Genomic DNA, 453,435 nt, shown 5'->3' with positions numbered 1-453,435 from the left:
TAGGGGTTTTGTCTTTTCTGCGCATCAAGAAACCTCCCCCCGACGCTTGCCCCTCAACGAGCAAGTGGCCGCACTACGCGACCTTCAGGAAACAACACGCGCCTAATATGTCTCCGGCTGCGCCACGCCCCGTTAAAAGTGCGTACCCTAACGTGACTTGCCCAGGCCCAGCCTGCGTCAAGACTGAGTACGTGGCATTTCATCTGCCATGAACCATTGAGCTTGGCACATTGCCAAGCACTTCGATCCATTACTGCAATATCACGTGAGGTTACAAGCGAGATGGCCAAGGCCGCCGATGTCGTTGTGCAATGTCTGGAAAACGAAGGTGTCGAGTATGTGTTCGGTATTCCAGGTGAGGAAAACCTCGACCTGCTCGAATCCCTGCGCAAGTCCAAGATCAAGTTGGTGCTGACCCGCCACGAGCAGTCCGCCGGTTTCATGGCCGCCACTTACGGCCGTTTGACGGGCAAGACCGGTGTGAGCCTTTCGACGCTTGGTCCTGGCGCTACCAACCTGGTTACTGCCAGTGCCTATGCGTACCTGGGCGGCATGCCGATGATGATGATCACTGGCCAGAAGCCGATCAAGAAGTCCAAGCAGGGGCGTTTCCAGATCATCGACGTGTGCGGCATGATGGACCCCATCACCAAGTACACCCACCAGTTCGCCTCGGCTGACAACATCCCGGCGCGCATGCGTGAAGCCTTCCGCCTGGCTGAAGAAGAGAAGCCGGGTGCCGTGCATTTGGAGTTGCCCGAGGACATCGCCGCCGAGCAAACCGACGCGCTGCCGATCCCGCGTAGCCTGCACCGCCGTCCGCTCGCCGAACACGTGGCGATCGAGGCCGCTGTCGAGAAACTGCAAAAGGCCCGCAGCCCGATCCTGGTCATCGGCGCCGGTGCCAACCGCAAGATGACCGCCAAGGTGCTCAAGCAACTGATCGACAAGACCGGTATTCCGTTCGTGACCACCCAGTTGGGTAAAGGCGTGGTCGACGAGCGCAACCCACGTTTCCTGGGTAACGCCGCATTGTCGTCGGGGGATTTCGTTCACCGCGCCATCGAAGCCTCCGACCTGATCATCAACATCGGCCACGACGTGATCGAGAAACCGCCATTTTTCATGGTTCGTGGCGGCACCGAAGTCATCCACATCAGCTTCCGCTCCGCTGAGGTCGATGCCGTGTACTTCCCGCAGGTCGAAGTGATCGGCGACATCGCCAACGCCGTGTGGCAGATCGCCGAAGGCCTGGGCGACACCTCGCATTGGGACTTCACCCGCCTGCTGGCCATTCGCGAAGCCAACGAAGCGCAAATCATCGAAGGCGCCGATGATGATCGTTTCCCGGTATACCCACAACGCCTGGTGGCCGACATCCGTCGCGTGCTGCCCTCCGAAGGCATCGTGGCGCTGGACAACGGCATCTACAAGATCTGGTTCGCGCGCAACTACAAAGCGCACAAGCCCAACACCGTCCTGCTCGACAACGCCTTGGCGACCATGGGCGCCGGCTTGCCATCGGCCATGGCCGCGCACCTGGTCTACCCGGATCGCCCGGTAATCTCGGTATGCGGCGATGGCGGTTTCATGATGAACAGCCAGGAACTGGAAACCGCCGTACGCCTCGGCATGCACGTTACCGTGGTGATCCTGCGTGACGACGGTTACGGCATGATCCGCTGGAAACAGGCCAACATGGGCTTCACCGATTTCGGTCTGGACTACGGCAACCCGGACTTCGTCAAATATGCGGAAGCCTACGGTGCCAATGGCCATCGCGTGGAAAGCGCCGAAGGCCTGCTGCCACTGCTGCAGCACTGCATCAGCACCCCGGGCGTTCACGTGATCGACTGCCCGGTCGATTACAGCGAGAACGACCGTATCCTCAACAGCGAGTTGCGTGAGCGCGCGCTGGCCGTGTAAGCCCCAAGGGCTCGCTTTCAGCCGAAAGCGGGTCCTGCTCCGCGCCCTGGCCGCGGGGCCATGCTAAGGTGCAGCTCCTTTGCGTTTCAGGACCTGCCCATGCTTCCTCCCCTCAGCGAAAAAGAACTGCACCGCCTGGATGATCTGTTGATCACCTACGGCAACGATTATTCGGTGCTCAACCTGGCCGAACTCAATGGTTTCTTCACTGCGCTCGCCAGTTCGCCTACGGTCGTGACGCCCGAACACTGGCTGCCGACTGTCGCCGGTGGCAAGGTACCCCAGTTCAAGAAACCTGCCCACGAAGAAGCCTACACGGCGCTGATGTTGCGCTACGCCGATCAGGTCGCCGAGTCGTTGGCGAACGATCTGGAACACTTCCAACCTCTCTTCGAAGTCAATGAAACCGAACAAGGCCCGGTAGTGATTCTTGAGGAATGGTGCTTCGGTTACATGCGTGGCACACAAGTGGCGCAGTGGTCGGATCTGCCGGCCGAGCAACAGAAGCAACTCGACGCCATTTCCTTGCATGGGCTGGAGGATAACTTCGAATTGCTCGATGCGATGAGCGAAGAAGACGTAGAGGCCTGCATACCGGTCGTTACCGCTGCTGCCCGCGCCCTGTATCGTTACCAGCAACAGATGCGTCATTGAGGCGCATGCCTCTCTTGTGGTGACAGGCTTCGCCAAGCCCACTACACGTCTGCTGTTTGCAATGAACCTCCCCCTCTGGATTCAGTCGTTACACTGCAAGCATTCTATTCGGGACGTTTCCAGGAGCCTCAATCATGCATGAAGCAGCATCGCCCGCCACGGGTAACCTGATTGGCAAATACGGTTACGGCAAAGCCTTGCAGATTTTCGCCGGTGTGCTTGCCATCTTTATGTTGGGCATTGCTGGTTTCCTGGGCTACCTGAGAACTACGGTCAGGTTTCCTGGCGATCCGGCACCTGCTAATGGCCCGACCACAACCTTCAACGGTCCGCCAGAGATGTTCACGTACACCATGGCTTTCCTGGTATTCGTGGCTTTGTGTCTGGTCGCCGTAATCTTCTGGCAGAAAAAGCTGCGTAATGCGCGTTACGAGGTCTATGAAAAAGGCATTCGCCAGATGACGTCCAGTAACGACGAATTCGTCGCATTCAAGGAGATGGACGACCTCTACCTGTTCGCCTCGGGTCAAACGCTCACCGCTGGGCTGATCAACAATTTGGCTTACCGCCGCAACGCGAACGAGCCGTTCCGACGCGTGAATGCGCACCTGCACAAGCTGCAAGCATTCATTCAGGTTGTCCGCGAGCGCTACGTGGAGGAGCGTATGCCAGCGATGGCCGATACGCTCAATCAAGGTGGCGCCGTACGCTTCAACTATGCTGACACCCAACAGGTATGGGGCAAGCGCATCACCGGCAACTTCCTCGATGTGAAAACCAAGCCGCTGATCATCACCCCGCAATATCTGGAAGTGGACGGTCGTCGCTTCCCCATTGCCCTGTTGCGCGAGGCCAACACCAGTGCCTGGACTGAAAAAGTAGTCATCAAGGACAATGACGGCCAGGTCGTGCTATCGACTGTTGCCACCGGCATCATGGGCATGGATCTGTTCTTCTGCGTACTCGCCCGGTTACAGGAAACCCATCAAACGCCAGCGGTGGCCAAAGTCGCGCCTGGCTACTGAACGCACGACCAGTGAGCCGTCTGACACAACACTTCAAGCCACCGCGCTCTCCACGCGCGGCTGGGCATTGCGGTTCTGCGGCATCTGCAAGCCAAAGCTGTCGCGCAACGTAGCCCCCGGATATTCGCGGCGCAGCAGACCGCGCGCCTGCAACAGCGGCACGACCAGCTCGGTGAAATATTGCAGCCCGTCGGGCAGCAGCGAGTTGATGATGAAACCGTCGGCGGCGCGGTCTTCGAACCAGTCCTGCAAAGCGTTGGCCACCTGTTCCGGCGTGCCTGTGAAGTCGCGCTTGGGCCGCGAGAAGCGTAGGGCTAGTTCGCGCAGGGTCAGATTTTCGTCACGGGCCAGCTGCTTGAGGTAGTCGGAAGTGCCTTTGTGGCTGTTTTCGCCCAACGTACCGAGATCGGGGAAGGGGGCGTCCAGGTCATGCTGGGTGAAGTCGTAGTCGTTGAACGGCCGGCCGAGGGCGACCAGAGCGTCCTCAATGCTGACAAGCTCCACAGCCTGCTGGTAGCGCCGCTCCACCTCGGCCTCGTCGCGACCGATGATCGGGCGGATGCCCGGCAGGATGAACAGCTCGTCCGGATTGCGCCCATGGCGCATGGCGCGCTGCTTGAGGTCGCGGTAGTAGGCGCGGGCTTCGCTGAAGGATTCGGGGTTGAGGAAGATCGCGTCGGCATTCTGTGCGGCGAACTCGCGACCGTCTTCCGATACGCCGGCCTGGAAGATCAAGGGTTGGCCTTGGGGCGAGCGCTGGATGTTCAGCGGGCCCTTGACCTGGAAGAACTCGCCCTGGTGACCGAGGGTGTGCAGCTTGGCCGGGTCGAAGAACTCGCCGCTTTGTTTGTCTCGTGTGAAGGCATCGTCCTCCCAGGAATCCCACAAACCCTGGACCACTTTCACGTGCTCGCGCGCGATGCGGTAGCGCACGGCATGGGGCGGGTGCTCGGCCTTGCTGAAATTGTCGGCAGTGCCCGAGAGCCACGAGGTGACCACGTTCCAACCGGCGCGCCCGCCGCTGATCAGATCGAGCGAGGCCAACTGGCGCGCGACCTGGAAGGGCTCGGTGTAGCTGACCGTGACCGTCGCCACCAGGCCGATGCGGCTGGTCACGGCCGCCAGGGCTGAAAGCAGGGTCAGCGGTTCGAAGCGGTTGAGGTAGTGCGGGCTGGAGCGGGCGTGGATGTGCAGGCTGTCGGCGATGAAGGCGAAATCGAAGCGGGCGGCCTCGGCCAGTTTCGCCTGCTGCTGGTAGAAACCGAAGTTGACGCTGGCATCGGCCAGGGCGTCCGGATGACGCCATTCGCCCCAACCGTGGCCGACACCGTGGATCATGGCGCCAAGGTGGATCTGTCGTTTGCTCATGGGGGGTTCCTCTGGAGGCATGCGTTGGAGGCTTCCTGAGGCGTGCCCGCGCAGTCTGCGCAGGCGAGAAGGTCGAACCCGCAGGTCCACGCCGGTGGAAGGCACAAGGGAAGGCCTCCACCGGGCGAGGGGTCGGACTCATGCAGGGGACGTTAACGTGGTGCGGAGGGTGTTGTGAAAGGCTTTGTGGTTCTAAGCTAATTATGTGTTTTGCTGATATAAAAAATTTACTTAATGCGCAGATAGAATAAATACACGTCTCGGTCCATCCGCGCATTTCAAACCTTCAGTGCAGGCTGCGCTCATACCGCCACCGGCAGCACATGCCGTGAATGCCCCGGAATGGCCGCGATCAGTTCGCGCGTGTACTCGCCGCGCGGTTGCCCGAATACCTGCATAGCCGGCCCTTGCTCGACCACCTTGCCTCGGCGCAGCACCACCACCTGATCGGCCATGCTCGCCACCACGGCCAGATCATGGGACACCAGCACGTAGGCGATCCCCAGCTCGCGTTGCAGCCTTTCCAGCAACGCCAGAATCTGCGCCTGCACCGAGACGTCCAGCGCGCTCACCGGCTCGTCCAGTAGCAGCAACGCAGGCTCCAACGCCAAGGCGCGGGCGATCGCCACACGCTGGCGCTGCCCGCCGGACAGCTCCCGCGGCAAACGGTCGAGAAACTCCACCGGCAGCTGCACCTGCTCGAGCAACGCGCGTGCCCGTCGTTCCAGCGCCCGGCCTTTCAGCAGCCCGAACGACACCAGCGGTTCGACGATGCAGTCGAACACGGTGAAGCGTGGGTCGAGCGCCGCGAAGGGGTTCTGCTGGACCAGTTGCACGCGCCGACGCAGCGGCCGGAACTGTCGCCACGTGTAATCGCCGACCGCCTCACCCTCGATCTCGACGCTGCCCTGGCTGGGGCGTTCCAGGCCCAAGGCGATGCGCAACGCGGTGCTTTTGCCGGAACCGGATTCGCCGACGATGGCCAGGGTCTGACCGGCGTACACCTCCAGGTGCAGATCCTGCAACGCGGTGAAAGGCTGCTGGCGCCCGGGCAGCGCGAAGCGTTTGCCGACGCCGCTCAGGCGCAGCAAGGGCACGTCTCCTGCCGGCCCTGGGGGCCTGTGCCGTGGCACGAAGGCGGGCGCCGCGTCGAGCAGCTGATGGGTGTAGGGCTGCGCCGAACCCCACAGCACTTGCCGGGGCGAGGCCTGCTCGACCAACTCGCCCTGCTTCATGACCAGCAGCCGATCGGCTCGGTCGCAGGCCATGCCCAGGTCGTGGGTGATGATCAGCAGCGAAATGCCGCGTTCGGCCACCTGACGCTGCAGATGGTCGAGGATCTGCCGCTGGACCGTCACGTCCAGGGCGCTGGTGGGCTCGTCGGCGATAATCAGGCGCGGCTCGCCGGCCAGGGCGATGGCGATCAGCACACGCTGGCGCATGCCACCGGACAGTTCGTGCGGGTACTGGCGGGCCCTCAGCACAGGGTCGTCCAGGCCCACCTCATCCAGTAGCGTCAACACGGCACTGTCCACGTCCGCCGCTTGGCGGCCAGCCCTGGCGGGCAAGGCTTCGGCGATCTGCCGGCCGATGCGTTGGGTCGGGTTGAGGCTGACCATCGGGTCTTGCGGCACCAGGCCCACGGTACGCCCGCGCAGCTGGCGCCGGGTGCGCTCGGTGGCGCGGCCCACTTCGACGCCGTCGATCCACAGCTCGCCCCGTTCGATACGGGCGTTGCCAGGCAGCAAGCCGAGCAGGGCGTTGGCCAGGGTCGACTTGCCCGAGCCGGACTCGCCGACGATGGCCAGGGTTTCGCCTTGGGCCAGGCTGAACGACAACTGTCGCAGCGCCTGGTGGCGCTGCCCGGCGAAGGCGTAGCTGATGCTGAGGTCGCGCACTTCGACCAGAGGGGATGAAGTCATCGGGCATGTTCCTCGGCGCTGCGCGCCAGGTGATTGAGGCTGAACACTACCGCCACCACGAACGACCCCGGCAGCAGCGACACCCAAGGGGCAGTGATGAGGAAGTGGCGACCGTTGGCGATCAAGGTGCCCCATTCCGCTGCCGGTGGCGCCGCGCCGAAACCCAGGAAACTCAGGCCGGCAGTGGCCAGAATGGCGGCGCCGAAATCCAGCGTGGCGAGCACCGCCACCGGCCCCCAGGCATTGGGCAGCACATGGCGCAACAGCGTGCGCGTCCAACTGGCACCGCCCAGGCGCGCGGCCTCGACGTAGGGCAGGGTCTTGATGCGCAGCACCTCGGCGCGCGTGGTGCGGGCAAAGCCCGGAATGATGCCGACCCCCACCGCGACTGCGACCGGCACCGTGCCGAAGCCGATGGCGGTGACGATCGCCAGCGCCAGCAGCAGGCTGGGCAAGGCCAGCAGCACATCGACCAGGCGCATCAGCGCGGCATCGATCCGGCCGCCGGCAAACCCGGCCAGCACGCCGATACCGAGCCCACCGAGCAGGGCGATGGCCACCGCCAGCGATGCCGCCAGCACCGACAGCCGTGCGCCGTACACCACACGGGTATAGAGGTCGCGGCCCAACTCGTCGGTGCCGAACCAGTGCGCGGCACTGGGCGCGCTGAGTTTGTCGAGCGGGGAAGTGGCATAGGGATCGAAGCCGCTCAATGCCTGCGGCGCCAGCGCGCAAAGCAGGGCGAACACGACGACCAGCAAGGCCAGACTGAAACCTGGCCGACGCAGCAGGGGCACCCAGGCTTGGCGTATGCGCTGCCAGCGCGAGCGTCGTTTCCAGAGGGACGGAGCCACGCCAGGCATAGGCGGAGTCAGGGGAAGATCGAGGCTCATGTCAGTTCACCTGCACGCATGGAGTGGGGCGATGAGTCCCCATCGGTCGGGGGTTGGAACATTGGTGTGCCGCAATGGCTGTCCAAACGGACGAGGTCGCCGTTCATGTCAGCTCACCCTCGCCTGATGGGTGATGCGTGGGTCCAGATAGGGATACAGCAAGTCGACCAGCAGATTGACCGCCACGAACGCCGCCGCCGACACCGCGACGATCGCCAGCACCACGGGAATGTCCTGGCGCAGCACCGCTTCCTGGGCCAGCCGCCCGACGCCGTTACGGGAAAAGATGGTCTCCACCAGCACCGCGCCGGACACCGTATTGCCCACCTGCATGCCGACCAGGGTCAGCAGCGGCAGGGCCGCGTTGCGCAAACCGTGCCGGGCCTGCACCTGGGCGCGGCTCAGGCCCTTGGCGAAGGCCGTGGTGATGTACGGCTCCTGCCACACCCCCTGAAAGCCCCGTTGCAGCACCTGCGCATACACCGCCGCACTGGGAATCGCCAGGGTGATGGCTGGCAGTACCAGGCTTTCCAAGCCCTGGCTGCCGGTGGCTGGTAACCAGCCCAGGGCGAAGGCGAACACCTGGATCAGCAGCAGCCCCATCCAGAACACCGGCACCGAGAAGCCCAGCGAGGGCAGGCGCGCCAGCGCGGTCTTGAGCGGCCGCCATTGGATGTAGGCCGTCACGTACGCAAGGCCGATGCCGGCCACCAGCGACAGCAGGATGGCGCTGCCGGCCAACGCCAGCGTCTGCGGCAGACGCTCGGCCAGCAGCGCCGTGACCGGCCGTCCAAGCGACAGCGACTGGCCCAGATCGCCATGCAGGGCGTGGCCAAGCAGATCGAGGTATTGCCCCACCAGGCCCTTGTCCAACCCGTAGTAGGCGCGGGCCTTGGCCAGGTCCTCCGGCGACAGGCCGTCGGCTTCCATCCCCGAGGCGCTGAGCATGATCGACAATGTGTCGCCCGGCAGTAGATAGAGGATCAGATAGGTCAGGGTATAGGCGCCCCACAACACCAACAGGGCCTGGCCGATGCGGCCGATCAGGTAGCGCGTCATGGCTGGCCGACCTGGATGTCGCTGAGCAGCGCGAAGCCTTCGGCGGTCCAGCGGAAGTCTTTGACCCGTGGCGCAGTGGCCGCCTGCCAGACCCGTTCGTACAGCGGGAAGGCCGCCGCTTGGTCGACCAGCAAGTCCTGCAACCGTCCGTAGGCCTGCGCCCGTTGCGGATATGCGGTGGCACGCAGGCCCTGGTCGAACAGCGCCTGCGCCTGCTCGAGGGTGGCGGGTTCGTAGGCGTTGGTGGCCATGGTCGCGCTGTTGGCCGCGCGCGGGTCGAGGATGGTCTGCAGGATGATCGGGTCGGCGCGGGTCATGTAGGTGGAGGTGAGGTCGTAGTTGCCCGACGCGTTGCCGGCGACCCACTCGGCGCGGGTCAGCACGTTGAGCTTGAGGTCGATGCCGACCTTGCGCAGTTGGTCCTGCACCAACACATCGCCGGCGCTTTCGGCGGGGGTGAGGTTGTAGCGCAAGGTCAGGCGCTTGCCGTCCTTGTGCCGGTAGCCGTCCTCGCCTTGGTGCCAGCCTGCGGCGTCCAGCAGACGCCCGGCCGCCTGCGGATCGTAGGCGAGCTTGTCGGCCTGGGGCTTGAAGAACGGCGTGGTGACGTCATACACGCCGCTCACCACCGGAAATTGCTTGTTGTAGACGGTGTGCGCGTAGCTGGTGCGGTCGATGGCCTTCTGCAGGGCCAGGCGTACCTGACGGTCGGCCAGCAGGCGGTCGTTGCGCGTGTTGGGGTAGAGGTTCAAGGCTGGGCCCGGCAACGAACGGCTCTGGATGCTGGCGCCCTTGGACTGGAACAGCTGCTGGTCGACCTCGGAGAATGGCTGGCGAGGCCAGAGGATATCGACCTTGCCCTGTAGGAACAGACCGTTGCGCACGCTTTCTTCCGGGATGTAGCGCACCTCCACGGCATCCAGATGGGCTGCGCCCTGGTTGCGTACGTTGGCCGAGGCCCAGGCGTAGTCGGCGCGCTTGACCAGACGTGCGCCGACTTCCGGGGTGTAGTGCTCGAGGGTGAACGGCCCGGTGCCGATGATCTGGCCCTGGGAGCGCTGTTGGGCGCTGAGCCGGTAGGACGCGGGCGCAAGGATCGCCAGGTTGGTGGTGGAGGTCGCTTGCAGAAAGCCCGCGTTGGGCTGCGACAGCACCAGTTTGACGGTGAAGTCGTCGAGCACCTCGCTGTGGTCGTAGCCGGCCAGGTAGGTGGCGCCGAAGGTGGCCGGCAACTCACGGGCAAAGGCCTTGTCGCTGTCGAAGGCGGTCTTCACGGCCTGGGCGTCGAAGCGCTCGCCGTTGCTGAAGGTGACGTCCTGGCGCAGGTGGAAGGTGTAGCTCAGGGCGTCGTCGCTGACCTCCCAGCTGCGCGCCAGCCACGGGATGATGCGACCGGTCTGCGGGTCTTGGTCGGTGAGCGATTCGGCGACGTTGCGCAACAGCACGCGGTGTTCGAGCCAGTAGACCTGGAACGGGTCGAAGCTGACCAGGGTGGTGTTGTCGCCCCAGAACGCGATGTTCAGGGTGTTGCGGGTGGCGCTGTCGTCGCCCGGCGAGCAGGCGGTGAGGCTCAGCGTCAGGGCGCCGAGGGCGAACAGGCGGTGCAGTGGGGGCATGGGTGTGCAGTCCTTGGAGTTGGGAAAGCCGTTCGCAGGTGGCAGAGGCGCCGCTTCTATTGGGCGTAGTCGCGGCCGCCACGCTCCAGTTGCCGCACCAACGCATCCCAATGCCGCTGTATCCCTTCTCCCAGCCCATCGGAGAAGCGCTTCGACTGCTCGTGCACCTTGGCGATGGCCGCTGGCGAGGCAGGCAGCAAACCGTCGTTGCCGCCCGCCTGGGCCGCCACCTGGATGTTGCAGGCACGCTCCAGCCCATGCAGTTCGCGGAATGCGTGCTCCACGCTGATGCCGGCGGTGAGCAACCCATGGTTGCGCAGGATCAGAATGTTGCTCTGGCCCAGGTTGGCCACCAGGCGCTGCTGCTCATCCAGGTCCAGGGCCACGCCTTCGTAGGCGTGGTAGACCACGCGGCTGTAGTAGGCCAGGGCGTGTTGCGAGATGGGCAGCAGCCCCTCGCGCTGCGCCGACACCGCCGCACCATCACGGGTGTGGGTGTGCAGCACGGCCTGCAAGTCGGGCCGTGCGCGGTGGATGGCGCTGTGGATCACGTAACCGGCCTGGTTGATGCCCAGCCCCAGCGGGTCGTCGATGACCGTGCCGTCGACGTCCACCTTGACCAGGTTGGAGGCGGTGATCTCGTCGAACATCAGGCCAAAGGCGTTGATCAGGAAATGCTCGTCGGGCCCCGGGACGCGGGCGGAGAAGTGCGTGTAGATGTGGTCGGTCCAACGGAACAGTGCGGCCAGGCGGTAGGCGGCGGCCAGTTTGACGCGCACCTCCCACTCTTCGGCGCTGACCCGCTCGCGCAGTGACGGTGGGGTGGAGGGCAGGGCGGACAATGCAGGCATGGGGGGATGCTCCGAGGGTTCAATAGCCGCGTGCCAGGTCGACCAGGTTGGCCAGAGGCGCCTGCTCGCGGTAGCGGTTGAAGTTGTCGATGAAGGCTTCGAGAAAGGCCGGATGGCCGTCCTCGGACAGGGCCGAGGTATGCGGCGAGAGAAACACCCGCGGGTGCCGATACAGCGGATGCCCGTCGGGTAGCGGCTCGGGGTCGCTGACATCCAGGCTGGCGCGACCGATCAGGCCGCTGTCCAGTGCATGCAGCAAGGCGTGCTGATCGAGCAGCCCGCCGCGGGCGATGTTGATCAAGTGCAGGCCCGGACGCGCATGGCTCAGCACCTGTTGGTCGACCACGCCACGGGTGGCGGCGGTCAACGGCACAGCGAGCACCAGGTGGTCGCTGCCGGCGAACAGTTCGGCGAGGTCGGCGGCCTGGGTCACCCCCGATTGCGCGGCGATCGCCTGGCCGGGGCGGTTCAGGGCCAGTACCGACATGCCCAGGGCCGTGGCCTTGCGCGCCAGGCTCTGGCCGATGCTGCCGAAGCCGAAGATGCCCAGGGTCCGGCCGCGTACTGGCGCCAGGGGGCTGAGGTGCCAGTCGGCGTCCTTGACCCACAGTCCCGGCAGCTGCTTGGCCGCAGCGAAGACCAGCGCCAGGGCGAACTCGGCCACGTGCTCGGCGTTGGCGCCCTTGGCGCTGGTGACGGGCGCGTGCTCGAACAGCCATTGCGGGTAGGCGTCGATGCCCGAAGAGAGCAACTGAATCCATTTGACGCTCCACGGCCATCCCGCCGGTGCGCCCTGCAGATGCTGCCCGCGCAGTTTGTGGGGCCGCAGGATCAACACGTCGGCGGGGGCGTCGACGCTCAGTTGGCCGAGAGGAAGGTCGATGACCCGATGTCCGGGTAGGCGCTCGCGCAGTTGATGGTTGGACGCCGCGTCGAGCTGACTGGCGATGATCGAAGCGCTCATGGCGATACCCGTGTGACGAAAGTGGAGGCGTGCTGAGTACGACGGTTGAGTGCAAAGGCGCGAGGCGAACGGCTCATGCCACCTCCCGTGCCAGCGCACGACGGCCGGCCTGGTTGAAGACGACATCGTCCTGCGGTGTATGGATGCGCGCGCACAGCACATTGCGGTAATGCCGCTCCAGCGCCTGCTGGCGCGACAGGCCAGGATTGCCGGCCGCTTCCACCGCCAGCGTCACGGCCTCGATGGCCTGGGCGCTCACCAGCTGCTTGAGTTGGCCCGCATGGGCGGCGGCGGTATGCCCGGCAGCGGCGCTGTCGAGCAGGCTCTGGTTGGCGAACAGCAGGGTGTCGATGCGCCCGAGCACGTCCTGGAAACGCGGCAGGCTGGCCAGCGGCGTGCCGAGATTGGAGGGCGCACGCTCGTGCAGGAAACCCACCAGCCAGTCGCGCGCGGCACGGGCCACACCGTCGTAGACCGAGGGCAGCAACACCGCCATCCACAATTGGGCGCGCTCGTCCAAGGCCGGTAGCGGGGCGCTGGCCGGACTGACGCCAACGGCATGGTCGAGCGGGATCAGCACGTCGTCGAAGCGCATTTCATGGCTGCACGTGGCGCGCATGCCCAGGTGGTCCCAATCCTCCACGATGCGGATGCCGGGCGTGTCGCGGTGCACCAGAAAACCGCCCACCAAGGGGTCGGCATCGTCGCTGCGCGCCCACACCAGCAGCCAGCTCAGGCCATGGCTACCGGTGCAATAACGCTTGCGTCCGTTCAGGCGCCAACCGTCCGCAGTGCGCCGCGCCACGGTGGCCGGCAGACCGCCGCGGGCCGGGCTGCCGAGGTCGGGCTCGACGCGCAAGGCATTGATCAAGGCGCCGCTGCGTACCGCATCCTCGGCCACCCGCAGGCGCAGGTGCTCGGGCCAGCGCGGGTCGTGTTGCAAGCGCTCGTGCTGCAAGTACTGCATGACCAGGATCAGCGCAGTGGCCGGGTCGCCTTGCGCGACCGCGCTAACGATCCGCCGTGCCTGGACGAGGTCCGCACCGCCGCCGCCGAGCACGGTGGGTGTGACCAGGCCAAGCAGGCCGTGGCGGTGCAGCAGGTCGAAATTGGCCTGGGGGAATTCGGCACTGCGATCGAAGCGTTCGGCGTTGGCTGCCAAGGCCTGCGTCAGCGCGGCGAGAACGCTGTCGGCGGGGTGGGTCATGGGCTTGCATCCCTGGAATGACGGTGGTGGGCTAAGACCGTATTCGTCTGGATGGAAGCTGTAAAAGTCTTTTTTGTTCTAAGCTAATTATTTGTTTTCTGAATCTTATTTTTATTTTTTATGCGATTTAGGTATTTAAAGTGGAGCTGTGATCCATTGCTCCTTCACGTTGGCGAGTGGCGGTAGCGATGGGTGGTTGAAAATATAAATGCATATTAGGTTATTCCCAAAATCAATTTAATTTATCTAAAAGAACTCGCTACATTCGCTCCTTAAGGGCCGCATCACGCTGTCCATTCTGCTACCAAGGAGCGTCATGTCCATTCGATCGAAGCTGTTGATCCTCGCCTCGGCCCTGCTGTTGGCGGGGCAGGCCGCCGCCAGCGAGCGCCTGACCCTGCGCATCGGCGACCAGAAAGGCAACATGCGCGCCCAGCTGGAAGCCGCCCAGGCCCTGAAAGACCTACCCTACGATATCCGCTGGGCCGAATTTCCGGCCGCCGCGCCCTTGGCCGAAGCCCTCAACGCCGGCGCCATCGACGCCGGCATCATCGGCGACGCGCCGCTGTTGTTCGTGCTCGCCTCGGGCGCGCCGGTCAAGGCCATCGCCGTCGACAAGTCCGATGCCTATGGCACCGCCTTGCTGGTACGGCCCGATTCGCCGCTGCACAGCGCCAGCGACCTCAAAGGCAAGCGCATCGCCACCGGCCGCGGTTCGATCGGTCACTACTTGGCGCTCAAGGCGTTGGACCAGGCCGGCTTGACCGAGAAGGACGTGGAGTTGCGCTTCCTCGGCCCGGTGGACGCCAAGATCGCTCTGGCCAACGGCTCGGTGGACGCCTGGTCGACCTGGGAACCCTACACCGCCCTGGCCGAAGTCAGCGGCCAGGGCCGGGTGTTGGTCAATGGCCGCGGGCTGTCGAGCGGCAACAGTTTTCTCGCCGCCACCGATAAGGCGCTGGCCGACCCTGCACGACGCGAGGCGCTGCAGGACTATCTGAACCGCTTGGCCGGCGCCCAAGCGTGGGCGAACAAGAACCTGGACAGCTATTCGAAGACCCTGGCCGCGATCATCGGCTTCCCCGAGAACGCCGCGCGCCTGCAATTCGAGCGCCGTCAGCTGCACTGGCAGGTGATCGACCCCACTACCGTCGCCGAACAACAAGCCACTGCGGATTTCTACCAAGCCCACGGCCTGATGAACCAGCACCTCGACGTAGCGCCCACCTTCGCCAACGGCTTCACCCTGAAAACCCGTGATGACGTGGCGGTGCAGCCATGAGCCGCGTGTCGACCTTGCGCCGCTGGGGCCTGGCCTTGCTGGCAGGCGCACTGCTGCCGGGCCTGGCCCAGGCCGAGCAAACCCTGCGCATCGGCTACCAGAAGTCCTCCACGCTGCTGACTTTGCTCAAGGCGCAGGGCACCTTGGAGCAGCGCCTCAAGGCGGACGGCATCCGTGTCAGCTGGCACGAGTTCCCCAGTGGCCTGCCGCTGCTCGAAGCGCTCAACCTGGGCAACGTCGACCTGTCCGCCGATGTCGCCGACACCGTGCCGGTGTTCACCCAGGCCGCCGGTGCCAAGCTCACCTATTTCGCCCGCGAGGCGCCGTCGCCTACGGCTCAGGCGATCCTGGTGCCGGCCGACTCGCCGCTCAAGACCCTGGCCGACCTCAAGGGCAAACGCATCGCCGTGACCAAGGCGGCCGGCAGCCATTACCTGCTGATCCAGGCACTGGCCAAAGCCGGGCTGAGCTTCAAGGACATCGCCCCGGCCTACCTCATTCCCGCCGACGGCCGCGCCGCGTTCGAAAACCGCAAGGTCGACGCCTGGGTCACCTGGGATCCATACGTCGCCAGCGCGCAACGCCAGCAGCAGGCCCGCGTGCTCGCCGACGGCAAGGGCCTGGCCAGCTACCAGCGCTATTACCTGGCGGGCAGCGACTATGCGAAGGCGCATCCCGAGGTGTTGCAGCAGGTGTATAGCTCGCTGCGCGAGGTCGGCATCTGGACCAAGGCCCATCCGGGCGAAGCGGCCGCCATCCTCGGCCCGCTGTGGGGCAACCTGGACAGCGCCACCGTGCAGCAGGCCAACGCGCGGCGCAGCTACGACGTGCAGTCGGTGAGGGTGGAGGATCTGGCCGAACAGCAGCGCATAGCCGATGCGTTCCAGCGCGAAGGACTGTTGCCCAAGCGGGTGGATGCGCGGGATGTGGAGTTGTTCGAGCCTAAGTAACGGTGAAGGCGCAGAGGGTTCCCCGAATGTGGATTGGCGAGTAGCGAAATAGGCCCCAAACCTGCGTTAGCGGGATGCCACCTTCGCTACAACCGGTGCTTCAGGCTGCCGCTTCCTTTCACCCAGGAAGCTCGACCATGACCATCGGATCTACCCATAACCATCCTGCCGACCTGGCCATTACGCCCGAATCTCCGGCTCTGCCATGGGCCGCGCGATTCCCCAATCCACCCGATCTGTGCTTCGACTACCGCCGGCTGATCGAGCAGGTTGGCGGCATTGCCCAGGCAACGCGGTCAGAGCATCGCATCGCCATCGTGGGTGCCGGCGTCACTGGCTTGACCGCTGCCCGTGAGTTGCTGCGCTGCGGCTATACCCACGTCACTCTGTTCGAGCAATCGCAGCGTGTTGGCGGCCGCCACCTGACCGTGCCCAGCACGCCGTCAGCATCCGCACAGGCTTGCACCCCCTTCGAGTTGGGCGCGATGCGTATGCCCTTTTTCAACCGAACCGGCGAGCCACCCAAGGCTGGGCGCTCGCTCATGGCGTATTACGCCAACCTCTTCGAGCTGCGCATTTCCGACTTCCCCAACCCCGGCACGCCGTGGGTCAACGCCACCGGCATCTATCTGCGCGAAGGGCAGTTGGATGGGGAGGGCGATCCTACTTTGTTGATATGGCGCAATGCCCAGGGCGACACACCGCCGCCTACCGCGACACTGCAGCGTGTGCAGGAAAAATGGCTGAGCTTCGCCAAGCGTTTCGCAGTGCAAGTGGCCAGTATGTATGGCACGGCCGAATGGCCCGCATTGTGGTCGGCCATCGTAGAGCGCTATCACCGCTTGTCGTTCCGCGACCTGGTGGACTTGCCCAAGCTGGACATACTGAACCCCGAACAACCGGGCGACTTCGGTGGGTTGGGCATGACGGCCGACGAATCGGCGATCTTCTACTCGATCGGCATTGGCGACGGCAGTTGGGGGGCGTTCTACGACGTGTGCTGCCTGTACCCCTTGCGCACTGCAATCTTCGGTTTCAGCAGCCATCTGCAACTGGTGCATGGGCGCGTGGACGAGCACGGCCAGCCACTGCCGGCACCCCATCTGCATGCCCAGTCGCTGCCCGACAGCCAAGGGCTGCCGTTCCAGTCGCCCGGTTATGTCGGCTTGGTGGCAATGGACGAATGCCTGCTGTTCATGAACGTCGCCGAGGCAGGCACTTCCCTCTACGAACACTGCATCGCGCGCCAAGACGGCCTGTTGACCGACAGTTCGGTGGTCGCCTTGCAAAAACGTGAAGACGGTAGCATCCGGGTCAGCTACCGCTGGCAGCACAGCGCCCCTGAAAGCGCGCAATTGCGCATTCAGGATTTCGACAGTGTGATCCTGACCCTGCCGTCATGGCTGATCGAGACAAGCCTGCGCCTCGAAGGCTTCGGCAAGGCTTTGCTGCCGTACTCGGTGGTCGATGCCTGGAAGCACGCGCATTGGGAGACCAGCTGCAAGGTCTACGCCGGATTGGACAAAGCCTTTCTCGATCGCCATCCGCAGCTGCCGCAGATCCTGGTCACCGACAGCTTCGTCCACGACGTCTACGCCTATCGCTACAACGCCAGCTACGCGCAAGACTGCATCCTGCTCAGCTACACCTGGGAAGACGATGCCAGCAAGCTGGCCAGTTTCGAGGACGGCGAACTGGTCGAAAAATGCCTGAAGGAGCTAGACCGCATCCTACTGCGCTGCACCAATATCGCCGAACCGATTTCACCTTATGTCGACACCAGTAATATTCGGATACAGCGCTGGCTCACCGATGCCAATGCCCTGGGCTGCGCCAAACTGTATCGCGCCGGCACCTACTACGACGCGGTCAGCCTGATGAAATACAACCGCGACCTGGGCGGCGAATCCGGGCTCTATCTGGCTGGGGAGTCCTTCTCCGTCGATGCCGGCTGGACCGAGCCCTGCCTGCGCACCGCCATCGATGCCGTGATCAACCTGTGCCAGCGCACACAGGCACGCTTCAACGGCGACTTCACCCTCGACCACTATCCGCAGTACCAAGTGCGTTGATGTTTGTCAGGAGGCGTGCCTTGTAGGGCGCCTCCTTCAAGCGCGTACGACTATTCCTTCGAGCCCTTCGGAATTTCCCGACTGTTGGCGCTCGACCATCCCCGCTGTACTGGCCGCCTTCCACAACAAACCCAAAAAAGGAAGCCGGAATGACCGACCACTGCACCCCTGTCAGCCCCGTCCGTATCGCCGTCATCCAGTTCGACCCGCAAGTGGGTGTCGAACACGGCGAGAGCAACCTCCAACACAGCTTGACCCTGGCGCGCCAAGCGATCGCCGCTGGCGCCAACCTCATCGTGTTGCCCGAACTCTGCAACACCGGCTACACCTTCCTGTCCCGCGCCGAGGCCTACGCCCATGCCGAGACGCTGGGCGAAGGCCGCAGTGTGTGTGCCTGGGCGGACTTGGCCCGTGAGCATGGCGTGTACCTGGCGGCCGGATTCGTCGAGCGCGACGGCCTGAAGTTGTTCGACAGCGCCGTCCTGTTCGGCCCCGACGGCCTGCTCGGTCATTATCGCAAGGCACATCTATGGAACCAGGAAAAGCTCTGGTTCACCCCAGGCGACCTGGGCTTCCCGGTGTTCGAAACGCCCATCGGCCGCATCGGCCTGCTGATCTGCTGGGACATCTGGTTCCCCGAAGTGCCGCGCCTGATGGCCGCCCAGGGCGCCGACATCATCTGCAGCCTGAACAACTGGGTGTGGACGCCGCCGCCGCTGTTCGACGCGGCCGGTCGCTGCATGGCCTCGTACCTGACCATCACCGCCGCCCACGTCAACAACCTCTACATCGCCGCCGCCAACCGCATCGGCAGCGAGCGTGACGGGCGCTTCCTCGGTTGCTCGCTGATCGCCGGCACCAACGGCTGGCCCATCGGCGAAGTGGCCGGCGCCGAAGAGGAGTGCATCCTCTACGCCGACGTCGACCTCACCGCCGCACGCAGCGCGCCCATCTGGAACAGCCTCAACGACCTGCAACGCGACCGGCGCACCGACCTGTACGACGCCGCGCTCGGCTATCGCCTGCACGCACCGATGCCGCGCTGAGGAGGCCCCATGAACCGTCCCGATTCTTCTGTCGTAAGCCCCAGCACGGTGCTGTTCGTGGCGCTGTCGATGCTGTTGCTGGGTAGCCTGGTCGCTGGGCAATGGCCCGATTACGCCACGCTTTCCAGCACGCTGGACCAACCCTTGAGCCGCTTGCGCTGGATACTCGGCGATATCAGCGAAGTCGCGTTCTATAAACACGAACTGCCCGCGCTCGGGCTGCTGTTGGGTGCCTGCCTGGGTCATTGGGCCAATATGCGGGGGTACCGCTGGCAGGGCTTCGCCATCTGTTATGGCACCGGGCTCTGGCCCTGGGTGTTCGTCAGCTCCTTGCTCGGCTTGCTGTTCAGCCATCTGCTGTGGGGCTGGACGTTGAGCAGCGGTACCTGGCAGCCGACCTTCGTCGCTTTCGTCTCGCTCCCGGCGGCCATGGTATTGATGTTCGGCGGCGGCTGGCGCGTGGCGCTCAACGGCGCGCTGTTGGGCGCGCTCCTGGTGACGCCGGCCAGCCTGCTGTTGGTCAACTACCTGTGTTATCCGCTGGGCCTGCCGGTGGTGATCGGCAACGTGCTGGGCATGGCCGTGGCGAGCGTGCTGGCGTTCGTGCTGTGCAAGCGGTGCCCGGTGCTGGTCAGCGGCGGCCTGCGACCGGAGCCTGTGACCGTCGCCGCACCGCCGCCGCGATATGGCATCGGCTGGACCTTGCGCCGCGTGCTGGCCGATTTCAGCGAAGCGCCTTTCTTCGGCAATGAGCTGGCCAGCCTCGGCTTGCTGCTCGGCGCCTTCCTGGCCTGGTGGCTGACCCCGGCCGCGCCGGCCTACGGCTCACAGTTGATCGTGCAGATCATCGCCGGGCAGGCGCTGGCCTCGCTGACCGGTGTGCTGCTGTGGCGCAGGCAGTGGCAGGCGCGCGGCTGGTACCCCACCTACATTCCGATCGTGTCGGTGGTGCCGGCTGCAGTGCTGACGGTGGGTGGGCATTGGCAGGTGATGGTGGGCAGTGCGCTGCTGGGCGCCGTGCTCGCACCGCCCCTAGCTGTGGCGATCAGTCAGCGTCTGCCGAGCTACATGCACGGCTACATCGGCAACGTGCTGTCGATGGCGTTGACCACCTTGACCCTGGTGCCGTTGTTGGCCTGGGCGTTTCCCGGAGGTGAAGGATGAGCCGGTCGAGCACGCCACCCTGGGTGTCGGTGGGCAGTCTGGGCGGCACGGTCAGTATGCAGCCCGACGGCGAGCGCCTGGGCGTCACGCCGAGTCTGGACTGCGAAGCCTTGCTGCGCAGCGTGCCGCAGCTCGCCGATCTGGCGCAGGTGCGGGCGCGCACGCTCTGCCTGCAACCCAGCGCCTCCCTGGACGTACCGACGTTGCTCGACGCGTTGAGCTGGGCGCAGCGCGAGGTCGAGGCCGGTGCGCGGGCCGTGGTGCTGACCCAAGGCACCGATACGCTGGAGGAGACGGCTTATTTTCTCGACCTGCTCTGGCCCTGCGCTACGCCATTGGTGATGACCGGCGCCCTGCGCTCGGCGCGCCAGCCGGGCGCCGATGGGCCGGGCAACCTGCTGGCGGCGGTGCAGGTGGCTCTGGCCGAGTGCAGCCGCGGGCGAGGGGTGCAGGTGGTGCTCAATGACACGATCCACCACGCCAGCCAGGTGCGCAAAACGGCCAGCCTGGCGCTGGCGGCGTTCGAGTCGCCCGGTGTCGGGGCCGAGGGCGTGGTGGTCGAAGGCGTCGCGCAGTATTACCGCGCAGCGCGTGCGCGTGCGCCGCTGCCAGTACCCACCGGGCCGATACCGCCAGTCGCGTTGCTCGAAGCCTGCCTTGGCGCGGATACGGACCTGCTGTGGGCGTTGCCGGAGCTGGGCTATGCCGGCGTGGTGATCGCGGGGTTCGGGGCAGGGCACGTATCGCACGCCTGGGCCGAGGCCTTGGGTGAGCTGGCGGCGCAGATGCCTGTGGTCGTTGCCACGCGTACTGGCAGCGGGTCGACGGCGAGGTCGAGTTATGGGTTCGTCGGGGGAGAGATAGACCTCCAGGCGCGTGGGGTGCACATGGCAGGGGCTTTGTGCCCGCGAAAGTGCCGGATTTTGCTGGGGCTGCTGTTGGCTTGCGGCAATGTGGGGCTGTTGGAGGGGTGGTTGCGGTAGCTGTGGCCCCATCCTCCAGTCTAGCTAGGTGGCCTGTCGATTCGTTTTCCAACGCATGCATAAAAAATAGAGGGGCATACATGACTTCGAAGCGTGCCCCTCGGTTTCATCGACGCAGCTTCTCGGCACCCATGGCCTCGAGCGCAACGGTCAGCTCGGATTGGCTCAAGTGATCCTTGTAGTGCGCCGCCAGATCGGCTTCCCACCCAGCCACTTCATCGATCAGCGCCAAAGCATCTCGCTCGGATAGCTTGTAGTGTTCGCACTGGCTGAGCAGATTGCGGCGTGACAACTCATGCCCATAGCTTCCAACGCCCATTGCCAGCCTGGAAGGCGCCTGTCGTTCGGTGGTCGGTAGCACGTCATACAGTGGAGACAGGCGCCACTGTGCTTCTTGGTAAATCAAAGCCACGTTTTTGGGGTGATCGTCGTCGTTGCCTACAAGGATGTTGAAGCAGATGCGCTTGAACAATTCGTGCAAATCAGCCACCGGCACATTGCGTCGGGCCATTTCGTCGGCCAGCAAGCCGTACTGCCATTCGCGCGCCCAGCCGGCTGGGTTGTTCCAGTCGCTGTCGAGCAATGTCAGCCCACTGAGCATCGGCACGCGGTAAAACTGCCCATTGCCTGCGGGCATCCGATCAAACCGTTCGACCAGCAACGTGTTGATCCGACCTCGGTGCAGTTGGGTGACAGCGACATTCAGCCCTTTGCTAGCGGCGAATGACATGCAGGCATATTCCAGAGCTGGCACGTCGAACAGGTCGTAACGGTCGCGGGGTTTGGCTAATAGCAGCCTGTCGTCTTCGATCAGCGTGCACTTGGGCCGAGCACCTCCCAGGGAGGAACGTTGCTGCAAGGTGGCTCTGGTACCGCTGTCAGCACCGGGAGGGAAACCGCCTTGGACGCCATCGGCAAATTCGATGAAGGCATCCAATTGAGTGATCTTGCCCAACCCAGCCTGGCCAATACCGGGTGTAGGCATCCTGGTGGCGCCTGTCAGGATATTGCCTGCTCGATCATGGTTGGGTGACTTTGTCAAAAACGCTAGCGCCTCTGTCTGGTCGCCATGTTCGCGCACCACCAAGCGCTCACCCCAGCCATCGGGCGCAGCATCGCGGATGAAACCGGGAATACCTCGGTTTTTGGTGATTCGGGTGTAAGGCTCATGGCGTAACGGGTAGCGCTTGGCGTCCGGCACCCAGCCAGACGCGTCGACGTACTCGGGGCCATAGCGCCATGTCCCGACACCCTTTTCAATGTCGAGACGCCCAAGCGTGACGACCTCGAGGCTGCCGGGCAACTGCATATAGAGGTAGAGACTGGCCATTAGAAATCCTCCCTTGAGCCACGCTTGAGACGCACCCGATGCTCCGTGGCGAACGATGCGGGGGAAGTCATCGGCACGTCCTGAAACGCCTCGTCGAGCACGCCAAGATGCCACAACGCGATCATGTAGCTGCGCATCTCCACGGTGGGTACGCCGGCTTCGATTTTGCCGAGGGTGGTGAGCGATAGACCGGTCTGTGCGGCCAGGTCTTTGCGGCGAATTTTCTGTTCGAGTCGACGGGTTCGGGCTAGAAGCCCTATTTTCATTAGCCTGTCGGCACATGCGAGCGGAAAAACTGTCATTTTAATAGCTGCCAAAAAGGTTCTTACAGGCTATAAGGATTGTTATGGAAGATTTTATATAGCTTAAGAAGGCCCGGATCAAGTCTGTTACTTAGCTGTCTGAACACAGTTGCATACGCTCGCCGGTGACTGTCATTCCCAGACTTCAGCCGTTCAGTAGACGCGACAGGGCGGTCGATCCATTGCGCATCCGCCTTCAGCCAACGTAGGCTTTCAAGCCTGCCCATTCCAACGTTCAACGATAGCGAAGCCGAATCCATGATCCTGCGCACCCTTCGAAACTGCCTCGGCCTGCTCGTGCTGCCCATCATGGCCGCGTGCAGCGGCCACCAGACCCAGCGCACCGTGGTCTATGAGAACACCGTGCACCACTGGCGAATCGAGCATGTGGTGGAAGAGAATTTTCCAGCCGGCTCGCATCAGTATTACCAGGTGTTCCTCAACGAGCGTCCACTGATACTGCCGGCAAACGCTTTCAACGACGAACGCGATATCCGGGTTTTCCTGGCTGCAGGCGGGTTCGACATCGGCCACTGGCGCAACGATTCGATCGTGGTCACGTTCGAGAACATCCAGGCGCGGGGAGGGAGTACGCAGCGGTTGATCCGCTCGGTGATGATCACTCCGCAGCTCAACGAACGTGAGGTGGCGTTGACGGATTTGCTGACGCAGCAGCAGGTGTTGGTAGATCGGGTGGAGGCACCCGCTAAAGACGCAGGTTCGAAACCTTAACTGGACATCGCTTCGAGCAAGAAACTCGTTCGGCCATGTCCACGCCCATCTACAATCCCGGCGGCCTGACTCATCCCCATCGGCAGGCCTCTCGGGGCTGTACCGCTTCCAGTGCCGGCCCAGACCGGCACATCGCGCTCATTCCTCGATACGCCCTCTGTGAAACAACACGCTAGCGAGACCCGCCTCGACTTCCAGATCTAGGCGTGCGGGTACGGCTGCCATCGCTGTTTTGCTTCACCAATACGCTACCGACCACAATTTTTAATTCCCAATATATGGGATTCGGTTTTACATATTGGAATTTCCGCTCTCTCAGGTTTATAGTCGCCCCACTCACTGCCAAAAACACAACAGGTGAAGCGATGCAGGCGCAATTGATCGCGCTCGACTGGGGTACCACCTCTCTCCGTGCTTACAAACTCGCAGCCGACGGCCAGGTGCTGGACGTGCGCGCACTGCCCAGCGGCATCATGCAACTGCCCAACACCCCACGCCCGATCAAGGGCGAGCAGTGCCGCGACGGGTTCGAACTGGCCTTCGACGACGCCTGCGGCGACTGGCTCGACGCCCAGCCCAACTTGCCCGTGATCGCCTGCGGCATGGTCGGCAGCGCCCAGGGCTGGCGCGAAGCGGCCTACCGAGACACCCCCGCCGATGTCGCCAGCCTCTGTGCTGGGCTGCATACCGTGCACAGTCGCCGAGGCGTCGCCGTGCACATCGTGCCGGGCGTGATCCAGCGTTCGCGCCTGCCCAACGTCATGCGCGGCGAAGAGACCCAAGTGCTCGGCGCGCTACCCAGCCTGCCCAATGGCGACGTACTGGTCGGCCTGCCGGGCAGCCATTCGAAATGGGTGCAGGTAGCCGATGGCTGCATTCAGCACTTCGACACGTTCATGACCGGTGAGGTGTTCGCAGTGCTCAGCGAGCACAGCATCCTGGGCCGCACCCAACAGCGTGGCGGCACCTTCGACGCCGATGCCTTCGACCGAGGTGTGCAGGTCGCGCTGTCGAGCGAGGGCGACATCGGCCCGCTTTCCACCCTGTTCAGCGCCCGCACCTTGGGCCTGACCGGCGACTTGAGCGCGACGGCACAGGCCGACTACCTCTCCGGTCTGTTGATCGGCCACGAGCTCGCAGCGCTCGCGAACGCACAGCGCCAACGGCGCAACAGTGCGCACCTGCCCGCTGTGGTGCTGATCGGCAACGGCCCGTTGTGCGCGCGTTACGACCGGGCGTTGCAAGCCTGCGGCTTCGGCGCTGCGAGCGTCGCCGAACACGCCACCGAGCGCGGCCTCTGGCAACTGGCGCTCGCCGCCGGCCTGGTCCGCGCCAGCCCTCTACCTGTCCTTTAATAGGAGCCCCCCAAATGCTCGAACAAGCACTGGCACAGAACGGTTTGATCGCAATCCTGCGCGGGCTGAACCCTGCCGAAGCGGTCGCGGTGGGCGAGGCGCTTTATGCCGCCGGCTTCCGCGTCATCGAAGTACCGCTCAATTCCCCCGAGCCTTACCAGAGCATCCGCCTGCTGCGTGACCGCCTGCCTGCCGATTGCCTGATCGGTGCCGGTACCGTGCTCACGCCGTCGCAAGTGGAGCAGGTAAAAGACGCCGGCGGCCAGTTGATCGTCATGCCCCACAGCGACCCGCAGGTGCTGCGTGCGGCCAAAGCCGCCGGCCTGTGGTTGGCGCCCGGCGTCGCCACACCGACCGAAGCCTTCGCCGCCCTGGCCGAAGGCGCCGACGTGCTCAAGCTGTTCCCCGCCGAGCAGATGGGCCCGGCGGTGGTCAAGGCCTGGTTGGCGGTGTTGCCTGCCGGCACGCTGCTGGCGCCGGTCGGTGGCATCACGCCCAACAACCTGCAGCAGTTCTACGACGCTGGCGCCCGAGGCTTCGGCCTGGGGTCCGGCCTGTACAAGCCCGGCATGACGCCCGAGCAGGTCGCGGCCAATGCCAAGGCTTACGTGACTGCCTGGCAAGCCCTGCGCTGATCCACCACCGCGCTGCATCCAACAAGAGAGACAAGCAGATGAAAATCACCAAACTGACCACCTTCATCGTTCCGCCGCGTTGGTGCTTCCTCAAGGTCGAAACCGACCAGGGCGTGACCGGCTGGGGCGAGCCCGTGGTCGAAGGGCGCGCCCACACCGTGGCCGCCGCCGTCGGGGAACTGGCCGACTACCTAATCGGCAAAGACCCGCGCAACATCGAAGACATCTGGACCGTGCTGTACCGCGGCGGCTTCTACCGCGGCGGTGCCATCCACATGAGCGCCCTGGCCGGCATCGACCAGGCGCTATGGGACATCAAGGGCAAAGCGCTGGGCGTTTCGGTCAGCGACCTGCTCGGCGGCCAGGTGCGCGACAAGATCCGCGTGTACTCCTGGATCGGCGGCGACCGCCCGGCCGACACCGCCCGTGCGGCCCAGGAAGCCGTGGCCCGCGGCTTCACCGCCGTGAAGATGAACGGCACCGAAGAACTGCAATTTCTCGATACCTTCGACAAGGTCGACCAGGCACTGGCCAACGTCGCCGCCGTGCGCGACGCGGTAGGCCCGAACGTCGGCATCGGTGTCGACTTCCATGGCCGCGTGCACAAGCCCATGGCCAAGGTGCTGATGAAGGAACTCGACGCCTACAAACTGATGTTCATCGAAGAGCCGGTGCTCAGCGAGAACTACGAAGCACTGAAAGAGTTGGCGCCGTTGACCAGCACGCCCATTGCCTTGGGCGAGCGGTTGTTCTCGCGTTGGGACTTCAAGCGCGTGCTCAGCGAGGGCTACGTCGACATCATCCAACCCGACGCCTCGCATGCCGGCGGCATCACCGAAACCCGCAAGATCGCCAACATGGCCGAAGCCTACGACGTCGCCCTGGCATTGCATTGCCCGCTAGGCCCCATCGCCCTGGCCGCCTGCCTACAACTCGACGCCGCCTGCTACAACGCGTTCATCCAGGAGCAGAGCCTGGGCATCCACTACAACGAGAGCAACGACCTACTCGACTACGTGCGCGACCCCGGCGTGTTCGACTACGAGCAAGGCATGGTGAAAATCCCTAACGGCCCAGGCCTGGGCATCGAGATCAACGAAGAGTACGTGATCGAGCGCGCAGCCATCGGCCACCGCTGGCGCAACCCGATCTGGCGCCACGCCGACGGCAGCTTCGCCGAGTGGTAGCGGCGCGCCCCTCCACCCGCTGAACCGACCTCAATAATCACAACAAGAGGCACTCTTCATGCAACCGCAGACCCTCGCCGGGCAACCCGCCCTGGTGGCGCCCAGCCGCAAGCGTTTTTTCATCATGGTGCTGCTGTTCATCACCGTGGTGATCAACTACCTCGACCGCAGCAACCTGTCGATCGCCGCGCCCGCGCTGACCAGCGAGCTGGGCATCGACCCGATCCATGTCGGCCTGGTGTTCTCGGCGTTCGGCTGGACCTATGCGGCCATGCAGATCCCCGGCGGCTGGCTGGTCGACCGGGTGCCGCCGCGCATTCTCTACACGGTGGCGCTGGTGCTGTGGTCCATCGCCACGGTGCTGCTGGGTTTTGCCGCCAGCTTCATCGCATTGTTCGTGCTGCGCATGGCGGTCGGCGCACTGGAGGCGCCGGCCTATCCGATCAATAGCCGCGTGGTCACCACTTGGTTCCCCGAGCGCGAGCGGGCCACGGCCATCGGCTTCTACACCTCCGGGCAGTTTGTCGGGCTGGCGTTCCTGACGCCGGTGCTGGCCTGGCTGCAACATGCCTTCGGCTGGCACATGGTGTTCGTCGCCACCGGCGCGGTGGGCATCCTGTGGGGCGTGATCTGGTACCTGGTGTACCGCGAGCCGCGCGACTTCAAAGGTGCCAACGAGGCGGAAATCGAACTGATCCGTGCCGGCGGCGGGCTGGTCGACATCCAGGCCGAGCAGGCCAAGGTCAAAGCCAAGTTCAGCTGGACCGACCTCGGCATCGTGCTCAGCAAGCGCAAGCTGTGGGGCATCTACCTCGGCCAGTTCTGCCTGAATTCGACACTGTGGTTCTTCCTCACCTGGTTCCCGACCTACCTGGTGAAATACCGCGGCATGGACTTCATCAAATCCGGCCTGCTGGCCTCGCTGCCGTTTCTCGCAGCCTTCGTCGGCGTGCTGTGTTCGGGCTTCTTCTCCGACTGGCTGATACGCCGCGGTGCCAGCGTGGGCTTCGCCCGCAAGCTGCCGATCATCGGGGGTCTGCTGATTTCCACGGCCATCATCGGCGCCAACTTCGTCGAATCCACACCGCTGGTGATCGCCTTCCTGGCCCTGGCGTTCTTCGGCAACGGCCTGGCCTCGATCACCTGGTCGCTGGTCTCGACCCTGGCCCCGGCGCGCCTGCTGGGGCTGACCGGCGGGGTGTTCAACTTCATCGGCAACCTGTCGGCCATCGTCACCCCGATCGTGATCGGCTTCCTCGCCAGCGGCGCCTCGTTCGCCCCGGCCATCACCTACATCGCGGCCCTGGCGCTGCTCGGCGCGCTGTCGTACATCCTGCTGGTGGGCAAGGTCGAGCGCATCGAGTTGTAGCCTCCGCCTGCGGGCGACCATACTGTCGCCCGCCCATCCGCTCACCCTCGCAGGCCACCCATGCAAGACCCCACCAGCCCTCCCAAGGACGCCGCCCCGACCGGCACCCAGACCCTGCTGCGCGGCCTTGGCGTCGTGCAGGCCGTTGCCGCCGGCGCCCGCGACCTCAAGGCCATCGCCCAGCACATCGGTACCACCCGCAGCACCACCCACCGCCTGGTCAGTTGCCTGGTGGAGGAGCGCTACCTGCGCGTGCTGCCCCAGGTCGGCTATCTGCTCGGTCCCAAGCTGATCGAACTCGGTTTCCAGGCACGTGAAGAACTACCCCTGGTAGCCCTTGCCGCGCCGTATCTCGACGAACTCTCGGCCCTGACCGGCGACACCATCCACCTGGCTATCCGCGAAGGCGACGAGGTGCTCTACCTGCACAAGACCCCCGGCCGCAACGGCCCGGAAATGCGCTCCCGCGTCGGCCACCGCATGCCGCTGGCGCGCACCGGCATTGGCAAAGCGATGATGATCGACGACACCCCTGCCGAGTGGCAGCGGCTGTATGAAACCAGCCTGCCAGCCGGCGGCAAGAGCGCGTTCTGGCCGCAGCATGTGGAGCAGACCTGGGCGCAGTTCGAGCAGCGGATGGTCGAGTATGCGGCGGGGGGGTATGCGTTCGATTTGGAAGACAACGAACCGTCGATTCGTTGTGTGGCGGCGCCGGTACGCGATGCCAGTGGGCGGATCGTGGCGGGGGTGAGTGTGGCGAGTACGGTGCCGTACATGTCGGAGGGGAAGATGGGGGAGTTGGTGCCGGTGGTGAAGGGAGTGGTGGGGCGGTTGTCCGGGGAGTTGGGGTGGAGGTAGAGGGTATGGACTTCTGTCGTGTCGCAGGTCCTGCGCAGCGTCGATTATTTCCCTGACATGCGTTCGTTGCCACGAGCATGATCAGGTTTACCGAAAGACATCTGCGCGGGGTCGAATAGCTGCCTGAATGGGAATATCTGAATCCAATGCCTAGCCTTGCAACAGGTTCTCACCTGCTTAGGTAGGACGGTAGGCCTCGAACCGCCCGATGCACTGCATCGAGCGTTTTGTTTTTCAAGACCTTTGAGACCATTGTAATTAGCCTCTCCGTTTGGCATAACCCGAATCAAAATATAGGGCCCGACGCATTAATGGCCATTCAAGCCCTTCGAGCAGGGATTACCGTTTGTCAGTATCTGGAGCCGCACCGGACGCCTTACCAGAACCCGATGAGCCATACTCAGCGTCGAGTCGCTGGTCGTTCCCGCGCTTCAATGCCGCTGCCTTGTCGGCCATGGTGTTCACACCCGTCTTGAGCACGCTGTAGCGCTCAACCGAAGACGCATAGGCCATGACCAGGTAGGTCAGCTGGTATTCGATTGCCTTTTTGATGTTCTCGAAAGCGGGCATGTCGACTTTGTTCTTACGAATGGTGAGCGCGATTTTCTGTAATGTGTCGGTCAGGGCATCGGCCTGGGTCTGGAAGTCCGAGAGGATTGAAGCGATGGCAGGTGATGTCGCCTTTTCAGCATCCAGGATGGCGTCGGATTGATCTCGAATGTCACGAAATTCCTGAAGCGTGACGGTCTCGTCGGACATGATTTCCGTAATCAGCCTATTAAGTGCCTGGTCGTTCGATTGCAGGTGAAGGCTCATGGTGGGCTCGCTCCGTTGTTGTCGAATGCTGTTACAGATACGGTAGAGCGATAGTGCGGGCCTGGGTACTGACAAAAATGTCAGGCTGCAGGCTGGTCGAGCACTGCGCCAGGGTTTTGTCGGGCTAAGGCAAAGGTACGATCATAACGACTGTATTTTCAGGGAGCGCCTTTTATGGGGTCCATCAACATTCGTATCGAGGGCGTGTTCAAAGCTTGTGCATACCGGCAACTCGAACGACTGCGCGTAAACCCGTCTGAGTTCATGCGCGAGGCGTTGCAATACGTGGCCGAACAAGGAAAGCTGGCGGTTTAGCCCGTCTTGATGGCTGAGGTAGACGAAGGGCTGATCGCGATTTCCCAACCTAAGTAGCCAAACCTCTAACAATGTGTTCCGAGCAACAAAAAAGGCTGCCAAATGGCAGCCCTTCCAGTTCAAGCCCGGACAATCAATCCCAGCTCAACGCCCCACCGGTCTGATACTCGATCACCCGCGTCTCGAAGAAGTTCTTCTCCTTCTTCAAGTCCATGATCTCGCTCATCCATGGGAACGGGTTGGTCGTCCCCGGATACTCTTCCTTCAACCCGATCTGCGTCAGACGACGGTTGGCGATGAACTTGAGGTAGTCCTCCATCATCGCCGCGTTCATGCCCAGCACACCGCGCGGCATGGTGTCGCGCGCGTATTCGATCTCCAGCTGGGTGCCCTGCAGAATCATCTGCGTGGCTTCGTCTTTCATCGCCGAGTCCCACAGGTGCGGGTTCTCGATCTTGATCTGGTTGATCACGTCGATGCCGAAGTTCAGGTGCATCGACTCGTCGCGCAGGATGTACTGGAACTGCTCGGCGACGCCGGTCATCTTGTTGCGGCGGCCCATCGAGAGGATCTGGGTGAAGCCGCAGTAGAAGAAGATGCCTTCCAGCACGCAGTAGTAACCGATCAGGTTACGCAGCAGTTCCTTGTCGTTTTCCGGGGTGCCGGTGTTGAATTCCGGGTCGGAGATGGCGCGGGTGTACTTCAGACCCCAGGCGGCCTTTTTCGCGACCGACGGGATCTCGTGGTACATGTTGAAGATCTCGCCCTCATCCATGCCCAGCGATTCGATGCAGTACTGGTAGGCGTGGGTGTGGATCGCTTCCTCAAAGGCCTGGCGCAGGATGTACTGGCGGCACTCCGGGTTGGTGATCAAGCGGTATACGGCCAGGGCCAGGTTGTTGGCGACCAGGGAGTCGGCGGTGGAGAAGAAGCCCAGGTTGCGCATGACGATGCGACGTTCGTCTTCGGTCAGACCGTCCTGGCTCTTCCACAAGGCGATGTCGGCGGTCATGTTGACCTCTTGCGGCATCCAGTGGTTGGCGCAGCCGTCGAGGTACTTCTGCCAGGCCCAGTCGTACTTGAAGGGCACAAGCTGGTTGAGGTCGGCGCGGCAGTTGATCATGCGCTTTTCGTCGACCGCGACGCGGGCGGCGGAGCCTTCCAGCTCGGCCAGGCCTTCGGCGACGTCGAGGTCGTTCAGCGATGCCTTGGCGCGCTTGACCGCGTCGGAGTCGGCGGCGGTGGCGGCGCGCGCTTCTTGGGCGGCGGCGTCGCCGGCGCTGTCGAGGCGGTCGAGGTTCGCGGTCGCGGCGGCCTGGCTCGGGGTGGCGGTCTTGGCGACGGCTTCGCCGTCTTCTTTATCGAATTCGTCCCAGCTCAGCATGGTGAATGCTCCTGGTTGAGGGCCCTGTGCAGGTAGGGCCGTTGAAAGGGGATGCGGTTCCTGACCCTTTGTCGGGGTGAGGCAGTGCACGCAAATCAGGTAAGCCCGGTGTGGGGCGGCCGAGGCGGCAGTGGCCTTGGCGTGTTGTGTCTGGGGTGTTGCTGGCGCGGACTGCGAACCCGCTCCTATAAAGGAGCGGGTTTCGTGGGCCTTATTGGCAGGCTTCGCAATCCGGCTCGTCGATGGCGCAGGCCTTTGGCACCGGGGCAGGGCCGGCGGCCTGGGCCGGGGCGCTGTCGCCGCCGCTGGACACGGCGTTGAGCTTGCCGGTGTTGATGGTCGACTTCTCGGTGCTGGTCGCGGCCAGGGCACGGAGGTAGTAGGTGGTTTTCAGACCGCGGTACCAGGCCATGCGGTAGGTCACGTCGAGCTTCTTGCCCGAGGCGCCGGCGATGTACAGGTTCAGCGACTGCGCCTGGTCGATCCACTTCTGGCGACGGCTGGCGGCATCGACGATCCACTTGGTCTCGACTTCGAACGCGGTGGCGTACAGTTCTTTGAGCTCCTGCGGGATGCGCTCGATCTGCTGCACCGAACCGTCGTAGTACTTCAGGTCGTTGATCATGACCGCGTCCCACAGGCCGCGCGCTTTCAAGTCGCGCACCAGGTACGGGTTGATCACGGTGAACTCGCCCGACAGGTTCGATTTCACGTACAGGTTCTGGTAGGTCGGCTCGATCGACTGCGACACGCCGGTGATGTTGGCGATGGTCGCGGTCGGCGCGATGGCCATGATGTTCGAGTTGCGGATGCCTTTCTGCACGCGGGCACGCACCGGTGCCCAGTCCAGCGACTCTTCCAGGTTGACGTCGATGTACTTCTGGCCACGGGCTTCGATCAGGATCTGTTGCGAGTCCAGTGGCAGGATGCCCTTGGACCACAGCGAACCCTGGAACGTCTCGTAGGCGCCGCGCTCGTCGGCCAGGTCGCAGGAGGCCTGGATGGCGAAGTAGCTGACCGCTTCCATGGACTTGTCGGCAAACTCGACGGCCGCATCGGAGCCGTAGGCGATGTGCTGCAGGTACAGCGCGTCCTGGAAGCCCATGATGCCCAGGCCCACCGGGCGGTGCTTGAAGTTCGAGTTGCGCGCTTGCGGCACCGAGTAGTAGTTGATGTCGATCACGTTGTCGAGCATGCGCACGGCGGTGTTGACGGTGCGTTGCAGCTTGGCGGTGTCGAGCTTGCCGTCCTTGATGTGGTTCGGCAGGTTGATCGAACCCAGGTTGCAGACCGCGATCTCGTCCTTGTTGGTGTTCAAGGTGATCTCGGTGCACAGGTTGGAGCTGTGCACCACGCCCACGTGCTGCTGCGGCGAGCGCAGGTTGCACGGGTCTTTGAAGGTCAACCATGGGTGGCCGGTCTCGAACAGCATCGACAGCATCTTGCGCCACAGGTCTTTGGCCTGGATGGTCTTGAACACCTTGATCTTGTTGTACTCGGTCAGGGCTTCGTAGTACTCGTAGCGCTCTTCGAAGGCCTTGCCGGTGAGGTCGTGCAGATCGGGCACTTCGCTCGGCGAGAACAGGGTCCACTGGCCGTCGTCGAAGACGCGCTTCATGAACAGGTCGGGGATCCAGTTGGCGGTGTTCATGTCGTGGGTGCGACGGCGGTCGTCACCGGTGTTCTTGCGCAGCTCGATGAACTCTTCGATGTCCAGGTGCCAGGTTTCCAGGTAGGCACAGACCGCGCCCTTGCGCTTGCCGCCCTGGTTGACCGCGACGGCGGTGTCGTTGACCACTTTCAGGAAGGGCACGACGCCCTGGGATTTGCCGTTGGTGCCCTTGATGTAGGAGCCCAGCGCGCGCACCGGAGTCCAGTCGTTGCCCAGGCCACCGGCGAATTTCGACAGCATGGCGTTGTCGTGGATCGCGTGGTAGATGCCCGACAGGTCGTCCGGCACGGTGGTCAGGTAGCAGCTCGACAGCTGCGGGCGCAGGGTGCCGGCGTTGAACAGGGTCGGGGTCGAGGCCATGTAGTCGAACGACGACAGCAAGTTGTAGAACTCGATGGCGCGGGCTTCTTTGTCTTTTTCTTCCAGCGCCAGGCCCATGGCCACACGCATGAAGAACACCTGCGGCAGCTCGAAACGTACGCCGTCCTTGTGGATGAAGTAACGGTCGTAGAGGGTCTGCAGGCCCAGGTAGGTGAACTGCTGGTCGCGCTCGTGATCGATGGCCTGGCCCAGACGCTCGAGGTCGAAGTCTTTCAGCGCCGGGTTGAGCAGTTCGAACTCGACGCCCTTGGCGATGTAGGCCGGCAGGGCCTTGGCGTACAGCTCGGCCATCTCGTGGTGGGTGGCGCTGTCGGCCACTTCCAGGAAGCCCAGGCCTTCGGCGCGCAGGGTGTCCATCAGCAGGCGGGCGGTGACGAAGGAGTAGTTCGGCTCGCGCTCGACCAGAGTACGGGCGGTCATCACCAGAGCGGTGTTGACGTCTTTCAGGGCGACGCCGTCGTACAGGTTCTTCAGGGTCTCGCGCTGGATCAGCTCGCCATCGACTTCGGCCAGGCCTTCGCAGGCTTCGCTGATGATGGTGTTCAGGCGGGTCATGTCCAGCGGCGCCTTGCTGCCGTCGGCCAGGGAGATGCGGATGGTCGGGTGCGGCTCGACCACGGCGTCGGCGTTGGCGCGGGTGGCCCGCTCCTTGGCGCGCTGGTCGCGGTAGATGACGTAGTCGCGGGCGACTTTCTGCTCGCCGGCGCGCATCAGGGCCAATTCGACCTGGTCCTGGATCTCTTCGATGTGGATGGTGCCGCCCGAGGGCATGCGACGCTTGAAGGTGGCGGTGACCTGTTCGGTCAGGCGCGCGACGGTGTCGTGGATGCGCGACGAGGCGGCGGCGGCGCCGCCTTCAACTGCGAGAAACGCCTTGGTGATGGCTACGGTGATCTTGTCGTCGGTGTACGGGACGACAGTGCCGTTACGCTTGATCACGCGCAATTGGCCGGGCGCAGTGGCGGCCAGATCCTGGTTGGAAGCGGCGCCCTGTGGCAGCGTCGTCTGCAGGTTCTCGCGAGTTGTGTCGGTTTGCATCGGTGGGTGTCTCCACAGTTTCTATAGTGTTCAGGCGCCTTGTGGGCGCCCACCGGTTCTGTCCACGTTGTTAACCGCCGAACAACGAAGCGACGCGCGCGTTCGCTCGTTCGGGCGTGCCGACTCCGGGACAGACTCAGGAATTAGGGCAGACGAATGCCGCTCCCTGGCCGAAGTCAAAGGTTGCGGGCAGGCCCGTAACCCATTGCCGTCTGGTGCTTGGCGAAAGCTTGAGCACCTATGACCGGATGGGGCCCAGGTGGGCTGCTTCGGTCACCTCTGCAGGAGCGATTTGTCTGCTGGTACCGCTTGAAGTTCCGCACAAAAAAGCATTTGAATTCTTGTCCGGACTTGTGTTTGCAATCGGGCGCAAAACCCAACATGTAGTGGTTGGCCGCGAATGCGATACAAGATAATGCGGTCTTGGACCCTTTGCAAGGCGAGCGGCCTGTGGATAAGTTGTGGGTACTGTGTGCGTGAAATCTCGCTATTCGCTGTAGGCCTTGTCCCAAGCAGGTTACGGCGTTTTTTGGGGACACAGCGACGCAGGCAAGAAATTTTGAGGTTGATTTTCAGCACATAAATTGCTTGCGACCGCCTGTCCAGCCGCGGCTATTTCAAACGCTGACCAGGCTCAAAAGATGCTTGTCGGTCAAGCGGAATTGTCCTTCCAGCTCCACGCCCGTTCGCCAGTGTGTCGACAGGTCTGTGAGCAGGCGCAGCCGTGCCGTGCCCGTCGCCGACCACTCCAGTACCTCGGCATGTTCGAAGTAGAAGCGCTGCTGGGTGAGGGGGTAGAGGGCCTTGAACAGGCTCTCCTTGAGGGAGAAGGTCAGTGTCACCGTCAGGCCGACCTGTGCCGGGTCCAGGCGCTGCAATTCGGCCGGGGTCAGGATCTCCCCGGCCAGGCGCTGGGCGCGCTCGTCGTCGAGCAGGCATTCCTGGTCCAGGCCGATGCCCTGGCAGGCGCCGTCGGCCACGACCACCGCTGCGGCCCAACCCTTGCCGTGGGTGATAGAACCGTGGATGCCAGCCGGCCAGACCGGGGAGCGGTCAATGTGCGTGGCTGGTACATAGAGGCGGCCGTCTAGGCGCTGCAAGGCTGCGCGGGCACAAACGCGCCCGGCCAGGTATTCGGCCTGGCGCTTTGCCACCGAGCGTTGCAGGGCTGCCGTCTGCTCGATGCCCGCGCGCTGGAAGTCGTCGGCCGCCAGCCGCGACGGGTCGAAAGCGCAACTGGCCAGCACCGCGCCGGGCACGGGGCGGGGCAGGGGCCAGTGGAACTGGATCGGATCGCAGCAAGCGGGCTGCGGGGGCAGTGCGGGCATCGGGTCACATCCGGGAAAAGCGGCTCATGGCGGTCGCCAAGCGGACCGGCCATGCAACCCAGGGCGGCTCGAGAGCCTGTTACAAGGCGCGTGCGGGCAACGGATTCAGCCGGCGACGAAGTTCGGCGGCGACACCAGTTCGACGGTCTGCTGCTTGCGCGGCGCGAGGATTTCGGCTTCGCCTTCGACCACCAGTTCGTCGTTCTGGTTGTAGACGTTGGTGGCGATGCGGACTTTGAATTTCGGCAGCTTCTCGAGGATTTCCAGACGCACGGTGAGGGTGTCGCCGATCTTCACCGGCTTTTGGAAGCTCATCTTCTGGCCCAGGTAGATGGTGCCGGGGCCGGGCAGGGTGCAGGCCACGGCGGCACTGATCAGCGCGCCGCTGAACATGCCATGGGCGATGCGCTCGCGGAACATGCTCTTGGCGGCGAATTCGGCGTCCAGGTGTACGGGGTTGTGGTCGCCGGACATGGCCGCGAACAGCTGGATGTCGCGTTCTTCGACCGACTTCTCGTAGCTGGCGGTCTGGCCGACTTCGAGGGCTTCGTAGGGCGTGTTGCTGACCTGGGTCATCGGGGTTCCTTAACGGCGGTCGGGAAAGGCAAAGGGGCCGGTGGGCGCAGGTCGACCGAGTACCGGCGCGCGTCCAAGCCCGCCAGTATATCGGCGGTTGGCGGTTTGCGATTGATTTCCTCGACCAACCGCTGCGTTCGCTCGAACCTGACACGACGGCGAGCGTTGGAAAAATGCGCGGTGTGCAGTGGCGAAGGTTGGTCTGGCCACGCGGGGTAAAGCTTCAGGATAGGCTGCCCTGGGAAAATACGATTCACGATGTTAATGGCCAGCGCCAGCCGGGCAGGCAACTGCTAACGTCGATGGGTGCCGGGCCGGCTCCACGGGCTCGGCGCCGCCAGGGGCAGGCCCCTGGCCAACCGACATCCCCGTCCAGGCAAAGGAACAACAATAAATGCACGCCGACTTCTGGAACGACAAACGTCCGGCAGGTGTACCCACCACCCTCGACACCACCCGCTACGCCTCTGTGGTAGAGGTCTTCGAGCACGCCTGCCAGCGCTTCGCCGACCGGCCGGCCTTCAGCAACCTGGGGCTCACCCTGAGTTACGCCGACCTCGACCGGCACAGCGCGGCCTTCGCCGCCTGGCTGCAGCAGAACACCTCGCTCAAGCCCGGCGACCGCATCGCGGTGCAACTGCCCAACGTGCTGCAATATCCGGTCGCGGTGTTCGGCGCCATGCGCGCGGGGTTGGTGGTGGTCAACACCAACCCGCTGTACACCGCCCGGGAAATGCGTCACCAGTTCCGCGACGCCGGCGCGCGCGCGCTGGTGTACCTGAACCTGTTCGGTGACCGGGTACAGGAGGTGCAGGCCGACTGCGGCATCGAGTACCTGATCGAAGCCAAACTCGGTGATCTGCTGCCCAGCGCCAAGGGTTGGCTGGTCAACCTGCTGGTGGACAAAGTGAAGAAGAAGGTCCCGGCCTACCAGCTGCCCCAGGCACTGCCCTTCAAGCAGGTGCTGCGCGACGGGCGCCGCCTGCGCCACACCTCCATCCCGCGAACCCAGACCGACATCGCCGTGCTGCAATACACCGGCGGCACCACAGGCCCGGCCAAGGGCGCTATGCTGACCCACGGCAACCTGGTCGCCAACATGCTGCAAGTGCTGGCCTGCTTCGCCCAGCATGGCGCCGACGGCCAGCCGATGATCGAGGAAGGCCGCGAGGTGATGATCGCGCCGCTGCCGCTGTACCACATCTATGCCTTCACCGCGAACTGCATGTGCATGGTCGCCACCGGCAACCACAACGTGCTGATCTCCAACCCGCGCGACATTCCTGCTTTCGTCAAGGAACTGGGCAAGTGGCGTTTCTCGGCGCTGCTGGGGTTGAACACGCTGTTCGTCGCGCTGATGGACCACCCCGGTTTCAAGTCGCTGGACTTCTCCGCCCTGAAAGTGACCAACTCCGGCGGTACGGCGTTGGTCAAGGCCACCGCCGAGCGTTGGGAGCAGATGACCGGTTGCCGCATTGTCGAAGGCTACGGCCTCACCGAAACCTCGCCGGTGGCCAGCACCAACCCCTATGGGCAGATGGCCCGTCTCGGCACGGTGGGCGTGCCGGTGGTGGGCACCGCATTCAAGGTGATCGACGAACAAGGCCACGAGCAACCCCTGGGCTCGCCAGGCGAGCTGTGCATCCAGGGGCCGCAGGTCATGAAGGGCTACTGGCAACAGCCAGAGGCCACGGCCGACACGCTCGACGCCGACGGCTGGCTCAAGACCGGCGACATCGCCGTGATCGACCCGGACGGCTTCACCCGCATCGTTGACCGCAAGAAAGACATGATCATCGTCTCAGGCTTCAACGTGTACCCCAACGAAGTCGAGGAAGTGGTCATGGGCCACCCGCAGGTGGCCAACTGCGCCGCCATCGGCGTGACTGACGAGCGTACCGGCGAGGCGGTGAAGCTGTTCGTGGTGGCGCGCGAAGGCGGTGTCGATGTCGAAGACCTCAAGGCCTACTGCAAGGCCAATCTTACCGCCTACAAAGTGCCGCGCCAGATCGTGGTACGTGAGGCACTGCCCATGACCCCAGTGGGCAAGATCCTGCGCCGCGAACTGCGCGACTCGGCTTGAGCGCTGAATCGAAATAGCCTGCGGGCCAGTGCCGGATAGGCTGGCAGCGGCACTGGCCCGCGGCTTACGGCGCGCCAGCGAAACGGACGTAGCGTTTTTTGCTACGTGACTGATGTGCGCAAATAAGTCCTTTTAATGACCGATTGGCCCTCGCTCGAATGTGGTCGCTCTCTGGCAAAGCTGGTACTCTCGGCGCGCTTTCGATGCTCCGGTTGCAGTCAGCCGTCATCGCCTCCCAATAATAAGTGCATGAATGCGCGAGAATTCGCTGTTGCTAAAGGAGTGGGGCTCCATGATCGAACATTTCTGGAAGGACAAATATCCGGCCGGCATCGCGGCCGAGATCGATCCTGACGAATTTCCCAACGTCCAGACGGTCCTCAAGCAATCCTGCCAGCGCTTCGCCGACAAACCGGCGTTCAGCAACTTCGGCAAGACCCTGACCTACGGCGAGCTCTATACCTTGTCAGGCCAGTTCGCCGCCTGGCTCCAGCAGCACACCGACCTGCAGCCCGGCGACCGCATCGCCGTGCAACTGCCCAACGTCCTGCAGTACCCGGTCGCAGTGTTCGGCGCCCTGCGCGCCGGCCTGATCGTGGTCAACACCAACCCGCTGTACACCGCGCGGGAAATGGAGCATCAGTTCAAGGACTCCGGTGCCAAGGCCCTGGTATGCCTGGCGAACATGGCGCACTTGGCGGAAAAGGTGGTGCCCAAGACCGCCGTCAAGCACGTGATCGTCACCGAAGTGGCCGACCTGCTGCCGCCCCTCAAGCGCCTGCTGATCAACAGCGTCATCAAATACGTGAAGAAGATGGTGCCGGCCTATCATCTGCCCCAGGCGGTGCGCTTCAACGATGCGCTGGCCAAGGGCCGTGGCCAGGCGGTGGTCGAGGTCAGCCCGGCCGCCGACGACGTAGCCGTGCTGCAATACACCGGCGGCACCACTGGCGTAGCGAAAGGCGCGATGCTGACCCACCGCAACCTGGTGGCCAACATGCTGCAATGCCGCGCCTTGATGGGGGCCAACCTCAAGGAAGGTTGCGAGATCCTCATCACGCCGCTGCCGCTGTACCACATCTATGCGTTCACCTTCCATTGCATGGCCATGATGCTGATCGGCAACCACAACGTGCTGATCAGCAACCCCCGCGACCTGCCGGCGGTGGTCAAGGAACTGCGCAAGTGGAAGTTCAGCGGCTTCGTGGGGCTCAACACCCTGTTCGTGGCCTTGTGCAACCACGAAGGCTTCCGCGGCCTGGACTTCTCGGCGCTGAAAGTCACCCTGTCGGGCGGCATGGCCTTGCAACTGAGCGTGGCCGAACGCTGGAAAGCCGTCACCGGCTGCGCGATCTGCGAAGGCTACGGCATGACCGAGACCAGCCCGGTCGCCACGGTCAACCCGGTGCAGGCCATCCAGATCGGCACCATCGGCATTCCCGTGCCGTCGACCCTGTGCAAGGTCATCGACGACAGCGGCGCCGAGTTACCGCTGGGCGAAGTCGGCGAACTGTGCGTCAAGGGCCCGCAGGTCATGAAGGGCTACTGGCAGCGCGAAGAAGCCACGGCGGAAATCCTCGACGACCAAGGCTGGCTGAAGACCGGCGACATCGCCCTGATCCAGCCCGACGGCTACATGCGCATCGTCGACCGCAAGAAAGACATGATCCTGGTGTCGGGCTTCAACGTGTATCCCAACGAGATCGAAGATGTGTTGGCCGGCCTGCCGGGCGTGGTGCAGTGCGCCGCCATCGGCATACCGGACGAAAAATCCGGCGAAGTGATCAAAGTGTTCCTGGTGCTCAAGCCCGGCACCACCCTGACCAAGGAGCAGGTGACCGAGCATATGCGCGCCAACCTCACCGGCTACAAGGTCGCGCGGCAGATCGAGTTCCGCGATTCGCTGCCCACCACCAACGTCGGCAAGATCCTGCGCCGCGAGCTGCGCGACGAAGAGCTGAAGAAGCTCGGCATCAAGAAAAGCGCCTGACCTGGCCGGCGTTCGCAACGACGCCACTACCCTGCACCGACGAAGGCCCTCGCTGGGCCTTCGTCGGCAATCCGCCCAACGACGATCCACCGCCTGCCTCAACAGCCCCCGCCGTGCCGAACAGGCACAAATCTGCGACAATCGCGCCCCTATGAATGCCGATCATGCCCAGACAGGCCAGCCCTGCTCACGCCCGAGACCCATGACAGACCACACCATCGACCAACTGCTGCACAACCTCGACCACGCCATGATCGCCGACCGCCACCGCCTGCGTCGGCAACTGCACGACCTACGCAAAAGGCCAGACGAAGCACGCCTGGCGCAGTGGGTCGAAAAGGTACAGGCGTCCTGCGCCCAGGTGGTCGCCCGCGAGCAGAGCGTGCCGGTCATCCGCTATGACGACAGCCTGCCCATCGCCGCCAAGCGCGACGACATCAAGAAGGCCCTGGCCGAACACCAGGTGCTGGTCATCGCCGGCGAAACCGGTTCCGGCAAGACCACCCAGCTGCCCAAGATCTGCCTGGAGCTGGGCCGTGGCCGCCACGGCCTGATCGCCCACACCCAACCGCGGCGTATCGCGGCGCGCAGCGTGGCCGCACGGGTGGCCGAGGAAGTCGGTACGCCCCTGGGCGGGCTGGTCGGCTATCAGGTGCGTTTCGAAGATCAGAGCGACGCCAACACGCTGGTCAAGCTGATGACCGACGGCATCCTGCTGGCCGAAACCCAGCACGACCGCCTGCTCGAACGCTACGACACGATCATCGTCGACGAAGCCCACGAACGCAGCCTGAACATCGATTTTCTGCTCGGTTACCTGAAGACGCTGCTGCACCGGCGTCCCGAGCTCAAGCTGATCATCACCTCGGCGACCATTGACCTGGAGCGCTTTTCCAAGCACTTCGACGATGCGCCGATCATCGAGGTGTCGGGCCGTACCTTCCCAGTGGAGACCTGGTACCGCCCGCTGACCAGCGAGCAGGACGAAGAGGGCAACGCCCTGGAAGACGACCTGACGGTCGACCAGGCGATCCTCGCCGCCCTGGACGAGATCGCCGCCCACGAGCGCGGCCAGAGCAAAGGCCCGGGCGACGTGCTGGTGTTCCTGCCCGGCGAGCGGGAAATCCGTGACGCCGCCGACATGCTGCGCAAGGCACAACTGCGCCACACCGAGATCCTGCCGCTGTACGCACGGCTGTCGCCGGCCGAGCAGCAGCGCATCTTCCAGTCGCACCCTGGGCGGCGCGTGGTATTGGCCACCAACGTCGCGGAAACCTCGCTGACGGTGCCGGGCATCCGCTACGTGATCGACAGCGGCACCGCGCGCATCAGCCGCTACAGCTACCGCGCCAAGGTCCAGCGCCTGCCCATCGAAGCGGTGTCCCAGGCCAGCGCCAACCAGCGCAAGGGCCGTTGCGGACGGGTCGAGCCGGGCATCTGCATCCGGCTGTACAGCGAAGAGGATTTCAACGGCCGGCCGGCCTTCACCGACCCCGAGATTCTGCGCACCAACCTGGCGGCGGTGATCCTGCAGATGCTGCACCTGCGCCTGGGCAAGATCGACGCCTTCCCGTTCATCGAACCGCCGGATGGCAAAGCCATCACCGACGGCTTCAACCTGTTGCAGGAACTCTCGGCGGTCAACCGCGAGAACCAGCTCACGCCGCTGGGCCGGCAACTGGCGCGCCTGCCGATCGACCCGCGCCTTGGCCGCATGCTGCTCGAAGGCGCGCGCCAGGGCAGTTTGCAGGAAGTGCTGATCGTGGCCAGCGCCCTGTCGGTACAGGACCCGCGCGAGCGCCCACCCGAGCGCCAGCAGGCCGCCGACCAGGCGCACGCGCAGTGGAAGGACGCGGACTCGGACTTCGCCGCGCTGGTCAACTTGTGGCGCGGCTTCGAGGAGCAGCGCCAGGCGCTGACCGCCAACCCGCTGCGCGCCTGGTGCCGCAAGCAGTTCCTCAATTACTTGCGCTTGCGCGAATGGCGCGACGCGCACCGGCAACTGGCGCTGATCTGCCGCGACCTGCAACTGACCGTGAACAAGGAACCGGCGGACTTCCCGCGCATGCACAAGGCCATCCTCAGCGGCCTGCTCAGCCAGATCGGGCAGAAGAGCGAGGAGGGCGACTACCAGGGCGCGCGGCAACGGCGTTTCTGGGTGCACCCCTCGTCGGGCATCGGCCGCAAGCGCCCGCAGTGGGTCATGGCCGCCGAACTGGTCGAGACCACCAAGCTGTACGCGCGCATGGTGGCCAAGATCGAGCCGGACTGGATCGAGCCGCTGGCCGGACACCTGATCAAGAAGAACCACTTCGAGCCGCATTGGGAGAAGAAGCGCGGGCAGGTGGTGGCCTTCGAGCAGATCACCCTGTACGGGCTGATCGTGGTCGGCCGCCGCCCGGTGCACTTCGGCCCCATCGACCCGGTCGCTTCGCGCGAGCTGTTCATCCGCGAAGGCCTGGTCGGCGGGCAGATCCAGTCCCGCGCCAAGTGCCTGGCGGCCAACAAACGCCTGCTCGAACAGCTCGACGCGCTGGAAGCCAAGGCCCGCCGGCGCGATATTCTGGCCGACGAAGAGACCCTGTACGGTTTCTATGAGGCGCGGCTGCCGGCCGAAATCCACCAGACCGCGACCTTCGACGCCTGGTACCGCATGAACAGCCAGAAGCAGCCCGACCTGCTGATCATGCGCGAAGAAGACGTGCTGGCCCGCGAAGCCAGCGAAGTCACGGCGGCGCAGTACCCCGACAGCCTCAAGGTCGGCGATCTGCGTCTGCCCCTGACCTACCATTTCGAGCCCAACCACCCGCGCGACGGCGTCACCGTGCGGGTGCCGGCGCCGTTGCTACCGAGCCTGCCGGGCGAGCGCCTGGAATGGCTGGTGCCGGGCCTGCTGGAAGCCAAGTGCATCGCCCTGGTGCGCAACCTGCCCAAGGCGCTGCGCAAGAACTTCGTGCCGGTGCCGGACTTCGTCAAGGCGGCGCTGGCCCGGCTGAGCTTCGGCGAGGGCGCTTTGCCCCAGACGCTGGGCCAGGAACTGCTGCGCATGACCGGCGCGCGGGTGTCGGACGAGGCCTGGGCCGAGTCGGTGGCGCAGGTGGAAAGCCATTTGCGCATGAACACCGAAGTGGTCGACGGCCAGGGCAAGTTCCTCGGCGAAGGCCGTGACCTGGCCGAGCTGACCGCACGCTTCGCCGCCGCCAGCCAGGCCGCCCTGGCCCTGCCGCGCACTGACAAGGCCGAGCAGCCGGTGCAGGCCAAGGCCTTCGCCCAGGTGGCGCAGACCACCCAGCAGAAGATCGCCGGCCTGTCGCTGACCGTGTACCCGGCCCTGGTCGAAGAGGGCGGCACGGTGCGCGAAGGACGCTTCTCGACCCAGGCCGAGGCGCAGTACCAGCATCGCCGCGCCTTGCAGCGCCTGCTGTTGCAGCAGTTGGCCGAGCCGGCCAAGTTCCTGCGCGGCAAGCTGCCGGGGCTTACCGAACTGGGCCTGCTGTACCGCGAGCTGGGCCGCAGCGAAGCGCTGGTCGAAGACATCCTGCTGGCCAGCCTCGACAGCTGCATCCTCGAAGGCGAAGCGCAGTTGCCTCGCGAAGGCGCGGCCCTGGCGACCCTGGCCGAGCGCAAGCGTGGCGGCTGGGCCGAACATGCCGAGCGCCTGGCCCGGCAAACGCTGGAGGTGCTCAAGCTGTGGCATGGTTTGCAGAAGCGCTTCAAGGGCAAGATCGACCTGAGCCAGGCGGTATCGCTCAACGACATCCGCCAGCAACTGGGTAACCTGGTCTACCCCGGCTTCGTGCGCGAGACCCCAGGCCAGTGGTTCAAGGAGCTGCCGCGCTACCTCAAGGCCATCGAACTGCGCCTGGAGAAACTCGGTGCCCAGGTGCAGAAGGATCGCGTCTGGAGCGGCGAGTTGAGCAACCTGTGGGCGCAATACAAGACCCGCCTCGACAAGCACGCCCAAGAGGGCAAGCGCGACGAGCAACTGGCCGTATACCGCTGGTGGATGGAGGAATACCGGGTGTCGCTGTTCGCCCAGCAGTTGGGCACCAAGGTACCGATCTCGGACAAGCGCCTGAGCAAGCAGTGGAGCCAGGTGGAGGGTTGATCGCGTAATTTGTGGCACACTGGCCGCCGTTTAGTCATCGAGCCGACACCCCCGGTTTTACTGGGGGATGTCGCCGTTTCAACGTTGGTACGCCCGTGCCAGCATCCTGACCTTTCATGTGCCGCCGCCCGCTTGGAGGCTGGCCCCGATTAGAGGAACCACCGTGCATAACGTCGTGATCAGCGGCACCGGCCTGTATACCCCGGCCCAGAGCATTTCCAACGAAGAGCTGGTGGAATCCTTCAATACCTGGGCGCAGCAGGCCAACCGCGAGCAGGCCGAAGCCATCGAGCGCGGCGAGGTCGAGCCGTGGCCCGAATCCAACGCCGCGTTCATCGAAAAGGCCTCGGGCATCAAGAGCCGCTACGTCATGGACAAGGCCGGCATCCTCGACCCGCAGCGCATGAAGCCGAACCTGCCCGAGCGCAGCAACGACGAGCCCTCGGTGCTGTGCGAGATGGCCGTGGCCGCTGCGCGCCAGGCGCTGGAACGCGCCGGCCGCACCGCCGCCGACGTCGACGGGGTGATCGTCGCCTGTTCCAACCTGCAACGCCCGTACCCGGCCATCGCCATCGAAGTGCAGCAGGCGCTGGGCATCCAGGGCTTCGCCTTCGACATGAACGTGGCCTGCTCCTCGGCCACCTTCGGCATCCAGACCGCCGCCAACAGCGTGCAGCTGGGCCAGGCCCGCGCGGTATTGATGGTCAACCCCGAGGTGTGCACCGGGCATCTGAACTTCCGCGACCGTGACAGCCACTTCATCTTCGGCGACGCTGCCACCGCGGTGCTGATCGAGCGCCAGGACAAAGCCACCTCGGCGCACCAGTTCGACATCGTCAGCACGCGCCTGCTGACCCAGTTCTCCAACAACATCCGCAATAACTTCGGTTTCCTCAACCGCGCTGCCGAAGGTCATGTCGCCGATGCCGACAAGCTGTTCGTGCAGGAAGGGCGCAAAGTGTTCCGCGAGGTGTGTCCGATGGTCGCCGAGCTGATCGCCGAGCACCTGAGCGAGAACGGCATGCAGCCGAGCGACGTGCAACGCTTCTGGCTGCACCAGGCCAACCTCAGCATGAACCACCTGATCGTCAAGAAGCTCTTGGGGCGCGAGGTGAGCGAGGACGAGGCGCCGGTGATCCTCGACCGCTACGCCAACACCAGTTCGGCCGGCTCGGTGATCGCCTTCCACCTTTACCAGGATGACCTGCAACCCGGCGCGCTGGGCGTGCTCAGCTCGTTCGGCGCGGGGTATTCGATCGGCAGCGTGCTGCTGCGCAAGCGCTGATGCCGCAGCGGCGGCACCGTGCGTAAAGACGAAAAACGGGAAGCGACGCTTCCCGTTTTCGTGTTGCCAGAAGGCGATGAGGCTTAGAACTTCGCTTCCAGGTCCACCTGCAACGTGTCGACGCTGGCGTTGCTGTTGGGCAGGTTGGAGTAGTCGGTCTTGGCCATCAGGTAGGCCGCGCCCAAGGAGAAGTTCTTGTCGATCTCGTAGCCGACCTTGAGCTTGTGGCCGCGCGAGCCGGTGAAGCCGTTGCCGAAGTCCGAGTCGGTGAAGGCGCTGACCACACCGTTGCGTTGCACGTCGCGGTAGTTGTAGTCCAGGCTCCAGGCGCCGAACTTGGTCTTCACGCCGGTCAGCCAGGCCTGGTCCATGCCGTCGGTGCTTTCGGTGTTCTTCACGTATTGGCCATAGGCCGACAGCGGGATGGCGAAGCCGGTGTAGTCGATCTGGCCGAAGCCTTCGACCAGCTGGAATTCGTCGGTGGTGTTGCCCAAAGCGCGCAGGAAGGCCGACGGCTTGTCGTTGTCGTAGGCGTACAAGCTGGCGCCCAAAGTGAACTTCAACGCATCGGTGGCGGCGAACTTGGTGCCCAACTGCGCGTGATATAGCTGCGCGTCGTGCTTGTACTGCACGCCGTCGCCGTCGACGTTGTCCTTGAGCGTGTAGTGGCCGGCGCTGCCGAACACTTCGGCGCCGCCCAGGTCGTGCTTGTAGGTGGCGGCCACACCTTCGGGGTTCAAGTCGCTGTCCCAGATGATGTCGCCCATGCTCACCCACGGCTGCGGCATCTTGCCGCCGATCAGGTGCAGGTTGGGGATGCCGGTGGGGTGCCAGTCGAGGTAGGCCAGGTCCACCCACAGCGATTTCTTCTCGAAGTAGTTGTCCAGACTCTGGTTGGTCGAGCGGCCGTCGGCGCTGCTGCCGGTGGCGATGCGCACGCCGGCGTCGACCTGCGGGTTGATCTCGCTGTAGAAGCCGACCCGGGCACGTACGCGCTCGCGGTCCTGGTTGTTGCTGCGGCTGATCGGGTTGTCGACGTTGACGTCTTCGTAGCGCAGGCGCACGTCGCCTTTGACTTGCGTCTTGGCGGCCCAGGCGACTTTCTGTTCGAAGGAGCTCGCACGCTCGACCTGCGCCTTCTGCGCAGCCTTTTCCTTGTTCTCGTTGGCGAGGTCAGCCTGCAATTCGCTGTATTGCGCCTGATTGATCGAGCCATTGGCCCGCAGCATGTCCAGCAGCTTGGCGTCGACGGCAGCACTGGCCGGAGTGCTCAGGGCCAGCACCAGGCCGGTCAGGCTGAATCCGGTAAGTGTAGAAACAACGCGCATACAGTTCTCCCGTTGGAAAGTGTGGGGAGGCGCGGATGCCTGCCCCGGCAAAGTTGGCAAGTTTCCGGAAAGGCCCTGGCTAGACAGGTTTCTCGGGTTCCGGAAAACAGGCGCAAGTATTGCGGGGGGTCGTGACAGAATCGTGTCCGATTGATGGCGGTGTGGTTAAGGCATGAGGGTTTGAGTCGGGGAGGGTTGTTACTGGATACTGCATCGACCTCCTGCTTGAGTAGATGCCGTGATCAGCCTGCACAGCCTTGCCCACCTGCACGACCTGCCCGCGAGCACCTGGGACGCCTTCGTCCCGAACGACCAACCGTTCTTGCGCCACGCCTTTCTGAGCGCCCTGGAAGACAGCGCCAGCGTCTGCCGGCAAACCGGTTGGGCGGCCGAGCATTTGGTGCTGGAGCGCGAGGGTGAGGTCTGCGCGCTGCTGCCGGCCTACCGCAAATGGCATTCGTTCGGCGAGTACGTGTTCGACCATGGCTGGGCCGAAGCCTGCGAACGGGCAGGCATCCCGTACTACCCCAAACTGCTCGGCGCCGTGCCCTTCAGCCCGGTCAGCGGCCCGCGCCTGCTGACCCGCAACGCGGCGGATGGGCAAATGTTGTTGCAGGCGCTGCCGGAGTACCTGAACAAAGGGCAGTTGTCGGGCGCGCACATCAACTTCACCGATCCGGCGTTCGATGGCATGTTGGCAGGGCAGGCCGATTGGCAGGAGCGCCTGGGCTGCCAGTTCCACTGGCGCAACCGGGGCTACCGCGACTTCCAGGACTTTCTCGACACCCTGACCTCACGCAAGCGCAAGCAGATGCGCAAGGAGCGCGAGCAGGTGGCCGGGCAGGGCATCGCCTTCGAGCGCTTCACCGGGACGCAGTTGAGCCAGACGCAGTGGGACTTCATCTACCGCTGCTACGCCAACACCTACGCCGTGCGCGGCCGCGCGCCGTACCTGACCCGCGCGTTCTTCAGCCTGATCGGCGAGCGCATGCCCGAGGCCATCCAGGTGGTGATCGCCCGGCAAGGCAGCCGCGATGTGGCCATGGCCTTGAGCCTGGTGGGCAGTGAGACCTTCTACGGACGTTATTGGGGATGCCTGGACGAATTCGACCGGCTGCACTTCGAAACCTGTTTCTACCAGGGTATGGAGCTGGCCATCGAACAGGGCCTGGGCCGCTTCGACGCCGGAGCCCAGGGTGAGCACAAGCTGATCCGCGGTTTCGAACCGGTCATCACTCGGTCATGGCATTACCTGCGGCATCCGGGCTTGCGCCAGGCGGTGGAGGATTTCCTGATGGAAGAGCGGGCTGGCGTCCAGGCCTATGCCGTAGAGGCCCGAACGCTGTTGCCTTATCGGGCTGAGTAGCTGCCAGCAGCGGCCGGTTCGGCGCTCCGAACGGCCGCGATGGCTTGTATGGCGGGTCTGACTCGGCTAGTGCGGCCTATCAGAGGACCGCGTTGCCTGAAAGAGGCCGGCTGCGCCGGCCCCATCCAGTGCGCAGTAGCGCGCGCCGTCCCGTCCAGACCCGTCAATCGACGCCGACGAACCCCCCCGTCTGGTGCTGCCACAACCGCGCATACAACCCTTTCTGCGCCAACAGCTCGGCATGGCTGCCGATCTCCTTGATACGCCCCTGTTCCAGCACCACCAACCGGTCCATGCGGGCGATGGTCGACAGGCGGTGGGCGATGGCGATCACGGTCTTGCCTTGCATCAAGGTCTCCAGGCTTTCCTGGATCGCCGCTTCCACCTCCGAGTCCAACGCCGAAGTGGCCTCGTCCATGATCAGGATCGGCGCGTTCTTGAGCAGCACACGGGCGATGGCGATGCGTTGGCGCTGGCCGCCGGAGAGCTTCACGCCGCGCTCGCCGACATGCGCGTCGTAACCGGTGCGGCCCTCGGCATCGGACAGCAGCGGGATGAACTCGTCGGCGCGCGCCTGGTGCACCGCTTCGCGCATCTGCGCCTCGCTGGCATCGGGCCGGCCGTACAGCAGGTTCTCGCGGATCGAGCGGTGCAGCAGCGAGGTGTCCTGGGTGATCATGCCGATCTGCGCGCGCAGGCTGTCCTGGTCGACTTCGGCGATGTCTTGCCCATCGATCAGAATCTGCCCACCGTGGATGTCGTACAGGCGCAGCAGCAGGTTGACCAACGTCGACTTGCCCGCGCCGGACGGGCCGATCAGGCCGATCTTCTCGCCGGGGCGGATGTTCAGCTCCAGCCCCTGGATGACGTTGCGCGCCTCGCCATAGTGGAAGTCCACCTGGTGGAAGTGCACCGCGCCACGGCTGACCTGCAGCGTCGGCGCATCGGGCTTGTCGCGTACGGTCACGGGCTGGGCGATGGTCTGCAGGCCGTCCTGAACGATGCCGATGTTCTCGAAGATGCCGTTGACCACCCACATGATCCAGCCCGACATGTTGACGATACGGATCACCAGGCCCGTAGCCAGTGCGATGGCACCCACGCTGATCAGCGAGTGCGCCCACAGCCACAGCGCCAGGCCCGTGGTACCGACCACCAGCAGGCCATTGAGGCTGGTGATGGCCACGTCCATGCTGGTGACCACCCGCGAGGCGAGCTGGGTCTTTTCGGTCTGCTCGCGGATCGCTTCGCGGGCGTACTGCTGCTCGTGGTCGGTGTGGGCGAACAGCTTGAGCGTGGTGATGTTGGTGTAGCCGTCGACGATGCGCCCCATCAGTTTGGAGCGGGCCTCGGAAGAGACCACCGAGCGCGATTTGACCCGCGGCACGAAATAGCACAACGCCGCGATGTAGCCGAAGATCCACGCCAACAGCGGCAGCATCAGCCGCCAATCGGCCTCGGCGAACAGCACCAGCGACGTGATGGCGTAGATCAGCACATGCCACAGCGCGTCCACTGCCTGCACCGCCGAGTCGCGCAGCGAGTTGCCGGTCTGCAGGATGCGCTGGGCGATGCGCCCGGCGAAGTCGTTCTGGAAGAAGCTCAGGCTCTGGCGCAGCACGTAGGTGTGGTTCTGCCAACGGATCAAGCTGGTCATGCCTGGGTTGATGGTCTGATGCACCAGCAGGTCGTGCAGGCCGAAGAATACCGGCCGCAGGATCAGCACCACCACCAGCATCCAGATCAGCTCGCCGCTGTGCTCGCTGAAGAAGTTGACGTTGGGCGCGCCCTGGGCCAGGTCGATGATGCGGCTGAGGAAGCTGAACATCGCCACTTCGATCAGCGAGGCGACCAGGCCGACCACCAGCAGGGCGAGAAAGCACGGCCAGACCTGGCGCATGTAGTAGAGGTAGAACGGCAGCACCCGGCTGGGCGGCGCCTCGCTCGGGGCTGCGCGGAAGATATCGATGAGGCGTTCGAAACGGCGGTACAACATGGGTTACAACACTCCTGATCATTGCGTCCGCGGTGCGGTGCACGTCCCTGTGCAGCCAGCGGTCAGTCGATGCGTTTGGCCGATTTGATGAACACCGGATCGGCCGGTACGTCGCGCATGCCTTTCTTCACGGTGGTGGGCGACTTGACGATCTGGTCGACCACGTCCATGCCCTTGGTCACCTTGCCGAACACCGCGTAGCCACTGTCACGCCCTGGGTTGAGGAAGTCGTTGTCGGCCACGTTGATGAAGAACTGGCTGGTGGCCGAGTTCGGGTTGGAGGTACGTGCCATCGACAGCGTGCCGCGGGTGTTCATCAGGCCGTTGCCGGCTTCGTTGCGGATCGGGTCGGCGGTTTCCTTCTGCACCATCTGCTCGGTGAAGCCGCCGCCCTGGACCATGAAGCCCGGAATCACGCGGTGGAAGATGGTGTTGTTGTAGAACCCCTTGTCGACGTAGCTGAGGAAGTTCTTGGTGCTGACCGGCGCCTTCTCGGCGTTGAGCTCGATTTCGACCGGGCCGAAGCTGGTGTCGAGCAGCACGTGCGGGGTCTTGTCGGAGGCCATGACGCTGGTGGCCAAGGCCAGGGAGCAGGTGGCGAGCAGTAGTTTTTTCAGCATGGGCGTGAAAGTCCTTGTAGGAAGAAGCCGCCGTCTAAAAACAAGGCGGGCAGGGTGGCAGGAATCGGGTGAACGCAGCGGCATAGCCTGCCGGGATTCTTCGACGACTGCCAGCCAGGGACGCCGAATCGGGCGGCCTATGGCGCCCGAGGTGTCGCCACGCTGGGCGACGACCACCTGCGTTCGGACATTGAGTTGGCATGAAGCGTTCCACCAGGCTCGGCGGGCGTGACCCTGTCCGCTTGCGTGCGACGCCGCGCTGTCTAGGGCTGCGGAGCGGCCTTGACCGCTCAGGCGAACAGCAGCAGCCCGGCGAAGGGTTTCTACGGACGGTGGCTTGCCTCGCTCTGTACCTGAATACCGCCTCAAGCCTGCGCGGGTGCCGCAAACGGCACATCCAGCGGCGCGGTATCGAAGTTGCGCAGCAGCTCGATGAGGATCTGCGTGGCCGGCCCCAGGCTCTTTTCCTTGCTCGAGTACAGGTAGAACAACGGGTGCCGACGCCCACCCTGATCCAGCGGCAACGGCTTGAGCACGCCGTCGCGCAGTTCGCGCTCGATCATGTGCCGCGGCAGCCAGGCGAAGCCCAGGCCGCTGCCGACGAAGGTGGCCGCCGTACCCAGGCTGCCCACCGTCCAGCGCTGTTCGGCGCCGAGCCAGCCCACGTCGCGTGGCTGCGCGCGGCCCGAGTCGCGGATCACCACTTGCAGTTGGCTTTCCAGGTCCTGGAAGGTCAGCTCGCGACCGGCGCGGTGCAGGCTGTGTTCGGGGTGGGCAACGGCGACGAACTCCACCGCGCTCAACTCGCTGCCCAGGTAGCCGCCGATGCTGTAGCTGCTGATGGCCAGGTCGGCGATGCCTTCGTGCAGCACTTCCTCGACCCCCGACAGCACTTCTTCGCGCAAGCGCACGCGGCAGCCGCGGCTCTGCGGCATGAAGGCGCTGAGCGCGCGCACCAGGCGCGCACTGGGGTAGGCCGCGTCGACCACCACCCGCACTTCGGCTTCCCAACCCTGTTCCATATGGTGGGCGAGGTCTTCGAGCTGGCTGGCCTGTTTGACCAAGTGTCGCGAGCGCCGCAGCAACACGCTGCCGGCTTCGGTCAGCACGGCCTTGCGCCCGTCGATGCGCAGCAGCGGCACGCCGAGCTGCTCCTGCATGCGCGCCACGGTGTAGCTCACCGACGACTGCGAACGGTGCAACGCGTCGGCGGCCTGGGCGAAACCGCCATGGTCGACCACAGCCTGCAAGGTCCGCCACTGGTCCAGGGTTACGCGTGGCGCTTTCATCTCGATCTCCCGATGGCCTAAGCTGCGCGCTTCGAGGAGCGCGCCCAATGAATAGATATTGTCTGGTGTTACTGAGTTGCCTGCCGCTGGCCGCCGTGGCCTATCCCATCGAGGTGGAAAAGCGGCTCGATGGCGTCAAGGTCGATGCCAGCGCTAGCGACCCCGCGCCCGACCTCGGTGCGATTACCCTGAGCAACTACGGCCAGGTGCCTGCAGCGTGCAAGGTGACCTTCCGCAATGGGCCTGAAGCTCCCCGCGTACGCCGCCTGACAGTGGAGCCCGGTCAGCGCGCGGACGCGACCATGCGCTTTCACCGCGAAGTGCTGCGGCTCCGCATCATGGTCGACTGCACACGCAAATAAGCGAAGTATTAGATAGATAGCACCCACTTTTTACGCTTTTTTATCGATCGGTCAATCAGTAATCTCGCCTCCATTGCAACGCACCCCGTTCCCGATGGAGGCCCCATGGCCCACGTACTGATCATCGAAAGCAGCGCCCGCCAGCAGGATTCCACCTCGCGGCAGCTGACCCGCGAGTTCGTCGGCCAGTGGCAGAGCGCGCACCCCGACGACGTGATCTCCCTGCGCGACCTCGCCGCCAAGCCGGTGCCGCACTTGGACGCCGATCTGCTCGGCGGCTGGACCAAGCCCGAAGCCGAACGCTCGGGTGCCGAGATCGAAGCGCTGACCCGCTCCAACATCCTCACCGACGAATTGCTCGCCGCCGACGTGCTGGTGCTGGCCGCGCCCATGTACAACTTCACCATTCCCAGCACCCTGAAGGCCTGGCTCGACCATGTGCTGCGTGCCGGCATCACCTTCAAGTACACGCCCACCGGCCCCCAGGGCCTGCTGACCGGCAAGCGCGCCATCGTACTCACGGCCCGTGGCGGCATCCATGCCGGAGCGGCCAGCGACCATCAGGAGCCCTACCTGCGCCAGGTGCTGGCCTTCATCGGCATCCACGACGTCGATTTCGTGCATGCCGAAGGCTTGAACATGAGCGGTGAGTTCCACGAAAAGGGCCTGCGCGACGCCAAGGCGCGTCTGGCCGCCGTGGCCTGAGCCTTGCGAATTCCCAAAACCTGACACCCGTTTTTGCTCCTTTGGGTGTAGCTGCCCGGCCGTGATGGTCGGGCTTTTTTATGCGCGTGTTGAACTGCCGCGGCCCAGCCGCTAAGGTCGCCGCCTTGCATTCCGAGGGGCCACCATGGGCTATCTGATCGTCGTCGCGCTGATCCAGGCGTTTTCCTTCAACCTGATCGGCGAATACCTGGCCGGCCAGGTCGACAGCTACTTCGCCGTGCTGGCCCGTGTGGTGCTGGCGGCGCTGGTGTTCCTGCCACTGACCCGCTGGCGCCAGGTCGAACCGCGTTTCATGCGCTCGCTGCTGCTGATCGGCGCGTTGCAGTACGGCATCACCTATGTGTGCCTGTACCTGAGCTTTCGTGTGCTCAGCGTGCCGGAGGTGCTGCTGTTCACCATCCTCACGCCATTGCACGTGACGCTCATCGAAGACGCCCTGAACCGGCGCTTCAACCCCTGGGCGCTGCTGGCCGCCGCCGTGGCCGTAGCGGGCGCCGCGGTGATCCGTTTCGACAGCATCAGCGGCGACTTCTTCATCGGCTTCCTGTTGCTGCAACTGGCCAACTTCACCTATGCCGCCGGCCAGGTGCTGTACCGCCACCTGGTGGCCCGCCACCCCAGCGACCTGCCGCACTACCGGCGCTTCGGCTATTTCTACCTCGGCGCCTTGCTGGTGGCCTTGCCCGGTTTTCTGCTGTTCGGCAACGCCGCGCACCTGCCGAGCACGGCAGTGCAGTGGCAGGTGCTGGCGTTCCTGGGCCTGGTGCCTACCGCGTTGGGGCTGTACTGGTGGAACAAGGGCGCTTGCCTGGTGCCCGGCGCCACACTGGCGGTGATGAACAACCTGCACGTGCCGGTGGGGCTGGTGCTGAACCTGCTGATCTGGAACCAGAGCGCGCCGCTGGGGCGGTTGTTGCTGGGCGGCGGGGTGATCCTGGCGTCGGTGTGGATGAGTCGGTTGGGGCAGCGGCCGGTCGTCATAGACGAAGTTGGCCAAAGGCGATAACACCGGGCAGCGGAAGCGGGTTAGAGGGCTTACACCCCGCCTACACACGCCCCGGTGCACTAGAGGGCGATGCTTGCGGTCGAAACGAGCGCGTTCGAGGCCGCTCGCGCCCCCATGATCCAAGACAGGAGTTGATTCGATGACCCAGGACACATCCGTGGACTACACCCGCATCCCAACCGGCATGTCGCCCTTTCCCAGCGCCGAGGCCGTATTCGTACCGGACCAGCTCGATCTGGCCGAGCACCTCCACCCCTTGTTCAGCCTGGACATCGCCACGCTGAACCCGGAGTGGTCGGGCGTGCTGCACATGCTCAGCCCACTGGAGCCCTACGAGGGCCTGGTCGGTGAACACACCGAATGGGAGGGTTTCCACGGCGACCTGCTCAAGACCAACTGGATCGGCTTCAAGGTGGAAGAGGGCCGCTATCGCCTGTGCGGCGATCCGCGCTATTTCTTCCTGCACCGCGACAACGGCCCGCAGCACGCGCAGTCGCCCGAACTCAAGGCCGAGCTGGAGCAGCATTACGCCGATCAGCACCAGTCTTATGCCGCCACCGTACAGGCGTTCCGTGCCAGCGGCACGTTACGGCGTTTGGAATGGCCGGACTCGGAACCCCAGGAGTTCGTCATGCAACTGGGCGGCGACGTGGACGGCTGCGCCAACTGGGTCGAAACCGTCGAGTTTCCCATGCACATCGTCGAGGCCGACGACGACAGCGGCGACTCGGCCGTCTACCCCTTAAGCCCCGCCGGCCGGCGCTTCCTGCACATCGCCAGCGTGCCGGGCTGGCATTACCGCACCCAGGGCGCGGACACCATCCTGATGTTCTACGAGCCGGTGGAAGGGTTGGTGTTGTTTACGTTTGACTACAGTTGACATGCGATCCAATACACAGAAATCACTGTGTTATGCTAGCGTTACTTAATTAGTGGGATGTTAGCTAGGTGTAACATGAGTCATGAGCTTATCGCTGAGCGTCTGGGACGAAGCATCGCGCTCATGCGTAAACGTCGTGGGTTGAGCAAGGTTGAATTGGCCCGAACGCTAGGCATTACTCGTCAGAAAGTAGCTGAAATCGAAAAAGGGCAATTGACGGTTGCCATGTCTTATTACTGCTTAGCGTTGAGCGCTTTGGGCTGCGAACTCGAGGTCGTGCCCAAACGCCTGCCTACTTTGGAAGAACTTCAGGACGTCTTTGCATGATCGACGAACTCCAGGTGTTCACGCCCGAGGGCGAAGCGGGTCGCCTTTTCACTGCACGCTCGGGCGACTATGTATTTCGATACGAGCGGGGAGAAGGCACTACGCCAGTCAGTCTCGTCATGCCCACGCGACGTGAGGAATACCGACACCGGTCGTTGCATCCTCTTTTTCAAATGAACCTGCCCGAAGGTTATCTGCTTGAGCAGCTCAAATATCGGCTAGCCAAGGTGGCCAAGCTTGATCCCATGCTGCTGCTCGCGCTGTCGGGGGGCAATTCTCCGATAGGGCGGGTCGGTATTCGTTCTGCCGAGGTCCAACGGTTGGTCAACGAGCATGCGGCCCCGAGTAGAGGCGAGCGTCTGGCTGAAATCCTCACGTGGGACGGTACCGAAGACTTATTCATGGAATTGGCCGACCGCTACATCCTGCGATCAGGCATTTCTGGAGTTCAGCCCAAACTCTTAGTGCCTGAGGTTCTGGAGGCATCGAACAAGGCGACCGCAGTGACGGCTGAGTTGATCGTGAAGAGTGGCAGGGATGCCTTTCCGCATCTGGCCATCAACGAGTTTCTGTGCATGAGCATCGCCAGTACCGCCGGTATTCCAACGCCGCCATTCTACCTTTCGGACGATAAGCACCTGTTCGTGATGCGGCGCTTCGATCGAACGGAGCAGCTCGCGCCTATGGGGTTCGAGGACATGGCTGTGTTGATGGGAGTGGGCACTGAGCAGAAGTACAGTAAGAGCTATGAATTGATCGCAAAAGCCATCGAATTGTTCGTAGCGCTCGACCAGCGAACCGATAGTCTGAACCAACTGTTCGATATGGTCGCACTGAGCTGCATCGTCGGTAATGGGGATGCTCATTTGAAAAACTTTGGCGTGTTGTACGGTACGCCATCCGGCAGTGATGCGGTGCTCGCACCTGCGTATGACATCGTCAACACGACGGCCTATCTGCCGGATGATTCGCTGGCGCTGACACTGAACAACCAGAAGTCGTTCTTTGCCTCGCGGCTGCATCTGCTGGATTTTGGCCGTCGCTGCAAGGTGGACAACCCACGTGAGCGTATTCGAGAGATCTTGCAGGCAGTCGAAGGAACCTTGATGCACGAGCAAGAGCTTGTCGAGCTCGCGCCTCAGGTAGCACGGGCAATCAAAGCCAGCGCCGAGCCCTTCGAAGTCGTCTTCGCCTGATCCATTCGGGTAGAATCAAGTAAGCCTGTTTATCTTCCTCCACTTCAGGCGATCAACGCGCCGCCCACGCATTGAACCGCTCCTCCAGCTCCTCGCCATGGTCGACCCAGAACTCGGCATCCACCAACTGCGCCTGGGCCAGGTTTTCCGGCGCGGTGGGCAGTTGCCGTTGCACGTCGGCAGGCAGTTTGGCCAGGGCGTCCTGGCGGATCGGGCCGTAAGGGATCTGGGTCGAGAACGCCTGCTGCGCATCGGCTTGGCTGGCGAAGCGGATGAAGGTTTCGGCCAGGGCCTTGTTCGGGCTGCCGCGCACGATGGCCCAGTGGTCAGGGTCGTACAGGCTGCCCGGCCAGACGATCGACAGCGCCGAACCTTCCTTCTGCGCCGAGGCGATACGCCCGTTGTAGGCCGCCGACATCACCACATCGCCCGCCACCAGCCACTGCGCGGGTTGCGCGCCGGCTTCCCACCACTGGATGCTGGACTTGATCTGGTCGAGCTTCTTGAACGCGCGGTCCACGCCTTCGGGGGTGGCCAGCACCTTGTACAGGTCTTCACGCGCTACGCCGTCGGCCAGCAGCGCCACTTCCAGGGTGTACTTGGCGCCTTTGCGCAGGCCGCGCTTGCCGGGGAAACGCTGGGTGTCCCAGAAGTCGGCCCAGGAGGCGGGGCCTTGCTTGAGCTTCTGCGGGTTGTAGGCCAACACCATCGACCACACATAGCTGGCCACGCCGCATTCGCTCACGGTGCCGGGCAGGAAGGTCGAGGCCTCACCGACGATCGACGGGTCCAGGCGCTCGAACAGCCCCGACTCGCAGCCGCGGATCAGCTCGGGGCTCTCCACCTCGACCACGTCCCAGGACACATGGCCCACATCGACCATGGCCTTGATCTTCGACAGTTCGCCGTTGTACTCACCGGCCACGATCTTGCCCGCGCCGCTCTGCTCGAAGGGTTTGAAATAGGCGTTCTGCTGCGCGACCTTGGTCGCGCCGCCAAAGGAGATCACGGTCAGGCTGGAGGAATCGGCGACAGCCTGCAGGCTGGCGGCAGCCAGCAACGCAAGGCCCAGAGACGCGGTACGAGTACGCATGGAAACTCCCTCATTACATGTGGTTGTGATTATTCAGAGGCAGTAAGGGGTGCTGCACGCGGCGGGTCGCCAGTGGCGCCCGACGCTGTTCTTGTCAGGGATGAACCGATGGTGCGCCACTGCGGGCTGCGGGAAAACGATTAAAAATATGCTTCGGCCCCATGAAAAAGCTCTCCAAGGTGTTAGGCCCTTTGCGCTACTGTGCAGGTCGGCTTTCCCTGCTGGCGCACGGCCACTCCGGCCTGCCGGCCCAACGAGGTGCCCGTGGCTGCCTACACCTTGCGGCAATTGAAGTATTTCGTGACTACCGTCGAGGCCGGCAGCGTGGCCGAGGCTTCGCGCCAGCTCTACATCGCCCAGCCGTCGATCGCCACGGCCATCAAGAACCTGGAAGGCAGCTTCAACGTCCAGCTGTTCATCCGCCACCATGCCCAGGGCGTGTCGCTGACCCCCAGTGGCAAGCGCTTCTACCACAAGGCTCGCGAGCTGCTGCGCATCGCCCACGAGTTCGAACAGAACGCCCTGGCCGACAACGAGGTGATGAGCGGGCAGATCGACATCGGCTGCTTCGAGACCGTGGCACCGCTGTACCTGCCGCAACTGATCGCAGGTTTCAGCAAGCAGTACCCCGGTGTGGACATCCGCCTGCGCGACGGCGACCAGCAGGAGCTGGTCCAGGGCCTGACCGCCGGTGCCTTCGACGTGGCTTTCCTCTACGACCACGAGCTGGACAACACCATCGAGACCGAGCCCCTGATGCCGGCGCAGAAGCCCTACGTGCTGCTGCCGGCCAACCACCGCTATGCCGGCCAGCGCGAAGTGTCGCTGCGCGACCTGGTGCGCGAGCCGATGATCCTGCTCGACGTGCTGCCAAGCCGCACCTACTTCGTCAGCCTGTTCCACGAACTGGGCCTGACACCGAACATCGTCTTCGGCTCGCCGTCGATCGAGATGGTGCGCGGCATGGTGGGCCAGGGCTTCGGCTTTTCCCTGCTGGTGACGCGGCCGTTTTCCAGCCACACCTACGACGGGCAGAGCCTGGTCACCCTTGACATCGCCGAGCCGGTCACGCCCTCGGGGCTGGTCAGCGCGCGCCTGAGCAAAGGGCAGCTGACCAAGCCGGCGCAGGCCTTCGTCGACTATTGCCGCGAGCGGCTGACGGCGCTGAGTCAGGCCGACTGAGTAATGCCTGTCAGTTAAGCGGGAGTGGTGTCACTTAGGGCCGCAAAGCGGCCCCGATTGCTTAACTGCTAGGCATCAGGCCGACTGAGCGCGCTTAGCAGTGCAGGTGGTCGGCCAGGCGCTTGAGCATGGCGTCGCAGCCATCGAGCTGTTCCAAGGTGACGAACTCGTCCGGCTTGTGCCCTTGCGCCATGCTTCCCGGCCCGCAGACCACGGTCGGAATGCCGGCTTCGTCGAACAGCCCGCCCTCGGTGCCGAACGCCACGGTGGTGAAAGCATCCGAGCCGCACAGATACGCCAGCAACTGCGCCGCCTCGCTGTTGGCCGCAGTCGCCAGCCCAGGGTAGGCGCTGAGCGGTTGCAGGCGGATGCCCGTGCTCGGGTCGACCGCGTGCATGCGCGGCAGTAGCCGTTGCTCGGCGTAGGTTTGCAGACCGTCCACCACCTGCTGGGCATCGAAACCAGGCAGAGTGCGCACCTCGAAATCGAAAGCGCATTCGGCCGGCACGATGTTCAGCGCACGGCCGCCGTGGATGACGCCGGTCTGCACCGTGGAATAGGGCGGGTCGAAGCGTGTGTCGTGGTGTTCAGGCGCGGCCAGCGCCTCGCCCAGGTCGCCCAGATGGCCGATCAGCCGCGCGGCGTATTCGATGGCGTTCACGCCCGAGGGCGCATGGGCCGAGTGGCAGGCCAGACCCTGCACCTCGCAGCGCATGGCCAGCTTGCCCTTGTGGCCGAGCACCGGTTGCAGCTCGCTGGGTTCGCCGATCAGGCACAGGCCCGGCTTGTGCGGGCGCTGGCCGAGCGCGGCGAGCATCGGCCGCACGCCCAGGCAACCCACTTCTTCGTCGTAGGAAAACGCCAGGTGCACCGGGCTGCGCAGCGGCTTGGCCAGCAGTCGTGGCACGGCGGCCAGCACGCAGGCGATGAAGCCCTTCATGTCAGCGGTACCGCGGCCGTACAAGCGGCCATCGGCCTCGGTCATTTCGAACGGCGGCACCGACCAGGCTTGGCCGTCCACGGGCACCACGTCGGTGTGGCCCGAGAGCACGATGCCGCCGGCGATGTCCGGCCCCAAGGTGGCGAACAGGCTGGCCTTGTCGCCGGCCTCATTGAACAGCAGCTCGGCTTCGATGCCATGGCCGGCCAGGTACTGGTCGATGAACTCGATCAGCGCCAGGTTCGAATCGCGGCTGACGGTGGCGAACCCCACCAGGTGCGCGAGCAGCGCGCGGCTGCTGTGCTCACTCATCGCCCGGCACGCCGTAGGTGGGCGCAGCGGTGGGGTCGAGCGCGCGGGTCAGGTAATCCTGCATCTGCGGTTGGTAGGCGCGCCACAGCCCGTCGAGCTGGCCGATGGGGTCGTGTTCGGCCCAGTCCACGCGCAGGTCGACGATCGGCCAGACCAGATCGCCGGCGATCTTGAGCGCCGCCGAGTGCACCGGGCCCGCTTCGCCACCGGCGGCCATCGCCGCGTGCATGGCCGCCAGCAGCCGATCGGCCAGCGCGCCTGGGGCCTGCTCGAACGCCTCGACCATGGCCTGGATCACCTCGGGACCGGCCAGCAGGTTGCCCGCCGCCGCGCATTGTTCGCCCTGCACGGCGTTGAAGATGCCCAGCGCCTGCTGCCCGCTGAACAGTGCCACCCGGCCTTGGTCGTCGATCACCGTCACTTGTCGGTACTGGCTCCAGCCGTTCGCGTTCAAGGCACGGTCTAACGCCTGTTGCGGAGTGAGCGACTGGTGTTCGAGCAGGTCGAGGATTTGCGGGCCGAGCGCGGGCAAGGTGACGTTCTGCGTCGATACCGCGCCGACCCCTGCGCGCACCCAAGGGCAGCGTGCGCCGACGGCGATGCTCGACGAGCTGATGGCGATGCCCAGTTGGCCGGTCTCGGCGCAGCGGCCGATGATCGAGAAGGTCATGGGCGCGCGTCCTCCGCTTCGGGGATCACCGCGATCACGTCGATTTCCATCAGCCACTGCGGTTGCCCCAGGGCCGAGACCACCAGCCCGGTGGAAATCGGATACACGCCGCGCAGCCATTTGCCCACCACTTGATACACCGGTTCGCGGTAGCGCGGGTCGATCAGATAAGTGGTGGTCTTGACGATGTGCGACAGGTCGCTACCGGCCTCTTCGAGCAGTTGCTTGACGTTCTTCATGGCCTGCTCGGCCTGTGCCGCGGCATCGCCCAGGCCCACCAGGTTGCCGTCGAAGTCGGTGCCGACCTGGCCGCGCACGTACACGGTGTTGCCGGCGCGTACGGCCTGGCACAGGTCGTTGTCCAGGGATTGGTTGGGGTAGGTGGTCTTGGTGTTGAACATGCGGATGCGGGTATGGGTGGGCATCGAAAGCTCCTCGAATTCGGTGGGAAAGAATGGCAACCGGGTCAGAGACCGGCCTGACGCTGCGCGGCATCGCGGTAGGCGCCGTAGCTGCGTTGCGTGGCGATGTGCCCGGCCACGTGCTTGGCGTCGTGCCAGACCCCCCAGATGAAGCTCGACCCGCGCCGCGACAGCCACGGCAACCCGAGGAAATACACCCCCGGCTCGCTGGACACGCCACGCTGATGCTTAGGCTTGCCTTTGTCGTCGAAGGCGTCCACGTGCAGCCAGCTGTAGTCCGTCGAATAGCCCGTGGCCCAGATCACGCTAGTGATGCCGGCTTCGCGCAGGTCCAGGCTGAGGATCGGCTCGGTGACGCAGGCCGGGTCCGGATAACGGTGGCGCGCCTGGGGTTCTTCCGGCAGGTCCAGGCCGTGGCGCGCGATGTAGGCGTCGGCGGCGTCGAGCACGGCCAGATAGTTGGCATCGCCTGCGGCCAGGTTGGCGGCAAGGTCCGGTTGGAAGGTCACCACACCGTCGTCGAAGGATTTCGTCAGCCCGACCAGGGTCATGCCCTCATGGGCCAGGGCGCGGAAGTCCACGGTGTTGCCGCCGCGGGCGCCGCTGACGGCGATGGTCACGTGTTCGCGGCCCTGGCGCGGGGTTTCCGCATCCCACTCGCCGAGTACCCCCAGCCACCAGCAGAAGTCGCGGTTGCGGTAGCGTCGTGGCGGGCGGTCGTGGGCGCCGACCGAGAGGTACACCTGCTTGCCGGCGCGTTGCAGTTCGTCGGCGATCTGCGTGCCCGACGAGCCTGCGCCTACCACCAGCACTGCGCCTTCGGGAAGTTGCTCGGGGTTGAAGTAGTCGGCCGAATGAATCTGGTACAGCGCCGGGTCTTGCGGCGCGATGGGCGGAATCACCGCCTTCTGGAACGGTCCGGTGGCGACCACGATGCGTTGCGCCTCGATCACCCCGTCGCTGGTGTCCACCCGGAAGCCGCTGCGGCCCGCATTGCGCACCACCCGCGTGACGTCCACGCCGGTGCGCACCGGCACGTCGAACTTCTTCACATAGGCTTCGAAGTAGTCGGCCACGCGGTCTTTGCCGGCGAAGGCGTCCGGGTCCAGCTCCTCGAAGTCCAGCCCCGGAAAGCGGTCGTGCCATACCGGCCCGTTGGCTACCAAGGAATCCCAGCGCCCGCTGCGCCAGGCCTCGGCGATGCGCTTGCGCTCGAGCACCAGATGCGGCACGCCCTGGGCGCTCAGGTGTTCGCTGGCGGCGATGCCGGCTTGGCCGGCACCGATGACCAGTGTGTCGATGGATGTGGGGTGTGCGGGCATGGGGGTGTCCTTCAAGCGGGTCGTGGGGAGCGGTCGGTTACATCGTCAGGCCGCTGCGTGGTCCCTGTAGCGAAAAGGCCGCGGAGCAGATGTGGACTCATAGTGAGGAGAAGGGCGGGGAAGCGAAACGATGATTTTTGTGGTGGCTGGAGAGGAAAAAGATGGAGGCGGATGCGGTTAAAGGCGATAGGCCGGTCGAGTCTGGAAAGAATCTCCCCCGTTATTGGCAATCTCTTGAAACGATTGGCCGCCAGCACCGTTCTGACCACTAGCGCCAAAAAACTGGCCACCAGCCAGCAGCGCGTGATGTTTGAGCCTGCCCGGGCAAAAAACGATTCGAAAGCTCAGAAATCTCCTGCGACAAATCGCCTGTTGACGACTAAAGGCAATTTGAAGTTACGGGGTATTGAGTAGGCTGCTATCATTCCACCCCCGTGTACCGAGCCGCACCCCATGACACTGGCCCAGACCCGTGCATGCCCGATGTCGCCGCTTCCCGATCGCCCAGCAAAACGCGACAAGACCGCCACAGACGCCTCAAGGGCGCAGGCCAGGTTCCAGGCAGCCAGCGCATCCCCAGACAGGGCAGGGTAGCCACTCGGTTCGTTGTGATTAGCCATAGGTGCTTTGCATGTTATTAGCCACACAAACCTCGAGGAGGAAGTTCCTGCTGTCCTCCCTGATCGCCTTGCCCGCCATGGGCATCGCCGTCAAAGGGCTGTCCGCTGCGGCCGCCGCCGAACTGGCCGCGCCGAGCCTGGACGGTTATAAGCCGACTTTCTTCACGCCTGCCGAATGGACCCTGGTCCTGGCCGCCTGCGACCGCCTGATCCCCGGTGGTGGCCGTGGCCCCGGCGCGCTGGAAACCAACGTGCCGATCTTCATCGACCAACAGTTGGCCGGTGACCTGGGCAGCGAGGTGTACCTGGAAGGGCCGTTCGACCTCAACGCGCCGCCGACCTTGGGCTACCAATTGCCCTACACCATCCAGCAGATCTACCAGAAGGGCATCGCAGCGTTCGACGCCTGGTGCCAGAAGGCCTACGGCGAGCACTTCGCGCTGCTCGATCTGGCCAAGCGCGACGACGCCCTGAAGAAGCTGCAAAGCGGCGAAGCCGACTTCGCCGCCTCCGGCGAAAGCGTGCTCAACGGCAAGCTGTTCTTCAACGAACTGCTCAACCACACGCGTCAGGGCTGGCTGGCCGACCCCATCTACGGCGGCAACAAGGGCATGAAATCCTGGATCGCCATCGGCTTTCCCGGCGCCCGCGCCAGCTACCTGGAATGGGTCGCGCAGCATAACGTCCCGTACCCCCTCAGCCCGGTCAGCCTGACCGGTCAGCGCGGTTGAACCCTTCGCCCAGCGACACAGCATTCAAGGTTACCCATGTCAAACATCACCAATGAGGAAGTCGATGTCGTCGTGGTCGGTCTCGGTTGGACCGGCTCGCTGATGAGCATCGAACTGGCGCAGGCGGGCCTGCGGGTACGCGCCCTGGAGCGCGGCGAAGACCGCAGCAACGCCGATTTCACCTACCCCAAGCCTGCCGACCAATACGCCTACGCCGTGCGCAACAAAGTCATGGTCACACCCAAGGACGCGGCCCTGAGCGTGCGCCACAGCATGACCGGCACCGCGCTGCCGACCCGCCAATGGGGCGCCTTCGTGCCCGGCACTGGCGTGGGCGGCTCGGGCCTGCACTGGACCGGCGTGCTGATCCGCCCGACGCCCACCGACCTCAAGCTCAAGACCTACGCCGACCAGGCCTACGGCCCCGGCGTGCTGCCGGGCAACATGACCATCGGCGACTTCCCCTTCACCTGGGACGAGATCGAGCCCTACCTCGACAAGTTCGACAAGATCTGCGGCCTGTCGGCCAACACCGGCAACCTGCGCGGGCAGATCATGCCCGGCGGCGACCCGTTCGAAGGCCCGCGCTCCAACCCGTGCCCGCTGCCGGCGCTGGAAGACACGCTGAACAACACGATGTTCGCCGATGCGGCGCGCAAGCTCGGCTACCACCCGTTCCCCAACCCCTCGGCGAACGTTTCGCGGGCCTGGAAGAACCCCTACGGCAACCAGATCGCGCCCTGCAACTACTGCGGCTATTGCAGCAAATATCCGTGCCTGAACTTCTCCAAGGCCTCGCCGCAAACCGCGGTGATGGACGCGCTCAAGCGCATGGAGAACTTCGACTACAAGGTCAACGCCAACGTCCTCAAGGTCGAACTGCACCCCGACGGCAAGACCGCCAAAGGCGTGACCTACGCCGACGCCGACGGCAACACCGTGTTCCAGCCGGCCAAGATCGTCGTGCTCGCGGGCTTCCAATTCGTCAACGTGCGTCTGATGCTGCTCTCGGGCATCGGCAAGCCGTACGATCCGGTCTCCAACACCGGCACCATCGGCCGCAACTACGCGTACCTCAGCGTCGGCGGCACCACGCTGTTCTTCAAGGACAAGCAGTTCAACCCCTTCGCCACCGCCGGCGCCACGGGGCAGATGTTCAACGACATCTCGCCCGGCAACTTCGACGGCCCGGCGCTGGGCATCATCGGCGGCGCCAAGATCCACAGCTCCCAGGCCACCGGCACGCCCATCGGCACGTCCCTGCCGGCTGGCACCCCGGAATGGGGCCAAGGCTGGAAGGACGGCATGCAGGACTGGTACGGCCACTCGATGAAGGTCAGCATCTCCACCGGCTGCATGTCGTACCGCGAGCACTACGTCGACCTCGACCCGACCTACAAAGACCCGTGGGGCCTGCCGCTGCTGCGCATCACCTTCGACTGGAAGCCCAACGAACTGCGCCTGCAACAGCACCTGCGCGGCATCGTGCAGAACATCACCAAAGAGCTGAACCCGGACAGCTACAGCGAAAGCTACCTGGGGATGGACTCGCACTGGGACATCACCAAGTACGTCTCCACCCACAACGTGGGCGGCGCGATCATGGGTGAGTCGCCGGAAACCAGCGCGCTCAACCGCTACCTGCAGAGCTGGGACGTGCACAACGTCTTCGTGCCCGGCGGCAACGCCTTCCCGCAGAACTTCCAGGCCAACCCCACCGCGCTGATCGGCGCGATTACCCTGTTCGCGGCCCAGGCCATCAAAGATCAGTACCTGAAGAACCCCGGCCCGCTGGTGCAGGCGTGAGGAACGAGACGATGAAGAACAAATCCCGTTCCATACTGCTCACCTTGCTGGTGGTCGCGCTGGTCATCGCCTTGCTGGCCTGGGGCGTGAGCGTCCTGCTCAACCGCTCCGGCGACCCGACCGCCAAGCTCGAACAGCCCATCACCCCGCAACTGGTGGAGAAGGGCGCATACCTCGCCCGCGTCGGCGACTGCGTGGCCTGCCACACCGCGCCAGGCGGCAAGTCGTTCGCCGGTGGCCTGGGCATCGGCTCGCCGATCGGCACCATCTACTCCACCAACATCACCCCGGACGCCAAGAGCGGCATCGGCGACTGGACCTACGGCGACTTCGAGCGGGCCATGCGCCGCGGCATCAACCACAACGGCGATGCGCTGTACCCGGCGATGCCATACCCCTCGTACGCCAAGATCTCCAACGAAGACCTGCAAGCGCTGTACGCCTACTTCAAGCAAGGCGTGGCGCCCGTGGAGCAGCCGAACAAGGCCAACGACATCCCTTGGCCGCTGTCGATCCGCTGGCCGCTGGCGTACTGGCGCACGCTGTTCTCGCCACTGCCGGACGACGAGGCCAAACCCCTGGTCGCCGTCGAAGGCGCCACTGCGCAGGAGCAACGCGGCGCTTATCTGGTGCAGGGCCTGGGCCATTGCGGCTCGTGCCACACGCCACGTGCGTTGACCTTGCAGGAAACCGGGCTGGACGAGTCGGCCAAGGGCTACCTCACCGGTGGAAACCTCAACGGCTGGGCCGTGCCGTCGCTGCGCGGCATGCCGCACTGGACCCAGGAGCAGATCGTCGACTACCTCGGCACCGGGCGTAACAGCTCAGCCTCGGTGGCTGGCGAGATGAAGGACGTGGTCGCCAACAGCACCTCGCACATGAGCGACGCCGACCTGACCGCCATGGCGGTCTACCTCAAGTCGCTCGAAGGCAAGGAGCGCAAGGTCACCCAAGCCAAACCCGACCGCGACCAGGCCACCACGGCCAAGCTGACGGCGGCCAAGGACCTGACCCTGGGCGAGCGCCTGTACATCGACAACTGCAACGCCTGCCACTTCGTCAACGGCGAGGGCGCGCCGCATGTGTTCCCGCGTCTGAATGGCGCTTCGGTCGTGAACGCCGACAACCCGGGCGCGTTGATCAACGTGATCCTGGCCGGTGCGCAAACGCCTTCCACGGAACGTGCGCCGTCGGTGCTGCCGATGCCGGGCTTCGCCAAGCGGTTGAGCGATTCGGACGTGGCGGAGCTGGCCACCTTCCTGCGCGGCGGCTGGTCCAACGAGTCCGGCGCGGTGACGGCCGATCAGGTCAGGTCGGTGCGTGGCACGCTGCATGGGCAGTGATGGCTGAGCCGTAACGGTGCCTGCGCTGAACGATCATCCGCTCGGGAGTACCTGGGCGGGTGATTTTTTTTGCGTGCGGGAAAGACAGAATGAGGCCGGCTGCGAGGGGCGAGCTGCGTGATAAGCTGCCAAGCCCCTCTGAAATCCCGGTCATGCCTCAGGATCGATCATGCTCGATATCAACAACCTCCCGCTGTTCATGCTGTCCGTACTGCTGTTGTCCATCACGCCCGGCCCGGACATGGCCTATGTCATCGGCCAAAGCGTGGCCAACGGACGACGCGCCGGCGTGATTTCGGCAGCCGGCGTGGCACTGGGCAGTTGCACCCATGCCCTGGCCAGCGTGGTGGGGCTCACGGCGCTGATCGCCGCGTCGCCGTTGATGTTCTCGATCGTCAAGTACGTGGGCGTGCTGTACCTGACCTACCTGGGCGCGAAGCTGATTCTCGGCACGTTCGGCAAAGCGCAGAGCGAAGCCGATCCCGCCGCGGGCATCAAGCGGGGCGCCCGCCTGGGCGACTTGCTGAGCAAGGGTTTCATCACCACCTTGATGAACCCGAAGGTGCTGCTGTTCTTCATTTCCTTCTTCCCTCAGTTCGTGGTGCCGGGCGGCGATCACCACACCGCCTCGTTCCTGGTGCTGGGGTTGGCCTACGCGCTGGTGGCCTTTGCCACCGACGTCACCTTCGCACTGCTGGCGGGCAGTGCGGCGGGTGGGTTGTCTAGGAATCGGGCGTTGCAGGTGTGGATGGATCGTGTGGTGGGTGGGGTGTTCATGGGGTTGGGGATCAGGTTGGCGTTCGTGCGCAATTGAAGCGCCGGTGCCTGTGCGGTATCGCGCTCAGATCTCGAGATCCAACAGCGCCGCCCCCAATGCCTTGCCATGTGCATCCAACGCCAACGACCGCGTCACCCCCCCGCGCAAGATGCCGGGCAACACGAAGTTCAAAGCCCCCAGCTGCGGCAGCGCATACCGCCGAACGGGCGGCCCTGCCGGGCCCAGCAGTTCGGCGAAGTGGGCCGTGACGCGCTCCACCGTCAGCCACTCGGCCAGGCGCGGATAGTCGTTCGGGTCGAAGGCGATCACCGAGATGTTCGAGGTGTCGCCCTTGTCGCCGGTGCGGCTGTGGGCCAGTTCGCGCAGTTTCGTAGCCTTGCTCATGCCATGTCCTCCAGGTGCACCTGCAATGTGACCGCTTCACGCGGCAGCAACAGCGACGCCACCGCCACCACCTGGCGCACTGACTTGCTCGCGCCGCCACCGCCGTAGGGGCCGTTGGTGTAGAGGGTTTCCACCTCGTTGCCGATGCGTACCGCATCGCTTTTGCTGGCGCAGCGCGCCGCCACCCGCAGGCGCACCTCCCAGGGCTCGCCTGCGGCGCGTTGGCCCAGGTCGTTGCCGTGCAGGGCGCTGACGCCGATCAGTTCGGTGCGGAGGTCGTCGCAGGCCACGCCCATCAGTTGCAGGCGCTTGCGCACGATGTCCTCGGCCAGGCGCCCGCGGGCGACCGCGCCGGGGCCGCCGTAGGACATCTGCCCTTCGCCGATCCAACCGTCGAGAAAACCGACCGACACCTTCAAAGCCTCAGGGCGCGTATGGCCGTTTGCGCCCTGTACCCGGACGTGGTCCAGGGCAGTGGTTTGGAACGCCACCTGGGTGAAGTCGGCACTCACGTCGGGAGTGAGGTAGGCGGCCGGGTCATGCACTTCGTACAGCAGTTGCTCGGTGCAGGTGGCAGTGTCGATGCGCCCGCCGGTGCCGGCCACTTTGCTGATCACGGCATTGCCCATGGCATCGATCTCGGCCAGCGGGAAGCCGAGGCGGTGCAGGTCTGGCACGTCCTTGACGCCGGGGTCGGCGAAATAGCCACCGCTGATCTGCCCGGCGCATTCGAGCAAGTGCCCGACCAGGGTGCCGCGCCCGAGCCGCGTCCAGTCGTCTGCGCGCCAGCCGAACTCGAACAGCTGCGGTGCGAGGAACAGCGACGGGTCGGCGACGCGGCCGGTGACCACCACGTCGGCATCGGCTTGCAGGGCTTGCACGATGCCCTCGGCACCCAGGTAGGCGTTGGCCGAGATCAGCCGATCGCCCAGTTCGGCTAGAGAGTCGCCGTTGTCGAGGGTCTGTTGCGGGCGTTGCAGCAGGGTGGCGAGCACATCGTCGCCGGTCAGTGCCGCCACCTTGATGCCGGCCAGGCCCAGGTCGGCCGCGATGCGGCGGATTTCACGCGCGGCGCCCAGCGGGTTGGCCGCGCCCATGTTGGTGACGATGCGCAGACGCCGCCGCGTGCTGTCGCCTGTGCCGACATAGGGCAGCACGCGGCGCATGCGCTCGGCCAGCAGCGGGTCGAAACCGGCGTCGGGGTCGAGCAGCCGCGCTTGCTGCGCCAGGGCGATGGTGCGTTCGGCCAGGCATTCGAACACCAGGTAGTCCAGCTCGCCCTGTTGCGCCAACTCGATGGCCGGTTCGATACGGTCGCCCGAGTAGCCGGCGCCGGCGCCGATTCGTATGGTTTTCATTCAGAAAACTCCAATGACCAGGGCGGTCAGGGTCATCAAGACCGAGGCCGCGAACAGGAAGGGGATGGTGAAGCGCTGGTGGTCGGCCAGTTCGATCTTGCACAGGCCCACCAGAAGGAAGGTGGCGGGTGTCAACGGGCTGACCGGGAAGCCGGTGGTGTGCACGCCCAACAGCGACGCCTGCGCCACTTGCATGGGGTCCACGCCCAGGGCTTTGCCGACTTCGGCGACCACCGGCATGATGCCGAAATAGAACGAATCGGGGTCGAACAGCAGGCTCAGGGGCATCGACAGGAAGCCCACCACCGCCGGAATCAATTGGCCGTGCCCGGCCGGAATCTGCCCCACGGCCACCTCGGCCATGGCCTTGAGCATGCCGGTGCCTTGCATGATGCCGGTGAACACGCCTGCGGCCAGAAGGATGCTGGCCATGGTCAGCGCGGTCTTGGCGTGGGCGTCGATGCGCGCCCGTTGCGCGTCCACGTTGGGGTAGTTCAGGCACAGGGCGAGCACGGTGCCGACCATGAACATCACCACCGGGTCCACCACGCCTGCGATCATCACGCCCATCACCACCAGCGTCAGCAGCAGGTTGGGCCAGAACAGGCGCGGCTTGCGCAGCGCGCGTTCGGCCTCGCTGAGCACCCGTTGGTGGGGGGTGACGTCGAGGTGGTCCGGGCCCAGGCCCAGACGCCGTTCTTCGCGGCGCCCCAGCCAGTAGGCGCAGGCGAAGACGAACACCAGCCCGACGATCTGCACCGGAATCAGCGGTTGGAACAGGTCGGCCACCGGCACGTGCAGCGCCGCCGACGAGCGCAGTACCGGGCCGGTCCAGGGCAGAAAGTTGACCCCGGCCGCCATGGCCGTGACGCAGGCCAGGATGCGTTTGTCCATCCCCAGGCGCGTGTACAGCGGCAGCATGGCCGGGATGGTCACCAGAAAGGTCACCGCGCCCGAACCGTCCAGGTGCACCAGCAGCGCCAGCAGGGCCGTGCCCATGACGATGCGGGTCGGGCGGGTGCCGACGCGCTTGAGGATGCGGTCGATGATCGGGTCGAGCATGCCGGCGTCGGTCATGATGCCGAAGAACAGGATGGCGAAGACGAACATGCCCACCACCGGGGCGACGTTCTTGATGCCGGTGATGATGAACGCGCTGGTACTCAAGCCGAAACCGCCGAGCAAGGCGGCGACGATGGGCAGGGCGATCAGGGCGACCAGGGGCGAGATGCGTTTGCTCATGATGCTGACGAGCATGCACAGGATGGTGACGACACCGAGGGTGGCGAGCATGGGGTTTCCTCTCTGGCCTCTGCGTTCGCGATTGCGAGCGGAGGCCCTGTTGTTGTTTTGCAAGAGTAATAACAACGGCGCTACGCTCTGTGAATTGAAATATTCGCCAGGCCTCGTTCGGAAAAACAAAATGAAGAATGCGCTCCAGCTCATCCGCGCCTTTCTCGCCGTGGCGCAGAGCGGCAACTTTTCCAGGGCGGCCGCGGCCCTGAACCTGTCGCCCTCGGCACTCACCGTGCAGATCCAGCAACTCGAAGACTGGCTCGGCGTGGCCTTGCTCGAACGCAGCCCGCGGCATGTGGGGCTGACGGCGGCGGGGCAGAATGCGCTGCTGCCGATGGAGAAGCTGCTGCTCGACCTGGACAACATCGTCGATGCGGCCCGCGACCATGCCGCTTCCCGGCGCGGTGTGCTGACCATCGCGGCCTTGCCGTCGCTGTGTTCCGGCCTGCTGCCAGGGGTGTTGCAGCGCTTTCGCGAGCGCTTCCCCGGCGTCGAGGTGCGGCTGCGCGACGTCGTGGCCCAGCGCATCGACACGCTGGTGCTGGAGCGCGAGGTGGATTTCGGCTTGGGGGTGCAGGCGCGGCCGACCCAAGGGCTGGCCTTCAAGGCGATTCTCGAAGACCGCCTGTGCCTGTACGTGCCGCACGACCACCCATTGGCCAAGCGCCCCGAAGTGACGCTGGCCGAAGCGGCCGACTACCCCATGCTGCTGACCGGCCGCGACAGCAGCGTGCGCAACCTGGTCGAGCGGCTGCTCGCCGACGCGCGGCTGCCGTTGGCGGCGGGGCTCGAGGCCAACTACATGTCTACCGTGCTGGCGCTGGTGCGCCAGGGGCAGGGTGTGGCGCTGTTGCCCGAATCGGCCGACGAGGGCCGTAACGAGGTGAGCAAGGTGGCGGTGGCGCATCCGGGGGTGGTGCGCGAAATCGGCGTGATCACGCGAGCGGAGCAGGTGATGGCGCCGGCGGGGGTGGAGTTCTTGCGGTTGTTGGAAAGCAATGATTTACCTGAGGATCGTTAACCTGAGCGTAACGTTTCGCCCGCTGTGTTGATTGATAGAACCCGTTCGCCGTCCTTAAATGACCTCCACGCAAGCGGACCCGTGGAGCTTCCAATGCCAACAACATCCTCCCCCCCACCGCAATGGTCGCGGCGGCGCGCCGAGAAGCAGCGCCGGCTCGAACAGGTACGCACACTGGCCGACGGTGCGGTGCTGCCCAGCGAGCGCATCGTCGAAGCCCTGCAACGGCTGATCGCCCCCGGCGACCGGGTGGTGCTCGAAGGCAACAACCAGAAGCAGGCGGATTTCCTTTCGCGCTCCCTAGCCAAGGCCGACCCCGAATACCTGCACGACCTGCACATGATCATGCCCAGCGTCAGCCGCGCCGAGCACCTGGACCTGTTCGAGCGGGGCATCGCGCGCAAGCTGGACTTCTCCTTCGCCGGGCCGCAGAGCCTGCGCATCGGCCAACTGCTCGAAGACGGCCTGTTGGAAATCGGCGCCATCCACACCTACATCGAGCTGTATTCGCGCCTGCTGGTCGACCTGATTCCCAATGTCGCGCTGGTCGCAGGCTTCATGGCCGACCGCGAGGGCAACATCTACACCGGCGCCAGCACCGAGGACACCCCGGCGCTGGTCGAGCCGACCGCGTTCAGCGACGGCATCGTCATCGTGCAGGTCAACCAGCTGGTGGACGATGTGCGCGACCTGCCACGGGTCGACATCCCGGCGTCCTGGGTCGACTTCGTGGTGGTGGCCGACAAGCCGTTCTACATCGAGCCGCTGTTCACCCGCGACCCGCGCCACATCAAGCCGGTGCACGTGCTGATGGCGATGATGGCCATCCGCGGCATCTACGAAAAACACAACGTGCAGTCGCTCAACCACGGCATCGGCTTCAACACTGCGGCCATCGAGCTGATCCTACCGACCTACGGCGAGTCGCTCGGGCTCAAGGGCAAGATCTGCCGCAACTGGACGCTCAACCCGCACCCCACGCTGATCCCGGCCATCGAAAGCGGCTGGGTGCAGAGCGTGCACTGCTTCGGCACCGAACTGGGCATGGAACACTACATCGCCCAGCGCCCGGACGTGTTCTTCACCGGCCGCGACGGCTCGATGCGCTCCAACCGCATGATGTGCCAGCTGGCCGGGCAGTACGCCGTCGACCTGTTCATCGGCGCCACCTTGCAGGTCGATGGCGACGGCCATTCCTCGACCGTCACCCGCGGGCGTCTGGCCGGCTTCGGCGGCGCGCCGAACATGGGCCACGACCCACGCGGTCGGCGCCATGCCACACCTGCCTGGCTGGACATGACCGAGCCGGTGACGATGCTCGAACGCGGCCGCAAGCTGGTGGTGCAGATGGTGGAAACCTTCCAGGAGGGCGGCAAGCCCACCTTCGTCGAGCGCCTGGATGCCGTCGACGTGGCGAAGCAGGCCGGCATGCCCCTGGCGCCGGTGATGATCTACGGCGACGACGTCACCCACCTGCTCACCGAAGAGGGCATTGCGTACCTGTACAAGGCGCGCACCCTCGAAGAGCGCCAGGCGATGATCGCGGCCGTGGCCGGCGTCACTGCCATCGGCCTGCGCCACGACCCCAAGGATACCGCGCGCATGCGCCGCGAAGGCTTGATCGCGCTGCCCGAAGACCTCGGCATCCAACGCACCCAGGCGTCGCGCTCGCTGCTCGCGGCCAAGAGCATCGCCGAACTGGTCGAGTGGTCCGGCGGCCTGTACGAGCCACCCGCACGCTTCAGGAGTTGGTGATGAGCGCATTCCTGCATTACGCGGCGCCCTTGCCGCTGTCCCACCGCTTGGCCGACCTGGCCGTCGAAGCACTGATCGACGAAGCCGACCTGTCGCCCAAGCCGGCCTTGGTCGACCGCCGGGGCAACGGTGCCCATAGCGATCTGCACCTGGGCCTGATGCACGCCTCGGCGCTGGCCCTGTGGCCGTGCTTCAAGGACATGGCCGACGCCGCGCAGGCAGTGGGCGAGGTGGGCCAGCCGCTGCGCGAAGCGCTGGGGCGCATCGGCCGCGAAGGCGAGGCGGCGATGCTGGCCACCACTGGCGGCGTCAATACCCACCGCGGCGCGATCTGGGCCTTGGGGCTGCTGGTCGCGGCACATGCCTTGGCCCCCGACGAATCCGATGCCGCCGCCATTGCCGCGCGGGCCGGGCGCATCGCCCTGATCGACGACCGCTTCGCGCCCGTACAGCCCGCCAGCCATGGCCAGCAGGTGCGGCGCCGTTACGGCGCACGTGGCGCGCGCGAAGAGGCCCAGTCGGGCTTTCCCAGCGTGATCGCCCATGGCCTGCCGCAACTGCAGCGCAGCCGCCGCGCCGGCAGCGGCGAACAGCCCGCCCGGCTGGATGCGCTGCTGGCGATCATGGCCCGCCTGGACGACACCTGCGTGCTGTGGCGCGCCGGCCGCGAAGGGCTGGACGCCATGCAGCAGGGCGCGCAAAGCGTGTTGGCCGCAGGTGGCAGCGCCAGCCTGGCCGGCCGCCGCGCCCTGCGCATGCTGGACGACCGGCTGCGCGCCCTCAACGCCTCACCCGGCGGCGCCGCCGACCTGTTGGCCGCCTGCCTGTTCATCGACCCCCTTGGGAGCCACTGAGCATGGAAACCTTGTCTTTCACCTTTGCCGCCGGCGCTCCGGCGAACCGTCGCGCGCGGGTCGGTTGCGTCGGCTCGGGCGACCTGGAAGTGCTGCTCGAACCCGGCACCCACGGCGTGCTGGCGATCAACGTGGTGACCTCGGTCAATGGCAGCGGCCCGCGTTGGCAGCAGTTGTTCCAGCGCCTGTTCGACGAGCAGACCTGGCCGGCCCTGAACATCGACATCCACGACTTCGGCGCCACCCCAGGGGTGGTCCGGCTGCGTCTGGAACAAGGCTTCGAGGAGATCGCCCATGACTGACGTCGCGCACCTGCTGCAAACCCGCAGCTTCGTCGAACTCGGCGCCCGCGAGCGGGCCAAGGCCTTGCTCGATGCCGGCAGCGCGCGTGAGCTGCTCGGGCCGTTCGACCGGCTGATGTCGCCCTGGCTGCCTGCGCAGGGCATCGTGCCGCAGTCCGACGATGGCGTAGTCATCGTCAAGGGCACCTTCAACGGGCAACCGTTGTTGGTGGCCGCCATAGAAGGGGTGTTCCAGGGCGGCAGCATGGGCGAAGTGGGTGGGGCGAAGATCGCCGGTGCCCTGGAGCTGGCGGTCGAAGACAACCGCAAGGGCATCGCCACCGCCGCCGTCCTGCTGCTGGAAACCGGTGGCGTGCGCCTGCAGGAGGCCAACCTGGGCCTGGCGGCCATCGCCGAGATCCAGGCGGCCATCGTCGAGCTGCGCCAGTACCAGCCGGTGGTCGGCCTGATCGCAGGCTCGGTGGGCTGCTTCGGCGGCATGTCGATCGCCGCCGGGCTGTGCAGCCAGTTGATCGTCACCCGCGAAGCCCGCCTGGGCCTCAACGGTCCGCAGGTCATCGAGCAGGAGGCGGGCATCGAGGAATACGACGCCCGCGACCGACCCTTCATCTGGAGCCTGACCGGCGGCGAGCAACGCCATGCCTGCGGCCTGGCCGACGCCTTCGTGGCGGACGATCTGGCGCAGGTGCGCGAGGTGCTGGGCGAGTGCCTGGCCGCCGGCGAACCGCGCCAACCCCGCAGCCGCCGCCATGCCGACTTTCTGGCCTTGCTGGGCACGTTCGGCAGCCAGGTCGAACAACTGGACGCCGCCCAAGTGCGCGCCCTCTATCAGGAGCTACAGCCATGAGCCGAGGATTGCAGTGGATTCGAGCGCTGGCCGCAGGCCGTGAACTGCCTGGCTTTCCCGCCTCGGTGAAGGTCATCGACGGCGAACTGGGCAACCGTCCGGCCCGCTTCGTCGCCGTAGTGCCCGATGCGCAGAACCCGTTCCCGCGCGCGCGCCAAGGCGAGGTGGGGCTGCTCGAAGGCTGGGGGCTGGCCAAGGCGGTCGATGACGCCATCGAAGCCGACGCGGGCGGCCCGGCACGGGTGCTGGTGGCGGTGGTCGACGTGCCGAGCCAGGCCTATGGCCGCCGCGAGGAAGCGCTGGGCATCCACCAGGCCTTGGCCGGTGCCGTGGACGCTTATGCCCGGGCACGGTTGGCCGGCCACCCGGTGATCGGGCTGTTAGTGGGCAAGGCCATGTCCGGGGCGTTCCTCGCCCACGGTTACCAGGCGCAACGGCTGATCGCGCTGGAAGACCCCGGCGTGATGGTGCACGCCATGGGCAAGGCCGCCGCCGCGCGCATCACCCTGCGCAGCGTCGAGGAACTGGAAACGCTGGCGGCCAAGGTGCCGCCCATGGCCTACGACCTCGCCAGCTACGCCTCCCTGGGCCTGCTCTGGGAACGGGTGGCGGTCGAGGCCATCGAGCAGCCCGGCCCCGACGACATCGACAGCGTGCGCGACGTGCTGGTGCGCGCCGTGCAGGACATCGGCGACAGCACCGACCTGCGCTCGCGCCTGGGCGCGCCGAACCGGGCGATGTCGAGCCGGGTGCGCGAGCGCCTGCGCACACAATGGTGAGGCCATGAATCCACACGACCTGCTGTGGGGCCTGCGCCCCGAGCACCTGGCCGCCAACGCCCCCGACTGGGCGCAGCAGGTGCTGCTCGCCGGCCAGCCGGTGGTGGTGCGGCGTGCGCTAGTAGCAGCGGGGCGGGTGGCGGTGGGCGTGCGCGGCGCGCAGCGCTCGCAGCGGTGGGCGGCCGAATTGCCCGTCGCCTGCGTACAGCGCCGGTGCCGGCCCGAGCAGTTGCGTGTCGCCGGTGAGGCCAAGCTGCCCGCATTGCAGGCGCTGCAAGCGGTAGCGCCGTTGCTGGAGGCCACAGGTCTGGGTTGGGGGCCTACCGGCGGCGTGGGCTATCAATTGGCGACCGGCGTAGCGGTATTGCATGGTGACAGCGACTTGGACCTGGTTGTGCGTACACACGCACGTTGGTCGCGTAGCCGAGCGCAGGCATTGTTCCAGGCACTGGCAGCACTGTCGTGCCGCGTCGACCTGCAACTGGAAACGCCCCAAGGTGCCGTCGCCCTGGGCGACTGGGCGGGTACGGCACGACGGGTACTGCTCAAGCGCCACGAAGGCGCCTGCTTGGTCGAGGACCCTTGGGCCTGTGCAGAGGTGCCGGCATGAGCAGCTTGTTCGCCTTCCCCGGCCAGGGCGCGCAGCGGGTCGGCATGCTGCATGAGCTGCCAGGCGCGCCTACGGTGCGTGCGTGCTTGGTCGAAAATCCTCGGGCCTTTGCGGGGATGCCGGCATGAGCAGCTTGTTCGCCTTCCCCGGCCAGGGCGCGCAGCGGGCCGGCATGCTGCATGAGTTGCCAGACACGCTCACGGTACGCGCCTGCCTGGAAGAGGCGAGCGACGCCCTGGGCGAACCGGTGCTGCACCTCGACAGCGCGCAGGCCCTGGCCGACACCCGTGCGGTGCAGCTCTGCCTGTTGGTGATGGGCGTCGCCCAGGCGCGCCTGTTGCTGGAGGACAACCCTGCGCCCGAGTACGTCAGCGGTCTGTCCATCGGCGCCTATCCGGCGGCGGTGGTCGCCGGCGCGCTGGGCTATGCCGATGCCGTGCGCCTGGTGGCCAAGCGTGGCGAGCTGATGCAACGGGCCTACCCCGAAGGCTACGGCATGACCGCCATCCTCGGCCTGGACCGCACTGCCGTGGAACGCCTGATCGAGGCTTCCCCGGCGCCGGTGTTCCTGGCCAACGTCAACGCCGACAACCAACATGTGATCGCCGGCAGCGACTCGGCCATGGCCGCCTGCGCCACCCGCGCACTGGCCCTCGGCGCCAGCGCCGCCAAGCGCCTGACGATGAGCGTACCGTCGCACTGCGCGCTGCTCGACGCACCTGCCCGCGAACTGGCACAAGCCTTCGCCGAAGTACCGATCAAGCGTCCGACCCTGGGCTACCTGAGCAGCACCTGCGCGCGCCGGCTGCACGACCCGCAGGCCTTGCGCGACGACCTAGCCTTCAACATGTGCCGTACCGTCGACTGGTACGCGACCCTGCGCAACGCCCACGAGCGCGGGGTGCGCCTGCTCGTCGAACTGCCTCCCGGTGTGGTGCTCAGCGGCCTGGCCCGGCGCGTCTTCAACAGCGGTACCGTGGTCGCCTGCCAAGGCACCCGCCGCGATACCTTGAATGCCCTGATGCGGCGGGAGGTGAGCAGCGACCTTTGATTGCCCGCATTTCGAAGAACAACAACAAGCAACTTCGACTGAACGTGAGGACAACGACAATGATTATCTACGGTGTGGCATTACTGGCCATCTGCACGCTCGCAGGGGTCATCCTGGGTGACTTCCTTGGCGTGCTGCTGGGCGTCAAATCCAATGTCGGCGGCGTCGGGATCGCGATGATCCTGCTGATCTGCGCCCGTCTGTACATGCAGCGCAACGGCGGCATGAGCAAGGAATGCGAGTTCGGCGTCGGCTTCTGGGGCGCGCTGTACATCCCCATCGTGGTGGCCATGGCGGCGCAGCAGAACGTCGTCACCGCCTTGCACGGCGGCCCTGTGGCGCTGATCGCCGCCGTGGGCTCGGTGCTGGTGTGTGGCCTGACCATCGCACTGATCAGCCGCATGCACCGCGGCGAGCCGCTGCCGCAGGAGCTGCCGGTGGCCGCTGTCGAGCCTGTCGCCGTACCGGCAGGGGGGCGCTGATATGGACCTCATTCTCAAAGCGCTGGAACACAACGGCCTGGTCACCGCGTTCGCAGTGGTGGGCGCGGTGATGTGGCTATCGGTGGTCCTGTCCAAGCGGCTGACGTTCGGCCGTGTGCATGGCTCGGCGATCGCCATCGTCATCGGCCTGGTCCTGGCCTGGGTGGGCGGCACACTCACCGGCGGGCAGAAGGGCCTGGCCGACCTCACGCTGTTCTCCGGCATCGGCCTGATGGGCGGCGCCATGCTGCGCGACTTCGCCATCGTCGCCACGGCCTTCGAAGTGCAGGCCACCGAAGCGCGCAAGGCCGGCATGATCGGTGTGGTGGCGCTGCTGTTGGGCACAATATTGCCCTTCATCGTCGGCGTGGCGGTGGCGTGGAGCTTCGGCTACCGCGATGCGGTCAGCCTCACCACCATCGGTGCGGGGGCGGTGACCTACATCGTCGGGCCGATCACCGGTGCTGCGTTGGGCGCCTCCTCGGACGTGATGGCCCTGTCGATCGCCACCGGGTTGATCAAGGCGATCCTGGTAATGGTGTTCACCCCGGTCTCGGCACGCCTGCTGGCGCTGGACAACCCGCGTTCGGCGATGGTCTTCGGCGGCCTGGCCGGCACGGTTAGCGGTGTCACCGCAGGCCTGGCGGCGACCGACCGGCGCCTGGTGCCTTATGGTGCGTTGACGGCCACTTTCCACACGGGCCTTGGCTGCCTGCTCGGGCCGTCGGTGCTGTACTTCTGTGTGCGCGGGCTGGTGGGCTGAGGCTTGCCCGTCGCAAGCCCTCGGCTCGTAGCGCCGGGGGTGGCGGTATTCATCCCCCTTCCGGGGCCGACGTTCCCGTCTTTGTGCGCGGGGTGCTGCTGCCAGCCTGAGGCATATGTGCCCCTGACTCACACTACCGGGGCGACGCCTTGGCGCTGATCGCCTTGCAGGCTGTACATGCGGCACTCGGCGACCAGCGCCAACAGGTTCGGGTCGCGTTCGCGGGTCTTGAGGAACAGCACGCCGATGTGCTGCTGCAAGCGGTAGCGCGCCTGCAACGGAATCAGCCGGATACGGTTCTCGTACACCGCCGAAATCCGCCCCGGCAGCAGCGCGTAGCCCACGCCGGAGCTGACCATGCTGAGCAAGGTGAAGATGTCGTTCACCTGCATGGCCACGTTCGGTTCGAACCCCGCCTGCTGGAATACCCGCTCGCCGTCGCGGTGGGTGGCGAAGCCCTGGGTGAGGGTGATGAAGGTGGAGTGGGCGAGGTCCGCCAGGTCCACTTCGTGCTCCTGGGCGAAGGGCGACTCGTTGGGCACGGCGAGGAAGATGTCGTCGGAGAACAGCGGCAACTGCTCGCAGGCCGGATCGCAGGTGCTTTCGTTGAGCGACACCAGGATGGCGTCGAGCTCCAGGTTCTTCAGGCGGTACATCAGGTCGACGTTCGAGCCCAGGGTCAGGTCGATGTTCAGTGCGCTGCGGCGCAGCTTCAGGCCCATGATCAACTGCGGCACGGTCTTGACCGTGAGCGAATACAGCGTGCCGAGCTTGAAACGCTCGGCGGAGAAGCCGGCCGCCTCGCGGGTGGCGCGGACCATCTCGCTGGTGTCCTGGATCAGCTTGCGCGCTTTCTCTTCCAGCACGTAGGCGCTTTCCAGCGGCGTCAACGTACGCCCTTCATGTTTGAACAACGGACAGCGCAGGGCGTTCTCCAGCGAATGGATGGCCCGGTGCACGCTGACGCTGCTGGTATCCAGCGCACTGGCGGCGCGGGCCAGGTTGCCGCTGTGCATGAAGGCGAGAAATATTTCGAGCTTCTTCAGGGTGAGCTCTTCGTCGATCTGCATGGGTTGTCCATTCCAAGCTGCGTGACGGAAAAATCCTGGGATCTTCCTTCGTTGTAGGCGCGAGTCTACTCGCGATGGACCGCTGAGCGGTCGCCTTCCAGCGTACAGGTTCGCTCAGGAGGCCTACTTCCTCCCAGGCCCGGCAAGCCCAGTGCATCGCGCCTTGATCGCAACCCAGGTCCACCACGCCCATTCGCGCCTCGTGCGCATTTGCACACGGCCATCGGCTTGATTAGGCTGGCGACCTCCCGCGCTCTCTAGACCCTCGCCGTGAAGAAAATCGTCCGCATCGACGACCTCCAAGTCTTCGTCACCACCGCCTCGGCCGGCAGCTTTTCCGCCGCTGCCCGGCTCCTCGACATCTCGCCCGCCCTGGCCAGCGGCGCCGTGCAGCGCCTGGAGCGCAGCCTGGGCGCGCGGCTGTTCGTGCGCTCCACGCGGCGCTTGCGTTTGTCCGACGACGGCGAGCGTTACCTGGCCCATGCACGTCAGGCCCTCGACGCCTTGGGCAACGGCGAAGTGGCGCTCAACGAAGGCCGCGACGAAATCGCCGGCACCCTGCGCCTGTCCATGCCCTCGGACATCGGCCGCAACCTGTTGCTGCCCTGGCTCGACGCCTTTCAGCAACTGCACCCCAAGGTGCTGCTGCAACTGCACATCAGCGATCAGATGGCCGACCTGGTGGGGCAGCAACTGGACGCCAGCATCCGTTACGGGCAACTGGCCGATTCGGGGTTGGTGTCGCTGGCGCTGGCACCTTGGAACCGCCGCACGGTCTGCGCTTCGCCCGACTACGTGGCGAGGCACGGGCGGCCGGAAAAATTGCAGGACTTGGCGGCACACAACTGCCTGCGCTTCGTGATGGGCGACCAGACCTACGAGCGCTGGTGCTTCCATCTGCCCAGCGGCGGCACGACGGTGCAGGTCACCGGTAACCGCGTCAGCGACGATGCCGATGTGGTGCGGCGCTGGGGCGTGGCCGGCTTGGGCATCGTCTACAAGTCGCGGCTGGACGTGCTGGACGATCTGCGCTGCGGGCGTTTGATCGAGTTGTTTCCGGGCGAACAGGGACAGCCGGCGCCTTTGCAACTGGTATGCGCGCACCGCACTTCGCTCACGCCGGCCATGCAGGCGCTACGGGCGTTTCTGGCGGAGCGGTTGGAGCTGTATTGGACGGTGGGGGTGTGAACGGCAAGAGCGCTCGCACTCCCATGCGCTACCCGTTACATGGAGGGCGAGCGCCGCGCTCATCGGAGTGAAGGCGCTTCAGTCCATCTTCGCGGGCTGGGCGTCGATCTTCACGCGCAACAGCTCATAGGGCTTGACGCGCTTGTCTTGCCCATCGTTGAAGTTCGCCGAGCGGTGCAGTTGGTTGGCGATGACATACAGATAGCCGTCCGGGCCGATCGACAGGGTGTCCGGCCAGAGCATCCGCGCATCCTCGACCACCGTTTGCCAACGACCGTCGGCCAGGCGTTTGCGGATGGCGTTGTGTTCGTAGTCGCCTGCGTACACCGCGCCGTCGGCAGCGGCTTCGATACCGTCCGAAGCGCCTTTCTCGCCCAGGTCGACCACTGCTCGTTCCAGCGCCGCCTCGCTGACCTGCGGGTTGCGCAGCAACTCGGTCGGCACCGCGTACAAGTGTCGGCTGGACAAAGGGCAGAAGTACAACGTCTTGCCATCGCTGGACAAGGCGATGCCATCGGTCGCTATGGTCAGCAACTTGGCTTCGCCTTTGGCATTGCGTGTCACCAGTGCGGGCTTGCCTTCGACCTGTGGCACGAAGGCCGGGTCGGCCGAAGTGGATGTGGCGCCCGACAGTCGGCGTGCCGCCTTGCCGCTGGCCAGATCCACCACGATGATGCCGCCAGGCCCGCTTACCGAGGAGTCGGTGATGTACGCCGTGCCTTCGGCGCCGACCCGGAAGTCGAAGCGCACATCGTTGACATAGGTCGTGGGCAGCACGACCGCCTCGGGCAGCACGACCGTTTTCACCACGGCGTTCGAACGCAGATCCATGGCGACCAGTTTTGCGCCGCCACGGGTGGGCGCGGCGAACTTCGGCGCGGCCGTGTCCAGCGCCCATACGCGGCCTTTGCTGTCGGCGACCACGCTTTGCACGCTGATGAACGCGTCGGCCGGGTGCTGCAGGTCGGGCGTGTTGGTTTTCAGCTCGGGGTAGGGCACCAGGCGCCCGTCGACGAGCTCCGCGACCGTGTAGGGTACGTCATCGCCCCAGCGTGGGAAGTTGACGAAGGTCCGGCCCGTCGGCGTCACCGTCACCCCAGTGGGCATCGCGCCGGTGAAAGCGTGCACCGGTTCCACGCGAGGGCTGGCGGTCTCGCCAGCAACCGCGCCGGCAGCGAACGAAACGGCCAGGGCCAGGCCTGCGGCTTTGAATAGCGTATTCATGTTCGAATTCCTCGACCGCACCTGATCAAAACCCTTCCAATACGATCTTGCCCTTGGCCTTGCCGCTTTCCAGCAAGGCATGGGCACGCTTGAGGTTGTTCGCGTCGATGGTGCCGAAGTGTTCGCCCAGAGTGGTCTTGATCACGCCTTCGTCGATCAGGGCCGATACCCGCTCCAGCAAGCGGTGCTGCTCGATCATGTCGTCGGTGTGGTACAGCGAGCGGGTGAACATTAGCTCCCAGTGCACCGACAGCGATTTGCGCTTGAGCGGCATGATGTCGAGCTGCTCGGGGTCGTCGATCAGCGCCAGTTGGCCCTGCGGGCGCAGCACGTCGACGATCTGCGGCAGGTAGCTGCCGGTGTGGGTCAGGCTGATGACGTGGTCGATGGGGCCGAGCTGCAACCGTTCCAGTTGCGCCGCGAAGGGCTGGGAGTGGTCGATGACGTGGTGCGCGCCCAGTTGCTCGACCCAGGCCTGGGTTTCGGGGCGCGACGCCGTACCGATCACGGTCAGTTGCGTGAGCTGACGGGCGAGCTGCACGAGGATCGAGCCCACGCCGCCGCCGGCGCCGATCACCAGCAGGTTCTGGCCCTGGCCGCCGTTCTCCTGCACGCCCAGGCGGTCGAACAGCAGTTCCCAGGCGGTGATGGAGGTCAGCGGCAAGGCAGCGGCGCTGGCGTTGTCCAGGCTGCGCGGCTTGTGCCCGACGATGCGTTCGTCGACCAGGTGGTACTCGCTGTAGCTGCCGGGGCGGTCGATGGCGCCGGCGTAGAACACTTCGTCGCCCTCCTTGAACAGCGTGACCTCGGCACCGACTGCGCGCACCACACCTACGGCATCCCAGCCCAGCACTTGCGGCTGGTCGCCGGTGCTTCGGGCGCGCACCTTGGTGTCGACCGGGTTCACGGCGATGGCCTTGATCTCCACCAGCAGGTCGCGCGCGCCAGGGGTAGGGGTGGGCAGGGTGTGGTCGTACAGCGAACGGGCGTCGTCGATGGGCAGGGCGGGGGTGTCGAATACGATGGCTTTCATGGGCAGGGCTCCTGGGTTGGGGAAAGTGACAGGCTAGGCGCGCTGCATCCGCTCGGAAACAGGCGTTTCGCCGGAAGACTTTCCGCATTTCGTTGAAAGTCCCAAGGTTGGGTCGTGGCACCGACGCCAACGTTCAAGTGCGACGATCAGTTGCGTGCAGCAGGTTGCTCACCGCCAAGGCGGCGCCGACGAGCACGGCCAGCAAGCCGGCCAGTTCGAGCGCGGTAGGCCAGCGCCCTTCGAAACACAGGCCCAGCAGCGCCGCGAACAAGGACTCCAGGCAGATCAACTGGCCCGACAGCACCATCGGCAGGCGCTGGGTCGCGGCGTTCCAGGCCCAGGCGCCGACCACCGACGACGCGAGTGCGATGAAAGCGGCCCAGAGGTAGAAGTGGCCCGCCTGCACGAAGCCGAAATCCGCGCTCGGGAATCGCGACAGGCCCAGCCCCCGCAACAGCGGTATCAGGCAAAGCGTCACCACGCCGGCACCGCTCATCATCAGGCCGGTCCACAGGCTGGTGAGCGCTGGAGGCAAACGGTCTACGGCGCGTTGGTTGAGCACGCTGAAGAGCAACCACAAGGCCACGGCCAAGACCGCAAAGCCCGCGCCCCATGCGGTCGCACCCGTCTGCGCCGCACTCGGGCTGCCCAGCGTCGAGCACAAGAGCCCGAACAGGATGCAGCCCAGCGGCACGGCCAGACTGCGCCAGCGCACTTGGCGCTCCCGTGCATTACCCAACAGGGCGAGCAGTACGGGCACGAGCCCGACCAGAGTTGCCGTCAAGACCGACCCGCCGAACGCCACACCCGCCGCGATGCAACTGCCGTAACCCAAGTAGCCGATAACCCCCAGCATCGCCGCCAAGACCACTTGCCCACGGCCTAGGCAGCGCAAGCGGCCACGCCACAGGATCACGGCCGCCAGCCCCGCTGCGCCGGCGAACAGGAAGCGCACCACCAGCAGGTCGTAGAGGCCGTAGGCGCCCGTGACATGGGGCGCGATGAAGTTGAGCGACCAGGCCAGGGTCGCCAGGATGGCCAGCCCTATACCGGTGGTCAGCGTCGAACGGGAAGTGGTCATGGGCAAACTCGGCTGGCGTATCGGCCAAGGGTGACTAGGATTGCCCATGCGCCACAAACGAGTTCTCGGGCCTGAATGCATAACCCAAGATTATGAATGACCTCAGAAAAAACCTGCCGCCGCTGACCAGCCTACTGCCGTTCGAAGCGGCCGCGCGCCTGGAAAGTTTCTCCAGGGCCGCCGAAGAGCTGCACATCACACAGGCCGCGATCAGCCGGCAGGTTCGCGGCCTGGAAGAAAACCTCGGCGTGAAACTGTTCGTGCGGCGCAATCGCGCGGTGTTCCTCACCGACGAAGGCCGCCGGTTGAACGAGGCCGTGAGCGCGGCATTGACCGCCATCGCCGACAGGGCAGGCTCACTGCGCCAGGCGCAGCGGCACACGCGCGTCGTGTTGTTCTGCCAGCTGTGCGAAGCCTTTCATTGGCTGATGCCGCGATTGGCCTCCTTCCGCGATGTCCAGGCCGACATCGAAGTGCAAGTGGTGACTTCCACGCGGCCGCTTGCCGAGTTCACCGACCCTTTCGATGTCGCGCTGCAAACCACCGCGCGTGCCAGTGGCCGGCATCGGCTGGCTTTCACGGCGGCCGACGAAGTCTTTCCCGTGTGCAGCCCGAGCTACCTTGGCAGTGCCGGGCCGCTCAGCCTCGAAGCGCTGGGCGCGCACCGATTGCTGCATTACCGCGCCATGGCGCACGACTTCATGACCTGGGGCGACTGGCTCGGCACCTTTTCGCTGGCCCAGGTCGAACCCTCGTGCGGCACTGTGTTCGACAGCTACCCGTTGATGCTGCAAGCGGCGGTCGCAGGCCATGGCATCGCCTTAGGCTGGCGCCGCACGGCGGGCAAACTGATCGAGGAGGGGGCTTTGCGGCAGGCCTGCGCGCAGAGCGTGCAGCTGCCGCAGGCGATTTCGGTGTATACGTGCGACGGCGCCGAGGCGCGGGGCGAGGTGCAGGCGGTGCTGGCTTGGTTGCAGCATCAACTGCTCATCGAGGACTAGCCTCGGCAAGGCGCCGGGAAGGCGACCAGCCTCCGCCGAGCGCCTTGTAGACCGCAATCGCCGCCCGTGTCGATTCCACTTCGGCAATCACTCTGGCGTCGGAGGTCTGCAACAACTGGCGGTCGGCATTGAGTACGTCGATGAGACTGGCGACGCCGTTTCGATAGGCCGCGAACGAGGCGTGTCTGGCCCGTTCGAGCGAAGCCTCGCCTTGGGCAAGGCGCTGGGCCTGGGTCTGGCGATGGGTCGACGCCGACAGAGCGTTCTCGACCTCTTCGCTGGCCGTGAGTACCGACTGGCGGTAGTAGGCCAGGGCTTGGGTCTCGCGTCCTTTGGCACGGTCGATCTCGGCATCGATACGCCCGAAGTCGAACAGCCGCCAACGCAGCCCGAGAAACACCGAAGACTGCTGCGCGCCCGCGCTGAAAAAAGTGCCGCCCGAAGTGGACGCGCTGCCGATCAACGCGCCCAGGGAGAACGTGGGGTAATACTCGCTGATCGCGCTGCCGATCGCGGCATTGGCCGCCACCAGCCGGCGTTCGGCAGCGATCAGGTCGGGTCTGCGCCGAAGCAGTTCAGCGGGTGTGCCGATGTCCGTCAGCCGAGGCGGGTGGGGAATGGCCGGGGTGCCGGCGAGCTCGGCGCGGTGGGTGCCAGGCGGGCTGCCGAGCATGACGTCCAGTGCGTTGGCCGCCGCATCCAGCCCGGTCTGCAAGACCGGGATGCTGGCCTCGACCTGGGCGAGTTCGCCTTCGGTCTGGCGCACCTCGTATTCGGCGGCCAGCCCCTTGCCGTTGAGCAGCGTGACTTTGGCCAGCAAGTCCCGCTGGGTCTTCGCCTGCGCCTGTGCGATGGCGAGCCGGGCCTGCAAGCCTCGCAGCAGGGTATAGGTGTCGGCGGTCTGAGCCGCCACGGCCAGGCGAGTGGCGATGGCGGCGGCTGCCGAGGCCTGGTACTGCGCCAGGGCGGCCTCGCGGTCACGGCGCAGACCGCCGAACAGGTCGAGGTCCCAGCGGGCATCGAGGTTCAATTCGTAGCTTTCGCCGTTGCGGTCGTAACCAGGCACAGTGTCGAGCACTTGACCCAAAGGCGTTTCCACCGACTGATGGGCGCGGGCAGCTTGCCCTGCCACGCTGGCGCTGGGCGCCAAAGCCGCACTGGCAAGCCCCAGTCCGGCTCGCGCCTGGGTCACCTGGGCCTGGGCTTGAGTCAGGTCGAGATTGCGCGCCAGCGCCTGGTCCACGTATTGGGTGAGCAAAGGGTCGGCAAATCCCTCCCACCACGTCTCGAAGCGTACTGGCACCGCCGCCTTTCCGGGCTCCGACGCTGCGCTGCCCAGATAACGCTCGGCCAGCGCCACCGGCGGCTGTCTATAATCGGGGCCGACCGTGCACCCTGACAGCCCAATACTCAATACAAGCGCAATCGTTCGAAAGGGCGGCATGGTCGTTCTCGTTGCGAAAAGTTGTGACCATATTATGTATTGGTCACAATCTGTCAATCTGTCGTTCAGCAAGGTACGCTCTGCCCATGACTATCCAGACAGCTTCCCCCTCCCAGCGCGGCCCGGCAGACCACGACGTTCGAGATCAGGTGATCCAGGCCGCGATGGAGCATTTCGCCCATTACGGCTACGAGAAAACCACGGTTTCCGACTTGGCCAAGGCCATTGGTTTTTCCAAGGCGTACGTCTACAAGTTCTTCGACTCCAAGCAGGCCATCGGTGAAGTGATCTGCGCCAATCGGCTCGCGCTGATCACGCAGATCGTCAGCGACGCCGTCGCCCAAGCCCCCACCGCTTCGGAGAAGATGCGCCGCCTGTTCCGCGCCACCGCTGACGCTGGCAGCGATATGTTCTTCCACAATCGCAAGCTCTACGACATCGCAGCGGTCGCTTCGCGCGATCGCTGGCCGTCGGTCGAAGCCCATGAAACACGCATCCGCCAACTGATCCAAGCGATCGTGCTGGAAGGGCGGGAGCAAGGCGCGTTCGAGCGCAAGACCCCGCTGGACGAGGCTGTGCAAGCGATCTACCTCACCCTCAGGCCATACGTCAACGCCGCCCAGCTGCAGTACAACCTCGATACGCTCGACGAAGCGACGGTGTTGTTGCCGGCGCTGATCTTGCGAAGTCTGGCGCCTTGACTGATTTGTGACGATTGACAGATTTGGTCACTAGAACAAGAATGGGATCTCCACTGGCTCCTTGAGTAAGCGATCCCATGCGCCTCCACTGCACCGCGTTCGCCGTTTGCGTACTGCCCCTTTTCCTAACGGCCTGCGGCGACACGTCCGCCGATAAAGACCCCCGCGATAAACCGCCGCTGGTCAAGACGGCGGCGGTCGAAGAGGCCGTCGTCGCTGCCCGTTCGTTCACCGGCGTGGTGGTGGCCCGTACGCAGAGCGACCTGGGCTTCCGGGTCGCGGGCAAGGTGTTGGAGCGGCTGGTCGACACCGGCGAGCAGGTCAAACGTGGGCAGCCCTTGCTGCGGCTCGACCCGGTGGACCTGAAACTTCAGGCCCGTGCACGGCAGGACAGCGTGGCTTCGATCCGCGCCCGGGTTCGGCAGACGGCGGACGACGAAGCTCGCTATCGTGGTCTGGTCGCCGAGGGTGCCGTTTCCGCTTCGGCCTACGATCGGATCAAGGCCGCGGCCGACACCGCCAAAGCCCAGTTGAGCGCTGCGCAGGCCGAGGCCGACGTGGCCCGCAATGCCACCGATTACGCCGTCTTGCTGGCCGACGCCGACGGCGTAGTGGTGGAGACCCTCGCCGAACCCAGTCAAGTGGTCAGCGCCGGCGAGCCGGTGGTGCGTCTGGCGCGTGCCGGGCAGCGCGAAGCGCTGCTGCACCTGCCGGAGACCTTGCGCCCTGAGCCGGGTTCGCAGGCCCAAGCCCGCCTGTATGGCACGCCAGGCCCGGCGCTGCCGGCCAAGCTGCGTTTGCTTTCCCAGGCGGCCGATCCGGCCACACGCACGTTCGAGGCCCGCTACGTACTGAGCGGGCGTTTGGCCGACGCCCCGCTAGGCGCCACCATCACATTGAAGATCGGCCAGCAAGCTGACGGCACCCAGGTGCGACAGGTCCCTGTGTCGGCGCTCTACGACCCTGGCAATGGCGCCGGCGTGTGGGTCATGGCGGGCGAGCCTCCGACCGTGTCCTGGCGGCCCGTCCGCGTGCTGGATGTCAGCGACGACGCAGCGCGTGTAGTGGGTGAGCTGAACGCCGGCGAGCAGGTGGTGGCCTTGGGTGTGCACCTGCTGCGCGAGGGCGAAGAGGTGCGCAGTGCTCCCGCGCTGGCTGCTCAGACTGGGGAGCTTCAGCCATGAGCGGGCAGCGTTTCAACCTCTCGGCCCTGGCAGTGCGCGAGCGCTCCATCACCTTGTTCCTGATCCTGCTGATCGCCTTTGCCGGCATCCTTGCGTTCTTCCAGTTGGGGCGGGCGGAAGATCCGCCGTTCACCGTCAAGCAGCTGACCTTCGTCGCCGCCTGGCCCGGCGCCACCGCCCAGCAGATGCAGGACCTGGTCGCAGAACCCCTGGAAAAACGCATGCAGGAGCTGCGCGACTACGACCGGACGGAAACCTATACGCGGCCAGGCCTGGCCTTCAGTGTGGTCTTTCTGCGCGACAGCACGCCCCCGGATCGCGTGCCGGAAGCGTTCTACCAGGCGCGCAAGAAACTCAGCGACGAGGCCAAGACCTTGCCTGCCGGCGTCATCGGGCCAATGGTCAACGACGAATTTTCGGACGTGACTTTCGCGGTGTATGCCTTGAAGGCCAAAGGCGAACCGCAACGTCACCTGGTGCGCGACGCCGAGGCGCTGCGCCAACGCCTGTTGCACGTGCCGGGCGTGAAGAAGGTCAACATCCTGGGCGAGCAGGCCGAGCGCATCTTCGTCTCCTTTTCCCATGACCGTCTGGCCACCCTTGGCGTGACCCCACAGGCCATTTTCGCCGCGCTCGACAGCCAGAACGTCCTGACCCCGGCCGGCTCGATCGACACCCAGGGTCCGCAAGTGATGATTCGTGTGGAAGGCGCCCTGGATCAACTGGCCAAGATCCGCGAGACACCGGTCGCCGCCAGTGGCCGGGTGTTCAAGCTTTCGGACGTGGCCGAGGTCCGGCGTGGTTACGAAGACCCGGCCACGTTCCTCATCCGCAACGACGGCGAGCCGACCCTGTTGCTCGGCATCGTCATGCGCGAAGGCTGGAACGGCCTGGACCTGGGCAAGGCGTTGGAGGCCGAGAGCGCCGACATCAATGCCGGCCTGCCGTTGGGCATGACGCTCAGCAAGGTGACCGACCAGGCGGTGAACATCAGCGCCTCGGTCGACGAGTTCATGGTCAAGTTCTTCGTCGCGCTGCTGGTGGTGATGCTGGTGTGCTTCATCAGCATGGGCTGGCGGGTCGGGATCGTAGTGGCCGCAGCCGTACCCCTGACGCTGGCCATGGTCTTCGTGGTCATGGCCGCCACCGGCAAGAGCTTCGACCGCATCACGCTGGGTTCGCTGATTCTGGCCCTCGGCCTGTTGGTCGACGACGCGATCATCGCCATCGAAATGATGGTGGTGAAGATGGAGGAGGGCTACGACCGTCTCAAGGCATCGGCCTACGCCTGGAGCCACACGGCCGCGCCGATGCTGGCCGGCACCTTGGTCACCGCCATCGGCTTCATGCCCAACGGTTTCGCCCAGTCCACGGCCGGCGAATACACCAGCAACATGTTCTGGATCGTGGGCATCGCGCTGATCGCTTCCTGGATCGTCGCAGTGGCCTTCACCCCTTACCTGGGCGTGAAGCTGCTGCCGGCCGTCGACGCCGTCGAAGGTGGGCACGCGGCCCTCTACGACACCCATCGCTACAATCGTTTTCGTGCGCTGCTTGCGCGGGTCATTGCGCACAAATGGCTGGTGGCTGGCGGTGTGGTCGCGGCGTTCGTGGTCGCTGTGCTGGGCATGGGCCTGGTCAAGAAGCAGTTTTTCCCTACCTCCGACCGACCGGAAGTGTTGGTGGAGTTGCAGATGCCTTACGGCACCTCCATCGAGCGGACCCACGCCGCTGCGGTGAAGATCGAAACCTGGCTGCGTCAGCAGGAGGAAGCGAAGATCGTCACTGCCTATATCGGCCAAGGCCCACCGCGTTTCTTCCTGGCCATGGCGCCCGAACTGCCGGACCCTTCCTTCGCCAAGATCATCGTGCTGACCGACAGCCAGGACGCGCGCGACGCCCTCAAGCTGCGGTTGCGTGAGGCGGCTTCCGAAGGCTTGGCGCCAGAAGCCCAGGTACGTGTGACGCAGCTGGTGTTCGGCCCGTATTCGCCGTACCCCGTGGCCTACCGGGTGATGGGCCCCGACCCCGCGCAGTTGCGCCAGATCGCCGCGCGCGTCCAGGACGTGCTGCAGGCCAGCCCGATGATGAAAACGGTGAACGGCGACTGGGGCCAGCGTGTGCCGACCCTGCATTTCGCGCTGGACCAGGACCGTCTGCAAGCGCTGGGCTTGAGCTCCGCCGCAGTTGGCCAGCAATTGCAGTTTCTGCTCTCTGGCATACCCATCACTTCGGTGCGGGAAGACATCCGCTCGGTCCAGGTCATGGGGCGGGCCGCAGGCGACATCCGCTTGGACCCTTCGCAGATACGCGACTTCACCCTCGTCGGTGCTGCCGGCCAACGCATTCCGCTGTCACATGTCGGCAGCGTCGAAGTGCGCATGGAAGACCCTGTGTTGCGCCGTCGCGATCGCACGCCGACCATCACCGTGCGTGGCGACATCGCCGAAGGGTTGCAACCGCCGGACGTGTCCACGGCGCTGTGGGGCGAGCTGGAGCCGATCGTCGCAAGCTTGCCCACGGGTTATCGAATCGAGATGGCAGGCTCGATCGAAGAATCGGCCAAGGCCAGCCAGGCCATCGTCCCGTTGCTGCCGATCATGATCGCATTCACATTGCTGATCATCGTGCTGCAGGTGCGTTCGATGTCGGCAATGGTGATGGTGTTCCTCACCTCGCCCTTGGGGCTGATCGGCGTGGTGCCTGCGCTGTTGCTGTTCGGCCAGCCATTTGGCATCAATGCGTTGGTCGGCTTGATCGCGTTGTCAGGCATCCTGATGCGCAACACCCTGATTCTGATCGGCCAGATCCATCTCAACGAACGTGAGGGGCTGGAACCCTTCAAGGCCGTAGTGGAGGCCACGGTGCAGCGCGCACGGCCGGTGCTGTTGACGGCGCTGGCGGCGATCCTGGCGTTCATCCCGCTGACCCACTCGGTGTTCTGGGGCACGTTGGCCTATACGTTGATCGGCGGAACCTTGGTGGGCACGGTCGTCACGTTGGTGTTTCTTCCGGCGATGTATGCGATCTGGTTCAAGATCCGGCCGCAGGTGGAAGCCAAGGATGCCCAAGCGTGACGGGGCAGCCGTCTTCAACAGGGGGCCGTGCGCCCCTTGGTTTCGAACCGATTCGGGATAAGGTAGGCAGGTTTGTCGCCACCCAATCGTTCCTTCCACTGCCCTCGAAGAGGTTCGCCCCCTATGACGACCGCCCATTCACCGCTCGCCGACGTCCTCGAAGCACTCGCCTGCCTGCTGGAAAGCGACGGCGACCAACACTGGAGCCACTGGATGCGTACCGCACGGGCGCGCCTGCTCGAGGGCGATCCCGACGCCATCCGCTATCTGCTGTCGGCCTACGGCGGCATGGGCTCGTTCAACGACCTTGTGTTGGGGCAGTGCTACGACAGCAACGGGTTTTCCTGGAAACCGGGGTATGCCGAACTGAACCAGCGTTTCGATGAGTTGCGCGGCGAGGCCTATGACCTGGCCCAGCGCATTCGGCGCGCACGGGCAGCGGACGAGGGTGGCCGTTAGCCGTTTGATGCAAGGTCGGGTTTGAACCCGTATGCTCTCGGCGCCAATCAGAGGAGCCTTGCATGAACAAATTAGTCGTCCCCGCCGCCATCTTCGTCAGCGTGCTGGGCGTGGGACAGGTGTGCGAGCACTACGGCATGAGCGCCAACTGGAAGATCGGCGTGCTGTGCATCGTGGCGCTGTTGGTGCAGATCGCGGTCAGTCGCTTTCAGCGCCGCCAAGGGCCTGGACAGCCCTGATCCACTCGATCAGAACTCATCCTCTGACAGGCGCAGGCTCGCCGACTGACCGCTGGCGACCTTGTACAGGGTCACGGTGGTGATGTTGTACTCCGTGCCCCGTGCTGTGGTCTTCTCGGTCAGTTGCAGCGGCTGCGAGCGGGACAATTCCCCCGAGTCCAGATCCCGATAACGCACGTCATAGCGCCCAGGCGTGATGTGCTCGAGCGTGAACCGACCGTGGGCCGGCACGAACACCTGCCGGGCCGTCTGCGCGCCGTCGTCTTGCAGGGCAACGAGTTTGAGCAACACATCGGCCGTGTTGCGGCCATTGTCGATGACGATCTGCGAATACCCCGTGCTCATCGCCTGCGGCTCGCCCGCGAGGTAACCCGCCGTGCGCGGCCAGGGCAAGCCGTTCGGCGCCGTGGCGGGACGCACGTAGGCAGGCTTGGCGTCAAGGTTGCGCAAGGCGTCCCTGACCGCGTCAGGTCCCGGCATGCCCGTGGCGTCCGCAGCCAGGGGCTGGACGGAGGAGGGTGCCGGTTCGGAAAAGGTGAAATACCGCGACAGCGACGTATTCGCCACGCCCCAGGCCACGCCCGCCACGACCAGCACCAAGGCCGCCGCCTGCACGAAGAAACGCGCGTGCAACAGCCCCCAACTGTTCTTCAACTGCTTGGCTTCGGCGGGCGCGCCCAATTGTCGGATCAAGGCTTCGAGGTTGTGCGTCAGACGGGTCTTCTCTTCGCCCGCCGCGCCGCCTTTGCTCAAGGTGTTGGGAATCTTGCGGCAGTACTCCAGCGCATGCCGGGCCAGCGACTGCGCCAGGTCTGGCCGGCCGGTGGCGCGAAAGTAATAGGCCTGGTGGCCCAGCATGCGGGCGTTGTCCAGCGGCGGCTGGTTACCGCCGAGCAGGTTGGTGACCAAGGCCTGCAGCGAATACAGCGGCCCCCATGGGATGCTCCACCAGCCGAGCACCCAAGTGACGGCCGATGCCTTGAGCGCCGCCTTGTGTGCGCATTCGCTGCAGAACACGCCGGCGATGGGCTTGCGCACGGTGACCAGCAGAAAGCTTCTGACCGAAGGGAACACCACCACCCGAGGCTGCGCGGAAATCTTCGCGCATCCGGCGCAGACGATGGGCGTTGGCACCGCCGAAGCAGTGTGTCCGCTGCCGCCGCCCTTGATCAGATAAGCCTCGTACTTGGCCCTGGCCGCAGGGTCCGACAGCACGGCATAGGCGTCGTTGAGGTGCTGGAATTGCTGGGTCGTGTCGCGGCCGGGATTGCGGTCGGGGTGCAGGTCCATGGCGCGTCGGCGGTAGGCGGTTTTGATCTGTGCTTCGGTGGCGCTCGGGAGCAGACCCAGTATCGAGTAATAACCCTTGGGGTCGGCTTTATCGAAATGCATTGAGCGGTCCTTGTTGCGTCGGAAGTGGGCCGGGCACGTTGGTTTTGCTGGATGGCCTTTTCATTAATCGACTCGATCCAGGGAACCTTGAGCAAGATTCAACGAGTGCCCAACCAGGCCGTTTGGACAGTCCACCTCAAGCGCAGCGTACGGTTGTGAAAAATATGTCAAAAAATTACGTGGGCCGTATTGCTGCTGTAAATGCCGAATGGCATGATTGCGAACCAATATCATTCGCAAGCTTGTAGGAGCTTCTGCCGTCCATGCGCAAACCTATTCCTCTGACCGTGTCAGCGCTGTCGTTGATCACGCTCAGTATCTTCAATCAGGCCCATGCTGAGGACAGCATCCTGAACCTGCCGGCCACCACCATCGACACCACTTCAGTTGCGCAGGACGGCGCACCGGTGGCGGGTTACCAGGGCAAGCCCAGCAGCACGACCACCCGCTTGAACCTCACCGCCAAGCAGACGCCCCAGGGCGTCACCGAGATCAAGCGCGAGCAACTGGACGACTTCAAGCTCAACAGCATCCGCGACGTGCTCACCAGCACGCCTGGGGTGAACGTGCAGAAGGTCGAGACCGACCGCACCTATTTCACCGCGCGTGGTTTCGACATCACCAACTTCCAGTACGACGGCATGGGCATGCCCCTGACCAACGGCCTGCTGGTGGGTGACTTCGACATGGCGCCCTACGAGCAGGTGGACATCCTGCACGGTGCCAACGGCCTGATGACGGGCAATGGCAACCCCTCGGCCACCGTCAACTTCGTGCGCAAGCGCCCCACCTACGAGCCCCAGGCTTCGGTGACCGTGGGTGCAGGCTCATGGGACAAGCGCCGCGTCGACCTCGACGTGTCCGGCCCGCTGACCGACAGCGGCAACGTGCGCGGGCGCCTGGTGTATGCCAACGAAACCGGCAATTCCTATCTGGACCGCTACTCCCGCGAGAAGAACATCTTCAGCGGCACCCTGGCCTTCGACCTGAGCGAGCGCGACACGCTCACCGTCGGTTACGAAGACCAGAAGACCAATGCCAACGGCGCCAGCTGGGGCGCGTTGCCCCTGGTCGATAGCAAGGGCAATGCCATCCACTACAGCGGTCGCTCCAGCAACATCGCGCAGCCTTGGGTGTATTGGGACGTGCACACCATCCGTACCTTCGCCGAGTGGCAGCACCAGTTCGACAACGACTGGACATCCACCGTCACCCTGACCGGTGTGGAGCATCGCGAGGATACCGAGATGCTCTATATCCTCAGCAGCGCCGCTTCCGAGACTGGTTATCAGGGCCTCTCGTCCAAATACAAGGACAAGAACCGCGAAGTGGACGGCGACGTTTCTTTCAGCGGCCCGATCAGCCTGGGCGGCCGCGAGCACCAGCTGACCTTCGGCGCCAACGTGGCGCGTACCCGCAACAAAGAGGCGTCGCTTTACGGCAGCGACTCGTATTACGTCCCCGTTTCGCTGGAAGACGCTCTGCACGGCAGCATCCCGCGCACGACCGATTGGAACAGCGTCAGCGCAGCCAACACTTCAAACTACACCGATCGCCAGAAGAGCCTCTACGCCGGTGCCCGCTGGAGCCTGACCGACGACCTGCACCTGATCACCGGCGCGCGCATGCTCAGCGCCGACAGCGACGGCGTCAGCTACGATGCCGCGCGCGACGTGCGCATCCACGGCAAGGTCACCCCCTATGCCGGCGTGGTCTACGACCTGACCCCGCAGTACGCGCTGTACGCCAGCTACACCGAAATCTTCAACCCGCAGTATTCGCTCAACCCGCAAGGCCAGGTGCTCGACCCGCTGGAAGGCAAGAGCTACGAAGCCGGCATCAAGGGCAGCCTGCTCGACGACAGGTTCGACTTCAGCGCCGCCGTGTTCCACACCAAGCAGGACAACGTCGCCAGTTATGCCGGCTACGACCCCAGTCTGGGCGGCTACCTGTACAACGCCCAGTCCTTCGACAGCGACGGCGTGGAGCTAGAAGCCTCCGGCGAGCTGGCCCCCGGCCTGCAAGTCAACGGTGGCTATACCTACGTCTACATCACCGACGACGACAACAGCCGCGGCCGCCGCTTCATTCCGCGCCATCAGTTCAATGGCTCGCTGACCTATCAACTGCCCATGGCGCCGAAGGTTAAGGTGGGGGGTAATCTGACCTGGCAGAGCAAGATCGAGAACGACGACCTGCCGGCCGCCAACCAAGGCGCTTACGCGTTGCTGGGTTTGATGGGCAAGTACGACATCGACGAGCACTGGAGCACGCAGGTCAACCTGAACAACCTGACCGATCGTAAGTACCTGCAAAGCGTGCGTTATGCGCAAAGCAACTTCGGCGACCCACGTAACGTGATGGCGTCGGTGACGTGGAAGTATTGAGGAAGGGCAGTCCGGTAGGCCGACGCCGGTCAGTACAGGGTGTAGGCATTCTGTTCCCGGCCAAACCTTCAGCAGATGTGTTGCGCTGAAGCGTCCTCGCCAATAAAGCCGTTGCTATGGACAAGCGCTTATTTCCTTCCCCGGAAATGCACAGATCTGTAGGAGCGGCCGGTTCGGCGCTCCGATCAGCCGCGATGGCCGGCGCAGCCGACCCTCCATGATTTGCAAATGCTTTCATGCAGCCAATCTAACGCCAGTTGCCTCACATCAACGACATGCACCGTCATTCGCGCCCCTGAGCCACGACCCAAACGTCTTCATCACCGCGACCACCGGCTCCAGCCGTCTTCCGTCGGCGGTGAGTTCGTATTCGACCGTCACCGGCACGGTCGCGAAACGTGCCCATCGCCCCGAAGCGCAATGGCGCCAAAAAACGTTATGACTTTCGCTTCGTCGTGAACGGCATCGGCCTGCCTGCCCGTCATTCGCCCCGCTCAAACACAGGCACTGCCCGGAGCCTATACTCACGCGGCGAACGTGCCATCACGCGTTTGAAAGCATGGCTGAACGCACTGTCGGAGTCATAGCCCAGCTTTTGCGCGATGCGCGAGACGGAGGTGTCGGTGTTTTTCAGCCATCCCGCCGCCAACTGCATGCGCCAGCGCAACACGTAGGCCAACGGCGAGACGCCCGATTTCTGCTTGAAGCGCAGCGCGAAGGTGGAGCGGGAAAGGCCCGCGACCTTGGCCAGGCACTGCACTGTCCAGGCCCGCGCCGGATCGGCGTGGATCGCTTGAATGGCCGCGCCAATGCGCGGGTCGCAGAGTGCCGACAACCAGCTCGGCGCGCCATCGCCCACTTAGCTCGAATAGAGCCGCAGCACCTGCACCAGCATGATGTGCCCCAAATGCCGGACCACGAGCGCACTGCCCAACGAGGGCTCGATCATTTCCTGGGCGAGCCGTTGCAATGCCCAGTTCAGGACGGACGCTTGATCGGAGCCGCTTTTGACGAGGGCGACGCTGGGCAGGCCTTCCAGCAAGAGGCTCGCTTCGTCGCCAAAGGCGAAGCGCCCCCCGATCAGGAAAAAATCATGGGCCGTACCGCAACGGGCGATGCCATTGACGGCGTGTCGGTAGATCGTGTCCGAGTGCACGGCGGGTAACCCCAAATCACTGCACAAGGAAAACGCCCGCCGATGCGGCAATAGAAAGCAGTCGCCCGCCATCAGGTGAAGAGGCGTTTCCACACCTTCCACCTTCAGCCAGCAAGTGCCTTCCAGCACGGCGTTGAACTTGATGCCTTCGGGCGGCGGGAAATCGATCGCCCATTCGCCGCCTGCCTGCAGGCCTGCGAAAAATGAGTTCTGCGTGTCGAGCAGCGCCAGGGTTTCGGACAGCGGATCTACGAACACTTCGGACGATCTCGATAAAAACCAGGACTTTGCTGCATTCCCAGTCCCAAATCCAGTGACGACAATGACGCCTGTGTTGCTTATGTCTTTTTCAGCCGATCGAGGATGCGTCATGGCCGACCCACAAACACCCATCGCCTCACCCTTCAATGCTGCGACCACGGCGGCGCAGCTCGTCGAAGGACGCGACCTCTCCCACACCACCGCCCTGGTCACCGGCGGCCACTCCGGGCTGGGTCTGGAAACCACCCGTGCGCTGGCCTGCGCAGGCGCGCGGGTGGTCGTTGCGGCGCGCGATGTCGCCGCCGCGCGTGCCAGAACCGCCGGTATCGCTGGCGTGGAAGTGGCGCGCTTGGACCTGGCCGACCTGGCCAGCGTGCATGCCTTCGCCGAGCGCTTCCTGGCAAGGCATCGGCGTCTCGATCTTCTGATCGCCAGCGCAGGGATCATGGCGTGCCCCGAAACCCGCGTAGGGCAGGGATGGGAGGCGCAGTTCGCCACCAATCACCTCGGGCACTTCGCGTTGGTGAACCTGCTGTGGCCGGCACTCAGGGGCGGTGCCAGGGTAGTGGCCGTGTCCTCGGCGGGCCACCATGCGTCGGCCATCCGCTGGAACGATGTGCACTTCTCGCACGGCTATGACAAGTGGCTGGCCTATGGGCAGTCGAAGACCGCCAACGCGTTGTTCGCCGTGCATCTCGACCGGTTGGGTCGGCACGAAGGCGTGCGTGCCTTCTCGCTGCACCCCGGCAAGATCCTTACGCCTTTGCAGCGCCATCTACCGCAGGCGGAGATGATCGCTGCGGGCTGGCTCGATGCGCGCGGCGAATTGGCCGACCCGACCTTCAAGACACCTCAGCAGGGCGCAGCGACGCAGGTCTGGGCTGCGCTGTCGGAACAGTTGCAAGGAAAGGGCGGTTTGTACTGTGAGGATTGCGACGTCGCCGCCTTGGCCTTTGACGAATCGCCCACCTATGTAGGTGTGCGGCCCTATGCCGTCGATCCCGAACAGGCCGAACGGCTTTGGGCCCTGTCGGCCCGGCTCACCGGCCTCAGTGGCCGCCTTTGACGGCACTTCACATAAGCGCGCAAAAGAAATGCCCAAGTTTCGCGATGCGACACTTGGGCATTCATGCCGAGCGCTTCGAATGGCGCTCGGCGGTGGGCGTGGCTACCCGCGCATCAGCGGCGCAGTAGACGGCCCAGTACGACCAGGGCCACGGCGCCGATGGCGGCGGCGGCGACTGGTTTTTCCTTGGCGAAGGTCGACACGCAGTTCAGTGCGTCGCCATAGCTCTTGGTCAGCTGACCGGAGGCTTCACGGCCTGCGCCTTCGGCTTCCAGCTTCGAATCGCCGAAGATTTTCCCGGCTACGTTTTGTGCCTTGCCTGCTACCTTCTCTACAACGCCTTCGACCTGTTCGCTTTTCATAATTCACTCAACCTTGACTGTGTAAGTGGACGACCCGGGATTGGCCCGGGCTTGAGATAAGCTGCACAGTCTTAGGGGGAGAGAGCCGCTGCTTAGTTCAACATTTTTGCAGGTGGGTCGTTGCAGCGTGCAGCCGCCCGACTCGCTCATGGCAGGCGTGTGCCGGCTTTCTGTCTGGGCGCCAGGCCGTGCTGCTCCCTGTAGGCCTCGATGTCATCTGCGCCAACGTCTTTTCGGTAGCACAGCGTGTCATACCCACCCGCCCGGCTGTATGCGCTGCGCCGGCCACATTGGCTGCCGTTGCGGGCGCGGTTGTAGGGGCAGGCACAAGGGCCGGGGTAGCCGGCGATCGATGCGTCGATGATCCGCTGGGCGATCTGGTCGTCGGTGGCGGTGCCTTGCAGGGCCAAGGCTGGGGTTGCCAGTGCGGTGAAGCCTAGGGCAAGGCAAAGCAGCAAGGTGCGCATGAGGGCCGTCCATGGGTGCGTTCTTTCTCTATCGGCACAGGCTCCGGGCGCTTTAGCCAGGCAAAAGCTTTGAGGTGGGAGGCCATTGCGTCCAACGACAAGCGTCGCCTGGGCATGCAGCAGCGTCGCCTGCACCCAGCGCACGGTAAAAAGCCTGGGTGACGCATGGCGCAGTTCCGATCTCGCCTTCATAATTCACCGACTCTTCACCCCGCCGCTGCACCCCTTTGAGGTAATACATGGCCTTGTCCCCCCCGATAGTTTCCACCGGCAATGTGGGATTCGACGCGATCCTCAGAGGTGGGCTACCGAGCAGCAGGCTGTACCTGCTCGAAGGCGCCCCGGGATCGGGCAAGACCACACTCGGCCTGCAGTTCCTCCTCGAAGGCGTCGCGGCCGGTGAGTCGGTGCTTTACATCACCCTCTCGGAAACCAGCGAAGAACTCGAAAGCGTCGCGCACTCCCATGGCTGGTCGCTGCACGGCATCGACCTGTTCGAATTCTCTTCCACCGAGCACATCCTGAGCGGTGAACACGAGCAGTCCATCCTGCACCCTTGGGAAACCGAACTCGGCGACACGATCAAGCTCATCGAACGGCGCGTCGACCAGCTCAAACCCCGGCGTCTGGTGTTCGACAGCCTTTCGGAAATGCGCCTGCTGGCCCAGGATCCGCTGCGCTACCGCCGCCAGGTCCTGGCGCTCAAGCAATACTTCGCCGGGCGGGACATCACGGTGCTGCTGGTGGACGATCTCACCGGTTTCAGCGGCGAGCGCGACAACCACCTGCACAGCCTCTGCCATGGCGTCGTCACGCTCGAACGGCTGACCTTGGACTTCGGCGCGGCGCGGCGCCGCTTGCAGGTGCAGAAACTGCGCGGCGTCGATTTCATCGCAGGCTTTCACGACTTCACGATCCGCAAAGGTGGGCTGGAGGTGTACCCGCGGCTGATCGCCGCCACCCACCATGTGCCCTTCGATTCGGAGCCGGTGGGCAGTGGCGTTGCCGAATTGGACAACCTGCTGGCCGGCGGCCCGCTGCGCGGCACCAGTACGCTCGTGACCGGGCCGGCAGGTTCGGGCAAGACCACCGTCGCCTTGACCTACCTCTCGGCTGCCTGCGCCAGGGGCGAGAACTGCACCATTTACGAGTTCGACGAACGTATCGCGACGTTGATCGCCCGCGGCGACAGCATGGGCATGCGACTGAGCCATTACGTGGCAAACGGTCAGCTGGTGATCCAGCAGATCGATCCGGCCGAGATCTCTCCCGGCGAGTTCGCCTGGCGGGTGCGCACCGAGGTCGAAACGCGCGCCTCCCGAATGATCGTGGTGGACAGCCTGAACGGTTACATGGCCGCGATGCCGCAGGAACAGCAGTTGATCTTGCAGATCCATGAGTTGCTGTCCTACCTGAGCCAACTGGGCGTGGTGACCTTCCTGATCAACCCCCAACACGGCCTGGTCGGGTCGATGTCGAGCAACCTGAACATTTCCTATGTGGCCGACTCGGTCATTCTCCTGCGCTTTTTCGAAGCGCAAGGCCGGCTGCGCAAGGCCATGTCCATCCTCAAGCACCGCAGCGCCCCTCACGAAGATGCCATTCGCGAGCTACGCATCGACGCCCAGGGCGTGCGGGTCGGAGAGCCTCTGGTCCATTTCCGCGGAGTACTCACCGGCACCCCTGAATATTTCGGCGCCGACATGCCCTTGATGGAAGAGCGAAATCGTGGCGACTGAGCGGTTTTCCCAAGACAAGACGCTGTTGATCGTCGCGCCTTACAAGGGCGACGGGGCCAGCCTGTGCAAGCTGCTCGGCGACCGTTATTCCGTGCATGTGCATCAGAACTTGCACAGCCTGTCGACGGCGCTCAACGACAGCACGGGGCTGGTCATCCTCACAGAAGAAAGCCTGTCGGGGGGGGTGCTCGGTTTCGGCAGGGCACTGGACCTGCAGCCCGACTGGTCGGAGATTCCCATCATTCTGCTGGCGTCGAACAACGGCCGTGCTGGGCGCGATACCGAACTGGCCCGGCGCAAGCTGCCGGAATCGGCCGGCCACGTGGTGGTGCTGGAGCGTCCGCTGAGTGCCGCCTCGCTGTTGAGTGCGACCTCGGCTGCCTGGCGCTTTCGCCTGCGCCAGTTCGAAATGCGCGACAATGTCGCGCAACTGGCCGAAGAGCGCAGCCGGTTGAACATCCTGTTGGAAAACATCCCGGTCGGCGTGTGCTTCATGGACACCGAAGGCGCGGCGCTGGTCAGCAATCCGTTGTATCGCCAGTACGTGCCCGGCGGCACCATGCCTTCCAGGCAGCCCAAGGAGGTGTCGCGCTGGGTCGGCCTCGACGCCCAAGGCCGCCGACTGGAACCCCACCAGTACCCCGGCGCCAGGGCCTTGAGGGGCGAGGCCGTCAGCGGGTTGGATTTCTACCATCGCCAGGCGGACGGGCAGGAGTCGTGGCGGCGCGTCAGTGCCGTACCGCTGTACGACGAGAATCACAGCATCATCGGCGCTGCCTCGGTCATCGTTGACATCGACGAAGAAAAGCAAGCCGCCCTGAGGCTACGAAGGTTCAACGAAGAACTGGAAATCCAGGTCGAGGCGCGCACGCGCGAGCTGAACGCCGCCGTCGAGCAATTGAAAGCCGAAAGCGAAGAGCGCGCCCGCGCCGAAGAGCAATTGCGCCAGTCGTTGAAAATGGAAGCCGTCGGCCAGTTGACCGGCGGCATTGCGCACGACTTCAACAACATGCTCACCGGTGTGATCAGCGCCCTCGACCTCATGAAGCTGCGGATGATGAAAGGCCAGCTCGAAGGCACCGAACGCTTCATGGACGCCGCGCTGGCCTCGGCTCGCCGCGCCGCGTCCTTGACCCACCGACTGCTGGCGTTCTCGCGCCGGCAGTCCCTGGATGCCAAGCCGACCTCGGTCAACCAGCTGCTGCACGCACTGACCGACCTGTTGCAGCGCACCGTCACCGAGAACATCGACCTCAGGCTGGACCTGAGCCCCCACGACCCGTGGATTTTCGCCGACGCCAACCAGTTGGAAAACGCTGTGCTCAACCTGGTGCTCAATGCGCGCGACGCCATGCCCCAAGGCGGTGAGCTGACCTTGTCGACCCATGTGGACGAGGGCCAGCACGCCGACGCCTCTCGGCATGTCTGCATACAAGTGCGCGATACCGGCGAGGGTATTTCGAAGGACTACCTGGACAAGGTCACCGAGCCTTTCTTCACCACCAAACCCATCGGCCAGGGCACTGGCTTGGGGCTTTCGATGGTCTACGGCTTCGCCAACCAGAGCAATGGCCGGCTGGCGATCGACAGCACGGTCGGGGTGGGAACCACGGTGTCCATCTGCCTGCCCGAGCATGGCGGCGTCGAAGCGGAGGTGCCCGTTGCGCTCGCCGAAACCACGACGGGGCAGGGGCAGCTCATTTTGCTGGTCGAAGACGACGATTCGGTACGCCTGATCAACCAGGAAGTGCTGGAGGCTCTGGGCTACCGCGTGCGGTCGGCGTCCGACGGGGAACAGGCGTTGAAGCTGTTCAACGAACTGAAAAGGGTCGACCTGCTGCTGACCGACGTAGGCCTGCCGGGCATGAACGGGCGGCAATTGGCGGAAATGCTCCAGCAGTCCCAGCCGCGTCTGCCGGTGTTGTTCCTGACCGGGTATGCGCAGGGCGCGATGGCGCGAGCGGATTTTCTGGGGCCTTGCATGCGCTTGTTGACCAAGCCGTATACGTTGGAGCAACTGGCGGGAAGTGTGGCGCGGATGCTGGATGAGGGCGCGCGGGCGGGGTTGGGGGTATTTGTGGATGTGACGCAGGCTGCGCAAACGTCCTGAAGGCGGCATGAGCCATGGCGGTGTTTCTCTGGTTCATGGATGCACACAAGCTCGATCAGGTTCGCAGCGTTACGTGTCGCGCTATGGATGGGCCGCAGGGGCTGTAATAATGGCGGGCAATCACAAAGGCCCTTTCATGCTGACCATCTCCAACACCGTACACCTGCCCGATACCGACATCGAAATCACCTACATCCGCGCCCAAGGCGCTGGTGGGCAGAACGTCAACAAGGTGTCCAGCGCCGTGCACCTGCGCTTCGACATTCCTGCCTCGTCGCTGCCCGAGTTTTACAAGGAGCGGCTGTTGGCGCTGCGTGACTCGCGTATCACTGGCGACGGCGTGTTGATCATCAAAGCCCAGCAATATCGCACTCAAGAGCAGAACCGTACCGACGCGCTGGAACGCCTTGCGCAATTGATCGTCGCTGCCGGCAAGACCGAGAAGAAACGTCGCCCTACCAAACCTACGCTGGGTTCGAAGACTCGCCGCCTGGAAGGAAAAGCCAGGCGGGGCAACGTCAAAGCGGGTCGGGGCAAGGTGGATTTCTAGGCAATGTAAGAAAAAGGTGTCGTAAATAGGGTATCGAGTGGGCCAGCAAGATCAGGCTGGCATACCGTTCTGCGAGTTTGCCGAGGCGTGTCACAACGCTGTGATTCTCTGTCGGTCAGCCAACCGCCATATACATAAGATTCTGGCGATTAACCAGTACCTTCGGCTATTCTGCACGGCCAAATTAATTCAAATTGTAAGGGACTACGATGAAACACCTGCGCCAGTTGTTGGCGGCAGTGTTGCTTTGCGCAACCACTTTGCCCGCCATTGCCGCCACCGCTCCCACCTCTGCGCCAACCGCCAGTGAACGACCACAACAGACCGCCGAACAGTGGTTGGCCACGCTCAAGAAACAGCGCGGTCACGTCACCCTGCCTGGCGGCATCGCCAGCCTGCAACTTAACGACGAGTTCTACTACCTGGCGCCGAACGAAACCGAACGCCTGCTGACCGAAGGCTGGGGCAACCCACCGGGCTTCACGACCCTCGGCATGATCGTCCCGACCGCTGTCAGCCCGCTGTCGGAAAACGGTTGGGGCGTGATCATCAGTTACAAGAATGACGGCCACATTTCCGACGAAGACGCAGCCAAGATCGACTACGCCGACCTCCTTGAGCAGATGAAGGCCGATGACGAGGAAGACAACAAGGCGCGTCGCAAGGAAGGTTATGCCGGTCTGACCCTGTTGGGCTGGGCCGAGCCACCGAGCTACGACCAGGCTACCCACAAGATGTACTGGGCGCGAGAGCTGAAGGCCGACGACGCCGACCAGACCACCCTGAACTACAGCATCCGCGTGCTGGGCCGCGAAGGGGTGCTGGAGCTCAACGCCGTGGCGGCGATGGCCGACCTGCAGACGATCAAGCGGGAAACGCCGAAGATCCTCGCCTTCACCAACTTCACCGACGGCAACCGCTACGCCGACTACGACGCCAAGACCGACAAGCTGGCGCCCTATGGGCTGGCCGCGCTGGTCGCCGGTGGCGTCGCCGCCAAGGCAGGCCTGTTCGCCAAGATCGGCGTTGCACTGCTGGCGTTCAAGAAGTTCATCGTACTGGGCCTGATCGCCGTCGCCGGTTTCGTCGGCAAGCTGTTCAAGCGCAAGCGGTCCTGAGGTTGAGTGGGCTCACCCTTGCTGGGTGGGCCACGCTCCACGGCGAGTGTGCCTGCTGAACGCACCGTTACCGTTGAGGACGTATCGGGCCAACAGTAAGCCAGGGAATCGAGAAGAGAATATTCCTGTCCTACTGAAAGCCCGGGGCTACGGCACAGAGAAGTCACTGCTGGCAGCACCATGCGCGGCCTAGAGAGCCGAAAACAGACACGCATTCACGACGCAGCGCTGCTTTCCACGTCCAACTGCCGGCGCCGGAACTGCCCTGGCGGCAAACCATGGATCTGCCGGAAGCGCCGCGAGAAATACGCCTCGTCGGCGAAGCCGCACAGCCTGGCCACTTCGCCTACCGGTTTCGAGCCGCCCAGCAACAGGCTGCGCGCCGCATGCATGCGCCGCTCCAGCACCAGTTCGCTGAAGGTCTTGCCGATCTCCTTGCGCAGCCAGTGGCTCAGGTAGGTGGGTGACAGGTACGTGGCCGCGGCGGCCTTGGTCAGGCTCAGGTCCGGATCGGCCAGGTGCTTGCGCACGTACTCGCTCATGCGCCCCAGGGCATCGCGGCGGCTGGCCTGGGCGGCGTTGTCTTCGGCCAGTTGCCTGAACGGTTCGGCGTACAGCATGCACACCTGGCCGATCATCTGCAGCAGCAAGCCCTTGATCACCTCGCGGCTACCGAACTGGCGCTGCGTGTCCAGCTCGCGCATCTGTCGGACCAGCACGCAGATCCGCTCGAAATCCGCCTGCCCGAACATGAAGTCCAGGTGCTCCTGGAAACGGAAGGGCGACAGCTCCGGTGCCAGGGCGATCGACACTTCCTCCAGGTCCATCGGGTCGCATTGCAGGTGCGGCAGCAGGAACGTCTGGGAAAAGTTGATGACCATGAAATGGCTGTCGGCCGGGTGCGGGATCATGTGCATACGATGCGGCAGGACAAAGGCCAGCGCGTTGCGCGGGAACGGCCGCTGCACGCTGCCGATGTGTTGCACGGTGTCGCCGCCCAGGTTGACCTGGATCTGGAAATACTCGTGGCGGTGCAGGGCGGTCTCCGCCGGACGTCCTTGCTCGTCGCGGATATAGAAGTCGGCGCGCTCGCTGCGTTGCTGCATGCCGTAGGTCGGCACCCGGCTGACTGAGTGCATGTCATCTCCCTTTTTATTGAATGGCTAACCCGATGTCGGCTGCCAGGGTCATGGAGCGATTCTGTACAGCGTGAAGGGGCGCTGGCAAGCAATTGTACGATGACTTGACGTTTGACCGGGCGAGCGGCGACTTGGACAAAACCCTTTCGATGCCCAGAAAATCCGCTCCCGTGAGCAGCAGGAAACGGCTCTGGAACAGTAATTTCAGCAGCTTCTACGGCTCCTCAAACGGATCGGATGTTTTCGCCATTTTTGGACAAGCCAGTAATCCGCTGGGCCCCTGTATAAAATCGATCTAACCAGGGCGTTGCTTTTTTATTGTTGTACGACCACCTTGGTAGCCGTTGCCGCAGACATCTACCAACAATAAGCAAAGGGTGCTCGCACAATGATTCTCGTCCACCGCTCGGCGCATGCGCCACCGCCTGTTCTTCACGCCCGGCCACCTGGCCAGGCCTGACCCGCTCCTTCCCAAGGCATGACCTGCACCTTGCGCATCGGCAAGGCCGGTTCCGTGCCGCCTGAAAACCTCGATAGATCCCAATAACAATGAGGTTCCACCATGTCGAGTCTTCCCAACTCCCAGGCCGTGCCGGCCGCCACCCGCGCGGCCCCTGCCGAAGCCGCCGGCTCCCTCGGCCTGCCCACCCGACGGCGCTGGTTCATGCTCAGCCTGTTGTTGGTCGCGACCATCATCAACTACGTCGACCGGGTCAACATCTCCATCGCCGCGCCGTTCATGGCCAAGGACCTGGGGCTGGACAAGATCCAGATGGGCCTGATCTTCTCCGCGTTCGCCTGGACCTACGCGCTGGCCCTGGTGCCGGCCGGCTTCGTCGCCGACCGCTTCGGCTCGCGGCTGACCTACGGCGTGTCGTTGATCAGCTGGTCGGCGGTCACCGTCTGCCAAGGCTTCGCCAGCGGCTTTGCCTCACTGTTCGGCCTGCGCCTGGCGGTCGGTGCCATGGAAGCGCCGGCGTTTCCGGCCAACAGCCGCGCAGTGACCGTCTGGTTCCCGGCCCGCGAGCGCGGCATGGCCAGCAGCATCTACGTGTGCGGCCAGTACTTGGGCACGGCGCTGTTCACCGGCGCACTGCTGTGGCTGGCCACTACGTGGGACTGGCGCCATGTGTTCTACAGCACCGGTGTGGTGGGCATCCTGTTCGGCGTGGTGTGGCTGCTCCTGTACCGCGACCCGCTGAGTTGCAAGAAAGTCAGCAAGGAAGAGCTGCAGTACATCGAGGACGGCGGCGGCCTGGTGAAAAGCAGCCAGGAGCGCACCAAGTTCAACTGGCGGCAGGTAGCCGAGCTGTTCCGCTACCGGCAGGTCTGGGCGATCTGCATCGGCAAGTTCGCCAGCACCTCGGCGCTGTACTTCTTCCTGACCTGGTTCCCCACCTACCTGATCGAAGAGCGCCACCTGACCACCATCAAGGCTGGCATCTTCGCCGTGCTGCCCTTCATCGGCGCGACGGTCGGCATCCTGCTCGCCGGGATCGTCTCGGACCTGCTGATCCGCCGTGGCTACAGCATGTCCTTCGCCCGCAAGCTGCCGCTGGTGGTCGGCTCGATGCTCGGCATGTCGATCATGCTGGTCAACTTCACCGACTCCAACCTGGTGTGCATCGTCATCCTCACCGTGGCGTTCTTCGCCCAAGGCATCGCCTCGTCGTCCTGGGCCGCCGTGTCGGAAATCGCGCCCAAGGAGCTGATCGGTCTGACCGGTGGGGTCACCAGCCTGGCGGCCAACATCGGCGGCATCGTCTGCCCCATCGTGGTGGGGGCCATCGTCCACGCCACCGGCACCTTCGCCTGGGCATTCTGGTTCATCGGCGGCGTGGCGCTGATCGGCACCCTGTCGTACTCGCTGCTGCTGGGCCGGATCTACCGCATCGAGTTGAAAGCCAAATAGCCCCGTTTACTCCAACGCGAAGCGGCTTGCGTCCAACTTTGCCGGACGCAGCCGCCTTAGGCTGGAGCCCTCGAATCGAATCCAAGCGAGCCAGGCCATCATGAACGACTTCGTCTTTACCCCCGCTCCGCAACCCAGCCTGCCGGTGGTCGGGAGCCAGCAGCGCTTTCCGGTTGGCCGGGTGTTCTGCGTAGGGCGCAACTACCCCTGGAGCGATGGCCAGCCGCGCACCGCGCCCTTGTTCTTCATGAAACCGGCCAGCGCAGTGATCGAGGCGCACGGCGAGATCGCCTACCCGCCGCACACCGAGGAGTTTTGCCACGAGATCGAGCTGGTGGTGGCGATCGGTAGCGGCGGGGCGGACATTCCCGAGGGCCAGGCACTGGCCCATGTGTGGGGCTATGCCGCCGGCCTGGACCTGACCCGTCGCGACTTGCAGCGTGCCGCCAAGCAGGCCGGCCTGCCCTGGGAGGGCGCCAAGGCCTTCGACGGCTCGGCACCGGTCAGCGCCATCCAACCGGTCGGCGACCAGGGCCATCCGCAACGCGGGGCGGTGTGGTTGCAAGTCAACGGCACTGAACGCCAGCGCTCGTATTTGCAGAGCCAGCTGTGGTCGGTGGCGCAACTGATCAGCCAGTTGTCCGCGACCATCACCTTGCTGCCTGGCGACCTGATCATGACCGGCACCCCCGAGGGCGTCGCCGCCTTGCAGCCCGGCGACCTGATCAGCGCCGGCGTCGACGGCGTAGGGCAGATCGAGGTCCGCGTGGCGCCGCGTGCCGCCCCAACCGAACACTTTCAACGGGAGACGCAGCATGACTGACAATCACACTTCGAAAATCGCCCTGGTCACCGGGGCTGGCAGCGGCATCGGCAAGGCCGTGGCGCTGGGGCTATTGCAGGACGGCTACACCGTGGTGCTCGCCGGGAGGCGCCTGGAGCCCTTGCTCGGCGTCGCCGAACAGGCTGCCGCCCAGGGCTGGCAAGCGCTGCCGGTAGCAACCGACGTGCGTGATCCGGCCAGCGTCAAGGCGCTGTTCGCCACGGTCGAGGAACGTTACGGGCGCCTGGACGTGATCTTCAACAACGCCGGCGTCAATGCCCCGGCCGTGCCCATCGACGAGCTGCCGGTCGAGACCTGGGACAACGTCATCGCCACCAACCTCAACGGCGTGTTCCTGTGCTGCCGCGAAGCCTTCGGGCTGATGCGCCGCCAGCAGCCCCAGGGCGGGCGGATCATCAACAACGGCTCGATCTCGGCGCACACGCCGCGTCCCTTCACCGCACCTTACACCGCCAGCAAGCACGCGGTGCTGGGGCTGACCAAGGCCCTGGCGCTGGACGGCCGCGCATTCGACATCGCCTGCAGCCAGATCGACATCGGCAACGCCCTGACCGAACTGTCCGAACGCATGACCCGCGGCGTGCGCCAGGCCAACGGGCAGATCGCCGTCGAGCCGATGGTCGATGTACAGCACGTGGCCGATGCGGTGCGCTACATCGCGGCGCTGCCGCTGTCGGCCAACGTCCTGAACATGACCGTGATGGCCACCAAGATGCCCTTTGTGGGCCGTGGCTGACCGCTGCACCGTTGCTTCAGCCGCGCACCCGTCACCAACCCAATCGCTGCATCGTTCCCTGTACCTGTAGGAGCGGCCGGCCGGCGCACCGGTTCAGCCGCGAACCCAACGCCAATCTGGCCGCTGCATCGTTCTCTGTACCTGTAGGAGCGGCCGGCCGGCGCACCGGTTTAGCCGCGATCCCAACGCCACCCAATTCTTCAAGAGGCAACCCCCATGAAACCAGAAGTCCTGCAACTGAGCCCGATCCTGATTCCACAGATCCGCGAACGCCTCGAGCAACTGTTCGTCATGCGCCCCTACTACCAACAGGCCGACAAAGCCGCCTACCTCAAGGAGCACGGTGCCAACATCCGTGGCGTGGTCACCGGCGGGCACACCGGCATCAGCCGCGAGGTGCTGGCGCAGCTGCCGCGCGTGGAAGTGGTGGCGGTCAACGGCGTGGGCACCGATGCGGTGGACCTGGCCTACTGCCGCGACCTGGGTATCCGCGTCACCGCGACCATCGGTGCGTTGACCGACGACGTCGCGGACCTGGCCATCGGCCTGCTGATCGCGGCGTGCCGTGGCCTGTGCACTGGCGACCGTTACGTGCGCACCGGCCAGTGGCAGCACAGCCCCACGCCGCTGGCGCCCTTGCCCCTGGCGCGGCAGTTCAGCGGCATGCGCATCGGCATCGTCGGGCTGGGCCGGGTAGGGCGTGCGGTGGCGACCCGCGCGGCGGCGTTCGGCTGCCCGATCAGCTACACCGACTTGCAGGCCATCGACGGCGTGGATTATCGCTATGTGGCTGACCTCACGGAGCTGGCGCGTGACAGCGATGCGTTGATCCTGGCGGCGGCTGCCGATGGCGGGAAGGCTATCGTCGATGCCCGTGTGCTTGAGGCGCTGGGGTCGGAGGGTTATCTGGTCAATGTGGCGCGCGGCAAGTTGGTGAACGAAGACGACCTGGTGGCTGCGCTTCAGGCGGGGCGGATCGCTGGGGCGGCGCTCGATGTGTTCGTCGACGAACCGCGGGTGCCGGAGGTGCTGTTCGGCAATGAGCAGGTGGTGCTGCAACCGCACCGTGCGAGCGCTACGGTGCAGACGCGTACGCGGATGGGGGAGATGGTCATTGAGAGTTTGGTTGATACGTTTGCTGGGAAGAAACCGTCGGGGTGTGTGACGGGCTGAGGCGTCTTACGCATTGTCTATGAGTCGCCCCGTTTGCCAGCGGGCGCTGCGCATACCCTTGATGCGGTAGCGGCTAGAAGCAAACGGGGCGGTTTCGAAGGGCGGGTGAAATGCCAGGCTATCGGATCGAAAGGGGCGCTGGTCTATTCATCCCGGTTTGTTAGACATGCTCACTCGCTCTCCACACGCTGCAACACGAACTGGGTCAGGGTTTTGACCATTTGTAGTTGATGCAATGTGTTCACCAGCATGGGCATCCCAGGTTCACCGGCGTTGGCGCAGATGTATTCGTCGAGGGTGGCTTCGATGCCGACCATGAGTTCGAGGGTGTGGCTTAGGGCGTCGAGGGGGCTGAGGTCCTGATTGATCAGGTAGTAGTTGCGGGTGCTCTGAATGTGGGGTGGGTCGGGAACCGGCTTTTTCATCGGACAACTCCTTGCGAGGGCCAGAGGAAAACCGCGACCCAACCTTCTCACGGGTTTGGGTGGCGGTCATACGCGGGGTGAGAAACCGAGCGAGCAAGGAGCCCCGGCCAGACCGAAGTCTGCCCGCGCATGACCACCATGATAGGCAGCTGAACTTACTCGTTTCGGGTTCTCACACCCGGTCGTCGAAACGACGCGGTGGACGTTAGTCCTGAAGCATTTCCCCGACAACGGTGAAAATTCGGCTTGGCGCGTAGGATAGTTCGCCGGTGTGGTGATCTTGAAGCATTTGGTATTGGATTCAGAAAGGTCTTACAGAATCGTAGCGGGGGCAAGGAGTGCGAGAGGCATTGATTTAGCTGGCCGGCCCTTGGCTGATGAACCCGATGCCTCGAGGAGAAAGCTCAAACATTACCACGCACATTCACGTTGCTAGCCACCAGAAGCTTCCGGTCCAGGCTCTACTCCAACAGCGGGCGTCTGGTGTGCAACCAACAGCTTCAACCTTAGAAGGGCTGTGTTGGTGATGGCGTGAAAGGAAGAACTGCAGGCTTTTGAGTGGCCGGGTTGGATGCTTCTTTTGCCATACCCTCAAGGCCTCCCTGCTGCTGATACAAGTTGTACAGGGAGAAACAGCCGAAAATCAGCAGTTCGACGATCAAGGAAGCTAAGCCATTGAGCATGTGATTGCCAAAGGCGGGCCAGAATTTCCATTTCAACCCCTGAACTTTGGTGGTGACGGTGGTTTTAGAGCGGACACCTTCATGTTGAAGGCGCTGTCGAGCTCTTGAATTTTGGTAGTGACCTCACCTTCCATGATCGAGCTGCGCATCCCGGCTTCCAGTTGATCGAGCGAGACATCGATGAAATTTCTCGCCATTTGCTCGGCTTGGTACCGATACATGCCTAACTTCTGAGGCATGCATGCGACTTTTTTGAAGGCCTCATGATCGTCGTCTGGACCTGGCCCTAGGTAGTGCAGGACATGCTGCTACGAGGCTTAGCCGTCCCGACCATCATGGTCAAGATTGTCATAGTAGTCTCGTTCGTACTGGGTCATGTTCGCTCGAACTCTTTCATATTCGCGCTTCGTGCCCCGTTCTATCTCGCTACGAATATTGTCGGAAAACTGCACGTCCGTTTTGAGGCAAAGGAACAACGCCTCGTACGCCGCCAGGTCATTGCCATAAGCTGCGATGAAGAAAAGGGGCTCGTTGTTCCGGATGCGCTGGGAGATTTTCATGTTGCCCCGTTTTCGGCTATGTCGACTGAGACGCCCTCTCACCCCCGAGCTCAATGATTCAGAGATGCCCACGTAGTAAGGCTTAAAGTTGTTAGGCCAATTGCGCCCCCAATAGTCGTCATCACCGAGTCCTGGGGTGACCGAGAGATTGGGGTTGTAGCGGCCACCGATGATATATATGCCTTTCTGACGGAAAGCAGTGTGATATGCAGTCAGTGGCTGAGGAGGTGTCCAAGTAATCATCCTAGTCCTTTACTCATGATATGAAGTGGAAAGCTTTTACAGAAAACTCTCAGAGCCACAGCCAGAGCCAGAGCCAGAGCTAAAGCTGGAGCTTTTCATTCCCGAGCCCCATTGAGCACGATCTGCTCAATCACTGTGGGAAGCGTGGCACGAGCGGTGCGTCCACTACGTTCGGCGTCAACAAATCCGAAGACAGGTACCCGTGACCAAGGACGTTGCGATAGAAAGTCCTCAGTTTCAGGTTGCCGACTTTACTTGGCGCACCGTAGGGATCCACTAAGGTGGCATCTTCACTGTAGAAGGCCTTGTGGGTAAAGCGCGGGTGGGGGATTTCTTAAGCCGTTATATGATGTGACCGGTTTCACTTACTTCCTTCGGTTATGCGGTTGCTTTCTTGTGTAGCGAGGTACCCCAGGGCTCAGGACGCTTCATTGACATCATCGTCACTTTTGACGATGATGTGCGAATGAGATATCCAGGCGGGAAAGGCAAGTGCTATCAGCGCTTGATCAACATGATGCCTCCGCATCAGACCTACATCGAGTCACACTTGGGCGCGGGCGCTGTCCTGCGTCACAAAAAACCTGCGGCCCGTAGTATTGGCGTGGACGTCGACCCCGCCATCCATGGTGCCTGGGCGGGTCATTCAGTTGAAGGCCTTGAACTCGTTCAGGGTGATGCTTCAGGCTACCTAAGCAGTTTCAACTACGACGGTACCGAGCTCATCTATGCTGATCCTCCGTATCTTACTCAGACGCGGCGTCGCTCCAAGATTTACCGGTTCGAGTACGACCAAGCCCAGCACGAGCAGTTACTGTTCACGCTGAGCAGGGTGCCGTGCAATGTGATGATCTCCGGGTACGACTGTGCCCTCTACAACGAAGCGCTCCAAGGATGGAGGAAGGTAACTTTTATGGCCAAGACGCATACGGATGTTAGGGAGGAATGCGTCTGGATGAACTACGCTGCCCCTGACGAGCTTCACGACAGCCGTTATCTGGGTGATACCTTCCGCGAGCGGCAGACCATTGCCCGGCGTCAATCCCGGCTTCGTGATCGTGTAGCGGCGATGGATCCCGTAGAACGCAGCGATTTTCTGCACTGGATCGCGCAGACATACGGCTCCGGACAGGAGGCTCGGTGATGCAAAACGGAGTGGTGTTCGTAGACTCCAAGCTCTATAGCCGCGACTTCCCGGATGCCATGAGCGAAGTGCTTCCTGGGGTTTCATGGGGATTGATCGAGGCCTTCCCCACTCCGGCGTACTGGGCTTACCAAGTCTGGGCCAACGAGCAAGAGTCTGAACCGCTCAACTACAAATTGGGTGAGACCTTGGCCGAAGAAGTCGGTGCATGCCTGCTAGGCGGTCATGGCATCCCGGCAAACGTAGGCCTCGCGGCGTTCGCCCACCTGAGAAACCTCGGCGCCTTTGAGGCCTATGTTCCCAGTGAAGAGCAGTTGCAAGCGTGGCTCTCCATTCCGCTCACCATCGGTACCCGCACCGTGCGCTATCGCTTTGCCAGGCAAAAGGCACGTTACCTCCATGCGGCACTGGCTGCCCTGGCTCTAGGGGGCGTCCCTCTTCATTCTGGGCGTGCTCTGCGGGACTGGTTGCTGGAGCTGCCAGGGATCGGCTACAAGACTGCCTCTTGGGTTGCGCGCAACTGGCTGGATGCTGACGACGTTGCTATCCTGGACATCCATATACTGCGCGCCGGGGCCCTGGCAGGTTTTTTCTCCCCTGGACTTACCGTAGAGCGCCACTACCTGCAGCTCGAAGCAGAGTTTCTGGCGCTGAGCCAAGCGCTCGACGTTCGTGCCTCTAAGCTCGACGCGCTGATGTGGTACCAGATGATGTCCGCTTCGACGGTGGTTCACTCGCTATTGAACCAGGCCGGTCTAAAGGCTGCCTAGTGCTACGTCGCCGGCCCACCGACCAGCGCAACGCCCACGCCCGTTAGCACGCCGGAAGGGGCAATTCGGCTGGCCCAAGGTTCTCCCGTGATGCCCAGCGGACAGAACGCATAGCCCAACGCTTCAGCAATCACTGCCATGATCGCCAGGAGTGCTCCGGCGTCTCGCCAGATCAGGCTCTCACCATTCGCATATTTCGCACCTGTCTTCCCCGCTTCTGCCACCAGAAGCAAGCGTGTGGCCTGCTCGGAAGGTAGGGTCATATGGCACTGCGCGACCAATTCTGCGAGGGCCTCGCCGGATCCCGGTAGTTCGACAAGGCCGTGACGGCGACTGTCATAGCGACGCCAATTCAACGAGCCTGGCAGGTGAACCAGGATATGGATGGGGTGTATAGCGCCGGCAGAGGGCACTGGTCGCAGTTCAAGGTCGAAGCCGTAGTTCGACTCGGCAATGCCCTGAGTTCGCGCACAGCGCCACAGTAACTGGCTCAGTTGCCGTTCAGCCAGCGCACTGAAGCTGCGCCGGGTGCGCCTGTGGTCGAGGAGGTCAAGGATGCCTTTGTCGCCGACATGCTCCACCTCGGGCAGCGAATGGAAGTCGCCCTCGGGCCAGGTGAAAGGCAGATAGTGCCCCGGCGAAGCTCTTACCGTTGGGCTACTGAGGTTGATCCTGTCCATGTTCGAGCTCGTGCCAGACCTCAAAGTACTTGAAGCAGCCTCGGCAGTTCCCGCAGGGCACGTTGGATTTGTGGCAGCTGTGGGCCCAAGCCAACATGGAAGAGGGAACCCCAGCAGTCTTCACCAGCTCGGTGGTGCTCAGTCCGATAGCAGGCGCTTCAATGCTCATCTCACCCTCTTGGATGACCATCAACTGATTGATGGCAGCCACAAACTCTGGGGTGCCGTCGCGGTGCGATCCATCGGATTTCACGGTGCCTAGGTAGAGCTTGTTTACGCCCAGGCCAATTGCCTTCATCGCCGCCAGCGTGACGAGCATCTGGTTGCGGTAGGGCCACCAATCACTGGCAGGTGCGTGAGCATCTGCTTTGCCTCCGGCCATATCACCGGAGCCGACGGAGCGGCAGTCGATCGAGACGACGTGATGCTCAATGCCCAGCTGTTTGCAGACGGTGCTGGAGGCGGAAATCTCAGCCTCTGCGGCCAGTTGTCCATAATTTAAGGTGATACCGATCTCGGGACGTAACCACCACGCCAATGCGAGCGAGTCCATGCCACCTGAGAGGAGAAGAGCCCGCTTCATAGTTCTGCTGCCTTCCAGGCGGTTTGGTAAATGGCTGTCACGAAATCGTCCGTAATGGTGCAGCCTGAGCCGGCCATCATTTTTTGATCTTCCTCCGACTCATTTTCCACGTACATGATGACGGGCTTCTTGAGTGCTCGTGCGTAGCCAATCTCGTAGATCGTGCCCGCGTCGAGGCCGTCACCGATCGCAAGCATCAGGTCGCATGCGTGAATGGCTTCAATATCCTTGTGCACGACATCCTCTGCCGGCCCATGGCCCACGTCGTGCACCGGGGAGAATACGTTCAGCCCCATCTCCAGAAGCTGGCCGCGCGCTTCTTCAACGAGCCAAAGCTGGGACAGCGAGAAGAAGGGGCCTGCCAGATATACCAGGGGCGCTCTGCCGCCCCTCGACTTTTTAGGCATGCTGGCTGCACTTGGGGTGTAAGTGCTGAGTCCGGCTTTTGAAGCGAAGCCCTGCGATTCACAATAGAAGGCGGTAGCACGTGATGCGAGTGTCGCCGCTTCCAGTGGAGTCAGCGTCTCCTCAAGCCAGAAATACGCAAAGGTAGCGACGAACACGTCACCTGAGCCCACCTTCCAGACCTTTGGCGTCACGAAAGAGGGGATGGTGTGGATGCGATCGTCATGGAACAGGAGCGCACCGGCTGGGCCCATCTTGATGATGACGATTTCGGCATGCTGGGACTTGGATAAGGCGCGCGCCAGATCAGCTGTGCTTAAGGTGCTGCTGCCATGCAGCGCCTGCGCCTCACTTCTGTTCAGGATGAGTGCCAACCGTTCAGCTTTGGAGCCATTCTCATGGAACGGCGCTGGGTTGCTTGAACTTTGAGGGTCGTAAACCGCCTGGTAAGCATCGACGATGCAGTCACCCTCCAGAAAGCCGAAGCGCACGACATTCCTAGCCGTGACTTGCAGGCTTTGCTGGCTCTTCGGGATAGGGTCAACTGTAGGCTTTGACAATCCGTGGGTGTAGCGGAATTGCAGACTGCGATCAATGGGATGGGGTTCCAGAGAGAACCCCTCCAACGCCGCTCTCAGGCGAAGCACCGACCCCGCCATGTTGTCTGTATAGGTCGCGAGGCTGACCGTCCCTCCCAGGCGCGCGATCGCCGTAGCGGCTCGCCCGCCCGAGCCAAACAGCTCCTGCCACGTGGGGCACATGCACTGCTCGTAATAAACACCACCGGCTATGTTGATCATCAGGTCACTCCTGCTTGACCGGTGAGATCTTGAGCGCCACTTGCCCGCCAATTTTGGCCGTGACAAGAGCTACGTAGTTCGTGCCGTTCTGGATGCAGGTGATCAGCCGGATCGCTTTCGGGGACGCAATGCCGCCTGCAACATGACCATTCCAGACGGCAAGCGCTGAAAGCTCACTGCCTGCAAGGCCCACTGTCATCTGGAGGATGTCGCCGACGGTGATCTGCTCAACGACTTCGGGCTTCGGAGACGCCAAGTGAGTCTGTAGGTAGAGCCTGTCACAGGCCGTCTCGGTGGGAGCTCCCGCTGTGTAGTCCCTGAATAGCTTGCCGTCTGAACCTGACATTACGTTCCCCAATATCCATATGTGAACCTACGCAGCGCTAGCTTGCCTGCAAACCAAGAGCTGTTGACAGCGGTTTGACTGATGCTAGAGTGCCAGCACTCTAACCCTGCCAGATCCAATTTGCCAATAGGTAACCGGGGCGGTTGAAGATCCGTAGGGCTCATGCATGCCAAGTTAAGCGTTTAAGCTGGCCTGGCTCAGTTCGTGCTAACACAGGGTAGTGTTTGTCGATGTCGAAAATCCTCGATTTTGAGATTAAGAACTACAAGGGCATTGTCAGTACGAGCATAGAGCTCTCAGGGCGAAGCGACACGCCGATCGTTATGCTCATTGGATTGAACGAGAGTGGTAAGACGACCATTCTTGAAGCGATTTCGCAATTTGTGAGCAGTGACCAATCGGTTTCGAGCCTTTATACATTCAGCCCCGAGAACAACGAAGAATTTACCTTCATTCCTGCCAGCCAGAAGGGCTCATTCAAGGGCACGGTTTCCGTAGCCGCCACGGTGAAGCTGGACGACACCGAAGTGTTGGCGATCAAGCAACTTGTTGAGCTTGCAGGACTTGAGGTTGATGTCGAAGCTCTACGCAAGAAGTTTCGAATTGCTAAAGAGATCAGCTTCGCTAATGACCCAAAAGGTGAGAGCTCGGGTAGCCTGGGGTTGGAGTTTAACGTCAGGATGCCAGGGGCATTAAGCTTTGAGCCTTATGCGCAGCCGGATGATCCACAACAGAATCTTTGGGAACTCATCGCCGAATTGGTGGTGGAGGGCGTTCCCACAGTTGCGTATTTCCCGACGTTCCTGATTAACGTGCCTGAAGAAATTGAGCTGGCACCGTTTGCGGGAGAGAGCTATGAGCAGAGGCATTATCGAGAGATCGTAGAGAAGATCTTTGCCTACGCTGAGCATGACGTAGACGAGCATATCAACAAGCGCATCGCCCAGTATCGCGAAAGAAATGGGCCCCAATGGCTCGATACGTTCTATCGAAGCCATGAAAAAGGGCAGATCGATGCCGTCTTTAAAAAAGTTTCTCAAGCGCTGACCACCGAGGTGATTGGTGGTTGGCGGCGGGTCTTTTCGCGCGAGACGACCGCCAAACGGGTTGAATTGCAGTGGTCTGTCACGGGCGCTGACCGACCTACTGCCATGGTGTCTTTTGCTGTCAGCAATGGCGATTCTGACTACAAGATCAGTGAACGCTCAATCGGGTTCAGGTGGTTCTTCACGTTCTTGCTGTTGACGCGCTTCAAGCTGGAGGGCTGTAAGCGCAAAACGATTTATGTATTCGACGAGCCTGCGGCCAACCTGCACGCTCGTGCCCAGGTAGAGTTGCTGACGTTCTTCGAAAAAATGATCGAGAACGGCGACAAGATTATCTACTCTACTCACAGTCATCATATGGTAGATCCGAGGTGGCTAGCTGGAGCGTACATTGTAGAGAATCGTGCCGCGAAGCATGACGATGCGGACGGATATGACCTTGAGTTCTTGCCAGCTAAAATTGCCGCTATCAAATACAAGCAATTTTTAGACAGTTATCCAAGCCGAAGTCATCACTTTCAGCCAGTCATTGAGAGGCTCCAGTACGTTGTGCCCCAGATTGTCGGCACCTCGCCCTGTGTCATTGTGGAAGGGATCTCAGACTACTACGCGTTAATGGCCGCCTCCACCAGTTGCGACTGCGCTTTGAATTTCAATATCGTCCCAGGCGTAGGCTCAACCTCCTCCGGCAATTTAATTAGCCTGCTGATGGGCCGAGGCGAGAAGTTTATCGTCCTGTTGGATGACGATAAAGCCGGGCGAGAGGCGCGCGATCGATATAGGGCAAAGTGGCTGCTGCCTGAGGACGTCGTCATTACGCTCGCAGACATCGACGCCTCTTACGCCAGCATGGCCCTGGAAGCCCTCCTGGGGCACGAAAGCTTTGAACTGGCGCAAAGGAAGATGGAATTATCCAGTCCGCCGAAAAAAGACCAATATGGCTTGTTCTTGGCAGAGCACTACTATAAGGCGCAGACAGGCCTGGATATATTCTCACCGCAAGGCCTAGAAAACCTGCATGCCGTGCTCAGATTCCTGGCACAAAGTTTCGCGCAACAGTAGCGTGAAGAGGTGCCACTTCCCTTGCGTTCCGCAGACCGCGACGTAGGGTGATCAGGGCTGGGCAATGGCCGGTGTCGTAACAGAGACCGCTTCAATGGCCGGTTCACCCTTTGGGTTGCCATTGATGATGATTCCGACGTCGAATGTCTCTGCATGGCCAAAGATGAAACGCGCGCACGAGTTGTTGGATAGTAAGGGCTCCATGAACCCCACCTTCAAAGCGCTTCGCTGGTGCCCGATGCTGCGCTCCCAATTTCTTTCTGGAGCCGGCACACCATGATGCGACCCGACGCTAAAGTCGAAAAATTGTACCTCTATCCCAAGCCGGTGGACTTCCGAAAATTTATCGACGGCCTCACCACGCTGGTGGAGCTGGACATAAAAGTGGAGGTATTCGATTCGGTACTTTTCGTATTCCTAAACAAGTCCCGTAACCGCGTGAAGATCTTGTATTAGGAACGTAACTGCGTGACCTGCTGGCCGAGTACGGCTGCAGCCTTCGTGATGTGATCAACATGTTGGATCCTCAGGCCGGCCGTCATGCCTCAGTCCCTGCTGTTGTCGAGAAGTTCCCGCGTCGCGCACGTCAGGTCAAGCAGTACAAGAATTCCCACAACGGCGAGATCATTGAGACTAAAAGTGGAAACCACAAGCTGCTGAAAGAACAGAAAACCGAGTACGGCTCTGACGAAGTAGAGGGTTGGCTGGCCCGCGAAGCTCGTCTCCAAGGGCAAAATAAACCGTCTACCGGTGGTTCGGGTTTGTATCGGTGGTGCACTCATTCATTGGCCATCCGGATGCCGTTTGGAGCTGGCCGGCTTCCTGCCCGGTAGATAAGAGTGAAATGCAGAGTAGAGTTGGTTGTATAGCCATTCCACTCTGCATCAATGATGCTAGTCTTAGTAGACTGTCACTTCAATCAAAGCGCATTTCTTGGTTTTGATGTCGTCTTCGACGTATTTGTATTTTTTTTCAACACGTTCAGAGTTGGAATATTGAACAAGCACTTTTGAATTTCTGCCTATATTCTTCAGTCTAGATGTCTCGTAAGAAGTAATTATTTGCTCGGCTTGTTTCTTCAATGGTCCCCAGATTTGCGAGGTGTTTTCTTCGTCGACTGATGAAACGGTTTTTATGAATTTAGTTCCGTACTCGTAAGCTGTGTCTTTATTTTTCTCATGTAGCATTGTTAAAAAGAGCAGAGCGGCCGATTGAGTTGGGTCGGTTTGAAGGGATTTTTCTTCAAACTTTTTCCATATAGTGAGAGACTCGCCAATGTTTACGTCTCCACGAGTCCAGAGTTGAACAATAATTCCAACTGTTGCGGTGATGTCATCGCCAGCAATCAACTCCTCAGGGCAGCTCTGTCCCAATAGCCTTAAATAATTCATGCTCCATTGATCATCTGGTTTGTAGCAACTATAGGTGGCCAGATTTCTATAAAGCTTAATTGTGCTCTCAATCGGCGTTGTTGCGTCTGAATAATGTTGGGCGCACTTGACCAGTAATTCGAACGCTAAATCTGGATCGCTTGTAGTCGTCTCTTCCGCAAGATTGATTATGATGTTAAATTTGCTGAAGCTGGGTCGGAAGTATTTTGATTTTATGATGCTGAGGAAATTATCAAACCCTAGAGGATCACTCAGTTCAGATATGCGATGCAGGCCTTTCGCGAGCGTTGACTTACTCAGGCCTAGAACAGAATCCGAAACCTCCGAAAGGGGGATTGTATTTTCACTGATTAGCGTTACGAACTCTGTAAGCGTTTCGCAGTTTTTGCTGTTGTCTTGGTGTTTTTCTATTTTCGCTAACAGCAGGAATGGCTTCAATGGTATAGGCGCGTGCGATAGTGCACTTTCAATGCAGGCCAATGTTTTAGATGGGTTTTTTAAAGCTTCGTAAATGGTCGACTGATGGTAAAGTGCGGTCGCTAGTGACACGTCTAAGCGGTCATTTGCTTTTTCTTCAAGAGTTTTGACTAACTCTTCTGAGAGGTTTTCAGCAATCCCAAGATTTTCTTCCGTTCCAGACTTTAAATAGGCAACGAGCAAGTTTAATTTTGCATTAACGGCTGTGGTGTGATCCACGCCAGATGCAGCCTGTTGTAGTGAAGGAATACTTTCAGTATAGTTCTGGGCGCTAATGTAAGCCGTGCCGATGTGAAGCTTACTCAATTGAATTACTTTGAGATCGGTTGAGCTTTGGTCTACGATAGTGAATTGCGCAATTGCTTTAGAGCTTTGTTTTGTCCATAAGTAGGCTAGGCCTAGTTCTAATCGGGCTATATCACTTACAGTTGATGGGTTGTTTGTGTCTCCAAGAGCCTCTTCATAGTACTGGATTGACTGTTCGTAGTTACCGGAGTTGTATGCTTCATTAGCGAGAATCAAAATTGATTTTTCAGCGCTAGATATCTGCTCGATCCATCGGTCAGACAAAGCTTCATCAATTACTCTATTCTTGATTTTTAGTTTTCCGAAATCTACGGGCTTAGTTATCCCCGCAAGATAAAGTTTGCTTTTAATTTTGTCGTCTAATGCTTCACATTTAGAATATCGTATGGCAACTATGGCGTTGCGAATGTGCGTGTCTGCTTCAACTAAATTTCTAATGTGATCAATTGGCGCCCGATCGAGCTCAGTTAGGTAGATTTTGTCGACGACTTTATCAACGGTGGTGGTGTCAATCAGTTCCCCGTTTAGAAGCCGGTCTTCAATTTCGCTGCAAAGATCCCAGGTTATCCTCGGGTTTCCGTTTGTCCAGCTGAATATTTTGTCAATAACATCTTGCGGAAATTCGAGTCCGGCTTTTGTAATAAATGCATCGAATTCTGCTCGATTAAAATCCTCAAGGTAAATTTTCTCGCCAATATTGAATGGTGAGATATTCTTGTCGCGAATCAAATCGGAAGGTTCTGCTACCCCAGATAAGACATAGGTGAGGCGGGTATACTCAACATGGTTTGCTCTGGAAAAATACATGCTCCGAATCTGAGCAAGGACAATATCGGAATAGTTGCACCCAACGAGGGAGTCGATTTCGTCGAGGACAATGACAACTCGCTTATCACAGGATCTGAGTAGCAGTCTGAGATGTCGATCAAACTCGACATTCGGCTCAAAGCCTGAGCTTGCACGCTGCACTTGGACTTTATCTTCACAGTTTTCGAAATATTGTGGGAAGGAGTCGATTAGTGAGTCGACTACATTTCGGAACCACTTTTTCGCGGAGTCAAAACGATTCGATAGATCAAGATAAAGTACTATGTCATCGGTTCTCTGACGCTTCATATTGATGAGTAAATTCGTTTTGCCCATCTGTCGAGACACTAATATGTATGCGGGACGTCCCATGTCGTCAATGACGGTTCGCAGTTGCCTATCCGCAGCGCGTTCCACATATAAGCAGTCCGGAATAATTGTGCAAGGTCGCAAGTTACGTGTTCTCATAATGCCAAATCCTGTTGAACAGACGACGATATTTCAGAAAATTCTTTTTGAGAGCCGACCTCGTTGCGCGCTCTCCTAAATAGCATTTTCACATATCGCGGAATTCCTTTGCTGTCTTGCACGATCATTCTGAGATCCTCATCGCTCACTTGTATTGGTAGCGTTTTAGTTATTAAGTCTATGAGAGATTTTATATCGTCAGAATGCCAGGGGTCGAACTCTATAAATTGGATTTTTTCATATATTTTGGGGTGGCCAGATTTGATGTCGAATTTAGGATTGCAGATTGATGAATATAGCCAAATAACTCTGCTCTGATCATTCAGGCTCTCTGTTAATAGAGTTAGCTGATAGCAAAGATTCAAGAATTTAGAGTATTCATGACCGCTTGATAGTGGGATTTCTTCAATCAAAATTGCAAGTGGTTTGTTAGATAAGAGTCGACAGATAGCCTTCCTGAATTCGTTAAGCACAGTCTGTTGCGTGGAATCTTTTGGAAGTATAGTCTCGATACCGCATCTATCTAACAATAAATTGCATATCTCCCTCATCAGCTCAAGAGCTGATAGGTCTCTATAGCTATCAAGTATTACATGCTGTAACGTCCAACCAGACATCAAGGTTAGTCGTCTTAATACCGCCGTTTTCCCAATACCAGGTGGGCCTGAGATCCAGAGATTGGAAGACTGCGCGGCGGTGGCTGACACGGAGTCCTCTTTCCTCTCATGATAAAAACGTTCAACAGAGTTTGTGTAAAAATCGAAAAGGACGTCATTGCACGTGTTGGCGGTATCTAATTGGGGTTTTGTGGGTGTTGCGATATTTTCGTTCTTCCTTAGTGTGTTCACTAAAAAGTTTTTTAGGTAAACGAAACGGAGGTCTTCAAGGCTGGTAGGTTTGGTGATGTTTATATGGCCTTCACCAATTATAGTTGCGTTGTTTTTCTGGCCGATATAAGGGAGGGTGCTTTCAGGGGAAACAATTGCATCTATGCCAGCTACAACGTGAAAGGTTTTAATTTTCGTTTCAACTTGCATCATTATCCAGTCATTGTTCATTCCACTTAGGAAGTCAGACTTAAATTTCAGCTGTTGTAGGTGAGCATGCTTCCATGAGAACTTCGATGCAAATGCCCAGCCCGAGCCGGAAAGTGGTGAAGCGTATAGAATGAGGCCGGCAATTCTGTGCTCATGCTTGGATTTCAGAGACTCGAGAATAAAATGTCTCGATATCAATCCGCCTAAGCTGTGAGCTACAAGTATTATATGTTTTTTTTCAGGGTAGTGTCCTTCGATAAAGCTTTTTAATCCATGTGCGATTTCTTGCACACTCGGCATTTTTTTGCCAAAAGGGAGCCTGATTAAAGAGGTCGGATAAGTGTAACAATCATAAGCGATGTGGCTTAGTTCGGTACATTGTACTAGGACTTGCAGCATGGTGTCCCAAGTTCCACTTGACCCTGATAAGCCATGTATAAAAAGAACAAGCTGATCTTGATTCGATTTACGCTTAGTCGGTATTACGCTCTTAGCGGCCACTCTTAATTCCCTATAGTTCTATTGATGAGAGTTTTGGCTAGGCATTCGATATGCTTCTAGTACAAATTCTCGACCTCCAGCAGTGGCGATGATGGCAATTTGTCATGAAAATGTCCACTGTCTCTACCCTCCCTATACCTAATGGGAGGCTCTGCACTCACACAGCAGCCACTGACACCCTATGGGCGCAAAGAATTGGATCTGCATGGATAACATCCGCGTTAGGTTTCGTGAGCGTGATGCAACCCAAGCGACAGGACATCCTTTGCGAATCAAGCTGGCAGCCTTTGCTCAATCCAAGTAGCGTTGTCTGAAGAACTCACTACCATTCCGAGCTTTATCAGTCTAATGAGTTCATACCCGCGTCTTTAGAATGTAATCCAGTAAAAATTCGAATTCTATCTGAGGTTGAGCACCTAGGATCAATAGATTCAACACACGCGCTCCTGCAAATTCTTTCGGTTAAAAGCATGAAGGATTCGATCAGCATTCTGTAATGCACTCATTGAGCATTAAGTCTATGAAAACGTTTTCGTTCAGTGCAGGTCGCAAGTTTTCCTTCCGCGCGTCGTTGTGTTTTTGTACCACTGCCAGGTAGCTTTGGAGATATCTCAAAGATGGGGGTGAAGTCCTAGTAACTCAAAATCTCCTTTGAGGCTTGTGAGCGCATGAACTTTACAGAAATTCTTCCTATTAAAAATTCCCAGAGTGATAGGTCAGCAATGACGCAGTGCGGTGGCGAGTGTCCATGTGTGGATCAATGATTGCACTCTTTATACCTGCAGTTTTTTTGCTGAGATATTCTTCTCCTCGCCGAATTTTGCATTGGACTCAAAGAACTCCGAAAGACTCATGGCGGTTTAGGGTGCAACTAGGTCACTCAATTCAGCTGTATTTCTTAATAGTTCTTCAGCGCGAGTCAAGATGGAAGGCGGGATGAACATTGAAGTCGTTGCTCCACAGTAGATGCCGGCCGTGTTTGGAGATGGGTGCTTCATCACCCCAGTTCTCTGGCGAACTGCTCGGCAACGAGTTTTGCGAATTTCATGAAATTTCCAAAAGCGCCGGCACCGGATCGATCAAGATGAAAGCCTTTGATGCCAATAGTTCGACACCCATCTCGATCGCATCGCGATGAACCTCGGATCAGTGCTACCTGAGGCGAATTTCCGAACAGGTGACCAGGCACAACTCCAATATCGTAGCACACGGTACGGTAGATCGCTGGATCAGACTTGGTGAACCCGAGCTCGCAACTTAATGCATAGGCGTTGAGATCTGGCAGTAGCTTCTTTACGGCCGGCTCATAGGGAGCAACTAGGTTACTGCAGACGGCGGTAGCTATGCCGCGCTCATGGAGGAGGGCGATCGCATCGCATGCATCTTGGAACACCTCGATCGATTCGATTTCGCGTTGAAGGTCAGACTCGATTTCAGCCATGCGTGACGGAGTAACCTGAATGCCGAGGATGCCAACAGCCTCTCGAAGCTCGGCATCAATAGCCATCAGTTTATGGAGGTCGCCTGGGGTATGGCGTCGGCCATGCCTCGCGCCCTCTCGCAGCAGCCGGCGATACGGGTGTATGGGTGTCCCGATCGGCAGGGTTGTGCCGAAGGCGTCAAAGATCACTGCTGTGATTGCCATCCGTATCTCCGTGATCCACTAACGGGACTCAAAGTTTTTTTGTAGTTCTGAAGGCCTTGCCGTACCTGGGCTGCAGGGTGAATACAGCTGATTCTTTGGGGTTTTTAAGGCGCTTTCAGGTGATTTGCGAATGAAAGCGTACCGCGAAGATGTGAGGATATAAAGCCGGTGACGATCATTAAAGGCTCCTACAATGATGATAAATACGCTTGAATGTGCTTGATGACTCACTAGCGTACCTGGTGATACGTGATCGGCAAGCAATGGAGTGCCATGAGGGCGGGACTTTCCGTTGCATTAACAGCTAGTGTAGGATAAAAAATATTTCTACAGTTAAGATCAAACGCTAAGGTAGGAGGGGTAATGAGTATTCCATATATTGATCAAGAGCTTGTTGGGCGTCAGATCTGTGCAGCATCTGATTTGCTAGACGCTTACAAAAAGGATCTAGATAAGGAGGAGGCCGAAATCGAGAGGTCTGAGCGTGAGTTGGCTGGGCTTTCAGCATTTATTGATTATGCTAACCGTTCGGAGAAACGTTTAAAAGCTTTACGTGAAACTACTGCTGGAGAAGCTTATGGCTCAAACGAGCTTGCTCTAGTTGATGCGGATGCGCTGGCCCAATATTCGCGTTTTTCAGGAGTGGTGCAGTCACACATTGGCTCTTGCCGGCAGCGCGCTGATCAAATAAAAAGATCTATTAAAATTCTGGAAAAAGATATTGAAGCGTTAAATTTGATGTCGGTCACCAGGTTTCGAAATGCATTGAACTACTCTACTTTTAGGTTGCCGGGTTGGGATTTTTTACGTATTGCCAATAAAATATCTAGAGGTAACCTAAAAATTGTTTCATTGAGCAGAGTGGTATCACGCCCGCCAGCAAAGCGTTAACCCCAGAGCAGCAAAAAGTCCAACAGCTCGAAGCTCGGATAATGCGCCTTGAACGCGAGAAATCGATACTAAAAAAGGCTACCGCGCTCTTGATGTCGGAAGATCTCGAGCGTACTCGCTGATCCGTCAGCTCAGCGCCCATGAGCCCGTTGATTGTTTGTGCGAAGTGTTCGAAGTCACCCGCTCAAGTTACTGCGCCCATCGTCATAGAAGACGAACTCCGGACGTTGAGCGATTGCGGTTGCGCAGTGGAGTGAATAAGCTAGTCACGCAGGGGCGAAGTGCGCCCGGCAGCCGCAGCATCAAGGCAATGATGCAAGAAGAGAGTGAGCAAATCGGACGATTTAAGGTGCGCAGATGCATGAGTCGGCGTTGGTAAGCAAGCAGCCGGGGTGCATGCGTACCAAGAGTCTACAGTGGAGCGGCTAGATATTCCGAGTGTCTTGAATTGAGCGTTTAATATCGAGGCGCCAAATCAGGTCTGGTGCGGCGACATCACTTACGTTTGGGCGCAGGGTAAATGGCACTATCTAGCAGTCGTCCTGGATCTCTATGCACGCAGAGTGGTGGGCTGGGCCTTATCAGAAAGGCCGGACGCAGATCTCGTGGTCAGGGCGCTAGACGTGGCTTACGAACAACGCGGAAAGCCTCAAGAATTACTGTTCCACTCCGATCAGGGACCGCAATATGGCAGGCGTCAGTTCCGCCAAAGACTGTGATGCTATCGCATGCGCCAGAGCATGAGCTGCCGGGGCAACTGTTGGGATAATGCGCCGATGGAGCGAGTATTTCGCAGTTTGAAATCAGAGTTGATACCGACCACGGGGTACCTGACTGGGCAGCAAGCTCAACGAGACATCAGCCAATACCTGATGAACCACTGCAACTGGGTCCGACCCATCAACTCAACGATGGACTGGGGCCAGCGAAAGCCCAAGAAAAACTCAAAACCGTGTCCCGGATGAGTTGACCACTACAATCACACAGGCTGAACAGGGCCGGCTGCGCCGGCCATCGCGGCTGAAGCCGCTCTTACACGAAGCCGGCGCTTGGTTGGCGGGTATCAATCTGGCCCAGTCCTTTAACTTTCCATTTGCTCGACTTGCTCCCGATATCCAGGCTTCTGTAGCTCCAAGCGCTCCACAACCCGCTCCCCACCCGAAAACCCCACCCGCATATCCCGCCCCGTCGGCTGCTGATACAAACTCAACCCAAACTCCGGCAACACCGCCAGCAGGTAATCGAAAATATCCCCCTGAATCCGCTCGTACTCCGCCCACGCCGTAGTCCGGGTGAAGCAGTACAGCTCCAGCGGTACGCCCTCGGCGGTGGCCTCCATCTGCCGCACCATGCAGGTCATGTTCTGATGGATGTCGGGGTGGTTCTGCAGATAGGCCAAGGCATAGGCGCGGAAGGTGCCGATGTTGGTGAGCTTGCGGCGGTTCGCGGCGAGTTCCTCGCCCAGGCCTTGGGCCTCGTTCCACTCGTGAAGCTCCTTACGCTTGGTGGTGAGGTAGTCGCCCAGCAAACGCACGTTGATCAGGCGCTGTTCCTCTTCGCTGGTGAGGAAGCGCACGCTGGACACGTCGATACTCAAGCCGCGCTTGATCCGCCGCCCACCCGATTGCTGCATGCCGCGGTAGTTGCGGAACGATTCGCTCATCAAGCGCCAGGTGGGGATGGAGACGATGGTCTTGTCGAAGTTCTGCACCTTGACCGTGTTCAGGCTGATGTCCACCACGTCGCCATCGGCGCCCACTTGCGGCATCTCGATCCAGTCGCCCACATGCAGCATGTCGTTGCTGGTCAACTGCACGCTGGCCACGAACGACAGCAGCGTGTCCTTGTAGACCAACAGCAGCACCGCCGACATGGCGCCCAAACCCGACAGCAGCAACAGCGGCGAGCGGTCGATCAGGGTGGCGACGATGACGATGATGGCGAACACCCACAGCACCATCTTGGCCAGTTGCACGTAGCCCTTGATCGAGCGGGTGCGGGCGTGTTCGGTGCGGGCGTAGATGTCGAGCAGGGCGTCGAGCAGGCACGACAGCGCCAGGCTGAGGAACAGCAGCGTTGTGGCCAGGGCGACGTTGTCGAGGAAGTGCTCGGCGGTGGCGCCCAGTTGCGGCACCAGTTTCAGGCCGAACTGGATCACCAGCGACGGTACGGTCTGCGCCAAGCGGTGCAGCACCTTGTTGTGGCGCAGGTCGTCGACCCAGCGCAGCGCTGGTTGCCGCGCCAGCAGACGGGCGCCGTGCAGCATCACGAAGCGGGCCAGGCGGCCGAGCAGGAAGGCGATCAACAGCAGCACGGCGAGGCCCAGGCCTGCGTGCAGCATGGGGTGTTGGTCGAGGGTGCCCCAGACATCCAGGGCGTCGGTCCACAGTTGTTGGAAGTTCATAGCAATCAGCAAAGCCTGTGTAGCGGTGTGGTGTGCACTCGGCGTGCACGCGGGGGAGGGAGTTTGCCAAAAGAAACTCGGCTCCTTCGGCGGAAAACGTTACCCTATGCAACTGAATTCCCGCTACTTGTCCGAGGTTACCTCCGTGTTTTCCCAACTCACCCTGCACGAACGCCTGCTCAAAGCCGTGGCCGAGCTGAATTTTGTCGAGCCGACCCCGGTGCAGGCGGCGGCCATTCCCTTGGCCCTCGAAGGGCGAGACCTGCGGGTGACCGCGCAGACCGGTAGCGGCAAGACGGCCGCCTTTGTGCTGCCGATGCTCAACCGGCTGATCGACCTCAAAGGCCCGCGCGTGGAAATCCGTGCCTTGATCCTGCTGCCCACCCGTGAGCTGGCCCAGCAGACCCTCAAGGAAGTGCAGCGCTTCGCCCAGTTCACCTACATCAAGGCGGGGCTGGTCACCGGCGGGGAAGACTTCAAGGAACAGGCCGCCATGCTGCGCAAGGTGCCGGACGTGCTGATCGGCACCCCGGGCCGTCTGCTCGAGCAGCTCAACGCCGGCAACCTCGACCTGTCCCACGTGCAGGTGCTGGTGCTCGACGAAGCCGACCGCATGCTCGACATGGGTTTCGCCGAAGACATGGAGCGCCTGTGCCATGAATGCGCCAACCGCGAGCAGACCCTGCTGTTCTCCGCCACCACCGGCGGCGCTGCCCTGCGCGACATGATCGGCAAGGTGCTGAAGGAACCCGAGCACCTGATGCTCAACAGTGTCTCGCAACTGGCCGAGGGCACCCGCCAGCAGGTCATCACCGCCGACCACGATCAGCACAAAGAGCAGATCATCCAGTGGTTGCTGGCTAACGAGACCTTCAAGAAGGCCATCATCTTCAGCAACACCCGGATCATGGCCGACCGCATCTACGGCCACCTGGTGGCCAAGGACATCAAGGCCTTCGTCCTGCATGGCGACAAGGACCAGAAAGACCGCAAGCAGGCCATCGACCGCTTCAAGGAAGGCGGCTCCAAGGTGCTGGTGGCTACCGACGTGGCGGCCCGTGGCCTGGACATCGACGGCCTGGACCTGGTGATCAACTTCGACATGCCGCGCAGTGGCGACGAGTACGTGCACCGCATCGGCCGCACCGGCCGTGCGGGTGGGGAAGGCCTGGCGATTTCGCTGATCACCCACAACGACTGGAACCTGATGTCGAGCATCGAGCGCTACCTCAAGCAGCAGTTCGAGCGCCGGGTGATCAAGGAAGTCAAAGGTACTTACAGCGGGCCGAAGAAGGTCAAGGCGTCGGGCAAGGCTGCTGGCGTGAAGAAGAAAAAGACCGACAAGAAGGCCGGTGACAAGAAAGCGGGTGACAAGAAGGTGGCAGCCAAGCGCAAGCCTACCGCCAAGCCGAAGAAGAACGCGCCGCTGGCCAGCGCGGACGGCATGGCACCGCTGAAGAAGCGCGCGCCGGCTGCTGAGTAAACGAGGTATACGTCAGGGCACGGACAGTGCCCTGACGATGATCCCTTAACCGGTCTTCTTCTCCGCCGCTTTCAACTCCTGTACGCGGCGGTCGATCAGTTGGCACTTGTCCGGCAAGTCCTTGCTGGCGCTGTCCAGCTGCATGTTCTGCAACTCCTCGTTGATCTCCTTGGCTTTCTGCGGATTCTGTTCGGTCAGTTGCGTGACCAAGCCGGCCAGTTCCTCGCGTTTGGCGGTGGCTTCTTCCGGGGTGCAGGCCCAGGCGGGCAGGGCGCAGAGCAGTGCGGCGGCGCAGGCCAGGTTCGATAGGGGTTTCATCGTGCATCCTCCATTGCAGTGATGGGCGGTGGAGCTGCCATGATCGACGAAGTTCAACGAAACTGACTGAGTAGTCAGTCTGCATCGTTCTGAACACCGCCTCGCCGTGCCGGTCCCAAGCATGTCATTCATCCGTTGCTTCGCGAGGTTACGCCGATGTCTACCTATGACTGGGACCTGATCGAACGCCTGCTCCATGAAGTGCAAAACGGTGCGGGCGAAAACTTCACGCCACGCCCTTATGCCGAACAGCATGCCGCTGCCAAAGCCGCCGCCGGCGAGCCGGTCGGGGATGTCGATGCGCTCAAAAGCCGTGCCTGCGAGTACGAGAAACTGCTGCTCGAGCGTGGTTTCATCGACCATCGTCCGGAAAGCGAGGGTGGCAATGGCGAGAACTTCGTGCTCACGCCAACCGGTTCGCGGCTGTTGAGTTTGATCGACAGCAGCATTCCAGGGTTCGAGCATCCGCGCCAGGTGCTGGACGAGCAGCCCGATGCCTTGGACCCGACCACGTTCGAACAGGTCTCGGCTAAAGCGCAAATCTCCGGAGGGGCGTGCCAATAGATGTGAGCTGACGGGCTTCATCTGTAGGAACGATGCCGTGGTCGCCCCGATGCAGGGGCGCCACGGCTTGTGTCTTGTGTTCGCTGGCTTCAGCTTACTGAGTTCGCAACAGATCGCCGTCCGCTTGGAGGCTGCTCAAGGGGGTCGATCATTCGTAGATCTTGCCGCAGTACAGGAAAACCGCGAACTGCTGCCACGGATTGGACGGCTGCAGGCCTTGGCCGATCCCGAAGTCACTGTCTTCGGCCCAGGCGATGGCACTTTCCAGGAATCCCTCGACCGTATCGTTTTGCCACTCCGTGCTTTCGGAAGAGTGTGCGGTTTTATCTGCCATGAGCGCACGCGCAAAGCGTAGGAACGTTTGATCGTCATGCACCTGATGGAGAAGGGTTTGCAAATCCACCGTTGTTTGTCCTTTTAACTAGAGGGGGCAGGGTGCGGGTACGAAGTCGGAGCATGCTCGAACTTCCGTTCGTCATGCATAAGGCGGAAGCCTGGTCGGCTCGGCTCAAGGGTCAGCGCATGCCGCCATGCCACCGAAATCCACGTAACCCTCGGCAGTCACCGCGAAGCACCATGTTCCGGATGAGTCGAAAAAGTAATGATGCTGTGGGATGTCGTTGACCACATAGGCCAAAAACTCCGGAAAAATCTCAGGCCTGATCGACAGCGCAACATTCAGGGCCGCGTCGTTGATATAGAAAATCTGCTCGTGGTCAGGCAGGGCGTTCAACACGTCGCCTGTTTTCAGGAAGGCATTCAATTGCGGCGCGCAGTCCGCTTGGCCCAGATCGATGGGCGCTGCGCTATGCCAATCCAACTGTCCCCATGCGATCTTCGAGCCCTTCCAAGGAAACGCATTGGACAGTATGTCGGCTATCGGCTCCCAGTCTTCGATGACCCTGGGTCGAGGACTGAACCTCTCGATATCCGTCAGCACCTGATCTTCAAGAGTCATTTTGGTCTCCCTGTAATCCGAACGTAGGTCGAATGGCCTTTGCGGTTCAAGGGCTTGTAACATGGCAACTTGCAGCGCGGGAAGGCCGTACCTATAACACTTTCCATTAGGTTTGCCGAAGCATCACTGTGCCCCTCCTATGAAGTTCTGACTCCAGCTTGATTACCGACTGAATAACTTCGGGGGTGTCGGCCTTTGCTCCAACCTTTTCGTGTAAACCCTGGCGGGTCACAGGCTAGCACCGGATAATCGCCGCTTTCCTGTCTTAACGAGCCACTACCATGCCCACGCTCCACCTTCGAGGCCACTCATGACCGCGGTGCGCAAACAGCCCGACCGCTTCGCTTTCCAGCTGATGATGCTGCTGTGCCTGATCTGGGGCAGTCAGCAGATCATGATCAAGTGGGCTGCGCCGGACATCGACCCGGTGATGCAGGCGGCCTTCCGCAACGGCATCGCCGGGCTGTTGGTAGGCCTGTTGGTGTGCTGGCGGCGAGAGTGGGGGCAGCTCTCCGAAACATGGCGCGGTGGGCTGTTGGCGGGCGCCTTGTTCGGTTTGGAGTTCCTGTTCATCGCCGAGGGGTTGAAGCTGACTTCGGCGGCGCACATGTCGGTGTTCCTCTACACCGCGCCGATCTTCACGGCCTTGGGCCTGCACTTCATGTTGCCCAGCGAGCGTTTGCGCCTGTTGCAATGGCTGGGCATCGCTTTGGCCTTCGCCGGTATCGCCGTCGCATTCGCAGGAGGCACGTCGTTGAGCCAAATGGATGGAAGGGTGCTGCTGGGCGATGCCTTCGGCGTGTTGGCCGGCCTTGCCTGGGGCGCCACCACGGTGGTGGTGCGCGGCTCGCGCCTGTCGGAAGCGCCGGCGTCGCTGACGTTGTTCTATCAGCTGCTGGTGGGCTTTGCCGGTTTGCTGGTGGTGGCGCTGTTCAGCGGCAAGATCGGCCAGGTGTCGCTGACGCCCTTGGCCATCGGTAGCGTGTTGTTCCAGGGCGTAGTGGTGTCGTTCGTCAGCTATCTGACCTGGTTCTGGTTACTACGCAAATACCTGGCATCCAACCTGGCGGTGTTCTCGTTCGTCACGCCTTTGTTTGGCGTGACGTTCGGCGTGCTGTTGCTGGGCGAGTCGCTGAGCTTGAATTTCGTACTGGGCGCGTTGCTGGTGTTGGGAGGCGTGGTGCTGGTCAGTGCCGAGCCGTGGGTGCGTCGACGGTTGCGGCGGTGGCTGGGTTGAACATCCGGAGGGCCACCTTAGGGGTGATGTTTGCTCTACAGCAACAAAGGGAAATAGTTAGCCGACTGTCGGGACTGTCTTTCAGCCCTTGAACCAAGGCAGACTTACCTCCATCTGTAGGATTAGTCGGGTGCGTAGTTCAGTAATCGGACTAAGATCTGTACGAAGCATCGCTGAAACGTTTTGCCGCAAGGCTTACCCGTAAAGGGGGCACCATGAACGACCGTATGCACAACTGGCTTCACGACCTTGGCGTCGCGCTCGGCCTCATTCCACCGCCGCTACAGCCGGTGCCGATTCCCGCTGACGAGCAGCGCAAGCGCCAGCCGCGCCGACGTTGATCGCAAAGCCGATGCCATAACAGGCATCGGCTTTTTCACGGTCGGGCCAAGCGCTGGATTGTCCCTGAGTTGTGGCACACTGCTGCCGCCCAGGAGAAGCCCATGTCCCGACCTCGCTGCGAGCGCTGCTTGCGCCCGCTGACTCACTGCCTTTGCGCATTGATCCCCTACCTTCATAGCCGCCACCGCGTGCTGTTGCTCCAGCACCCCAGCGAGAGCACCCATGCCTTGAATACGGCGCGACTGGCCGCTCTGGGCCTGGCCAATGCGCAGTTGGCGGTGGGCGAAGTGTTCTCCGAACTGGCCGATTGGCTGGCCATGCCCGATTACCGGCCGGTGTTGCTGTTTCCGGGGGAGGCGGCGATGGCGCTTGCCGATACAGGTTCGGCAAAAGATCCAAGGCCACTATTGCTGGTGGTACCCGACGCCACGTGGCGCAAGGCGCGCAAGCTGCTGTACCTCAACCCGGCCCTACAAGCGCTGCCCCGCGTGACCTTGAGCGGCGGTGGCGTATCGCGTTACCGTGTGCGCAAGGCGCCAGCGGCCGAAGCGCTGTCGACCATAGAGGCTGTGGTGCAGGCATTGAACGAGCTTGAGGGGGAGGGGCAATTCGATGCGTTGCTCAGGCCCTTCGAGGCGCTGATCGAGGGGCAGATACGGGCGATGGGGGAGGAGACGTTCGCGCGCAATCATGGAGGCGGGTGAATCGACCGGGGCCGCTGTGCGGCCCCGATCTGTACAGCATGAGTCAGTAACTCAATTACCCTTCACCGACTTGCCGTCCACCGTGCCATCCTGCAGCACGATCACATATTCCTTGCCATCGGTTTCCACCTGGCGCAGTTGCACCAGCAGGTAGTCCCAGCTCTTGGCGAACCACAGCTCGGTGATGCGCTTGCTCTGGCTCGGATCGCGCACGCGCTCGACCTTGATCGCATCGACGTTGCCGGTTTTGGTGGCGACGCTTTCGGTGCCCAGTACGCGGAAATCGTAAGTGTCGATCTCGTCACCGTCGACGACCTGATACGTCATGCTTTTCTTGCCGGCGGCAACGTCGTGCTGCAATGCCAACTGATACGAAGACTTGTCCAGCACGCCGCGGTTGAGCGGCAGGCTGACGGCGTCGCCGCGGTCGCTGCCGGTGACCTTCTTGCCGGCCCAGTCGAACTTCAGATCGACCTTCTTGGCCTTGCCCAGCCCGCCACGCTCGAAGTGGTACGTCTGCGGTTGCAGCGTATCGTTCTCCATGCGCACGGTGCTTTGCTCGGTCAGGCTGGCGATCATCATCGAGGCTTTGAAATTCAGGTCCCAGGTGCCGTTGGCGTTCTTCACCAGGCTACGCTCGGCGGTGCCACTCATGGGCAGTTGCTTCCAGTCGGCGGTGTAGCTGGCCGAAAACGGCTTCAATTCAGCGGCCTGCAGGGGCAGGGCGAGCACGGCGAGAGCCATGAGCAGGGCACGACGCATACATTCTCCTAAAGTCGGATCAGGTGACCGCTGGCCGGCAGCGGCAAGCCATCGAGTAACGCACCCTGGTCGCCGAGACGCAAACGCCCTTCGGCGAACCAGCGCACGGCCAGCGGGTAGATCTGGTGTTCCTGGTGGTGCACGCGCTGAGCCAGGCTCTGGGCGGTGTCGCCAGGTTCAACGGGAATCACTGCCTGTACGACCAACGGCCCACCATCGAGTTCCTCGGTGACGAAATGCACGCTGCAGCCGTGCTCGGCGTCGCCCGCTTCCAGAGCGCGCTGGTGCGTGTGTAGGCCCTTGTAGCGCGGCAGCAGGGAAGGGTGGATGTTCAGCAGGCGACCCTGATAGTGGCGGACGAAACCGCCACTGAGGATGCGCATGAAACCGGCGAGGATCACCAGGTCGGGTTCGAAACCGTCGACCAGTGCCATCAGCGCCGCGTCGAAGGCTTCGCGCCCGTCGAAACCGGTGTGTTCCAACAGCGCCGTGGGAATCCCGGCAGCCTTGGCCCGTTGCAGGCCATAGGCGTCGGCGCGGTTGGCGACCACACCGCACACGCGCACGGGGCTGTGCGCGTCGCGGCTGCTGTCGATCAGGGCCTGCAAGTTGCTGCCCGAACCCGACAGCAACACCACTACATTGCAGAAAGCCTCGGGCATCAGTGTGCCTTGACGTTGTGCAACACCACCTGTGCGGCGCCTTCGGCAGCCTGTTCGATGCGGCCAATGACCCAAGGCTGCTCACCGGCGTCGCGCAGCGAAGCCAGCGCGACGTCTACCTGGTCCTGCGCCACGCAGATGACCATGCCGACGCCGCAGTTGAGCACACGGTGCATTTCGTGTTCGTCGACGTTGCCTTTTTCCTGCAGGAAATCGAACACCGCCGGGCGCTGCCAGCTGGCCACATCGACCACGGCCTGGGCGTTCTTGGGCAGTACGCGCGGGATGTTGTCGAGCAGGCCGCCACCGGTGATGTGGGCCATGGCCTTGACCGCGCCGGTCTGCTTGATCAGTTGCAGCAGGGGCTTGACGTAGATGCGCGTCGGCGCCATCAGCAGGTCGGCCAATGGATTGCCGTCCAATTGGGTGGCGTCGATGTCGGTGCCGGACACTTCGAGGATCTTGCGGATCAGCGAGTAGCCGTTGGAGTGCGGGCCGGAAGACGGCAGCGCGATCAGGGCGTCGCCGGTCGCGACCTTGGAGCCGTCGATGATCTCGGCCTTTTCCACCACGCCTACGCAGAAGCCGGCCAGGTCGTAGTCTTCGCCTTCGTACATGCCGGGCATTTCAGCGGTTTCGCCGCCGACCAGCGAGCAGCCGGCCAGTTCGCAGCCGGCACCGATGCCGGTGACCACAGTGGCGGCCACGTCGACATTGAGCTTGCCGGTGGCGTAGTAGTCGAGGAAGAACAGCGGTTCGGCGCCGCACACCACCAGGTCGTTGACGCACATGGCGACCAGGTCCTGGCCGATGCTGTCGTGCTTGTTCAGGTTCAGCGCCAGGCGCAGCTTGGTGCCGACGCCGTCGGTGCCGGAGACCAGCACGGGCTGCTTGTAGCCGGCCGGGATCTCGCAGAGGGCGCCGAAGCCGCCCAGGCCACCCATGACCTCAGGGCGTGCGGTGCGCTTGGCCACGCCCTTGATGCGTTCGACCAGTGCTTCGCCGGCGTCGATGTCTACACCGGCGTCCTTGTAGCTCAGGGAGGGTTGCTTGCTCATTGATCCAGGCCTTTAACGGGGAGGGATTCAGGAAAACGACCCTGACGGGCAAGGCCGGCGATGGCGGCCGGCTGCCGGAGACGTCAGCGGTCTGCGAAGGCGCGCGATTTTATCAGGGTTGCCACGCAGCGGCCATCCTCAGGCCGACGGGCAGGGCGGTTAATAGGTAAAAACAGCAGCCTGCGCTATAGGGAAGCAACGCTTCTATAGATAGAAGCGCACGGCCAATGCCGCGCGCCTGGCAAATCGCAAGCCGTTGATTTTCCTACCGCTGCCCGGCAGCGCGATTGTGCACCCCGCACGGCGGGTATAGACTTTGCCGTCTTTTCACCTAAGGCCCCTGGGTTCTCGTGACCGCCGCCAGCATGAAACCGATCCAGTTGCCCCTGGGTGTGCGCCTTCGCGACGACGCCACCTTCATCAACTATTACCCCGGCGCCAATGCTGCGGCGCTGGGCTATGTCGAGCGGCTTTGCGAGGCCGACGCCGGCTGGACGGAAAGCCTGATCTACCTGTGGGGCAAGCAAGGGGTGGGGCGTTCGCACCTGTTACAGGCGGCCACGCATCGCTTTCAGCAGTTGGGGGAACCGGCGGTCTATCTGCCTCTGGCGCAACTGCTCGACCGCGGCATCGAACTGCTCGACCACTTGGAACAGTTCGAACTGGTGTGCATCGACGACCTGCACGTCATCGCCGGCAAGGCCGATTGGGAAGAGGCTATGTTCCATTTGTTCAATCGCCTGCGCGACAGCGGTCGACGCCTGTTGCTGGCCGCTTCCAGCTCCCCCCGCGAGCTGCCCATCCGCCTCCCGGACCTCAAGTCGCGCCTGACCCTGGCGCTGATTTTCCAGATGCGCGGGCTTTCCGACGAAGACAAGCTGCGCGCCCTGCAACTGCGCGCCTCGCGCCGCGGTTTGCAGATGACCGACGAAGTGGGCCATTTCATCCTCACCCGCGGCACGCGCAGCATGAGCGCCTTGTTCGACTTGCTGGAACGCCTGGACCAGGCCTCGCTGCAAGCACAGCGCAAGCTGACCATTCCGTTTTTGAAGGAAACCTTGGGCTGGTAACTGCCCGAGCGCTGCCTTGGATCACTGCAAAAACGAAAAGTCACATTTTTTTCGATTAAATTTGCAAATGGTTACAGGTGACGGCATAGTCTCCACCTTCCAAAACCACTTATCGCCACGGTCGTGCCCATGCTTACTCGCTTTGCACCCCTCGTGCCTCTCGCACTGGTGACCCTGCTTTTTGGCTGCGCCACTCAACCCGGCACCGTTTCCCAGCCTCAGGTTCAACCACACGTCGCCTCCCAGGTTTCGATCAAGGCCAAGCCATCGGCCTCTTCCGTCTTCACCGAACAAGACCTGGCCCTCGACGAAGAACAACACCCCGTCTTTTCCAGCGCCCAGCCCTACAAGCTGCCCGTGCTGGCCGACAGCATTCTGGAGCGTGGCAAGGAGCTGATCGGTACGCGCTACCGGTTCGGCGGCACCTCCGAGCAATCGGGCTTCGATTGCAGCGGCTTCATCGGTTACCTGTTCCGCGAAGAGGCGGGCATGTCGCTGCCGCGCTCGACCCGCGAAATGATCAACGTCGACGCCCCGAAAGTCGCACGCAACAAACTCAAGCCGGGCGACCTGCTGTTCTTCAGCACCAACGGCCGTGGCCGCGTCAGCCATGCCGGCATCTACCTGGGTGACAATCAGTTCATCCATTCCAGCAGCCGCCGCAGCGGCGGCGTGCGCATCGACAGCCTGGGCGATCGCTACTGGAGCAAGACCTTCATGCAGGCCAAACGCGCCTTGGCCATGGCGCCGACCAATATCGCACGCAACTAATCGTTGCAAGGTGTTGTCGGTACACACGGCGATTAGCTGAAAAGCTAATCGCCGTGTGCATTTACAGAAAACGTCTAATCTAATTTCTCAACTCTTTCCGGCTACCGCCGACCGGTTTCCTACAGGACGTTCCGACCATGACGACAATGGTGCGCTTCGCTTTCCTGATGTCCGTTGCACTGCTGGGCGCCTGCTCCAGCCAGGCCCCAGCCCCAGCGCCCGCGCCGGTGATCAAGCCGCAAATGACGTTCAACACCCAGCCAAGCTTTTCCCCCGTGGCCTCGGACGTGCTGTTCCGCGCCATCGGCCTGGTGGGCACGCCTTACCGCTGGGGCGGCAATACCCCGGACTCCGGATTCGATTGCAGTGGCCTGATCAAATACGTGTACAACGACGCCGCCGGCATCAGCCTGCCGCGCTCGACACGGGAAATGATCGTTATGCGTGCGCCCAGCGTGAACATCAACGCGTTGCAGTCCGGCGACATCGTGTTCTTCGCCACCGGCGGCGGCTCGCAGGTCAGCCATGCGGGCATCTATGTGGGGGAAGGGCGTTTCGTGCATGCGCCGCGTACGGGCGGTACGGTGCGGTTGGATTACCTGTCGAACAGCTACTGGGCCAAGGCCTATCTGCAAGCCAAGCGGATCATTCCGGCGGGGCATCTGGCGCAGAATCCGTAGAACATGATTAGTCTAGGCTGGACCGCTCAGCGGTCCTAGCCTGATCCACTGGAAACTGCACTCGCTCCAAGCGATCTGCTCACTGCCCAGCCTTCGTCACCCGCCAGACTACATTCCCCACGTCGTCTGCCACCAGCACACCCCCGTGCCCATCGGCTACCACCCCCACCGGCCGCCCCATTGCTTTGCCTTCGTCGTTGACGAAACCACCGAGCAAGTCCACCGGCTGCCCATTGGGTTTGCCGCTGCCGTCGAACGGCACGAACAGCACCTTGTAGCCACTGAGCGGTTTGCGGTTCCAGGAACCGTGCTGGCCGATCAAGGCACCTTGATTGAAAGGCGCCGGCAGTGTGCCAGGTGTGATGAAGGTCAGGCCCAGCGAGGCGGTGTGCGGGCCGACGGCAAAATCGGGCACCAAAGCGCTGGCGACTTTGGCCGGGTCCTGCGGGTCGACGCGCGCGTCGACGTGCTGGCCGTAATAACTGTAGGGCCAGCCATAAAAGCCGCCGTCCTTGACCGAGGTGATGTAGTCGGGCACCAGGTCGCTGCCGATCTCGTCGCGCTCGTTCACCGCCGTCCACAGGGCGCCGCTGTGCGGTTCCCAGGCCAGGCCGTTGGGGTTGCGCAGGCCGGTGGCGAACAGGCGCTGCCGGCCGCTGGCCGGGTCCACTTCCCAGATGGCGGCGCGGCCGCGTTCCTGGTCCAGACCGTTTTCGCCGACGTTGCTGTTGGAGCCGACCGTCACGTACAGCTTGCTGCCGTCCGGGCTGGCGATGACGTTCTTGGTCCAATGGTGGTTGAGCGGGCCGCCTGGCAGGTCGACCACTTTCTGCCCCGGGTCGCGCAACTGCATGGCGCCTTCGGTGTAGGCGAAGCGCAACAGTTTGTCGGTGTCGGCTACGTACAAGCTGTTGTCCACCAGCGCCATGCCGAAGGGCGAGTTGAGGTTCTCGATGAACGGAACGCGCAACTCGGCCACGCCATCATGGTCGGCGTCGCGCAGAAGGGTGATGCGATTGGCGCTGGGCACGCCGGCGCCTGCCCGTTTCATCACTTTGTCCGCGATCCAGCCCTTGATGCCCTTGCTGTCGTCCGGCTTGGGCGGGGCATTGGTTTCGGCCACTAGCACGTCGCCGTTGGGTAGCACGTAAAGCCAGCGTGGATGGTCGAGCCCTTCGGCGAAAGCGTTGACCTGGGTACCCTTGGCGGCGACCGGCTTGCCACCGTCCGGCCAACCGATGGCCGGGGCGATGTTCACCGTGGGGATGAGGGTCTTGTTCGGTGCCGGCAGCTCGGGCGTTGCGCCCATGCCATCGGAGACCTGCAAGCGGGCGGACTCGCCGCACGCCACCAGGCTGGTGGTCAGGGCAATCAGCAAACCGATACGCATCTGGGCCATGCAGGCATTCTCCGCAAACGGGAACCATCGACAAGATTCAGAGAAGCCATGTAGGAACGAGTTCCCTCGCGATGGCCTGCAAGGCGGCCACGGTAGCCGTCTTTGCGTTGCACCAGGCGAATGGGCGAGCTTGGTTCGATGTCGCCTTCCTGCCACCGGTGACAACGCTGCCGCGCCCATTCCCGCCATCCACATTGACGCTCCGGGTGCAACCCTCTAACCTTCGCCGTTCGTTTCAGGTGCCCCGTGGACAGGCTTCCACCGGGGTGAAACTGGGAAGCCGGTGGGCGCCACAGCGGCGCGATTCCGGCGCTGCCCCCGCAACGGTAGGTGAGTCGAGCGACACGCACGGCCAGAAGGGTCATCCTCTGGTGAACGGCGCGGCGCCCGAGGGCCAAGGCCCCGCTCACAAGCCCGGAGACCGGCCTGTCACTGCCCCATATCGGTATCACGGAGGGTGATGCGCGGTGCTCCGTGGCGTAAGGCCGTGGCTGCTGCGCGCCTCCGTGTCTGCCTGCCTTATCGACCTACCGGTGCCTGTTCAGGCGCCGCGGCCCGCGGAGACCCCAATGAACGAATCCCCCGAGCGCGACGAACGCCACTTGGCCCGCATGCAGCGCAAGAAAGCGCTGATGGACGACCGCATCGCCAATTCCCCCAACGAATGCGGCCTGTTGCTGGTGTTGACCGGCAACGGCAAGGGCAAGAGCAGCTCGGCCTTCGGCATGCTCGCCCGCGCCATGGGCCACGGCATGCGCTGCGGCGTGGTGCAATTCATCAAGGGCCGCAACAGCACCGGTGAAGAACTGTTCTTCCGGCGCTTCCCCGAGCAGGTCAGCTACCACGTGATGGGCGAAGGCTTCACCTGGGAAACCCAGGACCGCCAGCGCGACATCGCCGCCGCCGAAGCGGCCTGGGCCGTGTCGCGGCAACTGCTGCAAGACCCGGCCGTGGAATTCGTCGTGCTCGACGAGCTGAACATCGCCCTCAAGCACGGCTACCTGGACCTCGACCAGGTGCTGACCGACCTGCAAGCGCGCCCGCCCATGCAGCACGTGATCGTCACCGGCCGCGGCGCCAAGCCCGAACTGGTCGAGCTGGCCGATACCGTCACCGAGATGGGCGTGGTCAAGCACGCCTTCCAGGCCGGCATTCGCGCGCAGAAGGGCGTAGAGCTGTGAGCGAACGCCGACACTGCCCAGCGGTGCTGATCGCCGCGCCCGCTTCCGGGCAGGGCAAGACCACCGTCACCGCCGCCCTGGCGCGTCTGCACCGCAACCTCGGGCGGCGGGTGCGGGTGTTCAAGTGCGGGCCGGACTTTCTCGACCCGATGATCCTCGAACGCGCCAGCGGCGCGCCGGTGTACCAGCTGGACATGTGGATGATCGGCGAGGCCGAGAGCCGGCGCCTGCTCTGGCAGGCCGCCGCCGAGGCCGACCTGATCCTCATCGAAGGGGTCATGGGCCTGTTCGACGGCACCCCGTCGAGCGCCGACCTGGCGCGGCATTTCGGCGTGCCGGTGCTGGCGGTGATCGACGGCACGGCCATGGCCCAGACCTTCGGCGCCCTGGCCCTGGGCCTGGCGCGCTACCAGCCCGACCTGCCGTTCGCCGGCGTGCTGGCCAACCGGGTCGGCAGCCTGCGCCACGCGCAATTGCTCGAAGGCAGCCTGAGCGAAGGGCTGCGCTGGTACGGCGGGCTGTCGCGCGAGCGTGGCATCGAACTGCCCAGCCGCCACCTGGGGCTGGTCCAGGCCAGTGAACTGAACGATCTGGACGCGCGCCTGGACGCCGCCGCGCAGGCGCTCGGCGAAAGCTGCGACGCCACCTTGCCGCCGCCGGTGGGCTTCGATGCGCCGCAGCCGGTCGAGGTGCGCCCGGCCCTGCACGGCGTGCACATCGGCGTCGCCCGCGACGAGGCCTTCGCCTTCGCCTACGGCGCCAACCTCGACCTGCTGCGCGCCCAGGGCGCGACCCTGCATTTCTTCTCGCCCCTGCACGACCAAGTACTTCCTGTGGTCGACAGCCTATACCTGCCTGGAGGCTACCCCGAACTGCACCACCATGCCCTGGCCGCCAACGCGCCGATGCTGGCGGCGATCCGCGCCCACCATGGGGTCGGCAAACCCTTGCTGGCCGAATGCGGCGGCATGCTCTACCTGCTCGATGCGCTGACCGACGTCGCCGGCGAGCGTGCCGAGCTGGTCGGCCTGCTGCGCGGCGAAGCGACCATGCAGAAGCGCCTGGCGGCCTTGGCCCTGCAATCGGTGACCTTGCCGGAAGGCACCTTGCGCGGGCACACCTATCACCACTCGCTCACCACCACCGACGAGGCGCCCATCGCCCGTGGCCTGAGCCCCAACGGCGGGCGCGGCAACGAGGCGGTGTATCGCCTGGGCCGCACGACCGCCTCCTACGTGCACTTCTATTTCCCCTCCGACCCCGAAGCGGCGGCGGCGCTGTTGCGACCATGAGCGAACACGCCTTCACCGACGCCGAACGGGCAGCGGTCTACCGCGCCATCGGCGAGCGCCGCGACATGCGCCATTTCGCCGGGGGCGAGGTGGCGCCAGCCCTGTTGCAGCGCCTGCTGCACGCCGCGCACCAGGCGCCGAGCGTCGGGCTGATGCAGCCCTGGCGCTTCATCCGCATCACCCGCCGGGCGCTGCGCAGCGACATCCATCGGTTGGTCGAGGCCGAACGCCTGCGCACCGCCGAGGCCCTGGGCGAGCGCGGCGACACCTTCATGCGGCTCAAGGTCGAGGGCATCCACGATTGCGCCGAGGTGCTGGTCGCAGCGCTGATGGACCAACGCGAAGGGCACATCTTCGGCCGCCGCACCTTGCCGGAAATGGACCTCGCCTCCCTGGCCTGCGCCATCCAGAACCTGTGGCTGGCCGCCCGCGCCGAAGGGCTGGGGCTGGGCTGGGTGTCGTTGTTCGACCCGCAGGCGTTGGGCGATTTGCTGGGCCTGCCTGTCGGCGCCAAGGCCGTGGCGGTGCTGTGCCTGGGGCCGGTCACCGAGTTCTATCCCGCACCCATGCTGGTCCAGGAACGATGGGCCGAAGCCCGGCCCCTCGAAGACATGCTGTACGAAAACCATTGGGGAGAACGCCCGTGAGCGTCGCCATGCTGACCGTGGCCGGGGTGGCGCTCGACGCCTTGCTCGGCGAACCCTCGCGCCGCCACCCGCTGGTGGGCTTCGGCAACCTGGCGAGCGCCCTGGAGCGGCGCCTCAACCCCGGTGGACGGGGCTGGCGCAGCCATGGCGTGAGCGCCTGGTGCCTGGCCGTACTGCCGCTGACGCTGCTGGCGCTGATCCTGTCGTGGCTGCCGATCGTCGGCTGGCTGGTGGACGTGCTGGCGCTGTACTGCGCGCTGGGCCTGCGCAGCCTGGGCGAACATGTGCTGCCGGTGGCCAATGCGCTGCGCCAGGGCGATCTGCACGAGGCGCGGCGCCGCGTGGGCTATCTGGTCAGCCGCGAAACCGCCGAGCTGGACGAGCCCGCCGTGGCCCGCGCCGCCACCGAATCGGTACTGGAAAACGGCAGCGACGCGGTGTTCGCCACCTTGTTCTGGTTCGTCGTGGCGGGGGCGCCGGGGGTGGTGCTGTACCGCCTGAGCAACACCCTCGACGCCATGTGGGGCTATCGCAATGAGCGCTTCGAGCGCTTCGGCTGGGCCGCGGCGCGCATCGACGACGTGCTCAACTATGTGCCCGCACGCCTGGTTGCGCTGACCTATGCGTTGCTGGGCAAGACGCGTTTGGCGCTCGCCTGTTGGAAGCGCCAGGCGCCGCTGTGGGACAGCCCCAACGCCGGCCCGGTGATGGCCGCCGGGGCTGGCGCCTTGGGCGTGGAGCTGGGCGGGCCGGCGGTGTACCACGGCGAGCTGCACGAACGCGCGCGCCTGGGCGCAGGCGAGGGCGCCGACGCCAGCGCCATCGAGCGCGGCTGGGACCTGGTGCAGCGCAGCGTGTGGCTGTGGCTGCTGATCATTTGCCTGGGAGCCTACCTGGATGCTTGAACACGGCGGACGACTGCTGCGTGCCAGCCTCGACTACGGCATCGCCCGCAGCGACTGGTTGGACCTGTCCAGTGGTATCGCGCCCTGGGCCTACCCCATTCCTGAGATTCCCCACGCGGCCTGGGCGCGCCTGCCGGAAACCGAAGACGGCCTGGAGCAGGCGGCGCGTGCCTACTACGGCACCACGCAGTTGCTGCCGGTGGCCGGTTCCCAGGCGGCGATCCAGGCCCTGCCGTTGCTGCGCGCGCGCAGCAGGGTCGGGGTGCTGAGCCCGTGCTATGCCGAGCATCCGCATGCCTGGCAGCGCGCCGGGCACGAATTGCTGGCGCTGGCCGACGATCAGGTCGAAGCCGCGCTCGACAGTCTGGATGTGCTGCTACTGGTCAATCCCAACAACCCCACCGGTCGGCTGCTGCCCCGTGCGCGGCTGCTCGACTGGCATGCGCGCCTGGCCGCACGCGGCGGTTGGCTGGTGGTCGACGAAGCCTTCATCGACAACGATCCGCGCCAGAGCCTGGCCGACTGCGCCGAGCGCCCAGGCCTGATCGTGCTGCGTTCGTTCGGTAAGTTCTTCGGTCTGGCCGGGGTACGCCTGGGCTTCGTGCTGGCCGAAGCCGACCTGTTGCAGCGCCTGGCCGACTACCTCGGGCCGTGGACCATCGCCGGGCCGACCCGCGTGCTGGGCCAGGCCTGCCTGGCCGATGGCGCCACCCACGACCTGCAACGCATCCGCTGCGCCGCCGCCAGCCGCCGTCTGGCCGAGCAGCTGAGCGGCGCAGGGTTGACGCCCAGCGGCGGTTGCGACCTGTTCCAGTACCTGCGTCTGCCGCAGGCGGCGCAACTGCATGATTTTCTCGCCCGTCGCGGCATTCTCGTACGCCTGTTCGAGGAACCCGCCGCCCTGCGCCTGGGCCTGCCGCCCAGCGCCGCCGACGAACGCCGCCTCGGCCAGGCCCTGGCGGCTTACCAGAAGGAAAACCCATGACCACCCTCATGGTGCAAGGCACCACCTCCGATGCCGGCAAGAGCACGCTGGTCACCGCGCTGTGCCGCTGGCTGCTGCGCCACGGCACCGCCGTGGTGCCGTTCAAGCCGCAGAACATGGCGCTCAACAGCGCCGTCACCGCCGACGGCGGCGAGATCGGCCGTGCCCAGGCGGTGCAGGCCCAGGCCTGCCGCCTGGCGCCGCACACCGACATGAACCCGGTGCTGCTCAAGCCTAACAGCGACACCGGCGCCCAGGTCATCATCCATGGCCGCGCCGTGGCCAGCATGAACGCGGTGGCCTACCACGACTACAAGGCCATCGCCCTGGAGGCCGTGCTCGCCTCGCATCGGCGTTTGCAGGCGCAGTACCCGGTGGTGATGGTCGAAGGCGCCGGCTCGCCGGCGGAGATCAACCTGCGCGCCGGCGACATCGCCAACATGGGCTTTGCCGAAGCGGTGGACTGCCCGGTGCTTCTGGTCGCCGACATCAACCGTGGCGGCGTCTTCGCCCACCTGGTCGGCACCCTGGAGCTGCTCTCGCCCAGCGAGCAGGCGCGGGTCAAAGGCTTCGTCATCAACCGCTTCCGGGGCGACATCGCCTTGCTGCAACCGGGGCTCGATTGGCTGGAGGCGCGTACGGGCAAGCCGGTAGTAGGGGTGCTGCCTTTCGTCAGCGACCTGCACCTGGAAGCCGAGGACGGCATCGACCGCCGGCAGACGGCCAAAGAAGCGCAGGTGCTGAAAGTGGTGGTGCCGGTGCTGCCGCGCATCAGCAACCACACCGATTTCGACCCATTGCGCCTGCACCCGCAGGTCGACGTGCAGTTCGTCGGCCCCGGCCAGGCGATTCCACCCGCCGACCTGATCATCCTGCCCGGCTCCAAGAGCGTGCGCGGCGATCTCGCGCAGTTGCGTGCCGGTGGGTGGGACACCGCCATCGCCCGCCACCTGCGCTACGGCGGCAAGCTCATCGGCATTTGTGGCGGCCTGCAGATGCTCGGCCATGAAGTGCACGACCCCCATGGCCTGGAAGGGCCGGCCGGCAGCAGCGCCGGGCTGGGCCTGCTCGACTACGCCACGGTGCTGGAGCAGGAGAAACAGCTGCGCAACGTGCAGGGCGAACTGTCCTTGGGCCAGGCGCCGGTGACCGGCTACGAAATCCACGCCGGCGTCACCCAGGGCCCAGGCCTGGCGCATCCGGCGGTGCGCTTGGCCGATGGCCGTTGCGACGGCGCCATGAGCGGCGACGGGCAGGTGCTGGCGACCTACCTGCACGGCCTGTTCGAGGGCCGCGAGTCGTGCGCCGCACTGCTGCGCTGGGCCGGCCTGGAGGCTGTGCGGGAGATCGACTACCACGCCCTGCGCGAACGCGACATCGAGCGATTGGCCGATCTGGTCGAGCGCCATCTGGATACCGCGCTGCTGCGTCAACTTTGTGGAGTGGCCTGAACCCATGCACAGCTTCATCCTCGGCGGCGCTCGTTCGGGCAAGAGCCGTCTGGCCGAAGGCCTGGCGGCCGACAGCGGCCTGGCGGTCACCTACATCGCTACCAGCGCACCGCTCGACGGCGAAATGCACGAGCGGGTGCGTCTGCACCGCGAGCGTCGCCCCAGCGAGTGGGCCTTGGTCGAAGAGCCCTTGGCCCTGGCCGAGGTGTTGCGCACCCATGCCGGCGAAGACCGTTGCCTGTTGGTCGATTGCCTGACCCTGTGGCTGACCAACCTGCTGATGCTCGAAAACGACGCGCGGCTGAATGCCGAATGCGCGGCGCTGCTCGACTGCCTGACGCAGTTGCCGGGCCGGGTGATCCTGGTCAGCAACGAAACCGGCCTGGGCGTGGTACCGCTCGGCGAACTGACCCGTCGCTACGTCGACTTGGCCGGCACCCTGCACCAAGCGGTGGCCGCGCGCTGCCAGCAGGTGGTGCTGAGCGTGGCCGGCCTGCCCCTGACCCTCAAAGGACCTGCGCTATGACTTCACTCTGGTGGCAGGGCGCTTGCCGCCTTGTCGATATCGCCGCCATGGCCCAGGCCCAGGCGCGCCAACAGCAACTGACCAAACCGGCGGGCTCGCTCGGCCAACTGGAAACTCTGGCGATACGCCTGGCCGGCCTGCAAGGCCGCGAGCGGCCAAGCCTTGAGCAGGTGGCGATCGGCATCTTCGCCGGCGACCACGGCGTGGTGGCCGAAGGGGTGTCGGCCTATCCGCAGGCGGTGACCGGGCAGATGCTCGGCAACTTCGTCGCCGGGGGCGCGGCGATCAGTGTGTTGGCGCGGCAACTGGACGCCAGCTTGGAAGTGGTGGACCTGGGCACCGTCGATACGCGGTTGACGTTGCCGGGCGTACGCCATCTGCGCCTGGGCGCGGGCACCGGCAACTTCCTGCGCGGCCCGGCAATGGACGAAGCGCAACTACACGGCGCTTTGCAGGCCGGCCGCGACTGCGTCCAGCGCGCGCAGAGCGGCGGCGCCCAGTTGTTCATCGGCGGTGAGATGGGCATCGGCAATACCACCGCCGCCGCCGCTGTGGCCAGCGTACTGCTGGCGTGCGCGCCGGGCGACCTGAGCGGCCCCGGTACGGGGCTGGATGCCGCCGGGGTGCGGCACAAAGCGGCAGTGATCGAGCAGGCCTTGGCGCTGCATGCGCTGCGCGCGGACGAGCCATTGCGCACGCTGGCCTGCGTGGGCGGCTTCGAAATCGCGGCCTTGGCCGGTGCCTATGTGGCCTGTGCCCAAGCCGGCATCGCAGTGCTGGTCGATGGTTTCATCTGTAGCGTCGCGGCGTTGCTGGCGGTGCGCCTGAACCCAGGCTGCGAGGCCTGGTTGCTGTACGCCCACAGCGGCGCCGAGCCCGGTCACGCCCGCGTGCTGGCGGCCTTGCAGGCCGAGCCGTTGCTGCAACTGGGCCTGCGCCTGGGCGAGGGCAGCGGTGCGGCGCTGGCGGTGCCGCTGTTGCGTCTGGCCTGCACGCTGCACGGACAGATGGCGACCTTCGCCGAAGCCGCCGTCGCGGATCGCCCGGCATGATCCTCGACCTGTTGCGCCACGGCGAGACCGAACTGGGCGGCGGCCTGCGCGGTAGCCTGGACGATGCCCTGACCGAATCGGGTTGGGCGCAGATGCACGCAGCCGTCGCCGCTGCGGGGCCCTGGGACGTACTCCTGAGCTCGCCCTTGCAGCGCTGCGCACGCTTCGCCGAGGGGCTGGCCGAACGCCTCGAGCTGCCGCTTGAAATCCTCCCGGCCTGGCAGGAATTGCATTTCGGCGACTGGGAAGGGCGCAGCGCGGCGCAGTTGATGCAGACCGACGCCGACGCGCTGGGTCGCTTCTGGTCCGACCCCTACGCCTACACGCCGCCTGGTGGCGAGCCGGTGGCCGCCTTCGCCGAGCGCGTGGGGCAGGCCTTGCGGCAGGCGCGTCAGCGTCATCGGGGCCAGCGCGTCCTGCTGGTGACCCATGGCGGGGTCATGCGGCTGCTGCTGGCCCAGGCCCGCGGCCTGCCGCGCGCGCACTTGCTGCAGGTGGAGGTGAGCCACGGCGCGCTGCTGCGCCTGGACCTGGGCGGCTACGATGCCCATGCCGAGGGGGCGTACTGACATGCTGCCCTGGTGGATCGCCTTGCAATTTCTCAGCAGCCTGCCGGTGAGCCTGCCGGGCATGCCGAGCCCCGCGCAAATGGGCCGCTCGGTGTTGTGGTATCCGGCGGTGGGCCTGCTGTTCGGCGTGTTGCTGTGGGCCGGCAGCTCGCTGTTGCACGGCAGCCCGGCGCCGTTGCAGGCCGCGTTGCTGTTGAGCCTGTGGGTGGGTTTGAGCGGCGCGCTGCATCTGGACGGCTTGGCCGACAGCGCCGATGCCTGGCTGGGCGGCTTCGGCGACCGCGAGCGCACCTTGCAGATCATGAAGGACCCACGCAGCGGCCCCATTGCGGTGGTGACCCTGATGCTAGTGCTGCTGCTCAAGTTCTGCGCGCTGTGGGCCTTGCTGGAACAGGGCGCCGGTGCCTGGTTGCTGCTGGCGCCTGTAGTCGGGCGTGCGGCGTTGCTGGCGCTTTTGCGCGACACGCCCTACGTGCGTGCGGGCGGCTTGGGCGCTGCCTTGGCCGAACACTTGCCGCGCGACCGCGCACTCCAGGTGGTCCTGAGCTGCGCCGGCGGTTGTGTGTTGCTTGGCGGCTGGACTGCGGTGTGGGTCCTGTCGCTGGTGCTGGTCGCCTTCTACTGGCTGCGCCGCGCCATGTGCACGCGGTTGGGCGGCACCACGGGCGACACTGCCGGCGCCATGCTCGAGTTGCTGGAACTGGTGGTTGTCGTAGGACTGGCGCTGGCGCTTGGCTGAGGCCTAGGAAAGGTCTGACAGGATTGGGCGACTCACCTCGCGCGGCGCGTATACGTCCTGTAGACGCGCCGCCCTGCGAAGGCTGGTTAAGCTTCAGCCCCCCTTCAACGACCGAGTCTTCCTCCATGCTCCGATGGTTACTCGCCGGCCTGCTGGCCCTGGCAGCGTGGTCGGCCTGCGCTGCCGATCTGATCGATTTCTGGGATGAGCCCCGCAAGGGCGGCAACAGCTTCAATCGTCTACCGCCAGACCAAGCCTACTTCGACGCCCTGGCCGACTACGGCGCGACCTGGGTGCGCCTGTCCTATGACAAATGGGCGCCGGCCAAGCGCGATTTTCTCTTGGGCAATGCCGACGACTACCAAGGGCTGGTCGAGGCAGACCTGGCCCAACTGGTGCAGGTGCTCGACCGCGCCCACCAGGCCGGCCTCAAGGTGGTCATCGCGCCTTTGTCACTGCCTGGCATGCGCTGGTCGCAGAACAACGGCGGCGCGTTCGACGACCGGCTCTGGCAGCACCGCCGCTATTGGTCACAGGCGGCAGCCTTCTGGCGCGACCTGGCCAACGCGCTGCACGCCCATCCCGCCGTGGCCGCCTACAACCTGATCAACGAGCCGGCACCGGAGAAGAGGGCGGGTTTGCCCGAGCACGCCGATGTGGCGGCCATGCGCCAGTGGTACGCCGCTCAACGGGGCGGGCCGCGCGACCTGCCGGCGTTCTACCGGCAAGTGGTGGCGGCGGTCCGCGAAGTCGACGGCAACACCCCGGTGATGCTCGACGCCGGTTGGTACGCCGCCGCCGATGCCTTCGGCTATTGGCCGGCGCCGTTGGAGGATGCGCGGGCGCTCTACAGCGTGCATATGTACGAGCCGTACGCCGCGACCAGCGCGCCCAATCTGCTGCGCGCGCAGCCCTATGCCTACCCGGGCGGCGCACCGTTCGCCGGTCAGTGGCAACGTTGGGACGCCAAGCGCGTGCGTGACTACCTCGAGCGACCCCTCCAGTGGGCCGATGCCGTGGGCGTGCCGCGCAACCGCCTGGTGGTCGGTGAGTTCGGCTGCATGCGGCGTCTGCCGGGGTGTGTGCAGTACCTGGAAGATGTGCTCGACGTACTCGACGATCACCGCTTGCACTGGGCGTTCTACAGCTTCCGCGAAGATGCCTGGGACGGCATGGACTACGAACTGGGCAAGGCCAAGGTGCCTTGGCGCTATTGGCAGGCGATGGAGCAGGGCAAACCCGACCCGCTGCCGCGTCAGGCCACCGAGGCCTTCGAGCCGATCCTGCGCCGGTTGCGGCAGTAGTATTTCGACACATTTTCCTGACATGCACTGTCGAGCGCTTTCGGCCTGTGAGACAGTGCGGGGCATTGCACTGTCAGGAGATAACGACAATGAACGCCCTTTGGCGCAACAGCGGCTGGGTGCTGCTCGGCGCCGCGCTGATCCTTGCCTTGTCGCTCGGCGTACGCCACGGCTTCGGCCTGTTCCTGGCGCCGATGAGCGCGGATTTCGGCTGGGGCAGGGGCGTGTTCGCCCTGGCCATCGCCCTGCAAAACCTGGTCTGGGGTTTGGCGCAGCCCTTCGCTGGCGCCTTGGCCGACCGGCTCGGCGCTGCGCGTGTGGTGGTGGTCGGTGGTGTGCTGTATTGCATCGGGTTGATGCTGATGGCCCTGGCCGACTCGCCTTGGTCGCTGTCGCTCAGTGCCGGGCTGTTGATCGGCATCGGCCTGTCCGGCACCTCGTTTTCGGTGATTCTGGGCGTAGTCGGCCGTGCGGTGCCGGTCGAGCAGCGCAGCATGGCCATGGGCATCGCCAGCGCGGCAGGTTCGTTCGGCCAGTTCGTCATGCTGCCAGGCACCTTGGGAATGATTCAGTGGCTGGGCTGGTCGGCCGCGCTGCTCACGCTCGGCTTATTGGTGGCGTTGATCGTGCCCTTGGTGGGCATGCTGCGCGATCGGCCGCTGCCCCATACCGGCGTTGAGCAGACCCTGGGCCAGGCACTGCGCGAGGCCTGTTCGCATTCGGGGTTCTGGCTGTTGGGGCTGGGCTTTTTCGTGTGCGGGTTCCAGGTCGTGTTCATCGGCGTGCACCTGCCTTCGTATCTGGTCGATCAGCACTTGTCGGCTTCCATTGGCACCACGGTGTTGGCCCTGGTGGGGTTGTTCAACATCGTCGGCACCTATAGCGCCGGCTGGCTGGGCGGGCGCATGTCCAAGCCGCGCCTGCTGACGGCGCTGTATCTATTGCGCGCGGGCGTCATCGGGCTGTTCCTGTGGGCACCGGTCAGCGAGTTCAGCGCCTATGCGTTCGGTGTCGCCATGGGGCTGCTGTGGCTGTCCACCGTGCCGCTGACCAATGGCACGGTCGCCACGCTGTTCGGTGTGCGCAACCTGTCGATGCTCGGCGGCATCGTATTCCTGTTGCATCAGTTGGGCGCTTTCCTCGGGGGCTGGTTGGGCGGCATGGTGTATGACCGTACCGGTAGCTACGACCTGGTCTGGCAACTGTCGATCCTGCTCAGCCTGTTGGCCGCAGCACTGAACTGGCCGGTGCGCGAGCAGCCGGTGGCGCGGTTGCAGGTGGCGTCGTGAGGCCTGTTTGGGCAGCGGGCGTCGGTGTGGGCGTGGTAGTGGCGCTGTTGCTGCTGGGGTGGTGGGGCTGGCGGCAAGGCGGGTTGGCGTTGATGCAACTGGGCATGGGGCAGTGTTGAGCGCTAATCTGCGCCTTTCGATCACTGGCTAGGACATACCCATGAAGCTGACGCGATGGATGGCAATACCCCTACTGACCTGGGCCGCTGCCGGCTCGGCCTGGGCCGCCGAGTGCCCGGCCGTGCTGCAAGGCAGTTTGCCGGAGCTGCGCGGCAAGGGGCGGATCGACTTGTGCGAGCGCTACGCCGGCAAGCCCTTGGTGGTGATCAATACGGCCAGCTACTGCGGCTTTGCTCCGCAGTTCGAAGGGCTGGAAGCGGTGTACCAGCGGTACCACGGACAAGGTCTGGAAATGCTGGGCGTGCCGTCGAACGACTTCAAGCAGGAAGACGCCGACAGCGCCCAGACGGCCAAGGTATGCTACGCCAACTACGGCGTGACCTTCACCATGAGCAAGGAACAACCCGTGCGCGGCGCCGACGCCATTCCCCTGTTCGCCGAGCTGGGCCGGCAAAGCGCGGCGCCCAAGTGGAATTTCTACAAGTACGTGGTGGACCGTAAAGGCCAGGTGGTCGAGCAGTTTTCCAGCCTGACCAAGCCCGACGACCCTGCCTTCAAAGCGGCCATCGAAAAGGCCATCGCTTCGAAGCCCTGAGCGTGCGCAAGTCTTGGTCCGATGCCGTGTGCGGCGTTGGGTAGGGCATCAGTGCGGATGCACGGTCAGCGCTACCAGGCGCAGCACGAGGGGGCGCACGAACAGCACGCAGACGAAGGCCACCGGCATCGCCAGTCGGTAGGCCTTCAGGACGTTACCTAGGTACGCCTCATCGATGCCGGCAGTGGCTGCCGTGATCACGAAGCACATCAATAGGGCCATGATCGCCGACATATAGAGCGCGAACACATAGGGCGTGGCGGTCGGACGCAGCTTGCGGCTGCGGGCAGGTTGGAATGCGTTCATGCAACCTCCTTGAAGTAGGGAAGCCGCAGATTAGCCTTGGGTCGCAGGAGGCGAGTAGACCGGCACGAATGAGTTCTCTATAAAGGAAAACTTACGAATGCAGGGAGGGAGCGCCCGTGGACCTGCTCAATGCGATTCGCAGTTTCATCAAAGTCGTGGAAGCCGGCAGCCTTGCCGGCGGCGCGCGTAGCCTGGGCATCAGCCCGGCGGCGGTGAGCCAGACGCTGGCGCGCCTGGAGCGGCACCTGCAGACGCGCTTGCTGTCTCGCACCACCCGCAGCATGGCCCTGACCGCGGCTGGGGCGCTGTACTACGAGCGAGTGCGGCATGTCGAACGCGAGCTGGACCAAGCCGGCGAAGCGCTGAACACGCCTGACAGCGAGCCCCATGGACGGTTGTGCATCGCTTCCACCTCGGCGTTCGGCAGGCATGTACTGGCGCCTCTGATCCCGGCCTTCAGCGAACGTTACCCGCGGCTTTCGATAGAGTTGCTGACGAATGACCGCAAAGTCGACCATGGTCGCGAAGGTGTCGATGTCAGTCTACGCATTGACGCACAACTCGACGGTCATTTACTGGCGCGTCATATAGTGCGCATTCCCTTCGTCTGTTGCGCATCACCCGGCTATTTGGCCGCCGCCGGCTATCCCGCCACGCCCGAAGCACTGCGCGAGCATCGTTGCCTGGCGTTTCGCTATCCAGTCGACGGGCGCTTACTGCGCTGGGGGTTCGTGCGCGACGGGCTACGGTTGGAGGCCGATTTCGACCCTGTGCTGATCAGCGACGACATCGATGCCTTGGCGCACATGGCCGTGCACGACGGCGGCATCGTGCGCCTGGCGGATTTCATCGCCCGGCCGCACTTGGAAGCCGGACGCCTGGTCCCGCTGTTCGAACCCAAGCAGCCCCACCAGCAGCAATCCGATCAGGCGTATGCGCAAACCGAACCGATGGATATCTACCTGTGCGTTGCCGACCGCAGCGCCATGACCCAGAAGGTCAGGCTGTTGCTGGAGTACCTGCAGCGGCACCTGGCCCCAAGATGGCCGATCCAGGCATGAAAAAGCCGCCCGAAGGCGGCTCGATGTTGCATTGAGCGTGAATCAGAAGCGGTAGGTGAGCGAAGCGCCCAAGCCGTGCGCGCTGTTCTCGTACTTGGCCTGGTACCTGCCCTTGGTGGCGCTGGCCTGGTTGACCTTGGTGTCTTCTTCCCACAGGTAGGAGTAGGCCACGTCGATGGTCATGTCGTCGGTTGGGCTGTAGCCGGCACCCAGGCTGAAGATCCGGCGGTCGCCGGTGGGGATGCGTGGCGAACGGTCGTGGTTGTTGGTCGGCGACTGGTCCACGGAGAAGCCGGTGCGCAGGGTCCACTGCTTGTTGACCTTGTAGGACGCACCGACGGCATGGGCCCAGGTGTCATGCCAGTTCTGCTCTTCCTTGATGGTCTGGAAGGCCGAACCGACCAGAGGCCTTGGCACCTCGTTGTCGACGGTGATGTCTTTCAGGCGGCTCCAGCGTGTCCAGGTGCTGCCGGCGTACACAGTCCACTGATCGTCCAGCTCGTGGGTAACCGACAGGTCGACCGACTCGGGCGTCTTGATTTTCAGCGAGGCGTCGAACTTGCTGCCGCTGAGGCGCCCGAGCTGGGTGGAATTGACGCGTGTCTTGCCTTCGAGCTCGTAATCGACCATGGAGTGGTACGTCAGGCCGACGCGGGTGCGGTCGGTGGCCTGAACCAGCAGGCCGACGTTGTAGCCCACGGCCGTATCGTCGCCTTTGATCTTCACTTCGCCGTCGTTGCGCCCTGGGCTCGCCGGGTTGATCAGGTTCGAGCCCAGCTCGCCACGGATACGGTTGAAGGTGGGGCCGATGCCGATCGATACCTTGTCGTTGAAGGCGTAGCTGACGGTAGGCTGGAAGGTGATGACTTCGACGTGGCTTTTCTTGCCCCAGTAGCGCGCGGCATCGTCGCTACCGTAGTCGGTGACCAGGCCGAAGGGCACGTAGACGCCGAAGCCTACGCTCCAGTTGTCGTCGAGTGGTTTGACGTAGTAACCCATCGGTACGCCGACCAGTGGAACCATGTCCCCATCGGTTTCCCCACCGAGGTTGCTGCCTGGCCCAGAGATATCGGTTTTGGCGATGACCGCCGCACCGCCGACGGTGACTTGCTGACGCTTGAGCCGCGACATGCCGGCAGGGTTGCCGTACACGGTGCTGGCGTCATCGGCAGCGGAAGAACGACCCGCGAAACCCGTCCCCATGCCACTGACGCTTTGCTCGTTGAGCGCGAAGCCGGCGGCGAACAGCTGGGTCGATGCGAGGGCAACGGCCATGCTGAGGGAGGTTTTGAGCATTACTTTTTTCATTATTAGAAAACTCCTTGGGATCTCCGGGGCGAAACGCTACCAACAAAAACTACGCCGCGCTAGCTGTGTTATCGGGGCTAATCGTGCGTCTTTGTAGGACAATCCGACCAGAATCTTCCTTTTTCCTGTGGGTTTGTAGGACGCTTCTTAAATAGCGGGCGAAAAAGCGGGATTAACGCAGTTTTCCCAGGCAATTCGGAAATCCCGGAGCCGGCCATGGGGGCTAAAAATTTGTCGCCAAATGCGTGCCAAGCCCATGATGTCGTCTGCGGCCGGCAATGCAGTGGCCTGTCGTTCGATCAACAGCCAGGCGATGGCCGTGGCGTAGCGCAGGTTGACCGTCAACTCCAGGTGCGGGCCGCCTAAAAAGGCATGCTGACTGGCCAGCCCGCGCACCCGGCTGGCCATATCCGGATCGCGTGCGAGGAAGTTATCCCATAAAAGGTTATGGCGGCTTTCGTCGATACGGTAAAGGCCATGCCCACGACGATCATGCAATGCCGCGCCCAAGGAGGATTGGCTAGCCGCCACGCCCAACAGCAGCGCCTCGGCACTGGCGCAATGCCGATCGAGATAGACCAGGGTGGGGCGGATGACGTACTGGCTCAATTCCTTGGCAGCGATACCCATGATGCCCTCGCAACGAGTAAGGGCCGACGGGCGCTGGAGCTTGGCAGCAGGGGAGGATCAGGCCCGTCGGAAGCGGCAAGCGCCACTCGAATTGAAGTGTAGTGTGAGAATCATGAGGTAAAGGGCTGTTTTTAAATCGATTACTGCCTGACGGCCCGGTCGATATGCCGGGTGGCGATTAGCCGGAAGGGTGTCAGGCAGTTATATAAGGCTGGCATTCATGGTTTGAATGGCCAGGTATTCGCCAATCACGCAGTGAGCGATTGGCGAGTGCGGTCGATGACCGCTTGCAGCGGTGCTGCTGTGCTGTACTGCTCGACGTACAAGCGTTCGCTATGGCAAGCGATGCCGTTCTCGTCGACGAGGGTGAAACTGAAGCTTTCCTTGCGTGGTGCGACGATCAAGCAAGTCAGCGGTGCGAAGGCCTGGGAAAGGGTTCCGAAGGCAGATTGGATATGATGAGTTGTCATTTTTTTGAGGTTCCTGCTCAAGACACGGGATTCGATCCGTGCACTATAGAAACGTTCCAGTGACGCCATTATTAAACGGCGAAAAACCTGGCTGGAACAAATAGCAGTCAGCAAGGCGCTGATAAGTGGTGCGCTGGGCTGGCTGGTAGGTACTTGGGGAGGTGGGCAACGAGCCAGGGCATAGGTTCAGGCCACTGGTGAAGATCCCGATCAATCATCAGGTGATTCGCGCTGCATCAGCGATGGGCTGTGAGGGGAATCATCGAGTGCGTCGGTCCTGGTTTCAGCGAGGCTTCGGACGTGAAGACGAGATCGCAAGGACGGGACGATTGGAATTGACGTTCTGCTTGGGTACTAACGGGACGAACCTTAGCCCAACGAAAGTGGATGTGCAAGCATTATTTGCTAGCCGTTGGGTAAGCCGGCCATTATGCCTGCAAACACAAGGCCTGACCAGCCGTCCGCAACCTGCCTGCAACCCAGGCCAACCCGCTGTTGCTGCGCGAACATTATGGCGACGCAGCACTTGTACACACGGGCCACGCAAACGGTTTCCCACAGCCACGCAGGTGATTGTCGATCGCCAATGCCTTGACTGCTTGCTTAAGTCAATGAAAAAAAACACTATTTTTGACTGGTGAAAAAATCGTCAGTTTGACTGCAGGCCCCATTCTATAAGGGTTTGCAGGCCGATGAGGGGGGTTGTCCACCGAGTTATCCACAGCTTCTGTGGATTGTCGGCGGCGCTTGCTCTAGCACGGGCACCTTGCCAAGGGTCGTCGACCTTGCATCCATCACGCGGCCCCTCTGCGGAACTGACATTGGAAGCAAAACCGTCAAGAAATGATCATCAAATTTTTTCCAGACCTTCTCGAACGCGTTCGAGCCATCGCTCGCAAAAAAGAGTAGAGTGGCGCGCTTTTCCAAATCGCTGTTGCTGTGCGCCCATGATGTTTCGCGAAAAATTCGTTTCCAGCGTCGCTTCCCAAGCGCTGCCAAAGCCCAAGCGTTTGTCTCTGAAGGTGGCATTGTGGCTGCTCGACAGCCCCCGCCTGGGTGACAAACAACCCATCAAGCACTTTGCCGGCCGCCTGCTCAAACAGCCCGCCCGCCAAGGGATCGTGGCGGCGCAAAGCCGTCTGGGGCAACTCCTGTGCCGTGATTGCGGCCACCCCCGCGACCGTCGTATCGGCCATGAGCTTCTGCGCCAGGCGGCGCGTGCCGGCGATGCGCAGGCCCAGCAGGCCTACGCCCGACTCAACCAGAACGGCTGAAGCCACGCGCATGAAGGCCCGTATCCAGCCGAGCTGATAAGCTGGCGGCTTTTCTCTGGCAAGCATTGGGAGCCCCCATGGCCGTGGACCTTACCAGCATTCTGCTGGGCTTCATCGTGGCCGCCGTGCCGTGCCTGGGTTGGGCGCTACAGATCCAGCGGCGACTCACTACAGCTCAGGGCGACAAAGCCATGGCCGAAGAGCGTCTGGGCAACGCGCAACTGGCCCAGGAGGGCTTGCAGGCCCAGTTGGACGCCACCCGCGACGAAATCAGCGACCTCAGCGAAGCCAACGCGCTCAAGCAGGCCAACCTGGCCGCCCAGCAGCGCGAGGTGGAACTGCTGCAGATCGAGCGGGACAACGCCCGTGACGCCGCCCACGCCTGGCACTTGGAACGCAGCAACCGCGAAACCGAACTGCGCCGCCTGGAAGCCCAGGCCGCACGCCTGGAAGCCGAGCTGCGCGAACAACAGGAGAACCATCAGCAACGTTTGGAGGACCTGCAGCAGGCCCGCGATACCCTGCGCGCGCAGTTCGCCGAAATGGCCACCAAGATCTTCGACGAGCGCGAGCAGCGCTTCGCCCAGACCAGCCAGCAGCACCTGGGCCAGTTGCTCGACCCACTCAAGGAACGCATCCAGGCGTTCGAAAAGCGCGTGGAGGAAAGCTATCAGCAAGAAGCCCGCGAACGTTTCTCGCTGGGCAAGGAGCTGGAGCGTCTGCAACAGCTCAACCAGCGTCTGTCGGACGAAGCCACCAACCTGACCCAGGCCCTCAAGGGCCAGAAAACCCAGGGCAACTGGGGCGAGCTGATCCTGGAGCGGGTGCTGGAACACGCAGGTCTGGAAAAGGGCCGCGAATACCAGACCCAGGTCAGCTTGAAGAGCGCCGACGGCGAGCGCTTCCAGCCCGACGTGCTGATCATGATGCCAGGCAACAAGCAGGTGATCGTCGACGCCAAGGTCAGCCTGACCGCCTACCAGCAGTACGTCAGCGAGTCGGACAATAGCCGCGGCCAGGCGGCGTTGAAGCAGCACGTGCAGTCGTTGCGCAGCCACGTCAAAGGCCTTTCCGGCAAGGATTACAACCGTCTGGAAGGACTGCACAGCCTCGACTTCGTGCTGCTCTTCGTGCCCATCGAGGCAGCTTTCTCGGCGGCCTTGCAGGCCGAACCGAACCTGTTCCAGGAAGCCTTCGACAAGCAGATCGTGATCGTCAGCCCGACCACGCTGCTGGCCACGCTCCGGGTGATCGACAGCCTGTGGAAGCAGGAACGGCAGAGCCAGAACGCCCGCGAGATCGCCGAGCGCGCCGGTTGGCTATACGACAAGTTCGTGTTGTTCATCCAGGACCTGGACGAACTCGGCAATCGCCTGCAACAGGTCGACAAAGCCTATGCGGCGGCGCGCAACAAACTGTGCGAAGGACGCGGCAACCTGATCAGCCGCAGCGAGCAACTCAAGCTGCTCGGCGCGCGCGCCAGCAAGAGCCTACCGGCCGACCTGCTGGAGCGCGCCTTGACCCAGGAGGTCAGTGCACCAGGCTCAGATGACGGTTGAGCAAGGCGCGCAACGCAGCGGGCTTGACCGGTTTGGAGAGAAAGTCCAGGCCTGCGGCATGTACCTGGGCAATGGTTTCGCTGCGCCCATCGGCACTGATCACCACCCCCGGCACCGGCTCGCCGAGCCGCGTGCGTAACCAGGCCATCAACTGCGTGCCGGTCTCGCCCTCGTCCAAGTGGTAGTCCACCAGCGCCAGGTGTGGGCGCAGGCCGCTCTCCAGCAGCGCCTGGCACTGCGTGCGGTTGCTGGCGGTCCACACCTGGCAGCCCCAGCGCCCCAGCAGGCTGGTCATGCCCACCAGGATGCTGTCTTCGTTGTCCACGCACAGCACCTGCAAGCCGGCCAACGGCTGACCCGTCTGCTCCGGCACGGGCGCGGCGATAGCGGCGGGCGCGCGGGAGATCGGTACGCCGACACGGAACACGCTGCCTTTGCCTGGCCACGAGCGCACCTGCAAGGGGTGGCCAAGCACCCGGCACAGGCCGTCGGCGATGGCCAGGCCCAGCCCCAGCCCTTTCTCGGCACGGGTCTGGTGGCTGTCCAGGCGCTTGAATTCCTCGAAGATCACCTGCAGCTTGTCGTCGGCGATGCCCGGACCGCGGTCCCACACCTCCAGCCACAGCAGCTCGCCCTCGCGCCGCGTGCCTAGCAGGATCGGGCCCCGACCATAGCGCAGGGCGTTGGTCAGGAAGTTCTGCAGCACCCGACGCAGCAGCTTGATGTCGCTGGCCACCCGCAGGCGGCTACCACGCAGGCGGAACGCCAGCTGTTTCTCCGCCGCCAGCACCTTGAACTCGGCGCCCAGCGTGTCGAACAGCTCGCCCAGGGCGAACGGCTTCACATCGGGGGTGATCTTGCGGTTTTCCAGGCGCGAGATGTCCAGCAGGTCGCTGATCAGTTCCTCGGCCGAGCGCAGCGAACTGTCCAGGTGCCGCACCAGTTGCCGCGCATCGTCGGTCATGCCGTCGTCCTGCTGCGACAGGGCGGCGGAGAACAGCCGCGCGGCATTGAGCGGCTGCATCAGGTCGTGGCTGACCGCCGCCAGGAAACGTGTCTTCGATTGACTGACCGCTTCGGCATGGCTCTTGGCCTCGGACAGCGCCTGGTTCAGTTGCGACAGCTCATGGGTACGCTCGGCGACCCGTTGCTCGAGGCTTTCGTTGGCATCCTTGAGCGCCTGCTCGGCATCGCGGAACGGCGTGATGTCGGTGAAGCTCATGACGAAGCCGCCGCCAGGCATCGGGTTGCCGATCAGTTCGATCACCCGACCGTTGGGGAACAGCCGCTCGGAGGTGTGCGCCCGGCCTTGGCGCATCCAGTGCAGGCGGCGCGCCACGTGCACCTGGGCCTCGCCCGGCCCGCACAGACCGCGTTCGGCGTTGTAGCGGATGATGTCGGCGATCGGCCGGCCGACGCCGATCAAGCCTTCGGGGTAGTTGAACAGTTCCAGGTAGCGGCGGTTCCAGGCCACCAGGTGCAGGTTCTGGTCCACCACGCTGATGCCCTGATTGATGTTCTCGATCGCCCCTTGCAGCAGCGCGCGGTTGAACTGCAATACCTCCGAAGCTTCGTCGGCGATGCGCACCACGTCTTCGAGCTGCATGTCGCGGCCCTCGATGGCGGCCTTGACCACGGCGCGGGTCGAAGAGGTGCCGAGCACCCCGGCCAGCAAGCGCTCGGTGTGCTCGATCCAGTCGCCATCGGCGTTCTGGCTGGGGTTGAAGCTCTTGCCCTGCAAGGCGGCGAAGCGCTCGAAGCTCTGCCGTGCGCGTTCCTCGCCGACGAAGCGTGCTGCCAGGTTGAGCAAGTCGTCGATCTGCACCGCCAGCAGGGAGCGGTGGCCGGGGCGGGCGCTGCTCTGCTGGCCGATGAAACGCCCGGCCTGCCAGTGTTCCGACACGCGCGTGCGCGACAGCACCGAGACCCAGGCGAACAGGGTGAAGTTGCCGGCCAGCGACAGCACCACGCCCTGGGTCAGCGGGCTGATCGGCAGGTTCAGCGGGTTGCCGTGCAGCCATTCCAACCCTGGGAACAGCGCCAGCGACCAGCCCAGGCTGTGGGCGGCGATCGGCAGCACCAGGGTGTAGAACCAGAGGAAGGTGCCGGCCGCGAGCCCGGCGAACACGCCGCGGCGGTTGGCCTGTTTCCAATACAGCGCGCCGAGCATGGCCGGGGCCAACTGGGTGACGGCGGCGAAGGCGATCTGGCCGATGGTCGCCAGGCTCGCCGTAGAGCCCAGCAGGCGGTAGCTGACGTAGGCCAGCAGCAGGATCACCACGATGGTCACGCGGCGCACCGAGAGCATCCAGTGGCGGAACACCTCGAACGGGCGCTCGGCGTTGTTGCGGCGCAGCAGCCAGGGCAGCAGCATGTCGTTGGAGACCATGGTCGACAGCGCCACGGCCTCGACGATGACCATCCCGGTGGCCGCCGAGGCGCCGCCGATGAAGGCCAGCAGGGCCAGGCTCGGGTGCGCCTCGGCCAACGGCAGGCTTATCACGAACGAGTCGGACATCACCGTACCGGGCAACAGCATCTGCCCGGCCAGGGCAATGGGCACCACGAACAGCGCGGCCAGCGCCAGGTACAGCGGGAACACCCAGCGCGCCATGCGCACGTCCTGCGGGTCGATGTTCTCCACCACGGTGACGTGGAACTGCCGCGGCAGGCAGATGATCGCCATCATCGCCACGCAGGTCTGCACCACCATCGACGGCCAATTGATGGTTTCCTGCCAGTAGTGCTCCAGGTGCAGCGACTGGCGCGCCTGGCCGAGCAGGTCGTCGAAGCCGTCGTACAGGTTGAACACGACGAACACACCGACCGCAAGAAACGCCAGCAGCTTGACCAGCGACTCGAAGGCGATGGCCAGGACCATGCCGCGGTGGTGCTCGGTGACGTCCAGGCTGCGCGTGCCGAAGACGATGGCGAACAGCGCCAATACCAGCGACACCACCATGGCGGTGTCCTGCACCCGCGTGCCGGTGGCGTCGGCGCTGGCACCGATCAGCAGGTTCACGCCGAGCACGATGCCCTTGAGCTGCAAAGCGATGTAGGGCAACACGCCGACCAGGCAGATCAGCGCCACCACCACGGCCAGGCTCTGCGACTTGCCGTAGCGGGCGGCGATGAAGTCGGCGATGGAGGTGATGTTTTCCTGTTTGCTGATCAGCACCATCTTCTGCACCACCCAGGGCGCGCCGATCAGCAACAGGATCGGCCCCAGGTAGATCGGCAGGAACGCCCACAGCTGCTCGGCGGCCTGGCCGACGGCGCCGAAGAAGGTCCAACTGGTGCAGTACACCGCCAGCGACAGGCTGTAGACCCAGGCGCGCAGGCGCGGGGGCAGGGGGGTGCTGCGCCGGTCGCCGTAGAAGGCGATGGCGAACATGATGGCCATGTAGGCGAGGGCGACGACGGCGATCAGCCCGCTGGACAACGACATGAAAACTCCGCAGGGCAGTGGAACGGTCGGTTCGGAAGGCGCGAGTCTGGCACGTCGGGGGCATGCGCGTCAGGTTCGACGAAGGTCTGTAGCCGAGGCTTCCACAGGGGTAAGGGCCACTTCCACAAACCGGTGCATGCTCGGGGGAGAGGCATCGCTCATGTTCAGGTTTGTTACGCAGGGCGTAAGACACTGTTGCATCTAAGACTAAGGTCGTCTGGTTGGCTTTACCGCTGCGCCTAAAGTTGACACGGGTATTCCCTAATCTGTGCTGCTAGGACAAAAACAATGAACGACAGCATTTATCTATCGATACAGAACAGTCCGCGTTTCAAGGAGCTGGTGCGCAAGCGCGAGCGCTTCGCCTGGATCCTGTCGGGCATCATGCTCGGGCTGTATTCGGCCTTCATCCTGCTCATCGCCTATGGCCCGCAGTTGCTCGGCGCCAAACTCAGCCCCGGCTCCTCGACCACCTGGGGCATCCCGCTGGGGGTCGGGTTGATCGTCGCCGCCTTCATCCTCACGGCCATCTACGTACGCCGCGCCAACGGCGAGTTCGACGCGTTGAACCAAGCCGTACTCAAGGAGGTGCAGCCATGATGCGCCTCTCCACGTCGCTGATCGCCCTGGCCGGCACCACCCTGGCCCCGCTCACCTTCGCCGCCGACGCCCTGACCGGCGAAGTGCACAAGCAGCCGCTGAACGTCTCGGCCATCGCCATGTTCCTGGCCTTCGTGCTGTTCACCCTGGGGATCACCTACTGGGCCTCGAAGCGCAACCGCTCCGCCGCCGACTACTACGCCGCAGGCGGGCGCATCACGGGCTTCCAGAACGGCCTGGCGATCGCCGGCGACTTCATGTCGGCCGCCTCCTTCCTGGGGATTTCCGCGCTGGTGTATACTTCCGGCTACGACGGCCTGATCTACTCCATCGGCTTCCTGGTCGGCTGGCCGATCATTCTCTTCCTGATCGCCGAGCGCCTGCGCAACCTGGGCAAATACACCTTCGCGGACGTGGCCTCCTACCGCCTGGGGCAGAAGCAGATCCGCACCCTGTCGGCCTCCGGCTCGCTGGTGGTGGTGGCCTTCTACCTGATCGCGCAGATGGTCGGCGCCGGCAAGCTGATCCAGCTGCTGTTCGGCCTGGACTACCACGTCGCGGTGATTCTGGTCGGCATCCTCATGTGCCTGTACGTCTTGTTCGGCGGCATGCTGGCCACCACTTGGGTGCAGATCATCAAAGCCGTGCTGCTGCTCTCGGGCGCAAGCTTCATGGCGCTGATGGTGATGAAGCACGTGGGCTTCGATTTCAACACGCTGTTCTCCGAAGCGATCAAGGTGCACGCCAAAGGCGAGGCGATCATGAGCCCGGGCGGCCTGGTCAAGGATCCGATCTCGGCCTTCTCCCTGGGCCTGGCGCTGATGTTCGGCACCGCCGGCCTGCCGCACATCCTGATGCGCTTCTTCACCGTGTCCGACGCCAAGGAAGCGCGCAAGAGCGTGCTGTACGCCACCGGCTTCATCGGCTACTTCTACATCCTGACCTTCATCATCGGCTTCGGCGCGATCCTGCTGGTGAGCACCAATCCGGCCTTCAAGGACGCCGCAGGCGCCTTGCTCGGCGGCAACAACATGGCGGCGGTGCACCTGGCCGATGCCGTGGGCGGCAGCATCTTCCTGGGCTTCATCTCGGCGGTGGCCTTCGCCACTATCCTTGCCGTGGTGGCGGGCCTGACCCTGGCCGGTGCTTCGGCGGTGTCCCACGACCTGTACGCCAGCGTGTGGCGCAAGGGCAAGGTCAACGACAAGGATGAAATCCGCGTCTCGAAGATCACCACCGTAGCCTTAGGCATCCTGGCCATCGGCCTGGGCATCCTGTTCGAGAACCAGAACATTGCCTTCATGGTGGGCCTGGCCTTCTCCATCGCCGCCAGCTGCAACTTCCCGGTGCTGCTGCTTTCGATGTACTGGCAGAAACTGACTACACGCGGTGCCATGATCGGCGGCTGGCTGGGGCTGATCAGCGCCGTGGGCCTGATGGTGCTCGGCCCAACCATCTGGGTGCAGATCCTGGGGCATGAAAAGGCCATCTATCCGTACGAGTACCCGGCGCTGTTCTCCATGGTCATCGCCTTCGTCGGTATCTGGTTCTTCTCGATCACCGACAAGTCCGCGGCGGCGGAAAAGGAACGTGCGCTGTTCTTCCCGCAGTTCGTACGCTCGCAGACCGGCCTTGGCGCCAGTGGCGCGGTGTCTCACTGACCGGCATTGACCCTGCGTAATGCTTGACGCCCCGCTCGCGGGGCGTTTTTGCGTCCGGGGTTTGCCTAAGCAGCAGCCTTGGGAAATTTCCTCACGTCCTTGGGAAGGGTCTGGGTTCGTGCCTACAACCTTTTACGAATAATCCTTGTGTCGACGGCATTCCGCCGGGCTGACGTTCTGCCTGCACTGTGTTTGCAGGCCCTTTCAAGGAGATTGAATTCGTGAAACGCATCCTTCTGGCCCTTCCCCTGGCCTTGCTCAGTGCGACCGCCGCGCTGGCCGCCGATCCCATCGAGAAGCAAGTGCAGGTCATCGCCACCGTTCCGACGGCCGCGTTCTATGTCGAGCCGGTCGGCGGCGGCTGGATGAACGATCCGCAGGAGCTGCCGTGGAACTCGTTCCAAGGCGCGTTCGGCACTATAGACAAGCAGTTGCAGGTCAAGAGCACCGTGGGCGACATCTCGGCCTACCTGGTCTCGCCCGCGATCATTTCCAGCGGTGCCGAGGCCATCGGCCTGGACGTCAAGGTCGCCGGTACGTCGCTGAGCACCACGCCCGTCACTGTGGTGCCTGCCGCCCAAGCCAACGCCGGCACGACCGTCGGCTTCCAGGTCGCCGCCGTGACGCCGTCTACCGGCAGCTTCGTGCCGGGCGACTACCAAGGCTTGGTCAGCATGGTGTTCGAAACCGCCGCGCCCTGAGCACGCTCGCTTCAGATTCCCTTCAATCCGTCACTGCCGGCCCTTGCTTCGCGTTCGTTCGCGCGCAGGGGGCGGCACTGCCAACGGACAGCCAGATGGCCAGACTTTCTCTCTACCGTTCTCGGCACGGCGCGCTACGCGCTTGCCTGTGCCTTGGCGCTTGGCTGAGCTATAGCCAAGCCAGCGCCGACGTACTCGGCGACCTGGTGCCGGCCCAAGGGCTGCCCAGCGGCTTCGAAGCGCATTTTTTCGAAGTGCCGCTGGCGGTCAGGGTCGATCTGGACGGCCGCTACCTGGGCGATGCCATGGTGGTGCTGTCGCGCGACGACCGGGTGCAACTGCTGGAATTCACCGACGTACGGGAGAGCCAGGAACCGGCTGCGGTACGCCGTCGCTGGCTGCAGCGCTTGAGCGCCGGTCGGCCTTTGGGCGACTGCCGCCAGGACTGCCCGGATAAGCTCAAGGCCATCCATTACAGCCTGGTCAACTCGCAACTGTCCCTGCTCACCGAAAACGCCGAACAACAGGGCGAGGCCCCGCGCTATCACGCCCTGCCCGAAGACGGCAGCTACGGCCTCTTGCTGCGCAACCAGCTCAACCTGGTCGACGGCGGCAACGGCACCACTGGCCGTTACGCATTACAGGGGCAGGGCAGCCTCGGTGCCTGGAGCACCCTGGCCCAGGCGCAGGTGGACCGCAGCAGCGAGTATCGGCAAGGCACTCGCCATCGCCTCGACCAGCTGTACGCCGAGCGCGTCGTCGACGACCGCTTCTACCGCCTGGGCTACTTCACCCCCGATGCCCAAGGCCTGACTCGCCAACCCAGGCTGTACGGCAACAGCCCGCAAACCACGTTGGGCGTGATGCTGGGCAGCAGCGACAGCCTGCTGATCGATGCCGGCCAGCCCAGCACCACGCCGATCTACGTCACGCCCAACCGACCGGGCATCGTCGAGCTGTACCGCAACGGCGTGCTGATCAACAGCCAGGCCGTACAGCCGGGCCTGCAAACCCTCGACACCCGCGTGCTGCCGCCCGGCATCTACGAGATCGAGGTGCGCCTGATCGAAGACGGTCAGGAAACCTCGCGCACCCAGGCATTCGTCTACAAGCCCAGCACCTGGCGCAACCTCGACAGCCGCTGGCGCTACAACCTGTACCTGGGGCAGCGCTCCACGCTGCTGAGCAACTGGGACGACGACCAGGGCGCGCGCCTGAGCGCCGGCGTGCTGACCAACTACCTGCTGCACCCCACCGCCGTGCTGGGCCTGTCCGCGCAGCAGGTCGACCAGGCCCAGCAATACGGCACCTCGCTCGACTGGGATATCCGCGAACGGTTGAAACTCTACGGCAGCCTGTACCAGACCTCCGGACAGGGCAGCGGTTACGACCTGCAACTGATCCATGACCATGAGTTCGGCTCGTTGGTCGCCAGCTACAGCCGCAGCCGCGTGCTGGCCGAGCGGGGTCGCCGGACGTCGTCCTTCGAGCGAGGCGACGTGAGCCAAGCCTCGCTGTCGTGGAACCAGCGCCTGAGCAACCGCAGCACCGCCACCCTGCGGCTGGCCCACAGCAGCGGCGCCTCCGCAGGGCTGGGTATCGACCTGGGCTGGGCGTTCTATGGCAAGTTGCTGGGCTCGGACGCCAACTGGCGCATCTCGCTGTTCGACCGGCCCGGCACCCTGAGCACCGGCGACACCCGTGACCGTGGCGTCAACCTGAGCGTGAGCATGAGCCTGGGCGAGCCGGGCCGGCGCATCGGCGCCACCCTGGGCAGCCGCACGTCGCGCGACGGCGGCCGCGACCAGAACGCCGCCTTGACCTACCAGCAGAAAGTCGAACTGGGCGCCTTGCACACGGTGTCCGGCACCGCCAGCTTCGACCGTTACGGCACAGGTCTGGTGGGCAATCTGCAGTTCCACAACCAGTACCTGTATGGCGATGCCTTCGCCCAGCGCTCGTCCTACAGCGGCCAGTTCAGCGGCGGCTTCAACCTGCAGAGCCTGGTGGCGGTGGGCGGCGGCGCGATGGCCTTGAGCGGGCAGATCATTCCCCAGGACGCCGGCCTGATCGTCGACGTCGACACCGACCTGCCGGACCTGGAACTGCGCGCCTACGATACCCAAGGCCCGAGCACGCGGCTGCGCCCCGGGCGCAACCTGGTGCCGGTGTCGGCCTACAAGGCCGGCAACGTGCAGTTCGACTTCACCGGCGACGACGACCCGGTGGCAGTGATCCAGCCGAACACCGTCGACTACCACCTCAACCGCGGTGCGGTGGGCTTCAAGCAGGTGCGTGTACTACGCACCGTGACCGTGCTCGGGCGCCTGGTGGATACCCAGGGTAAAGGCTTGGCAGGCGTCTCGGTGATCAACCATGCCAGCCGCAGCATCAGCGAGGCGGACGGTTGGTTCACGGTGCAGATGAGCCAGTCCGCGCCGTCGCTGGAAGTGCGCCAGCGTGACCGCTCGTTGTGCCAATTGGACCTGGACCTCGAACGCTACACCCGCGAACAGCAGATCGTGCTGGCTGGCGACCTGGCCTGCGTACCCGGCCCGCTGCTGTCGGCGCAGGGCGCGGTGGCGCCCGGCGACAGTTGATAGCGCCTGGCCGGCGCTGTGCCATCGGCCAGGCCCAATCCCTTGTGGAGCATTGCAATGCGTGAACAACGACCCTTCGGCCGTTACCTGGCGACCCTGTGTCTGCTGCTGTCGGCCGGCAGCGGCGCTGCCCAGGCGGCGGACATCACTTTCACCGCGCGTTACGTGGGTGGCACCGACCGCGAATTCGAAAACACCACACCGCCCTCGGGCTGGTGCAACGGTCTGCCCGATTTCTGCGATGGCCATACCACCGTCGGCCTGCCGATCACCTACAGCAAGGTCAGCGTGGCGTACGCTCCGGACGTGCGCGATCGCTTCTACATCAGCATGCCCGGCAACCGCAAGGTCACCGTGACCAACAATCGGGGGGAGAGCCACACCCTCGACCTGACGTTCGGCAGCGTCAGCCAGAACATGTGGAGCTATTCGAGCAGCCCGCCACCGACCATGGGCGGCGAGGTACGCGGTGGCTGTACCGCGCTGACCAGCAGTTGGGACGAAGACCCCGGCGATCCGAGCGTTCCCCGCTATGGCTACTACGCCTGGTGGATCAGCAAGCCCGCCACCCCAACGCCCTGCTATTCGGACTCTTCGGAATCTGCGCCGGGCGAGCGCTTCGAGAGCGTGATTGATTCGTTCTCCGTGGGCTACAACCTGTACCTGCCCAACCCCAACCGCATGCGCCAAGGCTTTTACCGGGGCAGCGTGACGTACCTGATCGGCCCGGGCATGGACATCGACCTAGGCAACAACGTCAAGAACCTCAACGCCAACAGCCTGACCGTGAACTTCGAGTTGAGCGTCGAGCATGCCCTGGACATCCGTTTTCCGCCGGGCTTCGAGCATGCCGTGCTGGAGCCGCCAGGCGGTTGGCAGGGATGGATGGCCGGGCGCGGCCTACCGCCCAAGGTGCACCGCGACTTACCGTTCTTTCTCTGGTCCACCGGCCCGTTTAGCGTGTTCAGACGCTGCGAACATCGGGCGGGCGATGCCTGCGCCATCCGCAACGCCCAAGGTCGGCAAGTACCGGTGCTGGTTACGTTGAGCTTGCCGCGCGGGGCCAGCACGGGCAACGCACCCGTCGACAGGGCGCCGATCCCCTTCGGTCCGGCTTCGCCCTTGCGCATCGAACAGTCGACGGCGCTCAGCGACGAACGCAGCCAATTGCATTTCGAAGTGGACCGCTCGGGAGTCGAGGAAATGGTGCGTGACCCCGGCAGTACCTATGGGGGCGAAGTGACCGTGGTATTCGACGCGGATCTATAAATCGCCATCAGAAATTTCTCTTTTTCTTTGAGACTTTTCCGGCATCCATTCCGGCACACCTTCGCAACAATGCGCCGGTGATGTTCTTTCGCTATCAATGAGGAGGGCCCATGGCTCTGGGTAAGTGCTTGATATGGCTGGCCGCATTGGCGGTGGCCTGGCCGGCGCACGCTGCGCCGGAACTCAATGTCGGCACGCTTTACGACTATTTGGAGCCGGGCTCCAGCACGCTGCTCAAGCGCATCCGCAACGGCGGCGACACCACAGCCTTCGTCAAAGTCAGCGTGATAGAGCTGGTTTACGATGCCCAGGGCAAACCGCGCGAGGTCGACCTCGAAGGCATGGCGTTGAGCGAGCGTGGCCTGATCGTCAGCCCTGCGCGGCTGATCGTGCCGGCCCGCGGCATGCAGGCGATGCGTGTGTTGTACCGCAGCGACCGCGACCGCGAGCGCTATTTCCGTTTGCGCTTCATTCCGGTGCTGCCCGAGCAGGGCGACGGTTTCGCCCTCAGCGAGGCCGAAGCCAAGGCCTATGGCGACACGCTCAAGGCCGGGGTGCAGCTGTTGGCGGGCTACGGCACGCTGCTGTTCGTGCGTCCCGAGCGTAGCCATTACGACACCCTCGTACAGATGCGCCAAGGGCGTTTGCACATGCACAACCGGGGTAACGCCACCGTGGTGCTCGACCATGTGCGCCACTGCGCGCCCACGGGATTAACCTGCGCGACCCCGACCAAGCTGCACCTGCTGCCCGGGCGCGAGCGCGAGTTGCCCGCTCAGCCTGGACGCACCTACAAACTGCAATTGCAGGAAGGCGACAAGACCCAGGACTTGGCCTTCGACAGCTGAGCCTAGGCAACTGGTAGTGGAGCATGGACATGTACAAAGCCCTGGTGGTCGACGATCACCCCTTCATTCGTGCCAGCGTCCGCCTGCAGCTCAGCCATGAGCAGGTGCAGGTGGTAGGCGAGGCCGACAACGGTGTGGATGCCCTACACCTGATCAAAGAGCACCGGCCTGACCTGGTGGTGCTCGACATCGCCTTGCCCGGCCTTGATGGCATGCAGGTGCTGCAACGCATCAGGGCGCTGGACACGCCGCCGAAGGTACTGGTGCTCACCTCGCACCTGCCCGATACCTTTTCGCTGCGCTGCATGAAGGGCGGCGCGGTGGGCTTCGTGTGCAAGAGCGACGACCTGACCGAGCTGGGCAAGGCGGTGTTGGCGATCCGCTCGGGCTACACCTATTTCCCCGACGTGCTGTTCAGTTCGGTGCGCCGCCAGGACATGCGGGCCCCCGAGGCCCACTGCCTGGCCAACCTCAGCGACCGCGAGATGGTGATCCTGCAATACCTGGCGCGGGGTTTGAGCAACAAGCTTATCGGTGAACTGATGTTGCTGAGCAACAAGACCGTCAGTACCTACAAGGCACGCCTGTTGCAGAAACTGGGCGTGAACACCCTGATCGACCTGGCCGACCTGGCCAGGCGTAACGGAATCGTGTGATCGACGCAGACCGTGGGTAGCCTGCTGCAAGGCGCTGGGCTGTTGCTCTGGCTGCTGCTGTACGCGCCCTTGGGCTGGGGCGAGGAAGCACATCCGCCACTGCTGGGCCGCTCGTCGCTGGGCCGCACGCTGGCCTATCCGGACGACGAGCAACTGCGCTGGCTGTGGGCGCGCCATGACTTGCGCCTGGGAGTGCTGCACCCTGACCACCCACCCTTCGACCTGATCGGCCCCGGCCAGGAATACGAAGGCATCACAGCCGACTACGCCGGGTTGCTGGGCGAATTCCTGCAATTGCCCATCGAGGTGCATGTCTTCCCTTCCATGGACCAGGCCGCCGCCGCCCTGCGCGAGGGGCGGGTGGATGTCCTGGGCGGTGTTGGCCAAGCCCAGGCCCAGCAGGCCGGCCTGCGCCTGTCGCTGGCCTATGCCCAGGACGTGCCACGGCTGGTGGTCGACGACGAGCGGCGCATCGGCTGCGAAAGCGGCGCCGCGCTGCGCCTCGCCCTGCGCAAGGGTTACCGGCAGGCCGAGCAGGCCCACGCCTACTATCCCAACGCCCAGCTTGTGCCTTACGAATCGGCCCGCGAGGCCATGCTCGCGGTCGCCTTCGGCCAGGCCGACGCCTTTCTGGGCGGCGCGTTGGAGAGCCATTACCTGGTCGGTCGTAGTCCGGGCACCCGCTTGCGGGTCCGCGAATGCCCCGGCTGGAGCAGCCAGGCAGTGGGTTTCGCCACCCTGGCCACACAACCCACGCTGGGCCGCTCGATCGACCAGGTGCTGAGCGAGGTGCCGCCGGCCGAGCACGCGCGCATTCTTCAGCGCTGGGTGCCCTTCGTCGAACCGCTGTTGGAGCCTGCGCCCTTGCGCTTGAGCGCTGCGGAAAAGCGCTGGCTGCAGCGTCACCCACGGCTGCGCGTATTGCTCGGCAAACAGATGCTGCCGTTCAGTTACCAAAGCGACGACGGCCAGTTCAAGGGCTTGAGCGTCGATGTGCTGCAACGCATAGGGCGCATCACCGGCTTGGAGTTCGAGCTGGCCGCAGGCGGCACGGTGGAACAGATGGTCGGCGAAGTGCGCCAAGGGCGCGCCGATCTCATCGCCGCGCTGACCGCGAGCCCAAGTCGCGAGGCCGCGCTGACTTTCAGCCGTGCCTACCTGACCACGGCCAGGGTGCTGGTGACTACCCCCGATGGCCCAGCCGTCAACGACCTGGCCGCTCTGCAAGGGCAGCGGGTAGCGGTGCTGGCCAGTGGTTGGCCGAACCAGTATTTGCGCGAGCGGTACCCGACCATTCAACGCGTGCCCAGCCGTGGCCCGCTGGACGCCGTACTCAAGGTGGTCAATGGTCGCGCGCAGGCGGCGATCGTACCGTTGGCCAGCGCCCGCGCGTTGCAGGCAAGGCTTGCGCCCGGCAGTTTCAAGATCGTCGGTGGGTCGGCGCTGGCGCCGGCGCACATCGCTCTGGCCACGGGCCGTGGCGAATCCGAGCTGGTTTCGATCCTCAACAAGGCGCTGGCCAGCCTGGCGCCCCAGGAACTCGATGGCATGGCCTGGCGTTGGCAGGGCGAACTGATCGTCAACGACCACTTTTGGCACCGCCATCGCCGCGAGGTCTTGCAAGGTGCCATGGCCGTCACCGTGCTGCTGGTCTTGGCACTGGTATGGGTACGCTATCTGCGGCGTCTGGTGCGCGTGCGCGAGCGCGCCGAGCAAGCACTGGCCGACCAGTTGCAGTTCATGCGCGTGATGATCGACGGCACGCCGCACCCGCTGTACGTGTGCGACCGCAACGGACGCCTGTTGACCTGCAACAGCTGCTACCTGGAAACCCTAGGCGTCAGCCGCGAGGAAGTGGTCGGCCAGTTGCTCGGCTGCATGCCGCATCTGGCCTGGCAGCGGGGTTGGCGCGAAGTGCTGGGCAGCGGCAAAGTGCAGGTCGAAGACCGCCATGTGGTCCTGGCCGACGGTCGCGTGCGCACCTTCTACCACTGGATGCTGCCGTGCGTGGGCGGGCATGCCGAAGCCAGCGTGATCGCCGGCTGGATCGACGTCACCGAGCGCCACCACCTGCAGGCCGAACTGCAGCGCGCCAAGGAGCAGGCCGAACGCGCCAACCAAGCCAAGAGCCATTTTCTTGCGACCATGAGCCACGAGATCCGCACCCCGCTCAACGCCGTGCTGGGCACGTTGGAGTTGGCCTTGGGCAAGGCCGAACAGGGCGTGCTCGACAGGCTGTCGATTGCCGTGGCGTGCGATGCGGCGCGCGGGCTGCTGGCCTTGATCGGCGACATCCTCGACATGAACCGCATCGAGGCCGGGCATCTGGAGCTCAGGTTGGAGCCGGTCCAGTTGGCCCACGAAGCCGGGGCGGTGGTGCACCTGTTCCAGCAGCAAGCCCAGGACAAAGGTCTGGCGCTGTCGTTGGCCTTCGAAGGCGAGGTGCAAACGCCGGTATTGCTCGACCCGGTGCGCTTCAAGCAGGTGCTCGCCAACCTGCTGAGCAATGCCATCAAATTCACCCAGCAGGGCGAGGTGCGCGCCACCTTGCGTCTGGTGCCCGAACAAGGTCGGCTGGGCTTGACCCTGACCGTCGAAGACACTGGCATCGGCATCGCCGAAGCCGATCTGGCGCGTTTGGGCGAGCCGTTCTGGCAGGCTTGCCAGCATGACCGTAGCACCCGCCGCGGCGCAGGCCTGGGATTGTCGATCAGCCGTACCCTGTGCGATCTGATGGGGGCGAACATGACCCTCGACAGCACACTGGGGCAGGGCACGCGTATTGCCCTGCACCTGCTGGTGGACCACGCCTCCAGCCCGGCGTTGATCGAAGCCGAGCCGTCGACCCTGGCCCGTGCGCAGCGGCCGCAGCGTGCCCTACGTGTGCTGGTGGCCGACGATTACCCGGCCAACCGTCTGCTGTTGGCCAATCAGCTCGACCACCTGGGCCATCAGGCCAGCCTGGCCGAGCAGGGCGCCCAGGCCCTGCGCCTGTGGATGAGCCAGCCGTTCGACCTGCTCATCACCGATTGCCGCATGCCGGTGCTCGACGGCCATGGCCTGAGCCGCGCCATTCGCCTGCACGAGCGGCGCCATGGCTTGCCCCGTTGCCGCATTCTGGGCCTAACCGCCAATGCCCTGGCCAGCGAGCGCCGGCGCTGTCTGGCCTCGGGCATGGACGACTGTCTGTTCAAGCCGCTGAGCCTGGCCAGTCTGCGCCAGGCGCTGGAGGCCGTGCCGGGGGGGATGGACAGTATCGAGCCCCAGGCTGAGGGCGGCGAACCAGTAGCCGACTGTTCCAGCCTGGCCCGGCTGGCGGCAGGACGAAGGGACGTGTTGGAAAGGTTGCTGAACGATCTGCTGGAAAGCAATCGACGCGATTCGACCCGATTACGAGCGTTGGCGCAGGCAGGCGATCGACGCGGTCTTGGCGAGCTGGCGCACCGTATCAAGGGTGGCGCGAGGATGGTCAGGGCGCAGCAGGTGATGCGCGCCTGCGAGCAAGTCGAACGTACGTGCGCACGGCCGGACACGGTGCCTTCCCAGTTGGGCGAGCACATAGAAGGCCTTGCGCAAGCGGTGTCGGCCGTACAGGCCGCATTGCAACAGGAGCTGTACAAGCAGGGGCTGGCGGTGGATCGGAGCGACGGCGACGGCATGCAAAACGGCCCCGACCGTGCCGGCGCGTCGTCTCTTGCATGAGACGCGTCGGTCGCTCGGGGCCGCTCTGGCCTGTGGCGCAGGTGGCCGGAACGTCGGCTACCGGCTCAGGCGAGCCGTTATATCCGGCCCAGCACCAGCAGGATCAGCAGGACCACCAGGATCACGCCGATGATGCCGGACGGACCGTAGCCCCACGAGCGGGAGTGAGGGAACACTGGCAGGCCGCCTACCAGCAGCAGAATCAGGACGATGATGAGGATCGTGGTCATGGTGGAATCCTTGCGTGAACGAATGATTGGGGAACGTCGAGCGTCCGGTGTTCCATCAGGTTTGGCCGCTTGTGAATTCCGACCAGCGGGCCGTGAAGAAAGTTTTATCGATTTGTCACCCACCTGCGTTTCATGCCGCTTTATTCAGCACCCTGATCGTTAGCGGCCCAACGGGCGGACTTGGCTAGACTGCCGCCACACCCATTGCGTCGAGGCATGCGGCATGCACAAGCGAATGATGATCACCGGCGCGGGCTCCGGGCTCGGGCGCGAAATCGCCCTGCGTTGGGCCCGTGAAGGCTGGCGATTTGCCCTGGCCGACATCGACCAGGACAGCGCCCGGCAGACGTTGCAACAGGTACGCGAGGCGGGCGGCGAGGGCTTCGCCGAACACTGCGACGTGCGTGACTACAGCCAGTTGACCGCCTTGGCGCAACGCTGCGAGGCGGAGCTGGGTGGCATCGACATCGCCGTCAACAACGCCGGCGTGGCGTCGGGCGGGTTCTTCGGCGAGCTGTCGCTGGAGGACTGGGACTGGCAGTTGTCGATCAACCTGATGGGCGTGGTCAAGGGCTGCAAAGCCTTCCTGCCCTTGCTCGAACGCAGCCGGGGGCGGTTGGTCAACGTCGCTTCGATGGCGGCGCTGATGCAGGGGCCGGGCATGAGCAACTACAACGTGGCCAAGGCCGGCGTGCTGGCCTTGTCGGAAAGCCTGCTGGTGGAGCTGCGGCCGTTGCAGGTGGCAGTGCACGTGGTCTGCCCTTCGTTCTTCCAGACCAATCTGCTCAGCTCCTTTCGCGGTCCGGACCCGGCCATGAAGGATCAGGTCGGCAAGCTGTTGCAAAGCTCGCCCATCGATGCGGCCGAAGTGGCGCAGTGCATCTATGCCGGTATCGAAGCCGAGGACTTCCTGATTCTGCCCCACGAGGCCGGCCGCGCGGCCTGGCAGGTCAAATGCCAGACGCCCGAACGGATCTACAGCGAGATGACCGAGATGACGGTGAAGATGCGTGCTCGGCGCGAGCCACGTTGACGGGGGAAGTCTGTAGGGAGATTTACCCTGGCTTGTAGGAAACGTCTCTTTTAGCGTCAGTCTATTGAGACGGCAGCCTTACCCCGGCAGTCTGCGTTTTTTTACGACTGCTGGAGGACAACATGCTGGTATTTGTCAGAGAAATCGGCGAGTCCCTGGTCATCGGTGACGACATCGTCATCAAGTTGGTGGACGTCAAGCGCGGCGTGGTGCGGTTGGGGGTCGATGCCCCGCGGCATGTCGACGTGCATCGTTCGGAGATCTACCGGCGCATCCAGGCGCATCGGGGCGAGGAAGAAGGGGCGCCCGCCGACTGCACGCAGAAGCGGGTTTTGCGCTGAGTCTCCCTACAGAACGCTGCGTACCGGTCAAGCGCCATGGACCGCACAACGGTTCCAGCGCCCCAACGCGATACACCGAGCCAAGAGCATATCGACCGACGACTCACCCCAACAACTCAGGCGGCACGTCGTGCTTGGCCAGCAGTTGGCACTGCTGGCTCTCCACATCGAACAAAATGAACGCCTGCCCTTTGGCCAACGCCTGGCGAACCCGCAGCACGCGGGTCTCCAGGGGCGTGTCGTCGCCGTTGTCGGTGCCGTCGCGGGTGACGAAATCTTCGATCAGCCGGGTCAGGGTTTCAGCTTCGAGTTGGTCGTATGGAATCAGCATAGTTCGGCTGCTAATGAGTGAAAGATCACGCCATCCTACGTGAAAGGTCGTAGCCCTGCGTAGGAATCACGGCTTCTGCCCTACCAAGCTGTCCACCGCCGGTACCCGCGTGTCGCTTTCCATCTGCGCGTCGTGCTCCAACTGGTGGCTGAAGCGCTCCAGCGAGGCGCTGGCCGGCTGCGAGTCGCTGGCGAACACGGGCGGGCTGAGCAGGTAACCGGCCAGCAGGCGGCTCAATGCCGCCAGGCTGTCGATGTGCGTGCGCTCGTAACCATGGGTGGCGTCGCAACCGAAGGCGACCAACGCCGTGCGGATGTCGTGGCCGGCGGTCACCGCCGAGTGGGCGTCGCTGAAGTAGTAGCGGAACAGGTCGCGGCGCACCGGCAGCTCCTGCTCGCTCGCCAGGTTCAGCAAGTGGCGTGAGAGGTGGTAATCGTACGGCCCGGACGAATCCTGCATGGCCACGCTCACCGCATGCTCGCTCGAAGACTGGCCGGGCGCCACCGGCGCGATGTCGATGCCGACGAACTCGCTGACGTCCCAGGGCAGGGCCCCGGCCGCACCAGAACCGGTCTCCTCGGTGATGGTGAACAGCGGGTGGCAGTCGATCAGCGGCTGACGGCCGCTTTCCACCACGGCCTTGAGCGCCGCCAGCAGCGCCGCGACCCCGGCCTTGTCGTCCAGGTGGCGGGCACTGATGTGGCCGCTTTCGGTGAATTCGGGCAAGGGGTCGAAGGCGACGAAGTCGCCGATGTTGATCCCCAAGGCTTCGGCATCGGCACGGGTGGCGCTGTAGGCGTCCAGGCGTACCTCCACGTGTTCCCAGCTGACCGGCATCTGGTCGATGGCCGTATTGAAGGCATGCCCGCTAGCCATCAGCGGCAACACGCTGCCACGGAATACGCCAGCGTCGGTGAACACGCTCACCCGACTGCCTTCGGCGAAGCGGCTCGACCAGCAGCCGACCGGCGCCAGGGCCAGTCGGCCGTTGTCCAGCACCTGGCGCACGCTAGCGCCGATGGTGTCGAGGTGCGCCGAGACCGCGCGGTCCGGCGAATTCTGCCGCCCCTGCAATGTGGCGCGGATGGTGCCACGGCGGGTCAGCTCGAACGGGATGCCCAGTTCTTCGAGACGTTCGGCCACGTAACGCACGATGGTGTCGGTGAAGCCGGTGGGGCTGGGAATGGCGAGCATTTCCAGCAGCACGCGTTTCATGTAGTCCAGATCGGGTTCGGGTGGACGTTCAGCCATTGTCGGAACTCCTTGCAGCTATCAAAGGGGGGCCAGGCTGTGCGGGAACAGCAGGTCGACGAAACGTTCGGCGGTGGGTTGTGGCTCATGGTTGGCCAGGCCCACCCGCTCGTTGGCTTCGATGATCACGTAGTCGGGCTGGCTGGCATCGCCGACCATGAAGTCCAGGCCGACCACCGGAATGTCCAGCGCGCGGGCGGCGCGCACCGCCGCGTCGGCCAGGGCCGGGTGCAGGCGTGCGGTCACGTCTTCCAGCGTGCCGCCGGTGTGCAGGTTGGCGGCGCGGCGCACGGCCAGACGCTGGCCGGCGGGCAACACACTGTCGTAGTCGAAGCCCGCGTCACGGATGCAGCGTTCGGTCTCTTCGTCCATGGGGATACGGCTCTCGCCACCCGTGGCCGCCTGGCGACGGCGGCTCTGCGCCTCGATCAGCGCCTTGACGCTGTGGCTGCCGTCGCCGACCACCTGAGCCGGATGACGGATCGCGGCCGCCACCACCTCGTAGGCGATGACTACGATGCGCAGGTCATGCCCGGGGTGGCAGCTTTCCAGCAGCACGCGGCTGTCGAACCGACGGGCATGCTCCACGGCTTGGGTGATGTCTTCGAGGGTGGTGAGGTTGACTGCCACGCCTTGGCCCTGTTCGCCATCCACCGGTTTGACCACTACCGCGCCATGGTCCTCGAGAAAGGCCAGGTTGTCGTCGGCATTGCCGGCCAGTTGCTGCACCGGCACCTTGAGCCCGGCGTTGTGCAGGGCTTTTTGGGTCAGGCGCTTGTCCTGGCAGAGGGTCATGCTCACCGCGCTGGTCAGGTCGCTGAGCGATTCGCGGCAGCGCACGCGACGTCCGCCCATGCTCAGGGTGAACAGGCCACTGGCGGCATCGTCCACTTGCACTTCGATACCGCGACGATGGGCTTCGTCGACGATGATGCGTGCGTAGGGGTTGAGCTCGGCCTGCGGGCCGGGGCCGAGGAACAGCGGCTGGTTGATGCCGTTCTTGCGCTTGACGGCGAAGGTCGGCAGATTGCGGAAACCGAGCTTTTCATACAGACGCTTGGCTTGCCGGTTGTCGTGCAGCACGGAAAGGTCGAGGTAGGCCAGGCCGCGGCTCTGGAAATGCTCGACCAGATGGCGCACCAGCACTTCGCCCACGCCGGGGCGGCTGCACTGCGGGTCGACCGCCAGGCACCACAGGCTGCTGCCGTGTTCGGGATCGGCGTAGGCCTTGTGGTGGTTCAGGCCCATCACGCTGCCGATCACCGCGCCGCTGTCGTCGTCTTCGGCGAGCCAGTACACCGGGCCGCCGAGGTGGCGTGGGGTCAGGCGCTGCGGGTCGATCGGCAACATGCCGCGGGCTTGGTAGAGGGTATTGATGGCCTGCCAGTCGGCTTCGTTCTGCGCACGGCGGATACGGAAGCCGCGAAACACGCGCTGCGCCGGACGGTAGTCGGAGAACCACAGACGCAGGGTGTCGGACGGATCGAGAAACAGCTGGTGCGGCGCCTGGGCCAGCACCTGCTGCGGTGCGGCGACATACAGCGCGATGTCGCGCTCGCCCGGGCGCTCTTCTTGCAGCGCCTGGGCCAGGCAGGCCGGATCGGGGTAGGTGTGCCCGATCAGCAACCGCCCCCAGCCGCAATGCAGGGCACGGGGCTGGTCATGGGGCTCGCTGCCGTCGACAGCCAGACGCGCCTGTAAGCGCTCGTAGGAGGGCGCCTGGCCGCGCAACAGACGCTGGCCATAGGCGGTTTCATGGGCTTTCATCGATCAGATTCCTTGTTCGCTCAACCACAGGTTGAGCGCGGCCAACTGCCACAGCTTGGAGCCGCGCAGCGGAGTGAGCTGGCCTTGCGGGTTGCTCAGCAAGCGGTCGATTTCGGCAGGGTTGAACAGGCCGCGGTCTTGGCTCGGGTCGGTGAGCAGGTCGCGCACCCAGCCCAGCGTCGCGCCTTCCAGGTGCTTGAGGCCCGGCACCGGGAAGTAGCCTTTCTTGCGGTCGATCACCTCATGGGGGATGACTCGCCGCGCCGCTTCCTTGAGCACTTGCTTGCCGCCGTCGGGCAGCTTGAAGCGCGCCGGAATACGGGCCGACAGCTCGGCCAGACGGTAATCGAGGAACGGCGTACGCGCTTCCAGGCCCCAGGCCATGGTCATGTTGTCGACGCGTTTGACCGGGTCGTCGACCAGCATTACCGTGCTGTCCAGGCGCAGGGCCTTGTCCACGGCGGCATCCGCGCCGGGGCGGGCGAAGTGTTCGCGCACGAAGTCGCCGGCGGCATCGCCTTCGAGCAGCCATGGCGCCTGTACGGTATCGCGGTACTCGGCATAGCTGCGGTCGAAGAAGGCGTCCCGGTACGCCGCATAGGGATCGGCAGCGCCGTCCACCTGCGGGTACCAGTGGTAGCCGGCGAACAGTTCGTCGGCGCCCTGGCCGCTCTGCACGCCCTTGCAGTGCTTGGCCACTTCCCGCGACAGCAGGTAGAAGGCGATGCAGTCGTGGCTGACCATCGGCTCGCTCATGGCGCGGAACGCGGCGGGCAGCTGGTCGATGATTTCGTGTTCGGCGATGCGCAACTGATGGTGGCGCGTGCCGTAGTGCTTGGCGATCAGGTCAGAGTACTGGAACTCGTCGCCGCGCTCGCCGCCGGCGTCTTCGAAGCCGATGGAGAAGGTCGACAGGTCTTCCACGCCGGTTTCGCGCAGCAGGCCGACCAGCAGGCTGGAATCGACGCCGCCCGACAGCAGCACGCCGACGTCCACTGCCGCACGCTGACGGATCGCCACGGCGTCGCGGGTGGCGTCCAGGACGCGGGTAGTCCAGTCTTCGAGGGTCAGGTTGCGCTCGTCCGCGTTGGGGCCGTATTGCAGTGTCCACCAAGTCTTACGTTCGACCTCGCCATGGCGGTCCACACGCATCCAGGTGCCGGGCTCGAGCTTCTGCACGTTGGCCAGCAAGGTGCGCGGTGCCGGGACCACAGCGTGGAAGTTGAGGTAGTGGTTCAGGCCCACCGGGTCGATCATCGGGTCGATGTCGCCGCCTTTGAGCAGCGCGGGCAGGGTAGAGGCGAAGCGCAGGCGTTCGCCGTTGCGCGACAGGTATAGAGGCTTGACGCCCAGGCGGTCGCGGGCAAGGAACAGACGTTGGCTGTCGCGTTCCCAGATGGCGATGGCGAACATGCCGTTGAGCTTGGGCAGCAGCGCTTCGCCCCAGGCGTGGTAGCCCTTGAGCAGCACTTCGGTGTCGCCGTCGGACCAGAAGTTGTAGCCCAGCGCCTGCAGCTCTTCGCGCAGTTCGGGGAAATTGTAGATGGCGCCGTTGAACGCCAGCGACAGGCCCAAGGTGCTGTCCTGCATCGGCTGCGCCGAGCCGTCGGACAGGTCCATGATCTTCAGTCGGCGATGGCCCAGGGCAATCGGCCCTTGGCTATGGAAACCCCAGGCATCCGGGCCGCGAGGGGCGAGATGGTGGGTGATGCGTTCCACGGCCGCGAGGTCCGCAGGACGAGGCGCTTGGCCAACAGGGGTAAAACGTAACTCACCAGCTAATCCGCACATAAGTCCTTACCGGTTTTTCCGTTGGGGAGGGGGTGTGCTCCAAAAGCGGGCACCTAGGTAGTGACCTGTCGGATTTGCGTGAGTTTTAGAACGATCTGTTATAAGCAGTCAGGCTGGACCGGCTGACCGTAGTTCCATCCCTGCCAACCACCGCTGGCTGATGGGGTGTACGACCAGCCTCATCAGCACTCAATCGCATGTCACCCAATCTTCCACCCTCAGTCCAGGCACACGATTGAATTCCTTGAGATTATTGGTGACGACGATCAGTCCCTTGGCGCGAGCGTGCCCTGCAATCATCAAGTCATAGAGCCCAATTGGCCGGCCGGAACGTGCCAGGTCTGCCCGGATATGTCCGCTGTGCGCAGCTGCATCGTGATCGAATTTCATCAGATCGAGACGCGCGGTGAATCGTTCGACTTCCCCAAGATTGCGCTCAGGCCAGGCTGACCTCTCTGCCCCGTAAACCAATTCCATGAGAGTAACGCTACTGATGCACATCTGACCCTGATGCCGATTGAACATCTCTCGAACAGCTTGAGGCTTGTTCTTTATCGTAAAAATACAGATGTTTGTGTCCAGCATGAATTTGAGCATCAGAACGACTCACGTTCTTGATCGACAGGTTGCTCACGGTCCTCCATGAAGTCCGCAGATACGCCTTCTCCGTCGAACCAACTGTCCCATGACTCACCTGCAGGGGTAATGATCCTGGTGCGGCCAATCGCGACGATGTCTACGCGTTTGACGTCATCGGGAAGAGCCACTGCTTTGGGCAGTCTTATCGCTTGGCTGCGATTACTAAGAAAAACTGAGCCTTGTTCCACGGGCAGTCTCCTGGGATATGTCTGATGTATATCCAAGGCTAACCTATGCCAGACGATTGTCAACGATGGGTGAGTGAAGACATCTATCTGACACTATTGACTTGAACACGCCTCTTCGAAAACACCTCTTTTGCGTAGGTGTGGCTCAGTGAGCGACGATGTCCGATAGCTCCAGCACGAACCTCAGGCCTACCGTCCCCCGCGAATCACCCCTCGCAAGACGAACCGATTCGGATGACACGCCTCGGCCACCGCGCGCGGCACCGGCAACGGCTCGCCGCACACCCATGCCGCGATCAGTTCACCGCTCAGGGGTGCGGTGATCAAACCGCGCGAGCCGTGGCCGCTGTTGATGTACAGGCCTTCGAGCCAGGGGCAGGGGATGTCCGGCACTTGGCGGGCGTCCTTGCGCAAGCTCGCGTAGGCCTGCTCGAACGCTTCGCGCTCGGCCAGCGGCCCGACGATGGGCAGGTAGTCCGGACTGGTGCAGCGGAAGGCGGCGCGGCCTTGCAGGGTTTCCGGTTGCAGCGCCTCGGCGTGGAGGCGCTGGGCGAGGTCGGCGGAGATGTCGCGCAGCAGGCCGAGGTTGCTCTGGTGCTCGGCGGTGGTTGGGCTCAGGTCGTCGCTGTCGAAGTCGAAACTGGCGCCAAGCGTATGCTCGCCGCCGCGCGGCGGCGCCACGTAGCCGTCGGCGCAGACCACCGTGCGCAAGGCGCTGCTTTCGGATGTGACGGGCAGGCGGGTGATCTGCCCGCGGATGCGCTTGAGCGGCAACAGCGCGCTGGCGTGCAGGCGCTGCACGTCGGCGGCGTTGGCCAGCACCAGCACCGGCGCGCTGGCCAGCAGCCGCTCGCCGGCCCAGGCCTGCCACAGTCCGCCCGCCCGTTGCAGGCTCAGCACTTCGCTGTGGGTCTGCAAGCGAATGCCGGGGTGCTGCAACTGGGCCTGGCACAGGGCAGGGGGATGCACCCAGCCTGCCTCGGGGTAGAACAGCCCGCCATGGGCCAGGGCGACGCCCGCTGCCTGTTCGGCCTGCTCACGGTCCAGCGCGTGCAGCAAGCTGGCGTCGAAGGCGTCGGCCAATTTGCCCTGGCGCTTGGCTTCGCCTTCGTCGAAAGCCAGTTGCAGCACCCCGCAGGCGTTCCAGTCATGGCCGCGTTGCAACTGCTGCAGCCAGCGCCGGGTGTAGCCGAAGCCCGCCAGGATCATCTGCGACAATGCCGTGCCGTGGGCCGACAGCTTGAGGTACAGCACCCCTTGCGGGTTGCCCGACGCTTCTTGCGCCGCCTCGGCATGCCGCTCCAGCACCGTGACCTGCCAGCCACGCCGGGCCAGGCTGCTGGCGGTGGCGCTGCCGGCCAGCCCCGCGCCGACCACCAGGGCCTGGCGCAGGCCTGGTGCCGACGCTGGCGGGCGGGCATACCAGGGCGCGCCCTCGCGGCGCGCCTCGCCAGTGAAGTGGCCGTGCATGACTTCCCACTTCTTGCCCAGCCCCGGCACCTTCTTCATGGCGAAACCGGCCTCGACCAAGCCCCGTCGCACCCAGCCGGTGGTGGTGAAGGTGCCTAGGGTCGTGCCCGGTCCCGACAGCCTGGCCAGTTGCGCGAACAGCGCCGGGGTCCACATGTCGGGATTTTTCGCGGGCGCGAAACCGTCGAGGAACCAGGCATCGACCCGCGCATCGAGCTGCGGCAGTTGTTCGAGCACATCGCCGATTAACAGGGTCAGGGTGACGCGCCCGCCGTCCAGGCTGAACTGCTGGAACCCCTCATGCACCGCCACGTACCGCGCCAGCAGCGGCTGCCAGTAGGCGGCGAGTTCCGGCCACAGCTGTGCGGCGCGGGCCAGGTCGGCGTGGTTCAGGGGGTATTTTTCGACGCTGACGAAATGCAGCCGTGCGCCGGGCTGGGCATGCGCGTCGAACGCCTGCCAGGCGCAGAAGAAGTTCATGCCCGTGCCAAAGCCGGTTTCGCCGATCACCAGGCACGCGTCTGCGGCCAGCGCGGCGAAGCGTTGTTCCAGGCGATTGCCTTCGATGAACACATAGCGGGTTTCGAGAGTCCCTTCATTACGGGAAAAGTACACGTCGTCGTAATGGCGCGAATACGGGCGGCCCTGTTCGTCCCAGTCGATCTGGGCGTGGGCGGTGGGGACGTGGGGCATGGTCGACTCGACGGCTGGCAGAGCGCGAATGGTAAGCCATCTGCCGGTGGGTTTGAACGGCCAGGCGCCGCTTCGTCCGTCGCGGGCGAAGGTCGCTTGCGACCACCCGCTGCACCGCGCGCCTCGCTTAGGCACCTTGGGCTAGTCTTGACCATCCATTGAAGGAGTCACCATGTTCGAATCTGCGGAAATCGGCCACTGCATAGACGATGAAACTTTCGACGCCGAGGTGCCGGCCCTGCGCCAGGCGCTGCTCGAAGCGCAGTACGAACTCAAGCAGCGGCAGGATTTCGCAGTGATCGTGCTGATCAACGGCATCGAAGGTGCTGGCAAGGGCGAGACGGTCAAGCTGCTCAACGAATGGATGGACCCGCGCCTGATCGAAGTCCGCACCTTCGACCAGCAGACCGACGAAGAGCTGGCCCACCCACCGGCCTGGCGCTACTGGCGCGCCTTGCCGCCCAAGGGGCGCATGGGGGTGTTCTTCGGCAACTGGTACAGCCAGATGCTCCAGGGGCGTGTCCATGGCCGGTTCAAGAATGCCGTGCTGGACCAGGCCATCAGCGGCGCCGAACGCCTGGAGCAGATGCTCTGCGACGAAGGCGCGCTGCTGCTCAAGTTCTGGTTCCACCTGTCCAAGCGACAGATGAAGCAGCGCCTCAAAACCCTGCGCGACGACCCGCTGCACAGCTGGCGCATCAGCCCGTTGGACTGGCAGCAGTCCAAGACCTACGACCGCTTCGTGCGCTTCGGCGAGCGCGTGCTGCGCCGTACCAGCCGCGACTACGCGCCCTGGCACGTGATCGAAGGCGCCGACGCCAATTACCGCAGCCTGGCCGTGGGGCGCATCCTGCTGGAAAGCCTGCAAGCGGCCTTGGCTCGGCCGCCCAAAGACAAGCGCCAGGCCAATGTCGCACCACTGGGCCGCAGCCTCGATCGGAAGACGCTGCTCGATGCCCTGGACCTCACCCGGCGTCTGGAAAAGGACGACTACCAGGAGCAGTTGGTGACCGAACAGGCGCGCCTGGCGGGCCTGCTGCGGCATAAGCACATGCGTCGGCACGCCTTGGTGGCGGTGTTCGAAGGCAACGATGCGGCCGGCAAGGGCGGGGCGATCCGCCGTGTCGCCGCCGCCCTTGACCCGCGCCAGTACCGCATCGTGCCGATTGCCGCGCCGACCGAGGAAGAACGCGCCCAGCCTTACCTATGGCGCTTCTGGCGGCACATTCCGGCACGTGGCACGTTCACCGTCTTCGACCGTTCCTGGTACGGCCGGGTGCTGGTGGAGCGGGTCGAGGGCTTCTGCACGCCGGCCGACTGGATGCGCGCCTATGGCGAGATCAACGATTTCGAGGAAGAACTGAGCCGAGCCGGCGTGGTGGTGGTGAAATTCTGGCTGGCGATCGACCAGCAGACGCAACTGGAGCGTTTCGAAGCGCGCGAAGACATTCCTTTCAAGCGCTACAAGATCACCGAAGACGACTGGCGCAACCGCGACAAGTGGGACGTGTATCGCGAAGCCGTCGGCGACATGGTCGACCGCACCAGCACCGAAATCGCCCCCTGGACCCTGGTCGAGGCCAACGACAAGCGCTGGGCGCGGGTGAAGGTGCTGCGCACCATCAATGAGGCGTTGGAGGCGGCGTTCGCCAAGCATGGGAAGTGACGTTCCCGAGCGTCAAAGAGCGCAAAGCCTGCTGCGCATCGTCCATGGCAGATCCCCACTCAATGGGAGGTGGGGTCGTCCCGGTGCCAAAAGCGAGGCTGAAACTCATTTTTTCCGTAATTGAGCTTCAGCGTCGCCGCGTGCGATGTAGCAGTACGTTTTGCCTTCGCTGGTTTTGGCCATAAGCTTCAACTGGACCAGCTTTTCCAGGTCGGCTCGGGCCGTGCCCTCAGCGATGTCGAAGTCGTTCTTTATTTCCCTGGCTGTGAACAGCCTTCCAGGGTGGCGAAGCACTTTTTTCAGCAAATGAACCTGTCTGGGATTGAGGCGCTTGTCGAAGCCGCTTTTTTCGAGCAGGCCGATCACCTGGGTGTAGTCCGATTTCTTTCGCTCGATGTACGCGAGAAACTGCTGCATCGCCCGTTCGATGATGTTGAGCTGGTGGCCGATGAAATAGGTCAGGTCTTTGTCGTCGGATTCGGTGAATAAATAGGACTCCCCGTATCGCACGGGCGCCTGCTTCAACAGTGCGCTGATGGAAATGTATTCGAAGGCCCAGTATCCGCTCTTGAGCATGTACCAGTAGAACAAGCCTCTCGCCGTCCTGCCATTCCCGTCGTTGAAGGGATGCTCATAGCCGATCATGAAGTGCAGGACGATGGCCTTTACGGCGGGGTGGATGAACGCTCTGCCGTCGTGGCCGTCATGGCACTCGTTGGCGAAATCGCAGAGCTGCTCGAGACGTTCCGGCAGGAGCCGTGCATCCGGCGGCTGGTGGACGACTTCGTCGTCACGGCCTTTGACGTAAATGTCATTGTCTTTTCTGATTTCACCCGGGCAGGCGTGCGCTTCCTGGATATGTCGAGTCGCCTCGGTATGAAACTGGCGGATCAGCTCGATCGATAGCGGCAGGCCCATACTTTGTTTGGCAAGCTTCATGAGCATGAAGTTGTTGGCGATCATGCGCTCATCGTCGTTGAGGGGCTCGCGCTCTTTTTCCAACATCTCTTTGGCAATCTTTCTGGTGGTTGCCGCTCCCTCGAGCTGGGCGCTGGAGATGGCTTCTTCCATCATCAGTGATTCGACCAGAAACAGATTGCTCTGATTGCTCGTCGACACATTGGGTGCCGCCTGACCCAGCCTGGTATTGATCCGTTCGATGTCGTGGATGACGGTCTGCGCGAAATCTGGCAGGCAATACTGAAAAGGTTTGCCACTTTCGGCCGTCAACGCGATGGGTTTGAGCAATACGGTTCTCGCCATCTTCACGGCTGTCCATGCAGCTTGTGCGTTGACGCCTTTGGGTACTCTGTGTCGAAAGTCATGCCAGTGCAGGTACCTGCCTTTGGCGTCGACGGCAGAAAATGTCGACAGCAGCTGGAACGCCTCGAACCCATAAGTTGCCAAAAGCTCGGCGTAGGCTTTGGGCTTCTTGATATGAGACATGGAAAACTCAATTTCGTAAAAATTGAGTTGAATCTAAAGGATGGCCTCGGACACGTCAAAGACTCTGCCGTCTAGACGAGTGATGGACCGTGCATGGGTCTGGGCGAAAGCGCACGAAAGGTCGCTCGGGGGCATCCTCATGACCTCATTTCCAAGTAAGCCTACGCCGCACCCCAGCCAAGGTTTACACTCCCCGCCCGCCGTTTCCCATCCATTACGCGAGGTCATCATGCACACCACGTCCGGACGCTGGGTTCACGGGCTGTTGCTGGCGCTGCTGACGGTGATGCTGTGGGGCATCCTGCCGATCAAGCTCAAACAGGTCCTGCAAGTGATGGACCCGATCACCGTCACCTGGTACCGGCTGCTGGTCTCGGGCGGGCTGCTGCTGCTCTGGCTCACCGCCCGGCGGCGGTTGCCGCGGTTTCGCGGGTTGGGGCGCAAGCGCCTGGGGTTGGTGGCCCTGGCGATCGGCGGCTTGCTGGGCAATTACGTACTGTACCTGGTCGGGCTGAAGTTGCTCAGCCCAGGCACGGCGCAATTGGTGGTGCAGATCGGGCCGGTGCTGCTGCTCGTCGCCAGCCTGTTCATCTTCAAGGAGCGGTTCAGCTTGGGGCAGGGCCTGGGGCTGGCGATTCTGCTGGCGGGGTTCGGGCTGTTCTTCAATCAGCGTGTCGAAGAGTTGCTGACCTCTTTGGGCGTTTACACCACGGGGGTTTTGACCATTCTGCTGGCCACCAGCATCTGGGTGTTCTATGCCTTGAGCCAGAAGCAGCTGCTCACGGTGTGGCATTCGCAGCAAGTGATGATGGTGATCTACCTGGGGTGCGCGGCGCTGCTCACGCCCTGGGTGCATCCTTTGGAAGCGTTGCAGCTCGACCCCTTGCAAAAGTGGCTGTTGCTGGCCTGCTGCCTGAACACCCTGGTGGCCTACGGGGCGTTCGCCGAGGCGCTGGCGCACTGGGAGGCGTCGCGTGTCAGTGCGACCTTGGCGCTCACACCATTGGTCACCCTGCTGGCCGTGGCGCTGGCCGCGTGGTTGTGGCCCGAATACGTACAGGGCGAAGACCTCAATGCCTTGGGCTACCTGGGCGCCGTCACGGTAGTGGCTGGGTCGGCGCTGGTGGCCCTAGGGCCGTCGCTGGTAGCGGGCTGGCGCGCGCGCCAAGTCCGGATGGGCAGGGCTTGATCGCCTGAGTCGCGACGTCGAAGACCGCTTGCCCAGCAGGCAAGCGGTCCTGCGTTCAGCGCTCTACTGTCCGCTCAACCCTTGGCCCCGGGCGCCAACATGTTCTGCGGTTTGACCCACTCGTCGAACTGGGCATCGGTCAAATACCCCAGCGCCAACGCCGACTCGCGCAGGGTAAGGCCCTCGGCATAGGCCTTCTTGGCGATTTCGGCCGACTTGTCGTAGCCGATGTGCGGATTCAGCGCCGTCACCAGCATCAAGCCCCGTTCCAGGTGCTGGGCCATCTGCGCGGCATCGGGTTCGAGCCCGGCCACGCAATGCTGCTGGAAGTTGCGCGCGCCATCGGCCAGTAGCTCGATCGATTGCAGCAGGTTGTGGATGATCACCGGCTTGAACACGTTCAGCTGCAAATGGCCCTGGCTGGCGGCGAAACCGATGGCGGTATCGTTGCCCAGCACCTGGCAGGCCAGCATCGACAGTGCTTCGCACTGGGTCGGGTTGACCTTGCCCGGCATGATCGAGCTGCCCGGTTCGTTGGCCGGCAGGCGGACTTCGGCGAATCCCGCCCGCGGGCCGGAGCCGAGCAGGCGTAGGTCGTTGGCGATCTTCATCAGCGCCACGGCCAGGGTTTTCAGGCCGCCGGCCAGGCTGGTCAGCGGTTCGTGCCCGGCCAGGGCCGCGAACTTGTTCGGTGCGGTCACGAACGGCAGGCCGGAGAGGGCGGCCAGTTCGGCGGCGATGGCTTCGGCGAAGCCCTGCGGGGCATTGAGCCCGGTGCCGACCGCGGTGCCGCCTTGGGCCAGTTCGCACACCGCCGGCATGCTGGCGCGGATGGCAGTCTGCGCATAGTCGAGTTGGGCGACGAAGGCCGAGAGTTCCTGGCCGAAGGTGATGGGCGTGGCGTCCATCATGTGCGTGCGACCGGTCTTGACCAGGTCGTGGTGACGCGCCGACTGTTCGGCGAGGCCTGCCGAGAGCTCGGCCACCGCCGGCAGCAGCTTGCCGTACACCGCTTGCGCGGCGGCGATGTGCATGGCGGTGGGGAAGCAGTCGTTGGAGCTTTGCGAGCGGTTGACGTGGTCGTTGGGGTGGACCGGGCTCTTGCCGCCGCGCGGGTTGCCGGCCAATTCGTTGGCACGACCGGCGATCACCTCGTTGACGTTCATGTTGCTCTGCGTGCCACTGCCGGTCTGCCACACTACCAGCGGGAACTGGTCGTCGTGCTTGCCGGCCAGCACTTCGTCGGCGGCCTGTTCGATCAGGCGGGCGACGTCGGCGGGCAGATCGCCATTGCGGTTGTTGACCCGTGCGGCGGCCTTCTTGACCAATGCCAGGGCATGCACCACCTCGCGCGGCATGCGCTGCTGGCCGATGGCGAAGTTGACCAGCGAGCGTTGGGTTTGCGCGCCCCAGTAGGCCTGTTCAGGAACTTCGACCTGGCCAAGGCTGTCTGTTTCGATACGGCTCATGCTGCGTTCACTCCTTAATAGTGCGACACCGCAGTTTAGGCCCCTCATCGAATGAGCCGTTCCATCGCTCTTCGTGCCACTTGAGCAGTGCCCCCATGCGGCGCAGAATGCTCTGCCTCAACACACCCCCGTTCAATTGAAGGAAATGCGATGACTCGTCTCCGCGCCCTCTGTGCCGCTGTAGCCCTGGCTTGTGCCAGCGGTCAGGTACTTGCAGCCACGCCAAGCCACACCGCAGCTGCCCAGGAGTTCCTGAAACTGGCCAACGCAGACAAACTGAGCACGCCGGTCTACATGCAGGTCCAGCAGATGTTCGCCCAGCGTTTCGAGCAGACCAAGGCGCCTGCCGCCAAGAAGTCGGTGCTCGACAGCTACCAGGCCAAAGCCAATGCCGCACTCGACAGCGCCATCAGCTGGAAGAAGCTCGAGCCGAAGATGGTCAGCCTGTACACCGCCACCTTCACCGAAGCCGAGCTCAAAGACCTGGTCAAGTTCTACAAGTCGCCGCTGGGCACCAAGGTGCTGCGTGAAATGCCCAAAGTCACTCAGCAGTCGGCCCAGCTGACCCAGCAGAGCCTGGAGCCTGCCGTGCCGCAGGTGAACAAGCTGCTCGACGACATGACCAAGGAGCTGGTGCCCAACGCCGGCAAAGCCGCAGCACCCGCCAAGAAGTAAGCAGGTAGACCGCGATGAACATGCAGCAGCGCATCGAACGGCAACTGGCCGCGCTGGCCCCGCAACACCTTGAAGTGCTCGACGAAAGCCACATGCACAGCCGTGGCCAGGAAACGCACTACAAGGCGGTGATCGTCAGCGAGCAGTTCGCCGGGTTGAACAGCGTCAAGCGCCACCAGAAGGTCTACGCCACCATGGGTGAGCTGATGGGCCAGATCCACGCCCTGGCGATCCATACCTACACCGCCGAGGAGTGGGCCAAGGTCGGCGCGGCGCCAGCCTCGCCGGTGTGCGCGGGCGGCGGGCACTGACGCCGTTTCCCACGTCTGTTAAACTTCGCAACGTCATACCAACGCCATCGCCGGGATTTCCCGGCGATGGCGTTTTCACGTCCCATCGATCGATCCGGTCCGCCCCTTACGCGGGTGACCACCTGGAGAAGCAAGAGCATGTCCCAAGCCATCGTGGTAGCGGCGCTGTACAAGTTCGTCACCCTGGAAGACTACGTCGAGCTGCGCGAACCGCTGCTCGCCTGCATGAATCGGCACGGCGTCAAAGGCACCCTGCTGCTGGCCCTCGAAGGCCTCAACGGCACCGTGTCCGGTACCCGCGAAGGCATCGACGGGCTGCTCGCCTGGCTGCGCGACGACCCGCGCCTGGTGGATGTCGACCATAAGGAAAGCTACTGCGACGAACAGCCGTTCTACCGCACCAAGGTCAAGCTCAAGAAAGAGATCGTCACCTTGGGCGTGCCGGGCGTCGATCCCAACCGGCAGGTCGGCACCTACGTCGAGCCCAAGGACTGGAACGCGTTGATCAGCGACCCCGAAGTGCTGCTGATCGACACCCGCAACGACTACGAGGTGGCCATCGGCACCTTCAAGGGCGCCGTAGACCCCAAGACCGAGTCGTTCCGCGAGTTCCCCGACTACATCAAGGCCAACTTCGACCCCAGCAAGCACAAGAAGGTGGCGATGTTCTGCACCGGTGGCATCCGCTGCGAGAAGGCCTCCAGCTACATGCTCGGCGAGGGCTTCGAAGCCGTCTACCACCTCAAGGGCGGCATCCTCAAGTATTTCGAAGAGGTGCCCCAGGAACAGAGCCTGTGGGACGGCGACTGCTTCGTCTTCGACAACCGCGTGACCGTGCGCCACGACCTGTCCGAGGGTGAATACGACCAGTGCCATGCCTGCCGCCACCCGATCGACGCCGCCGATCGCGCGTCCGAGCATTATTCGCCCGGCGTCAGCTGCCCGCACTGCTGGGACAGCCTGAGCGAGAAGACCCGACGCAGCGCCATCGACCGGCAGAAGCAGATCGAGCTGGCCAAGGCCCGCAATCTGCCGCACCCCATCGGTTTCAATTACAAAGCCGAGGCCTGAGGCATGACGGCACGCCTGCTCTATGTGATGGACCCGATGTGCTCGTGGTGCTGGGGCTTCGCCCCGGTGGCCCAAGCGCTGATCGCCCAGGCCGCGCAGGCGGGCGTGCCGACCGACCTGGTGGTCGGCGGCTTGCGCAGCGCCAGCAGTGCCTTGGACGGCGCCACGCGACGCTACATCCTCGACCATTGGCAGGCGGTGGCCGAGGCCACGGGGCAGGGCTTCAGGTTCGACGGCGCGTTGCCCGACGGCTTCGTCTACGACACCGAACCTGCCTGCCGCGCCCTGGTCGCGGCGCGGCAGCTGGATGAGGCGCGGGTCTGGCCGTTGCTGGCCGCCTTGCAGTCGGCGTTCTACGAACAAGGGGTGGACATCGCCCGGCCGCCCAACCTGGTCGATCTGGCCGAACAGGTGGGTCTGGAACGCGGCCGTTTCGCCGAAAGGCTCAACGACCCGGCCACGCGCGCCGCCACCGCCGCCGATTTCGCCTGGGCCCAGGGCCTGGGCATCGCCGGCTTTCCCACACTTCTGGCCGAACGCGACGGCCAATTGGCCCTGCTGACCAACGGCTACCAGCCGCTCGATGCGCTGGCGCCGCTGTTGGCGCGCTGGCTGCAGCAGGCCACCGGTGCTTGACCTGCCAGGCTCGCCCGAGCCCATGCCCGGTAGCACGCCCACAACGCCCGACCGTCTGAGCTGGGCCGAAATCCGTCGCCTGGCGTTGCTGCGCCCCAAGCGCCTGTGGAGCGCCAACCTGGTCGCGGTGCTGGCCGCCTGTTGCAGCGTACCGATTCCGTTGCTGCTGCCGCTGCTGGTCGACGAAGTCCTGCTGGGCCATGGCGATGCCGCCCTGCGTTGGATGAACCACCTGCTGCCCAGCGCCTGGCAGGTCGCAGCCGGCTACATCGGGCTGATGCTCGCCCTGACCCTGTCCCTGCGCCTGGCCGCATTGGCCTGCAACGTGGTGCAGGCCAAACTGTTCGCCGGGCTGGCCAAGGACATCGTCTACCGCTTGCGCATCCGTTTGATCGAACGGCTCAAGCGCATTTCCCTCAAGGAGTACGAAAACCTGGGCAGCGGCACCGTGACCACGCACCTGGTCACCGACCTCGACACCCTGGACAAATTCGTCGGCGAAACCCTGAGCCGCTTCCTGGTGGCGATGGTGACCCTGACCGGAGTGGCGGCAATCCTGCTGTGGATGCAGTGGCAACTGGCCTTGCTGATTTTGCTGTTCAACCCGCTGGTGATCTTCTTCACGGTCAAGCTCGGCAAGCGCGTCAAACACCTGAAGAAGCTGGAGAACGACAGCACCGGGCGTTTCACCCAGGCGCTGGCCGAAACCCTCGACGCCATCCAGGAAATCCGCGCCAGCAACCGCCAGGGCTACTTCCTCGGCCGGCTTGGCCTGCGCGCCCGCGAAGTGCGCGACTTTGCCGTGGCCTCGCAGTGGAAGAGCGATGCCAGCAACCGGGCCAGCGGCCTGCTGTTCCAGTTCGGCATCGACCTGTTCCGCGCCATGGCGATGCTCACCGTGCTGTTCTCGGACCTGTCGATCGGGCAGATGCTGGCGGTGTTCAGCTACCTGTGGTTCATGATCGGGCCGGTCGAGCAACTGCTCAACCTGCAATACGCCTACTACGCCGCCGGCGCTGCGCTGAGCCGGATCAACGAACTGCTGGCGCGCGACGACGAGCCGAGCTATGCGCCTGCCAGCGATCCCTTCGCCGGGCGCGCGACGGTGGCCATCGAAGTGCGCGGCCTGAGCTTCGCCTATGGCGAAGAGCCGGTGCTCGACCGGCTCGACCTGGACATCGCCGCAGGCGAAAAGGTGGCTATCGTCGGGGCGAGCGGGGGAGGGAAGAGCACGCTCGTCCAGCTGTTGCTCGGTTTGTATAGCCCGCAGGCCGGCAGCATCCGCTTCGGTGGCGCCACCTTGCAGGAGATCGGCCTGGAGCGTCTGCGCGAGCAGGTGGCGGTGGTGCTGCAGCACCCTTCGCTGTTCAACGACAGCGTACGCGCCAACTTGACCATGGGCCGCGACTGCGACGACGAAGCCTGCTGGCAGGCCCTGCGCATCGCCCAGCTCGACGCCACCATCGCCGCCTTGCCGGCCGGCCTGGACAGCATCGTCGGGCGCTCCGGTGTGCGCCTGTCGGGTGGCCAGCGCCAGCGTCTGGCCATCGCCCGCATGATCCTCGCCGAGCCCAAAGTGGTGATTCTCGACGAAGCCACCTCGGCGCTGGACGCCGCCACCGAATACAACCTGCACCAGGCCATGGCGCGTTTTCTCAGTGGACGCACGACATTGATCATCGCCCACCGTTTGTCGGCCGTGAAACAGGCCGATCGGGTGTTGGTGTTCGATGGCGGGCGCGTGGCCGAAGACGGCGCCCATCAACAGCTGATCGCTGACGGCGGGCTCTACGCCAAGCTGTACGGGCATTTGCAGCAAAGTTGATGAAGGCAGCGTTTGTCGAAACGTCCTACATAGCGTACTTAGAATCTCCCCACACAGATGGCAAATGGCCTACGCTGACCCCTGTCAGGTCATTCGTGCCTCAAGCGCCGCAGTAGCAGGAGCGATATGGAAGTCAGTCGCACGCAGTGGGCACCCAAGCTGCTGGGCATCATCTGGCCGTTCGTCGCAGTGGTGGTGTTCCAGGTACTGCTGGGCATCGCCAGCTTGTATGCGCTGTCTGCCGTGCGCGCCTACGTGGCAGGCGAGAGCCTGTGGTCCAAGGCGCAAAAAGACGCCATCTACTACCTGAGCCTCTACGCCGAGACCCAAGACCCGTACAGCTTGCAGCGCTATCGCCAAGCGACGGTGATCCCCCGTGGCGACCGTGACATGCGCGCCGCGCTGGACCGCTCGCCACCCGACCGGGCGGCTGCACGCGACGGCATCCTGCGCGGCGGCAACCACCCCGACGACGTCAACCGCATCATCTGGTTCTATCACTACTTCAACGACTTCGGCTTCATGCAGCGTGCCGTGGACTATTGGGATACCGGCGACCGCTACTTGAGCCAGCTCGATGTGCTGGCCGAGGAAATCCATGCCGAGATCGCCGCACCGGGGCCGGTCAGCACGCAACGGGTGGCGCACTGGCGCGCGCGCATCGTGGCCTTGAACGAGAGCGTGACCCCCGTGGCCAAAGCCTTCAGCGACGCCCTGGGCGAGGGCTCGCGCGTGCTGCTGCGGGTATTGTTGATCACCAACCTGCTCACCGCCGTGATCCTCATCACACTGGCCTGGCGGCGTTCGAGCAAGCTGCTGGCCCAGCGCCAGGCTTTCGCCACCGCCTTGCACCTGGAGAAGGAGCGGGCGCAGATCACCTTGGCCTCGATCGGCGATGCGGTGATCACTACCGATGTCGATGGCGCCATCACCTACATGAACCCGGCGGCCGAGCAGCTGACCCACTGGCAAGCCGAGCAGGCCCAGGGGCTGCCTCTGGCCGCGCTGTTCAGCGTGGTCGAGGAAGCCGCCCTGAGCGACAGCCGCAGTCTGGTCGAACAGGTGCTCGGTGGCAGTTTGAAGGCCGGTGCCGAACACGCGCGCTGGGTGCAGCGCCTGGACGGCAGCACGGTGTCGGTGAACCTGGTAGGGTCTTCGATCGTCACCCAAGGGCAGGTCAGCGGCATCGTGCTGGTGCTGCACGACATGACCCAGGAGCGGCAGTACATCGCCAACCTCTCCTGGCAAGCCACCCACGACGCGCTCACCGGGCTGGCCAACCGTCGCGAGTTCGAATACCGACTGGAACAGGTCCTCGACGCACAGGCGCGCTCGCCCAGCCGCCATTCGCTGATGTTCCTCGACCTCGACCAGTTCAAACTGGTCAACGACACCAGCGGCCATGCCGCAGGCGACGAGCTGCTACGCCACATCTGCGCGGTGCTGCACAGTGGTTTGCGCGAAGGCGACACTTTGGCGCGCCTGGGCGGCGACGAGTTCGGCATCCTGCTGGAGTCGTGCCCGCCGGAACAGGCCGAACGCATCGCCGAACAGCTGCGCCAAGCCGTGCAGAGCTTGCAGTTCGTATGGAAAGGCCGACCGTTCCAGACCACCGTCAGCATCGGCCTGGTGCACATCAACGCCTTGCCAGGCAGTCTGGAAGCCTCGCTGCGTGCAGCCGACATGGCCTGCTACATGGCCAAGGAGAAGGGCCGCAACCGCGTGCAGGTCTACCATGCCGACGACAGCGAGTTGTCCATGCGTTTTGGTGAGATGGCCTGGATCCAGCGTCTGCATGTCGCCTTGGAAGAGAACCGCTTCTGTCTGTACGCCCAGGAAATTGCGCCCCTGCAGGACAGGGATGGGCCTGCGCACCTGGAGATTCTCCTGCGTCTGCATGACGAAAGCGGGCGGATGATCCTGCCCGACAGTTTCATTCCCGCTGCCGAGCGCTACGGCCTGATCACCGCCCTGGACCGTTGGGTGGTGCTCAATGTGTTCAAGACGATCGAGCAGTGCATGCGCAGCGGGCACGGTGAGCCATTGGCGATGTGTGCGATCAACCTGTCCGGTGCCAGCATCGGCGACGACAAGTTCCTCGACTACCTGCAGCGGCTGTTCGGCGAACATGGCGTTCCGCCCAGCATGATCTGTTTCGAGATCACCGAAACCATCGCCATCGCCAACCTGGGCAGCGCGATCCGTTTCATCAACGACCTCAAGGGGCTGGGTTGCAAGTTTTCCCTGGACGATTTCTGCGCCGGCATGTCGTCGTTCGCCTACCTCAAGCACCTGCCGGTGGACTACCTGAAGATCGACGGCAGCTTCGTCAAAGACATGCTTGATGATCCGGTCAATCGGGCTATGGTGGAGGTGATCAACCACATTGGCCACGTCATGGGTAAACGCACCATCGCCGAGTTCGTCGAGAGTTCGATGATCGAGCAAGCCTTGCGCGACATCGGCGTGGATTACGCCCAAGGTTATGTGATCGAGCGCCCGCAGGTCCTCACCTGCGACACCCTGCAGCGCCGGCGCGGCAGTGCGCGGCCTTCGGGCCAGCAGCCTTTGGGCAGCCTGCACTGAGCACAATGCCTGTACACACACGGAAAGCGACAAGGAGTTGAAAGTGATCGATGGATTCGTTCGGGTCGGACCCCTGATGGACGCGGCCAGCTACCCGCTCTGGGCGCAGCAGCTGATCGAGGAGTGCCGGGAGAGCAAGCAACGCGTGGTCCAGCACGCCTTCTATCGGGCCTTGCGCGACGGCACGCTGCGTAGCGCGACCATTCGCCAGTTTCTGATCGGTGGTTGGCCCGTGGTCGAGCAGTTCTCGCTGTACATGGCGCACAACCTGGGCAAGACCCGCTATCGCCGCCACCCCGGGGAAGACCTGGCGCGGCGCTGGCTGATGCGCAATATCCGCGTGGAGCTCAACCATGCCGATTACTGGGTGAATTGGTGCCAGGCCCATGGCATCCACCTGCACGAGCTGCAGGAGCAGGAGGTGCCTTCGCAACTCAACGCCCTCAATGACTGGTGCTGGCGGGTGTGCACCACCGAGTCCTTGGCCATCGCCATGGCCGCGACCAACTACGCCATCGAGGGCGCCACCGGGGAGTGGTCGGCTGTGGTGTGCGAAGGGGGGCAGTACGCCGAAAGCTTCCCCGAAGAGCAGCGCAAACGCGCCATGAAGTGGCTGAAGATGCATGCCCAGTACGACGATGCGCACCCCTGGGAGGCGTTGGAGATCATCTGCACGCTGGTCGGCGAGAACCCTGCGCCGGCGCTGCGCAACGAACTGCGCAAGGCGGTGTGCAAGAGCTACGACTGCATGTTCCGGTTCCTCGAGTGCTGCATGGAGCTGGACGCGCAGCAGCGCGGCAAGGCCAGGCCGGCACTGGCGGCCGGCTGAATCGCAAGGCGGTTTTAAGTCCACAGTCATGAAGTAGGAGAGAGGATCAATCGTGAGTCGTTTTGAGTCTCCGCCTCGGCTGCGTGGATGACCTTGAAAGGTGTGGGCCACTATGAAGTCTGAGGTGTCTGGCGCAGTTGTGAACCATTACGAAAGCCAGTGATTACGCCTCTAGACCAGCGAGGTTGGGTGAGTGGAAGGCTCTCAGGTGCATCATCGCGCGCGGTCGAAACTTCATCATCAAAGCCTCTTAAGAAGCTGTCAGTTAGCCCGACGCAGGTTTGTAGGCCCCACCGGGGTCATCCTGCGCAATGGTTTCAAAGCGTCGGTTGGCGATGGCCTTTGAGTTCAGTCAATAGCGAGCAGAAAGTGTAAGAAAAGTGTACGAGTCGATGCCTTGGGCTCAGCTCGAATTCTCGGTGTTAGGTGGGCCAAGCCAGGGGTGCGTCTTTTCACAGTGCATCTACCTAAGAGGCTAGGGATGCACCATGACTTACCGGGACTGACCCCCCCGACGGCTAGCAACTAGGGTCCGTACGAATGTGTCTGCGCGGAGGCTTGACAAAGCGAAACGGGGGAGGAAGCGGAGTGTACTAAAATACGTGAGCATTCCGAAAACCGTTTCAACCCAGTATGGGCGAGTGCAGATACATTTAGTACAGACGCCTAATGGTGTACTGCAACGCAGATATGCTCGTCAGATTGACGCTTGCCGAATGGCCACTGCATTTTGCTGCTGGTTTGATGCGTTCGATGCGCTTAGGGAATATTCTGAGGTCGATGCGCTTGTGGAATATTCTGCGGTCGGTGCGTTTAGGAAATGTTCATGGTTTTCTGGGGTGAAATATCGATTCCTACCGTCAATTCGTACCTTGACCATGGTGCCTATTTGCCTCAGTCGTTCTTCACGTAGTGAGACAAGTTCTCGGAAGTACATTGCTGTTCTTCGTGCCGATTCCTTTTGGTTGGAGTTGGCGGCGTAGCCCTTCATCCCGTACCCTATGTCTAGATGTGAACGCATTCTTTCTTCAAAGAATTTTTTTGAGCTTTCCGTATCGCGTCTGAAAGCTTTGAGTTCGTTCTTGCTGAGGGAAGATTCTTTTGGATTATACTTGATAAGCTCATGGGCTGCGGGTTTAAGGCGTTTATATAGTCGGTCTTCACTGTAACCTCCCCTAAGTAGTTTGAATAGCGAATAATGACCCGAGGGGTCGGTTTTGTTAATGGGGTCGTTCTGACAGTAGGCGTAGGCATTGATACCGCCCAAGTCAAACGGGCTGCGGCTATCCGGGGACTCAAAACGCATCAGTCCGGTATTGAATGCACGGTAGCTCCCGAGAATGTATTTTTGGGCATTACGGTCCAGGTACTCACCGTTGAACGCCAGCAGGGACGTCAGGGCTCGACTATGACCATAGGCCGAATAGCCATTCATTTGGGTGTCATGTGATGTCGCAGTGCTCAACACAGAGCCGTTCTGATCGGTACATAAAAAATCGACATTCGGCTTTTTGGCGAAATAATCAGCAAGCGATAGATCCAGGGTTCGAAAAATGCTAGTTGTTTGGGAGTTATGCTTCAACGTGACCAGTGCTTCCTTGTTGTAGTGGAACTGCGTGAGGGTATGGGTTTTCATAACAGGGCTCCTGGCTCGGGTGTGCAACAAAGGCATGTGGTTTGGCTGCGCTGCGGGCGAAAATTCACAGGGCTAAACAGCGCTTTGCATCAGCGCTGTCATATGTTTAGCAGAAAATCGAATGCCGGAATCCTGGTAAAAATGCCAGTTGTGCAGGTCATGTCCAAGCTCTACAGGTGCTGCGGATAACCTGGGGCTTGGCGGAGCATCACGTCGGCATGCACGATACACTTAGGGTGTCAGCGAGGCTGTGATAATAAGCCGATAGGGGATTTCAGCTGCACGCTGGGCAGTGATCGAGCGGTCGCTTGCTTTATTCGATAGTAGGGCGCCCATAATAAGATGGCCGTCATGCGCACATTAGGAAAATCCTGTATGGCGCTTCGGGCCTGGGTGACTGTTTTCTAACGTTTCCAATCATGGCATTGCTCAGCAAATGCTGCGCCCATTCATATTTTCAGTCATCTGGATGACGACTTAGGCTCTGTCTGAAGAGTCCCGATATTCGTCTATGCTGCGTTGAAAACTAGCTGGATCGCCAGCCCGGACTAGGCACCCCCGTCGCAATGCTCATGTACTCCAGTACATTGCGCTTCCTCGCCGGTTTTCGCGGGGTCGCCATCGGCCTTGCCTGGGCTTCGTCTCAAAACTTTTCAGACAGACCTTAGGGCTTCATGCACTTCAACGCGCTTAAATCCTGACGCACCTTGTCGAGCCGCTGTACGAGGGTCTGACGTTGCTCGGCCGAGCTGTCGGCCAGCAGGTCGACGATCAGGCTTCGCGCCTGCTGTTCGGTACGCTCGAACGCCGCGCGGTACTGTGGCGTCCACAGGTGTTCCTTGTGCTGCAGCAACTGCGCCAGGCGCGGTTCGAAATCCGCTGCATGGCGCTCACGCACCAGTGTCAGCAGCCGCTGTTGCCACAGTTCGCGATTGGCGATCCATTGCTGGTTCTGGTCGCCCAGCGCCTGCGACCAGCCCGCCACCCGTTGACGCTGCGCAGCGTTCAGCGAGCCCAGCCAGGGCTTCAGGCGTTTCTCCATGCGCTTGGCTCGCTCGGCGATCTGCTTGGGCAGTGGCGTGTCGACGTATTCGGTACGCCGTTCGCGGATGTCGTCGGCAAAGGCCTGGCCCATGGCCGAGACTTGTTCGTCGCTCATCCCGCGCAACAGTTCGCTGGCGGACGGTGTGATGGCCTCGGCGATCCGGCCGATGGCTTCGCGGGCCTGATCGGTGCGCTCGCGCAGGGCCTGGTCGGTGACTTGGTCGTCGACGACCAGTTGGCGCACACCGCCCAGCCACTCCAGGTAGCCGGGCAACTGCGTCTGGCAGTGCCAGGCCAACTGCTGCTTGAGCTGCTGGTCGAGCCAGGTCTTCTGCTCGCGGTTCATGTCCAGGTAGTCGTTCAACGACCACGGCACCAGAACGTCGAGATTGCGGTAGGCCAGGTCAATGCGCGCGCAGCCATTGAGGGTGAGCAGGCAGAGTAGGGCAAGAAGGGTGCTGCGCAGGGGCTTGGCCAGAGGGGTGAGCATGAGCGAATCCTTGCGAATGCGGGCCTGAGGATAGACGAATGTGCCAGTCGTCGGTTCCGACGGATACCCCCTGAAGCGGCGAACGGGCTTGCGGTGGTAGGATAGTCGCCTTGTCACGAGGATCTTTGGAAAATGGCTCTGCTTGGGCGCTTCAACAGTTTGCAAATCGTTAAACACACCGACTTCGGCCTCTACCTCGACGGTGGCGCCGATGGCGAGATTCTCCTGCCCCGGCGCTATATTCCCAAAGACACGCCGACCGAAGTCGAGGACTGGCTCAACGTCTTCATCTATCTCGACAGCGAAGACCAACTGATCGCCACCACGGAAAAGCCCAAGGTGCAAGTCGGCGAGTTCGCCAGCCTGAAGGTCAAGGACATCAACGGCGCCGGCCTGTTCCTCGACTGGGGCCTGTCCAAGGACCTGCTCATGCCTTATTCGGAAGAGTCGCGGCCCTTGAAGATCGGCGACTATTGCGTGGTCCACGCCTATCTCGACAAGCGCACCCGGCGCATTACCGCCACTGCGCGCCTGGACCGCTACCTCGACAACACGCCTGCCACCTATCAGGCCGGCCAGCCGGTGCAGTTGCTGGTGGCCGGCGAAACGCCGATGGGCTTCAAAGCCATCATCAACAATCGCCATTGGGGTTTGATTCACAAGAACGAGGTGTTCAAGTTCCTGCGCTCGGGCATGCACGAGCAGGGCTTCATCAAAGAGGTGCGCCACGACGGCAAGATCGCCCTGAGCCTGCAACCGGTCGGCGCTTCGTTGGCCGATGGCCTGCAAGAACAGATCATGGCGCGCCTGACGGCGGCCGGGGGTACGTTGCCGGTATGCGACAAGAGCGATCCGCAGGTGATCACCCAGTTGTTCAACGTCAGCAAAGGCAATTTCAAGAAAGCCATTGGTGCGTTGTTCAAGCAAGGCTTGATCGTCATCCATGACGATCGCATCGAGAAGGTCTGATCAGGCCTGCGCGAAGGTGCTGAAATCCAGCTGTTCGCCGCCTGGGCGGGTATCGCGCAGGCGCGAGTCGCGGTCGGCGCTCAGGGCCAGGCTGATGGTCGAGCGACGCTTGCCCGGGTTGCGGACTTCCATCTGCTCCTGATGGGCACGCAGGAAGTTGATCGGCACCTTCAGGTGCTGCAGCTCGTCGCCCTCGGGAGTGTGCAGCAGCAGGTTGACCCAATCGGGCTGGCCTTTGCGCAACAGCGCCACCGGTACTTCGAACCACCAGAGGTTGCGTTTGCCGTCGAGCGTGGCGAACAGCGTGTTGTCACGGGTCAGCACTGGGCGGGTCAGTGCTGCGTTGCGCCGTTCGATGGCGGCGGGTTTGTCGAGTTTCATGCAGGTTCCTGCGCGTTGACGCTTCAAAGAGCCGGCATTGTGCGGGGCGCCGGGCGGGTCGGCAAGTTGCGCGCAGGGGCCGATGGCCTGCGGCGTTCGACATTCGTAAAAAAACTTGAAACCTTTGCCAAAAGCGCCCGGTCAACAAGATGTCGGCACGGTGAACGTGTCTTTATCTCAGGAGTTCTGCCATGAGCGGTACTGGTGACAAAATCAAAGGCGCGGCTAACGAATTGGTTGGTAAAGGCAAGCAAGCAGTAGGCAATGCCACCGACAACAACAAGCTCAAGGCCGAAGGCACGGCCCAGGAGCTGAAGGGCGAAGCTCAGAAAAAAGTAGGTGACGTCAAGGACGCAGCCGACAAGGCAACCAAGAATCACTGATTGACCCGTCATTCGTAAAAGGGCCGCTTAGCGGCCCTTTTTCATGCCTGGCACAATCGTGTGCCATATTCCAATGAGCACTTACAGCTTGGACGCTGTCTATTGGACTAGTTGTTACTTATCAGGCCGTCCGATGGGTGTGCCTTCGATGATCAAGCGGCGAAAGGAGACGCTAATCATGTTACCCGTCCTGCAAGGCCTGCCCCTGCACCGTGTGTTGGTACGCACCGTACAAGAGTTTCTCGACGATGAGATGTCGACCTACGCCTCGGCCATGGCGTATCAGATGTTGTTTTCGTTGTTTCCCTTCCTGCTGTTCCTCATTGCCTTGATCGGTTTCCTGCACTTGCCGGACTTCTTCTCCTGGTTGCGCTTGCAGGTCGAGCTGGTGTTGCCGCCGGTGGCGCTGGAGTCGGTCAACCCGGTCATCGATCAGTTGCAGCAATCCAAGGGCGGTCTGCTTTCAGTGGGTATCGTGGTCGCCCTGTGGACCGCGTCGGCGGGCGTGCGTCTGATGATGAGCGCGATGAACGCCGCTTACGACGTGCCCGAAGGGCGTCCGGTATGGAAGCGCATTCCGCTGTCGATCCTCTACACCGTCGGCATCGCCGGCATGCTGCTGGCGGCTGCAGCCTTGATGGTACTCGGCCCGCAAGTGATGGAGTGGATCGCCGCACGGGTGGGGCTGGAAGAGTTCATCGTTACGCTGTGGACCATTCTGCGCTGGCCGGTGATCATTTTGCTGATGATGATCGCAGTCGCGTTGATGTACTACGTGATGCCCGATGTGGAACAGAAATTCCGCTTCATCACCCCAGGTTCGGTGCTCGCGGTAGTGGTATGGATCGCGGCCTCTCTGGGCTTTGCCTATTATGTGAAGACGTTCGCCGACTACAACGCCATGTACGGCAGTATCGGGGCGATCATCGTGTTGCTGTTGTATTTCTACATCTCTTCAGCGGTATTGCTGTTGGGCGCTGAAATGAATGCGGTGATCGAGCACATGTCGGCTGAAGGCAAGGACAAAGGTGAAAAAGACTTCGACGAGGGTAAGGAACAGCCGACCATTTCGGTGCTGGGCCATACCCGTCCGGTAGAAGGCAAGCCCGACACCAAAGACGTCCCAGAGGCCGGTGCTTCGGACCAGCCTGAGCACCGCCCTACCTGAGGCGCTTGGCGGCGCGGCCCTACGTCAGGTCGCGCTGCATGGCGATCAGTGGCTTGCTGCGCTGGTAGCGTTGCAGGCGGCTGGAAAGTGCCTCCGGCAGTGTCAAGACCGACTTGAACCCGTGTCGGCCATAGAACCCGGACAGTCCCGGTTCACAAAACAGCCATACCGGCCCTGCCGAATCTTCCAGTGCCGCCTCGATCAACGCTGCGGCCACGCCCTGGCCGCGTCGAGGCGGTGCGACGAACACACTGGTCAGCCAGGCGCCGCCCGCCATGGGCGTCAAACATAGCCCGGCAATGATCTCGCGCTCACGTGCCACCCACAGCGATGCCTCTCCCGACGGGCGCATGGACGATCCATGTTGGCGGTAGAACAGGTGCAGCAGCCGGCGCTGTGTTGGAGGCAGGGGATGGCAATGATAGTCGGACATGGGCGGACGGTCTGAAAAGGGGCGTTGAGGCCTAATGCCGATCAGTTAAGAAATTAGGGGCGGTGGTCTGCAAAGCAGCCCCAAGTCATATGGGTTCGGCTTAACTGAACGGAAGTAGCGTTGCAGCCTACTTGTCGCTGCCACGTCTGACCAGTCAAAGGCTCACTTTGCCGCGCAGGATATCGCGGAACATCGCGAAGTCGCCCAGCAGGCTATAGAACGGATAGGTGAATGTGGCCGGGCGATTCTTTTCGAAGAAGAAGTGGCCGACCCAAGCGAATCCGTATCCGGCCAGCGGCACGCTCAACAACAGCCAGCCATTGCCGCTGCCAATGCTGTAGGCCAGCAGCGCGATGAGCAAGGACGTACCCACGAAGTGCAGGCGCCTGCAGATGGGACTGCGGTGTTCGCCCAGGTAATAGGGATAGAACTCAGCGAAACTCTGAAACTGCACGGGACGGTTCACGATTGCACTCCTGCCTATCACGATCAGCGGCATGGCGGACTCAGCCAGTCTAGACTCGGTATTTGGCATAGCCAGTGACAATAGGCGCCAATTGAGTATCCTCTGCAATCAGAGTAGTCGCGGTCGGTGCATGCCATGAGTGAAAGAACCACTTCTGCCAGTTGGGCCTCGGGTATCGTCAAGGCGTTGGAGTTGGAAGGTCTCGATTGCCGCGCCATGTTTCACACGCTGGGTTTGGACTTCGCCGCTCTGGACGATCCGGATGCACGGTTTGCGCAGGACGACATGACGCGCCTCTGGCAATTGGCCGTGCGCTTGTCAGGTAACCCTGCCATCGGCCTGAACATGGCGCGGGTCGTGCGCCCGGCTTCGTTCCACGTGGTGGGCTACGCCTTGATGTCGAGCCGTACGTTGGCCGAAGGGTTCCAGCGCCTGGTGCGTTACCAGCGCATCATCGCCGAAAGCTCCGACCTCAGTTTCACCCTATGCCCACAGGGTTATACGCTGAGGCTGACCGTGCACGGCGACCACCTCACACCGACCCGGCACAGCGCCGAAGCCTCGCTGGCGTGTGCGCTGGCCTTGTGCCGCTGGCTCAGCGGACGCCCCATCGCGCCGCGCCAGGTACGGGTGCAAGGGCCGCCACCCGAAGACGTCGAGCCCTACAAAGCGGCTTTTCATGCACCGCTGGTGTTCGGCGCGGCCCACGACGCGTTGGTCTTCGATCCCCTCGACCTGGACGCGCCGCTGCCTACGGCCAACGAGGCCATGGCCATTCTGCATGATCGTTTCGCCGGCGAGTATCTGACGCGCTTTTCCGGCAGCCGTGTGACCCATCGCGTGCGTCAGGTGCTGTGCCGCATCCTGCCTCAGGGCGAGCCCAAGCGTGAAACCCTGGCCCAGGCCCTGCACCTGTCACAGCGTACCTTGCAGCGGCGCTTGCAAGAGGAGGGCACCAGCTTTCAAACGTTGCTCGACGACACTCGCCGCGAATTGGCCGAGCAGTACTTGGCACAACCCGGCACCACGCTGCTGGAAACCGCCTACTTGTTGGGCTTTGCCGACCCCAGCAACTTCTACCGAGCCTTCCGTCGTTGGTTCCAGGTGACGCCGAGCGAGTACCGCGCCCGGGTCAATGGCGCCAGAACGCCGGCATGCACAACACCAGCACGGTGATGATTTCCAATCGCCCCAGCAGCATGCCGCCGGCCAGGATCCACTTGGCCGCATCCGGCAGGCTGGCGTAGTTGCCGGCCGGGCCGATCACTTCGCCCAGGCCCGGCCCCACGCCCGAGACGGTGCCGGCAGCGCCGGTCAGGGCGGTCATCCAGTCCACCCCGAGCAGCGACAGCAGCAGGGCGATCGCGCAGATGGTGAAAGCGAAGAAGAACGAGAAGGTCAGGATCGAGCGCACGATCTCTTCGTCCAGCCGGTGGCCGTTGTACTTCTGCTTGATCACCGCACGTGGGTGGATCAGTTGGTTGAGGTTGGCCTTGAGCAGGATGTAGGCCACCTGGAAGCGGAAGATCTTGATGCCGCCCGCCGTGGAGCCCGAGCAGCCGCCGATGAAGCCCAGGTAGAAGAACAGCATCAGCGAGAAGTTGCCCCACAGGCTGTAGTCGCCCAAGGCGAAGCCCGTGGTGGTGACGATCGAGGTGACGTTGAGCGCCACATGGCGGAACGCGTCGAGCCAGGGCAGGTCGGTGGTGGCCCAGTACCAGCTGCCCAGCACCACCCAGGTCGCCAGCAGCAGCCCGAGCAGGCCCTGCACCTGCTGGTCGCGGATCAGCGCGCCGCGGTTGCCGCGCAAGGTCGCCACGTACAGGGTGAACGGCAGGCTGCCGCAGATCATCACCACCACGGCCACCCAGTGCACGGCTGGGATGTCCCATTTGGCCAGCGACAGGTCGGAGGTGGAGAAGCCGCCCGTGGAGATCGCCGACATGGCGTGGTTGATGCCATCGAACAGGCTCATGCCCGCCCACCAGAAGGCCAGGCTGCCGAGCACGGTGATGCCGACGTACACCAGCACGATCGACTTGGCGACCATGTGCGAGCGCGGCATCACCTTTTCCGAGCGGTCGGACGATTCGGTCTGGAACAGGCGCATGCCGCCGATGCGCAACAGCGGCAGGATCGCCACGGCCATGGCGATGAAGCCGATGCCGCCGAGCCAGTGCAGCATCGAGCGCCACATGAGGATGCCCGGCGAGAGGTTGTCCAGGCCGCTGAGCACCGTCGCGCCGGTGGCGGTGATGCCCGACATGCTTTCGAAAAAGGCGTTGGTGTAGCTGATGTGCTGGGTCAGCAGGAACGGCAGCGCGGCGAAGACGCACACCACCACCCAGCTGCTGACCGTGAGCAGGTACATGTCCCGTGGGCGCAGGTGCACGTGCTCGGGGCGGCCTGGAAGGATCAGCAGCACGCCGGCGATGAAGGTGATCAGGCTGGACCAGAGGAACGACGGCAGATCGTGGGTGCGTTCGAACAGCACCAGGGTCGCCATCGGTACGGCCATGCTCACCGCCAGGGTGATGAGGAAGATGCCGATGATGAAACCCAGGGTTCTTAAGGTCGGCAACGCCATGTGATGTGCTCGGGCTCGAATCGAAGGGCGCCATTCTACCTACGGCGCCGCTTAAGTAAACGGCAGCCCACCGAGGGTAGTGGCAGACACGGAACTCCTTGCTGCGCGTATGCGAAAGCTGCCCATGGCGGTGTCGTGACGAGACGAGGTGTGTCCCGCGCGGTTCGAGATATGGGGCCGGGGAGTCTTGCCACGTACTGCGCGGACGTTCAGGCAAGCGCGCGATGTGGCGCCGATAACGCTATCGGCCGCGCGCCAGCGCACGATCCCGCACTGTTTACGTGGATGCATTTCCCACAAAGGCTGGTGCAGAATGCCTGCACATTTCTTGACCCAGAGGTAGCCAATGGAGGCTCTCGACGCATTGCTCAACCGCGTGTCCGTAGCGCGCCTGACCGACCCAGCGCCCAACGCCGCCCAGCGCGAGGCCCTGTTCCAGGCGGCCTTGCGTGCGCCCGATCATGGGCAGTTGCGGCCTTGGCGCTTCCTGACCATCGAAGGGCAGGGGCGCGAGGCGCTGGGTGAGCTGTTCGCCCAGGCCGTGCAGGCCAAGGGCGATGCCAGCCCCGAGAAGCTCGACAAGGCGCGTGCCATGCCATTGCGCGCGCCGTTGCTGATCGTGGTGATCGCGACCTTGCAAGAGCACCCCAAGGTGCCGGCCTATGAACAGCGCTTGGCGGCCGGGTGTGCGGCGCACGGCATCTTGCTCGCGGCGCACGCACAGGGGGTTGGCGTGGTGTGGCGCAGCGGTGAACTGGCCTACGACGCCCATGTGCATCGGGGATTGGGCCTGGCGGCCAACGAAGAGGTGATCGGTTACCTGTACGTCGGTACGCCCGCCAAAGAGCCGCGACAGGCGCCTGTGCTCAAGACCGAGGATTTCGTTCAGGTGTGGGGCGCCCGGTAAGCACCGGTCAGCCCCCGCTCACCACCATCGGCAACTCGATGCGTGCTTCGAAGCCGCCTTGGGCGTGATTGCCCAGCAGCAGACTGCCGCCATGGCGCTCCACCGCTTTGCGCGCGATCGCCAGGCCCAGGCCATGGCCGGAGGCCTGCTGGCCTGGCGCGCGAAAGAAGGGTTCGCCCAACTGCGCCAGGTGCTCCTGCGCAATACCTGGGCCATGGTCGCGCACGCTGACGACGATGCGCTCCTGCTCGCGTGAGGCGCGCAGTTCGATGGGCTGGCCGGGCGGGTTGAAACGCAGGGCGTTGCGCAGCAGGTTGTCGACCGCGCGCTCGATCAGCGTCGGCCAGCCTTGCAGCACCAGGCCGGGCTCCGCTTCCAAGCGCACGTCCTGTTCGGCGTCGCTGAGCTGCGCGTCCTTGCGCACGCTGCCGAGCAGGGCATTGAGGTCGACCGGCTCGGCGTGGGGCTGTTCGGCGTCGACCCGGGCCAGCTCGAGGATCTCGCTGATCAGGTCTTCCAATCGGTCGCACTCGCGGGTCAGGCGCGGCCACAGCGCCTGACGCTGCTCGGCATCGGCACGCTCGGCCAGGGCCAAAGCGATGCGCAGGCGCGCCAAGGGCGAGCGCAGTTCGTGGGAGACATCGCGCAGCAACTGGCGCTGGCTGCCGATCATGCTCTGCAGGCGCGCGCCCATCTTGTTGAAGTCGTTGGCCAGCACGCCGAACTCGTCGCGCCGGTCGGCCAGGCGGGCCAAGCTGTGCTGTTGATAGCTGGTCTGGCCAAGGTCGTGCACGGCGCCGCGCAGGCGGCTCAGCGGGCGGGTGATCGACAGCGTCACCAAGAGGCTGAACAGGGTCAGCACCACCAGCGCGATGCCCAGCGCGCTGAGGGGCCACAGCAGGCTGTCGCGGTGCCAGGCGTCGAGTTCGGGGTGGGGGATGCGGTAGATCAGCAGGTAGGTTTCGCCGCTGGTGGGGCTGACGTATTCCTGGGTCAGACGTCGCCAGGGCAGGCGCCGGTCGTCGTTCTGCTGGCGCGCTTCGAAATCCGCCGCACGGCGTGGGAAGGTGCCCGGCACCACGGCCTCGCCGCTGTCGTTGAGCACTTGCACGTCGATCTTGTACTGCTGCTTGCGCTGCTCGAGCAAGCGCTGCGCCGGGGCGATGCCCTGCTGCTCGTAGCGCTCGGTCCACTGGCTGGCCAGGTGGTTCAAACCGGGGTGGCGGCTGAGGATCCAGGTGTCCTGGTTGAGCATGTGCCCAAGCAGGATCGACAGCCCCGCCACCAGGGCGATGGCCAGCCAGAAACTGGCCAGGATGCGCCAGAACAGGGATCGCAAGGTAAGCACCTCTCATCGACGAAAAAAGCCCGGCCCGCACGAAGCGGGCCGGGTCGCTGGCTGTTAGCTTACTGGGCCTTCTTGGCTTTTTCAGCTTTCCAGGCTTGGAATTCCTTCCATTCGGCGGCGCGGGCTTCACGCTCTTTTTGCATGTCGTCGAAACGTTTCTGCTGTTCGGGCTTGAGCAGCCCGCGGATGGCGCTTTGGGTCTTGTCGCGGCTGGCCTGGGCTTCCTTCTCCATGGCGGTCTTCTCGGCCGCTGGTAGCTTGTCCAGGTAACGCTGGTGGATCTCGCGATCGGCACGTTTCTGCTCGTGCATCAGCTGGTCGACCTGCTGGCGCTGCTCTGGGGTCAGCTCAAGCTGGGCGAACGGGCCACCGCGGTGTGGCGGGCCATCGTGACGCGGGCCGCCTTCAGGCATGGCCATGGCGACGGTGGGCAGCGCAGCGGCGAAGATCAGAGCGGTAAGGGTCTTGCGCATGGTGTCTCTCCTGTCATAGGCCGGTGATTACCGGATGTGCCCAGTGTAGGGAGACGAAAGTCAGGGGCGGTCAGGGCAGGGTAAAGGCAGGGTAAAGACCAACGTAAGCACGACAAACTTGCTGGCCGACTGCCATCACCCAACCCTCGCTCCCACCCCCATCGAACAGCCCCCAACCCCGCTCGAATCCGTTGCCGTTGCCGTTGCCGTTGCTCTTCTACACAGCCAGCCCAGGCAACGCCAATCGCGACTTTAGCCGGCCGGAGTGGAGGTGTTCGTAGGGGCAGGGCGCGCAGCGCCCCTGAGGCGCAGCCGAAGGCGCGAGATGTAGGTTTGCGCAGCAAACCGTAGGCCGCGCAGCCCCGAAGAGCACCGTAACGCAGGGAACCCGTAGCGCAGCGAAGGGCCGGCTATCGGAGCAGGCGGTTTTTGCCTACTTTTGCCCAAGAGCAAAAGTAGGTCGCCGTAAAGGCGAAAAGGTGCCTAACCGCACCCACCCATCCAACAAGTAACCCCGACCCCGACGCACACGCCAACCACCCAACGCGCACAGCGTCACAGGCTGTAGTAATACCCCCGACTGCGCAACGCCACCACCCGCGGCCGCCCATCCCCATGCGGCCCAATCTTCTTACGCAAGTTGCTCACATGCATATCCAGACTCCGGTCATACAACGTCAACTTGCGCCCCAACGCCAACTGCGCCAGCTCCTGCTTGTCCAGCGGCTCCCCCGGCTGGCGCAGCAACGCCTCTAGAATCCGGCTTTCGGACAACGTCAACGTCATATCCCGCTGGTTGATGCTCACCACCCCCCGCACCGGGCTGAACACCAGATCGCCGATCTCCACCTGGGTCGGGCTCGCCGCAGGATGGCTGCGCCGCAACACCGCCCGCAACCGCGCCGTCAACTCACGCGGATCGCAAGGCTTGGCCAGGTAATCGTCGGCCCCCAGCTCCAGCCCGAGAATGCGGTCCAACGGCTCGCCACGCGCCGACAACATCAGCACCGGCAAATCGGTGTGCTCGGTGCGCAACTGCTTGAGCAGCTCCAGCCCGCTACCATCGGGCAGCATCACGTCGAGCACCACGGCCGCCGGAGCCTGCTCAGCCAAGGCCTGGCGCGCGCTCTGGCCATCGTGACAGGCGCGGACCACGAACCCTTCCTGGCTCAGCCAACTGCCGAGCAACTCGCAGAGTTCCTGGTCATCATCAATCAGTAACAGCTCACTCATGGCTCACTCGACGGGAAAACGTGGGGTTGGAACGACGCAATGTCTGTGCAAGAGACACACGCGCCGCCCCAAAGGTCACGGCAATACCTGTTTGAACGGTTTGACCACGACCTCGCCATATACCCCGGCGGCCACGTAAGGGTCGGCCTCGGCCCAGGCCTGGGCCGCCGACAGCGAGTCGAACTCGGCCACCACCAGGCTGCCGGTGAAGCCTGCAGCACCTGGATCGTTGCTGTCGATCGCCGGGTGCGGCCCGGCCAGCACGATGCGGCCGGCCGCCTGCAACTGCTGCAAGCGCTCGAGGTGGGCGGGGCGGGCCGCCAGGCGTTTTTCCAGGGAGTTTTCGACGTCGCGGGCAATGATGGCGTAGAGCATGTCAATCCTTGGGTGGAGTGGAAGGGGTGTCGCCGTCTTTGAGGTGGCGGGACAGGTAGACGCCTTGGGCGACCAGGAAGATCAGGGTCATGCCCAGGCTGCCGAACACTTTGAAGTCGACCCAGAAATCTTCGAAGGTGAAGGCCACGTACAGGTTGGCCGCGCCGCAGAATAGGAAGAACGCCACCCAGGCCAGGTTCAGGCGCACCCAGACCGCATCGGGCAGGTTCAGCGCGTGGCCCATGATGCGCTTGATCAGCACCCGGTCGCCGATGAAATGGCTGCCGGCGAAGGCCAGGGCGAACAGCCAGTTGACCACCGGCGCCTTCCACTTGAGGAAGGTGACGCTGTGGAACGCCAAGGTCAGGCCGCCGAACAGCAGGCACGCGAGCAAGGTCAGCCACTGGCCCTTCTCCAGCTTGCGCTGGCGAACGAACAGCGCGCCGTAGACCAGGATCGAGCTGGCAATGAGGATCTTGGTGGCGCTGTAGATGCCGCCCAGTTCGAAGTCATGGCCGACGATGTCGACGATGCGCGGGTCGAGTTTGTAGACGATGAAGAACAGCAACAGCGGGATGAAATCGATGAATTGTTTCACAGTGGCAGCCAGAAGCGGGATGTGGCGGCATAATATCAAACATCGATTCTCGCGGAAGCGCTGCTCTATGAATGTTGATCTGCACTGTCACAGCACGGCCTCCGATGGCGCCCTGTCGCCTTCGGCCCTGGTCGACCGTGCCCATGCGCACGGGGTGCAGACCCTGGCCTTGACCGACCACGACACCCTGGACGGCCTGCCCGAAGCGCGCGAGCGCTGCCGTGCCTTGGGCCTGCGCTGGATCAGCGGCATCGAACTGTCGTGTACCTGGAACGGCGCCACCATCCACGTGTTGGGTTACGATTTCGCCCTGGACGCCGCGCCCTTGCTGGCCGCTACCGAGCAACTGCACCGCGGCCGTTGGCTGCGCGCCGAAGAGATCGACCGCCGCCTGGCGCAGAAGGGCATGCCCGGCACCCTCGAAGGTGCCCGTGCCGTGCAGCAGGCGCTCGGCGCCAGCGACAATGCCCCGGCCCGCCCGCATTTCGCCGAATACCTGGTGCAGGCCGGCCTGGTCAAGGACCGCGGCGAAGCCTTTCGCAAGTGGCTGGGTGCCGGCAAGCTGGGCGACGTCAAGCAGCATTGGCCCACGCTCGAGGAAACTGTCGCGACCTTGCGCCAGTCCAACGCCTGGGTGAGCCTGGCCCATCCCATGCACTACGAACTGACCCGCACCAAGCGCAGACGCCTGATCGCCGACTATATTCAAGCGGGGGGGCAGGCGCTGGAAGTGGTCAACGGCATGATGCCCGCCGAACAGGTAGGTACGATGTCCATCCTCACCCGTGAGTTCGGCCTGCTGGCAAGCGCTGGCAGTGATTTCCACGGCCCCGGCACCTGGGGCGAGATCGGTGCCTATCGGCCCTTGCCTGAGGATCTGCCACCGTTGTGGCGCCGATTCCGTCATGAACAGCCTATTGCGTGATGCACAGGACGACTACGTGAGCCAATTCTTCCAGATCCATCCGGACAACCCCCAGGCGCGCCTGATCAAGCAGGCCGTGGACATCATTCGCAAGGGTGGGGTAGTGGTCTACCCCACCGATTCGGCCTACGCGCTGGGTTGCCAGATCGGCGACAAGAGCGCGATAGAGCGGGTCCGACGGCTGCGTCAGCTCGACAAGCAGCACAACTTCACCTTGCTGTGCTGCGACCTCTCGCAGATGGGCCTGTTCGCCAAGATCGATACTGCTCGCTTCCGTTTGCTCAAGGCCCATGTGCCCGGCCCCTATACCTTCATCCTCAACGCCACCCGCGAAGTGCCACGCCTGTTGATGCACGAGAAGCGCCGTACCATCGGCCTGCGCGTGCCGTCCAACCCCATCGTGCGGGCGCTGCTCGAAGAGCTGGGCGAACCGCTGATGAGCGTCAGCCTGATCCTGCCGGGGGACGACGAGCCGATGACCGACCCGCACGAGATCCGCCAGCGCCTGGAAAAGCAGGTCGAGCTGATCATCGACGGCGGCTACGGCGATCTGAAGGCCTCGACCGTGATCGACCTGAGTGGCGAAGAGCCTGAGCTGATCCGCGAAGGCTGCGGCGACCCTGCACCCTTCCTGGCCAACGCGTGAGCCAGCAGGAACAACGCCCCGCACCGGCCGACGATGCGGCGCTGCCCATGCAGATGCAACTGGCGCTGGTATACGGCGAGGCGCTGACCGAGCTGCCGCTGGACCTGTACATCCCGCCCGACGCGCTGGAAGTGTTTCTCGACGCGTTCGAAGGCCCACTCGACCTGTTGCTGTACCTGATCCGCAAGCAGAACATCGACATCCTCGACATTCCCGTGGCCGACATCACCCGCCAGTACATGAGCTATGTGGAGCTGATGCAGCACGTGCGCCTGGAACTGGCCGCCGAATACCTGGTGATGGCCGCCATGCTGGCCGAGATCAAGTCGCGCATGCTGCTGCCGCGTTCGGCCGAAATCGAAGCCGAGGAGGGCGACCCGCGCGCCGAACTGATCCGCCGGCTGCAGCAGTACGAGCGTTTCAAGGCCGCTGCCGAAGACCTCGACCAGTTGCCGCGCAATGGCCGCGACTACCAGGTGCCGCGCCTCGAAGCGCCTCAGGCCAAGGCGCGCAAGGTCCTGCCGCAGGTGAGCCTGGAAGAGTTGCTGATGTCGATGGCCGAAGTCATGCGGCGCAATGACCTCTTCGAAAGCCACCAGGTGACCCGCGAAGTGCTGTCGACCCGCGAGCGCATGAGCCATGTGCTCGACTGCCTGCGCGGTGGCGCCTTCGTGCCCTTCGTCGAGCTGTTCACCGCCGAGGAAGGCAAGTTGGGGGTGGTGGTGACCTTCATGGCGATTCTCGAGCTGGTCAAGGAGTCGTTGATCGAACTGGTGCAGAATGAGCCGTTCGCCCCTATCCATGTGCGTGTGCGCAGTACCCCCAGCCAAGAGCCGCTTGAGCACCATGAACCTGAATGAACCCCGTGACCTGGCGTCACTGATCGAGGCCTTTCTATTGGCCTCGGGCAAGCCGCAGACCCTCGAACGCCTGTACGAGCTTTTCGAAGAAGGCGAGCGCCCGGCGCCGTCGGTGTTCAAGAAGGCCCTCGACGTGCTCGGCAAGTCCTGCGCCGGGCGTGCGTTCGAACTCAAGGAAGTGGCCAGCGGCTACCGCTTGCAGATCCGCGCGCAGTATGCGCCCTGGGTCGGTCGGCTGTGGGAAGAGCGCCCGCAGCGCTACTCACGGGCCCTGCTGGAAACCCTGGCGTTGATCGCCTACCGCCAACCCATCACCCGCGGCGAGATCGAAGACGTGCGCGGTGTGGCGGTGAACAGCAACATCGTGCGTACCTTGATCGAGCGCGAGTGGATTCGTGTGGTAGGCCACCGTGAAGTGCCCGGTCGCCCGGCCATGTTCGCCACCACCAAAGGGTTCCTCGACCACTTCAACCTCAAGAGCCTCGATCAACTGCCGGCCTTGGCCGAGCTGCGCGACCTGGAGCCGGCGCCCTTGTTCGACGACCCCGACGATGCGCCCGTGCCGGCGCATTTGCAGGCCTTGGCCGATGCCAGCTTGGCCGAAGGTGAAGACGAGGCCGAGCCGCCGAAGGAGGAAACCAGTTTCCGCACGCTGTTGGTCGAGCTCGATGCGATGGAGGAGGGCCTGAAGACCGACTTCGACGATTTGCGCGAGGCGGTGGACGACGATCGCGCCGCCGAGCCTGTCGAGACGCAATCGCTCACGCCCGACGCCGCTATCCCCGACCGCTAGCAGCGGCGTGTGGCGCACCCGCAGCGACGGGCCGCCCCGTGCCGCGTCGATATTCCGATCAACAGCCGTGCGCCCGCCGCCCAATCCACGTATGATGCGCGGCCCTTTTGGCGCATCCGCCGCCAATTCGATCGTCATGACACACCGGGAGGTGCCCTAATGAGCGACAACGACCAAGAACTGCAACCCGTTCCCCCAGCCGGCGAAAAGCTGCAGAAAGTCCTGGCCCGCATCGGCGTCGGTTCGCGCCGCGACGTGGAAGCCTGGATCAGCGAAGGCCGCATCAAGGTCAACGGCGTGCCCGCCACCCTGGGCCAGCGCGTCGACCTGCACGACGCCATCGCAGTGGACGGCAAGCTGATCAAGCGCGAGGAAGCCGCCGAGGCGACCCGTCGCGTGATCATGTACAACAAGCCCGACGGCGAAATCTGCACCCGTGACGACCCCGAAAGCCGTCCGACCGTGTTCGATCGCCTGCCCAAGCCGCGCGAAGGCCGCTGGATCAACATCGGCCGCCTGGACATCAACACCACCGGTCTGCTGCTGTTCACCACCGACGGCGAACTGGCCAACCGCCTGATGCACCCGTCTTACGAAATGGACCGCGAATACGCGGTGCGCGTACGAGGCGAAGTCGACGACGAGATGATCGAACGGCTCAAGGCCGGTGTGACCCTCGAAGACGGCCCGGCCAAGTTCACCGACATCCAGAAGGCACCGGGTGGCGAAGGCTTCAACCACTGGTACCACTGCGTGGTGATGGAAGGCCGCAACCGTGAAGTGCGGCGTTTGTGGGAATCCCAGGGCGTGGTGGTCAGCCGCCTGAAGCGCGTGCGCTTCGGCCCGGTGTTCCTCAACTCCGACCTGCCGATGGGCCGCTGGCGCGAAATGAGCCAAGGCGAGATCGACATCCTCGCCGCCGAAGTGGGCCTGCAGCCGGTGGCGCTGCCCGTGCTCAACCTCAAGGCCAAGGAAAAGCTTGAGCGCCTGCAGCGTAAATCCAGCCGTCCGCTGGGCCGCAACGAGCGCGTACGCAGCCTGCGCCCCGTACAGGATGCCGCACCCGAGCGCGACGCGCGCAAGGGCCGTGCCGAAGCGCCGCGCAAGGATCGCGGCAGCGCCGTGGCCGAACGCCCGAGCGAAATGCGCAAGCGCACCGGCAAGCCTCAGACCGACAAGCCAGCCGGTCGCGGTCGCGGTAAGCCGCGCGACTGATGCATAGCCGTAGGAGCGCCGGTTTAGGCGCTCCTACGGCAATTGCCGGATTGAAGTGGAAACTTGTTGCACCGCCTTGTAAAAGAATTTTTACGATTTAATCGGTTTTCTGAACCTTCAAGATCGGTGTTCTTGGATTGTAAAGAAATCCTGCCATATACGCCGTCTACCCCTGCCTTTTCCCCTTCCCAAGCTCTTGCTCCTGCCTTCTGCAAACGTTGAACTGACGCCATTGCCGCGTACGATTTTTCGTTGAATGCGCGCAGATAAAACAACAATTGGAGGCGCTATGTACGCCCATCACCTTGCCTTTCCAGGCCATCCCCACAGGATCGCCGCGTTTTTCTTTCGGGAACCGACGCGACGCGTTGACGCCTGCGCGCTCGCAAGGGTATACAGGGCGCCGCTTTTACCTGTGACCCCTTCGCGCCTCGCGCACTTTTGCTGATGTCCAGCCGACCGCCCAGGCGGTGCTGCGTCCAGTAAGCCAAGGTAACCACCTTGCCCATTCCGCTGCGCCACAAGCGCGGTGGGTCCGATTCCGTCACAGATAAAAACAAGCAGGTGACTTCGTTCATGAGTGGACACAATTCGCAGTCAGGCGAACTCAAACGTGGCCTGAAAAACCGTCACATCCAGTTGATCGCCTTGGGCGGCGCCATCGGTACGGGGCTGTTCCTCGGCTCGGCCGGGGTGATGAAGTCGGCCGGGCCGTCGATGATCCTCGGCTATGCCGTATGCGGCTTCATCGCCTTCCTGATCATGCGCCAGCTCGGCGAGATGATCGTCGAGGAGCCGGTCGCCGGCTCTTTCAGCCACTTCGCCCACACCTACTGGGGCGGTTTTGCCGGCTTCCTGTCGGGTTGGAACTGCTGGGTGTTGTACATCCTGGTCGGCATGTCGGAATTGTCGGCGGTGGGCAAGTACGTGCACTACTGGTGGCCGGAGATCCCCACCTGGGTCTCGGCGGCCGGTTTCTTCGTGCTGATCAATGCCATCAACCTGATGAACGTCAAGGTGTTCGGCGAGGCGGAGTTCTGGTTCGCCATCATCAAGGTGGCGGCCATCGTCGGCATGATCGCCCTCGGTGCCTGGCTGTTGACCAGCGGCAGCGGCGGGCCCGAAGCCTCGGTGACCAATCTGTGGAGCCACGGCGGGTTCTTCCCCAATGGGGTCGGCGGCCTGGTGATGGCCCTGGCGATCATCATGTTCTCCTTCGGCGGCCTGGAAATGCTCGGTTTCACCGCGGCCGAGGCCGACCAGCCACGCACGGTGATCCCCAAGGCGATCAACCAGGTCATCTACCGCATCCTGATCTTCTACATCGGCGCACTGGTCGTGCTGCTGTCGCTGACCCCGTGGGACGCGTTGGTGGCCAGCATCGACGCTTCCGGCGGCAGCTACGGCAGCAGTCCGTTCGTGCAGGTGTTCTCGTTGCTGGGTAGCGACGTGGCCGCGCACCTGCTCAACTTCGTGGTGCTCACCGCCGCACTGTCGGTCTACAACAGCGGCACCTACTGCAACGCGCGGATGCTCTACGGCATGGCCGAGCAGGGCGACGCGCCAGCCGGGCTGGCCAAGATCGACCGCCGTGGCGTGCCGGTAGCGGCGATTCTGGCGTCGGCGGCCGTTACGCTGATCGCCGTGCTGCTCAATTACTTCATGCCGCAGCAGGCGCTGGAGCTGCTGATGTCGCTGGTGGTGGCCACCTTGGTGATCAACTGGGCGATGATCAGCTACTCGCACCTCAAATTCCGCCAGCACTTGAACCGCGTAGGGCGTCAGCCGCTGTTCAAGGCGCTGTGGTACCCGTATGGCAACTACCTGTGCCTGGCGTTCGTGGTGCTGATCCTGGGCATCATGCTGCTGATGCCGGGCATCCGCGTGTCGGTGTTCGCCATTCCGGTGTGGTTGCTGGTGATGCTGGCCTGCTACCGCCTCAAGGCGCGCAAGGCGCCGGCTGCGGCCGAGCACGTTCTATAGCATTTCTATGCCTGGCCAAGCCTTCACCCAGTGCTTTTCGGTGAGGCGTCATCGCGGCTGGTTCGGAACACCGACCGGCCGCTCCTACAACTGCGCCAGCAGCCAACTGCGAAAAGCGCGCAGCGACGGCAGGTTCTCGTTGCGCGGCGGATAGATCAGGTAATAACTACGCTGGCTGGCGAAAGGTGCAGCGGCGCTGCACAGTTCGCCCTTGTCCAGTTCGTCTTGCACCAGCACCCGCGGCACCAGGCCGATGCCGATGCCGGCGCGCACCGCCTGGATCAGATGCGAGGTCAGCTCGAAGCTCGGCCCCAGGCGCATGGTGCGGTGCGCCAGGCCTTGGTGGGAAAACCACTCGCCCCAGGCGTGGGGGTTGTTGGCGACATTGAGCAGCAACTGCTGACCGATGCGTTCCGGCGTCCACGCCTGTCCGTCGGCGAGCGCGTCAGGCGCTAAAACCACCACCAGTTGCTCGGCCTGCAAGCGATGGCAGATCAACCCAGGCACGTCATGGTTGGCCACACCGATGGCCGCGTCGATCTCGCTGGTGTCGAAATCGATCGCCTCGATACGCGAGTGGATGTGCACCAGCATGCCAGGGTGCGCGGCATAGAACGTGTGCAGCCGCGGCAGCAGCCATTTCGAACCGAAGGTCGGCAAGGTGGCCAGACGCAAGGTGCCTACGCCTGACTGATGCGCCATGGCCTGCAAAGTGGCGCTACGGATGCGCCCCAAGGCCTCGCTCAATTCGCGCTGATACAGGCGCCCGACATCGGTCAACTGCACTTGCCGCCCTTCGCGGCGAAACAGCGTCAGCCCCAATTGCTGCTCCAGCGCCTGCACCTGACGGCTGATGGCGCTCTGCGTCAGCGACAGTTCGACGGCAGCACGGGTGTAGCTTTCGTGGCGCGCGGCGGCTTCGAAGGCGAGCAATAGCGACATTGATGGCGTGAGGTGGCGGTAATTCATTCATAGAACTCATGGATAGCGGCAGGAATATCCGTTTGCCCCCTGCGGCAAACTACAGGAACATTGACCTATCCGTCATTGCCCCTTCGCCCACTCATGCGCGAATGACAATGATTTGCCACTCGGCGTCGACCTTGCCCGTGGCTGACCACCGTGAACCGCCATTATTCAGAAGGCCATCCCCGATGATCGCCCAGTTGCCTGCCCAAGCGCCCGCCGCGCATTACACCACCTTCCTCGAGGCCCTGCGCGGCAGCGGGTTCCGTGGCCAGATCAGTGCCGACTACGGCACCCGCACGGTGCTCGCCACCGACAACTCGATCTACCAGCGCCTGCCCCAAGCGGCCGTGTTCCCGCTCGACGCCGACGATGTCGCGCGCGTGGCCAGGCTCATGGCCGAGGATCGCTTCCAGCAGATCCGCCTGACGCCCCGTGGCGGCGGCACCGGCACCAACGGCCAGTCGCTGACCGACGGCATCGTGGTCGATCTGTCCCGGCATATGAACCAGATTCTCGAAATAAACGTCGAAGAGCGCTGGGTGCGCGTCCAGGCCGGGGTGGTCAAGGACCAGCTCAATGCCGCGCTCAAACCCCATGGATTGTTCTTCGCACCCGAACTGTCGACCTCCAACCGCGCCACCATCGGCGGCATGGTCAACACCGACGCCAGTGGTCAGGGCAGCTGCACCTACGGCAAGACCCGCGACCACGTCCTGGCGCTCGACACCGTGCTGCTCGGCGGCGAGCGTCTGCGCACCCACCCCCTCGACGAGGCCGCGCTCGAACAGGCCTGCGCCGTACCCGGGCGGGCGGGCGAGGTATACCGCGTGGCGCGCGACATCCAGCAGACCCAGGCCGAGCTGATCGAACGCACCTTTCCCAAGCTCAACCGCTGCCTGACCGGCTACGACCTGGCCCACCTGCGCGACGAGCAGGACCGCTTCAACCTCAACAGCGTGCTGTGTGGGGCCGAGGGCTCGCTGGGCTATGTGGTCGAGGCCAAGCTCAATGTCCTGCCGATTCCCAAGTTCGCCGTGCTGGTCAACGTGCGCTACGCCAGCTTCATGGACGCGCTGCGCGATGCCAACGCATTGATGGCGCTCAAGCCGTTGTCGATCGAGACGGTGGATTCCAAGGTGCTGCTGCTGGCGATGAAGGACATCGTCTGGCACAGCGTGGCCGAGTACTTCCCCGAGGACCCGGCGCGTCCGACCTTGGGCATCAACCTGGTGGAGTTCTGCGGCGACGACCCGGACGAAGTCCACGCACGGGTGGCAGCCTTCGTCGCCCACCTGCAAGCCGACCCCAGCGTCGAGCGCCTTGGGCACACCCTGGCCGTGGGTGCCGATGCCGTGACCAAGGTCTACGTGATGCGCAAGCGTTCGGTAGGCCTGCTGGGCAACGTCGAAGGCGAAGTGCGGCCGCAGCCGTTCGTCGAAGACACCGCCGTGCCGCCCGAGCGGTTGGCCGACTACATCGCCGAGTTCCGCGCGCTGCTCGACGGCCATGGCCTGGCCTACGGCATGTTCGGCCATGTCGATGCCGGCGTGCTGCACGTGCGCCCGGCGCTGGACATGAAAGATCCGGCCCAGGCCGCGCTGGTCAAGCCGATCTCCGACGAGGTCGCGGCGTTGACCCGGCGCTATGGCGGCCTGCTCTGGGGCGAGCACGGCAAGGGCCTGCGTTCGGAGTACGTGCCCGAGTACTTCGGCGAGCTGTACCCGGCGCTGCAACGGCTCAAAGGCGCGTTCGACCCGCACAACCAGTTGAACCCCGGCAAGATCTGCACCCCGCTGGGCAGCGCCGAGACGCTGACCAAGGTCGACGGCGTGACCTTGCGCGGCGATCTGGACCGCACCATCGACGAACGCGTGTGGCAGAACTTCGCCAGCGCCGTACATTGCAACGGCAACGGTGCCTGCTACAACTACGACCCCAACGACGCCATGTGCCCGTCCTGGAAGGCCACCCGCGAGCGCCGTCACTCGCCAAAAGGCCGTGCATCGTTGATCCGCGAATGGCTGCGTCTGCAAGGGGCTGCCAACATCGACGTGCTCGCGGCCGGCCAAGGTACGCAGGCTTGGTTCAAGGGCCTGCCGGGCCGGTTGCGCAACCGTTGGGCGCAGCGCCAGGGGCAGGAGGATTTTTCCCACCAGGTGTACGACGCCATGGCTGGCTGCCTGGCGTGCAAATCGTGCGCCGGGCAATGCCCGATCAAGGTCAACGTGCCGGACTTCCGTTCGCGCTTCCTGGAGCTGTACCACCAGCGTTACCAGCGCCCGCTGCGCGACTACCTGATCGGTTCGCTGGAATTCAGCGTGCCGTACCTGGCCCATGCGCCGGGGCTGTACAACGCGGTGATGGGCTCGCGCTGGATCGGCCGGCTGCTGGAAGGCGGCGTGGGTATGGTCGACAGCCCCTTGCTCAGCCGCTTCAACTTCCAGGCCACCCTGAGCCGCTGCGGCGTGGGCATGGCCAGCGTGCCGGCGCTGCGCGAGCTGACCCCGGCGCAGCGCGCGCGCAGCATCGTGCTGGTGCAGGATGCCTTCACCCGCTACTTCGAAACGCCAGTTCTGGCAGCCTTCATCGAGCTGGCTACGCGCATCGGCTACCGCGTGTTCCTCGCCCCTTACAGCGCCAACGGCAAGCCGCTGCACGTCCAGGGCTTCCTCGGCGCCTTCGCCAAGGCTGCCGTGCGCAACGCCCGCCAGCTCAAAGCCCTGGCCGATTGCGACGTGCCGTTGGTGGGGTTGGACCCGGCCATGACCCTGGTCTATCGCCAGGAATACACCAAAGTGGCTGGCTTGGAAGGCTGCCCCACGGTGCTGTTGCCGCAGGAATGGCTGGTGCAGGCGCTGCCCGAACAGGCGGCGGTGCAGGCCGGGCCTTTCCGTTTGCTGGCCCACTGCACGGAAAAGACCAACGTGCCGGCCAGCACCGGGCAATGGCAGCAGGTGTTCGCGCGCTTGGGTCTGCGCTTGGCGACCGAGGCTACTGGATGCTGCGGGATGTCGGGCACCTATGGGCACGAAGCGCGTAACCAGCAGACCTCGCGGGTGATCTTCGAGCAGTCGTGGGCGCAGAAGCTGGACAAGGAAGGGGAGGCGTTGGCGACGGGGTATTCGTGTCGCAGTCAGGTGAAGCGATTGACGGATACGAAGCTGCGGCACCCGTTGGAGGTGGTGTTGCAGTATGCCGAGCGGCAAGCCTGAAGGCTGCTCGCTCGGCATCTGGGCCTTGCCTTTTGAGGAGGCCGGGCGCTACAGCAGCGAGGCATCCAACACACCGCGAGCGAATGCAGGCAGCCCCGCATTCGCTCGCCTGTTGCGTCAAGCGATGGACAAAGGAGGCAGCGACTTGACCAGATCGTCCAGCGCTTTGATCTGCGCCAGGAACGGCTCCAGCTTGTCCAGCGGCAGCGCGCTAGGCCCGTCGCATTTCGCTTGGTCGGGATTAGGGTGCGCTTCGAGGAACAACCCGGCCAGTCCGACCGCCATGCCTGCGCGCGCCAGGTCGACCACTTGTTCGCGACGCCCACCGGACGCTGCGCCCGACGGATCCCGATTCTGCAGGGCGTGAGTGACGTCGAAGATGATCGGCAGGTTGTCGCAGGTGCGCTTCATCACGCCGAAACCCAGCATGTCGACGACGAGGTTGTCGTAGCCCATGCAAGTGCCACGGTCGCACAGGATCAACTGGTCGTTACCCGCTTCCTTGAACTTGTGCACGATGTTCTGCATTTGCGAAGGGCTGAGAAATTGCGGCTTCTTGATGTTGACCGGCTTGCCCGTTTTAGCCAAGGCGACCACCAAGTCGGTCTGGCGCGCCAGGAAGGCAGGCAGCTGCAACACGTCGACCACCTCGGCGACCGGGGCGGCCTGATGGATCTCATGCACGTCGGTAATGATCGGCACGCCGAATTCGGCTTTGACCTTCTCGAAAATGCGCAGGCCTTCTTCCAGACCAGGACCGCGATAGGAGTGGATGGAAGAGCGGTTGGCCTTGTCGAAGCTGGCCTTGAATACGTAGGGAATGCCTAGCTTTTCGGTCACGCGCACGTATTCGGCGCAGGCGGTCAAGGCCAGGCTTTCCGACTCGAGCACGTTGATGCCGCCGAACAGGACGAAGGGCGCGGTGTTCGAGCAGTCGATGTGCGGGGTGATCTTGATCATTGTGTACTCGATGAAGAGGTGTCTGGACGGGTGGCGCGCAATGGGGAAAGGCGCGCTACGGGCTGAATGCGATTGTGGAAGGGATTTTACAGGCATTTTCGCCCATGGGTCAGCGTTTCCGGAAGTGTCGCTCGCAGGTGGGGGGAAGTGCGGCGGTCAGCGCTGCGAGGAACGCGCCGGTCTCGGATGGCTGTCCGGCGGTGCCATTCGCCAGGTTGGGCAAGTTTTCAATCGGTGGATTCGCCTAGGTCATTGCGCCGGTTCGACTGCTCGATTAGGACGTCCGATCTGGTAACCATTCCTCGTGAACAGGCAGTTCCGCTCGGCCGCATGCCCCGCTAGGGTTAGCTGCGCAGCCCGATCGTGCTGCCTTACGTTCAATCCCAATGGAGTGTCCACTGATGCGTAAATCCGTGTTTTCCGCTGTATTGCCTCTTGTCGCCGGCCTGGTGTTCTCCGTCGGGGCTGTCGCCATGGAAACGGAATCCATGCCGATGTCGAAGACGGGCGAGATGGCGATGCAAGGTGAAATGTCGATGCAGGGCGAAAAGGCCATGCAAGGCGACATGGCCGGCCACCCTGCCATGAAGCCCGGCATGCTCGACCTGAACATGGCCGACGCCGCCACGCTGCAAAAGGAACTGACCGGCATCGGCAAAGCCAAGGCCGAGGCCATCGTCAAGTACCGGGATACCCACGGGCCGTTCACCTCTGTGGATGAGCTGTTGGAAATCAACGGCATCGGCAGTGCACTGCTCGAACGCAATCGCGACAAACTGATGGTGAAATAGAAACGGGCGCGGCGCGTCAACCCATGCAATAACGAACAGGGCCGCATCATGCGGCCCTGTCTGGTTCGAAGCCAGGACAGCAGGGGTCAGCGATCACGCGCGTCCTGCGCATCGGCCGCCGCATTGCGCTCATGTACTTTCTTCAACTGCTCCTCGCTCAAAGGCACCTTTTTGGCGGTGTCGCGCAGCATCATCAGGCCGCCGACGATCGAGCCGATGGCGACGACAAGGATCAACCAGGCATACCAGGGCATTGTCATTCTCCTGCAACAGGGTGGGTGTCGCTCATATGCCATGTGGAGCAGGTGCGCGCAACAATGGTTCCCTAGCGCGGGCCAGGAGCGGATCGCGGCGCCGGCCGATTCACGGCGCCCCCGGCGGCGGCCACTTCGTTTACAATGCGCGCCGTTTTCGACTTGCCAAGAGACCTGACCATGTCCGCCTGCCAGACGCCCCTGATCGTCGCCCTGGATTTCCCCACCCGTGAAGCCGCCCTGAAACTGGCCGACCAGCTCGATCCGGCGCTGTGCCGGGTGAAGGTAGGCAAGGAACTGTTCACCAGCAGCGCGTCGGGCATCGTCGAGACGCTCTGTGCCAAGGGCTTCGAAGTGTTCCTGGACCTCAAATTCCACGACATCCCCAACACTACGGCCATGGCGGTGAAGGCCGCCGCGGAAATGGGCGTGTGGATGGTCAACGTGCATTGCTCCGGCGGCCTGCGCATGATGTCGGCGTGCCGTGAGGTGCTGGCTGCACGTAGCGGTGCGCAGCCCCTGCTGATCGGTGTGACGGTGCTGACCAGCATGGAGCAGGAAGACCTCGCCGGCATCGGCCTGGACGTCGAGCCGCAGGCGCAGGTGCTGCGTTTGGCGGCGTTGGCGGAAAAGGCCGGTATGGACGGCCTGGTGTGTTCGGCGCTGGAAGCGACGGCGCTGAAGGCGGCGCACCCGTCGCTGCAATTGGTCACGCCGGGCATTCGTCCGGCCGGCAGTGCCCAGGACGATCAGCGCCGTATCCTCACCCCGCGTCAGGCCTTGCAAGCGGGGTCGGACTATCTGGTGATCGGTCGACCGATCAGCCAGGCGGCCGATCCGGCCCAGGCACTGGCGCAAGTGGTGGCCGAGATTCGCGGCTGAACCTGGCCGCTCGGCTCGAACGAAAAGGGCCGAACCTCTGTATAGGGTTCGGCCCTTTCGCCAAGCGCTACCGATAGCGCAGGCGCCTCAGACCTTCAGCACCAGCTTGCCGAAGTTCTCGCCGCTGAACAGCTTCAGCAGGGTTTCGGGGAAGGTCTCCAGACCCTCGACCACGTCTTCCTTGCTCTTCACTTCGCCGCTGTCCAGCCAACCGGCCATTTCCTTGGCAGCCTTGCCGTAGTCCTTCATGTGGTCGAACACGATGAAGCCTTCCATGCGCGCACGGTTGACCAGCAGCGCCAAATAGTTGGACGGGCCTTTGACCGCCTCCTTGTTGTTGTACTGGCTGATGGCGCCGCAGATGACGATGCGGGCTTTGAAGTTGATGCGCGACAGTACCGCGTCGAGGATGTCGCCACCGACGTTGTCGAAGTACACGTCCACACCTTTGGGGCACTCGCGCTTGAGGCCTTCGAGCACATCCTCGGCTTTGTAGTCGATGGTGCCGTCGAAGCCCAGTTCGTCCTTGAGGTACTGGCACTTCTGCGTACCCCCTGCGATACCGACGACCCGGCAACCTTTGGTTTTGGCGATCTGCCCGGCGATGCTGCCCACCGCGCCGGCGGCGCCGGAAATCACCACGGTGTCACCGGCCTTGGGCTGGCCGACTTCCAGCAGGGCGAAGTAGGCGGTCATGCCGGTCATGCCCAGGGCGGACAGGTAACGGGGTAGGGGAGCCAGGCTCGGATCGATCTTTTGCAGGCCTTCGGGTTTGCCGGTGAAGTAGTCCTGCACGCCGAGCGCGCCGCCGACATGGTCGCCGGGCTTGTAGTCCGGATGCTTCGAGGCGATCACTTCACCGACGCCCAGGGCACGCATCACCTCGCCCAGGCCGACGGGCGGAATATACGACTTGCCTTCGTTCATCCAGCCGCGCATTGCCGGGTCGAGCGAGAGGTAGAGGTTCTTGACCTGGATCTGGCCGTCGGCTGGCGCTTCGACAGGTGCCTGCTCGAACGTGAAGTCGTCACGCTGGACGGCGCCAGAGGGGCGCTTGCTCAGCAGGAAACGGCGGTTGTTCTGGGTCATGGAAGGTCCTCGTTCGCTAAAAGGGAGCTGGCGCAGGCCAGTGTCTGTGATGGACAGATTTCCTTTCATAGCGTGCGATCGGGTGTCGAGCAAGCTTGTTCCGGACTTGCAAATACCCAGCGATCGTTCTGACTGATACGGTTTACAGGTCGGGTTTGCGCAGGGTCTTCTGCTTGAGGATGTAGAGGCTGACGCCCACCGCGCTGGTCAGCATGAAGGCACGCGCCCAGAACGAGGGGACGAGGTAGCAGGAGACGAGAATGCTGGTCCACATCAGGCCGATGGCCCAGACCTTGCCGCGCAGCGGAATGCCTTCACCGCCCAGGTAGTCGCGAATCCAGGGGCCCAAGTGGCGATGGTGAATCAGCCAATGGTGGAAGCGTGGCGAGCTGCGTGCGAAGCACGCAGCGGCCAGCAGCAGGAAGGGCGTGGTGGGCAGTACCGGCAAGAAGATGCCCACCACGCCAAGCGCGACGCTGAGCCAGCCGAGGGCCAGCAACAGGTAACGCATGGTGCGATCAGTGGTGGCGAGGCTTGAGCAGCGCCGGCTTCTCGTCGGGCGCGTGCAGCAGCAGGAACAGCGCGGTGAGCGCTTCTGGGATCTGTACGATCATGTCGTCCTGCAGGTTGGCGTTGCTGGCGATATCGGCGAACTCGGGTTGTTCGTCGAACAGCCCCGAACCGACCATGATCGGCAGGAGCATTTCGCTGACTTCCTCTTCGGCGTTCTCGAACCAGGCTTCTTCGCGCAGGAATACGCCCTCCATGAAGCCGATGCACCAACCGCGCAGCTCCGAATCGTCCGGGTCGTCGCCCAGGTCGAGCTCGCAGGGCAGCTCGAAATCCTCTTCGCTGGCGAGCACGCGGGCGATGTGGTTCTTGAGCGCGACGAGCGTGGTTTCCACCTCGACATGCTGGGCTTCGCTGGCGTACTGCGGCGGCTCGGCGAATAGGGCATCGATCCATTCGCGCTCTGGCACGTCTTCGGTGCTGATCGACAGGGCGGTCAGGAAGCCGTGGGCGGCGACGTAGTCCAGGGCTTCCTCGTGCAGCTCATCGGCATCGAGAAAGGCCTGCAGGCGGGTGAGTTGCTCGGCGAGGGACATTGGAGAAATTACCTGAAAGAAATAAACGTTGGGCGATTCTAGCACCTTGCAACACATGCGAGGCAAAGGAAGACGTCCGTCACCGACGTCCCCTGGCCTCAGGTCGGCTGAGGTATAATCTGCCGTTTTTCATGCCGGGGTCAGCGTTTCAGGCTGCCAGGCAAAAGCCGCTTACGCATTCGCGGGTGTGCGGGGCGGGATTATCGTCCAGCCTATCGGCCGAACGGTACGACGATTTATGGAGTGGCAAATGCTCGAACAGGCTCAGCGCGTCCTCAAGGACATCTTCGGCTACGACAGCTTCCGCGGTCCTCAGGCGGCGATCATCGACTGTGTGGCCAATGGCGGCGATGCGCTGGTGCTGATGCCCACGGGCGGCGGCAAGTCGCTGTGCTTCCAGGTGCCGGGGCTGCTGCGCCCTGGCCTGACGGTCGTGGTGTCGCCGCTGATCGCGCTGATGGACGACCAGGTCGCCACCCTCAACGAGCTGGGCGTGGCGGCCGCGGCGCTAAACTCCACCCTGAGCACCGACCAGCAACGCGACCTGGCCGGCCAACTGCGCCGCGGCGAGCTGAAGATGCTGTATCTGGCGCCCGAGCGTCTGGTGCAGCAACGCATGCTGGATTTCCTGCGCGGCCTCGACGTGTCGCTGTTCGCCATCGACGAGGCGCACTGTGTGTCGCAGTGGGGGCACGACTTCCGCCCCGAGTACCTGCAACTGGGCCAGCTCGCCGAGCTGTTCCCCCATGTGCCGCGCATCGCCCTGACCGCCACCGCCGACATGCGTACCCGCGAGGAGATCGTCCAGCGCCTGCACCTGTATGGCGCCGAGCGTTTCCTGTCGAGCTTCGACCGGCCGAACATCTTCTACCGCATCGTGCCCAAGGAGTCGCCGCGCAAGCAGCTCATGGCGTTCCTCGGCGAGCGCCGTGGCAACGCCGGCATCGTCTATTGCCTGTCGCGCAAGAAGGTCGATGAAACCGCTGCTTATCTATGCGACCAGGGTTTCCCGGCGCTGGCCTACCACGCCGGCCTGCCCGCCGAGACCCGCGCGGCCAACCAGAAGCGCTTCCTCAACGAGGAGGGGTTGATCATGGTCGCCACCATCGCCTTCGGCATGGGCATCGACAAGCCCAACGTGCGCTTCGTCGCTCACCTCGACCTGCCCAAGTCGCTCGAGGCCTACTACCAGGAAACCGGCCGTGCCGGCCGCGATGGTCTGCCGGCCGACGCCTGGATGGCCTACGGGCTGCAAGACATGGTCATGCTCAAGCAGATGTTGCAGAACTCCGAAGGCGACGAGCGCCACAAGCGTGTCGAGCAGCACAAGCTCGACGCCATGTTGGCGCTGTGCGAGGAAACCCGCTGCCGTCGCCAGGCGCTGCTGGCCTATTTCGACGAAACCCTGGAGCAGCCTTGCGGGCACTGCGACAACTGCGTCGACAACGTGCAGACCTGGGACGCCACCGAGGCGGCGCGCCAGGCCCTGTCGGCGGTGTATCGCACCGGTCAGCGCTACGGCGTGGGGCACTTGATCGATGTGTTGTTGGGCAAGGACACCGAAAAGGTACGTAATTTCGGCCACGAGCGGCTGTCGGTCTTCGGCGTGGGCAAAGGTCGCGACGAAGCCCAATGGCGTTCCCTGTTCCGCCAGTTGGTGGCCCGTGGGCTGGTCGACATCGACTTGGAAGGCTACGGCGGGCTGCGTCTGTCCGACACGTGCAGGCCGCTGCTCAAAGGCGAGGTGAACCTCGAACTGCGCCGCGACCTCAAGCCGCAGACGGTCGCCAAGAGCTCGGGCGGCAGCCCGGCCAGCCAACTGGTGCGGGGCGAGGAACGCGAGCTGTGGGAAGCTTTGCGCACCTTGCGCCGCAAGCTGGCCGAGGAGCACAGCGTGCCGCCCTATGTCATCTTCCCCGACTCCACGCTGCTGGAAATGCTGCGCAGTCAACCCACCAGCCTGCATGAGATGGGTCAGGTCAGCGGGGTCGGCGCGCGCAAGCTCGAGCGCTATGGCCAGGCTTTCCTCGAAGTGCTCAACGCGGGCGAAGCGCCGTCGGCGGCGCCAGTGGTGGCCGATTTGCGTCATGAGTTGGTCAGCCTGGCCCGCGCCGGCATGACGCCTGCGCAGATCGCCGGCCAATTGCAGTGCAGCGAGAAGAACGTCTACAGCCTGCTGGCCGAGGCCCTGGGCAGCCAGTCGTTGAGCCTCGACCAGGCACTCGACTTGCCCGAGGAACTCATGTCGGAAATTCAGGATGCCTTCCTCGACGGCGAAGGCGAGCTGCCCCCGGTGACGGCGATAGCGGCGCAGTTCGAAGGGCGGGTGGCCGAAGGCGTGTTGTATTGCGTGCGTGCGGCCTTGGCGGCCGAATTCGAGCTGTAGCGCCAGGCCATGGTCGACTTTGGCGCATTGGCATCGTGCCTGCTGGCAAGGCATGATGCGTCCCTAACGAAATGTTCTATGGAATTCCTTTTTTTATGCCTCTGAACGATAACCAACACCGCTTCGGCATGCAGCTGGCACAGATGTCGCGGGGCTGGCGTGCGGAGCTGGATCGGCGTCTGGCAGGATTGAACCTGTCGCAGGCGCGTTGGCTGGTATTGTTGCACCTGGCTCGCTTCGACGAGGCGCCCACCCAGCGCGAGCTGGCCCAGAGCGTGGGCGTCGAAGGCCCGACCCTGGCGCGTTTGCTCGACAGCTTGGAAGCCCAGGGGCTGGTGCGCCGACAAGCTGTGGTCGAGGACCGTCGAGCCAAGAAGATCGCGCTGTGCCCACCCGCCAAGCCTTTGATCGAGCAGATCGAAACCATTGCCAACGCGTTGCGCGTCGAGCTTTTCAGCGGTGTCGACGAGGCCGAACTGGAGCTGTGCATGCGTGTGCATGCCAAGATTCTCGACAATCTCGAACGCTCCTGAACGCGTCCATCCGTTGCTGGCGGGCTGAACGGTCCGCCGTTGCCCTATCAACGAGGTCTTGCCCATGTCGTCGAAAAAACCGGACATCGTCATCACCTACTGCACCCAATGCCAATGGCTGTTGCGCGCAGCTTGGTTGGCACAAGAGCTGCTCAGCACGTTCGCTGACGAGCTGGGCGGCGTCACGCTGTGTCCGGGCACGGGTGGCGTGTTCGTCGTCACCTGCGACGGCACGCAATTGTGGGAGCGCAAGGCGGACGGCGGCTTTCCTGAGGCCAAGGTGCTCAAGCAACGGCTGCGCGACGTGATCGACCCTGAGCGCGATCTAGGTCATAACGACCGCTGATTGGGCCTGCTCCCTTTTCCGCTCTGCACTTCACCCAGGCCCTGCGTGCGTGCCGTCACTTCTTCTCAACCGCGCGGTGTGCACCGCAGCGCTCGCCCCACCACCACACCAACAGCGCCAACACACCGACCATCAGGCCGGCTACGACGATCGCGTCCCAGCCACGCCATTGGAACAACTGCGTGCCCAGCAGCGAGCCCAGCGCGCCGCCGAGGAAATAGCAGGTGATGTAGCCGGCGTTCAGGCGGGTACGGGCTTCTGGGCGCAAGCCGATCACCGCATTCTGGTTGCACACGTGCACCAGTTGCACCGCAAGGTCCAGTGCCAGCACGCCGAGGATCAGGGCGATCAGCGAGGTTTCGGCGAAGCCCAGGGGAATCCACGACAGCAACAGGGTCAGTAAGCCGACGGCCATGCCTCGCGCGCTTTGACCGCGATCGGCCAGGCGGCCCGCCCAGTTCGCCGCCAGCGCACCGGCCGCGCCGGCCAGGCCGAACAAGCCGATGACGGCGTCGGAGAAGTGATAGGGCTCGCGGGCCAGGAGGAAGGCCAGCGGCGTCCAGAACAGCGCGAAGGTGCAGAACGCCAGCATTCCCAGCAGCGAGCGCACCCGCAGCACCGGCTCTTCGACGAACAAGCGGAACACCGAGCCGATCAGTGCAGGGTAGCTGAGCCCGGCAGGTTGATGATGGCGCGGCAGGCCGCGGTACAGCGCGAACGCGGTAACCGCCATCAGTACTGCGGCGAGCACGTAGATGCTGCGCCAGCCGCCCAGCTCGGCGCTCAAGCCAGCCGCCGTGCGGGCCAGCAGGATGCCCAGCAGCAGGCCGCCCATCAATGTGCCTACGGTACGCCCGCGCTGCGCCGGATCGCTCAAGGCGGCGCCCATCGGCACCAGCACCTGCGCCACCACGGAAAACAGCCCGGTCAGGGCGGTACCGACGATCAGCCACGGCAGGCTCGGCGCACAGGCGCTGACGATCAGGCCAGCCGTAGCGATCAGCATCATGCCGACGATCAACCTGCGTTGTTCGAACAGGTCGCCCAACGGGGCCAATAGCAACAGGCCCGCACCGTAGCTGAGCTGGGCCGTCACCACGATGCTGCCGGCATTCACCATGCTCAACCCGAACTGTTCGGCGATGCTGTGCAGCAACGGTTGGGCGTAATAGTTGCTGGCCACGGCCAGGCCGACGGCGGTGGCCATCAGCAGGATCAGGGCGCGGCTGAGCGTCGGGGTCGTCATCTAGGTTCTCGTGCAGAGTGGGAATGGGAGGGCTGTCGGCGTACGGCGCTATGCGACAGCATTCAAGCCACCTCGACGACGACCAGCGCCTGTGTACCCAGCGTTACTTCGTCGTCGAGGCCCTTGCCCAGCAATTGTTGCCCCAGCGGCGAACGAGGTGTGATCACCGTCACTTGGACGTCACCCTGAGCCAGTTTGAGGCCAGCCGCATCGGGGCCGAGGAACAGGTGGCGACGACCGCCCTCCGGCATTTCCAGCGTCACCAGGTGGCTGACCTGTATGCCCTTTTGCGGATCGAAATCGCGCAATTGCAACTGCCGGTAGGTCAGCAATGCCTGACGGATTTCTGCGGTGCGCCTGGCTTGGCCGGTGGCCAGGTACGAGGCTTCCAGGCCCAGGGTGTCGTATTTGTTCTCGGCGACGTTTTCTTCCGCCGTGGCCGTTTCGTAAGCGGTTTGTGCGGCCAGGCGCAGCACTTCGGCGTCGGCTTCGAGCGCGGCGATGATCTGGGCGAGCAGGGTGGGCTTGTGCATGGCTAGTTGCAGAATTCCGTGACGTGGGCCTGGCTGTTGGCGGTGGGGGCGGTGCGATGCTGTTGCAGCCAGAACTGGCACTTGGGGTCGTTCAGGTTGCGTAGTTCCACGGCGCGCTCCTGGGCGTTCGGGGCTTGCTGGCGTTGCAAGTTTTGTTGGTAGCGTTCGAACATCGCCTGCTGCGCATCGACGGGCCCCGGCGCGGGCGCAGTGGCGGGCGGCTGCACGGCCTGCACCAGCGGCGCCAGCGACTGTGGCCAGAGCTGCAAGGCCAGCCAGGCCGTCGCGGCAATGGCCAGCGCGCCGAGCCACAGGCCGAACGCCAGACACAGGATCAACTGCACGGGGGAAAAGGTAGCGCTCGGGGCGTTGCGGGACATGCGGGGCTCCAGATCGGGGCGCAAGGAGTGGGCATTGTCGCATGCGGGTTGGGAAATTTTCAGTGCCGCGCTTCCGCACTTGCCGGTTTGCCCGCAAAATCCGTGGTTTTCCTACGCTCGATGGAGTGGATGTGAAGCCCACCTGGGACATTTTCTGTACGGTCGTCGACAACTACGGAGACATCGGCGTGACCTGGCGCCTGGCCCGGCAGTTGGCGCACGAGCACGATCTGCACGTGCGCCTGTGGGTCGACGACCTGTCGGCTTTCGTGCGCCTGTGCCCCGAGGCCGATTCCCAGGCCCTGCAGCAGTGGCAGCAAGGCGTGCACGTTCTGCACTGGGGCTCGCCCTGGATCGAGGTGGAACCGGGCGCCGTGGTCATCGGCGCGTTCGGTTGCAGTCTGCCGGAGGCCTACGTCGAAGCCTTGCGCATGCCGGTCGAGCCTGTCCTGTGGCTGAATCTGGAGTACTTGAGCGCCGAAGCGTGGGTCGACGGCTGCCATGGCTTGATGTCGCCACAGGCTGGCGGTCTGCGCCGCTGGTTCTTTTTTCCAGGCTTCACCGAGCGCACCGGCGGGCTGCTGCGCGAAGGCTCGTTGCTGGCGCGCCGCGCGGCCTTCGTGGCCGACCCGCTGGTGCGGCAGCGATTTCTCGAAAGCCTGGGCGTGCGACCTGGCGCCGACGCACGGTTGATCTCGTTGTTCGCCTATGAAAATCCGCAGCTCGGCGCTTGGTTCGATGCCATGGCCGCAGGCGCGCAGCCTTGCCATGTGCTGGTGTCGGAAGGGCGCATCCTTGCCGATTTACGGACCTGGTTAGGCGAGCCGGAACTGACCGTCGGCGATACCCGTCAGCGCGGCGCCCTGACCGTTCAGGTGCTGCCGTTCGTCAGCCAGGACGATTACGACCGCCTGCTGTGGTGCTGCGAGTTCAACGCGGTGCGCGGCGAAGACTCCTTCGTGCGGGCGCAATGGGCAGGCGGTCTGTTGCTGTGGCACATCTATGTACAGGAGGAAAATGCCCATTGGGAAAAGCTCGAGGCGTTCCTGCAGCGTTACTGCCAGGGTCTGGCGGCTGAAGCGGGCGCAGCACTGAGTCAGTTATGGCGCGCCTGGAACATGGATCAGGATATGGCGCAGGCCTGGCAGGCCGTACAGCCTCACTGGCGAACACTGAGCGAACACGCCGAACGCTGGCGTGCCGAACACGCCGTTCGGCCAGACCTTGCCACAGCGCTAGTACAGTTTTATCGAAATTGGCTATGATACGCCGCCTCGATTTTTATAAATCCCCCCAGATTCGGATACGACGTAATGAAAACTGGTAAAGAACTGAAACCCGGCACCGTTCTGCGGATCGACAACGACCCGTGGCTGGTACAGAAAGCCGAGTTCACCAAGTCGGGTCGCAACAGCGCGATCATGAAGACCAAACTGAAGAACCTGCTGACCGGCTACAAGACCGAAACCGTCTACGGTGCCGACGACAAGCTGGACGACGTGATCCTGGATCGCAAAGAAGCGACCCTGTCGTTCATCAGCGGCGACTCCTACACCTTCATGGACACCACCGACTACACCATGTACGAGCTGAACGCCGAGGACATCGAAGCCGTTCTGCCTTACATCGAAGAAGGCATGGAAGACATCTGCGAAGCCGTGTTCTTCGAAGACCGTCTGGTATCGGTCGAACTGCCGACCACCATCGTGCGTAAAGTGGCCTACACCGAAGGTTCCGCCCGCGGCGACACCTCGGGCAAGGTCATGAAGCCTGCCAAGCTGGCCAACGGCACCGAGCTGTCCGTTGCCGACTTCATCGAGATCGACGAACTGATCGAAATCGACACCCGCGACGGTTCCTACAAAGGCCGCGCCAAGAAGTAAGGCGGTTCGCACAACGCGAAAACCCGGCCTCGGCCGGGTTTTTTTACGGGCGCGCTTTAGAGCTTCTGCTGCAGGCTCGCGCGGATTTCCACCAGTTCGGCCTGTAGCGCCTGCAAGCGTTCGGCGGTGCGGCCGCTCGCTTCGGTAATCGACTGCGGCATGGATTGAGCGTCGCGGCGCAGGGTGCGGCCTTTGTCGGTCAGCTGCACGATCACTACGCGTTCGTCGTCGCGGCTGCGGGTGCGCTTGAGCAGGCCTTCGCTTTCCAGACGCTTGAGCAGCGGCGTCAACGAGCCTGGGTCGGTCAGCAAGCGGTGGCTGATCTCGCCTACCGTCAGCCCGTCCTGTTCCCAGAGCACGAGCATGGCCAGGTACTGCGGATAGGTCAGGCCGAGCTTGTGCAGCAGCGGCTTGTACACCTTGGTCATCATCAGCGAGGTCGAGTGCAGGGCGAAGCAGACCTGATTGTCCAATAGCAACTCATCTCGGCGCGCTTTGGTATCGGCGTTCATGCAAGTCCTTTAAGTCGAGATGTACGAAATATCCAGCGGACGCTTAGCCGCTGGTAACCATCGCAGCTCATTACGCAGGGCCAATTGTTAGCGCGGCACCAGACTTAAGCGGCTATTGCAATTTCGAGCGGTGGGATGTTGCGAAGGTTCGTTTCAAATGCATGATCGGCGCGATAAAACCCGCAGCGGGGCAGGGGTAGCGCTATTTTCCATCGAATTCTGGCAACCGAGCGAGGCGATCCAGTGTTACGAAACGTTTCTCAGTCGGGTCAGGCTGGTAGCATGCCCGTTGGGTTGATGAAGTGGATAAGAAGATGGTCGAAGGGTTGATGTATCTGCTGTTGGGCGCGGCGCTCGGCACCGTGGGTGGGTTGTTCGGCATCGGCGGTGGGCTGATTGCCATTCCGGCGCTGGGTGTGCTGTTCGGCCTGGACCAGCAGATGGCGCAAGGTACCGCGCTGGTGATGGTGGTGCCCAACGTGCTGCTGGCCTTGTGGCGCTACCACCAACGCAATCGCATCGAGCTGCGCCACGCGCTGCCGTTGGCGGTATTCAGCTTTCTGTTCGCCTGGCTCGGTTCGATGTGGGCGGTCGGGGTGGATGCCCAGACCATGCGCGTAGGTTTCGTCGGTTTCCTACTGGCCTTGATGCTGTGGAACCTCTTGCGCCTGTTCATGCCCGTGGCGCCGGCTAGCCCCACGTTGCGTCACGGTTGGCCGTGGCTGGGCGTGTTGGGCAGTTTCGCCGGTGCCATGGGGGGGCTGTTCGGAGTGGGTGGCGCGGTGGTGGCCACGCCGATCCTCACCAGTGTGTTCGGCACCACCCAGGTGGTGGCCCAAGGGCTGTCGCTATCGCTGGCCGCGCCCAGCACGTTCGTGACGCTGGTGACCTACGCGCTGCACGACAGCGTGGCCTGGGCCGTTGCCGTGCCCCTGGCGATCGGCGGCTTGTTGAGCATCAGTTGGGGCGTGAAGTTGGCCCATGCCTTGCCGGAAAAAGTGTTGCGCGGGTTGTTTTGCGGGTTTCTGTTGATCTGTGCGGTGTTGCTGGCGCTGGAAGTCTGAACGGTCGGGTATAGGGGGGTATCGCCCGACAACAGTCGTCCAGCTTCAGCAACCACCGCCGATCGGTCTCAGCGGCGCACGTCCTTCAACGTCTGGGCAATCAGAAACGCCAGCTCCAGCGACTGATCGGCGTTCAGCCGTGGGTCGCAGTGGGTGTGATAGCGGTCCGACAACGCATCTTCGGTCACCGGCCGCGCGCCACCGATGCATTCGGTGACATTCTGCCCGGTCATCTCGATATGGATGCCGCCGGCATAGCTACCTTCGGCCTGATGGGCCTGGAAGAATTGCTTGACCTCATCGAGGATCTGCGCAAAGTCGCGGGTCTTGTAACCGCTGCTGGCCTTGATGGTGTTGCCATGCATCGGGTCGCAGCTCCACAGCACCTTGCGCCCTTCGCCCTCGACGCGGCGGATCAGCCCCGGCAGGTGATCGGCGACCTTGCCCGCACCCATGCGCGCGATCAGGTTGAGGCGGCCAGGGTCGTTGCTCGGGTTGAGGGTGTCGATCAGACGAATCAGCTCGTCCGGGTTCATGCTCGGGCCGACCTTGACCCCGATCGGGTTGTGCACGCCGCGCAGGAATTCCACGTGGGCGCCGTCCAGCTGACGGGTGCGGTCGCCTATCCACAGCATGTGCGCCGAGCAGTCGTAGTGGTCGCCGGTCAGGCTGTCCTGACGCACGAAGGCCTGTTCGTAGTTCAGCAGCAGCGCCTCATGGGCGGTGAAAAAGCTGGTCTCGCGCAGCTGCGGGGCGCTGTCCAGGCCACAGGCGCGCATGAAGGCCAGGGTTTCGTCGATGCGGTCGGCGAGCTGGTGGTACTTGGTGGCCAGGGCCGAGTTGGCGATGAAGTCCAGGTTCCACTTGTGCACCTGGTGCAGATCGGCGAAGCCGCCCTGGGCAAAGGCGCGCAGCAGGTTGAGGCTGGCCGTGGACTGGTGGTAGGCCTGCAGCAGGCGCTCGGGGTCGGGCACACGGCTGGCCGGATCGAAACCGATACCGTTGACGATGTCGCCCCGGTAGGCGGGCAGCGTGACCTGGCCGATGGTTTCGTCGTTGGTCGAGCGCGGCTTGGCGAACTGACCGGCCATGCGTCCCACTTTCACCACCGGACAACCGGCGGCGAAGGTCATGACGATGGCCATCTGCAGCAGCACCTTGAAGGTGTCGCGGATCTTCGCGGCGCTGAACTCGGCGAAACTTTCCGCGCAGTCGCCCCCTTGCAGCAGGAATGCGCGACCTTCGGTGACTTCGGCGAACTGACGGCGCAGCTCGCGCGCCTCGCCGGCGAAAACCAGCGGCGGGTAGCTGGCCAGGCGCTGCTCGACCTTGGCCAGGTGCGCAGCGTCGGGGTAGGTGGGTTGCTGCTGGATCGGCAAGGCGCGCCAGCTTTCGGGGCTCCAGGGTTGGCTCATCACGGACTCGACAGAATGATGGAGGGGCAAGGCGCCATCCTAGCAGTTGGGCACGCGCTTGTTGCAGTGGCGGCGTTGACGGAGAATGGCGGTTTTGCGCGCACGAGCAGGAGCTTGCATGACCACCGAGCGTAATGAACGGCTGCTGGCCAGGGTCGAGGACGCCTACGGTGTCATCAGCGTGTACGAAGTCGACGAATACCGGTTCCTCGAGTTCGGCGACGCCATCGAGCAGAGTTGCACCTTCACCCCCGATCCGAGCTGGCTGGAGTACGACTACACCCGCGCCATGCTGATCGGCGCGCTCTGCCACCCGCAGCCGGACTCTGCGCTGTTCCTGGGGCTGGGTGCTGGCACCTTGACCCAGGCCTGCCTCAAATTCCTGCCGCTCGAAGACGTCGAGGCCATCGAGCTGCGGCCCGATGTGCCACGTCTGGCCATGGAGTACCTCGGCCTGGACGACGACCCACGGCTCTATGTGCGCATCGGTGACGCCTTGGCGCTGCTGCCCACTGCCGAAAAAGCCGATCTGTTGTTCGTCGATCTCTACACCGACCATGGTCCGGGCGTGGGGCATCTGGCCTGGCGTTTTCTGGAGGACTGCCAGCGGCAACTCAACCCAGGCGGTTGGCTGGTGATCAACCAGTGGGCTGCCGACGATGGCAAGCCGCTGGGCGCGGCTTTGCTCCGCGGGTTGTACCACCGGCATTACTGGGAGCTACCGGTCAACGAAGGCAACGTCATCCTGCTAGTGCCGGCCGACCTCGACCAGCAACTGGACTTCGACGGACTGCGCGCCCGCGCCGAGGCACTGGCGCCGCGCCTGGGTTATTCCCTGGAAGCCCTGATCCGCGAGATCCGTCCCGCTACCTGAATCCTGTTGCCGACAGATCGCAGGGCCAAGGATGCTCGGCGTGAGCGGGCAGCCACGATGGTCGGCGATACGGCCCGGCATTCGCGCTCGTGCCAAAGCGGAGATCGCGCACTGGCCGAATCGAGCGGCTGCCTGGCTGGCGTACACAAGCCGGAAGGGTAGCGTTCCCCGGTTTGGCCCAAACGATTCAGCCTTCGGCGCCCGGCGCTCAGGCGCTGCATTGGGAGCGAAAATTTTCCTCACGGTTTCAGCGCGATTCGGGTATAGTACGCGCCGGTCTTTTAGCGGACCGCGAATCAGGTGGTGCAAATCCTCCGAGTCCAGCTTCGGCTGTACGTCCGCTAGGCGGACCCTCTCACACGTTCCTTTTTCAATCGTCTTCGCAAATCCCCGCCGCCAAAGCTGCCTGGGTGACCTCACGGTCTTTCAAGGCATGTGCAGCTTTGGAGCATGGGTCTTTGCGGATGCACTCTAGAGGCAGACCCATGACCCAGGAAACCGGCGGATTCGCCGCTCTCGATCTCAATCCGAACATCGTTGCCGCAGTAGTGGCTACCGGCTATGAAGAGCCGTCCGCCATTCAGCAGCAGTCGATCCCGATCATCCTCGCCGGTCACGACATGATCGGCCAGGCGCAGACGGGTACCGGCAAGACCGCAGCCTTCGCACTGCCGGTCCTCAACCGCATCGATGTGAGCAAGCGCGAACCGCAAGCCCTGATCCTTGCGCCAACCCGTGAGTTGGCGCTGCAAGTCGCAACGGCTTTCGAAACCTACGCCAAGCAGATGCCAGGCGTGAACGTGGTCGCCGTTTACGGCGGTGCCCCCATGGGCCCACAACTCAAAGCCATCCGCAATGGCGCGCAAATCGTCGTCGCTACCCCAGGTCGTCTGTGCGACCACCTGCGCCGCGACGAGAAAGTCCTGTCCACCGTCAAGTTCCTGGTGCTGGACGAAGCCGACGAGATGCTCAAGCTCGGCTTCATGGATGACCTGGAAGTCATCTTCGCCGCCATTCCCGAAACCCGTCAGACCGTCCTGTTCTCGGCCACCTTGCCGTCGTCGATCCGCTCGATCGCCGAACGCCACCTGCGTGATCCGAAACACGTCAAGATCCAGACCAAGACCCAGACCGTCACCGCCATCGAGCAGTCGCACCTGATGGTCCACGCCGACCAGAAGATTCCAGCCGTGCTGCGTCTGCTGGAAGTCGAAGAGTTCGACGCGCTGATCGCCTTCGTGCGTACCAAGCAAGCGACCCTGGACCTGGCCTCCGCTCTGGAAGCCAAAGGTTACAAGGCCGCTGCGCTGAACGGCGATATCGCCCAGAACCAGCGTGAGCGCGTGATCGAATCGCTCAAGGACGGCCGGCTGGACATCGTCGTCGCCACCGACGTCGCTGCCCGTGGTCTGGACGTACCGCGCATCACCCACGTGTTCAACGTCGACATGCCGTACGACCCTGAATCCTACGTGCACCGTATCGGCCGTACCGGCCGTGCCGGCCGCGAAGGTCGTGCGCTGCTGCTGGTGACGCCACGCGAGCGACGCATGCTGCAACTGATCGAGCGCGTGACCGGGCAGAAGGTGACCGAAGCGCGCCTGCCTGGCCCGCAAGCGGTACTCGATGCACGCATCAAGAAGCTGACTACGAGCCTGGCGCCGCTGGTGGCCGAAGCCGAAGCCAGTCATGGCGAACTGCTCGACCGTCTCACCGCCGACCTGGGCTGCAGCCCGCGCGCACTGGCCTCTGCGCTGCTGCGCAAGGCCACCAACGGCCAGGCGTTGAGCCTGGAGTCGGTCGAGCGCGAGCAGCCGCTGGTGCCGACCGGTGCGCCACGCGAGCGTACCGAGCGTAGCGGTGAACGCAGCGAGCGCAGCGGTGGCGACCGCGAGCGCCGTGCGCCGATGCCCTTGGGCGAAGGCCGCGTGCGTTGCCGTACCGCCCTGGGTGCCCGTGACGGCATCGCCGCCAAGAACCTCTTGGGTGCGATCCTCAATGAAGGTGGCCTGGCCCGTGACGCCATCGGCCGCATCCAGGTGCGCGACAGCTTCAGCCTGGTCGAACTGCCGGAGGAAGGCCTGGAGCGTCTGCTGTCCAAGCTCAAGGACACCCGCGTGGCCGGCAAGCAGCTGAAGCTGCGTCGCTATCGCGAAGATTGATCCTGGCGTCGTCGTAACGTGAAGATCCCCGGCCTGTGCCGGGGATTTTTTTTGCCCATCGCTTGGGGGTCAAACGCACCAGGTGCTCGGGTGGAAGAGAGTGGTTTGGGATAAGCTTCCAGGCTCATTCAATGAAGTGGGAGGGATCATGGAGCCGGCGTTCTGGCATCAACGGTGGGCGGCGCAGCAGATCGGTTTCCATCAATCCGAGGTCAATGCCTATCTGCGCCGTCATTGGCCGAACCTGGGCTTGGCGAGCGGCAGCCAGGTGCTGGTGCCGTTGTGCGGCAAGAGCGTCGACATGGTCTGGCTGGCCGAGCAGGGGCATCGGGTGCTGGGAGTCGAGCTGTCGCGTGAGGCCGTGGCGGCGTTCTTCGAGGCCAGCCAGCTGACGCCTACGGTCGAAAAGCGCGGCGTGTTCGAAGTGTGGTGCGTCGAGCAACTGCAAGTTTGGTGCGGTGACGCCTTTGCGCTGACGGCCGGCGATCTGGCTGACTGTGCAGCGTTCTACGACCGTGCGGCGTTGATCGCCTTGCCGCCTGCCATGCGCCAGCGTTATCTCGCGCATCTGCAACAAGGGCTACCCCAGGCAGTGCGGGGCTTGCTGATCACCCTGGAGTACGACCAGGCGCTGATCGGTGGACCGCCATTTTGCGTGCCCGAACACGAGGTGCGCGAGGGCCTGGCCGGTTGGCAAGTCAATCTGCTGGAGCAGTGCGAGATCGCCCAGGAGAGTCCGCGGTTCGTGGCGGCAGGGGTGGACACGCTGCGGGAGCGGGCGTATCGGTTGGCGCGGTGAGGGGAGCGCAGACGCGACAAGGGCGACCGAAGTCGCCCTTGTTCATCCGTTGCCCTATGGCTCAGCCGCGCTGACGCAAGGCGTCGATACGGTCTTCGAGTGGCGGGTGGCTCATCAGCAAGCCGGCCAGGCCCTGCTTGAGACCACCATTGATGCCGAACGCCTTGAGGGTATCGGGCATGTGTACGGGCATGCCTTGTTCCGAGCGCAAGCGCTGCAAGGCGTTGATCATCGCGCCGGTACCGGCCAGGCGCGCGCCGGCTTCGTCGGCACGGTACTCGCGACGGCGCGAGAACCACATGACGATCATGCTGGCCAGAATGCCCAGCACCAGTTCGGCGACGATGGTCGCTACGTAATAGGCGATGCCGCGGCCTTCTTCGTTCTTGAAGATCACTTTATCGACGAAGTTGCCGATGATCCGCGCGAAGAACATCACGAAGGTGTTCACCACGCCTTGCACCAGGGCCAGGGTGACCATGTCGCCGTTGGCCACGTGACCGATCTCGTGGGCCAGCACGGCGCGCACCTCATCGGGCGAGAAACGCTCCAGCAGGCCCTGGGAAACCGCGACCAGTGCGTCGTTACGGTTCCAGCCGGTAGCGAAGGCATTGGCTTCATAAGCAGGGAAGATGCCGACTTCCGGCATCTTGATACCGGCTTCGCGCGACAGCTCCTCGACGGTTTGCAGCAGCCATTGTTCGTGGCGCGTGCGCGGCTGGGTGATGATCTGCGTGCCCGTGCTCATCTTGGCCATCCATTTGGAGATGAACAGCGAGACGAGCGAGCCTGCGAAACCGAACACCGCGCAGAAGACCAGCAGGCTGCCCAGGTCGAGATCGACCCCGTTGGCGGCCATGAACCCATCGAAGCCGAACAGGCTCAGGGTAATGCTTGCAACCAGCACCACCGCGAGGTTGGTGGCTACAAACAGCAAAATGCGCATCATGGTTGTCACGTTCTCCTGACAGAGGAAAGAGTTGCGTACTGCGGGGGTATATAAGGCGGGAGGCGGCCGGATTCAACCGGGGGACTATTTCAAACTGTGTAGGAAATGGATGACGGCATTATCCGAATAGCTTGCCAGACATGACTCGAAGCCTTGTAAGGCTATTTATACACAGCGGCTGTCGGCTGGGTCGGTCGGCAAGGCGCGACCTTTCAGGTGTCGCGCACTGCCCGTTCGAGAGGCTGGTAATGCCTTGCAGTCCAGCACCCCGACCCCTGACCCAAGCACGTTTACTGGGAATAGCCGCGCAGGAAGTTGCCGATCCTGCCAATGGCCTGCTCCAGATCGTCCACCCGCGGCAGCGTCACCACGCGGAAATGGTCCGGCCACGGCCAGTTGAACGCCGTACCCTGAACGATCAGCAGCTTTTCCGACAGCAGCAGGTCGAGGGCAAAGCGTTCGTCGTTATAGATCGGGCACACCTTGGGGTCGATGCGCGGGAAAGCGTACAGCGCACCCATGGGCTTGACGCAACTGACGCCCGGGATGTCGTTGAGCAGTTCGTACGTGCGGTTGCGCTGCTCCAGCAGGCGGCCGGGTGGCAGAATCAGATCGTTGATGCTCTGGTAGCCGCCCAGCGCCGTCTGGATCGCATGCTGGGCCGGCACATTGGCGCACAGGCGCATGTTGGCCAGCATGTCGATGCCTTCTATGTAGCTCTGCGCATGGTGCTTGGGCCCGGAAATGATCAGCCAGCCGGAACGGAAGCCCGCCACCCGGTAGGACTTGGACAAACCGTTGAAGGTCAGGCACAGCAGGTCGGGCGCCAGGGCGGCAGTGCTGATGTGCACGGCCTCGTCATAGAGGATCTTGTCGTAGATTTCATCGGAGAACACCACCAGGTTGTGCTGGCGCGCCAGCTCCAACATGCCCAGCAGCAACTCGCGCGAATACACCGCACCCGTGGGGTTGTTCGGGTTGATGATCACCAGGGCTTTGGTGTTGGGGGTGATCTTGGCCCTGATGTCGTCCAGGTCAGGGAACCAATCGGCCTGTTCGTCGCACAAATAGTGCACGGGATTGCCCCCCGCCAGGCTCACCGCCGCTGTCCACAACGGATAGTCGGGTGCCGGGATCAGCACTTCGTCGCCGTTGTTGAGTAGCGCCTGCATGGACATGACGATCAGCTCGGACACACCGTTACCCAGGTAGATGTCCTCGATGCCGACGCCTTCTATCTGCTTTTGCTGGCAGTACTGCATGACCGCCTTGCGTGCGCTGAACAGGCCTTTGGAATCGCTGTAGCCCTGAGCCGTGGGCAGGTTGCGGATGACGTCCTGCAGGATCTCGTCCGGTGCCTCGAAACCGAAGGGCGCCGGGTTGCCGATGTTCAGCTTGAGGATGCGGTGGCCTTCCTCTTCCAGGCGCTTGGCGTGCTTGAGCACAGGGCCGCGAATGTCGTAGCAGACATTGGCGAGCTTGTTCGATTTGCTGAACTGCATGGTGTGGTCCCGGTTGAGAAGTCGCTGCGCGCCGCCGTTGCGAAGGTTGAGAAGAGCAGGGCGCATGCCAGATTGGCTGGCAAGATAAGCCCACTAATATACGTGTCACCGGCGCCATAAATAAAGCTGGCGCAGGGTGAAATTAAGCCGGTTGAGGTAGCTATGCAGAAGATCGATAAAACCCTGGAAGAATGGCGAGCGATGCTCGATCCGGCGCAGTACCAGGTGTGCCGTTTGAAAGGCACCGAGCGCCCGTTCAGCGGCAAGTACAATGACGAGCACCGTGCCGGCGTGTACCACTGCATCTGCTGCGACCTGGCGCTGTTCGATTCGACCGCCAAGTTCGATTCGGGCTGCGGCTGGCCCAGCTTCTACGCGCCGATCGACGACGCCGCGATGATCGAAGTCCGCGACACCAGCCACGGCATGATCCGCACCGAGGTCACCTGCGCCCAGTGCGACGCCCATCTGGGCCATGTCTTTCCCGATGGTCCAGCACCGACCGGCCTACGCTATTGCATCAACTCGGTGTGCCTCGACCTCAAGCCGCGCGACTGAACGGAGCCGACCATGGCCGACGCACTTTTCGACATTTCCTGCCTGACCCTGACCGGGCAACACAAGCGCTTGGGCGACTACGCGGGCAAAGCGCTGCTGGTGGTCAACACGGCCAGCCAGTGCGGCTTTACCCCGCAGTACGCGGGCCTCGAGCACCTGTGGCAGCAATACCAGAATCGCGGGCTAGTGGTGCTGGGCTTTCCCTGCAACCAGTTCGGCCACCAGGAGCCGGGTGACAACTTCGCCATTTCGCAGTTTTGCGAGCGCAACTTCGGCGTGAGCTTCCCGCTGTTTCGCAAGGTCGACGTCAATGGTGACCTGGCCCACCCCTTGTTCAGCGAGTTGAAGAAGCGTGCGCCTGGCCTGTTGGGCAGCGAGCGCATCAAATGGAATTTCACCAAGTTTCTGGTCGACCCGGCCAACGGCCAGGTCACCCGCTATGCGCCGACCACCAAGCCGCGTGCCCTGGAGCGGGACATCGATCGCCTGGTCAGCCGCTGAGCGGCAGCCAGCGCTCGATCAATGCGTGCAGCTGCTCGCGGCGAAAGGGCTTGGCCAAGTAGTCGTCCATGCCCGCCGCGCGGCAACGTTCGCGCTCTTCGGGCATGGCATTGGCGGTCAATGCCACCACCGGTAGCTCGCTGCCACAGGCGAGTTGGCGAATGCGTCGGGTCGCTTCGTAGCCATCCATCACGGGCATGTTGCAATCCATGAGCACCAAGTCGAACGCTAGGGTCTCGAGACATTCGAGCGCTTCGACACCATTGGCCGCCACCTGCACCTGGCAACCCAGCTTGACCAGCATGCCTTTGGCGACCAACTGGTTCACGGGATTGTCCTCGACCAACAAGATGCGCGCGCCTTGCGCTTCGCAAGCCGGCGTGACGCCAGCGGCCGTAGCTTGCGCCAGGCTGCCTAGCAGGGCACGGCGCAAGGTCTCGTGCAGGGTTCTGCGCGCCAGTGGGCGTCCCAGTTGGTGCAGCGGCGCCCACGCCTGGATCTGCTCCAGAGCCAGGAAGCGCCCGTAGGCGCTGATCAGCAGAATCGGCGTCGGCAGCTGTCGGCGCAGCGCTTCCAAGGCCTCGGGATCGTCGGTGATCAGCAGGTCCATGGCGGTTGCATCGAGGCTCTGCGCATCGTCGTGCCGCCGATAGTCCAGCCCCCAGGCCGGTAGCTGCATCTGCAACATTTCACTCAGGCCGCTGCCTGCCTGGCTCAGGACGTGCACCCGACCGCACAGGGCTGGCCACGTCGCGGGGCGGCCGTTGCCCAGCAGTGGCAGGTCGGCGCTGAACGTACTGCCGAAACCGACGTGCGACTGCACGCGCAATTGGCCGCGCATGGCGCTGCACAGGTTGCGCGTCAGTGCCAGGCCTAGTCCGGTGCCGCCGTATTGGCGGGTGATGCCGGCGCCTGCCTGGATGAACGGCTGGAAGATGCGTGCCTGGGCCTCTTCGGGAATGCCGATGCCGGTATCGCGGACCTGCACCCGAACCCCGCCCACGATCGGCGTCAGGCGTACGTCGACGCGGCCGAAACGCGTGAATTTGAGGGCATTGGACAGCAGGTTGCTGAGCACTTGACGCACCCGGGTCGGATCGCCCAGGACCGTCGAGGGCATCTCGGGCGCGATCAGGCAGGTCAGCTCGACGCTGGCTGTAGCGTTTTGCGACAGCAGGCTCGCGGTGTCCTCAGCCATGGCCGCCACGTCGAAGCCGATACGTTCGAGCTGCAACTGGCCCGCGTCGAACTTGGACAGGTCGAGGATGTCGTTGAGCAACCCCACCAGCACCTTCCCCGAGTCGTGGGCGATCGCCAGATGCTGACGCTGCTCGGCCTCCAGCGGGCTGTCGAGGGTCAGCCCGATCATGCCCAGCAGGCCATTGAGCGGTGTGCGGATCTCATGGCTCATGTTGGCCAGGAACGCCGCACGCGCCTGGGCCATGTCCAAGGCGCGGCCGCGGGCGTCTTCGAGCTCCAGATTGATCTGGCTGAGGCGGTCGTTGCTGGCTTTGAGCGCCTGGGTGCGGGTCGACACGGTGTCTTCGAGCTCGTTGAGGTATTGCGTCAGGCGGTTTTCCGCTGTGCGCCGCTGCTCGATTTCGGTGGCCATGCTGACGAACTGCTGGTTGGCGACCTTGACCAGCACGCCGATTTCGTCGCGTTCATGCCCGCTAGGGCAGTGCAGGCGCGTCTGCCGTCCGCTGCTCAGCGCGCCGATCACCGTCACCAGGGGCTTGGTCAGCATCAGGTAGAACAAGGCCAGCAGCAGCGCCGTCAGCAGCAGGCTACGGGTGAAGCCGGTGAGCAGGGTCAGGCCCGCGCGCTCGAGGAAGCGGCTGCTGAACGCGTAGGTGTCGATGTCCAGGTAAAGCGTGCCCAGGTATTCGTCCGGCATGTGGGCGAGAAACAGGCGGTCCTGGAACTGGCGTTGTTCGCCGAACAGAAAGTCCGACAGCCCGCGCCAGCGGCGTTCCTCGCGCGGGCGCTGGCTGTCGGCCAGCACCGTATCGTTGTTGTCGATCAGCCGAGCGCGGATGATCGCCGGCGAGCGCAGCAGCCCGCCGGTGAGCTCTTCGCCGAGTTCGGCGTCGATGTTGTAGGCGATGCGCGAAGCCGTGTCGTGGCTGATTTGTAGTACGGTGTGCAGTTCGCGGTTGATGGCTGCATCTTCGCTGGCATAATCGATGCCGATCTGCACGACGCTGAGCAGGGCTCCCAGCGCGAAGCCCACCAGCACGGTGAGGCGAGCCTGCTTGTATGACAGGCGATTGGTGAACTTGATATCCATATGCCCCGGGCCGGTATCTGCGTGTGACGCAGCGCTAGCATAGCCCAAGCGTCGTAGCGACTGTGATCCCCTGCGCGTCAGGGCGCATCAGGCTCGACCTGCGCCCACGCCGCCCCATTGCCTTTCAGGAGTCGTCATGGACGCCCGCATGAACGCTTTTCTCGACCGCGCCGAATCGGTACTGGCGCGCCTCGACCCACTGTTGCCTGCCTTGCGTCCCCACATCGATTGGACCGCCACCCTTGCCGCGCGTTGGCAGCGCGACGGTCGCAGCGGCTATCTGCTGCCATTGCAGGTCAGCCTGGACATGCGCCTGTCCGACCTGATCGGTGTCGATAAGCAACGCGAACAGCTGGGGCGTAACACCCAGCAGTTCATCAGCGGCTTGCCTGCCAACCATGCCTTGCTCTGGGGCTCGCGCGGCACGGGCAAGTCCTCGCTAGTGCGCGCCCTGTTGGCCGAGCATGCCGGCGCTGGCCTGCGCCTGATCGAAATCGAGCGCGACCACCTGGCCGACCTGCCACGCATCGTCGAGCAGCTGCAGGCGTTGCCGCAGCGCTTCATCCTGTTCTGCGACGACTTGTCGTTCGAAGCCGGGGAGGGCGACTACCGCGTGCTCAAGAGCGTGCTCGACGGCTCGCTGGAACAGGCGCCGGACAACGTGCTGCTGTACGCCACCTCGAACCGCCGCCACTTGGTGCCGGAAAAAGCCAGCGACAACGAGAACTGGCAGCGTGTGGACGGCGAGTTGCATCCCAGCGAGGCGGTCGAAGACAAGATCGCCTTGTCCGACCGTTTCGGCCTATGGCTGTCGTTCTACCCCTTCACCCAGGAGCATTACCTCGCCGTGGTCGAGCACTGGATCGGCCAATTGGCCGCTTCGGCCGGCCTGCAATGGCAGCGCGACGAGACCCTGGACATCCTCGCCGTGCGTTGGGCCACCGGCCGCGGCAACCGTAATGGCCGCTGTGCCTATCAGTTCGCCCGCTACTGGGTCGGCCTGCAATTACTGGAGCAACACTGAATGATCGATCTCAACGCATCGGGCGTGGGCCTGGACGGCTACGACCTGTTAGCCGCGCAAGTTCAGGCGCTGTTCGCCGATGAGCGCGACTTCATCGCCAATGCCGCGCAGTTTTCCGCGTTTCTTTACCACCAGGTCGAAGACCTGAACTGGGCAGGTTTCTACCTCAATCGCAATGAAGAGCTGGTGCTCGGTCCGTTCCAGGGCCAAGTCGCGTGTGTGCGGATTCCGTTCGGTCGTGGCGTATGCGGGGCGGCGGCAGCGACCCGGCAGACGCAGCGGGTCGAGGACGTGCATGCCTTCCCTGGGCATATCGCGTGCGACAGCGCGTCCAACAGCGAGTTGGTGATTCCGTTGGTCAAGGACGGCAGGTTGGTCGGCGTGCTGGACCTGGACAGCCCGAAGCTTGCGCGTTTCAATGAGGCGGATCAGCTCGGGCTGGAGCGGTTGGCTGCGGTGTTCCTTGCCTTGAGCGACTGCTGAGGCCAAGCGTGCGGCCCGGGTGCGCAGGCAGGTCGGGCCAAGCCGGAGGGGGTATCAGTCGTACATCGCCTTCTTCTTCCAGGTCTCTTCGTCGTCGGTTTTGAGCCCTTCGGTCAGCTGGTTCTCGCTGTCGTCGGTAGGCTCCATCTGGTCGAGCACCTGGGCGTCGGCGCGGGCCAGAAGTTTTTCCAGGTACAGGCGCTGTTCTTCATACAGTTTAGGTTCGGCCTGCTTGCTCAGATATTGCACGCCGCGCTCGAACGCCAAGCGCGCCTGGCCCGGTTGCTGCTTTTGCAGCGCGCGCTGGCCCAAGTTGTTGAAGAACTCGATGTGCAGCAGTACCAGAATATGGTGCACCTCTTTCACCCACTGCTTGCCTTCGGCGTTCTGCAAAAAGCCTTCGGCGGTGGCGCGCACCACTTGGTTGTGCAGGATCTCCAGCAAAAAACGCACGTCCTTGGCCTTGGCTTCGGTCAGAATCGGGGCCGGCGGGTTGTTCACCGGGATCGCTTCGCCTTTGCCGATCAGCGCCTCGAGCTCGGCGATGCGCGCCTGCAGCCGCGGGCTTTTGCGCTCGACCGCCAGCAGGCGCTGGTTGACGTTCAGCTCCAGGCGAGTCATGAGCAGCTTCAAGGCGGGGCTCAGCAGTTGACTGGGAAAGGTCTCGTTGAGCGTCTCGCAGCGTTTGAGCCGCTCGGTGAGCTCCATTTTGTTACGCGCCCGTTCGACCTTGTTGTTTTCCACCACGTTGTTTAGGTAGCCGATCACGATCAACAGCGTTATCCCGGCTACGATGAGCAGGGTGATCAGAAGTGGTGTCACCGTCGTTGCCTCTATATAGGAAGGTCTACCCGCGGAGTCTAGTGGCTCTGCCGGCAGGCGAACAGTGCGATGCCACGGGAAGCGCCGTCGGATGATGGCACCAGGCCCTGAGCTTGCCGAGCCGACGTCGGAAAAGCAACGACCGCCGCGTTCGGGCAGCGTGAGGTCGAGCTTGGACGGCGCGAAGTCATTGATTTAAATAAATTTCTACAAAGGTATTGACGACACCCGGCCGCGTCCATAGAATGCGCGCCACTTGCAGCGTAAAGCACAGCGCTCGATGCTGTAGGTAGTGAAGATGTAGCGTGTCCCCTTCGTCTAGTGGCCTAGGACACCGCCCTTTCACGGCGGTAACAGGGGTTCGAGTCCCCTAGGGGACGCCAATGCGGGAATAGCTCAGTTGGTAGAGCACGACCTTGCCAAGGTCGGGGTCGCGAGTTCGAGTCTCGTTTCCCGCTCCAGTTTCTCCGGCAGCGCTTAACGGCGGGGCAGGAAAAGAAAACCCAGGCTGAATCGCAAGGTTCATGCATTGGTGCACTGAGAAGTGTTGGTTGCAAAGTGTTGTGTCCCCTTCGTCTAGTGGCCTAGGACACCGCCCTTTCACGGCGGTAACAGGGGTTCGAGTCCCCTAGGGGACGCCATTGCGGGAATAGCTCAGTTGGTAGAGCACGACCTTGCCAAGGTCGGGGTCGCGAGTTCGAGTCTCGTTTCCCGCTCCAGTTTAAAACTGTGGCGTCTATGCGGTACAGCGGTGGTGAAGGTCGTCAAGGCGCTTCACACCAACAGCGGTAAAGCTTCACATTGCGGGAATAGCTCAGTTGGTAGAGCACGACCTTGCCAAGGTCGGGGTCGCGAGTTCGAGTCTCGTTTCCCGCTCCATATAGAAAACCACTCCTCACGGAGTGGTTTTTTTTTGCGTGTTAAAGACAGTCCCGTGAGTGTGATCACGACGTAATGCCGATGTGAACCCTTTCAGCATCCGCTGGGTATGACTACGTCACCGCTCGATCGGCCTCGGTGTCACCGCCGTTACGGGGTTGTGGAAGCGTAGCAGCTCAATCAGTTGATCAATGTCGCACTCGAAAAGGGAAACTCGATCCAGCTGTTTTGATTGTTCACGCTCAGGAACGCTCGAATCTCCACACCCGATGGCACTACGAATACCTCCAGGTCATGGCGGATGAGCGTCCCTACCGTCATGATTCCGGTGGAGGAGGGTACAGATGCCGCTTCGGCGACCATCACCGGATCCTTCTTGCCATCCTTGCGCTTACCTTCAACGTAAAGCCTGATGAACTGGCTGGTATTTCTGTGCTGCCACGAGCCCAACGTGAAGGTGGCTCGGCCTTCGCCTACATTGCCAAGGCTCAAATAGCTGCCTGTGATTTTATCGCACTGCGGGTTGGGCAGGTGCTTGGGCGCCTCTACCGTGAGGATATGGTAGGCCGAGCTATAGGTGGTGCCGCGGCGCGTCACTTTGTAAAACAGCTTCAGTTGGCTGGCCAGCCTGGCAGAGACGTTGAACGTGGGAATCGCGTACTCCCTGGAGCCCGATGAGACTGGGACGCAGGTGCTGTAAGCACCATATTCCCCAGGCTCGGCCCAGAATACGGTCACACTGTCCTCAGGTTCGAGGGTGGCCTCAGGCTTGATTACCAGTGTTGCACCGTTCAAGGCTCTGCTGGGATCGAGCGTGCTGGTACTGCCCGAGCTGCCCGTTTCCTTGAGGTAGGGGGCAGGAAAATTCGGTGCCACAGGCGTCGCGTCGACCTGCAAGGGCATAGGCAGTGCGCGTTGCACCGCCGTACCTGCGCGGTCTTGGACAGTGTAGCGGGCATAGCGCACACCGTCCCCCGCAGCACGAATCGAATCCCCCGGGAATTCGATGGTTAACGGGCTACCGATATCGGCTGGCGCCAGAACCCGTGTACCCACACGTTCCGGGCCACCGATCGTAGCACTCCAATACCAGGTCAGCACGTCGCCCGGCTCGATGCCGAGGTAGGCCGGAACACTGGCTTGCAATTGGTCGCCATGCGCCTGTAAGTACGCATCCGTCACCCCCCTGGCCATGACTTCGCCCGCAAAAATCAATCCGCTGTCCTCAGGCAATTGCGGTGGACTTGTATCGATGTTGATGGACAAGGCGCTGGAGTCGGCCGAGTTGCCGTTGTAGAACACCACGCTATAACGCAAGGTGTGCTCACCCTCGGTCAACAAACGAGACGCCGGTATAAGCATGAACAGGTCTGTTTCGGCGATGGGCGCCGTCCAAGTTTGACTATCGATTCGCTCATCGTCCCAGAACAGCGTCAGGGTTTCGGGGTCATCGGGTGTCGGGTGCGAGTCTGGCCAGAGCTCGAATTCGACCCGTAGCGGCGCAAGCGTCGCACTGTAAGGCAGCAGGTTGATCGGCCCACCTTCGATATCGGGCAGCAAAGCACCAATCCGAGGTGGGGGCAGAAAGGCGGTCGTCTCGATCCTGGAAGGGCGCGACAAAAAGCAGCGCATAAACGTAAGCAACGACATTGTTTTCGTCTCCAATAGAACTCATGCTGTAGTCGACACCCCGTACTGACGCAACAGACCGCAGGTTGTGCTCGCCTACCAGTTGTAGCGAACCCCGACGCTTGCGCCCCATGGCTGCTCGAGCCGCTCGCCATTGGCGTAATCGAATTCCGCGTGCGCCTGCCATTGCTGGGCCCAGGCCACCGCGACACCGGCACCCAACTCGCCGCGCGAGCCTGCCAGGTCGTTGTCGAAGCGATGCTCGTTGATCCGCACACGGTTGTTGTCGACGAATTCATGCGCGGCAGCAACACGCACGTAGGGCTGCACCATGCGGCCTTGACCCCAATCGAATGTGCGTCCGGCCGTCGTGCCCAGCTTGCCTTGCAGGGAGCGGGTGACATCGCCACTGGCACTGAGCCCGTTGTCCAGACGATAGGACTGACCTTCGATCGCCATGCCCGCCAGTTGCGCGTAGGGTTCGACGAAGTAGCCGTCGCCAAGCTTCAGATGGCGGCCAAGCTCCAATGAAACCCCCGCGCCATTGTTGCTGTAGTCGCCTTTGGTTCGAGTGCCGTCACTGAGGTGCACGTCGGCTCGATTGCGATAGCGGTTGAGTTTGACCACGCCATCGAAATAGTAGCCGTTGCTGGGGTCGAGCCAGGTGGCGTATGCACCGACATGGTAGCTGTCCACCTGGCCCGAACTCCCGCCTTGCAGGTTCAGATCGGAGTTGCTATAGCCTGCGGTAACGCCCGCCAACCAGTTGCCGTCACCGACGGGCAAACGGCCATCGGCGCCGAACGACACGCCTTGTTGCTGTTGCTGATAGCCGAAGTTCGAGGTGGTGGCATTGAACTGATTGCCATAGCTGCGCATCCAGCCACCGGCGGCACCGCCGTTGCGACGCACCTCACCCATGCGGCTGCGCAACGTGGTGAGTTCGCCATACCATACGGTCGGTGCGGTATTGAAGAGCGCCAGGGCAGTTTGCGAACCGGTGCTCAGCGTGCGCATCTTGGCGTCCAGGTACCAGTCGTTGCCTTGTTGCACGAGACCATAGGCGAAAGCGCCGAGGTCCACCGGCCCGCCCTCCAGCGAGAAGCTGGCATCGCCTCCGGTGGTGCGTACCAGTTGCAGTTGGGTATCGTCCACGGGGTCTTTGCCCGTACTCGCTACCCGGATCTGGTGGTCGCCAGTGGCGGTACCGGTCACGTCCAGCAAGTCGCTCTGGCCGTCGGCGAAGTCGGCGTTCATCACGAAGGTGCCGTTGCCCGACAGGTTGCCTACCTGCAAGGTGCGGAACTCGCCAGGCTCTCCGAACGCTACTGAGCCGCCTGCCATCGCCAGGTCGTTGACTTGGGCATTGTCCACGAGGGTCCACTGGCTGCCACTGTTCAAGGCAAGCCGGTCGAGGTTTTCCAGGCGGCCCTTGAGGGTGGCTTGGTTTTCCAAAGTGAGCGTCGCATTGCCGCCGTCCGCCACTACGATGTCGCCCAGCAGGTGACTGTCGCTCACCGTGATGGTGGCGGTGCCCACCGCGCCCACTTCGATCAGCGTTCCGTTTCCGCCTTTGAGGGTCGAGCCGTTGCGTACGTCAATGTCGGCAGAGGTAGGCGCCGCGCCCGACGTGCCCACCGCGATGGCCGAACCGGTGAGGCTTTCGACATGGCTGGCGTCGAGTGACAGACTGCCGGTCTGGGTCGATAAGCCACTGCCTCCACGAAAGCGCACGCCATTGAGCCCTCCGACGATGCGACTGCCGGCAGTGGCGTTGATCACACCGTCGAACAGGTCCGCACCCACACCGTTGGCGTTGCTGCCCGTCAACTGGCTGGCTGCGAGGGTGAGTTGGCTGCTGTTGATCGATGCGCCGGCGATGCCGCCGGTGATGGTGCTGTTGCTGGCCGCAACGCGTGAAGGACTGAGGTTCGGGCTGCTCAGGTCAACGCCGATGATCAAGGCGCGCTGCACGGCGGTCACTGCACTGCCCGTGATCGTAGCTTCGCCGCTGTTGAGGCGCACGCCAGCCGCAGTACCTGTAGCACTGGTCTGGCTGCCCTGCAGTGCCAGCGCCGAACCCGCATTCACCGTGATGTCGCGGGTGGTGGCGCCGTTGGCGGTCAGGGTAGCGGCGTTGGTGATGAAGTAGTTGTCGGTTGCCGTCGTACTGTCGATGGTTTGGTCACTGCTGACGGTTTGCGCCACGGCTGTTTGGCCGAGCATCAGTACCGGGGCCAGTGAGACCACACGCAGAACGCGGTGAAGCGGTGAGGGACTTGAGGCGTCCATAGCGTTACCTTTTGAGATCCGAAAAATCGCTCGGCCTTTTTCACGCGTGAAGGCCTTGCCAGTCAGCGCGGAAGCCTAGTGGGACTACAGGTAATCCGGTGTAGGAAAATTCCGGTGACTGGCGCGTTTCATCTGATTCGGCAGAGTTCACGGCGGCCCGTTTCAAGGAACCGGGCAGGTGGACCCGCCCACACCGAGGCCTACCCACGCCTCGACGTCTTCCGATCTGATCGTTTCCCCTTTGTACTCAAGCGCGTAATGCACGCGGCCCCGACCGTCCGGCCCCAGGTTGTTGTAGTTGTAGATGGGCAGAATGTGAGTTTGGTAAGGCTTGATGTCCCAAGTAAAACCGTTTTCCGCCTGGGCCTGGGTGATGGTGATCTCTTCGGTCTTTTTCGCAGCCGGTATGTCGGTGTCTCCATCGCGTTTGGCCAGCGCCGTCCAGACCATCGTCACTCTGCCACCTTGGGGCAAGTACTTGGTCAGCGGTTTGACGGTAACCCGAAACGCCGGATCGCCCGTAGGATTGCTCGGGTCTTCCCACAACGATGAGCAGTTCAACCAACGGCCTTGCATACGCTCGAACTGAGCCGACTCAGGCACCTCGGTAACGGCATCCGCAGCCACCAGCGCGGTGACGGAGCGCTGCTCGTTACCTGCGTCTTCGGCTTTGCGAATGGTGTAGTGCACTGGCAGTTGGGCTTGGTTGCCCGCCGCGAGGATGTACGACCAGGGGATTTCCACCGTGATGGGCGAAGTGTCCGTGGTGTCGACCACATACGTGGCTTCCTTGACCAAGGTGCCGGCCCAGTAGAAGTTCACCACCTCACCGCTCTTGGCTGGCGTATAGAGCGTGAACAGAAGGTCTGCAGCTTGACCGGCATCGACCCGCTCGAGTTTGTTGTCGGTATCCGAGGTCTTGCCTTTGACGATGGGCGCCACCAAAGCGGCGTTGATCGGGTCGGGCCAAGTCGGATCGGGATCGGGGCGGGGTGGGCCGACGACCGAAAAATCGACGCTGACGTCGACGCTTTCAGGTCCATAGGGAACGCCATGGCGCAACACTCGGTAGCTAACAGTCGTCACAACTTCATCGTCAGCCGTACCGTAGGCCTGACGCAAGTGTTCGGAGGGTACCCGGATGACCAGAGGGAAGGGCCGCGAACCGATTTGCTCGGTGAAGGGCGGTGCCGTGCCCCACGTGACTTCCACGTCATCGGTCTTGCGATGATTGGCGAACGCCGGGATCTCGACATTGACGCTGGCTTGCGCATCCTCCAGATCGATCAGGCCGTCGGCAGCCAAAGGCACGACGGGTTTCTCGAGGGTCTGTGGCAGGGCACCGAGGTTGACGAAGACTTCGGCCACTTCTGAAATGCGGCTGCGGTTGGTGGCTTTGTCGAGCAACAGGTAAACGACATAGAAGTGGCCGTCACCGCGTGCTTCGACTTCCGCTTTGGGGATCAGCACGGTGCGGTCGGTGGGCACTTTGCCGGTTGCCACAGGATCGGGATAGGGCGCTACGGGTACGGTCGCGGAATAATAGAGTGCGTAGCTATCGCTTGCGACCCGCCCTGGATACTCGGGGAGCGTCAGTGGAATGCCGTTGGGATTGGCAACGAAATAGGCATCGGTGACCGGGCCGCTGGGCAAAGAGACCGGTTGCGGTTCGACCTCGCCCCAGGGTGGGGTGCTGTCGCAGATCAGAGGAATGGCGTTGGAGATGTCGCTATTGAAGTTATGGAACAAGACAGAGTAACGCAACTGCAACCTACCGTCTCGCACCAATTCGTTCTTGGGTACCGTGACGGTCGCTGGAAAGTCGCTCTCGGCATTGTACTGGTGAGTTGTGCCAACGGGCCTGAACGGCCCTACGGCCCCCGCGCCATCGACGTTCGCCAGTTCCAACTGCAAGATATCGTATTCGTCGTAGCCAGGCTCTGGCAGATTGGGCCAGCCGGCGATGACGACTTGCAAGTCTGCGCCCAGCACGTCTTTGTTCAGGGTGCCATCGCTGGGGTCGATGATACCGGGTACGTTGGGATCAGGCAGGACGGTCAGCTGCGTAGCCTGCGTTTGAACACGTTTTTTTTGGTAGTCGACGCGAACGGCTGCGGCACGTTCGCGGAAGAAGGTTTTGCTCATCTGGCGCGCTCCGACTGGGTAAGGGATGTGTCCGATGCAAGAGCAAGACGGAAAGGCCGATGCTTCCCAGAACTTGAGAGAATGCTAGCGTTGGGGGGACGCTGGCTGAAACTGGTAGAAATGCTAGGTGGGCATGAGGGGACAGGACAAAACCCGCTTTCGAAAGCGGGTTTTGTTAGGGGCGTTTTTATCAAAGGCTATAACGTTGAGGACGACCGAAGCGACCCACCATCAAAATATCCTCTGGCAAGTCCGACTGGCCAAATCCTTGTTTGCCGAGGCGTCGGCCTATTTTCACCATGGGTTTGGGTTGCCTGCCTGGCACAGTAGCAGTCTGCGCCACAGCTGTAGGCAGCCCTGCCTGACCGACACTTGCCGCCACAGAACCCCGAGCGCCACGCTCGAAGAATTTCGTCATCACGGTCTTGCCCATGGTCGTGATACCCGACGCCACACCCACGCCGATACTGGCAAACCCAAGATACTCGGCCCACTTCCCTGCCGTGGGGTCGTCATTGACGGTTGCAACCACATGCGCCCCTGTGCCGGCCACTGCCAGCACGGCAGTGGCCGTGTGGAGGACAGCCGAAAGTACGCTCGTACCCGCGAAATTGGCGACAAGTCCGCCAAAGAAGCCGACATTCGCCCCGGCCGCCGCTGCGCTGCCTGCGGTGGCCACCGCCGTTGCCGCCCCCGCGCCGAACGCGCCCACCGCTGCCAATGAGGCGCCTGCGGTGAATACCGCGCCGATCGTGGCAGCGACGGCCACGGCCACCCATATCCATTTCATCGAGTCCCCGCCTGTCTTGGTTCCCAGCCAATTCGGATCGTCTTCGTCCAAACGCCTTTGCCGGCCCCACGAACCTGTCGCGCTATGGCCGGTAGGGTCGCGCAAGGTGACCGGGTTACCCAGGCAGTAGATGTAAGGGTTCAAGCCTCCGGTAGCGAACGGGCTTTCCGAGTCCGGGCTGTTGAAACGCATCAGTGCCGGATTGTAGGCGCGGTAGCCGTTGCCCAACAGGTACCAGCCACTGCCCGCGTCCAGCGCTTCGCCGTTGAAGCCCAGGTCGCTCTCCAGTTGCGAAGCGCTGGAGCTCTGCCCATGCGCCAAGTAGATGGCAGTACGCACCGCCCCGGCCTTGCTCTCGGCCATGACGCTATGGGTAGCGCTGGTGTGCAACAACAGGGTAGCGCCAGGATCGTCGCTCTGAACGGCCAGCGGCAGATCGGCATGCCGACAGTACCGGGTAGCGGTCGCGCCGCGCATGGCCAGGCTGAGTCGATCTTCTTCGAACCACAGCAAGGCCTCCTCGTCGTCATCGGCGGTACTGGCCATCAGGCGGCTCAGACCGTCGTAACGGTAACGGCTGGTGCTGCCGACTTCCAGCAGACGGTTCTGGCTGTCGTAGCGCAGCGCGCGACCTTGCTCATCGACCTGCAGATTGCCGTTGGCGTCGTACGAAAATATCAACTCCAGCTTCGTTTGATCGGCTCGGATAAGTGTCAGGCCCGTCAATTGACAACGATCGTCCTTATCGTAGGTGTACTGGGTTCTGGCGCTGCTAGCGTCGGCAAATGTAGTCTGGCCGGTGGTGATGTTGTCGAGCGCATCGAAACGAAACACCTGCTTGGTCACCGATCGTCCCTCATCGTCTTCAGGCAGGTGCAGGCCGCTATAGTCGACGATGTTCAGACGGCCTTTGGCATCGTAGAGGAACTCCTCCCGATGCAGGACGCTATTGCCTTCCTGCAGCTCGCGTGCCTCCAGCAGGCCATCTTTGCCCCATGTTTGCTGGAATACTTTGGGCGGTTGCCCATCGAGTTGCTGGGTACGACGGCATTCGCGCCCATGCTCGTCGTATTGGACATCGGTGGTCAACGTGCTGTGGTTGGCTTGGTCGCAGCAGGCGGTACGGGACACGCGGCCCAGCGAGTCGTATTCGAACGTTGCGACCACATTGCCCTGCGCGATGCATTGGGTGCGGCCCCGCTCATCGTAGCTGTGTGTGGTAACGACCGCGCCTGCATCCGTATGAGTCGCGAGCAGACCTTGAAACGAGGTGGCGTACGAAGTGGTCAACGTGTCACTGCCAGGTGTTATCCAGTGTTCATGGGTCATACGGTTGTTCAAGTCATATTCGTATTTACGCTGTCCCTGCTCGTTGCAGGCGCTTGTGAGCAGGGAGGTGATCGGGTGGTAGTCGAAGATGGCCTGCTCGTCGACGGCGCTGCTGGAAGTCGGCAAGGGCGACAAATCGAGCTTGTAGGTGTAATTGATGGTTTCCTTGGCGGCGGTCGTCATGGACACGGGCGCGGATTGCCCAGGCTTGTGCAGGAACTGTTCGAGCCGTTTGCCGACACTACGCGAGACCAGCCGATCCAGACCGTCAAACTCCTGGGTACCGACTTCATAACGGGGTTGCGACTCCACGTTGCTGATCACCACGATACTGACGGGTAAATCCGCCTCCGAATGCGCAGCGTATCGCCGTTCGATACGCGTCTCATCGGGCAACAGGTTAGCCGTCATGCGTGAGAATGCATCGTACTCGAATCCAGTTGTGAAACCGCGCTCGTCGGTTTTGCCGAGGCACCGACCCAGACCGTCATAGGTCAGCTTCTGTACAGCGACCGGTGCGTCAGCCAAGTCTAGCCGTTCGATCAGTTGCGGTTTCTCGAAGACGTTGATGGTGCTTCTGACCTTTTCGCTTGTGAGCGTCTGCCTGGGCGCCTGAAGCCAGCGGGTCTTGAACACATTGTTGTGTTCGTCGGTTTGGGTTGGGTCGAAGTGAAGATGCTCCTGCACGCCGTCAGCGCGCAAGGTCATGCTGCGCTCGCCCCATGCGTCGTAGCGGTATTCGGTCGTCCGCCGCTGCTCCGTAGCCAGCAAGGGCTGCCCGCCCAGCCCTAGATGCTCCTGCACGCCGTCGGCGCGCAAGGTCATGCTGCGCTCGTCCAATGTGTCGTAGCGGTGTTCGGTCGTCCGCAACTGCGCCGGTGGCGGGAAAGCCTGCCCGTCCAGCCAGTCGTATTGGCTGGTCGCCAGCTCCCGACCCCAGGCGTCGTATTGGTTCTTCACGGTAGTCAAATGCTTCTCAGGTTCCGCCGGGTCGAGATGGTCACGGGTTTGCTCGACTGTCCTGCCAAGCCCGTCGAAGTGATGCGTGGTCATCACGCCCATGCTGTCCGTAGAGCGCTGTTGGGCCTGCTCCTGCTCGGTGGCGCACAGGTGGTAGGCCTCGCTACGCAATGCTTCGTGGACGCTACCGGGCGCCACGACCTGGCGAACCATGCGCCTCAGGCCGTCGTATCGGGTGAATCGGGCCACGTTGTCCTCATCGAGGTCCAACAGCATCTCGCCGGTCGACAACGAGAAGCCCTGAGCTGTCGTTTTTTGCTTTTCATCGTAGCCCTTGGTGGTTTGCTGAGTGCGCAACACGCGCGCTTGCTCGAACCACTCGGGTGCGGCGTTGGCGCTGCGACGGTCCTGTGCAACCAACCCCAGCAAGCTGTCCCAATCGATGGTTTCGAAGGTGTATGCATATTCGATGAGCGTGTCCAGGGTGGCCTTGGCCTCACTCTGGTCAACCGTTCCACATGGAAAGGCCGACGCGCGCGCGCGCAAGCGGCCATGCACCATTGGCGCGTCTGGCGCTGCGGTTTCCTGTTCGTGGGCGTAATAGCTGTAGTGAACCGTATAGAGCTCGTTCTGGTCGGCGAACGTTTCGCTTTGCAAGGCCGTCCAGTATTGCTGGCCGCTGCCGGCAACGCTGTCGGCAAGTACGCCAAGGTGCTCGTATCGATAGGTGGTGGTCAGCGTGGGGGCTTGGCCCGAATGGCCGGTTGCGGGTGTGACGACCTTGCGCTTCAAGTGCCTGACGAAGCCTTCCGGATCGCCGGGATAGCCGTCCTGCGCAGCCGTGTACCAAGTGGACGTTTCCACCACGCCATTGGCTGCCTGGTAAGTCAGCAAGTTGCCATAGTCGTCGTAGGTACTGGCGACGCGGTCCGAGCGCGCCTGCGTGGCGTTGTCTTTCAAGCGCCAGCGCGTCTGGACAGCGTGGGGCAATTGGCAGTTTTTCGGTTGTTCGCTGAACAGCCCGGGGCGCAAGTTGTAGGTTGTGATCTTTTCGAGGATGTTGTTACCCACGACGGTTTCGCCATCGTCGCTGAGCAGGCTGCCGTGGCAAGTCGCTTCGCGGGTCACCAGGTGGAATTTGTTGAAAGTCCGCTCGATGCTGCGCACCGGTTTGCCCTCGACCCACAAGGTTTCGGTAGTGCCATAGTCGTAGTCCATGGGCTTGCGGAACAGGTTGTCCAAACCGTCGTCTTTCCAGTCCAGCGACGCGTTGCCACCGAGGAAATTGTGCTGGTCTTTCGAATAGGTGTAACGCGTGTCGATCATAGGCTGGCCATGGCCTGGACGGTTGAGGTGCTGCGTTACCCGGGGCAGTGGATCGAGGCCGGAGCCAATTGGAAACTTGTGCCCCTCATCTTGATAGAACACTTCTTCGAAGCCGCCGGTGGGCGTGTGCACCTGGTCGATGCAGTCCATGTTGCGTAGCCTGTTGTACTTGAGCCGCCAACTGGCCTTGTTTTCGGTGGGCAGTTCGATACGCCCGACCTTGCGGTCTTCATCCACCAGCACCAGGGTGTAGGAGGCGCTGCCGGTGTCGGTCCTGAAGGTCAGCGTGACCAAAGCGCTTTCTCGGGTGATCTGCAACAACGTGTCGCCGTGCATGTCGGTGACTTTGCTCAGCCGCGGGATGCCGTCGTTGAAGTTGACGTATTCGAGCTTGATCCATTGGCCTTGTTCATTGAACACCTGCACCGGCAAGGCCCGACGATGGCGGAGGCTGCCTTGGGACTCAAGCATTTCGACCTGGCCCGAACGGTGCGCCAAGCGCCAGCGGCTGTCGGATTCCTCATACAGATGGAAGCTGTCGATTTTCTTTTCTTGCATGGCCAGCTGGTTGGTCGCGCCGACACGGCCGGTGGCTTTGTAGGTCTCGCCGCTGGCCAGGGAAACGATACGACTCTCGAGGTCTGGATCGAACTGCGACAATTGCAGGTTCCAGCCCTTGCCGTATCCAGTGTCCTGGAGGTTGAGCGGGCTATAGCGCAACGCCAGCTCGAAATCGGGGCCGAGCAGATCGTTGCCCCTCAGCGCGGGCAGCGCGATAGAAAGTGTGTAAAGCCCGGTACGAGGATCCACGCCATTTTGCAAATGGCTTAAGAAATTCAGCGCGTTTGAGCTTATATCAGATGTGACCGTCATGAGTTGTTCCTCGTATTGCCTGCAGACCAGCTGCGGTTCATAACCAACGCTACCAAGTCATTGAACCATTGCCACCTGATAAAACTACCAGTTTCGAAGGCCCTTCATCAGGCGTACAACTGTTGGTGAACGGCGCATGCACACACGCCTGACCGCATTGAAGAAAACCCGGTTTTTCATCATAAGCATGGAGGCTCATTCGAGCGTGATGACGTACAGAGCGTTAAAGTCGCGCCCAGTAAGTCGTTGAACCAATCGCCTGTCCACAGTGCAGTCAACTTGTCTTGTCAGCATTGCTCGTCATGTCGCCTGGCGCGAAGAGAGACCCCACACCCAAGGCAAGTAGGTGCTTAAAGATAATGCCGATGTCGCATAGAGGAGACGATCCAATGAATGATTCCCGACGGGCGTCCGGTCAGGATAAAGACCAGGTCGAGCGCCACAGCACGGTGTTGCCGCTGCCCATCGTTCCCGCATTGGAAGGCGATTCGGTCGATCTGGAAAAGTTACAAGGGCAGCCGCTCTTCACGTATATAAAGTTTGATGGCTTGGAAATCGGCGACGAACTTTGGCCACAGTTTTTCGGTCGCGGTGCCGGGGGCGAAGTGGTCGACCGCGAGCGCACGCCTGTGCAGGTGCAAGATCTCGAGCCCGATGGCAGCTTCATGGTCGACTTCAAGAACGAATTGCTGACGAGGCTTGACGGCGGCACCGTGTTCTACTCCTACGCGAAAACCATCATCACCCGCGATGGTGCGGTTGAGCGGTATGCGGAGGAACAGTCGCCACGCCTTCTGTTTTATGTCAACAAACCGATTTCGCCCATCGAGCAAGTATCCGCGCCGCATGTTCAGAACAGTGACGGGTTGGTCATCGACCTTGCACGGATCACTGGCAACTTGGTGGTAGCGGTAAGTGCGTTTCCGGCAATGGCGGTGGGGGATACCGTCAAGTTGACTTGGACAGACGAATTTTTCGATGACACGTTTTCTAAAGTACTCAAGGAAGAGGATCTGCATCGCCCTGTAGTGTGGTCCATTGACCGCTCCACACTGGAGTTGGCCGGTGATTGGTGCGAGATCAGCTACACAGTGGTCTATGCCGACAGCAGCCCCTCGGACCCGGTAAGCCAGTCCACTGTCCAGCGCTTGACCATTGTGACCGGCTTGCCACCCCAGCTTCCAAGTCTGCCGCCACCTCAAGTGCAAGGTGACGCCGACGAATACCTCGACCCAGACCAGTTTCCGGACGGGTTGATGGTCGAGATTCCGGATTACGGCATGCAATACGCCGACGATGTGTTGCTGCATGCAATGGGCGAATCCGCTCGGCGCGTCAGCGTACGGGTTGATCGGACCTTGATCGACAGTGGCCGGCTACGCTTCTCGATCCCTGCTCAATGGTTGCAGGCCAATCTGGGCCAGACGGTGAGCTTCGCTTACCAGTGGGCCAGACCAGGAGAGGCGGCCGACTCGGCCGCGCTCGAACTGACCTTGCGCAAGCCCCTGGTGCTGAAACTGCCTATCATCGAGGGCGTCACGCCACAGGACCCCGAGCCTCCAGAACAACCGGATCCCGATATCGAGCAATACGGCTTCATCCTGCCTATCCGCCTCATCACCGGCGCCAATGTGCGGCTGCCAGAGGTCCCAGGCACCGATTGGGGCAAGGTGACCATGCATTGGGACGGCTATGGCGAGCTGGGCAAATACAGCACCAGCACCCCCGTCGTAGACGACAACCTGCGCTACGTCATTCCTGCTTCGGCCGTCCCGGCGAATCTCGGCAGGCGCGTGAAGGTGTACTACACCGTGGAGCGTGCGGGTCGGGCAGTGCAACGATCGCCCATCTATGGGTTGAGAATCGAAGATTGGGACTCGGCGGACTTCCAACCTGTGCAGTGCCCTGACGCGCCGAACGGAAAGCTGTCGCTGCAGTCCATCAAGGACGAAGTGCTCTTCACATTGAGCAACAACAGTTGGCGATTGTTCGATCAGGGCCAGATCGTCCGGGTCTGGGTTGTCGGCAGGCCCAAACCGCAGTATGCGCCCCTTCCGCCTGAAGTCATTCGCGATAACGTCGCGATTTCCGCGGACGAATACCAGGCGAGGAAGTTGGTGATGAAATTACCAAAATCCCATGTGGAAAAGTTGCAGCTCAATTCGACCATCGAAGTATACGCGTCGGTCAGTTTCGATGGCGGTGATAGCTTCAAGCCGATCGTGCCGGCAGATATATTCCTGGAAGCATGAAGTGATTGTGCGCCCCTGTTCGGGTATTTCGCATGCAGCACGACCCCGTTACCCGCTCCAGTGACGAACCGCGTATTCGCACTGTTGGCCGCGCCGCATCGCCGTGAAGATGACGGGCTTACGAAGGCCATGTATTGCAGCCGCTGCCCATCAGCGAACTTGAGGCCGCAGCGCGTGGTAGCGGGGTGCACCAGCTTTAGAACAATCAGCCTTGAAGAACGTTCAAGGCTTCCCTCGCTGAAAGGCAGCCGCGAGTGAAGTGTCGCCACCGGTAGTTGCGTACGCCTGATCATGCCAGCCCATACACTGTGCATGCATATTGAGTTGCGTGGAGAGACCGATCGGCACTGCTTGCTCGGCAAGAAACTTTTCTCGGAACCTGATAGAAGGATACCGTCATGGCGGACTATTCACTGGACCAGCTTATCGAATGGATGAAAGAACAACCGCGCACGCTCGGTTGGGGGATGATCTGTGCGTTTGATCGTACCCAACTCAATACCTTGCTCACGCAAGAATACATTCGCAGGTTCAAGACGTCTTCTTATCTTGATCCTATCAGCGGCACCATCCCCAATGGGGACGAGCGTCGCTTCGCCTTGAAAGACTTTACCCTCGACCGACCACGGCTGTCGTTCGAAAATGTCGACCTCAACGATTCCAAGGCGCGCTTGCGTATGCGTGTCGTGGGCGGCACCCAGCTTGGACTGAAAAATCTGGGCGGGCAGTGGTATACGCGGGAAATCCGCGAAACCAGCCCCTTGCAGGGCCCGGAACTCAGTTTGAATCTGCGGCTGGACCAAGTGCCGGGCGTCGTGGGCGACCAAGGTGAACTGCGTCTGGATTTGAAATACAGCGACGACTTCCGCATGACCGTCTCGGAGGATCGGATCGAGCAGAATCTGGTAGGGGCTTATTTCCAGCAGAAGTTCGCCGCCCTCGATGACGAAAAACGAGTGTTTCCCATCGGGCGTATCGAGAGGGGTGATAACGAGCTGCTGCAACCCCAGTCGTTCGTCATGCGTACCCAAGCACGGCGACGTACGGCGGACGATCCCGAGGGCGCGGTGCTCGGCTTCGTGCGGTGGAAGGGTGATCGTGAAGGCACCCTGCCAGCACCAGACTCTGGTTTCAGATACCTGATACCCAATGACGGTAATCGTTCCACAACGGTACTGCTTGATGCCAAGCGGGTGCTGCTGAGCTTGGTAGCGGATGCATTCGCGAAGAAAGCAAAAAATCCAAAAGACGTTGCCTTCGAAATCCTTCACGACAGTCAGGGCCTGTTTCAAAGCTTGGAGGGAAGGGGAGGATCCATATCAGTTCCATCTTGGCGCGGTACTGCTTCTTACGATGGGGATTTTTTTGATAGGTTTTGGGAAACGAGAGCCTCTTATGAGGTCAGTGAGTCAGATTTAGCACTGACCCATCGGCTGAGGATATCCATCCCCTCTCCAGGGGTAGTGAGCTTTCGATTCGATGCCGTTGACGACGTTCATGTGTCGCTCACTGACGTAGACGACCTTACTGGGTCTTTCGGTGAGACACTGACCGCTGCTGGTTATGATAAGACAAATCTCGTAGCTCCTGATCGCGTCACATACAGATTCTCCATAGAAGCCTCTTATCGTTTGACTGATGACGGAGGCGCGAGTTTTGAACGAGAAAACTTTACTGTCCGGGAGTTGATGAATCCTAACATTTACTGGGGCAGAATTGACAAGCCGCAAGGGTGTGATGATAATTTTGTGTGCTTAGTATTGTCACGCAAGTTGGATGAGATCGTTAGTTGGATTGCACGAAGTGCAGAAGAGAATCTTAGTTCCTCGTTGTGTGGCGTGGGTTCGATTTTTAGATCGATCCTGTCGTTCGAGTTTCAACTTTCCCTGTCCATCGAGACCTTATTGCTCGATATAATCAAACTTAACTTCGGAAGTGCGGTCATCGCCGACGAGCTACGCGCCCCGAACGACGTTGGCGTTTTCGGCCGAGTGAATCCTCGAACGACCTCCTTTGTCGTCAGCCCTGTGGAACACAACTTGGTCGCTGGCACGACTCGGCAATTTGCCGTTACCCCGGCAACCGGTGACCTGAGATGGTCGGTCGAACCCATCCTGGCAGGCGTGTTGAGCGAACAGATTGGCACCATCGATCCGCAAACGGGTTTGTACACAGCGCCGACCGCCGATTCGTTCTCGGGCCTTTTCGTCAGGCTGCGGATAACTGCCACCAGCCAGGGCAACGGTTTCAGCAGCTCGGCACTGGTCACCGTGCTGCGCAATGCCCTGCAAGTCAATCCAGTGGCCTACGTGATGCAAGCCAAAGCAACGCTCAGCTTGGAGGCTGGATACCTGGGCGAAGCCAGCCGACTGACGTGGGCGATCAAGGACGCCTCCTTGGGTGGAGTGGTGGCAGGCCAGGGGTTGACTGCTCAGTACATCGCACCTCAGACGATGCCTCCCTCGGACCCCGACGACCCTTATGACGCTGGGCTGGCGTTCATTGCCGACGAGGTCGAGGTCCGAGACGCCGCCAGTGGAGTGCTGAGCACCGCAGTGGTGATTGTCGAATCCGCGACCAAGTCGCCGATGTTGGTAACGCGTGAAGTCGATCCGGCCACTGGCAGTGTGCAACTTGTCGCGTTCATCAATGGCAGACCGCGGGATCCGGCGAAAGTCGAGTGGGATGTGCGCCATGGTCCGGGAACGTTCGGCAATACCAATGGCAAACCAAACGGCGTCTACACCTGCGGCCCGAGCGGGGACCAGACGTTCGCCCTCTTGACCGCCACCTACCGCAGCGAAGACGACGGCGTGTTCGAAGGCTACGTATTGCAGCCGTTACCCATCAGCGAGCTGGAGGCGGCGGTGCGCGGTACCGGGGTCTACGAGCTTGCGAATGCCAACAAGGAGGATCGACCATGAAAAAGATGAGCAATCCAGCGCTCACCCAATGGATGCAACGCAATCCGGATCTTCTGGGTTGGGACAGCATCACGGCCTTGCCACTGGCGCAGGCCAATCGGCTTTTGCAACACGACTTTCTTGGCCGGCTAGGCAGCGGTCAAGACATGACAGGGATTTCAGGCGTCATCGAAGTCGAACAGACCGACCTGGCCTACCACCTGGCCGGCTACCGGGTATCTGCGCTGAGCATGGATGTCGGCCGCGCTACGCACGACACCGAGGAGTTCGAGGCTCAGATCCGGTTGTACGGTGGCACTCTAGTGAGAGCCGAGCAACCCTACAAGGTGCTGAGCCTTTCGGTCCATGACGAGCTAGACGGTTTGGCCGCCACTCAACAATGGATGCCCGAATACGCTGACGGCAAGTTGCACATGGACATTGCCAAAGGTGAGAACTTTAGCCTCGCCGTGAATGGCGATTCGTCCGTACAGGCAGCAGCAGGCCGTTGGCTCCAGGCGCAACTCGCTCAGCAAGACCTGGAAAAACGCGAGGTCGTTTTGGCGGCAAGCTCGTCCTGCTCTTCTGCCTTGGGTCTCGGACCTATGCGCTTGCGCGCGCAGACCGGCCCGCAAGGCTCGGCCTTGCTGCTTTTCGCTTCCTCATGCCTGGGTCGAACTGGCACGTTGCCGAGTCCCAGCGATGAGTTTCCTTATTTGTTGGAGCAGCAGGCAACCGGTGATGCTACCCAGTTGTTGACCATGAACCTGTTGTGCCGCAACAGTTTCAGCGAAGGCTTCGCCGAGTTTCTGGAAAACGCGACGGTAGAAGAGCTGAGGGACGAAAACGATGTGTTCACAGGCCTGCGTGTCACCCGCGGAACCCTGCAGGTTCCGTCCACCCGTTACCAAAGCCGTGATTACCTGTTCGAAGGCCAGGCCTTCGAGCTGAATGCGGCAGGCGGGCTGGTGGCTGAATTCGCCCAGGATCACTCCGGCCAGCGCTGGCAGGGTACCTGCGCCGTCAGCTTCACCTGCCTGAGCAAAGATGCAGACGATACAGCCGTCCCTTCCAAGTACGACGTCAGCTTCAAGCTGGACCTGAGTCATAGCTTCCACTTGCTGGCGGCTGCCGACACGGATTACAGCATGTTAGAAGGACAATTTTTCTCGCCGTGGCCGCAGGCGCAGGAAGCCACTGCCCTGCACGGTCTGCCAGGCGACATCGATGACGAGCTCAAGGCGCAGGCGGAGGATTTTGCCGCGTATGCGGTCAAGCAGGCGATTTTGTCGGCAATGGCCATCAAGCTCGACTCCCGCGCCCCAGAGCAGTGGTCGCAGAGCCTGCGACTGCTGGGTAGCGGAACATTGCAGCCCACTGCATTCGAAGTCCCGGCAGCCCTCGCCGTTTTCGGTCCCCTGCGCGCTGGCCCCGCCTTTGGATTGGCTAGCCACGAGGTGGTGCTCCTGGCTGGTGGGCAACACAGCTTCGTGGTCGAAAACCCTCCAGAGGGACCCCTGGCCTGGTCGGTGCATAGTTTACTAGGCGGCCCCACTGATCCTGGCCAGATCGATCAGCAAGGGGTTTACCGTGCGCCTGCAAAGAGCGCGTTACAAGGTCGCTCCGGTCAGGTCCTAGTCCAAGTCAGCGACGGCCTGGGCGCCACGACCGCTGCTGTAGTGACCGTGCGCCAATACCCGCTGACGGCAAATCCCTTCATCACCACGGTACAAGCGAACGGGGAATGGGTACTGACCGCAGCGTCGATGGAGGGCGGATCGCTGCAGTGGGCACATGCCAACGAGGTGCCTGGCGAGAGCGGCCTGCTCGATCCTCGGGAGCAGGGCCAGCGGTGCCATTACCAAGCGCACCCCGTTGCTACAGACAAGACCTACGTACACGACGAACTTCTGGTCAGTGGCGCTGCAGGCGGCGAGCCGCAGAGTGTCCATGTGCTGGTGATACAGCGCCCGCCAGCGCTGATGGTGGCGCTGTCCGAAGCCCCTCGAGGCGACGGTTCGCTGCAGTTCGTCGCACTGTTCAACGGCAGACCCCGTGAGGCGACATGGCGTTTGGCCGTGGGCAGCGGCCACATAGACGAAAGCACAGGGCTGTACCAGCCAGCTAGCGGGCAGCAAACCCCGGGCATCCTGGTCATGGCGACGTTCGAGAGCGAGGATTTCGGCTTGCTCGAAGGCCACCAGATCATGCCGTTGAACACCGACCGATTCCCTGCATTGAGCCGTCGGATGCTGGCGAAATCGGCACGCGTCCCTAATGAATCCAAGAGGGCTTGAACATGTCCGGTAACTCTCTCGAGAACGTGTTGGCACGTATGGACGGGGCCAACGTCACCCTGGGCTGGGGCGCCGTCGCGGCATTCGGCCGCACTCGACTCAACAGCCTGTTGCGCGACCAATACCTGCAACGCCTCAACGCTTTGCGCTTCCTGCCATTGCTCAATGCCGACATCGACCACAAGGACCATATCCGCACCCGCAGCGTGCTCAGAAAGCTGGAGTTCGGCCCGCCCACGCTGTCGTTCACGAACGCGTCGGTCAACGACTCCAAAGCCGAACTGACATTCCCCATCGTTGCAGGCACTTACCTCAGCGACTCGCCGCTGGCGGAGAACTTGTTGACGCGTTTCACCATCAGTGAGGACTTGGGCTATGTCTTGGTCGTGGACATCGACCTGAGCCTAGCCGTCGGTGAGGTCGATCGGCGTGGCAGAGTGACCCTGGACCTGGCCCAGGCCACTGCCTATCGCTGCAACCTGATGGGTCACAACGACACCGTCAATGCCTTGCTGGCCGGTGCCATACAGGAGCACTTCAGCCGATTGCAGCATCATCAAGGTCGCTTCGAGCTAGGCATGGTGGATTTCGCTGGCTATTCGCCACTGACGCCTACGCATTTCATCATTCGTACCCAGGCAGCGCCTGGCGCGCAAATGAGGGGGGCGGCCAACTACGGAGACGGCGCGGTACTGACGTTCATCCAGTTGCGGGGCAATTCCGGGGGTGGACTGTCGCCTAGCTCCAGTTTCCCCTATCTGCTTCCGGACGATCGCGACGGCGATGGAAGCGAGCGCTACACGTCCGCCTTGGTGATCGACAAAGCCATGCTCGAGCATGCCACGGCCGATCGTATCGATGTGCTCACATCATTATTGTTCCCAGCGTCGCATGACTTCGTCGAGCGCGTGCGGTTTACGCCTCATGACCTGGCGATCTTCGGCAGTATCGAACCGTCGCCCGACCTGTTGGGCGTCGATCCGCCCTTCATGGTGATCGAAGCCGGCGAGCGGCAGCAGTTCAGGTTGCGTGACCGGGCCGGTAATGAGGTTCAGGCGTCGAGCTGGAAAGCCGTTAGCCGGCAAAGCCACAGCGCCGTGGGCGATGGGGCGATCGATGCGAACGGCCTCTACAGCAGCCCCGCCGCGCAAGACCTGGGTTACCCCAGCCTGACCATCATCATCACGGCACAATACAAGGGCCGGGAAACCACCGCGCAATTGCTGGTGAAGTTCGAGCGCACGCAAATCGCCCCACGGGTGGCGGTATTCGCGCCGCAGACGCCCATGGACCTTGCCGCAACCCTTCAAGGGGGCGCAGCCATTGACTGGACACTGCCGGGCGCCCAACTGGGTGAACTCGATCGCCATCAGGGCGCGCGCGTCAGGTTCAACCCGCAAACCGCGGCAAGCAAGCGGTTGGTGAGCGTGCAACAGGTCGTAGGCAAAGGCGCCGATCAACGCCATGCGGCCCTGGTGATGCTCAATGGGTTGCAATCGCTTGTGCTGGACCCCGTCCGCGCCTTGAACCTCGAGCCTGGGCAAAAAGTCACGCTGTCCGAACGGGAACCGGACCTGCTGCCCGGTGCACAGCGACGTTGGCAACTGATTGGCCCAGGCACGCTGGATGAAGACGGCTGCTACAAGGCGGCTTCGGACAACCAACAAGGCACCAGTGTGGTGACGTGCGAGTTGGTGCAGAACGGTGTCGTGTTGGCGGCGGGTTATAGCTTGCTCGAAGTCGGTGAACCTGAGCAAGCAGAGGACCCCACCTGGACCAATGTCACGTCCTATACCGTCAAAGCGCTGGGAGGTGGGGCCAACGATACTAAAGCAGATATGCTCAACAACGGTTTCCAGTCATTGCGCGTGCAAGTGGTCATCGAAACCGAAAAGGCGGCGGACGGTCGTTATCATCGGCTCAGCTACGATGAGCGTGCCTCGATCGGCTTGAGCCTCGAGGTTTCCAAACAGCAAGTGATTCCGTTGGATGGAGCGGGCCCGAGCGAGGGACTGGAACGAGACAACATCAACAATTGGGCCACCCGCCAAGTGCCCAACCGCTTTCACCTTGCCTACGCTCAATCGGCCTCGTCTCACGAAATCCTCGATAACGAGGGTTTCAACGATCAAGAATTGGGTATCACGCGGCAGGACATCTATCTGCATTGTAAGGAGCGAGGCGGAGTGGCCACCTCGTTGTACAGCAGCTTCGTCGCCGACCGGGGAGGCATCTGGGCTTCCACGGCGACTAAAGGCGAACACAGTAAGATTGCAGTTACCCCTAAAGTTTTCCCCCCCCCCAATGAGAGTCAGTACACATGGACGCGTATGCGCGTCCAGGGTGGGAGTAGTCAAACTCCGGGGAGTCCGGATGACTTCAACTTGCACTTGGTGACACTCGATTACTGGGTGTTGGGGCTGCATGGCAGTAGCTTCGAGACGTGTCAGTTTCTACCGCGGGAAGCCGAGGGCGACCCTGTGAGTACGTCGATGATCCGTTGGGAAAGTGAAAACCCTCAAGAAATCATGTTCAGCTTCACCGGTCATATATTCAAGGACATCCATAAGGCCAGCGAGCCGAATATTCAGTTCGACGAAGATCTGCTGGAAGTGATCGACGGTAAATATGACTTGAATATCCCAGTGGATCCCATATTCGCCAAGGGGACCTTTGTCGTCACCAACCACCGGGTTATGGACTTCGAGTGGCAGAGCACGGACAACGACGGCCCCCGCGATCGACTGTCGGATCACATCGCTGTCGTGCTGCGCGATCAGCACGGCAACCCGCACTATCGGCAGATAGACTTCAATAAGGCTGGAACAACCGGGCACAGAAACGAATTGACACAAACCCACTTCACCCCTGAGTGGATGGACCCGGTCGCTCGATAGAGCGACCGATCAAACCACATGTCGAGGAATTAAGATGATGAACAGATTAAAACTATCTGTCATGAGTGTTGGGTGCGCCCTGCTGTTGGGGTGTGGAACTTCCCATGGAGAGGCAGCGGAACTTTCGAATTCAGCCAGAATTTACTTCACAGGCAAGAATGGTCAGGATATGCCTGGCGGAAAAGTGTGCTCTATAGAAATTAAAGATTACGCTGTAGTGAAGATGAAAGACACGGCTTGTAAAAACGACGAAGCCTATTACTACAGATTTGAAAATGTTCCGTCTGCCACATTGATCACGTTGGATGCAGAAGATGAATGCCGGTTTCCCGAGGATGTGGGTGATTGGCAATTTACCCTGCGCAGCTACATGAGTCCTACAGACGTTCCATGGCAGAAGATTTCCGATCTGCGACACAAGCGCAAAGGCGATATCGTCGCACCGGGTGTTCTTTATGATTCGGGTGAGTATAACAAGGGCTCAATCGACGGAAAGCTGTCCTGCGTAAAAATCAGACCTTAATCAATTTCGCCTTCCCACAGAGCGAGCACTCACCATGACTGCATCAACGTCCGTCCACTCCAACGCCTTCAATTTTGTCAGCTATCTGAACAATGGTGTCGATTCGCGTACCGGGCTCTATACGCTATCTATCGACCTGCCCAGCCTGACGGGCAACGATCTGCTCGGTCCGGACTTCGAACTGGCCCTGCGCTACAGCCCGCTCACCTTCCAGGACACCGGATACGGCAAGGGCTGGAACCTGCAACTGTCGCAGTTCGATCCGGACCCCGAGCGCCGCATCGTTTCCCTGGCCAGCGGCGAGACCTACAAAGCCACCGGCCGTGTCGGCGCGACCAACCAACTGGCCATGCAAGAAAAGAAAATCGACAGCTTCCATCTGTACGAGGAGTCCGGCAGCCGCTGGCGTCTGGTACACCGCTCGGGTCGCGTGGAGATCCTCGAAACCCAAGGCAGCAGCCAACATCTGCGAGCCTTGCCGGTGCAGGTGTTCAACGAACAAGGCCAATGGATCGAACTCGAGTACGCCAACTTCAACGACGGCATTCCGCGTTTGAGCAAGGTCACCGACATGCGTGGCGAAACGCTGTTGCAGATCGACCGCGAAAATACTTCGGTCACCTTGACCTTCCGAACCGATACCGGCAGCGCTGCCTATACCATGGTGCTGGAAGGTTCCGAACGCCGGGTCGGGCGTATCGAATTGCCTACCGAAAACAAGGCCAGCTGGCGGTTCACATACGACACGCCGTACAGTATCGAATGCATCAGCGAGGTGCACACCCCTACTGGCGGGGTGGAGAAGATATCCTACCAGGACGAGGGGCATAAGTTTCCCATTGGCTCGGGCCTCGATCCGCTGCCCCGGGTGACGCAGCACCTCAACGACCCAGGTCACGAACAGCCCCTGATCAAGACGTGCTACACCTACTCGAAAGACCAGCACAATTTCCTCGGTGGCAATGCGTTGTTGGACTGGAAGGACGACGGCCTGGACAACCTGTTCCGCAAACCCATGGACTACGACTACGGCACCACCGAAACCTTGTGGGTCGATGGCAAACCGGTGCGCAGCATCGAGCGGACCTTCAACAAGTTCCATCTGGTGATCCGCGAAGCGACCTGCCACGGCGATATGCTCAGCGACGATGGCACGTCGGTCGTGGGTGACAACCTGCACGAGGTGTTCACAACCTATAACCTGCTTGCTGACAGGACGTTCGCCGAACAGCCTAAATACTGCCAGCTCCCGCACGGTGTCGAGACCCGGTGGTCGTCGAAGAGCAACCCCACGCGCCTGCGCAAAGAGATCGTCAGCAGCGTGTACGACGACTATGGCAACCTCACTCGGCATACGGCGGCCAATGGCATCGAGCAGACCTATACATGGTATGCGCAGGATGAAGCAGGCTTTCCGGGTGATCCCGAGGGGTTCGTGCGTTACCTCAAAGAAAAGACCGAGATACCCGCAAGTGGGCATGTGGGGAACGTCGCCCCACGCACCAATCGCTACACTTACCAGGGTCTACCAGTGTTGAAGGCTTCCGGCGCATCGATGCTCAAGGACCATTGGTTGGCCCTGCATACCGATACCCTGGCCAGTGGGGGAGATCTGAAGTCGGTCACCACCTCCTACTGCGAAGCGCAATACGAAAACATTCAACCTTCGGCACCAATGGTGCACGGTCGCATACGCGCCCAGGTAACGGCGTTCCCCAGGTCAGGCGCGCAGGCACGCACATTCGATACCCGCACCGACTTCGCCTACTCGTTCGGGGAGGTCGACTGGGACGAGTCGGCACAGGTCGAAGGCCAACGCGATCGCCGCCACATGCTCGCACTCAGAGGGACGTCGATCCTGCAGATTGCCCAGACGCTGTGTGGCCACGATGGCGCATCGAAGGCATTGAGGACCCAACTCTCGCGGGCGACGGGTCAGACGCTGCTGAGCCACGACGACAACGGCATCGAAATTCTCAACCTCTACGACAGCCTGGGTCGCGTCACCCACGAGGTGGTCAGCCCCGGTAAGCCCGAAGAGGCCGAGCGCCGTTACGAATACCAGCTGTGCGCCAGCGATGGCGACCAGGCCACGCAAACGCAGTTCGACGTCAAGGGCGTCAAGACTGTCGCTTACTTTGACGGCCTGCACCGTACAGTAGGCGAGGCGCGTGACGACGCAATGATGGAGTGGTCTTCGGGGGGCTTGAAAGCCATTTACCGGGCCAGTTACGACGCCTGGGGCAATCCACTCAGCGAGACCGAAATCGATTGGCTCAAAGGTAACGAACTGGCGCTCACGACTCAAAAGCGTTACGACGCTTGGGGCGAGCAATTGTGCGTCATCACGCCCGATGGCGTGGCAGAGTTCAGTGAACAGGACCCGATAGGCGATGGGCAGACCGGTCCGATCGTGCGTGAATGGCGGCAGCAATGGCTGGACAAGGATGGCGCCGAGGTGGAGAACGGTCAGAAGACCGCTGTGACCGAAACGCAGATGAACCTGTTCGAAAGTCCTGTCCGGGTACGCCGGCTGACCAAGAAAACGCCGGGCGATGAGCAGGAGACCGTGCCCGTCAGCGAGAAGGTGTTCGAGTACGACGGTTTAGGCCGCAAGGCCAAAGAGGTCACGGGGCTGGTGGCGGACAACAAGCAATCGGAAGCCTTCACCTATGACCCGTTCGACCGCCTCCTCACGCATCAGTTGAAAGAGGGCGAAGTCGTTATCCGCAGTTACGCGCCGCACAGCGCTGGGGATTTGCCTGTCAGCATCAAGGTCAACGACGTGGTGCTCGGCGAGCAGGGTTTCGATGGCCTCGACCGGATGGTGCTATCGATCACGGGCGAGCGCCAGCAGACCTACGCTTACCTGCCGGGGCAGATGCAGCCCTGCACCGTTACCACGCCAATGGGAACCGTCGAGTACGAGTACCTCCCGCACCTGAGCGAAGAGCCGGTCAAACGCACATTGGGTGGCAAGGAAGCGAACTACGGGTTCGACAAGCAGAACGCGCGTCTCGAAAATTGCAGTGAAGAGGACGGCCATGCATTTTCCCGGACGTACTTCAGTACTGGCGAGGTCAAGGTGGAAACGCGTGGCGAGTTCGAGATGGCTTACGCTTACAGCCTGCGTGGACGTCAGGAAAGCTATGTGGACGTACTGGGGCAAACCCAGGACTACAAATACGATAATCAGGGACGGCTGATAAGCACGTCGCTTGGTTCGCTGGAGTCCGAGTTCGTCTATAACGCGCTGGGCCGTACGTGCAGTTACAAGACTGCAGAGAGCGATGAAGGCGGGCAAGTCGTCAACGCATTGACCACGACCCTGGCCTACGATGATCTAGAGCGTGAAATCTCACGGACTTTCACCTTTTCCGACGGCTCCGAACAGGTGTTGACGCAGGCGTACGACGACTTCGACCGGATCGTCAGCCGTACGCTCAAAGATCAGGCGACTGCCGAGCAGGGCATTGAGGTCGATCCCCTGCGCGCCGAGACGTACCGGTACGATACCCGTGGCCGGTTGACCACGTATGAATGCACTGGAGACTTATGCCCGGTCGACCCCTACGGCAAGCAAATCAAAAAGCAGGTGTTCCGTTTCGATGCGCTCGACAATATCAAACAAGTCTTGACCCAATTCGAAGGCGGCTCGAACAACGCCGTCTATTACTTTGAGGAAAAGGACCCTGTTCAACTCAGTCGGATCACCAACAGCGGTGGTGCGCCCTATCCTGAAGTAATCGAGCTCGAATACGACGCCAATGGCAACCTTACGCGCGACGATGCAGCACGTTCGCTGGAGTACGACGCGTTGAACCGTTTGACCCGAGTGACCGATGCCGCGCAGGTCGAGTGCATGTATGGCTACGACCCACTGAACATCCTGAGCTCGACCGACAGTACCGCTTGACCCTGCTGCATGTGGCAGAAAGAAGCCCGGACACCTCAAGGTGCCCGGGCTTTTTATGGCGTTCGCCAACGCTCAGCGATAGCGAATGGTGAAATTGAGCGCGCCCTTGGCAAGCCCTGGTCTAACGGTGTCGGGAGCGCCCGTCTGATAGAAACGGGCGCCGAAGTTGAGGGTGGTCGTGCCGTCTTGCAAGGGCTTGAGGTCTACCTCCTGTTGCAGCGGTAATGGCGAGCTGTCTTCCTTCAGGACCTGGATGCCGACCCCTTCGACCTCCGAATCGCTCGTGAGGCTGAATACGCCATCGAGCCCAGGCACTGGTGTCGAACCGTCGGTGCCGTCGAGCTCGATCGTCGCTCGGGTCAGCCCCCCCGGGTCGGTTTGGCAATTACTCAAGGTAATGGCGAAGGGGATGATGGTCGTGGTGGTACCTACCGCCGTGAAGTCGGCCTTGTCCCAGTCGCCGAGCTCCACAGGGTTGGCGCTGACCGGATCACCGACCACGCTGCACTGCGCCTGCAGGACGGTGGCCTGCAAGCGGTAGCGCACCACCAAGCCCAGCCCTCTGGCGCTGAAATGTCCGGTGAACAGTTCGCTGTCCACCTGATGCAGACCTGGTGCGATCTCGCCGGTCTTGACCAGCGTGACACGGTTCCAGAAGCCTCCGAGTCTGAATCCTCCTACCTCGTTGGCAGCTTGCTGGCTCGAGCCAAAGGGAATGAACGGATTGTGAGGTCCGTCGTCCGGCATGAAGTAACCGTTGGCCGAACCGTTGAAAGGCGCCTCGAGCCTGATGCGTACGCCAACGCCGTCGATGTTGGTTTTCAGGATATGGCCATCGGAAGGCTCGCCCGTAACGGGGGGCAGGGGGTCTGGAAAGATCGGGGCAGTCGCGTTCATGTCGAACCGCCAGAGCACCGTGCCGTCGTTGAAGCAGCGGAATTCGGAACTCGGAGACGCCAGGGTGAACTCGCGCAGTTCCTGTGTGCCGATCACATCGCCTGGCTGGGCGCTACCCGGCACGTGTTGCACGCCTGGCAGCATTCGAATGACATGCAAGGGCGGTACGCCTTTGGTCCAGTCGCATTGATCGTCTGCACGGGCCTGCTGGGCGGTGGCGATCGCGACGCAAATTGCCAAGTATTGCGGGTATTTCATAGGTATGTCCTGATCGGACCGGCAGCTGCTGGCCGGTCTTGACGGTAATGAGCAGCGCAGGTGCGGCTACTCGCAGATCAGTGTCTCTAGACGGTAGCCCTGAACGTGTGCGATCGATTCGGGATCCACTTGGATCAGGCAGCGATCGGTGGGCGCGTCGCCCCAACGGGCTTCGAGGCGTTGCATGCCAGAGTGCATCGACAACATCGCCTGACCTGCCTGGCCTACGATCCCTAGGACATTGCTTTGGGCGTCGTGCAGTGGCGTGCCGAACGGCAGTGGCTCGTGCTGTGCATCGAGCAGTGTCAGCACCACCCGGTTGGTCTGACGGGCGCTGAACTCGTGCTTGACCACCGCCCCGCGGCGCGGCACCACGGTGGCGCTGCCGTTGTCGATTTCGATCTCGGGCCCTAGCTGGTTGGTATCGAGTACCACTTGGTTGGCCCGATAGGGTCGCAAGTGGGGTATCAAGGCATAACCCTTGGCATTGGTCCGCGACGCGCTGTGGTTTTGCACGCCCACGCCCGCAACGTCGGGCACGTGGACCAGCCCGATGGTTTCACCCAGATAAGGGCCCAGTTCCACGCCATCTTCGTGAAGCAGCGCTGCGCCACTGAGGTTGAGGGATAGGCTGTGGTGATCGTCGGCAGCCGTGATGCCGGCACCTATTGAAGCCTGGGGCGCCTGGTAGGCGACGGACAAGCCGGCACTCTGCTGCTGCCGCTCGTTGACCGCGACACTCGCGTTGTAACCCACCTGTCTGAACTGGCTGCTCAACGCGGCACGCTGGGAGGTGCCGTGGGCGGAGTGCTGGAGATCGAGACTCAGTGTGCTGTTGCGGCCGAACTCCAAGGGTATCGACACGCTCAGGCCGAACTGGCGATCACTGCCGGCGGCGTTTGCCGTCAGCGACTGCGAGCCTTGCAGGCTGTAGCTGATGCCCTTGTGCGTGGTGGTGAAGTTCAGTTGGAACTGGCGGTGGCTATCGCTACGCTGCCAATAATACTGTTGCGAGAAGGTCAGGCTGAGGTTGCTGCGCTCGCCGATGCGTTGATTGATGGAGCCTTCGAGCCGACTGCGGCGGCTACCCAGAAAGCGTCGATCGCTGCTGCGCTGGCTGATCCACTCGTCGAAATCGCGGTAGCCCTGGGTTGAGTAACGGTATCCGGCGAAACGCAGTTGCATCCCACTGCCGAAGGACTTGCTGTAGCGGGCGCTGTAGCTCAACCCTTGCAAGGTGGCCTGCTCGACTGGGGAAATGTCGCTCCTGGCATGGGTGACATCGAATGAAAGCGCCCCGAGGTCGCCCAGGTCTTTGGCGATGCCGACGGCCTCAGCGGTATAGCCCTGGCTTGCCATCAGGCCACCATACAAAGTGGCGTTCCAGGCTACGCCCTTGGCCATGGTGGTTTGCCAGAGCAGGGGATTCTGGCTGCCAAAGGCCGGGTTGTAGCGGCCCAGGGTGGTGCTGTAGCGCCATACGCCCGGACGTAGCAGGTTGGTGATACTGGTGTAGGGCTGGGTAAAGCGCCGCACCTGTCCGTCGGCTTCGGTGAGCACCACTTCCAGTTCCCCGGAGGCGCCCACATTCAGGTCGTCGATGGCGTAGGGGCCTGGGCTGACATAGGTCGAATAGATGGGGTAGCCGTTCTGCCAGACCTCGAGCTTGGCGCGCGTTTGCGCTACGCCGCGAAGGGTGGGGGCATAACTGCGCATCGCATCCGGGAGCATGTCGAAGTCGGAAGCCAAGCGGACGCCGACCACGGGAATGCCGGAGAACACGTCACTGCTGGTGAAGGTTTCACCCAGCGTCACATTGCCCCATGTGCCTGGCAAGTCGTGTTGGGCGTAGGTGTAAGCACGGGTCCAGGTTTGTCGCCCATCCAGGTCGCGTCGCCAGGATTGGTTGCTGCGCAGCCGCCAGCCGCCCAGGTTGACGCCACTGTTCAAGTACAGATCCTCACTGCTGTAGCGTCCGCGCGTACGGCTGTCGCTTCTTTGCATCGAAGCCTGATAACTGACGAATGCCGCACTGATGCCATCGTCCCAAGTGGCAGGGTCTACCTGGGCGAACCTGTCCCGGCGTAGAGCGATCTGCGGGATGGAGATCGCCAGCCGTAATTGCCTCGAATCGAAGTCCACCCGCGCGCCGGGGACCAGTCTGGTCAGGTCCAGGCAGGCGCTTGCAGCGGCTGAGGCGTCGGCGATGGCTTCCAGGCGCAGCCCCAACTCGCTCAACAGGTCGGGCGCAAGGCACGGCTGCAATGGCCCATCTGGAGACGCGGCCTCGAAGTCGAGCTCATGGACACCCACGACACTCAGGTTGACGAGCACTTCTACAGGGTAGCGGCCCGGTGGCAGTTCCTTGTGTTCGGACAGTCCACGCAAGGCGTGGGCGGCATTCGCTCGCGGTTGTCCTGGCGACAGATACAGAAAGCTGGCTTGAAACTCCGTATCCGCCTGAGGATCGGTGCTCGCGAGCACTGCACCGGCCCAGAGGCATAAGGCGGTCGGGCAAAAGAGGCGCAGGCGAGGCCGCCTGCACCCGTGGGGTTGCAGGGTCATAGGATTTCCTTAGGCGTTAGCGCTGGGGGCAGCGGGCGTCGTGCACGGGGAGGGTCAGCGGTTTACTGGTGCCGCCGTAATCGTTGATGACCGTGACGACGGCTTGCAGATCGCTGCCGTCCATACCGCTTGGCAGCGCGACGTCGAGCGTGGACATCGGCGCAAGCATGTCCGAGCCGGGGAGGGCCTTCTGGCGTTTGCCCTCGATCAGATCCAGGCGGCTGAACGTGTAGTGGTAGGGCGTGGGGTTTTCCAGAGTCAGACGTGGACGGCCATCGCATTGCATTCTGCTCAAGCGCAGTTCCTTGAGCCTGTCCACCGGATTGCCCTGGACTTGCACAGGGCGGTAGAACAGCTTGATCCGTGTGCGCAGAGCGATGTTCAAGGCATTACGCTGATCGCCGATCGCCTGAGGAATTTCCTGCAGGTTGAAAAACAGCAGCGACTCGCGGTCTTGTGGCAGGTCGTTGGGCAGCGCGCTGATCTGTACCGACTGTTCCTTGCCCGCCCCGAGCCTGAACAGCGCGGGGGCTGTCATGAAGGGTACGGCCGTAGTGGTGTCGTCGGCCTCGGTGTTGATCCAGGCCTGTGCGGCAAAGGGGCGTTGGCTGGGGTTGGTGACCACGACCGAAGCACTGCGCTGGCTACTTTCATATACGATGCGTGTGCTGCTGATGGTGAGCGCAGCGTGGGCGCTGTTGAGCATGCAGGCCGTAAGCAGCAGGCAGCCGCCAAACAGCCTCAAGTTGCAAATGAGGGGAGGCATGAAGAAATGACCGAATGGCTGGAAACGGGAAACCAGGTGCGCAATGGCACCTGGCAAGGCATCAAGGCAATGTGACGGTGAAGTTCACATCCGCATTGGCAGCGCCGTCGGTCACGGTTCCGGTTTTGGTCAACGAGGCATAGAACTTCATGTCGGTCGTTCCGGTGGAGGCTATGTCGTATTCTTTGGAATCGGTTCTAGGCTTGATCGAGGCGTAGTCTTCGTCCTTGATCTCCAAGGCAATGCCTTCGGCGCCTGCGGTGCGAATGGCGTAATACTGTCCCGAGCTACCCGCATCGCCTGCTATGGAGTCGAATTTCACTTTCGCTTTCGTATTTGGCGCGATGACGCAGGTGGCATCCGCCTCGACTCGCAAGGCGAACGCAACATCGGTCGTGGAGTTTTGCGCCGCGAAATACTTGATCGGATAAACACCCAGGTCTACCCAACCCAGGCTGCCCAACGCGGGTTCTACAACTTCGATCGGGCAAGTGCTGCCGCCGTTGATGTGCCCTTTGAAGAGAATCTTACCGGTTTCGGTGGCAGCCATCGCCGCATTGCTTGCCATGCCCAGCGCGAGCATCAGGAGGATTTTTTTCATGGTTGATCCATACGTTGAAAAATTGGCATTGCTGCGTGCTCGGCACGCAGCATTTCAAGTTTCTTGAGCGCTCTTGAAACGGCGCTTATCGTATGAATACGTGGGGAATACGACTGTAGGAAGAAAGCAATGATGTGTGACGAATCTTCGACGGTTTTCACAATCGAGCAGCAATGAATCTCAATGACGTTGGCGGTCGTCCGTTGCGCCTAAAAGCTGTTTTTCTGCATGCCAGTCGAAAGGCTGCCCCTGTTGTTGCGCTTCGTAGCGCCGCTCCTCCAACTGTTGGTAAAGGTCCAGCTCCTCGTCAGGCATGTAATGAAGGCAGTCGCCGCCGAAGAACCAAAGTAGATCGCGTGGCACCAGGTGAGCGATTTGTGGATACCGCTGGATGATCTGGCAGAGTAGATCCTGGCCCAAGTACTGGCTGTCCAGTGGGTGGGTCGGCAGTTGGGTCAGAAGTTCGTCGTAGCGCTCGAGAAACAGTGCATGGCTTTCCTCCGGTACCTGCTCGGCATCACCCAGAGCTACCAAAATGGTGCGGAGGTGAGCCAGCAGTTGCAGGTGATATGCCAAGTGGGGGTTGGTCATTACGATACTCCAGGTGCTATGAAACGAGGGCGGAGTATACGCCGCCCCAGCGTCCAAAACGTAAGAGGACGGTTTGCAATGGCGCGCCCAGGATCGGCTGAGCAAGTGACTCGGGTGCGTATCAGGCTAGGTGCGGTGTTCGCTGACCCTACCGACCCACGGAGGTACTGCATGGCTTCTCCTAATCGCAAAGGCGATGCCATGTCTCGCAATACGCAAGATGGCATCGTTGCGACTAAAGACGGACACCTTACCGCGCGTGAGCGTCCGTTTCTGGTTCAGCGCACGTTGTCTTGCGCAGGCAGTATCTGCGTTTTATCGAACGCGTCGACGTCGATCACCACTTTGCGAGCCCGCTCCGCTTCATGCAGTTGGCGAGCCTCTTGCGGTTGCAATACGCCGCTTTCAAAGGCCGCATCTATCGCCGATTGACCCGGGGCCGGTCGGACAGTCCCCCGTTTGATCGCTTCACGCAACGTTTTGTACAGAGCCGAAGTCTGTGCCAAGAGATCGCTGGCTCGCTGCAAGGCAGCCACCGGATCGCCGTCGGCCTGGGGTCTGAAGCATCCGGCGAGCAGCTCTTCCAATGCCGGATCGCCTTTGGCGCGACCAATCAGTGCCGCTACCGCTGCATCGAGCTCGTCGCTGGGCCCTGTGTGCTGGCGGCCGAATGGGAAGACCAGCAAGCGCAGTGCCCAACTCACCCCCCGTTGAGGGAAGTTGTCGAGCAATTGATCGAGCGCGCATTCGGCCTTGCCCAAGCTTTCTTCCATCGCCCAACGCAGCAGCACACGCATGTGTTCGGGTGAACCCAGATCGTGATACCGCTTGAGCGAGGCCGAGGCCAGATACAGATAGCTCAGCACATCGCCAAGACGAGCGCTCAATCGTTCGCGGCGTTTGAGCGAGCCGCCCAATAGCATCATCGACAGGTCCGCCATCATGGCAAAGGCAGCTGCCAGTCGGTTCAGGGCGCGGAAATAGCCCTGGCTCAGGCTGTCACCAGGGGTTTTTTCGAAGCGACCCAGGCCCAGGCCCAGTACGAAAGTGCTGGCCGCATTGCTCAGTGCGAAGCCAACGTGCTGCATCAGCAACGGATCGAACGCCTTCAGCGCCTCTTCGTGGTCGGGCTGTGCCGCCAGCGCCATTTCCTTGAGCACGAAGGGGTGGCAGCGAATGGCTCCCTGGCCGAAGATCATCAGGTTGCGTGACAGGATGTTCGCGCCTTCGACGGTAATGAAGATCGGCGCGCCTTGCCAGTTGCGGCCCAAATAGTTGTTCGGGCCCATGATGATGCCCTTGCCACCGTGCACGTCCATGGCGTGCTGAATACATTCACGACCACGCTCGGTCAGGTGGTATTTGAGGATGGCCGACAGTACCGAAGGCTTTTCGCCCAGGTCCACCGCTTGCGCGGTGAGCAGGCGGGCGCTGTCCATCAGCCAGGCGTTGCCGCCGATGCGCGCGAGCGACTCCTGGATGCCTTCGAAGGCCGCCAGCGGCACGTTGAACTGCTCGCGGACGTTGGCGTATTGGCCTGTGACCAGGCTCGTGTACTTGGCAGCGCCCGTGCCCACCGCCGGCAGGGAGATGGAGCGGCCCACCGACAGGCAGTTCATCAGCATCATCCAGCCTTTGCCGAGCATGGCCTGACCGCCGATCAGGAAGTCCAGCGGGACGAAGACGTCTTTGCCGCTGTTGGGCCCGTTCATGAAGGCAGCGCCCAGCGGCAGATGGCGGCGGCCGATCTCGACGCCGGGGGTATCGGTGGGGATCAGCGCCAGGCTGATGCCCAGCTCCTCTTGGTCGCCTAGCAGATGCTCAGGGTCATAGGCCTTGAAGGCCAAACCCAGCAAAGTGGCCACCGGCCCGAGGGTGATGTAGCGTTTGTCCCAGGTCAGGCGTAGACCCAGCACCTCCTCACCGTTCCACTGCCCTTTGCAGATGATCCCCGTGTCGGGCATGGCGCCTGCATCGGAACCTGCGTGGGGGCCGGTGAGGGCGAAGCAGGGAATGTCATCGCCGCGGGCCAGGCGGGGCAGGTAGTGGTTGCGTTGCTCGTCGGTGCCGTAATGCAGCAACAGTTCGGCAGGGCCGAGCGAATTGGGCACCATCACGGTCGAGGCCAGATCGCCGCTTCGGGTCGCCAGCTTCATGGCGACTTGCGAATGGGCATAGGCCGAGAAGCCCTTGCCACCATATTCCTTGGGAATGATCAGGGCGAAGAAGCCGTGATCCTTGATGTGCTGCCAGGCTTCGGGCGGAAGGTCCATGTCCTGGCCGATCTGCCAGTCGCTGACCATGGCGCACAACGCTTCGGTCGGCCCGTCGATGAACGCCTGCTCCTCTTCGGTCAGGCGCGGGGCAGGGTAGGCGAGCAGGGTGTTCCAGTCCGGGCGGCCGCTAAACAGTTGGCCGTCCCACCACACCGTGCCGGCATCGATGGCTTCGCGTTCGGTTTGCGACATGGGCGGCAGAGTCCGACGCACCCAGTTGAACGTCGGCCCGCTGATGGTCTTGCGGCGCCACTCGGGCAGCACCAGAACTGCGGTACCAAGCGCGATGAAGACCCATAGTAGTATCAGCAACCAACCTGGCGCCTTGCTGAAGATGCCCATGAGCACCGTATAGGCGGCGACCGCCGCGACAATCTGCAACGGCGCCAGACGACGATGCGTGAGATACGCGACGCCGAGCACCAGCACTACCAGCCACAACAGCAACATGAGCGTTTCCTCCGTGGAACGTGGGTATGGGCCTAAACCTTAGAGCGTAGCTTGCCTGGGACGCTGGCCCTCATCAGAGCAGTGACAGGTTGTGTACCCGGGAGTTCGTTCCCACTGCCAAGCCTCCGTCTTCCATGCCGGGCTGCACGCACTTGGCCGTGAGGGTGGCGTACACTGGCCAGCCTCGTGCATTGAACAAGGACATCGCCATGCTGAAGATCTGGGGCCGCAAGAATTCGAGCAACGTACGCAAGGTGCTGTGGGTCGCCCGTGAATTGGGTCTGGATTTCACCTCGATCGATGCGGGCGGTGCCTTCGGTGTCGTGGACCAGCCCGAGTACCGCGCCAAGAACCCCAATGGTCTGGTGCCCATGCTCGAAGATGGCGAGCTGACACTGTGGGAATCCAACGCCATCGTCCGCTACCTGTGCGCCGAATACGGCCGCGCACAGGGGTGGTACCTGGACGATCCACGTCAGCGTGCCACAGCCGACAAATGGATGGACTGGACCACCTCGGCATTGGCCGGGCCGTTCAAGCCGTTGTTCTGGGGGCTGCTGCGCACGCCCGAAGCACAGCGCGACTGGCTGGCGATCAATGCCGCGCACAAGCAATGCGCCCAGCTGTTCTCGATGGCTGACCAGGCGTTGGCCACACAGCCCTATCTGTCGGGAGACACCCTCGGAATGGGCGACGTACCTTTGGGCAGCTTCGCCTACGCCTGGTTCGAGTTGCCTATCGAACGCCCGCCACTGCGCCACCTCGAAGCCTGGTACGCGCGCCTGACGCAGCGCCCGGCCTACCAAGCAGGCGTGATGAGCGCGTTGACCTGATCGAACACCACGAGGCTTTCGATAGTCACTATCGATACGCATGACTGTACTTGCGCGGCATGGCCTTGCACCATGCCGGCACCCATTGCGCCAGTGTCCTGTCCTGGCGCGCTCCGACTTCCTTTCTTGGTAATCGACCCGCTATGAGTTCTGCCCTGTCCATCCGACAGCTGACCAAGACCTACGGCAATGGCTTCCAGGCCCTCAGTGGCATCGACCTGGACGTGGCCGAAGGCGACTTCTTCGCACTGCTCGGCCCCAACGGCGCTGGCAAATCCACGACCATCGGCATCCTCTCGACGCTGGTGAACAAGACCAGCGGCACCGTCAACGTGTTCGGCCACGACCTCGATCGCGAGCCCGCCGCGCTCAAGCGCAACCTGGGCGTGGTGCCGCAGGAGTTCAATTTCAACCAGTTCGAGAAGACCTTCGACATCGTCGTGACCCAGGCCGGTTACTACGGCATCAAGCCCGCGCTGGCCAAGGAACGCGCCGAGCAATACCTCACCCAGCTGGGCTTGTGGGACAAGCGCGACGTGCCATCGCGCTCACTCTCTGGTGGTATGAAGCGCCGCTTGATGATCGCCCGGGCGCTGATCCACGAGCCACGCCTGGTGATCCTCGACGAGCCCACCGCAGGCGTTGACATCGAGCTACGTCGCTCCATGTGGACTTTCCTCACCGAGCTGAACCAGAAAGGGGTGACCATCATCCTCACCACGCATTATTTGGAAGAAGCCGAACAGCTGTGCCGCAACATCGGCATCATCGACCACGGCACCATCGTCGAAAACACCAGCATGCGTCAGTTGCTCGGCAAACTGCATGTCGAAACGTTCCTGCTGGACATCAGGCAGTCGCTGACCGTGGCGCCCACGCTGCAGGGTTACCCGACGCGGTTGGTGACGCCGCATACCCTGGAAGTGCAGGTCGACAAAGACGTCGGCATCACGGCGCTGTTCGCTCAATTGGCGCTGCAAAACCTCGAAGTGCAGAGCTTGCGCAATAAGACCAATCGGCTGGAGGAACTGTTCGTGTCACTGGTGGAGAAGAACTTGTCGAAGGTGGCGGTATGAGCGTGGAACTGAGCACCAACTGGGTTGCCCTCAACACCATCGTCTATCGCGAGGTACGCCGTTTCCTGCGCATCTGGCCGCAGACCTTGCTGCCGCCGGCGATCACCATGGTGCTGTATTTCGTCATCTTCGGGAATTTGATCGGCCGGCAGATCGGCGACATGGGCGGCTTCACTTACATGGAGTACATCGTGCCGGGGCTGATCATGATGTCGGTGATCACCAACTCCTATGGCAACGTGGTGTCGAGCTTCTTCGGCGCCAAGTTCCAGCGTTCCATCGAGGAATTGATGGTGTCGCCGGTATCGCCGCACACCATTCTCATCGGCTATGCCCTGGGCGGCGTGTTGCGTGGCCTGGCGGTGGGCGTGATCGTGACCTTGCTGTCGTTCTTCTTCACCCACCTGCAGGTTCACCACTTGGGCATCACGGTCCTGGTGGTGCTGCTGACGGCCACCATCTTTTCGCTGTTGGGCTTCGTCAACGCGGTGTTCGCGCGCAACTTCGACGACATTTCGATCATTCCGACCTTTGTGCTGACGCCGCTGACCTACCTGGGCGGTGTGTTCTATTCGATCAACCTACTGCCGCCGTTCTGGCAAACCGTCTCGTTGGCCAACCCCGTGCTGCACATGGTCAACTCGTTCCGTTACGGCATTCTCGGCGTTTCGGACATCAGCATCGGCACGGCCATCACCTTCATGCTGGTCGCTACCGTAGTGCTTTACGTGGTGTGCGTGCGTTTGCTGGTCAGCGGGCGTGGGATGCGTGCCTGAGGCTCTGAGCGAGCGCCGGCGCCATTGCCGGCCTACCCACCAGCGCCAGTAGAGCAGGGTGCCGCAGTAACCGAGCAGGCCCAGCACGATTGCGCACGCTACCGACCCCAGTAGGAAAGGTTGCCAGAGGGTCGCCAATTGCCCGGTGACCCACTCGACCGTTATGTCTTCGGGCAAGTGGCGTGGCGGTACCTGCAACAACCAGGCACCGGTCATGTAGGTGACGAAGAATACTGGCGGCATGGTCAGCGGATTGGTCAGCCATACCAGGCTGACCGCAATCGGCAGGTTGCCCCGCGCCGGGATGGCCAGTGCCGCCGCCAGCAGCATCTGCATGGGGATGGGGATCAGCGCGGCGAACAGGCCGATGCCCATCGCCCGTGACACCGAGTGGCGGTTCAGGTGCCAGAGGTTCGGGTCATGCAGGAGCCGACCGAAAAAACGTAAGCTCTTGTGTTCACGGATGCTGGTCGGATCGGGCAAGTAGCGTTTGAACAGACGACGCGGCATGGCGGCCCCCGGGCGTTGGACGGTGCAGTATGCCCGCATCCTTCGGCCACCTCGTTCAGAGTTTGTGACAATTGTTAAGCGAGCAGCGCTTCCCTGTAGGCTATTGCTAGTGGGTCGTTCACTGGGGAGAGTCCTGACCCATGCGCACAAGGATGGTTGCGCTGGCCCTTGGCCTGTTGTCGCTGCGTTTTCTACCCGCATTGCCGTCGGTCGGTTGGTTGCTGGCAGGGGCCTTGCTGGCCACTGTGTGCCTGTGCGTACAGCGCGGGTTCGCCGGCTGGCTATTGTTCGGGCTGTGCTGGGCCTGCGCCTCGGCGCATTGGGCGCTGGCGGATCGGCTGGCATCCGAACTCGACGGCCGCACGTTGTGGCTGGAGGGGCAGGTAGTTGGGCTGCCAGCCCGTTCGGCCCAAGGTGTGCGCTTCGAGTTGCAAGGCGCGACTTCGCGTCGCGCCGAGCTACCCAAGCGCGTGCAATTGAGCTGGTTCGACGGGCCGCCGGTATTGGCGGGGGAGCGGTGGCGCCTTGCCGTCACGCTCAAGCGGCCGCATGGTCTGCTCAACCCACACGGGCCCGACCGCGAGGCCAGCCTGCTGGCGCGGCGCATCGGTGCCACCGGCACGGTCAAGGCTGGCGAGCGCTTGCAAAGCTTGACGCCTGGCTGGCGCGAAGCGCTGCGCCAGCGTCTGCTCGGTGTCGATGCCCAGGGGCAGCAGGCCGCGCTGGTGGCGTTGGTGCTAGGCGATGGCAGTGCGCTCGACCCGGCGCAATGGCAGGCCCTGCGCGACACGGGCACGGTGCATCTGCTGGTGATCTCTGGTCAGCACATCGGGCTGTTGGCAGGGTTGGTGTATGGCCTGGTCGCAGGGCTCGCGCGCCTGGGCGCATGGCCCTCGCGGTTGCCCTGGCTGCCTTGGGCTTGCGGGCTGTCGTTGTTGGCGGCGCTGGGCTATGGCTGGCTGGCGGGTTTCCAGGTACCTGTGCAGCGGGCTTGCCTGATGCTGGCGATGGTTCTGCTGTGGCGGCTGCGCTTTCGTCACATGGGCGCAAGCGTGCCGTGGCTGCTGGCGTTGAACGGCGTGTTGCTGATGGAGCCGTTGGCCAGCTTGTTGCCAGGGTTCTGGCTGTCGTTCGCAGCGGTGGCGGTGCTGATCTATTGCTTTGCCGGTCGGCTCGGCGGCTGGCGACCTTGGCAGGCCTGGAGCCGTGCGCAGTGGGTGATCGCCGTGGGGCTATTGCCAGCGTTGCTGGCATTGGGCTTGCCCGTGAGCCTGAGCGCGCCGCTGGCCAACCTGCTGGCGGTACCCTGGATCAGTTTCATTGTCTTGCCCCTGGCGCTGCTGGGCACCGGGTCGCTCTGGCTGGACGGCCTGGGCGAGTGGCTGCTATGGCTGGCCAGTGGTGGGCTGCGTGTGCTGTTCGAAGCGCTCGGCCATGCGGCGCTGTGGCGACCCGCTTGGCAACCGCCGGCGCTGCCGATGTGGGCCTGGCTGCTGGTGCTGGCCGGCGCGCTGGTACTCCTGCTGCCGCGCGGGGTGCCGCTGCGCGGGCTTGGCGCGGTGATGCTGCTGGCGCTTTGGGCGCCAGTGCCGAGCGTTCCGCAAGGCCAGGCCGAAGTGGTGTATTTGGACGTCGGCCAAGGCCTTGCGGTGCTGGTACGGACCCGTCACCACGCCCTGCTGTACGATGCCGGCCCGGCATTCGGCGAGCTGGACCTAGGCGAGCAGGTGGTGCTACCTACCTTACGTAAGTTGGGGGTCAGGCAGCTCGATGTGATGTTGATCAGCCACGCCCATGCCGACCATGCGGGCGGCGCCGGTGCGGTGCAGCGAGGTCTGCCGATAGGTCGGGTGATCAGCGGCGAGCCGGACGATCTGCCGGGTGGCATGGCGGCTGAGCCCTGCCGCACCGACGAGCGCTGGACCTGGGATGGCGTGGAGTTTTCGCTCTGGCGTTGGTCGGCCGCTGCCAGCAGCAATGAGCGCTCCTGCGTGCTGCTGGTGGAGGCCCTAGGCGAGCGCCTGCTGTTGGCCGGCGACATCGAGCGCGGAGCGGAACGCGTCTGGCTCGCGCAACCCGAGCCGCCCACCGTCGACTGGCTGCAAGCGCCCCACCATGGCAGCCGCAGCTCTTCCAGCGAACCTTTCCTGCGCGCCTTGGCAGCGCGCGGCGCCTTGGTTTCCCGGGGCCGCGGCAACCGCTTCGGCCATCCCCATCCGCAGGTACTGGCGCGCTACCAGCGCCACCGCATGCAAGTGCACGACACCGCAGCGCACGGCGCTTTGACGCTACGCCTGGGCAGCCATGGCGAGGTGCGCCGGCTGCGGGCCGAGCGGCGCTTCTGGCGCGATCCGCCACCCGCTGAACAGGCCCTGCGTTGAGTGCTGTCATCGATCGCTCAGGGCAAGCCAGTGGCAACGCTACCTATGGTAAAGTGACGGCCTTTTTTCGAGGGGGTGACTCACGTGTGGGAATTGGTCAAGTCGGGCGGTTGGATGATGCTGCCGATCATTCTGAGCTCCATCGTCGCCCTGGCGATCGTCGTCGAACGCCTGTGGACCTTGCGTGCCAGCCGTGTGACCCCGCCGCACCTGCTGGGTCAGGTCTGGATGTGGATCAAGGACAAGCAACTGACCAGCGACAAGCTCAAGGCGCTGCGTGCCGACTCGCCGCTGGGCGAGATCCTCGCCGCGGGTCTGGCCAACTCCAGGCATGGGCGCGACATCATGAAAGAGTGCATCGAGGAAGCGGCTTCGCGGGTCATCCATGAGCTGGAGCGCTATACCAGCACCCTGGGCACCATCGCGGCCATGGCGCCGCTGTTGGGTCTGCTGGGCACCGTGCTGGGCATGATCGACATTTTCAGCGCTTTCATGGGCTCGCAGATGACCGCCAACGCGGCAGTGCTCGCCGGCGGAATTTCCAAGGCGCTGGTGACCACGGCCGCCGGCCTCATGGTAGGCATCCCGGCCGTGTTCTTCCACCGTTTCCTGCTGCGCCGCATCGACGAGCTGGTGGTGGGCATGGAGCAGGAAGCGATCAAGCTGGTGGAAGTGCTGCAAGGTGATCGCGAAGTCGAAATCAGCGGAGCCAAGGCGTGAAGTTCCGGCGCAACCGTCGTCGCGAGAACGTCGACATCAACCTCGCGTCGCTGATCGACGTGGTGTTCGTTCTGCTGCTGTTCTTCGTGGTCACTACCACCTTCACCCGGGAGAACCAATTGCGGGTAGAGCTGCCCGAATCGGTCAGTGCCACGCCGCCCTCGGCCGAATCCGGGCGCCAGGTGGAAATCACCATCAGTGCCGAAGGCGTCTATTCGGTCAACAACAACCTGTTGCCGCGCAGTGACCTCGACACCCTCATCGACGCCGTGCAACGCGCCTCCGAAGGCGACAACACGCTGCCGTTGCTGATCAGCGCCGACGGCAAGACGCCCCATCAGTCGGTGGTCACCGCCATGGACGCGGCCGGCAAGCTGGGCTTCAGCCAGTTGCGCATGACCACCGTCGAGGCGGTCCAGGGGACGCCGTGATGAGCCTGGCCGACCGCCTGTTGCAGGCCTGGTACGCTGGTCACCCGGCGCTGGTGCTGCTGCGCCCCCTGGAGGCGTTGTACCGGTACGTGGTCCGACGCAAGCGGGCGCAGTTTCTTTCCGGAGCGACGCCCAGCTATCGCGCGCCCGTACCCGTGGTCGTGGTGGGCAACGTCACCGTCGGCGGCACCGGCAAGACACCGATGATCCTCTGGTTGATCGAGCGCTGCCGCCAGCAGGGCCTGCGAGTGGGCGTGGTGAGCCGCGGCTACGGCGCCAAGCCGCCGACGCTGCCCTGGCGGGTCGAAGCGCAACAGACGGCGGAGCAGGCCGGCGACGAGCCCCTGCTGATCGTGCAGCGCACCGGCGTACCGCTGGTGATCGACCCTGACCGCGGGCGTGCGGCCCAAGCTCTGCTCGCAGCCGAGCCGCTCGATCTGATCCTCAGCGATGACGGCTTGCAGCATTATCGGCTGGCGCGCGACCTGGAACTGGTGCTGATCGATGCCGCCCGCGGCCTGGGCAATCGGCGTTGCCTGCCGGCAGGCCCATTGCGCGAGCCGGTCGAGCGCCTGCAAACCGTTGACGCCCTGCTGTACAACGGCGCCGCCAGCGATCCCGAGCCTGGTTTCGCGTTCCAGCTGCTGCCCAGTGCACTGGTCAACCTATGCACCGGCGAACGTCGTCCCCTGAATCACTTTCCCGTCGGTCAGGCCTTACACGCCGTGGCCGGTATCGGCAACCCCCAGCGTTTCTTCAATACCCTGCAGGCGCTAGACTGGCAGCCACTGGCCCATCCCTTCGCCGACCATGCCCAGTTCAGCCCGCAAGCGCTGGACTTCAGCCCGTCGCTGCCGTTGGTCATGACCGAAAAAGACGCGGTCAAATGCCGCGCCTTCGCCCAGCCTGACTGGTGGTACCTGGCGGTCGACGCCCAGCCCAGCCCCGCGTTCAGTGCCTGGTTCGACGCCCAATTGCAGCGCCTGCTCTGACTCTCAGCCACCTTTGGCCCCTGGCCCCTAGGACGTACTCATGGACACCAAACTGCTCGACATCCTGGCTTGCCCGATTACCAAGAGCCCGCTCAAGCTCAGCGCCGACAAAACGGAACTGATCAGCAGGAGCGCCGGGTTGGCCTACCCGATTCGCGACGGCATTCCCGTCATGCTCGAAACCGAAGCGCGCACCTTGACTGACGATGAGCGTCTGGACAAATGAGCCTCGACTTCACCGTGGTCATCCCGGCCCGCTTGCGCTCCACCCGCTTGCCCGGCAAGCCTCTCCTGAGCATCGCCGGCAAGCCGATGGTGCAGCATGTCTGGGAACAAGCGTGCAAAAGCGGCGCTGCGCGGGTGGTCATCGCGACTGACGACGTCAGCATTCTGGATGCCTGCAAGGCCTTCGGCGCCGAGGTGGTGATGACTCGCGCGGAACACGAGTCGGGCACTGACCGGCTGGCCGAAGTGGCCGCATTGCTGGGGCTGCCCGCCGATGCCATCGTGGTCAACGTGCAAGGTGACGAGCCGTTGATTCCACCGGTGATCATCGACCAGGTGGCCAACAACCTGGCGACGCACCCCGAGGCCGGCATCGCCACCCTGGCCGAAGCCATCCACGAGCCGCAGTCTGTGTTCAACCCCAACGCGGTGAAAGTGGTCAGCGACAAGAACGGCCTGGCCCTGAGCTTCAGCCGAGCGCCGTTGCCGTGGGCGCGCGACCTGTTCGCCAAGCGGCAGGACCAGTTGCCTGAGGGCGTGCCGTATCGCCGTCACATCGGCATGTACGCCTATCGTGTGGGCTTTCTGCAAGACTTCGTCACCTGGGGGCCATGCTGGCTGGAACAGACCGAGGCCCTGGAGCAGTTGCGCGCCCTTTGGCACGGTGTGCGCATCCATGTGGCCGATGCGCTCGAGGCCCCGGCCGTGGGCGTCGATACCCTGGAAGACCTCGAGCGCGTTCGTCGCCTGCTGGAGCACTGATGCGCATTCTGTTCGTGTGTTTGGGCAACATCTGTCGCTCGCCAACTGCCGAAGGCGTGCTGCGTCGGCATCTGCAGCATGCCGGGCTTGCCGACCGCGTTGAAGTGGCTTCCGCTGGCACCGGCGACTGGCATGTGGGTCAGGGGCCTGACGAGCGCACCTGCCGCGCCGCCCTGGCGCGCGGCTACGACCTGTCGCGCCAACGCGCCCAGCAGGTCACCCCTGCGCATTTCGCCGATTACGATCTGGTGCTGGCCATGGATTCGAGCAACCTGCGCGACTTGCAAGCGTTACGCCCGGGCACTGCCAAGGGCGAACTGGACCTGTTCCTGCGCCGATACGGCGCGCGGGTCGACGACGTACCCGATCCCTACCATGGCGGTGCCGACGGCTTCGAGCAGGTACTCGACCTGATCGAGGACGCTTGCCAAGCCTTGCTGGTCGAAATCAAGGGGCGCCTATGACGGCGCAATGGCAAGCGGACGTCTCGCTCAAGCCGTTCAATACCTTCGGCATCGACGTCAAGGCCCGCTATCTGGTGCAGGCGCACAACGACGCCGACGTGTCGCAGGCACTGACCGCGGCGGCCGAACGCAAGCTGGACGTGCTAGTGCTCGGTGGGGGTAGCAACCTGTTGCTGACCCAGGACGTCGATGCGTTGGTCCTGCACATGGCCAGCCGTGGACGGCGCATCGTCGCCGACGATGGCGATCAGGTGCTGGTCGAGGCCGAAGCGGGCGAGCCCTGGCACCCCTTCGTGCAGTGGACCCTCGCCCAAGGCTTGTGCGGCATGGAGAACCTCAGTTTGATCCCTGGCACCGTCGGTGCCGCGCCCATGCAGAACATCGGCGCCTATGGCGTCGAGATCAAGGACGTGTTCGCCGGCCTGACCGCGCTGGACCGGCAGTCCGGGGTCGTGCGCGAGTTCGGCCTGCAAGACTGCGGGTTCGCCTACCGTGCCAGCGTGTTCAAGGCCGATCCCGGGCGTTGGCTGATCCTGCGCGTGCGCTTCGCGTTAACGCGTACCCTCGATCCGCACCTGGGCTATGGGCCCGTGCGTCAGCGCTTGCATGAGCAAGGTGTGGAGCAGCCGACCGCTCAGGCCATCAGCGAAGCGATCTGCAGCATCCGTCGGGAAAAACTGCCGGACCCTGCCGTCCTGGGCAACGCCGGTAGCTTCTTCAAGAATCCGGTGGTATCCAGCGCGTGCGCCGACCGAATTCGTGCCGCCTATCCCGATCTCGTGGCTTATCCGCAAGGCGAGGAGGGCGTGAAGCTGGCTGCGGGTTGGCTGATCGAACGGGCTGGCTGGAAAGGTTATCGCGAGGGCGACGCCGGTGTGCACCGCTTGCAGTCGTTGGTACTGGTCAATTACGGCCAGGCCAGTGGTACTCAACTGCACGCCTTGGCCGGCAAGATCCAGAGCGACATTCGCGCGCGTTTCGGCGTCGAATTGGAGATGGAGCCCAATCTCTACTGAGGGCTACCCCAAGCGCTTTATCGCAGCCATGAAAAAGCCCCGCCAGTTCGCACTGGCGGGGCTTTTTAGTCAGCCGATGAATCAGCCTTGGTGCGGTTTGGACACCTCGGTCGATTCAGGGGCAAGCGCGGTGTGGCGGGTGGCGGCATCCGCGGCAGCCTGGGCTGCGGCGGCGGCAGCTTCGGCCTCACGCTTGCGACGACGAACTTCGCGCGGATCGTTCGGTGCGCGACCGTTCGACAGCATGACCGTCGCAGGCTCGACTGCGGCCGGCTCGCTTGCAGGCGCTTGCGCAGCGGCAGGGTCGACGACCACTGGCTCGGTTTGCGCAGGCTGCTCGGAAGGTTCGCGGCTTTCGGCCGCGGGCTCGGCTTCTACGGCCACCGGCGGCGACTGCGTTTCGACCGCTGCTTCGACAGGCTTGGCAGTTTCGCTTTCGGCAGCGGCAGGCGCTTGCACCGGGCTGACCAGGTCGATGATCTCGACCGTCGGCTGAACCACGACCGGTTGCTCGGTCTGAGCGGCCGGCGCTGCCGATTGCTCGGCTCCACCGTCTTGCACGGCAGGGGTGGCAGGCTCGTGCGCAGGCACGACTTCCACCACTGGGGCGATGCCGGGGTTCACTTCCAGTACGGGCTCGGCCGGCTGTTCGACGCTAGGCGCGATGGCAGCGGTTTCGGTTTCGATAGCGATCTTGCTGGGAGCTACCTGATCCTGAGGCGCTTGCACACGGGTTTCGCTCATGGCGTCAGTGGCGCGTTCGGCCTGCTGCTGTGCCTGGGCTTCGGCGTTGGCGCTGATGTTGCTGCTGGCGACAGCGGCAGTCACGGCAAGCCCTGCAGCCAGTTCGGCGGCCGTGGCTGGGGTTGCAGCTGGCGTTTCGGCGACAGCGGACGCTTCGGCCTGCTCGGACGATGGCTCGTCGTTGCCTTCTTCTTCGCCTTCGATCAACTCGCCATTGCCGTTGCGTTGACGCTCGCGACGATTGCTGCGACGGCGTTGACCGCGCGAACGGCGACGTGGACGTTCTTCGTCGCTGCCTTCCTGCTCGGCTTGAGCGTCTTCGTTCGAAGCTTGCTCGTCCGCGTTATCGGCAGACTGTTCGGTCACCCGAAGCTCGCGTTCTTCATGCGCGGCGCGCGGTTGCTGCTCTTCGAGCGCAGCGGGGGCTTGCGGTTCGAGGCTGGTTTGCGCTTGGGTGGTCTCGATAGCCTGTGCGTCGACAGGCTCGACAGGGGTGCGTTCTTCACGGGGGGCCTGCTCTTCACGAACGGCACGTTCTTCACGAGGAGCGCGCTCTTCACGAGGTGCACGTTCTTCGCGTGGGGCACGTTCTTCGCGTGGGGCACGCTCTTCACGAGGTGCGCGTTCTTCGCGTGGAGCACGTTCTTCACGAGGAGCACGCTCTTCACGAGGTGCGCGTTCTTCACGAGGTGCGCGTTCTTCGCGTGGAGCACGCTCTTCGCGAGGTGCGCGTTCTTCACGAGGGGCACGCTCTTCACGAGGTGCACGTTCTTCACGCTCGACAGGTGCAGCATCCAATGGCTCGCGCAATTCGCGGACCGGGCGCTCTTCACGATTGCCGCGGCGATCTTCGCGCGGCTGGCGAGCGGCACGTTCTTCGCGCGGTGCGCGTTCTTCACGAGGGGCGCGCTCTTCGCGCGACTGGCGCTCGCCACGCTCTTCACGGGGTTTGCGTTCCTCGTCGCGACGGCCACCGCGGTTGCGGCTCTGTTGACGGCCATTGCGGCGCTCTTCGTTGCGCTGCGGGCGCTCGGTAGCTGGCTTCTCGGGCGCGGCGACCGGCGTCGGTGCAGGCTCTTCCTTGCCGGCGAACAGGCTGACCAACGATTTCACCAGGCCCTTGAACAGGCTTGGCTCTGGCGCGCTCTGCACGGGAGCGGCCGGCGCTGCGGTAGCGGCAGGCTGTGCTTCCGGCGTGCTTGGCACAGGCGCGCTGGTGCGCGGCGGTGCGGTCTTGACCGCCGCTTCCTGGCGTACCAGGGTGCGCGTGGCGGTTTGCGGTTGGACTTCTTCGGTTTCGGTGGTGGCGATTTCGTAGCTGGACAGGTTGTTCAGCACTTCCGGGTTGTCGTCACGCAGGCGCTGCACTTCGAAATGCGGCGTTTCCAGGTGGTCGTTCGGCAGGATGATGATGCGGGCACGGGTGCGCAGTTCGATCTTGGTGATCGAATTGCGTTTCTCGTTGAGCAGGAACGCGGCGACCGGAATCGGTACTTGCGCGCGCACTTCGGCGGTGCGGTCCTTCAGGGCTTCTTCTTCGATCAGGCGCAGGATCGCCAGCGACAGCGATTCGACGTCGCGGATGATGCCGGTGCCCGAGCAGCGTGGGCAAACGATGCCGCTGCTTTCGCCCAGCGAAGGGCGCAGGCGCTGACGGGACATTTCCAGCAGACCGAAGCGCGAGATGCGGCCCACTTGCACGCGGGCACGGTCGGCTTCAAGGCACTCGCGCACACGTTCTTCGACGGCGCGCTGGTTCTTCGCCGGGGTCATGTCGATGAAGTCGATGACGATCAGGCCACCGATGTCACGCAGGCGCAACTGGCGGGAGATTTCTTCCGCAGCTTCCAGGTTGGTCTGCAGCGCGGTTTCCTCGATGTCGCTGCCTTTGGTGGCGCGCGCCGAGTTGATGTCGATCGAGACCAGGGCTTCGGTAGGGTCGATGACGATCGAGCCACCCGATGGCAGTTCGACCACGCGCTGGAAAGCGGTTTCGATCTGGCTTTCGATCTGGAAACGGTTGAACAGCGGCACGCTGTCTTCGTACAGCTTGACCTTGCTGGCGTACTGCGGCATCACCTGGCGGATGAAGGTCAGGGCTTCTTCCTGGGCTTCGATGCTGTCGATCAGCACTTCGCCGATGTCCTGGCGCAGGTAGTCGCGGATGGCGCGGATGATGACGTTGCTTTCCTGGTAGATCAGGAACGGCGCCTTGCGGTCGAGCGAGGCTTCCTTGACGGCAGTCCACAATTGCAGCAGGTAGTCCAAGTCCCACTGCATTTCTTCGCTGCTGCGGCCAAGGCCGGCGGTGCGCACGATCAGGCCCATGTCGGCCGGAATGGTCAGGCCGTTGAGCGCTTCGCGCAGTTCGTTGCGCTCTTCGCCTTCGATGCGGCGGGAGATGCCGCCAGCGCGGGGGTTGTTGGGCATCAGTACCAGGTATCGCCCGGCCAGGCTGATGAAGGTGGTGAGGGCCGCGCCCTTGTTGCCGCGCTCTTCCTTCTCGACCTGGACGATGACTTCCTGGCCTTCGCTCAGCACTTCCTTGATGTTGACGCGGCCTTCGGGGGTCTTCTTGAAGTACTCGCGGGAAATTTCCTTCAGCGGCAGGAAGCCGTGACGCTCGGAGCCGAAGTCGACGAAGGCGGCTTCGAGGCTGGGCTCGATGCGGGTGATGCGGCCTTTGTAGATGTTGGCCTTTTTCTGCTCGCGGGCACCGGACTCGATGTCCAGGTCATAGAGGCGCTGGCCATCTACCAGTGCTACACGCAACTCTTCGGGTTGAGTCGCGTTGATCAGCATTCTTTTCATGTTGTACCGTCGGTTTCCGGGCTGCCGGAAACGGCGTTCGGCACACACGACTTTCCATGGTCGGTGCCTGGGTGCGCAAAGGGTAGCGAGCTACCCCCGTGTCTAGCGACATTCGACACCAGCCGGTTGCCCAGCCTGTCGTGGTCGCGACGACGCGTCCTGATTGCTGTGGTGCCACGTGGCCTGCGGTATGCGAATCAACCTTGCAGACCGGGCGTGGGCGATAGGTGCTTGCGTATCGGTCAGGCTGCTTTGAAATCAGGCCCGGCATGCCCGTTGTCGCCGGCATGGTCCGCGTTTTTCGCCTGTATCACCTCATCTGGCCGCCGCTGGGCGACGTCTCGAACAAACCCTGTGCACTCAGTCAGGAGGAGGAATCAGTCGCCGGCCGTGGACGCCAATCTGGCATCTACACAGTCCGGCGGCTATGCATCTCCACCCTGCACGTATCCCTTGAAAATTCGGGTGCTGCCGCGCGCTGAATCCGCAACGGGTTGCATTTTTCGCCAGCTTCGCTAGAAAGCTGACGCCATTTCATGTCTGAGGCAGGTATTTCCGAGGCCCTCGCCGGGCGATGCAGGGAAGCGACGCGGAGGGCAGAGGGGGAGTGATGCGAAAAGAATCGGGAAGCAGGCATGATGCCGCGCTCGTCGTTTATTTTCAGTCTTCTCTACACAGCGCTGAGTGGCGATTCCAAGCAGTTCGTACAACTGGCGAAAACCCCGTAGGACGGCCTCGCGTCCTCGAGAATTGCGAAGATTGGGGCTGCTGTACGGCTACGTACTGCATATGTACCGCCAATCTGCCGCTTATGGCGACGCTCGCGACTATATCAGCAATGATTAAGTGCTTCAAATGCATCAAATTGTTATGATCGCGCCATGACAACCAATACCCCCCCGACTTCCGGCGTCCAGCTGATCGAAGTTCCGCCGGAGCTTGCCGGCCAACGTATCGACAATTTCCTCATCACCGCCCTCAAGGGCGTGCCCAAGACCCTGGTCTACCGCATCGTGCGCAAGGGCGAAGTGCGTGTGAACAAAGGTCGAATCAAGCCCGAGTACAAGCTTCAGGCCGGCGACATCGTGCGCGTACCGCCGGTGCGCCTGCCCGAGCGCGATGCGCCGGCGCCGGTGGCCCAAGGCCTGTTGCAGCGGCTGGAGGCGGCCATCGTCTACGAAGACAAGGCGCTGATCGTCATGAACAAGCCGGCGGGCATCGCCGTGCACGGCGGCAGCGGCCTAAGCTTCGGCGTGATCGAAGCGCTGCGTCAGTTGCGCCCCGATGCCAAGGAGCTGGAGCTGGTGCACCGCCTGGATCGCGACACGTCCGGCCTGCTGATGATCGCCAAGAAACGCAGCATGCTGCGTCACCTGCATGCTGCGCTGCGCGGCGACGGCGTCGACAAGCGTTACATGGCGCTGGTGCGTGGCCACTGGCCGACCTCCAAGAAGCAGGTCAACGCGCCGCTGCTCAAAAGCAACCTGCGTTCGGGCGAGCGTATGGTCGAGGTCAACGAAGCAGGTAAAGATGCGCTGACGATGTTCCGCGTACTGCGCCGCTTCGGCGAGTTCGCCACAATCGTCGAAGCGCGGCCGATCACCGGGCGTACTCACCAGATCCGTGTGCATACCTTGCATGCCGGGCACATGATCGCCGGCGACAGCAAATACGGCGACGAAGACTTCAGCCGGGAAATCCGCGACCTGGGTGGCAAGCGCTTGTTCCTGCATGCCTATGCGCTGACCGTGCCACTGCCTGACGGTGGCGAGCTCAAGCTCGAAGCGCCGGTCGACGACGTCTGGTCGCAGACCGTGGAGCGTCTCGGTGCGCCGTGACTATGACCTGCTGATCTTCGACTGGGACGGCACGCTGGCCGATTCGATCGGACGCATCGTGCAGTCGATGGCCGAGGCCGCCGATCGGGCGGGTGAGCCGCGCAGCAGCGACGCTGCAGTAAAGGGCATCATCGGTCTGGCGTTGGATGAGGCGATCGGTACCTTGTATCCGCATCTGGATGCCGTTCAGGTGTCACGCTTTCGCCAGCACTATGCGGACGTCTACATCGCCCTCGACCAGCAGCCTTCGCCGTTGTTCGACGGCGTGGTGGAGTCGCTCGACGCCTTTCGCGCCGAGGGCTACCGCATGGCGGTGGCGACCGGCAAGGCTCGCCGCGGCCTGGATCGCGTGCTGCAGGCCAATGGCTGGCAGAATTATTTCGACATTACCCGTGCCGCGGATGAGACCCGCGGCAAGCCGCACCCGTTGATGCTGGAGCAGATCCTGAGCCATTGCGCGGTGCCTGCCGAGCGCGCGCTGATGGTGGGTGACTCGGCCTTCGACTTGCAGATGGCCAACAACGCCGGCATGCACTCAGTGGCGGTCGGCTATGGCGCCATGTCGTTGCAGGCGTTGGCCGAATTCGGCCCGCAGGTGTGCATCAGTCATTTTTCCCAATTGCGCGAGTGGCTGGCCGGCCAGCACCGCTGACGCTCGAGGTAGGTAGGCATGCCCGATCTATGGAAATCCCCCGAGTCGCAAGGCGACGAAGGCCGCAACGACGAGGACCGCAAGAGCTGGAAGCTTCTGGAGAAGACCCTGCTCGCCAGCGTCCAGGAACAGCGGCGAGCGCGACGTTGGGGCATCTTCTTCAAGCTCCTGACCTTCGCCTACCTGTTCGGCCTGCTGGCGCTGTTCACGCCGCTGCTGGATTTCGACGGCTCCGCCAAGCGCGGCACCAGCCACACCGCGCTGGTGGAGCTGCAAGGCGTGATCGCCGATCGGGAGCCTGCCAGTGCCGACAATCTGGTCAAAGGCCTGCGCGAGGCCTTCGAGGACGCCAATACCAAAGCGGTGGTGCTGCGTATAAACAGCCCTGGTGGCAGCCCGGTGCAGTCGGGCTATGTCTACGACGAAATCCGTCGTCTGCGCGGCGAGCATCCGGACATCAAGCTGTACGCGGTGATCGCCGACCTGGGCGCCTCCGGGGCGTACTACATTGCCAGTGCTGCCGACGAGATCTATGCCGACAAGGCCAGCTTAGTCGGATCGATCGGCGTCACCGCAGCAGGCTATGGCTTCGTAGGCACCATGGAGAAGCTGGGCGTCGAGCGGCGGCTGTACACCTCAGGCGAACACAAGGCCTTCCTCGATCCGTTCTCGCCGCAAAAGCCGGACGAGACGGCCTTCTGGCAAGGCGTGCTGAACACCACGCACCAGCAGTTCATCGCCATGGTCAAGCAAGGTCGGGGTGATCGGCTCAAGGACAAGGAGCATCCCGAGCTGTTCAGCGGCCTGGTCTGGACCGGCGAGCAGGCCAAGGCGCTGGGCCTGGTGGATGGTCTGGGTAGTGCCAGTTATGTAGCGCGCGAGGTGGTGGGCGAGAAGGAGTTGGTCGACTTTACCGTGCAGGAGTCGCCGTTCGACCGCTTCTCCAAGCGCATCGGTACCAGCATGGCCGAGCGCTTGGCGCTGTGGATGGGCTTACAGGGGCCAACTTTGCGTTAAGGGCGGCGAAGGCGATCCATGAGCGGGGCGCGTCGTCATCACGGCGCGCTCCGTTTCGCATTCAGGGAATGCGCACCTGTTCGGCCAGCAGCATATCCACCAGGCGAATCAGCGGCAGACCAATCAGGCTGGTGGGGTCGTCCCCTTGCATGCGCTGGAAAAGACTGATGCCTAGACCTTCGGCCTTGAAGCTGCCGGCGCAGTCGAGCGGCCGCTCGGCTTCGACATAGCGCTCGATGCATGCGCGATCCAGAGTGCGGAAGGTGACCGTGAAGGCGATGCAGTCGACCTGGCAGTGACCGGTCGCCGAGTTCAGCAAGGCCAAGCCCGTAAGAAAAGTGACCGAGCGGCCGCTGGCGGCGAGCAATTGTTCGCAGGCGCGCTCGACGGTATGCGGCTTGCCCAGGATCTGCTCGCCCAGCACAGCGACTTGGTCGGAACCGATGATCAGGTGGTCCGGATGGCTGTCGGCCAAGGCGCGCGCCTTGGCCTGGGCCAGTCGCTGGACCAGCGCGGCGGCCGGTTCCCGATCGAGGCGGCGCTCGTCCAGGTCGGGGCTCGCGCAGGTGAACGGCAGGCGCAAGCGTTGCAGCAGTTCGCGGCGATAGGGCGAGCTGGAAGCCAGTAATAAAGGAAGCATGGTGGTCTCCGAAGCGGGTGGCCGATCCTAACATGCGACATGCCGCCTAATTTCCTTTGACAGGAGTAGGGGGCGTCCCTAGAATGCTGCGCCTATGTTGAATGACCCGATTCCACCTCACGTTGACCCGCGCAAATTGGCCGATCGCGGCGTAACCCTTCAAGGTTCGCTGCCACTCGCTGATTTGGAAAGACTCTGCGACCCGCTTTCCGACAATGTCGGTACGGTGCAGGCGAAGTTCGATTTTGAACGAGACGAACAGCACACGGTGGTTGTCCACACCGCGCTGGATGTCGAAGTCAAGATGGTTTGCCAGCGTTGTCTTGAGCTGGTCACCCTGCCGATCCATAGCGAATGTACCTACGCCGTGGTGAAGGAGGGTGCGAATACCCAGTCGTTGCCGAAAGGCTATGACGTGCTGGAACTGGGCGAAGATCCTTTGGATCTGCAGGCGCTGATCGAAGAAGAGCTGTTGCTCGCTCTGCCAATCGTGCCTGCTCATCATCCGGAAGAATGCCAGCAGCCGGCCGGTGCAGATGAGCCCGAGCCGGGCAAGGACGAGGTATCGCGGTCCAACCCGTTCAGTGTTTTGGCGCAGTTAAAGCGTGACCCAAACGTTTAGGAGTTAATCAATTATGGCTGTTCAGCAGAACAAAAAATCCCGCTCTGCCCGTGACATGCGCCGTTCGCACGACGCCCTGTCGGAAAACGCGCTGTCGGTAGACAAGAGCACCGGCGAAGTTCACCTGCGCCACCACGTTTCGCCAGAAGGCGTATACCGTGGCCGCAAAGTGATCGACAAGGGCGCTGACGAGTAAATCTTGTCCGCTCCGATCGTCGCGATCGATACGATGGGCGGGGACTTCGGTCCCCGTCTCATTGTTCAGGCGAGCATCGCCTGCCTCAAAGCTACGCCCTCGCTGTACCTGGCCCTCGTCGGCCAACCTTCCCTTATCGAACCGCTTGTCAGTGGCTTGCCTGCCGCCGAACGCGCGCGCCTGCAAATCGTCGCAGCCAGCGAAGCGGTCGGTATGGACGAGCGGCCCAGCCAGGCACTGCGGGGTAAGCCGGATTCTTCGATGCGCGTGGCGCTGGAGCTGGTGCGCGACGGCAAAGCCCAGGCGTGCGTCAGTGCTGGCAATACGGGCGCACTGATGGCGTTGTCGCGTTTTGTCTTGAAGACGCTGCCAGGCATCGACCGTCCAGCCATGGTGGCGGCCATTCCCACGCGCGGCGGCTTCTGCCAGTTGCTGGATCTGGGCGCCAACGTCGATTGCACCGCGCAGCAGCTCTACCAGTTCGCCGTCATGGGTTCGGTAGCGGCGCAGGCGCTGGGGATCGAGCAACCACGCGTCGGCTTGCTCAACTGTGGCAGCGAGGACATCAAGGGCAACCAGCAGGTCAGGCAAGCCGCAGCATTGCTCGGCGAAGCCGGCAACCTCAACTATGTGGGGTTCGTGGAAGGCGATGGGCTGTACCGTGGCGAAGCGGATGTGGTGGTGTGCGACGGGTTCGTCGGCAATGCCGTGCTCAAATCCAGCGAAGGCTTGGTCGGCATGATTGCCGAGCGTCTGCAGGCCTTGTTTCGCCAGGGGTTGCTGGCACGCTTGGCAGGCCTGCTGGCCTTGCCATTGCTCAAACGCTTGAAGGCGGATCTGGCGCCTGCTCGGCACAACGGTGCGAGCCTGCTGGGTTTGCAAGGCATCGTGATCAAAAGCCATGGTTCGACTGGCGTGCAGGGTTTCCAAAGCGCGATCGAGCGAGCGTTGGTCGAAATTCATGTGAACCTGCCGCAGCGCCTGTCGGGTCTTCTCGAAGGGCATTTGCCTTAGGCAATGACATCGCTGAATGATTAAATGTGACCGCTTGGTCGACCTCTACATCCAAGTTTTCAGACTGACTGTCAGGCCCAGTGCCTGATTACGTACATCGATGACTTCTTCATAAGGGCCTGTTCCATGTCTGCAACCCTCGCATTCGTCTTTCCAGGGCAAGGTTCCCAATCGCTGGGCATGCTCGCCGAACTCGGTGCGCAGCATCCCTGCATCGTCGAAACCTTCAAGGAGGCCTCGGCCGCGCTGGGCTACGACCTGTGGAAACTGATTCAGGAAGGCCCTGAAGAGCAGTTGGCGCAAACCGACAAAACCCAGCCCGCCATCCTGACCGCTTCGGTCGCGCTGTGGCGTCTGTGGCAAGAGCAGTGCGACGCCCGTCCCGCGTTCGTCGCCGGTCACAGCCTGGGCGAGTACAGCGCCCTGGTGGTGGCTGGCTGCTTGACCCTGGCCGAAGCCGTACGCCTGGTCGAACGCCGTGGGCAGCTCATGCAGGACGCCGTGCCTGCGGGGCAGGGTGGCATGGCGGCGATTCTCGGCCTGGACGACGCGAACGTGATCGAACTGTGCGCCCAGGCCGCCGAAGGTCAGGTCGTCAGCGCGGTGAACTTCAATTCCCCAGGGCAGGTGGTCATCGCGGGCGAAAAGGCTGCGGTGGATCGCGCCATCGAGCTGTGCAAGGCCGCCGGCGCCAAGCGCGCGCTGCCGCTGGCGGTCAGCGTGCCGTCGCACTGTGCGCTGATGAAGCCTGCCGCCGAGCGTTTTGCCGAAGCGGTAAACGCCATCGACTGGAAAGCCCCGGCGATTCCTCTGGTGCAGAACGTCAGCGCAACCGTCCCTCGCGACCTCGACACCCTCAAGCAAGACCTGCTGGCCCAGCTTTATCAGCCCGTGCGCTGGGTCGAGTGCGTGCAGACGCTGGCCGCGCAAGGTGCGGTCAACCTGGTGGAGTGCGGCCCGGGCAAGGTCCTGGCCGGTTTGAACAAACGGTGCGCCGATGGCGTGACCACCTACAACCTCAATACCCCTGAAGCCTTCGCCGCCACCCGCGCGGCGTTGGCCTGATCTAGGAGAAGCTTGCATGAGCCTGCAAGGTAAAGTCGCCCTCGTCACTGGTGCCAGCCGTGGTATCGGTCAAGCCATCGCGCTCGAACTGGGCCGTCAGGGCGCCACCGTGATCGGTACGGCCACGTCCGAATCGGGCGCTCAGCGTATCGCCGAGACCCTCAAAGAGCACGGTGTCGCCGGTACCGGCATGGCGCTCAACGTCACCAGTGACGAGTCCGTAGCCGCTGTGCTTGCCGCCATCGGCGAGCAGTTCGGTGCGCCGACCATCCTGGTCAACAACGCCGGCATCACGCGTGACAACCTGATGCTGCGCATGAAAGACGACGAGTGGTTCGATGTCATCGACACCAACCTCAACAGCCTTTACCGTCTGTCCAAGGGCGTGCTGCGCGGCATGACCAAGGCCAAGTGGGGTCGTATCATCAGCATCGGCTCGGTGGTCGGGGCCATGGGCAACGCCGGCCAGGTCAACTACGCCGCTGCCAAGGCGGGCCTAGAAGGCTTCAGTCGCGCCCTGGCGCGTGAGGTCGGCTCGCGCAACATCACGGTCAATTCGGTGACGCCAGGTTTCATCGACACCGACATGACGCGTGAATTGCCAGAGGCGCAACGCGAATCCCTGCAGACCCAGATTCCCCTGGGTCGCCTGGGTCAAGCGCAGGAAATCGCCAATGTGGTGTCTTTCTTGGCGTCCGAAGGCGCCGCCTATGTCACGGGTGCTACCGTACCCGTGAACGGCGGGATGTACATGTAACCAGCAATTCAATGTGACGGATTGCGCGGAAAAATAGCCAGACTGCGCCCTCAAAATCCGTTATAAAGCTGCATCCAGATTCCAGGCGGCGGGTCGGGTGACCACGAGGTGACGCATTAAGCTTGAAAAGCAGGCGTCTTTCTATAAAATTACTCACCGGTCAGCTGCCTGACATATGTCCATTAGGAGTGAAAACAAGGTATGAGCACCATCGAAGAACGCGTCAAGAAAATCGTTGCCGAGCAACTGGGCGTCAAAGAAGAAGAAGTGACCAACGAGAAGTCTTTCGTCGACGACCTGGGTGCCGATTCGCTTGACACTGTTGAGCTGGTGATGGCTCTGGAAGAGGAATTCGAAACCGAGATTCCTGACGAAGAAGCTGAAAAAATCACTACCGTACAATCTGCCATCGACTACATCAATAATCACCAGGCTGCTTAAGCCGTTTGTAGTCGACGCTTCTTGTCGAGAAAAACCGCACTGCCGTCACTGGCGTGCGGTTTTTTCTTTGCGAGAACAGTAGTTATTTCAAAAGGAGAGTTCTGTGTCGCGTAGACGCGTCGTGGTCACCGGTATGGGGATGCTGTCGCCACTGGGCACCGATGTGCCGAGCACATGGCAGGGTATTCTGGCCGGTCGCAGTGGTATCGGTCCGATCGAGCATACCGATCTGTCTGCCTACTCCACCCGTTTCGGCGGTTCGGTCAAGGGCTTCGAAGTCGAGCAGTACTTGTCGCCCAAAGAAGCCCGTAAGCTCGACCTGTTCATCCAGTATGGCCTGGCGGCCGGTTTTCAGGCGGTACGCAATGCCGGGCTGGACATCACCGATGAGAACCGCGAGCGCGTCGGCGTGGCGATGGGGTCGGGCATCGGCGGGCTGACCAATATCGAAGAAACCAGCCGGACCTTGCACGAGCAAGGCCCGCGGCGGATCTCGCCGTTCTTCGTCCCAGGTTCGATCATCAACATGATCTCGGGCTTTCTGTCCATCCATCTGGGGCTGCAAGGCCCTAACTACGCCGTTTCCACGGCCTGCACCACAGGCACGCATTGCATCGGCATGGCTGCGCGCAACATCGCCTATGGCGAAGCCGACGTGATGATCGCCGGTGGTGCCGAAATGGCGGCTTGCGGTTTGGGTATGGGGGGCTTCGGTGCCTCGCGTGCCTTGTCCACCCGCAACGACGAACCGACCCGGGCGAGCCGGCCTTGGGACAAGGGGCGCGACGGTTTCGTACTGTCCGACGGTGCCGGTGCGCTGGTGCTCGAAGAGCTCGGTCACGCCCAAGCGCGCGGCGCGACCATTTATGCCGAGCTGGTTGGCTTCGGCATGAGCGGCGACGCTTTCCACATGACCTCTCCACCCGAAGACGGCGAGGGCGCTGCGCGCTGCATGGCCAATGCCTTGCGCGATGCCGGTGTGGCACCCCATGAAGTCAGCTACATCAATGCCCATGGCACGTCGACACCTGCCGGCGACCTCGCCGAAGTGTCGGCGATCAAGCGGGTATTCGGCGAGCATGCCTATAGCGTCGCCGTCAGCTCGACCAAGTCGATGACCGGCCACTTGCTGGGCGCTGCTGGCGCTGTAGAGGCGATTTTCAGCGTGCTGGCGATCAACAGTCAGATGGCGCCGCCCACCATCAACCTGGACGAACCGGACGAAGGTTGCGACTTGGACTTCGTGCCGCACCAGGCGCGTAGCATGCCGATCGACGTGGTGCTGTCCAACTCCTTCGGCTTTGGCGGCACCAATGGCTCGCTGGTGTTCCGCAGGTTCCCTGGCTGATGCACAGTTGGATCGACGGTCAGCCGGCGACTGCACTGAACTTGCAGAATCGGGGTTTGGCCTACGGCGATGGTCTGTTCGAGACCATCGCCGTGCGAGGAGGGCGGCCGAGTTTGCTCGACGCACACCTCGCGCGGCTGGCGCAGGGCTGTCAACGTCTGCACATTCCCGCCGACATCGCGCTGATACGCGAGGAAATCCTGCGTTATGCCAGCGCACTCGACCAGGGTGTGGCCAAGCTGATCCTCACGCGCGGCGATAGCCAACGCGGTTATGCCAGCGCGCCGGCTGCCGCACCGCGTCGCATCCTGCAAGCTGCCCCTTTGCCCGACTATCCCGAGGCCCATGCCGAGGCCGGCGTACGGCTGTACCCCTGCCGCACGCGCCTGGCCGAGCAACCTTTGTTGGCGGGCCTCAAGCACCTCAATCGTCTGGAGCAGGTGCTGGCCCGCGCAGAGTGGCAGGACGCCGAGCACGCCGAAGGCTTGATGCGCGACATTCAGGGTCGGGTCATAGAGGGTGTGTACAGCAACCTGTTCTTGGTCAGCCACGGTCGGCTGCTGACCGCCGACCTGTCCCGCTGCGGCGTGGCTGGCGTGATGCGCGGTGTCTTGATCGCGCACGCGTCGGCCCTGGGCATCGAGGTGCAGGTAGGCGAGGTCTCGACGGCAGCGTTGGAGCAGGCCGACGAAGTGTTCGTCTGCAACAGCGTTTATGGTATTTGGCCAGTGCGTGCCCTGGATACGCTGAACTGGTCGCCGGGCCCGCTCACCCGTAAACTGCAGGCCTTTGCCCGTACGCTACTGGAAACCTGATTCGTGAGACGTAAAATCCTCCTGCTCCTGGAAATAGGCCTGGTGCTGGCCGGCCTGACGTTTGGCTGGGCGGCCTGGAAGGTCCAGTCGGTGGTCGACCAGCCGCTCCAGTTGAGCGAAGAGCGCATGCTCGAAGTGCCCGCCGGCACCACGCCCAACCGCATGTTCTACCGCATGCAGAGCGAGGGGCTGCTCGACGAGGCCATGTGGCTACGTTTGTATTGGCGCTTCAACATGGCCGACACCGCCCTGCACACCGGTGAATATCGGTTGACGCCGGGCATGACCATGGGCGAGTTGTTCGGCGCCTGGCGCCGGGGCGATGTGGTGCAGTACACCCTCACGCTGGTCGAAGGCTGGAACTTCCGTCAGGTGCGTTCGGCATTGGCTCGCCATGACACCCTCGAGCACACGCTCGAAGGTCTGAGCGACACCGAGGTAATGGAAAAGCTCGGCCACTCTGGTGTGTTCCCCGAGGGGCGTTTCTTCCCCGATACCTATCGGTTCGTGCGCGGCATGACCGATGTCGAACTGTTGCAGCAGGCTTACCAACGTCTGGACGAGGTGCTGGCCAAGGAGTGGGCCGAGCGCGCCACCGGCCTGCCTTACCGTGACCCATACCAGGCCCTGATCATGGCTTCGCTGGTAGAAAAGGAAACCGGTATCCCGCAAGAGCGTGGGCAGATCGCCGGCGTATTCATCCGCCGTCTGCGCCTGGGCATGATGTTGCAGACCGACCCCACGGTCATCTACGGCATGGGTGAGCGCTACAACGGTCGCATCACCCGTGCCGACCTGCGCGAGCCTACGCCCTACAACACCTACACCATGACCGGGTTGCCGCCTACGCCGATCGCCATGGTCGGGCGCGAGGCGATCCATGCCGCGCTCAATCCGGCCGACGGCAGCAGCTTGTATTTCGTGGCACGGGGTGATGGCAGCCATGTATTCTCCGATGATTTGGACGACCATAACTCCGCCGTGCGCGAATTCCAGCTCAAGCGCCGCGCCGACTATCGCTCCAGCCCTGCGACGCCGGGTGCCTCCACTACCGAACCCGCCCAGAGCGCTCCTGCCGACCCCGCACCCGCTGCGTCCCAGGGCAGCACACCACCTGGCGACGGCACCGAGCCCAGTGCCGTCGCACCAGACGAGCCCGTGCAGACGCCGGCGCCCGACACCAATCGTTAAGGACTGCCCGTGAGCGGCTTGTTTATTACCCTCGAAGGCCCGGAAGGCGCGGGCAAGACCACCAATCGTGAATACCTGGCCACGTGCTTGCGCAAGCAGGGCGTGGAGGTGGTGCTCAGTCGCGAGCCAGGCGGCACGCCGTTGGCGGAGCGTATCCGCGAACTGCTGCTCGAACCCGGCAGCGAAGCCATGGCCACCGATACCGAACTGCTGTTGATGTTCGCTGCCCGTGCCCAGCACCTGGCGCAGGTGATCCAGCCTGCGTTGACGCGCGGTGCGGTGGTGATCTGCGATCGGTTCACCGACGCCACCTACGCCTATCAAGGCGGTGGGCGCGGGTTGCCCGTGTCGCGCATCGCCGTTCTGGAAGACTTCGTACAGGGCGCCTTGCGCCCCGACCTGACCCTGATCTTCGACCTGCCGGTGCAGGTAGGTCTGGCGCGCGCCGCAGCCCGCGGCAGGCTGGACCGTTTCGAGCAGGAGGGCCGCGACTTCTTCGAAGCGGTGCGCCGCACCTACCTCGAGCGCGCCGGCATGGCCCCCGAACGCTACCGTCTGATCGACGCTGCGCAGCCCCTGGAAAGCGTACAGCGTCAGCTCGATGGGCTACTGCCCGACATTCTGGATCGGTGCCGTGGCTGAAACCTTTCCCTGGCAGACCTCGTTGTGGCAGCAGATGGCGGGCCGTGACCGGCATGCCCATGCCTATCTGTTGCATGGCCCACAGGGCATCGGCAAACGCGCACTGGCCGAACGGTTGATGGCACTGCTGTTATGCCAACGGCCGCAGGGAGGAGACGCCTGTGGCCAGTGCAAGGCGTGCCTGCTGTTGCAGGCTGGCACGCACCCCGACCACTTCGTCCTCCAGCCTGAGGAAGCCGACAAGCCGATCAAGGTCGACCAGGTTCGCGAGCTGGTGGCGTTCGTCGTGCAGACCGCGCAACTGGGCGGACGCAAGGTGGTGGTCATCGAACCGGCCGAGGCGATGAACCTCAATGCGGCGAACGCCTTGCTCAAAAGCCTGGAAGAGCCCTCGGGCGACACTGTGCTGGTGCTGGTCAGCCACCAGCCGAGCCGATTGCTGCCGACCGTCAAGAGCCGCTGCCAGCAGATCGCCTGCCCGCTGCCCGACCAGGCCCAGAGCCAGGCGTATCTGGCCACGGCATTGCCCGAAGCCGATGCCCAGGAGCGTGAAGAGCTACTGGCCCTGGCCTGTGGGTCGGCACTGTTAGCCGTTACCTTGCAGGAGCAGGGCGTGCGCGAGCAGCGCGCGCTGGTGGTCGACGGGGTGAAGAAGCTGCTCAAACAGCAGAAGTCGCCCAGCCAACTGGCCGAAGCTTGGAACGGCGTGCCGCTGCTGCGCCTGTTCGATTGGTTCTGCGATTGGTCGCATCTGGTACTGCGCTATCAGCTGACCCAGGACGAACAAGGCTTGGGCATGGCCGACATGCGCAAGGTCGTCCAGTACCTGGCACAGAAAAGCCGCCAATCCACCGTGCTCGACCTGCAAGTGTGGGTGTTGGAACAGCGGCAAAAAGTGCTCGGCAAAGCCAACCTCAACCGCGTTTTGTTGATCGAGGCCTTGCTGGCCCGCTGGGCGCAGTTGCCCGGTTCGCGTTGAAACCCAATTTTCCAACGGATACCTGTTTTCCTATGCTCGTAGATTCGCATTGCCACCTCGATCGACTTGACCTCAGCAGCCACCAAGGCTCGCTCGATGCCGCGTTGCAAGCGGCGCGCGATCGGGGAGTGGGGCACTTCCTGTGCATTGGCGTCAGTGCCGACAACGCCGGTGCGGTCAAGGCGCTTAGCGAGCAATATGCCGACGTCGATTGCGCCGTGGGCATCCACCCCCTCGATGTGACACCAGGCCAAGCCCCGGCCCTCGACTGGTTGCTGGGCGAGCTGGCCCATCCGCATGTCGTCGCGATCGGCGAAACCGGCCTGGACTATCACTACGAACCCGAGGCCGCCGAGGTGCAGCAAGCCTCGTTCCGCTTGCATCTGCAAGCCTCGCAGCAGACGGGCAAGCCGGTCGTGGTGCATACCCGTGCCGCCCGTGCCGATACCTTGGACCTGCTGCGCGAATTCAGCCTGCCGCAGGCCGGCGTGCTGCACTGCTTCACCGAAGACTGGGCAATGGCCAAGGCGGCACTGGACTTGGGCTACTACATTTCGCTCTCGGGTATCGTCACTTTCCGCAATGCCGATGCGCTGCGCGACGTCGCGCGGCAGGTGCCTGCCGATCGTCTGTTGGTGGAGACCGACTCGCCTTATCTCGCGCCCATTCCCCACCGTGGCAAGCCCAACCTGCCGCAATACGTGCGCGAGGTGGCGGAATTCGTCGCCTCGGTGCGCAGCGAAAGTTACGAAGGCTTGGCCGAGCAGACGACTGAAAACTTCAAACGGTTGTTCCCGCTGGCACGGGTAGCCTAACGGCCCTGCCGACCAGGCAAAAAAAACCCGGGTCCGGGGGGCGGAGTCCGGGTCAAGACCATTAGGAGTAGAACAAAGGCGCTCGGTCCATGGCGCCTGCGCCGACGCATCGCCAGGGGGTGCGAGGCGTCGGCCTTTTCAGTATTGGCCAGGATTGGCTCAGTGCCAGCCCCGGTGATCATTTTTTAAGCAGATTCACCCTGTGCCGCCGAACGGTCGGCGCAGGCGTTGGCAAAGAGGGGCAGGGTTGCAGGTTGCTCCACGTCATCGCTCGCTGGCGTCGATTCCGATGTTCCGTGCAATTTGCTGACGGTTAGGCATAATAATCCGCTTCGTTTTTCAGCCAGTCCTCCCCATGCAGAAAGAATCTCGTAAGGTCCGTGAGTTTCGCCGCCGCGAGCAGGAAATCCTCGATACCTCCCTCAAGCTGTTTCTTGAGCAAGGCGAAGACAGCGTCACCGTCGAGCTGATCGCCGACACCGTCGGCATCGGCAAAGGCACGATCTACAAGCACTTCAAGTCCAAGGCCGAGATCTACCTGCGGCTGATGCTCGACTACGAGGGCGACCTCAACCGGTTGTTGCATTCCGACGACGTCGACCGCGACCAGGAAGCCTTGTCGCGCGCCTATTTCGAATTCCGCATGCGCGACCCTCAGCGTTACCGCCTGTTCGACCGGCTCGAAGAGAAGGTCGTCAAAGGCAATCAAGTGCCGGAGATGGTCGAAGAACTGCACCGCATCCGCGCTTCGAATTTCGAACGCCTCACCTCGCTCATCAAAGGCCGCATCAGCGAAGGCAAGCTCGAAGACGTCCCGCCGTACTTCCACTATTGCGCCGCCTGGGCGTTGGTGCATGGCGCGGTGGCGCTGTACCACTCGCCGTTCTGGAGCAATGTGCTGGAAGACCAGGAAGGGTTCTTCCAGTTCCTGATGGACATCGGCGTGCGCATGGGCAACAAGCGCAAGCGCGATCCGGAACCGCTCGCCTGATCCTGCACGCCGTTCGCACACCTGGCGCAAAAGCTGCATTGCACCTTTGGACGCCGGGTTTTCGACGCCGGTAGGGAGAGGAAGGATGCGGAGTCTGGTTTTGCTGCTGGCGCTGTGTGCGTTGAGCGGCTGCATGAACGTGAGCGACATGGGCGAGGGCGTGCGCTATCACATGAGCGACGCCGGCTTGCTCGACCACAGTGACACCCGGCGTACCCTGTCGATCCGTCTTCAGCCTGATTCCTACATCCTGATCGGCCAGGGCGCTTTCGTGCCGCCCGGCAAAGGGCCGCAGCCCCGGCAGAACGTGGTGGCTGAAGAGGCCTTCAAAGCCTTCGTCGAGTACTTCCCCTTGGTGCGTCGCGCCGATGGACCGCTGGGTCTGGAGGAAGCACTGGCGCAGGCACGTTCGCTAGGCGCGCACTATGTGCTCTACACCCGCTACGCGCGTACCGACGACCGCATCGGCAATGGCGACCAGTGGTATGACGAACAGGCGGTCGATCGCTTGGGCTGGGATTCGGGCGTGGTGCAGATGATGCTTATCGAAACCAGCACCCGTTATCTGATCGACACCGTGCGCATCAAGAGCCGTGGCGGATTGTTGACGCTGCATGACAACAAACCCGAAGATTTGCTCGGCGCCCCCATGCGCGAGTACGCTCGAAGCCTTCTGGGCATGAGTCGCTGAGGGTGTGATGACCGAGTCGGACAAGGCGGGTGAATTGCTGGCACAGATTCCCAAAGGGCAGGCGCGTGCGCCCGTGCACCTATGGAATCCGGATTTCTGCGGCGACATCGACATGCGCATCGCGCGTGATGGCACTTGGTACTATCTCGGTACGCCCATCGGTCGCAAACCTATGGTGCGCTTGTTCTCGTCCATCCTGCGCCGGGAAGGCGACGACTACTTCTTGGTCACGCCGGTCGAGAAAGTGGGCATCCGCGTCGACGATGCGCCCTTCGTGGCGGTGCTGCTCGAGGTGATAGGGCAGGGCGAGCAGCAAGTGCTGCGCTTCACCACCCAGGTCGACGAGCAGGTCGAAGCAGGGCCGGAGCATCCGATAGAGGTGAAGGTCGATGCCCATTCGGCCGAGCCATCGCCCTACTTGCGCGTGCACGACAACCTGCATGCGCTGATCCATCGCAACGTCTTCTATCAGATGGTGGAGCTGGCCGTACCCAGGCTCATCGACGGTCGGCAGTGGTTGGGCGTATGGAGTTCGGGGGCGTTCTACCCGATCGGCGAGGCCGAGTGAGCCGGCGCTCGCAACCAGTGGGTCGACCATAAAAAAACCTCCAGTGCGTGCACATCTGGAGGTTTTTCGTTTGGCTCCGCGACCTGGACTCGAACCAGGGACCCAATGATTAACAGTCATTTGCTCTACCGACTGAGCTATCGCGGAATGTGTGCGTATGTTACTGATTGCAAAGGGGAAGTCAACCTTCCCCAATGCGTTTGTAGCGTTACAGGACTTCCACGATGGCCTTGGTCACCACGTGGATGTTCGACTGATTGAGCGCCGCGACGCAGATGCGTCCGGTGTCCAACGCATAGATGCCGAACTGCTCTTTCAAGCGCGCCACCTGCTCGGCGCTCAGGCCCGAGTAGGAGAACATCCCGCGCTGGCGGCCGACGAAGCTGAAATCGCGCTGCGCGCCGTAGTGGGCCAACAACTCGACCATCTGTTTGCGCATGCCGTGGATGCGCTGGCGCATCTCGCCCAGCTCGGTTTCCCACATCTGCCGCAGCTCAGGGCTGTTGAGCACCGCTGCGACCACGCTGGCGCCGTGGGTCGGTGGGTTGGAGTAGGTGGTGCGGATGACCCGCTTGACCTGCGACAGCACACGCGTGGCTTCATCCTTCGAGCCCGTGACGATCGACAGCGCGCCGACACGCTCGCCATACAGCGAGAAGGATTTGGAGAACGAGCTGGAGACGAAGAAGTCCAGGCCGGATTCGGCGAACAGGCGCACGGCGAGAGCGTCTTCGTCGATACCGTCGCCAAACCCTTGGTAAGCCATGTCGAGGAACGGTACATGACCTTTGGCCCTGACCACGTCCAACACGTTTTTCCAGTCGTCCAGGCTCAGGTCGACACCGGTTGGATTATGGCAGCAGGCGTGCAGCACGATGATCGAGCCCGACGGCAATCGCTGCAGGTCTTCGAGCATGCCGCTGCGGTTGACGTCATGGCTGGCGGCGTCGTAGTAGCGGTAGTTCTGCACCGGGAAGCCGGCGGTTTCGAACAGCGCGCGGTGGTTTTCCCAGCTCGGGTCGCTGATCGCCACGACGGCGTCGGGGCTCAGGCGCTTGAGGAAGTCGGCGCCGATCTTCAAAGCGCCCGTGCCGCCGACGGCTTGCACGGTGACGACCCGGCCGGCTGCCAGCAACGGCGACTCGGCGCCGAACAACAGCTTCTGTACCGCCTGGTCGTAGCTGGCGATGCCGTCGATGGGCAGATAGCCGCGCGAGAGCTGCTGCTCGGTGCGCTGGCGCTCGGCTTCGATCACGGCACGCAGCAGCGGAATTCGACCGGTTTCGTCGGAGTAGACACCCACGCCCAGGTTGACCTTGTCGGTCCGGGGATCGGCGTTGAATGCTTCGTTGAGGCCCAGGATGGGATCGCGGGGTGCCAGCTCGACAGCGGAAAACAGGCTCATTTTACCTTGGCTCTGATTGAAGGATGGGAGCACGCGCACCCTTCAGCCGACATGCACTGAAGCGGTGCACAAACGGGGAGTCAGTATAGTGATGAGCCTGCCGCACTGCGACAGTCTGGCGCAGGTTTTCCAGCTTTTGACGCGATTTTTTTCCAACCATTGATCGGTTGGCCCGGTCCATTGCATAGCGACCGGTCGGGTGGCGGGGGAAAGGGTTCTCCAGCCTACCCGAATGGGTATAAACTACTGGTTAAATTTACAGGTGGCAGAGGTCTCTCATGTCCGAGTTCCAGCTCGTTACCCGCTTCGAGCCCGCTGGCGACCAGCCCGAAGCCATCCGCCAGATGGTCGAAGGCATCAACGCCGGGCTGGCGCATCAGACCTTGCTCGGCGTCACCGGCTCCGGCAAGACCTTCAGCATCGCCAACGTCATTGCCCAGGTGAAGCGCCCTACGCTGATCCTGGCGCCCAACAAAACCCTCGCGGCGCAACTGTACGGGGAATTCAAGGCGTTCTTCCCCAATAACGCGGTCGAATATTTCGTTTCCTATTACGACTACTACCAGCCCGAAGCCTATGTGCCGTCGTCCGACACCTTCATCGAGAAGGATGCCTCGATCAACGACCACATCGAGCAGATGCGTCTATCGGCCACCAAGGCCCTGCTCGAGCGACGCGACGCCATCATCGTCACCACGGTGTCGTGCATCTACGGTCTGGGCAGCCCCGACACCTACCTGAAGATGGTGCTGCACATCGACCGCGGCGACAAGCTCGACCAGCGCGCGCTGCTGCGTCGCCTCGCCGACCTGCAATACACGCGCAACGAGATGGACTTCGCCCGTGCCACGTTCAGGGTGCGTGGCGATGTGATCGACGTGTTCCCGGCCGAATCGGACCTCGAAGCCATCCGCATCGAGCTCTTCGACGACGAGGTGGAGAACATCGCCGCCTTCGATCCGTTGACCGGTGAGGTGATCCGCAAGCTGCCACGTTTCACCTTCTACCCCAAGACCCACTACGTCACCCCACGCGGCACCTTGCTGGAGGCGATGGAGGGCATCAAGGTCGAGCTCAAGGACCGGCTCGAATACCTGCACAAGCAGAACAAGCTGGTCGAAGCCCAGCGCCTCGAACAACGGACCCGCTTCGACCTTGAGATGATGCTGGAGCTTGGGTATTGCAACGGCATCGAGAACTACTCCCGCTACCTGTCCGGGCGACCCTCGGGCGCTGCGCCGCCCACCTTGTACGACTACCTGCCAGCCGATGCGCTGCTGGTGATCGACGAGTCGCACGTCAGCGTGCCCCAGGTCGGCGCGATGTACAAAGGCGATCGCTCGCGCAAGGAAACCCTGGTGGAGTATGGCTTCCGTCTGCCGTCGGCGTTGGACAACCGGCCTATGCGCTTCGACGAATGGGAGGCCATCACGCCGCAGACCATCTTCGTCTCGGCCACGCCTGGGCCTTACGAAACCGAGCATGCCGGGCGCGTCGTGGAACAGGTTGTGCGCCCCACCGGCTTGGTCGATCCACCCGTGGAGGTGCGTTCGGCGCTGACCCAGGTCGACGACTTGCTGTCGGAGATCCACAAGCGCGTGGAGGTCGGCGAACGGGTGCTCGCGACCACGCTGACCAAACGCATGTCCGAAGACCTGACCGACTACCTGGCCGACCACGGCGTCAAGGTGCGTTACCTGCACTCGGACATCGACACCGTGGAACGGGTCGAGATCATCCGCGACCTGCGCCTGGGCACCTTCGATGTGCTGGTGGGGATCAACCTGCTGCGCGAAGGCCTGGACATGCCGGAAGTGTCGCTGGTGGCGATCCTCGATGCGGACAAAGAGGGCTTCCTGCGCTCCGACCGCTCGCTGATCCAGACCATCGGCCGCGCTGCGCGCAACCTCAATGGCCGCGCCATTCTGTACGGCGACCAGATCACCGGTTCCATGCGCCGTGCCATCGACGAAACCGAACGGCGGCGCGAAAAGCAGATGGCCTTCAACGAAGAGCACGGAATCGTGCCCAAAGGCGTGGTCAAGGACATCACCGATATCCTCGAAGGCGCCACCGTGCCGGGCGCGCGCAGCAAGAAGCGCAAGGGGGCGGCGAAGGCGGCGGAGGAGAGCGCACGGGCCGAGGCCGAACTCAAGACCCCAGCCGACATCACCAAACGCATCAAGCAGCTTGAGGAGCGCATGTTCCAAGCCGCGCGCGACCTGGAGTTCGAGACCGCAGCGCAGTTGCGTGACGAAGTGGGCAAGCTGCGCGATCGGTTGATTACCACGTGATGGAGTGAAGGGCAGGGCGGGGCACGTTAGGTCGTCCCACCCTCTGCCACGCAGATCCATTCCAAGCCTGGGTCAGTCACGACCCAGGTCTGCCATGGCTGGAGCAGCATGCCTGCTCCCTGCTACCATTCGCGCCTTTGTTTCATTGCCCCTCGAGACCCTCCATGACCACCGTTCGCACGCGTATCGCGCCATCGCCCACTGGCGATCCCCATGTCGGCACTGCCTATATTGCCCTGTTCAACTACTGCTTCGCCAAGCAGCACGGCGGCGAGTTCATCCTGCGCATCGAAGACACCGATCAACTGCGCTCGACCCGCGAGTCGGAACAGCAGATTTTCGACGCATTGCGCTGGCTCGGTATCGAGTGGAACGAAGGCCCCGATGTGGGTGGCCCGCATGGCCCCTATCGGCAGAGCGAGCGCGGCGAGATCTATGCCCGCTACGCCAAGCAATTGGTCGATGCCGGACACGCCTTCTACTGCTTCTGCACGGCCGAAGAGCTCGAGCAGATGCGCGCCGAACAGATGGCCCGTGGCGAAACCCCGCGCTATGACGGCCGCGCCCTGCAACTGAGCGAAGAAGACGTGCAGCGTCGCCTGGCCGCAGGCGAGCCGCATGTGATCCGCATGAAAGTACCTGGCGAAGGTGTGTGTGTCGTGCCGGACATGCTGCGTGGCGACGTGGAGATTCCTTGGGACCGCATGGACATGCAGGTGCTGATGAAGAACGACGGCCTGCCGACCTACTTCCTGGCCAACGTGGTCGACGACCACCTCATGGGCATCACCCATGTGCTGCGCGGCGAAGAATGGCTGCCCTCGGCGCCCAAGCTCATCAAGCTCTACGAGTACTTCGGTTGGGAGCAGCCCAAGCTGTGCTACATGCCGCTGCTGCGCAATCCGGACAAAAGCAAGTTGTCCAAACGCAAGAACCCTACGTCGGTGACTTTCTACGAGCGCATGGGCTTCATGCCCGAAGCCATGCTCAACTACCTGGGGCGCATGGGCTGGTCGATGCCCGACGAGCGCGAGAAGTTCTCGCTGGCCGAGATGGTCGAACATTTCGACCTGTCGCGCGTTTCCTTGGGCGGGCCGATTTTCGACATCGAGAAGCTGTCATGGCTCAACGGTCAATGGTTGCGTGAGTTGCCGGTCGAGCAGTTCGCCGCGCGCTTGCAGAAGTGGGCCTTCAACAGCGACTACATGATGCAGATCGCCCCGCATGTGCAGGGCCGTGTGGAAACCTTCAGCCAGGTCGTGCCGTTGGGTGGTTTCTTCTTCGAAGGTGGCGTGAAGCTCGATGCCAGCCTGTTCGAAAGCAAGAAGCTCAGCGCAGATCAGGTTCGCCAGGTGGTGCAGCTGATCCTGTGGAAGCTCGAAGGCTTGCGGCAGTGGGAGAAGGAACGCATCACCGGCTGCATTCAGGCCGTGGTCGAGGCGTTGTCGTTGAAGCTGCGTGACGCGATGCCGCTGATGTTCGCCGCCATTACCGGCCAGGCCAGCTCGGTGTCGGTGCTCGACGCCATGGAAATCCTCGGGCCGGACCTCACCCGCTACCGCTTGCGCCAGGCGCTGGACCTGCTGGGCGGCGTATCCAAGAAAGAGAACAAGGAGTGGGAAAAGCTGCTGGCGACCATCGCCTGAAGCCATGGATGCAGGTGGGCTTCATGTCCAGCAGGCCGCGGTGAGAGCTGCGGTCTGCGCAGCCAGGGGCGTTCATGCCGGGGCAGGCTGGTAAGTGACTGTTATCTGGGAAATTTTTTTTGATATTTTTCGAAAATAAGTTTGACAGACTAGCGCTCTGAACTTAACATGCGCCCCGTCCACAGCGATGAACCACCAGGAAGCGCCAGGCACCCAGCCAGCGGTTCGGTTGATCGAGACATTGTGGGGCTATAGCTCAGCTGGGAGAGCGCCTGCATGGCATGCAGGAGGTCAGCGGTTCGATCCCGCTTAGCTCCACCACATTCCGCTTCATGATTGAAACCATGAAGCAAGACCAGGTCCAGCGCCTGGTCTTGAAGGCAAGAAGGTTCGTCCCCTTCGTCTAGTGGCCTAGGACACCGCCCTTTCACGGCGGTAACAGGGGTTCGAGTCCCCTAGGGGACGCCAGTTTTACACAAGCGATGGTTGTTTCGTCGCTGGGCCGAGAGGCTAGAAATCCGGGGCTATAGCTCAGCTGGGAGAGCGCCTGCATGGCATGCAGGAGGTCAGCGGTTCGATCCCGCTTAGCTCCACCAATTTTGCCAGGATGCGTGAATTACGCATTTGCACGAAGGTTACAAGTCCCCTTCGTCTAGTGGCCTAGGACACCGCCCTTTCACGGCGGTAACAGGGGTTCGAGTCCCCTAGGGGACGCCACTTTTACCCGCGTTTTGCGGGACTTAAAGAGGCTCATTCGCAGATTGAATGAGCCTTTTGTTTTCGGGGCTATAGCTCAGCTGGGAGAGCGCCTGCATGGCATGCAGGAGGTCAGCGGTTCGATCCCGCTTAGCTCCACCATTTCTGCCAGGATGCGTGAATACGCGTCTGCACGAAGGTTACATGTCCCCTTCGTCTAGTGGCCTAGGACACCGCCCTTTCACGGCGGTAACAGGGGTTCGAGTCCCCTAGGGGACGCCATTTTCACTCGCGTTTTGCGAGACTTCAAAGGCTCATTCGCATATTGAATGGGCCTTTTGTTTTTTCCGGCATCCGGTCATGTCTTCGTTCTGGCTGTGCAGTCTGCAACCCAAGGGCACATCCGTTAAACTCGGTCGCTCACCTGATCGTCGGAGCCGCTATGAGCTGGGACTTCCCAACGCCATTCATCATCGACCTGCGCGTCGGCGCCGAAGACATCGACGGTCTCGGCCATGCCAATAATGCCGCTTACGTCACCTGGCTCGAGCGTTGCGCCTGGCGCCATTCCCAGCGCCTGGGCCTGGACCTGGTCGAGTACCGTCGGCTGGATCGCGCCATGGCCGTGGTTCGCCACGAAATCGATTACTTGGCGGCCGGTTACGAAGACGACGAACTGCAGCTGGCGACCTGGATCGTCGAATGGGACCAGCGCCTGCGCATGCAGAGACGTTTTCAGCTCAAGCGGCCGCGTGATGGCGTCACATTGCTGCGTGCGCAAACCACGTTCGCCTGCATCGAGCTGTCCACCGGCAAGCCCAAGCGCATGCCGAAAGAATTCATCGAAGGCTACGGGCCGGCCTTGGCCAGTGCTTGAACGACCGCCCTGCGCGGTCGTCTTTTTCCCGAGAGTCGTTTATGCAAATTGCCTTGGCCCCCATGGAGGGGCTGGTCGACAACATCCTACGCGACGTGCTGACGCGAGTCGGGGGTGTCGACTGGTGCGTCACCGAATTCATCCGCATCAGCGATCGTCTGCTGCCGGCGTCCTCGTTCCACAAGCTGGCGCCCGAGCTACGCAACGGCGCGCAGACGGCGGCAGGGGTGCCTATGCGCGTGCAACTGCTCGGCTCCGATCCTCACTGCCTGGCCGATAATGCCGCCTTGGCCTGCGAGCTGGGTGCGCCGGTGATCGACTTGAACTTCGGTTGCCCGGCCAAGACGGTGAACAAGTCGCGCGGTGGCGCCGTGCTGCTCAAAGAGCCCGAACTGTTGCACGCCATCGTCCGCGAAGTGCGCCGCGCCGTTCCTCCGCACATACCCGTGACGGCCAAGATGCGCCTGGGCTTCGAGACGCCGGACGGCGCCCTGGAATGCGCCACGGCATTGGCGGAGGGCGGGGCGCAGCACCTGGTGGTGCATGCCCGTACCAAGGTCCAGGGCTACAAGCCGCCTGCGCATTGGGAATGGGTGGCACGGGTGCAGGACGTAGTCCAGGTACCCGTGTTCGCCAATGGCGAAATCTGGACCGTCGAAGATTGGCAACGCTGCCGCGAGGTCAGTGGCGCAGAGCACATCATGCTGGGCCGTGGCCTGGTGTCGCGTCCAGACCTTGCCTTGCAGATCGCTGCCGCGCGCAACGGGCAGGCTTACGAACCGCTGCAATGGACGGCCTTGCTGCCGCTGTTGCAGTGCTTCTGGAGACAGGCCCAGGACAAGTTGTCGCCACGCTATGCGCCAGGCCGGTTGAAGCAATGGTTGGCCATGCTGACGCGCAGCTACCCCGAAGCGGTGGCCCTGTTCGCGCAGGTACGGCGCAGCGACGACTGCCAGGCCATCACCCAGCTGTTGGATCTGCCGATCATGCCTAAGCCACACGACGATATGCACGTGGCCTGAGGGCAAGCGAAAAAATTTTCAGCACACGCCTTGAAAGCGGTTTGTCGGCCCCTATCTATTTGAGTACGCGATGCCGAAGTCGGGTCGCGCAGTGACTTTACTTGCTGAATCTCAGGAGTTTATGACCATGACTACCGCTTTCTCTCTCGCTCCACTGTTCCGCCATTCCGTTGGCTTCGACCGCTTCAACGACCTGTTCGAATCGGCCGCCCGCAATGAGTCGGGCAGCAGCTATCCACCCTACAACGTGGAACGCCACGGCGACGATCAATACCGCATCGTCATCGCTGCGGCAGGCTTCCTCGAAGAAGACCTGGACCTGCAAGTGGAAAAGGGTGTGCTGACGGTAACCGGCAGCAAACGCGACGCGGGCGCCAACGAGGTGACCTACCTGCACCAGGGCATCGCACAACGCGCCTTCAAACTGTCGTTCCGCCTGGCCGACCACATCGAGGTCAAGGCCGCAGGCCTGGCCAACGGCTTGCTCAATATCGAGCTGCTGCGCCTGGTACCGGAAGAGGCCAAGGCCAAGCGCATCCCGATCAATGGTGAGGCCAACGTGCTGAATTGATTCGGTAGAGCGCTACCCGGTAGCACGCTGCAAGAAAGGGCACCTTCGGGTGCCCTTTTTCATTGCCGCTAGCACCTCGCCTGTTCAAGCAAGGCGCGGAATCGCTCGAGTGGCAGCGGTCGGCTGTGCAGGTAGCCTTGGTAACAGTGGCAGCCCAAACGCTCGAGGAAGGCCAGTTGCTCGGGCTGTTCCACGCCTTCGGCAATGACTGCCAAGCCCAGGCTGTGCGCCATGGCCACGATGGCGCGGACGATCTCGGCGTCGTTGGGGTCGGTGGTTGCGTCGCGTACGAAGGTCTGGTCGATCTTCAAGGCATCGACGGGCAAGCGCTTGAGGTAGGTGAGCGAGGAGTAGCCGGTCCCGAAATCGTCCATCGCAAAGCCCACGCCCTGGCGTTTGAGTTCATGCATCTTGCCGATGGTGTCCTCCAGATTGCGGATGACGATGCCCTCGGTGATCTCCAATGTGAGTACGCGAGGTGGCAAACGATACACCGCGAGGCTGCGCAAAACGCGCTCGACGAAGTCGCTTTGGCGGAATTGCCGCGGGCTGATGTTCACGCACAGGCTGAACGTCTGCGCATCGACCAGGCCGCCTTCGACCAGAGCGGCGCAGGCCGCGCAGGCCTGATCGAGAATCCAGTGGCCCACCTCGACGATCAGCCCGCTCTCTTCGAGCACCTGAATGAACTGCCCCGGCGATTGCTGGCCCAGTTGCGGGTGATGCCAGCGCAGCAGCACTTCAGCGCCGATGATGCGCTGTACGCGCGCATCGACCTGGGGCTGGTAGTGCAGCGCCAGCTCATCCCGGGCCAACGCCGCGCGCAGTTCGTTTTCCATGCGCAAGCGCTCGCTGGCGGCCTTTTGCATGGTGTCGTGGAAGAGCTGCGTGGTGTTGCGTCCGAAATCCTTGGCGCGATAGAGGGCGATGTCCGCGCGTTTGAGCAAGTCGGCAGGCGTCGTGCCATGGTCGGGTATCAGCGCCACACCGATGCTGGGCGTCACCTGCAAGCACTGGCCTTGGAGCGACATTGGCTCGGCGAGCAGACCCCTCAAGGTGTCGGCCAACTCTCGGACGGTGCGCTCGACCGTCTCGCGACAGCCTTGCAGTCCGCTGATCAGTACCACGAACTCGTCGCCGCCGAGGCGTGCGACCGTGTCGTGCTGGCGCACACTGGCTTCCAGGCGAGCGGTGATGATCTTGAGCACCGCATCGCCCACCGGGTGGCCCAGGGAGTCGTTGATGTGCTTGAAGTGGTCGAGGTCGAGAAACAGCAGGGCGCCTCTCAGGTCGCGCTGGCGCAGCCAGACGATCTGCTGGCTGAGCCGATCCATCAGCAGGGCGCGGTTGGGCAGGTTGGTCAAAGGGTCGTGGTAGGCGAGGTGGCGGATCTGCGCCTGCGCCTCGCGCAGCAGGCTGACGTCGCGTGCGGTCAGCAACAGGCATTCGACGTCGTTGAGCGTGATCGGCTCCACCGACACTTCCACATTGAGGATGTCGCCGCGTTTGCTGCGCGCCAACATTTCCCGATTGAGCGCCCGGCCCTTGGTCCTCACCTCGGCGATCAACCCGGCACGCTGCTCGTCATCGGCCCAGATACCCAGGTCGCGCGCAGTGCGACCGAGCACTTCGTAGGCACTATAGCCGGTCAGGCGGCAGAATCCGTCGTTGATCTCGACGTAGCGGCCCGTGGCGAATTCGGTGATGGTGATGGCGTCAGGGCTGGAGTGGAAGGCCTTGGCGAACTTTTCTTCGCTGGCCTTGAGCGCTGCCTCGGCGCGCTGCTGTTGAGTGATGTCGCGTAGGGTGGTCACACGGCAGGGTTGGTCGCCAACAAGGATCGAGCGGCTGGAAATCACGCAGGTCAGCGCAGTGCCATCGCGGTGGTGCACCTGCACGGCGACGTTGTCCAGCTTCTCGCCCAGCAGCGCTCGCTCGCGGTGCTCGATGCGCTGCGCCGCACCCACCCACAGATCGAGTTGTTCGCAGGTGCGGCCGATCACCTGGTCGGCGGACCAGCCGAACGTCTGCGTGAAGGCCGGGTTGATTTCGACGAACTGGCCCGTGTCTTGGCGGGTGACGCAGATCGGATCGGGACTGACCAGGAACAGGCTGGCGAATTTTTCCTCCGAAGCGCTCAGGCGCTGCTCGCGCTCCACCTGTTCGGTGATGTCGAGCAGGGTGCCGGCCATGCGCAGCGGCTGGCCCTGGTCGTCGCGATACAGCCGCGCGCGGCTTTCGATGTAACGCGACGCGCCGTGCGGGGGTTGCACGCGGTAAGTGATCTGGTAATTGCCGGCCGGCCCTTCGCGCAGGCTGCGGTAGGCCTTGCGCATCTCCGTGCGCTCAGGCTCGGATACGCCTTCGAAAAAAGCTTCGAACGACTCGTGGAAAGGCACCGGATCGAGCCCGTGCAACTGCGCCGCACGTGCCGAGCCATACAGCAGGCCGCTGGGTATGTGCCAGTCCCAGGTGCCCAACTGTGCCGAGTCCAGTGCCAGGTCGAGCCGTTCCTGACTGTCCAGCAAGGCCTGTTCGCCGCGTTTGCGTTCGCTGGTGTCGACGAAGGTGCTGATCAGGTGCGTGACGCCTTCGAGCTCGATGCTTTGGGTCGAGAGAATGCCATCGTGGACCTGGCCGTCCATGGCCCGGAACTGCACCTCGAGGGTCACCGGGCCACTGTTGTTGCGCGTGGCTTCCAGTATTTGCAAGCGGTGCCGCAGGTCCACCCATAGACCCACCTCCAGCGTGGTTCTGCCTATGACCTGGGCGCTCGGCCAGCCCAGGGTGTGTTCGAAGTGCTGGTTGACCTCGAAGATCATGCCGTCGTGGCGGCGGCTGAGCAGGATGACGTCCGGGCTGAGCTGAAACAGCGTGGCGAAGCGCTTTTCCGAATTCGTCAGCGCGCTTTCGCGCTCGCGCTGGCGGGTGACTTCACGCACCACGCCGATCATCTGCCGCCGCCCGTCGCCGTCCAGCGTCAGGCTGCCGTTGATTTCCAGCCAGTGCAGGCTGCCATCGGGCCAGCGGATGCGATGGCGCATGGCCTGGCGCACCGGTTGGCCGTCGAGCACGGCCTGGAACGCCAGGCGGGCGCGCTCGCGGCCTTCTTCGGGCAGTAGGTCGAGATAATCGATGTCGTCGGGCAGGGCGCATTGCGGATCGAAGCCGAACAGCGCATGGGTGCCGCGCGACCAGCTCACACGGCCGCTGTCGATGTCCCACAGCCAGGCGCCCAGATGCGCGCCGTTGAGCGCGGCGAGCAATTGCGGAGCGTTCTGCCAGGCTTGCTCCGAGGCCTGTGGATCGATGGCGGGGATGCGCGGCAGGCGCGTGAGGCTATCAGCGGAGTTGGGCATCGGTAGCAGACCTTGGGCAAGCGGCATCCCTGGCGGTGAATGGCGTTCTGGCAGACGCTCAGGCCAGGTCGGCAGAGCTGTCGAGCAGCGCCATGAAGGCTTTGGCCGCGTTGGATAGCGTTCGTTCGGTGTGCTGGATGTAGCCCAGCCGACGCGACAACTGCACGCCGTCCAAGGCGATGGAGGCAACTTGCTCGTCGAGCATGGTGCGCGGCAACACGCTCCAGGCCAAGCCGATCGACACCATCATCTTGATGGTTTCCAGGTAGTTGGTGCTCATTGCGATGTTCGGCGCCAAACCCTGGCTTTCGAACAGGCGCTGCACGATGTGGTGGGTAAAGGTGTTGCCGCCGGGAAATACGGCCGAATGGGCCGCGACCTCGGCCAGTGTGACCCCTCTGCCGCGCGCCAAAGGATGTTCGGGCGCGGCTACGAAATCCAGGGCATCGGTCCAGACCGGTACGGCACGCACCAATGGGTGGGGCTCGGGGGCCAGGGTGATGACGGCGACCTCGGCGCGACCATGGAGAATTTCATCGTAGGCCGCTTCCGAATCCATGAACTGAATGTCCAGTGCCACTTCCGGGTACTGACGGGTGAAAGTGCGCAGCAGCGGGGGGAGGCGATGCAGGCCGATGTGATGGCTGGTGGCGAGGGTCAGGCGACCCCCGACTTCGCCGGTCAGATTGGTCAATGCGCGTCGTGTATCGTCGAGCACATTGAGAATCTGATAGGCCCGCGGCAGCAGTGCACGGCCGGCCTCGGTCAGGTTCACCTCTCGGCCGAGGCGGTCGAACAGGCGCACGTCGAGCTGCTGCTCCAGGCCGGCAATGCGTTTGCTGATCGCCGGCTGGGTCAGGTGCAGGCGCTCGCCGGCACCGGAAAAACTGCTGCACTCGGCGACGGCGATGAAGGCGCTGAGGTTGGCCAGGTCCATGATGAATGGGATTCCTTACGGTTATGCAAAGTATGAAAAATATGAATTTGAGTTATTCAATGTAACCCCATAGCATTCGCCCATACAAGCCAAGTGGTCTTTGGCATAGAAAGACGCTGATGAGGAACAGTCCGATGGCTGGCAAAACGCTCTACGACAAGCTCTGGGAAGCACATGAGGTCAAGCGCCGTGACGATGGTTCGTCGCTGATCTACATCGATCGCCACATCATCCATGAAGTGACTTCGCCCCAGGCCTTCGAGGGCCTGCGCCTGGCCAAGCGCCAACCCTGGCGCATCGATGCCAACATCGCCACGCCCGACCACAACGTGCCGACCACGCCAGAGCGCAAGGGCGGCATCGCGGCCATCGCCGATCAGGTCTCGCGTCTGCAAGTGCAGACTCTCGATGAGAACTGCGACGAATACGGCATCGTCGAATTCAAGATGAACGATGAGCGCCAAGGCATCGTCCACGTCATCAGCCCCGAACAGGGCGCCACCTTGCCCGGCATGACCGTGGTCTGCGGCGACTCGCACACCTCCACCCATGGCGCCTTCGGCGCGCTGGCCCACGGTATCGGCACCTCCGAAGTCGAGCACGTGCTGGCCACCCAGTGCCTGGTGGCCAAGAAAATGAAAAACATGCTGGTGCGCGTCGAAGGCCAGTTGCCGGTCGGCGTCACCGCCAAGGACATCGTGCTCGCCGTGATCGGCGAGATCGGCACGGCGGGCGGCAACGGTCACGCCATGGAGTTCGCCGGCAGCGCCATCCGCGATCTGTCGATGGAAGGGCGCATGACCATCTGCAACATGTCGATCGAAGCCGGTGCCCGGGTTGGCCTGGTCGCCGTCGACGACACCACCGTCGACTATGTCGAAGGCCGCCCCTATGCGCCCAAGGGCGAGCAGTGGCCGTTGGCCGTTGCCGCCTGGAAGGGCCTGGTGTCCGACGCCGACGCCGTGTTCGACACCGTGGTCGAACTGGACGCCACGCAGATCAAACCGCAGGTCAGCTGGGGCACCTCGCCGGAGATGGTCCTGGCCGTCGACCAACGCGTGCCGGACCCTGCCGCCGAGCCCGATCTGGTCAAGCGCGGTTCCATCGAGCGCGCGCTGCGCTACATGGGCCTGAGCGCCAACCAGGCGATCACTGACATCAAGCTCGATCGCGTGTTCATCGGCTCATGCACCAACTCGCGCATCGAAGACCTGCGTGCTGCTGCGGCCATCGCCAAGGGGCGCAAAGTGGCCGCCAACGTCAAGCAGGCGTTGGTGGTGCCAGGCTCGGGCCTGGTCAAGGCCCAGGCCGAGCGCGAAGGGCTGGACAAGATCTTCGTCGAAGCGGGCTTCGAATGGCGTGAGCCAGGTTGCTCGATGTGCCTGGCGATGAACCCGGACCGCCTGGAAAGTGGCGAGCATTGCGCGTCCACCTCCAACCGCAACTTCGAAGGCCGGCAGGGCGCCGGTGGCCGTACCCATCTGGTCAGCCCGGCGATGGCCGCCGCTGCGGCCGTGACCGGCCACTTCATCGATGTCCGCGAGTTGATCCAAGGGAGCGCAGCATGAAAGCCTTTACCCAGCACACCGGTTTGGTCGCGCCCTTGGACCGCGCCAACGTCGACACCGACCAGATCATCCCCAAGCAGTTTCTCAAGTCGATCAAGCGCACCGGGTTTGGTCCGAACCTGTTCGACGAGTGGCGCTACCTCGACGTGGGCCAGCCTTACCAAGACAACAGCAAGCGCCCGTTGAACACCGAGTTCGTTCTCAACCACGCACGCTACCAAGGCGCCAGCGTCTTGCTCGCGCGCGAGAACTTCGGCTGCGGTTCCAGCCGCGAGCACGCGCCTTGGGCGTTGGACGAATACGGTTTCCGCAGCGTGATCGCGCCGAGCTTCGCCGACATCTTCTACAACAACAGCTTCAAGAATGGCCTGTTGCCGATCATCCTCAGCGACGAGGAGGTCGATGAGCTGTTCAAGCAAGTCGAGGCCACCCCTGGCTATCAATTGGTGGTCGACCTGCAGGCTCAGGCCGTAACCCGTCCCGATGGCAAAGTGTTGCATTTCGAGATCGACGCCTTCCGCAAGCACTGCCTGCTCAACGGCCTGGACGACATCGGCCTGACCTTGCAGGAAAGCGAGTCGATCAAGGCTTTCGAGCGCGAACACCGCGCCAGCCAGCCTTGGCTGTTCCGCGACGCATGAAGTTCACAAGGCTGCGGGAACACACCTGACGTGTACCACAGCCAGGCGTCACGCCATGCCCCGGCCCAAGCATTGCGTGCGTTGGGTCCGGCGCTACGGCAGTATCAGCAGATTAACGGCGATGATCCGCCCAGCACTTGAAGTGCTGGGCGGCAGCCACGCAACATCAGGTTTTTTCGGCGCGGCCACCTGCGCCGCCCCGATCCAAGGCATAGAGGAACGCATGAGCAAGCAGATTCTGATTCTCCCAGGTGATGGCATCGGCCCGGAAATCATGGCCGAGGCCGTCAAGGTGCTGGACGTCGCCAATGACAAATTCCAGCTGGGCTTCGCCCTCGAGCACGACGTCATCGGTGGCGCGGCCATCGACAAGCACGGCGTGCCGCTGGCCGACGAAACCTTGGAGCGGGCGCGTCAAGCCGATGCGGTGTTGCTGGGCGCGGTCGGCGGGCCGAAATGGGACAAGATCGAGCGTGACATCCGCCCCGAGCGCGGTCTGCTGAAGATCCGTGCGCAGCTCGGTCTGTTCGCCAACCTGCGCCCGGCGATCCTCTATCCGCAACTGGCCGACGCTTCGTCGCTCAAGCCCGAGATCGTTTCGGGGCTCGACATCCTCATCGTGCGCGAGCTCACCGGCGGCATCTACTTCGGCGCGCCGCGCGGCCAGCGCGAGCTCGAAGGCGGCGAACGCCAGGCCTACGACACCCTGCCATACAGTGAAGGCGAGATCCGCCGCATCGCCCGCGTCGGCTTCGACATGGCCCGCGTGCGCGGCAAGAAGCTGTGCTCGGTCGACAAGGCCAACGTCCTGGCTTCCAGCCAACTGTGGCGCGAAGTGGTGGAGGAGGTGGCCAAGGACTACCCGGATGTCGAACTCAGCCACATGTACGTCGATAACGCCGCCATGCAACTGGTGCGCGCGCCCAAGCAGTTCGACGTGATGGTCACCGACAACATGTTCGGCGACATCCTTTCCGACGAAGCCTCGATGCTCACCGGCTCCATCGGCATGCTGCCCTCGGCCTCGCTCGACGCCCACAACAAGGGCATGTACGAACCCTGCCATGGCTCGGCACCGGACATCGCCGGCCAGGGTATCGCCAACCCACTGGCGACCATCCTGTCGGTATCGATGATGCTGCGTTACAGCTTCGAGCAGACCCAGGCCGCCGACGCCATCGAACAGGCCGTCAGCCAGGTGCTGGACCAGGGGCTGCGCACCGGCGACATCTTCTCCGAAGGCAGCCGCAAGGTTGGCACCCGAGAAATGGGCGATGCAGTAGTCGCGGCCCTGCGGAATCTGTAATCTCTCTGGCCCGCCACCTCTTCCCTGTCGGTGGCGGCCCACTTTTAGCAAAGGTGTAGTTGCGATGAAACGTGTTGGTCTGATCGGTTGGCGTGGAATGGTCGGTTCCGTGCTCATGCAGCGGATGCTCGAAGAACAGGATTTCGATCTGATCGAACCGGTCTTCTTCACCACTTCCAACGTGGGTGGCCAAAGCCCCAACGTCGGCAAGGAAACCGCCCCGCTCAAGGATGCCTACAGCATCGACGAGCTCAAGACCCTCGACGTCATTCTGACCTGCCAGGGCGGCGACTACACCAACGAAGTGTTCCCCAAGCTGCGTGAAGCCGGCTGGCAGGGTTACTGGATCGATGCCGCCTCGTCGCTGCGCATGCAGGATGACGCGGTGATCGTGCTCGACCCGGTCAACCGCAAGGTCATCGACCACCAGCTCGACATCGGCACCAAGAACTACATCGGTGGCAACTGCACCGTCAGCCTGATGCTGATGGGCCTGGGTGGCCTGTTCGAAGCAGGGCTGGTCGAGTGGATGACCGCCATGACCTACCAGGCGGCCTCCGGCGCTGGCGCGCAGAACATGCGCGAGCTGATCCGGCAGATGGGCTCGACCCACGCCACGGTCGCCGACGACCTGGCCAATCCGGCCAGCGCCATCCTCGACATCGACCGCAAGGTCGCCGAAGCGATGCGTAGCGATGCCTATCCAACGGAAAACTTCGGTGTGCCGCTCGCCGGCAGCCTGATCCCCTGGATCGACAAGGAGCTGCCCAACGGGCAGAGCCGCGAGGAATGGAAAGCCCAGGCCGAAACCAACAAGATCCTGGGTCGTTTCAAGAACCCGATCCCGGTGGACGGAATCTGTGTGCGCATCGGCGCCATGCGTTGCCACAGCCAGGCCTTGACCATCAAGCTGAACAAGGACGTGCCGCTGGCCGATATCGAAGGCATGATCAGCCAGCACAACCCCTGGGTGAAGCTGGTGCCCAACCACCGCGACATCAGCATGCAGGAGCTTTCGCCGACTCAGGTCACCGGCACGCTGAACGTCCCGGTAGGGCGCTTGCGCAAACTGAACATGGGTTCGCATTACCTGGGCGCCTTCACCGTAGGCGACCAACTGCTGTGGGGTGCCGCCGAGCCACTGCGGCGCATGCTGCGTATCCTGCTGGAGCGTTGATCGAACCGCTTCGCGTCGTAGGGAAAGCCCGTTCTGGCCAGCGCCAGAGCGGGCTTTTTCGTTATGGCCGGCGCCGGGTCGCGTCACAGGGCGGGGCCTTGCCTTGGCTAGGCTTGGCCAATGCGGGTACAGTGCCGCTCCCGTTTCGCCAGAGGCCAGGCCTGCATGAACCCCGCTTTCAACATTGCCGTCGTCGGCGCCACCGGCAGCGTCGGTGAAACCCTTGTACAAATTCTCGAAGAGCTGGCCTTTCCGGTCGCGACGCTGCATTTACTGGCCAGCATGGAGTCGGCCGGTAGCAGTGTGATGTTCGCCGGCAAGAAGCTGCGCGTGCGCGAGGTCGACAGTTTCGACTTCAGCCAGGTGCGCCTGGTGTTCTTCGCCGCTGGCGCGGCCGTGAGCCGCAGCTTCGCCGACAAGGCTCGGCAGGCGGGTTGTGCGGTGATCGACCTGTCCGGCGCGCTGACCGATGCCGTGCCCGTGGTGCCCGAAGCCAATGCACAGGTGCTGGCCGAAATGCCCCAGCCGGCGTGGATCACCAGCCCCAGCGCCGCGGCCGTGGCCCTGGCCGTAGCCTTGGCCCCGCTCAGGCAGCAACTGGATATCGAGCGCCTGCAAGTTACGGCGTGCGTGGCGGTGTCGGCCCAAGGCCGCGAGGCGGTCAACGAGCTGGCGCGGCAAACGGCCGAACTGCTCAATGCCCGCCCACTGGAGCCGAAGTTCTTCGACCGGCAAGTGGCTTTCAACGTACTGGCGCGCGTCGGCACCGAAGACGGGCAGGGCCATACCGTGCTCGAGCAGCGCTTGGTCAGTGAGCTGCGCGTGCTGCTCGGCCTGCCATCACTGAAGATATCGGTCACCTGCATTCAAGTCCCGGTGTTCTTCGGCGATAGCTACAGTGTCAGCGTGCAGAGTCGCCGACCGGTCGATTTGCCTGCCGTGCTCGCCGAACTCGACGGCGCGACCAGCATCGAACGGGTCGAAGCCGACGACTATCCCACCCCGGTGGGCGACGCGGTGGGGCAAGACGTGGTCTATGTTGGACGGGTACGCCATGGAATCGACGAGGCTGAACAGCTCAACCTGTGGCTGACCACGGACAACGTGCGCAAGGGCGCAGCGTTGAATGCCGTGCAGGTGGCGCAATTGTTGATTAAACACATGCTGTAAAAGATACTGGATCGCTATTTTGCCTCGAGACCGCGCGGGTTTCGGGACGATTCTTACAAGGACAGGGTCATGCTTCGATTTCGCAAACGGTTACTCGCCATCGCGGCAGCTTCGGCATTGTCGTCGGGTGCGGCCAACGCCCTGGTACTGGGTGAGTTGACCCTGAACTCGGCGCAGAACCAGCCGCTGGACGCCGAGATCGAGTTGCTCGACGTCCGCGATACCACGGCCGCCGAAATCGTCCCGACCCTGGCGCCGCCCGAAGACTTCAACAAAGCCGGCGTGGCCTACCCTGATTACTTGCAGAATCTGGTATTCACGCCGGTCATCACGCCCAATGGCCGCAGCATTGTGCGAGTGACTTCGACCCAGCCGCTGCCAGCACCGGTGGTACGTTTCCTGGTTCAGGTCATGTGGCCTCAAGGCCGCTTGCTGCGCGACTACAACCTGCCGCTGAACCGACCCACCGCCGAGCGGCCCAAGGCTGACGCCGCCATCGCGCCGGCGCAGAGCCAGGCAGCCAACTACACCACCAAGCGCCGTGACACCTTGTGGCAGATCGCCGCGCGCAACAGCAACGGCGGCTCGATCCAGCAGGCCATGGTGGCCATCCAGGCGCTGAACCCCGACGCGTTCATCGGCAACAACATCAACCAGCTCAAGACCGGCCAGGTGTTGCGCCTGCCCGATCGGCAGCAGATCCAGAGCATCCCGCAAAACGAGGCGGTGGCCGAAGTGGCCGAGCAGTACGCCGCATGGCGTGAAGGTCGTCGCCTGGGACCGCGTGCGCGTCAGTTGGACGCTACCCGCCGCGGCGAGGCCCAGGCGACGCCAGAGCGCATCGCCCAGGGCGACAACCTGCGCCTGGTCTCGCCGGGCAACCAGCCTGACGGTGCCAAGACTGAAGCGCTCAGCGATCAGTTGGCCGTGGCGCAGGAAAGCCTCGACACCAGCCGCCGCGACAACGAAGAACTCAAAAGCCGCATGGGCGATCTGCAGAGCCAGTTGGACAAGTTGGAAAAGCTGATCGCGCTGAAGAACGACCAACTGGCGCGGCTCGAAGCGCAGGGCGCTGCCCCGGCGGTCGACCCTGCCCAGACCACGGTGCAAACACAGGCTGCGGCACCCGGTCAGGTCGCTCCGGTGGTGGCCGACCCAGCGCCCATCGCGCCAGTGGTCGAACCGGCGCCGGCCGCAGTCGATACCACGCCGGCCGCCGAACAACCCGCTACCGTGGGCGAGGAGCCGGCCCGTGGCGACACACTCGACCAATTGCTCGGCAATCCGCTGTTGCTCGGGCTGATCGCAGGCTCGCTGTTCCTGGTGCTGCTCTTGCTGGTGCTGTTGCTGCTGCGCAAACGCAAGGCCGATCAGGAAGCCGAGAAACACCTGCGCATGGCGCGTGCATTGGAGGAGGAGGGGCCGCGCGATCCCGATTTCGACATGCCGCTGGACGACGATGCGCTCCACGCCCCTACCGTCACGCTGTCACCGGCCGTGGTGGCGGCTTCGGCTGCCGCAGCATCGGCCGATGCCGCGCCTGCCGCCGAACCGGACCCGGTGGGCCAGACCATCGCCCAGGCACGCCAGCACCTCAGGGCCGGTCAGCTCAACCAGGCTGCGCAGTTGCTCGAACCGCTGGTGCAGTACTATCCGCGACGCAGCGAAGCTCGCCTGGTGTTGATGGAGGTCTACGCCCGGCAAGGCGACCAGGACGCTTTCTCGGGTCAGGAGCAACTGCTGCCCAAAGACGGGCGCCACCGCGCCGAAGTCGACGACCTGAAAGCGCGCTACCCGGCCATGTTGGCACTGGCGACGGGCTTGAGCGCGGCGGCCCTGGCGGCCGAAATGGACCAGCAGTACGTCCAGCAACTGCTGCATGAGCAAGCCGAGGCGGCAGCGGCCCAAGCGCCTGTCGCGGCGGCTCGAACCAATACCGAGCCGGGCCAAGACGCATCGCGGGATTCGAATCCCGCAGACGCCGCAGCACCAGGCGATGACTTCGACCTGAGTCTGGACAAGCCTGCAACCCCCGCCAGCAGCGCCACGGCTGTCGACACTCGCCTGGACGAGGTCGAGCCGATCGCCGACTTCGGGCCGGCGCTGGGCGCGGCAGCCGTGCCTGCTGCCGCACAGGCCGACGCGCAAGCCGATGACGATTTCGAAACCCTATTGGCCCAGGCGCAACTCGAAGCCTTGGCGCCCGTCGCCGATAAGGGGCCACGCGCCGATGACCCGCTGGCCGTGGACGATTTTGCCGACTTCGATTTGAGCGATACCGATTCGACCGATCTGGCCAATGCTTCGCCCGTGGCACAAACGCCGGCTGCCGCCACCGAGCCAGTTGCCGACCTGTCCGACGATTTCGATCTGTCGCTGTCGCTGGACGACGATTCGCCGGCGGCACGCAACTTCGCTTCGGAAGTCGACGACGTCAATGCCGAGTTGGACAAGCTGTCCCAGGATCTCGAGTCGCCGCCGCTGGACACGGGCGCCGTACAAGCCGCCGATCCGGTCGACGACCTCGACTTCGACTTCTTCTCCGGCACCGACGAAGTGACCACCAAGCTCGACCTGGCCCGTGCCTATGTCGACATGGGTGACCACCAAGGCGCGCGCGACATTCTCGACGAAGTGGTCAAGGACGGTGACGAAGGGCAGCGCAAGGAGGCTCAAGAGCTGCTCGGTCGCTTGGTCTGATCGGTTCGAGCCAAAGCCGGTGAGCCTGCACATGGGCACCGGCACTGCGCCGATCCGGCCGGCAATCGTTTCCCTTGTGCGTGTCGCTGATATAATCCGGCCCTCGTTTGATCCACAGGTCTGGTTTTCTTGAACAACTTCGACAATGACGCGGCCGAATCAGCAGCCGAAGGTTTGACCCGCATCGCCCTGGGCGTGGAATACAAAGGCTCGCGCTACCGCGGCTGGCAACGTCAGGCCAGCGGTGTCGCCAGCGTCCAGCAAGCGCTGGAAAAGGCCTTGTCAAAGGTGGCTGACGAACCGATCAGCGTCTTGTGCGCAGGGCGTACCGACGCCGGCGTGCATGGTTGCGGACAGGTCGTGCATTTCGATACCCGGGCCGTTCGCGACGAGCGCGCCTGGACCATGGGCACCAATTTCAATTTGCCCCACGACATCAGCGTCAGCTGGGCGCAGGCGATGCCCGCCGATTTCCATGCCCGCTTCAAAGCGACCGCGCGGCGCTACCGGTATGTCATCTACAACGACCCCATCCGCCCGGCGCACCTGGCCGAAGAGGTCACCTGGAACCACCGCCCGCTGGATGTGCAGCGCATGGCCGAAGCGGCCGAGCATCTGCTGGGCACCCACGATTTCAGCGCCTTTCGCGCCAGCCAATGCCAGGCCAAATCCCCGATCAAACACATTCACCATCTGCGCGTCACCCGCCATGGGCGCATGATCGTGCTCGACGTGCGCGCCACGGCGTTCCTGCATCACATGGTGCGCAACATCGCCGGCGTGCTGATGACCATCGGTGCGGGCGAACGACCCGTGGCCTGGGCACGCGAGGTGTTGGAGGGGCGCGATCGGCGCCATGGCGGCGTGACTGCGCATCCTTATGGGTTGTATCTGGTGCAGGTGGAGTATCCCGAACAGTACGCCTTGCCGCAGCGTTACATCGGCCCACACTTTTTGACCGGCTACGAAGCGCTGCTCGACTGACGTGCCGGCCTCGCTTTGTTAATATCCGCCCCCTCATTTGCCAAGGGTTCGCAGCATATGAACAACGTTCGCAGCAAGATCTGTGGAATCACTCGAGTCGAAGATGCGCTGGCCGCAGCGCGCGCCGGTGCCGACGCCATCGGTCTGGTGTTCTACGCCAAGAGCCCGCGGGCGGTGAACGTTCAACAGGCTCGGGCCATCGTTCAGGCATTGCCGCCCTTCGTGACCACGGTCGGCCTGTTCGTCGACGCCTCGCGCTGTGAGGTGGGCGAGATCCTCGATGCGGTGCCACTCGACTTGTTGCAGTTCCATGGCGACGAGACGCCCGCGCAATGCGAAGGCCATGGTCGGCCATGGATGAAGGCATTGCGGGTACGTCCGGGCGACGATCTCGAGGCAGCGTGCCAGCAGTACGCCGGCGCCAGCGCTTTGTTGCTCGATGCCTATGTGGCTGGCGTGCCGGGCGGCACCGGGCAGTCCTTCGACTGGTCGTTGATTCCGGCCCGGTTGAGCAAACCGGTGGTCCTGGCGGGCGGCCTGTCGCCTGACAACGTCGCCGAGGCCATCGCCCGGGTCAAACCCTGGGCGGTCGACGTCAGCGGCGGGGTAGAGCAGGCCAAGGGCATCAAGGATGCGCAGAAGATCGACGCGTTCCTGCGTGCAGTGCGCAGGGCGTGAGCGCGAATGTGACGGGGCGCGTGGCGTCATCGTCCATAGCATTCGCGGCCGTGGGCGGCCTGGCGATGTTCGGGCGCCCCGGCACGGCACGTACGCGTGTCGGTCAATCTATTGAAGTGCAGTGGCCTTGGGCGACTGCATGTTTGTCACGATGATTTTTGAGTTCAAGGGCGGCGCGGCCAGGCAACAACGGGTCGCTGCCATCCACTACTGGAGAAACAAAGCATGAGCAACTGGTTGGTAGACAAACTGATCCCATCGATCATGCGTTCGGAGGTCAAGAAGAGTTCGGTGCCCGAAGGCCTGTGGCACAAATGCCCGTCCTGCGAAGCCGTGCTGTATCGTCCGGAGCTGGAAAAGACCCTCGACGTCTGCCCCAAGTGCAACCACCACATGCGCATCGGCGCACGCGCGCGCATCGACATCTTCCTCGACGCCGAAGGCCGTGCCGAGCTGGGTGCGGAACTGGAGCCGGTCGACCGTCTGAAATTCCGTGACGGCAAGAAATACAAGGACCGCCTGACCGCCGCGCAGAAACAGACCGGCGAGCACGACGCGCTGATCTCCATGAGCGGCACGCTCATGGGCCTGCCCATCGTGGTCAGCGCCTTCGAGTTCTCCTTCATGGGCGGTTCGATGGGCGCAGTGGTCGGTGAGCGCTTCGTGCGCGCAGCCAACTACGCCCTCGAGCACCGCTGCCCAATGGTCTGCTTCTCGGCCTCCGGCGGCGCGCGCATGCAGGAAGCCCTGATTTCCCTGATGCAAATGGCCAAGACCTCGGCCGCCCTGGCGCGTCTGCGCGAGGAAGGCATCCCGTTCATTTCCGTGCTGACCGACCCGGTCTACGGCGGCGTCTCGGCCTCCCTGGCGATGCTGGGCGACGTCATCGTCGGCGAACCCAAGGCCCTGATCGGCTTCGCCGGCCCGCGCGTGATCGAGCAGACCGTGCGTGAAAAGCTGCCCGAAGGCTTCCAGCGTTCGGAGTTCCTGCTGGAGCACGGCGCCATCGATCTGATCGTCTCGCGCCAGGAACTGCGTCCGCGCCTGGCCCGCCTGCTGGCACAGATGACCGGCCAGGAAACGCCCGAGCAAGCACGGGAAGTGGCTGCGGTCGCGTGATGAACCCTAGCACCCTGGGCGAATGGCTCGCCTACCTCGAACAACTGCACCCCTCGGCCATCGACATGGGGCTGGAGCGCTCGCGGCAAGTGCTGGAGCGTTTGCAGCTGGGCCCGTTGGCGCCGCGCGTGGTGACGGTCACCGGCACCAACGGCAAAGGTTCGACCTGTGCGTTCATCGCTGCCTTGCTCAAGGCCCAGGGGCTGCGGGTCGGCGTCTACAGCTCGCCGCACCTGCTGCGCTACAACGAGCGGGTGCGCATCGACGAGGCGGATGTCGACGACGCACAGTTGTGCCAGGCCTTCGCTGCGGTCGAAGCGGCGCGTGGCGACATCACGTTGACCTATTTCGAGATGGGTACGCTGGCGGCCTTCTGGCTGTTCAGCCGCTCGTCTCTGGACGCCGTGGTGTTGGAGGTCGGCCTCGGCGGTCGGCTGGATGCGGTCAACCTGGTCGATGCCGATCTGGCGGTCGTCACCAGTATCGGTGTCGACCACATCGAGTACTTGGGCGACAGTCGCGAATCGGTGGCTTTCGAGAAGGCCGGTATCATGCGTCGCGGCAAGCCCGCGTTGTGCGGCGACCTCGATCCGCCCCAGCCGCTGCTGGACAAGGCCGGTGAATTGGCGTGTCCACTGTCGTTGCGCGGTCGCGAGTTCGACCTGAACATCGATGGCCAGCAGTGGCATTGGCGCGGTCTGGATGCAGGTGGCCAGCCCCTTGCACTGCACGATCTGCCACTGCTCGATCTGCCGATGGACAACGCCGCGTTGGCACTGCAAGCCTATGCCTTGATGGATCTGCCGTGGCAGCCCGAGCGTATTGCCCAGGCATTGCGTCGAACTCGAGTGGTCGGTCGCCTCGACCGGCGCGTCGTGCGCTATCAGGGCAAGTCCGTCGAAGTGCTGCTCGATGTGGGCCACAACCCGCATGCGGCGCATTACCTGGCCGCGCGCCTGGCGCAACGACCGGTGCTCGGCAAGCGTCGCGCGGTGTTCGGCCTGTTGGCCGACAAAGACCTGGCCGGGGTCGTCGAACCGCTGTTGCGGCAGGTCGACGAATGGGCCGTGACACCCTTGCTCACGCCGCGCAGCCGTCCGGCTGCGGAGCTTGCCGATGCCCTGACGAACCTTGGCGCGGCGGTGAAGTCTTACCCCAGCGTCGACGCTGCTCTGAATGAGCAGTGCGCGCTGGCAACCGCGGACGACCAGATTCTGCTGTTCGGATCGTTCTTCTGTGTTGCCCAGGCGCTCGAATGGCTCGAGCGGCAGGTTCCGGAGAAGGAGTAGATGACAGTGCTGGATAAAGGGGTCAAGCAGCGCATCGTCGGTGCGCTGGTACTGGTGGCGCTGGCGGTCGTGTTCCTACCGATGCTGTTCACCCGGCAGGACGAGGTGCGTCAGGTCCATGTCGAGGCGCCTCAGGCGCCGGCTGCGCCGAAAGTGGCCGATGTGCAGGTGGAACAGGTGGCGGTGCCCGAACCGCAGGCATTGCCTGAGAAGACGATGCAAGCGCCGGTCGTGGTCAACGAGTCGAACGCGCCGGTGACCACGCCACGTCAGCCGATCACGCCGTCGCCGCAGGTCCAGTCGCAGACGCCTGTCGCCAAGCCCGTGCCGACGCCCGAGCCTGCCCGTCAGGCGAGCGCCCTACCTGCCGCGAAAACGGAGGCGACGGCCAAGGTCGATGCCAATGGCCTGCCGGCGAGCTGGTCGATTCAGTTGGCGAGCCTGTCCAGTCGTCCGGGGGCCGACAAGTTGCAGGCCACCTTGCGCAGTCAGGGCTACAACGCTTACATCCGCAGCGCCGATGGTCTGAATCGAGTGTTCGTAGGGCCGGTGATCGAACGTGCCGAGGCCGAGCGGCTGCGCGATGTGATCAATCGTCAGCACAGCCTCAAGGGCTTGATCGTACGTTTTCAGCCCGAACGCGGCTGATTCGCGACGGCACGCCGCCAGTTGTCCAGCTCGCCTGGACGACGGGCGGTCCCGCCTGCCGTCGACTGACTTTCCGCTTACTCCCGGCTTCCTGCTCTGGTAAAATGCGCCGCCTCAAACCTCTGCAGGCAGCAATGTGGCATTTTCCTGGGTCGACTGGGCGATCATCGCGATCATCGCCGTTTCCTCACTGATCAGTCTCAAGCGCGGCTTCGTCAAAGAGGCGCTATCGCTGCTCATCTGGATCGTGGCCGGGGCGGTAGCCTGGATGTTCGGCGGGTCGCTGTCGCATTACCTCGAAGGCTACATTCAAACGCCTTCGGCGCGCGTCATCGCAGGGTGTACCCTTTTGTTCGTCGCCACCTTGTTGGTGGGGGCGATGCTCAATTTCCTCATCGGTGAGCTGATTCGCGTCACCGGTCTGTCGGGCACCGACAGATTTCTCGGCATGGCATTCGGCGCCGCGCGTGGCGCGCTGCTGGTAGTGGTCACGGTGGGCCTGCTCAGTCTGGGGCCCGTGCAGCAGGATCCGTGGTGGCAGGAGTCTCGCCTGATACCGCAGTTCTTGCTGATCGCCGACTGGTCGAAGAACCTGATTCTGGGCTTCACCGGTCAGTGGATGTCCAATGGAGTCAGCGCTCCGGCTGATCTTCCGTTCAAGGAACAATTGCTCGGGCCGCTCAAGCCCTGAACAGGTTCCATCAAGTTTCATCAAAGTAGGGGTCGCGTCGCATGTGTGGCATCACCGGTATCGTCGGTAAGTCGAACGTCAATCAGGCGCTGTATGACGCGCTTACGGTCCTCCAGCACCGCGGCCAGGATGCTGCCGGTATCGTGACCAGCCATGGTGGCCGGTTATTCCTGCGCAAGGACAATGGCCTGGTGCGCGATGTTTTCCAGCAGCGCCACATGCAGCGCCTGGTCGGCCACATGGGCATCGGCCACGTGCGCTATCCCACCGCCGGCAGCTCGACCTCGGCCGAGGCGCAGCCGTTCTACGTCAATTCGCCGTACGGCATCACCCTGGCGCACAACGGCAACCTGACCAACGTCGAGCAGTTGGCCAAGGAGATCTACGAGTCCGATCTTCGCCATGTCAACACCAGTTCGGACTCCGAAGTACTGTTGAACGTGTTCGCCCACGAACTGGCGGTGCGCGGCAAGCTGCAGCCTACCGAAGAAGACGTGTTCGCAGCGGTTTCGCACGTGCACAGCCGCTGCGTGGGCGGCTATGCGGTAGTAGCCATGATCACCGGCTATGGCATCGTCGGCTTCCGCGACCCCAACGGCATTCGTCCGGTGGTGTTCGGCCAACGCCACACCGACGAAGGCGTGGAGTACATGATCGCCTCGGAAAGCGTGGCCCTCGACGTGCTCGGCTTCACCCTGATCCGCGATCTGGCGCCGGGCGAAGCGGTGTACATCACCGAAGAAGGCCAGCTCTACACGCACCAGTGCGCGACCAGCGCCCAGCTCAAGCCGTGCATCTTCGAACACGTCTACCTGGCCCGTCCCGACTCGATCATGGATGGCGTCTCGGTGTACAAGGCGCGCCTGCGCATGGGCGAGAAGCTGGCCGACAAGATCCGCCGCGAGCGCCCCGAGCACGACATCGACGTGGTCATCCCGATCCCGGACACCAGCCGTACCGCTGCCCTGGAGCTGGCCAACCACCTGGGCGTGAAGTTCCGCGAAGGCTTCGTCAAAAACCGCTACATCGGCCGTACCTTCATCATGCCCGGCCAGGCGGCACGCAAGAAATCGGTGCGCCAGAAGCTCAACGCCATCGAACTGGAGTTCCGCGGCAAGAACGTGATGCTGGTGGACGATTCCATCGTACGCGGCACCACCTGCAAGCAAATCATCCAGATGGCCCGCGAAGCCGGCGCCAAGAACGTATACTTCTGCTCGGCGGCCCCTGCCGTGCGCTACCCCAACGTCTACGGCATCGACATGCCGAGTGTCCATGAGCTGATCGCACACAACCGTACCACCGAACAGGTGGCCCAGCTGATCGGCGCCGACTGGCTGATCTACCAGGACCTGCCGGACCTGATCGAAGCCGTCGGTGGTGGCAAGATCAAGATCGAACACTTCGACTGTGCAGTGTTCGACGGCAAGTACGTGACCGGTGATGTCGACGAGGCGTACCTGGATCGTATCGAGCAGGCGCGCAACGACATGGCCAAGGTGCAGAACCAGGCCGTCAGCGCCATCATCGACCTCTACAACAACTGATTGGGGAGCAGCGGCATGACGGATCAATGGGATGCCGGGCGATTGGACAGCGACCTGGAGGGTGTCGGTTTCGACACCCTTGCGGTTCGTGCTGGGCAACAGCGCACACCCGAGGGCGAGCACAGCGAAGCGCTGTTCCTGACCTCGAGCTACGTATTCCGCACCGCGGCCGATGCGGCGGCGCGTTTTGCCGGTGAAACGCCGGGCAACGTCTACTCGCGTTATACCAACCCCACCGTGCGGGCGTTCGAAGAGCGCCTGGCGGCCATGGAAGGGGCCGAGCAGGCCGTCGGCACCTCCACGGGGATGGCGGCGATCCTGGCGATCGTCATGTCCCTGTGCAGTGCCGGCGACCATGTGCTGGTCTCGCAGAGCGTGTTCGGATCCACCATCAGCCTGTTCGACAAGTACTTCAAGCGCTTCGGCGTGCAGGTGGATTACGTGCCGTTGGCCGACCTCGCCGGCTGGCGCGCCGCGCTCAAGGCCAACACGCGCCTGCTGCTGGTCGAGTCGCCGTCCAATCCGCTGGCCGAGGTGGTCGACATTCCGGCGCTGGCCGAGATCGCCCACGCGGGCGGCGCGCTGCTGGTGGTGGACAACTGCTTCAGCACGCCAGCGTTGCAACAGCCGCTCAAGCTGGGTGCCGACATCGTGTTCCATTCGGCGACCAAGTTCATCGACGGCCAGGGGCGTTGCATGGGCGGCGCAGTGGCGGGGCGCCACGAGCAGATGAAGGAAGTCGTGGGCTTCCTGCGTACTGCCGGGCCGACCCTCAGCCCGTTCAACGCCTGGATCTTCACCAAGGGCCTGGAAACCTTGCGGCTGCGCATGCGTGCGCACTGCGAGAGCGCTCAGGCGCTGGCGCAGTGGTTGGAGCAGCAGGACGGCATCGAGCGCGTGCACTACGCAGGCCTTCCCAGCCATCCGCAGCACGAACTGGCCAAGCGGCAGATGAGCGGCTTCGGCGCGGTGGTCAGCTTCGAAGTCAAAGGCGGCAAAGAAGCAGCCTGGCGCTTCATCGACGCCACCCGGGTGATCTCGATCACCACCAACCTGGGCGACAGCAAAACCACCATCGCCCATCCCGCTACCACCTCCCACGGTCGCTTGTCGCCCCAGGAGCGTGAGGCAGCAGGCATTCGCGACAACCTGATCCGTGTCGCCGTCGGCCTGGAAGACCTGGCCGACCTGCAAGCGGATCTGGCGCGGGGGCTGGCCGTACTGTGATGGATTGGCAAAAAGCGCAGCCCGGCCTCAATGGCCGGGTCGCGCTGGTCACCGGCGCCGCACGCGGTATCGGCTTGGGTATCGCTGCGTGGCTGATCTGCGAAGGCTGGCAGGTGGTGCTTGGCGACCTGGACCGCAAGCGCGGCTCCAAGGTCGCCAAAGCCTTGGGTGACAACGCTTGGTTCATCACGCTGGACGTGGCGGAGGAAGCGCAGGTGAGGGGAGCGGTGTCCGAGGTGCTCGGGCAGTTCGGTCGCCTCGATGCCCTGATCTGCAATGCGGCGGTCGCCAACCCGGACAACGGGCCGCTGGAAACCTTGTCGTTGGCTAAATGGAATCGCACGCTGGCGATCAACCTCACCGGTCCCCTGTTGCTGGCCAAACATTGCGCGCCTTACTTGCGTGCGCACGGCGGCGCGATCGTCAACATTGCCTCCACCCGCACACGGCAGTCCGAGCCGGACACCGAGGCCTATGCGGCCAGCAAGGGCGGGCTCGTGGCCCTGACCCACGCCCTGGCCGTAAGCCTGGGGCCGGACATTCGCGTCAACGCCGTCAGCCCCGGCTGGATCGATGCGCGCGATCCCTCGGTGCGTCGCGCCGAACCGCTCAGCGACGAGGACCACGCGCAGCATCCGAGCGGCAGGGTAGGGACGGTGGAGGATGTGGCGGCGTTGGTCGCGTGGCTGCTGTCGCGCCAATCGGGTTTTGTGACCGGGCAGGAGTTCGTGGTCGATGGCGGCATGACGCGCAAGATGATCTATCGCTGATCGTTGCCGTCGTGCAACGACGGGCAATGTGACCAATGCCCGTCAGTCAAGCCAAAACAGGGTAATTGGGGCTGCTTTGCAGCCCATCGCGGCTAAAACCGCTCCCACAGGGCGTACGTAATTCTGTTGGAGCGGCTTTAGCCGCGATGGGCCGTTAAACGGCCCAATCGGTTAGCTGACTGGCATCCTGCCATATTCCCCATTGCGTTTTTAAGGTAGGTAGCCAAGGTTGGCAGCCTGTGCAGGTATGTAACGCCACCTAAGGATTTTGAAAAAAATTCAATGGGGGTATTGACTTAGCTTCGTCACCTGCGTAAATTTCGCGGCCTCAGCGAAGCAAACGTAACACACGGGTGATTAGCTCAGCCGGGAGAGCATCTGCCTTACAAGCAGAGGGTCGGCGGTTCGATCCCGTCATCACCCACCACTTCCTGAGACGTTCCTGAATCTGAAAGTGCTTTAGGGCAGCTTCAGTAGAGAGGAACAGGACGTCAGTCCATATGCGCAGCGGTAGTTCAGTCGGTTAGAATACCGGCCTGTCACGCCGGGGGTCGCGGGTTCGAGTCCCGTCCGCTGCGCCACTTTTTATCCAGATGGGTGTTCGCACCGGTCTGAGGTCGCCAGGCAAGCCCTGAGACCAGATCCCAGTTTCAAGCGGGCGCAAGCCTGTACGATACGCAGCGGTAGTTCAGTCGGTTAGAATACCGGCCTGTCACGCCGGGGGTCGCGGGTTCGAGTCCCGTCCGCTGCGCCATCTTCGCATCGAGTTCCCTAGAACGACTCGACGCAGCATGGAAGCCGAGCCAATTGGTTTTCATGTCTGCCGGCAAGGCCTGTGTGCCTAAGCGGCAGAACGGTTTCACCGGGCGCAAGCCCATGCGATACGCAGCGGTAGTTCAGTCGGTTAGAATACCGGCCTGTCACGCCGGGGGTCGCGGGTTCGAGTCCCGTCCGCTGCGCCATATCCGCCTCAAGGTCCTTGAACGCCTTGAAGCACGAAGAGAGCGACCCTAAGGTCGCTTTTTTTGTGTCCGCCGTTTGGCAGTTCGGAGCGCTGACTCGGGCTCGCCCGATACCGATGAGCGGTTCCTGCCGTCAAGCAATGTGATGCACAATACGGCCCATTCGATTTTTCCCGGTAATGGCAATGTCTAGATCATCCGCCCTCGCTGTGCTTGGGCTAGCGTTCTGCCTGGCAGGCGCATCCGGCTGTGCCTCGAAGAAAGCCGCCATCTACGAGCACGAGAATTTCGACAACTCGGGCACCTATTCGCGCAGCTTTCCTGTAAACGAAGCAGGCTCGTGCGAAGCGGCGCGACGCGCGTTGCTTAGCCAGGGTTACATCATCACCAGCAGCGATGCCAATCAGGTCGCAGGCAACAAGAGCTTCCAGCAGAACAGCGAGAACCACCTGCAGATCAGCTTCAACGTCACCTGCGCGCCCGACAGCAGCGACGAGCAACGCTCGACCATGTTCGCCAACGCCTTGCAGGACCGTTACAGCCTGAAAAAATCCAATACCTCGGCCAGCCTCGGGGTCGGCATTCTCGGCTCGGTGTCGATGCCCATCGGTTCGAGCGACGACTCGATGGTCAAAGTCGCCAGCGAGACCGTGACCGCCGCGCAGTTCTACGACCGCTACTTCGCGCTGGTGGAGAGCTACCTGCCCAAACCGAAGAAAGCGCAGAGCGCGCCTGCGGTGGCCCCGCTGGGCGAAGCCGCCAAAGCGCCTGCCAGCGCGCCCGATCTCGGCCTGCCGGAACCTGCCTCGGCACCGGCCGCCGACAATGCCTCGACACCCGTCGCCGGCAACGCCCTCGCTGCTGGCGCGCAAACCGCCGCAGCTGCCGCGCAAGTGGGCAGCCCGCAAGCAACGCCCGCAGTCGATGACAGCCAAGGCTCGCAGCCTATCGCTCCACCAGCGGCTGGCGAGCCCATCCAGGTCATGCCCGAGCCGCAAACCCAGGCTGTTGAGGCGTCCCCGGCGGTCGAAACCGATAGCACCGCCACCCCGGTTACACCGCCTGTCACACAACCCGCAGAGTGACGTTCGAACGGCCTGCTACGTTTTACTGGGTGTCATCACGCGTTCATCCACACGCACTAACGTGATGCCACGCAAACCCAAACGACGACGGGAGCAGGGCCAATGGATGATTATCAGGAAGAATTGCTGGAAGCCCAGGCCTTCGAGGCCGAAGGGTCGGACGGTGTCGAAGATGCCACCGAGCTTTAGCCCAGCCGACGCTGCTGGCGTCGGTAGCTTCCCGGAGTGATGCCTGTCCAGCGCTTGAACGCGCGCTGGAAGGCTTCCGCCGAGGTGAACCCCAGCACATACGCCACTTCCCCAAAGCTCAATACCGTATCGCGAATGTAGGTTTCGGCCAGATCGCGGCGCATCCCGTTGAGCAACTCGCGAAACCCGGTACCTTCTTCGGCCAATTGGCGACGCAACGTCCAGCTCGGCAGGTTCATGCGCTGCGCCACGTCTTCCAGGCTCGGTTCGCGTCCGCCGTTCAGTTGCGGGCCCAGCAGGTGGGTGATGCGTTCGCGCAAGCTGCGCACGTGGGTGAGTTGCTCGAGTTCGGCTTCGCACAATTGCAGCAGATGCTGCCAGGTGCCGGGGCAGTGCAGAGGGTTGCGCAAATCGAGAGCGGCGCGTCCCAGCCTTACGCGATTGGCCTCGCTGCCGAACTGCACGGGGTGTTCGCACAGTTCCTGGTAGCGCTCGGCTTCGGCGGGCGCGGGGAATTCGATGTGCAAGCGCTCGGCAAGTAATGGTCTGCCTGCCACGCTGGATAGCTGTGTCAGCCAACCGCTGAGCAACGAATCCACCACGAAGCGGTTGTAGGCGTTGTAGGGACTGATGGAATAGAAGTTCAGCCAAGCGCCGTAGGTGTCTTCCTCGAAGCTGCAGCGACCCCGATAGTTGCTCGCGTACAGCGGCTCGAAACGCAGCAGCGCCTGGGCCGCGGCGCGAACGGTCGGCGCCTGGCTTGCGGTGACACCGGCAAGCCCCGCATGGGCCAGGCGACTGTGGCGGGCCATGCGCAGACCTAAGCCAGAATCGCCGCACAGCTCGATGGCGGCATGCCCCAGGTGCATGTAGCGCGGAATCGACAAGCGTGCGCCGACCTGTGCCAGGCGCGAGGCATCCAGGCCATAGCGTTGCAGCAGGGGTTCAGGGTCGTGGCCAAGCTCGCGCAGCGCATCGGCCAACGGCTGCACCAGCCCCACCGACAGGTCGCCTAGACGCAGCGCAGCCCGGCTTTGCGCGCTCACAGCCACAGATTGAGCATGCGCGCGCCCTGGCTAGGCGGGGCGGCCAGGCTCTGCCCGGCATGGTTGACGAAGCCTTGGCCGCCCACGGTCTGCTCCCAAAACTGTCCGCGCGCGAAGACGCTGATGCTGGTTGCGCCACCGCCAGCGGCCTGGGTCAGGCGCTGCCAGGCGTCTCGTTCACTGACCTCGCCCCGTTTCAAGGGCAGCGCTTGCGCGGCGGGCTGATGACGGTTGCCGCGCCAGGGTGCCTGCCATGGGTCCCTACCGGTCACGAAGGCTGGATTGGCGATCAATTCCACCGATTGCGCGTGCAACCGCTGATAGTTCTGCGGGTACCAACTGTCGCTACCCACCAGCACCGCCAGCCGCCCGGCCGGAGTGTCGAGCACTTGTGCAGGCGCGCCCGCGCCCGGCTCGACGAAGCGGCGCAACTCGCTGTCGGGATAGCGTTGGCGCTGCGGCTGGCCCAACGGGCTGCCGTCGGCGGCGAACACCACGCTGGCGTTGAACAGCGGCCCGCTGCCGGCGTGCAGCACACCCTCGGTAATGAAAGGCGCAGGCAGGATGATCGAACCCGCTACCAAGGTGATCTGGAAACGTTTGGCCAGCCCACCGAAAAGCTGCTGGTAGTCGGCGGCCATTTGTTCGGCCTTCATGCGCAGGTGCGCGTCGGCCCGTCGGTCATCGCCGGTGGCTCGCAGCATGGCTACGCCGTAATGCAGGGGGTTGCTCAGCTCCAGCCACTGCCAGGCTTCGCGACGATGGGTCACCTGATACAGCGCGTTCTTCTCGCCGCGTGCCCACAGCCAGGTGCCAACGTGCTCGGGCAGCACCACGACGGTACGGGCGTCGATCAGACCTTGGTCGCGGGCCTGTTGCAGGTAGGCCGCAAGCTTGCGCTCCAGGCGCGCGAGGTTCTGATAGTCGCCCGGAAACAGCAAAGGCTCGACCCCCAGCAGGTTGCCACGCCCGCCCGGCTCGCCATGGTTCAGCGCAAGCTCGACGCGCAGGTCCGACAGGTAATGCCCTTCGGGGCGTTGGAGGGTCCAAAGGCCGTAGCCGCCAAGCGCTACGAGCAACAATAGCGCCAAAGCGCCGCAAAGCAGTTTTCGCATGAAACCGTGTCTGTCCGGTGGTTAGGGCAACAAGGGTACGAGCAAACCGGCGCGGCGCAAACGCTCATCGAAGGTTTTTCGTGCTCAGCAAGACCGTATAAGGGCCGCCTTCGCGTCGATCGACACACGCGGGCATTGTCAGAACCGGTTACCCATTTGTCAGTTACGATCATTGAGGTGGCAATCATAGCTGGTTAATGTCCCTTTCACCCATGAAGAGGCCCACCTCCAGTACGAGGCCTCGCTTCCCGTGACCCTGCCATAGGACCTCCCCATGACGGCCTCGCCTTACCCGCACCTGCTGGCCCCGCTCGACCTGGGCTTCACCACCTTGCGCAACCGCGCCCTGATGGGCTCGATGCACACCGGCCTCGAAGAAAAGCCCGGCGGTTTCGAGCGCATGGCGGCCTACTTCGCCGAGCGCGCGCGCGGTGGTGTTGGACTGATGGTCACCGGCGGCATCGCACCGAACGAGGAGGGCGGGGTGTACGCGGGCGCCGCCAAGCTCAGCACCGACGAGGAAGCCGAGCGCCATCGCCTGGTCACCGAGGCCGTGCACCAGGCCGGCGGCAAGATCTGCCTGCAGATCCTGCACGCCGGGCGTTACGCCTACAGCCCCAAGCAGGTCGCCCCCAGCGCCCTCAAGGCGCCGATCAACCCGTTCACGCCCAAGGCGCTGGACGAAGCCGGCATCGAGCAGCAGATCGTCGACTTCGTCCGTTGCGCGGTGCTGGCCCAGCGCGCCGGCTACGACGGCGTCGAGGTGATGGGCTCGGAAGGCTATTTCATCAACCAGTTCCTCGCCGCCTGCACCAACACCCGCACCGACCGCTGGGGCGGCAGTTTCGACAACCGCATGCGCCTGGCCGTGGACATCGTCAGGCGCATCCGCGAAGCGGTGGGGCCGAATTTCATCCTCATCTTCCGCTTGTCGATGCTCGATCTGGTCGAAGGCGGCAGCGACTGGCAAGAGATCGTGCGCCTGGCCAAGGCCATCGAACAGGCCGGCGCCACCCTGATCAACACCGGCATCGGCTGGCACGAGGCGCGCATCCCGACCATCGCCACCAAAGTGCCGCGCGCGGCCTTCAGCAAGGTCACCGCCAAGCTGCGCGGCGAAGTCGGCATTCCGCTGATCACCACCAACCGCATCAACATGCCGGAGGTGGCCGAGGCGGTGCTGGCGGCCGGGGACGCCGACATGGTGTCGATGGCCCGGCCCTTCCTGGCCGACCCCGAATTCGTCAACAAGGCCGCTGCGGGCCAGGCGCAGTCCATCAACACCTGCATCGGCTGCAACCAGGCCTGCCTGGACCACACCTTCGCCGGCAAGCTGACCACCTGCCTGGTCAACCCGCGTGCCTGTTACGAAACCGAGCTCAACTACCTGCCTACCGCCCACCCCAAGCGCGTCGCCGTCGTAGGCGCAGGCCCGGCCGGGCTGGCGGCGGCGACCGTGGCCGCGCAGCGCGGCCACCGCGTGACGCTGTTCGATGCCGGCAGCGAAATCGGTGGCCAGTTCAACGTCGCCAAGCGCATTCCCGGCAAAGAAGAGTTCTATGAAACCCTGCGCTACTTCGCCGACAAGATCGCACGCACCGGTGTCGACCTGCGCCTGCACACCCGCGTCGATGTGCAGAGCTTGCTCGACGGCGGCTACGACGAAGTGATCCTCGCCACCGGCATCAGCCCCCGGGTGCCGGCGATTCCCGGTATCGAACATGCCAAAGTGCTGAGCTACCTGGATGTGCTGCTCGAACGCCAACCGGTCGGTCGGCGGGTGGCGGTGATCGGTGCCGGGGGCATCGGCTTCGATGTCAGCGAATACCTGGTGCACCAAGGCGTGGCCACCAGCCTGGATCGCGATGCGTTCTGGAAGGAGTGGGGCATCGATACCCAGCTCGAGGCCCGCGGTGGCGTCGCCGGGATCGCTGCGCAACCGCAGCCGCCGGCGCGCGAGGTGTACCTGTTGCAGCGCAAGGCATCGAAGGTGGGCGATGGGCTAGGCAAGACCACCGGCTGGATCCATCGTGCCGGCCTCAAGCATCGCCAGGTGCGCATGCTCAACGGCGTCGAGTATTTGCGGGTCGACGATGCCGGGCTGCATGTACGCATCGGCGACGGCGAGCCGCAAGTACTGCCGGTGGACAACGTGGTGCTGTGCGCCGGGCAGGAGCCGCTGCGCGAGCTGTACGACGGTTTGCAGGCTGCAGGGCAGTCGGTGCACCTGATCGGCGGTGCAGATGTGGCGGCCGAGCTGGACGCCAAGCGGGCCATCGGCCAGGGATCGCGATTGGCGGCCGAATTGTAGCGATCGGTGGCCGGTATCGCGGTCTGGCCAGACAGATCGCGATACCGACCCCGGTCCGCGCGACACCGGCTAGCGGACCGTGGCAGGGTAATACCGGCGTTGCCGGTCGTGATGCCGGCAACGCCGTTTGATGGAGATTGCGTTGCGCCCTGGCAGGTTCAGCGCCAGCACTAGCTTTTCAAACCCGGCAGTTTGATTACTGGGAGCCAGATCATCCTGCGGCAAGATCAAATCCGACTCACTGCGACAATCCTTCCACCACCCTGCGCAATGAAGCCGCCAACATCGGTCCATGCCCCAGCCCTTCGAAGCCCTGCACGCGCACCTTCACGCCTTCGACCCTCGCTAGCTCCGCAGCCAGCTCACGCAATGGCCGACCCGCATCGTCGCGCACGCTGCCCCGCGGGCTATCCGGCTCTTTGGCGCCGCGCATCAGCAACACGTCGGGCCGCAAGTTGCCCACTCGCCCAGCCAGGCCCTCGGCTTCGCGCACCAGCGCACCCTCGCGCCACCACAGCGACGGGCTGGCCGCGGCGTATCCGCTGAACGCACCGGGCCGGGTGAATAACGTGTGCAGCACCGCCAGCCCACCATAGGAATGCCCCCACAGCGTTTGGCGCGCCAGGTCGATTGGCGCCTGTGAGGCTACCAGCGTGCGCATGCGCCCGGTCAACAGGTCGAGAAACGCGTCTACGCCGCCGCTGGGCTGTTGGGTCAACGGATCGCGCTGTTCGCTCAAGCCTGGCACGTTTGGCGTGTAGTCATAGGTGCGCGCGGCGCGCTCGATGCGCTGTTCGCCTTGGTAGCCCACCGCCACCAGCAGCGGCGCCTGGCCTGCGGCCAGGGCGTCCAGTTGCTGGCTGTCCAAAGCGCCCAGCGCGGCATTGCCGTCGAGCATCCACAACACCGGATAGCCAGCCGCAGGGGCAGGGCGGTTCGGTTTGCCGATCCACAAACGGTAGTGGCGGCGTCCGTCGAGCGAATCCAGGTCCAACTGCGTGAAGCGGTAAGCCAGGTCAGTGCGCTCGAGCAGCGTGGTGTTCATGCTTTGCACCGGGTCGGGCTGCGCAAGGGCGGCCGGTGCTACGATAGCCAGGGCCAACGCCAGGGCCAGGGTCGTCTTGCTCATCGTTCGTCTCGTCGAGGCCTGGCAAGGGCTGCCAGGCGTGAGGGTCAGATGGTAGGGCTTCGAAAGCCCAGGTAAAGCGTCTTAACCTTCTAAACCGTCGTCGACCACCGGCAGTAGCAAGTGCAGGCACAGCCCCGGCTGCGCATTGCTGGCCCATAGCCGGCCGCCTTGCAGTTCCACGGCGCGGCGGGCGATGGCCAGACCCAGGCCGAAGCCTGCGCCGCTGTTGGCCAGGCGTTGGTAGGGCTGGAAGATCCGCTCAAGTTCGCTGTCCGGGACGCCGGGGCCCTGGTCACTCAAGCACAGGTGCCAGCATTCGCCTTCGCGCCAGCCCTCGAGGCGCACCTCGCCACCGGCCGGCGAATGGCGAATGGCGTTGCGCAGCAGGTTTTCCAGGGCCTGGGCCAGGCTGTCGAGGTGCGCCTGCACCCGGCATTCGGTGCCCAGCGAGCAGGGCAGGCGGGTGCGCGGCCAGCCGCTTTCGAAACAGATGTCCTCGCACAGCGCCTCCCACAGCGACAGCACCAGCAGTGGCTCGGTCGGCAGGCTGGGCTGTTCGGTGTCCATCCAGGCCAAGTCCAGGGTGTTTTCCAGCAGCCTTTGCATGTCGGCGACTTCGCGGTCCAGGCGCTCGCGCAATTGCGCCGGCGGCAGGTCGCTGTCATGGGCGATGCGCAACCGCGCCAGGGGCGTGCGCAGCTCGTGGGACAGGGTGCGCAGCAGCAGACGCTGCTGCTCCAGGCTTTGGCGCAGGCGCCCGGCCATGTGTTCGAAGGCCTGGGCCAGCTCGCCCAGCTCGTCGCGGCGCTGCTGCAAGGGCAGGCCGGGGCTGTCGAGATCGTCGGCACGCAAGGCGTCGGCGCGGTCGCGCAGGCGGTTCAGCGGCACCACCAGATGGCGGTACAGCACCAGCACCAACAGCAGCGCCAGCAGGGCGGGGGCCAGGCCATGGGTGACCACATGGGTCCAGGGGGTAAGGCCGCTGGGCAACAGGCGCTCGGGCAGTTGCATGACCAAACGTCCTTGTTCGGGGCGCCGGGGAAACGCAATGCTGACATAGGGCAGTTGGTCTTGAAGGCGGCGGCTCAGCGGCCAGTCGAGCTTGCGCATGAAGGTCAGGTGGCTGGCCTCCTCGGCGCTCAGGGGCGTGGTGCCCAGGCTCTGCAACTGCGGGCCGATGACCGCCACCCAGGTGGCTTCCTGCGCGGCCAGCCGCCTGCGCCAGGCCTCGATGGCCACAGCCCCGCCTTCGTCCCAGGTGTGCTCGGCCTGCGCCGCGTAGCGCGCCAGGTAACGTTGGTCGGCCTCCGACAGAAAATAGGTGCTGCGCTCCACCGACAGGCCCCAGGTCCAGATCAGCCAGACCAGCAACAAGCAGAAGCCGACCTGCAGCACGGCCAGCTTCCACAACAAGGGGTGGCGACGCATCAGGGCTGCTCCGTGTCGACCAGCAAATAGCCCTGGCCACGTACGGCCTGGATCTGCAAATGCGGGGCACCGATGTCGGCCAATTTGCGCCGCAGGTTGCACACGTGCACGTCCAGGCCGCGGTCCAGGCGGGTGTAGGCGCGGTACAGCACGGTCTGGTAGAGAAAGGGTTTGCTCAAGGCTTCGCCGGGGTGCGCATGCAGGGTGGCCAGCAGGCGGAACTCGGAGGCTGTGAGGCCGGCCGCGCGGCCTTCGTAGAGGGCATCCTGACGATCGTGGTCGAGCCTGACCTCGCCGGCATCGCCCGAAAATACGGGGCGACGGTCGAACGCCACGCGGCGCAGCAGCGCATCGACCCGGGCATCGAGCTCGGCCAGGCTGAAGGGCTTGGGCAGGTAGTCGTCGGCGCCGCGGGTGAAGCCGCTGATGCGGTCCTGCTCGGCGCCCAGCGCCGACATCAGCATCACCGGCACCGCCTGGCGCTTGCGCAGCGCATCGAGCAGGCTCAGGCCGTCGATACCCGGCAGCAGGATGTCCAAGAGCACCAACTCGAAGTCCGCGCGTTGCATGGCATTTAGCGCTTCGGTGCCAGTGGCGCAGGCCTGCACGACGAAGCCGCGGTTGAGGAAATGGCGTTCCAGATCGTGGCGCAGGCGCGGATCGTCTTCGGCGAGCAGGAGTGAAGTGGGCACGGCGGGCCTTGGATGAGAATTCATATCAGTTGCGAATCATCCCATTGCCGGTGGTAAGAGGGCAACGCTCGCCTGTGTTAATAAAGTTAAGCCTGCTGCACCCCAGATTCCCATTCGATATCCTTCGCAAATAACAAATTGTTTCGTTTGAGAATTGATGCCATTTGCGCATATAGGGGCGACATGAACGGTTTTGAACGTGTGGGGAGCGCTGGACGGGTGCGGAGTTGGATCGTGGTGGGGCTGCTGGCGCCCTTTTCCCTGTCGGCGCTGGCCGAAACGGTGGCCTTGCAGGCGAACGAGGAGGGCGCGCTGGACCTCCCGGCATTGACCATCGACGGCAACCGTCTGTACGACATGCTGCCGTCCGAAGCCACCGGCGGCTACAGCGTCGATGCCGCTACGGTGGGCACCAAGACCCCCGCCGCGCTCAAGGACATCCCGCAGTCGATCACCGTCTATACCCAGGACTACGTCAAGGACCGCCAGTTCGTGCACCTCGACGACCTGGCCAAATACACCGCCGGCCTGCGCACCCTGACCAACGACAGCGGGCGTTCGTCGATCTACGCCCGTGGCTACGAATACAGCGAATTCAACATCGATGGCCTGCCGGCGCCGATGGCCAGTATCTTCGGCACCGTGCCGTCGCTGGCGGCGTTCGACCGGGTCGAGATCATGCGCGGCCCGGCCGGGCTGTTCAGCAGCACCAGCGAGCTGGGCGGCATCGTCAACATGGTGCGCAAGCGCCCGACCGCCGAGTTCCAGGGCCATGTAGAAGGTCGCTACGGCACCTGGGACACCAACCATGAGGAAGTCGACCTCAGCGGCCCGCTCGACCAGGCCGGTCGCGTGCGCGGGCGTTTCGTCGCCTCGCGGGACGACACCAACGGCGAGGTGGACTACAACGCCAACACCAGCGACAGCTATTACGGCGCGCTGGACATCGACCTCGACGACGCCACCGAGCTGTCGTTCGGCCTGATCCACGAAGTGAAGAACATCACCCCGCACAACGGCTACCCGGCCACGCTGTCGGGCGAAGTGCCGGACTTCAGCCATTCGCGCTTCCTGGGCGCCGACTGGAACTCCTTCGACGGCAAGACCACCGACCTGGTCGCCGAGCTGACCCACCGCTTCGACAACGGCGGCTACGGCCGCGTCGCTGCGCGCGGCTCGCACCGCGACACCGATTACCTGTACGCCTTCACCGCCACCAACGCCGTCAGCGGCGCCAACTCCGAACGCGCCAGCGCCCGCGACTTCAGCCAGGACACCTACGCGCTCGACGCCAGCTACAGCCAGCCGTTCGAAACCCTCGGCCAAGTCAGCGAGTTCGTGGTCGGCAGCGATTACAAGAACTACGACTCCGAATACCGCAACGGCACCACCAACCTCGGCGCCGTCAACGTCAATACCTACTCGCCGAAGCGCTTCGCCAAACCTGCGCCCAACTACAGCACCGAGGTGGGTACCCAGGAAGAGGAGTACGGCCTGTACTCGAAAGTCACCTTGCGCCCGGTCGAGCGCCTGGCCTTGATCGCCGGTGGCCGTTTCAGCTGGTACCGCGGCGACTTCTACACCACTACGCTCAAGAGCGGCGCGACGGTCGCCGACGACAAACGCGTGGACGGCCACTTCACCCCTTATGGCGGCGTGGTCTACGACCTGAATGACAACCACGCGCTGTACGCCAGCTATTCGCAGGTGTTCAAGCCGCAATCGGAAACCGACCAGGGTGGCCGGGTGCTCAAGCCCCGGGAAGGCGAGCAGTACGAGTTCGGCCTCAAGAGCAGTTACTTTGGCGGCGACCTGAACACCCGGCTGTCGGCGTTCCGCCTGACCGACGAGAACCGCGCCAGCACGTTGTACGACGCCAACGGCGTGGCCACCACCGCCTCGGTGGCTTCCGGCAAGACCCGCGTCAAGGGCGCCGAACTGGAAGTCAGCGGCAAGCTCACGCCGAATTGGGAACTGTTGGCCGGCTATACCTGGATGGACACCGAAACCGTCAAGGGCGATGCGCAGACCACCTTCTTCATCATGCCGCGCCAGCAGGCTTCGCTATGGACCAAATACACCCTCGACCAAGGCCCGTTGCAGGGGCTGGCGGTCGGCGGCGGCATCTCGGCGATGAGCGACTTCTACGCCGAAAACGGTGGCGTGCGCATCGACGCGCCGGGTTATGCAACGGTGGATGCGCTGGTCTCGTATCCAGTGACCTCGAAGCTGACCGCTACCTTGAACGTCAACAACCTGTTCGATCGCGATTACCTGTCGCGGGTGGGTTCGACGTCGACCTTCAACTTCTACGGGCCCTCGCGCAGCATGATGGTGGGTGCGCGCTACGATTTTTAAGCCTTTCTCACTGCGCTTCTACCTGAATGGGTAGAAGTGCCATCACCAAGACGCTGGCACCGCCACCCCGTCCAGCGCACGCATGTCACCTGTTAGACTGTCGCCCCGCCCAATACCCGATGCTCGCATGCCGGTCCTGCCCGAACTCCCCACCGCCCCCTTGCAACCCCTGAACCTGCCCTGGCTCGAACGGGCCGGCATACAGGCCGCGATCCTGCGCCTGGACCTGATCGACCCGCTGATCGGTGGCAACAAGTGGTTCAAGCTGCGCCACCACCTGCTCGCGGCCTACGCTGCCGGTGCGCCCGGCCTGATCGGCCTGGGCGGCAACCATTCCAACCACCTGCACGCCCTGGCAGCGGCCGGCCAGCGCTTGGGGCTGCCCACCGCCGGCCTGCTGCGCGGGCATGCACAGCACACGCCGACCGTCGAAGACCTCCAGCGTTTCGGCATGCAGCTGCACTGGCTGGGCTACGGCGGCTATCGCGCACGGCACCAGGCAGACTTCTGGGCGCCCTGGCACGAACGTTATCCCGGTTGGTACTGCATCCCCGAAGGCGGTGGCGGTGCAGCAGGGGCGTTGGGTTGCCAAGCCATCGTCGAGCAGGCGCGCAGGCAGTTGCCGGCGCTCGGCTGGGCCGACTACGACGCCTGGTGGCTGGCGGTGGGTACCGGCACCACTTTGGCCGGCCTGGTTCAGGCCGAGGCGGGCGAGCACCCCGTGCATGGGGCGCTGGCAGTGCCTGCCGACCATGGCGTGGCGGCTACCGTGCGGGCCCTGGCCGGTGACCACGGCTACCGCCTGCACGACGCCAGCCGCGGCGGCTTTGCAAAAATCGACGAAGCGTTGCTGAGCTTCGTCGATACCTGCGAGCGCGACAGCGGCATACCGCTGGAGGCGCTGTACAGCGGCAAGCTGCTGATGGCGTTGCACGAGCAGGTCGCTGCCGGCGAGGTCGCCCGCGGCAGCCGGCTGCTGCTGGTGCACGGCGGCGGGTTGCAAGGGCGGCGCGGTTACCGCTGAGGCAGCATGCGCCGCAGGGTGTTGTCGCGGCGCACCCAGTGGTGGTACAGCCCGGCGACGGCATGCAGGCCGATCAACCAATAACCCCAAGTGCCGACCCGCTCATGCCAGCCCTTGATGAACTTGGCGAGGTCCGGTTTGGGTTCGATCAATGCGGGCAACTCCAGGCCGTAGAACGGAACGGGTTTGCCGGCGGCGCTGAGGATCAGCCAACCGGCTAACGGCATCCCGATCAGCAGCCCGTACAGCAGCAGGTGCACCAGATGCGCCAGGCCCGTCTGCCAGGCGGGGGGCTTGGGCAGGATGGGCGGCGTCGGGTTGCGCAGGCGCGTGGCCAGGCGCAGCCATACCAGCACGAAGACGGTCAGGCCGAGCATGAAGTGCAGGGCCTTCATCAGGTCGCGCTCGGCGCTGTCGCGGGGGAACAGGCCGCGAAACTCGATGCAGGCGTAGACCGCCGCCAGCAGGACGAGGGTGAGCCAGTGCAGCAGGATCGACAGCCGCGCGTAATGCGTGGGTGGGGTGGTTGTGGTCATGGGTGGGTCTCGTCATCAGGTCACGGAACGGGTCGCGCTCTGTCGGCGCTGGGTCTAGCGATGTGGCACAGGCATCCACGCGTGCCGTCGCTCAGTCTAGACGCGAGTCGACCGCTTGGCGGCACGTGGTCATGTGGGCTCTTGGCCGTATTCGTTCCAGCGGTTTGGGTCGGCAGAGGCCGCAGCCGCAGGCCAGGTCAGGTGGCTGCGTTTGTGGCAGCCTCTGCGCCTACAGAGGCTGGCGCCGGCCATTGATCGCTCACCAGAAACACCCGTTCGCGCTCCGTGCAGATGCCGTCGGTCTCAGGCGCCAGCCTGACCAGCAGCCGCGCTGAAGCTTGCGGCTCCAGCAAGGCCCGCCACTGCTCGAATTGCGCTACCGACCACGCGCGCGCCTGCTCCACCCGCGCCGGCGCCAGCCAGCGTTCGCGCGGCAGCGGCTGCCAATGTCCTGCCGGACGGCTGGCGGCGAAACCTGCCCAGTCGCTTTGCCGTACCCAATGCCCGTGTAGATGATCGACCGCGGCGCCGGCAGGTGGCCTGCACCCTGTGGACCAGGGATAGAACAGGTAGCCGCCTAGCCACAGGTGCGACTGCGGGGTGTCGATCCCCAGTGCCGCCAGGGCGGTGCGCGTCTCGGGGTGCGCCGCCATCGGCAGTTGATGGTTGGCCAGGTGGGCGAGTTTGCTGCCCAAGCGGTCGTGGCAGCCTGGCCCCAACCACTGTTCGGCTTGTTCGCCGGCGTCCTGTTCGGGCCCCAGGTAGAGTTTGATGGCCAGCTCCAGGTGGTGCACTCCGGTACGGTCGCGCAGCAGCACGTCGAGCTCGCCTAGCGTGCGCCCGGCCGCCCGGATCGGCAGGTTGCTGGCCAGCAGCTCGATGCCCGGCGCAGCGCTCAGTGCGAAATGCCAGAGCCGCTCGTAATACAGGCCCAGGCGCCGGCTGCCGCGTTGTGCCAGCCAGACGTCCAGCGATTCGGGGGATTGGTCCAGTTGGCGCAACCAGTCTTCCAGCACCTGCGGCGCGTCGACCCAGGCGCTGGCCGTCAGCGGATGGCGCTGGGCCCCGGCGCAGTGGCGCATCAGTGCCGGCGAGAGCAGTGTCCAGGCCAGGTCGCGCACGCTGTCATGCCGTAGCTGGCCGGGCAGGGTGGCGAGCGCAGGGAAAGGATTCACGCTGCCAATCTCGCTGGTTTGCCGCTGGCCGTCGGTTTCGCCCATAATTCACCCCTTAGTGCCGCAAAGGCCATTCGCAATCCGCCGTAGAGCCTAGCAGGAGCCCCATGGAGCAATTTCGCAATATCGGAATCATCGGTCGTCTCAACAGCGCCCAGGTGCTCGACACGATCCGCCGACTGAAAAAATTCCTCATCGAGCGGCACCTGCACGTGATTCTCGAAGACACCATCGCCGAGGTCCTGCCTGGGCATGGCTTGCAGACGTCTTCGCGCAAGCTGCTGGGCGAGGTGTGCGACCTGGTCATCGTGGTCGGCGGCGACGGCAGCCTGCTCGGCGCCGCACGCGCGCTGGCCCGGCACAATACCCCGGTGCTGGGCATCAACCGCGGCAACCTGGGCTTTCTCACCGACATCCGCCCCGACGAGCTGGAAACCAAGGTCGCCGAGGTGCTCGACGGCCACTACCTGGTCGAGAACCGCTTCCTGCTGCAAGCCGAAGTGCGCCACCACAACGAAGCCATCGGCCAAGGCGACGCGCTGAACGATGTGGTGCTGCACCCTGGCAAGTCGACGCGCATGATCGAGTTCGAAATCTACATCGACGGCCAGTTCGTGTGCAGCCAGAAGGCCGACGGCCTGATCGTCTCCACCCCCACCGGGTCCACCGCCTACGCCCTGTCGGCCGGCGGACCGATCATGCACCCCAAGCTCGACGCCATCGTCATCGTGCCGATGTACCCGCACACCCTGTCGGGCCGGCCGATCGTGGTCGACGGCAACAGCGAACTGAAGATCGTGGTGTCCAAGGACCTGCAGATCTACCCGCAAGTGTCGTGCGACGGGCAGAACCACTTCACCTGCGCGCCGGGCGATACCGTCACGGTGAGCAAGAAGCCGCAGAAGCTGCGCCTGATCCACCCCCTGGGGCACAACTACTACGAGGTCTGCCGCACCAAACTCGGGTGGGGCAGCCGCTTGGGGGGCAGGGACGACTGATGCTCGATCCGGCGCGCAGTTTTGACATCATCGGCGACGTGCATGGCTGTGCCCATACCCTTGAGCGCCTGCTCGACGCGCTCGGCTACCGCCGCCAGGGCGGCGTCTGGCGCCACCTACGGCGCCAGGTGCTGTTCCTCGGCGACATCGTCGACCGCGGCCCGCGCATCCGCGAGGCCCTGCACCTGGTGCACGACATGGTCGAGGCCGGGGAGGCGTTCTGCATCATGGGCAACCATGAGTACAACGCCCTGGGTTGGGTCACCCCGGCGCTGCCCGGCAGCGGCAAGACCCATGTGCGCGAGCACACGCCGCGCCATACCCGGCTGATCGAAGACACCCTCAGCCAGTTCGCCCAGCACCCGGCCGACTGGCACGACTTCACCCAGTGGTTCTACCGCCTGCCGCTGTTCATCGACGCCGGGCGTTTCCGCCTGGTGCATGCCTGCTGGGACTCGGACCTGATCGCTCAACTGCGCAGACAATACCCCGACGGCTGTGTGGACCCGCACTTCATCCAGGCTTCGGCGGTGTCCGGCAGCTTCGCCTCCAGCGTGTGCAACCGCCTGCTGCGCGGTACCGACATGCGCCTGCCCGACGGTCTGACCCTGACCGGCGGCGACGGCCTGACCCGCGCCTTCTTCCGCACCAAGTTCTGGGAAGACGATCCGCAGACCTACGGCGACATCGTCTTCCAACCCGACGCGCTGCCCGAAGACGTCGCCCGCACGCCGCTCGACCCGAAACAGAAGCAGGCCCTGCTGCGCTACCCGGAAGACGAGCCGCTGCTGTTCGTCGGCCACTATTGGCGCAGCGGGCCGCCCAGCCCGATTCGGCCCAACCTGGCTTGCCTGGACTACAGCGCAGTGCTGTACGGCAAGCTGGTGGCCTACCGGCTGGACCAGGAAACCCGCATCGACCCCGACAAGTTCGTCTGGGTCGACGTCGAACGCTCGCAGGCCAACCCATGAACTACATCGACGTGCTGCGCCTGCCGCTGAGCACCGACCTCGGTCCTTTCGTACGCGACCTGCAACGCCTGGACCTGCCGCACCGGGTCAGCGAAGAGGGCGAGGTGCAGGTGCTGTGGGCGCCCGAGGCGTTGGCCGGCGACGTACGCGCGCTGTACGAGCGGCATCTGCGCGGCGAAGCGCTGCCGACCGTGCAGGCGCCTCCGGTCGAGCAGTCGCAGCCGTCACCGCACGCCGCGCCTTCGTTGCTGGCCCAGGCCAAGGCCTGCAAGGTCACCACCCTGGTCATCGTGCTGTGCCTGTTGGTGGCGGGCGTGACCGGGCTTGGCGACAACCTGGACACGGTCGGCTGGTTCACCTTCCTGGAAGTGCAGGTGCGGGGCGACTACCTGTATTTCACCTCCTTCGCCCAAGGCCTGGCCGATGGCCAATGGTGGCGGCTGCTGTCGCCGATGCTGCTGCATTTCGGCGTGCTGCACCTGGCCATGAACAGCCTGTGGTACTGGGAGCTGGGCAAGCGCATCGAGCTGCGCCAGGGGCCATGGGCACTGCTGGGGCTGACCGTGTTGTTCTCCCTGGTGTCGAACCTGGCGCAGCATTTCGTCGGCGGGCCGAGCCTGTTCGGCGGCTTGTCCGGCGTGCTCTACGGCCTGCTCGGGCACATCTGGCTGTTCCAGCGCCTGGCGCCCACTGCGCAGTTCGCACTGCCCAAGGGCGTGCTGGTGATGATGCTGGTCTGGCTCGTGGTGTGCCTGACCGGCGTGGTCGGCCAGCTCGGCATGGGCCAGATCGCCAACGCCGCCCATGTGGGCGGGCTGCTCATCGGTTGCGTCACGGGCCTCTTGGGTGGGGCACTGGCGCGGCGTAAACTAGGCGCTTTCTGACGGCCTCTTGTGTCCATGCCCACTTGAATTCGCGCGTGCAAGACTTATGTCTACACGCGTCGAGTGCGACTTCAGCCGTTCTCCCCTTTACTTCGCCTTGCGCGAGCTTCGCGCAACCTCCATTCCAGACCGGGCCCATTGGCTCGCCACAGGAGACGCCATGTCGACGTTCGAACAAATGATCGAAAACATCACCCCTGACATTTATCAAAGCTTGAAGACCGCAGTCGAGCTGGGCCGCTGGTCCGACGGGCGCAAGCTCACGCTGGAGCAGAAAGAACTGTCGCTGCAGGCGGTGATCGCCTGGGAAGCCAAGCACCTGCCCGAAGACCAGCGCACCGGCTACATGGGGCCGCAGGAATGCGCCTCCAAATCCGCGCCCATCCCCAACATCCTGTTCAAGTCGGACTCGGTACATTGATCGAACTCGCTCGTGGCTCGTTGAGCAAAATGGCCGTGCGTCTCGACGCTACGGACGTGCACTACAGTTTCCGCCTGGGCGAAGCCCTGGTGCCGGTCAACCCGCTGATCGGCCAGTCGCTGCGCCTGGAATACCTGGGTGCCATCCATTGCAGCCACTGCGGCAAGCGCACCAAGACCAGCTTCAGCCAGGGCTACTGCTATCCCTGCATGACCAAGCTGGCCCAGTGCGACCTGTGCATCATGGCCCCGGAACGCTGCCACTACGACGCCGGCACCTGCCGCGATCCGTCCTGGGGCGAGCAGTTCTGCATGACCGACCACATCGTCTATCTCGCCAACTCCTCTGGCGTCAAAGTGGGCATCACCCGCGCCACCCAACTGCCCACCCGCTGGCTCGACCAGGGCGCCAGCCAGGCGCTGCCGATCCTGCGCGTGGGCACGCGCCAGCAATCGGGCCTGGTGGAAGACCTGCTGCGCAGCCAGGTGCCCGACCGCACCAACTGGCGCGCCTTGCTCAAGGGCGAGGCCGAGCCCCTGGATCTGGTCGCCGTGCGCGAGCGCATTTTCGACGCCTGCGCCGAAGGCCTGCGCGAGCTGCAAGGGCGCTTCGGCCTGCAAGCGATCCAGCCGCTGCCCGCCGCCGAAGTGGTGCAGATGCGCTACCCGGTACAGGCCTATCCGCAGAAGATCGTCAGCTTCAACCTGGACAAGAACCCGGTGGTAGAGGGCACGCTGCTGGGCATCAAGGGTCAATACCTGATCTTCGACACCGGCGTGATCAACATTCGCAAGTACACGGCCTATCAACTCGCCGTGCTCCAGTAAAAAGGACCGCCCCATGCGCACCGAACAACCGCAAGCGATCTACCTCAAGGACTACCAGGCGCCTGAGTACCTGATCGACGAGACGCACCTGACCTTCGAGCTGTTCGAGGACCACACCCTGGTCCATGCGCAACTGGTCATGCGCCGCAACCCGGCCCACGGCGACGGCTTGCCGGCGCTGGTGCTCGACGGCCAGCACCTGGAGCTGCTCAGCGTGCAGCTCGACGACCAGGCCCTGAGCCCGAGCGACTACCAGCTCGACGCCGACAGCCTGACCCTGCACCCCAGCGCCGAGCGCTTCACCCTCGACACCTCGGTGCGCATCCACCCGGAAAGCAACACCGCCCTCGAAGGCCTGTACAAGTCGGGCAAGATGTTCTGCACCCAGTGCGAGGCCGAGGGCTTCCGCAAGATCACCTACTACCTCGACCGCCCCGACGTGATGAGCGTGTTCACCACCACGGTGATCGCCGAGCAGCATCGCTACCCGGTGCTGCTGTCTAACGGCAATCCGGTCGGCAGCGGTCCGGCCGAAGACGGTCGGCACTGGGCGACTTGGGAAGACCCGTTCATGAAACCGGCCTACCTGTTCGCCCTGGTGGCCGGCGACCTGTGGTGCGTGGAAGACAGCTTCACCCGCCAGTCCGGCCGGGAAGTGGCGCTGCGCATCTACGTCGAGCCGGAAAACCTCGACAAGTGCGAGCACGCCATGGTCAGCCTGAAGAAGTCGATGCGCTGGGACGAAGAGGTGTACGGCCGCGAATACGACCTGGACATCTTCATGATCGTCGCGGTCAACGACTTCAACATGGGCGCCATGGAAAACAAGGGCCTGAACATCTTCAACTCCAGTTGCGTGCTGGCCCGCGCCGAGACCGCCACCGACGCCGCGCACCAGCGCGTCGAAGCGGTGGTGGCCCACGAATACTTCCACAACTGGTCGGGCAACCGCGTGACCTGCCGCGACTGGTTCCAGCTCTCGCTCAAGGAAGGCTTCACGGTGTTCCGCGACGCCGAGTTCAGCGCCGACATGAACTCGGCCACGGTCAAGCGCATCGAGGACGTCGCCTACCTGCGCACCCACCAGTTCGCCGAAGACGCCGGCCCCATGGCCCACCCGGTACGCCCCGACAGCTTCATCGAGATTTCCAACTTCTACACCCTGACCATCTACGAAAAGGGTTCGGAAGTGGTGCGCATGGTCCGTACCCTGCTCGGCGCCGAAGGCTTCCGCAAGGGCAGCGACCTGTACTTCGAGCGCCACGACGGCCAGGCCGTGACCTGCGACGACTTCATCCAGGCCATGGAAGACGCCACCGGCGCCGACCTGACCCAGTTCAAGCGCTGGTACGTGCAGGCCGGCACGCCGCGCCTGGCCGTCAGCGAAGCCTGGGACGAACAGGCCCAACGCTACAGCCTGACCTTCCGCCAGAGCTGTCCGGCCACCCCGGACGGCCGCGAAAAACTGCCGTTCGTGATCCCCGTGGAAATGGGCCTGCTGGATGCCGCCGGCAACGATCTGCCGCTGCACCTGCAAGGCGAAGCGGCCGCCCAGGGCACCACCCGCGTGCTGTCGGTGACCGAGGCCGAACAGACTTTCGTCTTCGAGGGGCTGACCGCCAAGCCGTTGCCGTCGCTGCTGCGCGGCTTCAGCGCACCGGTCAAGCTGAGCTTCCCCTACGACCGCGACCAACTGATGTTCCTCATGCAGCACGACAGCGATGGCTTCAACCGCTGGGAAGCGGGCCAGCAGTTGGCGGTGCAGGTGTTGCAGGAACTGATCGAACAGCACCAACGCGGTGAGGCGTTCCACCTGGACCCACGGCTGATCGCGGCCTTGGGCACGGTATTGGGCGATGAATCGCTGGACCCGGCCATGGTCGCCGAAATGCTGTCGCTGCCGGGCGAGGCCTACCTCACCGAAATCAGCGAAGTGGCCGACGTCGACGCCATCCATGCCGCCCGCGACTTCGCCCGCCAGCAGATCGCCGAGCAGTTGCATACGGCGCTGTGGGATCGCTACCAGGCCAACCGCGAAGTGTCGCGCAGCACGCCTTACGTGGCGTCCGCCGAGCATTTCGCCCGCCGCGGCCTGCAGAACATCGCGCTGTCGTACCTGATGCTCACCGGCAAACCGGACGTGCTCGCCGCGACCCTCGAGCAGTTCGAACACTGCGACAACATGACCGAGCGCCTGACCGCCCTGGCCGTGCTGGTCAATTCGCCGTTCAGTGCCGAGCGCGAGCAGGCGTTGCAGGCCTTCGCCGAGCACTTCAAGGACAACCCGCTGGTCATGGACCAGTGGTTCAGCGTGCAGGCGGCCAGCACCCAGCCGGGCGGGCTGGCGCGGGTCAAGGCGCTGATGCAGCACCCGGCCTTCACCTTGAAGAACCCGAACAAGGTCCGCGCGCTGATCGGCGCCTTCGCCGGGCAGAACCTGGTCAACTTCCACGCCGCCGACGGCTCGGGCTACCGCTTCCTGGCCGATCTGGTCATCGAGCTGAACGCCCTCAACCCGCAGATCGCTTCGCGGCAACTGGCGCCGCTGACCCGCTGGCGCAAGTACGACGCGGCGCGCCAGGCGCTGATGAAGGGGGAGTTGCAGCGGATTCTCGACTCCGGGGCGTTGTCCAGCGATGTGTATGAGGTGGTGAGCAAGAGCTTGGCCTAAGCCCTTCGACGCCAACCTCAGGCGTCGAGCCTTCCGCCGCCGTGTTTTCCACCCTGGAAGCGCGGCGGCAGCGGGTGCTACAGGCGATAGTCCAGCCGCTGCTTGGCTGCCCATTGCCGCGGCGACATGCCGTGTTCGCGCTTGAACGCCAAGCGCATCGCCTGCCCATCGGCGAACCCACAGTGCACCGCCGTCAGCTCGATCGGGCTGCCGCGTGCCAACAGCTCCTGTGCACGTGCGATGCGTGCGCGTCTCAGCCAGCCGCTCAAATTGTCTCCCGTGCGTGCCCGGATATGCCGCGTCAGGCTGCGCAGGCTCACGCCTGCACGCTTGGCCAGGACGTCTAGCGACGGTGTGTCGCGTGGGTCCTGCCAGAGCGCTTCGAGCAAGTCCGCCACACGGTGCTCGGCGAGTGAGGCGGGCGCAGGGCGCTCGGGCAACTGCGCATGGCCGCCCGAGCGTTGCGGCGCGACGACCAGCTGGCGCGCGACGCGATTGGCTTCGGCCTGTCCCGAAAAGCGTGCCACCAAGTGCAGGCAGCAGTCCAGTCCGGCCGCGACACCGGCCGAGGTCACCAACGCGCCTTCGTCGATGAACAGCGCGCCGGGGTCGACGTCCACGGCCGGAAAGCACGCCGCGAAACGCTCTGCTTCGGCCCAGTGGGTGGTGGCGCGGCGGCCGTCGAGCAGGCCCGCCTGGGCCAGACCGATGGTGCCCAAGCACAGGCCCACGACCACGGCGCCCCGCTCGGCGGCCTGGCGCAACACTTCGACCATCGCCTGTGGCACCGGCTCGCGCGCATCGCGCCAGCCGGGCAGGATCACCACGTCGGCGGCGAGGGCGGCGTCCAGCGAAGCCGGCACGTTGAAGCTCAATCCGCCCTGGCCCAAGACCTGGCGGTCGAGGGCGCAGACCGTGATTTCATAGGCCGCGCCTGCGGCCTCGAACACCGCAAGCGGCGTGGAGAGCATGAAGGGGCTGACATGGTCGTAGGCGAGGAGGGCGATGTGCATTGGCCGAATCTAATCGAAAGATGGCCTTCCGGCCAGTCGTGCTCAGATTGTCAGGCGCCTAGAGTGGTGCCACCTCAACCCAACAAGGACACCTCCATGACTCGCGCATTGATCGTCATCGACATCCAGAACGACTATTTCCCAGGCGGTGTGCTACCGCTGCACGACGCCCAAGCGACTGTGGCCAGGGTTCGCCAGGCGATCGTCCACGCACGTGCTGTCGGCGACCGCATCGTACTGGTGCAGCATCTGTCGCCGGGCAGCACTGGCCTGCTTGCTACGGGCAGCCAAGGCGCGCGGATCGAGCCATCCATCCTTGACGCCGCCGGGGAGGCGCCGGTGGTCGTCAAGCAGGTGGCCGATGCTTTTCAGGAGACGGATTTGGCGAGCCACCTCGACGGCGTCGAGACCTTGCTGATCGGCGGAATGATGACGCAGAACTGTGTGGTGTTCACGGCCATGTCCGGGACGGCCCGAGCCTTTGACGTGATCGTGGTCGAAGACCTCTGTGCTGCGCCTACCGAAGCGGTACACCAGGTTGCGCTCAGTGCGTTGCGCTCCAAACTCAAGGTGCAGAGCACGGCACAGGTATGGCCGTCGGTGTAAGGGTGTCCGGGCCCGCGAGGTCGGGTTAGGCAGCCATGGCTGGGCAACCGAGCCCAGGTCAATGGCCGTCTAACTTGCTTCGCGGACTCTCCAGACTTGGCTGCCCAGCTATGCTGACAGGCTCCTAACCACCTGTTCGCCATCCGGTGCCCCATGACTGACCTCGATACCCGCCCCGTCCATACCGGCGCCTGCCATTGTGGCGCCGTGCGTTTCAGCGTGCGTCTGAGCGACGGCTTGGACAGCGCACGGCGCTGCAACTGTTCCTTTTGCCGCATGCGCGGCGCGGTGGCCGTATCGGCTGCCTTGGCCGACCTCAAGGTCGAGCAGGGCGAGTCCGCGCTCACGCTCTACCAGTTCAACACCGGCGAAGCCAAACACTGGTTCTGCTCGCGCTGCGGCATCTACACCTTTCACCAGCGACGCTCTTCGCCCGACCAGTACGGCATCAACGTGGCGTGCCTTGAAGGCATGAGTCCGTTCGATTTCGAGCGCGTGCCGGTCAGCGAAGGCATCGACCACCCCAAGGACCGCGTCGACGGCAAGTCCCAGGTCGCTGGCTGGCTGCGCTATGAGCGCGCGTAGGCGCGAGCGGTCGGCGCTCGACGGGCGGCTTCGTCCTACTGAAGCTACCGTCGTCGCCTACGCTTTCAAACGCTGTCGACGCGCCCATCACTGCCTTTTATGGCACTAACAAATTAACCCGAGCCTGCGTTGTGTTCCGTTCCGCTTCCCCGCTAGGATGGCCCATCGCTATCGCAGGGCGTCGTTCTTCTAGGGGCGCGCAAGCCGCCACGCCGGGCACACGCGAACCGACCCAATAACAACAACAGGGGAAGGCCATGACGGCACGAGCAAGGGTTCGCGGCAGGCACGCCGCCGCTGCGCTGATGAAAACGCTGCTGTGGGTGATGGCCTTCGCCACGGCCGCCAGCGCCGCCGAGCCGCCCTCCGAGCAGTCCGTGCCTTCGGCCCGTGCCGTGCACAGCCTGTTGATCGATGCCGCCTACGCCGGCGACCGCTTGGTGGTGGTCGGCGACCGTGGCCACATTTTGCTGTCGGACGACCAGGGCGCCACCTGGCGCCAGGCCCAGGTGCCCAGCCGGCAACTGCTCACCGCAGTGTATTTCGTCGACGCGCAGCACGGCTGGGCGGTCGGCCACGATGCGCAGATCCTCGCCAGCCGCGACGGCGGTGCAACGTGGAGCAAGCAGTTCGAAGACTTGGCCCGTGAGGCGCCGCTGCTCGACGTGTACTTCCTCGACACCCAGCGAGGTTTCGCCGTCGGCGCCTACGGCGCGCTGCTGCACACCGAAGACGGCGGCCAGCACTGGCAGGACGTCAGCGAACGCCTCGACAACCCCGACCAACTGCACCTCAACGCCATCGCCGCGATCAAGGGCCGCGGCCTGTTCATCGTCGGCGAGCAGGGCAGCCTGTACCGCTCCAGCGACGGCGGCCAACAGTGGGCGCGGCTGGAAAGCCCCTACGAAGGCTCGCTTTTCGGTGTGCTAGGCACTGCCACGCCCGGCACCGTGCTGGTCTACGGGCTGCGCGGCAACCTGCTGCGCTCCGACGACTTCGGCGACCGTTGGCACAGCGTCGAACTGCCCACCGCGCGCGGGCCGTTGGCCTTCGGCCTGGCGGGCGGCGCGCTGCTGGACGACGGCAGTGTGGTGGTGGTCGGCAACGGCGGCAGCGTGCTGCGCAGTCGCGACGGCGGCCAGCATTTCAGCGTGCACAACCGCGCCGACCGCCAGGCGTTGTCTGCCGTGGCGGGGCGCGCCAATGGCCTGCTGCTGGTCGGGCAGGGTGGAGTGCGTTTGACCGATGCCGACGGTGCGGATCAGGAGGTGCAGCCATGAATTCTGTTTCCCGCAAACCCGATGACGAGCAGGGTTCCTGGCTGGAACGCCTGATCTTCACCCACCGGCCGGCGGTGATCGCGCTGTGCCTGCTGGTCAGTGTGGTGCTGTTCTGGCAGGCCACCCTGATCCGCCCGTCCACCAGTTTCGAGAAGATGATCCCGCTGCAGCATCCATTCATCGAACGCATGCTCGAACACCGCCACGACCTGGCCAACCTGGGCAACACCGTGCGCATCTCGGTCGAGGCCGTGAACGGCGACATCTTCGACCCGGCCTACATGGAAACGCTGCGCCAGGTGCATGACGAAGTGTTCTACCTGCCCGGCGTCGACCGTGGCGGGCTGAAGTCGCTGTGGAGCCCCAGCGTGCGCTGGACCGAGGTGACCGAAGAGGGCTTCGCCGGCGGCGAGGTGATCCCCACCACCTACGACGGCTCGCCGGCCAGCCTCGATGCGCTGCGCGACAACGTGCTCAAATCCGGGCAGGTGGGGCGCCTGGTGGCCAACGACTTCCGCTCCAGCATCGTCGATGTGCCGTTGCTGGAAAGCTACCCCGACCCGCTGGACCAGAGCCGCCAGTTGAAACTCGACTACCGGCAGTTCTCCCACCAGCTCGAAGAAAAGGTGCGCGAGAAATTCCAGGCGCAGAACCCCAACGTCAAGGTGCACATCGTCGGCTTCGCCAAGAAGGTCGGCGACCTGATCGACGGTCTGCTGATGGTAGTGGTGTTCTTCGGCGTGGCGCTGCTGATCACCCTGGTGCTGCTGTACGGCTTCACCCGCTGCATCCGCAGCACCGTGGCGGTGCTCGGCACCACATTGGTGGCAGTGGTCTGGCAGTTGGGCCTGATGCATGCGCTGGGCTTCGGCCTGGACCCATACTCGATGCTGGTGCCGTTCCTGATCTTCGCCATCGGCATTTCCCACGGCGTGCAGAAGATCAACGGTATCGCCTTGCAGTCGAGCGACGCCGACAGCCCGTTGATCGCCGCGCGACGCACCTTCCGCCAGCTGTTCCTGCCGGGCATGATCGCCATCCTCGCCGACGCGGTGGGCTTCATCACCCTGCTGGTGATCGACATCGGCGTGATCCGCGAGCTGGCCATCGGCGCCTCGCTGGGCGTGGCAGTGATCGTGTTCACCAACCTGATCCTGCTGCCGGTGGCGATTTCCTATGTGGGCATCAGCCGCAAGGCCATCGCCCGCAGCAAGGCCGATGCCCACCGCGAACACCGCTTCTGGCGCCTGCTGGCACATTTCGCCAGTGCGCGGGTGGCGCCGGTGTCGATTGGCCTGGCGCTGCTGGCCTTCGCCGGCGGGCTCTGGTACAGCCAGCACCTGAAGATCGGCGACCTCGACCAGGGGGCCCCGGAACTGCGCCCCGACTCGCGCTACAACCAGGACAACCGCTTCATCATCGAGCACTACTCGACCAGCTCCGAGGTGCTGGTGGTGATGGTCAAGACACCGGCCGAGCAATGCTCGGTGCATGCCACGCTGGCGCCCATCGACGAGCTGACCTGGACCTTGCAGAACACCCCCGGCGTGCAGTCGGTGATTTCCCTGGTCACCGTCTCCAAGCAGGTGATCAAGGGCATGAACGAGGGCAGCCTGAAATGGGAGACCCTGTCGCGCAACGCCGATGTGCTGAACAACTCCATCGCCCGCGCCGACGGCCTGTACAACGCCGACTGTTCGCTGGCGCCGCTGCTGGTGTTCCTGAACGACCACAAGGCTGAAACCTTGGAGCAGGTCACTGCCGTGGCCCGCGATTTTGCCCCCAGCCATGATCGCGAGGGCTTGCAGTTCCTCCTCGCGGCGGGCAACGCCGGCATCGAGGCGGCGACCAACGAGGTCATCGCCTCGGCCGAGCTGACCATCCTGCTGCTGGTGTACCTGTGCGTGGCGGTGATGTGCCTGATCACCTTCCGCTCGTTCGCGGCGACCTTGTGCATCGTGCTGCCGCTGGTGCTGACCTCGGTGTTGGGCAACGCGCTGATGGCCTTCATGGGCATCGGCGTGAAGGTCGCGACCTTACCTGTGGTGGCGTTGGGGGTGGGCATCGGCGTGGACTACGGCATCTACATCTACAGCCGCCTGGAGCGCTTCCTGCGTGAGGGGTTGCCGTTGCAGGAGGCCTATTACCAGACGCTGCGCTCGACCGGCAAGGCGGTGCTGTTCACCGGGCTGTGCCTGGCCATCGGCGTGTGCACATGGATTTTCTCGGCCATCAAGTTCCAGGCCGACATGGGCCTGATGCTGACCTTCATGCTGCTGTGGAACATGATCGGCGCGCTGTGGCTGCTGCCGGCGCTGGCACGCTTCCTGATAAAGCCCGAGCGGTTGGCGGGCAAGCGGGGTGGGTCGTTGCTGGCGCATTGAGCGGCGAGGGCGGCGGGCGCGTCACCCTGTGCTGCGTGCCACACCCCCGTATGGGCCGTGGAGCGGTCTTCGTGCCGTCTCATGGCCCATCGCGTTGAAGCGCGGCGCCGGCCGACCGTTTCTACACGGTATAATGGCCGCCTTTTTTCGCTCTGGACGCCCCATGACCCTTCTCGCCGCACTCGAATCCTGCGACATGCTGCTGATCGACGACCTGCACTGCTTCGACTTCCACCTCGACGACGACGGCCTGATGGCCGAGTGCATGGACGGGCGGCAACTGCGCCGCTGGCAGTTCAACCCGCAGCAGGTCGCCGCTGCGCAACGCGAAGGCGATCAATGGCGCATCGATGGGGTCCAAGGGCAACACCGACTGGTGTGCATGAGTGCCTTACGCGCCACGGACGAGGACGACGATGAAGAAGATCCACAAGCACCTGCTCACGGCTAGCCTGCTGAGCCTCACGTTGCAGACCCAGGCCGCGACCCTGCTGGTCGGCAGCTACACCGACGGCGACAGCCACGGTATCTACCGCTACCACTTCGATCCTGCCCAGGGGCGCATCGAGCCGACCCCGCTGCAGGTGGTCAAAAGCGCCGACCCGTCCTGGCTGGTGCTGTCGGCCGACCAGCGCCTGCTGTATGCGGTCAACGAAGGCCGTGATGGGCAGGTGAGCAGCTTCGCACTGGCCGGCGACGGCACGATCAGCCCGTTGGGTCAGGTCGACAGCAAAGGCGCGGAACCGACCCACGCCAGCCTCAGCCATGACCAGCGCTACCTGTTCGTCGCCAATTACGGCGCCAAGGCCCCAGGCGGTAGCCTGGTGGCCTTGCCGATCGATCGCCAGGGTGCGCTCGGCGACGCCACCCAGCACCTGCGCCATGCGCCCAGCAAGGTGAACGCCGAGCGCCAGAGCGACGCCCATGTGCACTCGGTGGTGCTGGCGCCCGACGGGCAGCACCTGTACGCCAGCGACCTGGGCGCCGACAAGGTGTTCATCTACCGCTACGACGGCGCCAGCGACCGGCAGCCCCTGAGCCCGGCCCTGATGGCCAGCCTGCAACTGCCCGCTGGCAGCGGGCCGCGGCATCTACAATTCGACGCCAAAGGCGAACACGCCTACCTGACCCTGGAAATGTCCGGGGAAGTGGCGGTGCTGGACGTCAAACCCGACGGCGAGCTGCAACTGCAACAGCGCCTGCCCTTGACCGAGCAGCAAGACCCGGCCTTCAAGGCGGCCGGCGGCCTGCACCTGTCGGCTGACGGTCGTTTCCTGTACGTCAGCAACCGCGGCAAGGCCAACCAGATCGTCGCCTACCGCGTGGACCCGAAAGACGGCCGCCTGACCCTGCTGCAACGCCGAGCCGCCGAAGGCGAGCACCCGCGCGAGTTCGCCGTGGCGCCCGACGGCAAGTTCCTGTTGGTGGGCAACCAGCACAGCGACGAGATCGTGGTGCTGCAACGCGACCCACGCGAAGGCACGCTGGGCGAGGTGGTGCAACGGCTGCCGCAGGCGGCCCCGTCGGACCTCAAGTTCATCGAGTGATCGCCGGCCACGAGCCGGCCTGAGCCCGGCCTGGTCCAACCCTAGGAGCGGCCGGTTCGGCGCTCCGATCAGTCGCGATGGGCGGCGACGCCGTCCCGTTTCAGGCGGCGCTTACATTCTGTCGGGAGATGTCGCGGCCATTGGGCCGGCGGTGCCGGCCATCGCGACTAAAGTCGCTCCTACAGGATGGACTGGGGATCGAGAGGCGCGGCTTGACAGGTCGGTATTCGCCATGACGCCTCAGCCCACCACCTCCACATCGCTCAAGCCATTGCCCTGGCGCCGCACCTGGATCTGCACCGGAATCCGCTCGTGCATCTCCTGCACGTGGGAAATCACCGCCACCTTGCGGCCTTGCGCCTGCAAACCGTCCAGCGCGTCCATGGCCAGTTGCAGCGACTCGGGGTCGAGGCTGCCGAAGCCTTCGTCGATGAACAGCGATTCGATGCGCAACGTGCTGGAAGCCATCGACGCCAAACCCAGTGCCAGCGCCAGCGACACCAGGAAGGTTTCGCCGCCCGACAGCGAGTGCACCGAGCGCAGCTCGTCGCCCATCTCGGTGTCCATCACCAGCAGGCCCAGGGCGCTGCCGCCGCGTTTGAGGCGGTAGCGCCGGGCCAGTTGGCGCAGTTGCGCGTTGGCGTGGTGCAGCAACAGGTCGAGGTTGTAGCCCTGGGCGATCTTGCGGAACACATCGCCCGAGGCCGAACCGATCAGCGCGTTGAGCCGCGCCCAGCGCTGCCAATGGCGCTCGGCCTGGTCGATCTCGTCACGCAGCTCGGCGCTGGCGAGCTGGCGGCGTTGATCCTCGGCCTGGTGTGCGCGCAGTTCGGCGCAGCGCTGGTCGTGTTGGGCGAGGCGTTGCTGGGTCTCGGCCATGGCCTGCTGCAAGGCATCGGGTGCCAGAAGCGGGGTATCCGGCTGTCGATGCTGTTGCAGGCGCTGTTCGCGTTCCTGCAAGCGCACGCGGGCATGCTCCAGAGCCGAATCCGCTTCCTGCACGGATTGGCGCAGGGTGCCGTGCTGCGCATCATCGATGGCCAGCAGACGTTCGAGGCCGGCGTCGTCGAGGTCTGCGTGCGCGGCGCGCCACTGGGCGATGGCCTGTGCGAGTTGCTGGGATTCCTGCTCCAGCTCTTGTTGCCTTGTCTGCTGGGCCTTGAGTTCGCTGGCCAACTGCACGGCTTCGGTGTGGCTGGCTTGCAGCTGGCGTTCGGTGTCGGCGTGGGCGACACGGGCCTGCTCCAGCTGCTGCTGCAGGTACGCTTGCCAGGCCTCGGCGCTGGCATGCTCGCCGATCAGTTCGGTCAGCGCAGTCTGCGCCGCCGCGTGTTCGGTGGTCAGGGCGTCGAGTTGCGTCCGCAACTGGGCGTGCTGTTCATGGCGGGCCTGTTGCTGGTCGAGCAGGCGTTCGAGCTGCTGCTGGCGCTGCTGGTGCTCCTGCTGCTGCTCCTGGCGTCGTTCGAGTTGCTGCAAGCGCTCGCTCAGCTCGCGGTCCAGGGCCATGAAAGCTTCGGCGGGCTGTTCGCGCAGGGCCTGGATGCGTTCGCTGGGCAACACCTCGGCGAAGTCGGCGTAGGCCTGCTCCAGGCGCTGTTCGTCGGCTTCGAGTGTGCTGCGCTGCTGGACCAGGCGCTGTTCGGCCTGCTGCTGGGCCTGTTGCGCGGCCTGCAGCTGTTCGTTCAGGCGCACGGCGTCGCGTTGCAGGCGGGTGAGGGCTTGCTGGCGGCGGTCGTCGCGCTCGATCTCCTGCTCCAGGCGTTTGGCTTGGCTGGCCAACCAGGCGCCGCGCTTGGCCGCGTCCTGCGCTTCCAGGGCGGGCCAGAGCGCCAGTGCGCCGAGCCGTTGCTGCAAGGGCTGCAACTGCGCGTCGAGCTGCACTTGATCTTGCTGGTAGGCCTTGAGCTGGCCGTTGACGCCACCCAGCTCGCTGCGCAGGGCATTGAGACGCTCGCCGAGCTGGGTGACGCGAGCGACAGCGGCCGCTTCCTCGGCCTGGTCGTGCTGCCCGAGACTTTCGAGTAGCGCCTCAGGGCGGTGGAAGGGGTGTTCGAGGCTGCCGCACACGGTGCACGGCTGGCCGTCGCGCAGTTGCCCGCGCAGGGCTTCGACGCTGTCGTGGCGGGCCAGACGCTGGCGTTCCAGCAGTTGACGAGTCAGGGTCAGGGCCTGTTCGGCGGCGGTGTGCTCGGTCTTGGCTGCAGTGCCGTCCTGGATCAGCTGCTGGCGTTGCTGGAGGGCGGCGTGCTGACGTTCATTGAGCACGTGCGCACGCTGCTGCAAGTCCTCGACCTGGGCATGCAGGCGTGCAGCTTCGTCGATGCCGCGCTGTTGCTTGCGATTGTCTTGCAGCATGGCAGCGAGCAGGTCGAGCTGTTCGTCGACCGCCTGCGGTTCGGCGCCGGCTTCGTGGTAGAGCAGTTCCAGGGTTTGCCGCTGTTCTTGAACCTGGGCGTTGGCTTGGCTGATCTGCGCCTGCAAGGCCGGCAGTTCGTCGCGGCCCTGGTTGAGACGGTTGGCCGTCTGCAAGACCTGCTGCAACTGCCCGCGATAGGCCTGCCAGGCCTCGCCCAGCCTGGCCAGGCTTTCGCTCTGGGCCAGCGTCTGGTCGAGCTGGGCCAGTTGCTGCTGGTCGCGCTGCTGCGCTGCCTCCAGCTGCTCGCGCTGCTGCTGCAGCGCCGCATTGACCTGCCCAACCTGTTCGACCGCGCGGCTGGCCTTGGCGCGCTCGGCCTGCAAGCGGGTGAGGGTGTCTTGCGCCGCGAAAGCCTGGCGCAAGCGCGGGGCGGCGTCATCGTGCTGCTGCTGGCGCTCGGCCAACTGCTGCGCGGCGCTGCCCAAGGTCTGCTCCAGCGTGTCGCGATGCGCCTGCAACGTGGTTTGCCGTTGTTGATGCTCGGCGATGGCCACGGCCAGCGGCTGCAATTGGCCCGTGACCTGCTGCTGGCGCTGGAACTGATGGCGCTGCGGCGCGAGCTGCTCCAGGTGGCGCAGATCGGTGCGCTGACTCGCCAGTGCGTGAACCTGCTGCTCGGCAGCCTCCAGCGCCTGTTGGGCTGCGTTCAGCTGTTGCTGCAACTGCTGCTGTTCCTGCGCCCAGGCCTGCTGCCGTTCCAGTTGGCGCTGCTGGTCCTGCTCGGCCTTGAGCTGCTGCTGCGCTTCGTGCAAGGCCTGGTCGAGCTCGGCGCGGGCCTCGTCGGCCATGGGCTGCACATGGCCGGCGCGGTCGAGCAGGGCCTGGTGCTGCTTCTCGGCGTCCTTGCTCTTGCTGAACGCACGTTGGCCCAGGCGGGTGTAGATCGAGGTGTTGGTGAGCTTTTCCAGCAGCTCGCTGCGGTCCTTGTCGTTGGCCTTGAGGAACGCGCTGAACTCGCTCTGGGCCAGCATCACGGCGCGGGTGAACTGTTCGAAGTTCAGGCCCAGGCGGGTTTCGACCAGGTCGCGGAATTCGTGCTTGCCGCTGCCCAGCAACTGCTCGCCGTCCAAGTCGTACAGGCTTTGGCGGCTGTTCTGCAACTTGCCGTTGGCCTTGTCGCGGGCGCGGTTGGCTTCCCAGCGGGCGCGGTAGCGGTGGCCGTCGACCCCGACGAAATCGACCTCGGCGAAGCCGCTGCCCGTGCCGCGGCGCAGCAGGTTGCGCGGGTCGCTGGTGAGGATGTCGCCCTCGGCGTCGGGCAGCTTGGCTTCGCGGCCCAGGTCGTTGAGCCGCGGTACGGTGCCGAACAACGCCAGGCACAGGGCGTCGAGTAGCGTGCTCTTGCCGGCGCCGGTGGGCCCGGTGATGGCGAACAGGCCCGCACTGGCCAAGGGCTCGGCGGTGAAATCGACTTCGACGGGGCCGGCCAGCGAGGCCAGGTTCTTCAGGCGTATGGCGAGGATCTTCATGGCTGCTGCTCCTCCAGTTGCACGTCCTGCAGCAATTGGGCGAAGTCGGCCAGGGTCTGTTCGTCCACCTCGCTGCCGTAGGCCTGGGTCCAGGCGCGGCTGAAGAGGTCTTGCGGGGTGAGCTGGCTGAGTTCGACGAAGGTCTGGCCCTCGTCGCCGGGATCGGCCTTGCCAGCGTATTCGGCGCCGATGCGCACCAGGCGCACCGCTTTGCCGGCCAGGGCGGTGTCGATCTGCTGGCGCAGGTCGGGCTGCGGCTCGTCCAGGCGCACACGCACTTCCAGCCAGGGTTGGTGGTTGGGGTCTTGCAGCAGGTCGGGCGCAGGCAGCTCGGCCAGCTGCGTCAGCACCTCGGCCAACGGCGCCGGGCCGACCCGTTGCAAGGCCACCGCGCGTGGCACCCGGCGCGGCTCGATGCTTACCAGTTTGTCGCCTTCGAGTTCGATTTCCAGCACCTGGTGCGGGTAGTTGATTTCGGCGAACGACAGCGGCAGCGGCGAGCCGCTGTAGCGGATGCGCGACTCGCGATTGACCTGCTGCGGCTTGTGCAGGTGGCCTAGGGCGACGTAGGCGATGCATGGGTCGAACAGCCGCGCCGGCAAGGCTTCGGCGTTGCCGATGATCAGGCTGCGCTCGGAGTCTTCCGAGACCGAGCCACCGGCCATGTGCGCGTGGCTGATGGCGACCAGCGCTTGGTCTTTTTTGCGCTTGGCTTGGGCGGCGGCGATCAGTTGCGTATGGACCTTGGCAATGCCCTGCAGGTAGTCGTCGCCCAGTTGCGGGCCGGTGACTTCGGCCGGGCGTAGGAACGGCAGCGCCAGGCACCAGGCGCAGACCTTGCCGCGGGCGTTGGTCAGGGGGATCAGCAGGCGTTCGGCGTCCAGTTCGCCGTCGTCGAGCCAGTGCACCCGGCCCAGGGCGTGGGTGCGCAGGCGGCGCATGAGCGCGGCGGGCAGCTCGATGCGCGAGCCGGAGTCGTGGTTGCCGGCGATCATCACGATGTCGAGTTTGGGCAGCAGTTCGTGGGCGCGGACGATGAAGTCGTACAGGCGCTCCTGGGCCTTTACCGGGGGGTTGACGGTGTCGAACAGGTCGCCGGCGATCAGCAGGGCGTCGGGTTGGCGCAGTTGCAGTTGGCCGAGCAGCCAGTCGAGGAAGCAGGCGTGTTCGAAGTCGCGCTCCTGGCCGTGCAGGCTTTGGCCCAGGTGCCAGTCGGAGGTGTGGAACAGACGCATGGGGGACCTGTGGAGTCAGGCCAGGCCGGGGGCGCGGCGCGGCGGAGAAGGGGGGGGCTTGATGGGGGTATGTTAACTCATAGGGAAGCCGTTCTCGACCTGGGTGACGGCGGGACACGGCGGTTTTGACGGTTGGGATGCTTGGCGCGCGCGCTGGTCTTTGTAGGTATCCGTAGAGAGGGTGACTGCGGATGGTCACCTTTTCGCCTTTACGGCGACTTACTTTTGCACGGGGGCAAAAGTAAGCAAAAACCCCCTGGCTCCGATAGCCGGCCCTTCGCTGCGCTACAGGTTCCCTGCGTTCCGGTGCTCTTCGGGGCTGCGCGGCCTACGGTTTGCTGCGCAAACCTATATCTCGCGCCTTCGGTTGCGCCTCAGGGGCGCTGCGCGCCCGCCCCTACGAACACCTCCACGTCGGCCGGCTAAAGTCGCGATTGGTGTTGCCTGGCTGGCTGAGTTCAAGAGCGACAGCAAAGGCAAAGGCCAGGGCTGGGGTCCAGGTAAAAGATAGTAGCTGCTTCGGTACGGCTTCGTCGTCAGGGCGTACGCGCCGCGCGCTGCAGCAGCATTTCGGTCAGTGCCTGGATCATCTGCAAGTGGTGCACGGTGTTGACCAGCATGCGCACGCCCGGCTCGCCGGCGTTGGCGCAGATGTATTCTTCGAGGGTGGTTTCGATCCCGGCGATCAGTTGGAGGGTGTGGGTCAGGGCGTCCACCGAAGGGGTCTCTAGGTTTATCGAGCAGAAGGTTTGGAAACTGGGCGCTTTGGGTGGGTAGGGAACGGGCTTTTTCATTGGTTGGTCCTTTGCTGGTTCAAAACGAACCGCCACCTGACCTTCTCACGGGTCTGGGTGGCAGCCACACGCGGGGTGAGAAACCGAGCCAGCAAAGGGAAACTCGGCCCGACCGAAGTCTGCCCGCGTATGGCCACCATAAAGGACGACCTCATTAGCTGATTCTCGGGTTCTCACGTCCGGTCGTCAAAACGACGGGATGGACGTTAGTCCTGAAGGATTTCCCCGACAACAGCGATAGTTCAGCACGGCGCGTAGGATAGTTCTTCGGCACGTTGTTCTTGAAATATTTGCTATGAGGTTGGGAAAGGTCTTACAAAACCTTCGACTTTTGAAGCCTTGCCACAGTCGATCGAGGGGGTTTATGCACACGCAGACCCTGACGACAAGCGGTTGCAGCATCGGATCGGCTCTATCGCCCACCGACTCCATCGCGACCGGACCCCAGTGCCGCCCGACCATTTCCAAGTCCGCCCCATGACGACTGGTAGCCCACTGGCAAGGGTTCTGAATAAATACCGCCAAGGCCAATGACGACGCTGGCTGAGTACGCGTTTCGTACTCACAGGTGCATCATGAAAACCACGCCCTTCTCCGATACATCCGTCGATGCTTTCGTCGCCGACCGCTTGCCTGCCTGGATGGGCAAGGCCACCGTCGAACAGCTCGACGTCCTGCATCAGGCGCTGACCGCCCAGCAGCGCGCGCGCGAGCAGGTCCAGGCCCTGTTCGCCGAAATACAACCCTTGGATAGATTCGCCAGCACTTCGCTGGACGCAGCGCTGCAAGGGCTATTACCGAGCCCGGTGGATGTGCGCACGGCCAAGCTGCGCCGCGTGGTGCACGTGCGTTACCCCTCGGGGCTGAGCACGATTCCCGATCACGTGGTTTCCGCCACGCTGGAGCAATCCTTGCTGGCCTGTGCCTTGCACAACTTCGAGCTTCGCGAAACCGCCGAAGCGGCATGGTTGCCCAAGTCGAACCTGGTGGAGGCGGACGGCACCGTGATTCCCTTGCGTCCCCGCGCTTTTGCCGGTGCCTGCCGCTCGCTGGATCTGGGCGCGTCCTACCAGCAGCACCTCAAGCAGGTACTGTTCGCCGACGACAGCCGTCGCCGCCATGTCGACGCGGTGCTCGAGCAAGGGTGGCGCACGAGCATGCTCGCTGCTGCCGAGGTGGCGCGTCTGCAAGGCGCTGTGAACGCGCAGGCGCTTGATCGACTGGCGAGCGCTGTAGCGGGCATGGGTGAGCCCGCTCTCGGCAAGTTCAGCGAGGTGCGCCTGCTGGGCCGCTTGGTGTCCGGCATCACTGTGTTCGAGCCGCCCTCGGATCGAGCCTCTGGCGCGCCGCAGACCTTGATTGTCTGGATACCCGACGACCCGCACGGCGCCATCGCCGCCCATCCATCCTGGTCCCACCTGTTCGACACCTTGGGCGTCCGCCTGCGCGATCCGGTCTATCGGCAGTTTTTCCAGCGCTTCGTCAAGGCGCGCGACCGCGTGCACTTCGCGCAACGATTTCAGCATCTGCTCGGCAGCGGGGGAGCGGGCGATACGATCCAGCTCGACGGTCGCCATCAGGCCATCGAGGGTGCGTTGCTGGTGCACTTGCGCCAGGTGCAGGTCGACACCTTACTCGAAGACGCTCAGACCCTGGCCGTGCCCAATGGTGTGGTCGACGCGCAGGCACGCGACCGACGTGCGAAGTTTCTTCAGGACCTAGGCGTGGACTTGCTGGGGTTGGTCAGCTTTTTCGTGCCCGAGTTGGGGTTGCCCTTGCTCGCGCTGACGGCGCGGCAGATCACCGACGAAGTGATCGATGGTTACCACGAGTGGGAGCTTGGCGATCGGGAGGCCGCCCTGGGCCACCTGATGGCCGTGGCGCAAAACGTGGCCATGCTCGGAATAGGCGCCGCCGCAGGCGCGACTAGCGAGGTGCTGGCGCGGGCGGCGGCGGTCGATGGGTTGGCGCCTGTACTTCTGCCCACCGGCGAGCAACGCCTGGCCCACGTCGACCTGCCAGGCTACGCGGCAGCAGACACCGGCCTGGCGTCGGGCCAGCGGATCTTCCTGCAGGATCGCCCGCACGTGTCCATCGCGCACAAGACCTACCGTCTCGGTCGCAGTGAGCAACGGCCCACCGTCGAGCACCCGCGTCGCCGCCAAGCGCCGGCTATCAGGTTGGAGGACAACGAAGCCGGCGGGGTGCGCCATGCCTTGGAGCGCCCCCAGGAGTGGCACGGCGCTCAGACGCTGATGGCACGGCTGGGTTCGAACCTTGGCACGGTCACGCCTGATACGGCCGCCTCGGTGCTGCGCAGCGTAGGCATGGACGAAGCTGCCTTGCGCCGCCTCCATTTGGAGAACGCGCCTGCCCCTGCGCGGCTGTGCGATGCGCTGCACCGCTATGAGCTGCATGAAGCGTTCCCCCGACTGCGCGGGCCGGCCTTCGAAGCCCAATGGCAGGCGGCACAGGGCGTGCCAAGCCGCGCGGCGCAGCCTCTGCACCGCGATTTTCCGGCGCTCACCACCCGTGCAGGGCGGGAATTGCTCGCAGGCGCTGGCGACAGCGACCTCACGCAGTTGCTGGAACAGCAGAAGGTGCCGCTCGCACTGGCTGAGCGTGCCCGCTGGAGCTTGCGCGACGCCCGCCTGGACCGTACCTGCGCCGGTTTCGAACAGCCAAGCGCGGTGACCCGCGATACCGAACGCCTGGCGCTGGGTTTGCTCCACGTCGCCTGCCCCTGGAAATCCACCGTCAGGGTGGAGATACGCGACACCCAGCTCGGCGGCGAGGTGCTGGCCAGTGTGGGCGCTGAGCAACCGAACGAGACTCGCTTTCTGCTTGGCACTCCACAGGGCTATCTGGCGACCGACAACGCAGGCGATCCATTGCCTGGCGCCACGGCGGGCGACAATCTGTTCGCGGCGCTGTTGCACGTGCTGGACACCGAGCAGCGCGCGACGATGGCCGAGGCGTGGGCATCGCCGGCCGGCCTGGCCGACGACCTTGCCGAGCGAGCGTTCGCAGACCGCGCGCAGGCGGCCCGATTGTTGGGCATGGCGCCGATCAAGATGCCGCGCGCCTTGATGCGCTTGGGTGACGGGCGCCTCGGCTATGTGCTCAGTGGCCGTCCCGAAGGCTCGCGGCGGGCCATGCTGCATGGGTATCAACAAATCTTCCCCACCTTGAGCGACATCGAGATCGAAGGCTACCTGGAGCGTGTGCGCTTGCAGGGCGAGCGACCCTGGGACCACCTGCACGGGTTGCAGCAGTGTCTGGTCGATCTGGACGAAAGCCTGGCAGCCTGGCGCCGCGAGGCCACGGTGGCGCCACTGCCCGAGCGTCGGCGCCTGATCGCCCGGCGCATACGCCAGTTTTGGCGGCGCAAGCGGCCCGATACCGACGGCGAATACCGCTTGGTCATCGACAGCGAGCGGATCGACAGCCTTCCGGCGCTGCCCGCGCGAGCGACCTTCGACCACGTGACGCACTTGGTGCTGCGCCGCGCGCACCTTTCGAACATCACCGAAGGGTTTCTCGAGCGATTCTTAAACGTGCGCACCTTGGACTTGAGCGACAACCTGCTGAGCAGCGTTCCCGACGGCTTGCAGGCACTGACCCAGCTCACCGAGCTGCGCCTGACGCGCAACCGGATCGTGATCGATGACGCAGGCCTGGACAGGCTTGCCAGCCTGTCGAAGCTGCGCGTGCTGGACCTGTCGCACAACCCGATCGGGCAACTGCCACCCCTGGGTCGGCTACTCGACTTACAGCGCCTGCACCTGCGCGACACCGGGTTGCGCGAAGTACCGGTCGAGGCCTACATGCACCCTGCGCTCGAGGACATCGACCTGCGCGACAACCGCATCCAGGACATGAGCCCGACCCTGACCCAGACCCGGCGGCGCCTGGCTGGCTTGAGCCTGCATGACAACCCCTTGCCCGAGCCGACCCAGACCGAGTTGCGCAGTACCTTGGGCGAGACAGGTGCAACGGCGTTGCCCACACGTCGGCACGGCCCGGGCGGACAGGAGTCGCTCGAGCGCTGGCTGGCCGACTCCAGTGCCGATGAGCGCGCCATGCGCTCCGAGTGGTGGACCGCCCTGGCCCAGGAACCGGGCAGTGGCGACCTGATGCGTTTCTTCGACGACCTGGGCCGGTCGAACGACTATGACTTCCAAGGCATCGACTTGCGCAGACGCCTCTGGACGCTGATCGAAGTCTGCGTCGAGCAGACGCACGTGCGCGAGGCGATCTTCCAGCAGGCGGCCGGGCCACGGACCTGTGCCGACCAGATGCTGCTGCTGCTCAGCCTGTTCGAGGTGCGCGCCTTGGTCGCCACACGCACCGCAGGGTTGGCCCCTGAGCAGATGGCGCCGGCGCTGGTGCGGATCGGGCGCGAACTGTATCGCCTGGACGAAGTGGATCGAATCGCAGCCGGGCACATCGCGAATCTAAGGTCTACCAACCCCTACGGCCTGATCGACGAGGTGGAGATACACCTGGCATACCGGGCGGGTCTGGTCCGTCCATTGGGGCTGCCGGCCCAGTCGCGTTATATGTACCACCGATTGTTTTCCGACGTGGGCGATGTGCAATTGCGTAATGCCGCACGCAGCATCCTGCTGGCCGAAACCAATGCCCGGATCGCGGATTCGCTCTTGCAGCGCACATTTTGGACCGACTTCCTGCGCACCACTTACGCAGGCGAATACGATGCGTTGAACCAGCCCTACCACGAACGCCTCGAAGCGCTCTTGCAAGGCGAAGAAGGTATGGGCGAGCAGCGGATCATCGAAGCGGTCGGCAACCTGACCGATGAGCGCAGTGCAGCGGAGCATCAGCTGACGCTGGCGATGACCCTGCGGCTGCTCATGGAGCATCCTTGGCAAGGCGACAATTAAGGCGTTACGGGCCCGGCACCGTCGGGCCCGTTCACTTGGGATACAACGGCGGTAATCCACTGGCGTCGGCGTTCGGCGCTGCGATGGCCTCACCCTGCGGAATGTCACCGATCGCCCGCCACAAGTCGCCACCTTGCCAATACCGCCCGCTTTCGCTGTACAGCGCCCCGTTCAACCCATCCAACGCCTCGGACAGCGGCACGAAGCGCGCCGCCATTTCCGCCAGCGTCTCCGGTTGCTGCCGCGCCCAGGCATCGAGGGCCTGCCGCGTGGCGTGCGGGTCGTTGGCCTGGCAGGCGCGCTTGAGGTCGTCCAGCAGCGTGCGTGGGCTGGGCCCGCTGGGCGTCACGCGCAATACCGCCGGCCGCGAGCGGGCGCGCCACCAGAGGGTGAGCCCGAGCGCGCTGGTGGCTGCCAGGAGTGCGGTCGCCAGTTGCCAGGGCCAGAGCAGGCCGATGCCGGCATGCGGATCGCCGCCCTGGGTTTCGCCGGACAGCGCCGGGTTGTCCTGCACCAGCACGCTGCGTGCCGGCAGACTGCTGTGCTCCAGGTGGTCCTCGCGGGTGTTCCACCACGTCACCTCCACGCTGGGCAGCATGAGCAGGCCGCTGTGCACCGGCACCAGGGCTTCGCGCTCTTCGCGGTTGCCGACCATGCCGCGCTCGTCGGTGTCGTTGCGCAGCAGTGCTTGGTCGGGGTAGCGGCGCAGGCCGTCCAGCTCGGTGGCCGGCAGGGGCGGCAGTTGCGTGCTGGAGAGGCCCTGGGCGCGCAGGGTGATGCTGCGCGTCAGCGAGTCGCCGATGCGGGTGGGTTGCTGCGTCGGGTCCGGACTCCAGCCTTCTTCCAGGCTCAGACTGCGCGCGGGCAGCCAGGGTAGGTTTTTCGGGTAGCTGGCGGGAATGGCCTTGGCCGTCAAGGTCAAGGCGTTGGAGGTGACCTGCACTTGCCGCCCGCCACCGCTTCCCGCGCCATTGCCGCCGTCGGCGGCGGCCGTGGCGGTGAAGGTCAGGCCCGCTACCTGCAACGTGCCGCTTTGTTGCGGGTAGAGCACGTAACGGGTTTCGATCACGCCGTGGCGCACGCCTTCGATGTCTTTTTCATACGTGCGCGATTCGCCCAGGGTCTCGACCTTGAGACCTTCGCCTTGCACCGGGCTCAAGCTGCTGTCGTCGTACAGCGCCACCGAGTGGTAGATGCGCACCGTCAACACCGCCTGCGCCTGCACGTACACCTCGGACGCATCCAGGCTGGTTTCGACGAACACCTGCGCGGCGGTGCCGGGGCGCGAGGCGTCGGCCTGCATGACCTGTAGCTCGATGGGCTGGCTGTGCGACTGACCCAGTTGCAGGGCCGGGATCGTCAAGGTGCCGCTGCGCCGTGGCAGCAGCGAGACGATCCAGCGGGTGCTGGCGCGGGTCTCGCCGTCGAGGGTGTGCAGGCTGTTGAGCTGGCGCGTGCCGCGCACCTCGAAATCGGCCTCCAGGCTCGACAGGTCGGGTTTGCCGAACTGGGTGACGTCCTGGCTCTCGAGGATCAGTTCGAGTGTTTCACCGGCCTGCACGCGGGTGCGGTCGACGCTGGCTTGCAGGGTCGGCTCGGCCTGGGCCAGCAGCGCCCAGAGCAGGCTCAGTACGAAGGCGCCAAAGCGACTCATGGAGACTTTTCCTGATGCAATTGCTGTTCATACCAGAATTTGCGCCGTAGCAACTGCGCGGGGTTGTCGGGAATTTCGCGCAGCCACTGCTCCAGAGCCTGGCGCTGCTCGGCATCGAGGCTGCCGGCGGCGGGGCGGGCGGGGGCGCTGACGCTGTCGTCGTCCTGCCCGCTGGCCTCACTGCCGGAGGCTTGGCCGGAAGGGTTGGCTTCGCCTTCCTGGGCTTGGCCAGCGCGTGGTTCGTCGCCAGGATTGTCGGGCAGTGGGGTGCCGGCTGAGCTGCTGTCGCTGTCGCTACCGGGCATGCCTTGGGCGTCGGCGCCGGCGTTGGGTTGCGCCTGGGCGCTGGCGCTGCGCTGATCGAGCAGCTGCTGGACCAGCGCCTGGTTGGCCAAGGCCGGTTGCAGGTCGCTCTGCCGGTCAAGGGCTTGGTCGTACGCATCCAGCGCCGCCTCCAGCTCGCCACTGCGGGCCAGGGCGTTGCCGCGGTTGTAATGGGCCTGGGCGCTGTCGCTTTCGGCGAAGGCTTGGGCGGCGCCGGCGAAATCGCCGACCTGGTACAGCGCCATGCCGCGCCATTGCGCATCGTCGAAGCGCTGCGCCGCTTGCGCCGGTTGCTGGCGTTCCAGCAGACGCATACCTTGTTGGTCGGGGCGCAGCCACAGGTCGCGCAGCTCGAAGGCCTGGCTCGGTTGCGGCAGTGCCAGCAGCAACGGCAGGCAGAACAACCAGCCGCGGCGGCCGGCGCAGGCGGCCAGCAACAGCAAGGGCAGCAGTAGCCAATAGCCCTGGTCGAACCAGCTGTCGAGCTGCACGGTCTGGCCGTCGCTGCGCAGGTCGCGCGGGGCGTCGAACAGCCCCAGGCCGCGCAGGTCGAGATCGTCCACCCGTGCATGGCGATAGCGCCCGCCGGTGGCGTTGACGAAGCGCTTGAGGCGGGCGCCGTCCAGGCGCGGCACGAGGATGCCGCCTTGCTCGTCCTTGAGGTATTCGCCGTTGGTCTGACGTATGGGCGCGCCCTCGGCGCTGCCGATGCCTAGCATCAGCAAGCTCGGCCCGTGGCTGCCCAAGGCGCGGCGGATGCCGCTGCGCTCGTGCTCGCTCAAGGACGAACCGAGCAGCAGCAGACGGCCCTGGCCCAGGTCGCTCTGCGCCAGCAATGCCAGCGCCTTGCGCACGGCCAGGTCGGCGCGCTGGCCGGGCTGGGGCATGATCGAAGGGTCGAGGGCTTCGAGCAGGTTGCGCGTGGTGCTCAAGTCGTCCGACAGCGGCACCAGGGTGTGGGCACTGCCGGCGTAGACGATCAGTGCGGTCTGGCTGTCGCGCCGTTGTTCGAGCAGGTCGAGGATCTTGCGCCTGGCCTGTTCCAAGCGGTTGGGCGCGGCATCCTCGGCCATCATCGAGGGGGTCATTTCCAGCAGGATCACCAGCGGGTCGGCAGGCCGCTGGTGGCTTTGCTCGACCCGTTGCCAGCTCGGCCCGAGCAAGGCCAGGAAGATCAGCAGCCAGGCCAGGCCCAGGGCGATCCAGGCCAGTTTGCGGTTGCTGCCACTGCCGCCGCCCAACAGTACGGCGTGGAACTGCGCGGGCACGATCAACTGCCAGCGGCCGGCGCGCTGGCGGCGGTTGTACAGCTTGAACAGCAACCAAGCCAGCAATGGCACAGTCAACAACCACAGCGGGCGCAGCCAGTGCGGCCAGAACTCGTTCATCGACGACCCCCCAGGCGCAGCCGCTTGAGCTGCTGGCGCCACTGGGGCGGGGGCTGCAGGAAGCGCGGCTTGCGCAATCGGCGTTGCAGGCGGTTGTCAGGCCACAGCGCCGCACACACCAGCAGCACGCTGAGCAGCAGCGCCAGGGCCAGTGGCCAGGCGTACAGGGCTGTGGCGGCGCGGGCCTGGGTCGGCTGCTGGGTGACCGGCTCCAGTTCGTCGAGGGTGTCGCCGATGTTCACCAGTTCCGCGCCGCTGTGGGCACGGAAGTAACTGCCTTGGGTGATGCCGGCGATTTCCCGCAGCGAGGCTTCGTCCAGGTCCAGGCTGGGGTTGAGCCCGATCAGCCCTGGTGTGCCGGTGGCCGAAGGGTCGGCGCCGATGCCGATGGTGTAGATGCGCACGCCTTCCTGGGCCGCCAGGCGTGCGGCGGTCAGCGGGTGGATCTGACCGCCGTTGTTGGCGCCGTCGGTGATCAGGATCAGCACCCGGCTGTTGGCCGGCCGCTCGCGCAGACGCTTGACGGCAAGGCCGATGGCGTCGCCGATGGCGGTATTCTTGCCGGCGATGCCGATCAGCGCGTCGTCGAGGAAGCTGCGCACGGTGCGCCGGTCGAAGGTCAGCGGCGCTTGCAGGTAGGCCTCGCTGCCGAACAGGATCAGCCCTACGCGGTCGCCTTTGCGGTCCTGAAGGAAGTCGCCCATTAGCGCCTTGACCAGGTCCAGGCGGCTGACGTCATCGCCTTGCCATTGCATGTCGGGGTAGTCCATCGAGCCGGACACGTCCACCGCCACCAACAGGTCGCGACCGCTGGCGGCCACCGGCACCGGTTCGCCCAGCCACTGCGGGCGTGCGGCGGCGATCAACAACAGCAGCCAGATCAGCACATAGGGCGCCTGCTGGCGCCAGGTCGGCAGGTTCAGGCGCGCGCGGCGGCCGGCCAGGGCCTCCAGTTCCGGCAGAAAGCCGACCTTGAGTACTGGCTCGCCGCTGTCGGCGGCAGGTAACAACAGGCGCAGCAGCCACGGCAGCGGCGCGAGCAGCAGCATCCACGGCCAGGCCAGTTCAAACATGTTTGCGAATCCAGGTGTCGACCGCCTGGCTGAGGCCGGCGATGGCTTTGTCGTCGAGCTTGCACTCGGGTTTGTAGGCACCTTCGACCAACACCATCCAGCGCGTCAGCCCGGCGGCGGGACAGCGGTTGTCGAGAAACGCCAGCCACTGGCGGCCGTTGAGGGTATGGCTGTTGGCGCCTGGATAGTGGTTGCGGCACAGCCGCTTGAGCAGGGCGTTGATCTGTTGCAGCCAGGCGCCGGCCGGGGCGCCGTCGTAGGGGCGCGGCAGGCGTGCCAGTTCGGCCAGGGCCGCGCTGCGCACCGGGTCCATGACCGATTCGGCGGCCACTTGCGGCGGCCGACGCCGTGGCCGCCAGCCGCGCAGGCGCCAGATGCCCCAACTCAGCAGCAGTAGGCCGACGAACAGCAGCCACCAGCCAGGGGCGGGCGGCCACCAGCCGATGGCGGGTGGGGCGATCAGGGGTTGCAGGTCGTCCAGGGCGTTCATCGGCCGCTTCCGGGGCGTTGCGCGCTCGTGTGCTCGCGCAACTGCTCGATCAGCGCCGTGCGGGTCGTCAGCGGAATCAGCACCACACGCAGCTTTTGCGCCAGCACTTCCCAGCGCTCGATACGCGCCTGCGCCTCGCGGTGGTAGGCCTGGCGCAAACTGGCGTCGAGGGTGTCGAGCTCCAGTTGCCCATCGCCCTGGGCGAAGCGCAACAGGCCCGCTGCAGGCAAGGCATGGTCGAGCGGGTCGGAAACAGGCAACAGCAGGAGGTCGCAATGCCGCGACAGCATCGCCAGGTGCTGTTCGGCCTGTTCGCTCAAGGCGCGCTCGTCGCACACGACGATGGCCAGGCTGCCGGGGCGTAGCACCTCGCGGGCACGGCGCAGGGCCAGGCCCAGGCTGTCGCTGGGGGCGGTGTCGGTGTGCAGCGCCTGGTTGACCCGCGCCAGGCGGTTGAGCAATTGCAACAGGCTCTGTTTGCTGCGCCGGGGCTTGATCTCGTGAGGCTCGCTGGCGCCGAACACCAGGCCGCCGATGCGATCGTTGTGGTCCAGCGCGGCCCAGCCGAACAGCGCCGCGGCCTGGGCGGCGAGCACCGACTTGAACATCAGCCCGGTGCCGAAGAACAGGCGCTGGCTCTGCTCGATGAGGATGAAGATCGGCCGCTCGCGCTCCTCGTGGAACAGCTTGGTGTGCGGCTCTTGGGTACGCGCGGTGACGCGCCAGTCGATGTTGCGCACATCGTCGCCGGCCTGGTACACCCGCACCTGGTCGAAATCCACGCCGCGCCCACGCAGCTTGGAGTGGTGCAGGCCCACCAGTGGGCTGCGCTGTCCTGGCCGTGAGAACAACTGGATCTCGCGCACCCGATGGCGCATGTCGATCAGCTCGCTCAGGCCGATGCGGATGCCGGGTTCGGCCGTGTGGGTGGTGGGCATCGGATCAGGCGACGGCGACGACGTCGAGGATGCGCTGCACCACGCGGTCCTGGTCGACCCCCGCAGCTTCGGCCTCGAACGACAGGATGATGCGGTGGCGCAGCACGTCGAACAGCACCGCCTGGATGTCTTCGGGGCTGACGAACTCGCGCCCGGCCAGCCAGGCATGGGCGCGCGCGCAGCGGTCCAGGGCAATGGAGCCGCGCGGGCTGGCGCCGTAGGCGATCCAGTCGGCGAGCTCGGCGTCAAATTTGCCGGGGGTGCGCGTGGCCATCACCAGTTGCACCAGGTATTCCTCCACGGCGTCGGCCATGTATAGGCCGAGGATGTCCTTGCGCGCGGCGAAGATCGCCTGCTGGCTGACCTGACGCTGCGGCTTGGTTTCCCCGCCCAGCGCCTCGCCGCGGGCCTGCTGGAGGATGCGCCGCTCCACGGCGGCGTCGGGGAAGCCGATCTTCACGTGCATCAGGAAGCGGTCGAGCTGCGCTTCGGGCAGGGGGTAGGTGCCTTCCTGCTCGATCGGGTTCTGCGTGGCCATCACCAGAAACAGCGGCGACAGGTCGTAGGTGCTGCGCCCCACGCTGACCTGGCGCTCGGCCATCGCCTCGAGCAGTGCCGACTGTACCTTGGCCGGCGCGCGGTTGATTTCGTCGGCCAGCACCAGGTTGTGGAAGATCGGCCCCTGTTGGAACACGAAGCTGCCGGTTTCCGGGCGATAGATTTCCGTGCCGGTGATGTCGGCCGGCAGCAGGTCGGGGGTGAACTGGATGCGGTGGAACTGCGCTTCGACGCCTTCGGCCAACTCTTTGATGGCACGGGTCTTGGCCAGCCCGGGGGCGCCTTCGACGAGCATGTGGCCGTCGGCCAGCAGCACGATCAGCAGGCGATCGATCAGCCGTTCCTGGCCCAGGATCTGGGAGGAGAGGAAAGTGCGTAGCGCGTTCAACGCGTCGCGGTGTTCCATCGGAGGGGCTTCCTGGGCAGGCGCCGGGCGGGAGTGGGACATCCGTACCGGCAGGGGCTGCTACTTTAATCCATCCGCAGGCATGCCGACCAATGGCAGCACGCATATTTATTGGCAAGGTCTGGCATTTAATAGGGAAATGCCCTGCACAGTGAGCCGACTTTCCCTATGCCAGATTCAGACTAATTGGCTTCTGCTGACGTCCCATCCGTCAGTAGGTGTAACCATATGTCTCTCAATGCTACGACAGCTTCTCCACAAACCCCCGCCATCCTGCGCATCGGTCTGTTCTTCGACGGCACTGGCAACAACCAGGCCAATGCCGTGCCGGACGCGGATCGCCCGGCGGCAGACGCCTCGGGCAGCCATGCCAATGCGCTGAGCAACGTCGCGCTGCTGCACAGGCTTTACCCCGAAGGTGGAGATGCGCAAGCAGCTGTCCACTACCTGCCGCTGTACGTCGAAGGGGTCGGCACCCAGGCCGGCGCGCCCGACATCATGCTCGACCAAGCCAGCGGTGTCGGCCCTACGGGGGTCGAGGCCCGTGTGCAGCAGGCATTGGCATGGGTGGCCGAGCGCGTGCGCTGCTGGCCTCAGGCGCAACCCCAGCAGCCCCTGGCAGGCGTCGAGTTCGATGTCTTTGGCTTCAGTCGTGGCGCGGCCGCGGCGCGGCATTTCGCCAACCGTGTGCTCGACCCAGCCGACCGCGAAGCCGCTTGGGCCGCTGCACTCGAACGCGGCGTGACGCTCAACTTCATCGGGCTGTTCGATACGGTGGCGGCGATCCTCGACCCGATGACCCGCGCTCCGGTCGCAGAGGGGATGGGCAAGTTGCGCCTGGGTCTTGCCGAAGGCATCGCCCGCCAGGTCTGGCAACTGGTCGCTGCGGACGAGCACAGGCACAACTTCCCATTGGTGGCCAGCGGCAATGACCTGGCCGTGCCGGGGGTGCATGCCGACATCGGCGGCGGTTACCTGCCGTTGGTAGAGGAGGCTGTATTGATGAGCCAGCCATTCTCCTGCCAAGTCGCCCTGTCGACCGCTGCCGAGGCTACGGCGGCGTACCGTAATGCTGCGCAGGCCTTGAGCGCCTTGCCCGAGCAACAGCGAAGCGGCGCGCTGCTGCGCACATGGGAAATACCCGGCACTGAACACAACGCGCGCCGTGAGGCACCGACCAAATGCGTCTACGCCGCGCCTTGCCGCGAGCGGCAGGTCAGCGGGGCGTTGTCGCGGATCTATCTGAGCGTGATGCGCGAACGGGCCTGTGCCGCAGGTGTGCCGTTCGCTGCGCTGGACACGCTGCGGCTGGCAGCGCTGCCCGAGGAGCTGGTGCCGATCAGCGCGTGCTTGCACGACTACGCCTTGGGGCGTCGCACCTCGCTGGGGCTCGACGCCGAACAACAGGCCTTGTTGCAGCATCGCTATATCCACACCTCGGCGCACTGGAATGCCGTCGCTCAATGGCGCGACAGCGTACTGGACCCGGTCTTCGTCAACCGCCCCGCGGCAGAAGGGGTGCGCAGGGTGCATGCCAATCCAGTCGGCTGAGCCTGCGCGTCGTTCGCCAAGGCTCAGGCTTCGACGACCAGCTCGCCGGTGCCTTCGAGCAGGATGCGCAGGGTCTGGATCACTTCGGGCAGGTCCGCCGCCGGCGTGGCATGGTCGATGTCCAGTTGTTCGTCGCCCTTGAGTGCGTCACGGTCGCCGGGTGCCACCTTGAGCGTCAGGCGCGTGGCGCTGAAGGTCACGCTCAGGCCGTCGAGGGTCGAGGGCGCGTCGTCGAGGGTCAGGTCGAGCGTGTCTTCGTCGGGGTAGCGGGTCATCAGGAACATCTGCCCGTTGCCCGCGAAGCAGCACAGGGTCGCCATGTCGTCTTCTTCATCGTCGCAGGGGGTGGCGAGAAATTGCGCTGTCTTGAGGTGCATGGCGAACTCGGAAATTGAATGGAAGGGAATTTTGCCAGGGGGAAATGGCCTAACGCTGCGACATATTGCCCCACCTTGACCGAATATGTCGCAGCCTCGGAAGCGGCCCGGCCGACCAGTCGTTAAGCTGCCCAGCCGATGGTTACCCGTAAAGGCACAGTGTCGCCCACAGTCGCTTTTGCAGATACCCATCACACGCTGAACGTGCCACGCACGCTCAACGCCTGGTTCATCGCGTCGCGGACGTCTCGTTGACTATGGTTGATGGGCCCCGGGCGCGTACGCAACGCTTCCCTACGATCAAGAGCCAAAAGCGGAGTACCACAGATGGCGTTTTTCACCGCAGCCAGCAAGGCCGATTTCCAGCAGCAACTGCGATCGGCCCTGGCGCAGCACACCAGCGAACAGAACCTGCCCCAAGTGGCGCTGTTCGCCGAGCAGTTCTTCGGCATCATTTCCCTGGATGAACTCACCCAACGTCGGCTCTCCGACCTGGTCGGCTGCACCCTGTCTGCCTGGCGCATCGTCGAGCGCTTCGATCCGCAAACTCCGCAGGTGCGGGTCTATAACCCCGACTACGAGCGCAACGGCTGGCAGTCGACCCACACCGTGGTCGAGGTGCTGCACCACGACCTGCCATTCCTGGTCGACTCGGTACGCACCGAGCTCAACCGCCACGGCTACAGCATCCACACCCTGCAAACCACCGTGCTCAGCGTGCGCCGCGGGCCGAAAGGCGAGCTGCTCGAACTACTGCCCAAAGGCTCCCAGGGCGAGGGCGTGCAGCACGAATCGCTGATGTACCTGGAGATCGACCGCTGCGCCAACGCCGGCGAGTTGACCCTGCTCAGCCGCGAAATCGAGCAGGTCCTGGCCGAAGTGCGGGTGGCGGTGGCCGATTTCGAACCGATGAAGGCGCGCCTGCGCGAGGTCATCGAACTGGTCGAACAGAGCCCCTACGCCCCGGTGCAGCACGACAAGGCTGAAGTCGCCGCCTTCCTCGAGTGGCTGCTGGACAACCACTTCACCTTCCTCGGCTACGAAGAGTTCACCGTCACGGCCGACAGCGAAGGCGGGCGCATCAACTACGACCAGCAGTCCTTCCTCGGCCTGCCGAGCCGCCTGCGCGTGGGGCTGAGCGAAGAAGAGCTGCGCATCGAAGACTACGCCGTGGGCTACCTCAACGAGCCGCTGCTGCTGTCGTTCGCCAAAGCCGCGCTGCCCAGCCGCGTGCACCGTCCGGCCTATCCGGACTACGTCTCGATCCGCCAGCTCGACGCCGACGGCAAGGTCATCAAGGAATGCCGCTTCATGGGCTTGTACACCTCGTCGGTGTACGGCGAGAACGTGCACGCCATTCCCTACCTGCGGGGCAAAGTGGCGGAGATCGAGCGCCGCTCCGGTTTCGACGCCAAGGCGCACCTGGGCAAGGAACTGACCCAGGTGCTGGAAGTACTGCCACGCGACGACCTGTTCCAGACCCCGATCGACGAGCTGTTCAACACCGTCATGTCGATCGTGCAGATCCAGGAACGCAACAAGATCCGCGTGTTCCTGCGCAAAGACCCGTATGGCCGCTTCTGCTACTGCCTGGCCTACATCCCGCGCGAAATCTACTCCACCGAGGTGCGGCAGAAAATCCAGCAGGTCTTGATGGAGCGTTTGAAGGCCAGCGACTGCGAGTTCTGGACCTTCTTCTCCGAATCGGTGCTGGCGCGCGTGCAGCTGATTCTGCGCGTCGACCCTAAGAACCGCCTCGACATCGACCCGCAACAGCTGGAAAAGGAAGTGATCCAGGCCTGCCGCTCGTGGCAGGACGACTACTCCTCGCTGGTGGTGGAGAACTTCGGCGAAGCCCAGGGCACCAACATCCTCGCCGATTTCCCCAAAGGCTTCCCGGCCGGCTACCGCGAGCGCTTCGCACCGCATTCGGCGGTGGTCGACCTGCAGCACGTGGTGGCACTCAGCGAGCAACGCCCGCTGGCCATGAGCTTCTACCAGCCGCTGACCCAGGTCGGCGAGCGCATCCTGCACTGCAAGCTGTACCACGCCGACACCCCGCTGGCCCTGTCGGACGTGCTGCCGATCCTGGAAAACCTCGGTCTGCGCGTGCTGGGTGAGTTCCCTTACCGCCTGCGCCATGCCAAAGGCCGCGAGTACTGGATCCATGACTTCGCCTTCACCTACAGCGAAGGCCTGAACCTGGACATCCAGCAGCTCAACGACGTGCTGCAGGACGCCTTCATCCACATCGTCGGCGGCGACGCCGAGAACGACGCGTTCAACCGCCTGGTGCTGACCGCCGGCCTGCCGTGGCGCGACGTGGCGCTGCTGCGTGCCTACGCCCGCTACCTCAAGCAGATCCGTCTGGGCTTCGACCTGGGCTACATCGCCAGCACGCTGAACAACCACACCGACATCGCCCGCGAACTGACGCGTCTGTTCAAGACCCGCTTCTACCTGGCGCGCAAGCTGACCCAGGACGATCTGGAAGACAAGCAGCAACGCCTGGAGCAGGCCATCCTCACCGCCCTGGACGACGTCCAGGTGCTCAACGAGGACCGCATCCTGCGGCGCTACCTGGACCTGATCAAGGCCACCCTGCGCACCAACTTCTACCAGACCGACGCCAACGGCCAGAACAAGTCGTACTTCAGCTTCAAGTTCAACCCGCGGTTGATCCCCGAGCTGCCAAAACCCGTACCCAAGTTCGAAATCTTCGTCTATTCGCCGCGCGTCGAAGGGGTGCACCTGCGCTTCGGCAACGTCGCCCGTGGCGGCCTGCGCTGGTCGGACCGCGAGGAAGACTACCGCACCGAAGTGCTGGGCTTGGTCAAGGCGCAGCAGGTGAAGAACTCGGTGATCGTGCCGGTCGGCGCCAAGGGCGGCTTCCTGCCGCGTCGCCTGCCGCTGGGCGGCAGCCGCGACGAGATCGCCGCCGAGGGCGTGGCGTGCTACCGCATCTTCATCAGCGGCCTGCTCGACATCACCGACAACCTCAAGGACGGCGGCGTAGTGCCACCGGCCAACGTGGTGCGCCACGACGATGACGATCCGTACCTGGTGGTGGCGGCCGACAAAGGCACCGCGACCTTCTCCGACATCGCCAACGGCATCGCCATCGACTACGACTTCTGGCTGGGCGACGCCTTCGCCTCCGGCGGTTCGGCCGGCTACGACCACAAGAAGATGGGCATCACCGCCCGTGGCGCCTGGGTCGGCGTGCAGCGTCACTTCCGCGAGCGCGGCATCAACGTGCAGGAAGATCCGATCACCGTGATCGGCGTGGGCGACATGGCCGGCGACGTGTTCGGTAACGGCCTGTTGATGTCCGACAAGCTGCAACTGGTCGCCGCCTTCAACCACCTGCACATCTTCATCGACCCGAACCCCGACACCGCCAGCAGCTTCGCCGAGCGCAAGCGCTTGTTCGAACTGCCGCGTTCGGCCTGGACCGACTACGACACCAGCCTGATGTCCGAAGGCGGCGGTATCTTCCCGCGCAGTGCCAAGAGCATCGCCATCAGCCCGCAGATGAAAGAGCGCTTCGCCATCACGGCCGATCGCCTGACCCCGACCGAGCTGCTCAATGCCTTGCTCAAGGCGCCGGTCGACCTGCTGTGGAACGGCGGCATCGGCACCTACGTCAAGGCCAGCAGCGAAAGCCACGCCGATGTCGGCGACAAGGCCAACGACGCGCTGCGCGTCAACGGCGACGAGTTGCGCTGCAAGGTGGTGGGCGAGGGCGGCAACCTCGGCATGACCCAGCTGGGCCGCGTCGAATTCGGCTTGCACGGCGGCGCCACCAACACCGATTTCATCGACAACGCCGGTGGCGTGGACTGCTCCGACCACGAGGTCAACATCAAGATCCTGCTCAACGAAGTGGTGCAGGGTGGCGACATGACCGAGAAGCAGCGCAACCAGCTGCTGGGCAGCATGACCGAGGAAGTCGGCCACTTGGTGCTTGGCAACAACTACAAGCAGACCCAGGCCCTGTCGCTGGCCGCACGCCGTGTGCGCGAGCGCATCGCCGAGTACAAGCGCCTAATGGCCGACCTCGAAGCGCGTGGCAAGCTGGACCGCGCCATTGAGTTCCTGCCGTCCGAAGAGCAGTTGGCCGAACGTCTGGCCGCAGGCCAGGGCCTGACCCGCGCCGAGCTGTCGGTGTTGATCTCCTACAGCAAGATCGACCTCAAGGAGCAGTTGCTCAAGTCCGAAGTGCCGGACGACGAGTACCTGACCCGCGACATGGAGACCGCCTTCCCGCCATCGTTGGTGAGCAAGTTCGCCGAGGCCATGCGCCGCCACCGCTTGAAGCGCGAGATCGTCAGCACGCAGATCGCCAACGATCTGGTCAACAACATGGGCATCACCTTCGTGCAGCGCCTGAAGGAGTCCACCGGCATGAGCGCGGCGAACGTCGCCGGTGCCTATGTGATCGTGCGCGACATCTTCCACCTGCCGCACTGGTTCCGTCAGATCGAAGCGCTGGACTATCAGGTGCCGGCCGACATCCAGCTGACGCTGATGGACGAGCTGATGCGTCTGGGCCGCCGCGCCACCCGCTGGTTCCTGCGCAGCCGCCGCAACGAACAGGACGCCGGGCGTGACGCCGCGCACTTCGGGCCGAAGATCGCGCAACTGGGGCTCAAACTCGACGAACTGCTGGAAGGGCCGACCCGCGAACGCTGGATGGTGCGCTATCAGGGCTTCGTCGACGCTGGCGTGCCGGAGTTGCTGGCGCGCATGGTGGCCGGCACCACGCACCTGTACACCCTGCTGCCGATCATCGAAGCCTCGGACGTCACCGGCCACGACCCGGCCCAGGTGGCCAAGGCCTTCTTCGCCGTAGGCAGCGCCCTGGACCTGACCTGGTACCTGCAGGAAATCAGCAACCTGCCGGTGGAGAACAACTGGCAGGCCCTGGCCCGCGAAGCCTTCCGCGACGACATCGACCTGCAACAGCGCGCGATCACCATCTCCGTGCTGCAAATGGCCGACGCCCCGCAGGACATGGACGCCCGCGTGGCCTTGTGGATCGACCAGCACCGCGCGATGGCCGAGCGCTGGCGCGCCATGCTCGACGACCTGCGTAACGCATCGGGGCACGATTACGCCATGTATGCGGTCGCCAACCGCGAGCTGGTGGACCTGGCCTTGAGCGGGCAGGCGGTGGTGGTGCCGTCCTGATCCCCGGCTGAAACGAGAAAGCCCCGGCAGTGATGCCGGGGCTTTTTTATGGATGCGGCGGGTAAGCCATGCAATCTACGGATTGCTTCACTGCGGTGGATCAAGTCGGCTTGGACCTTGAGTAAGGCACCCGCACGCATTCGATGATTGGCCTTTCCTGAAAAATGTCATCACCACCTTCGCTTTTGGATCGTTACTTATGGATACTCTTGCAAAATAGCAGGCTGTCACGGCTGTGTGTACCATACACATAAAAGTCGTGAGCAGAGCACATGCGCAGTAGAGAGGTCATATCACTTATTGAGGCAGATGGATGGATCGAGATCGGTGTAAGGGGCAGCCATCATTATTTCAAGCATCCGTCCAAGCCAGGAAAGGTGGTAGTGCCGCACCCAAAGGTGCAACTGCCAAAAGGTACGCTCAACAACATGCTTAAAACTGCCGGCCTCAGATGAGCTCGATAACAGACATTGTAAGGTCGGGCGTTCTTCGTACTCTCGGCTCTCTCCATCAGGAGGAATCCATGAAATTTCCGGTCGTTATCCATAAGGACTCAGACTCCGATTACGGCGTGACCGTGCCAGACGCCCCTGGCTGTTTCAGCGGTGGGGCATCGGTTGAAGAGGCACTGGACAATGTGCTTGAAGCCCTTGCCCTTTATTGTGAGGGGGCGTTGGCCGACGGTGATCCGTTGCCTCATAGCCAGCCCATCGACAACCATTTGAACAACCCGGACTATGAAGGCGGTGTGTGGGCTGTCGTCGATTTCGATATCACGCCCTATCTTGGAAAATAGGTTCGCTTCAACGCAACGCTGCCTGAGCATCTGCTTCAACGGATCGATGCTTATGTCGCCAACCATCCCGAGCAGAAAAGCCGATCCGGTTTTCTGGCGTCGGCAGCACTTCGGGCGTTAGCGGGCGCTTGAGGCGCCCGGATAAAAAGCTCGGAATAGCGTCGCGAGATCAGAGCGCCATGGACGCAAAAAAACGCTTGGTGCTAGGCACCAAGCGTTTTTCGTGGGTAAGGCCGATTGAGCCTCGTGTACAGCAATGCCTACATTGATGTCGATTTACGAGGCGATCAACTGCCGCAACACATAATGCAAGATCCCACCCGCTTTGAAGTACTCCACTTCATTGAGCGTATCGATCCGGCACAGCACCTCCAGCTCCTGCGTTTGCCCGTCCTCGCGCGTGATGCGCAGCGTCAGCGGCATCGCCGGGCGGATTTTCGCGTCGGTCAAGCCGACCACATCGATTTGCTCACGCCCGGTCAAGCCCAGGCTCTTGCGGTCGTCGCCGTCCTTGAACTGCAATGGCAGCACGCCCATGCCCACCAGATTGGAGCGGTGGATGCGTTCAAAACTCTGCGCCAGCACGGCTTTGACGCCCAGCAGGTTGGTGCCTTTAGCCGCCCAGTCGCGGCTGGAGCCGGTGCCGTATTCCTTGCCGGCGATCACCACCAACGGCGTGCCTGCCGCCTGATAACGCATGGCCGCGTCGTAGATCGACAGCTTTTCACCGCTCGGCACGTACACCGTGTTGCCACCTTCCTCGCCACCCAGCATTTCGTTGCGGATGCGGATGTTGGCGAAGGTACCGCGCATCATCACTTCGTGGTTGCCGCGGCGTGAACCGTAGGAGTTGAAGTCGCGTGGTTCGACGCCCTTGTCGCGCAGGTAGCGGCCGGCGGGGCTGTCGGCCTTGATGTTGCCGGCCGGAGAGATGTGGTCGGTGGTCACCGAGTCGCCCAGCAGCGCGAGGATGTTGGCGCCGTGGATGTCCTCGATGGTCGGCAGCGGGCCGCCGATGCCTTCGAAGAAAGGCGGGTGCTGGATGTAGGTCGAGGCATCGTCCCACACGTAGGTCGCGGCCTTGGGCACTTCGATGGCCTGCCACTGCGCGTCGCCCTTGAACACATCGGCATATTCCTTGTGGAACATCTCGGTGCTGACCTTGGCCACCGCGTCGGCGATTTCCTGCTGGCTGGGCCAGATGTCCTTGAGGTACACGGGCTTGCCGTCCTTGCCGGTGCCCAAGGCATCGCGCGACAGGTCCACGCGCACACTGCCGGCCAGGGCATAGGCGACCACCAGGGGCGGGGAGGCCAGCCAGTTGGTTTTCACCAAGGGGTGCACGCGGCCTTCGAAGTTGCGGTTGCCCGACAGCACCGAGGCGACGGTGAGGTCGTTGGCGCTGATGGCGGTTTCGATGTCTTCATTGAGCGGGCCGGAGTTGCCGATGCAGGTGGTGCAGCCATACCCGACCAGGTCGAAGCCCAGCTCGTCCAGGTAAGGCGTGAGGCCCGCCGCCTGGAAGTACTCGGTGACCACTTTCGAACCCGGCGCCAACGAACTCTTGACCCAAGGCTTGCGCGTCAACCCATGCTCGACGGCTTTTTTCGCCACCAGGCCGGCCGCCATCATCACACTGGGGTTGGAGGTGTTGGTGCAGGAGGTGATGGCGGCGATCACCACGGCGCCATCGCGCAGCGGACGCGAGGCGTTCGAGCCGTCGTCGTAAGTGCCCTTCTGATCGGCGTTGCCGACCGCCACACCGCCGCCGCCTTCGCTTTCCAGACGGCCGACTTCCTTGCCCGGCGTCTTGGGTTGCAGGTCGAGGAAACCATCGAAGGTCTTGCTCACCTCTTCAAGCGGCACGCGGTCCTGTGGGCGCTTGGGGCCGGCGAGGCTGGCGCCGACGTCGCGCATGTCCAACGCCAGGCTGTCGGTGAACACCGGTTCCTGACCCGGTTCGCGCCACAGGCCCTGGGCTTTGCAGTACTGCTCGACCAGCGCCACGGTTTCGCTGGGGCGGCCGGACAGGCGCAGGTAGTCGAGGGTAACGTCGTCGACCGGGAAGAAACCGCACGTGGCGCCGTATTCGGGTGCCATGTTGGCCAGGGTGGCGCGGTCGGCCAAGGGCAACTGGGCCAGACCGTCGCCGTAGAATTCGACGAACTTGCCCACCACGCCGTGCTTGCGCAACATCTGCGTCACGGTCAGCACCAGGTCGGTGGCGGTGATGCCCTCGCGCAGCTTGCCGGTCAACTTGAAGCCGACCACTTCGGGAATCAGCATCGACACCGGCTGGCCGAGCATGGCCGCTTCGGCTTCGATGCCGCCCACGCCCCAGCCCAGCACGCCCAGGCCGTTGATCATGGTGGTGTGCGAGTCGGTGCCGACCAGGGTGTCGGGGAAGGCGTAGGTACGGCCGTCTTCTTCGCGGGTCCAGACCGTGCGGCCCAGGTACTCCAGGTTGACCTGGTGGCAGATGCCGGTGCCCGGCGGCACCACGCTGAAGTTGGCGAAGGCGTCCTGGCCCCAGCGCAGAAAAGCGTAGCGCTCGCCATTACGTTCCATCTCGATGTCGACGTTTTCTTCGAAGGCATGCGGCGTGGCGTAGTGGTCGACCATCACCGAGTGGTCGATGACCAGGTCCACTGGCGACAGCGGGTTGATCCGCTGCGGATCGCCCCCGGTCTTGGCCACGGCGGCGCGCATGGCGGCGAGGTCGACCACCGCCGGTACGCCGGTGAAGTCCTGCATCAGCACGCGGGCGGGGCGGTACTGGATTTCGCGGTCGGAGCGGCGCGCTTCGAGCCACTGGGCCAGGGCGCCGAGGTCGTCGCGGGTGACGGTCTCGCCATCTTCCCAGCGCAGCAGGTTCTCCAGCAGCACCTTGAGCGACATGGGCAGCGTTTGCAGGTCGCCCAGGCTTTTCGCCGCTTCCGGCAGGCTGTGGTAATGGTAGACCTTGCCTGCGATGTCGAGGGTCTTGAGGGTGTTCAGGCTATCAAGCGAGGGCATTGCCAACTCCTTCTGCGCCGGTGCCCGGCAATCGCGAAGGTTGCCGATGTCACCTCGATGTGACGGCCCGCACGGCACGGGCCTGGCTCGAATGTATGGCCGGTCAACGCCGGCCTGACCTTCTTCTGGACCGGCGAGGCGTGTCGCTGGTTCGATCTTCCTTTATCATTCGCCGCCTTGCCGCCGCCCGCCTGGCGCCGGATCAAGGCTGGCGCGTTGCGCGCCACCGTCGTGGAGTGAGAAATGAGTACCCTGTTCATGCATTGCCGGCCCGGCTTCGAGGGCGAGGTCTGCGCCGAAATCAGCGAGCACGCTGCGCGCCTGGGCGTGCCGGGCTACGCCAAGGCCAAGCCGCAGAGCGCCTGCGCGGAATTCGTCTGCACCGAGGAGGGCGGCAGCGAACGGCTGATGCAAGGCCTACGCTTCGACCAGCTGATCTTCCCGCGCCAATGGGCGCGCGGTCAGTTCCTCGACCTCCCGGAAACCGACCGCATCAGCGTGTTGCTCGAACACCTGCGCGCACTGCCGGTGTTCGGCAGCCTGTGGCTGGAGGTGCTCGACAGCAACGACGGTAAAGAGCTGTCGACCTTCTGCAAGCGCTTCGAAGGCCCGCTGCGCAAGGCCCTGGAAAACGCCGGACGGCTGGTCGAGGATCGCAGCCGCCCGCGTCTGCTGCTGACCTTCATCAGTGGCCGCCAGGTGTTCGTCGGCAGCGCCGCCCAGGACGATTCGGCGATGTGGCCGATGGGCATCCCGCGTCTGAAATTCCCCCGCGAGGCGCCGAGCCGCTCGACGCTCAAGCTCGAAGAGGCCTGGCACCAGTTCATCCCTCGCGAGCAATGGGAGGCACGCCTGGGCGACGACATGACCGGTGTCGATCTGGGTGCCTCGCCGGGCGGTTGGACCTATCAGCTGGTCAAGCGCGGCATGCTGGTCACCGCCATCGACAACGGCCCGATGGCCGAAAGCCTGATGGACACCGGCCTGGTGCAGCACCTGATGGCCGACGGCTTCACCTGGAAGCCCAAGCAGCGGGTCGACTGGATGGTCTGCGACATCGTCGAGAAACCGGCGCGCAGCACGGCGCTGATCGAAACCTGGCTGGGCGAGGGGCTGTGCCGCGAGGCGGTGGTCAACCTCAAGCTGCCGATGAAACAGCGCTACCCCGAGGTGCGCCGCTTGCTCGAGCGCATGGAGGCGACGTTCAAGGCGCGCAAGGTACGCGTGTCGATCGCCTGCAAGCAGCTGTACCACGACCGCGAAGAAGTCACCTGCCATCTGCGCCGGCTGGACCTTGCGCCGCGTTGAGCGGTCGAACCGATTCAATCTTCTGGAGCCTGACATGACCGATTTCACCCCCGACGCGGTGCTCGACGCCACCGGCCTGAACTGCCCGGAACCGGTGATGATGCTGCACCAGCACGTGCGCGACCTGGCCGCCGGCGGCCTGCTCAAGGTCATCGCCACCGACCCCTCGACGCGCCGCGACATCCCCAAGTTCTGTGTCTTCCTCGGCCATGAGCTGGTCGAGCAGCAGGAGCAGGCCGGCACCTACCTGTACTGGATTCGCAAGAAGGCCGACTGAGCCGCGCTGGAAGCGCTCCCGCAGAGCGCCTACACTGCGCTCCCCGATAAGGAGCGCGCCATGCTGATAGTTGCCGACGAAAACATTCCCTTGCTCGATGCGTTCTTCGCCGGGTTCGGCGAGATCCGCCGTTACCCCGGCCGGGCCATCGACGCGGCCTGCGTCAAGGACGCCGATGTGCTGCTGGTACGTTCGGTGACCCGGGTCGACCGGCAGCTGCTCGAAGGCAGCCGGGTGCGCTTCGTCGGCACCTGCACCATCGGCACCGACCATTTGCAACTCGACTACTTGGACGAAGCCGGTATCCGTTGGCGCAGCGCACCGGGCTGCAATGCCCGCGGTGTGGTCGACTACGTGCTGGGCAGCCTGCTGACCCTGGCCGAACTCGACGGTGCGCGCCTGGCCGAGCGGGTCTATGGCGTGGTCGGCGCTGGCGAGGTGGGCGGGCGTCTGGTACGCGTACTGCGTGGCCTGGGCTGGCAGGTGCTGGTGTGCGATCCGCCGCGCCAGGCCGCCGAAGGGGGCGATTTCGTCAGCCTCGACACGTTGCTCGATCGATGCGACGTGCTCAGCGTGCACACGCCGCTGCAGCGTGAGGGTGAGCAGCCGACCTGGCACCTATTCGACACCCAGCGGCTGGCGCGGCTGCGTCCGGGCGCCTGGCTGATCAATGCCAGCCGCGGCGCCGTGGTGGACAACCAGGCCTTGCGCGAGTGCCTGCTGGCGCGCGACGACCTGCACGCGGTGCTCGACGTCTGGGAAGGCGAGCCGCAGGTGGATGTCGACCTGGCCGACGTCTGCACCCTGGCCACGCCGCACATCGCCGGCTATAGCCTCGACGGCCGTCAGCGCGGCACCGCGCAGATCTATCAGGCACTGTGTGAATGGCAAGGCTCGGCGCCGCAGGTGCGATTGGCCGACCTGTTGCCACCGGCGCCATTGGCGCAGATCGAACTCGACGCCAGCTGCGAGCCGGACTGGGCCTTGGCCACGCTGTGCCGGGCCGTGTACGACCCGCGCCGTGACGATGCCGATTTCCGCCGCAGCCTGAGCGACGACCCGCAGCAGCAGGGGACCGCGTTCGATGCGTTGCGCAAGCGCTACCCCGCGCGGCGCGAGATCGAAGGGTTGCAGGTGAAGATTCGCGGGGAGGCGCCGCAGTTGGCGCAGGTGGTGAATGCGTTGGGGGCAGTGCTGATTTGAGAAGGGGGTTGCGGGTGGCCGATGTTTCGGCACACCCGCAATGAGCCGCCGCAGCGGCCCTGAAAGCTAGTCCCGATCCCGATAGGCTCGGTCGGCGCGGCTTTCTTCGAGGCGCTGGCACGCCTGCTGGATCATGTCTTCGGTAATCGGGACTTCGCGCCCTTGGGCATCGAGGATCGAGCCGCAAGGCTGTTGGAGACCCTGGGTATGGGTTTTTGGCGAAGGCTGGGTGTGCTGCAAGCTCATGTCCTGTCTCCTGTTCGAAATATTCATTCAAGGTCGAGGGCGAGCGTTGGCCCTTGGTGGAAGGCACTGACGTCGCAAGGCCACCAGTCCACCAGAAAATCGGGCGCGATGCCAGTGTCCCTTTATATCGAATGGGTATACCTCCAGACGTGTACGCCGGGGCGTGGATCTGAGGGTGCGCGTGTGAAACCTGCCCAAGCGGCCGGCTCCATACGGGCATGAATGATAGGCTGCGACTCTTTCGTGCCCACCGGACCCGTCCATGCCCAAGCCCGCTTCCATACCGCATCGCCATGCCCTGAGCCTGGCCTGGCAATTTCTCCACCCCTATCGCAAGCGTGGGCTGCTGGCCCTGCTGGCGCTGGTGGTCACGGCCTTGGTGACGCTGTCGATGGGCCAGGGCATTCGCCTGCTGGTCGACCATGGCTTCATGACGGGTTCGACCCATCAGCTCAACCAGACCCTAGGGCTGTTCCTGCTGCTGGTGCTGGCCCTGGCGGCGGGCACGTTCAGCCGTTTCTACCTGGTGTCCTGGATCGGCGAGCGCTGCGTGGCCGACCTGCGCCGCGCGGTGTTCGACCATTTGCTGACCTTGCACCCCGGTTTTTTCGAAGACAACCGCAGCTCGGAAATCCAGTCGCGCCTGACCGCCGACACCACCTTGCTGCAAGCGGTGATCGGCTCGTCGCTGTCGATGTTCCTGCGCAACGTGCTGATGGTGGCGGGCGGGGTGGTGCTGTTGTTCGTCACCAACGCCAAACTCACCAGCATCGTGGTGATCGCGTTGCCCATCGTGCTGGCGCCGATCCTGTTGCTGGGCCGACGGGCGCGCAGCCTGTCGCGGCAGAGCCAGGACCGTATCGCCGATGTCGGCAGCTACGTGGCCGAGACCTTGGGCCAGATCAAGACTGTGCAGGCCTACAACCACCAGCGCCATGACCGCGACGCCTTCGCCGAGACCGTGGAGGCGGCGTTCGACGTGGCGCGTCGGCGTATCGCCCAGCGTGCCTGGTTGATCACCCTGGTGATCGTGCTGGTGCTCGGCGCGGTAGGTGTGATGCTCTGGGTGGGCGGCATGGACGTGATCGCCGGGCGCATCTCGGCCGGCGAACTGGCGGCTTTCGTGTTCTACAGCCTGATCGTCGGCGGGTCGCTGGGCACCATCAGCGAGGTGCTCGGCGAGTTGCAGCGCGCGGCGGGGGCGGCGCAGCGGATCGCCGAATTGCTGGCGGCGCCTCCCGCCATCGTGGCGCCGAGCGCTCCTGCCGCGCTGGGCAGAAGCCGCGGGCTGATCGAGCTGCAAGGGCTGCGTTTCGCCTACCCCAGCCGCCCCGACCACCCGGCGATCGAACAGCTCGACCTGCGCATCGAGCCCGGCCAGACCCTGGCCCTGGTCGGGCCTTCGGGCGCCGGCAAGTCGACCTTGTTCGACCTGTTGCTGCGCTTCTACGACCCGCAGCAGGGGCGCATCCTCATCGACGGCCAGACCATCGACGGTCTCGACCCCGACGTGCTGCGCGCCCAGTTCGCCTTGGTGGCGCAGCATCCGGCGCTGTTTCGCGGCAGCATCGAGGCCAACCTGCGCTATGGCCGCCCCGAGGCCAGCTTCGCCGAGGTCGAGCGTGCCGCGCGCAGTGCCCATGCCCACGATTTCATCGAGCAACTGCCGCAGGGCTACCAGACCCTGCTGGGCGAAGGTGGCATCGGTTTGTCGGGCGGTCAGCGGCAACGCTTGGCGATCGCCCGCGCGCTTTTGGTGGATGCGCCAATCCTGTTGCTCGACGAGGCCACCAGCGCACTGGATGCACAAAGCGAGCACCTGATTCAGCAAGCGTTGCCGCAGCTGCTGAGCGGGCGCACCACACTGGTGATCGCCCACCGTCTGGCGACGGTGCAGCATGCCGATCGCATCGTGGTGATGGACAAGGGCAGGGTGGTGGCTAGCGGCACGCATCGGCAGCTGCTCGATAGCAGCCCGCTGTACGCACGCCTGGCCGAGCTGCAGTTCAACCCGCCCAGCGAATAGCAGGCAAGAAAAAACCCGCACAAGGCGGGTTTTTCGGGAGCTGGTCGGAGAGACAGGATTCGAACCTGCGGCCTTCTCGTCCCGAACGAGACGCGCTACCTGGCTGCGCTACACTCCGATGGCCAAAATGCTACTGCATCGTCTTTTTGCCTGCAAGCCCTTGTCGTGCAACGGCTGTTGGGCAAGAAGGCGACTCGGTCACAGCTCCTTGACGGTGCGGACCTGGTCTTTGTTCAGACGGGTGCGCTTGCCGTCGAGCTGCTCGAATTCGTAGAAGCCGGAGTCTTCGTCGTACGACGGCGTGTCGACCGATTGGATTTCACGGCCGTCATTGAGGGTAATCACGCTGGGCGACGCGCAGCCGGCCAGTGCGCCCATGCCCAGGGCCAGCAAAAAGGCAGGAAGGGTCCGCTTGATCATCTTGTTTCTCCAATGTGGGGATGCTTGATGTGCGTCAGACGCACGAGGTCTGCGCAAGTTCCTCGACAGTCGAGCACAGCTGGTGCAAGACCGCCAGTGTCGCTGCCCGCGCATGGTCTGTCGGCGACGCTGTGATATAACGGCCAGCAACGTTTCCCCTGTGACGGACTCCCATGAAAGCCAAGGCAGATACCCCGTTCGTGCCGCTGAACATCGCCGTGCTGACGGTCAGCGACACCCGTACCCTCGATACCGACACCTCCGGCCAGACGTTCGTCGACCGCCTCGGCGCCGCCGGGCATCGCCTGGCCGCCCGCGTGCTGCTCAAGGACGACCTGTACAAGATCCGCGCCCAAGTCGCGACCTGGATCGCCGACGACACCGTGCAAGTGGTGCTGATCACCGGCGGCACCGGTTTCACCGGCCGCGACAGCACCCCCGAAGCGGTCGCCTGCCTGCTGGACAAACAGGTCGACGGCTTCGGTGAGCTGTTCCGGCAGATCTCGGTGCCCGACATCGGTACTTCCACCGTGCAGTCGCGCGCCCTGGCGGGGCTGGCCAACGGCACGCTGGTGTGCTGCCTGCCGGGCTCGACCAATGCGGTGCGCACCGGCTGGGACGGTATCCTCGCCGAGCAGCTCGACGCCCGTCATCGGCCCTGCAACTTCGTCACCCACCTGAAACAGGCCGCGCCCTGTGAAAGCCGTGGCTGAGGCCATGGCGCTCCGGCCGCTGATGCCGGTGGAAGAGGCCCTTGCCCAGCTGCTGGCGCTGGCCGACCGTGCGCCGATCCAGGACCGCGAACGGGTGCCGCTGGCCGAGGCCGAAGGCCGCGTGCTGGCCGAGGACCTGATCGCCGGCCTCGACCTGCCGCCATGGCCCAACAGCGCCATGGACGGCTATGCCTTGTGCCTGGCCGACTGGCAGGGCGAACCGCTAGGTGTGAGCCAGCGGATCTTCGCCGGCCATGCTCCCGAAGCGTTGACGCCTGGCACTTGCGCGCGGATCTTCACCGGCGCGCCGTTGCCGGCCGGGGCCGACTGTGTGGAGATGCAAGAGAACGTCGAGGTGCTGGCCGATGGCAGAGTGCACTTCCTGCAACCCCTGCGCGTCGAACAGAACGTGCGCCCGCAAGGCCAGGAGACCCGCGTCGGCGAACAGGTGCTGGCGGCCGGCACGCGGCTGGGGCCGATCGAGCTGGGGCTGGCCGCGACCCTCGGGCACGGCCATTTGACGGTGGTACGGCGGGCGCGGGTAGCGGTGCTGTCGACCGGCGACGAGTTGGTCGAGCCTGGACAGCCGCTCGGCCCCGGGCAGATCTACAACAGCAATCGGCGCCTGCTGGTGAGCTGGTTGCAGCGCATGGGCTGCGAGGTGATCGATGCCGGCATCCTCGCCGACGACCTCGAGCTGACCCGGCAGTGCCTGGCGGGGTTGGGCGATGTGGACCTGATCCTGTCCACGGGCGGCGTCTCGGTGGGCGAAGCCGACTACCTGGGCATGGCGCTGCGCGAGGCTGGGCAACTGGCGTTGTGGAAACTGGCGATCAAGCCGGGCAAGCCGCTGACCTTCGGGCATTTTCGCGGCGTACCGGTGATCGGCCTGCCGGGCAACCCGGCTTCGACCCTGGTCACCTTCGGCCTGTTGGCGCGGCCCTACCTGCTGCGTCGACTGGGGGTCGGCAAGGTCGCGCCATTACGCTTCGAGGTGCCGGCAGGCTTCGACTGGCCCAAGGCCGGCAGCCGCCGCGAGTACCTGCGCGCGCGCATCCAGGACGGTGCGGTGCACCTCTACAAGAACCAGAGCTCGGGCGTATTGCGCAGTGCCGCCTGGGCCGATGGCGTGGTCGAGGTGCGCGAAGGCACAACGCCGCAGGTCGGCGACCGGGTGCCGTTCATTCCCTTCAGCGAACTGCTGGACTGACCTGACTGGCGGGCAACCCGGCGCGTGTGGCGTGCCAGGTGCCCGGCCGGTTCGCCCTCGGTCCGTTTTTTCGCATTTGCAGCAGCCTGTTTGCAGCATTCCGACCTTCCCAAGTGTCGAGATTGCCAGGCACTTATCCGTCGGAGAATCGCAATGCAGCAGCGCAAGGCAATGCTGGTTTTGCATGGCAAGCAAGCCATGAACGAAGACGTGCGCACGGCCGTAGGCCAGTGCCGCGAGCGCGGCTGGACCTTGGACGTGCGCCTGACCTGGGAAGGCGGCGATGCGGCGCGTTTGGTCGATGAGGCGTTGCAGGCCGGCTACGGCACGGTGATCGCCGGAGGTGGCGACGGTACGCTGCGCGATATCGCCGAGGCCATGGGCCGGGCCGGTACCCAGGCCAGCCTCGTGCTGTTGCCCTTGGGTACGGCCAATGACTTCGCCAAGGCCGCCGGCATTCCGCTGGAGCCCGCGCAGGCGCTGGCGCTGCTGGACCAACCGGCGCAGCCGATCGATCTGGGCAAGGTCGGCGACCAATGGTTTCTCAATATGGCGACCGGCGGCTTCGGCAGCCAAGTGACGGCCAATACGTCCGAAGACCTGAAGAAAGTCCTGGGCGGTGCGGCCTATCTGTTCACCGGCCTGACCCGCTTCAGCGAACTGCAAGCCGCTTCGGTGGAGCTGGTAGGCCCGGATTTCCATTGGCAGGGTGACCTGCTGGCGCTGGGCATCGGTAACGGTCGACAAGCCGGCGGTGGCCATGAACTGTGTCCCGAAGCCCTGGTCGACGATGGTCTGCTCGATGTCGGTGTGCTACCCGCGCCGCAGGATGTGGTCGGCGCACTGCGCGATCTGTGGGGGGGCGATGGTTTGTTCGTGCGCACCCGTCTGCCGTGGGTCGAGATCAAGAGCGCCAAGGGCTTGAACATCAACCTCGACGGCGAGCCGATGCAGGGCGAGAGCCTGCGCTTCGAGGCCTGCCCCGGCGCGCTGCGCGTGCACTTGCCGGCCGATTCGCCCTTGCTCAGTCATCGAGGGTGATGATCTTCTCGCGCACGGCGTACAACACCAGTCCCGCCACGTCGTAGATCTGCAGGCGTTTCATGATGTGCGAGCGATGGGTTTCCACGGTCTTGATCGACAGGCCCAGGCCGTTGGCGATTTCCCGCGTGGACTTGCCGCGCACGATCAAGCGCAGGATTTCCAACTGTCGTGCCGTGAGGTTGTGTCGCTCGCAGGTGGCCTGGCCACGTTGCAATGCCTGGTCGATCACGGCATGGGCGATGGCCGGGCTGAGGTAGCGCTCGCCGTCGCGCAGGGCACCTAGGGCTTGTTCCAGTTCGGTGGCGGTGGTGTCCTTGAGCAAGTAGCCGTGGGCGCCGGTTTCCAGGGCGCGCATGATGGTTTCGGGATCGGTGTGCATGGACAGGATCAATACCCGGCAGCACGCGCGCGCCTCGCGTAACTGGGCCAGCGCATCGAGCCCGCTGGTCGAGCGCAACGACAGGTCGAGCAACACGATGTCGGGCGTCAAGCGTGCCACCAGTTCGGGCAGGCGGTCGCCGTCTTCGGCTTCTCCCACCACCTGATAGCCCGGCACATCGGCGATCAGCGCACGCACGCCGGCGCGGATCAGCGAGTGGTCGTCGACCAACAGCAATCTACAGGTCATGGGCAGCCGGGCTCCTGGCACGGGGGTGGGTGCGCGTGGGCCAGGGCAGCTTGGCCTCGATGCGCGTGCCGCGGCCAGGCTCGCTGTCCAGCGCCAGGCTGCCTTGCAGGGCCAGGGCGCGTTCGTGCATGCCGGCCAGACCGCGTTGGCCGGCATGGACCGGGTCGGGCACCGGAGTGAAACCCGCGCCGTCGTCCTCGATACGTAGCAGCAGGCCGGTTTGGTTGCGCCGCACTTCGACGTGCAGGTTTTCGGCCCGGGCATGGCGCAGGAGGTTGGTCACCGCTTCCTGGGTGATGCGGAACGCCGCCATGCTCAACGGCGCCGGTACGCCGTCCAGACGTTGGGGGCAGTGCAGGGTCCAGCGCACCGGACTGTGCTGCAGGGTGCGCATCAGGTGCGCGCGCAGGCTCGCCTCCAGGCCCAGGCTGGAGAGCTGACGGGGGTTGAGCAGGGTGGTGAGGTCGCGCACGTTGGTCAGGGTCTGTTCCAGCGTGCTGCGCACGGTGTTGCAATGGGAGGCGAGATCGCCGGGCACCCGCCGTTGCAACCATTCGACCTGCAGTTTCGCGGCGGTCAGCAGTTGGCCGATGTCGTCGTGCAGCTCCCGGCTCAGGTGCTGGCGCTCGCTTTCCTGCACCTTGAGCATGCGTTGCGCCAGTTCCTGAGGTTGCAGATTGATCGATCTACCGTGTTCACGCAGCTGCCAGAGCAGCATCAGCAAACCCAGCAGGTGCAACGCCAGCCACTCGCCTGGCGTCGGCAGGGCCTGTTGCCAATACCACAGCTGCGCGACCAGCGGGACGCCGCACGACAGGCCGGACGACCAGCGCAGGAGCGTTGCGCGCGTAGGGAGATATCGACGGAGCTTCACGCATGAAGGCATGGTCAGGGGGATCACTGAATCGTTGCTGGAAGAATCGAAAACCAATAGCTCGCGCGTACCACGACGGTCTCGCGATACGTCTTTGCACAATTAAGGGTCGTTGAGTGCGCGTATCTTAACACTTTGAACGGACCCGGGCGGCAACCCACCGGGCAGTGTACATCCCAGTGTTTTCAAGGATCTGACGCGGTCAAGGCTAGGCAAAGTGCCATTATCCTTGGCCACTCTATTGCACTGCTGGGCAACTCGCGATTTATCTGCGTTCACTATTGGACAACTTCTGAAGTTGCGAAGGTTGAACCGTTTTTATGCGTATCCAAGCAACTTATCCGGCCTGTGGTGATTTCTGGAGCTTCGGCCCAATGCCGCGCCCCGCAAGCCTCATCGATCCTCGAGCGTGCCAGGCGATTCGAGCGTTTGCGATGTCGCACGTGGCGGCGCGTCGGTGGCCTGCAGCGCTTTGGCCAGCTCATCGAGCAGCCCGTGCTGTTCGTGTTCGTCCAGGTCGACGCGCCGGGTGATCGGGTCGAGCAGTTCCAGCTGCCAGGCGAGCAAGGTCAGGCAGGCCTGGGCGCAGCGCACTACGGGTGCGGCCAGCCGGCGTTGGCGGCAGGCGGCCGACAGCAGATGGTGCAGTCGCTCGGTGTAGGCGCCGACCTCTTCGACGCCGGCTGCGGCTGCGCGCTTGCCCAACGTGCTTAGGGCGTGGAGCAGGCAGCGGCAGGCGTCGGCGTCGTTGGAGATCAGTCGCAGATGCGCCAGGCAGTCGTCGGCCATGACCAGCAATTGCTCGGCGTCATGTACGAAAATTTGCAGGCTGTTGGCAGTGCCACCGCCGGTGTCGATGGTCAAGCGCTGTGGCCCACTGCTGACGCAGCCGGCCTCCTGAATACTGTCGGCGACAATGGCCTGACTCCTTCCATGCAGTGCGGAGGGCGTCACATTAATGGCTAGGCGATAGCGCGAATATCAGGTTTGGCCTGAGGGCAGGTAAGGGTTTCCCCGATGCGTCATGCTGCAACGGGCGCGGGCCTTAGCCTGGAGGAGGGTGGCGGCAGTTAAGCATGGTGTTAAAGTGATATCAATTATCTGAAAGGCGTAGGCCATTCCTTATCAAGTTGTGCCGATTCGAGCCGATACAGGGCCGATGACACTTTTCACCTCAGGGGCAGTTCAATGGCTGGCATTCTCGACACGGTAGATCAACGAACGCAGCTGGTCGGTGAAAACCGCCTGGAAATTCTCATGTTCCGCCTGGTCGGGCGGCAGTTGTTCGCGATCAACGTGTTCAAGGTCCAGGAAGTGCTGCAATTGCCCAAGCTGACCTTGATGCCGCAGCGCCATGCGTTCGTTTGCGGCGTGGTCAACCTGCGCGGCCAGACCCTGCCGGTGATCGACCTGTCCCAGGCGATCGGCATGCGCCCTCTGCAACCGGGGCCGGACAGCACCATCATCGTCACCGAGTACAACCGCTCGGTGCAGGCGTTTCTGGTCGGCGGGGTCGAGCGCATCGTCAACATGAACTGGGAATCGATCCTGCCGCCGCCGACCAGCGCCGGTCGCCAGCACTACCTGACGGCGATCACCAAGGTCGACGAGCAGTTGGTGGAGATCATCGACGTGGAGAAGGTGCTGGCCGAGATCGTGCCGTACAACGCCAAAGTCTCGCGCGACAAGCTCGAAGACCCGTTGCTGGCCGCTGCCCGCGGTCGCGAAATCCTTCTGGTGGACGACTCCAGCGTGGCCCTGGCGCAACTGCGCGACACCCTGTCGCAACTGGGCGCCAAGCTGCACGTGGCCAGCGACGGCCTGAAGGCGCTGCGCATGCTCAAGGCCTGGGCCGACGCCGGGGAAAACGTCTGCGAGAAGTTGCTGATGGTCTTCACCGACGCCGAGATGCCCGAGATGGACGGCTACCGCCTGACCACCGAGATCCGCAACGATCCACGCTTGCGCGGCCTATACGTGGTGCTGCACACCTCGCTGTCGGGCAGCTTCAACGAGTCGATGGTGAAGAAGGTCGGTTGCGACAACTTCCTCTCCAAGTTCCAGCCCGATCGCCTGGTCGAAGTGGTGCGCCAGCGCCTGGCACTGGACAGCACCGAGGCCTGATGGCTGCGCGGCGCGCGGCCGGGATATACCCCTTGCGGTTCTTCAGCCAGACAGGGCGCCTTTCATGTTTCTGAGTGCGATCTACCGGTATCCGTTGAAGTCCGGCCAGGCCGAGACGCTCGAGGCGTCGTCGGTGGGTGCCTTGGGTTTGACTGGCGACCGCCGTTGGATGGTGGTGCGCGAAGACAACGGCCAGTTCCTCACCCAGCGCGCCTGGCCGCAGATGACCCAGATCGGCGCCTTGCACCAGCATGACGGCAGCTTGATCTTGCAGGCGCCGGGCATGGGCGCATTGCACGTGGCGGTACCGGGCGACGAAGCGCCCCTGCGCGGTGTGACCCTCTGGCGCGACCTGTTGCAGGTGCCCGACGCGGGCGAGGCCGCCGCCGCCTGGCTCAGTGCCCTGCTGGGCAAAGCGCTGCGCCTGGTCCATTGCCCGGCGCAGCGCGCGCGCTTCCTGCCCAGCGGCTACGGCTCGGTCGACGATCGCGCCGCCTTTCCCGATGGTTTTCCGCTGCTGCTGATCGGGCAGGCCTCCCTGGACGAGCTGAACCGACGCATCGGCCGGCCGATGGCGATGCTGCGCTTTCGACCGAACCTGGTGGTGGAGGGCGCCGAGGCCTTCGCCGAAGACACCTGGACGCGCATCCGCATCGGCGACACCACCCTGCGTGTGCTCAAGCCCAGCGTGCGCTGCATCCTCGTCACCCTCGACCCGGCCAGCGGCGCGCGCAGCCCCGACAAGGAGCCGCTGACGACGCTGAAAACCTTCCGTAGCCACGACGGCAATGTGCTGTTCGGGCAGAACCTGGCTGCCGATGGCGAGGGCGTGGTGGCGCGGGGCATGTCGGTCGAAGTCCTCGGCTGACGCAACGCAGCGTCTAGAGAAACGCGAATTTGGCCAGGAAGATCACGCACAAGACCCACAAGCTGACCGAAATCTCGCGGTGCTTGCCCGTGCAGGCCTTGAGCACCACGTAACTGATGAAGCCCAGCGCGATACCGTCGGCCACCGAAAAGGTGAGCGGCATCATGATCAGGGTGACGATGGCCGGGATGGAGTCGGTGGCGTCGTCCCATTCGATGTGCGCCATGCTGCCCATCATCAGCATTGCCACGTAGATCAGCGCACCGGCGGTGGCGTAGGCCGGAATCATGCCGGCCAGGGGTGCGAAAAACATCGCCGCCACGAACAGCATGCCCACCACCACGGCGGTCAGGCCCGTGCGGCCTCCGGCGGCCACGCCTGCGGCGCTTTCCACGTAGCTGGTCACCGGCGGCACGCCCACGGCGGCGCCGAACACGCTGGAGGCGCTGTCGGCCTTCAGCGCGCGCGACAGGTTTTCGATGCGCCCGTCGGCGCGCACCAGGTTGGCCCGCTGCGCCACACCCATCAGCGTGCCGGCCGTGTCGAACATGTGCACGAACAAGAACGCCAGCACCACGCTGATCATGCTGACGTTGAACACCCCGGCCACGTCCATGGCCAGCCAGGTCGGCGCCAGGCTCGGCGGCAGCGAGAACACGCCGCCGTATTGCACCAGGCCCAGGCCCCAGCCGATCAGGGTGACGCTGACGATGCTGATGAGGATCGCGCCGAACACGCGGTGGTAGCTCAGCACCGCGATCATCAGAAAGCACAGCGCGGCCAGCAGAGGGGCAGGTTCGTGCAGCGAGCCGAGCTTGATCAGTGTGGCGGGGCTGGCAACCACGATGCCGGCCGTCTTCAGGCCGATCACGCCCAGGAACAGACCGACGCCCGCACCCATGGCATGGCGCAGGCCCAGCGGAATGCTGTTGAGCAACCATTCGCGCACCCGTGACAGCGTCAGGACCATGAACAGCACACCTGAGACGAACACCGCGCCCAGGGCGGTTTCCCAGCTGTAGCCCATGGTTCCGACCACGGTGTAGGTGAAGAAGGCGTTCAGGCCCATGCCGGGTGCCAGGCCCACTGGCCAGTTGGCGTACAGGCCCATCAGCAGACAGCCGAGCGCGGCGGCGATGCAGGTGGCGACGAAGGCGGCGCCGTGGTCGATACCGGCGTCGGCCATGATGTTGGGGTTGACGAAAATGATGTACGCCATGGTGATGAAGGTGGTCATGCCGGCGATCAACTCGGTTCTGACCGTGGTGCCGTGGCTGCTCAGACGGAACAGGCGTTCAAGCAGGCCGCTTTTCGCGGGTGGGGTGAGGTCTACGACGGGCGCATCGGATTTACGGCTTTCCACAGCGAGTACTCCTCGAGTCGTTCTTGTTGTTCGGAGCCTTGGATCCTGCGCTCGGCACGTGGCGGCCCCGTGAGGGATGGCAGCCGTCCGACTCGTTTGTTGACTGTTGAGTCAGGAAGTTGCCCGCTGGATTATGCGTTTGTGTACAAATAATGCAAATAATGTTTTCGATTTCGTGTGCATATTTTGCGGTACAACCGCTATATGGCCGCTGGCCAACCTGCAGAAACGCCTTAGGCTGTGTACAATACGCCAGTACCTTGGCCCATTATTTTCATCCGGTCGCGCCAGCCCCTTCGACGCCTCCCGCCGTCAAGGCTCCATTGGCCCGCCCCACGTGCACGAGCGCCCATGAACGAACAGCTGCAACCTCTGAAGAAACCTGTGCGCGCCACCAAGGCCGGGCGCAGCGGTACGCAGGACGACATCGTTTACGCCCACATCTTCGAGGCCATCCTCGAACAGCGTCTGGCACCCGGTACCAAGCTCAGCGAAGAAGCGTTGGGGGAGATCTTCGGGGTCAGCCGCACCATCATCCGTCGTGCCCTGTCGCGCCTGGCCCACGAAAGCGTGGTGCTGTTGCGGCCCAACCGCGGTGCGGTGGTGGCCAGCCCCACCGTCGAGGAAGCGCGTCAGGTGTTCTTCTCGCGGCGTATGGTCGAGCGCGCGATCACCGAGCTTGCGGTGCAGCACGCCACGGCCGAGCAGCTCAACGAGTTGCGCCAGATGGTGCGTGAAGAGCGCGACAGCTTTTCGCGTGGCGACCGCGGTGCGGGTATTCGGCTGTCCGGCGAATTCCACCTCAAGCTGGCCGAAGTGGCCGGTAACGCACCGCTGGTGAGTTTCCAGCGCAGCCTGGTGTCGCAGACCTCCTTGATCATCGCCCAGTACGAAAGCGGCAACCGCTCGCACTGCTCCTACGACGAACACTTGCAACTGATCGACGCCATCGAGGCGGGCGATGCGCAGCAGGCGGTCGCGCTGATGATGCACCACATGGACCACATCGACACCAAGCTCAATCTCGACGAAGACAGCGCCTCGGACGATCTGCATGCGGTGTTTTCGCATCTGCTGCAAAAGAAAAAAGCGGGCGGCAAGGGCTGAGTCTGTCGGCGCAGTTCAAGGCGCGTATTCCTGGTAATGCGCTCTCACGCAAGTAGCAGCGGTCGAATCGAGGCTGCATTGCCCCCGCTCGTTGGACACCTATCCAACTCATGGGCCAGTTCGTGTTGGAGCGCTGAACCGGCCGCTCCAGCAGGAAGCAGGCCGTGGCGCGGCCCTACGCCCGCTTGTGCACGCACCGGCCAGCGGCATAGGTCTCGCGGACCGTACGGTCGTCACCCAGCGTGGTCAGCACGAACAAGGTTTCCTCGATGCTTCTGGACTGCTGCAAGCGGTAGTCGAGCAGGGGCGTGGCCTTGTAGTCGAGCACCACGAAGTCGGCTTCGTTGCCAGGGCGCAGGCTGCCGATGCGGTCGTCCAGGCGCAGCGCCCGGGCGCCGCCCAGGGTCGCCAGGTACAGCGATTTGAACGGGTGTAGCCGCGCACCCTGGAGCTGCATGACCTTGTACGCCTCGTTCAAGGTGTTGAGCAGCGAGAAGCTGGTGCCCGCGCCAACGTCCGTGCCCAAGCCCACGTTGACTTTGAAGCGTTCGGCCTGCGGCAGGTTGAACAGCCCGCTGCCGAGGAACAGGTTCGAGGTCGGGCAGAACGCCACCGCCGATCCGGTCTCGGCCAGCCGCTCGCATTCCGCATCGCACAGGTGCACGCCATGGGCGAACACTGAACGTTCGCCGAGCAGTTCGAAGTGGTCGTACACGTCCAGATAACCGCTGCGCTCGGGGAACAGCTCCTTGACCCAGTCGATCTCCTTGAGGTTTTCCGACAGGTGCGTGTGCAGGTACACGCCAGGGTTTTCCTTGAGCAGGCGCCCGGCAGCGGCCAGCTGTTCGGGGGTGCTGGTGGGTGCGAAGCGCGGGGTCACGGCGTATTGCAGGCGCCCCTTGCCATGCCAGCGCTGGATCAGCGCCTGGCTGTCGCGGTAGCCGGTCTCGGCCGTGTCGGTGAGGTAGTCCGGCGCATTGCGGTCCATCATCACCTTGCCGGCGATCAAGCGCAGGTCCAGGCGCTCGGCCTGTTCGAACAGCGCATTGACCGACTCCGGGTGCACGCTGCCGAACACCAGCGCGGTGGTGGTGCCGTTGCGCAGCAGCTCGGCCAGGAAGATGTCCGCCACCTGGTCGGCGTGGCCCTTGTCGGCGAACTGCCGCTCGCAGGGGAAGGTGTAGGTGTTCAGCCAATCGAGCAGTTGCTCGCCGTAGGAGCCGATCATGCCGGTCTGTGGGAAATGGATATGGGTGTCGATGAAGCCCGGCGTGATCAACGCATCCGGGTAATGCACCACTTCGATGTCGGCGTCCAGGGTCGGCAGCAGGTCGCTGGCCGCGCCCATGGCCTGGATGTGGCCCTGGTCGATCACCAACAGACCGTCTTCGACATATTCGTAGGAGGCCTCGATGCCGACCTCGGCCGGGTCAGCGAGGCTGTGCAGCAGGGCGGCGCGGTAGGCTTTGCGGGTAGCGGTCATGGCAGGCTCTTCAAAGGGCATGGCTGCGCCGCGTGGGCGGCAGCAACTGGGTAATGGGGCCGGCGTTCGCGGCAGCGTCGTGCTGACCGAAGCGGGCGTTGTAGGTGGCGATGATTTCCGCGGCGATGGACACGGCGATCTCGATCGGCAGTTTGCCCTTGACCTCGGCGATGCCCATCGGGCAGCGCATGCGTGCCAGGTGCGGGTCGGCGAAGCCACGTTGGCGCAGGCGGTGCTCGAACTTGACCCGCTTGGTCTTCGAGCCGATCAGCCCGAACCAGGTGAAGTCGTTGCGGGCGAGCAGGGCGGCGGCGAGCTCCAGGTCCAGCGCGTGGTTGTGGGTCATGACGATGCAATAGCAACCTGGCGGCAAGGCCGCCACTTCGTCGACCGGTTCTTCGCTGACGATGCGCTGCACCCTTTCGGGGATCGACGCGGGAAATTCCTCCTCGCGCGAATCGATCCAGCGCACCCGGCACGGCAGCGCGGCGAGCAAGGGTACCAGAGCCCGGCCCACATGGCCTGCGCCGAACACGGCGATCTGCGCCTGCACCGCCAGCATCGGCTCGAACAGCAGCACCGTGGCGCCGCCGCAGCATTGGCCGAGGCTCGCGCCCAGGCTGAAACGCTCCAGGTGCGGGGTGCTGCGCTGTTCGGCGAGCATCTGCCGGGCGATGTGCAGCGCTTTGAATTCCAGATGGCCACCGCCGATGGTGTCGTGCAGCGCGCCGGCGCTGACCACCATCTTCGAGCCGGCGTTGCGCGGGGTGGAGCCGCGTTCTTCGATGATGGTCACCAGCACGCAGGGTTCGCCGCGGCGCTGGTGGTCGGCTAGAGCGTTGATCCATTCGTACATGGTGCGTGACCTTTGGAAACGTGTTGCGTTGTACCGCTGGACGGCAAGGGGTCGAGCGTTCGGCGCCTGCTGCCTGTTGCGCCTCGAACGGGGCTCCCGCGGGCTCGTCAAAGCCCTGGCCGTTCGCAGGTCGCCACGGCGCGGCTCACAATTGCGCCTTGCGCATCTGCTCGCAGCCCCACAGCACTCGCTCGGGCGTGGCCGGGGCGTCGATCTCGGGCTGCACGCGATAGTCGGCGAGGCTCGCCACCGCATCCTTGATCGCGCACCATGCGGCGATGCCCAGCATGAACGGCGGCTCGCCCACGGCCTTGGAATGGAACACCGTGTCTTCCGGGTTCTTGCGGTTCTCCACCAGCTTGACCCGCAGGTCCAGCGGCATGTCGGCCACCGCCGGAATCTTGTAGCTGGCCGGGCCATTGGTGACCAGCTTGCCCTGGGCGTTCCACACCAGTTCTTCGGTGGTCAGCCAGCCCATGCCCTGCACGAAGCCGCCTTCCACCTGGCCGATGTCGATGGCCGGGTTCAGCGATGCGCCGACGTCGTGCAAGATGTCGGTGCGCAGCATCTTGTACTCGCCGGTGAGGGTGTCGATCACCACCTCCACGCAGGCCGCGCCGAACGCGTAGTAATAGAACGGCCGGCCACGCGCCTGGCTGCGGTCGTAGAAAATCTTCGGCGTGCGGTAGAAGCCGGTGCTCGACAGCGACACCTGGCCCAGGTACGCCAACTGCACCAGTTGCTCGAAGCTGAGCAGCTGGTCGCGCGCCCGCACATGGCCGTTGTTGAACGCCACGTCCTCCTCGCTGACCTGGAAATGCCGCGCCGCGAATTCGGTCAGGCGCTGCTTGAGGATCTGCGCCGCGTTCTGCGCCGCTTTGCCGTTCAGGTCGGCACCGCTGGAGGCGGCGGTGGGTGAGGTGTTGGGCACCTTGTCGGTGTTGGTGGCGGTGATCTGGATGCGGCTGAAATCGACCTGGAACACTTCGGCCACCACCTGCGCGACCTTGGTGTTCAAGCCCTGGCCCATCTCCGTGCCGCCGTGGTTGAGGTGGATGCTGCCGTCGGTATAGATGTGGATCAGCGCGCCGGCCTGGTTGAGGAAGCTGGCGGTGAAGGAGATGCCGAACTTCACCGGGGTCAGGGCCAGGCCTTTCTTGAGCACCGGGCTGGTCTCGTTGAAGCGGCGAATCGCTTCGCGACGCTCGGCGTAGTCGCAGCTGGCCTCGAGCTCGGCGGTCATCTCTTCCAGCAGGTTGTGCTCGACCGTCTGGTAGTAGTGGGTGACGTTGCGCTCGGTCTTGCCGTAGTAGTTGGTCTTGCGCACGGCCAGCGGGTCGAGGCGCAGGTGGCGGGCGATGTGGTCCATCACCTGCTCGATGGCGACCATGCCCTGTGGCCCGCCGAAACCGCGATAGGCGGTGTTGGAGGCGGTGTTGGTCTTGCAGCGATGGCCGTTGATCGTGGCATCGCCCAGGTAATAGGCGTTGTCGGCGTGGAACATGGCGCGGTCGACGATCGAGCCGGACAGGTCCGGCGAATAGCCGCAGTTGCCCGCCAGCTCCAGCTCGATGCCGTGCAGGCGCCCGCTGTCGTCGAAGCCGACGTCGTACTCGACGTAGAACGGGTGGCGCTTGCCGGTCATGGTCATGTCTTCGACCCGTGGCAGGCGCATCTTGGTCGGTTGCCCGGTGAGGTGGGCGATCACCGCGCACAGGCACGCCGGGCTGGCCGCCTGGGTTTCCTTGCCGCCGAAACCGCCGCCCATGCGGCGCATGTCGAGCACGATGCGGTTCATGGGGATGTCCAGCACTTCGGCCACCAGCTTCTGCACCTCGGTGGGGTTCTGCGTGGAGCAGTAGACGATCATGCCGCCGTCTTCGCTGGGCATCACCGACGACACCTGGGTTTCCAGATAGAAGTGCTCCTGGCCACCGATGTGCAGGGTGCCTTGCAGGCGATGCGGGGCGCTGGCCAGCGCCGCCGCCGAGTCGCCGCGCTGATGGCGGTGGCTATCGAGCACGAAGTGCTGTTTGCGCAGGGCTTGGACCACGTCCAGCACCGGCTCCAGGTCTTCGTATTCGATGACCGCCGCCATCGCCGCACGGCGTGCCGTGTCCAGGTCGCAGGCGGCGACGGCGAGCACCGGCTGGCCGACGTATTCGACCAGGTCGATGGCCAGCAGCGGATCGCCGGCCACCACCGGGCCGATGTCCTTCAGGCCTGGGATGTCTTCGTGGGTGATGACGATGCGCACGCCGTCGATGGCGTAGCAGGGCGCGGTGTCGATGCGCAGGATGCGCGCATGGGCGCGATCGGAGGTGCGCGCATAGACGTGCAGTTGGTTGGGAAACTCCAGCCGGTCGTCGATGTACACCGCCTCGCCGCTGACGTGCTTGTCGGCGCTGTCGTGCTTGAGGCTGCGCCCGACCCCGGAGCAGAGGCCCTGGCTGAACAGTGCGGCCATCTCGGCCTGGCTCTTGACGGCGTGGTGGTTAGACATAGGCGGTCACCCGGGTTTCGATGTGCGGCGATTGCAGCTCGATGAAGTATTTGCGCAGCAGGTTCTGTGCGGTCAGCAGGCGGTATTGCTGGCTGGCGCGAAAGTCCGACAGCGGCGTGAAGTCCTGGGCCAGGGCTTGGCAGGCGCGCTCGACGGTGGCCTGGTTCCATGGCTGGCCGCACAGGGCGTCTTCACAAGCGCGGGCGCGTTTGGGAATGGCCGCCATGCCGCCGAACGCAGCGCGGGCTTCGCGCACGCGGCCGTCTTCGATGCGCAGGTTGAACGCAGCGCACACGGCCGAGATGTCGTCGTCCAGACGCTTGGACACTTTGTAGGCGCGGAACGACCAGCCGTTTCGGGCACGCGGTACGCGGATCTTCTCGATGAACTCGCCGTCCTCACGGGCAGTGACGCGGTAATCGATGAAATAGTCTTCCAGCGCCAGGGTGCGCTGGCGGGCGCCTTGGCGCAGCACCAGTTCGGCGCCCAGGGCGATCAGCAGGGGCGGCGAGTCGCCGATGGGCGAGGCGTTGCCGATGTTGCCGCCCAGGGTGCCCTGGTTGCGGATCTGCAAGGAGGCGAAGCGTTGCAGCAGCGCGCCGAAGTCGGGGTAGTCGGCGTCGAGGGCGTGGTAGCAGTCGGTCAGCGCGGTGGCGGCGCCGATCTCCAGGTGGCTGTCGGTGCGCTCGATGCGTTTGAGTTCGGCCACCGCACCGACATAGATCATCACCGGCAAGATCTTGTGCTGCTGGGTGACTTCCAGGGCCAGGTCCGTGCCGCCGGCCAGCAGCCGCGCCTCGGGGTGCGAGCCGTACAGTTCGGCCAGGTCGGCCACGGTCAGTGGCACCAGGCAGCGCTTGTCGCCACTGTTGAGTTCGCCGGTCTGTTGCGGGGCGATGGCCTGCAACTGGGCGATGGTGAGTGCCTGCTGTTCGTCGAACTGGTCGCGGCAGGGGCGTTCGCAGCTCTGTTTGGCGGCGTCGAGGATGGGGCGGTAGCCGGTGCAGCGGCACAGGTTGCCGGCCAGCGCTTCGTGGGTCTGGTGCAGGTCGTGGCCCTGGCTGTTTTTCTGCAAGGCGAACAGCGACATGACGAAACCTGGCGTGCAGAAGCCGCATTGCGAGCCGTGGCAGTCGGCCATGGCCTGCTGCACGCTGTGCAGTTGCCCGCCGTGCTTCAAATCTTCCACGCTGATCAACTGCTTGCCGTGCAAGGAAGAGACGAACGTCAGGCAGCTGTTGAGGCTGCGATAGCGCAGGGCAGGGCCGTCGCCCTCGTCGACCAGCTCGCCGACCACCACGGTACAGGCGCCGCAATCGCCGCTGGCGCAGCCCTCTTTGGTACCGGGTTTGCCCAGGTGCTCGCGCAGGTACTGCAGCACCGTCACGTTCGGGTCCAGGCTGTGCTCGCTGCGCAGCGTCTGGTTGACGAGGAACTGGATCACGGGGATGGCCTCATGAAAGTTTTATTGTTGTCGGACGGACTCTAAGCATGGCTGACCATGGGGTCAATAATTATCTGACCTTAAAGTCAGGAAAATCGCCGCTCGGTTGTCCGATTGCCCTATGGCGTATGTTTGAAGCGTAGTGCCCATGCAGGCTGCGGGCCAAGCCGAAACCTGGATAAAAGCCCGTCATGGCGCTGCGCCAGGCCTGGGCAAGTGCGCTACAATCGCGCCTTTGCCCAGCCGGGGCACTGCACGAGGGCTTGGCGCCTGCCTAGGTCGCGTCCACCGAGCCTGCTGCGCAACCACTTTCCTCAGGCCCTCCCGTTTTCCAAGGACCACCATGACGTTCAAGGCGCCGGACAGCCTCTCCGAGCAGATCGCCCACCATCTGGCCGAGCGGATCATCCGCGGCGAACTCGCCCCAGGCGAGCGCATTCAGGAGCAGAAGGTCACCCAGGCCCTGAACGTCAGCCGCGGTTCGGTGCGCGAAGCCTTGCTCATTCTCGAGCGGCGGCACCTGGTGATCATCCTGCCGCGCCGTGGCGCCCAAGTGACGCGCCTGGACGAGCGCAGTGTGCGCAGCCTGTGCGCCTTGATGGGCGAGCTGTACATCCTGCTCGGCAACCAGGTGGCGCAGAAGTGGCAGCACCAGGCCGACCTGCAGCCTTTTCTGTCGATCCAGCAGCGTTTGCAGCACGCCCATGACCATCAGGACATCAAAGCCTTCGTCGCCGACAGTTTCGCGGTGATGCGCGCCGCTTACCCCTTCGCCGACAACCCCTACCTGCAGGAAACCGTCGAAAACCTGCAGCCGGCCATGAGCCGCGCCTATTACCTGGCCCTGGAGCAACGCAAGGCAAGCATGATCGACTACCTGGAGCTGTTCGCCCGCCTGCTCGAAGCCGTGGTCGCCCGCGACCTGGCGCGCATCCGCGAAGTCTTGCAGGCCTACTGCCAGCGCAGCTGCGAGCTGGTGCTTGCGGCCTTGGCGAAGGGTGATCGATGCGCCTGAAGTGTATTCGCCTGGCCGGCTTCAAATCCTTCGTCGACCCCACCACCGTGAACTTCCCCAGCAACATGGCGGCGGTGGTCGGGCCCAATGGGTGCGGCAAGTCCAACATCATCGACGCGGTGCGTTGGGTCATGGGCGAAAGCTCGGCCAAGAACCTGCGCGGCGAGTCGATGACCGACGTCATCTTCAACGGCTCCACCAGCCGCAAACCGGTGAGCCAGGCCAGCATCGAGCTGGTGTTCGACAACAGCGACAACACCCTGGTGGGCGAATACGCCGCCTACGCGGAGATCTCCATCCGCCGTAAGGTCACCCGCGACGCGCAGAACACCTATTACCTCAACGGCACCAAGTGCCGGCGCCGCGACATCACCGACATCTTCCTCGGCACGGGCCTGGGCCCGCGCAGCTATTCGATCATCGAACAGGGGATGATCTCCAAGCTGATCGAGGCCAAACCCGAGGAGTTGCGCAACTTCATCGAGGAAGCCGCCGGCATCTCCAAGTACAAGGAGCGCCGCCGCGAAACCGAGAACCGCATCCGCCGCACGCAAGAAAACCTGGCGCGTCTGACCGACCTGCGCGAAGAGCTCGAGCGCCAGCTCGAACGCTTGCATCGCCAGGCCCAGGCCGCAGAGAAGTACCGCGAGTACAAAGCCCAGGAGCGTCAGCTCAAAGCGAACTTGACCGCGCTGCGCTGGCGCGACCTGGACCTGCGCGTAGGGCAGCGCGAAGGTGCCATCGGCGATCAGGAAGTGGCCTTCGAGGCCTTGGTGGCCGAACAGCGCAACGCCGATGCCAGCATCGAACGCTTGCGCGACGGTCACCATGAGCTGTCCGAGCGCTTCAACCAGGTGCAGGCGCGCTTCTATTCGGTGGCTGGCGACATCGCCCGGGTCGAGCAAAGCATCCAGCATGGCCAACAGCGCTTGCGCCAGTTGCAAACCGACCTGCAGGAAGCCGAGCGTAGCCGCCTGGAGACCGAATCGCACTTGGGCCACGACCGCACCTTGCTCGCCACCTTGGGCGAAGAGTTGGAAATGCTTGAGCCCGAACAGGAGCTGACCCTCGCGGCTGCCGAAGAAGCCGCAGCCGTGCTCGAAGAAGCCGAGTTGGGCATGCAGAGTTGGCAGGAGCAGTGGGACAGCTTCAATACCCGCTCGGCCGAGCCGCGCCGCCAGGCCGAAGTGCAGCAATCGCGCCTGCAACAGCTGGAGTCCGGGTTGGAGCGCTTGCTCGAACGTCAGCGCAAGCTGACCGAAGAACGCGACCAGCTCGGCGCCGATCCGCAGGATGCCGCCTTGCTGGAGGTCGCCGAGCAGGTGGCCAGCAGCGAGATGCTGCTCGAAGAGTTGCAGATCGAGGAGGAACAGGCCGTCGAAAGCCTGGAAGCCTTGCGCGGCCAGTTGCAGCGGGCCAACCAGGAGCAGCAGACGCGCCAAGCCGACTTGCAGCGCTTGGGCGGCCGCCTGGCTTCGCTCGAGGCCCTGCAGCAGGCGGCGCTGGAGCCGGGTGCCGGCGCTGCCGACTGGTTGCGCAGCCAAGGCCTTGAGCAGCGCCCGCGGCTGGCGGATGGCTTGCGCGTCGAGCCGGGTTGGGAGCTGGCGGTGGAAACCGTGCTCGGCGCGGATTTGCAGGCGGTGCTGGTGGACGACTTCGCAGGCCTCGATCTAGGCGCTCTGGAGCAGGGCGAGTTGCGCTTATTGTTGCCACATTCGGGCGGCGCTGCCGCTGTCGGCAGCTTGTTGGGCAAAGTCGAAGGCCGCGCCGACCTCGCGCCATGGCTGGTCAACGTGACCCCGGTGGAAACCCTCGAGCAGGCGCTGGCCCTGCGTGCGCAACTGGCCGAGGGCCAGAGCCTGATCAGCCGCGACGGCTATTGGGTCGGCCGCCATTACCTGCGCGTCAGCCGCGGCAACGAAGCCCAAGGCGGCGTGCTGGCGCGCGGCCAGGAAATCGAGCGGCTGGCCGAACAGCAGAACGAACAGCAGGCGCTGCTCGAACACAGCGAACAACAGCTGGTGGCCTTGCACGAACAGCAACGCGCCGCCGAAGCGCAGCGCGAACAGTTGCGCCGCCGCAGCCAGGATGAAAACCGTCAGTTGGGCGAGCTCAAGGCACGCTTGTCGGCGGGCCGCGCGCGCGCCGAGCAACTGGCCTTGCGCCGTCAGCGGCTGGTCGAAGAACTGGCCGACATCGACGAGCAACGCGCGCTGGACATGGAGTCGCTGGGCGAGTCGCGCCTGCTGTTGCAGGAAGCCCTCGACCTGATGGCCGACGACACCGGCCAGCGCGAGCAGCTGCTCAGCCGCCGCGACAGCCTGCGCGAAACCCTCGAACGTGTGCGCCAGGAGGCGCGCCAGCACAAGGACCACGCCCATCAACTGGCGGTGCGCCTCGGCTCGCTGCGCGCCCAGCACGACTCCACCCGCCAGGCGCTGGAGCGTCTGGAACAGCAGGCCGAGCGTCTGACCGAGCGCCAGGAGCAACTGAGCCTGAACCTGGAGGAGGGCGTCGCGCCCATCGAAGAACTGTCGATGAACCTCGAAGTGCTGCTGGAGCAGCGCATGGGCGTCGACGAAGAAATGCGCCAGGCGCGCCTGCACATGGAAGACGCCGACCGCGAACTGCGCGCCGTGGAAAAGCGCCGCACCCAGGCCGAGCAGCAGGCGCAGTTGCTGCGCGGGCAACTGGAACAGATGCGCCTGGAAAGCCAGGGCCTGGACGTGCGCCGCAAAACCTTGCAAGAGCAATTGCTGGCCGATGGCTTCGATCTGCACGGGGTGCTCGCCATCCTGGAAGACGAGGCCACCGAGCAGGGCACCGAGCAAGCGCTGGAGCAGGTCGAGGCGCGTATCCAGCGGCTGGGTGCGATCAACCTGGCGGCCATCGAAGAGTACGAGCAGCAATCCGAACGCAAACGTTACCTGGATGCGCAGAACGCCGACCTGGTTGAGGCGTTGGACACCCTGGAAAACGTCATCCGAAAGATCGACAAGGAAACGCGCAATCGATTCAAGGATACCTTTGATCAGATAAATGCCGGTTTGCAGGCACTATTTCCAAAAGTTTTCGGCGGTGGCAGCGCTTATCTGGAACTGACGGGCGAAGATTTACTCGATACAGGGGTGACGATCATGGCGCGCCCGCCCGGCAAGAAGAACAGCACCATCCATTTGTTGTCCGGCGGCGAAAAAGCGCTGACGGCACTGGCCTTGGTCTTTGCCATCTTCAAGCTCAACCCGGCGCCGTTCTGCATGCTCGACGAAGTCGACGCGCCCTTGGACGACGCCAACGTGGGTCGCTATGCCAGGCTGGTGAAGGAGATGAGCGAGACGGTGCAGTTCATCTACATCACCCATAACAAGATCGCCATGGAAATGGCCGATCAATTGATGGGGGTCACCATGCACGAGCCGGGTTGCTCGCGGTTGGTGGCGGTGGATGTCGAAGCGGCCATGGCCATGGTCGACACGTAACGCAGGAACGACGAGTCACGGTGTGTAGGCTTATTTCCTGACAACGGCGACAGACGGTGTAAAGTTTCGTGACGGCATGCTAGCTTTACGTCACTCGTTTGCACGCAGGTAAAAGCCTTGGCAGAACATAGGCTTGGCGCTGCGTGTTAAAGGGCTTTTGAACCCTTTGTTTTTCAGAATAATTTTTTTACAGAGGCACGGGATTACATGGAAATCGGTCTGCGCGAGTGGCTGATCCTTATCGGCATCATTGTCATTGCCGGCATTCTCTTCGACGGCTGGCGGCGCATGCGCGGCGGCAAGGGCCGTCTGAAATTCCGCCTGGACCGCAGCTATTCCAACGCCCAGGACGACGACGGCAGCGCCGAGGTGCTTGGCCCGCCGCGTGTGCTGGACACGCATAAAGAGCCTGAGCTGGACGAAGAAGACCTGCCTTCGCTGAGCGCCTCGGACCGCGATCGCGATGTGCCGCCCGCCAAGCCGGCCAAGCGCGCCAAGCGCCCGGAGCCTGCGCCGATCGCCACGCCCCTGGTGGCCGAAGCGCGTGAGCCCGAAGTGTTCAGCGCCAGCGACGACTACCAGGAAGACCATGGCCGCAACGGTGGCTTCGCCGCGTCCGGCGAGCCGGTCAAGGATGCGCCTGCTGCCGAGGAAGTGTTGGTGATCAGCGTGATCTCCCGCGACCCGGGTGGCTTCAAAGGCCCGGCTTTGCTGCAGAACATTCTGGAAAGCGGCCTGCGCTTCGGCGACATGGACATCTTCCACCGCCATGAAAGCATGGCCGGCCACGGCGAAGTGCTGTTCTCCATGGCCAATGCGGTCAAGCCAGGCATCTTCGATCTGGATGACATCGACCACTTCAGCACCCGTGCGGTCAGCTTCTTCCTCGGTCTGCCGGGCCCGCGTCACCCCAAGCAGGCCTTCGATGTGATGGTCGCTGCGGCGCGCAAGCTGGCCCACGAGCTCGACGGCGAGCTCAAGGACGACCAGCGCAGCGTGCTCACCGCGCAAACCATCGAGCACTACCGCCAGCGCATCGTCGAGTACGAGCGCCGCGCCCTGACGCAGAAACGCTGATGCAGCCCAACGAGCGGGCGCGCAAGCGTTCCGCTCGCGACGATTGAAACGAAAGAGCAGCCCTGGCGGTTGCTCTTTTGCTTTGCAGAGAACACGACCATGACCGCCGAAACCCGAATCCACGAACTGCGCGCCGAACTCGACCAGCACAACTACCGCTATTACGTGCTCGACGAGCCGAGCGTGCCCGATGCCGAATACGACCGCCTGTTCAACGAGCTGAAAAGCCTGGAGGCCGAGCACCCGCACCTGGTGACGCCCGACTCGCCGACCCAGCGTGTCGGCGGCACGGCCCTGGCGGCGTTCGATCAGGTGCGCCACGCGCTGCCCATGCTCAGTCTGGGCAACGCCTTCGAAGAAGCCGACCTGCGCGAGTTCGGCCGCCGCGTCACCGAGGGTCTCGACCTGCCCGGCGAGCAGGCAGCGGTGGACTACAGCTGCGAGCCCAAGCTCGATGGCCTGGCGGTCAGCCTGCTGTACCGCGACGGTCAACTCGTGCAGGGCGCCACGCGCGGCGACGGCACCACCGGCGAAGACATCAGCAGCAACGTGCGCACCATCCGCAACGTGCCGCTGAAACTGCAAGGCACCGGCTGGCCCGACGTGTTGGAGGTGCGCGGTGAGGTGTTCATGAGCAAGGCCGGCTTCGAGCGGCTCAACGCCGCCCAGGCCGACATCGGCGGCAAGACCTTCGCCAACCCGCGCAACGCCGCAGCCGGCAGCCTGCGCCAGCTCGACTCGAAGATCACCGCCAGCCGTCCGCTGGAGTTCTGCTGCTATGGTGTCGGCCAGACCTCCGCGCCGATCGCTCCCAGCCACATCGACACTCTGGAACAGCTCAAAGCCTGGGGCCTGCCGATCAGCCGCGAGCTCAGGCATGCGGCCGGCATCGAAGAGTGCTTGGCCTACTACCACGACATTGGCGAACGGCGTACGGCGCTGCCGTATGAAATCGACGGTGTGGTGTTCAAGGTCAACAGCCTGGCCTCGCAGCGCGAACTGGGCTTCCGCGCCCGCGAGCCGCGGTGGGCCATCGCCCACAAGTTCCCGGCCATGGAAGAGCTTACCGAAGTGCTCGACGTCGAGTTCCAGGTGGGCCGCACTGGCGCCGTGACTCCGGTCGCGCGCTTGCGCCCGGCGAAAGTGGCCGGCGTGACCGTGTCCAACGCGACCTTGCACAACATGGACGAAATTGCCCGGCTGGACGTGCACATCGGCGACACGGTGATCATCCGCCGCGCCGGCGACGTCATTCCGCAGGTCATGCAAGTGGTGCTCGAGCGCCGTCCCGACGATGCCCGTGCCGTGCAGATCCCCAGCGAGTGCCCGGTCTGTGGCTCGCCGGTCGAGCGCACGCAACTGGTCAAGCGTAGCAAGGGCAGGGCGGTGGTCAGCGAGGGCGCGGTGTATCGTTGCGTCGGCCGCCTGAGCTGCGCCGCACAGCTCAAACAGGCCATCATCCACTACGTGTCACGGCGCGCCATGGACATCGACGGCATCGGCGAAAAGAGCGTCGAGCAACTGGTCGACGAAGGCCTGATCCGTTCGCCGGCCGATCTGTACGCGTTGCAGTACGAGCAGATCGTCGGCCTGGAAGGTTTCGCCGAGGTGTCCAGCAACAAGCTGCTGGACGCGATCAAGGCCAGCCAGCGCCCGACCCTGGCGCGCTTCATCTACGCCCTGGGCATTCCCGACGTCGGCGAGGAAACCGCCAAGGTCTTGGCTCGTTCCTTGGGCAGCCTGGCCCGTGTGCAGGCGGCCTTGCCGCAAGTGCTGACCTACCTGCCGGACATCGGCCTGGAAGTCGCCCACGAAATCCACAACTTCTTCGAGGCCGAGCACAACCGTGAGGTCATCGGCCAGTTGCTCGCCAGCGGCATGCAGTTGCAGGACGAGGGCGAACTGGCCCCCGAGTTTGCCGCCAGCACTACTCTGGCCGGGCTGATCGCCAAGCTCGACATCCCGTCGGTAGGACCGACCGGCGCCGAAAAGCTGGTGGCCAAACTTGGCAGCCTCGACGCGATCATCGCCGCCGATGGCATCGACTTGCGCCAGGCACTGTCGGCCAAACCGGCCGACGCCGTACGGGAGTTCTTCAAGAACCCCGAGAACCAGCAACTGGCGCGCGCCATCGAAGCGCAACTGCTCGAGTTCGGCATGCACTGGAACAGCGAGAAGAAGACCGCCGAAGGCCTGCCCCTGGCCGGGCAGACCTGGGTCCTGACCGGCAGCCTGGAGCGCATGAGCCGCGACATCGCCAAGGACCACCTGGAAAGCCTGGGCGCCAAGGTGGCCGGATCCGTGTCGAGCAAGACCCACTGCGTGGTGGCCGGCCCCGGTGCCGGTTCCAAGCTGACCAAGGCCAACGAACTGGGGCTCAAGGTGTTGGACGAGGAGCAGTTCGTGGCCTTCCTCGACGGGCATGGCATCGCCATCTGAGGCAAGTCATTGAGAAATGATGGTTTTTTCTTGAGACAGAGGTTGTAAGTTCCCTGGGGAAGGGTACAATGGCGCAGTTCGTCGCATGGCGAACCGCGTTAGTGGTGGCCCTACCGGTCCCCCCGCAACGATTACCCGTCAACCTGGTCAGATCCGGAAGGAAGCAGCCACAGCGGGAACATTGTGTGCCGGGGTGTGGCTGGTGGGGCTGCCTCCATTTCAGGGATCGGAAAATCTTATCGACCCTACCGCAGCGCCCTCTCCTGTATCGAATCCCGTATCTGCCCCTCAGCGCGCCTCAAGCGCTTGGATGGCATCTGCGCGCCGCTTGCCTTTGCGCGATTGTTTGGCCACCACCCTAACCAGCCTCTGAAAGGTCGGACACGCCAGATGATCCGTCTGCGGGCACTGGGCGGCATGTCGTAGGCCCTTGCTCATCGCTTGCAAGCGCTTGATCCGTGCGTCGAGCAAGTCAGCCTGTTCGCTTAACCGCGCACGATCCACTTCTCCTTCGCTCAGCATTGCTGCGACCTCGTCCAGGGAAAAACCCGCCGCCTGGCCCAGCGCTATCAGCGCCAGGCGCTGAACCACGTCGGGCGCGAACTGGCGGCGTTGGCCGTGGCCGGAGAGTGGGGTGATCAGCCCTTTATTGGCGTAGTAACGCAGGGTCGAGGCGGGTACGCCAGTGCGGCGGGCGACGTCGGAAATGTCCATGAACAGGCTCCTTGACTTGAAGTCGACTTCAACTTGTAGGCTGCCCCGCAGGCTGGATCACGTCAATCTGCGGAGAATCGAAGTATGGAAATCGCAACGTTCATCGGCACGAGCCTGGCGCTCGGCGTCGGTGCCACCTTGGTCATGGATGCCTGGGCGCTGCTGCTCAGGTGCCTTGGCGTGCGGACTTTGGACTATGCGCTGGTGGGGCGCTGGCTTGGGCATTTGACGCAGGGGCGGTGGCGCCATGAGGCGATTGCCAAGGCGCAACCCGTGCTCTGCGAGCGGCCGTTGGGCTGGGTGGCGCACTACGGTATTGGCGTCTGTTTCGCTGCTGTGCTTCTGGGTTGGCTGGGCGCGCCTTGGCTGGCCTCGCCTACGGTCGGGCCGGCGCTGGGTTTCGGTCTGGTGACCGTGCTGTTGCCGCTACTGGTGATGCAGCCGGCGATGGGGGCTGGGGTCTTCGCTTGGCGTACGCCAACACCGGTACGGGTATGTGTGCGCAGCTTGGCGACCCATGGGGTGTTTGGGATGGGGTTGTATGCGGCCGCCTGTGTGGTGGGGATAGGGAGTTGAGCGGGCATTGCCACAATCTGTCAGGGCGGTGGCTGCGTCTCTCAAGGCCGGCTGCGTTGCGCGAGGCGATGGCGCGTTCCAAGCGGCGAGGGACGATTTGAATGCACGACGCCAGCGCGAAGGCTGGCGTTGTGTTAGCCGGGTAGGGCAGTGAGGCGCGCGTCAGAGGGTCCATTTCAGGCTGAACATGACGTTGCGGGGGTCGCCATATACGCCGGTACCTGTGCCGTTGGGAATGCCCTGCCAGTATTTCTCGTCAGTAAGGTTGTTGAGGTTGACACGGCCGTCCCAGTGTTCGTCGAAGCGATAACCGGCCATCAGGCCAAGAATGGCATAGCTGTCCTGGGTGGAGTGCCCGGTGCCGACGCGGTAATAGGTTTCGCTTTGCGCGAACACGTCTGCGCCGACACGGAATTTGTTCAGGTCGCCCGTGAAATTGTAGGTGGTCGCGGCTTTGAACAGATGCTTGGGCTGCTCGGGCGCAAAGCGCTTGCCTTGATAGGTGTCGTCTTTGGTGTACTCACTCATGACGTAAACGTAAGAGGCCGAGAAGTTCCAGTCCGGGGTCAGGGCGCCGCTGATTTCGGTATCGACGCCACGGCTGCGTACCTCACCCGCAGCCTCGTAGCAGGAGCGAGGTGGTGCGCAACCCGACGCATCTGCAGACAACAGATACGGGCGGTTCTGTTGGGTCATGTCGAACAGGGCGATGGAGGCATTCAGGTCGCCATTGAAATACTCACCTTTCAGGCCGATTTCATAGCTTTCACCCGTAGTGGGTTGCAGCACACTGTCGGAAGCATCCAGTTTGTCTTGGGGTTTGTAGATTTCGGTATAGCTCGCATAGGCCGAGTAGGTGTCGTTCAGGTCATAGATGACACCAGCGTATGGCGTGAACTCGCGAGTCGCCTTGTAGCCACTGCCAGAGGTTTCGTTCTCGAAGTCGAACCAGCTCACCCGACCGCCCAGAATGACGTGCAGCGGTTCGATGGGATTGAGGCGGACGACGGCATAGGCCGCTTCTTCGGTAGTGACCGTTTTGTTGGCGTAGGCGCCCCGGTCTTCGAGGGAAGGCTTGACCACGCTGCCGGGGTTGAAGTTGTAGATGTCGACCGGCGTCAGCCCCCAATAGCCACCGCGGATGTGGTAATCCTCATGACGTTTGCTGACGCCGGCCTGGAATTCATGCTCGCGGCCAAAAGCTTGAAACGCGCCACTCAACGAAGCATCGAGATTGAGCAGGTCATCGTCGGTGAGGTACTGACCCGAGGCGGTGCCCAGGTCGGCGACCGACGTATAGGCATAGGTGGGGTTCGTCGAACCTAGATAGTTGGAGAACGTATCGGACTCGTTCCACATCTTCTGCGCGGCGAATTTGGCTTTCCAACCGTTGTTGAACGTATGGGTGACATCGCCGAACAACGTGTAGTTGTCCTGATCCCAATAGGCCCATTTACCTGCCAGGTAGGTCGAACGGGACAGTCCGAGGTTTTCGCCGTTCGGGCCGCTGGGCAGGCTGCCCCAGTCGGAAGTCTTGTCCTGACGCTGTTTCGACGCACCCACGGTCACAGTGGTGGAGTCGTTCATATCGGCTTCCAGGATGCCGTAGAACGTCTGACGCTTGTTTTCCCGCACGTCGACGAAGCTGTGGCCATCTTCATAGGCCGCGACCACACGGCCACGCACGGTGCCGCTGTCGTTGAGCCTATTGGAAGCATCGACTTCGGTGCGGTAACGGTCCCAGCTTCCAGCGCTGGTGGTCACGCTCACCTGCGGCGTGTCGGTCGGGCGCTTGCGCACGAGATTGAGCGTTGCCGAAGGGTCGCCCGCACCGGTCATCAATCCGGTGGCGCCGCGCACCACTTCGATACGGTCATAGATCGCCATGTCCGGCGAAGCCATGGTGTCGAGGGTGAAGGTGCCTACCGAGGTCGGCAGGCCATCGAACATGATGTTGTCGATGCGAAAACCACGGGCCAGAAACTCCTGACGGTCCGAACCGATTTTGCGCAGCGTGATGCCTGGGGCGTATTTGACAACGTCGTTGAGGTCCGTGATGCCCTGGTCTTCTATGCGCTGACGGGTCATGACGCTGACCGACTGCGGCGTCTGGCGGATCGACAGAGGCAGCCCTGCGGAGGTGCCCATTGCGCCGGTGGTGTAAGACCGGGAGCCTTCGGTGGTTGCTTGATTCTTCAGGCTATCGGCATCGGCCGTAACGGTGCTCGCACCCAGTTCGACCACTTCGGCGGCGTGTACCAGCGTGCCGGCGCTGGCCAGCGAGATCATCAGCGCCAGGCGGCGCAGCGGAAAGCGGTTCATGCTCGGAAAACCCTCGGGCACAGCCCAGTCGGACCCTACCCAAGTGGGTAGGGTGGTGCAGTATTGGCTTGTGGGAAAAATTCCCTATCGTTGTGGGGCACTGGGTGGACAATGCGGAGCGAAGGCTATGTGTTTGTGAAAATTATGTAAATAAAAATATTTACCATTCCCAATTGCGTTGCCGATGGAGGGTCGTGCAAGCATACGCCCAGTATCCCGACGCTCTATCAAGGGCCAATACGAGCCACACCCCGCAGGCAAGGTGCAATTCTTCCCCCGCTCGGCTAGCATTAGCGCTCTTCGCTCCCCAGGTCGTGACGTTTTTCATGAGTTATCAGGTTCTTGCACGTAAATGGCGTCCGCGCTCGTTCCGCGAAATGGTCGGCCAGGCCCATGTGCTCAAGGCCTTGATCAACGCGCTGGACAACCAGCGCCTGCACCATGCCTACCTGTTCACCGGCACGCGCGGGGTGGGCAAGACCACCATCGCGCGCATCATCGCCAAGTGCCTGAATTGCGAGACCGGCATCACCTCCACCCCTTGCGGGCAGTGCTCGGTGTGCCGCGAGATCGACGAGGGGCGTTTCGTCGACCTGATCGAGATCGACGCCGCCAGTCGCACCAAGGTCGAAGACACCCGCGAACTGCTCGACAACGTGCAGTACGCGCCGAGCCGTGGGCGCTTCAAGGTCTACCTGATCGACGAAGTGCACATGCTCTCGAGCCACTCGTTCAACGCACTGTTGAAGACCCTCGAAGAGCCGCCGCCGTACGTCAAGTTCATCCTCGCCACCACCGACCCGCAGAAGCTGCCGGCGACCATCCTCTCGCGTTGCCTGCAGTTCTCGTTGAAGAACATGACCCCCGAACGGGTGGTCGAGCATCTGGCCCATGTGCTGGCGGCCGAAAGCGTGCCGTTCGAAGAAGATGCCCTGTGGTTGCTCGGCCGTGCCGCCGACGGCTCGATGCGCGACGCCATGAGCCTGACCGACCAGGCCATCGTCTTCGGTGAGGGCAAGGTGCTGGCGGCGGACGTTCGCGCCATGCTCGGCACCCTCGACCAGGGCCAGGTCTACAGCGTGCTGCAAGCGCTGCTCGACGGTGACGCGCGGGCCTTGCTCGAAGCGGTGCGCGCGCTGGCCGAGCAAGGACCGGACTGGAGCGGCGTGCTGGCCGAAATGCTCAACGTGCTGCACCGCGTGGCCATCGCCCAGGCGTTGCCCGAAGCGGTCGACAACGGCCATGGCGACCGCGAGCAGGTGTTGAACCTGGCCCAGGCGTTGCCAGCCGAAGACGTGCAGTTCTATTACCAGATGGGCCTGATCGGCCGTCGCGACCTGCCCCTGGCGCCCGAGCCGCGGGGCGGCTTCGAGATGGTGCTGCTGCGCATGCTGGCGTTCCGGCCTGCCGATGCCGACGACGCGCCGAGGGCCACGCTAAAGCCGGTGGGGATCAGCCAAGCCACAGCTGATTCCTCCAAAGCGGTGGCAGCGACGCGTTCCACGGTTGCCGAATCCGCTGCCGATACAGCGTCGTCGGGCGCAGCGGCGTCAGCGCCATCGCTCGCAGCCCAGCCGGCGGCAGTGCCTGCGCCGCCCGTTGCGCCACCGCAGCCTATTGCTCAAGCGGAGCCCCAGGCACTGCCGGCGGCCAAGCCCAAGCCTGCGCCCGCCCAAGCCCCAGCGCCCACCGACCTGCCTTGGGAGCCCGTGGCGCAAACGGCCCAGCCTGCGCGTGAGCAAGTGCCGCCGCAGCGCCAGACACCGTCCGACCCACGCGACGACGAGCCACCGTTCGATCCTTCGGCCTACGCCTCGGCGGGCATGGAGCGCGACGACGACGCACCGCTCGACGACGATTACGAATCGCCGCCGCCCGACCCGGTCTCGTTCAGCTACCTGGACGAACTGGCCGAACACGTGCAGGAAGCCGAGGCCCAGCCACCGGTCGAGCCCCTGCCTGCCGCCAAGCCGGCCACAGGTCTCGCTCTACAATGGCTGGAATTATTCCCGGCGCTGCCGGTCTCGGGTATGACGGGCAACATTGCCGCCAACTGCACGCTGATCTCCACCGAGGGCGACCACTGGCTGCTGCACCTGGACCCTGCGCAAGGCGCGCTGTTCAACACTACCCAGCAGCGGCGTCTGAACGAAGCGCTCAACCAGCACTTGGGCCGCAGCATCGGCTTGACCATCGAACTGGTGCGTCCGGAACAGGAAACCCCAGCCCAGGCCGCTGCGCGCAAGCGTGCCGAACGCCAGCACGAGGCCGAGGTGTCGATCGAGCAAGACCCGCTCATCCAGCAGATGATCCAACGGTTTGGCGCCTCGGTGCGGCAGGATACTATTGAGCCCGTGCAGGCCCTGGCGAAGCAGGGCGATTGAACGAATAACCACACGTCCGGCTTAGGCCGGGCGGTAGCCTACGACCCACTCGAGGTATACCCCATGATGAAAGGTGGCATGGCTGGCCTGATGAAGCAGGCCCAGCAAATGCAGGAAAAAATGGCCAAGGCCCAGGAAGAACTGGCCAAGGCGGAAGTCACCGGGCAATCCGGCGCCGGCCTGGTCAGTGTCGTGATGACCGGCCGTCACGACGTCAAGCGCATCAGCCTTGACGACAGCCTGATGCAGGAAGACAAGGAGGTGCTCGAAGACCTGATCGCCGCCGCCGTCAACGACGCCGTGCGCAAGATCGAGCAGAACAGCAAGGAGCAGATGGGCAGCATGACCGCCGGCATGCAACTGCCGCCAGGCTTCAAGATGCCGTTCTAAACGTTTTTTAGTTGTCTGAAGGGGGAGCGGCAGCCGCAGGGTTGCGGCTCCCTCGTTCGTTATGCCACCCGTTGAGAGCAGGTCTGCCCCATGAGCTTCAGCCCCTTGATCCGCCAATTGATCGACGCCCTGCGCATCCTGCCGGGCGTGGGTCAGAAAACCGCGCAGCGCATGGCCCTGCAACTGCTCGAACGCGACCGCAGTGGGGGCACGCGCCTGGCCCAGGCGCTGTCACAGGCCATGGAAGGCGTCGGCCACTGCCGGCAATGCCGCACCCTGACCGAGCAGGAGCTGTGCCCGCAGTGCGCCGATCCGCGCCGTGACGACGCCCAGTTGTGCGTGGTGGAAGGGCCAATGGACATGTTCGCCGTCGACCAGGCCGGTTACCGCGGCCGCTACTTCGTGCTCAAGGGCCACCTGTCGCCGCTCGACGGCCTGGGGCCGGACGCGATCGGCATTCCGCAATTGATGGCGCTGATCGACACCAAGGGCACCTTCACCGAAGTGATCCTGGCGACCAACCCCACGGTCGAGGGCGAGGCGACCGCGCACTACATCGCGCAGTTGCTGGCCGAAAAGAACATCGCCGCCACCCGCATTGCCCACGGCGTGCCCCTGGGCGGCGAGTTGGAACTGGTCGATGGCGGCACGCTGGCGCACGCCTTCGCCGGGCGCCGGCCTGTGGCGTATTGATTGGAACAGGCACAGGCGCCGGTTTACCGGCACCTGATCGGGCAGGGCGACTCAGTACTCGGCGAGCGAGAATTCGGTCAGGCAGAAGGTGGGTACGCCCATATCCTGCAAGCGCTGCGAACCTTGCAGTTCGGGCAGGTCGATGATCGCCGCCGCTTCGAACACCTGGGCGCCGGTGCGACGGATCAGCTGGGTGGCGGCGAGCAGGGTGCCGCCGGTGGCGATCAGGTCGTCGAAGATCACCACGGCGTCGCCTTCGCACAGGCTGTCGGCGTGCACTTCCAGGAAGGCTTCGCCGTATTCGGTCTTGTAGGGCTCTGAGAGTACGTCGGCGGGCAGCTTGCCTTGCTTGCGGAACAGGATCAGCGGCTTGTTCAGCTGGTGGGCGATGATCGAGCCGATCAGAAAGCCCCGCGCGTCCATGGCGCCGATGTGGCTGAACGGCGCTTCGACATAGCGCTCGATGAACTGGTCGGCCACGTAGCGCAAGCCACGGGGCGACTGGAACAGCGGGGTGATGTCGCGGAAGATCACGCCCGGTTTGGGAAAGTCGGGGACCGGGCGGATCAGGGCTTTGAGGTCGAAGGTGTCGCTGTGCATGTTGCGGGTATCCTGGGGAAATCTGGCCGCCAGTATACCCAATTCACCCTGCCGTCAGGCGTCCATCGAGCCACCGGCCAGCGCGCACAACTGGATCGGGTCGAGGATGTGCACTTCCTTGCCTTCGGCCTTGAGCAGGCCGTTTTGCTGGAAGCGGGTGAAGACCCGCGAGACGGTTTCCACGGCCAGGCCCAGGTAGTTGCCGATCTCGTTGCGCGACATGCTCAGGCGGAACTGGTTGGCCGAATAGCCCCTGGCGCGGAAGCGCGCCGAGAGGTTGACCAAGAAGGTGGCAATGCGCTCGTCTGCGGTCTTTTTCGACAGCAGCAGCATCATCTGCTGGTCATCGCGGATTTCCCGGCTCATGACGCGCATCAGCTGGCGGCGCAGCTGCGGCAGTTGCACCGACAGCTCGTCCAGGCGCTCGAAGGGGATCTCGCACACGGACGTAGTTTCCTGGGCTTGCGCCGACACCGGATAGGCCTCGGTGTCCATGCCCGACAGCCCGACCAGTTCGCTGGGCAGGTGGAAGCCGGTGATCTGTTCCTCGCCGCTGTCGCTCAGGCTGAAGGTTTTCAAGGCGCCCGAACGCACGGCATACACCGAGCCGAAATTGTCCCCCTGGCGGAACAGGAATTCGCCTTTTTTCAGCGGACGACCCCGTTTGACGATGTCGTCCAGTGCGTCCATGTCTTCCAGATTCAGGGACAGGGGCAGGCACAGCGGCGCCAGGCTGCAATCCTTGCAGTGGGCCTGGGTGTGGGGGCGCAGTTTGACTGGCTCGGACATTTCTTTCGATCCTTGTGGAAAAGCACACATAAGCCGTAAGGGTACCTTACAGGGTGTGCGGTAGCCAGCCGGTACAGTGGTCGCGCACCGCGGCTTGGTCGGCACCGGTAGGTGCCTGGATGGATGGTGTTTCCCTCTGTAAGCCCCATGGCAGGCTGTCCATGCCCGCCAGACCCGATTCGAATGGATGCTTCGACGGCGATGAAACTAGACCGAAAAAGACCATTTCCTCTTTAGGACTTGAGACTTTTCGTACAAGCCTTGGTGCTTGCAGGATAGGTCAAATGACGCGCGAAAACCGTTGCTGCGCGTGTTGGGCCAAGTAGGCGTCGAAGACCATGCACACCGACCGCACCAGCAAGCGGCCTGCCGGCAGCACGCGAATGCCTTGGCCGTCGAGGGTGATCAGGCCGTCGCGCTGCAAGCCTTGCAGTGCTGGCCATTCGGCACTGAAATAGCCGCGGAAATCGATGGCGAAGGCCTGTTCGATCGGCTCGAAAGCCAATTCGAAATGGCAGATCAGTCGCTGGATCACTGCGCGCCGAATGCGATCGTCGCGGTTGCATACCAGGCCCCGCTGGGTCGCGAGCTGGGCGCCCGACAAGCTCTGCTGGTAGGTGGCCAGATCACTGCTGTTCTGGCTGTAGAGGTCGCCGATCTGGCTGATCGCCGAAACGCCGAGGCCCACGAGATCGCAATGGCCGTGGGTGGTGTAACCCTGGAAATTGCGTTGCAGGGTGCCTTCCTCCTGGGCGATGGCCAGTTCGTCGTCGGGCAGGGCGAAATGGTCCATGCCGATGTAACGGTAACCTGCGTGGGTCAATTGCTCGATGGTGTTGCGCAGCATCTCCAGCTTGGCTGCAGGGGCGGGCAGGTCGCTGCCGTCGATGCGCCGTTGCGGCATGAAACGCTCGGGCAGGTGCGCGTAGTTGAAGACCGAGAGGCGGTCGGGCTGCAGGTGGATGATCTCCTCCACGGTGCGGGCGAAACCTTCCGGGGTCTGTTTGGGCAGGCCATAGATCAGGTCGAGGTTGACCGAGCGGAATTGCAAGGTGCGCGCTGCTTCGATCAAGGTGCGGGTCTGCTCCAGGCTTTGCAGGCGGTTGATGGCCCGCTGCACGGCAGGGTCCAGGTCTTGCACGCCCAGGCTCACGCGGTTGAAACCCAGCTCACGGAGCAGGCCCATGGTCGACCAGTCGGCTTCGCGCGGGTCGAGTTCGATGCCGTAGTCGCCGGAATCGTCGTCGAGCAGGGTGAAGTGCCGGCGCAGCGCGCCCATCAATTGGCGCAGCTCCACATGGCTGAGAAAGGTCGGCGTGCCGCCGCCCAAGTGCAACTGCTCGACGGTCTGGCGGCCGTCGAGGTGGCAGGCGATCAGCTGGATTTCCTGTTCCAGGCGTTGCAGGTAAGGCTGGGCGCGGGCGCGGTCCTTGGTGATGACCTTGTTGCAGGCGCAGTAATAGCAGATGTTGGCGCAGAACGGCACGTGCACGTAGAGCGACAATGGGCGCACCGCGCGGCGGCTTTCGCGTAGCGCGTGCAGCAGGTCGAACGAGCCTACTTCGCTGTGCAGTTGCAGGGCGGTGGGGTAGGAGGTGTAACGTGGGCCGCTGAGGTCGTAGCGGCGGATCAGATCGGTGTCCCAACGCAGATCGTCGAGCATGTGGGCAGTCCCTGGACAAAGCAGCATGGGCCGCAGTCTAGGGGGGCGCTCAGGCGGCCATGTTGATTTGCATCAACGGCCAAATCGGTCGCATGGGCGCGCCGCTCAGTGGCCCATGAGCCAATGCTGGTGCGGCCCCGGCAAGGTCCACAGGCCGAACAGCATCACCAGTAGCCCGCCCGCCCGGCGCACGCTGCGTCGGTGCAGCAACGCTGTGACGCGCTCGGCGGCAAGCCCTGTGGCCAGCAGTACGGGCCAGGTGCCGATGCCGAAGGCCAACATCAGCACCGCGCTGTGGCCGGCATCGCCCTGGCTCGCGGCCCAGAGCAGGGTGCTGTACACCAGCCCGCACGGCAGCCAGCCCCACAACGCGCCCAGCAGCAGAGCACGCGGCAGGCTCGACACCGGCAGCAGGCGCGTGGCCAGGGGTTGTAGACGTCGCCAGAGGCCGCGCCCCAACCCTTCCACGCGGGTCAGCCCACTCCACCAGCCGGCCAGGTACAGGCCCATGGCGATCAGCAGCGCCGCCGCCAGCACGCGCATGCCCAAGGCCAGCGGCGTGCTCGCCACGGCCCAGCCGGCCAGGCCCAGCACCAGGCCGGCAGCGGCGTAGCTCAGCACCCGGCCCAGGTTGTAGGCGACCAGTAGACGCAGGCGGCGATTGCGTTGTTCGGCGGGGATGGCCAGGGTCAACGCGCCCATCAGCCCGCCACACATGCCCAGGCAGTGGCCGCCCCCGAGCAGGCCGAGCACCAGTGCAGAGCCGAGCAGCGGCAGCAGGTCAGCCATCGGCTTTGCCCGTGTCGCGCCGCTCGATGGGGTCGGATTTGATCGCAGCTTGGTGCGCCGGGTCCTGGTCGTCGAACAGGATGCTGTGCGCCGGGCTGTCGAGGTCGTCGTACTGACCGCTGTCCACCGCCCAGAAGAAGATGTAGACGGCCACGCCGACGATCAGCAAGGCGGCGGGAATCATGATGTACAAGGCAGGCATGGTTAGAACGCTCGGCGTGGAAGAAAGGCGGCGGCACGCTTCACGGCTGCGCTCCGACCAGGCATGGCCTGGACTCACCGCCCGTAGGCGAAGGCTTCAGCCGGGTCAGGCGCAAGGCATTGAGCACCACGATCAGCGAACTGACCGACATGCCGATGGCCGCCCACACGGGCGTGATCCAGCCCAACGCCGCAAAGGGTAGCATCAGGCCGTTGTACAGCGTCGCCCACAACAGGTTTTGCAGGATATTGCGGCGTGTGCGTCGAGCCAGATCGAAGGTGTCCACCAGCGCTTGCAGACGATTGCTCAGCAGCACAGCGTCGGCGCTGGTCTTGGCCAGGTCCGTGGCGCTGCCCATGGCGACGCTCACGTCGGCGGCGGCCAGCACCGGCACGTCGTTGACCCCGTCGCCCAGCATCAGCACTTTGTGCCCTTGGGCTTGCAGGGCTTTGACCCGTGCCAGCTTGTCGTCCGGACGCAGGCCGCCCTGGGCCTGGTCGAGCCCCAGCTGCTCGGCCACTTCCAGCACCATCGGTGAGCTGTCGCCCGACAGCAGCAGGGTGCGCCAGCCACGGGCTTTACAGGCGGCGACCAAGGCTGGGGCGTCGGCACGCAGGCGGTCGTCCAGACCGAACCAGGCCAGCGGCCCGTTCTGATCGCCCAACAACAGCCATTGCCCGCTGGATGTAGGAGTCGCCGGCACGTCGGCGCCACTCAAGGCGCAGACGAACGCGGCCTGGCCGATGCGCAACCGCCGCGCCTGCACCTGGCCCTGCAACCCCAGTCCTGGTGTGGCGCGTACCGCATCGGCAGGCTGCGCGGCGCGGCCGAAAGCCCGGGCGATGGGGTGCTCGGAACGGGTTTCCAGGGCGGCGGCCAAGGCCAGGCATCGGTCGGCGTTCAGCTCCGCCAGCGGCTGGACGGCGCGCAAGGTCAGGCGGCCTTCGGTCAGCGTGCCGGTCTTGTCGAACACTACCGTGTCGATCTGGTTCAAGCCTTCCAGCACATGGCCGCGGGTCACCAGCACGCCGAGCTTGTGCAGCGTGCCGGTTGCGGCCGTGAGCGCCGTGGGCGTGGCCAGCGACAACGCGCATGGGCAGGTGGCCACCAGCATCGCCAGGACGATCCAGAAGGCCCGCGTCGGGTCCAGTTGCCACCACACGGCGCCGACCACCACGGCTGCGACCAGCGAGCAGAGCAGAAACACCTGGGCCGCGCGATCGGCGATGCGCCCCAGGCGCGGCTTCTCCGTTTGCGCGCGCTCCAGCAGGCGGACGATGGCCGACAGGCGACTGGCCGGACCCAGGGTTTCGACCTCTATGGCCAAAGGGCTTTCGACGTTCAGCGTGCCGCCCGTGACCCGGTCCCCTTGCCGGCGCGCCAGGGGCAGGTATTCGCCGGTGAGCAGCGACTCGTCGATGCTCGAGCGGCCTTCGACGATACGCCCGTCGGCTGGAATCACCGCGCCCGGCGGCACCTGCACGCGATCGCCGACCTCCAGCTCGCCGAGCAGGATGCGCTCGGCATGCCCGTTTGCGTCCAGACGCAGGCACGAGGCCGGCAGCAGGTTGACCAGTTGCGCCGTGGCCGCCGCGGTGCGTTGCCGGGCGCGGCGCTCCAGGTAACGACCGGTGAGCAGGAACAGGGCGAACATGCCGACCGTGTCGAAATACAGCTCGCCATGCCCGGTGACGGCCGTCCAGATGCCCGCGAGGAATGCCAGGCCGATGGCCAGCGACACCGATACGTCCATGCTCAGATGGCGCGTGCGCAGGTCGCGGGCGGCGCCTTTGAACAAGGGCGCGCAGCTGTAGAAGACGATGGGGATGGTCAGAAACAGCGCCACCCAGCGCAGGATGGTGTGCAATTCGGGCGACAGGTCGACATTGAATTCCGGCCAGGTGGCCATGGTCGCCATCATCGCCTGGAACCACAGCAGCCCCGCCACGCCCAAGCGGCGCAGGGCGCTGCGGTTTTCCGACGCCAAACGCTCGCTGGCCTGGTCGGGTCGATAGGGATGGGCGGCATAGCCGATGCGCCGCAGCTCGGCCAGCAGCCGTGACAGGGGCAGGGCCTGGGCTGACCAGCGCAGCGTCAGGCGGTGGCTGGAAAGGTTCAACTGAGCGTTCTCGACGCCTGGCAGATTACGCAGATGCTTTTCGATCAGCCACCCACAGGCCGCGCAACTGATGCCCTCGACCATCAAGGTGGTTTCGCTGCAATCGCCGTCCTCGCGCACGAACCCGCGCTGTACGTCGCTGCGGTCGAACAGGCGCAGTTCGTCCTGCAGCGGCTGGGGCAGGTCTGCGGGGTTGGCGCTGGTTTCGCTGCGGTGCCGGTAATAGTGTTCCAGCCCCCCGGCGACGATCGATTCGGCCACTGCCTGGCAGCCTGGGCAGCAGAACGCACGCGCCTGGCCCAGCACCATGGCCTTGAAAGCAGTGCCGGCCGGCACCGGCAGGGCGCAGTGGTAGCAAGGGCAGGGTGGGCTCATGGCTGCCGCTCGGCTCCGAGCAACGCCTCGTCGCCCAGCTCCAGACGCGTGCCGTGCGTCACGTTCTCTTCCTCGAACAGCCGCCATACCTGGCCTTTTTCTTCGCCCAGCAGCTCGACGAAGCGCCGGCCCTCAACCTTGTCGTCCAGTTGGCCCAGGTAACGGCCCGGCCCTGCGCGGTTGAGCAGCACCTTGCGGTCGCGGCTAGGTTGGGTGGGCGAGATCAGGTTCAGCGCCAGGCTGGCCGGCTCGCTGCGGCCTTCGAGGCGCAGTTCCACCTCGCCCGTCAGCTCGTCCAGGTAGAGGCTGGCCTTCAACCCCAGCGATTGCGCCAGCAGTTCGCGGTCGAGCGAGCGGTTGATGCCCTTGCCGGCCTCGTAGTAGTTGTCGTTGACCAGGTTGTCCGGGTTGCGCACCGCAATGGCGACCATGGTCAGGCTCAGGCACACCGAGCAGGTCAGGATGCCGATCAGGATCCAGGGCCAGAGGTGCTTGTACCAGGGGCTGCTGGCAGTAACGGGCATGGCGGTTTCCCTTAGCGGATGGCGGGGCCGATGAAACGGCTCTGGGCCTGCACCTGGGCATCGTCGTCATCGGCGCTGCGCAAGGTGAAGGTGATTGGGTTGGTGGTCGAGGGCAGCGCTTCGGGCGCGACCGACAGCTGCACCGGCAGGCTGACGATGTCGCCGGCCGCTACGGCGATCTCACGCCGGCCGTCCAGGCGCAGGTCGGGCAGGCCGCTGGCGTCGAGCACGTAGACGTGGTCGCGCTGGTCCTTGTTCATCACCTTGAGGCTGTAGACGTTTTCGATCCGGCCTTCGGCGTTCTCGCGGTACAGTACGCGGTCCTTGCTGACGTCCAGGCCCACCAGCGGGCGCAAGGCGAAGGCGGTGGCGAGCGCTGCGAGCATCGCCAGCAGTACCAGCGCATAGCCGATCAGGCGCGGCCGCACCATGCGGGTCTTCTGCCCGGACAGGTTGTGTTCGGTGGTGTAGCTGATCAGGCCGCGCGGGTACTGCATCTTGTCCATCACCGTGTCGCAGGCGTCGATGCAGGCGGCGCAGCCGATGCAGTCGATCTGCAAACCGTCGCGGATGTCGATGCCGGTGGGGCAGACCTGCACGCAGAGAGTGCAGTCGATGCAGTCGCCCAGGCCCTTGGCCTTGTAGTCGGTGTCCTTCTTGCGCGCGCCACGGGCCTCGCCTCGGCGCGGGTCGTAGGACACGATCAGGGTGTCCTTGTCGAACATCACGCTCTGGAAGCGCGAGTAGGGGCACATGTGCACGCACACCTGTTCGCGCAGCCAGCCGGCGTTGCCGTAGGTGGCCAGGGTGAAGAAGCCGACCCAGAAGTACGCCCAGCCGTCGGCCTGGCCGGTGAACAGCTCGAATACCAGGTCGCGGATCGGCGAAAAGTAGCCGACGAAGGTCAGCCCGGTGAGGAAGCCGATCAGCAGCCACAGGCTGTGCTTGGCGGCCTTGCGTACGAATTTGTTGGCGCTCATCGGCGCCTTGTCGAGTTTGATGCGCTGGTTGCGGTCGCCTTCGGTGACCTTCTCGCACCACATGAAGATCCAGGTCCACACGCTTTGCGGGCAGGTGTAGCCGCACCAGACCCGGCCGGCATACACAGTAATGAAGAACAGGCCGAAGGCGGCGACGATGAGGATGCCCGAGAGCAGGATGAAGTCCTGCGGCCAGATGGTGGTGCCGAAAATGTAGAACTTGCGCTCCGGCAGGTTCCACCACACCGCCTGATGGCCGCCCCAGTTGAGCCACACGGTGCCGAAATACAGCAGGAAGAGCGCGGCGCCGGCGACCATGCGCACGCGGCGGAACAGGCCGGTGAAGGCTTTGGTGTAGATGTTCTTGCGTGCGGCGTAGAGGTCGACGGAAACCATCCCCTGGGCAGGTGGGGTAACGTCCTGTACTGGAATCTGTTTGCTCATCATCATGTCCCACGGCGGTGGAGAAAGTGCCGCGGCGGATCCATGCCGGCCGCGGTCGGTATCGCTGGGGGCTTGGCCCCGAGCCGGATGATACGCCCGTGCCAGCCGCCCGGGACGGCACTGCGACCTTAGGCCGCATTGGGGATGGCCATTTAACGTGATATGGCCGAATGTCAATTGACCCAGGTCAGATCACCTGCTGATGACGTCTTCCCGGCAGCGTTCGACCGGTGCTCCGTGAGCCTCTTATTCGCCGTCCTTGGGCGGGTGCGACAGGCTGTACACATAGGCCGCCAGCACATGCACCTTGTCGTTGCCCTGCAACTGCGCCTGGGCCGGCATCTGTCCTTGGCGTCCGTAACGGATGGTCTGCTGCAACTGGGCGAAGCTCGAGCCGTAGATGAACGCCGCAGGGCGGGTCAGGTCCGGCGCGCCCAGCATCGGCGTGCCTTTGCCCTCGGCGCCGTGGCAGGCCACGCAGTTGGTGGCGAACAGTTTCTGTCCGTTGTCGGCATCGGCGTTGGCGCCCTCGGGCAGGCGCCGCCCATTGAGCCCGGTGAGGACGAAAGCGGCCACGTCCGCCACGCCCTGGTCGCCGATCACCGCGGCCCAGCCGGGCATCACCCCGTGGCGGCCGTTCAGGATGCTGGCCTTGATGGTCTCGGGCTCGCCGCCCCAGCGCCATACGTCGTCGGTCAGGTTGGGAAAGCCGAAGGCACCCTTGGCGTCGGAGCCGTGGCACACCGAGCAGTTGGAGGCGAACAGCCGCGCGCCCATCTGCACGGCCTTGGGGTCTTGCGCCACGGCTTCGACCGGCATGGCTGCGTACCTGGCGTACAGCGGGCCGAAGCGAGCGTTGGCGCGGGCCATCTCCTTCTCCCACTCGTGCACACCGCTCCAGCCGCTGTCGCCGGTGGCGAATTCGGTGCGTTTGTCGTTATCCAGGTAGGCGTAGCCGGGCAGGATGCCGCGCCAGTTGCCCAGCCCCGGATACAGCACCAGGTAACCCACGGCGAACACCAGGGTGGCGACGAACAGCCAGAACCACCACTTGGGCAGTGGGTTGTCGTATTCCTCGATGCCGTCGAAGGCGTGGCCCACGGTGTCTTCGGTGGTGTCCTCGCGCTGGCCCTTGCGGGTCGACAGCAGCAGCCAGGTCAGGCCGACCAGGGTGCCCAAGGTGAGTACGCTGACGTAGAGGCTCCACAAGGTGGTCATGGCTGCTTGCTCCTGGGCGCCTGGCTCGGCGCCTTCTCCTGGGTAGGCTCGACGGCGCGTGGCGGTTCGTCGGCGAACGGCAGTTGCGTCGCTTCGTCGAAATCCCGTTTGCGCCGCGGGCTGAACACCCACAGGGCCAGCCCGACGAAGGCCACCAGCACCACCAGGGTGCCCAGGCCACGAATCATTCCGGTATCCATCAGCGTTTGCTCTTGATCAGGGTGCCCAGGCCTTGCAGGTAGGCCACCAGTGCGTCCATCTCGGTCTTGCCCTTGACCGCCTCGCGGGCGCCGGCGATGTCGGCGTCGCTGTACGGCACGCCGAGGGTGCGCAGCACCTCGAGCTTCTTCGCCGTGTCGCGGCCGTCGAGGGTGTTTTCCGCAAGCCAGGGGTAGGCCGGCATC

Annotated in this window: 380 protein-coding genes, 17 tRNA genes, 1 other RNA gene, 8 pseudogenes and 1 riboswitch; of the genes and pseudogenes, 248 read left to right on the top strand and 158 right to left on the bottom strand. The window is 63.7% G+C overall.

Features of this window, described 5'->3' with window-relative positions; genetic code table 11:
• Positions 1-282 precede the first annotated feature (282 nt).
• From B4M43_RS19050 to B4M43_RS19040, 3 genes are all read left to right on the top strand, one after another.
• The gene (locus tag B4M43_RS19050; protein ID WP_296269010.1) at positions 283-1,926 is read left to right on the top strand and encodes an acetolactate synthase large subunit; all 1,644 of its coding nucleotides are present in this window, start codon (positions 283-285) and stop codon (positions 1,924-1,926) included.
• 99 nt (positions 1,927-2,025) lie between these two features.
• Positions 2,026-2,580, top strand: coding sequence for a UPF0149 family protein (locus B4M43_RS19045; protein WP_296269009.1), 555 nt, complete (start codon positions 2,026-2,028; stop codon positions 2,578-2,580).
• 134 nt (positions 2,581-2,714) lie between these two features.
• Entirely contained in the window at positions 2,715-3,605 is an 891-nt protein-coding gene (locus B4M43_RS19040) for a hypothetical protein (RefSeq protein ID WP_296269008.1), read from the top strand.
• 33 nt (positions 3,606-3,638) lie between these two features.
• Here the strand turns inward: B4M43_RS19040 and B4M43_RS19035 are convergent, their stop codons facing one another.
• The 8 genes from B4M43_RS19035 to B4M43_RS19000 form a co-directional block, all read right to left on the bottom strand.
• The gene (locus tag B4M43_RS19035) at positions 3,639-4,973 is read right to left on the bottom strand and encodes an LLM class flavin-dependent oxidoreductase (RefSeq protein WP_296269007.1); all 1,335 of its coding nucleotides are present in this window, start codon (positions 4,971-4,973) and stop codon (positions 3,639-3,641) included.
• A 302-nt stretch (positions 4,974-5,275) separates the two neighbouring features.
• A complete protein-coding gene (locus B4M43_RS19030) occupies positions 5,276-6,895 on the bottom strand; it encodes a dipeptide ABC transporter ATP-binding protein (RefSeq protein ID WP_296269006.1) in 1,620 nt (539 codons plus the stop codon).
• Positions 6,892-7,788, bottom strand: coding sequence for an ABC transporter permease (locus B4M43_RS19025; RefSeq protein ID WP_296269005.1), 897 nt, complete (start codon positions 7,786-7,788; stop codon positions 6,892-6,894). Before B4M43_RS19025 ends, B4M43_RS19030 begins: the two co-directional genes overlap by 4 nt.
• Before the next feature lie 108 nt (positions 7,789-7,896).
• On the bottom strand, positions 7,897-8,847 hold the full coding sequence (locus tag B4M43_RS19020; RefSeq protein ID WP_296269004.1) for an ABC transporter permease: 951 nt from the start codon (positions 8,845-8,847) through the stop codon (positions 7,897-7,899).
• Complete coding sequence (locus B4M43_RS19015) at positions 8,844-10,463, bottom strand: ABC transporter substrate-binding protein (protein WP_296269003.1); 1,620 nt, start codon at positions 10,461-10,463, stop codon at positions 8,844-8,846. The genes B4M43_RS19020 and B4M43_RS19015 overlap by 4 nt, the downstream gene beginning before the upstream one ends.
• Positions 10,464-10,519: 56 nt before the next feature.
• The gene (locus tag B4M43_RS19010) at positions 10,520-11,314 is read right to left on the bottom strand and encodes a class II aldolase/adducin family protein (RefSeq protein ID WP_296269002.1); all 795 of its coding nucleotides are present in this window, start codon (positions 11,312-11,314) and stop codon (positions 10,520-10,522) included.
• 19 nt (positions 11,315-11,333) lie between these two features.
• Complete coding sequence (locus B4M43_RS19005) at positions 11,334-12,278, bottom strand: NAD(P)-dependent oxidoreductase (RefSeq protein ID WP_296269001.1); 945 nt, start codon at positions 12,276-12,278, stop codon at positions 11,334-11,336.
• A 73-nt stretch (positions 12,279-12,351) separates the two neighbouring features.
• The gene (locus tag B4M43_RS19000) at positions 12,352-13,485 is read right to left on the bottom strand and encodes an acyl-CoA dehydrogenase family protein (RefSeq protein ID WP_296269000.1); all 1,134 of its coding nucleotides are present in this window, start codon (positions 13,483-13,485) and stop codon (positions 12,352-12,354) included.
• Positions 13,486-13,801: 316 nt separating this feature from the next.
• Here B4M43_RS19000 and B4M43_RS18995 point away from each other — a divergent pair, with 316 nt between their 5' ends.
• The 6 genes from B4M43_RS18995 (at position 13,802) to B4M43_RS18970 (ending at position 20,982) form a co-directional block, all read left to right on the top strand.
• Complete coding sequence (locus tag B4M43_RS18995) at positions 13,802-14,767, top strand: ABC transporter substrate-binding protein (protein ID WP_296268999.1); 966 nt, start codon at positions 13,802-13,804, stop codon at positions 14,765-14,767.
• On the top strand, positions 14,764-15,717 hold the full coding sequence (locus B4M43_RS18990) for an aliphatic sulfonate ABC transporter substrate-binding protein (RefSeq protein WP_296268998.1): 954 nt from the start codon (positions 14,764-14,766) through the stop codon (positions 15,715-15,717). Before B4M43_RS18995 ends, B4M43_RS18990 begins: the two co-directional genes overlap by 4 nt.
• A gap of 137 nt (positions 15,718-15,854) precedes the next feature.
• Positions 15,855-17,789, top strand: a complete 1,935-nt coding sequence (locus B4M43_RS18985; RefSeq protein WP_296268997.1) for a flavin monoamine oxidase family protein — start codon at positions 15,855-15,857, stop codon at positions 17,787-17,789.
• A 149-nt stretch (positions 17,790-17,938) separates the two neighbouring features.
• Entirely contained in the window at positions 17,939-18,835 is an 897-nt protein-coding gene (locus tag B4M43_RS18980) for a nitrilase family protein (protein ID WP_296268996.1), read from the top strand.
• Between the two features lie 9 nt (positions 18,836-18,844).
• Entirely contained in the window at positions 18,845-19,999 is a 1,155-nt protein-coding gene (locus B4M43_RS18975) for a hypothetical protein (protein ID WP_296268995.1), read from the top strand.
• Positions 19,996-20,982, top strand: a complete 987-nt coding sequence (locus B4M43_RS18970; protein WP_296268994.1) for an asparaginase — start codon at positions 19,996-19,998, stop codon at positions 20,980-20,982. The genes B4M43_RS18975 and B4M43_RS18970 overlap by 4 nt, the downstream gene beginning before the upstream one ends.
• 106 nt (positions 20,983-21,088) lie before the next feature.
• Here B4M43_RS18970 and B4M43_RS18965 read toward each other — a convergent pair whose 3' ends face one another.
• Both B4M43_RS18965 and B4M43_RS18960 read right to left on the bottom strand, forming a co-directional pair.
• Positions 21,089-22,312: a type II toxin-antitoxin system HipA family toxin gene (locus B4M43_RS18965; protein WP_296268993.1), complete on the bottom strand. Its 1,224-nt coding sequence runs from the start codon at positions 22,310-22,312 to the stop codon at positions 21,089-21,091.
• A complete protein-coding gene (locus B4M43_RS18960; protein ID WP_296268992.1) occupies positions 22,312-22,629 on the bottom strand; it encodes a helix-turn-helix domain-containing protein in 318 nt (105 codons plus the stop codon). The genes B4M43_RS18965 and B4M43_RS18960 overlap by 1 nt, the downstream gene beginning before the upstream one ends.
• Before the next feature lie 243 nt (positions 22,630-22,872).
• Here B4M43_RS18960 and B4M43_RS18955 point away from each other — a divergent pair, with 243 nt between their 5' ends.
• The 6 genes from B4M43_RS18955 to B4M43_RS18930 all read left to right on the top strand — a co-directional run bounded on the left by B4M43_RS18955 (position 22,873) and on the right by B4M43_RS18930 (position 28,750).
• On the top strand, positions 22,873-23,346 hold the full coding sequence (locus B4M43_RS18955; protein WP_296268991.1) for a hypothetical protein: 474 nt from the start codon (positions 22,873-22,875) through the stop codon (positions 23,344-23,346).
• A gap of 365 nt (positions 23,347-23,711) precedes the next feature.
• Positions 23,712-24,701: a 2-dehydro-3-deoxygalactonokinase gene (locus B4M43_RS18950; protein WP_296268990.1), complete on the top strand. Its 990-nt coding sequence runs from the start codon at positions 23,712-23,714 to the stop codon at positions 24,699-24,701.
• Between the two features lie 14 nt (positions 24,702-24,715).
• Entirely contained in the window at positions 24,716-25,336 is a 621-nt protein-coding gene (locus B4M43_RS18945; RefSeq protein WP_296268989.1) for a 2-dehydro-3-deoxy-6-phosphogalactonate aldolase, read from the top strand.
• A 38-nt stretch (positions 25,337-25,374) separates the two neighbouring features.
• Positions 25,375-26,523 (top strand): galactonate dehydratase, encoded by a 1,149-nt coding sequence (dgoD, locus tag B4M43_RS18940; protein WP_296268988.1) that lies wholly within the window; start codon positions 25,375-25,377, stop codon positions 26,521-26,523.
• 58 nt (positions 26,524-26,581) lie between these two features.
• Positions 26,582-27,892: an MFS transporter gene (locus B4M43_RS18935; RefSeq protein WP_296268987.1), complete on the top strand. Its 1,311-nt coding sequence runs from the start codon at positions 26,582-26,584 to the stop codon at positions 27,890-27,892.
• Positions 27,893-27,952: 60 nt separating this feature from the next.
• Positions 27,953-28,750 (top strand): IclR family transcriptional regulator, encoded by a 798-nt coding sequence (locus tag B4M43_RS18930; protein ID WP_296268986.1) that lies wholly within the window; start codon positions 27,953-27,955, stop codon positions 28,748-28,750.
• A gap of 339 nt (positions 28,751-29,089) precedes the next feature.
• On the opposite strand, the gene B4M43_RS18925 is transcribed toward B4M43_RS18930, so the two are convergent.
• On the bottom strand, positions 29,090-29,566 hold the full coding sequence (locus B4M43_RS18925) for a hypothetical protein (RefSeq protein ID WP_296268985.1): 477 nt from the start codon (positions 29,564-29,566) through the stop codon (positions 29,090-29,092).
• Positions 29,567-29,740: 174 nt separating this feature from the next.
• Between B4M43_RS18925 and B4M43_RS18920 the strand changes: the two are divergent.
• A pseudogene (locus B4M43_RS18920) lies at positions 29,741-29,878 on the top strand (type II toxin-antitoxin system RelB/DinJ family antitoxin); the annotation flags it as partial.
• 136 nt (positions 29,879-30,014) lie between these two features.
• Here B4M43_RS18920 and B4M43_RS18915 read toward each other — a convergent pair.
• The 4 genes from B4M43_RS18915 to B4M43_RS18900 form a co-directional block, all read right to left on the bottom strand.
• The gene (locus B4M43_RS18915) at positions 30,015-31,265 is read right to left on the bottom strand and encodes a ribonucleotide-diphosphate reductase subunit beta (protein WP_296268984.1); all 1,251 of its coding nucleotides are present in this window, start codon (positions 31,263-31,265) and stop codon (positions 30,015-30,017) included.
• 211 nt (positions 31,266-31,476) lie between these two features.
• Complete coding sequence (locus B4M43_RS18910; RefSeq protein WP_296268983.1) at positions 31,477-34,356, bottom strand: ribonucleoside-diphosphate reductase subunit alpha; 2,880 nt, start codon at positions 34,354-34,356, stop codon at positions 31,477-31,479.
• 617 nt (positions 34,357-34,973) lie between these two features.
• Positions 34,974-35,684, bottom strand: coding sequence for a 4'-phosphopantetheinyl transferase family protein (locus tag B4M43_RS18905; RefSeq protein ID WP_414707870.1), 711 nt, complete (start codon positions 35,682-35,684; stop codon positions 34,974-34,976).
• 105 nt (positions 35,685-35,789) lie between these two features.
• Positions 35,790-36,260, bottom strand: a complete 471-nt coding sequence (locus B4M43_RS18900; RefSeq protein ID WP_296268982.1) for a MaoC family dehydratase — start codon at positions 36,258-36,260, stop codon at positions 35,790-35,792.
• A gap of 394 nt (positions 36,261-36,654) precedes the next feature.
• Between B4M43_RS18900 and fadD2 the strand changes: the two genes are divergently transcribed.
• The 4 genes from fadD2 (at position 36,655) to B4M43_RS18880 (ending at position 45,726) form a co-directional block, all read left to right on the top strand.
• On the top strand, positions 36,655-38,343 hold the full coding sequence (fadD2, locus tag B4M43_RS18895; protein WP_296268981.1) for a long-chain-fatty-acid--CoA ligase FadD2: 1,689 nt from the start codon (positions 36,655-36,657) through the stop codon (positions 38,341-38,343).
• 292 nt (positions 38,344-38,635) lie between these two features.
• A complete protein-coding gene (gene fadD1 / locus B4M43_RS18890; RefSeq protein WP_296268980.1) occupies positions 38,636-40,333 on the top strand; it encodes a long-chain-fatty-acid--CoA ligase FadD1 in 1,698 nt (565 codons plus the stop codon).
• A 202-nt stretch (positions 40,334-40,535) separates the two neighbouring features.
• Complete coding sequence (gene hrpA, locus B4M43_RS18885) at positions 40,536-44,441, top strand: ATP-dependent RNA helicase HrpA (RefSeq protein WP_296268979.1); 3,906 nt, start codon at positions 40,536-40,538, stop codon at positions 44,439-44,441.
• 163 nt (positions 44,442-44,604) lie between these two features.
• Positions 44,605-45,726 (top strand): beta-ketoacyl-ACP synthase III, encoded by a 1,122-nt coding sequence (locus B4M43_RS18880; RefSeq protein ID WP_296268978.1) that lies wholly within the window; start codon positions 44,605-44,607, stop codon positions 45,724-45,726.
• 83 nt (positions 45,727-45,809) lie between these two features.
• Here B4M43_RS18880 and B4M43_RS18875 read toward each other — a convergent pair whose 3' ends face one another.
• Positions 45,810-47,054: a putative porin gene (locus B4M43_RS18875; RefSeq protein ID WP_296268977.1), complete on the bottom strand. Its 1,245-nt coding sequence runs from the start codon at positions 47,052-47,054 to the stop codon at positions 45,810-45,812.
• Positions 47,055-47,292: 238 nt separating this feature from the next.
• Between B4M43_RS18875 and B4M43_RS18870 the strand changes: the two genes are divergently transcribed.
• A complete protein-coding gene (locus tag B4M43_RS18870; RefSeq protein WP_296268976.1) occupies positions 47,293-48,420 on the top strand; it encodes a GNAT family N-acetyltransferase in 1,128 nt (375 codons plus the stop codon).
• A gap of 163 nt (positions 48,421-48,583) precedes the next feature.
• Here B4M43_RS18870 and B4M43_RS18865 read toward each other — a convergent pair whose 3' ends face one another.
• From B4M43_RS18865 to B4M43_RS18855, 3 genes are all read right to left on the bottom strand, one after another.
• Positions 48,584-50,416, bottom strand: a complete 1,833-nt coding sequence (locus B4M43_RS18865; RefSeq protein ID WP_296268975.1) for an ABC transporter ATP-binding protein — start codon at positions 50,414-50,416, stop codon at positions 48,584-48,586.
• 62 nt (positions 50,417-50,478) lie between these two features.
• Positions 50,479-51,036, bottom strand: a complete 558-nt coding sequence (locus B4M43_RS18860) for a peptidylprolyl isomerase (RefSeq protein WP_296268974.1) — start codon at positions 51,034-51,036, stop codon at positions 50,479-50,481.
• A 365-nt stretch (positions 51,037-51,401) separates the two neighbouring features.
• Positions 51,402-52,325: a LysR family transcriptional regulator gene (locus B4M43_RS18855; RefSeq protein WP_296268973.1), complete on the bottom strand. Its 924-nt coding sequence runs from the start codon at positions 52,323-52,325 to the stop codon at positions 51,402-51,404.
• Positions 52,326-52,372: 47 nt separating this feature from the next.
• Here B4M43_RS18855 and B4M43_RS18850 point away from each other — a divergent pair, with 47 nt between their 5' ends.
• The 6 genes from B4M43_RS18850 to B4M43_RS18825 all read left to right on the top strand — a co-directional run bounded on the left by B4M43_RS18850 (position 52,373) and on the right by B4M43_RS18825 (position 56,822).
• Complete coding sequence (locus B4M43_RS18850; RefSeq protein ID WP_296268972.1) at positions 52,373-52,687, top strand: 3-phosphoglycerate kinase; 315 nt, start codon at positions 52,373-52,375, stop codon at positions 52,685-52,687.
• A 105-nt stretch (positions 52,688-52,792) separates the two neighbouring features.
• Positions 52,793-53,392 carry an FMN-dependent NADH-azoreductase gene (locus B4M43_RS18845; RefSeq protein ID WP_296268971.1) on the top strand — a complete coding sequence of 200 codons (600 nt, stop codon included), beginning with the start codon at positions 52,793-52,795 and terminating at the stop codon, positions 53,390-53,392.
• A 145-nt stretch (positions 53,393-53,537) separates the two neighbouring features.
• Entirely contained in the window at positions 53,538-54,419 is an 882-nt protein-coding gene (locus B4M43_RS18840) for a carboxylate/amino acid/amine transporter (RefSeq protein WP_296268970.1), read from the top strand.
• 139 nt (positions 54,420-54,558) lie between these two features.
• Complete coding sequence (locus B4M43_RS18835; protein WP_296268969.1) at positions 54,559-55,299, top strand: hypothetical protein; 741 nt, start codon at positions 54,559-54,561, stop codon at positions 55,297-55,299.
• Positions 55,300-55,374: 75 nt separating this feature from the next.
• Positions 55,375-55,626, top strand: a complete 252-nt coding sequence (locus B4M43_RS18830; RefSeq protein WP_296268968.1) for a helix-turn-helix transcriptional regulator — start codon at positions 55,375-55,377, stop codon at positions 55,624-55,626.
• On the top strand, positions 55,623-56,822 hold the full coding sequence (locus B4M43_RS18825; protein WP_296268967.1) for a type II toxin-antitoxin system HipA family toxin: 1,200 nt from the start codon (positions 55,623-55,625) through the stop codon (positions 56,820-56,822). The genes B4M43_RS18830 and B4M43_RS18825 overlap by 4 nt, the downstream gene beginning before the upstream one ends.
• A 52-nt stretch (positions 56,823-56,874) precedes the next feature.
• Here B4M43_RS18825 and B4M43_RS18820 read toward each other — a convergent pair whose 3' ends face one another.
• Entirely contained in the window at positions 56,875-57,915 is a 1,041-nt protein-coding gene (locus B4M43_RS18820) for an ABC transporter substrate-binding protein (protein WP_296268966.1), read from the bottom strand.
• A 264-nt stretch (positions 57,916-58,179) separates the two neighbouring features.
• Between B4M43_RS18820 and B4M43_RS18815 the strand changes: the two genes are divergently transcribed.
• Complete coding sequence (locus B4M43_RS18815; protein WP_296268965.1) at positions 58,180-59,097, top strand: LysR family transcriptional regulator; 918 nt, start codon at positions 58,180-58,182, stop codon at positions 59,095-59,097.
• A 94-nt stretch (positions 59,098-59,191) separates the two neighbouring features.
• Here B4M43_RS18815 and argE read toward each other — a convergent pair whose 3' ends face one another.
• From argE to B4M43_RS18795, 4 genes are read right to left on the bottom strand one after another with little or no spacing between them, the layout of a single operon-like run.
• The gene (gene argE, locus B4M43_RS18810) at positions 59,192-60,349 is read right to left on the bottom strand and encodes an acetylornithine deacetylase (RefSeq protein WP_296268964.1); all 1,158 of its coding nucleotides are present in this window, start codon (positions 60,347-60,349) and stop codon (positions 59,192-59,194) included.
• Positions 60,342-61,019: a DUF1028 domain-containing protein gene (locus B4M43_RS18805; protein WP_296268963.1), complete on the bottom strand. Its 678-nt coding sequence runs from the start codon at positions 61,017-61,019 to the stop codon at positions 60,342-60,344. Before B4M43_RS18805 ends, argE begins: the two co-directional genes overlap by 8 nt.
• Positions 61,016-61,444 carry a RidA family protein gene (locus tag B4M43_RS18800; RefSeq protein ID WP_296268962.1) on the bottom strand — a complete coding sequence of 143 codons (429 nt, stop codon included), beginning with the start codon at positions 61,442-61,444 and terminating at the stop codon, positions 61,016-61,018. Before B4M43_RS18800 ends, B4M43_RS18805 begins: the two co-directional genes overlap by 4 nt.
• Positions 61,445-61,485: 41 nt before the next feature.
• The gene (locus tag B4M43_RS18795; RefSeq protein ID WP_296268961.1) at positions 61,486-62,763 is read right to left on the bottom strand and encodes a flavin-containing monooxygenase; all 1,278 of its coding nucleotides are present in this window, start codon (positions 62,761-62,763) and stop codon (positions 61,486-61,488) included.
• A 631-nt stretch (positions 62,764-63,394) separates the two neighbouring features.
• Here B4M43_RS18795 and B4M43_RS18790 point away from each other — a divergent pair.
• The 4 genes from B4M43_RS18790 (at position 63,395) to B4M43_RS18775 (ending at position 68,077) form a co-directional block, all read left to right on the top strand.
• Positions 63,395-64,114, top strand: a complete 720-nt coding sequence (locus B4M43_RS18790; RefSeq protein WP_296268960.1) for a gluconate 2-dehydrogenase subunit 3 family protein — start codon at positions 63,395-63,397, stop codon at positions 64,112-64,114.
• A gap of 36 nt (positions 64,115-64,150) precedes the next feature.
• Positions 64,151-65,920, top strand: a complete 1,770-nt coding sequence (locus tag B4M43_RS18785) for a GMC family oxidoreductase (RefSeq protein ID WP_296268959.1) — start codon at positions 64,151-64,153, stop codon at positions 65,918-65,920.
• Positions 65,921-65,970: 50 nt separating this feature from the next.
• On the top strand, positions 65,971-67,263 hold the full coding sequence (locus B4M43_RS18780) for a c-type cytochrome (protein ID WP_414707879.1): 1,293 nt from the start codon (positions 65,971-65,973) through the stop codon (positions 67,261-67,263).
• A gap of 169 nt (positions 67,264-67,432) precedes the next feature.
• Positions 67,433-68,077: a LysE family translocator gene (locus tag B4M43_RS18775; protein ID WP_296268957.1), complete on the top strand. Its 645-nt coding sequence runs from the start codon at positions 67,433-67,435 to the stop codon at positions 68,075-68,077.
• Between the two features lie 27 nt (positions 68,078-68,104).
• Here the strand turns inward: B4M43_RS18775 and B4M43_RS18770 are convergent, their stop codons facing one another.
• Genes B4M43_RS18770 through B4M43_RS18760 form a run of 3 tightly spaced genes read right to left on the bottom strand, consistent with a single transcriptional unit; the run spans position 68,105 to position 71,076 of the window.
• Positions 68,105-68,425: an AtuA-related protein gene (locus B4M43_RS18770; protein WP_296268956.1), complete on the bottom strand. Its 321-nt coding sequence runs from the start codon at positions 68,423-68,425 to the stop codon at positions 68,105-68,107.
• The gene (locus B4M43_RS18765; protein WP_296268955.1) at positions 68,422-69,783 is read right to left on the bottom strand and encodes an acyclic terpene utilization AtuA family protein; all 1,362 of its coding nucleotides are present in this window, start codon (positions 69,781-69,783) and stop codon (positions 68,422-68,424) included. The genes B4M43_RS18770 and B4M43_RS18765 overlap by 4 nt, the downstream gene beginning before the upstream one ends.
• A complete protein-coding gene (locus B4M43_RS18760; protein WP_296268954.1) occupies positions 69,784-71,076 on the bottom strand; it encodes a CitMHS family transporter in 1,293 nt (430 codons plus the stop codon). It abuts the gene before it with no gap.
• A 130-nt stretch (positions 71,077-71,206) separates the two neighbouring features.
• Between B4M43_RS18760 and B4M43_RS18755 the strand changes: the two genes are divergently transcribed.
• The 11 genes from B4M43_RS18755 to madM all read left to right on the top strand — a co-directional run bounded on the left by B4M43_RS18755 (position 71,207) and on the right by madM (position 79,543).
• Positions 71,207-72,100 carry a LysR family transcriptional regulator gene (locus tag B4M43_RS18755; protein ID WP_296268953.1) on the top strand — a complete coding sequence of 298 codons (894 nt, stop codon included), beginning with the start codon at positions 71,207-71,209 and terminating at the stop codon, positions 72,098-72,100.
• A gap of 93 nt (positions 72,101-72,193) precedes the next feature.
• A complete protein-coding gene (gene mdcA / locus B4M43_RS18750) occupies positions 72,194-73,855 on the top strand; it encodes a malonate decarboxylase subunit alpha (protein WP_296268952.1) in 1,662 nt (553 codons plus the stop codon).
• Positions 73,855-74,709, top strand: coding sequence for a triphosphoribosyl-dephospho-CoA synthase (locus tag B4M43_RS18745; RefSeq protein WP_296268951.1), 855 nt, complete (start codon positions 73,855-73,857; stop codon positions 74,707-74,709). The genes mdcA and B4M43_RS18745 overlap by 1 nt, the downstream gene beginning before the upstream one ends.
• A gap of 2 nt (positions 74,710-74,711) precedes the next feature.
• Positions 74,712-75,011: a malonate decarboxylase subunit delta gene (locus B4M43_RS18740; RefSeq protein ID WP_296268950.1), complete on the top strand. Its 300-nt coding sequence runs from the start codon at positions 74,712-74,714 to the stop codon at positions 75,009-75,011.
• Positions 75,004-75,858 carry a biotin-independent malonate decarboxylase subunit beta gene (locus B4M43_RS18735; protein WP_296268949.1) on the top strand — a complete coding sequence of 285 codons (855 nt, stop codon included), beginning with the start codon at positions 75,004-75,006 and terminating at the stop codon, positions 75,856-75,858. The genes B4M43_RS18740 and B4M43_RS18735 overlap by 8 nt, the downstream gene beginning before the upstream one ends.
• Positions 75,855-76,637, top strand: coding sequence for a biotin-independent malonate decarboxylase subunit gamma (mdcE, locus tag B4M43_RS18730; RefSeq protein WP_296268948.1), 783 nt, complete (start codon positions 75,855-75,857; stop codon positions 76,635-76,637). The genes B4M43_RS18735 and mdcE overlap by 4 nt, the downstream gene beginning before the upstream one ends.
• Positions 76,638-76,641: 4 nt before the next feature.
• Positions 76,642-77,247: a malonate decarboxylase holo-ACP synthase gene (locus tag B4M43_RS18725; protein ID WP_296268947.1), complete on the top strand. Its 606-nt coding sequence runs from the start codon at positions 76,642-76,644 to the stop codon at positions 77,245-77,247.
• Complete coding sequence (locus B4M43_RS18720) at positions 77,244-77,375, top strand: hypothetical protein (RefSeq protein WP_296268946.1); 132 nt, start codon at positions 77,244-77,246, stop codon at positions 77,373-77,375. Before B4M43_RS18725 ends, B4M43_RS18720 begins: the two co-directional genes overlap by 4 nt.
• On the top strand, positions 77,372-78,298 hold the full coding sequence (mdcH, locus tag B4M43_RS18715; RefSeq protein ID WP_296268945.1) for a malonate decarboxylase subunit epsilon: 927 nt from the start codon (positions 77,372-77,374) through the stop codon (positions 78,296-78,298). Before B4M43_RS18720 ends, mdcH begins: the two co-directional genes overlap by 4 nt.
• Positions 78,299-78,357: 59 nt before the next feature.
• Positions 78,358-78,780, top strand: a complete 423-nt coding sequence (gene madL / locus B4M43_RS18710) for a malonate transporter subunit MadL (protein ID WP_296268944.1) — start codon at positions 78,358-78,360, stop codon at positions 78,778-78,780.
• Between the two features lies 1 nt (position 78,781).
• Positions 78,782-79,543, top strand: coding sequence for a malonate transporter subunit MadM (gene madM, locus B4M43_RS18705; protein ID WP_296268943.1), 762 nt, complete (start codon positions 78,782-78,784; stop codon positions 79,541-79,543).
• 128 nt (positions 79,544-79,671) lie between these two features.
• Here madM and B4M43_RS18700 read toward each other — a convergent pair whose 3' ends face one another.
• Entirely contained in the window at positions 79,672-80,613 is a 942-nt protein-coding gene (locus tag B4M43_RS18700) for a LysR family transcriptional regulator (protein ID WP_296268942.1), read from the bottom strand.
• Between the two features lie 279 nt (positions 80,614-80,892).
• Here B4M43_RS18700 and B4M43_RS18695 point away from each other — a divergent pair, with 279 nt between their 5' ends.
• Positions 80,893-81,801, top strand: coding sequence for a LysR family transcriptional regulator (locus tag B4M43_RS18695; protein ID WP_296269034.1), 909 nt, complete (start codon positions 80,893-80,895; stop codon positions 81,799-81,801).
• A gap of 78 nt (positions 81,802-81,879) precedes the next feature.
• On the opposite strand, the gene B4M43_RS18690 is transcribed toward B4M43_RS18695, so the two are convergent.
• The 3 genes from B4M43_RS18690 to B4M43_RS18680 all read right to left on the bottom strand — a co-directional run bounded on the left by B4M43_RS18690 (position 81,880) and on the right by B4M43_RS18680 (position 85,139).
• On the bottom strand, positions 81,880-83,025 hold the full coding sequence (locus B4M43_RS18690) for an L-dopachrome tautomerase-related protein (protein WP_296268941.1): 1,146 nt from the start codon (positions 83,023-83,025) through the stop codon (positions 81,880-81,882).
• A gap of 25 nt (positions 83,026-83,050) precedes the next feature.
• Positions 83,051-84,058 (bottom strand): zinc-binding alcohol dehydrogenase family protein, encoded by a 1,008-nt coding sequence (locus B4M43_RS18685; protein WP_296268940.1) that lies wholly within the window; start codon positions 84,056-84,058, stop codon positions 83,051-83,053.
• A 133-nt stretch (positions 84,059-84,191) separates the two neighbouring features.
• Positions 84,192-85,139, bottom strand: coding sequence for a DMT family transporter (locus B4M43_RS18680; RefSeq protein ID WP_296268939.1), 948 nt, complete (start codon positions 85,137-85,139; stop codon positions 84,192-84,194).
• A gap of 92 nt (positions 85,140-85,231) precedes the next feature.
• On the opposite strand from B4M43_RS18680, the gene B4M43_RS18675 reads away from it, so the two are divergent.
• A complete protein-coding gene (locus B4M43_RS18675) occupies positions 85,232-86,140 on the top strand; it encodes a LysR substrate-binding domain-containing protein (protein ID WP_296268938.1) in 909 nt (302 codons plus the stop codon).
• Here B4M43_RS18675 and B4M43_RS18670 read toward each other — a convergent pair.
• Positions 86,127-87,584, bottom strand: coding sequence for an efflux transporter outer membrane subunit (locus tag B4M43_RS18670; RefSeq protein ID WP_296268937.1), 1,458 nt, complete (start codon positions 87,582-87,584; stop codon positions 86,127-86,129). The genes B4M43_RS18675 and B4M43_RS18670 overlap by 14 nt on opposite strands.
• Positions 87,585-87,670: 86 nt before the next feature.
• Here B4M43_RS18670 and B4M43_RS18665 point away from each other — a divergent pair, with 86 nt between their 5' ends.
• The 5 genes from B4M43_RS18665 (at position 87,671) to B4M43_RS18645 (ending at position 93,244) form a co-directional block, all read left to right on the top strand.
• Positions 87,671-88,285: a TetR/AcrR family transcriptional regulator gene (locus B4M43_RS18665; protein ID WP_296268936.1), complete on the top strand. Its 615-nt coding sequence runs from the start codon at positions 87,671-87,673 to the stop codon at positions 88,283-88,285.
• Positions 88,286-88,362: 77 nt separating this feature from the next.
• Positions 88,363-89,469 (top strand): efflux RND transporter periplasmic adaptor subunit, encoded by a 1,107-nt coding sequence (locus B4M43_RS18660; RefSeq protein ID WP_296268935.1) that lies wholly within the window; start codon positions 88,363-88,365, stop codon positions 89,467-89,469.
• The gene (locus B4M43_RS18655; protein ID WP_296268934.1) at positions 89,466-92,546 is read left to right on the top strand and encodes an efflux RND transporter permease subunit; all 3,081 of its coding nucleotides are present in this window, start codon (positions 89,466-89,468) and stop codon (positions 92,544-92,546) included. Before B4M43_RS18660 ends, B4M43_RS18655 begins: the two co-directional genes overlap by 4 nt.
• Before the next feature lie 123 nt (positions 92,547-92,669).
• Complete coding sequence (locus tag B4M43_RS18650) at positions 92,670-93,005, top strand: DUF6966 domain-containing protein (RefSeq protein ID WP_296268933.1); 336 nt, start codon at positions 92,670-92,672, stop codon at positions 93,003-93,005.
• 62 nt (positions 93,006-93,067) lie between these two features.
• Complete coding sequence (locus B4M43_RS18645; RefSeq protein WP_296268932.1) at positions 93,068-93,244, top strand: hypothetical protein; 177 nt, start codon at positions 93,068-93,070, stop codon at positions 93,242-93,244.
• A 9-nt stretch (positions 93,245-93,253) separates the two neighbouring features.
• Here B4M43_RS18645 and B4M43_RS18640 read toward each other — a convergent pair whose 3' ends face one another.
• Positions 93,254-94,636, bottom strand: coding sequence for a DnaJ domain-containing protein (locus B4M43_RS18640; RefSeq protein ID WP_296268931.1), 1,383 nt, complete (start codon positions 94,634-94,636; stop codon positions 93,254-93,256).
• A gap of 263 nt (positions 94,637-94,899) precedes the next feature.
• Here B4M43_RS18640 and B4M43_RS18635 point away from each other — a divergent pair, with 263 nt between their 5' ends.
• Entirely contained in the window at positions 94,900-97,023 is a 2,124-nt protein-coding gene (locus B4M43_RS18635; protein WP_296268930.1) for a TonB-dependent siderophore receptor, read from the top strand.
• A gap of 267 nt (positions 97,024-97,290) precedes the next feature.
• Here B4M43_RS18635 and B4M43_RS18630 read toward each other — a convergent pair whose 3' ends face one another.
• Together B4M43_RS18630 and B4M43_RS21225 are read right to left on the bottom strand one after the other, a co-directional pair.
• On the bottom strand, positions 97,291-97,404 hold the full coding sequence (locus B4M43_RS18630; protein WP_296268929.1) for a winged helix-turn-helix transcriptional regulator: 114 nt from the start codon (positions 97,402-97,404) through the stop codon (positions 97,291-97,293).
• A 100-nt stretch (positions 97,405-97,504) separates the two neighbouring features.
• Positions 97,505-98,437: pseudogene (locus B4M43_RS21225) on the bottom strand (AraC family transcriptional regulator).
• A 112-nt stretch (positions 98,438-98,549) separates the two neighbouring features.
• Between B4M43_RS21225 and B4M43_RS18615 the strand changes: the two are divergent.
• Positions 98,550-99,506 carry an SDR family NAD(P)-dependent oxidoreductase gene (locus B4M43_RS18615; protein ID WP_296268926.1) on the top strand — a complete coding sequence of 319 codons (957 nt, stop codon included), beginning with the start codon at positions 98,550-98,552 and terminating at the stop codon, positions 99,504-99,506.
• Positions 99,507-99,619: 113 nt separating this feature from the next.
• On the opposite strand, the gene B4M43_RS18610 is transcribed toward B4M43_RS18615, so the two are convergent.
• Together B4M43_RS18610 and B4M43_RS18605 are read right to left on the bottom strand one after the other, a co-directional pair.
• The gene (locus B4M43_RS18610) at positions 99,620-99,868 is read right to left on the bottom strand and encodes a CsbD family protein (RefSeq protein WP_296268925.1); all 249 of its coding nucleotides are present in this window, start codon (positions 99,866-99,868) and stop codon (positions 99,620-99,622) included.
• A 146-nt stretch (positions 99,869-100,014) separates the two neighbouring features.
• On the bottom strand, positions 100,015-100,335 hold the full coding sequence (locus tag B4M43_RS18605; RefSeq protein ID WP_296268924.1) for a hypothetical protein: 321 nt from the start codon (positions 100,333-100,335) through the stop codon (positions 100,015-100,017).
• Positions 100,336-100,574: 239 nt separating this feature from the next.
• Between B4M43_RS18605 and B4M43_RS18600 the strand changes: the two genes are divergently transcribed.
• The 4 genes from B4M43_RS18600 (at position 100,575) to B4M43_RS18585 (ending at position 105,852) form a co-directional block, all read left to right on the top strand.
• Positions 100,575-102,074, top strand: coding sequence for an ATPase domain-containing protein (locus tag B4M43_RS18600; protein WP_296268923.1), 1,500 nt, complete (start codon positions 100,575-100,577; stop codon positions 102,072-102,074).
• Positions 102,064-104,184, top strand: a complete 2,121-nt coding sequence (locus B4M43_RS18595) for a response regulator (protein WP_296268922.1) — start codon at positions 102,064-102,066, stop codon at positions 104,182-104,184. The genes B4M43_RS18600 and B4M43_RS18595 overlap by 11 nt, the downstream gene beginning before the upstream one ends.
• A gap of 136 nt (positions 104,185-104,320) precedes the next feature.
• A complete protein-coding gene (gene arfB / locus B4M43_RS18590; RefSeq protein ID WP_296268921.1) occupies positions 104,321-104,734 on the top strand; it encodes an alternative ribosome rescue aminoacyl-tRNA hydrolase ArfB in 414 nt (137 codons plus the stop codon).
• Between the two features lie 209 nt (positions 104,735-104,943).
• Positions 104,944-105,852: a DUF2167 domain-containing protein gene (locus B4M43_RS18585; RefSeq protein ID WP_296268920.1), complete on the top strand. Its 909-nt coding sequence runs from the start codon at positions 104,944-104,946 to the stop codon at positions 105,850-105,852.
• Positions 105,853-106,067: 215 nt separating this feature from the next.
• Here B4M43_RS18585 and B4M43_RS18580 read toward each other — a convergent pair whose 3' ends face one another.
• Positions 106,068-106,991, bottom strand: a complete 924-nt coding sequence (locus B4M43_RS18580; RefSeq protein WP_296268919.1) for a helix-turn-helix transcriptional regulator — start codon at positions 106,989-106,991, stop codon at positions 106,068-106,070.
• 562 nt (positions 106,992-107,553) lie between these two features.
• Between B4M43_RS18580 and B4M43_RS18575 the strand changes: the two genes are divergently transcribed.
• The 4 genes from B4M43_RS18575 to B4M43_RS18560 all read left to right on the top strand — a co-directional run bounded on the left by B4M43_RS18575 (position 107,554) and on the right by B4M43_RS18560 (position 111,656).
• Positions 107,554-108,903: an MFS transporter gene (locus B4M43_RS18575; protein ID WP_296268918.1), complete on the top strand. Its 1,350-nt coding sequence runs from the start codon at positions 107,554-107,556 to the stop codon at positions 108,901-108,903.
• A 100-nt stretch (positions 108,904-109,003) separates the two neighbouring features.
• A complete protein-coding gene (locus B4M43_RS18570) occupies positions 109,004-109,726 on the top strand; it encodes a fumarylacetoacetate hydrolase family protein (protein WP_296268917.1) in 723 nt (240 codons plus the stop codon).
• Positions 109,719-110,483 (top strand): SDR family oxidoreductase, encoded by a 765-nt coding sequence (locus tag B4M43_RS18565; RefSeq protein WP_296268916.1) that lies wholly within the window; start codon positions 109,719-109,721, stop codon positions 110,481-110,483. Before B4M43_RS18570 ends, B4M43_RS18565 begins: the two co-directional genes overlap by 8 nt.
• Before the next feature lie 216 nt (positions 110,484-110,699).
• Entirely contained in the window at positions 110,700-111,656 is a 957-nt protein-coding gene (locus B4M43_RS18560) for a 2-hydroxyacid dehydrogenase (RefSeq protein WP_296268915.1), read from the top strand.
• Between the two features lie 170 nt (positions 111,657-111,826).
• On the opposite strand, the gene B4M43_RS18555 is transcribed toward B4M43_RS18560, so the two are convergent.
• From B4M43_RS18555 to B4M43_RS18540, 4 genes are all read right to left on the bottom strand, one after another.
• A complete protein-coding gene (locus B4M43_RS18555) occupies positions 111,827-112,081 on the bottom strand; it encodes a hypothetical protein (protein WP_296268914.1) in 255 nt (84 codons plus the stop codon).
• A 506-nt stretch (positions 112,082-112,587) separates the two neighbouring features.
• Positions 112,588-112,800 carry a hypothetical protein gene (locus B4M43_RS18550; protein WP_296268913.1) on the bottom strand — a complete coding sequence of 71 codons (213 nt, stop codon included), beginning with the start codon at positions 112,798-112,800 and terminating at the stop codon, positions 112,588-112,590.
• The gene (locus tag B4M43_RS18545; protein WP_296268912.1) at positions 112,797-113,003 is read right to left on the bottom strand and encodes a hypothetical protein; all 207 of its coding nucleotides are present in this window, start codon (positions 113,001-113,003) and stop codon (positions 112,797-112,799) included. The genes B4M43_RS18550 and B4M43_RS18545 overlap by 4 nt, the downstream gene beginning before the upstream one ends.
• Before the next feature lie 78 nt (positions 113,004-113,081).
• Positions 113,082-113,324 carry a hypothetical protein gene (locus B4M43_RS18540; protein ID WP_296268911.1) on the bottom strand — a complete coding sequence of 81 codons (243 nt, stop codon included), beginning with the start codon at positions 113,322-113,324 and terminating at the stop codon, positions 113,082-113,084.
• Between the two features lie 757 nt (positions 113,325-114,081).
• On the opposite strand from B4M43_RS18540, the gene B4M43_RS18535 reads away from it, so the two are divergent.
• Positions 114,082-114,711 carry a DNA adenine methylase gene (locus B4M43_RS18535; protein ID WP_296269033.1) on the top strand — a complete coding sequence of 210 codons (630 nt, stop codon included), beginning with the start codon at positions 114,082-114,084 and terminating at the stop codon, positions 114,709-114,711.
• The gene (locus B4M43_RS18530; protein WP_296268910.1) at positions 114,711-115,481 is read left to right on the top strand and encodes an 8-oxoguanine DNA glycosylase; all 771 of its coding nucleotides are present in this window, start codon (positions 114,711-114,713) and stop codon (positions 115,479-115,481) included. Before B4M43_RS18535 ends, B4M43_RS18530 begins: the two co-directional genes overlap by 1 nt.
• Before the next feature lie 2 nt (positions 115,482-115,483).
• Here B4M43_RS18530 and B4M43_RS18525 read toward each other — a convergent pair whose 3' ends face one another.
• Genes B4M43_RS18525 through B4M43_RS18510 form a run of 4 tightly spaced genes read right to left on the bottom strand, consistent with a single transcriptional unit; the run spans position 115,484 to position 118,295 of the window.
• Entirely contained in the window at positions 115,484-116,161 is a 678-nt protein-coding gene (locus B4M43_RS18525) for a hypothetical protein (protein WP_296268909.1), read from the bottom strand.
• The gene (locus tag B4M43_RS18520) at positions 116,139-116,744 is read right to left on the bottom strand and encodes a 7-cyano-7-deazaguanine synthase (RefSeq protein ID WP_296268908.1); all 606 of its coding nucleotides are present in this window, start codon (positions 116,742-116,744) and stop codon (positions 116,139-116,141) included. Before B4M43_RS18520 ends, B4M43_RS18525 begins: the two co-directional genes overlap by 23 nt.
• The gene (locus B4M43_RS18515) at positions 116,741-117,949 is read right to left on the bottom strand and encodes a PfkB family carbohydrate kinase (RefSeq protein WP_296268907.1); all 1,209 of its coding nucleotides are present in this window, start codon (positions 117,947-117,949) and stop codon (positions 116,741-116,743) included. The genes B4M43_RS18520 and B4M43_RS18515 overlap by 4 nt, the downstream gene beginning before the upstream one ends.
• Positions 117,950-117,953: 4 nt before the next feature.
• Positions 117,954-118,295 (bottom strand): hypothetical protein, encoded by a 342-nt coding sequence (locus B4M43_RS18510; RefSeq protein ID WP_256586282.1) that lies wholly within the window; start codon positions 118,293-118,295, stop codon positions 117,954-117,956.
• A 230-nt stretch (positions 118,296-118,525) separates the two neighbouring features.
• Here B4M43_RS18510 and B4M43_RS18505 point away from each other — a divergent pair, with 230 nt between their 5' ends.
• From B4M43_RS18505 to B4M43_RS18495, 3 genes and pseudogenes are all read left to right on the top strand, one after another.
• Complete coding sequence (locus tag B4M43_RS18505) at positions 118,526-120,403, top strand: AAA family ATPase (RefSeq protein ID WP_296268906.1); 1,878 nt, start codon at positions 118,526-118,528, stop codon at positions 120,401-120,403.
• Between the two features lie 276 nt (positions 120,404-120,679).
• Positions 120,680-120,859, top strand: coding sequence for an IS66 family insertion sequence element accessory protein TnpB (gene tnpB, locus B4M43_RS18500; protein WP_349681658.1), 180 nt, complete (start codon positions 120,680-120,682; stop codon positions 120,857-120,859).
• 8 nt (positions 120,860-120,867) lie between these two features.
• Positions 120,868-121,113 (top strand): annotated as a pseudogene (locus B4M43_RS18495) (histone-like nucleoid-structuring protein, MvaT/MvaU family); the annotation flags it as partial.
• A gap of 189 nt (positions 121,114-121,302) precedes the next feature.
• Here B4M43_RS18495 and B4M43_RS18490 read toward each other — a convergent pair.
• From B4M43_RS18490 to B4M43_RS18480, 3 genes are all read right to left on the bottom strand, one after another.
• Positions 121,303-123,852, bottom strand: a complete 2,550-nt coding sequence (locus B4M43_RS18490) for an AAA-like domain-containing protein (protein WP_296268905.1) — start codon at positions 123,850-123,852, stop codon at positions 121,303-121,305.
• Positions 123,849-125,390 carry an alpha/beta fold hydrolase gene (locus B4M43_RS18485; protein WP_296268904.1) on the bottom strand — a complete coding sequence of 514 codons (1,542 nt, stop codon included), beginning with the start codon at positions 125,388-125,390 and terminating at the stop codon, positions 123,849-123,851. Before B4M43_RS18485 ends, B4M43_RS18490 begins: the two co-directional genes overlap by 4 nt.
• 997 nt (positions 125,391-126,387) lie before the next feature.
• Positions 126,388-127,035: an HAD family hydrolase gene (locus B4M43_RS18480; RefSeq protein WP_296268903.1), complete on the bottom strand. Its 648-nt coding sequence runs from the start codon at positions 127,033-127,035 to the stop codon at positions 126,388-126,390.
• A 363-nt stretch (positions 127,036-127,398) separates the two neighbouring features.
• Between B4M43_RS18480 and B4M43_RS18475 the strand changes: the two genes are divergently transcribed.
• Both B4M43_RS18475 and B4M43_RS18470 read left to right on the top strand, forming a co-directional pair.
• Positions 127,399-127,926 carry a hypothetical protein gene (locus B4M43_RS18475; protein WP_296268902.1) on the top strand — a complete coding sequence of 176 codons (528 nt, stop codon included), beginning with the start codon at positions 127,399-127,401 and terminating at the stop codon, positions 127,924-127,926.
• Positions 127,890-128,896 (top strand): annotated as a pseudogene (locus B4M43_RS18470) (IS3 family transposase); the annotation flags it as partial. The gene B4M43_RS18475 and the pseudogene B4M43_RS18470, both read left to right, overlap by 37 nt.
• Positions 128,897-129,007: 111 nt before the next feature.
• Here B4M43_RS18470 and B4M43_RS18465 read toward each other — a convergent pair.
• Positions 129,008-130,330, bottom strand: a complete 1,323-nt coding sequence (locus tag B4M43_RS18465) for a mechanosensitive ion channel family protein (RefSeq protein WP_296268901.1) — start codon at positions 130,328-130,330, stop codon at positions 129,008-129,010.
• 106 nt (positions 130,331-130,436) lie between these two features.
• On the opposite strand from B4M43_RS18465, the gene B4M43_RS18460 reads away from it, so the two are divergent.
• Positions 130,437-131,813: a DEAD/DEAH box helicase gene (locus tag B4M43_RS18460; RefSeq protein WP_296268900.1), complete on the top strand. Its 1,377-nt coding sequence runs from the start codon at positions 130,437-130,439 to the stop codon at positions 131,811-131,813.
• A gap of 45 nt (positions 131,814-131,858) precedes the next feature.
• Here the strand turns inward: B4M43_RS18460 and B4M43_RS18455 are convergent, their stop codons facing one another.
• A complete protein-coding gene (locus B4M43_RS18455; protein ID WP_296268899.1) occupies positions 131,859-132,131 on the bottom strand; it encodes a hypothetical protein in 273 nt (90 codons plus the stop codon).
• A 156-nt stretch (positions 132,132-132,287) separates the two neighbouring features.
• Here B4M43_RS18455 and B4M43_RS18450 point away from each other — a divergent pair, with 156 nt between their 5' ends.
• Positions 132,288-132,695 carry a transcriptional regulator gene (locus B4M43_RS18450; protein WP_296268898.1) on the top strand — a complete coding sequence of 136 codons (408 nt, stop codon included), beginning with the start codon at positions 132,288-132,290 and terminating at the stop codon, positions 132,693-132,695.
• 148 nt (positions 132,696-132,843) lie between these two features.
• Here the strand turns inward: B4M43_RS18450 and B4M43_RS18445 are convergent, their stop codons facing one another.
• Both B4M43_RS18445 and B4M43_RS18440 read right to left on the bottom strand, forming a co-directional pair.
• On the bottom strand, positions 132,844-133,098 hold the full coding sequence (locus B4M43_RS18445) for a DUF7660 family protein (protein ID WP_296268897.1): 255 nt from the start codon (positions 133,096-133,098) through the stop codon (positions 132,844-132,846).
• Positions 133,099-133,203: 105 nt separating this feature from the next.
• Entirely contained in the window at positions 133,204-133,653 is a 450-nt protein-coding gene (locus tag B4M43_RS18440; RefSeq protein ID WP_296268896.1) for a hypothetical protein, read from the bottom strand.
• Between the two features lie 310 nt (positions 133,654-133,963).
• On the opposite strand from B4M43_RS18440, the gene B4M43_RS18435 reads away from it, so the two are divergent.
• The 3 genes from B4M43_RS18435 to B4M43_RS18425 all read left to right on the top strand — a co-directional run bounded on the left by B4M43_RS18435 (position 133,964) and on the right by B4M43_RS18425 (position 135,936).
• Positions 133,964-134,890: a DMT family transporter gene (locus B4M43_RS18435; protein ID WP_296268895.1), complete on the top strand. Its 927-nt coding sequence runs from the start codon at positions 133,964-133,966 to the stop codon at positions 134,888-134,890.
• Between the two features lie 215 nt (positions 134,891-135,105).
• Positions 135,106-135,231, top strand: a complete 126-nt coding sequence (locus B4M43_RS18430) for a PA1414 family protein (protein ID WP_296268894.1) — start codon at positions 135,106-135,108, stop codon at positions 135,229-135,231.
• Positions 135,232-135,333: 102 nt separating this feature from the next.
• A complete protein-coding gene (locus B4M43_RS18425) occupies positions 135,334-135,936 on the top strand; it encodes a tRNA-uridine aminocarboxypropyltransferase (RefSeq protein ID WP_296268893.1) in 603 nt (200 codons plus the stop codon).
• A 51-nt stretch (positions 135,937-135,987) separates the two neighbouring features.
• Here B4M43_RS18425 and B4M43_RS18420 read toward each other — a convergent pair whose 3' ends face one another.
• From B4M43_RS18420 to purM, 3 genes are read right to left on the bottom strand one after another with little or no spacing between them, the layout of a single operon-like run.
• Complete coding sequence (locus B4M43_RS18420; RefSeq protein WP_296268892.1) at positions 135,988-136,698, bottom strand: DUF3108 domain-containing protein; 711 nt, start codon at positions 136,696-136,698, stop codon at positions 135,988-135,990.
• An 8-nt stretch (positions 136,699-136,706) separates the two neighbouring features.
• Positions 136,707-137,360, bottom strand: a complete 654-nt coding sequence (gene purN, locus B4M43_RS18415) for a phosphoribosylglycinamide formyltransferase (RefSeq protein WP_296268891.1) — start codon at positions 137,358-137,360, stop codon at positions 136,707-136,709.
• Complete coding sequence (gene purM, locus B4M43_RS18410; RefSeq protein WP_296268890.1) at positions 137,360-138,418, bottom strand: phosphoribosylformylglycinamidine cyclo-ligase; 1,059 nt, start codon at positions 138,416-138,418, stop codon at positions 137,360-137,362. Before purM ends, purN begins: the two co-directional genes overlap by 1 nt.
• A gap of 365 nt (positions 138,419-138,783) precedes the next feature.
• On the opposite strand from purM, the gene hda reads away from it, so the two are divergent.
• From hda to B4M43_RS18395, 3 genes are all read left to right on the top strand, one after another.
• Positions 138,784-139,488: a DnaA regulatory inactivator Hda gene (gene hda, locus B4M43_RS18405; protein ID WP_296269031.1), complete on the top strand. Its 705-nt coding sequence runs from the start codon at positions 138,784-138,786 to the stop codon at positions 139,486-139,488.
• 129 nt (positions 139,489-139,617) lie between these two features.
• On the top strand, positions 139,618-140,259 hold the full coding sequence (locus B4M43_RS18400; RefSeq protein ID WP_296268889.1) for a C40 family peptidase: 642 nt from the start codon (positions 139,618-139,620) through the stop codon (positions 140,257-140,259).
• 137 nt (positions 140,260-140,396) lie between these two features.
• On the top strand, positions 140,397-140,939 hold the full coding sequence (locus B4M43_RS18395) for a C40 family peptidase (RefSeq protein WP_296268888.1): 543 nt from the start codon (positions 140,397-140,399) through the stop codon (positions 140,937-140,939).
• A gap of 79 nt (positions 140,940-141,018) precedes the next feature.
• Here B4M43_RS18395 and B4M43_RS18390 read toward each other — a convergent pair whose 3' ends face one another.
• Complete coding sequence (locus tag B4M43_RS18390; protein ID WP_414707878.1) at positions 141,019-142,329, bottom strand: PQQ-dependent sugar dehydrogenase; 1,311 nt, start codon at positions 142,327-142,329, stop codon at positions 141,019-141,021.
• Positions 142,330-142,558: 229 nt separating this feature from the next.
• Positions 142,559-142,782: riboswitch (cobalamin riboswitch) on the top strand.
• A gap of 125 nt (positions 142,783-142,907) precedes the next feature.
• Between B4M43_RS18390 and cobO the strand changes: the two genes are divergently transcribed.
• From cobO to B4M43_RS18320, 14 genes are all read left to right on the top strand, one after another.
• On the top strand, positions 142,908-143,519 hold the full coding sequence (gene cobO, locus B4M43_RS18385) for a cob(I)yrinic acid a,c-diamide adenosyltransferase (protein WP_296268886.1): 612 nt from the start codon (positions 142,908-142,910) through the stop codon (positions 143,517-143,519).
• The gene (locus tag B4M43_RS18380) at positions 143,516-144,811 is read left to right on the top strand and encodes a cobyrinate a,c-diamide synthase (protein ID WP_296268885.1); all 1,296 of its coding nucleotides are present in this window, start codon (positions 143,516-143,518) and stop codon (positions 144,809-144,811) included. Before cobO ends, B4M43_RS18380 begins: the two co-directional genes overlap by 4 nt.
• Positions 144,808-145,458: a 5,6-dimethylbenzimidazole synthase gene (gene bluB, locus B4M43_RS18375; protein ID WP_296268884.1), complete on the top strand. Its 651-nt coding sequence runs from the start codon at positions 144,808-144,810 to the stop codon at positions 145,456-145,458. The genes B4M43_RS18380 and bluB overlap by 4 nt, the downstream gene beginning before the upstream one ends.
• A complete protein-coding gene (gene cbiB, locus B4M43_RS18370; RefSeq protein WP_296268883.1) occupies positions 145,455-146,363 on the top strand; it encodes an adenosylcobinamide-phosphate synthase CbiB in 909 nt (302 codons plus the stop codon). Before bluB ends, cbiB begins: the two co-directional genes overlap by 4 nt.
• Positions 146,356-147,348, top strand: a complete 993-nt coding sequence (cobD, locus tag B4M43_RS18365) for a threonine-phosphate decarboxylase CobD (RefSeq protein WP_296268882.1) — start codon at positions 146,356-146,358, stop codon at positions 147,346-147,348. Before cbiB ends, cobD begins: the two co-directional genes overlap by 8 nt.
• Entirely contained in the window at positions 147,345-148,799 is a 1,455-nt protein-coding gene (locus B4M43_RS18360) for a cobyric acid synthase (protein WP_296268881.1), read from the top strand. The genes cobD and B4M43_RS18360 overlap by 4 nt, the downstream gene beginning before the upstream one ends.
• 4 nt (positions 148,800-148,803) lie before the next feature.
• Positions 148,804-149,325 (top strand): bifunctional adenosylcobinamide kinase/adenosylcobinamide-phosphate guanylyltransferase, encoded by a 522-nt coding sequence (cobU, locus tag B4M43_RS18355; RefSeq protein ID WP_296268880.1) that lies wholly within the window; start codon positions 148,804-148,806, stop codon positions 149,323-149,325.
• The gene (cobT, locus tag B4M43_RS18350) at positions 149,322-150,377 is read left to right on the top strand and encodes a nicotinate-nucleotide--dimethylbenzimidazole phosphoribosyltransferase (protein ID WP_296268879.1); all 1,056 of its coding nucleotides are present in this window, start codon (positions 149,322-149,324) and stop codon (positions 150,375-150,377) included. The genes cobU and cobT overlap by 4 nt, the downstream gene beginning before the upstream one ends.
• The gene (cobC, locus tag B4M43_RS18345; protein WP_296268878.1) at positions 150,374-150,946 is read left to right on the top strand and encodes an alpha-ribazole phosphatase family protein; all 573 of its coding nucleotides are present in this window, start codon (positions 150,374-150,376) and stop codon (positions 150,944-150,946) included. The genes cobT and cobC overlap by 4 nt, the downstream gene beginning before the upstream one ends.
• Before the next feature lies 1 nt (position 150,947).
• Positions 150,948-151,685 (top strand): adenosylcobinamide-GDP ribazoletransferase, encoded by a 738-nt coding sequence (locus B4M43_RS18340; RefSeq protein WP_296268877.1) that lies wholly within the window; start codon positions 150,948-150,950, stop codon positions 151,683-151,685.
• Between the two features lie 191 nt (positions 151,686-151,876).
• Positions 151,877-152,989, top strand: a complete 1,113-nt coding sequence (locus tag B4M43_RS18335; RefSeq protein ID WP_349681659.1) for a glycoside hydrolase family 5 protein — start codon at positions 151,877-151,879, stop codon at positions 152,987-152,989.
• 89 nt (positions 152,990-153,078) lie between these two features.
• Positions 153,079-154,278 carry an MFS transporter gene (locus tag B4M43_RS18330; protein ID WP_296268875.1) on the top strand — a complete coding sequence of 400 codons (1,200 nt, stop codon included), beginning with the start codon at positions 153,079-153,081 and terminating at the stop codon, positions 154,276-154,278.
• A complete protein-coding gene (locus B4M43_RS18325; protein WP_296268874.1) occupies positions 154,275-154,397 on the top strand; it encodes a hypothetical protein in 123 nt (40 codons plus the stop codon). The genes B4M43_RS18330 and B4M43_RS18325 overlap by 4 nt, the downstream gene beginning before the upstream one ends.
• A 41-nt stretch (positions 154,398-154,438) precedes the next feature.
• Complete coding sequence (locus tag B4M43_RS18320; protein WP_296268873.1) at positions 154,439-154,993, top strand: glutathione peroxidase; 555 nt, start codon at positions 154,439-154,441, stop codon at positions 154,991-154,993.
• A gap of 48 nt (positions 154,994-155,041) precedes the next feature.
• Here the strand turns inward: B4M43_RS18320 and B4M43_RS18315 are convergent, their stop codons facing one another.
• The gene (locus B4M43_RS18315; protein WP_296268872.1) at positions 155,042-155,299 is read right to left on the bottom strand and encodes a DUF2798 domain-containing protein; all 258 of its coding nucleotides are present in this window, start codon (positions 155,297-155,299) and stop codon (positions 155,042-155,044) included.
• Between the two features lie 116 nt (positions 155,300-155,415).
• On the opposite strand from B4M43_RS18315, the gene B4M43_RS18310 reads away from it, so the two are divergent.
• Positions 155,416-156,360 (top strand): LysR family transcriptional regulator, encoded by a 945-nt coding sequence (locus B4M43_RS18310; RefSeq protein WP_296268871.1) that lies wholly within the window; start codon positions 155,416-155,418, stop codon positions 156,358-156,360.
• 42 nt (positions 156,361-156,402) lie between these two features.
• On the opposite strand, the gene B4M43_RS18305 is transcribed toward B4M43_RS18310, so the two are convergent.
• The 3 genes from B4M43_RS18305 to B4M43_RS18295 form a co-directional block, all read right to left on the bottom strand.
• Positions 156,403-157,668, bottom strand: a complete 1,266-nt coding sequence (locus B4M43_RS18305; RefSeq protein ID WP_296268870.1) for an OmpP1/FadL family transporter — start codon at positions 157,666-157,668, stop codon at positions 156,403-156,405.
• 147 nt (positions 157,669-157,815) lie between these two features.
• The gene (locus tag B4M43_RS18300) at positions 157,816-158,298 is read right to left on the bottom strand and encodes a hypothetical protein (RefSeq protein WP_296268869.1); all 483 of its coding nucleotides are present in this window, start codon (positions 158,296-158,298) and stop codon (positions 157,816-157,818) included.
• Between the two features lie 248 nt (positions 158,299-158,546).
• On the bottom strand, positions 158,547-158,768 hold the full coding sequence (locus B4M43_RS18295; protein ID WP_296268868.1) for a hypothetical protein: 222 nt from the start codon (positions 158,766-158,768) through the stop codon (positions 158,547-158,549).
• Positions 158,769-159,715: 947 nt separating this feature from the next.
• Between B4M43_RS18295 and B4M43_RS18290 the strand changes: the two are divergent.
• A pseudogene (locus tag B4M43_RS18290) lies at positions 159,716-160,036 on the top strand (sel1 repeat family protein); the annotation flags it as partial.
• A gap of 197 nt (positions 160,037-160,233) precedes the next feature.
• A complete protein-coding gene (gene rmuC, locus B4M43_RS18285; protein WP_296269030.1) occupies positions 160,234-161,601 on the top strand; it encodes a DNA recombination protein RmuC in 1,368 nt (455 codons plus the stop codon).
• On the opposite strand, the gene B4M43_RS18280 is transcribed toward rmuC, so the two are convergent.
• Positions 161,573-165,049, bottom strand: coding sequence for a hybrid sensor histidine kinase/response regulator (locus B4M43_RS18280; RefSeq protein WP_296268867.1), 3,477 nt, complete (start codon positions 165,047-165,049; stop codon positions 161,573-161,575). The genes rmuC and B4M43_RS18280 overlap by 29 nt on opposite strands.
• A 288-nt stretch (positions 165,050-165,337) precedes the next feature.
• On the opposite strand from B4M43_RS18280, the gene B4M43_RS18275 reads away from it, so the two are divergent.
• From B4M43_RS18275 to B4M43_RS18240, 8 genes are all read left to right on the top strand, one after another.
• Positions 165,338-165,649 (top strand): DUF485 domain-containing protein, encoded by a 312-nt coding sequence (locus tag B4M43_RS18275; RefSeq protein WP_296268866.1) that lies wholly within the window; start codon positions 165,338-165,340, stop codon positions 165,647-165,649.
• On the top strand, positions 165,646-167,310 hold the full coding sequence (locus tag B4M43_RS18270; protein ID WP_296268865.1) for a cation acetate symporter: 1,665 nt from the start codon (positions 165,646-165,648) through the stop codon (positions 167,308-167,310). Before B4M43_RS18275 ends, B4M43_RS18270 begins: the two co-directional genes overlap by 4 nt.
• A gap of 221 nt (positions 167,311-167,531) precedes the next feature.
• Positions 167,532-168,011, top strand: a complete 480-nt coding sequence (locus B4M43_RS18265; protein WP_296268864.1) for a CS1 type fimbrial major subunit — start codon at positions 167,532-167,534, stop codon at positions 168,009-168,011.
• A 95-nt stretch (positions 168,012-168,106) separates the two neighbouring features.
• A complete protein-coding gene (locus B4M43_RS18260) occupies positions 168,107-170,611 on the top strand; it encodes a CS1-pili formation C-terminal domain-containing protein (RefSeq protein ID WP_296268863.1) in 2,505 nt (834 codons plus the stop codon).
• A 57-nt stretch (positions 170,612-170,668) separates the two neighbouring features.
• Positions 170,669-171,880: a hypothetical protein gene (locus tag B4M43_RS18255; protein WP_296268862.1), complete on the top strand. Its 1,212-nt coding sequence runs from the start codon at positions 170,669-170,671 to the stop codon at positions 171,878-171,880.
• A gap of 110 nt (positions 171,881-171,990) precedes the next feature.
• The gene (locus B4M43_RS18250; protein WP_296268861.1) at positions 171,991-172,728 is read left to right on the top strand and encodes a molecular chaperone; all 738 of its coding nucleotides are present in this window, start codon (positions 171,991-171,993) and stop codon (positions 172,726-172,728) included.
• 29 nt (positions 172,729-172,757) lie between these two features.
• Positions 172,758-173,384, top strand: a complete 627-nt coding sequence (locus tag B4M43_RS18245) for a response regulator transcription factor (protein WP_296268860.1) — start codon at positions 172,758-172,760, stop codon at positions 173,382-173,384.
• 12 nt (positions 173,385-173,396) lie between these two features.
• Positions 173,397-177,086: a transporter substrate-binding domain-containing protein gene (locus tag B4M43_RS18240; RefSeq protein ID WP_296268859.1), complete on the top strand. Its 3,690-nt coding sequence runs from the start codon at positions 173,397-173,399 to the stop codon at positions 177,084-177,086.
• A gap of 77 nt (positions 177,087-177,163) precedes the next feature.
• On the opposite strand, the gene B4M43_RS18235 is transcribed toward B4M43_RS18240, so the two are convergent.
• Complete coding sequence (locus B4M43_RS18235) at positions 177,164-177,316, bottom strand: DUF3309 family protein (protein ID WP_296268858.1); 153 nt, start codon at positions 177,314-177,316, stop codon at positions 177,164-177,166.
• Positions 177,317-177,539: 223 nt separating this feature from the next.
• On the opposite strand from B4M43_RS18235, the gene B4M43_RS18230 reads away from it, so the two are divergent.
• Together B4M43_RS18230 and csrA are read left to right on the top strand one after the other, a co-directional pair.
• On the top strand, positions 177,540-178,349 hold the full coding sequence (locus B4M43_RS18230; protein ID WP_296268857.1) for an SDR family oxidoreductase: 810 nt from the start codon (positions 177,540-177,542) through the stop codon (positions 178,347-178,349).
• A 122-nt stretch (positions 178,350-178,471) separates the two neighbouring features.
• Entirely contained in the window at positions 178,472-178,690 is a 219-nt protein-coding gene (gene csrA / locus B4M43_RS18225) for a carbon storage regulator CsrA (protein ID WP_296268856.1), read from the top strand.
• Between the two features lie 103 nt (positions 178,691-178,793).
• On the opposite strand, the gene B4M43_RS18220 is transcribed toward csrA, so the two are convergent.
• From B4M43_RS18220 to mnmC, 7 genes are all read right to left on the bottom strand, one after another.
• A complete protein-coding gene (locus B4M43_RS18220; RefSeq protein ID WP_296268855.1) occupies positions 178,794-179,021 on the bottom strand; it encodes a YheU family protein in 228 nt (75 codons plus the stop codon).
• Positions 179,022-179,087: 66 nt separating this feature from the next.
• On the bottom strand, positions 179,088-180,272 hold the full coding sequence (locus B4M43_RS18215; RefSeq protein WP_296268854.1) for an osmoprotectant NAGGN system M42 family peptidase: 1,185 nt from the start codon (positions 180,270-180,272) through the stop codon (positions 179,088-179,090).
• A 21-nt stretch (positions 180,273-180,293) separates the two neighbouring features.
• Positions 180,294-182,039 carry an N-acetylglutaminylglutamine synthetase gene (gene ngg / locus B4M43_RS18210; RefSeq protein WP_296268853.1) on the bottom strand — a complete coding sequence of 582 codons (1,746 nt, stop codon included), beginning with the start codon at positions 182,037-182,039 and terminating at the stop codon, positions 180,294-180,296.
• 3 nt (positions 182,040-182,042) lie between these two features.
• The gene (locus B4M43_RS18205; protein WP_296268852.1) at positions 182,043-183,830 is read right to left on the bottom strand and encodes an N-acetylglutaminylglutamine amidotransferase; all 1,788 of its coding nucleotides are present in this window, start codon (positions 183,828-183,830) and stop codon (positions 182,043-182,045) included.
• 189 nt (positions 183,831-184,019) lie between these two features.
• Positions 184,020-184,427: a type II toxin-antitoxin system tRNA(fMet)-specific endonuclease VapC gene (gene vapC, locus B4M43_RS18200; protein ID WP_296268851.1), complete on the bottom strand. Its 408-nt coding sequence runs from the start codon at positions 184,425-184,427 to the stop codon at positions 184,020-184,022.
• Positions 184,427-184,657, bottom strand: a complete 231-nt coding sequence (gene vapB, locus B4M43_RS18195) for a type II toxin-antitoxin system VapB family antitoxin (RefSeq protein WP_296268850.1) — start codon at positions 184,655-184,657, stop codon at positions 184,427-184,429. The genes vapC and vapB overlap by 1 nt, the downstream gene beginning before the upstream one ends.
• Positions 184,658-184,846: 189 nt before the next feature.
• Positions 184,847-186,820 carry a bifunctional tRNA (5-methylaminomethyl-2-thiouridine)(34)-methyltransferase MnmD/FAD-dependent 5-carboxymethylaminomethyl-2-thiouridine(34) oxidoreductase MnmC gene (gene mnmC, locus B4M43_RS18190; protein ID WP_296268849.1) on the bottom strand — a complete coding sequence of 658 codons (1,974 nt, stop codon included), beginning with the start codon at positions 186,818-186,820 and terminating at the stop codon, positions 184,847-184,849.
• 172 nt (positions 186,821-186,992) lie between these two features.
• Here mnmC and pap point away from each other — a divergent pair, with 172 nt between their 5' ends.
• On the top strand, positions 186,993-188,486 hold the full coding sequence (gene pap / locus B4M43_RS18185) for a polyphosphate:AMP phosphotransferase (RefSeq protein WP_296268848.1): 1,494 nt from the start codon (positions 186,993-186,995) through the stop codon (positions 188,484-188,486).
• 105 nt (positions 188,487-188,591) lie between these two features.
• On the opposite strand, the gene B4M43_RS18180 is transcribed toward pap, so the two are convergent.
• A complete protein-coding gene (locus B4M43_RS18180) occupies positions 188,592-189,932 on the bottom strand; it encodes a Fic family protein (RefSeq protein ID WP_296268847.1) in 1,341 nt (446 codons plus the stop codon).
• A 229-nt stretch (positions 189,933-190,161) separates the two neighbouring features.
• On the opposite strand from B4M43_RS18180, the gene B4M43_RS18175 reads away from it, so the two are divergent.
• Positions 190,162-191,121, top strand: coding sequence for a DMT family transporter (locus B4M43_RS18175; RefSeq protein WP_296268846.1), 960 nt, complete (start codon positions 190,162-190,164; stop codon positions 191,119-191,121).
• A gap of 74 nt (positions 191,122-191,195) precedes the next feature.
• Here B4M43_RS18175 and B4M43_RS18170 read toward each other — a convergent pair whose 3' ends face one another.
• Positions 191,196-192,590 carry a class II fumarate hydratase gene (locus B4M43_RS18170; protein ID WP_296268845.1) on the bottom strand — a complete coding sequence of 465 codons (1,395 nt, stop codon included), beginning with the start codon at positions 192,588-192,590 and terminating at the stop codon, positions 191,196-191,198.
• Positions 192,591-192,740: 150 nt separating this feature from the next.
• Here B4M43_RS18170 and B4M43_RS18165 point away from each other — a divergent pair, with 150 nt between their 5' ends.
• The 7 genes from B4M43_RS18165 to B4M43_RS18135 all read left to right on the top strand — a co-directional run bounded on the left by B4M43_RS18165 (position 192,741) and on the right by B4M43_RS18135 (position 200,523).
• Positions 192,741-193,265 carry a DUF2059 domain-containing protein gene (locus tag B4M43_RS18165; RefSeq protein WP_296268844.1) on the top strand — a complete coding sequence of 175 codons (525 nt, stop codon included), beginning with the start codon at positions 192,741-192,743 and terminating at the stop codon, positions 193,263-193,265.
• Between the two features lie 14 nt (positions 193,266-193,279).
• Positions 193,280-193,576, top strand: a complete 297-nt coding sequence (locus B4M43_RS18160) for a BolA family protein (RefSeq protein ID WP_296268843.1) — start codon at positions 193,280-193,282, stop codon at positions 193,574-193,576.
• 138 nt (positions 193,577-193,714) lie between these two features.
• Positions 193,715-194,647 carry a rhodanese-related sulfurtransferase gene (locus B4M43_RS18155; protein WP_296268842.1) on the top strand — a complete coding sequence of 311 codons (933 nt, stop codon included), beginning with the start codon at positions 193,715-193,717 and terminating at the stop codon, positions 194,645-194,647.
• A gap of 3 nt (positions 194,648-194,650) precedes the next feature.
• Positions 194,651-195,283 carry a DsbA family protein gene (locus tag B4M43_RS18150; RefSeq protein ID WP_296268841.1) on the top strand — a complete coding sequence of 211 codons (633 nt, stop codon included), beginning with the start codon at positions 194,651-194,653 and terminating at the stop codon, positions 195,281-195,283.
• Positions 195,284-195,305: 22 nt separating this feature from the next.
• Positions 195,306-197,108 carry an ABC transporter ATP-binding protein gene (locus B4M43_RS18145; RefSeq protein ID WP_296268840.1) on the top strand — a complete coding sequence of 601 codons (1,803 nt, stop codon included), beginning with the start codon at positions 195,306-195,308 and terminating at the stop codon, positions 197,106-197,108.
• 126 nt (positions 197,109-197,234) lie between these two features.
• On the top strand, positions 197,235-199,694 hold the full coding sequence (locus B4M43_RS18140) for an EAL domain-containing protein (protein WP_296268839.1): 2,460 nt from the start codon (positions 197,235-197,237) through the stop codon (positions 199,692-199,694).
• 43 nt (positions 199,695-199,737) lie between these two features.
• Positions 199,738-200,523 (top strand): TenA family transcriptional regulator, encoded by a 786-nt coding sequence (locus B4M43_RS18135; RefSeq protein ID WP_296268838.1) that lies wholly within the window; start codon positions 199,738-199,740, stop codon positions 200,521-200,523.
• Between the two features lie 697 nt (positions 200,524-201,220).
• On the opposite strand, the gene B4M43_RS18130 is transcribed toward B4M43_RS18135, so the two are convergent.
• Together B4M43_RS18130 and B4M43_RS18125 are read right to left on the bottom strand one after the other, a co-directional pair.
• Entirely contained in the window at positions 201,221-202,159 is a 939-nt protein-coding gene (locus B4M43_RS18130) for an RHS repeat-associated core domain-containing protein (RefSeq protein ID WP_296268837.1), read from the bottom strand.
• A 664-nt stretch (positions 202,160-202,823) separates the two neighbouring features.
• Positions 202,824-203,693 carry a DUF6279 family lipoprotein gene (locus tag B4M43_RS18125; protein ID WP_296268836.1) on the bottom strand — a complete coding sequence of 290 codons (870 nt, stop codon included), beginning with the start codon at positions 203,691-203,693 and terminating at the stop codon, positions 202,824-202,826.
• A 132-nt stretch (positions 203,694-203,825) separates the two neighbouring features.
• On the opposite strand from B4M43_RS18125, the gene B4M43_RS18120 reads away from it, so the two are divergent.
• Positions 203,826-204,662 (top strand): CvfB family protein, encoded by an 837-nt coding sequence (locus B4M43_RS18120; RefSeq protein WP_296268835.1) that lies wholly within the window; start codon positions 203,826-203,828, stop codon positions 204,660-204,662.
• On the opposite strand, the gene B4M43_RS18115 is transcribed toward B4M43_RS18120, so the two are convergent.
• On the bottom strand, positions 204,663-205,043 hold the full coding sequence (locus B4M43_RS18115) for a hypothetical protein (protein WP_296268834.1): 381 nt from the start codon (positions 205,041-205,043) through the stop codon (positions 204,663-204,665).
• 191 nt (positions 205,044-205,234) lie between these two features.
• On the opposite strand from B4M43_RS18115, the gene B4M43_RS18110 reads away from it, so the two are divergent.
• Both B4M43_RS18110 and B4M43_RS18105 read left to right on the top strand, forming a co-directional pair.
• The gene (locus B4M43_RS18110) at positions 205,235-205,426 is read left to right on the top strand and encodes a CsbD family protein (protein ID WP_296268833.1); all 192 of its coding nucleotides are present in this window, start codon (positions 205,235-205,237) and stop codon (positions 205,424-205,426) included.
• 178 nt (positions 205,427-205,604) lie between these two features.
• Positions 205,605-206,594 (top strand): YihY/virulence factor BrkB family protein, encoded by a 990-nt coding sequence (locus tag B4M43_RS18105; RefSeq protein WP_414707869.1) that lies wholly within the window; start codon positions 205,605-205,607, stop codon positions 206,592-206,594.
• A gap of 19 nt (positions 206,595-206,613) precedes the next feature.
• On the opposite strand, the gene B4M43_RS18100 is transcribed toward B4M43_RS18105, so the two are convergent.
• Positions 206,614-207,027, bottom strand: a complete 414-nt coding sequence (locus B4M43_RS18100) for a GNAT family N-acetyltransferase (RefSeq protein ID WP_296268832.1) — start codon at positions 207,025-207,027, stop codon at positions 206,614-206,616.
• A 154-nt stretch (positions 207,028-207,181) separates the two neighbouring features.
• Positions 207,182-207,493, bottom strand: a complete 312-nt coding sequence (locus B4M43_RS18095) for a DUF962 domain-containing protein (RefSeq protein ID WP_296269028.1) — start codon at positions 207,491-207,493, stop codon at positions 207,182-207,184.
• A 135-nt stretch (positions 207,494-207,628) separates the two neighbouring features.
• Between B4M43_RS18095 and B4M43_RS18090 the strand changes: the two genes are divergently transcribed.
• Positions 207,629-208,669: an AraC family transcriptional regulator gene (locus tag B4M43_RS18090; RefSeq protein WP_296268831.1), complete on the top strand. Its 1,041-nt coding sequence runs from the start codon at positions 207,629-207,631 to the stop codon at positions 208,667-208,669.
• Here the strand turns inward: B4M43_RS18090 and B4M43_RS18085 are convergent.
• Positions 208,626-210,080, bottom strand: coding sequence for a TrkH family potassium uptake protein (locus B4M43_RS18085; protein ID WP_296268830.1), 1,455 nt, complete (start codon positions 210,078-210,080; stop codon positions 208,626-208,628). The two genes, B4M43_RS18090 and B4M43_RS18085, sit on opposite strands and share 44 nt — an antisense overlap.
• Before the next feature lie 346 nt (positions 210,081-210,426).
• On the opposite strand from B4M43_RS18085, the gene B4M43_RS18080 reads away from it, so the two are divergent.
• The gene (locus B4M43_RS18080) at positions 210,427-210,987 is read left to right on the top strand and encodes an NAD(P)H nitroreductase (RefSeq protein ID WP_296268829.1); all 561 of its coding nucleotides are present in this window, start codon (positions 210,427-210,429) and stop codon (positions 210,985-210,987) included.
• 7 nt (positions 210,988-210,994) lie between these two features.
• On the opposite strand, the gene B4M43_RS18075 is transcribed toward B4M43_RS18080, so the two are convergent.
• The 5 genes from B4M43_RS18075 to B4M43_RS18055 all read right to left on the bottom strand — a co-directional run bounded on the left by B4M43_RS18075 (position 210,995) and on the right by B4M43_RS18055 (position 215,014).
• Positions 210,995-212,326, bottom strand: coding sequence for a sensor histidine kinase (locus B4M43_RS18075; RefSeq protein ID WP_296268828.1), 1,332 nt, complete (start codon positions 212,324-212,326; stop codon positions 210,995-210,997).
• Between the two features lie 68 nt (positions 212,327-212,394).
• On the bottom strand, positions 212,395-212,808 hold the full coding sequence (locus B4M43_RS18070; RefSeq protein WP_296268827.1) for a Spy/CpxP family protein refolding chaperone: 414 nt from the start codon (positions 212,806-212,808) through the stop codon (positions 212,395-212,397).
• Positions 212,809-213,363: 555 nt separating this feature from the next.
• Positions 213,364-214,041 (bottom strand): response regulator transcription factor, encoded by a 678-nt coding sequence (locus tag B4M43_RS18065; protein ID WP_296268826.1) that lies wholly within the window; start codon positions 214,039-214,041, stop codon positions 213,364-213,366.
• A gap of 75 nt (positions 214,042-214,116) precedes the next feature.
• On the bottom strand, positions 214,117-214,416 hold the full coding sequence (locus tag B4M43_RS18060; RefSeq protein ID WP_296268825.1) for a YciI family protein: 300 nt from the start codon (positions 214,414-214,416) through the stop codon (positions 214,117-214,119).
• Between the two features lies 1 nt (position 214,417).
• Positions 214,418-215,014: a septation protein A gene (locus tag B4M43_RS18055; RefSeq protein ID WP_296268824.1), complete on the bottom strand. Its 597-nt coding sequence runs from the start codon at positions 215,012-215,014 to the stop codon at positions 214,418-214,420.
• A 67-nt stretch (positions 215,015-215,081) separates the two neighbouring features.
• On the opposite strand from B4M43_RS18055, the gene B4M43_RS18050 reads away from it, so the two are divergent.
• The 6 genes from B4M43_RS18050 (at position 215,082) to B4M43_RS18025 (ending at position 221,436) form a co-directional block, all read left to right on the top strand.
• A complete protein-coding gene (locus B4M43_RS18050) occupies positions 215,082-215,939 on the top strand; it encodes a PHP domain-containing protein (RefSeq protein WP_296268823.1) in 858 nt (285 codons plus the stop codon).
• Positions 215,940-215,955: 16 nt separating this feature from the next.
• Positions 215,956-216,585 carry an L-threonylcarbamoyladenylate synthase gene (locus tag B4M43_RS18045; RefSeq protein WP_296268822.1) on the top strand — a complete coding sequence of 210 codons (630 nt, stop codon included), beginning with the start codon at positions 215,956-215,958 and terminating at the stop codon, positions 216,583-216,585.
• A 125-nt stretch (positions 216,586-216,710) separates the two neighbouring features.
• Positions 216,711-217,445, top strand: a complete 735-nt coding sequence (locus tag B4M43_RS18040) for a segregation and condensation protein A (RefSeq protein ID WP_296269027.1) — start codon at positions 216,711-216,713, stop codon at positions 217,443-217,445.
• Complete coding sequence (gene scpB / locus B4M43_RS18035; RefSeq protein ID WP_296268821.1) at positions 217,432-218,238, top strand: SMC-Scp complex subunit ScpB; 807 nt, start codon at positions 217,432-217,434, stop codon at positions 218,236-218,238. The genes B4M43_RS18040 and scpB overlap by 14 nt, the downstream gene beginning before the upstream one ends.
• 159 nt (positions 218,239-218,397) lie before the next feature.
• Positions 218,398-219,453, top strand: coding sequence for a 23S rRNA pseudouridine(2605) synthase RluB (gene rluB / locus B4M43_RS18030; protein ID WP_296268820.1), 1,056 nt, complete (start codon positions 218,398-218,400; stop codon positions 219,451-219,453).
• 576 nt (positions 219,454-220,029) lie between these two features.
• Positions 220,030-221,436, top strand: coding sequence for an amino acid permease (locus B4M43_RS18025; RefSeq protein WP_296268819.1), 1,407 nt, complete (start codon positions 220,030-220,032; stop codon positions 221,434-221,436).
• A gap of 84 nt (positions 221,437-221,520) precedes the next feature.
• Here the strand turns inward: B4M43_RS18025 and B4M43_RS18020 are convergent, their stop codons facing one another.
• Entirely contained in the window at positions 221,521-222,405 is an 885-nt protein-coding gene (locus tag B4M43_RS18020) for a LysR substrate-binding domain-containing protein (protein WP_296268818.1), read from the bottom strand.
• A 185-nt stretch (positions 222,406-222,590) separates the two neighbouring features.
• Between B4M43_RS18020 and ydiJ the strand changes: the two genes are divergently transcribed.
• Complete coding sequence (ydiJ, locus tag B4M43_RS18015) at positions 222,591-225,617, top strand: D-2-hydroxyglutarate dehydrogenase YdiJ (RefSeq protein WP_296268817.1); 3,027 nt, start codon at positions 222,591-222,593, stop codon at positions 225,615-225,617.
• A 117-nt stretch (positions 225,618-225,734) separates the two neighbouring features.
• On the opposite strand, the gene kdsA is transcribed toward ydiJ, so the two are convergent.
• Positions 225,735-226,577, bottom strand: a complete 843-nt coding sequence (gene kdsA / locus B4M43_RS18010; protein ID WP_296268816.1) for a 3-deoxy-8-phosphooctulonate synthase — start codon at positions 226,575-226,577, stop codon at positions 225,735-225,737.
• A gap of 401 nt (positions 226,578-226,978) precedes the next feature.
• Here kdsA and B4M43_RS18005 point away from each other — a divergent pair, with 401 nt between their 5' ends.
• Positions 226,979-227,368 (top strand): ComEA family DNA-binding protein, encoded by a 390-nt coding sequence (locus tag B4M43_RS18005; protein WP_296268815.1) that lies wholly within the window; start codon positions 226,979-226,981, stop codon positions 227,366-227,368.
• 86 nt (positions 227,369-227,454) lie between these two features.
• Here B4M43_RS18005 and B4M43_RS18000 read toward each other — a convergent pair whose 3' ends face one another.
• On the bottom strand, positions 227,455-227,622 hold the full coding sequence (locus tag B4M43_RS18000) for a DUF2897 family protein (RefSeq protein ID WP_296268814.1): 168 nt from the start codon (positions 227,620-227,622) through the stop codon (positions 227,455-227,457).
• Between the two features lie 180 nt (positions 227,623-227,802).
• On the opposite strand from B4M43_RS18000, the gene pyrF reads away from it, so the two are divergent.
• Positions 227,803-228,504, top strand: coding sequence for an orotidine-5'-phosphate decarboxylase (gene pyrF, locus B4M43_RS17995; protein WP_296268813.1), 702 nt, complete (start codon positions 227,803-227,805; stop codon positions 228,502-228,504).
• Positions 228,505-228,591: 87 nt separating this feature from the next.
• Here the strand turns inward: pyrF and B4M43_RS17990 are convergent, their stop codons facing one another.
• The 3 genes from B4M43_RS17990 to B4M43_RS17980 all read right to left on the bottom strand — a co-directional run bounded on the left by B4M43_RS17990 (position 228,592) and on the right by B4M43_RS17980 (position 230,699).
• Positions 228,592-229,593, bottom strand: a complete 1,002-nt coding sequence (locus tag B4M43_RS17990) for an NADP-dependent oxidoreductase (protein ID WP_296268812.1) — start codon at positions 229,591-229,593, stop codon at positions 228,592-228,594.
• Positions 229,594-229,735: 142 nt separating this feature from the next.
• Positions 229,736-230,104: a YbaN family protein gene (locus tag B4M43_RS17985; protein ID WP_296268811.1), complete on the bottom strand. Its 369-nt coding sequence runs from the start codon at positions 230,102-230,104 to the stop codon at positions 229,736-229,738.
• Between the two features lie 7 nt (positions 230,105-230,111).
• On the bottom strand, positions 230,112-230,699 hold the full coding sequence (locus B4M43_RS17980) for a UPF0149 family protein (protein ID WP_296268810.1): 588 nt from the start codon (positions 230,697-230,699) through the stop codon (positions 230,112-230,114).
• A gap of 250 nt (positions 230,700-230,949) precedes the next feature.
• Here B4M43_RS17980 and recQ point away from each other — a divergent pair, with 250 nt between their 5' ends.
• The 3 genes from recQ (at position 230,950) to B4M43_RS17965 (ending at position 233,964) form a co-directional block, all read left to right on the top strand.
• Positions 230,950-233,085 (top strand): DNA helicase RecQ, encoded by a 2,136-nt coding sequence (gene recQ, locus B4M43_RS17975; RefSeq protein WP_296268809.1) that lies wholly within the window; start codon positions 230,950-230,952, stop codon positions 233,083-233,085.
• Between the two features lie 95 nt (positions 233,086-233,180).
• Positions 233,181-233,618: a MarR family transcriptional regulator gene (locus B4M43_RS17970; RefSeq protein WP_296268808.1), complete on the top strand. Its 438-nt coding sequence runs from the start codon at positions 233,181-233,183 to the stop codon at positions 233,616-233,618.
• A gap of 64 nt (positions 233,619-233,682) precedes the next feature.
• Complete coding sequence (locus B4M43_RS17965; protein WP_296268807.1) at positions 233,683-233,964, top strand: SelT/SelW/SelH family protein; 282 nt, start codon at positions 233,683-233,685, stop codon at positions 233,962-233,964.
• Between the two features lie 55 nt (positions 233,965-234,019).
• On the opposite strand, the gene B4M43_RS17960 is transcribed toward B4M43_RS17965, so the two are convergent.
• The 3 genes from B4M43_RS17960 to B4M43_RS17950 all read right to left on the bottom strand — a co-directional run bounded on the left by B4M43_RS17960 (position 234,020) and on the right by B4M43_RS17950 (position 236,123).
• Positions 234,020-235,210 (bottom strand): MFS transporter, encoded by a 1,191-nt coding sequence (locus B4M43_RS17960; RefSeq protein WP_296268806.1) that lies wholly within the window; start codon positions 235,208-235,210, stop codon positions 234,020-234,022.
• Positions 235,211-235,272: 62 nt separating this feature from the next.
• Entirely contained in the window at positions 235,273-235,743 is a 471-nt protein-coding gene (locus B4M43_RS17955) for a GreA/GreB family elongation factor (RefSeq protein ID WP_296268805.1), read from the bottom strand.
• Positions 235,744-235,745: 2 nt separating this feature from the next.
• Complete coding sequence (locus B4M43_RS17950; protein WP_296268804.1) at positions 235,746-236,123, bottom strand: hypothetical protein; 378 nt, start codon at positions 236,121-236,123, stop codon at positions 235,746-235,748.
• Positions 236,124-236,254: 131 nt separating this feature from the next.
• Between B4M43_RS17950 and earP the strand changes: the two genes are divergently transcribed.
• Together earP and efp are read left to right on the top strand one after the other, a co-directional pair.
• Positions 236,255-237,388, top strand: a complete 1,134-nt coding sequence (earP, locus tag B4M43_RS17945; RefSeq protein WP_296268803.1) for an elongation factor P maturation arginine rhamnosyltransferase EarP — start codon at positions 236,255-236,257, stop codon at positions 237,386-237,388.
• Between the two features lie 48 nt (positions 237,389-237,436).
• On the top strand, positions 237,437-238,006 hold the full coding sequence (efp, locus tag B4M43_RS17940; protein ID WP_296268802.1) for an elongation factor P: 570 nt from the start codon (positions 237,437-237,439) through the stop codon (positions 238,004-238,006).
• Between the two features lie 56 nt (positions 238,007-238,062).
• On the opposite strand, the gene B4M43_RS17935 is transcribed toward efp, so the two are convergent.
• Positions 238,063-238,518, bottom strand: a complete 456-nt coding sequence (locus tag B4M43_RS17935) for a MarR family winged helix-turn-helix transcriptional regulator (RefSeq protein WP_296268801.1) — start codon at positions 238,516-238,518, stop codon at positions 238,063-238,065.
• A 314-nt stretch (positions 238,519-238,832) separates the two neighbouring features.
• On the opposite strand from B4M43_RS17935, the gene B4M43_RS17930 reads away from it, so the two are divergent.
• On the top strand, positions 238,833-239,582 hold the full coding sequence (locus B4M43_RS17930) for a sulfite exporter TauE/SafE family protein (RefSeq protein ID WP_296269026.1): 750 nt from the start codon (positions 238,833-238,835) through the stop codon (positions 239,580-239,582).
• A gap of 68 nt (positions 239,583-239,650) precedes the next feature.
• Here the strand turns inward: B4M43_RS17930 and B4M43_RS17925 are convergent, their stop codons facing one another.
• Positions 239,651-240,997, bottom strand: coding sequence for a class II 3-deoxy-7-phosphoheptulonate synthase (locus tag B4M43_RS17925; protein ID WP_296268800.1), 1,347 nt, complete (start codon positions 240,995-240,997; stop codon positions 239,651-239,653).
• Positions 240,998-241,115: 118 nt separating this feature from the next.
• Here B4M43_RS17925 and B4M43_RS17920 point away from each other — a divergent pair, with 118 nt between their 5' ends.
• The 3 genes and pseudogenes from B4M43_RS17920 (at position 241,116) to B4M43_RS17910 (ending at position 244,832) form a co-directional block, all read left to right on the top strand.
• The gene (locus B4M43_RS17920) at positions 241,116-241,871 is read left to right on the top strand and encodes a spermidine synthase (RefSeq protein ID WP_296268799.1); all 756 of its coding nucleotides are present in this window, start codon (positions 241,116-241,118) and stop codon (positions 241,869-241,871) included.
• A gap of 450 nt (positions 241,872-242,321) precedes the next feature.
• Positions 242,322-244,033: pseudogene (locus B4M43_RS17915) on the top strand (DEAD/DEAH box helicase).
• Positions 244,034-244,181: 148 nt separating this feature from the next.
• On the top strand, positions 244,182-244,832 hold the full coding sequence (locus B4M43_RS17910) for a thiopurine S-methyltransferase (protein ID WP_296268798.1): 651 nt from the start codon (positions 244,182-244,184) through the stop codon (positions 244,830-244,832).
• Between the two features lie 61 nt (positions 244,833-244,893).
• On the opposite strand, the gene htpX is transcribed toward B4M43_RS17910, so the two are convergent.
• Both htpX and B4M43_RS17900 read right to left on the bottom strand, forming a co-directional pair.
• On the bottom strand, positions 244,894-245,781 hold the full coding sequence (htpX, locus tag B4M43_RS17905) for a protease HtpX (protein ID WP_296268797.1): 888 nt from the start codon (positions 245,779-245,781) through the stop codon (positions 244,894-244,896).
• Between the two features lie 290 nt (positions 245,782-246,071).
• Positions 246,072-247,283, bottom strand: coding sequence for a pyridoxal phosphate-dependent aminotransferase (locus B4M43_RS17900; RefSeq protein WP_296268796.1), 1,212 nt, complete (start codon positions 247,281-247,283; stop codon positions 246,072-246,074).
• Between the two features lie 162 nt (positions 247,284-247,445).
• On the opposite strand from B4M43_RS17900, the gene msrB reads away from it, so the two are divergent.
• Both msrB and B4M43_RS17890 read left to right on the top strand, forming a co-directional pair.
• Positions 247,446-247,841: a peptide-methionine (R)-S-oxide reductase MsrB gene (gene msrB, locus B4M43_RS17895; protein ID WP_296268795.1), complete on the top strand. Its 396-nt coding sequence runs from the start codon at positions 247,446-247,448 to the stop codon at positions 247,839-247,841.
• A 12-nt stretch (positions 247,842-247,853) separates the two neighbouring features.
• Positions 247,854-248,342, top strand: coding sequence for a glutathione peroxidase (locus tag B4M43_RS17890; protein ID WP_296268794.1), 489 nt, complete (start codon positions 247,854-247,856; stop codon positions 248,340-248,342).
• Here the strand turns inward: B4M43_RS17890 and B4M43_RS17885 are convergent.
• Entirely contained in the window at positions 248,332-250,632 is a 2,301-nt protein-coding gene (locus B4M43_RS17885) for a hybrid sensor histidine kinase/response regulator (RefSeq protein ID WP_296268793.1), read from the bottom strand. The genes B4M43_RS17890 and B4M43_RS17885 overlap by 11 nt on opposite strands.
• A gap of 136 nt (positions 250,633-250,768) precedes the next feature.
• On the opposite strand from B4M43_RS17885, the gene B4M43_RS17880 reads away from it, so the two are divergent.
• Positions 250,769-251,656 carry an ATP-binding protein gene (locus B4M43_RS17880; protein ID WP_296268792.1) on the top strand — a complete coding sequence of 296 codons (888 nt, stop codon included), beginning with the start codon at positions 250,769-250,771 and terminating at the stop codon, positions 251,654-251,656.
• Complete coding sequence (locus B4M43_RS17875) at positions 251,657-252,139, top strand: GAF domain-containing protein (RefSeq protein WP_296268791.1); 483 nt, start codon at positions 251,657-251,659, stop codon at positions 252,137-252,139.
• 54 nt (positions 252,140-252,193) lie between these two features.
• On the opposite strand, the gene B4M43_RS17870 is transcribed toward B4M43_RS17875, so the two are convergent.
• Positions 252,194-252,961 (bottom strand): hypothetical protein, encoded by a 768-nt coding sequence (locus tag B4M43_RS17870; RefSeq protein WP_296268790.1) that lies wholly within the window; start codon positions 252,959-252,961, stop codon positions 252,194-252,196.
• A 307-nt stretch (positions 252,962-253,268) separates the two neighbouring features.
• Between B4M43_RS17870 and B4M43_RS17865 the strand changes: the two genes are divergently transcribed.
• From B4M43_RS17865 to B4M43_RS17845, 5 genes are all read left to right on the top strand, one after another.
• Positions 253,269-253,344, top strand: a tRNA-Glu gene (locus B4M43_RS17865).
• Positions 253,345-253,346: 2 nt separating this feature from the next.
• A tRNA-Gly gene (locus tag B4M43_RS17860) sits at positions 253,347-253,422 on the top strand.
• A gap of 104 nt (positions 253,423-253,526) precedes the next feature.
• Positions 253,527-253,602: transfer RNA gene (locus B4M43_RS17855), tRNA-Glu, on the top strand.
• A gap of 2 nt (positions 253,603-253,604) precedes the next feature.
• A tRNA-Gly gene (locus tag B4M43_RS17850) sits at positions 253,605-253,680 on the top strand.
• Positions 253,681-253,764: 84 nt separating this feature from the next.
• Positions 253,765-253,840 (top strand) — tRNA-Gly (locus B4M43_RS17845).
• Positions 253,841-254,020: 180 nt separating this feature from the next.
• Here the strand turns inward: B4M43_RS17845 and B4M43_RS17840 are convergent.
• From B4M43_RS17840 to B4M43_RS17825, 4 genes are all read right to left on the bottom strand, one after another.
• Positions 254,021-255,490 (bottom strand): hypothetical protein, encoded by a 1,470-nt coding sequence (locus B4M43_RS17840; RefSeq protein ID WP_296268789.1) that lies wholly within the window; start codon positions 255,488-255,490, stop codon positions 254,021-254,023.
• 75 nt (positions 255,491-255,565) lie between these two features.
• Entirely contained in the window at positions 255,566-257,761 is a 2,196-nt protein-coding gene (locus tag B4M43_RS17835; protein ID WP_296268788.1) for an autotransporter outer membrane beta-barrel domain-containing protein, read from the bottom strand.
• A gap of 162 nt (positions 257,762-257,923) precedes the next feature.
• Positions 257,924-259,906, bottom strand: coding sequence for a hypothetical protein (locus B4M43_RS17830; protein WP_296268787.1), 1,983 nt, complete (start codon positions 259,904-259,906; stop codon positions 257,924-257,926).
• A 190-nt stretch (positions 259,907-260,096) separates the two neighbouring features.
• A complete protein-coding gene (locus B4M43_RS17825; RefSeq protein ID WP_296268786.1) occupies positions 260,097-265,184 on the bottom strand; it encodes an RHS repeat domain-containing protein in 5,088 nt (1,695 codons plus the stop codon).
• A gap of 389 nt (positions 265,185-265,573) precedes the next feature.
• Here B4M43_RS17825 and B4M43_RS17820 point away from each other — a divergent pair, with 389 nt between their 5' ends.
• The 6 genes from B4M43_RS17820 (at position 265,574) to B4M43_RS17795 (ending at position 279,972) form a co-directional block, all read left to right on the top strand.
• Positions 265,574-267,436, top strand: coding sequence for a hypothetical protein (locus tag B4M43_RS17820; RefSeq protein ID WP_296268785.1), 1,863 nt, complete (start codon positions 265,574-265,576; stop codon positions 267,434-267,436).
• Positions 267,437-267,834: 398 nt separating this feature from the next.
• Positions 267,835-270,360 carry a hypothetical protein gene (locus B4M43_RS17815; RefSeq protein ID WP_296268784.1) on the top strand — a complete coding sequence of 842 codons (2,526 nt, stop codon included), beginning with the start codon at positions 267,835-267,837 and terminating at the stop codon, positions 270,358-270,360.
• Positions 270,357-272,636, top strand: coding sequence for a hypothetical protein (locus tag B4M43_RS17810; protein ID WP_296268783.1), 2,280 nt, complete (start codon positions 270,357-270,359; stop codon positions 272,634-272,636). The genes B4M43_RS17815 and B4M43_RS17810 overlap by 4 nt, the downstream gene beginning before the upstream one ends.
• A 2-nt stretch (positions 272,637-272,638) precedes the next feature.
• Positions 272,639-275,533 carry a hypothetical protein gene (locus tag B4M43_RS17805; protein ID WP_296268782.1) on the top strand — a complete coding sequence of 965 codons (2,895 nt, stop codon included), beginning with the start codon at positions 272,639-272,641 and terminating at the stop codon, positions 275,531-275,533.
• 34 nt (positions 275,534-275,567) lie between these two features.
• Entirely contained in the window at positions 275,568-276,056 is a 489-nt protein-coding gene (locus B4M43_RS17800) for a hypothetical protein (protein ID WP_296268781.1), read from the top strand.
• Between the two features lie 34 nt (positions 276,057-276,090).
• Positions 276,091-279,972 carry an RHS repeat domain-containing protein gene (locus tag B4M43_RS17795; protein ID WP_296268780.1) on the top strand — a complete coding sequence of 1,294 codons (3,882 nt, stop codon included), beginning with the start codon at positions 276,091-276,093 and terminating at the stop codon, positions 279,970-279,972.
• A gap of 72 nt (positions 279,973-280,044) precedes the next feature.
• Here the strand turns inward: B4M43_RS17795 and B4M43_RS17790 are convergent, their stop codons facing one another.
• The 6 genes from B4M43_RS17790 to B4M43_RS17765 form a co-directional block, all read right to left on the bottom strand.
• Positions 280,045-281,127, bottom strand: a complete 1,083-nt coding sequence (locus B4M43_RS17790) for a fimbrial protein (protein ID WP_296268779.1) — start codon at positions 281,125-281,127, stop codon at positions 280,045-280,047.
• A gap of 66 nt (positions 281,128-281,193) precedes the next feature.
• On the bottom strand, positions 281,194-283,692 hold the full coding sequence (locus B4M43_RS17785; RefSeq protein WP_296268778.1) for a fimbria/pilus outer membrane usher protein: 2,499 nt from the start codon (positions 283,690-283,692) through the stop codon (positions 281,194-281,196).
• 16 nt (positions 283,693-283,708) lie between these two features.
• Positions 283,709-284,458: a fimbrial biogenesis chaperone gene (locus tag B4M43_RS17780; RefSeq protein WP_296268777.1), complete on the bottom strand. Its 750-nt coding sequence runs from the start codon at positions 284,456-284,458 to the stop codon at positions 283,709-283,711.
• Positions 284,459-284,519: 61 nt separating this feature from the next.
• On the bottom strand, positions 284,520-285,059 hold the full coding sequence (locus tag B4M43_RS17775; protein WP_296268776.1) for a fimbrial protein: 540 nt from the start codon (positions 285,057-285,059) through the stop codon (positions 284,520-284,522).
• Positions 285,060-285,239: 180 nt separating this feature from the next.
• The gene (locus B4M43_RS17770) at positions 285,240-285,650 is read right to left on the bottom strand and encodes a PA2817 family protein (RefSeq protein ID WP_296268775.1); all 411 of its coding nucleotides are present in this window, start codon (positions 285,648-285,650) and stop codon (positions 285,240-285,242) included.
• Between the two features lie 278 nt (positions 285,651-285,928).
• A complete protein-coding gene (locus tag B4M43_RS17765; RefSeq protein ID WP_296268774.1) occupies positions 285,929-288,376 on the bottom strand; it encodes an acyl-CoA dehydrogenase in 2,448 nt (815 codons plus the stop codon).
• 209 nt (positions 288,377-288,585) lie between these two features.
• Here B4M43_RS17765 and B4M43_RS17760 point away from each other — a divergent pair, with 209 nt between their 5' ends.
• The 3 genes from B4M43_RS17760 (at position 288,586) to B4M43_RS17750 (ending at position 291,061) form a co-directional block, all read left to right on the top strand.
• The gene (locus B4M43_RS17760; RefSeq protein WP_296268773.1) at positions 288,586-289,209 is read left to right on the top strand and encodes a glutathione S-transferase; all 624 of its coding nucleotides are present in this window, start codon (positions 288,586-288,588) and stop codon (positions 289,207-289,209) included.
• Positions 289,210-289,352: 143 nt separating this feature from the next.
• Entirely contained in the window at positions 289,353-290,285 is a 933-nt protein-coding gene (locus tag B4M43_RS17755; protein WP_296268772.1) for an ABC transporter ATP-binding protein, read from the top strand.
• Positions 290,282-291,061, top strand: coding sequence for an ABC transporter permease (locus B4M43_RS17750; protein ID WP_296268771.1), 780 nt, complete (start codon positions 290,282-290,284; stop codon positions 291,059-291,061). The genes B4M43_RS17755 and B4M43_RS17750 overlap by 4 nt, the downstream gene beginning before the upstream one ends.
• A 3-nt stretch (positions 291,062-291,064) precedes the next feature.
• On the opposite strand, the pseudogene B4M43_RS17745 reads toward B4M43_RS17750, so the two are convergent.
• Positions 291,065-291,571, bottom strand: a pseudogene (locus B4M43_RS17745) (DUF2062 domain-containing protein); the annotation flags it as partial.
• Positions 291,572-291,711: 140 nt separating this feature from the next.
• Between B4M43_RS17745 and B4M43_RS17740 the strand changes: the two are divergent.
• From B4M43_RS17740 to murB, 8 genes are all read left to right on the top strand, one after another.
• Complete coding sequence (locus tag B4M43_RS17740) at positions 291,712-293,952, top strand: DNA internalization-related competence protein ComEC/Rec2 (protein WP_296268770.1); 2,241 nt, start codon at positions 291,712-291,714, stop codon at positions 293,950-293,952.
• A gap of 84 nt (positions 293,953-294,036) precedes the next feature.
• Positions 294,037-294,672 (top strand): MotA/TolQ/ExbB proton channel family protein, encoded by a 636-nt coding sequence (locus tag B4M43_RS17735; RefSeq protein WP_296268769.1) that lies wholly within the window; start codon positions 294,037-294,039, stop codon positions 294,670-294,672.
• On the top strand, positions 294,669-295,103 hold the full coding sequence (locus tag B4M43_RS17730) for an ExbD/TolR family protein (protein WP_296268768.1): 435 nt from the start codon (positions 294,669-294,671) through the stop codon (positions 295,101-295,103). The genes B4M43_RS17735 and B4M43_RS17730 overlap by 4 nt, the downstream gene beginning before the upstream one ends.
• Positions 295,103-296,095 carry a tetraacyldisaccharide 4'-kinase gene (gene lpxK, locus B4M43_RS17725; protein ID WP_296268767.1) on the top strand — a complete coding sequence of 331 codons (993 nt, stop codon included), beginning with the start codon at positions 295,103-295,105 and terminating at the stop codon, positions 296,093-296,095. Before B4M43_RS17730 ends, lpxK begins: the two co-directional genes overlap by 1 nt.
• Before the next feature lie 40 nt (positions 296,096-296,135).
• Entirely contained in the window at positions 296,136-296,321 is a 186-nt protein-coding gene (locus B4M43_RS17720; RefSeq protein ID WP_296268766.1) for a Trm112 family protein, read from the top strand.
• On the top strand, positions 296,318-297,082 hold the full coding sequence (gene kdsB / locus B4M43_RS17715; protein ID WP_296268765.1) for a 3-deoxy-manno-octulosonate cytidylyltransferase: 765 nt from the start codon (positions 296,318-296,320) through the stop codon (positions 297,080-297,082). The genes B4M43_RS17720 and kdsB overlap by 4 nt, the downstream gene beginning before the upstream one ends.
• Positions 297,082-297,546, top strand: a complete 465-nt coding sequence (locus B4M43_RS17710) for a low molecular weight protein-tyrosine-phosphatase (protein WP_296268764.1) — start codon at positions 297,082-297,084, stop codon at positions 297,544-297,546. Before kdsB ends, B4M43_RS17710 begins: the two co-directional genes overlap by 1 nt.
• On the top strand, positions 297,543-298,562 hold the full coding sequence (gene murB / locus B4M43_RS17705; protein WP_296268763.1) for a UDP-N-acetylmuramate dehydrogenase: 1,020 nt from the start codon (positions 297,543-297,545) through the stop codon (positions 298,560-298,562). Before B4M43_RS17710 ends, murB begins: the two co-directional genes overlap by 4 nt.
• Positions 298,563-298,643: 81 nt before the next feature.
• Here the strand turns inward: murB and rne are convergent, their stop codons facing one another.
• Positions 298,644-302,117 carry a ribonuclease E gene (gene rne / locus B4M43_RS17700; protein ID WP_296268762.1) on the bottom strand — a complete coding sequence of 1,158 codons (3,474 nt, stop codon included), beginning with the start codon at positions 302,115-302,117 and terminating at the stop codon, positions 298,644-298,646.
• A gap of 881 nt (positions 302,118-302,998) precedes the next feature.
• Between rne and rluC the strand changes: the two genes are divergently transcribed.
• The 3 genes from rluC to B4M43_RS17685 are packed head-to-tail and all read left to right on the top strand — an operon-like array spanning position 302,999 to position 305,624.
• Positions 302,999-303,955, top strand: a complete 957-nt coding sequence (gene rluC / locus B4M43_RS17695; protein ID WP_296268761.1) for a 23S rRNA pseudouridine(955/2504/2580) synthase RluC — start codon at positions 302,999-303,001, stop codon at positions 303,953-303,955.
• A complete protein-coding gene (locus tag B4M43_RS17690; RefSeq protein ID WP_296268760.1) occupies positions 303,945-304,607 on the top strand; it encodes an HAD family hydrolase in 663 nt (220 codons plus the stop codon). Before rluC ends, B4M43_RS17690 begins: the two co-directional genes overlap by 11 nt.
• 18 nt (positions 304,608-304,625) lie before the next feature.
• On the top strand, positions 304,626-305,624 hold the full coding sequence (locus B4M43_RS17685; protein ID WP_296268759.1) for a S49 family peptidase: 999 nt from the start codon (positions 304,626-304,628) through the stop codon (positions 305,622-305,624).
• Between the two features lie 61 nt (positions 305,625-305,685).
• On the opposite strand, the gene B4M43_RS17680 is transcribed toward B4M43_RS17685, so the two are convergent.
• Positions 305,686-306,264, bottom strand: a complete 579-nt coding sequence (locus tag B4M43_RS17680) for a Maf family protein (protein WP_296268758.1) — start codon at positions 306,262-306,264, stop codon at positions 305,686-305,688.
• Between the two features lie 94 nt (positions 306,265-306,358).
• On the opposite strand from B4M43_RS17680, the gene B4M43_RS17675 reads away from it, so the two are divergent.
• The 15 genes from B4M43_RS17675 to B4M43_RS17605 all read left to right on the top strand — a co-directional run bounded on the left by B4M43_RS17675 (position 306,359) and on the right by B4M43_RS17605 (position 318,399).
• A complete protein-coding gene (locus B4M43_RS17675) occupies positions 306,359-306,886 on the top strand; it encodes a YceD family protein (RefSeq protein ID WP_296268757.1) in 528 nt (175 codons plus the stop codon).
• A gap of 13 nt (positions 306,887-306,899) precedes the next feature.
• Entirely contained in the window at positions 306,900-307,082 is a 183-nt protein-coding gene (rpmF, locus tag B4M43_RS17670) for a 50S ribosomal protein L32 (RefSeq protein ID WP_085675542.1), read from the top strand.
• 3 nt (positions 307,083-307,085) lie between these two features.
• A complete protein-coding gene (plsX, locus tag B4M43_RS17665) occupies positions 307,086-308,096 on the top strand; it encodes a phosphate acyltransferase PlsX (protein ID WP_296268756.1) in 1,011 nt (336 codons plus the stop codon).
• A 126-nt stretch (positions 308,097-308,222) separates the two neighbouring features.
• Positions 308,223-309,161, top strand: coding sequence for an ACP S-malonyltransferase (fabD, locus tag B4M43_RS17660; protein ID WP_296268755.1), 939 nt, complete (start codon positions 308,223-308,225; stop codon positions 309,159-309,161).
• A 16-nt stretch (positions 309,162-309,177) separates the two neighbouring features.
• Entirely contained in the window at positions 309,178-309,918 is a 741-nt protein-coding gene (fabG, locus tag B4M43_RS17655; protein ID WP_296268754.1) for a 3-oxoacyl-ACP reductase FabG, read from the top strand.
• A gap of 201 nt (positions 309,919-310,119) precedes the next feature.
• Positions 310,120-310,359, top strand: a complete 240-nt coding sequence (acpP, locus tag B4M43_RS17650; RefSeq protein ID WP_296268753.1) for an acyl carrier protein — start codon at positions 310,120-310,122, stop codon at positions 310,357-310,359.
• Positions 310,360-310,462: 103 nt separating this feature from the next.
• Positions 310,463-311,707 (top strand): beta-ketoacyl-ACP synthase II, encoded by a 1,245-nt coding sequence (gene fabF, locus B4M43_RS17645; protein ID WP_296268752.1) that lies wholly within the window; start codon positions 310,463-310,465, stop codon positions 311,705-311,707.
• The gene (pabC, locus tag B4M43_RS17640) at positions 311,707-312,522 is read left to right on the top strand and encodes an aminodeoxychorismate lyase (protein WP_296268751.1); all 816 of its coding nucleotides are present in this window, start codon (positions 311,707-311,709) and stop codon (positions 312,520-312,522) included. The genes fabF and pabC overlap by 1 nt, the downstream gene beginning before the upstream one ends.
• 3 nt (positions 312,523-312,525) lie before the next feature.
• Entirely contained in the window at positions 312,526-313,713 is a 1,188-nt protein-coding gene (gene mltG / locus B4M43_RS17635) for an endolytic transglycosylase MltG (protein WP_296268750.1), read from the top strand.
• A 9-nt stretch (positions 313,714-313,722) separates the two neighbouring features.
• Positions 313,723-314,355, top strand: a complete 633-nt coding sequence (gene tmk / locus B4M43_RS17630) for a dTMP kinase (RefSeq protein ID WP_296268749.1) — start codon at positions 313,723-313,725, stop codon at positions 314,353-314,355.
• The gene (locus B4M43_RS17625; protein ID WP_296268748.1) at positions 314,348-315,334 is read left to right on the top strand and encodes a DNA polymerase III subunit delta'; all 987 of its coding nucleotides are present in this window, start codon (positions 314,348-314,350) and stop codon (positions 315,332-315,334) included. Before tmk ends, B4M43_RS17625 begins: the two co-directional genes overlap by 8 nt.
• Before the next feature lie 32 nt (positions 315,335-315,366).
• A complete protein-coding gene (locus B4M43_RS17620; protein ID WP_296268747.1) occupies positions 315,367-316,149 on the top strand; it encodes a TatD family hydrolase in 783 nt (260 codons plus the stop codon).
• A 355-nt stretch (positions 316,150-316,504) separates the two neighbouring features.
• The gene (locus B4M43_RS17615; protein WP_296268746.1) at positions 316,505-317,140 is read left to right on the top strand and encodes a TetR/AcrR family transcriptional regulator; all 636 of its coding nucleotides are present in this window, start codon (positions 316,505-316,507) and stop codon (positions 317,138-317,140) included.
• An 85-nt stretch (positions 317,141-317,225) separates the two neighbouring features.
• Positions 317,226-317,831, top strand: coding sequence for a DUF4823 domain-containing protein (locus B4M43_RS17610; RefSeq protein WP_296268745.1), 606 nt, complete (start codon positions 317,226-317,228; stop codon positions 317,829-317,831).
• Between the two features lie 7 nt (positions 317,832-317,838).
• Positions 317,839-318,399, top strand: a complete 561-nt coding sequence (locus B4M43_RS17605) for a DUF1285 domain-containing protein (protein ID WP_296268744.1) — start codon at positions 317,839-317,841, stop codon at positions 318,397-318,399.
• 71 nt (positions 318,400-318,470) lie between these two features.
• Here the strand turns inward: B4M43_RS17605 and B4M43_RS17600 are convergent.
• Together B4M43_RS17600 and B4M43_RS17595 are read right to left on the bottom strand one after the other, a co-directional pair.
• Positions 318,471-318,546 (bottom strand) — tRNA-Asn (locus tag B4M43_RS17600).
• A gap of 61 nt (positions 318,547-318,607) precedes the next feature.
• Complete coding sequence (locus B4M43_RS17595) at positions 318,608-319,804, bottom strand: amino acid aminotransferase (RefSeq protein WP_296268743.1); 1,197 nt, start codon at positions 319,802-319,804, stop codon at positions 318,608-318,610.
• Between the two features lie 278 nt (positions 319,805-320,082).
• Here B4M43_RS17595 and uvrB point away from each other — a divergent pair, with 278 nt between their 5' ends.
• The 11 genes from uvrB (at position 320,083) to B4M43_RS17540 (ending at position 326,910) form a co-directional block, all read left to right on the top strand.
• Entirely contained in the window at positions 320,083-322,098 is a 2,016-nt protein-coding gene (uvrB, locus tag B4M43_RS17590) for an excinuclease ABC subunit UvrB (RefSeq protein WP_296268742.1), read from the top strand.
• Positions 322,099-322,262: 164 nt separating this feature from the next.
• Complete coding sequence (gltX, locus tag B4M43_RS17585; RefSeq protein ID WP_296268741.1) at positions 322,263-323,744, top strand: glutamate--tRNA ligase; 1,482 nt, start codon at positions 322,263-322,265, stop codon at positions 323,742-323,744.
• A gap of 245 nt (positions 323,745-323,989) precedes the next feature.
• A tRNA-Ala gene (locus tag B4M43_RS17580) sits at positions 323,990-324,065 on the top strand.
• 71 nt (positions 324,066-324,136) lie between these two features.
• Positions 324,137-324,212, top strand: a tRNA-Glu gene (locus tag B4M43_RS17575).
• Between the two features lie 52 nt (positions 324,213-324,264).
• Positions 324,265-324,340, top strand: a tRNA-Ala gene (locus B4M43_RS17570).
• A gap of 45 nt (positions 324,341-324,385) precedes the next feature.
• Positions 324,386-324,461, top strand: a tRNA-Glu gene (locus tag B4M43_RS17565).
• 65 nt (positions 324,462-324,526) lie between these two features.
• Positions 324,527-324,602: transfer RNA gene (locus B4M43_RS17560), tRNA-Ala, on the top strand.
• Between the two features lie 44 nt (positions 324,603-324,646).
• Positions 324,647-324,722 (top strand) — tRNA-Glu (locus B4M43_RS17555).
• A gap of 160 nt (positions 324,723-324,882) precedes the next feature.
• Complete coding sequence (locus tag B4M43_RS17550; RefSeq protein WP_296268740.1) at positions 324,883-325,317, top strand: acyl-CoA thioesterase; 435 nt, start codon at positions 324,883-324,885, stop codon at positions 325,315-325,317.
• A 41-nt stretch (positions 325,318-325,358) separates the two neighbouring features.
• Complete coding sequence (locus B4M43_RS17545) at positions 325,359-326,339, top strand: tRNA dihydrouridine synthase (protein ID WP_296268739.1); 981 nt, start codon at positions 325,359-325,361, stop codon at positions 326,337-326,339.
• A 127-nt stretch (positions 326,340-326,466) separates the two neighbouring features.
• Positions 326,467-326,910, top strand: coding sequence for an Hsp20 family protein (locus tag B4M43_RS17540; RefSeq protein ID WP_296268738.1), 444 nt, complete (start codon positions 326,467-326,469; stop codon positions 326,908-326,910).
• A gap of 68 nt (positions 326,911-326,978) precedes the next feature.
• On the opposite strand, the gene B4M43_RS17535 is transcribed toward B4M43_RS17540, so the two are convergent.
• Positions 326,979-330,269 (bottom strand): EAL domain-containing protein, encoded by a 3,291-nt coding sequence (locus tag B4M43_RS17535; RefSeq protein WP_296268737.1) that lies wholly within the window; start codon positions 330,267-330,269, stop codon positions 326,979-326,981.
• 58 nt (positions 330,270-330,327) lie between these two features.
• Entirely contained in the window at positions 330,328-331,206 is an 879-nt protein-coding gene (locus B4M43_RS17530) for a LysR family transcriptional regulator (protein WP_296268736.1), read from the bottom strand.
• Positions 331,207-331,340: 134 nt separating this feature from the next.
• On the opposite strand from B4M43_RS17530, the gene leuC reads away from it, so the two are divergent.
• The 20 genes from leuC (at position 331,341) to B4M43_RS17430 (ending at position 350,768) form a co-directional block, all read left to right on the top strand.
• Positions 331,341-332,774 carry a 3-isopropylmalate dehydratase large subunit gene (leuC, locus tag B4M43_RS17525; RefSeq protein WP_296268735.1) on the top strand — a complete coding sequence of 478 codons (1,434 nt, stop codon included), beginning with the start codon at positions 331,341-331,343 and terminating at the stop codon, positions 332,772-332,774.
• Complete coding sequence (gene leuD, locus B4M43_RS17520) at positions 332,771-333,415, top strand: 3-isopropylmalate dehydratase small subunit (protein WP_296268734.1); 645 nt, start codon at positions 332,771-332,773, stop codon at positions 333,413-333,415. The genes leuC and leuD overlap by 4 nt, the downstream gene beginning before the upstream one ends.
• Positions 333,416-333,638: 223 nt before the next feature.
• Positions 333,639-334,721 (top strand): 3-isopropylmalate dehydrogenase, encoded by a 1,083-nt coding sequence (gene leuB / locus B4M43_RS17515; protein ID WP_296268733.1) that lies wholly within the window; start codon positions 333,639-333,641, stop codon positions 334,719-334,721.
• Between the two features lie 64 nt (positions 334,722-334,785).
• The gene (gene asd, locus B4M43_RS17510) at positions 334,786-335,898 is read left to right on the top strand and encodes an aspartate-semialdehyde dehydrogenase (RefSeq protein ID WP_296268732.1); all 1,113 of its coding nucleotides are present in this window, start codon (positions 334,786-334,788) and stop codon (positions 335,896-335,898) included.
• Between the two features lie 165 nt (positions 335,899-336,063).
• The gene (locus B4M43_RS17505; protein WP_296268731.1) at positions 336,064-337,068 is read left to right on the top strand and encodes an aspartate-semialdehyde dehydrogenase; all 1,005 of its coding nucleotides are present in this window, start codon (positions 336,064-336,066) and stop codon (positions 337,066-337,068) included.
• Between the two features lie 69 nt (positions 337,069-337,137).
• Positions 337,138-339,768 (top strand): FimV/HubP family polar landmark protein, encoded by a 2,631-nt coding sequence (locus B4M43_RS17500; RefSeq protein WP_296268730.1) that lies wholly within the window; start codon positions 337,138-337,140, stop codon positions 339,766-339,768.
• A 129-nt stretch (positions 339,769-339,897) separates the two neighbouring features.
• The gene (gene truA / locus B4M43_RS17495; protein ID WP_296268729.1) at positions 339,898-340,752 is read left to right on the top strand and encodes a tRNA pseudouridine(38-40) synthase TruA; all 855 of its coding nucleotides are present in this window, start codon (positions 339,898-339,900) and stop codon (positions 340,750-340,752) included.
• A 57-nt stretch (positions 340,753-340,809) separates the two neighbouring features.
• Positions 340,810-341,430 (top strand): phosphoribosylanthranilate isomerase, encoded by a 621-nt coding sequence (locus B4M43_RS17490; RefSeq protein ID WP_296268728.1) that lies wholly within the window; start codon positions 340,810-340,812, stop codon positions 341,428-341,430.
• A gap of 225 nt (positions 341,431-341,655) precedes the next feature.
• Entirely contained in the window at positions 341,656-342,549 is an 894-nt protein-coding gene (accD, locus tag B4M43_RS17485) for an acetyl-CoA carboxylase, carboxyltransferase subunit beta (protein ID WP_296268727.1), read from the top strand.
• Complete coding sequence (gene folC / locus B4M43_RS17480) at positions 342,549-343,838, top strand: bifunctional tetrahydrofolate synthase/dihydrofolate synthase (protein WP_296268726.1); 1,290 nt, start codon at positions 342,549-342,551, stop codon at positions 343,836-343,838. The genes accD and folC overlap by 1 nt, the downstream gene beginning before the upstream one ends.
• Positions 343,839-344,486, top strand: coding sequence for an SPOR domain-containing protein (locus B4M43_RS17475; protein WP_296268725.1), 648 nt, complete (start codon positions 343,839-343,841; stop codon positions 344,484-344,486).
• Between the two features lie 136 nt (positions 344,487-344,622).
• Entirely contained in the window at positions 344,623-345,177 is a 555-nt protein-coding gene (locus tag B4M43_RS17470; protein ID WP_296268724.1) for a CvpA family protein, read from the top strand.
• Positions 345,178-345,218: 41 nt separating this feature from the next.
• Complete coding sequence (gene purF / locus B4M43_RS17465) at positions 345,219-346,724, top strand: amidophosphoribosyltransferase (protein ID WP_296268723.1); 1,506 nt, start codon at positions 345,219-345,221, stop codon at positions 346,722-346,724.
• A gap of 15 nt (positions 346,725-346,739) precedes the next feature.
• On the top strand, positions 346,740-347,951 hold the full coding sequence (locus B4M43_RS17460; RefSeq protein WP_296268722.1) for an O-succinylhomoserine sulfhydrylase: 1,212 nt from the start codon (positions 346,740-346,742) through the stop codon (positions 347,949-347,951).
• Positions 347,951-348,721 carry an SDR family oxidoreductase gene (locus B4M43_RS17455; RefSeq protein WP_296268721.1) on the top strand — a complete coding sequence of 257 codons (771 nt, stop codon included), beginning with the start codon at positions 347,951-347,953 and terminating at the stop codon, positions 348,719-348,721. Before B4M43_RS17460 ends, B4M43_RS17455 begins: the two co-directional genes overlap by 1 nt.
• Before the next feature lie 351 nt (positions 348,722-349,072).
• Positions 349,073-349,148, top strand: a tRNA-Val gene (locus tag B4M43_RS17450).
• Positions 349,149-349,225: 77 nt separating this feature from the next.
• Positions 349,226-349,302 (top strand) — tRNA-Asp (locus B4M43_RS17445).
• 96 nt (positions 349,303-349,398) lie between these two features.
• Positions 349,399-349,475, top strand: a tRNA-Asp gene (locus B4M43_RS17440).
• A gap of 131 nt (positions 349,476-349,606) precedes the next feature.
• A tRNA-Asp gene (locus B4M43_RS17435) sits at positions 349,607-349,683 on the top strand.
• A gap of 185 nt (positions 349,684-349,868) precedes the next feature.
• A complete protein-coding gene (locus B4M43_RS17430) occupies positions 349,869-350,768 on the top strand; it encodes a DUF2242 domain-containing protein (protein WP_296268720.1) in 900 nt (299 codons plus the stop codon).
• A 185-nt stretch (positions 350,769-350,953) separates the two neighbouring features.
• Here the strand turns inward: B4M43_RS17430 and B4M43_RS17425 are convergent, their stop codons facing one another.
• Together B4M43_RS17425 and B4M43_RS17420 are read right to left on the bottom strand one after the other, a co-directional pair.
• Positions 350,954-352,003 (bottom strand): AraC family transcriptional regulator, encoded by a 1,050-nt coding sequence (locus B4M43_RS17425; RefSeq protein ID WP_296268719.1) that lies wholly within the window; start codon positions 352,001-352,003, stop codon positions 350,954-350,956.
• Complete coding sequence (locus B4M43_RS17420; protein WP_296268718.1) at positions 352,000-353,118, bottom strand: nitrilase-related carbon-nitrogen hydrolase; 1,119 nt, start codon at positions 353,116-353,118, stop codon at positions 352,000-352,002. The genes B4M43_RS17425 and B4M43_RS17420 overlap by 4 nt, the downstream gene beginning before the upstream one ends.
• 274 nt (positions 353,119-353,392) lie before the next feature.
• On the opposite strand from B4M43_RS17420, the gene B4M43_RS17415 reads away from it, so the two are divergent.
• Positions 353,393-355,429 (top strand): NADPH-dependent 2,4-dienoyl-CoA reductase, encoded by a 2,037-nt coding sequence (locus B4M43_RS17415; RefSeq protein ID WP_296268717.1) that lies wholly within the window; start codon positions 353,393-353,395, stop codon positions 355,427-355,429.
• 238 nt (positions 355,430-355,667) lie between these two features.
• Here the strand turns inward: B4M43_RS17415 and B4M43_RS17410 are convergent, their stop codons facing one another.
• From B4M43_RS17410 to B4M43_RS17400, 3 genes are all read right to left on the bottom strand, one after another.
• Positions 355,668-356,558 carry an alpha/beta hydrolase gene (locus tag B4M43_RS17410; protein WP_296268716.1) on the bottom strand — a complete coding sequence of 297 codons (891 nt, stop codon included), beginning with the start codon at positions 356,556-356,558 and terminating at the stop codon, positions 355,668-355,670.
• An 81-nt stretch (positions 356,559-356,639) separates the two neighbouring features.
• Complete coding sequence (locus tag B4M43_RS17405; RefSeq protein ID WP_296268715.1) at positions 356,640-357,986, bottom strand: HAMP domain-containing sensor histidine kinase; 1,347 nt, start codon at positions 357,984-357,986, stop codon at positions 356,640-356,642.
• Positions 357,986-358,678, bottom strand: coding sequence for a response regulator transcription factor (locus tag B4M43_RS17400; protein WP_296268714.1), 693 nt, complete (start codon positions 358,676-358,678; stop codon positions 357,986-357,988). Before B4M43_RS17400 ends, B4M43_RS17405 begins: the two co-directional genes overlap by 1 nt.
• 183 nt (positions 358,679-358,861) lie before the next feature.
• Between B4M43_RS17400 and B4M43_RS17395 the strand changes: the two genes are divergently transcribed.
• Positions 358,862-361,036 (top strand): TonB-dependent siderophore receptor, encoded by a 2,175-nt coding sequence (locus B4M43_RS17395; RefSeq protein WP_296268713.1) that lies wholly within the window; start codon positions 358,862-358,864, stop codon positions 361,034-361,036.
• Positions 361,037-361,163: 127 nt separating this feature from the next.
• Positions 361,164-362,060: a 1-aminocyclopropane-1-carboxylate deaminase/D-cysteine desulfhydrase gene (locus tag B4M43_RS17390; protein ID WP_296268712.1), complete on the top strand. Its 897-nt coding sequence runs from the start codon at positions 361,164-361,166 to the stop codon at positions 362,058-362,060.
• Here B4M43_RS17390 and B4M43_RS17385 read toward each other — a convergent pair.
• Positions 362,051-362,596, bottom strand: coding sequence for a cytochrome b (locus B4M43_RS17385; protein ID WP_296268711.1), 546 nt, complete (start codon positions 362,594-362,596; stop codon positions 362,051-362,053). The genes B4M43_RS17390 and B4M43_RS17385 overlap by 10 nt on opposite strands.
• Positions 362,597-362,793: 197 nt before the next feature.
• Complete coding sequence (locus tag B4M43_RS17380; protein WP_414707868.1) at positions 362,794-363,816, bottom strand: DUF1853 family protein; 1,023 nt, start codon at positions 363,814-363,816, stop codon at positions 362,794-362,796.
• A 62-nt stretch (positions 363,817-363,878) separates the two neighbouring features.
• Between B4M43_RS17380 and B4M43_RS17375 the strand changes: the two genes are divergently transcribed.
• From B4M43_RS17375 to pepN, 6 genes are all read left to right on the top strand, one after another.
• Positions 363,879-364,769, top strand: a complete 891-nt coding sequence (locus B4M43_RS17375) for an NAD(+) kinase (protein ID WP_296268710.1) — start codon at positions 363,879-363,881, stop codon at positions 364,767-364,769.
• Positions 364,769-365,740 carry a metallophosphoesterase gene (locus tag B4M43_RS17370; protein ID WP_296268709.1) on the top strand — a complete coding sequence of 324 codons (972 nt, stop codon included), beginning with the start codon at positions 364,769-364,771 and terminating at the stop codon, positions 365,738-365,740. Before B4M43_RS17375 ends, B4M43_RS17370 begins: the two co-directional genes overlap by 1 nt.
• Positions 365,737-366,624 (top strand): rhomboid family intramembrane serine protease, encoded by an 888-nt coding sequence (locus B4M43_RS17365; RefSeq protein WP_296268708.1) that lies wholly within the window; start codon positions 365,737-365,739, stop codon positions 366,622-366,624. Before B4M43_RS17370 ends, B4M43_RS17365 begins: the two co-directional genes overlap by 4 nt.
• A 160-nt stretch (positions 366,625-366,784) precedes the next feature.
• Entirely contained in the window at positions 366,785-367,045 is a 261-nt protein-coding gene (locus tag B4M43_RS17360) for a YeaC family protein (RefSeq protein WP_296268707.1), read from the top strand.
• The gene (locus tag B4M43_RS17355; RefSeq protein ID WP_296268706.1) at positions 367,042-367,872 is read left to right on the top strand and encodes a DUF2797 domain-containing protein; all 831 of its coding nucleotides are present in this window, start codon (positions 367,042-367,044) and stop codon (positions 367,870-367,872) included. Before B4M43_RS17360 ends, B4M43_RS17355 begins: the two co-directional genes overlap by 4 nt.
• 13 nt (positions 367,873-367,885) lie before the next feature.
• A complete protein-coding gene (pepN, locus tag B4M43_RS17350) occupies positions 367,886-370,543 on the top strand; it encodes an aminopeptidase N (protein ID WP_296268705.1) in 2,658 nt (885 codons plus the stop codon).
• Between the two features lie 77 nt (positions 370,544-370,620).
• Here the strand turns inward: pepN and B4M43_RS17345 are convergent, their stop codons facing one another.
• Positions 370,621-371,556 (bottom strand): GlxA family transcriptional regulator, encoded by a 936-nt coding sequence (locus tag B4M43_RS17345; protein WP_296268704.1) that lies wholly within the window; start codon positions 371,554-371,556, stop codon positions 370,621-370,623.
• 96 nt (positions 371,557-371,652) lie between these two features.
• Between B4M43_RS17345 and B4M43_RS17340 the strand changes: the two genes are divergently transcribed.
• From B4M43_RS17340 to B4M43_RS17315, 6 genes are all read left to right on the top strand, one after another.
• Positions 371,653-372,162, top strand: a complete 510-nt coding sequence (locus B4M43_RS17340) for a cysteine hydrolase family protein (protein WP_296268703.1) — start codon at positions 371,653-371,655, stop codon at positions 372,160-372,162.
• A 153-nt stretch (positions 372,163-372,315) separates the two neighbouring features.
• Positions 372,316-372,747: a GFA family protein gene (locus B4M43_RS17335; protein WP_296268702.1), complete on the top strand. Its 432-nt coding sequence runs from the start codon at positions 372,316-372,318 to the stop codon at positions 372,745-372,747.
• A 257-nt stretch (positions 372,748-373,004) separates the two neighbouring features.
• A complete protein-coding gene (locus B4M43_RS17330) occupies positions 373,005-374,027 on the top strand; it encodes a YCF48-related protein (RefSeq protein WP_296268701.1) in 1,023 nt (340 codons plus the stop codon).
• The gene (locus B4M43_RS17325; protein ID WP_296268700.1) at positions 374,024-376,411 is read left to right on the top strand and encodes an efflux RND transporter permease subunit; all 2,388 of its coding nucleotides are present in this window, start codon (positions 374,024-374,026) and stop codon (positions 376,409-376,411) included. The genes B4M43_RS17330 and B4M43_RS17325 overlap by 4 nt, the downstream gene beginning before the upstream one ends.
• A gap of 163 nt (positions 376,412-376,574) precedes the next feature.
• Positions 376,575-376,862 carry a DUF5629 family protein gene (locus tag B4M43_RS17320; RefSeq protein WP_296268699.1) on the top strand — a complete coding sequence of 96 codons (288 nt, stop codon included), beginning with the start codon at positions 376,575-376,577 and terminating at the stop codon, positions 376,860-376,862.
• The gene (locus tag B4M43_RS17315; RefSeq protein WP_296268698.1) at positions 376,828-377,958 is read left to right on the top strand and encodes a lactonase family protein; all 1,131 of its coding nucleotides are present in this window, start codon (positions 376,828-376,830) and stop codon (positions 377,956-377,958) included. Before B4M43_RS17320 ends, B4M43_RS17315 begins: the two co-directional genes overlap by 35 nt.
• A gap of 240 nt (positions 377,959-378,198) precedes the next feature.
• Here B4M43_RS17315 and B4M43_RS17310 read toward each other — a convergent pair whose 3' ends face one another.
• The 3 genes from B4M43_RS17310 to B4M43_RS17300 all read right to left on the bottom strand — a co-directional run bounded on the left by B4M43_RS17310 (position 378,199) and on the right by B4M43_RS17300 (position 383,872).
• Positions 378,199-381,843, bottom strand: coding sequence for an AAA family ATPase (locus B4M43_RS17310; RefSeq protein ID WP_296268697.1), 3,645 nt, complete (start codon positions 381,841-381,843; stop codon positions 378,199-378,201).
• Positions 381,840-383,078 (bottom strand): exonuclease SbcCD subunit D C-terminal domain-containing protein, encoded by a 1,239-nt coding sequence (locus tag B4M43_RS17305; RefSeq protein ID WP_296268696.1) that lies wholly within the window; start codon positions 383,076-383,078, stop codon positions 381,840-381,842. The genes B4M43_RS17310 and B4M43_RS17305 overlap by 4 nt, the downstream gene beginning before the upstream one ends.
• A 536-nt stretch (positions 383,079-383,614) precedes the next feature.
• A complete protein-coding gene (locus B4M43_RS17300; RefSeq protein WP_296268695.1) occupies positions 383,615-383,872 on the bottom strand; it encodes a hypothetical protein in 258 nt (85 codons plus the stop codon).
• 575 nt (positions 383,873-384,447) lie between these two features.
• Between B4M43_RS17300 and B4M43_RS17295 the strand changes: the two genes are divergently transcribed.
• Positions 384,448-388,779: an NEL-type E3 ubiquitin ligase domain-containing protein gene (locus B4M43_RS17295; protein WP_296268694.1), complete on the top strand. Its 4,332-nt coding sequence runs from the start codon at positions 384,448-384,450 to the stop codon at positions 388,777-388,779.
• Positions 388,780-388,810: 31 nt separating this feature from the next.
• On the opposite strand, the gene B4M43_RS17290 is transcribed toward B4M43_RS17295, so the two are convergent.
• Genes B4M43_RS17290 through B4M43_RS17265 form a run of 6 tightly spaced genes read right to left on the bottom strand, consistent with a single transcriptional unit; the run spans position 388,811 to position 395,610 of the window.
• Positions 388,811-390,433, bottom strand: coding sequence for a BatD family protein (locus B4M43_RS17290; protein WP_296268693.1), 1,623 nt, complete (start codon positions 390,431-390,433; stop codon positions 388,811-388,813).
• The gene (locus tag B4M43_RS17285; protein ID WP_296268692.1) at positions 390,430-392,145 is read right to left on the bottom strand and encodes a VWA domain-containing protein; all 1,716 of its coding nucleotides are present in this window, start codon (positions 392,143-392,145) and stop codon (positions 390,430-390,432) included. The genes B4M43_RS17290 and B4M43_RS17285 overlap by 4 nt, the downstream gene beginning before the upstream one ends.
• Positions 392,142-393,218: a vWA domain-containing protein gene (locus tag B4M43_RS17280; RefSeq protein ID WP_296268691.1), complete on the bottom strand. Its 1,077-nt coding sequence runs from the start codon at positions 393,216-393,218 to the stop codon at positions 392,142-392,144. Before B4M43_RS17280 ends, B4M43_RS17285 begins: the two co-directional genes overlap by 4 nt.
• Complete coding sequence (locus B4M43_RS17275) at positions 393,211-393,708, bottom strand: DUF4381 domain-containing protein (RefSeq protein ID WP_296268690.1); 498 nt, start codon at positions 393,706-393,708, stop codon at positions 393,211-393,213. The genes B4M43_RS17280 and B4M43_RS17275 overlap by 8 nt, the downstream gene beginning before the upstream one ends.
• Positions 393,705-394,646: a DUF58 domain-containing protein gene (locus B4M43_RS17270; RefSeq protein WP_296268689.1), complete on the bottom strand. Its 942-nt coding sequence runs from the start codon at positions 394,644-394,646 to the stop codon at positions 393,705-393,707. The genes B4M43_RS17275 and B4M43_RS17270 overlap by 4 nt, the downstream gene beginning before the upstream one ends.
• 4 nt (positions 394,647-394,650) lie before the next feature.
• Positions 394,651-395,610, bottom strand: coding sequence for an AAA family ATPase (locus tag B4M43_RS17265; protein WP_296268688.1), 960 nt, complete (start codon positions 395,608-395,610; stop codon positions 394,651-394,653).
• A gap of 228 nt (positions 395,611-395,838) precedes the next feature.
• Between B4M43_RS17265 and B4M43_RS17260 the strand changes: the two genes are divergently transcribed.
• A complete protein-coding gene (locus tag B4M43_RS17260; RefSeq protein ID WP_296268687.1) occupies positions 395,839-397,161 on the top strand; it encodes a T6SS phospholipase effector Tle1-like catalytic domain-containing protein in 1,323 nt (440 codons plus the stop codon).
• 23 nt (positions 397,162-397,184) lie between these two features.
• Here B4M43_RS17260 and B4M43_RS17255 read toward each other — a convergent pair whose 3' ends face one another.
• Positions 397,185-397,538 (bottom strand): hypothetical protein, encoded by a 354-nt coding sequence (locus tag B4M43_RS17255; RefSeq protein WP_296268686.1) that lies wholly within the window; start codon positions 397,536-397,538, stop codon positions 397,185-397,187.
• Between the two features lie 327 nt (positions 397,539-397,865).
• On the opposite strand from B4M43_RS17255, the gene B4M43_RS17250 reads away from it, so the two are divergent.
• From B4M43_RS17250 to B4M43_RS17240, 3 genes and pseudogenes are all read left to right on the top strand, one after another.
• Entirely contained in the window at positions 397,866-402,731 is a 4,866-nt protein-coding gene (locus tag B4M43_RS17250) for an NAD-glutamate dehydrogenase (protein ID WP_296268685.1), read from the top strand.
• A gap of 272 nt (positions 402,732-403,003) precedes the next feature.
• A complete protein-coding gene (locus B4M43_RS17245; protein ID WP_296268684.1) occupies positions 403,004-403,186 on the top strand; it encodes a type II toxin-antitoxin system HicA family toxin in 183 nt (60 codons plus the stop codon).
• A gap of 68 nt (positions 403,187-403,254) precedes the next feature.
• Positions 403,255-403,659, top strand: a pseudogene (locus tag B4M43_RS17240) (type II toxin-antitoxin system HicB family antitoxin).
• A 144-nt stretch (positions 403,660-403,803) separates the two neighbouring features.
• On the opposite strand, the gene acnA reads toward B4M43_RS17240, so the two are convergent.
• Positions 403,804-406,542 carry an aconitate hydratase AcnA gene (acnA, locus tag B4M43_RS17235; protein WP_296268683.1) on the bottom strand — a complete coding sequence of 913 codons (2,739 nt, stop codon included), beginning with the start codon at positions 406,540-406,542 and terminating at the stop codon, positions 403,804-403,806.
• A gap of 243 nt (positions 406,543-406,785) precedes the next feature.
• Between acnA and rlmM the strand changes: the two genes are divergently transcribed.
• Genes rlmM through pdxB form a run of 3 tightly spaced genes read left to right on the top strand, consistent with a single transcriptional unit; the run spans position 406,786 to position 409,330 of the window.
• The gene (gene rlmM, locus B4M43_RS17230) at positions 406,786-407,850 is read left to right on the top strand and encodes a 23S rRNA (cytidine(2498)-2'-O)-methyltransferase RlmM (RefSeq protein WP_296268682.1); all 1,065 of its coding nucleotides are present in this window, start codon (positions 406,786-406,788) and stop codon (positions 407,848-407,850) included.
• 34 nt (positions 407,851-407,884) lie between these two features.
• Positions 407,885-408,127, top strand: coding sequence for a sulfurtransferase TusA (gene tusA / locus B4M43_RS17225; RefSeq protein WP_296268681.1), 243 nt, complete (start codon positions 407,885-407,887; stop codon positions 408,125-408,127).
• Between the two features lie 60 nt (positions 408,128-408,187).
• On the top strand, positions 408,188-409,330 hold the full coding sequence (gene pdxB / locus B4M43_RS17220) for a 4-phosphoerythronate dehydrogenase PdxB (RefSeq protein WP_296268680.1): 1,143 nt from the start codon (positions 408,188-408,190) through the stop codon (positions 409,328-409,330).
• Between the two features lie 66 nt (positions 409,331-409,396).
• On the opposite strand, the gene B4M43_RS17215 is transcribed toward pdxB, so the two are convergent.
• Entirely contained in the window at positions 409,397-409,576 is a 180-nt protein-coding gene (locus tag B4M43_RS17215) for a PA1571 family protein (protein ID WP_296268679.1), read from the bottom strand.
• A 262-nt stretch (positions 409,577-409,838) separates the two neighbouring features.
• Here B4M43_RS17215 and B4M43_RS17210 point away from each other — a divergent pair, with 262 nt between their 5' ends.
• The gene (locus tag B4M43_RS17210; protein ID WP_296268678.1) at positions 409,839-411,602 is read left to right on the top strand and encodes an ABC transporter transmembrane domain-containing protein; all 1,764 of its coding nucleotides are present in this window, start codon (positions 409,839-409,841) and stop codon (positions 411,600-411,602) included.
• Between the two features lie 41 nt (positions 411,603-411,643).
• Here B4M43_RS17210 and B4M43_RS17205 read toward each other — a convergent pair.
• Together B4M43_RS17205 and B4M43_RS17200 are read right to left on the bottom strand one after the other, a co-directional pair.
• A tRNA-Pro gene (locus tag B4M43_RS17205) sits at positions 411,644-411,720 on the bottom strand.
• An 80-nt stretch (positions 411,721-411,800) separates the two neighbouring features.
• Positions 411,801-412,022 (bottom strand): YgdI/YgdR family lipoprotein, encoded by a 222-nt coding sequence (locus B4M43_RS17200; RefSeq protein ID WP_296268677.1) that lies wholly within the window; start codon positions 412,020-412,022, stop codon positions 411,801-411,803.
• Between the two features lie 173 nt (positions 412,023-412,195).
• Here B4M43_RS17200 and moaB point away from each other — a divergent pair, with 173 nt between their 5' ends.
• The 3 genes from moaB to yegS all read left to right on the top strand — a co-directional run bounded on the left by moaB (position 412,196) and on the right by yegS (position 414,986).
• Positions 412,196-412,735 (top strand): molybdenum cofactor biosynthesis protein B, encoded by a 540-nt coding sequence (gene moaB, locus B4M43_RS17195; protein ID WP_296268676.1) that lies wholly within the window; start codon positions 412,196-412,198, stop codon positions 412,733-412,735.
• A gap of 4 nt (positions 412,736-412,739) precedes the next feature.
• Positions 412,740-413,945: a gephyrin-like molybdotransferase Glp gene (gene glp / locus B4M43_RS17190; protein WP_296269024.1), complete on the top strand. Its 1,206-nt coding sequence runs from the start codon at positions 412,740-412,742 to the stop codon at positions 413,943-413,945.
• A 153-nt stretch (positions 413,946-414,098) separates the two neighbouring features.
• Positions 414,099-414,986, top strand: coding sequence for a lipid kinase YegS (yegS, locus tag B4M43_RS17185; RefSeq protein ID WP_296268675.1), 888 nt, complete (start codon positions 414,099-414,101; stop codon positions 414,984-414,986).
• Here yegS and B4M43_RS17180 read toward each other — a convergent pair.
• From B4M43_RS17180 to B4M43_RS17170, 3 genes are all read right to left on the bottom strand, one after another.
• Positions 414,970-415,617: a response regulator gene (locus B4M43_RS17180; protein WP_296268674.1), complete on the bottom strand. Its 648-nt coding sequence runs from the start codon at positions 415,615-415,617 to the stop codon at positions 414,970-414,972. The two genes, yegS and B4M43_RS17180, sit on opposite strands and share 17 nt — an antisense overlap.
• Positions 415,607-416,503 (bottom strand): sensor histidine kinase, encoded by an 897-nt coding sequence (locus B4M43_RS17175; protein WP_414707867.1) that lies wholly within the window; start codon positions 416,501-416,503, stop codon positions 415,607-415,609. The genes B4M43_RS17180 and B4M43_RS17175 overlap by 11 nt, the downstream gene beginning before the upstream one ends.
• Before the next feature lie 381 nt (positions 416,504-416,884).
• Positions 416,885-417,355: a histidine kinase gene (locus B4M43_RS17170; RefSeq protein ID WP_296268672.1), complete on the bottom strand. Its 471-nt coding sequence runs from the start codon at positions 417,353-417,355 to the stop codon at positions 416,885-416,887.
• Between the two features lie 324 nt (positions 417,356-417,679).
• Between B4M43_RS17170 and B4M43_RS17165 the strand changes: the two genes are divergently transcribed.
• Together B4M43_RS17165 and B4M43_RS17160 are read left to right on the top strand one after the other, a co-directional pair.
• On the top strand, positions 417,680-418,615 hold the full coding sequence (locus B4M43_RS17165; protein ID WP_296268671.1) for a chemotaxis protein CheV: 936 nt from the start codon (positions 417,680-417,682) through the stop codon (positions 418,613-418,615).
• A gap of 64 nt (positions 418,616-418,679) precedes the next feature.
• On the top strand, positions 418,680-419,483 hold the full coding sequence (locus B4M43_RS17160; protein WP_296268670.1) for an MOSC domain-containing protein: 804 nt from the start codon (positions 418,680-418,682) through the stop codon (positions 419,481-419,483).
• 13 nt (positions 419,484-419,496) lie between these two features.
• On the opposite strand, the gene B4M43_RS17155 is transcribed toward B4M43_RS17160, so the two are convergent.
• The gene (locus B4M43_RS17155) at positions 419,497-420,846 is read right to left on the bottom strand and encodes an NCS2 family permease (protein ID WP_296268669.1); all 1,350 of its coding nucleotides are present in this window, start codon (positions 420,844-420,846) and stop codon (positions 419,497-419,499) included.
• A gap of 351 nt (positions 420,847-421,197) precedes the next feature.
• Here B4M43_RS17155 and B4M43_RS17150 point away from each other — a divergent pair, with 351 nt between their 5' ends.
• Positions 421,198-421,953 carry a GntR family transcriptional regulator gene (locus tag B4M43_RS17150; protein WP_414707866.1) on the top strand — a complete coding sequence of 252 codons (756 nt, stop codon included), beginning with the start codon at positions 421,198-421,200 and terminating at the stop codon, positions 421,951-421,953.
• 175 nt (positions 421,954-422,128) lie between these two features.
• On the opposite strand, the gene guaD is transcribed toward B4M43_RS17150, so the two are convergent.
• From guaD to xdhA, 4 genes are all read right to left on the bottom strand, one after another.
• Positions 422,129-423,436 (bottom strand): guanine deaminase, encoded by a 1,308-nt coding sequence (guaD, locus tag B4M43_RS17145; protein ID WP_296268668.1) that lies wholly within the window; start codon positions 423,434-423,436, stop codon positions 422,129-422,131.
• Positions 423,437-423,446: 10 nt separating this feature from the next.
• Complete coding sequence (gene xdhC, locus B4M43_RS17140) at positions 423,447-424,292, bottom strand: xanthine dehydrogenase accessory protein XdhC (protein ID WP_296268667.1); 846 nt, start codon at positions 424,290-424,292, stop codon at positions 423,447-423,449.
• Positions 424,293-424,437: 145 nt separating this feature from the next.
• Entirely contained in the window at positions 424,438-426,795 is a 2,358-nt protein-coding gene (xdhB, locus tag B4M43_RS17135) for a xanthine dehydrogenase molybdopterin binding subunit (RefSeq protein WP_296268666.1), read from the bottom strand.
• Positions 426,788-428,239 (bottom strand): xanthine dehydrogenase small subunit, encoded by a 1,452-nt coding sequence (xdhA, locus tag B4M43_RS17130; RefSeq protein ID WP_296268665.1) that lies wholly within the window; start codon positions 428,237-428,239, stop codon positions 426,788-426,790. The genes xdhB and xdhA overlap by 8 nt, the downstream gene beginning before the upstream one ends.
• 343 nt (positions 428,240-428,582) lie before the next feature.
• Between xdhA and B4M43_RS17125 the strand changes: the two genes are divergently transcribed.
• The 5 genes from B4M43_RS17125 (at position 428,583) to ffs (ending at position 436,457) form a co-directional block, all read left to right on the top strand.
• Positions 428,583-429,254: a GntR family transcriptional regulator gene (locus tag B4M43_RS17125; protein ID WP_296268664.1), complete on the top strand. Its 672-nt coding sequence runs from the start codon at positions 428,583-428,585 to the stop codon at positions 429,252-429,254.
• Complete coding sequence (gene smc / locus B4M43_RS17120; protein WP_296268663.1) at positions 429,245-432,733, top strand: chromosome segregation protein SMC; 3,489 nt, start codon at positions 429,245-429,247, stop codon at positions 432,731-432,733. Before B4M43_RS17125 ends, smc begins: the two co-directional genes overlap by 10 nt.
• A 207-nt stretch (positions 432,734-432,940) precedes the next feature.
• On the top strand, positions 432,941-433,810 hold the full coding sequence (gene zipA, locus B4M43_RS17115) for a cell division protein ZipA (RefSeq protein WP_296268662.1): 870 nt from the start codon (positions 432,941-432,943) through the stop codon (positions 433,808-433,810).
• Positions 433,811-433,909: 99 nt separating this feature from the next.
• Positions 433,910-436,249 carry an NAD-dependent DNA ligase LigA gene (gene ligA, locus B4M43_RS17110; RefSeq protein WP_296268661.1) on the top strand — a complete coding sequence of 780 codons (2,340 nt, stop codon included), beginning with the start codon at positions 433,910-433,912 and terminating at the stop codon, positions 436,247-436,249.
• A gap of 111 nt (positions 436,250-436,360) precedes the next feature.
• Positions 436,361-436,457, top strand: an RNA gene (gene ffs / locus B4M43_RS17105) — signal recognition particle sRNA small type.
• A gap of 80 nt (positions 436,458-436,537) precedes the next feature.
• Here ffs and B4M43_RS17100 read toward each other — a convergent pair.
• On the bottom strand, positions 436,538-436,963 hold the full coding sequence (locus B4M43_RS17100) for a helix-turn-helix domain-containing protein (RefSeq protein WP_296268660.1): 426 nt from the start codon (positions 436,961-436,963) through the stop codon (positions 436,538-436,540).
• Positions 436,964-437,047: 84 nt separating this feature from the next.
• Between B4M43_RS17100 and B4M43_RS17095 the strand changes: the two genes are divergently transcribed.
• Positions 437,048-437,539, top strand: a complete 492-nt coding sequence (locus B4M43_RS17095) for a DUF2938 domain-containing protein (RefSeq protein WP_296268659.1) — start codon at positions 437,048-437,050, stop codon at positions 437,537-437,539.
• Positions 437,540-437,701: 162 nt separating this feature from the next.
• Here the strand turns inward: B4M43_RS17095 and B4M43_RS17090 are convergent, their stop codons facing one another.
• Positions 437,702-439,828 carry a TonB-dependent siderophore receptor gene (locus tag B4M43_RS17090; protein WP_414707877.1) on the bottom strand — a complete coding sequence of 709 codons (2,127 nt, stop codon included), beginning with the start codon at positions 439,826-439,828 and terminating at the stop codon, positions 437,702-437,704.
• A 359-nt stretch (positions 439,829-440,187) separates the two neighbouring features.
• Here B4M43_RS17090 and dnaX point away from each other — a divergent pair, with 359 nt between their 5' ends.
• The 3 genes from dnaX to recR all read left to right on the top strand — a co-directional run bounded on the left by dnaX (position 440,188) and on the right by recR (position 443,328).
• Positions 440,188-442,245 carry a DNA polymerase III subunit gamma/tau gene (dnaX, locus tag B4M43_RS17085; protein ID WP_296268657.1) on the top strand — a complete coding sequence of 686 codons (2,058 nt, stop codon included), beginning with the start codon at positions 440,188-440,190 and terminating at the stop codon, positions 442,243-442,245.
• Positions 442,246-442,308: 63 nt separating this feature from the next.
• The gene (locus B4M43_RS17080) at positions 442,309-442,635 is read left to right on the top strand and encodes a YbaB/EbfC family nucleoid-associated protein (protein ID WP_296268656.1); all 327 of its coding nucleotides are present in this window, start codon (positions 442,309-442,311) and stop codon (positions 442,633-442,635) included.
• A gap of 90 nt (positions 442,636-442,725) precedes the next feature.
• Positions 442,726-443,328 (top strand): recombination mediator RecR, encoded by a 603-nt coding sequence (recR, locus tag B4M43_RS17075; RefSeq protein WP_296268655.1) that lies wholly within the window; start codon positions 442,726-442,728, stop codon positions 443,326-443,328.
• A 51-nt stretch (positions 443,329-443,379) separates the two neighbouring features.
• On the opposite strand, the gene B4M43_RS17070 is transcribed toward recR, so the two are convergent.
• From B4M43_RS17070 to B4M43_RS17020, 11 genes are all read right to left on the bottom strand, one after another.
• Positions 443,380-443,928 (bottom strand): adenine phosphoribosyltransferase, encoded by a 549-nt coding sequence (locus B4M43_RS17070; RefSeq protein WP_296268654.1) that lies wholly within the window; start codon positions 443,926-443,928, stop codon positions 443,380-443,382.
• Positions 443,929-443,982: 54 nt separating this feature from the next.
• Positions 443,983-444,717, bottom strand: a complete 735-nt coding sequence (gene fnrA, locus B4M43_RS17065; RefSeq protein ID WP_296268653.1) for a Crp/Fnr family transcriptional regulator FnrA — start codon at positions 444,715-444,717, stop codon at positions 443,983-443,985.
• Between the two features lie 280 nt (positions 444,718-444,997).
• On the bottom strand, positions 444,998-446,380 hold the full coding sequence (gene hemN / locus B4M43_RS17060; RefSeq protein ID WP_296268652.1) for an oxygen-independent coproporphyrinogen III oxidase: 1,383 nt from the start codon (positions 446,378-446,380) through the stop codon (positions 444,998-445,000).
• Positions 446,381-446,485: 105 nt separating this feature from the next.
• Positions 446,486-447,169 (bottom strand): sulfite exporter TauE/SafE family protein, encoded by a 684-nt coding sequence (locus tag B4M43_RS17055; RefSeq protein WP_296268651.1) that lies wholly within the window; start codon positions 447,167-447,169, stop codon positions 446,486-446,488.
• Positions 447,162-447,371, bottom strand: a complete 210-nt coding sequence (ccoS, locus tag B4M43_RS17050; RefSeq protein ID WP_296268650.1) for a cbb3-type cytochrome oxidase assembly protein CcoS — start codon at positions 447,369-447,371, stop codon at positions 447,162-447,164. The genes B4M43_RS17055 and ccoS overlap by 8 nt, the downstream gene beginning before the upstream one ends.
• 40 nt (positions 447,372-447,411) lie before the next feature.
• On the bottom strand, positions 447,412-449,865 hold the full coding sequence (locus tag B4M43_RS17045) for a heavy metal translocating P-type ATPase (RefSeq protein WP_296268649.1): 2,454 nt from the start codon (positions 449,863-449,865) through the stop codon (positions 447,412-447,414).
• Complete coding sequence (locus B4M43_RS17040) at positions 449,862-450,389, bottom strand: FixH family protein (protein ID WP_296268648.1); 528 nt, start codon at positions 450,387-450,389, stop codon at positions 449,862-449,864. Before B4M43_RS17040 ends, B4M43_RS17045 begins: the two co-directional genes overlap by 4 nt.
• An 11-nt stretch (positions 450,390-450,400) precedes the next feature.
• Positions 450,401-451,813: a cytochrome c oxidase accessory protein CcoG gene (ccoG, locus tag B4M43_RS17035; protein ID WP_296268647.1), complete on the bottom strand. Its 1,413-nt coding sequence runs from the start codon at positions 451,811-451,813 to the stop codon at positions 450,401-450,403.
• 246 nt (positions 451,814-452,059) lie between these two features.
• A complete protein-coding gene (ccoP, locus tag B4M43_RS17030; protein ID WP_296268646.1) occupies positions 452,060-453,031 on the bottom strand; it encodes a cytochrome-c oxidase, cbb3-type subunit III in 972 nt (323 codons plus the stop codon).
• Entirely contained in the window at positions 453,028-453,231 is a 204-nt protein-coding gene (locus tag B4M43_RS17025; RefSeq protein WP_296268645.1) for a cbb3-type cytochrome oxidase subunit 3, read from the bottom strand. The genes ccoP and B4M43_RS17025 overlap by 4 nt, the downstream gene beginning before the upstream one ends.
• On the bottom strand, positions 453,231-453,435 hold a 205-nt coding region (locus B4M43_RS17020), incomplete at its 5' end, for a cbb3-type cytochrome c oxidase subunit II (protein ID WP_296268644.1). The genes B4M43_RS17020 and B4M43_RS17025, both read right to left, overlap by 1 nt.

The organism is Pseudomonas sp. UBA6562 (genome assembly GCF_002434265.1).
GTDB lineage: Bacteria > Pseudomonadota > Gammaproteobacteria > Pseudomonadales > Pseudomonadaceae > Aquipseudomonas.
The sequence above is the reverse complement of the archived record's forward strand: the minus strand, read 5'-3'. Positions and strand labels throughout refer to the sequence as shown.

Coding starts and splice junctions, on each gene's coding strand:
- B4M43_RS19050 (WP_296269010.1), top strand. CDS start 283: ATGGCCAAGGCCGCCGATGTCGTTGTGCAATGTCTGGAAAACGAAGGT.
- B4M43_RS19045 (WP_296269009.1), top strand. CDS start 2,026: ATGCTTCCTCCCCTCAGCGAAAAAGAACTGCACCGCCTGGATGATCTG.
- B4M43_RS19040 (WP_296269008.1), top strand. CDS start 2,715: ATGCATGAAGCAGCATCGCCCGCCACGGGTAACCTGATTGGCAAATAC.
- B4M43_RS19035 (WP_296269007.1), bottom strand. CDS start 4,973: ATGAGCAAACGACAGATCCACCTTGGCGCCATGATCCACGGTGTCGGC.
- B4M43_RS19030 (WP_296269006.1), bottom strand. CDS start 6,895: ATGACTTCATCCCCTCTGGTCGAAGTGCGCGACCTCAGCATCAGCTAC.
- B4M43_RS19025 (WP_296269005.1), bottom strand. CDS start 7,788: ATGAGCCTCGATCTTCCCCTGACTCCGCCTATGCCTGGCGTGGCTCCG.
- B4M43_RS19020 (WP_296269004.1), bottom strand. CDS start 8,847: ATGACGCGCTACCTGATCGGCCGCATCGGCCAGGCCCTGTTGGTGTTG.
- B4M43_RS19015 (WP_296269003.1), bottom strand. CDS start 10,463: ATGCCCCCACTGCACCGCCTGTTCGCCCTCGGCGCCCTGACGCTGAGC.
- B4M43_RS19010 (WP_296269002.1), bottom strand. CDS start 11,314: ATGCCTGCATTGTCCGCCCTGCCCTCCACCCCACCGTCACTGCGCGAG.
- B4M43_RS19005 (WP_296269001.1), bottom strand. CDS start 12,278: ATGAGCGCTTCGATCATCGCCAGTCAGCTCGACGCGGCGTCCAACCAT.
- B4M43_RS19000 (WP_296269000.1), bottom strand. CDS start 13,485: ATGACCCACCCCGCCGACAGCGTTCTCGCCGCGCTGACGCAGGCCTTG.
- B4M43_RS18995 (WP_296268999.1), top strand. CDS start 13,802: ATGTCCATTCGATCGAAGCTGTTGATCCTCGCCTCGGCCCTGCTGTTG.
- B4M43_RS18990 (WP_296268998.1), top strand. CDS start 14,764: ATGAGCCGCGTGTCGACCTTGCGCCGCTGGGGCCTGGCCTTGCTGGCA.
- B4M43_RS18985 (WP_296268997.1), top strand. CDS start 15,855: ATGACCATCGGATCTACCCATAACCATCCTGCCGACCTGGCCATTACG.
- B4M43_RS18980 (WP_296268996.1), top strand. CDS start 17,939: ATGACCGACCACTGCACCCCTGTCAGCCCCGTCCGTATCGCCGTCATC.
- B4M43_RS18975 (WP_296268995.1), top strand. CDS start 18,845: ATGAACCGTCCCGATTCTTCTGTCGTAAGCCCCAGCACGGTGCTGTTC.
- B4M43_RS18970 (WP_296268994.1), top strand. CDS start 19,996: ATGAGCCGGTCGAGCACGCCACCCTGGGTGTCGGTGGGCAGTCTGGGC.
- B4M43_RS18965 (WP_296268993.1), bottom strand. CDS start 22,312: ATGGCCAGTCTCTACCTCTATATGCAGTTGCCCGGCAGCCTCGAGGTC.
- B4M43_RS18955 (WP_296268991.1), top strand. CDS start 22,873: ATGATCCTGCGCACCCTTCGAAACTGCCTCGGCCTGCTCGTGCTGCCC.
- B4M43_RS18950 (WP_296268990.1), top strand. CDS start 23,712: ATGCAGGCGCAATTGATCGCGCTCGACTGGGGTACCACCTCTCTCCGT.
- B4M43_RS18945 (WP_296268989.1), top strand. CDS start 24,716: ATGCTCGAACAAGCACTGGCACAGAACGGTTTGATCGCAATCCTGCGC.
- dgoD (WP_296268988.1), top strand. CDS start 25,375: ATGAAAATCACCAAACTGACCACCTTCATCGTTCCGCCGCGTTGGTGC.
- B4M43_RS18935 (WP_296268987.1), top strand. CDS start 26,582: ATGCAACCGCAGACCCTCGCCGGGCAACCCGCCCTGGTGGCGCCCAGC.
- B4M43_RS18930 (WP_296268986.1), top strand. CDS start 27,953: ATGCAAGACCCCACCAGCCCTCCCAAGGACGCCGCCCCGACCGGCACC.
- B4M43_RS18925 (WP_296268985.1), bottom strand. CDS start 29,566: ATGAGCCTTCACCTGCAATCGAACGACCAGGCACTTAATAGGCTGATT.
- B4M43_RS18915 (WP_296268984.1), bottom strand. CDS start 31,265: ATGCTGAGCTGGGACGAATTCGATAAAGAAGACGGCGAAGCCGTCGCC.
- B4M43_RS18910 (WP_296268983.1), bottom strand. CDS start 34,356: ATGCAAACCGACACAACTCGCGAGAACCTGCAGACGACGCTGCCACAG.
- B4M43_RS18905 (WP_414707870.1), bottom strand. CDS start 35,684: ATGCCCGCACTGCCCCCGCAGCCCGCTTGCTGCGATCCGATCCAGTTC.
- B4M43_RS18900 (WP_296268982.1), bottom strand. CDS start 36,260: ATGACCCAGGTCAGCAACACGCCCTACGAAGCCCTCGAAGTCGGCCAG.
- fadD2 (WP_296268981.1), top strand. CDS start 36,655: ATGCACGCCGACTTCTGGAACGACAAACGTCCGGCAGGTGTACCCACC.
- fadD1 (WP_296268980.1), top strand. CDS start 38,636: ATGATCGAACATTTCTGGAAGGACAAATATCCGGCCGGCATCGCGGCC.
- hrpA (WP_296268979.1), top strand. CDS start 40,536: ATGACAGACCACACCATCGACCAACTGCTGCACAACCTCGACCACGCC.
- B4M43_RS18875 (WP_296268977.1), bottom strand. CDS start 47,054: ATGCGCGTTGTTTCTACACTTACCGGATTCAGCCTGACCGGCCTGGTG.
- B4M43_RS18865 (WP_296268975.1), bottom strand. CDS start 50,416: ATGTTGTACCGCCGTTTCGAACGCCTCATCGATATCTTCCGCGCAGCC.
- B4M43_RS18860 (WP_296268974.1), bottom strand. CDS start 51,036: ATGCTGAAAAAACTACTGCTCGCCACCTGCTCCCTGGCCTTGGCCACC.
- B4M43_RS18855 (WP_296268973.1), bottom strand. CDS start 52,325: ATGAAAGCGCCACGCGTAACCCTGGACCAGTGGCGGACCTTGCAGGCT.
- B4M43_RS18850 (WP_296268972.1), top strand. CDS start 52,373: ATGAATAGATATTGTCTGGTGTTACTGAGTTGCCTGCCGCTGGCCGCC.
- B4M43_RS18845 (WP_296268971.1), top strand. CDS start 52,793: ATGGCCCACGTACTGATCATCGAAAGCAGCGCCCGCCAGCAGGATTCC.
- B4M43_RS18840 (WP_296268970.1), top strand. CDS start 53,538: ATGGGCTATCTGATCGTCGTCGCGCTGATCCAGGCGTTTTCCTTCAAC.
- B4M43_RS18835 (WP_296268969.1), top strand. CDS start 54,559: ATGACCCAGGACACATCCGTGGACTACACCCGCATCCCAACCGGCATG.
- B4M43_RS18830 (WP_296268968.1), top strand. CDS start 55,375: ATGAGTCATGAGCTTATCGCTGAGCGTCTGGGACGAAGCATCGCGCTC.
- B4M43_RS18825 (WP_296268967.1), top strand. CDS start 55,623: ATGATCGACGAACTCCAGGTGTTCACGCCCGAGGGCGAAGCGGGTCGC.
- B4M43_RS18820 (WP_296268966.1), bottom strand. CDS start 57,915: ATGCGTACTCGTACCGCGTCTCTGGGCCTTGCGTTGCTGGCTGCCGCC.
- argE (WP_296268964.1), bottom strand. CDS start 60,349: ATGAGTGAGCACAGCAGCCGCGCGCTGCTCGCGCACCTGGTGGGGTTC.
- B4M43_RS18805 (WP_296268963.1), bottom strand. CDS start 61,019: ATGACCTTCTCGATCATCGGCCGCTGCGCCGAGACCGGCCAACTGGGC.
- B4M43_RS18800 (WP_296268962.1), bottom strand. CDS start 61,444: ATGCCCACCCATACCCGCATCCGCATGTTCAACACCAAGACCACCTAC.
- B4M43_RS18795 (WP_296268961.1), bottom strand. CDS start 62,763: ATGCCCGCACACCCCACATCCATCGACACACTGGTCATCGGTGCCGGC.
- B4M43_RS18790 (WP_296268960.1), top strand. CDS start 63,395: ATGTTATTAGCCACACAAACCTCGAGGAGGAAGTTCCTGCTGTCCTCC.
- B4M43_RS18785 (WP_296268959.1), top strand. CDS start 64,151: ATGTCAAACATCACCAATGAGGAAGTCGATGTCGTCGTGGTCGGTCTC.
- B4M43_RS18775 (WP_296268957.1), top strand. CDS start 67,433: ATGCTCGATATCAACAACCTCCCGCTGTTCATGCTGTCCGTACTGCTG.
- B4M43_RS18770 (WP_296268956.1), bottom strand. CDS start 68,425: ATGAGCAAGGCTACGAAACTGCGCGAACTGGCCCACAGCCGCACCGGC.
- B4M43_RS18765 (WP_296268955.1), bottom strand. CDS start 69,783: ATGAAAACCATACGAATCGGCGCCGGCGCCGGCTACTCGGGCGACCGT.
- B4M43_RS18760 (WP_296268954.1), bottom strand. CDS start 71,076: ATGCTCGCCACCCTCGGTGTCGTCACCATCCTGTGCATGCTCGTCAGC.
- B4M43_RS18755 (WP_296268953.1), top strand. CDS start 71,207: ATGAAGAATGCGCTCCAGCTCATCCGCGCCTTTCTCGCCGTGGCGCAG.
- mdcA (WP_296268952.1), top strand. CDS start 72,194: ATGCCAACAACATCCTCCCCCCCACCGCAATGGTCGCGGCGGCGCGCC.
- B4M43_RS18745 (WP_296268951.1), top strand. CDS start 73,855: ATGAGCGCATTCCTGCATTACGCGGCGCCCTTGCCGCTGTCCCACCGC.
- B4M43_RS18740 (WP_296268950.1), top strand. CDS start 74,712: ATGGAAACCTTGTCTTTCACCTTTGCCGCCGGCGCTCCGGCGAACCGT.
- B4M43_RS18735 (WP_296268949.1), top strand. CDS start 75,004: ATGACTGACGTCGCGCACCTGCTGCAAACCCGCAGCTTCGTCGAACTC.
- mdcE (WP_296268948.1), top strand. CDS start 75,855: ATGAGCCGAGGATTGCAGTGGATTCGAGCGCTGGCCGCAGGCCGTGAA.
- B4M43_RS18725 (WP_296268947.1), top strand. CDS start 76,642: ATGAATCCACACGACCTGCTGTGGGGCCTGCGCCCCGAGCACCTGGCC.
- B4M43_RS18720 (WP_296268946.1), top strand. CDS start 77,244: ATGAGCAGCTTGTTCGCCTTCCCCGGCCAGGGCGCGCAGCGGGTCGGC.
- mdcH (WP_296268945.1), top strand. CDS start 77,372: ATGAGCAGCTTGTTCGCCTTCCCCGGCCAGGGCGCGCAGCGGGCCGGC.
- madL (WP_296268944.1), top strand. CDS start 78,358: ATGATTATCTACGGTGTGGCATTACTGGCCATCTGCACGCTCGCAGGG.
- madM (WP_296268943.1), top strand. CDS start 78,782: ATGGACCTCATTCTCAAAGCGCTGGAACACAACGGCCTGGTCACCGCG.
- B4M43_RS18700 (WP_296268942.1), bottom strand. CDS start 80,613: ATGCAGATCGACGAAGAGCTCACCCTGAAGAAGCTCGAAATATTTCTC.
- B4M43_RS18690 (WP_296268941.1), bottom strand. CDS start 83,025: ATGAATACGCTATTCAAAGCCGCAGGCCTGGCCCTGGCCGTTTCGTTC.
- B4M43_RS18685 (WP_296268940.1), bottom strand. CDS start 84,058: ATGAAAGCCATCGTATTCGACACCCCCGCCCTGCCCATCGACGACGCC.
- B4M43_RS18680 (WP_296268939.1), bottom strand. CDS start 85,139: ATGACCACTTCCCGTTCGACGCTGACCACCGGTATAGGGCTGGCCATC.
- B4M43_RS18675 (WP_296268938.1), top strand. CDS start 85,232: ATGAATGACCTCAGAAAAAACCTGCCGCCGCTGACCAGCCTACTGCCG.
- B4M43_RS18670 (WP_296268937.1), bottom strand. CDS start 87,584: ATGCCGCCCTTTCGAACGATTGCGCTTGTATTGAGTATTGGGCTGTCA.
- B4M43_RS18665 (WP_296268936.1), top strand. CDS start 87,671: ATGACTATCCAGACAGCTTCCCCCTCCCAGCGCGGCCCGGCAGACCAC.
- B4M43_RS18660 (WP_296268935.1), top strand. CDS start 88,363: ATGCGCCTCCACTGCACCGCGTTCGCCGTTTGCGTACTGCCCCTTTTC.
- B4M43_RS18655 (WP_296268934.1), top strand. CDS start 89,466: ATGAGCGGGCAGCGTTTCAACCTCTCGGCCCTGGCAGTGCGCGAGCGC.
- B4M43_RS18650 (WP_296268933.1), top strand. CDS start 92,670: ATGACGACCGCCCATTCACCGCTCGCCGACGTCCTCGAAGCACTCGCC.
- B4M43_RS18645 (WP_296268932.1), top strand. CDS start 93,068: ATGAACAAATTAGTCGTCCCCGCCGCCATCTTCGTCAGCGTGCTGGGC.
- B4M43_RS18640 (WP_296268931.1), bottom strand. CDS start 94,636: ATGCATTTCGATAAAGCCGACCCCAAGGGTTATTACTCGATACTGGGT.
- B4M43_RS18635 (WP_296268930.1), top strand. CDS start 94,900: ATGCGCAAACCTATTCCTCTGACCGTGTCAGCGCTGTCGTTGATCACG.
- B4M43_RS18615 (WP_296268926.1), top strand. CDS start 98,550: ATGGCCGACCCACAAACACCCATCGCCTCACCCTTCAATGCTGCGACC.
- B4M43_RS18610 (WP_296268925.1), bottom strand. CDS start 99,868: ATGAAAAGCGAACAGGTCGAAGGCGTTGTAGAGAAGGTAGCAGGCAAG.
- B4M43_RS18605 (WP_296268924.1), bottom strand. CDS start 100,335: ATGCGCACCTTGCTGCTTTGCCTTGCCCTAGGCTTCACCGCACTGGCA.
- B4M43_RS18600 (WP_296268923.1), top strand. CDS start 100,575: ATGGCCTTGTCCCCCCCGATAGTTTCCACCGGCAATGTGGGATTCGAC.
- arfB (WP_296268921.1), top strand. CDS start 104,321: ATGCTGACCATCTCCAACACCGTACACCTGCCCGATACCGACATCGAA.
- B4M43_RS18585 (WP_296268920.1), top strand. CDS start 104,944: ATGAAACACCTGCGCCAGTTGTTGGCGGCAGTGTTGCTTTGCGCAACC.
- B4M43_RS18580 (WP_296268919.1), bottom strand. CDS start 106,991: ATGCACTCAGTCAGCCGGGTGCCGACCTACGGCATGCAGCAACGCAGC.
- B4M43_RS18575 (WP_296268918.1), top strand. CDS start 107,554: ATGTCGAGTCTTCCCAACTCCCAGGCCGTGCCGGCCGCCACCCGCGCG.
- B4M43_RS18570 (WP_296268917.1), top strand. CDS start 109,004: ATGAACGACTTCGTCTTTACCCCCGCTCCGCAACCCAGCCTGCCGGTG.
- B4M43_RS18565 (WP_296268916.1), top strand. CDS start 109,719: ATGACTGACAATCACACTTCGAAAATCGCCCTGGTCACCGGGGCTGGC.
- B4M43_RS18560 (WP_296268915.1), top strand. CDS start 110,700: ATGAAACCAGAAGTCCTGCAACTGAGCCCGATCCTGATTCCACAGATC.
- B4M43_RS18555 (WP_296268914.1), bottom strand. CDS start 112,081: ATGAAAAAGCCGGTTCCCGACCCACCCCACATTCAGAGCACCCGCAAC.
- B4M43_RS18545 (WP_296268912.1), bottom strand. CDS start 113,003: ATGCCTCAGAAGTTAGGCATGTATCGGTACCAAGCCGAGCAAATGGCG.
- B4M43_RS18540 (WP_296268911.1), bottom strand. CDS start 113,324: ATGAAAATCTCCCAGCGCATCCGGAACAACGAGCCCCTTTTCTTCATC.
- B4M43_RS18535 (WP_296269033.1), top strand. CDS start 114,082: ATGATGCCTCCGCATCAGACCTACATCGAGTCACACTTGGGCGCGGGC.
- B4M43_RS18530 (WP_296268910.1), top strand. CDS start 114,711: ATGCAAAACGGAGTGGTGTTCGTAGACTCCAAGCTCTATAGCCGCGAC.
- B4M43_RS18525 (WP_296268909.1), bottom strand. CDS start 116,161: ATGGACAGGATCAACCTCAGTAGCCCAACGGTAAGAGCTTCGCCGGGG.
- B4M43_RS18520 (WP_296268908.1), bottom strand. CDS start 116,744: ATGAAGCGGGCTCTTCTCCTCTCAGGTGGCATGGACTCGCTCGCATTG.
- B4M43_RS18515 (WP_296268907.1), bottom strand. CDS start 117,949: ATGATCAACATAGCCGGTGGTGTTTATTACGAGCAGTGCATGTGCCCC.
- B4M43_RS18510 (WP_256586282.1), bottom strand. CDS start 118,295: ATGTCAGGTTCAGACGGCAAGCTATTCAGGGACTACACAGCGGGAGCT.
- B4M43_RS18505 (WP_296268906.1), top strand. CDS start 118,526: ATGTCGAAAATCCTCGATTTTGAGATTAAGAACTACAAGGGCATTGTC.
- tnpB (WP_349681658.1), top strand. CDS start 120,680: ATGATGCGACCCGACGCTAAAGTCGAAAAATTGTACCTCTATCCCAAG.
- B4M43_RS18490 (WP_296268905.1), bottom strand. CDS start 123,852: ATGAGAACACGTAACTTGCGACCTTGCACAATTATTCCGGACTGCTTA.
- B4M43_RS18480 (WP_296268903.1), bottom strand. CDS start 127,035: ATGGCAATCACAGCAGTGATCTTTGACGCCTTCGGCACAACCCTGCCG.
- B4M43_RS18475 (WP_296268902.1), top strand. CDS start 127,399: ATGAGTATTCCATATATTGATCAAGAGCTTGTTGGGCGTCAGATCTGT.
- B4M43_RS18465 (WP_296268901.1), bottom strand. CDS start 130,330: ATGAACTTCCAACAACTGTGGACCGACGCCCTGGATGTCTGGGGCACC.
- B4M43_RS18460 (WP_296268900.1), top strand. CDS start 130,437: ATGCAACTGAATTCCCGCTACTTGTCCGAGGTTACCTCCGTGTTTTCC.
- B4M43_RS18455 (WP_296268899.1), bottom strand. CDS start 132,131: ATGAAACCCCTATCGAACCTGGCCTGCGCCGCCGCACTGCTCTGCGCC.
- B4M43_RS18450 (WP_296268898.1), top strand. CDS start 132,288: ATGTCTACCTATGACTGGGACCTGATCGAACGCCTGCTCCATGAAGTG.
- B4M43_RS18440 (WP_296268896.1), bottom strand. CDS start 133,653: ATGACTCTTGAAGATCAGGTGCTGACGGATATCGAGAGGTTCAGTCCT.
- B4M43_RS18435 (WP_296268895.1), top strand. CDS start 133,964: ATGACCGCGGTGCGCAAACAGCCCGACCGCTTCGCTTTCCAGCTGATG.
- B4M43_RS18430 (WP_296268894.1), top strand. CDS start 135,106: ATGAACGACCGTATGCACAACTGGCTTCACGACCTTGGCGTCGCGCTC.
- B4M43_RS18425 (WP_296268893.1), top strand. CDS start 135,334: ATGTCCCGACCTCGCTGCGAGCGCTGCTTGCGCCCGCTGACTCACTGC.
- B4M43_RS18420 (WP_296268892.1), bottom strand. CDS start 136,698: ATGCGTCGTGCCCTGCTCATGGCTCTCGCCGTGCTCGCCCTGCCCCTG.
- purN (WP_296268891.1), bottom strand. CDS start 137,360: ATGCCCGAGGCTTTCTGCAATGTAGTGGTGTTGCTGTCGGGTTCGGGC.
- purM (WP_296268890.1), bottom strand. CDS start 138,418: ATGAGCAAGCAACCCTCCCTGAGCTACAAGGACGCCGGTGTAGACATC.
- hda (WP_296269031.1), top strand. CDS start 138,784: ATGAAACCGATCCAGTTGCCCCTGGGTGTGCGCCTTCGCGACGACGCC.
- B4M43_RS18400 (WP_296268889.1), top strand. CDS start 139,618: ATGCTTACTCGCTTTGCACCCCTCGTGCCTCTCGCACTGGTGACCCTG.
- B4M43_RS18395 (WP_296268888.1), top strand. CDS start 140,397: ATGACGACAATGGTGCGCTTCGCTTTCCTGATGTCCGTTGCACTGCTG.
- B4M43_RS18390 (WP_414707878.1), bottom strand. CDS start 142,329: ATGCGTATCGGTTTGCTGATTGCCCTGACCACCAGCCTGGTGGCGTGC.
- cobO (WP_296268886.1), top strand. CDS start 142,908: ATGAACGAATCCCCCGAGCGCGACGAACGCCACTTGGCCCGCATGCAG.
- bluB (WP_296268884.1), top strand. CDS start 144,808: ATGAGCGAACACGCCTTCACCGACGCCGAACGGGCAGCGGTCTACCGC.
- cobD (WP_296268882.1), top strand. CDS start 146,356: ATGCTTGAACACGGCGGACGACTGCTGCGTGCCAGCCTCGACTACGGC.
- B4M43_RS18360 (WP_296268881.1), top strand. CDS start 147,345: ATGACCACCCTCATGGTGCAAGGCACCACCTCCGATGCCGGCAAGAGC.
- cobU (WP_296268880.1), top strand. CDS start 148,804: ATGCACAGCTTCATCCTCGGCGGCGCTCGTTCGGGCAAGAGCCGTCTG.
- cobT (WP_296268879.1), top strand. CDS start 149,322: ATGACTTCACTCTGGTGGCAGGGCGCTTGCCGCCTTGTCGATATCGCC.
- cobC (WP_296268878.1), top strand. CDS start 150,374: ATGATCCTCGACCTGTTGCGCCACGGCGAGACCGAACTGGGCGGCGGC.
- B4M43_RS18340 (WP_296268877.1), top strand. CDS start 150,948: ATGCTGCCCTGGTGGATCGCCTTGCAATTTCTCAGCAGCCTGCCGGTG.
- B4M43_RS18330 (WP_296268875.1), top strand. CDS start 153,079: ATGAACGCCCTTTGGCGCAACAGCGGCTGGGTGCTGCTCGGCGCCGCG.
- B4M43_RS18320 (WP_296268873.1), top strand. CDS start 154,439: ATGAAGCTGACGCGATGGATGGCAATACCCCTACTGACCTGGGCCGCT.
- B4M43_RS18315 (WP_296268872.1), bottom strand. CDS start 155,299: ATGAACGCATTCCAACCTGCCCGCAGCCGCAAGCTGCGTCCGACCGCC.
- B4M43_RS18305 (WP_296268870.1), bottom strand. CDS start 157,668: ATGAAAAAAGTAATGCTCAAAACCTCCCTCAGCATGGCCGTTGCCCTC.
- B4M43_RS18300 (WP_296268869.1), bottom strand. CDS start 158,298: ATGGGTATCGCTGCCAAGGAATTGAGCCAGTACGTCATCCGCCCCACC.
- B4M43_RS18295 (WP_296268868.1), bottom strand. CDS start 158,768: ATGACAACTCATCATATCCAATCTGCCTTCGGAACCCTTTCCCAGGCC.
- rmuC (WP_296269030.1), top strand. CDS start 160,234: ATGGCCGAAGAGCGTCTGGGCAACGCGCAACTGGCCCAGGAGGGCTTG.
- B4M43_RS18280 (WP_296268867.1), bottom strand. CDS start 165,049: ATGTCGTTGTCCAGCGGGCTGATCGCCGTCGTCGCCCTCGCCTACATG.
- B4M43_RS18275 (WP_296268866.1), top strand. CDS start 165,338: ATGAACGACAGCATTTATCTATCGATACAGAACAGTCCGCGTTTCAAG.
- B4M43_RS18270 (WP_296268865.1), top strand. CDS start 165,646: ATGATGCGCCTCTCCACGTCGCTGATCGCCCTGGCCGGCACCACCCTG.
- B4M43_RS18260 (WP_296268863.1), top strand. CDS start 168,107: ATGGCCAGACTTTCTCTCTACCGTTCTCGGCACGGCGCGCTACGCGCT.
- B4M43_RS18255 (WP_296268862.1), top strand. CDS start 170,669: ATGCGTGAACAACGACCCTTCGGCCGTTACCTGGCGACCCTGTGTCTG.
- B4M43_RS18250 (WP_296268861.1), top strand. CDS start 171,991: ATGGCTCTGGGTAAGTGCTTGATATGGCTGGCCGCATTGGCGGTGGCC.
- B4M43_RS18245 (WP_296268860.1), top strand. CDS start 172,758: ATGTACAAAGCCCTGGTGGTCGACGATCACCCCTTCATTCGTGCCAGC.
- B4M43_RS18235 (WP_296268858.1), bottom strand. CDS start 177,316: ATGACCACGATCCTCATCATCGTCCTGATTCTGCTGCTGGTAGGCGGC.
- B4M43_RS18230 (WP_296268857.1), top strand. CDS start 177,540: ATGCACAAGCGAATGATGATCACCGGCGCGGGCTCCGGGCTCGGGCGC.
- csrA (WP_296268856.1), top strand. CDS start 178,472: ATGCTGGTATTTGTCAGAGAAATCGGCGAGTCCCTGGTCATCGGTGAC.
- B4M43_RS18220 (WP_296268855.1), bottom strand. CDS start 179,021: ATGCTGATTCCATACGACCAACTCGAAGCTGAAACCCTGACCCGGCTG.
- B4M43_RS18215 (WP_296268854.1), bottom strand. CDS start 180,272: ATGGCTGAACGTCCACCCGAACCCGATCTGGACTACATGAAACGCGTG.
- ngg (WP_296268853.1), bottom strand. CDS start 182,039: ATGAAAGCCCATGAAACCGCCTATGGCCAGCGTCTGTTGCGCGGCCAG.
- B4M43_RS18205 (WP_296268852.1), bottom strand. CDS start 183,830: ATGTGCGGATTAGCTGGTGAGTTACGTTTTACCCCTGTTGGCCAAGCG.
- vapC (WP_296268851.1), bottom strand. CDS start 184,427: ATGCTCAAATTCATGCTGGACACAAACATCTGTATTTTTACGATAAAG.
- mnmC (WP_296268849.1), bottom strand. CDS start 186,820: ATGCCCCACGTCCCCACCGCCCACGCCCAGATCGACTGGGACGAACAG.
- pap (WP_296268848.1), top strand. CDS start 186,993: ATGTTCGAATCTGCGGAAATCGGCCACTGCATAGACGATGAAACTTTC.
- B4M43_RS18180 (WP_296268847.1), bottom strand. CDS start 189,932: ATGTCTCATATCAAGAAGCCCAAAGCCTACGCCGAGCTTTTGGCAACT.
- B4M43_RS18175 (WP_296268846.1), top strand. CDS start 190,162: ATGCACACCACGTCCGGACGCTGGGTTCACGGGCTGTTGCTGGCGCTG.
- B4M43_RS18170 (WP_296268845.1), bottom strand. CDS start 192,590: ATGAGCCGTATCGAAACAGACAGCCTTGGCCAGGTCGAAGTTCCTGAA.
- B4M43_RS18165 (WP_296268844.1), top strand. CDS start 192,741: ATGACTCGTCTCCGCGCCCTCTGTGCCGCTGTAGCCCTGGCTTGTGCC.
- B4M43_RS18160 (WP_296268843.1), top strand. CDS start 193,280: ATGAACATGCAGCAGCGCATCGAACGGCAACTGGCCGCGCTGGCCCCG.
- B4M43_RS18155 (WP_296268842.1), top strand. CDS start 193,715: ATGTCCCAAGCCATCGTGGTAGCGGCGCTGTACAAGTTCGTCACCCTG.
- B4M43_RS18150 (WP_296268841.1), top strand. CDS start 194,651: ATGACGGCACGCCTGCTCTATGTGATGGACCCGATGTGCTCGTGGTGC.
- B4M43_RS18145 (WP_296268840.1), top strand. CDS start 195,306: ATGCCCGGTAGCACGCCCACAACGCCCGACCGTCTGAGCTGGGCCGAA.
- B4M43_RS18140 (WP_296268839.1), top strand. CDS start 197,235: ATGGAAGTCAGTCGCACGCAGTGGGCACCCAAGCTGCTGGGCATCATC.
- B4M43_RS18130 (WP_296268837.1), bottom strand. CDS start 202,159: ATGAAAACCCATACCCTCACGCAGTTCCACTACAACAAGGAAGCACTG.
- B4M43_RS18125 (WP_296268836.1), bottom strand. CDS start 203,693: ATGCTCACCCCTCTGGCCAAGCCCCTGCGCAGCACCCTTCTTGCCCTA.
- B4M43_RS18120 (WP_296268835.1), top strand. CDS start 203,826: ATGGCTCTGCTTGGGCGCTTCAACAGTTTGCAAATCGTTAAACACACC.
- B4M43_RS18115 (WP_296268834.1), bottom strand. CDS start 205,043: ATGAAACTCGACAAACCCGCCGCCATCGAACGGCGCAACGCAGCACTG.
- B4M43_RS18110 (WP_296268833.1), top strand. CDS start 205,235: ATGAGCGGTACTGGTGACAAAATCAAAGGCGCGGCTAACGAATTGGTT.
- B4M43_RS18105 (WP_414707869.1), top strand. CDS start 205,605: ATGTTACCCGTCCTGCAAGGCCTGCCCCTGCACCGTGTGTTGGTACGC.
- B4M43_RS18100 (WP_296268832.1), bottom strand. CDS start 207,027: ATGTCCGACTATCATTGCCATCCCCTGCCTCCAACACAGCGCCGGCTG.
- B4M43_RS18090 (WP_296268831.1), top strand. CDS start 207,629: ATGAGTGAAAGAACCACTTCTGCCAGTTGGGCCTCGGGTATCGTCAAG.
- B4M43_RS18085 (WP_296268830.1), bottom strand. CDS start 210,080: ATGGCGTTGCCGACCTTAAGAACCCTGGGTTTCATCATCGGCATCTTC.
- B4M43_RS18080 (WP_296268829.1), top strand. CDS start 210,427: ATGGAGGCTCTCGACGCATTGCTCAACCGCGTGTCCGTAGCGCGCCTG.
- B4M43_RS18070 (WP_296268827.1), bottom strand. CDS start 212,808: ATGCGCAAGACCCTTACCGCTCTGATCTTCGCCGCTGCGCTGCCCACC.
- B4M43_RS18065 (WP_296268826.1), bottom strand. CDS start 214,041: ATGAGTGAGCTGTTACTGATTGATGATGACCAGGAACTCTGCGAGTTG.
- B4M43_RS18060 (WP_296268825.1), bottom strand. CDS start 214,416: ATGCTCTACGCCATCATTGCCCGCGACGTCGAAAACTCCCTGGAAAAA.
- B4M43_RS18050 (WP_296268823.1), top strand. CDS start 215,082: ATGAATGTTGATCTGCACTGTCACAGCACGGCCTCCGATGGCGCCCTG.
- scpB (WP_296268821.1), top strand. CDS start 217,432: ATGAACCTGAATGAACCCCGTGACCTGGCGTCACTGATCGAGGCCTTT.
- rluB (WP_296268820.1), top strand. CDS start 218,398: ATGAGCGACAACGACCAAGAACTGCAACCCGTTCCCCCAGCCGGCGAA.
- B4M43_RS18025 (WP_296268819.1), top strand. CDS start 220,030: ATGAGTGGACACAATTCGCAGTCAGGCGAACTCAAACGTGGCCTGAAA.
- B4M43_RS18020 (WP_296268818.1), bottom strand. CDS start 222,405: ATGAATTACCGCCACCTCACGCCATCAATGTCGCTATTGCTCGCCTTC.
- ydiJ (WP_296268817.1), top strand. CDS start 222,591: ATGATCGCCCAGTTGCCTGCCCAAGCGCCCGCCGCGCATTACACCACC.
- kdsA (WP_296268816.1), bottom strand. CDS start 226,577: ATGATCAAGATCACCCCGCACATCGACTGCTCGAACACCGCGCCCTTC.
- B4M43_RS18005 (WP_296268815.1), top strand. CDS start 226,979: ATGCGTAAATCCGTGTTTTCCGCTGTATTGCCTCTTGTCGCCGGCCTG.
- B4M43_RS18000 (WP_296268814.1), bottom strand. CDS start 227,622: ATGCCCTGGTATGCCTGGTTGATCCTTGTCGTCGCCATCGGCTCGATC.
- pyrF (WP_296268813.1), top strand. CDS start 227,803: ATGTCCGCCTGCCAGACGCCCCTGATCGTCGCCCTGGATTTCCCCACC.
- B4M43_RS17990 (WP_296268812.1), bottom strand. CDS start 229,593: ATGACCCAGAACAACCGCCGTTTCCTGCTGAGCAAGCGCCCCTCTGGC.
- B4M43_RS17985 (WP_296268811.1), bottom strand. CDS start 230,104: ATGCGTTACCTGTTGCTGGCCCTCGGCTGGCTCAGCGTCGCGCTTGGC.
- B4M43_RS17980 (WP_296268810.1), bottom strand. CDS start 230,699: ATGTCCCTCGCCGAGCAACTCACCCGCCTGCAGGCCTTTCTCGATGCC.
- recQ (WP_296268809.1), top strand. CDS start 230,950: ATGCTCGAACAGGCTCAGCGCGTCCTCAAGGACATCTTCGGCTACGAC.
- B4M43_RS17970 (WP_296268808.1), top strand. CDS start 233,181: ATGCCTCTGAACGATAACCAACACCGCTTCGGCATGCAGCTGGCACAG.
- B4M43_RS17965 (WP_296268807.1), top strand. CDS start 233,683: ATGTCGTCGAAAAAACCGGACATCGTCATCACCTACTGCACCCAATGC.
- B4M43_RS17960 (WP_296268806.1), bottom strand. CDS start 235,210: ATGACGACCCCGACGCTCAGCCGCGCCCTGATCCTGCTGATGGCCACC.
- B4M43_RS17955 (WP_296268805.1), bottom strand. CDS start 235,743: ATGCACAAGCCCACCCTGCTCGCCCAGATCATCGCCGCGCTCGAAGCC.
- B4M43_RS17950 (WP_296268804.1), bottom strand. CDS start 236,123: ATGTCCCGCAACGCCCCGAGCGCTACCTTTTCCCCCGTGCAGTTGATC.
- efp (WP_296268802.1), top strand. CDS start 237,437: ATGAAAACTGGTAAAGAACTGAAACCCGGCACCGTTCTGCGGATCGAC.
- B4M43_RS17935 (WP_296268801.1), bottom strand. CDS start 238,518: ATGAACGCCGATACCAAAGCGCGCCGAGATGAGTTGCTATTGGACAAT.
- B4M43_RS17930 (WP_296269026.1), top strand. CDS start 238,833: ATGGTCGAAGGGTTGATGTATCTGCTGTTGGGCGCGGCGCTCGGCACC.
- B4M43_RS17925 (WP_296268800.1), bottom strand. CDS start 240,997: ATGAGCCAACCCTGGAGCCCCGAAAGCTGGCGCGCCTTGCCGATCCAG.
- B4M43_RS17920 (WP_296268799.1), top strand. CDS start 241,116: ATGACCACCGAGCGTAATGAACGGCTGCTGGCCAGGGTCGAGGACGCC.
- B4M43_RS17910 (WP_296268798.1), top strand. CDS start 244,182: ATGGAGCCGGCGTTCTGGCATCAACGGTGGGCGGCGCAGCAGATCGGT.
- htpX (WP_296268797.1), bottom strand. CDS start 245,781: ATGATGCGCATTTTGCTGTTTGTAGCCACCAACCTCGCGGTGGTGCTG.
- B4M43_RS17900 (WP_296268796.1), bottom strand. CDS start 247,283: ATGCAGTTCAGCAAATCGAACAAGCTCGCCAATGTCTGCTACGACATT.
- msrB (WP_296268795.1), top strand. CDS start 247,446: ATGCAGAAGATCGATAAAACCCTGGAAGAATGGCGAGCGATGCTCGAT.
- B4M43_RS17890 (WP_296268794.1), top strand. CDS start 247,854: ATGGCCGACGCACTTTTCGACATTTCCTGCCTGACCCTGACCGGGCAA.
- B4M43_RS17885 (WP_296268793.1), bottom strand. CDS start 250,632: ATGGATATCAAGTTCACCAATCGCCTGTCATACAAGCAGGCTCGCCTC.
- B4M43_RS17880 (WP_296268792.1), top strand. CDS start 250,769: ATGGACGCCCGCATGAACGCTTTTCTCGACCGCGCCGAATCGGTACTG.
- B4M43_RS17875 (WP_296268791.1), top strand. CDS start 251,657: ATGATCGATCTCAACGCATCGGGCGTGGGCCTGGACGGCTACGACCTG.
- B4M43_RS17840 (WP_296268789.1), bottom strand. CDS start 255,490: ATGTCGTTGCTTACGTTTATGCGCTGCTTTTTGTCGCGCCCTTCCAGG.
- B4M43_RS17835 (WP_296268788.1), bottom strand. CDS start 257,761: ATGGACGCCTCAAGTCCCTCACCGCTTCACCGCGTTCTGCGTGTGGTC.
- B4M43_RS17830 (WP_296268787.1), bottom strand. CDS start 259,906: ATGAGCAAAACCTTCTTCCGCGAACGTGCCGCAGCCGTTCGCGTCGAC.
- B4M43_RS17825 (WP_296268786.1), bottom strand. CDS start 265,184: ATGACGGTCACATCTGATATAAGCTCAAACGCGCTGAATTTCTTAAGC.
- B4M43_RS17820 (WP_296268785.1), top strand. CDS start 265,574: ATGAATGATTCCCGACGGGCGTCCGGTCAGGATAAAGACCAGGTCGAG.
- B4M43_RS17815 (WP_296268784.1), top strand. CDS start 267,835: ATGGCGGACTATTCACTGGACCAGCTTATCGAATGGATGAAAGAACAA.
- B4M43_RS17810 (WP_296268783.1), top strand. CDS start 270,357: ATGAAAAAGATGAGCAATCCAGCGCTCACCCAATGGATGCAACGCAAT.
- B4M43_RS17805 (WP_296268782.1), top strand. CDS start 272,639: ATGTCCGGTAACTCTCTCGAGAACGTGTTGGCACGTATGGACGGGGCC.
- B4M43_RS17800 (WP_296268781.1), top strand. CDS start 275,568: ATGATGAACAGATTAAAACTATCTGTCATGAGTGTTGGGTGCGCCCTG.
- B4M43_RS17795 (WP_296268780.1), top strand. CDS start 276,091: ATGACTGCATCAACGTCCGTCCACTCCAACGCCTTCAATTTTGTCAGC.
- B4M43_RS17790 (WP_296268779.1), bottom strand. CDS start 281,127: ATGAAATACCCGCAATACTTGGCAATTTGCGTCGCGATCGCCACCGCC.
- B4M43_RS17785 (WP_296268778.1), bottom strand. CDS start 283,692: ATGACCCTGCAACCCCACGGGTGCAGGCGGCCTCGCCTGCGCCTCTTT.
- B4M43_RS17780 (WP_296268777.1), bottom strand. CDS start 284,458: ATGCCTCCCCTCATTTGCAACTTGAGGCTGTTTGGCGGCTGCCTGCTG.
- B4M43_RS17775 (WP_296268776.1), bottom strand. CDS start 285,059: ATGAAAAAAATCCTCCTGATGCTCGCGCTGGGCATGGCAAGCAATGCG.
- B4M43_RS17770 (WP_296268775.1), bottom strand. CDS start 285,650: ATGACCAACCCCCACTTGGCATATCACCTGCAACTGCTGGCTCACCTC.
- B4M43_RS17765 (WP_296268774.1), bottom strand. CDS start 288,376: ATGTTGCTGTTGTGGCTGGTAGTGCTGGTGCTCGGCGTCGCGTATCTC.
- B4M43_RS17760 (WP_296268773.1), top strand. CDS start 288,586: ATGCTGAAGATCTGGGGCCGCAAGAATTCGAGCAACGTACGCAAGGTG.
- B4M43_RS17755 (WP_296268772.1), top strand. CDS start 289,353: ATGAGTTCTGCCCTGTCCATCCGACAGCTGACCAAGACCTACGGCAAT.
- B4M43_RS17750 (WP_296268771.1), top strand. CDS start 290,282: ATGAGCGTGGAACTGAGCACCAACTGGGTTGCCCTCAACACCATCGTC.
- B4M43_RS17740 (WP_296268770.1), top strand. CDS start 291,712: ATGCGCACAAGGATGGTTGCGCTGGCCCTTGGCCTGTTGTCGCTGCGT.
- lpxK (WP_296268767.1), top strand. CDS start 295,103: ATGAGCCTGGCCGACCGCCTGTTGCAGGCCTGGTACGCTGGTCACCCG.
- B4M43_RS17720 (WP_296268766.1), top strand. CDS start 296,136: ATGGACACCAAACTGCTCGACATCCTGGCTTGCCCGATTACCAAGAGC.
- kdsB (WP_296268765.1), top strand. CDS start 296,318: ATGAGCCTCGACTTCACCGTGGTCATCCCGGCCCGCTTGCGCTCCACC.
- B4M43_RS17710 (WP_296268764.1), top strand. CDS start 297,082: ATGCGCATTCTGTTCGTGTGTTTGGGCAACATCTGTCGCTCGCCAACT.
- murB (WP_296268763.1), top strand. CDS start 297,543: ATGACGGCGCAATGGCAAGCGGACGTCTCGCTCAAGCCGTTCAATACC.
- rne (WP_296268762.1), bottom strand. CDS start 302,117: ATGAAAAGAATGCTGATCAACGCGACTCAACCCGAAGAGTTGCGTGTA.
- rluC (WP_296268761.1), top strand. CDS start 302,999: ATGACAACCAATACCCCCCCGACTTCCGGCGTCCAGCTGATCGAAGTT.
- B4M43_RS17685 (WP_296268759.1), top strand. CDS start 304,626: ATGCCCGATCTATGGAAATCCCCCGAGTCGCAAGGCGACGAAGGCCGC.
- B4M43_RS17680 (WP_296268758.1), bottom strand. CDS start 306,264: ATGCTTCCTTTATTACTGGCTTCCAGCTCGCCCTATCGCCGCGAACTG.
- B4M43_RS17675 (WP_296268757.1), top strand. CDS start 306,359: ATGTTGAATGACCCGATTCCACCTCACGTTGACCCGCGCAAATTGGCC.
- rpmF (WP_085675542.1), top strand. CDS start 306,900: ATGGCTGTTCAGCAGAACAAAAAATCCCGCTCTGCCCGTGACATGCGC.
- fabD (WP_296268755.1), top strand. CDS start 308,223: ATGTCTGCAACCCTCGCATTCGTCTTTCCAGGGCAAGGTTCCCAATCG.
- fabG (WP_296268754.1), top strand. CDS start 309,178: ATGAGCCTGCAAGGTAAAGTCGCCCTCGTCACTGGTGCCAGCCGTGGT.
- acpP (WP_296268753.1), top strand. CDS start 310,120: ATGAGCACCATCGAAGAACGCGTCAAGAAAATCGTTGCCGAGCAACTG.
- pabC (WP_296268751.1), top strand. CDS start 311,707: ATGCACAGTTGGATCGACGGTCAGCCGGCGACTGCACTGAACTTGCAG.
- B4M43_RS17620 (WP_296268747.1), top strand. CDS start 315,367: ATGCTCGTAGATTCGCATTGCCACCTCGATCGACTTGACCTCAGCAGC.
- B4M43_RS17615 (WP_296268746.1), top strand. CDS start 316,505: ATGCAGAAAGAATCTCGTAAGGTCCGTGAGTTTCGCCGCCGCGAGCAG.
- B4M43_RS17610 (WP_296268745.1), top strand. CDS start 317,226: ATGCGGAGTCTGGTTTTGCTGCTGGCGCTGTGTGCGTTGAGCGGCTGC.
- B4M43_RS17605 (WP_296268744.1), top strand. CDS start 317,839: ATGACCGAGTCGGACAAGGCGGGTGAATTGCTGGCACAGATTCCCAAA.
- B4M43_RS17595 (WP_296268743.1), bottom strand. CDS start 319,804: ATGAGCCTGTTTTCCGCTGTCGAGCTGGCACCCCGCGATCCCATCCTG.
- uvrB (WP_296268742.1), top strand. CDS start 320,083: ATGTCCGAGTTCCAGCTCGTTACCCGCTTCGAGCCCGCTGGCGACCAG.
- gltX (WP_296268741.1), top strand. CDS start 322,263: ATGACCACCGTTCGCACGCGTATCGCGCCATCGCCCACTGGCGATCCC.
- B4M43_RS17550 (WP_296268740.1), top strand. CDS start 324,883: ATGAGCTGGGACTTCCCAACGCCATTCATCATCGACCTGCGCGTCGGC.
- B4M43_RS17545 (WP_296268739.1), top strand. CDS start 325,359: ATGCAAATTGCCTTGGCCCCCATGGAGGGGCTGGTCGACAACATCCTA.
- B4M43_RS17540 (WP_296268738.1), top strand. CDS start 326,467: ATGACTACCGCTTTCTCTCTCGCTCCACTGTTCCGCCATTCCGTTGGC.
- B4M43_RS17535 (WP_296268737.1), bottom strand. CDS start 330,269: ATGCCCAACTCCGCTGATAGCCTCACGCGCCTGCCGCGCATCCCCGCC.
- B4M43_RS17530 (WP_296268736.1), bottom strand. CDS start 331,206: ATGGACCTGGCCAACCTCAGCGCCTTCATCGCCGTCGCCGAGTGCAGC.
- leuC (WP_296268735.1), top strand. CDS start 331,341: ATGGCTGGCAAAACGCTCTACGACAAGCTCTGGGAAGCACATGAGGTC.
- leuD (WP_296268734.1), top strand. CDS start 332,771: ATGAAAGCCTTTACCCAGCACACCGGTTTGGTCGCGCCCTTGGACCGC.
- leuB (WP_296268733.1), top strand. CDS start 333,639: ATGAGCAAGCAGATTCTGATTCTCCCAGGTGATGGCATCGGCCCGGAA.
- asd (WP_296268732.1), top strand. CDS start 334,786: ATGAAACGTGTTGGTCTGATCGGTTGGCGTGGAATGGTCGGTTCCGTG.
- B4M43_RS17505 (WP_296268731.1), top strand. CDS start 336,064: ATGAACCCCGCTTTCAACATTGCCGTCGTCGGCGCCACCGGCAGCGTC.
- B4M43_RS17500 (WP_296268730.1), top strand. CDS start 337,138: ATGCTTCGATTTCGCAAACGGTTACTCGCCATCGCGGCAGCTTCGGCA.
- B4M43_RS17490 (WP_296268728.1), top strand. CDS start 340,810: ATGAACAACGTTCGCAGCAAGATCTGTGGAATCACTCGAGTCGAAGAT.
- accD (WP_296268727.1), top strand. CDS start 341,656: ATGAGCAACTGGTTGGTAGACAAACTGATCCCATCGATCATGCGTTCG.
- folC (WP_296268726.1), top strand. CDS start 342,549: ATGAACCCTAGCACCCTGGGCGAATGGCTCGCCTACCTCGAACAACTG.
- B4M43_RS17475 (WP_296268725.1), top strand. CDS start 343,839: ATGACAGTGCTGGATAAAGGGGTCAAGCAGCGCATCGTCGGTGCGCTG.
- purF (WP_296268723.1), top strand. CDS start 345,219: ATGTGTGGCATCACCGGTATCGTCGGTAAGTCGAACGTCAATCAGGCG.
- B4M43_RS17460 (WP_296268722.1), top strand. CDS start 346,740: ATGACGGATCAATGGGATGCCGGGCGATTGGACAGCGACCTGGAGGGT.
- B4M43_RS17455 (WP_296268721.1), top strand. CDS start 347,951: ATGGATTGGCAAAAAGCGCAGCCCGGCCTCAATGGCCGGGTCGCGCTG.
- B4M43_RS17430 (WP_296268720.1), top strand. CDS start 349,869: ATGTCTAGATCATCCGCCCTCGCTGTGCTTGGGCTAGCGTTCTGCCTG.
- B4M43_RS17420 (WP_296268718.1), bottom strand. CDS start 353,118: ATGCGAAAACTGCTTTGCGGCGCTTTGGCGCTATTGTTGCTCGTAGCG.
- B4M43_RS17415 (WP_296268717.1), top strand. CDS start 353,393: ATGACGGCCTCGCCTTACCCGCACCTGCTGGCCCCGCTCGACCTGGGC.
- B4M43_RS17410 (WP_296268716.1), bottom strand. CDS start 356,558: ATGAGCAAGACGACCCTGGCCCTGGCGTTGGCCCTGGCTATCGTAGCA.
- B4M43_RS17405 (WP_296268715.1), bottom strand. CDS start 357,986: ATGCGTCGCCACCCCTTGTTGTGGAAGCTGGCCGTGCTGCAGGTCGGC.
- B4M43_RS17395 (WP_296268713.1), top strand. CDS start 358,862: ATGAACGGTTTTGAACGTGTGGGGAGCGCTGGACGGGTGCGGAGTTGG.
- B4M43_RS17390 (WP_296268712.1), top strand. CDS start 361,164: ATGCCGGTCCTGCCCGAACTCCCCACCGCCCCCTTGCAACCCCTGAAC.
- B4M43_RS17385 (WP_296268711.1), bottom strand. CDS start 362,596: ATGACCACAACCACCCCACCCACGCATTACGCGCGGCTGTCGATCCTG.
- B4M43_RS17380 (WP_414707868.1), bottom strand. CDS start 363,816: ATGGGCGAAACCGACGGCCAGCGGCAAACCAGCGAGATTGGCAGCGTG.
- B4M43_RS17375 (WP_296268710.1), top strand. CDS start 363,879: ATGGAGCAATTTCGCAATATCGGAATCATCGGTCGTCTCAACAGCGCC.
- B4M43_RS17370 (WP_296268709.1), top strand. CDS start 364,769: ATGCTCGATCCGGCGCGCAGTTTTGACATCATCGGCGACGTGCATGGC.
- B4M43_RS17365 (WP_296268708.1), top strand. CDS start 365,737: ATGAACTACATCGACGTGCTGCGCCTGCCGCTGAGCACCGACCTCGGT.
- B4M43_RS17360 (WP_296268707.1), top strand. CDS start 366,785: ATGTCGACGTTCGAACAAATGATCGAAAACATCACCCCTGACATTTAT.
- pepN (WP_296268705.1), top strand. CDS start 367,886: ATGCGCACCGAACAACCGCAAGCGATCTACCTCAAGGACTACCAGGCG.
- B4M43_RS17345 (WP_296268704.1), bottom strand. CDS start 371,556: ATGCACATCGCCCTCCTCGCCTACGACCATGTCAGCCCCTTCATGCTC.
- B4M43_RS17340 (WP_296268703.1), top strand. CDS start 371,653: ATGACTCGCGCATTGATCGTCATCGACATCCAGAACGACTATTTCCCA.
- B4M43_RS17335 (WP_296268702.1), top strand. CDS start 372,316: ATGACTGACCTCGATACCCGCCCCGTCCATACCGGCGCCTGCCATTGT.
- B4M43_RS17330 (WP_296268701.1), top strand. CDS start 373,005: ATGACGGCACGAGCAAGGGTTCGCGGCAGGCACGCCGCCGCTGCGCTG.
- B4M43_RS17325 (WP_296268700.1), top strand. CDS start 374,024: ATGAATTCTGTTTCCCGCAAACCCGATGACGAGCAGGGTTCCTGGCTG.
- B4M43_RS17320 (WP_296268699.1), top strand. CDS start 376,575: ATGACCCTTCTCGCCGCACTCGAATCCTGCGACATGCTGCTGATCGAC.
- B4M43_RS17315 (WP_296268698.1), top strand. CDS start 376,828: ATGAAGAAGATCCACAAGCACCTGCTCACGGCTAGCCTGCTGAGCCTC.
- B4M43_RS17310 (WP_296268697.1), bottom strand. CDS start 381,843: ATGAAGATCCTCGCCATACGCCTGAAGAACCTGGCCTCGCTGGCCGGC.
- B4M43_RS17305 (WP_296268696.1), bottom strand. CDS start 383,078: ATGCGTCTGTTCCACACCTCCGACTGGCACCTGGGCCAAAGCCTGCAC.
- B4M43_RS17300 (WP_296268695.1), bottom strand. CDS start 383,872: ATGAAAAAGCCCGTTCCCTACCCACCCAAAGCGCCCAGTTTCCAAACC.
- B4M43_RS17295 (WP_296268694.1), top strand. CDS start 384,448: ATGAAAACCACGCCCTTCTCCGATACATCCGTCGATGCTTTCGTCGCC.
- B4M43_RS17290 (WP_296268693.1), bottom strand. CDS start 390,433: ATGAGTCGCTTTGGCGCCTTCGTACTGAGCCTGCTCTGGGCGCTGCTG.
- B4M43_RS17285 (WP_296268692.1), bottom strand. CDS start 392,145: ATGAACGAGTTCTGGCCGCACTGGCTGCGCCCGCTGTGGTTGTTGACT.
- B4M43_RS17280 (WP_296268691.1), bottom strand. CDS start 393,218: ATGTTTGAACTGGCCTGGCCGTGGATGCTGCTGCTCGCGCCGCTGCCG.
- B4M43_RS17275 (WP_296268690.1), bottom strand. CDS start 393,708: ATGAACGCCCTGGACGACCTGCAACCCCTGATCGCCCCACCCGCCATC.
- B4M43_RS17270 (WP_296268689.1), bottom strand. CDS start 394,646: ATGCCCACCACCCACACGGCCGAACCCGGCATCCGCATCGGCCTGAGC.
- B4M43_RS17265 (WP_296268688.1), bottom strand. CDS start 395,610: ATGGAACACCGCGACGCGTTGAACGCGCTACGCACTTTCCTCTCCTCC.
- B4M43_RS17260 (WP_296268687.1), top strand. CDS start 395,839: ATGTCTCTCAATGCTACGACAGCTTCTCCACAAACCCCCGCCATCCTG.
- B4M43_RS17255 (WP_296268686.1), bottom strand. CDS start 397,538: ATGCACCTCAAGACAGCGCAATTTCTCGCCACCCCCTGCGACGATGAA.
- B4M43_RS17250 (WP_296268685.1), top strand. CDS start 397,866: ATGGCGTTTTTCACCGCAGCCAGCAAGGCCGATTTCCAGCAGCAACTG.
- B4M43_RS17245 (WP_296268684.1), top strand. CDS start 403,004: ATGCGCAGTAGAGAGGTCATATCACTTATTGAGGCAGATGGATGGATC.
- acnA (WP_296268683.1), bottom strand. CDS start 406,542: ATGCCCTCGCTTGATAGCCTGAACACCCTCAAGACCCTCGACATCGCA.
- rlmM (WP_296268682.1), top strand. CDS start 406,786: ATGAGTACCCTGTTCATGCATTGCCGGCCCGGCTTCGAGGGCGAGGTC.
- tusA (WP_296268681.1), top strand. CDS start 407,885: ATGACCGATTTCACCCCCGACGCGGTGCTCGACGCCACCGGCCTGAAC.
- pdxB (WP_296268680.1), top strand. CDS start 408,188: ATGCTGATAGTTGCCGACGAAAACATTCCCTTGCTCGATGCGTTCTTC.
- B4M43_RS17215 (WP_296268679.1), bottom strand. CDS start 409,576: ATGAGCTTGCAGCACACCCAGCCTTCGCCAAAAACCCATACCCAGGGT.
- B4M43_RS17210 (WP_296268678.1), top strand. CDS start 409,839: ATGCCCAAGCCCGCTTCCATACCGCATCGCCATGCCCTGAGCCTGGCC.
- B4M43_RS17200 (WP_296268677.1), bottom strand. CDS start 412,022: ATGATCAAGCGGACCCTTCCTGCCTTTTTGCTGGCCCTGGGCATGGGC.
- moaB (WP_296268676.1), top strand. CDS start 412,196: ATGAAAGCCAAGGCAGATACCCCGTTCGTGCCGCTGAACATCGCCGTG.
- glp (WP_296269024.1), top strand. CDS start 412,740: ATGGCGCTCCGGCCGCTGATGCCGGTGGAAGAGGCCCTTGCCCAGCTG.
- yegS (WP_296268675.1), top strand. CDS start 414,099: ATGCAGCAGCGCAAGGCAATGCTGGTTTTGCATGGCAAGCAAGCCATG.
- B4M43_RS17180 (WP_296268674.1), bottom strand. CDS start 415,617: ATGACCTGTAGATTGCTGTTGGTCGACGACCACTCGCTGATCCGCGCC.
- B4M43_RS17175 (WP_414707867.1), bottom strand. CDS start 416,503: ATGCCTTCATGCGTGAAGCTCCGTCGATATCTCCCTACGCGCGCAACG.
- B4M43_RS17165 (WP_296268671.1), top strand. CDS start 417,680: ATGGCTGGCATTCTCGACACGGTAGATCAACGAACGCAGCTGGTCGGT.
- B4M43_RS17160 (WP_296268670.1), top strand. CDS start 418,680: ATGTTTCTGAGTGCGATCTACCGGTATCCGTTGAAGTCCGGCCAGGCC.
- B4M43_RS17150 (WP_414707866.1), top strand. CDS start 421,198: ATGAACGAACAGCTGCAACCTCTGAAGAAACCTGTGCGCGCCACCAAG.
- guaD (WP_296268668.1), bottom strand. CDS start 423,436: ATGACCGCTACCCGCAAAGCCTACCGCGCCGCCCTGCTGCACAGCCTC.
- xdhC (WP_296268667.1), bottom strand. CDS start 424,292: ATGTACGAATGGATCAACGCTCTAGCCGACCACCAGCGCCGCGGCGAA.
- xdhB (WP_296268666.1), bottom strand. CDS start 426,795: ATGTCTAACCACCACGCCGTCAAGAGCCAGGCCGAGATGGCCGCACTG.
- B4M43_RS17125 (WP_296268664.1), top strand. CDS start 428,583: ATGACGTTCAAGGCGCCGGACAGCCTCTCCGAGCAGATCGCCCACCAT.
- smc (WP_296268663.1), top strand. CDS start 429,245: ATGCGCCTGAAGTGTATTCGCCTGGCCGGCTTCAAATCCTTCGTCGAC.
- zipA (WP_296268662.1), top strand. CDS start 432,941: ATGGAAATCGGTCTGCGCGAGTGGCTGATCCTTATCGGCATCATTGTC.
- ligA (WP_296268661.1), top strand. CDS start 433,910: ATGACCGCCGAAACCCGAATCCACGAACTGCGCGCCGAACTCGACCAG.
- B4M43_RS17100 (WP_296268660.1), bottom strand. CDS start 436,963: ATGGACATTTCCGACGTCGCCCGCCGCACTGGCGTACCCGCCTCGACC.
- B4M43_RS17095 (WP_296268659.1), top strand. CDS start 437,048: ATGGAAATCGCAACGTTCATCGGCACGAGCCTGGCGCTCGGCGTCGGT.
- B4M43_RS17090 (WP_414707877.1), bottom strand. CDS start 439,828: ATGATCTCGCTGGCCAGCGCCGGCACGCTGGTACACGCCGCCGAAGTG.
- dnaX (WP_296268657.1), top strand. CDS start 440,188: ATGAGTTATCAGGTTCTTGCACGTAAATGGCGTCCGCGCTCGTTCCGC.
- B4M43_RS17080 (WP_296268656.1), top strand. CDS start 442,309: ATGATGAAAGGTGGCATGGCTGGCCTGATGAAGCAGGCCCAGCAAATG.
- recR (WP_296268655.1), top strand. CDS start 442,726: ATGAGCTTCAGCCCCTTGATCCGCCAATTGATCGACGCCCTGCGCATC.
- B4M43_RS17070 (WP_296268654.1), bottom strand. CDS start 443,928: ATGCACAGCGACACCTTCGACCTCAAAGCCCTGATCCGCCCGGTCCCC.
- fnrA (WP_296268653.1), bottom strand. CDS start 444,717: ATGTCCGAGCCAGTCAAACTGCGCCCCCACACCCAGGCCCACTGCAAG.
- hemN (WP_296268652.1), bottom strand. CDS start 446,380: ATGCTCGACGATCTGCGTTGGGACACCGATCTGATCCGCCGCTACGAC.
- B4M43_RS17055 (WP_296268651.1), bottom strand. CDS start 447,169: ATGGCTGACCTGCTGCCGCTGCTCGGCTCTGCACTGGTGCTCGGCCTG.
- ccoS (WP_296268650.1), bottom strand. CDS start 447,371: ATGCCTGCCTTGTACATCATGATTCCCGCCGCCTTGCTGATCGTCGGC.
- B4M43_RS17045 (WP_296268649.1), bottom strand. CDS start 449,865: ATGAGCCCACCCTGCCCTTGCTACCACTGCGCCCTGCCGGTGCCGGCC.
- B4M43_RS17040 (WP_296268648.1), bottom strand. CDS start 450,389: ATGCCCGTTACTGCCAGCAGCCCCTGGTACAAGCACCTCTGGCCCTGG.
- ccoG (WP_296268647.1), bottom strand. CDS start 451,813: ATGAGCAAACAGATTCCAGTACAGGACGTTACCCCACCTGCCCAGGGG.
- ccoP (WP_296268646.1), bottom strand. CDS start 453,031: ATGACCACCTTGTGGAGCCTCTACGTCAGCGTACTCACCTTGGGCACC.
- B4M43_RS17025 (WP_296268645.1), bottom strand. CDS start 453,231: ATGGATACCGGAATGATTCGTGGCCTGGGCACCCTGGTGGTGCTGGTG.